Source organism: Hymenobacter busanensis, assembly GCF_008727865.1.
Classification (GTDB): Bacteria; Bacteroidota; Bacteroidia; order Cytophagales; family Hymenobacteraceae; genus Solirubrum; species Solirubrum busanense.
On sequence record NZ_VTWU01000001.1, the window covers coordinates 1 to 461,373 of the forward strand.

382 protein-coding genes, 4 tRNA genes and 1 other RNA gene are annotated in these 461,373 nt (G+C 62.6%); 201 read left to right on the top strand and 186 right to left on the bottom strand.

Features of this window, described 5'->3' with window-relative positions; translation table 11 throughout:
* Window positions 1-63: 63 nt before the first annotated feature.
* Complete coding sequence (locus F0P96_RS00005) at window positions 64-915, top strand: toxin-antitoxin system YwqK family antitoxin (protein WP_151076707.1); 852 nt, start codon at window positions 64-66, stop codon at window positions 913-915.
* A gap of 66 nt (window positions 916-981) precedes the next feature.
* Window positions 982-3,297: a GH92 family glycosyl hydrolase gene (locus tag F0P96_RS00010; RefSeq protein WP_151076708.1), complete on the top strand. Its 2,316-nt coding sequence runs from the start codon at window positions 982-984 to the stop codon at window positions 3,295-3,297.
* A 35-nt stretch (window positions 3,298-3,332) separates the two neighbouring features.
* On the opposite strand, the gene F0P96_RS00015 is transcribed toward F0P96_RS00010, so the two are convergent.
* From F0P96_RS00015 to F0P96_RS00035, 5 genes are all read right to left on the bottom strand, one after another.
* Window positions 3,333-3,683 carry a hypothetical protein gene (locus tag F0P96_RS00015; protein WP_151076709.1) on the bottom strand — a complete coding sequence of 117 codons (351 nt, stop codon included), beginning with the start codon at window positions 3,681-3,683 and terminating at the stop codon, window positions 3,333-3,335.
* A gap of 4 nt (window positions 3,684-3,687) precedes the next feature.
* Complete coding sequence (locus tag F0P96_RS00020; RefSeq protein ID WP_151076710.1) at window positions 3,688-4,377, bottom strand: HNH endonuclease; 690 nt, start codon at window positions 4,375-4,377, stop codon at window positions 3,688-3,690.
* A gap of 218 nt (window positions 4,378-4,595) precedes the next feature.
* Window positions 4,596-5,279: a hypothetical protein gene (locus F0P96_RS00025; protein WP_151076711.1), complete on the bottom strand. Its 684-nt coding sequence runs from the start codon at window positions 5,277-5,279 to the stop codon at window positions 4,596-4,598.
* A 556-nt stretch (window positions 5,280-5,835) separates the two neighbouring features.
* Window positions 5,836-6,615, bottom strand: coding sequence for an MBL fold metallo-hydrolase (locus tag F0P96_RS00030; RefSeq protein WP_151076712.1), 780 nt, complete (start codon window positions 6,613-6,615; stop codon window positions 5,836-5,838).
* Between the two features lie 212 nt (window positions 6,616-6,827).
* A complete protein-coding gene (locus F0P96_RS00035; protein WP_235917328.1) occupies window positions 6,828-10,223 on the bottom strand; it encodes a DEAD/DEAH box helicase in 3,396 nt (1,131 codons plus the stop codon).
* Window positions 10,224-10,389: 166 nt separating this feature from the next.
* Here F0P96_RS00035 and F0P96_RS00040 point away from each other — a divergent pair, with 166 nt between their 5' ends.
* Window positions 10,390-10,686 (top strand): hypothetical protein, encoded by a 297-nt coding sequence (locus F0P96_RS00040; RefSeq protein WP_151076714.1) that lies wholly within the window; start codon window positions 10,390-10,392, stop codon window positions 10,684-10,686.
* Between the two features lie 565 nt (window positions 10,687-11,251).
* On the opposite strand, the gene lpdA is transcribed toward F0P96_RS00040, so the two are convergent.
* Entirely contained in the window at window positions 11,252-12,646 is a 1,395-nt protein-coding gene (lpdA, locus tag F0P96_RS00045; RefSeq protein WP_151076715.1) for a dihydrolipoyl dehydrogenase, read from the bottom strand.
* Between the two features lie 187 nt (window positions 12,647-12,833).
* Between lpdA and F0P96_RS00050 the strand changes: the two genes are divergently transcribed.
* Window positions 12,834-13,610: a tetratricopeptide repeat protein gene (locus F0P96_RS00050; protein ID WP_151076716.1), complete on the top strand. Its 777-nt coding sequence runs from the start codon at window positions 12,834-12,836 to the stop codon at window positions 13,608-13,610.
* Window positions 13,611-13,707: 97 nt separating this feature from the next.
* On the opposite strand, the gene trxA is transcribed toward F0P96_RS00050, so the two are convergent.
* Entirely contained in the window at window positions 13,708-14,025 is a 318-nt protein-coding gene (gene trxA / locus F0P96_RS00055; protein WP_151076717.1) for a thioredoxin, read from the bottom strand.
* A gap of 123 nt (window positions 14,026-14,148) precedes the next feature.
* Window positions 14,149-14,592, bottom strand: a complete 444-nt coding sequence (locus tag F0P96_RS00060; protein WP_151076718.1) for a hypothetical protein — start codon at window positions 14,590-14,592, stop codon at window positions 14,149-14,151.
* Between the two features lie 271 nt (window positions 14,593-14,863).
* On the opposite strand from F0P96_RS00060, the gene F0P96_RS00065 reads away from it, so the two are divergent.
* Together F0P96_RS00065 and F0P96_RS00070 are read left to right on the top strand one after the other, a co-directional pair.
* Complete coding sequence (locus tag F0P96_RS00065) at window positions 14,864-15,181, top strand: helix-hairpin-helix domain-containing protein (RefSeq protein ID WP_201743901.1); 318 nt, start codon at window positions 14,864-14,866, stop codon at window positions 15,179-15,181.
* Window positions 15,182-15,222: 41 nt separating this feature from the next.
* Entirely contained in the window at window positions 15,223-16,308 is a 1,086-nt protein-coding gene (locus F0P96_RS00070; RefSeq protein WP_151076719.1) for a DUF6687 family protein, read from the top strand.
* Between the two features lie 83 nt (window positions 16,309-16,391).
* Here F0P96_RS00070 and F0P96_RS00075 read toward each other — a convergent pair whose 3' ends face one another.
* The 4 genes from F0P96_RS00075 to F0P96_RS00090 form a co-directional block, all read right to left on the bottom strand.
* Window positions 16,392-19,811: an AAA family ATPase gene (locus F0P96_RS00075; RefSeq protein WP_151076720.1), complete on the bottom strand. Its 3,420-nt coding sequence runs from the start codon at window positions 19,809-19,811 to the stop codon at window positions 16,392-16,394.
* A 57-nt stretch (window positions 19,812-19,868) separates the two neighbouring features.
* Window positions 19,869-21,095: an exonuclease SbcCD subunit D C-terminal domain-containing protein gene (locus F0P96_RS00080; RefSeq protein ID WP_151076721.1), complete on the bottom strand. Its 1,227-nt coding sequence runs from the start codon at window positions 21,093-21,095 to the stop codon at window positions 19,869-19,871.
* A 239-nt stretch (window positions 21,096-21,334) separates the two neighbouring features.
* The gene (locus F0P96_RS00085) at window positions 21,335-21,880 is read right to left on the bottom strand and encodes a hypothetical protein (RefSeq protein ID WP_151076722.1); all 546 of its coding nucleotides are present in this window, start codon (window positions 21,878-21,880) and stop codon (window positions 21,335-21,337) included.
* A gap of 83 nt (window positions 21,881-21,963) precedes the next feature.
* Window positions 21,964-23,337, bottom strand: coding sequence for an MBL fold metallo-hydrolase (locus F0P96_RS00090; RefSeq protein WP_151076723.1), 1,374 nt, complete (start codon window positions 23,335-23,337; stop codon window positions 21,964-21,966).
* 403 nt (window positions 23,338-23,740) lie between these two features.
* Between F0P96_RS00090 and F0P96_RS00095 the strand changes: the two genes are divergently transcribed.
* Entirely contained in the window at window positions 23,741-24,400 is a 660-nt protein-coding gene (locus tag F0P96_RS00095; protein WP_151076724.1) for an NADPH-dependent F420 reductase, read from the top strand.
* A 71-nt stretch (window positions 24,401-24,471) separates the two neighbouring features.
* Here F0P96_RS00095 and F0P96_RS00100 read toward each other — a convergent pair whose 3' ends face one another.
* Window positions 24,472-24,957 carry a hypothetical protein gene (locus F0P96_RS00100; protein WP_151076725.1) on the bottom strand — a complete coding sequence of 162 codons (486 nt, stop codon included), beginning with the start codon at window positions 24,955-24,957 and terminating at the stop codon, window positions 24,472-24,474.
* Window positions 24,958-25,163: 206 nt separating this feature from the next.
* On the opposite strand from F0P96_RS00100, the gene F0P96_RS00105 reads away from it, so the two are divergent.
* The 5 genes from F0P96_RS00105 to F0P96_RS00125 all read left to right on the top strand — a co-directional run bounded on the left by F0P96_RS00105 (window position 25,164) and on the right by F0P96_RS00125 (window position 32,379).
* Entirely contained in the window at window positions 25,164-26,747 is a 1,584-nt protein-coding gene (locus F0P96_RS00105) for an APC family permease (RefSeq protein ID WP_151076726.1), read from the top strand.
* A gap of 292 nt (window positions 26,748-27,039) precedes the next feature.
* Window positions 27,040-27,717: a LuxR C-terminal-related transcriptional regulator gene (locus F0P96_RS00110; protein ID WP_151076727.1), complete on the top strand. Its 678-nt coding sequence runs from the start codon at window positions 27,040-27,042 to the stop codon at window positions 27,715-27,717.
* 655 nt (window positions 27,718-28,372) lie between these two features.
* Window positions 28,373-30,406 carry an OmpA family protein gene (locus F0P96_RS00115; RefSeq protein WP_151076728.1) on the top strand — a complete coding sequence of 678 codons (2,034 nt, stop codon included), beginning with the start codon at window positions 28,373-28,375 and terminating at the stop codon, window positions 30,404-30,406.
* 67 nt (window positions 30,407-30,473) lie between these two features.
* Window positions 30,474-31,391, top strand: a complete 918-nt coding sequence (locus F0P96_RS00120; protein ID WP_151076729.1) for a DUF6929 family protein — start codon at window positions 30,474-30,476, stop codon at window positions 31,389-31,391.
* Window positions 31,392-31,536: 145 nt separating this feature from the next.
* A complete protein-coding gene (locus tag F0P96_RS00125) occupies window positions 31,537-32,379 on the top strand; it encodes an oxidoreductase (protein ID WP_151076730.1) in 843 nt (280 codons plus the stop codon).
* Window positions 32,380-32,430: 51 nt separating this feature from the next.
* Here F0P96_RS00125 and F0P96_RS00130 read toward each other — a convergent pair whose 3' ends face one another.
* The 5 genes from F0P96_RS00130 to F0P96_RS00150 all read right to left on the bottom strand — a co-directional run bounded on the left by F0P96_RS00130 (window position 32,431) and on the right by F0P96_RS00150 (window position 36,167).
* Window positions 32,431-34,110: a glycosyltransferase family 39 protein gene (locus tag F0P96_RS00130; RefSeq protein ID WP_151076731.1), complete on the bottom strand. Its 1,680-nt coding sequence runs from the start codon at window positions 34,108-34,110 to the stop codon at window positions 32,431-32,433.
* Window positions 34,111-34,193: 83 nt separating this feature from the next.
* A tRNA-Leu gene (locus F0P96_RS00135) sits at window positions 34,194-34,275 on the bottom strand.
* 24 nt (window positions 34,276-34,299) lie between these two features.
* Window positions 34,300-34,836, bottom strand: a complete 537-nt coding sequence (gene hscB, locus F0P96_RS00140) for a Fe-S protein assembly co-chaperone HscB (protein ID WP_151076732.1) — start codon at window positions 34,834-34,836, stop codon at window positions 34,300-34,302.
* Between the two features lie 141 nt (window positions 34,837-34,977).
* Complete coding sequence (locus F0P96_RS00145) at window positions 34,978-35,304, bottom strand: putative quinol monooxygenase (RefSeq protein WP_151076733.1); 327 nt, start codon at window positions 35,302-35,304, stop codon at window positions 34,978-34,980.
* A gap of 89 nt (window positions 35,305-35,393) precedes the next feature.
* Entirely contained in the window at window positions 35,394-36,167 is a 774-nt protein-coding gene (locus F0P96_RS00150; RefSeq protein WP_151076734.1) for an SAM hydrolase/SAM-dependent halogenase family protein, read from the bottom strand.
* 147 nt (window positions 36,168-36,314) lie between these two features.
* Between F0P96_RS00150 and F0P96_RS00155 the strand changes: the two genes are divergently transcribed.
* The 7 genes from F0P96_RS00155 to F0P96_RS00185 all read left to right on the top strand — a co-directional run bounded on the left by F0P96_RS00155 (window position 36,315) and on the right by F0P96_RS00185 (window position 43,789).
* Window positions 36,315-37,385 (top strand): PhoH family protein, encoded by a 1,071-nt coding sequence (locus tag F0P96_RS00155; protein WP_151077594.1) that lies wholly within the window; start codon window positions 36,315-36,317, stop codon window positions 37,383-37,385.
* A gap of 95 nt (window positions 37,386-37,480) precedes the next feature.
* Window positions 37,481-37,930, top strand: coding sequence for a GNAT family N-acetyltransferase (locus F0P96_RS00160; RefSeq protein ID WP_151076735.1), 450 nt, complete (start codon window positions 37,481-37,483; stop codon window positions 37,928-37,930).
* A 104-nt stretch (window positions 37,931-38,034) separates the two neighbouring features.
* Window positions 38,035-40,317, top strand: coding sequence for a ComEC/Rec2 family competence protein (locus tag F0P96_RS00165; RefSeq protein ID WP_151076736.1), 2,283 nt, complete (start codon window positions 38,035-38,037; stop codon window positions 40,315-40,317).
* 214 nt (window positions 40,318-40,531) lie between these two features.
* Window positions 40,532-41,341: an enoyl-CoA hydratase/isomerase family protein gene (locus tag F0P96_RS00170; RefSeq protein ID WP_151076737.1), complete on the top strand. Its 810-nt coding sequence runs from the start codon at window positions 40,532-40,534 to the stop codon at window positions 41,339-41,341.
* 236 nt (window positions 41,342-41,577) lie between these two features.
* Window positions 41,578-42,096, top strand: coding sequence for a sterol desaturase family protein (locus tag F0P96_RS00175; protein ID WP_151076738.1), 519 nt, complete (start codon window positions 41,578-41,580; stop codon window positions 42,094-42,096).
* Between the two features lie 12 nt (window positions 42,097-42,108).
* A complete protein-coding gene (locus F0P96_RS00180) occupies window positions 42,109-43,008 on the top strand; it encodes a MerR family transcriptional regulator (RefSeq protein ID WP_151076739.1) in 900 nt (299 codons plus the stop codon).
* A gap of 265 nt (window positions 43,009-43,273) precedes the next feature.
* Window positions 43,274-43,789, top strand: a complete 516-nt coding sequence (locus tag F0P96_RS00185; protein ID WP_151076740.1) for an RNA polymerase sigma factor — start codon at window positions 43,274-43,276, stop codon at window positions 43,787-43,789.
* A gap of 229 nt (window positions 43,790-44,018) precedes the next feature.
* Here F0P96_RS00185 and F0P96_RS00190 read toward each other — a convergent pair whose 3' ends face one another.
* Both F0P96_RS00190 and F0P96_RS00195 read right to left on the bottom strand, forming a co-directional pair.
* Window positions 44,019-45,527, bottom strand: a complete 1,509-nt coding sequence (locus F0P96_RS00190) for a phenylacetate--CoA ligase family protein (RefSeq protein ID WP_151076741.1) — start codon at window positions 45,525-45,527, stop codon at window positions 44,019-44,021.
* Between the two features lie 2 nt (window positions 45,528-45,529).
* Complete coding sequence (locus F0P96_RS00195; protein WP_151076742.1) at window positions 45,530-46,639, bottom strand: hypothetical protein; 1,110 nt, start codon at window positions 46,637-46,639, stop codon at window positions 45,530-45,532.
* Window positions 46,640-46,962: 323 nt separating this feature from the next.
* Here F0P96_RS00195 and F0P96_RS00200 point away from each other — a divergent pair, with 323 nt between their 5' ends.
* The 6 genes from F0P96_RS00200 to F0P96_RS00225 all read left to right on the top strand — a co-directional run bounded on the left by F0P96_RS00200 (window position 46,963) and on the right by F0P96_RS00225 (window position 54,240).
* Window positions 46,963-48,468 carry a phytoene desaturase family protein gene (locus tag F0P96_RS00200; RefSeq protein WP_151076743.1) on the top strand — a complete coding sequence of 502 codons (1,506 nt, stop codon included), beginning with the start codon at window positions 46,963-46,965 and terminating at the stop codon, window positions 48,466-48,468.
* A 141-nt stretch (window positions 48,469-48,609) separates the two neighbouring features.
* Window positions 48,610-49,497 (top strand): phytoene/squalene synthase family protein, encoded by an 888-nt coding sequence (locus F0P96_RS00205; RefSeq protein ID WP_235917329.1) that lies wholly within the window; start codon window positions 48,610-48,612, stop codon window positions 49,495-49,497.
* Between the two features lie 100 nt (window positions 49,498-49,597).
* On the top strand, window positions 49,598-50,128 hold the full coding sequence (locus F0P96_RS00210) for a hypothetical protein (RefSeq protein WP_151076744.1): 531 nt from the start codon (window positions 49,598-49,600) through the stop codon (window positions 50,126-50,128).
* A gap of 202 nt (window positions 50,129-50,330) precedes the next feature.
* Window positions 50,331-51,176, top strand: a complete 846-nt coding sequence (locus F0P96_RS00215; protein WP_201743924.1) for a 4-hydroxy-3-methylbut-2-enyl diphosphate reductase — start codon at window positions 50,331-50,333, stop codon at window positions 51,174-51,176.
* A gap of 92 nt (window positions 51,177-51,268) precedes the next feature.
* The gene (locus F0P96_RS00220) at window positions 51,269-52,009 is read left to right on the top strand and encodes a fatty acid desaturase (protein ID WP_151076746.1); all 741 of its coding nucleotides are present in this window, start codon (window positions 51,269-51,271) and stop codon (window positions 52,007-52,009) included.
* 275 nt (window positions 52,010-52,284) lie between these two features.
* Window positions 52,285-54,240 carry an ATP-binding protein gene (locus F0P96_RS00225; protein ID WP_160620073.1) on the top strand — a complete coding sequence of 652 codons (1,956 nt, stop codon included), beginning with the start codon at window positions 52,285-52,287 and terminating at the stop codon, window positions 54,238-54,240.
* On the opposite strand, the gene F0P96_RS00230 is transcribed toward F0P96_RS00225, so the two are convergent.
* Window positions 54,237-54,968 (bottom strand): LytR/AlgR family response regulator transcription factor, encoded by a 732-nt coding sequence (locus F0P96_RS00230; RefSeq protein WP_151076748.1) that lies wholly within the window; start codon window positions 54,966-54,968, stop codon window positions 54,237-54,239. The genes F0P96_RS00225 and F0P96_RS00230 overlap by 4 nt on opposite strands.
* 264 nt (window positions 54,969-55,232) lie before the next feature.
* On the opposite strand from F0P96_RS00230, the gene F0P96_RS00235 reads away from it, so the two are divergent.
* The gene (locus tag F0P96_RS00235) at window positions 55,233-55,793 is read left to right on the top strand and encodes a hypothetical protein (protein ID WP_151076749.1); all 561 of its coding nucleotides are present in this window, start codon (window positions 55,233-55,235) and stop codon (window positions 55,791-55,793) included.
* A gap of 76 nt (window positions 55,794-55,869) precedes the next feature.
* On the opposite strand, the gene F0P96_RS00240 is transcribed toward F0P96_RS00235, so the two are convergent.
* The 3 genes from F0P96_RS00240 to F0P96_RS00250 form a co-directional block, all read right to left on the bottom strand.
* Window positions 55,870-56,247 carry a heavy-metal-associated domain-containing protein gene (locus F0P96_RS00240; protein WP_151076750.1) on the bottom strand — a complete coding sequence of 126 codons (378 nt, stop codon included), beginning with the start codon at window positions 56,245-56,247 and terminating at the stop codon, window positions 55,870-55,872.
* 53 nt (window positions 56,248-56,300) lie between these two features.
* The gene (locus F0P96_RS00245; RefSeq protein WP_151076751.1) at window positions 56,301-58,649 is read right to left on the bottom strand and encodes a TonB-dependent receptor; all 2,349 of its coding nucleotides are present in this window, start codon (window positions 58,647-58,649) and stop codon (window positions 56,301-56,303) included.
* 104 nt (window positions 58,650-58,753) lie between these two features.
* Window positions 58,754-59,212, bottom strand: coding sequence for a hypothetical protein (locus tag F0P96_RS00250; protein ID WP_151076752.1), 459 nt, complete (start codon window positions 59,210-59,212; stop codon window positions 58,754-58,756).
* A 299-nt stretch (window positions 59,213-59,511) separates the two neighbouring features.
* Here F0P96_RS00250 and mraZ point away from each other — a divergent pair, with 299 nt between their 5' ends.
* The 13 genes from mraZ to ftsZ all read left to right on the top strand — a co-directional run bounded on the left by mraZ (window position 59,512) and on the right by ftsZ (window position 76,294).
* Window positions 59,512-59,988 (top strand): division/cell wall cluster transcriptional repressor MraZ, encoded by a 477-nt coding sequence (gene mraZ / locus F0P96_RS00255; RefSeq protein ID WP_151076753.1) that lies wholly within the window; start codon window positions 59,512-59,514, stop codon window positions 59,986-59,988.
* The gene (gene rsmH / locus F0P96_RS00260; RefSeq protein WP_151076754.1) at window positions 59,985-60,947 is read left to right on the top strand and encodes a 16S rRNA (cytosine(1402)-N(4))-methyltransferase RsmH; all 963 of its coding nucleotides are present in this window, start codon (window positions 59,985-59,987) and stop codon (window positions 60,945-60,947) included. Before mraZ ends, rsmH begins: the two co-directional genes overlap by 4 nt.
* Window positions 60,937-61,716 (top strand): FtsL-like putative cell division protein, encoded by a 780-nt coding sequence (locus tag F0P96_RS21115; RefSeq protein ID WP_201743900.1) that lies wholly within the window; start codon window positions 60,937-60,939, stop codon window positions 61,714-61,716. The genes rsmH and F0P96_RS21115 overlap by 11 nt, the downstream gene beginning before the upstream one ends.
* Window positions 61,717-61,725: 9 nt before the next feature.
* Entirely contained in the window at window positions 61,726-64,068 is a 2,343-nt protein-coding gene (locus F0P96_RS00270; RefSeq protein ID WP_151076755.1) for a penicillin-binding transpeptidase domain-containing protein, read from the top strand.
* A gap of 29 nt (window positions 64,069-64,097) precedes the next feature.
* On the top strand, window positions 64,098-65,597 hold the full coding sequence (locus F0P96_RS00275) for a UDP-N-acetylmuramoyl-L-alanyl-D-glutamate--2,6-diaminopimelate ligase (RefSeq protein ID WP_420840938.1): 1,500 nt from the start codon (window positions 64,098-64,100) through the stop codon (window positions 65,595-65,597).
* Window positions 65,598-65,803: 206 nt separating this feature from the next.
* Window positions 65,804-67,024 carry a phospho-N-acetylmuramoyl-pentapeptide-transferase gene (gene mraY / locus F0P96_RS00280; protein ID WP_151076756.1) on the top strand — a complete coding sequence of 407 codons (1,221 nt, stop codon included), beginning with the start codon at window positions 65,804-65,806 and terminating at the stop codon, window positions 67,022-67,024.
* 3 nt (window positions 67,025-67,027) lie between these two features.
* Window positions 67,028-68,419: a UDP-N-acetylmuramoyl-L-alanine--D-glutamate ligase gene (murD, locus tag F0P96_RS00285; RefSeq protein WP_151076757.1), complete on the top strand. Its 1,392-nt coding sequence runs from the start codon at window positions 67,028-67,030 to the stop codon at window positions 68,417-68,419.
* Window positions 68,420-68,548: 129 nt separating this feature from the next.
* The gene (locus tag F0P96_RS00290) at window positions 68,549-69,727 is read left to right on the top strand and encodes an FtsW/RodA/SpoVE family cell cycle protein (RefSeq protein ID WP_151076758.1); all 1,179 of its coding nucleotides are present in this window, start codon (window positions 68,549-68,551) and stop codon (window positions 69,725-69,727) included.
* Between the two features lie 75 nt (window positions 69,728-69,802).
* Window positions 69,803-70,957, top strand: a complete 1,155-nt coding sequence (murG, locus tag F0P96_RS00295) for an undecaprenyldiphospho-muramoylpentapeptide beta-N-acetylglucosaminyltransferase (protein ID WP_151076759.1) — start codon at window positions 69,803-69,805, stop codon at window positions 70,955-70,957.
* Entirely contained in the window at window positions 70,954-72,414 is a 1,461-nt protein-coding gene (murC, locus tag F0P96_RS00300; RefSeq protein WP_151076760.1) for a UDP-N-acetylmuramate--L-alanine ligase, read from the top strand. Before murG ends, murC begins: the two co-directional genes overlap by 4 nt.
* A 34-nt stretch (window positions 72,415-72,448) precedes the next feature.
* On the top strand, window positions 72,449-73,162 hold the full coding sequence (locus F0P96_RS00305; protein WP_235917330.1) for a cell division protein FtsQ/DivIB: 714 nt from the start codon (window positions 72,449-72,451) through the stop codon (window positions 73,160-73,162).
* Between the two features lie 94 nt (window positions 73,163-73,256).
* Window positions 73,257-74,618, top strand: coding sequence for a cell division protein FtsA (gene ftsA, locus F0P96_RS00310; RefSeq protein ID WP_151076761.1), 1,362 nt, complete (start codon window positions 73,257-73,259; stop codon window positions 74,616-74,618).
* A gap of 122 nt (window positions 74,619-74,740) precedes the next feature.
* Entirely contained in the window at window positions 74,741-76,294 is a 1,554-nt protein-coding gene (gene ftsZ, locus F0P96_RS00315; RefSeq protein ID WP_151076762.1) for a cell division protein FtsZ, read from the top strand.
* 64 nt (window positions 76,295-76,358) lie between these two features.
* On the opposite strand, the gene F0P96_RS00320 is transcribed toward ftsZ, so the two are convergent.
* From F0P96_RS00320 to F0P96_RS00365, 10 genes are all read right to left on the bottom strand, one after another.
* On the bottom strand, window positions 76,359-77,489 hold the full coding sequence (locus tag F0P96_RS00320; RefSeq protein WP_262714334.1) for an acyltransferase family protein: 1,131 nt from the start codon (window positions 77,487-77,489) through the stop codon (window positions 76,359-76,361).
* A 22-nt stretch (window positions 77,490-77,511) separates the two neighbouring features.
* Window positions 77,512-78,708 (bottom strand): cytochrome-c peroxidase, encoded by a 1,197-nt coding sequence (locus tag F0P96_RS00325; protein WP_151076764.1) that lies wholly within the window; start codon window positions 78,706-78,708, stop codon window positions 77,512-77,514.
* Between the two features lie 37 nt (window positions 78,709-78,745).
* Window positions 78,746-79,738: a transporter gene (locus F0P96_RS00330; RefSeq protein ID WP_151076765.1), complete on the bottom strand. Its 993-nt coding sequence runs from the start codon at window positions 79,736-79,738 to the stop codon at window positions 78,746-78,748.
* Between the two features lie 44 nt (window positions 79,739-79,782).
* Window positions 79,783-80,862, bottom strand: coding sequence for a cytochrome-c peroxidase (locus F0P96_RS00335; RefSeq protein ID WP_235917331.1), 1,080 nt, complete (start codon window positions 80,860-80,862; stop codon window positions 79,783-79,785).
* Window positions 80,852-81,649 carry an MbnP family protein gene (locus F0P96_RS00340; RefSeq protein WP_151076766.1) on the bottom strand — a complete coding sequence of 266 codons (798 nt, stop codon included), beginning with the start codon at window positions 81,647-81,649 and terminating at the stop codon, window positions 80,852-80,854. The genes F0P96_RS00335 and F0P96_RS00340 overlap by 11 nt, the downstream gene beginning before the upstream one ends.
* Before the next feature lie 118 nt (window positions 81,650-81,767).
* A complete protein-coding gene (locus tag F0P96_RS00345) occupies window positions 81,768-82,148 on the bottom strand; it encodes a hypothetical protein (protein ID WP_151076767.1) in 381 nt (126 codons plus the stop codon).
* Between the two features lie 90 nt (window positions 82,149-82,238).
* Window positions 82,239-82,766 carry an NADPH-dependent FMN reductase gene (locus tag F0P96_RS00350; protein ID WP_151076768.1) on the bottom strand — a complete coding sequence of 176 codons (528 nt, stop codon included), beginning with the start codon at window positions 82,764-82,766 and terminating at the stop codon, window positions 82,239-82,241.
* Window positions 82,767-82,880: 114 nt separating this feature from the next.
* A complete protein-coding gene (locus F0P96_RS00355; RefSeq protein ID WP_151077599.1) occupies window positions 82,881-83,636 on the bottom strand; it encodes a succinate dehydrogenase/fumarate reductase iron-sulfur subunit in 756 nt (251 codons plus the stop codon).
* 131 nt (window positions 83,637-83,767) lie between these two features.
* Window positions 83,768-85,702: a fumarate reductase/succinate dehydrogenase flavoprotein subunit gene (locus F0P96_RS00360; RefSeq protein WP_151076769.1), complete on the bottom strand. Its 1,935-nt coding sequence runs from the start codon at window positions 85,700-85,702 to the stop codon at window positions 83,768-83,770.
* Window positions 85,703-85,721: 19 nt separating this feature from the next.
* Window positions 85,722-86,396 carry a succinate dehydrogenase cytochrome b subunit gene (locus F0P96_RS00365; protein WP_151076770.1) on the bottom strand — a complete coding sequence of 225 codons (675 nt, stop codon included), beginning with the start codon at window positions 86,394-86,396 and terminating at the stop codon, window positions 85,722-85,724.
* Window positions 86,397-86,614: 218 nt separating this feature from the next.
* Here F0P96_RS00365 and F0P96_RS00370 point away from each other — a divergent pair, with 218 nt between their 5' ends.
* The 4 genes from F0P96_RS00370 to F0P96_RS00385 all read left to right on the top strand — a co-directional run bounded on the left by F0P96_RS00370 (window position 86,615) and on the right by F0P96_RS00385 (window position 96,647).
* Window positions 86,615-89,518 (top strand): T9SS type B sorting domain-containing protein, encoded by a 2,904-nt coding sequence (locus tag F0P96_RS00370; RefSeq protein WP_151076771.1) that lies wholly within the window; start codon window positions 86,615-86,617, stop codon window positions 89,516-89,518.
* Window positions 89,519-89,726: 208 nt separating this feature from the next.
* Window positions 89,727-90,611, top strand: coding sequence for an ACP S-malonyltransferase (fabD, locus tag F0P96_RS00375; RefSeq protein WP_151076772.1), 885 nt, complete (start codon window positions 89,727-89,729; stop codon window positions 90,609-90,611).
* A gap of 214 nt (window positions 90,612-90,825) precedes the next feature.
* Window positions 90,826-92,406 (top strand): TIR domain-containing protein, encoded by a 1,581-nt coding sequence (locus F0P96_RS00380; protein WP_151076773.1) that lies wholly within the window; start codon window positions 90,826-90,828, stop codon window positions 92,404-92,406.
* Window positions 92,406-96,647, top strand: coding sequence for an nSTAND1 domain-containing NTPase (locus tag F0P96_RS00385; protein ID WP_151076774.1), 4,242 nt, complete (start codon window positions 92,406-92,408; stop codon window positions 96,645-96,647). The genes F0P96_RS00380 and F0P96_RS00385 overlap by 1 nt, the downstream gene beginning before the upstream one ends.
* On the opposite strand, the gene F0P96_RS00390 is transcribed toward F0P96_RS00385, so the two are convergent.
* From F0P96_RS00390 to F0P96_RS00410, 5 genes are all read right to left on the bottom strand, one after another.
* Complete coding sequence (locus F0P96_RS00390) at window positions 96,648-97,577, bottom strand: hypothetical protein (protein ID WP_151076775.1); 930 nt, start codon at window positions 97,575-97,577, stop codon at window positions 96,648-96,650.
* Window positions 97,578-97,586: 9 nt separating this feature from the next.
* Window positions 97,587-98,162, bottom strand: coding sequence for a hypothetical protein (locus F0P96_RS00395; protein WP_151076776.1), 576 nt, complete (start codon window positions 98,160-98,162; stop codon window positions 97,587-97,589).
* Between the two features lie 112 nt (window positions 98,163-98,274).
* Window positions 98,275-98,769 (bottom strand): 2-amino-4-hydroxy-6-hydroxymethyldihydropteridine diphosphokinase, encoded by a 495-nt coding sequence (gene folK / locus F0P96_RS00400; RefSeq protein WP_151076777.1) that lies wholly within the window; start codon window positions 98,767-98,769, stop codon window positions 98,275-98,277.
* A 1-nt stretch (window position 98,770) separates the two neighbouring features.
* Entirely contained in the window at window positions 98,771-99,646 is an 876-nt protein-coding gene (locus tag F0P96_RS00405; protein ID WP_151076778.1) for an alpha/beta hydrolase family protein, read from the bottom strand.
* A 49-nt stretch (window positions 99,647-99,695) separates the two neighbouring features.
* Window positions 99,696-100,568: a DUF3667 domain-containing protein gene (locus F0P96_RS00410; protein WP_151076779.1), complete on the bottom strand. Its 873-nt coding sequence runs from the start codon at window positions 100,566-100,568 to the stop codon at window positions 99,696-99,698.
* Between the two features lie 117 nt (window positions 100,569-100,685).
* On the opposite strand from F0P96_RS00410, the gene F0P96_RS00415 reads away from it, so the two are divergent.
* Complete coding sequence (locus F0P96_RS00415; protein WP_151076780.1) at window positions 100,686-101,675, top strand: polyprenyl synthetase family protein; 990 nt, start codon at window positions 100,686-100,688, stop codon at window positions 101,673-101,675.
* Window positions 101,676-101,852: 177 nt separating this feature from the next.
* Window positions 101,853-103,094: a serpin family protein gene (locus F0P96_RS00420; RefSeq protein WP_151076781.1), complete on the top strand. Its 1,242-nt coding sequence runs from the start codon at window positions 101,853-101,855 to the stop codon at window positions 103,092-103,094.
* 92 nt (window positions 103,095-103,186) lie between these two features.
* On the opposite strand, the gene F0P96_RS00425 is transcribed toward F0P96_RS00420, so the two are convergent.
* On the bottom strand, window positions 103,187-103,501 hold the full coding sequence (locus tag F0P96_RS00425; protein WP_151076782.1) for a hypothetical protein: 315 nt from the start codon (window positions 103,499-103,501) through the stop codon (window positions 103,187-103,189).
* 200 nt (window positions 103,502-103,701) lie between these two features.
* On the opposite strand from F0P96_RS00425, the gene F0P96_RS00430 reads away from it, so the two are divergent.
* Both F0P96_RS00430 and F0P96_RS00435 read left to right on the top strand, forming a co-directional pair.
* Window positions 103,702-105,096, top strand: a complete 1,395-nt coding sequence (locus tag F0P96_RS00430; RefSeq protein WP_151076783.1) for a cytochrome P450 — start codon at window positions 103,702-103,704, stop codon at window positions 105,094-105,096.
* A 124-nt stretch (window positions 105,097-105,220) separates the two neighbouring features.
* Window positions 105,221-107,149 (top strand): hybrid sensor histidine kinase/response regulator, encoded by a 1,929-nt coding sequence (locus F0P96_RS00435; protein WP_151076784.1) that lies wholly within the window; start codon window positions 105,221-105,223, stop codon window positions 107,147-107,149.
* Between the two features lie 42 nt (window positions 107,150-107,191).
* Here the strand turns inward: F0P96_RS00435 and F0P96_RS00440 are convergent, their stop codons facing one another.
* Window positions 107,192-108,316 carry an MBL fold metallo-hydrolase gene (locus F0P96_RS00440; protein WP_151076785.1) on the bottom strand — a complete coding sequence of 375 codons (1,125 nt, stop codon included), beginning with the start codon at window positions 108,314-108,316 and terminating at the stop codon, window positions 107,192-107,194.
* Window positions 108,317-108,508: 192 nt separating this feature from the next.
* On the opposite strand from F0P96_RS00440, the gene F0P96_RS00445 reads away from it, so the two are divergent.
* Window positions 108,509-109,072: a GNAT family N-acetyltransferase gene (locus F0P96_RS00445; RefSeq protein WP_151076786.1), complete on the top strand. Its 564-nt coding sequence runs from the start codon at window positions 108,509-108,511 to the stop codon at window positions 109,070-109,072.
* 99 nt (window positions 109,073-109,171) lie between these two features.
* Here the strand turns inward: F0P96_RS00445 and F0P96_RS00450 are convergent, their stop codons facing one another.
* On the bottom strand, window positions 109,172-110,512 hold the full coding sequence (locus F0P96_RS00450; RefSeq protein WP_151076787.1) for a peroxiredoxin family protein: 1,341 nt from the start codon (window positions 110,510-110,512) through the stop codon (window positions 109,172-109,174).
* Between the two features lie 194 nt (window positions 110,513-110,706).
* Here F0P96_RS00450 and F0P96_RS00455 point away from each other — a divergent pair, with 194 nt between their 5' ends.
* The 4 genes from F0P96_RS00455 (at window position 110,707) to F0P96_RS00470 (ending at window position 115,433) form a co-directional block, all read left to right on the top strand.
* Window positions 110,707-113,004: an aconitate hydratase gene (locus F0P96_RS00455; RefSeq protein ID WP_151076788.1), complete on the top strand. Its 2,298-nt coding sequence runs from the start codon at window positions 110,707-110,709 to the stop codon at window positions 113,002-113,004.
* A 104-nt stretch (window positions 113,005-113,108) separates the two neighbouring features.
* Window positions 113,109-114,041, top strand: a complete 933-nt coding sequence (locus F0P96_RS00460; RefSeq protein ID WP_151076789.1) for a carboxypeptidase-like regulatory domain-containing protein — start codon at window positions 113,109-113,111, stop codon at window positions 114,039-114,041.
* A 64-nt stretch (window positions 114,042-114,105) separates the two neighbouring features.
* Complete coding sequence (locus F0P96_RS00465; protein WP_151076790.1) at window positions 114,106-115,089, top strand: ABC transporter ATP-binding protein; 984 nt, start codon at window positions 114,106-114,108, stop codon at window positions 115,087-115,089.
* Between the two features lie 92 nt (window positions 115,090-115,181).
* Entirely contained in the window at window positions 115,182-115,433 is a 252-nt protein-coding gene (locus F0P96_RS00470; RefSeq protein WP_151076791.1) for a hypothetical protein, read from the top strand.
* Between the two features lie 73 nt (window positions 115,434-115,506).
* Here F0P96_RS00470 and F0P96_RS00475 read toward each other — a convergent pair whose 3' ends face one another.
* On the bottom strand, window positions 115,507-115,920 hold the full coding sequence (locus F0P96_RS00475) for a hypothetical protein (RefSeq protein WP_201743899.1): 414 nt from the start codon (window positions 115,918-115,920) through the stop codon (window positions 115,507-115,509).
* 56 nt (window positions 115,921-115,976) lie between these two features.
* Here F0P96_RS00475 and F0P96_RS00480 point away from each other — a divergent pair, with 56 nt between their 5' ends.
* Complete coding sequence (locus F0P96_RS00480) at window positions 115,977-116,534, top strand: metal-dependent hydrolase (protein ID WP_151076792.1); 558 nt, start codon at window positions 115,977-115,979, stop codon at window positions 116,532-116,534.
* Between the two features lie 67 nt (window positions 116,535-116,601).
* Here the strand turns inward: F0P96_RS00480 and F0P96_RS00485 are convergent, their stop codons facing one another.
* Window positions 116,602-116,829, bottom strand: a complete 228-nt coding sequence (locus F0P96_RS00485) for a hypothetical protein (RefSeq protein ID WP_151076793.1) — start codon at window positions 116,827-116,829, stop codon at window positions 116,602-116,604.
* A 259-nt stretch (window positions 116,830-117,088) separates the two neighbouring features.
* On the opposite strand from F0P96_RS00485, the gene F0P96_RS00490 reads away from it, so the two are divergent.
* Both F0P96_RS00490 and F0P96_RS00495 read left to right on the top strand, forming a co-directional pair.
* Complete coding sequence (locus tag F0P96_RS00490) at window positions 117,089-117,571, top strand: LexA family protein (protein WP_151076794.1); 483 nt, start codon at window positions 117,089-117,091, stop codon at window positions 117,569-117,571.
* Window positions 117,568-118,866 (top strand): Y-family DNA polymerase, encoded by a 1,299-nt coding sequence (locus F0P96_RS00495; protein WP_151076795.1) that lies wholly within the window; start codon window positions 117,568-117,570, stop codon window positions 118,864-118,866. Before F0P96_RS00490 ends, F0P96_RS00495 begins: the two co-directional genes overlap by 4 nt.
* Before the next feature lie 23 nt (window positions 118,867-118,889).
* On the opposite strand, the gene F0P96_RS00500 is transcribed toward F0P96_RS00495, so the two are convergent.
* Window positions 118,890-121,712 carry a S8 family serine peptidase gene (locus tag F0P96_RS00500; RefSeq protein WP_151076796.1) on the bottom strand — a complete coding sequence of 941 codons (2,823 nt, stop codon included), beginning with the start codon at window positions 121,710-121,712 and terminating at the stop codon, window positions 118,890-118,892.
* Between the two features lie 124 nt (window positions 121,713-121,836).
* Here F0P96_RS00500 and paaN point away from each other — a divergent pair, with 124 nt between their 5' ends.
* Entirely contained in the window at window positions 121,837-123,513 is a 1,677-nt protein-coding gene (paaN, locus tag F0P96_RS00505; protein WP_151076797.1) for a phenylacetic acid degradation protein PaaN, read from the top strand.
* A 71-nt stretch (window positions 123,514-123,584) separates the two neighbouring features.
* Here paaN and F0P96_RS00510 read toward each other — a convergent pair whose 3' ends face one another.
* The 6 genes from F0P96_RS00510 to F0P96_RS00535 form a co-directional block, all read right to left on the bottom strand.
* Window positions 123,585-123,860 carry a hypothetical protein gene (locus tag F0P96_RS00510; protein ID WP_151076798.1) on the bottom strand — a complete coding sequence of 92 codons (276 nt, stop codon included), beginning with the start codon at window positions 123,858-123,860 and terminating at the stop codon, window positions 123,585-123,587.
* A gap of 173 nt (window positions 123,861-124,033) precedes the next feature.
* Complete coding sequence (locus tag F0P96_RS00515; RefSeq protein WP_151076799.1) at window positions 124,034-124,771, bottom strand: LytR/AlgR family response regulator transcription factor; 738 nt, start codon at window positions 124,769-124,771, stop codon at window positions 124,034-124,036.
* The gene (locus tag F0P96_RS00520) at window positions 124,768-125,889 is read right to left on the bottom strand and encodes a sensor histidine kinase (protein ID WP_151076800.1); all 1,122 of its coding nucleotides are present in this window, start codon (window positions 125,887-125,889) and stop codon (window positions 124,768-124,770) included. Before F0P96_RS00520 ends, F0P96_RS00515 begins: the two co-directional genes overlap by 4 nt.
* Before the next feature lie 102 nt (window positions 125,890-125,991).
* Window positions 125,992-126,957, bottom strand: coding sequence for an alpha/beta fold hydrolase (locus tag F0P96_RS00525; protein WP_151076801.1), 966 nt, complete (start codon window positions 126,955-126,957; stop codon window positions 125,992-125,994).
* 196 nt (window positions 126,958-127,153) lie between these two features.
* A complete protein-coding gene (locus tag F0P96_RS00530; RefSeq protein ID WP_151076802.1) occupies window positions 127,154-127,489 on the bottom strand; it encodes an outer membrane protein assembly factor BamE in 336 nt (111 codons plus the stop codon).
* Between the two features lie 10 nt (window positions 127,490-127,499).
* A complete protein-coding gene (locus F0P96_RS00535) occupies window positions 127,500-127,796 on the bottom strand; it encodes a sll1863 family stress response protein (RefSeq protein ID WP_151076803.1) in 297 nt (98 codons plus the stop codon).
* 199 nt (window positions 127,797-127,995) lie between these two features.
* Between F0P96_RS00535 and F0P96_RS00540 the strand changes: the two genes are divergently transcribed.
* Window positions 127,996-128,451, top strand: coding sequence for an energy transducer TonB (locus F0P96_RS00540; protein ID WP_151076804.1), 456 nt, complete (start codon window positions 127,996-127,998; stop codon window positions 128,449-128,451).
* Here F0P96_RS00540 and F0P96_RS00545 read toward each other — a convergent pair whose 3' ends face one another.
* Both F0P96_RS00545 and F0P96_RS00550 read right to left on the bottom strand, forming a co-directional pair.
* Complete coding sequence (locus tag F0P96_RS00545; RefSeq protein WP_151076805.1) at window positions 128,452-129,012, bottom strand: hypothetical protein; 561 nt, start codon at window positions 129,010-129,012, stop codon at window positions 128,452-128,454. It abuts the gene before it with no gap.
* A 107-nt stretch (window positions 129,013-129,119) separates the two neighbouring features.
* Window positions 129,120-130,430 carry a dicarboxylate/amino acid:cation symporter gene (locus F0P96_RS00550; RefSeq protein ID WP_151076806.1) on the bottom strand — a complete coding sequence of 437 codons (1,311 nt, stop codon included), beginning with the start codon at window positions 130,428-130,430 and terminating at the stop codon, window positions 129,120-129,122.
* 310 nt (window positions 130,431-130,740) lie between these two features.
* Between F0P96_RS00550 and F0P96_RS00555 the strand changes: the two genes are divergently transcribed.
* Complete coding sequence (locus F0P96_RS00555) at window positions 130,741-132,930, top strand: TonB-dependent receptor family protein (RefSeq protein ID WP_151076807.1); 2,190 nt, start codon at window positions 130,741-130,743, stop codon at window positions 132,928-132,930.
* 97 nt (window positions 132,931-133,027) lie between these two features.
* Here F0P96_RS00555 and F0P96_RS00560 read toward each other — a convergent pair whose 3' ends face one another.
* The 9 genes from F0P96_RS00560 to F0P96_RS00600 form a co-directional block, all read right to left on the bottom strand.
* On the bottom strand, window positions 133,028-134,179 hold the full coding sequence (locus F0P96_RS00560; RefSeq protein ID WP_167291125.1) for a Gfo/Idh/MocA family protein: 1,152 nt from the start codon (window positions 134,177-134,179) through the stop codon (window positions 133,028-133,030).
* Between the two features lie 114 nt (window positions 134,180-134,293).
* A complete protein-coding gene (locus F0P96_RS00565) occupies window positions 134,294-135,094 on the bottom strand; it encodes a phosphatase PAP2 family protein (protein ID WP_151076809.1) in 801 nt (266 codons plus the stop codon).
* A 60-nt stretch (window positions 135,095-135,154) separates the two neighbouring features.
* On the bottom strand, window positions 135,155-135,604 hold the full coding sequence (locus tag F0P96_RS00570; RefSeq protein WP_167291128.1) for an arsenate reductase/protein-tyrosine-phosphatase family protein: 450 nt from the start codon (window positions 135,602-135,604) through the stop codon (window positions 135,155-135,157).
* Between the two features lie 28 nt (window positions 135,605-135,632).
* Window positions 135,633-136,310, bottom strand: coding sequence for an aquaporin (locus F0P96_RS00575; RefSeq protein WP_151076810.1), 678 nt, complete (start codon window positions 136,308-136,310; stop codon window positions 135,633-135,635).
* Window positions 136,300-136,830 (bottom strand): GNAT family N-acetyltransferase, encoded by a 531-nt coding sequence (locus tag F0P96_RS00580; protein WP_151076811.1) that lies wholly within the window; start codon window positions 136,828-136,830, stop codon window positions 136,300-136,302. The genes F0P96_RS00575 and F0P96_RS00580 overlap by 11 nt, the downstream gene beginning before the upstream one ends.
* Before the next feature lie 31 nt (window positions 136,831-136,861).
* Window positions 136,862-137,428, bottom strand: a complete 567-nt coding sequence (locus F0P96_RS00585) for an ArsI/CadI family heavy metal resistance metalloenzyme (RefSeq protein WP_151076812.1) — start codon at window positions 137,426-137,428, stop codon at window positions 136,862-136,864.
* A 40-nt stretch (window positions 137,429-137,468) separates the two neighbouring features.
* Complete coding sequence (locus F0P96_RS00590) at window positions 137,469-137,801, bottom strand: ArsR/SmtB family transcription factor (RefSeq protein ID WP_151076813.1); 333 nt, start codon at window positions 137,799-137,801, stop codon at window positions 137,469-137,471.
* Window positions 137,802-138,004: 203 nt separating this feature from the next.
* Window positions 138,005-138,274, bottom strand: a complete 270-nt coding sequence (locus F0P96_RS00595) for a hypothetical protein (RefSeq protein ID WP_151076814.1) — start codon at window positions 138,272-138,274, stop codon at window positions 138,005-138,007.
* A gap of 41 nt (window positions 138,275-138,315) precedes the next feature.
* Complete coding sequence (locus F0P96_RS00600; RefSeq protein ID WP_151076815.1) at window positions 138,316-138,510, bottom strand: hypothetical protein; 195 nt, start codon at window positions 138,508-138,510, stop codon at window positions 138,316-138,318.
* A 149-nt stretch (window positions 138,511-138,659) separates the two neighbouring features.
* On the opposite strand from F0P96_RS00600, the gene F0P96_RS00605 reads away from it, so the two are divergent.
* On the top strand, window positions 138,660-138,938 hold the full coding sequence (locus F0P96_RS00605; RefSeq protein ID WP_160620068.1) for a GNAT family N-acetyltransferase: 279 nt from the start codon (window positions 138,660-138,662) through the stop codon (window positions 138,936-138,938).
* Here the strand turns inward: F0P96_RS00605 and F0P96_RS00610 are convergent.
* The 5 genes from F0P96_RS00610 to F0P96_RS00630 all read right to left on the bottom strand — a co-directional run bounded on the left by F0P96_RS00610 (window position 138,935) and on the right by F0P96_RS00630 (window position 147,390).
* A complete protein-coding gene (locus F0P96_RS00610; protein WP_151076817.1) occupies window positions 138,935-139,690 on the bottom strand; it encodes a hypothetical protein in 756 nt (251 codons plus the stop codon). The two genes, F0P96_RS00605 and F0P96_RS00610, sit on opposite strands and share 4 nt — an antisense overlap.
* Window positions 139,687-143,340 carry an alpha-amylase family glycosyl hydrolase gene (locus F0P96_RS00615; RefSeq protein ID WP_151076818.1) on the bottom strand — a complete coding sequence of 1,218 codons (3,654 nt, stop codon included), beginning with the start codon at window positions 143,338-143,340 and terminating at the stop codon, window positions 139,687-139,689. The genes F0P96_RS00610 and F0P96_RS00615 overlap by 4 nt, the downstream gene beginning before the upstream one ends.
* Window positions 143,341-143,541: 201 nt before the next feature.
* Window positions 143,542-145,869: an endonuclease gene (locus F0P96_RS00620; RefSeq protein WP_151076819.1), complete on the bottom strand. Its 2,328-nt coding sequence runs from the start codon at window positions 145,867-145,869 to the stop codon at window positions 143,542-143,544.
* Window positions 145,870-146,028: 159 nt separating this feature from the next.
* Entirely contained in the window at window positions 146,029-146,643 is a 615-nt protein-coding gene (locus F0P96_RS00625) for a hypothetical protein (protein WP_151076820.1), read from the bottom strand.
* A 237-nt stretch (window positions 146,644-146,880) separates the two neighbouring features.
* Complete coding sequence (locus tag F0P96_RS00630; RefSeq protein WP_235917376.1) at window positions 146,881-147,390, bottom strand: fasciclin domain-containing protein; 510 nt, start codon at window positions 147,388-147,390, stop codon at window positions 146,881-146,883.
* A 559-nt stretch (window positions 147,391-147,949) separates the two neighbouring features.
* Here F0P96_RS00630 and F0P96_RS00635 point away from each other — a divergent pair.
* The 4 genes from F0P96_RS00635 (at window position 147,950) to F0P96_RS00650 (ending at window position 154,453) form a co-directional block, all read left to right on the top strand.
* Complete coding sequence (locus F0P96_RS00635; RefSeq protein ID WP_151076822.1) at window positions 147,950-149,608, top strand: glycoside hydrolase family 28 protein; 1,659 nt, start codon at window positions 147,950-147,952, stop codon at window positions 149,606-149,608.
* Window positions 149,609-149,720: 112 nt separating this feature from the next.
* Window positions 149,721-151,556: a glycoside hydrolase family 88/105 protein gene (locus tag F0P96_RS00640; protein WP_151077602.1), complete on the top strand. Its 1,836-nt coding sequence runs from the start codon at window positions 149,721-149,723 to the stop codon at window positions 151,554-151,556.
* Window positions 151,557-151,673: 117 nt separating this feature from the next.
* Window positions 151,674-153,308: a glycoside hydrolase family 43 protein gene (locus F0P96_RS00645; RefSeq protein WP_151076823.1), complete on the top strand. Its 1,635-nt coding sequence runs from the start codon at window positions 151,674-151,676 to the stop codon at window positions 153,306-153,308.
* Window positions 153,309-153,343: 35 nt separating this feature from the next.
* The gene (locus tag F0P96_RS00650) at window positions 153,344-154,453 is read left to right on the top strand and encodes a pectate lyase family protein (protein ID WP_151076824.1); all 1,110 of its coding nucleotides are present in this window, start codon (window positions 153,344-153,346) and stop codon (window positions 154,451-154,453) included.
* A gap of 122 nt (window positions 154,454-154,575) precedes the next feature.
* Here the strand turns inward: F0P96_RS00650 and F0P96_RS00655 are convergent, their stop codons facing one another.
* A complete protein-coding gene (locus tag F0P96_RS00655) occupies window positions 154,576-155,565 on the bottom strand; it encodes a T9SS type A sorting domain-containing protein (protein ID WP_160620066.1) in 990 nt (329 codons plus the stop codon).
* Between the two features lie 250 nt (window positions 155,566-155,815).
* Entirely contained in the window at window positions 155,816-156,850 is a 1,035-nt protein-coding gene (locus F0P96_RS00660; protein ID WP_151076826.1) for a LacI family DNA-binding transcriptional regulator, read from the bottom strand.
* 282 nt (window positions 156,851-157,132) lie between these two features.
* On the opposite strand from F0P96_RS00660, the gene kduD reads away from it, so the two are divergent.
* The 17 genes from kduD (at window position 157,133) to F0P96_RS00750 (ending at window position 179,778) form a co-directional block, all read left to right on the top strand.
* Window positions 157,133-157,903, top strand: a complete 771-nt coding sequence (gene kduD / locus F0P96_RS00665; protein WP_151076827.1) for a 2-dehydro-3-deoxy-D-gluconate 5-dehydrogenase KduD — start codon at window positions 157,133-157,135, stop codon at window positions 157,901-157,903.
* 54 nt (window positions 157,904-157,957) lie between these two features.
* Window positions 157,958-158,788, top strand: a complete 831-nt coding sequence (gene kduI / locus F0P96_RS00670) for a 5-dehydro-4-deoxy-D-glucuronate isomerase (RefSeq protein ID WP_151076828.1) — start codon at window positions 157,958-157,960, stop codon at window positions 158,786-158,788.
* 36 nt (window positions 158,789-158,824) lie between these two features.
* Window positions 158,825-162,154 (top strand): SusC/RagA family TonB-linked outer membrane protein, encoded by a 3,330-nt coding sequence (locus F0P96_RS00675; protein WP_151076829.1) that lies wholly within the window; start codon window positions 158,825-158,827, stop codon window positions 162,152-162,154.
* A 21-nt stretch (window positions 162,155-162,175) separates the two neighbouring features.
* Window positions 162,176-163,957, top strand: a complete 1,782-nt coding sequence (locus F0P96_RS00680) for a RagB/SusD family nutrient uptake outer membrane protein (RefSeq protein WP_151076830.1) — start codon at window positions 162,176-162,178, stop codon at window positions 163,955-163,957.
* 7 nt (window positions 163,958-163,964) lie between these two features.
* The gene (locus F0P96_RS00685; protein ID WP_420840939.1) at window positions 163,965-164,303 is read left to right on the top strand and encodes a cupin domain-containing protein; all 339 of its coding nucleotides are present in this window, start codon (window positions 163,965-163,967) and stop codon (window positions 164,301-164,303) included.
* A 22-nt stretch (window positions 164,304-164,325) separates the two neighbouring features.
* A complete protein-coding gene (gene pelA / locus F0P96_RS21120) occupies window positions 164,326-166,422 on the top strand; it encodes a pectate lyase (RefSeq protein ID WP_201743898.1) in 2,097 nt (698 codons plus the stop codon).
* A gap of 10 nt (window positions 166,423-166,432) precedes the next feature.
* Window positions 166,433-167,956 carry a tagaturonate reductase gene (locus F0P96_RS00700; RefSeq protein ID WP_167291130.1) on the top strand — a complete coding sequence of 508 codons (1,524 nt, stop codon included), beginning with the start codon at window positions 166,433-166,435 and terminating at the stop codon, window positions 167,954-167,956.
* 79 nt (window positions 167,957-168,035) lie between these two features.
* On the top strand, window positions 168,036-169,688 hold the full coding sequence (locus tag F0P96_RS00705; RefSeq protein WP_151076833.1) for a UxaA family hydrolase: 1,653 nt from the start codon (window positions 168,036-168,038) through the stop codon (window positions 169,686-169,688).
* Window positions 169,689-169,838: 150 nt separating this feature from the next.
* Window positions 169,839-171,278 carry a glucuronate isomerase gene (uxaC, locus tag F0P96_RS00710; protein WP_151076834.1) on the top strand — a complete coding sequence of 480 codons (1,440 nt, stop codon included), beginning with the start codon at window positions 169,839-169,841 and terminating at the stop codon, window positions 171,276-171,278.
* A 179-nt stretch (window positions 171,279-171,457) separates the two neighbouring features.
* A complete protein-coding gene (locus tag F0P96_RS00715; protein WP_151076835.1) occupies window positions 171,458-172,474 on the top strand; it encodes a sugar kinase in 1,017 nt (338 codons plus the stop codon).
* 25 nt (window positions 172,475-172,499) lie between these two features.
* Window positions 172,500-173,177 carry a beta/alpha barrel domain-containing protein gene (locus F0P96_RS00720; protein ID WP_151076836.1) on the top strand — a complete coding sequence of 226 codons (678 nt, stop codon included), beginning with the start codon at window positions 172,500-172,502 and terminating at the stop codon, window positions 173,175-173,177.
* Between the two features lie 5 nt (window positions 173,178-173,182).
* Window positions 173,183-174,547 (top strand): MFS transporter, encoded by a 1,365-nt coding sequence (locus tag F0P96_RS00725; RefSeq protein ID WP_235917332.1) that lies wholly within the window; start codon window positions 173,183-173,185, stop codon window positions 174,545-174,547.
* Window positions 174,548-174,550: 3 nt separating this feature from the next.
* Window positions 174,551-175,033, top strand: coding sequence for a nuclear transport factor 2 family protein (locus tag F0P96_RS00730; protein ID WP_151076837.1), 483 nt, complete (start codon window positions 174,551-174,553; stop codon window positions 175,031-175,033).
* 94 nt (window positions 175,034-175,127) lie between these two features.
* Window positions 175,128-176,144: a class 1 fructose-bisphosphatase gene (gene fbp / locus F0P96_RS00735; protein ID WP_151076838.1), complete on the top strand. Its 1,017-nt coding sequence runs from the start codon at window positions 175,128-175,130 to the stop codon at window positions 176,142-176,144.
* Window positions 176,145-176,201: 57 nt separating this feature from the next.
* On the top strand, window positions 176,202-177,554 hold the full coding sequence (locus F0P96_RS00740) for a Gfo/Idh/MocA family protein (RefSeq protein WP_235917333.1): 1,353 nt from the start codon (window positions 176,202-176,204) through the stop codon (window positions 177,552-177,554).
* A 73-nt stretch (window positions 177,555-177,627) separates the two neighbouring features.
* Window positions 177,628-179,172: an aldehyde dehydrogenase family protein gene (locus F0P96_RS00745; RefSeq protein WP_151076839.1), complete on the top strand. Its 1,545-nt coding sequence runs from the start codon at window positions 177,628-177,630 to the stop codon at window positions 179,170-179,172.
* A gap of 210 nt (window positions 179,173-179,382) precedes the next feature.
* A complete protein-coding gene (locus F0P96_RS00750) occupies window positions 179,383-179,778 on the top strand; it encodes a hypothetical protein (RefSeq protein ID WP_151076840.1) in 396 nt (131 codons plus the stop codon).
* Between the two features lie 60 nt (window positions 179,779-179,838).
* On the opposite strand, the gene F0P96_RS00755 is transcribed toward F0P96_RS00750, so the two are convergent.
* A tRNA-Arg gene (locus tag F0P96_RS00755) sits at window positions 179,839-179,910 on the bottom strand.
* A gap of 230 nt (window positions 179,911-180,140) precedes the next feature.
* Here F0P96_RS00755 and F0P96_RS00760 point away from each other — a divergent pair.
* Window positions 180,141-180,587 (top strand): organic hydroperoxide resistance protein, encoded by a 447-nt coding sequence (locus F0P96_RS00760; RefSeq protein ID WP_151076841.1) that lies wholly within the window; start codon window positions 180,141-180,143, stop codon window positions 180,585-180,587.
* Between the two features lie 77 nt (window positions 180,588-180,664).
* Here the strand turns inward: F0P96_RS00760 and F0P96_RS00765 are convergent, their stop codons facing one another.
* From F0P96_RS00765 to F0P96_RS00775, 3 genes are all read right to left on the bottom strand, one after another.
* Window positions 180,665-181,540 carry a transglutaminase-like domain-containing protein gene (locus F0P96_RS00765; protein ID WP_160620064.1) on the bottom strand — a complete coding sequence of 292 codons (876 nt, stop codon included), beginning with the start codon at window positions 181,538-181,540 and terminating at the stop codon, window positions 180,665-180,667.
* 443 nt (window positions 181,541-181,983) lie between these two features.
* On the bottom strand, window positions 181,984-183,192 hold the full coding sequence (gene sucC / locus F0P96_RS00770) for an ADP-forming succinate--CoA ligase subunit beta (RefSeq protein ID WP_151076843.1): 1,209 nt from the start codon (window positions 183,190-183,192) through the stop codon (window positions 181,984-181,986).
* Window positions 183,193-183,308: 116 nt separating this feature from the next.
* Window positions 183,309-184,325 carry a glycoside hydrolase family 113 gene (locus F0P96_RS00775; protein WP_201743897.1) on the bottom strand — a complete coding sequence of 339 codons (1,017 nt, stop codon included), beginning with the start codon at window positions 184,323-184,325 and terminating at the stop codon, window positions 183,309-183,311.
* A 151-nt stretch (window positions 184,326-184,476) separates the two neighbouring features.
* Between F0P96_RS00775 and F0P96_RS00780 the strand changes: the two genes are divergently transcribed.
* From F0P96_RS00780 to F0P96_RS00790, 3 genes are all read left to right on the top strand, one after another.
* On the top strand, window positions 184,477-185,139 hold the full coding sequence (locus F0P96_RS00780) for an ABC transporter ATP-binding protein (RefSeq protein WP_151076845.1): 663 nt from the start codon (window positions 184,477-184,479) through the stop codon (window positions 185,137-185,139).
* Window positions 185,140-185,447: 308 nt separating this feature from the next.
* On the top strand, window positions 185,448-186,230 hold the full coding sequence (locus F0P96_RS00785) for a hypothetical protein (protein WP_151076846.1): 783 nt from the start codon (window positions 185,448-185,450) through the stop codon (window positions 186,228-186,230).
* Between the two features lie 124 nt (window positions 186,231-186,354).
* On the top strand, window positions 186,355-188,286 hold the full coding sequence (locus tag F0P96_RS00790; protein WP_151076847.1) for a RecQ family ATP-dependent DNA helicase: 1,932 nt from the start codon (window positions 186,355-186,357) through the stop codon (window positions 188,284-188,286).
* 70 nt (window positions 188,287-188,356) lie between these two features.
* Here the strand turns inward: F0P96_RS00790 and F0P96_RS00795 are convergent, their stop codons facing one another.
* From F0P96_RS00795 to F0P96_RS00810, 4 genes are all read right to left on the bottom strand, one after another.
* The gene (locus tag F0P96_RS00795) at window positions 188,357-188,656 is read right to left on the bottom strand and encodes a rhodanese-like domain-containing protein (RefSeq protein ID WP_151076848.1); all 300 of its coding nucleotides are present in this window, start codon (window positions 188,654-188,656) and stop codon (window positions 188,357-188,359) included.
* Window positions 188,657-188,773: 117 nt separating this feature from the next.
* Complete coding sequence (locus F0P96_RS00800) at window positions 188,774-190,639, bottom strand: T9SS type A sorting domain-containing protein (RefSeq protein ID WP_151076849.1); 1,866 nt, start codon at window positions 190,637-190,639, stop codon at window positions 188,774-188,776.
* Between the two features lie 155 nt (window positions 190,640-190,794).
* The gene (locus F0P96_RS00805; RefSeq protein ID WP_151076850.1) at window positions 190,795-191,580 is read right to left on the bottom strand and encodes a PASTA domain-containing protein; all 786 of its coding nucleotides are present in this window, start codon (window positions 191,578-191,580) and stop codon (window positions 190,795-190,797) included.
* 77 nt (window positions 191,581-191,657) lie between these two features.
* Window positions 191,658-194,360: a D-alanine--D-alanine ligase family protein gene (locus tag F0P96_RS00810; protein ID WP_151076851.1), complete on the bottom strand. Its 2,703-nt coding sequence runs from the start codon at window positions 194,358-194,360 to the stop codon at window positions 191,658-191,660.
* A gap of 284 nt (window positions 194,361-194,644) precedes the next feature.
* On the opposite strand from F0P96_RS00810, the gene F0P96_RS00815 reads away from it, so the two are divergent.
* Window positions 194,645-195,832 (top strand): phosphoglycerate kinase, encoded by a 1,188-nt coding sequence (locus F0P96_RS00815; protein WP_151076852.1) that lies wholly within the window; start codon window positions 194,645-194,647, stop codon window positions 195,830-195,832.
* A 71-nt stretch (window positions 195,833-195,903) separates the two neighbouring features.
* Here F0P96_RS00815 and F0P96_RS00820 read toward each other — a convergent pair whose 3' ends face one another.
* The 3 genes from F0P96_RS00820 to F0P96_RS00830 are packed head-to-tail and all read right to left on the bottom strand — an operon-like array spanning window position 195,904 to window position 198,103.
* Window positions 195,904-196,248, bottom strand: coding sequence for a hypothetical protein (locus F0P96_RS00820; RefSeq protein WP_151076853.1), 345 nt, complete (start codon window positions 196,246-196,248; stop codon window positions 195,904-195,906).
* A gap of 51 nt (window positions 196,249-196,299) precedes the next feature.
* Window positions 196,300-197,463: a site-2 protease family protein gene (locus tag F0P96_RS00825; protein WP_235917334.1), complete on the bottom strand. Its 1,164-nt coding sequence runs from the start codon at window positions 197,461-197,463 to the stop codon at window positions 196,300-196,302.
* Window positions 197,435-198,103, bottom strand: coding sequence for an HAD family hydrolase (locus tag F0P96_RS00830; RefSeq protein WP_151076854.1), 669 nt, complete (start codon window positions 198,101-198,103; stop codon window positions 197,435-197,437). The genes F0P96_RS00825 and F0P96_RS00830 overlap by 29 nt, the downstream gene beginning before the upstream one ends.
* 90 nt (window positions 198,104-198,193) lie before the next feature.
* Here F0P96_RS00830 and F0P96_RS00835 point away from each other — a divergent pair.
* The 4 genes from F0P96_RS00835 to F0P96_RS00850 all read left to right on the top strand — a co-directional run bounded on the left by F0P96_RS00835 (window position 198,194) and on the right by F0P96_RS00850 (window position 201,230).
* Window positions 198,194-198,270 (top strand) — tRNA-Ile (locus F0P96_RS00835).
* Between the two features lie 501 nt (window positions 198,271-198,771).
* Window positions 198,772-199,938, top strand: coding sequence for a zinc-dependent alcohol dehydrogenase (locus F0P96_RS00840; RefSeq protein WP_151076855.1), 1,167 nt, complete (start codon window positions 198,772-198,774; stop codon window positions 199,936-199,938).
* A 13-nt stretch (window positions 199,939-199,951) separates the two neighbouring features.
* The gene (locus F0P96_RS00845) at window positions 199,952-200,512 is read left to right on the top strand and encodes a hypothetical protein (protein ID WP_151076856.1); all 561 of its coding nucleotides are present in this window, start codon (window positions 199,952-199,954) and stop codon (window positions 200,510-200,512) included.
* 97 nt (window positions 200,513-200,609) lie between these two features.
* On the top strand, window positions 200,610-201,230 hold the full coding sequence (locus tag F0P96_RS00850; RefSeq protein WP_151076857.1) for a TMEM175 family protein: 621 nt from the start codon (window positions 200,610-200,612) through the stop codon (window positions 201,228-201,230).
* A gap of 416 nt (window positions 201,231-201,646) precedes the next feature.
* Here the strand turns inward: F0P96_RS00850 and F0P96_RS00855 are convergent, their stop codons facing one another.
* The 8 genes from F0P96_RS00855 to F0P96_RS00890 form a co-directional block, all read right to left on the bottom strand.
* Window positions 201,647-202,897, bottom strand: coding sequence for a 5-(carboxyamino)imidazole ribonucleotide synthase (locus tag F0P96_RS00855; protein ID WP_151076858.1), 1,251 nt, complete (start codon window positions 202,895-202,897; stop codon window positions 201,647-201,649).
* Complete coding sequence (purE, locus tag F0P96_RS00860; protein ID WP_151076859.1) at window positions 202,894-203,427, bottom strand: 5-(carboxyamino)imidazole ribonucleotide mutase; 534 nt, start codon at window positions 203,425-203,427, stop codon at window positions 202,894-202,896. The genes F0P96_RS00855 and purE overlap by 4 nt, the downstream gene beginning before the upstream one ends.
* Window positions 203,428-203,611: 184 nt before the next feature.
* Window positions 203,612-204,889, bottom strand: a complete 1,278-nt coding sequence (locus F0P96_RS00865) for a dihydroorotase (RefSeq protein ID WP_151076860.1) — start codon at window positions 204,887-204,889, stop codon at window positions 203,612-203,614.
* Window positions 204,890-205,024: 135 nt separating this feature from the next.
* Window positions 205,025-206,005 carry an aspartate carbamoyltransferase catalytic subunit gene (locus F0P96_RS00870; protein WP_151076861.1) on the bottom strand — a complete coding sequence of 327 codons (981 nt, stop codon included), beginning with the start codon at window positions 206,003-206,005 and terminating at the stop codon, window positions 205,025-205,027.
* 606 nt (window positions 206,006-206,611) lie between these two features.
* Window positions 206,612-208,906, bottom strand: a complete 2,295-nt coding sequence (locus tag F0P96_RS00875; protein ID WP_151076862.1) for an NADP-dependent malic enzyme — start codon at window positions 208,904-208,906, stop codon at window positions 206,612-206,614.
* A gap of 306 nt (window positions 208,907-209,212) precedes the next feature.
* Window positions 209,213-211,648 carry an ABC transporter permease gene (locus F0P96_RS00880; RefSeq protein WP_151076863.1) on the bottom strand — a complete coding sequence of 812 codons (2,436 nt, stop codon included), beginning with the start codon at window positions 211,646-211,648 and terminating at the stop codon, window positions 209,213-209,215.
* Window positions 211,649-211,679: 31 nt separating this feature from the next.
* Entirely contained in the window at window positions 211,680-212,369 is a 690-nt protein-coding gene (locus F0P96_RS00885; protein ID WP_151076864.1) for an ABC transporter ATP-binding protein, read from the bottom strand.
* A gap of 219 nt (window positions 212,370-212,588) precedes the next feature.
* Complete coding sequence (locus F0P96_RS00890; protein ID WP_151076865.1) at window positions 212,589-213,848, bottom strand: efflux RND transporter periplasmic adaptor subunit; 1,260 nt, start codon at window positions 213,846-213,848, stop codon at window positions 212,589-212,591.
* A gap of 312 nt (window positions 213,849-214,160) precedes the next feature.
* Between F0P96_RS00890 and F0P96_RS00895 the strand changes: the two genes are divergently transcribed.
* The 7 genes from F0P96_RS00895 to F0P96_RS00925 all read left to right on the top strand — a co-directional run bounded on the left by F0P96_RS00895 (window position 214,161) and on the right by F0P96_RS00925 (window position 223,171).
* Entirely contained in the window at window positions 214,161-215,540 is a 1,380-nt protein-coding gene (locus F0P96_RS00895) for a sigma-54-dependent transcriptional regulator (protein ID WP_151076866.1), read from the top strand.
* The gene (locus tag F0P96_RS00900) at window positions 215,530-216,882 is read left to right on the top strand and encodes a sensor histidine kinase (RefSeq protein ID WP_151076867.1); all 1,353 of its coding nucleotides are present in this window, start codon (window positions 215,530-215,532) and stop codon (window positions 216,880-216,882) included. Before F0P96_RS00895 ends, F0P96_RS00900 begins: the two co-directional genes overlap by 11 nt.
* A gap of 285 nt (window positions 216,883-217,167) precedes the next feature.
* The gene (locus F0P96_RS00905; RefSeq protein ID WP_338074380.1) at window positions 217,168-217,734 is read left to right on the top strand and encodes an RNA polymerase sigma factor; all 567 of its coding nucleotides are present in this window, start codon (window positions 217,168-217,170) and stop codon (window positions 217,732-217,734) included.
* Window positions 217,715-218,650, top strand: a complete 936-nt coding sequence (locus F0P96_RS00910; protein WP_151076868.1) for a zf-HC2 domain-containing protein — start codon at window positions 217,715-217,717, stop codon at window positions 218,648-218,650. Before F0P96_RS00905 ends, F0P96_RS00910 begins: the two co-directional genes overlap by 20 nt.
* Window positions 218,598-219,497 carry a DUF4097 family beta strand repeat-containing protein gene (locus tag F0P96_RS00915; protein WP_151076869.1) on the top strand — a complete coding sequence of 300 codons (900 nt, stop codon included), beginning with the start codon at window positions 218,598-218,600 and terminating at the stop codon, window positions 219,495-219,497. The genes F0P96_RS00910 and F0P96_RS00915 overlap by 53 nt, the downstream gene beginning before the upstream one ends.
* The gene (locus F0P96_RS00920) at window positions 219,494-220,327 is read left to right on the top strand and encodes a DUF4097 family beta strand repeat-containing protein (RefSeq protein ID WP_151076870.1); all 834 of its coding nucleotides are present in this window, start codon (window positions 219,494-219,496) and stop codon (window positions 220,325-220,327) included. The genes F0P96_RS00915 and F0P96_RS00920 overlap by 4 nt, the downstream gene beginning before the upstream one ends.
* A gap of 291 nt (window positions 220,328-220,618) precedes the next feature.
* Entirely contained in the window at window positions 220,619-223,171 is a 2,553-nt protein-coding gene (locus F0P96_RS00925; protein WP_151076871.1) for a DUF5916 domain-containing protein, read from the top strand.
* Window positions 223,172-223,341: 170 nt separating this feature from the next.
* Here the strand turns inward: F0P96_RS00925 and F0P96_RS00930 are convergent, their stop codons facing one another.
* The 3 genes from F0P96_RS00930 to F0P96_RS00940 form a co-directional block, all read right to left on the bottom strand.
* Window positions 223,342-223,728, bottom strand: coding sequence for a DUF3037 domain-containing protein (locus F0P96_RS00930; RefSeq protein ID WP_151077608.1), 387 nt, complete (start codon window positions 223,726-223,728; stop codon window positions 223,342-223,344).
* Window positions 223,706-224,497 (bottom strand): HipA family kinase, encoded by a 792-nt coding sequence (locus F0P96_RS00935; protein ID WP_151076872.1) that lies wholly within the window; start codon window positions 224,495-224,497, stop codon window positions 223,706-223,708. The genes F0P96_RS00930 and F0P96_RS00935 overlap by 23 nt, the downstream gene beginning before the upstream one ends.
* A gap of 155 nt (window positions 224,498-224,652) precedes the next feature.
* A complete protein-coding gene (locus F0P96_RS00940) occupies window positions 224,653-226,389 on the bottom strand; it encodes a transaldolase (protein WP_151076873.1) in 1,737 nt (578 codons plus the stop codon).
* Window positions 226,390-226,593: 204 nt separating this feature from the next.
* On the opposite strand from F0P96_RS00940, the gene F0P96_RS00945 reads away from it, so the two are divergent.
* Complete coding sequence (locus F0P96_RS00945; protein ID WP_151076874.1) at window positions 226,594-227,100, top strand: cupin domain-containing protein; 507 nt, start codon at window positions 226,594-226,596, stop codon at window positions 227,098-227,100.
* Here the strand turns inward: F0P96_RS00945 and F0P96_RS00950 are convergent.
* From F0P96_RS00950 to fbaA, 3 genes are all read right to left on the bottom strand, one after another.
* The gene (locus tag F0P96_RS00950) at window positions 227,097-227,642 is read right to left on the bottom strand and encodes a TetR/AcrR family transcriptional regulator (protein WP_151076875.1); all 546 of its coding nucleotides are present in this window, start codon (window positions 227,640-227,642) and stop codon (window positions 227,097-227,099) included. The two genes, F0P96_RS00945 and F0P96_RS00950, sit on opposite strands and share 4 nt — an antisense overlap.
* Window positions 227,643-227,848: 206 nt before the next feature.
* On the bottom strand, window positions 227,849-228,820 hold the full coding sequence (pfkA, locus tag F0P96_RS00955; protein ID WP_151076876.1) for a 6-phosphofructokinase: 972 nt from the start codon (window positions 228,818-228,820) through the stop codon (window positions 227,849-227,851).
* Between the two features lie 8 nt (window positions 228,821-228,828).
* A complete protein-coding gene (gene fbaA / locus F0P96_RS00960) occupies window positions 228,829-229,914 on the bottom strand; it encodes a class II fructose-bisphosphate aldolase (RefSeq protein WP_151076877.1) in 1,086 nt (361 codons plus the stop codon).
* A gap of 471 nt (window positions 229,915-230,385) precedes the next feature.
* On the opposite strand from fbaA, the gene F0P96_RS00965 reads away from it, so the two are divergent.
* A complete protein-coding gene (locus F0P96_RS00965; protein WP_160620060.1) occupies window positions 230,386-231,420 on the top strand; it encodes a LacI family DNA-binding transcriptional regulator in 1,035 nt (344 codons plus the stop codon).
* A gap of 148 nt (window positions 231,421-231,568) precedes the next feature.
* Entirely contained in the window at window positions 231,569-232,234 is a 666-nt protein-coding gene (gene msrA, locus F0P96_RS00970; RefSeq protein ID WP_151076879.1) for a peptide-methionine (S)-S-oxide reductase MsrA, read from the top strand.
* A 98-nt stretch (window positions 232,235-232,332) separates the two neighbouring features.
* On the opposite strand, the gene F0P96_RS00975 is transcribed toward msrA, so the two are convergent.
* Together F0P96_RS00975 and F0P96_RS00980 are read right to left on the bottom strand one after the other, a co-directional pair.
* Window positions 232,333-233,166, bottom strand: a complete 834-nt coding sequence (locus F0P96_RS00975; protein WP_151076880.1) for a molybdopterin-dependent oxidoreductase — start codon at window positions 233,164-233,166, stop codon at window positions 232,333-232,335.
* 3 nt (window positions 233,167-233,169) lie between these two features.
* Complete coding sequence (locus tag F0P96_RS00980; RefSeq protein WP_151076881.1) at window positions 233,170-233,877, bottom strand: cytochrome b/b6 domain-containing protein; 708 nt, start codon at window positions 233,875-233,877, stop codon at window positions 233,170-233,172.
* A gap of 460 nt (window positions 233,878-234,337) precedes the next feature.
* On the opposite strand from F0P96_RS00980, the gene F0P96_RS00985 reads away from it, so the two are divergent.
* The 18 genes from F0P96_RS00985 (at window position 234,338) to F0P96_RS01070 (ending at window position 256,003) form a co-directional block, all read left to right on the top strand.
* The gene (locus F0P96_RS00985; RefSeq protein ID WP_235917335.1) at window positions 234,338-234,799 is read left to right on the top strand and encodes a DUF2141 domain-containing protein; all 462 of its coding nucleotides are present in this window, start codon (window positions 234,338-234,340) and stop codon (window positions 234,797-234,799) included.
* A gap of 201 nt (window positions 234,800-235,000) precedes the next feature.
* The gene (locus tag F0P96_RS00990) at window positions 235,001-236,473 is read left to right on the top strand and encodes a CoA-acylating methylmalonate-semialdehyde dehydrogenase (RefSeq protein WP_235917336.1); all 1,473 of its coding nucleotides are present in this window, start codon (window positions 235,001-235,003) and stop codon (window positions 236,471-236,473) included.
* A 252-nt stretch (window positions 236,474-236,725) separates the two neighbouring features.
* On the top strand, window positions 236,726-238,078 hold the full coding sequence (locus F0P96_RS00995; RefSeq protein WP_151076882.1) for an aminotransferase class III-fold pyridoxal phosphate-dependent enzyme: 1,353 nt from the start codon (window positions 236,726-236,728) through the stop codon (window positions 238,076-238,078).
* An 83-nt stretch (window positions 238,079-238,161) separates the two neighbouring features.
* Window positions 238,162-238,617: a hypothetical protein gene (locus tag F0P96_RS01000; RefSeq protein ID WP_151076883.1), complete on the top strand. Its 456-nt coding sequence runs from the start codon at window positions 238,162-238,164 to the stop codon at window positions 238,615-238,617.
* A gap of 58 nt (window positions 238,618-238,675) precedes the next feature.
* On the top strand, window positions 238,676-240,049 hold the full coding sequence (gene hydA / locus F0P96_RS01005; protein ID WP_151076884.1) for a dihydropyrimidinase: 1,374 nt from the start codon (window positions 238,676-238,678) through the stop codon (window positions 240,047-240,049).
* A gap of 207 nt (window positions 240,050-240,256) precedes the next feature.
* Window positions 240,257-241,114, top strand: a complete 858-nt coding sequence (locus tag F0P96_RS01010) for a nitrilase-related carbon-nitrogen hydrolase (protein ID WP_235917337.1) — start codon at window positions 240,257-240,259, stop codon at window positions 241,112-241,114.
* Between the two features lie 153 nt (window positions 241,115-241,267).
* Window positions 241,268-242,599, top strand: coding sequence for an FAD-dependent oxidoreductase (locus F0P96_RS01015; protein WP_151076885.1), 1,332 nt, complete (start codon window positions 241,268-241,270; stop codon window positions 242,597-242,599).
* Window positions 242,600-242,601: 2 nt separating this feature from the next.
* Window positions 242,602-244,014 (top strand): NAD-dependent dihydropyrimidine dehydrogenase subunit PreA, encoded by a 1,413-nt coding sequence (gene preA, locus F0P96_RS01020; protein WP_151076886.1) that lies wholly within the window; start codon window positions 242,602-242,604, stop codon window positions 244,012-244,014.
* Window positions 244,015-244,319: 305 nt separating this feature from the next.
* Window positions 244,320-245,717 (top strand): undecaprenyl-phosphate glucose phosphotransferase, encoded by a 1,398-nt coding sequence (locus tag F0P96_RS01025; protein ID WP_151076887.1) that lies wholly within the window; start codon window positions 244,320-244,322, stop codon window positions 245,715-245,717.
* Window positions 245,718-245,940: 223 nt separating this feature from the next.
* Window positions 245,941-246,717, top strand: coding sequence for a WecB/TagA/CpsF family glycosyltransferase (locus F0P96_RS01030; protein WP_235917338.1), 777 nt, complete (start codon window positions 245,941-245,943; stop codon window positions 246,715-246,717).
* A gap of 188 nt (window positions 246,718-246,905) precedes the next feature.
* Window positions 246,906-247,796, top strand: coding sequence for a glucose-1-phosphate cytidylyltransferase (gene rfbF / locus F0P96_RS01035; RefSeq protein WP_151076889.1), 891 nt, complete (start codon window positions 246,906-246,908; stop codon window positions 247,794-247,796).
* Between the two features lie 87 nt (window positions 247,797-247,883).
* A complete protein-coding gene (locus tag F0P96_RS01040) occupies window positions 247,884-249,029 on the top strand; it encodes an NAD-dependent epimerase/dehydratase family protein (RefSeq protein ID WP_151076890.1) in 1,146 nt (381 codons plus the stop codon).
* Between the two features lie 51 nt (window positions 249,030-249,080).
* A complete protein-coding gene (gene rfbC, locus F0P96_RS01045) occupies window positions 249,081-249,626 on the top strand; it encodes a dTDP-4-dehydrorhamnose 3,5-epimerase (protein ID WP_151076891.1) in 546 nt (181 codons plus the stop codon).
* Between the two features lie 100 nt (window positions 249,627-249,726).
* Window positions 249,727-250,992, top strand: coding sequence for a class I SAM-dependent methyltransferase (locus F0P96_RS01050; protein WP_151076892.1), 1,266 nt, complete (start codon window positions 249,727-249,729; stop codon window positions 250,990-250,992).
* On the top strand, window positions 250,976-252,307 hold the full coding sequence (locus F0P96_RS01055) for a DUF4910 domain-containing protein (protein WP_151076893.1): 1,332 nt from the start codon (window positions 250,976-250,978) through the stop codon (window positions 252,305-252,307). The genes F0P96_RS01050 and F0P96_RS01055 overlap by 17 nt, the downstream gene beginning before the upstream one ends.
* A 47-nt stretch (window positions 252,308-252,354) precedes the next feature.
* Complete coding sequence (locus tag F0P96_RS01060) at window positions 252,355-253,575, top strand: class I SAM-dependent methyltransferase (RefSeq protein WP_151076894.1); 1,221 nt, start codon at window positions 252,355-252,357, stop codon at window positions 253,573-253,575.
* Window positions 253,576-253,657: 82 nt separating this feature from the next.
* Window positions 253,658-254,578: a phytanoyl-CoA dioxygenase family protein gene (locus F0P96_RS01065; protein ID WP_151076895.1), complete on the top strand. Its 921-nt coding sequence runs from the start codon at window positions 253,658-253,660 to the stop codon at window positions 254,576-254,578.
* Window positions 254,579-254,629: 51 nt separating this feature from the next.
* On the top strand, window positions 254,630-256,003 hold the full coding sequence (locus tag F0P96_RS01070; protein WP_151076896.1) for a glutamate-1-semialdehyde 2,1-aminomutase: 1,374 nt from the start codon (window positions 254,630-254,632) through the stop codon (window positions 256,001-256,003).
* Window positions 256,004-256,167: 164 nt separating this feature from the next.
* On the opposite strand, the gene F0P96_RS01075 is transcribed toward F0P96_RS01070, so the two are convergent.
* The 16 genes from F0P96_RS01075 to F0P96_RS01150 all read right to left on the bottom strand — a co-directional run bounded on the left by F0P96_RS01075 (window position 256,168) and on the right by F0P96_RS01150 (window position 280,241).
* A complete protein-coding gene (locus tag F0P96_RS01075; protein ID WP_151076897.1) occupies window positions 256,168-257,457 on the bottom strand; it encodes a UDP-glucose dehydrogenase family protein in 1,290 nt (429 codons plus the stop codon).
* On the bottom strand, window positions 257,454-258,572 hold the full coding sequence (locus F0P96_RS01080; RefSeq protein ID WP_151076898.1) for an NAD-dependent epimerase/dehydratase family protein: 1,119 nt from the start codon (window positions 258,570-258,572) through the stop codon (window positions 257,454-257,456). Before F0P96_RS01080 ends, F0P96_RS01075 begins: the two co-directional genes overlap by 4 nt.
* Window positions 258,573-258,611: 39 nt before the next feature.
* Entirely contained in the window at window positions 258,612-259,931 is a 1,320-nt protein-coding gene (locus F0P96_RS01085) for an NAD(P)H-dependent oxidoreductase (RefSeq protein ID WP_151076899.1), read from the bottom strand.
* A gap of 64 nt (window positions 259,932-259,995) precedes the next feature.
* On the bottom strand, window positions 259,996-262,002 hold the full coding sequence (locus F0P96_RS01090; protein WP_151076900.1) for a glycosyltransferase: 2,007 nt from the start codon (window positions 262,000-262,002) through the stop codon (window positions 259,996-259,998).
* 53 nt (window positions 262,003-262,055) lie between these two features.
* A complete protein-coding gene (locus tag F0P96_RS01095) occupies window positions 262,056-263,300 on the bottom strand; it encodes a glycosyltransferase family 61 protein (protein WP_151076901.1) in 1,245 nt (414 codons plus the stop codon).
* Window positions 263,301-263,517: 217 nt separating this feature from the next.
* On the bottom strand, window positions 263,518-266,808 hold the full coding sequence (locus tag F0P96_RS01100) for an Ig-like domain-containing protein (RefSeq protein WP_167291132.1): 3,291 nt from the start codon (window positions 266,806-266,808) through the stop codon (window positions 263,518-263,520).
* A 679-nt stretch (window positions 266,809-267,487) separates the two neighbouring features.
* Window positions 267,488-268,645, bottom strand: coding sequence for a right-handed parallel beta-helix repeat-containing protein (locus F0P96_RS01105; RefSeq protein WP_151076903.1), 1,158 nt, complete (start codon window positions 268,643-268,645; stop codon window positions 267,488-267,490).
* A gap of 161 nt (window positions 268,646-268,806) precedes the next feature.
* Window positions 268,807-269,682, bottom strand: coding sequence for an O-fucosyltransferase family protein (locus F0P96_RS01110; RefSeq protein ID WP_151076904.1), 876 nt, complete (start codon window positions 269,680-269,682; stop codon window positions 268,807-268,809).
* A gap of 6 nt (window positions 269,683-269,688) precedes the next feature.
* The gene (locus tag F0P96_RS01115) at window positions 269,689-270,528 is read right to left on the bottom strand and encodes a glycosyltransferase family 2 protein (protein ID WP_151076905.1); all 840 of its coding nucleotides are present in this window, start codon (window positions 270,526-270,528) and stop codon (window positions 269,689-269,691) included.
* 43 nt (window positions 270,529-270,571) lie between these two features.
* A complete protein-coding gene (locus tag F0P96_RS01120) occupies window positions 270,572-271,873 on the bottom strand; it encodes a glycosyltransferase family 4 protein (RefSeq protein ID WP_151076906.1) in 1,302 nt (433 codons plus the stop codon).
* Entirely contained in the window at window positions 271,870-272,898 is a 1,029-nt protein-coding gene (locus F0P96_RS01125; RefSeq protein WP_201743896.1) for a glycosyltransferase family 2 protein, read from the bottom strand. The genes F0P96_RS01120 and F0P96_RS01125 overlap by 4 nt, the downstream gene beginning before the upstream one ends.
* A complete protein-coding gene (locus F0P96_RS01130) occupies window positions 272,885-274,177 on the bottom strand; it encodes a hypothetical protein (RefSeq protein WP_151076907.1) in 1,293 nt (430 codons plus the stop codon). Before F0P96_RS01130 ends, F0P96_RS01125 begins: the two co-directional genes overlap by 14 nt.
* Window positions 274,178-274,200: 23 nt before the next feature.
* Window positions 274,201-275,307 carry a glycosyltransferase family 4 protein gene (locus tag F0P96_RS01135; protein WP_151076908.1) on the bottom strand — a complete coding sequence of 369 codons (1,107 nt, stop codon included), beginning with the start codon at window positions 275,305-275,307 and terminating at the stop codon, window positions 274,201-274,203.
* Complete coding sequence (locus F0P96_RS01140) at window positions 275,304-276,959, bottom strand: lipopolysaccharide biosynthesis protein (protein WP_151076909.1); 1,656 nt, start codon at window positions 276,957-276,959, stop codon at window positions 275,304-275,306. Before F0P96_RS01140 ends, F0P96_RS01135 begins: the two co-directional genes overlap by 4 nt.
* A 59-nt stretch (window positions 276,960-277,018) precedes the next feature.
* A complete protein-coding gene (locus F0P96_RS01145; RefSeq protein WP_151076910.1) occupies window positions 277,019-279,397 on the bottom strand; it encodes a polysaccharide biosynthesis tyrosine autokinase in 2,379 nt (792 codons plus the stop codon).
* A 70-nt stretch (window positions 279,398-279,467) separates the two neighbouring features.
* Complete coding sequence (locus tag F0P96_RS01150) at window positions 279,468-280,241, bottom strand: polysaccharide biosynthesis/export family protein (RefSeq protein WP_151076911.1); 774 nt, start codon at window positions 280,239-280,241, stop codon at window positions 279,468-279,470.
* 281 nt (window positions 280,242-280,522) lie between these two features.
* On the opposite strand from F0P96_RS01150, the gene F0P96_RS01155 reads away from it, so the two are divergent.
* Window positions 280,523-281,203 carry a response regulator transcription factor gene (locus F0P96_RS01155; protein ID WP_151076912.1) on the top strand — a complete coding sequence of 227 codons (681 nt, stop codon included), beginning with the start codon at window positions 280,523-280,525 and terminating at the stop codon, window positions 281,201-281,203.
* Window positions 281,204-281,208: 5 nt separating this feature from the next.
* Here the strand turns inward: F0P96_RS01155 and F0P96_RS01160 are convergent, their stop codons facing one another.
* Window positions 281,209-282,372: a glycosyltransferase family 61 protein gene (locus F0P96_RS01160; protein WP_151076913.1), complete on the bottom strand. Its 1,164-nt coding sequence runs from the start codon at window positions 282,370-282,372 to the stop codon at window positions 281,209-281,211.
* 177 nt (window positions 282,373-282,549) lie between these two features.
* Between F0P96_RS01160 and F0P96_RS01165 the strand changes: the two genes are divergently transcribed.
* The 5 genes from F0P96_RS01165 (at window position 282,550) to F0P96_RS01185 (ending at window position 288,494) form a co-directional block, all read left to right on the top strand.
* Window positions 282,550-283,935, top strand: a complete 1,386-nt coding sequence (locus F0P96_RS01165) for a sensor histidine kinase (RefSeq protein WP_151076914.1) — start codon at window positions 282,550-282,552, stop codon at window positions 283,933-283,935.
* A 176-nt stretch (window positions 283,936-284,111) separates the two neighbouring features.
* Window positions 284,112-285,737: a SulP family inorganic anion transporter gene (locus F0P96_RS01170; RefSeq protein ID WP_151076915.1), complete on the top strand. Its 1,626-nt coding sequence runs from the start codon at window positions 284,112-284,114 to the stop codon at window positions 285,735-285,737.
* Window positions 285,738-285,853: 116 nt separating this feature from the next.
* The gene (locus tag F0P96_RS01175; RefSeq protein ID WP_235917339.1) at window positions 285,854-286,648 is read left to right on the top strand and encodes a carbonic anhydrase; all 795 of its coding nucleotides are present in this window, start codon (window positions 285,854-285,856) and stop codon (window positions 286,646-286,648) included.
* 260 nt (window positions 286,649-286,908) lie between these two features.
* Window positions 286,909-287,838: a hypothetical protein gene (locus F0P96_RS01180; protein WP_151076916.1), complete on the top strand. Its 930-nt coding sequence runs from the start codon at window positions 286,909-286,911 to the stop codon at window positions 287,836-287,838.
* An 89-nt stretch (window positions 287,839-287,927) separates the two neighbouring features.
* A complete protein-coding gene (locus F0P96_RS01185) occupies window positions 287,928-288,494 on the top strand; it encodes a hypothetical protein (RefSeq protein WP_151076917.1) in 567 nt (188 codons plus the stop codon).
* A 6-nt stretch (window positions 288,495-288,500) separates the two neighbouring features.
* Here F0P96_RS01185 and F0P96_RS01190 read toward each other — a convergent pair whose 3' ends face one another.
* Complete coding sequence (locus tag F0P96_RS01190; protein ID WP_151076918.1) at window positions 288,501-289,298, bottom strand: alpha/beta fold hydrolase; 798 nt, start codon at window positions 289,296-289,298, stop codon at window positions 288,501-288,503.
* 217 nt (window positions 289,299-289,515) lie between these two features.
* Here F0P96_RS01190 and F0P96_RS01195 point away from each other — a divergent pair, with 217 nt between their 5' ends.
* From F0P96_RS01195 to F0P96_RS01220, 6 genes are all read left to right on the top strand, one after another.
* Complete coding sequence (locus tag F0P96_RS01195) at window positions 289,516-289,869, top strand: hypothetical protein (RefSeq protein ID WP_151076919.1); 354 nt, start codon at window positions 289,516-289,518, stop codon at window positions 289,867-289,869.
* A 119-nt stretch (window positions 289,870-289,988) separates the two neighbouring features.
* Entirely contained in the window at window positions 289,989-292,532 is a 2,544-nt protein-coding gene (locus F0P96_RS01200) for a type IA DNA topoisomerase (protein ID WP_151076920.1), read from the top strand.
* Between the two features lie 4 nt (window positions 292,533-292,536).
* Window positions 292,537-292,866 carry a hypothetical protein gene (locus F0P96_RS01205; protein WP_151076921.1) on the top strand — a complete coding sequence of 110 codons (330 nt, stop codon included), beginning with the start codon at window positions 292,537-292,539 and terminating at the stop codon, window positions 292,864-292,866.
* A 187-nt stretch (window positions 292,867-293,053) separates the two neighbouring features.
* On the top strand, window positions 293,054-294,166 hold the full coding sequence (locus F0P96_RS01210) for a transglutaminase domain-containing protein (protein ID WP_151076922.1): 1,113 nt from the start codon (window positions 293,054-293,056) through the stop codon (window positions 294,164-294,166).
* A gap of 91 nt (window positions 294,167-294,257) precedes the next feature.
* A complete protein-coding gene (locus F0P96_RS01215) occupies window positions 294,258-294,488 on the top strand; it encodes a DUF2905 family protein (protein WP_151076923.1) in 231 nt (76 codons plus the stop codon).
* Window positions 294,489-294,771: 283 nt separating this feature from the next.
* Window positions 294,772-296,358, top strand: coding sequence for an SBBP repeat-containing protein (locus F0P96_RS01220; protein WP_235917378.1), 1,587 nt, complete (start codon window positions 294,772-294,774; stop codon window positions 296,356-296,358).
* Window positions 296,359-296,369: 11 nt separating this feature from the next.
* On the opposite strand, the gene F0P96_RS01225 is transcribed toward F0P96_RS01220, so the two are convergent.
* Window positions 296,370-297,854 carry an SDR family oxidoreductase gene (locus F0P96_RS01225; RefSeq protein ID WP_151076925.1) on the bottom strand — a complete coding sequence of 495 codons (1,485 nt, stop codon included), beginning with the start codon at window positions 297,852-297,854 and terminating at the stop codon, window positions 296,370-296,372.
* Window positions 297,855-297,961: 107 nt separating this feature from the next.
* Between F0P96_RS01225 and F0P96_RS01230 the strand changes: the two genes are divergently transcribed.
* Both F0P96_RS01230 and F0P96_RS01235 read left to right on the top strand, forming a co-directional pair.
* Window positions 297,962-299,632, top strand: coding sequence for an ArnT family glycosyltransferase (locus F0P96_RS01230; RefSeq protein WP_151076926.1), 1,671 nt, complete (start codon window positions 297,962-297,964; stop codon window positions 299,630-299,632).
* Between the two features lie 136 nt (window positions 299,633-299,768).
* Window positions 299,769-300,689, top strand: coding sequence for a T9SS type A sorting domain-containing protein (locus tag F0P96_RS01235; protein ID WP_160620056.1), 921 nt, complete (start codon window positions 299,769-299,771; stop codon window positions 300,687-300,689).
* Between the two features lie 67 nt (window positions 300,690-300,756).
* On the opposite strand, the gene lysA is transcribed toward F0P96_RS01235, so the two are convergent.
* Window positions 300,757-301,899, bottom strand: coding sequence for a diaminopimelate decarboxylase (lysA, locus tag F0P96_RS01240; RefSeq protein ID WP_151076928.1), 1,143 nt, complete (start codon window positions 301,897-301,899; stop codon window positions 300,757-300,759).
* A 66-nt stretch (window positions 301,900-301,965) separates the two neighbouring features.
* Entirely contained in the window at window positions 301,966-303,303 is a 1,338-nt protein-coding gene (locus tag F0P96_RS01245) for an aspartate kinase (protein ID WP_151076929.1), read from the bottom strand.
* A gap of 534 nt (window positions 303,304-303,837) precedes the next feature.
* On the opposite strand from F0P96_RS01245, the gene F0P96_RS01250 reads away from it, so the two are divergent.
* On the top strand, window positions 303,838-304,707 hold the full coding sequence (locus F0P96_RS01250; RefSeq protein ID WP_167291134.1) for a DUF2911 domain-containing protein: 870 nt from the start codon (window positions 303,838-303,840) through the stop codon (window positions 304,705-304,707).
* 70 nt (window positions 304,708-304,777) lie between these two features.
* On the opposite strand, the gene F0P96_RS01255 is transcribed toward F0P96_RS01250, so the two are convergent.
* From F0P96_RS01255 to F0P96_RS01365, 23 genes are all read right to left on the bottom strand, one after another.
* Window positions 304,778-306,292 carry an FAD-binding oxidoreductase gene (locus tag F0P96_RS01255; RefSeq protein WP_151076931.1) on the bottom strand — a complete coding sequence of 505 codons (1,515 nt, stop codon included), beginning with the start codon at window positions 306,290-306,292 and terminating at the stop codon, window positions 304,778-304,780.
* A gap of 139 nt (window positions 306,293-306,431) precedes the next feature.
* Complete coding sequence (locus tag F0P96_RS01260; RefSeq protein ID WP_151076932.1) at window positions 306,432-306,788, bottom strand: hypothetical protein; 357 nt, start codon at window positions 306,786-306,788, stop codon at window positions 306,432-306,434.
* A gap of 7 nt (window positions 306,789-306,795) precedes the next feature.
* Complete coding sequence (locus tag F0P96_RS01265; RefSeq protein ID WP_160620055.1) at window positions 306,796-307,179, bottom strand: DUF1493 family protein; 384 nt, start codon at window positions 307,177-307,179, stop codon at window positions 306,796-306,798.
* A gap of 89 nt (window positions 307,180-307,268) precedes the next feature.
* Window positions 307,269-309,374, bottom strand: coding sequence for a glycoside hydrolase family 97 protein (locus tag F0P96_RS01270; RefSeq protein ID WP_151076934.1), 2,106 nt, complete (start codon window positions 309,372-309,374; stop codon window positions 307,269-307,271).
* A gap of 71 nt (window positions 309,375-309,445) precedes the next feature.
* Window positions 309,446-309,895 (bottom strand): GNAT family N-acetyltransferase, encoded by a 450-nt coding sequence (locus F0P96_RS01275; RefSeq protein ID WP_151076935.1) that lies wholly within the window; start codon window positions 309,893-309,895, stop codon window positions 309,446-309,448.
* A 75-nt stretch (window positions 309,896-309,970) separates the two neighbouring features.
* Window positions 309,971-310,153, bottom strand: a complete 183-nt coding sequence (locus F0P96_RS01280) for a hypothetical protein (RefSeq protein WP_151076936.1) — start codon at window positions 310,151-310,153, stop codon at window positions 309,971-309,973.
* A gap of 50 nt (window positions 310,154-310,203) precedes the next feature.
* Window positions 310,204-310,968 carry a slipin family protein gene (locus F0P96_RS01285; protein ID WP_151076937.1) on the bottom strand — a complete coding sequence of 255 codons (765 nt, stop codon included), beginning with the start codon at window positions 310,966-310,968 and terminating at the stop codon, window positions 310,204-310,206.
* Window positions 310,969-311,212: 244 nt separating this feature from the next.
* Window positions 311,213-311,809 carry a hypothetical protein gene (locus F0P96_RS01290; protein ID WP_151076938.1) on the bottom strand — a complete coding sequence of 199 codons (597 nt, stop codon included), beginning with the start codon at window positions 311,807-311,809 and terminating at the stop codon, window positions 311,213-311,215.
* 33 nt (window positions 311,810-311,842) lie between these two features.
* Window positions 311,843-313,204, bottom strand: coding sequence for a M28 family metallopeptidase (locus tag F0P96_RS01295; RefSeq protein WP_201743895.1), 1,362 nt, complete (start codon window positions 313,202-313,204; stop codon window positions 311,843-311,845).
* 194 nt (window positions 313,205-313,398) lie between these two features.
* On the bottom strand, window positions 313,399-314,574 hold the full coding sequence (locus F0P96_RS01300; protein WP_151076939.1) for a beta-ketoacyl synthase N-terminal-like domain-containing protein: 1,176 nt from the start codon (window positions 314,572-314,574) through the stop codon (window positions 313,399-313,401).
* A complete protein-coding gene (gene bioA, locus F0P96_RS01305; protein ID WP_151076940.1) occupies window positions 314,574-315,869 on the bottom strand; it encodes an adenosylmethionine--8-amino-7-oxononanoate transaminase in 1,296 nt (431 codons plus the stop codon). Before bioA ends, F0P96_RS01300 begins: the two co-directional genes overlap by 1 nt.
* Window positions 315,870-315,881: 12 nt before the next feature.
* Entirely contained in the window at window positions 315,882-316,550 is a 669-nt protein-coding gene (gene bioD, locus F0P96_RS01310; protein WP_235917340.1) for a dethiobiotin synthase, read from the bottom strand.
* Window positions 316,534-317,679: an aminotransferase class I/II-fold pyridoxal phosphate-dependent enzyme gene (locus tag F0P96_RS01315; RefSeq protein WP_151076942.1), complete on the bottom strand. Its 1,146-nt coding sequence runs from the start codon at window positions 317,677-317,679 to the stop codon at window positions 316,534-316,536. Before F0P96_RS01315 ends, bioD begins: the two co-directional genes overlap by 17 nt.
* A gap of 56 nt (window positions 317,680-317,735) precedes the next feature.
* Window positions 317,736-318,746, bottom strand: a complete 1,011-nt coding sequence (bioB, locus tag F0P96_RS01320; protein WP_151076943.1) for a biotin synthase BioB — start codon at window positions 318,744-318,746, stop codon at window positions 317,736-317,738.
* A 132-nt stretch (window positions 318,747-318,878) separates the two neighbouring features.
* Window positions 318,879-319,277, bottom strand: coding sequence for an inner membrane protein YiaA (yiaA, locus tag F0P96_RS01325; RefSeq protein ID WP_151076944.1), 399 nt, complete (start codon window positions 319,275-319,277; stop codon window positions 318,879-318,881).
* Window positions 319,278-319,532: 255 nt separating this feature from the next.
* Window positions 319,533-320,057 (bottom strand): GNAT family N-acetyltransferase, encoded by a 525-nt coding sequence (locus F0P96_RS01330; protein ID WP_151076945.1) that lies wholly within the window; start codon window positions 320,055-320,057, stop codon window positions 319,533-319,535.
* Between the two features lie 52 nt (window positions 320,058-320,109).
* Entirely contained in the window at window positions 320,110-321,117 is a 1,008-nt protein-coding gene (gene rluF, locus F0P96_RS01335; RefSeq protein ID WP_151076946.1) for a 23S rRNA pseudouridine(2604) synthase RluF, read from the bottom strand.
* Between the two features lie 115 nt (window positions 321,118-321,232).
* Window positions 321,233-321,844 carry a hypothetical protein gene (locus F0P96_RS01340; protein WP_151076947.1) on the bottom strand — a complete coding sequence of 204 codons (612 nt, stop codon included), beginning with the start codon at window positions 321,842-321,844 and terminating at the stop codon, window positions 321,233-321,235.
* A 65-nt stretch (window positions 321,845-321,909) separates the two neighbouring features.
* A complete protein-coding gene (locus F0P96_RS01345) occupies window positions 321,910-322,512 on the bottom strand; it encodes a Crp/Fnr family transcriptional regulator (protein WP_151076948.1) in 603 nt (200 codons plus the stop codon).
* Window positions 322,513-322,530: 18 nt separating this feature from the next.
* Window positions 322,531-323,598, bottom strand: a complete 1,068-nt coding sequence (locus tag F0P96_RS01350) for a proline iminopeptidase-family hydrolase (protein ID WP_151076949.1) — start codon at window positions 323,596-323,598, stop codon at window positions 322,531-322,533.
* A gap of 139 nt (window positions 323,599-323,737) precedes the next feature.
* Window positions 323,738-324,472: a YebC/PmpR family DNA-binding transcriptional regulator gene (locus F0P96_RS01355; RefSeq protein WP_151076950.1), complete on the bottom strand. Its 735-nt coding sequence runs from the start codon at window positions 324,470-324,472 to the stop codon at window positions 323,738-323,740.
* Between the two features lie 137 nt (window positions 324,473-324,609).
* The gene (locus F0P96_RS01360) at window positions 324,610-325,479 is read right to left on the bottom strand and encodes an SDR family NAD(P)-dependent oxidoreductase (RefSeq protein WP_151076951.1); all 870 of its coding nucleotides are present in this window, start codon (window positions 325,477-325,479) and stop codon (window positions 324,610-324,612) included.
* A gap of 36 nt (window positions 325,480-325,515) precedes the next feature.
* Complete coding sequence (locus F0P96_RS01365) at window positions 325,516-325,989, bottom strand: hypothetical protein (protein ID WP_151076952.1); 474 nt, start codon at window positions 325,987-325,989, stop codon at window positions 325,516-325,518.
* 149 nt (window positions 325,990-326,138) lie between these two features.
* Between F0P96_RS01365 and F0P96_RS01370 the strand changes: the two genes are divergently transcribed.
* Entirely contained in the window at window positions 326,139-327,044 is a 906-nt protein-coding gene (locus tag F0P96_RS01370) for an arginase family protein (protein ID WP_160620054.1), read from the top strand.
* Between the two features lie 171 nt (window positions 327,045-327,215).
* Complete coding sequence (locus F0P96_RS01375) at window positions 327,216-328,049, top strand: DUF4097 family beta strand repeat-containing protein (RefSeq protein ID WP_151076954.1); 834 nt, start codon at window positions 327,216-327,218, stop codon at window positions 328,047-328,049.
* A gap of 109 nt (window positions 328,050-328,158) precedes the next feature.
* On the opposite strand, the gene F0P96_RS01380 is transcribed toward F0P96_RS01375, so the two are convergent.
* Complete coding sequence (locus F0P96_RS01380) at window positions 328,159-329,202, bottom strand: MBL fold metallo-hydrolase (protein WP_151076955.1); 1,044 nt, start codon at window positions 329,200-329,202, stop codon at window positions 328,159-328,161.
* Between the two features lie 210 nt (window positions 329,203-329,412).
* Between F0P96_RS01380 and hutU the strand changes: the two genes are divergently transcribed.
* The 6 genes from hutU to F0P96_RS01410 all read left to right on the top strand — a co-directional run bounded on the left by hutU (window position 329,413) and on the right by F0P96_RS01410 (window position 334,864).
* Window positions 329,413-331,176 (top strand): urocanate hydratase, encoded by a 1,764-nt coding sequence (gene hutU, locus F0P96_RS01385; RefSeq protein ID WP_151076956.1) that lies wholly within the window; start codon window positions 329,413-329,415, stop codon window positions 331,174-331,176.
* A 230-nt stretch (window positions 331,177-331,406) separates the two neighbouring features.
* On the top strand, window positions 331,407-331,754 hold the full coding sequence (locus F0P96_RS01390) for a YkvA family protein (RefSeq protein WP_235917341.1): 348 nt from the start codon (window positions 331,407-331,409) through the stop codon (window positions 331,752-331,754).
* A 210-nt stretch (window positions 331,755-331,964) separates the two neighbouring features.
* The gene (locus tag F0P96_RS01395) at window positions 331,965-332,693 is read left to right on the top strand and encodes an NADPH-dependent F420 reductase (protein ID WP_151076957.1); all 729 of its coding nucleotides are present in this window, start codon (window positions 331,965-331,967) and stop codon (window positions 332,691-332,693) included.
* Between the two features lie 341 nt (window positions 332,694-333,034).
* On the top strand, window positions 333,035-333,457 hold the full coding sequence (locus F0P96_RS01400) for a hypothetical protein (protein ID WP_151076958.1): 423 nt from the start codon (window positions 333,035-333,037) through the stop codon (window positions 333,455-333,457).
* Between the two features lie 78 nt (window positions 333,458-333,535).
* Window positions 333,536-333,856 carry a GNAT family N-acetyltransferase gene (locus F0P96_RS01405; RefSeq protein WP_151076959.1) on the top strand — a complete coding sequence of 107 codons (321 nt, stop codon included), beginning with the start codon at window positions 333,536-333,538 and terminating at the stop codon, window positions 333,854-333,856.
* A gap of 84 nt (window positions 333,857-333,940) precedes the next feature.
* Complete coding sequence (locus F0P96_RS01410) at window positions 333,941-334,864, top strand: DUF5694 domain-containing protein (RefSeq protein ID WP_151076960.1); 924 nt, start codon at window positions 333,941-333,943, stop codon at window positions 334,862-334,864.
* Between the two features lies 1 nt (window position 334,865).
* On the opposite strand, the gene F0P96_RS01415 is transcribed toward F0P96_RS01410, so the two are convergent.
* Window positions 334,866-335,438, bottom strand: coding sequence for a hypothetical protein (locus F0P96_RS01415; RefSeq protein ID WP_151076961.1), 573 nt, complete (start codon window positions 335,436-335,438; stop codon window positions 334,866-334,868).
* 641 nt (window positions 335,439-336,079) lie between these two features.
* Between F0P96_RS01415 and F0P96_RS01420 the strand changes: the two genes are divergently transcribed.
* The gene (locus F0P96_RS01420; RefSeq protein ID WP_151076962.1) at window positions 336,080-336,877 is read left to right on the top strand and encodes a helix-turn-helix domain-containing protein; all 798 of its coding nucleotides are present in this window, start codon (window positions 336,080-336,082) and stop codon (window positions 336,875-336,877) included.
* Window positions 336,878-337,065: 188 nt separating this feature from the next.
* Window positions 337,066-337,578 carry an anthrone oxygenase family protein gene (locus F0P96_RS01425; protein ID WP_160620052.1) on the top strand — a complete coding sequence of 171 codons (513 nt, stop codon included), beginning with the start codon at window positions 337,066-337,068 and terminating at the stop codon, window positions 337,576-337,578.
* A gap of 201 nt (window positions 337,579-337,779) precedes the next feature.
* On the opposite strand, the gene F0P96_RS01430 is transcribed toward F0P96_RS01425, so the two are convergent.
* Window positions 337,780-338,730, bottom strand: a complete 951-nt coding sequence (locus tag F0P96_RS01430) for an NmrA family NAD(P)-binding protein (protein WP_151076964.1) — start codon at window positions 338,728-338,730, stop codon at window positions 337,780-337,782.
* A gap of 67 nt (window positions 338,731-338,797) precedes the next feature.
* Window positions 338,798-339,382, bottom strand: a complete 585-nt coding sequence (locus F0P96_RS01435; protein ID WP_151076965.1) for a hypothetical protein — start codon at window positions 339,380-339,382, stop codon at window positions 338,798-338,800.
* Window positions 339,383-339,755: 373 nt separating this feature from the next.
* Here F0P96_RS01435 and F0P96_RS01440 point away from each other — a divergent pair, with 373 nt between their 5' ends.
* From F0P96_RS01440 to F0P96_RS01450, 3 genes are all read left to right on the top strand, one after another.
* The gene (locus F0P96_RS01440; RefSeq protein WP_151076966.1) at window positions 339,756-342,206 is read left to right on the top strand and encodes an outer membrane protein assembly factor BamB family protein; all 2,451 of its coding nucleotides are present in this window, start codon (window positions 339,756-339,758) and stop codon (window positions 342,204-342,206) included.
* A 241-nt stretch (window positions 342,207-342,447) separates the two neighbouring features.
* Window positions 342,448-342,642, top strand: coding sequence for a cold-shock protein (locus F0P96_RS01445; protein WP_151076967.1), 195 nt, complete (start codon window positions 342,448-342,450; stop codon window positions 342,640-342,642).
* A 135-nt stretch (window positions 342,643-342,777) separates the two neighbouring features.
* A complete protein-coding gene (locus F0P96_RS01450; protein WP_151076968.1) occupies window positions 342,778-343,215 on the top strand; it encodes a hypothetical protein in 438 nt (145 codons plus the stop codon).
* A 68-nt stretch (window positions 343,216-343,283) separates the two neighbouring features.
* Here the strand turns inward: F0P96_RS01450 and F0P96_RS01455 are convergent, their stop codons facing one another.
* On the bottom strand, window positions 343,284-344,846 hold the full coding sequence (locus tag F0P96_RS01455; protein WP_160620050.1) for a flavin-containing monooxygenase: 1,563 nt from the start codon (window positions 344,844-344,846) through the stop codon (window positions 343,284-343,286).
* A 286-nt stretch (window positions 344,847-345,132) separates the two neighbouring features.
* On the opposite strand from F0P96_RS01455, the gene F0P96_RS01460 reads away from it, so the two are divergent.
* On the top strand, window positions 345,133-345,915 hold the full coding sequence (locus F0P96_RS01460) for a serine aminopeptidase domain-containing protein (RefSeq protein ID WP_151076970.1): 783 nt from the start codon (window positions 345,133-345,135) through the stop codon (window positions 345,913-345,915).
* 16 nt (window positions 345,916-345,931) lie between these two features.
* The gene (locus F0P96_RS01465; protein WP_151076971.1) at window positions 345,932-347,125 is read left to right on the top strand and encodes an acetyltransferase domain-containing protein; all 1,194 of its coding nucleotides are present in this window, start codon (window positions 345,932-345,934) and stop codon (window positions 347,123-347,125) included.
* Between the two features lie 86 nt (window positions 347,126-347,211).
* On the opposite strand, the gene F0P96_RS01470 is transcribed toward F0P96_RS01465, so the two are convergent.
* A complete protein-coding gene (locus tag F0P96_RS01470; protein ID WP_201743894.1) occupies window positions 347,212-347,523 on the bottom strand; it encodes a hypothetical protein in 312 nt (103 codons plus the stop codon).
* A gap of 194 nt (window positions 347,524-347,717) precedes the next feature.
* Here F0P96_RS01470 and F0P96_RS01475 point away from each other — a divergent pair, with 194 nt between their 5' ends.
* Window positions 347,718-350,645: an endo-beta-N-acetylglucosaminidase gene (locus F0P96_RS01475; protein WP_160620048.1), complete on the top strand. Its 2,928-nt coding sequence runs from the start codon at window positions 347,718-347,720 to the stop codon at window positions 350,643-350,645.
* Window positions 350,646-350,808: 163 nt separating this feature from the next.
* A complete protein-coding gene (gene ctlX / locus F0P96_RS01480) occupies window positions 350,809-351,744 on the top strand; it encodes a citrulline utilization hydrolase CtlX (protein ID WP_151076973.1) in 936 nt (311 codons plus the stop codon).
* A 402-nt stretch (window positions 351,745-352,146) separates the two neighbouring features.
* Here the strand turns inward: ctlX and F0P96_RS01485 are convergent, their stop codons facing one another.
* From F0P96_RS01485 to F0P96_RS01500, 4 genes are all read right to left on the bottom strand, one after another.
* Window positions 352,147-352,701: a GNAT family N-acetyltransferase gene (locus F0P96_RS01485; protein WP_151076974.1), complete on the bottom strand. Its 555-nt coding sequence runs from the start codon at window positions 352,699-352,701 to the stop codon at window positions 352,147-352,149.
* Window positions 352,702-352,815: 114 nt separating this feature from the next.
* Window positions 352,816-354,351, bottom strand: coding sequence for a malate:quinone oxidoreductase (locus F0P96_RS01490; protein ID WP_151076975.1), 1,536 nt, complete (start codon window positions 354,349-354,351; stop codon window positions 352,816-352,818).
* A 128-nt stretch (window positions 354,352-354,479) separates the two neighbouring features.
* Window positions 354,480-355,181, bottom strand: a complete 702-nt coding sequence (locus tag F0P96_RS01495; RefSeq protein ID WP_151076976.1) for a hypothetical protein — start codon at window positions 355,179-355,181, stop codon at window positions 354,480-354,482.
* A 203-nt stretch (window positions 355,182-355,384) separates the two neighbouring features.
* Window positions 355,385-355,954 carry a hypothetical protein gene (locus F0P96_RS01500; protein ID WP_151076977.1) on the bottom strand — a complete coding sequence of 190 codons (570 nt, stop codon included), beginning with the start codon at window positions 355,952-355,954 and terminating at the stop codon, window positions 355,385-355,387.
* A gap of 212 nt (window positions 355,955-356,166) precedes the next feature.
* Between F0P96_RS01500 and F0P96_RS01505 the strand changes: the two genes are divergently transcribed.
* Window positions 356,167-356,904 (top strand): SDR family oxidoreductase, encoded by a 738-nt coding sequence (locus tag F0P96_RS01505; protein WP_151076978.1) that lies wholly within the window; start codon window positions 356,167-356,169, stop codon window positions 356,902-356,904.
* 45 nt (window positions 356,905-356,949) lie between these two features.
* Here F0P96_RS01505 and F0P96_RS01510 read toward each other — a convergent pair whose 3' ends face one another.
* On the bottom strand, window positions 356,950-357,456 hold the full coding sequence (locus F0P96_RS01510; protein WP_201743893.1) for a 2'-5' RNA ligase family protein: 507 nt from the start codon (window positions 357,454-357,456) through the stop codon (window positions 356,950-356,952).
* A 31-nt stretch (window positions 357,457-357,487) separates the two neighbouring features.
* Window positions 357,488-358,099, bottom strand: a complete 612-nt coding sequence (pncA, locus tag F0P96_RS01515) for a bifunctional nicotinamidase/pyrazinamidase (RefSeq protein WP_151076980.1) — start codon at window positions 358,097-358,099, stop codon at window positions 357,488-357,490.
* A 312-nt stretch (window positions 358,100-358,411) separates the two neighbouring features.
* Here pncA and F0P96_RS01520 point away from each other — a divergent pair, with 312 nt between their 5' ends.
* Window positions 358,412-358,984, top strand: coding sequence for a cupin domain-containing protein (locus tag F0P96_RS01520; RefSeq protein WP_151076981.1), 573 nt, complete (start codon window positions 358,412-358,414; stop codon window positions 358,982-358,984).
* Window positions 358,985-358,994: 10 nt separating this feature from the next.
* On the opposite strand, the gene F0P96_RS01525 is transcribed toward F0P96_RS01520, so the two are convergent.
* Window positions 358,995-359,852 (bottom strand): DUF4440 domain-containing protein, encoded by an 858-nt coding sequence (locus F0P96_RS01525; RefSeq protein ID WP_151076982.1) that lies wholly within the window; start codon window positions 359,850-359,852, stop codon window positions 358,995-358,997.
* 233 nt (window positions 359,853-360,085) lie between these two features.
* Between F0P96_RS01525 and F0P96_RS01530 the strand changes: the two genes are divergently transcribed.
* From F0P96_RS01530 to F0P96_RS01545, 4 genes are all read left to right on the top strand, one after another.
* Window positions 360,086-360,535, top strand: a complete 450-nt coding sequence (locus F0P96_RS01530) for a hypothetical protein (protein ID WP_151076983.1) — start codon at window positions 360,086-360,088, stop codon at window positions 360,533-360,535.
* 154 nt (window positions 360,536-360,689) lie between these two features.
* A complete protein-coding gene (gene hutI / locus F0P96_RS01535; protein ID WP_160620046.1) occupies window positions 360,690-361,952 on the top strand; it encodes an imidazolonepropionase in 1,263 nt (420 codons plus the stop codon).
* A gap of 55 nt (window positions 361,953-362,007) precedes the next feature.
* Complete coding sequence (gene fdhD / locus F0P96_RS01540) at window positions 362,008-362,892, top strand: formate dehydrogenase accessory sulfurtransferase FdhD (protein ID WP_151076985.1); 885 nt, start codon at window positions 362,008-362,010, stop codon at window positions 362,890-362,892.
* A gap of 213 nt (window positions 362,893-363,105) precedes the next feature.
* Window positions 363,106-365,451 carry an FdhF/YdeP family oxidoreductase gene (locus F0P96_RS01545; protein ID WP_235917342.1) on the top strand — a complete coding sequence of 782 codons (2,346 nt, stop codon included), beginning with the start codon at window positions 363,106-363,108 and terminating at the stop codon, window positions 365,449-365,451.
* A 52-nt stretch (window positions 365,452-365,503) separates the two neighbouring features.
* Here the strand turns inward: F0P96_RS01545 and F0P96_RS01550 are convergent, their stop codons facing one another.
* The gene (locus F0P96_RS01550) at window positions 365,504-366,133 is read right to left on the bottom strand and encodes a hypothetical protein (RefSeq protein WP_151076987.1); all 630 of its coding nucleotides are present in this window, start codon (window positions 366,131-366,133) and stop codon (window positions 365,504-365,506) included.
* A 95-nt stretch (window positions 366,134-366,228) separates the two neighbouring features.
* Here F0P96_RS01550 and F0P96_RS01555 point away from each other — a divergent pair, with 95 nt between their 5' ends.
* Genes F0P96_RS01555 through F0P96_RS01575 form a run of 5 tightly spaced genes read left to right on the top strand, consistent with a single transcriptional unit; the run spans window position 366,229 to window position 369,305 of the window.
* Window positions 366,229-367,026, top strand: coding sequence for a PhzF family phenazine biosynthesis protein (locus F0P96_RS01555; RefSeq protein WP_151076988.1), 798 nt, complete (start codon window positions 366,229-366,231; stop codon window positions 367,024-367,026).
* Window positions 367,027-367,084: 58 nt separating this feature from the next.
* Entirely contained in the window at window positions 367,085-367,426 is a 342-nt protein-coding gene (locus F0P96_RS01560) for a DoxX-like family protein (RefSeq protein ID WP_262714333.1), read from the top strand.
* Window position 367,427: 1 nt separating this feature from the next.
* Window positions 367,428-368,195 (top strand): DUF2071 domain-containing protein, encoded by a 768-nt coding sequence (locus F0P96_RS01565; protein ID WP_151076989.1) that lies wholly within the window; start codon window positions 367,428-367,430, stop codon window positions 368,193-368,195.
* Window positions 368,159-368,926: a class I SAM-dependent methyltransferase gene (locus F0P96_RS01570; protein ID WP_151076990.1), complete on the top strand. Its 768-nt coding sequence runs from the start codon at window positions 368,159-368,161 to the stop codon at window positions 368,924-368,926. Before F0P96_RS01565 ends, F0P96_RS01570 begins: the two co-directional genes overlap by 37 nt.
* Complete coding sequence (locus F0P96_RS01575; RefSeq protein WP_151076991.1) at window positions 368,910-369,305, top strand: hypothetical protein; 396 nt, start codon at window positions 368,910-368,912, stop codon at window positions 369,303-369,305. The genes F0P96_RS01570 and F0P96_RS01575 overlap by 17 nt, the downstream gene beginning before the upstream one ends.
* A gap of 61 nt (window positions 369,306-369,366) precedes the next feature.
* Here F0P96_RS01575 and ruvC read toward each other — a convergent pair whose 3' ends face one another.
* Window positions 369,367-369,999 carry a crossover junction endodeoxyribonuclease RuvC gene (gene ruvC, locus F0P96_RS01580; protein ID WP_201743891.1) on the bottom strand — a complete coding sequence of 211 codons (633 nt, stop codon included), beginning with the start codon at window positions 369,997-369,999 and terminating at the stop codon, window positions 369,367-369,369.
* A 75-nt stretch (window positions 370,000-370,074) separates the two neighbouring features.
* Here ruvC and F0P96_RS01585 point away from each other — a divergent pair, with 75 nt between their 5' ends.
* From F0P96_RS01585 to F0P96_RS01610, 6 genes are all read left to right on the top strand, one after another.
* Window positions 370,075-371,040 carry a lysylphosphatidylglycerol synthase transmembrane domain-containing protein gene (locus F0P96_RS01585; protein WP_160620044.1) on the top strand — a complete coding sequence of 322 codons (966 nt, stop codon included), beginning with the start codon at window positions 370,075-370,077 and terminating at the stop codon, window positions 371,038-371,040.
* Entirely contained in the window at window positions 371,037-372,212 is a 1,176-nt protein-coding gene (locus F0P96_RS01590; protein WP_151076994.1) for a glycosyltransferase, read from the top strand. Before F0P96_RS01585 ends, F0P96_RS01590 begins: the two co-directional genes overlap by 4 nt.
* A gap of 142 nt (window positions 372,213-372,354) precedes the next feature.
* Window positions 372,355-372,651, top strand: coding sequence for a helix-turn-helix domain-containing protein (locus tag F0P96_RS01595; protein ID WP_235917343.1), 297 nt, complete (start codon window positions 372,355-372,357; stop codon window positions 372,649-372,651).
* The gene (locus F0P96_RS01600) at window positions 372,651-373,847 is read left to right on the top strand and encodes an ABC transporter permease (protein ID WP_235917344.1); all 1,197 of its coding nucleotides are present in this window, start codon (window positions 372,651-372,653) and stop codon (window positions 373,845-373,847) included. The genes F0P96_RS01595 and F0P96_RS01600 overlap by 1 nt, the downstream gene beginning before the upstream one ends.
* A gap of 66 nt (window positions 373,848-373,913) precedes the next feature.
* Window positions 373,914-375,200 (top strand): PP2C family protein-serine/threonine phosphatase, encoded by a 1,287-nt coding sequence (locus tag F0P96_RS01605; protein WP_235917345.1) that lies wholly within the window; start codon window positions 373,914-373,916, stop codon window positions 375,198-375,200.
* On the top strand, window positions 375,200-375,793 hold the full coding sequence (locus F0P96_RS01610; protein WP_151076995.1) for a DinB family protein: 594 nt from the start codon (window positions 375,200-375,202) through the stop codon (window positions 375,791-375,793). The genes F0P96_RS01605 and F0P96_RS01610 overlap by 1 nt, the downstream gene beginning before the upstream one ends.
* Here the strand turns inward: F0P96_RS01610 and F0P96_RS01615 are convergent.
* Together F0P96_RS01615 and F0P96_RS01620 are read right to left on the bottom strand one after the other, a co-directional pair.
* On the bottom strand, window positions 375,790-377,250 hold the full coding sequence (locus tag F0P96_RS01615) for an O-antigen ligase family protein (RefSeq protein WP_151076996.1): 1,461 nt from the start codon (window positions 377,248-377,250) through the stop codon (window positions 375,790-375,792). The two genes, F0P96_RS01610 and F0P96_RS01615, sit on opposite strands and share 4 nt — an antisense overlap.
* On the bottom strand, window positions 377,251-378,336 hold the full coding sequence (locus F0P96_RS01620) for a GumC domain-containing protein (protein ID WP_151076997.1): 1,086 nt from the start codon (window positions 378,334-378,336) through the stop codon (window positions 377,251-377,253).
* Between the two features lie 164 nt (window positions 378,337-378,500).
* Between F0P96_RS01620 and F0P96_RS01625 the strand changes: the two genes are divergently transcribed.
* From F0P96_RS01625 to F0P96_RS01655, 7 genes are all read left to right on the top strand, one after another.
* The gene (locus tag F0P96_RS01625; protein WP_151076998.1) at window positions 378,501-379,895 is read left to right on the top strand and encodes an oligosaccharide flippase family protein; all 1,395 of its coding nucleotides are present in this window, start codon (window positions 378,501-378,503) and stop codon (window positions 379,893-379,895) included.
* Window positions 379,896-380,030: 135 nt separating this feature from the next.
* The gene (locus F0P96_RS01630; RefSeq protein ID WP_151076999.1) at window positions 380,031-381,167 is read left to right on the top strand and encodes a glycosyltransferase family 4 protein; all 1,137 of its coding nucleotides are present in this window, start codon (window positions 380,031-380,033) and stop codon (window positions 381,165-381,167) included.
* Window positions 381,168-381,390: 223 nt separating this feature from the next.
* Complete coding sequence (locus F0P96_RS01635; protein ID WP_235917346.1) at window positions 381,391-382,017, top strand: polysaccharide deacetylase family protein; 627 nt, start codon at window positions 381,391-381,393, stop codon at window positions 382,015-382,017.
* Between the two features lie 3 nt (window positions 382,018-382,020).
* Window positions 382,021-383,130, top strand: a complete 1,110-nt coding sequence (locus tag F0P96_RS01640; RefSeq protein ID WP_151077000.1) for a glycosyltransferase — start codon at window positions 382,021-382,023, stop codon at window positions 383,128-383,130.
* Between the two features lie 54 nt (window positions 383,131-383,184).
* Entirely contained in the window at window positions 383,185-383,952 is a 768-nt protein-coding gene (locus F0P96_RS01645; protein WP_151077001.1) for a TatD family hydrolase, read from the top strand.
* A 72-nt stretch (window positions 383,953-384,024) separates the two neighbouring features.
* Complete coding sequence (locus tag F0P96_RS01650; protein ID WP_167291137.1) at window positions 384,025-385,131, top strand: asparaginase; 1,107 nt, start codon at window positions 384,025-384,027, stop codon at window positions 385,129-385,131.
* Window positions 385,132-385,181: 50 nt separating this feature from the next.
* Window positions 385,182-385,269, top strand: a tRNA-Ser gene (locus F0P96_RS01655).
* Between the two features lie 164 nt (window positions 385,270-385,433).
* Here F0P96_RS01655 and F0P96_RS01660 read toward each other — a convergent pair.
* The 3 genes from F0P96_RS01660 to F0P96_RS01670 all read right to left on the bottom strand — a co-directional run bounded on the left by F0P96_RS01660 (window position 385,434) and on the right by F0P96_RS01670 (window position 390,916).
* Complete coding sequence (locus F0P96_RS01660) at window positions 385,434-385,637, bottom strand: PID-CTERM protein-sorting domain-containing protein (RefSeq protein WP_151077002.1); 204 nt, start codon at window positions 385,635-385,637, stop codon at window positions 385,434-385,436.
* A gap of 8 nt (window positions 385,638-385,645) precedes the next feature.
* Entirely contained in the window at window positions 385,646-389,191 is a 3,546-nt protein-coding gene (locus F0P96_RS01665; RefSeq protein ID WP_151077003.1) for a LamG-like jellyroll fold domain-containing protein, read from the bottom strand.
* A gap of 384 nt (window positions 389,192-389,575) precedes the next feature.
* Window positions 389,576-390,916, bottom strand: a complete 1,341-nt coding sequence (locus F0P96_RS01670; protein ID WP_235917347.1) for a voltage-gated chloride channel family protein — start codon at window positions 390,914-390,916, stop codon at window positions 389,576-389,578.
* Window positions 390,917-391,123: 207 nt separating this feature from the next.
* Between F0P96_RS01670 and F0P96_RS01675 the strand changes: the two genes are divergently transcribed.
* The 4 genes from F0P96_RS01675 (at window position 391,124) to F0P96_RS01690 (ending at window position 395,290) form a co-directional block, all read left to right on the top strand.
* On the top strand, window positions 391,124-391,726 hold the full coding sequence (locus F0P96_RS01675) for a nucleotidyltransferase family protein (RefSeq protein ID WP_151077004.1): 603 nt from the start codon (window positions 391,124-391,126) through the stop codon (window positions 391,724-391,726).
* An 81-nt stretch (window positions 391,727-391,807) separates the two neighbouring features.
* A complete protein-coding gene (locus F0P96_RS01680; protein ID WP_151077005.1) occupies window positions 391,808-393,229 on the top strand; it encodes an MFS transporter in 1,422 nt (473 codons plus the stop codon).
* 41 nt (window positions 393,230-393,270) lie between these two features.
* On the top strand, window positions 393,271-393,780 hold the full coding sequence (locus tag F0P96_RS01685; protein WP_151077006.1) for a DinB family protein: 510 nt from the start codon (window positions 393,271-393,273) through the stop codon (window positions 393,778-393,780).
* 157 nt (window positions 393,781-393,937) lie between these two features.
* Window positions 393,938-395,290 carry a T9SS type A sorting domain-containing protein gene (locus F0P96_RS01690; protein WP_167291139.1) on the top strand — a complete coding sequence of 451 codons (1,353 nt, stop codon included), beginning with the start codon at window positions 393,938-393,940 and terminating at the stop codon, window positions 395,288-395,290.
* Window positions 395,291-395,440: 150 nt separating this feature from the next.
* On the opposite strand, the gene F0P96_RS01695 is transcribed toward F0P96_RS01690, so the two are convergent.
* From F0P96_RS01695 to F0P96_RS01705, 3 genes are all read right to left on the bottom strand, one after another.
* Window positions 395,441-397,114: an amidohydrolase gene (locus F0P96_RS01695; protein ID WP_167291141.1), complete on the bottom strand. Its 1,674-nt coding sequence runs from the start codon at window positions 397,112-397,114 to the stop codon at window positions 395,441-395,443.
* Between the two features lie 31 nt (window positions 397,115-397,145).
* Window positions 397,146-397,574, bottom strand: a complete 429-nt coding sequence (locus tag F0P96_RS01700; RefSeq protein WP_151077008.1) for a hypothetical protein — start codon at window positions 397,572-397,574, stop codon at window positions 397,146-397,148.
* A 145-nt stretch (window positions 397,575-397,719) separates the two neighbouring features.
* On the bottom strand, window positions 397,720-398,493 hold the full coding sequence (locus tag F0P96_RS01705; protein WP_151077009.1) for an AMP nucleosidase: 774 nt from the start codon (window positions 398,491-398,493) through the stop codon (window positions 397,720-397,722).
* A 216-nt stretch (window positions 398,494-398,709) separates the two neighbouring features.
* Here F0P96_RS01705 and F0P96_RS01710 point away from each other — a divergent pair, with 216 nt between their 5' ends.
* From F0P96_RS01710 to F0P96_RS01720, 3 genes are all read left to right on the top strand, one after another.
* On the top strand, window positions 398,710-399,189 hold the full coding sequence (locus F0P96_RS01710) for a type I restriction enzyme HsdR N-terminal domain-containing protein (protein WP_151077010.1): 480 nt from the start codon (window positions 398,710-398,712) through the stop codon (window positions 399,187-399,189).
* A 96-nt stretch (window positions 399,190-399,285) separates the two neighbouring features.
* Window positions 399,286-401,139: a PAS domain S-box protein gene (locus F0P96_RS01715; RefSeq protein WP_160620040.1), complete on the top strand. Its 1,854-nt coding sequence runs from the start codon at window positions 399,286-399,288 to the stop codon at window positions 401,137-401,139.
* A 7-nt stretch (window positions 401,140-401,146) separates the two neighbouring features.
* Window positions 401,147-401,542, top strand: a complete 396-nt coding sequence (locus F0P96_RS01720; RefSeq protein WP_151077012.1) for a response regulator — start codon at window positions 401,147-401,149, stop codon at window positions 401,540-401,542.
* Between the two features lie 2 nt (window positions 401,543-401,544).
* Here the strand turns inward: F0P96_RS01720 and F0P96_RS01725 are convergent, their stop codons facing one another.
* The 5 genes from F0P96_RS01725 to F0P96_RS01745 form a co-directional block, all read right to left on the bottom strand.
* The gene (locus F0P96_RS01725) at window positions 401,545-403,506 is read right to left on the bottom strand and encodes an LTA synthase family protein (RefSeq protein ID WP_151077013.1); all 1,962 of its coding nucleotides are present in this window, start codon (window positions 403,504-403,506) and stop codon (window positions 401,545-401,547) included.
* Between the two features lie 19 nt (window positions 403,507-403,525).
* Window positions 403,526-404,140, bottom strand: a complete 615-nt coding sequence (locus F0P96_RS01730; protein ID WP_151077014.1) for an SMI1/KNR4 family protein — start codon at window positions 404,138-404,140, stop codon at window positions 403,526-403,528.
* Window positions 404,141-404,250: 110 nt separating this feature from the next.
* The gene (ald, locus tag F0P96_RS01735) at window positions 404,251-405,378 is read right to left on the bottom strand and encodes an alanine dehydrogenase (RefSeq protein ID WP_151077015.1); all 1,128 of its coding nucleotides are present in this window, start codon (window positions 405,376-405,378) and stop codon (window positions 404,251-404,253) included.
* 122 nt (window positions 405,379-405,500) lie between these two features.
* Window positions 405,501-405,992, bottom strand: coding sequence for a hypothetical protein (locus tag F0P96_RS01740; RefSeq protein WP_151077016.1), 492 nt, complete (start codon window positions 405,990-405,992; stop codon window positions 405,501-405,503).
* A gap of 188 nt (window positions 405,993-406,180) precedes the next feature.
* Entirely contained in the window at window positions 406,181-406,975 is a 795-nt protein-coding gene (locus F0P96_RS01745; RefSeq protein ID WP_151077017.1) for a DUF1573 domain-containing protein, read from the bottom strand.
* A 259-nt stretch (window positions 406,976-407,234) separates the two neighbouring features.
* On the opposite strand from F0P96_RS01745, the gene F0P96_RS01750 reads away from it, so the two are divergent.
* The gene (locus F0P96_RS01750) at window positions 407,235-409,658 is read left to right on the top strand and encodes an alpha-ketoacid dehydrogenase subunit alpha/beta (RefSeq protein ID WP_151077018.1); all 2,424 of its coding nucleotides are present in this window, start codon (window positions 407,235-407,237) and stop codon (window positions 409,656-409,658) included.
* Window positions 409,659-409,741: 83 nt separating this feature from the next.
* On the opposite strand, the gene F0P96_RS01755 is transcribed toward F0P96_RS01750, so the two are convergent.
* Window positions 409,742-410,263: a hypothetical protein gene (locus tag F0P96_RS01755; RefSeq protein WP_151077019.1), complete on the bottom strand. Its 522-nt coding sequence runs from the start codon at window positions 410,261-410,263 to the stop codon at window positions 409,742-409,744.
* A gap of 120 nt (window positions 410,264-410,383) precedes the next feature.
* Here F0P96_RS01755 and F0P96_RS01760 point away from each other — a divergent pair, with 120 nt between their 5' ends.
* Together F0P96_RS01760 and F0P96_RS01765 are read left to right on the top strand one after the other, a co-directional pair.
* Entirely contained in the window at window positions 410,384-411,406 is a 1,023-nt protein-coding gene (locus F0P96_RS01760) for an acyl-CoA synthetase family protein (protein ID WP_201743890.1), read from the top strand.
* 98 nt (window positions 411,407-411,504) lie between these two features.
* Entirely contained in the window at window positions 411,505-411,885 is a 381-nt protein-coding gene (locus F0P96_RS01765; RefSeq protein ID WP_151077020.1) for a hypothetical protein, read from the top strand.
* A 71-nt stretch (window positions 411,886-411,956) separates the two neighbouring features.
* Here the strand turns inward: F0P96_RS01765 and F0P96_RS01770 are convergent, their stop codons facing one another.
* The 7 genes from F0P96_RS01770 to F0P96_RS01800 form a co-directional block, all read right to left on the bottom strand.
* Window positions 411,957-413,114, bottom strand: coding sequence for a sigma-54-dependent transcriptional regulator (locus tag F0P96_RS01770; protein WP_151077021.1), 1,158 nt, complete (start codon window positions 413,112-413,114; stop codon window positions 411,957-411,959).
* Between the two features lie 121 nt (window positions 413,115-413,235).
* Window positions 413,236-413,694: RNase P RNA component class A (rnpB, locus tag F0P96_RS01775), an RNA gene on the bottom strand.
* A gap of 80 nt (window positions 413,695-413,774) precedes the next feature.
* Window positions 413,775-414,311: a hypothetical protein gene (locus F0P96_RS01780; RefSeq protein ID WP_151077022.1), complete on the bottom strand. Its 537-nt coding sequence runs from the start codon at window positions 414,309-414,311 to the stop codon at window positions 413,775-413,777.
* A complete protein-coding gene (locus tag F0P96_RS01785) occupies window positions 414,290-416,299 on the bottom strand; it encodes a sialate O-acetylesterase (protein ID WP_151077023.1) in 2,010 nt (669 codons plus the stop codon). Before F0P96_RS01785 ends, F0P96_RS01780 begins: the two co-directional genes overlap by 22 nt.
* A complete protein-coding gene (locus F0P96_RS01790) occupies window positions 416,280-418,157 on the bottom strand; it encodes a M1 family metallopeptidase (protein WP_151077024.1) in 1,878 nt (625 codons plus the stop codon). The genes F0P96_RS01785 and F0P96_RS01790 overlap by 20 nt, the downstream gene beginning before the upstream one ends.
* Before the next feature lie 137 nt (window positions 418,158-418,294).
* Complete coding sequence (locus F0P96_RS01795; protein WP_151077025.1) at window positions 418,295-419,452, bottom strand: Smr/MutS family protein; 1,158 nt, start codon at window positions 419,450-419,452, stop codon at window positions 418,295-418,297.
* Window positions 419,453-419,949: 497 nt separating this feature from the next.
* The gene (locus F0P96_RS01800) at window positions 419,950-420,888 is read right to left on the bottom strand and encodes a DUF2279 domain-containing protein (protein ID WP_235917348.1); all 939 of its coding nucleotides are present in this window, start codon (window positions 420,886-420,888) and stop codon (window positions 419,950-419,952) included.
* A gap of 162 nt (window positions 420,889-421,050) precedes the next feature.
* On the opposite strand from F0P96_RS01800, the gene F0P96_RS01805 reads away from it, so the two are divergent.
* Window positions 421,051-423,873, top strand: a complete 2,823-nt coding sequence (locus tag F0P96_RS01805; RefSeq protein ID WP_151077026.1) for a DUF4961 domain-containing protein — start codon at window positions 421,051-421,053, stop codon at window positions 423,871-423,873.
* A 71-nt stretch (window positions 423,874-423,944) separates the two neighbouring features.
* On the opposite strand, the gene F0P96_RS01810 is transcribed toward F0P96_RS01805, so the two are convergent.
* Window positions 423,945-424,805, bottom strand: coding sequence for an N-acetylglucosamine kinase (locus F0P96_RS01810; RefSeq protein ID WP_151077027.1), 861 nt, complete (start codon window positions 424,803-424,805; stop codon window positions 423,945-423,947).
* A gap of 426 nt (window positions 424,806-425,231) precedes the next feature.
* On the opposite strand from F0P96_RS01810, the gene F0P96_RS01815 reads away from it, so the two are divergent.
* Window positions 425,232-426,371, top strand: coding sequence for a T9SS type A sorting domain-containing protein (locus F0P96_RS01815; protein WP_151077028.1), 1,140 nt, complete (start codon window positions 425,232-425,234; stop codon window positions 426,369-426,371).
* A 689-nt stretch (window positions 426,372-427,060) separates the two neighbouring features.
* On the opposite strand, the gene F0P96_RS01820 is transcribed toward F0P96_RS01815, so the two are convergent.
* Both F0P96_RS01820 and F0P96_RS01825 read right to left on the bottom strand, forming a co-directional pair.
* On the bottom strand, window positions 427,061-428,509 hold the full coding sequence (locus F0P96_RS01820; RefSeq protein WP_160620038.1) for a RagB/SusD family nutrient uptake outer membrane protein: 1,449 nt from the start codon (window positions 428,507-428,509) through the stop codon (window positions 427,061-427,063).
* Between the two features lie 12 nt (window positions 428,510-428,521).
* A complete protein-coding gene (locus F0P96_RS01825; RefSeq protein WP_160620036.1) occupies window positions 428,522-431,695 on the bottom strand; it encodes a SusC/RagA family TonB-linked outer membrane protein in 3,174 nt (1,057 codons plus the stop codon).
* A gap of 609 nt (window positions 431,696-432,304) precedes the next feature.
* Here F0P96_RS01825 and F0P96_RS01830 point away from each other — a divergent pair.
* From F0P96_RS01830 to F0P96_RS01875, 10 genes are all read left to right on the top strand, one after another.
* Window positions 432,305-433,729, top strand: coding sequence for an alpha/beta hydrolase-fold protein (locus tag F0P96_RS01830; protein WP_151077031.1), 1,425 nt, complete (start codon window positions 432,305-432,307; stop codon window positions 433,727-433,729).
* 390 nt (window positions 433,730-434,119) lie between these two features.
* Window positions 434,120-435,604, top strand: coding sequence for an anthranilate synthase component I family protein (locus tag F0P96_RS01835; RefSeq protein WP_151077032.1), 1,485 nt, complete (start codon window positions 434,120-434,122; stop codon window positions 435,602-435,604).
* Between the two features lie 71 nt (window positions 435,605-435,675).
* The gene (locus F0P96_RS01840; RefSeq protein WP_151077033.1) at window positions 435,676-436,248 is read left to right on the top strand and encodes an anthranilate synthase component II; all 573 of its coding nucleotides are present in this window, start codon (window positions 435,676-435,678) and stop codon (window positions 436,246-436,248) included.
* A gap of 66 nt (window positions 436,249-436,314) precedes the next feature.
* On the top strand, window positions 436,315-437,313 hold the full coding sequence (trpD, locus tag F0P96_RS01845) for an anthranilate phosphoribosyltransferase (protein ID WP_151077034.1): 999 nt from the start codon (window positions 436,315-436,317) through the stop codon (window positions 437,311-437,313).
* Between the two features lie 68 nt (window positions 437,314-437,381).
* Complete coding sequence (gene trpC, locus F0P96_RS01850) at window positions 437,382-438,215, top strand: indole-3-glycerol phosphate synthase TrpC (protein ID WP_151077035.1); 834 nt, start codon at window positions 437,382-437,384, stop codon at window positions 438,213-438,215.
* A gap of 15 nt (window positions 438,216-438,230) precedes the next feature.
* Window positions 438,231-438,908 (top strand): phosphoribosylanthranilate isomerase, encoded by a 678-nt coding sequence (locus F0P96_RS01855; RefSeq protein ID WP_151077036.1) that lies wholly within the window; start codon window positions 438,231-438,233, stop codon window positions 438,906-438,908.
* Window positions 438,909-438,952: 44 nt separating this feature from the next.
* The gene (trpB, locus tag F0P96_RS01860) at window positions 438,953-440,140 is read left to right on the top strand and encodes a tryptophan synthase subunit beta (RefSeq protein WP_151077037.1); all 1,188 of its coding nucleotides are present in this window, start codon (window positions 438,953-438,955) and stop codon (window positions 440,138-440,140) included.
* Between the two features lie 156 nt (window positions 440,141-440,296).
* Window positions 440,297-441,082, top strand: a complete 786-nt coding sequence (gene trpA / locus F0P96_RS01865) for a tryptophan synthase subunit alpha (protein WP_151077038.1) — start codon at window positions 440,297-440,299, stop codon at window positions 441,080-441,082.
* A gap of 101 nt (window positions 441,083-441,183) precedes the next feature.
* Window positions 441,184-442,209 (top strand): bifunctional 3-deoxy-7-phosphoheptulonate synthase/chorismate mutase, encoded by a 1,026-nt coding sequence (locus F0P96_RS01870; protein ID WP_151077039.1) that lies wholly within the window; start codon window positions 441,184-441,186, stop codon window positions 442,207-442,209.
* 393 nt (window positions 442,210-442,602) lie between these two features.
* Entirely contained in the window at window positions 442,603-443,328 is a 726-nt protein-coding gene (locus F0P96_RS01875) for a phenylalanine-4-hydroxylase (RefSeq protein ID WP_160620034.1), read from the top strand.
* Between the two features lie 113 nt (window positions 443,329-443,441).
* On the opposite strand, the gene F0P96_RS01880 is transcribed toward F0P96_RS01875, so the two are convergent.
* The 5 genes from F0P96_RS01880 to F0P96_RS01900 all read right to left on the bottom strand — a co-directional run bounded on the left by F0P96_RS01880 (window position 443,442) and on the right by F0P96_RS01900 (window position 450,452).
* Complete coding sequence (locus F0P96_RS01880; RefSeq protein WP_160620032.1) at window positions 443,442-446,471, bottom strand: T9SS type A sorting domain-containing protein; 3,030 nt, start codon at window positions 446,469-446,471, stop codon at window positions 443,442-443,444.
* Window positions 446,472-446,871: 400 nt separating this feature from the next.
* Entirely contained in the window at window positions 446,872-447,348 is a 477-nt protein-coding gene (locus F0P96_RS01885; protein ID WP_151077042.1) for an Mpo1 family 2-hydroxy fatty acid dioxygenase, read from the bottom strand.
* 167 nt (window positions 447,349-447,515) lie between these two features.
* Window positions 447,516-448,265, bottom strand: a complete 750-nt coding sequence (locus F0P96_RS01890; RefSeq protein WP_151077043.1) for a dienelactone hydrolase family protein — start codon at window positions 448,263-448,265, stop codon at window positions 447,516-447,518.
* A 178-nt stretch (window positions 448,266-448,443) separates the two neighbouring features.
* Window positions 448,444-449,817 carry an ABC1 kinase family protein gene (locus F0P96_RS01895; protein ID WP_151077044.1) on the bottom strand — a complete coding sequence of 458 codons (1,374 nt, stop codon included), beginning with the start codon at window positions 449,815-449,817 and terminating at the stop codon, window positions 448,444-448,446.
* On the bottom strand, window positions 449,817-450,452 hold the full coding sequence (locus tag F0P96_RS01900; protein WP_151077045.1) for a TetR/AcrR family transcriptional regulator: 636 nt from the start codon (window positions 450,450-450,452) through the stop codon (window positions 449,817-449,819). The genes F0P96_RS01895 and F0P96_RS01900 overlap by 1 nt, the downstream gene beginning before the upstream one ends.
* 161 nt (window positions 450,453-450,613) lie before the next feature.
* Here F0P96_RS01900 and F0P96_RS01905 point away from each other — a divergent pair, with 161 nt between their 5' ends.
* Together F0P96_RS01905 and F0P96_RS01910 are read left to right on the top strand one after the other, a co-directional pair.
* A complete protein-coding gene (locus tag F0P96_RS01905) occupies window positions 450,614-451,783 on the top strand; it encodes an OmpA family protein (RefSeq protein ID WP_160620030.1) in 1,170 nt (389 codons plus the stop codon).
* A 113-nt stretch (window positions 451,784-451,896) separates the two neighbouring features.
* Window positions 451,897-452,100, top strand: coding sequence for a hypothetical protein (locus F0P96_RS01910; RefSeq protein ID WP_151077047.1), 204 nt, complete (start codon window positions 451,897-451,899; stop codon window positions 452,098-452,100).
* 76 nt (window positions 452,101-452,176) lie between these two features.
* On the opposite strand, the gene F0P96_RS01915 is transcribed toward F0P96_RS01910, so the two are convergent.
* Window positions 452,177-453,502: a cryptochrome/photolyase family protein gene (locus F0P96_RS01915; protein WP_151077048.1), complete on the bottom strand. Its 1,326-nt coding sequence runs from the start codon at window positions 453,500-453,502 to the stop codon at window positions 452,177-452,179.
* Between the two features lie 22 nt (window positions 453,503-453,524).
* The gene (locus F0P96_RS01920) at window positions 453,525-454,238 is read right to left on the bottom strand and encodes an SDR family NAD(P)-dependent oxidoreductase (RefSeq protein WP_151077049.1); all 714 of its coding nucleotides are present in this window, start codon (window positions 454,236-454,238) and stop codon (window positions 453,525-453,527) included.
* A 151-nt stretch (window positions 454,239-454,389) separates the two neighbouring features.
* Here F0P96_RS01920 and F0P96_RS01925 point away from each other — a divergent pair, with 151 nt between their 5' ends.
* From F0P96_RS01925 to F0P96_RS01940, 4 genes are all read left to right on the top strand, one after another.
* Complete coding sequence (locus tag F0P96_RS01925; RefSeq protein WP_151077050.1) at window positions 454,390-455,871, top strand: MBOAT family O-acyltransferase; 1,482 nt, start codon at window positions 454,390-454,392, stop codon at window positions 455,869-455,871.
* 2 nt (window positions 455,872-455,873) lie between these two features.
* The gene (locus tag F0P96_RS01930; RefSeq protein ID WP_151077051.1) at window positions 455,874-456,791 is read left to right on the top strand and encodes a hypothetical protein; all 918 of its coding nucleotides are present in this window, start codon (window positions 455,874-455,876) and stop codon (window positions 456,789-456,791) included.
* 215 nt (window positions 456,792-457,006) lie between these two features.
* Window positions 457,007-460,456, top strand: a complete 3,450-nt coding sequence (locus F0P96_RS01935; protein ID WP_151077052.1) for a pyruvate carboxylase — start codon at window positions 457,007-457,009, stop codon at window positions 460,454-460,456.
* 157 nt (window positions 460,457-460,613) lie between these two features.
* Window positions 460,614-461,354: a hypothetical protein gene (locus tag F0P96_RS01940; RefSeq protein WP_151077053.1), complete on the top strand. Its 741-nt coding sequence runs from the start codon at window positions 460,614-460,616 to the stop codon at window positions 461,352-461,354.
* Window positions 461,355-461,373: the final 19 nt, after the last annotated feature.

A 461,373-nucleotide genomic window follows, 5' to 3' on the forward strand; every position in this document is an offset into this window, starting at 1 on the left:
GTGGGCCAACATCACGCTTTGCTTAAATCGCATTACCTAATCCCCAACACGCTCTAAAGCTTCATGATTATGAAACTGTGGATTACTGTATTTGCTTTGTTTCTTCTAACAATGCAGAATGCAGTTGGGCAATCAGCAAGAACAAGCGTTTATAAAAATCTTGTGACCAAGAAAGTATTTTTCGAAAGTGCATCAAAGAAGCCCGATGGAATAGGATATAGCTACTTTATAGATGGCAAGCGTGTGGATAAGATAACCTACGATAGTTTTCAGTCCAACTGGCGGAATCTACAAAGCTGCTGCCCTTGTATTTTGCAGACGTATAATTCTAGTGGTCAATTATTAAATGAAGGCGTGCGTTGTACCGATGCGCCCGTGGGCTGGTGGAAAGCATATCACCCCAATGGGAAGTTGAAAGAGAGCGGGCAGTACAAAGAAAACGACAGCGGTAACTGGGATAATCTGTGCGAACGGGGGTACTGCAGTGTCAGAGTAGGACGATGGACGTACTTCGATGAGCAGGGGAAACAGCTTTACGTGGAGGATTGGAAGGATGGAGCCTTTGTCAAGCAGATTCCTGAGCAGCTACGAATGGAAATATGGAAAGTTGATTTCTTGTTACGGGGGAAAGAGGCGGAGAAAATTCCTTTGACATTGGATGAAATTTCGCAGATAAATATTCTTCCGAAATATAAAAATAAAGCCCGGTCCGATATTACAATGAAGCTTCGGATTGAGGCCATAGGCTACCCACAATTTCGTGCAGAATGCAAACTCGATGAATTTAAAAATATCGATGCGCAAAAGCTGTTGTTAGCTTCTGGAATACCGATGGATAAAAATCCTCAATTTATTTTAGAGGTGTTCAGTGGGAAAGAGAATATAGATAGAGCCTATCTGCGCATTACCAAGTAGCCGCTGTTAACGGTTAGGCTGATACTACCTTGTCAGCTTCAACGCCACCCGCCACGCCCGAAGCTGATGCTCCGCCCGCTCCACCTCGCCGCCCTGCTCCTCGCCGCCGCCCCCACCTTCGCCCAGAAGAACCCGCCCCAACCCAAACCCGTCGAAAACCTCACCCAGTACGCCAAGCCCATCGTGGGCACGGCCAAGATGGGGCACACGTTTCCGGGCGCCACCGTGCCCTTCGGCATGGTGCAGCTCTCGCCCGATACCGATACGCTCAGCTACGAGCAGGACGACAAGTACAACCCCGACGTGTACAAGTACTGCGCCGGCTACCAGTACCAGGACCCCACCATCGTCGGCTTCAGCCACACCCACTTCAGCGGCACCGGCCACTCCGACCTCGGCGACTTCCTGCTGATGCCCACCACGGGCCCGCTGCAGCTCAACCCCGGCACCGCCACGCAGCCCGAGCGCGGCTACCGCTCCCGCTTCAACCACGCCACCGAAGTGGCCGAGCCCGGCTACTACCGCGTGCAGCTCGAAGACCACGACATCCTGGCCGAGCTGACGGCCACCAACCGCGTCGGGATGCACCAGTACACCTTCCCACAGGCCACCGACCAGGCCCACCTCATCCTGGACTTGATGCACGGCATCTACAACTACCCGGACAAGAACGTGTGGACCTTCGTGCGGGTGGAAAACGACACGCTCGTCACCGGCTACCGCCAAACCAACGGTTGGGCCCGCACCCGCACGGTGTACTTCGCCATGTCGTTTTCGCGGCCCTTCACCAACTACGGCAGCCGCAACTACGCCAAAAAACAGGCCTACCGCGGCTTCTGGGGCAAGTTCGACCAGACCAAGAACTGGCCCGACCTGGCCGGCGAGCAGCTCAGGATGTACTTCAACTTCAAGACCACCACGGCCGGGGAGAAGCTCAAAGTCAAATTCGCCCTCTCGCCCGTCAGCACCGCCGGCGCCCTGCAGAACCTGCGCGCCGAAGCCCCCGGCTGGGACTTCGACCGGGTGCGCGCCCAAGCCCGGCAGCTCTGGCAGCAGGAGCTGAGCAAGGTGGTCATCGAGTCGCCGAAGCGGGAGGACAAGGAAAACTTCTACACAGCCCTCTACCACGCCTTCCTGAGCCCGACCACCTACATGGACGCCGACGGCCAGTACCGCGGCCTCGACCAGAACAACCACCGCGCCGAGGGCTTCACCAACTACACCACCTTCTCGCTCTGGGACACCTACCGCGCCCTGCACCCGCTGCTGAACCTGGTGCAGCCCAAGCGCAACGCCGACATGGTGCAGTCGATGCTGGCCCATTTCGAGCAGAGCGCCGAGCACATGCTGCCCGTCTGGAGCCACTACGCCAACGAAAACTGGTGCATGATCGGCTACCACTCCGTGCCCGTCATTGCCGACGCCGTGCTCAAAGGCAACGCCCCCTTCGACGCCAACCGCGCCCTCGACGCCTGCGTGACCACCGCCCGCACCGCCCGCTACGACGGCCTGGGCTACTACATGCAGCTGGGCTACGTGCCCGAGGACAAAAGCGGCTCCAGCGTCTCCAAAACCCTGGAATACGCCTACGACGACTGGTGCATCGCCCAGATGGCCCGGAAGCTCAATCGGCCCGACATCTACCAGGAGTTCAGCAAGCGCGCCCAGAACTGGCAGAACGTGTACGATGCGCGTATCGGCTTCATGCGCCCCCGCCTGACCGACGGCTCCTTCCGCCCGAACTTCGACGTGCTGAGCACCCACAACCAGGGCTTCATCGAGGGCAACGCCTGGAACTACAGCCTCTACGTGCCCCAGGACCCGGCCGCGCTCATCGCCAAGATGGGCGGCAACCGTCGCTTCACCGAGCACCTCGACTCGCTGTTCACCATGCACCTGCCCGATAAGTTCTTCGCCGAAACCGAGGACATCACCCGCGAGGGCATCATCGGCAACTACGTGCACGGCAACGAGCCCGCCCACCACGCCGCCTACCTCTACAACTGGACCGACCAGCCCTACAAAACCCAGGCCCGCGTGCGCATGATCCTGCCCAAGATGTACCGCCCCACCCCCGACGGCCTCGGCGGCAACGACGACTGCGGGCAGATGTCGGCCTGGTACATCTTCTCCGCCCTGGGCTTCTACCCCGTCGCCCCCGGCTCCCCGGAATACGCCCTGGGCAGCCCCGCCGTCCACGGCGCCACGCTCAGCCTGGAAAACGGCAAAACCTTCCGCATCACGGTGCGCAACCAGAGCGACAAAAACGTCTACGTGAAGGAAGCCCGCCTCAACGGGCAGAAACTCACCCGGCCCTTCCTCACGCACGAGGCTATTATGAACGGCGGGGAACTGGTGTTTACGATGGCGGCGCGGCCTTGAGAAGAGTGACAGTCATGTAAGTATACAAGTCGTCTTTAGGTGTATTTGCCGAGCGGTCTATTCTCTGCATAATCCCAAGCTACTTCTCCTGACTCTCTTGTAAAGCCTCTCGCCCCTAACTCAACAAGTAAGCGGCTTAGCTCGTCATCGTTTGTACCTGTTACTAATTTTAACGTCTTGAATGATCTGCCTTTGCCAGGTGCAGCATTGTCTAGCATTTCCCTTATTAATCTTTTTCTAGGACCCCATAACCTCTCTTCTTCCCTTTTTTCTCTTCTTCTTTCTAATCTTAAGGGCGCCCAATATGATGTTATATAGGAAGTGGCAGTACCTATGGCTGCTCCCAATGCGGTTCCTATGAGTCCAGCAATGTATTCGTCAGACATCGTATTAGGGGTTATAGATCTTTACTTGCTTGTTGTGATAATCAATGTATGCCTGGTCTATTGCATGCTTATTGAGTTTAAGGTGTTCTATAGATATTGGCATAGTAAAAAAGTCAAGCCTTGTGTGATGATCAGGACATACGCACAATAAATTACTTTTTACGTCTGGTCCGAAATGTGGTGAACCCAATCCTTTTATATGGTGGACTTCGCTATAATATTTAGGTCCCTTTGTGCGTATCTTAAGTTGGGTACCGCAAATTTGGCAGGTATTTCTATATAGTTTTTTTATTTCTTCAACAAGTTTTTTGTTGCGAATGTATATTTCAATTTCGCGTTTTTGTTTTAATGTTTCTTCGTTTGTTGGTTCATGCCTCTCTTTTATAGGCGTATTAATGGTGCTAATCAAATTGTGTTTTTTTAGAATAGTTTTCTGCGCGTCACTGAATGACGTATACGTGGGAAGACTAGAAATACCATTTGGTCTTATATGAACTTGATTTTCGGCAGGTCCAAAATCTATTCCAGGATAATTTAGGTAATCTGCTCTTGTTTCAAAAACTATATATCCATTCGGGTCAATAAGAATGCCTGGGAAATCATTTAGTTCATGATACCACGTGCCTTCTTTGTAATAGAGTGCATGTATAGCTCCTAGTTGTAGAAGCTCATTTATAGGTTCGCCTTTTAACATGTTGTTAAAGAGTTGAAAGTGTTTTGCTTTTGAGTTGATGATTATGGAGTATGTTCAAAAGTGTTTTTAATTAAATTAAAAAGCAATAGTGGTAGAATGTAAATCGTGAACTTATAATTCTAATCTATTTGAAATCATGTAAGCATACCTGGCACCGTGCCAAAACCCGCCCGCTCCCAACCGGGAGCGGGCGGCTTCATTTCCAACCCCGCCGGGCCTTACCCCGCCGCCGGTTTCTGCTTGCCACCCCCGCCGCCGGACTCAATAATCTTGCGGGCCTGGGTGTAGCCGTCGAACAGCGGGCGGTTGAGCAGCTTGAAGGCTTTCATGTCCTCGTCGAGGGTGCGCAGCTCGTCCATCAGGTCGGCCAGCAGGTCCTCCAGGGCCGCGCCCGACACGGCCCGCTCGTTGATGGTTTTGCGCACGGCCGGCTGGGCGGTGCGGAAGGTAGCCAGGGCATCGGTCAGCGGCTGCAGGGCCTTAGCCGTAAGGCCCTGCTTGGCCAGCTCGGGCGCCACGTCGGGGCGGGCGGCGCTGGCCATGATGGCGCCCACCACCGAGGCAAACGGCACGGGGCGCAGCTTGCGCAGCTGCTTGCCGCCCAGCGTCACGGCCGCTTGCAGGTCGGCGTCGCCGAGGCGCACCGCCACCCGGCCGAGGGGGCCGAGCAAGGCGGGCAGCAGGTCGTAGAGGGTTTGCTGCGCGGCCTGGGCGGCGGCCGTCAGGTCCTCGGTGCGGCGGGCGGTGCCGCTGCGGGCCTGGGCCACCTGCGCGTAGAGGGTTTGCACGTCGGCGGCCTGCTGCGCGGCTACCTCGCTGGCGGCCAGTTCGGCAGTGTGTCCGGCCAAGTAATCAGCCACCCGCCCACACATGGCGAGCTGGTCTTCTTTGTATTTCTCCATCGAACAACTAGTTGGTAGTGATATAAAGCCGCTCCCGGGAGCGGCGCAAGTATTTCTTGCGGCCGCCAAGATAACTGGAACCGCCAAGCAAACAACCCCCTACAGTCCAGCCACCTTTCCCCGTCCCGGCCCCGGCACAACTGCCCCCGGCACCGGTTCCACCCGTCCCGGAATCGAGCCAACCACCCCCGGCCCCGCTGCAACCCTTCCCGGCATCGGTCCAACGGCTCCCGGTATCGATGGAACCATCCCCGGCCCCCATGCAACGCCCCACGACCTCGACGTAACTACTGCCGGCATCGATTCAACGGCTCCCGACATCGATTCCACCACTCCGGGCAGTGGCCCAACGGCGTCCGGCATCGGCTAAACCACTCCCGGCATCAAGCCCACGGCCGCCGGCCGCGCCGCCGACGCGTATGGCCCGGGGCGGGCGTACCCGGCTCCGTTGGCGTCTACAAGGCGTTTGAATGAGCAGCCGCTAAGTCCAGGTCACGCCAAAACGCCCTGCCGAGCAACCGCTCGACAGGGCGTTTTCCTTGGGGTGTCGCCGAAGCTACTTGGCGCCGGCGTACCAGTTGCGCAGCCGCACGTCAATCTTCTTATTGGCCGCGTTGACGGTTTTCTGGAAGGCCGCCACGTCGCTCAGTCCGTTCTGGCCGCGGTAGTGGTAGGGGTACACGATGCCGGGCTTGAAGGCCAGTACACCCTGCGCCGCCTGCTGCACGTCCATGGTGTAGGGCAGGTTCATGCACACAAACGCCACGTCGATGTTCTTCAGGGCGCGCATTTCGGGCGTGTCCTCGGTGTCGCCGGAGAAGTACACGTTTTTGCCGCCCAGGCCCAGCACGTAGCCGTTGCCCCGGCCTTTGGTGTGCATGGCGTCGGGCGCTTCGGGCAGGTTGTACATCGGGATGGCCGCGATGCTCATCCCTAGCGTGTCGAGCTTCTGGCCGTTGCGCAGCACGCGCACCTGCTTTTTGTACTCGGCCGGCAGCTTCTCGGCCACGGCGGGCGGCACCACCATCAGGGCCTTGCCCACCGACAGGCCGGCCAGCGTCTTCGGGTCCAGATGGTCGGGGTGGATGTCGGTGATGAGCACCACGTCGGGCGCGGACAGGCCGGCGTAGGCTTCGGAGCCGCCGTAGGGGTCCACGTAGATGGTCTTGCGGTTCCAGCTCAGCACCACGCTGCCGTGCGTGATGGGCTGCACCGTGAGCGGGCCGGTTTTGGTCGCAATCTGGTCGGGGGCTACGCGCGGGGCCGCCGGCGTCTGGGCGAGTACGGGCGTGGTCAGGGCCGTTAGCGCGGCCAGCAGCAGGGGGGTAAGCTTCATCGGGTTTGGTTAGTGGTGAGGTAGACGGGAAACGTGGACAGCGGGTAGCACGGTGATTTCCGCGCTGCCCCGAGCCTGACCATAACCCGGTGGGCCGTGACAAGTTTTGCGCTTGAGTGGCGTCGGCGCGCGAGCATCCAGAAAAGGCGAGTGGTTGGGCAGTATTCCTTCGTTGGCGCAGGCTCAAGGGCGGCGCAATGAATGCTTGGATGTTAGCTAAACAGCTCCAGTAGTTCCTGCTGCGTCAGGGCCTTCACCAAATCGGCGTCGGTGCGAATGAGCTCGTGGGCCAGCTCCCGCTTGCCTTCCTGCAGCTTCATGATTTTGTCTTCGATGGTGTTGGGGCAGATGAGGCGCACGGCCACCACCTTCCGGGTTTGGCCGATGCGGTGACTGCGGTCGATGGCCTGGTTTTCTACGGCGGGGTTCCACCACGGGTCCACGAGGTACACGTAGTCGGCGGCGGTCAAATTCAGGCCCGTTCCGCCCGCTTTCAGGCTCACCAGGAACACCCGCACATCGTCGCGCTCCTGAAACGCCGCCACAGCCGCGGCGCGGTTGCGCGTCTGGCCGGTGAGGTATTCGTGGGCAATGCCGCGCTGGCGCAGCTCGGCCCGAATGAGGTCGAGCATCTTCACGAACTGCGAGAAAACCAGGATCTTGTGCTGCGGGGCGCGGGTTTCAATTTCCTCCAGCACTACCTCCAGCTTGGCCGAGGTGGGACCGAAGTCGGCTTCCTCGGGCAGCAGAGCCGGCGCGTTGCAGATCTGGCGCAGCCGGGTGAGGCCCTGCAGCAAATGCAGGCGGCTTTTGGTGGCCGTTTCCTCGCTTTGGCCCAGCAGCTTGGCCCGAAAATCCTGCCGACAGGCTTCGTACACGCGGCGCTGCTCGGCCCCCATTTCGCAGTAGAGCACCATTTCCGTCTTGTCGGGCAGCTCGCGGGCCACCTGGCCTTTGGTGCGGCGCAGCACAAACGGGCTGATTTTCTGTTGGAGCTGGCGGACCCGCTGCGTGTCCTTGAATTTGTCGATGGGCGCCGCGTACTGGTCGTGGAAGTGCTGGCGGCTGCCCAGCAGGCCGGGGCAGGCAAAGGAAAGCTGCCCGTACAGGTCGTAGGTGTTGTTTTCGACGGGCGTACCGGTGAGGACCACGCGGTTGCGGGCCTGCAGCAGCCGGGCCGCTTTGTAGCGCTGCGAGTCGGGGTTTTTGATGGCCTGGGCCTCGTCCAGAAACACGTAGTCGAAGGCGTAGTCCTTCAGCCAGCGGATATCGGCCAGCATCGTGTTGTAGGTCGTCAGCACAATGTCGGCCGAGGCAAAGGCCTGCGCATCGGGGCGGCGGGCAGCGCCGTGCAGCACGTGCACGCGCAGCGAGGGCGCAAACTTCTCCACCTCGGCCTGCCAGTTGAACACCAGCGAGGTGGGCACCACCACCAGGCTGGCGCCGGTGCGCCCTTGCCCGCGCAAATGCAGCAGGAAAGCCAGCACCTGCACGGTTTTCCCCAGTCCCATGTCGTCGGCCAGGCAGCCGCCGAAGCCGAAGGTGTCGAGGAAGTTCAGCCAGTTCAGCCCCTGCCGCTGGTACTCGCGCAGCGTGGCCCGCAGCCCCGCAGGCACTGGCACGGCCTCGATGCCCGCGAAATCGGCCACGGCGGCTTGGTAGTGTGCCAGCTGGGCGCGCGTTTCGGGCGTGAGGGCCGTGGGGTCGTAAAGCTCGGCCAGGGTGGCAAAGCTGATGCTGGGCGTGCGAATCCGATCATCGACCACCTCACCGGCCGCGAAGTAAGCGGCGAATTTCTCCACCCATTCCTGGGGCAAAATGCCGCGGGTGCCGTCGTCGAGCTGCACGTAGCGGCTGCGGTTGCGAATGGCCCTGTGCAGGTGCCGCAAAGCCGCCTGCTGCTTGCCAAAGCGCACGGTTAGCTCGGTGTCGAACCAGTTGGTGTCGCCGCTCACGCGCACCGTTACCTGGGCGCGGTAGGGGTTGAGGGTGTTGCGCTTGAGCTGGTTGAAGCCTAGGATGGTAATGCCCAGGTTGCGCCAGTCATCGAAGGCGGCCAGAAACCAGTCTTCCTGCAAAAACAGCGTTTTGGGCACGTACAAGGCTTCTTCGCTGAGCTGCTCCTGGAAGGCGGGGTAATGCCGCAGCAGCGCGGCCAGAAAGCGGTTTTCGGCGTCGGCGTCGCGCTCCAGCACAAAGGCCCGGCCCAGCTCGTCGGTAACGTAGAGCTGCCGCCGCGAAAGAATGCTGATTTCCTTCGGCCCGTAGCGCATCACGGGCAGCAGCTCCACGTGGGCACCGGCATCGGAGAGGTAGAGCAGCAGCTCGGGCGGCGCCGCAAAACCCAGCTCCTGGCGCTGCGCGGGCGTGGCCGGGCGCAGGTAGCCGTAGTTGATGTGCAGGCGGTTTTCGAGGTGGGCCAGCACGTCGCGCTGAAACTCGGCGAACTTGCTCTGGTGAATGAGCAGCGTGTTGTTGCGCTTCTGGAAGAAGTCGATGACGCGCCACAGGTGCACGTTGTCGAGCAGGTAGAGCACCTCGCGCACAGCCACGAAATACTCGTAGCGAACGGCGAGGCTTTTCAGCTCCAGCGGCAAATCGTGGAGTAGCAGCTGGCCGCTCACCGCGTAGTACTCGCCCTGCTGCGTCACCTGCAGGCGCACGTCCAGCGGGGCATGGCGCAGCTCTACGGGCCGGATGGACTGGGCCGTAATCTTGTCCGACACCGCGGCGTCGTGGGCGTACACGGGCAACTGGGCGGGGTTGCGCACCACGGCCCGCAGGGCGTCGAGGGCGGCGGGCGTGCGGCCGTCGTCGTAGTGGTGCTGAAAACGCGCCACGCCGGTGTAGAACTTCACCTCGTCGGGCTGCTCCAGCTGCCAGATGCCGTCGAGCGGGTTGCGCACCGACACCGGGTTCTTGACTTTGCCGGTGGCCGTTACGGCCGCCTCGGCCAGCTGCAGCGTGAGGTGGCCGTAGTAGCGGTGCCGCGCCAGTATTAGGAGCGTCCGGGTTTCGTCTACGGGCAGCTGCGGGGCGCGTTTGCCGGGCCGCAGCTGCTCCACCAAGGCGTGCTTGGTGGCATCCGTCACGGGGTACAAATCGGCTTGCCGGGGCGCGGCGGTTACGGTGCCGGGCCGGGCGTAGGTCAGCGCGAAATGCGCGTCGAGGTCGGGGGCGTGTTCCAAGCCGTAGTCGCGGGCGGTGGCCTGCAAAAACGCCTGCCGCGCCGGCGCATCGAAGAACAACCGCAGCTCCTTGCGCTGCAGAATACTGAGCAGCACCAGCGCCTGATGCTCGCAGAGCGTGGTTTTGGGCGCGGCGCAGGCACAAGCCAGCAGCAGGCCCGGCTCCAGCTGCTGCACCACCACAGCCGGAAACGGCAGCTGACTGGCAGACGCGGCGGTGCTGGTGAACGTGCCCTCGTTCAGCTCCAGCGTTTCGGGCTGAATGGCGGCCAGGGTGCGAATATCCGCCGCGGGCAGCGCGCCGCCGCAATGCCGGGCCACGATGGTGCTCGTGAGCGTGGGCACCGCAGCGCCCGGCAGCAGGTACCGATGCGGGTGCGCCGGGGCGGCGTTTTGAGCAGACGAATCCGGTAGCGGCACTGGCAGAAGCGTGGGAAGCGCGCCGGGTCGGCCGCCCGGCAAAGATAACCGCTGCGGAAGCCGGGTTATGTGCCTGCCCATGGCCAAACAGACTCTTCCGTCGTACAGTCAGGTAGCAGCCGTCGTTGTTTCGCTGCTTTTGCCGCACCCATTCAGCCACACCGCCATGGACCCCAAGCCCAAACCCAGCCAGCCGAACCCGGCCGAAACGACCTTGCCCACCAAAGGCACTTCCGATAGCCAGAGCGCCGACACGGTGACCAACCTGCCGCAACCCGACCGCACACCCAAGGCCGCTCCCCAACCAGCAGTAGCTGCTCCGCCGGCTACCGAAGCGCCCGCACCCGAAAGCACCGCCGCCGAGGAAACACCTACCGACCCCTCGGCCGCCGATACCCAGCCCGACACCCACGGCGACACCGACCCCGGCGCCAGCCGCAACGACGATGCGCACCCCTTGTAGCTGGGTCTTTGGTAGCTAAGTATTATCGTAGTATCGGTAAGGCGTTAGTTTTACCATCGTTTCGATAATGCATATGAAATACGCTCTGATAAGTCTTTTCACGCAAGCGTTTACCATTCAGAATGCCCCGCAGATAGAAGGCACATACCAGTCTGTTGGCGACAGGTTTGAAAAGTACTCGATAATTACATTAATGCCGGGGAGGGTATTTGTCTATTGGGTAGGAGTAGGTGGTTGTCAGGTTGAGGTTACAGGGCAATGGCGACTGGATGGGAATAAGTTATATCTAATAAACGACAAGCAGTTTTTGAGTGAACCTGCCGATACGAGTCGTTGGAAACCCCTATACCCGGACATGAGCTTGACTGCGTGGAAAGTCAGACCGAATGCAATTAAACCACTACGCCCTGTTAACAGTGGGTGTGTTGTGGAAAGCAATAAGCATGTCAGAGTAAAGTGAAGCGAACGGGGCATCAAAAAACTCCACAACAGTAAATGAGCAACGCGAAACGCCCCGCCGGAACCAAGTTCCGGCGGGGCGTTTCGCGTAAAATCAACTCCTGGCTTACAGGTGAATCACCTCGCCGTAAGCAGCGGCGGCAGCTTCCATCACCGCCTCCGACATAGTCGGGTGGGGGTGGATGGCCTTGATGATTTCGTGGCCGGTGGTTTCGAGCTTGCGCGCCACCACGGCTTCGGCAATCATGTCGGTGACGCCCGCGCCAATCATGTGGGCGCCCAGCCACTCGCCGTACTTCTTGTCGAAAATGACTTTCACGAAGCCGTCCTTGGCACCCGAAGCCGAGGCTTTGCCCGAGGCCGAGAAGGGGAATTTGCCCACCAGGATGTCGTAGCCCTGCTTTTTGGCTTCTTCCTCGGTGAGGCCCACCGAGGCAATTTCCGGCGAGCAGTAGGTGCAGCCGGGCACGTTGCCGTAGTTGATAGGCTCGGGGTGGTGGCCCGCAATGGCCTCCACGCAGGTAATGCCCTCGGCCGAAGCCACGTGGGCCAGCGCCGGGCCGGGCACGATGTCGCCGATGGCGTACACGCCCGGCACGTTGGTGCGGTAGTACTCGTCGACTTTGATGCGGCCCTTCTCCACCGTGATGCCCAGTTCCTCCAGGCCGATGTTTTCCAGGTTCGGCTGAATGCCCACCGCGCTCAGCACGATGTCGGCCTCCAACTGCTGCTCGCCCTTGGCGGTTTTGATGCTCACCTTGCAGCCCGGGACGGCCGTGTCTACCTTGGTCACTTCAGCCGAGGTCAGGATGTCGATGCCGGCTTTCTTGAACGAGCGTTCCAGCTGCTTCGACACTTCTTCGTCCTCCACCGGCACGATGCGCGGCAGGTACTCCACGATGGTCACTTTGGTGCCCATGGTAGCGTAGAAATAGGCAAACTCGACGCCGATGGCGCCGGAGCCCACCACCACCATCGACTTGGGCTGCTGGGGCAGCACCATAGCTTCGCGGTAACCGATGATTTTCTTGCCGTCGATGGGCAGGTTGGGCAGCTGCCGGGCGCGGGCGCCGGTAGCCAGGATGATGTGCTTGGCCTGAATGGTTTCCTTGCCGCCGTCGGCCTTGGTCACGTCTACTTCGCCGGCTTTCAGCACCTTGGCCGTGCCCATGATGGCGTCAATCTTGTTCTTCTTGAAGAGGAAGTTAATGCCCTTGCTCATGCCCTCGGCCACGCCGCGGCTGCGCTTCACCACGGCCCCGAAGTCGTAGCCCACGTTGTCGGCCGAGAGGCCGTAGTCCTGCGGGTGCTTCAGGTACTCAAATACCTGCGCCGATTTCAGCAGCGCCTTGGTGGGAATGCAGCCCCAGTTGAGGCAGATGCCGCCGAGCGACTCGCGTTCTACCACGCCCACTTTCAGACCGAGCTGGGAGGCGCGAATAGCGGCTACGTAGCCGCCCGGGCCCGAGCCAATCACGACCACGTCGTATTGCAATGCCATAGGAAATTGTCTTGGGAAAAGAATGTCGGATGAGGGAGCGGGGCGACCCGGCGGCCGCGGCCCAGCGGACAAAGATAGCCACCGGGGCGAACCGACCAATTACCGTCACCTAACTAGCGCGGCCCCGTATACACGCGCGGGCCGTATTGGCCTTTGCCGCTTTCACTTGCTTTTTCCACCACTCCTCATGAAACGTTTTGTACGCCTCCTGCTGCCCGCTACGGGGCTCTTTACTATACTACTGACCGCGCAGTGCTCCATGACGCGCGAACAGGAGGCGCCGGGCATGGCCGCCCGCGCCCGCCTGACCGAAGCTCAAACCGCCGCCGCCGCCGACCCCAACCAGCCCGCCACCACCGCCGACGCCGCGCCCGTATCTGCCGAAGCCACGGCTTCGGTAGCCACTCCCACGCCGGCCCCGGCTGCCCCCGTGGCCGCAGCCGCGCCCATGCGCCGCACCAACGCCGACTACAAAGCCGATATCCGCTCGGCCGATGCGCTGCTGAAAACCAACCCGCGCAACGCCGACGCCCTCGTGACGCGCGGCCGGGCCAAGGCCCAACTCAAGGATTACAAGGAAGCCATTGCCGACTTCAACCTGGCCCTGCGCGTGAAGCCGACCAACGCCGATGCCTACTACAACCGCGGCCTGTCGCGCATTCAAACGCGGGAGTTCAACGCGGCCATCAGCGACTTTGGCAAGTCCCTGCGCTACCGGCCCGAAGACAAAGAGGCCTATTTCGGCCGCGGCGTAGCCAAAATGTCGCTCGACAACTTCAAGGGCGCCCTGCCCGATTTCAACAAGGCCCTTTCGCTCGACGAAAACTACGCCGACGCCTACGAGTACCGCGGCATCTGCTACTCGTCGCTCAACAAGCCCGAGGACGCCCGTCGGGACCTGGAAAAAGCTGCCAAGCTCAACCCGGAAGCGGCCAAAAGCCTGCGCAAGTACGCCAAGCAATAACGGGCCCGGGGCCAAGCAAAAAAGCCGTTCACGGGTTCGTGAACGGCTTTATTGTTAACTGACTGGTAAGCCGACGTACAGGTTCAGGCGGCTGGTCCTACGAAGTTTGCTGGGTGTAGCCCGCCACCACTTGGTTGAGCTGATGCTCGGGCACCACGCCCGACTGCCGCCACACGGGCTGGCCCTGGTGAAACAAAATGAGCGTGGGAATGCCCTGCACGCGGTATTGCTGGGCAGCGGCCGGGTTGCGGTCCACGTCTACCTTAATGACTTTGAGCTTGCCCTGGTGCCGGGCCGCCACTTGCTGCAGAATGGGGGCCATGGTGCGGCACGGCCCGCACCAGTCGGCGTAGAAGTCCACCAGCACGGGCATGCCGGGGCTGCTGATGAGTTCGGTGAAGGATTTCTTGGCCATGGCAGAAACAGGTGAGGTGTATGCCCCGCATACGCAGCTCCGGGCGTCTCCGATTAAATGCCAAGACCGTTTGCGGCCGGGGCTGCAAACGGTCTTGAAACAAGCCGGGGGTGAAATCGGCGCTTAGCGGGGTTTCTCGATGACGGTTACGTCGTTGGCCACGTTCGGAATTTCGAACCGGCCGCCTACTACTTTTTTGCCGGCTACCTGGCACTGCCACACGTAGCGGCCCGGCTGGGCCCGGCCAGCCTCGCCCGATTCGGTTTTGAAATACTCGGCTTCCGTGGCCGGGGTCGGGAATATTACATCCACGCCGTTTTGGCCTTTCTCTACCTCTTTCACGAGAGAGTATTCCTTGCCCGTGTTCTGGTTGGTCACCACAAATTTGGCGGTGTAGGCCCCGAGTTGACCGAATTTATCCATCACCCCGAGCTTCACGTAAGGGTCGGTGGAAACGAGCCAAGTTTGGGCGCGCGACTGGGTGGGCGCCAGCACCAGCAGCACGAACAGAAAGCCAGCCACATGCAGGAGGCGTTTCAAGTGAGCTTGTGGAGTAGAAAGGAGCATAAGAAGGAGGTGAAGGTGGAGGACTATTGCGAGAAGTGAAGAGTACAACTTGGGCTGCCAGCAGCGGCCTGCAGTTGGGGAAAAGCAGCTCCTGAGAAGCTGTCAACGGGAGAAAAGAGCGGCGGTGTGGCGAAGCTGCAACTTCGCCACAATCAAATATAGCAGATAGCAAAACGCAAGCGACGCAGGATACGGCTTTTTTTCGTGATATGACGCGGGGTGAATACCACCGCCAACGCCCTGAGTGCTACGCCCTCCGTATAAATTGCCCGTGTCTCGTCGTCGCCCACTCCCGCCTGCCCCGGCCCCCACGCCCGCCGAGCCGCTGTGCGAACTGTGCCAGCGGCAGGTGCTGGAGGTGTCGCGCCACCACTTGGTGCCGCGCGAGGAAGGCGGGCGCTACGGGCCCACGGTGGCGTTGTGCCAGCCTTGCCACAGCACCGTGCACCTGCTGTTGTCGAACAAGGAGCTGGCCCGCCGTTACCATTCGGTGGAGGCACTGCGCACGGCCGAGGAGCTGCAAAAGTACCTGCACTGGATTCGGCGCAGCCGCGTGGAGCGCATCCGCAACCGCCGCCGTCGGGGCTGAGTGGCTGCCGGGCTGTTACTTTGCTGCTCTGTGTTCCAGCCATGCCCGCACTGACGTTTTTGCCCTTCGCCCAAGCCCGCCGCGCGGCCGCCTCCACGGTGGTGGTCGACAGCCTGCTGCCCGGCGCGGCCCTCACGCTGGCCCATTGGCGCGGTGCCCCCACGCCCGCGCCGTGGCAGGACGACACCAGCGCCGGCTCGGTGCTGCGCGCTTTACTGGCAGATGCCATTCCCAAATCGGCGCGCTACGTTACGGCCAACCACTTCGACATCGACGGCTTTGTGGGCGTGTGGAGCCTGCTGAACCCGCGGCAGGCCCGGCAGCACGAGCCGTTGCTGCGCCTCGTGGCCACGCTCGGCGACTTCCGGGAACTGGACTGGCAGCACCCGCTGGCCGATACGGCGCTGCAGCTGGTGTGCTGGTTCAATGCCCAGGAACAGGCGCTGTTCTATCCGCCCTTCGGCGCCCCGGCCCTGCGCCGCCGCGAAGACGAAGCTTCGGCCGAGAAGTTTAACTGGTTTCTGCCCGCATTTGGCTCCGTGCTCGAAAATCCCGCCCGCGCCCGCGCCGTCTGGGAGCCGGAATACGAGCGGGTGCGGCAGGCGGCGGCCGTTATGCAAAGTGCCGCAACCGAGGTGCGCCGCTACCCCGAAATCGGCCTTGTGGTGGTGCACACGCCCGAACCGCTGCCGTACTACGCCTTGTTCGGCCCTACCGCCGGCTACGACATGGTGCTGAGCTGCTACCGCGGCCAGCGCTACGAGTTCGAGTACAAATACACCACCTGGATTGACCTCGAAATTCGCTCCACGCGGCCCCGCCTGCCGCTCGACGACCTGGTGACGATGCTCAATGCGCAGGAAACCACCGCGCGCCGCTGGACCGCCGAGCCCGTGACCGATACCGGCCCGCTGTTGCGCCTCGCAGGCAAAGGCCTAAGCAAGGTTCAGCGCTACGCCGACCCCGATCAGCGGCCCATCTACGCCTCGTCTATCGCGCCTGAAGTAGTGGAGCGGGAAATCGTGCGCTTTTTTCAGCAGCGCTACGCCCATATCACGCCCCGCCGCAACTGGACGTGGGAACAGATTCGAGCCGCAGGGAAGATGGAATTGCCTTCTGTGACTTAATAAAGCGTTCAACCTCAGCACCGACAGCAGTAGCTCCACTTAGCTTCGCTGACCTTCGGTTGGAGCCGTACTACCACGCCGGGCTATTCCGTACCAAAGCCGACGACCCGCAGCGTGCTGATGCCGCCGGCGCCGCGCCGCACGTGAATCTGGGTGCTCACGCGCTCCTTCAGGGCTTCCACGTGCGAGATGATGCCAATCATTTTGCCGGAGCCCTGCAGCGTTTCCAGCGCCGACAGCGCCACGTCGAGCGTGTCGGGGTCGAGCGTGCCGAAGCCTTCGTCGATGAAAAGCGTGTCGATTTGGGTTTTGCGGCCCGCCAGCTCCGAAAGGCCCAGCGCCAGGGCCAGACTCACCAGAAAACTCTCGCCCCCCGACAGGGAATTCATCGACCGCGACGCCCCGCCCTGGTATTCATCCACGATGAGCAAGTCGAGGTGCTCGTCGGGGTTGCGCAGGATGCGGTACCGGTCGTTGAGGCGCACGAGGTGACGGTTGGCCAACTCCACCAGGCGGGCCAATGTGAGGCCTTGGGCAAACTCGCTGAACTTCTTGCCGTCGGCCGAGCCGATAAGCTCAGCCAGGCGGCGCCAGCGGCGGGCTTCCTGCTGCTGACGCTCCAAATCGAGGGCCAACTGGGCGTGGCGCTCCTGGCCGGCGCGGTGGTCGTGCAGGCGCTGCTGCCGCTGCCCCAGCTGCTGGTTGAGACGGGCCAAGTGCTCGTTGGCCATTGTCAGTTGCTCATTGACGACCTCTGCCGGCTCGGTGGTGAGGGCGCGGGCCTGCTCGGTTTGGTGCTGCTGGCTAAGCTCGGTGAGGGCGTGCTGGGCCGAGGCCACGGCGCGCTCGTGGGCCTGCAGCTGCTCGGCCAGGCGGTGCACTTCGTGGTCGGGCAGCAGGCGCGCGGCCAGGGCGGTGGCGTCGGCGGGGAGGCCGGCGGCTTGCAGGTCGGCTACCAGGGCGGCGTGGCTCAGGTCGCGCTGCTGCTGCTGGCGGGTGGCTTCTTCGGTTTTGGCTTGCAGCTGGGCGTCAAGCGTAGCCAGGGCGGCTTCCTGCTCGCACACGGCTTTATCCTGCTGCTCGTGCGCATCGGCGGCGCGGCGCGCGGCGGCGGCCAATTGCAGGCGGGCTTGGGCCACGTCGTCGCCGGCGAAAAATGCCTGCCGCTGCTGCCGCTGCTCGTCGATGGTCGCTTTGTGGTCAATCAGCCCTTGCCGGCGCTCCGACAGCCACTGCTGGCTTTCCGCACGCTTGGCTTCCAGGCCCTTTATGTGCGCCTCGGCGCCGCTGAGCTGCTTTTCGAGGTCGGCGCGGGCTTGCTTTTTCTGCTCGAACTCGGCCCCGAGGCGCTTGAGTTGCGCCACTAGCGCCGGGCCATTTTCGCCCGTGAAAGCGAGGCCAAACGAGCCAAGCACGCTGCTGATCATCTCGCGTACGAGCGGGGCGCGCTCCTGAGCATCCTTCAGCCGGGCTTGCAGCTCTGCCAGGTCATGCGCAAGTGTTTGCTGCTGGGCGGCGGCTTGCTGGTGCTGGCTTTGGGCGCGGGTGAGCTGCACGTCCAACTCGTGGCGCTGCTGCTCCAGCTCGCGCAAGTGCTGGCCCACGGCGCGCACCAGCTTGGGCGCGGCTTCTTCGTCGGCTTCCGTTAGCAGCGGCAGCACCGGGTTCGTATCGGCGGCAGCGTGGCCGCCGGCGTGTTCGAGCAGGCCGGTGAGGCTTTGCAGGCGGTTGAGGCGGGCATCGAAGGCACGTACCTGCTGCGCCAGCGCTTCTTCGCGCTCCTGGTCGCGGCGCAGCGACTCGTGGCTGACGCCCAGCACGCCGGCCGCGTAGGGGTGCTCGGTGGCGCCGCACAGCGGGCAGGGCTGGCCGTCGGTGAGGTGCTGACGGGTCTCCTCGTGCGTGAGAATGAGTTGGTGGGCCTGCGTGAGGCGGCGCAAATCGTCCCAGCGCTGGGCTTCGGAGGCTTTGTCGCGCTGCAACACCGCTACGTGGTGCAGCAGGCGGCGCAGCCACTGGTCGCGCTCGGCGGCGGCGGCGGTGTGCTGTTGGCGCACGGTGGTCAGGCGCTGCTCGGTGGCTTCGGCTTCGGTTTGGCCGCGGCGGGCGGCGTCGCTCACCTGCGCCATGCGCTGCTTAAGGTCGGTTTCGGCCTTCAGCAGCTGGCCCAGCTCGCTTTGTACATGGTCCCAATCCTGCAGGTGGCCAGCCAGGTGCGGCAGGGCGTCGGCCAGCTCGGTGAGGCGGCCGTGCTGCAGCAGCCACTCGGTCAGCTCTTCCAGCTGCTGCGCGGCAAGGCGCAACTGGCCAGCCGCCGTTTCCAGCTCGGCCTGGTGCTGCTTGTGCTGCGCGAGACGGGCGTCGTACTCGGTGCGTTCCTTGCGCAGCTGCTCTTCGGCCTGGCCAATGAGGGCGTCGCGCTTTTCGGCCTCGATGAGCCGGGGCTCCTGCTCCTGCTGGAGGCGCAGGGCCTCGTCGTGCTGCTTCTTGGCCTGGGTGCGGGCGCTGCGGCCGGTTTCCACGGCGGTGTGCAGGCCGGGGCGGCGCTGCTGCAGCTGCTCGGTTTCGTGGCGCAGGCTGCGCAGCTGCTCATCGGTTTGCTGCACCAGAGCCCAGGGCGTGCGAAAGGGCAGGGCCTCGTGGTGGGCGCTCAAGCGCTGCCGCACCGGCGAGAGGGTTTCGGTGTGGGCCGTGAGGTGCGCCAGGGTGCTGACGGCGCGCTGCCGCCGCTGGCTCAGCTCGTCGAGCTGCCGCAGCCAGGTGTGGGCGTCGTGCAGGCGCTGGCGCTGGGCGCTGGCTTCGGCGGCTTGCTGGCCCAGGGCTTCGGCTTCGGCGGTGAGGGTGGTTACTTCCGCTTCCGAGAGCAGGGCCACGCCGGCCAGCCCGGCCCGCAAGGCCTCGGTTTTCTTGTCTTCCTCCTTGGCCTTTTCGAAGGCGAAGCGCGAAATATCGGAGTACTTGCGCGTGTCGGTAATCTTCTCCAGCAGCTGGGCCCGCTCGCCGGGGCTCGACTTCAGGAACTTGGTAAACTCGCCTTGGGCCAGCAGCACCGAACGCAGAAACTGGCGGTATTCGAGCCCGCTCAGCTCGGCCACCCGCGCCGGTACCTTCGATTTGTAGCCTTCGATGATGACGCCTTCGCCGCCGGCTTCCTGCAGCTCGCTCAAACTCATCGACGAATCCTGCAGCGCGCCCTCGGCCTTGCGGCGGGCGCGGTGCTGGCCCCAGCGCGAGCGGTACAGCTTGCCGTTGACGCCGAATTCCACCTCGGCCCAACTCTCGCCCGTGCCCTGGCTCATCACTTGGGCTACCTCGCCGTCGTGGCGCGGCACCTGGCCGTAGAGGGCGAGGGTGATGGCGTCGAGAATGGTGGTTTTGCCCGCGCCGGTGGGGCCGGTAATGGCAAACAGCCCCGCGTCGGAGAGCGGGGCGTTGCTGAAGTCAATCTCGTGCTGCCCGCGCAGCGAGTTGAGGTTGAAGAACCGGACGCGAAGAATTTTCATTAACGGAAATCGGCTGGGGCGGTGCTGTTAGCGGGAATACTTAAAGTTACGGCCGGGTTATTTCTGGTGCATCAACTCCGTTAGCTCGTCAAACGTGCGCAGCAGCTCGGGGCGGGCGTCTTCGGGCTCTACTTCGAGGCGGCGCTCAAACACTTCGCGCTCCGTGAAATCGTGCAGGCTGCGCGTGAGCGGCTCGGCTTCGTCGCCCAGCGGCCGCAGCGTAACGAGGCGGAAGTGCCGCCGCGAAAGAACTTCCAGCTGCTTGCGGTCCAACTGCTCGATGACTTTCAGCAACTGCTCGGCCACTTCCAGTTGCGAGAGTTCCGAGCGTACTTCCACGTCCACCCAGGCCGGCAGGGGCAGGCCCACGTTGTCGTAGGCCAGCAAATCGGCCGATACTTCTTCCAACGAGCCGTGGAAACGGACCAGCCGCCGCGCCGTGGGCACTTCAATGGGCTCGATGGCCACGGCGCCGCCCTCGAAATCGAGCAGCAGCACCTGCTTGGTGTCCTGCACCTCCGAAAACGAAAGCGGGATGGGCGAGCCGCTGTAGCGGATATGCTCACGGCCGCCCACGCGCTGCGGGCGGTGCAGGTGGCCCAGCGCCACGTAGTCGAAGCAGGGCGGGAAGTGGTCGGCGGTGACCTGGCCGAGGTTGCCCACGTGAATCGTGCGCTCCGACTCGGAGGCGGTGCCGCCGGCGGCGTAGAGGTGGCCAGTGGCCAGCACGGGGCGGCCGGCGGCTTTGTGCTGCCACACCGGCTCGGCTTCGGCCACGCGGGCGTAGTGGTCGGCAATGCCCTGGCGGATGCGCTGCTCACGCTCCTCGGCCGTTTCGCCGGGCACCGAGAGGCGCACGTCCCGGTCGCGCAGGAAGGGCACGGCACACACCAGCAGGCCGGGCTGGCCGTGGGCATCGTCGAGCAGCAGAATCTGGTCTTCGAAGCATTCGGGCACGCAGCCCACCACGTGCACGCGCAAGTGGCGCAGCAGGCGGGCCGGGGCGTTGAGCGTGGCCGGCGAGTCGTGGTTGCCGCCCACGATGACCACGTCGCGGCACGCTGTCTGGCGCAGGCTCACCAGAAACGAGTAATACAGCTCCAGCGCGGTGCTGCTGGGCGAACCGGTGTCGAACACGTCGCCGGCCACCACCAGCACTTCCACCTGCCGCTCGCGCACGGTCGTCACCAGCCAGTCGAGGAACAGGCGGTGCTCGTCGGTGCGCTCGTGCCCGCTGATGAAGCGTTGGCCCAAGTGCCAGTCGGCGGTGTGCAGAACTCTCATGCGGTAGGGTAGTGGCAAAGCGAATCTCAAAATTAACGCTTGCCGCGTCGATTTTCTCCGCAAATTGGCGGCGAAAAGAAGTTACTTATGGTGGTAAATACAATTACTAATCTACTTCGGTAAACCAAGTTACTTATTTCCGAGCCAGCCAATAGTCATGCAAAAGCATTCGGCCAGCTACAAAGCCGAAGAGAAAGGATTTGGCTGATAATCAGCAGCGCGGCGTGAGGTCCGGCGGGCTATTTCAGCGCGTTGAGCACGTTTTTCTTCCGAATGTCGATGGTGTCGGTGAAGTTGATGGGCTCGATTTCGGAATGAATGACCCAGGTAAACGGGCCTAGCTTCCGGCCGGAAACGCGGCTGCCCGCCCCTAAGCGTAGGGCCTTGTTGGCGTAGACATCGGTGATGCACGGGCAGAAGTTAGTCAGCAAGCCGTTGTGCCGGCGGAACTCCTGCTCCCGAATTTGAAACGCAGTGGCAGTATCGGGAACTTCGAACACGGCAGTATAGCCCGATGGCTCATCGTGGTAGGTAGGGGTACTGTCTCCTTCGATATAACCCAGCGCAAACACCAGCTTATTGCCCGGCTTGATGGCGTAATTGTAGTAGGTGAAGATGAAAGCGCCGCTGCTGTCTTTGCGCGGAGTTAAGACAAGCTGCGCGTGCGGCTTGGCGACGGAGTAGAAATAGTCATGGTGGTTGCCAGGAATGGGCGGCTTGCTTTGGCAGGAGCAAGCCAGCCCCGCAAGCAGCGAAGGAAACACGGCGGCCGGAAATGGCTTCATATGCAAAACTCGCTATAAAAACAGCGGGCCACCTGCTGCTTATCGAGCAAGTGGCCCGCTGTGAAACGAGCAGCAACTGGCGGCTAGTGTACCGCCTGCTTCTGAAACTCGGTAATGGCCTCGCCGAGGTCGTATACGGGCACACCGGGCAGGGCGGCTTGCAGAATGCTGCTGCCGGCCGCCGAGCGGTAGCCGCCGGCGCAGTGCACCAGCACGGGCTTGTCGGCGGGCACTTCGTGGGCCCGCTCACGCAGTTCGGGCAAGGGAATCAGCAGGGCGTTGTCGAACACGGGCTGCCGGGCCTCGGCGCGGTTGCGGATGTCGACGATGGTGAATTGCTCGGGGTGCTGGCGCACTTGCTCCACGTCCACGGCGGGGCTGGTGGCGGGCAACTCGCTCGGGGTGAGCATGGCGCCCTGGATGTTGGTTTCGTAACCGATTTTGGCGGCCTTGCGAATGACCGTGTCGAGGGCAATCTGCGAATCGGCCACGAGGTAGAAGGGCTCCTGCGGGCCTACCACCGAGCCGAGCCAGGTTTCGAACTTGCCGCCGTCCATCAGGTTGATGGCGCCGGGCAAATGGCCTTGGCGGAACTGCGCGGCCGGCCGGGTGTCGATAACGAGCGTGCCGGGCGCGGGCTCTACGCCCACCAAAAGGCGCGGCACAGCGCGGATGGAGTCTTCGAACGCCGGAGCACCTTGCTTGTTCAGCTGCACGTCGCGACCGAAGTACTTGGGCACGAAAGGCTGGTCTTCGAGCAGCACGCGCACGAACTCATCGCGGTCCATGGGCTGCAGGGCGTAGTTGGTTTTCAGTTCCTTGCCAATGGTGCTGTCAAGGTCGGTGGAGGTGGTTTTGCCGCACAACGAGCCGGGGCCGTGCGCCGGATACACCTTGGTATTGGGCGGCAGCGTCATGAGCCGGCTGCGGGTGCTGTCGTACATGAGGCCAGCCAGTTCCTCGCGTTTGTGGCCGCCCACAGCCTCTTCCTCGCGCAAATCGGGCCGGCCGACGTCGCCCACAAACAGCGTGTCGCCGGTGAAAATGGCGCGGGTATTGGCAAACTCGTCGATGAGCAGGATGCAGATGGAGTCGGGCGAGTGGCCGGGCGTGTTGAGGGCGTGCAACTCGATGTTGCCGAGCACGATGCGGTTGCCGTCGTCGAAGGGCTGGTGCGGGTAAGCGGCGCGCACCAGTTTGCTCACGTAGATGGTGGCCCCGGTTTCCTGCGCAATTTCCAGGTGCGACGACACGAAATCGGCGTGCGGGTGCGTCTCGATGACGGCCACGATGCGCACCTCGTTTTCGTCAGCAAAGTCGTAGTACGGCTGCGGGTCGCGGGCCGGGTCGATGATGGCCATTTGCCGGTCGCTGAGCACGGCGTAGCTGGCATGGGCCAAGCCTTTGTCGTAGAACTGGTGTATTCGATAGGGTTGTGAAGAGGGCAGAGGACTCATGAGAGTACGATAAGGTGACAAATGCCGGCGCGGTACAATGCGCCGGGGTGGCCAGCGCGGCGGGCCCGTTGCAAGCACCGCGCCGGTTGGGCCGGGGCTGACAGCATGGCTGCCTGGCCGCTCAGGGCGCTGACAATTTCAAATATAGCAATCCGGTCAGGCTACGGTTCGGCGGCGACATTAATTTATGGTCCTGGAGCGGGCCGCCGAGGCCATTCGGCGGAGCACCAAACAGGCGTTTGCCTTGCCGTGTACAATGCCTCGCAAATTCGATTAAGCATGGTGGGGCAGTGAAGACGGGGCCGAAACAGATGGCGCGGCACCCGTGGAGAACAGCAGCCAATTGCATGTTCCGCCAAAATATCTTAACTCATCAATATTCTAACTTTGACCCCAATCAACCATGAAGATCGGAATTTTAGGCACCGGCACTGTCGGGCAGACACTGGGTGCCAAATTGCTGGAACTGGGCCACGGCGTGCTGCTGGGCGGGCGGTCGGCCACCAACGAAAAAGCCCAGGCATGGGCCGCGCAGCAGGGCGGCCTAGCGCGGGCCGGTTCGTTTGAAGACGCCGCCGTATTCGGCGAACTGGTCATTGTGGCCACGCTCGGTAGCGGCACCATCGACGCCGTGCAGCAAGCCGGCCCCGAACGTCTGGCCGGTAAAACCGTCATTGACCTGACCAACCCGTTGGACTTTTCGCGGGGCATGCCGCCCACCCTCTTCGTCGGCCACACCGATTCCCTCGGTGAGCAAATACAGCGGGCTTTGCCAGCGGCGCACGTAGTCAAAACGCTCAACATCGTTAGCGTCAACCAGATGATAAACCCGGCCTCGACGGGCGGCGAGCCGGACATGCTGCTGGCAGGCAACGACGCCGGCGCCAAGCAGCGCGTGACGGAGCTGCTGCAGCAACTGGGCTGGAAGCGCATCACCGATTTGGGCGGCATTGAAGAAGCGCGGGTGCTGGAGCCGCTGGTGCTGCTGTGGGTGCGTTACGGCCTCAAGCACAACACCTGGGGCCACGCGCTGCAGTACATGTATAGCCCGGCCGGCGCTTAAACAACTGGATGAAAAACGAAAAAGCCGCTTCCCAGACAGGAAGCGGCTTTTTCGTTTTTCAAGCCGGCCGATTAGCTGGCTTTTACTTTGGTCTTGCTCTTGGTGGCCTTCGGTTTCTGCTTTTCCGATTTGATATCGGCCTTTTTCTCTTCGCGGTGCTCCATGCGGTCTTCGCGCAACTGGGCATACTTGGTGTATTGCTCGGCGGTGAAAACGGCTTTCAACTGCTCGTCGTAGCGGGCTTGGGCTTCGCGCATTTTCTGGCCCATGGCCTGACGACCGGCATCATCGGTGGGGCGCTGCCCGCGCATGGCTTCCATTTCGTTGGCCTGAGCCAGGGCAATGGTGCGCACTTGGTTTTGCTGTTCGGCCGAGAGGGCCAGCTGTTTGGTCAGGCGCTGGGTTTGCATGTCGGCGCGTTGCTCGGGGGTGCGGTCCATGTGGCCCATCTGGCCGTGGCCGCCGCGGCGGTTCATGGCATTGGCGTTTTGGTCCTGGGCGTGGGCGGCGGTGAGGCTGAGGGTAGCTACCGTCAGCAGCAAAAGCATCTTTTTCATGATAGGGGAGTCTGTGGAATGATTTGCTGGCTTGGATGGCCGGCTGTCAGCAAAGTTTAATGGCCGATGCGTGGCCGGGAGGCAAACAGCGGGCCAAACCGTCGGAAATGCCCTCCTGCCGGATTCTGCCTATATTCGGCCCCGGCGTACTGCGTCATCCAACCAACGGCACCTTTTCCGGCTTACTTCTCTCCCTTTATTCCCCTATGGCAAACATTTTCGCCAAAAAACCGCTCGCCCAACTTTTGGGTGAAGCAAATTCCTCCGGTCACGGTACGCTCAAACGCACCTTGGGCGCCGCCAACCTCGTCGCCTTGGGCGTCGGGGCCATTATTGGGGCGGGCTTGTTTGTGCGCACCGCAGCGGCGGCCGCGCAGGCCTCGGGCCCCGGCGTCACGCTGGCCTTTATCGTGGCCGCCATCGGCTGCGCCTTTGCCGGCTTGTGCTACGCCGAGTTTGCGGCCATGATTCCCATTGCCGGCTCGGCCTACACCTACGCCTACACCACCATGGGCGAGTTTGTGGCCTGGGTTATCGGCTGGGCCCTGATTATGGAATACGCCCTGGGCGCGGCCACCGTGAGCATTGCCTGGAGCGAATACCTGAACAAGCTTTTGCAGGTCTTTGGCGTCAGTATACCCTACGAGTGGTGCCACTCGCCCTTCGAAAGCGCCGCCGTCAACGGCGTGATGCACTCGGGTATTCTCAACCTGCCGGCCCTGTTCATCATCGTCATGCTCAGCCTGCTGCTCATCAAGGGCACGCAGGAGTCGGCTACCTTCAACGCCATTATCGTGGTGGTGAAAGTGGCTATTGTGCTGGTGTTCATTGCCGTGGGTTGGCAGTTCATCAACCCCGCCAACCACACGCCTTACCTGATTCCCGAAAACGCTGAGCCTGTGAAAAACGCCGCCGGCGACATCGTGCGTGAGTACTCGGCCTGGAACAAGCACGGCTGGGGCGGCATCCTCGGCGGCGCAGCCATCGTGTTCTTCGCCTTCATCGGTTTCGACGCCGTGTCGACGGCCGCGCAGGAAGCCAAAAACCCCAAGCGCGACATGCCCATCGGTATTCTCGGCTCGTTGGCCGTGTGCACCGTGCTCTACATCCTGTTCGGCCACGTGCTGACGGGCGTGGCCTCGTGGCGCGAATTTGCCGACCCCGCCAAGGGCGGCGAAGCCTCGGTAGCCTACGCCATTAAGGAACACATGCCCGGTTTTGAGTGGCTGAGCACGGCCGTAACGGTGGCCATCCTGGCCGGCTTCTCGTCGGTTATCCTGGTGATGTTGATGGGCCAGAGCCGCGTGTTCTTCTCGATGGCCAACGACGGCCTGATGCCGAAAGCCTTTTCGGAATTGCACCCCAAGTTTCACACGCCCTACAAGTCGAACCTGGCGCTGCTGGTGTTCGTGGGTGGTTTTGCCGCCTTCGTGCCCGGCTCCCTGGCCGGCGACCTGACCTCGTTTGGTACCCTGTTGGCTTTCGTGCTGGTATCGGCCGGGGTCTGGATCATGCGCCGCTCCGACCCCGACCAGCCGCGGCCGTTCCGCTCGCCGCTGTCGTCGCCGTCGTTCCCCTTCGTGCCCATCATGGGCATGGTGGTGTGCTTGGGCATGATTGCCGCCCTCGATGCCTTCACCCTGCAAGTGGCCGTGGCCTGGATGGTGTTGGGCTTCATCGTATACTTCCTCTACGGCAAGCGCAACAGCAAGCTGCAGCAAGGCATTGTGGTGGTGCCCACCGAAATGGAAGAGCAGGCATTCATCGAGCCCGACGTACATAACCGCTAAGCGTCGCCCTCCAACTTCTTTCCAAAGCGCCCCGCCGACGGCAGTCGGCGGGGCGCTTTGTTTTTATACCGGCCGAAAGAAAATGCACCCTAGGCCTCGTAGCGCTTGTATTACGTGTCTTAGTATTGTAAAATAAAATGCTGCTAACACAATATATTGAATATTGTCAGGCCGAATGCTACCTTTCCTCATACATAAGTATTCGGGCTTAGAATAGGCCTTTTTCTCGCTGCTGATTGTGTCCTGTTGCCGTTGGGACGGATGGCAACGTACCCAAACCGACCACCAAGCTATGAGCGAACCTGTACCCGGCACCATTCACGTTGTGCTGGTTGACGACCGGCCGATGATAGTTGAGGGCATTAAGTCGCTGTTGCAAGGCGTGCCCGACATTCAGGTAGTGGCGCAGTTCGCTACAGCCGCCGAGGCGCTGCGCCGCTTTCCCAAACTGGCCGACGTGCAGGCAGCTATTGTCGATCTGAACATGGCTGGCACCGGCGGCTCCGGGGTCGATTTGATCCGCAACTTGCACCAGAAAGCCCCCGCCATCCGCTTGCTGGCGTTGTCGGTCATGCACGACCACCATACCGTGGCGGAGGTGCTGGAAGCTGGCGGCGCGGGATTCCTGCTTAAGAATACCAGTCGCGCTGGACTCATCGAGGCTATCCGGGAAGTGGCGGAAGGGCACACGTACTTCAGCCACGAAGTAGGAGTGACCTTGCTGCAAAACATGAGGTTTCCGCTCAGCGGCACCGACAACCGTGAGAACGGCACCGTTGAGCTGACCTCGCGCGAGCGGGAAATCCTGCAGCTTATTGCGCAGGAGTACTCCAATTCGCACATCGCCGAAGCACTGTTTATCAGTGAACGAACGGTGGAGTCGCACCGCAAGAACATCCTCACCAAGACCAACTCAAAATCGGTGGTGGGGCTCATTCAATATGCCCTGCGCCACAAGCTTATTTCCTGAAACGGCTTGCAGCAAAGCGCTTATCTCTACTTAGGGCCAGCGGAGCGGAAGCAGACTGACCCAGTGAAAAGGCGCTTTCCAAGCAATACAGCGGCTGAAAGTACGGGGAAGCACGGAGTTGGTATCCGTGCTGGCACGGGTAAGTAAATTACGGGACAGTACGGATATCTAAACTATCAGATATTATTTTAACTTAGCATCGTTCAAGAAAATAATAATAAGTTCACATAAAGCTTGATGGGTCGGTCATCAGGTACTTTGCTTTCAAATGTCCCCTTTTCCACCAACCTCTTCACCGAAAACTGCTATGGCTTCCAAAATTCTCTCCTTCATTTGCCATGTGCCAGGTGTAATTCCTGGGTCATACCCCTCTGTGCCTACCACCAGTTCTTCGGGTGTTCAGCCCCGCACCACCACTGCTGACCGCCACTCGGACGGGAGCAAAGGGCATTTTACCGCCATTTACGAAAACGAGAAGTTTGTCCGCTTCAAGTATATTGCCAACGCGGTCAGCTAAACCGAAACCCGCCCACACCTTGACTACCAACACCGTGTAGTGCCGCTTTCCACCGACCCGGGAAGCGGCACTACTGCGTTTGGGCCGCATGGCCGGAGTTTCGGCTAACTTGCGCACCGGACTATTCGCGCCGCGTGCATGGCAGTTTGTTTTGAATGGCGTTGGGCCTTGTTGATCCTGGTGAATTGGCTGGCTTGCCCGGCCGCAGTGTGGTCCCAGTCGCAGCCTGTGGTGCAGGAAGGGGTGTGGCACGGCGTGGTAGCCCGCAGCAGCGGCCGGGCGCTCGATATCCTGGGGGCATCGGCTGACGCCGGGGCCGCGGCCGTGCAGTGGGAGTTCACCCAAGCCGCCAGCCAGCAGTGGAAGTTTGTGCGCGTCAGCGCCGGCAGCGACTGGTTCCGCATTGAGGTGCGCCAAAGCGGCAAGTGCCTGACCGTGGACAAGCCCGTGGACAGCGCCCCGGTGGTGCAGCGACCCTACAGCGGCGGGGTGTACCAGCAGTGGAAGCTGGTGGCCGCGGGGCCGGCGGGCAGCATGCAGGTGGTAAACCGGGGCAACGAGTTCTGCCTAGCCGTAGCCGCCCCCGACAAAAACAACGGCGTGGCCGTGGTGGCGCAGCGCTACCTGGGTCGCGCCACCCAGCAGTGGCGGGTGTTTCCCTTGCAGCTTCATCTGGCCGACAACGTGGAGGCATACGGAAAGCCTATGCCCCTTGGCCCTGGCGTAAATACCGCCGCCAACGAACTGCACCCGGTACTCAGTGCCGATAGCAAAACCCTGTATTTCGTGCGTACCCGCTTCGCCGGCAACACCGAAGGCGTTGCCGAATCGGGCGACATTTGGGTAAGCCAAACGACCGACAACGGCCAAACCTGGAGCCCGGCCACTCGGCTCGACGCCCTGAACACCCCGCAGCACAACGGCGTGCAGGCCGTGCTGGCGGGCGGCGACGCGCTGCTGGTGCGCGGCCAATACCAGCCCCGCGACGGTACCTCGCGCGACGAAGGAGTGTCCCGTGCCGGGCGTACCAGCCGCGGGTGGAGCAAGCCCGTGGCCCAAACCATCGAGAACTACTACTCCACCGGCACCAGCACCACCTTCTTCGAAACCGCCGACGAAAAAGCCCTGCTGATGAGCCTGGAGCGGGCCGACGGGCAAGGCGGCAACGATATATACGTGAGCCTGCCCAACGGCAATGGCAGCTGGGGCGAGCCGCGCAGCTTGGGGCCGCAAATCAACTCGCCGGGCTTCGAGTTTGCGCCCTGGCTCACGCCCGACGGCAAAACGCTCTATTTCGCTTCCTACGGCCACGCCGGCTACGGCGGGGCCGACATCTTCGTCAGTCAGCGCCTCGACGACTCGTGGAACCAGTGGAGTGCGCCGCGCAACCTAGGGCCCAACATCAACGGCCCGGGTTTCGATGCTTACCTGCAGCTGAGCGCCGATGGCAAGCAAGCGTATTTTGCTACCGCCCGCACCCTCAACGGTCCTGCTGATATTGTGCGCGCCGCCACCGACGTGGTGCCCGACTCTGCCAAGCCGGTAGCGGCGGTACCGGCCGCGCCAAGCCGTGGCATTGTGCGCGGCCGCGTGCTCGACGCCAGCAACCGCAAGCCCATAGCGGCCGAGGTGAAGGCCAATCGGCTGGGCGGCGACATTGTGTTCAACGCCACCGGCCGCAGCGAGGCGGCGGGCGGCAGCTTTCAGTTTACGCTCGTGCCGGGGCGCTACCGCGTGGTGGCCACGGCGCCCGGCTTCCTCACCGCTACCGATACCGTCGGCGTAAGCGGCTCGCTGACGTACGACGTGCTGCTGGTGCCGGCCGCCGTGGGGGCCAAGCTGGAATTGCCCACGCTGATTTTTGCCCAGGGCAAGTCGAACCTGCTCCCTGCTTCCTATGCCGAGCTGAACCGCCTGGCCCGCACCCTGTCCGATAACCCCGCGGTGCGCATTCGGCTGGAGGGCCACACCGACAACGTGGGACCGGCCGACAAAAACCAGCAGCTCTCGGAAGAGCGCGTGGCGGAAGTGCGCCGTTACCTGGTAAGCCGCGGCGTGGCCGAAGAACGCATAGCCACAGTAGGGTACGGCGGGTCGCGGCCGCGGGCCAGCAACGAGCAGGAAGAAACCCGCAAGCTCAACCGCCGGGTTGAGTTTACCATCACCAAGTAGATTCGGGTCAGTTGCACCGGGGCCTGCAGGGTCGTAAGTTGGGCGTCCAAACCAAGCGAAACGGGGCATGAAAGCTACCATTGTGCGGCAGCTCACGTTGCCCAACCTTCCTTCGGCCTCGGGTATCGAAGTGCTCGACGAAGTAGCCTACATCATCGGCGACGATTCCCCGCTGCTCTACCGCTTGGATGCGGCCACCTTGCAGCCCATGGCGCCCATTGTGCTGTTTGAAACCGACCAGTTTGCCACCGGGCGCATTCCCAAGCATCTAAAGCCCGATCTGGAATGCCTCACGGCAGCCGCTGACGCGGACGGCGCGCAAGGGCTCTTGATACTGGGCTCGGGCGCCACTACAGCGCGCGAAATCGGGTTTTGGGTTGACTTGCCGGCCGCCGGCAACCAAGTGCCGGAAGTACATCCTCTGTCGCTGACGGTGGTGTACGAGGCCCTGCGCGGGGCTATGAAGCCCGGGCTGGTGCTTAACCTGGAAGCTGCCGCTGCTACTGCAACCGAGTTGCTGCTGTTGCAACGCAGCGTGGGAACAGAGGCAGGCAATGTTTTGTATTTGTGTGACTTGTACGGTGCGCTGGACCTGCTGCGCCACCGCACCCATGTGGTGCCCTCGTTTCGGGCGCTAGAGTACACTCTACCCGCTATCGACGGCATCCCGGCCGGTTTTTCCGGGGCTACTACGTTCGAGAATTCGTTGTTTCTGACGGCCTCGGTAGAGAATACGCCCGATGCGGTGGCCGATGGTGTGGTGCTCGGCAGCTTTGTAGGCGTCATCGACTTCAGCAAAGGCCAACTGGGCCCAACCGCCCGCTTTGCCCAACTGGCCCTGGCCAATGGGCAAGCCTATTGGGGCAAGGTGGAGAGCGTGGCCGTGCGCCGCCGCCTGGGCACGCACCGCTACGAATTGCTGCTCGTAACCGACGACGATGCGGGCGGCTCTACGGCCTTGTTGGTTGAGTTGAGCCTGAACTGAGGCGCTTTGGCAGCAACCGGTTCGTTGTGAGGCAAGGACGTAAGCGCGGCGGCTGAAACGATTTTGCAGGACCAAAACCTATAGGCGAGCGAAGCAGTTGAAAGAGCCGGCCCCAGCGTTTGTGGCCGATTTCATCTTTTGATTGATGTCTACTTCTCCCAAAAACTGGTTTATCACCGGCGTCAGCACCGGTTTCGGGGCCGCGCTGGCCGAGTTGCTGCTGCGCAACGGCGACCATGTGGCAGCTACTTTCCGCCAGCAACAGCAAGCCGAGGAATTCACCCAAAAAGCCGGCGCACAGGGCCGCGGACTGGTGTGCGACGTGACCAACGAAGCCCAGGTAAAGCAGGCCGTAGCCGACGCCATCCACACCCTGGGGCATATCGATGTGGTGGTCAACAACGCGGGGTACGGCTCCTTGGGCAGCATCGAAGAAATTGATGCAGCTGAAGTGCAGCGCCAATTCGACGTGAACGTGTTTGGGCCCTTGCACGTGTTGCGGGCTGTGCTGCCGCATCTGCGCCAGCGGCGCAGCGGGCATGTGCTCAACATTACCAGCATCGGCGGCCTGAAGACTTTCCCCGGCGTGGGGGTGTACAACGCCAGCAAATTTGCCCTGGAGGCCATCGGCGAGAGTTTGGCCCAGCAGGTTGGGCCGCTCGGTATCAAGGTCACCAACATCGAGCCCAGCGGCTTCCGAACCGATTGGGCTGGTCGTTCGGCCAACATCGTGACGACGGGTATCGACGATTACCAAGCTACCGTGGGCGAGAACCTGAAGGGCATTCAGGGGTATAGCGGCCGCCAGCCCGGCGACCCGCAGCGCGCCGCCCAAATAATGTTTGACTTGGTGCGCCAGGAAAACCCGCCGTTGCACCTGCCGCTGGGCAAAGCGGCCGTGAAGGGCGCCCGCGAGAAATTTGCGGGACTGGTGAAAGAACTGGAAAGCGTCGCCGAAATCGGCGACTCGGCCGATTTTTCGGAGTAGGTGAACGTAGCTGTAGCAGTGTGCGCAGGTGCGGCATGGCGCCCGCGCACACTACCGGCTTTTAAGGGCTTGATGCGGGCCGTAGCACCCCCAGTGCTGTTCGGCGGCGTTGGCGGGCACTACCGGTATGCTAAAGGTGTCGGCTGAGGCGCGGGCCAGGCGGGCAGTATCGGAGAGGTCGTAGAGCTGCGCGTAGGGTGGCGGTAGGTAGTAGGGCCCCGGCATGCGCCGTCGACCCTCGAGGCGCGAACCTCGGCGGGTCCCGATGGCATCAAGGTACGCTTCCAGAGTAGGTACTTCTTGCCCGTGCCCATGGACGAACACCACCCACACCCGTGCTCGTCCCCGGTATGCGTCCAGCTCCCGCAGGTAGGCCCGCATGCTCCCGCCGCCTCCGCGGTGGCAGCCGCTAAGCTGGTACGTAGCCGGTTGCAAGCCCAGGCGCGGTCCGTACCATAGCAGCGACTGTCCGGCTCCGTAATACGCGTACACAGCGTCGCCGGGCCGCCGGGCTTGTGCCAGCGCAGAGTACAGGGGATGCACGTTTTGCTGCTGAAATGGGGGCAGACGTTCGGCGTTGATGCTGAGCAGCAGCGGCACAGCCGCCCCCAATGCTACCCCCGCAGCAAACAAGCGGCCCGCTCCGTCTTCCACGCGCACCAGCAAGCCCTCAACTCCGGCAAAAAAGCACAAGGTGAGCGAAGGCAGTAAGTAGTGCATGGTGCGCTGCTGCATTGGGTATTGCTGCAGGAGTGCCGCCCCAATGGCCACAAACCACGGCGCCAGCAGCACCAGCGCCACGGTATGGCGACGCCAGCTAAGTACACCGGCACCGAGTACCGTTGCCCACACCCACAGGTGCGGCCGCGGCCAGCCAAAGACTTTGTTGTATCGGTCGGTCAGCAAGTGCAGCAATTCGGCTGGCAAATGCGCATTGGGCGAGAGGAATCCTTCCTGCCAGAACCAACGTAAATAGCGTTGCGTATTGGGCGAAATGACCGCGTGAGCCCAAAGCAGTGCCACCAGACTGCCGAAAGCCCAAACCGTTACGATTCCTGCGGTTTCCCGTCGGGCTACTGCGCTTTGGTGGCGCATGGCCAAGCCCAGCAACACGGCTCCGCAGCCGGTGAGTACCAATACCGCTGCAGGAGCGAACAGCGGAACTACAACGCCCGCCAGCGCAGCGCCGACTTTCCAGCGGAGACTCGTTTGTTCTTGCTGCAGACGGAGGCAGAGCCACGTAATGAAAAGAGCGGCGGCAACTTCCCCGGCATATTGCTTGGCCTGCCCGCCAAGGGCCACATATTCGTAGCTGATGGCTAGCGTGAGCACCGCTAGCGGCACCAAACGTGCATCGAGCACGCGGCGGGCTACGGCAAGCATCAGCGGGAGCAAGGCCAAAGAAGCCAACAGCGGCACCACCCGCAATGCCCGGTCAGAGTCGCCAAAAAGCCACCAACAAACTTTTTGCAGAAATAGAAACAGCGGCGGAGCTACCTGGGCATAGTCTAGCGGCGCAAACAACAGCTGGGGCAGGGGCCGGTCCGCAATGTTGCGCACTAGTGCAAGTTCATCAACCCAAAAAGAACCACCGGCCCACCATTGGTACAGCCGCAACACCGCGCCCAGCAGCATGGCTAGCCAGGCCAGCACGTTCCAGAGCGGAGAAACAGCGGAACCCGAGAAAAGTCCGTCGCGCGTAAGCGACGGAAAAGAACTAGTGAAATTCATGGTTAAGCAAGTCCGGAAAGATACTCGGCTTGCGTATCGCCAATAAAAAAGCCCTTCGGCAGCAGTGCCGAAGGGCTTTTTTGTACCCAGAGCCGGGGTCGAACCGGCACACCTTGCGGTATTGGTGTTTGAGACCAACGCGTCTACCGATTCCGCCATCTGGGCAAGAGGAACAACCCGGCAGGTTGTTCAGGATCGGGCTGCAAACTTAGACAGACTTTCGCGGATGCGCAAGAGGTAGCGACGCTTCAGGTAGTAGGTGCGCGCTTGCAGCAAGGCCGCGGGGCGCTGCTCGTTGGGCAGTGCGGTGTAGCCCGCCAGCACCGGCTGAACTTCCGTTTCCAACTCGTTCTCAAGGCGGTCGACCTCGGCTTGGACCTGCGCGGCTACGGCCGGATCGGGCTCAAACTCCAACTCCATGAGCTGTTCGTTGAGCTCCATTACTTCCATTAAAAAATCGGCAGGCAGCTCCTGTTTGCCTTCCTCCAGTAAGCCGTGGCGCTGCAAAATGTACTGCAGGCGCAGGTCAAAGTCCGAAAGCGTGCGGTAGGCGTTGGTGTTCTGCGTCGAAAGGTCGAGCATGCGCTGCTGCTCCTCGGGCGCAGCCGTGGCGTGAAAATCGGGGTGATACTGGCGGCTGAGGGCGTAGTATTTGACTTTGAGGGCTTTTTCGTCGAGCAGAAAGCTTTCGGGCAACTCGTAGAACGCGAAATAATCGGGGGTCATGGCAGGGGCACGGCAAAACGGGGCCGCGTGAGGGTGAAAGCGGCTGCGCGCAGCGGCGCGGGCAAACCAACGGAGTTGTACGGCGCTGCGACTGGCTGGGTAGGGCACAGTCAAACTGACTTCAGCCCGTCCGTCGTTCGGCTACAAAACCGACTCGGGCGGCGGCAGTTGCGCGGTGGCGGCCGTAACAGGGTTAACCGAAAAAGCCAACGGAGGTTCGGCAAACAGCCGTTTGGTAGCGGGCCACACTTCGCCAAACAGCGCGGAGCGGCGGTACGCATCGAGGTCGGCGGCGGAATTCCAGTGGCTGTGGGTGCAGAACACATGCGGCAGGGCGGCATCCTGCCACAACTCCATGTGGCGGCAGCCGGGCTGCTGCCGAATCCGGTCTTCGGAGGCCTGAAACACGCGCAGAAACTCGGGCACGGCCTCGGGCCGGAACGTCATGCGCACGATGCGGATTAGCATGATTGTTAAATTGTTTGGATTGCTAACTGGCTGTTTGCTCTGATGCTGATCGAACGGCTAGCCATTTGATAATGGAGCCATTTAGCAATTTACTCCGAAGGAAACCGCACGTCTACCTGGGAGTCGAAGTGCAACCCCAGCAGCTCCGAGGCGTGGCCCTGGTTCACGCCAATGCAGAGCATGCCCTGGCTGTTGTAAATGCCTACGGCGTCGCCGGGGTCGGCGGCCTGGTAGTGCGTAGCCAGCCCGCGCACCACTTCGCGGGCGAAGTGCACCGTGAACGGCCGGCCGTGGCCCACGGCCTCGATGGCGGTGCGCGAAATGTTGGTGACAAGGTTGCCGTAGTGGTCGATGTGCACCACGTGGCCCGTAATGCGGTGGTCCTGCAGGCGCAGCTGGCGGTTGAGGAGCTGGTAGAGCTCGGTGCTGAGCGGGCCGAGGTCGGTGAGGGGCTTGCCCTGGGCGAGGTGCGCGGCGGCGGGCGCCAGCACGTCGCGGGTGGGAGAGGCAGGCCAGGCGGCAGGCATGGGCAGGCGCACGAGGTCGTCGGGACGGCCGTCGGTGAGCAAAGTCAGAATGCCGTTGTCGGCGGCCACAAAGTAGTGCCCGCGCCATGCGGCCGCCACCCAGCCGCGCTTGGCCCCGCCGTGGTCGTCGACGCCGATGAGGTGTGTGGTACCCTCCGGGAAATCACTGAACACGGCGCAGAGCACGTGCACGGCGTGGGGCACGTTGTAGGGCTCGATGGCGTGCGTGATGTCGAGCACCGGCACGGCGGGGGCCAGGTGCAGCAGGCGGGCCTTCACGGCGGCCACGTAATGGTCGCGGTAGCCGAAGTCCGAGAGGAACGTAATCAGGCCCATTGACCGTTTCAGAGAAGATTGCGTACTATTGGTTTGAAGCCCTTGCGGAGGCGGCAAAAGTAGGCAATCGGCCCGGACTGACCGCTCAGCAGGTGGGCCGCTTTTCTCTCTTCACTGCGCTTTTTGCGCTTTTTTCTCCCCACTAGCTTGGTCGAAAAAGTCATCACGCTCGAGAACGTCTCGCTCATCGACTTCCTGGGCCCCGATAATCAGAATATCCGCCAGCTGGCGGCCGCCTTTCCGGGCAGCAAAATCATTTCGCGCGGCAACGAAATAAAGATTCAGGGCCAGACCCCCGTTATCCAGCGCATCAACGACATCCTGTCCTCGCTCATCGAGCACTACCACCAGTTTGGGCAGGTGACCGACAAAACCGTTTCGCAGTTTATCGGCTCGTCGGACGACGAGTTGGAGGACGCCCGCATGGCCGCCGCGCCCGATGTTATTCTGTTCGGCGCCAAGGGCGGCATCATCAAGGCCCGCACCGCCAACCAGCAACGACTGGTGGATGCGGTCCTGAAAAACGACCTCGTGTTTGCCCTCGGGCCGGCCGGTACCGGCAAAACCTACATTTCGGTGGCCCTGGCCGTGCGCGCGCTCAAAAACAAAGAGGTCAAAAAAATCATCATTTCGCGCCCCGTGGTGGAAGCCGGCGAAAGCCTCGGCTTTTTGCCCGGCGACATGAAGGAGAAAGTCGACCCCTACCTGCGCCCGATTTACGACGCGCTGGAGGACATGCTGCCGCCCGAGAAGTTCAAGTTCTACCTGGAGAACAAAACCATCGAAATTGCGCCGCTGGCCTACATGCGCGGCCGCACGCTCAACCACGCCTTCGTGCTGCTCGACGAGGCCCAGAACACCACGCCCTCGCAGCTGAAGATGTTTCTGACCCGCATGGGCCCGAACGCCAAAGTGATGGTGAACGGCGACCAAAGCCAGGTGGATTTGCCCACCAAGCAGAAGTCGGGCCTGGGTGAGGCACTAGATATTCTGCGCGACGTGAAGGGCATCGGCTTCGTGGAAATGACTGCCGAAGACGTGGTGCGTCACCGGTTGGTGAAGGAAATCGTGTACGCCTACGACAAATTCGACGCCGACCAGAAGCGCGCCCAGGCCGAGCGCCCGGTGCGCCCCGCCCGCTACTACCAGCCCGGCCAGCGCCCCGAAAGCGAAGATTTGCCGACCGAGCAATTGCCCGTGAACCACGAGCAGAGCTAGAACACCGGCTTTACGAGCTGCGGTTTTTGCCGGCGCGGTAGCTTTGCTGCCGCGCCGGTTTGCTTTGTCCTTGCGTTGCTTCGTTTCTACTTGCCATGACCACCGCCCTCCGCATCACCTCGCCAGCCGATTTGGAAGCCGCTTTTGCCATCCGCCACAAGGTGTTCGTGGAAGGACAAGGCGTGCCGCCCGAAAAGGAGCACGACCAGTTTGACCAAGCCGGTGCCACCCACTACCTGGCCCGTGCTGCCGACGGCACGCCCTGCGGTGCCGCCCGCTGGCGCCCTACCGAAAACGGGGTGAAGCTGGAGCGCTTTGCCGTGCTGGAAGCTTACCGCAACCAGCAAGTAGGGGCGGCCTTGTTGCACGCCGTGTTGCGCGATGTAGCCGCCGAGCACCCCGGCGCCGAAGTCTACCTGCACGCCCAACTGGGCGCCGTGCGCTTTTACCTGCGCCACGGTTTCGAGACGGCGGGGGAGCAGTTTACCGAGGCAGGCATCGAGCACTACAAAATGCGCTGGCAGCGGCCCCAAGTGCCTAAGTAGCCAAGCCGCGGCGGTTTGCGCGGCCCGCAAAAATTCCCTAACTCGTAAGCGCCTGCTTCGGCTGGAATTACGGGTTAGGGAATTTCTTTTCGGATTGCTTAAGCATGGGTATTCATTCGACTACCATTCCGTGGGCCACGCACCCCGCCGTGCGCCTGGTTATGGCTCTGCTGGCGGGCATTATCGGTTGGTTTTACTGGGGTGCGCAACTGCCCGAACTGCTGCCGGGGCTGGCTGTGGCCGTGGCGCTGTACCTGGCCGTGCACATCGGCGCAGCCCGCCACAACCGGCCGTGGCTTAACGATGTGGTAGGTATTCTGGCTTTGCTCACGGTGATGCTGGCCGGCACCACGGCCGCACAGCACGCTACCGAAAGCCGCCAGCCCGACCACCTCTACCAGCAAGGCAGCATCGAGTTCTACCGGGCCGTGGTCGACGATTACACCGTGGAGCGTCCCAATACCTATGCCACCACGCTGCGTGTTTCGGCGGTGCGGGTGGCAGGCCAGTGGCGGCCGGCTTGCGGCGGCATTCGTATTTCCGTGCCGCGCTACGAGGCCGGGGCTCAGGCGCCCCGTTACGGCCAGGTGTGGCTGGTGCGCGGCGCGCCCGCCCCGGCCAAAGCCCCGCTTAACCCCGGCGAATTCGACTACCGCCGCTACCTTGCCTACCACCAGATTTACCACCAGCAGTTCATTCACCCCGACCAATACCGCGTGGTGGCGCTGGCGCCGCCCAGTTGGCTGCGCTATTACAGCATGCAGGCCGCCCGCCACCTCGACGGCGTCTTTCGGCGCTACGTGAAGGGCAAGCGCGAATTTGCCATTGCCGATGCCCTGGTGCTGGGCCTGAAGGACGACGTGGACGACGAAACCAAAAAGGCGTATTCCAGCACCGGCACCACGCACATTATGGCCGTGTCGGGTTTGCAGGTGGGGTTGTTGTTTGTGGTGCTGCAGTGGCTGCTCCAGCGGTTTTTCGGCCGCACACGCGGGTTTCGGTACTGGTCGGCGGCGGTGGGGCTGCTAGTCATTTGGGCCTACGCGTTTCTGACGGGGCTCTCGGCCTCGGTGCTGCGGGCGGCGGTCATGTTCACCTTTGTGGTGGTGGCCAAAGCCGCCGGCCGGCAGAGCAACATGTACAACACGCTGTCGGTGGCCGCTTTCTGCCTGCTGCTCTACGACCCATACCTGATTGTGGACGTGGGCTTTCAGCTCTCGTTCCTGGCCGTGCTCAGCATCGTGTACCTGCAGCCGCGCATTTCGGCCTGGCTCGATATCCAGGAATGGGCCGCCGCCCAGCGCCGCCCGTGGCACCCGCGCTGGCGGCAGCGGCTGATGCGCTGGTCGGCGTGGTCGGCCGATAAAGTGTGGGAAGCGGTGGCCCTGTCGTTGGCGGCACAAGTAGCCACGTTCCCGCTGGGGCTGTTCTACTTTCACCAGTTTCCGCTCAACTTCCTGCTGTCGAACCTCATAGCCGTACCCATTTCATCGATTGCGCTGTACGTGGGTCTGTTCCTGCAAGCCGTGGCCTTGCCCATCGAATGGGTGGCCGCTCAGGTGGATGCCGACTGGCTGTTGTGGGTGCCGCGCGGCATCGGGTGGGTGTTCGAGAAGCTCATCTGGTGCTTCAACGAGTACATCGTGTTTGTCGGCAACTCACTGCCGGGCGCCTTGGTGCAGGGTATTCACCTCACGCCCGGCCAAGCGTGGTTATTGTACCTGCTGATTGCCTTGGTTTTAGCCTTTGCCGCGTGGCGCAAACTGGCTTGGCTCGGCGCCGTTGTGGCCGGAGCACTCATCTTCTCCGCCAGCCGGGTAGTGGAAGCCCGGCAGGTAGCCGCCGACCGGCGCCTCGTCGTCTACAGCATTCCGCGCCGCTCGGCCCTGGGCCTGCACGACGGCGCCGCGGCCCTGGTCATCACCCCCGATTCGTTGCCACTCAACGAAACCGAGCGCACCTACCGCGTGCTGCCCGGCCTGATTGAGCGCGACAACCGCCACGTGCGCTACGCTGCTGGCTGGCCCGCTGCCGAGGTGGCCGTGCGCCAAATCGGCCCTGGTGGCCCGGTGCTGCTCACTTGGCACGGCCGGCGCGTGGCCTGGGTCAGCGGCAAGCTGTGGAAAGGGCAGCGCCCGGTGTCTGTAGAGGCCGTGGTGCTGCGCCGCAACGCCCGCGTGTGGCCCGATCAACTGGCGGCCACGTTCGGCACCAATGCCTTGGTCATTTTCGATTCGTCGTGCCGCACGTGGTACGTAGAGAAAATGACGCCCCAACTGCGGGCGGCAGGCCTGCGCGTGCACGACGTAACCATGCAGGGTGCCTGGGTGCAACCCATCAAAAATGCCGAAAGCAACCCCCGAGCGACGTTAGCGCGAGTAGATTAGCGCCCGAGTGCACCAAAGCGCTGCGGATTTCGTAACTAGACCACAACCCGACTCCGCACGCGGGCCGTGCATATTGTCGCATCATTTTTGTTAGGTTTGACCTGAGCCCGCATTCGGGCCGCTGCCGCGCTTTGGGCCGTTTCGGCCCCGCTTCTTCCTGATGAAGAACATGGCGCCCCGAGCGGCCTGCCCACACCCCACCACGCAACAACTCATGGAAGATATGGCTACCCAAGAGCTGGAAGCGCTGCAGTACATTCGCTACGAAGCGCACGAGGCCATCGGCTACATCACGCTCAACCGCCCCGAAAAACGCAACGCCCTGAGTTCCGAGCTGGTTTCGGAGCTCAAGCAGGCCTTTGAATTTGCCGAAAACGACCCGGCTTGCAAAGTCGTGGTGCTGCGCGCCGAGGGCCCGGCCTTCTGCGCCGGCGCCGATCTGGCCTACATTCAGGAGCTGCAGAGCTTCGGCTACACCGATAACCTGGCCGATTCGACGCACCTGATGCAGCTGTTTCACCAGATCTACACGCTCAAGAAAGTGGTCATTGCCCAGGTGCAGGGCCACGCCTTGGCCGGCGGCTGCGGCCTGGCCACGCTCTGCGACTTTTCGTTTGCCGTGCCCGAGGCCAAGTTTGGCTACACCGAGGTAAAAATCGGTTTCCTGCCGGCCATCGTAAGCGTATTCCTGCTCCGCAAAATCGGCGAGGCCCGCACCAAACAGCTGCTGCTCACGGGCGACGTCATTTCGGCCGAGAAAGCCGCCGCCTTCAACCTGATCAACGAGATTGTGCCCGCCGACCAATTGGCCGAGCACGTGTACCGCTTTGCCCGGCGCCTGTGCGTCGAAAACTCGGGGCAGAGCATGGAAATTACCAAGGAGATGATCGGGCGCATTCCCGAACTGCCCCTGGAAGAAAGTCTGCGCTACGCCGCCCGGCTGAACGCCGAAGCCCGCGGCTCGGAAGACTGCCGCCGCGGCATCGAGGCGTTCCTGAGCAAGGAGAAGATTACCTGGAACTGATTGGCCGGCTGGGTGTCGGCAACCGCGGCTGAGCGAAATACCAGGCCAGCGGTATATAGCAAGCGTCTGAAACGAGCGTAACAAAGTGCCACAGCATAACGCTGTGGCACTTTGCTGTTTAGAGGAGCAAGTAACCGAACCCATTCCCGGCTGCGTATCTTCCGTATTTCGCACCATTTCAGGTGGTGCGGCCCCGCGTTATTTAAACAACCCGGCTTGGTACCGGTTAGCACCCCATGAACCTCATAGCTGGCGCGGCCCTCACGGCTGCTACTTTTCTGGGTATGGAATTCGTGGCGTGGTTCATGCACAAATACGTGCTGCACGGCCCGCTGTGGTTTTTGCACCGTTCGCACCACGTGCGGCATCCGCACCGTTTCGAGCGCAACGACTTTTTCTTCCTGTTCTACGGTGGCCTTTCCATGTTGCTGATGGTGTACGGCGGCCCCGAAAAAGACTGGCGCTACTGGGTAGGGCTGGGCGTGGCCGTGTACGGCACGCTCTACTTTTTTGTGCACGACGTGCTCATTCACCGTCGGTTGCCGTTCTGGCGCCGCACGCAGAGTGCGTATCTGCGGGCATTGAACATGGCCCACAAAATGCACCACAAAACCTCCGGGCGCGACGGAAGCCAGGAGTTCGGCTTGCTGTGGGTGTCGCCGAAGTATTTCACATTGGCTGCCCGCCCCCGAGCGGCTGCGTCGTCGGGGCGGCCAACGACAACTGCTGCGCAAGAAGTATCCAAATCGTATTAGCCAGCCAACATCGTGGGGCATTTCTCTATTAAAGACCTCGAAAGCCTGTCCGGCATTAAGGCCCACACCATTCGGATGTGGGAGCAGCGCTACGGCGTGCTGCGCCCAGTGCGGACTGCCACCAACATCCGCACCTATTGCGACTCGGATCTGCGGCGCTTGCTGAACGTGGCCACGTTGTGTGAACGGGGGCAGCGCATTTCGCAGGTTGCCAGCCTCTCGGAGCAGGAGTTGTGCAGCGCCGTAGCCGCCTGCTGCGACGACCCGCACCAGCACAACCCGCAAATTACGGCCCTGCTCATGGCCACGCTCGACATGGACGAGCGGCGTTTTAGCTGTACCCTGACCCAAGCCGCGCAGGAGTTGGGTTTTGAAGCGACGGTACTCAATATTATCTACCCGTTCCTGTACCGTGTCGGTGTGCTTTGGCAAACCGGTAGCCTGAACCCCGCCCAGGAACACATGGCCTCGCACCTGCTGCGGCAGAAGCTGCTGGCCGCCTCCGACGCGCTGGGCCCATCGGACGAGGACGAGGCGCCGCGCTGGGTGTTGTTTTTGCCTGCCGGCGAGCTGCACGAACTGGCGTTGCTGTTCATGAACTACCTGCTGCGCGCCCGCGGCCACCACGTGCTCTACCTCGGCCAGAACCTGCCGGTAGAAGAGCTGGCCAGCATTTGCCAGTGCTACCAGCCCCAGCACATTGCTACGGTACTAACTACCGTTCCCGAGCGCGACCGGCTGCAAACCTTTGTCGACGAGCTAGCCCGGTTGTGCCCCGCCATCGACTTTGTGCTCTACGGCCCGTTGGTACACCAGCCCGAGTTGCAGCTGCCTACTCGATTCGTGCGCCTACAGCGCATGACCGATTTTATCCAGCTTGCTGAGCAACTGCGCGTTGCAGTCGTGCGCTAGTGCACTGCAACACGGTTCTTGATGGTTCTGATAGATAAAGCGTTTCGCTATCAGCGTGTTAAGCGCGGCCATTATGTATTGTTCAGCTTATTCGATACACAGTTCAACTCCGCTGATTGTTATTTTATCGGCTAAGGCAGCGCATTCAACGACCGTTTGGCGGGATTGACCGAATCGGGTGAAAAAAATCTGGCCATCTACGTATGGTTAGGTAGCAGTTGCGTATGTTTGTTTAACTTTTGGTCACTAAAAGCTAAACAGGCGTATGACTTCCTTGGAATTCACCGACCAAGTACAAAAGATTTCCTACTCGCTCCGGCCCGTGGCAATGAACCTCACCCGCGACGCCGACGATGCCAAAGACTTGGTGCAAGAAACCCTGCTCAAGGCCCTGCTGAACAAAGACAAGTTCAAAGCGGGGACCAACCTGAAGGCATGGCTCTACACCATCATGCGCAACACGTTTATCAACAACTACAACAAGATAACGAAGCGCAACTCCAACATCGACACCACCGAGTACTTCCAGTACTTCAACACCGACGAAAACTACATCACCCACAACGGCGCGCAGTCCGACTTTGTGGTAACCGATATCAACGAGGCCATCGGGCACCTCGGCCACGAGTACCGCACGCCGTTTATGATGTACTACATCGGCTACAAATACCAGGAAATTGCGGAGAAGCTGCAGATTCCCATTGGCACGGTTAAAAACCGCATCCACATTGCCCGCAAGGACTTGAAAGATGCGCTGAAAGTATACGCACCCGGCGCATAGGGGGAAGGAGTATATGCTCCGGATGCGTGCACGGGCCGCAAGCTGCAACCACCTCGGTGGCGTGGCTTGCGGCCTTTTTTTGTTGCGGTTGGCTATGCAGTAACTGTCATCCTGAGCGCAGCGAAGGACCTCCTCACGCATAAGCGACAACCGTTGCTACGACTCGTTCAGCGGTGAAAAGGTCCTTCGCTCGGCTCAGGATGACGTTCCTTTACTGGCAACTGGCAACTTAAGCCGCCTGAATGTACCTGAGCTTGATGCGCAGGTCGCTGTCCTTAAACGGGCCGGTGTGGTAGGGGTAGAACTCGACTTGCGGGCGGTTTTCCACGGGTATCATGCGCCACGACTCGCGGAAATCCTGGTTGACGGCCTGCAGCTCGGCAAAAAACGCGGCGCTCAGGGCTGCTTTGTCGAGGGCAACGAAGCGTTGAGCGGCCAGCAGCTCAAAGCACACGCGCAACTGCTTGTTGGCCTGGGTATCCTCGGCGGTGAAGAGCGTGAAGGAGTGGACGCGCTCGGCTAGGCCGGGCGTGCGCATAAGGGCTTCCTGCACGTCGGGCAGCGCAATTTTGCAGCCGAAGTAAGCCACGGTCATATCGGCGCGGCCGTAGTGCAGCAGCAGCGGCAGGTCGGTATGCTTGAGGCAGAGGTCTTCGGGGCGCAGGCCGCACTCGGCCAGAATGCGCTTGAGCTCGGGGTAGCGAATGACCTGGCCGCGGTCGTGAATGTTGTAGCGGATTTTGGGCGCCAAGTACGTGGGGCGGCACAGCGTAACCAGCAGTTCGCCGGCCGCGCTTTCTTCGATAACGAAATCGGCGGGGTTGAACTGAAATGCCACGGGCAGCGCGCCGGGGTACTTCAGCAGCTTGGCGGCCAGTTGCGGGTTCGTCATCAGGGCTTTGCGCAGCGCGATGCTAAAATCGGTTTCGGCGGCCAGGTTCAGCTCCAGATCGGAAGCGCCCAACGAACCGTACACGCGCCGGATGCCCTTGCGCAACAAGTAGTCGCGCATCAGCTCGCTCATGCCTTCGCCGCCGTAAATCAAGGTCACGTCGTACTGCGCCCAGTCGAGGTCGGCGGTGTCGGCCAGCAGTTTCAGAAACGGCGGGTACCCCATGATGACGTAGCGGTGCGCGGGGCCAAAGAACTGGAGCGTGTGTTCAATTTTCGGCACGTCGGGTCCGGTCGATTTCAGCATCGACACGTCGGTAAAGGCCATCGTCACGTTCACGCCCGTGGCCCAGGGGCCCATGGCAAACGCGTTGATAACAAAGCACGGCCCCGGACCAAGCAACTGGCGCAAACCAAATTCCAGCATCCGCTTGTTGGCCTGCCGCTCGGCGCGGCTGCGCACCCAGTGCGTGGCCTGCCCGCTGCTCCCCGACGACTCGTCGACGATAACGCCTTCGGCCGGCACCCGCCCACCGAAGCACCGCTCGGCAATGGAATACGGCTTCACGTAGTTGTCTTTGTCCATCACGGGCAGTGTGCTGAGGTCGGGCACGAGGCCGTGGAAGCGGGCCGGGGCGGCCGGATGCGCGTCCAAAAACGTGCGGTAGGCCGGGGCGGTGCGGCGGGCCCGGCGGTACACGGTCCAGGCTTTGAGGCGGCCGATGTTCCAGCGCGTGGCTTCCATGCCGGGCAAGAACAGCAGCTGCATGGTGGGGTCGCTCAGTTCGAGCAGTTTGCGCCACAACTGCAGGAACTGCACGAGGGCAAAAATGGCGGCGGATTTCATGGTTACTGGAGAATGTCGTGAACGTCGAGACGGAAGCTGCGGGGAGGTTCGGCGCTGTAGCCGGTGCGCACGAGCAGCCACAGCGGGCCGTCGGCGGGGTCGAGGTTGGTGTGCTGCACGAAGGCAGCATGAGCCTGCGCGTTGGTCACCACCGAGCCGAATGGGTGGAGGTAGGCGCCGTGGCGCGTCAGCTCCAGCCACAGGCGCTGGAGCATGGCCCCGGCCTGCAGCCAGTCGGTGCGGGTGTCGAAGCGGCCGGTGAGCCAGGCCACCTGGGCGGTGCCGTTGGTGGAGCTACGGTACACGCGGCCCAAAATCTTGCGCTTCCACGCGCTCTGAAACCTCTCGCTGTGGAAAAAGAAATTGTGCATCAGTCGGCCCGGAAAGCCGAAACACTGGTTCCAAAGGCCGTCTTTGCGTGTGGCGGCCTCGGCTGGGGTAGTGCGAATCCAGCGGGCGAGTTCCTGGCGGGTAGCCGGCTCGTCGAGGTCGGTGAAGAGCGTGGCGCGATTCAAATCGAGCACGAAATCGACCGTTTCGGACTCGGCGCTGAACTCAAGTCGGTGGCCGTATTGGGCGGCGGTAGCGGCGAGTTGGGCTTGCAGGGCAGGGGCGAGGCTGCGGCCGTCGTAGTGCAGGCGCGAGGTGCGGCGCTGCTTGATCAGTTCCCGGTCGGCCACGCCGGTGGGCGCTTGCGGCGTGAGGCGCAGCGTGGCGAAGAACTGCGGCACGGTGGTCGAGTAGTTGAGCCGCGGCTCCGGCGCGTGGTCGGCGTGCAGCGCAAAGCCGAGCGGCCCGGCGGCAATGCGCAGGCACTCGATGAACATGCCCAGCCCGATGATGGTGAAGGCCGAAGTGGGGTCGGTGTGCACGAGCAGGCGCGTGGGGTCGTAGTACAGCGCGGCTTCGGTGGCCGACAGCACCTGCAGTTTCCAGGGCTGCACGTTGTGCGGCGACGGCGCCCAGCGCGCGTAGTCGAGCAGCTGCGCCCAGCGCTGGGTAGGGGCGGCTTCGGCGGCTGGCTGCCTGGAGCCTGCGAAGACACGGCCAGGCAGCAGCGCGGCCGTAGCGCCGCCGAGCAGCAAATGGCGCAAGAAGATTCGTCGGTTCATGGGGCAGCCGGGCGGTGATTTTTGCATCGAGTGGCCACGGCGTTGTAGTGCGCTGTGGAAATCGATGGACAAAAGGTAGCGGGCCGCGTCAGCCAAGTCGAAACGAATCGGAACAGATTGCTGACTTTAAAAAGATGTTGGTTGTATGTGTAAATACCTGACTAATAGATATAAATACTAAATCATTAATGACTTTTGATTCGAGCAAATGAAGCCGAAGGCGGTAATGCCCGAGCTTCTCTTGAGGTATAAGGTCGCCGCCGACTCCAAAACAAAGCCCGCCGCCCGGTTGTAGCTTGCCGCTACCTCATCCGTTTCCTCGCTTGTCGTCTACCTCCACTTCCTCCGCTTCCCAGGTTCTTGTCATTGGCGCCGGTTTTGCCGGCATTTCGGCCGCCACGGCGCTGGCCCAGCGCGGCTACCGCGTCACGGTGCTCGAAAAGCACGACGGCCCCGGCGGCCGCGCCCGCGTGTTCCGGGCCCAGGGCTTCACCTTCGACATGGGCCCGAGCTGGTACTGGATGCCCGACGTATTTGAGGAGTACTTTGCCCGCTACGGCCACACGCCCGCCGATTTCTACGACCTCGTGCGCCTCGACCCGTCGTACCGCGTGGTGTTCGGCGAGCAGGATTTTCTGGACGTGCCCGCCACCATGGGCGAACTGCGCCAGATGTTTGAGCAGCTGGAGCCTGGCGCGGCCGCCCGCCTCGATGAGTTTCTGCGCCAGGCGGCCTACAAATACAAGGTGGGCATGGGCAAGTTCGTGCGCAAGCCCGGCCGCTCGCTCTTGGAATTTGCCGACCCCACGCTCGTCGTCGATGCCCTGCGGCTGGACCTGCTGCAGAGCATGCACACCCACGTGCGCAAGTTTTTCAAGCACCCCAAGCTCATCGAACTGATGGAGTTTCCGGTGCTGTTCCTCGGCGCCACGCCCCAAAACACGCCCGCGCTGTATTCCATGATGAACTACGCCGACCTAGCGCTGGGCACCTGGTACCCGCGCGGCGGTATGCACGAAATCGTGCGGGGCATGGTGCGCGTGGCCGAAGAGCAGGGCGTGCAATTCCGCTACAACCAGGAAGTCGAGCAGATTCGGGTAGAGCAGGGGAGGGCCACCGGCGTAGTCACGGCCGACGGCTTCCACACCGCCGACATTGTGGTAGCCGGGGCCGATTACCACCATGTAGAGCAGGTGCTGTTGGCGCCCGAGCACCGGCACTACTCGCCCAAGTACTGGGACACGCGCACCATGGCGCCCTCGTCGCTACTGTTCTATGTGGGGCTGAACAAACGCCTGCAGAACGTGCGCCACCACAACCTGTTCTTTGATGAAGACTTCGGCCGCCACGCCCAGGAGATTTACGAAACACCGCAGTGGCCTACGCGGCCGTTGTTCTACGCCTCGGTGCCCAGCCAAACCGACCCCACGGTGGCGCCCGACGGCCACGAAAACTTGTTCCTGCTCATTCCCACCGCTCCCGGCCTCGGCGGCGACGATGAGGCCACCCGCCAACGCTACTTCGATATGATTATGGCGCGGCTGGAGCGCCACACCGGCCAATCGGTGCGCGACGCCGTGGTATACTGCCGCAGCTATGCCCACGCCGATTTCGTGGCCGATTACCACGCTTTCAAAGGCAATGCCTACGGGCTGGCCAACACGCTGCGTCAAACGGCCAACCTCAAACCCACGCTCAAAAGCCCCAAAGTCAGCAACCTGTATTTCACAGGGCAGCTCACGGTGCCGGGGCCGGGCGTGCCGCCTTCGCTCATTTCGGGGCAGGTGGTGGCGGTGGAAGTCGAAAAAGAATACCCGCTGGCGAAGTAACATCTTCCGTAGAAGCGGAAGGCATCGACCTCTCAATCATTCAACACCGGCCCATTATCTTGCAAATTGATGCGCCGGGCAAACAACCGGGACGCTTTGCGGCTTTCCAGTTACCGAACCGCAACCAACCACACCACGCACATGGCTGCTCTTCCACCCGTCGTCTCCTCCATGCCGCCCCCGGTGGTCGACCACGTGGCCCTGTTCAACCAGACGAGCCTGGCCTGCAGCAAGCTCATCACGCAGCGCTACAGCACCTCGTTCACGCTCGGCATTCGCACGCTCGACGAGCGGTTTCACCCCGCCATCTACGCCGTGTATGGCTTTGTGCGCTGGGCCGATGAAATTGTGGACACCTTCCACGACCGGGACCGGGCCACGCTGCTGCGCGAGTTTCGCGACGAAACCTACCGCGCCCTAGATGAGCAGTTCAGCATGAACCCGGTGCTGCATGCGTTTCAGCTGGCCGTGCACCGCTACGGCATCGACCGGGAGTTCATCGAGGCCTTTCTGCACAGCATGGCCATGGACCTGGAAGACATCGAATACGACCAGCAACTCTACAACGAGTACATCTACGGCTCGGCCGAAGTGGTGGGCCTGATGTGCCTGCGCGTGTTTTGCGAGGGCGACGAGCAGCAGTTTGAGCAGCTGCGCGAGCCGGCGCGGCGCCTGGGCGCGGCCTTCCAGAAAATCAACTTCCTGCGCGATTTGCGCTCCGACTACGAGGAGCGCGGCCGCGTGTATTTCCCCGGTCTGAGCTACGCGCAGTTCGACGACGCGGCCAAACGCCGCATCGAAGACGACATTCGAGCCGATTTTCAGGCCGGCTACGAAGGTATTTGCCAACTGCCGCGCACGGCCAAGCTGGGCGTGTACCTCGCCTACGTGTACTACCTCAAGCTCTTCGATACCATTCGGCAGCTGCCGGCCAGCCGCATTCTGGCCGGCCGCGTGCGCGTGCCCGACAACACCAAGCTTTTGCTGCTCGTAGGCTCGTATTTCCGCTACCGCCTACGCACCATTTGAGTTGCCGATTTTCCGTTGCGCATTACCCGTTGCTCGTTCGGTTGGGAATAGCCGCACAACGGGTAACGCGCAACGGGCAACTCGCAACTGACCCCTGACCGTGAAGCTGCTGTTTCTCCTGCTCACTTTTTTCGCCGCCTTGTTTACACCGCCCGCTTCCCACCAGCCCTACGCCGTGCCGGCCCTGCGCCGCCAGTTCCACGAAGCCGCCACCGACGAAACCGCCGGCCGCCGTTTCCATCAGCTCATGAGCCAGTATACCGAGCGCGACGCCGTAGTGCTGGCCTACAAAGCTGCTTCCGAGGCCATCATGGCCAAGCACACCGGGGGCTTGTTCGACAAGATGGACCGCGTGAAAGCCGCCAGCCGGCAGTTCGACGAAGCCGTGAGCTTGGCGCCGCAGCAGCCGGAAGTGCGCTTTCTGCGCTTTTCCATCGAAAGCAACCTGCCCGGCTTCCTCGGCGCCAGCAAGCACGTGGACGAAGACCGCGCCTTTCTGGTGAAAACGGCCCTGCAACACCCCAAGTCGGGACTCGATGCCGAAGCCTTCGACGTGATGCGCGACTTTCTGATTGCCCGCAACCACGTCAGCCCCGACGAAGCCCAACTGCTCCGGCGTATTGCTCAATAAACGGCCGCAAGCCCTGACCAACTTCGGCGCGAAGCGGCACCCGAAAGGGCGCCGCTTTGTTGTAAAGGGGTTGTCTGTCAGTAGTCAATAGGTAGGCGGCGAGGCTACTCAAACCGCTTGCCGAACCGATTGCGTACTTTCTGCCCACAGAAACTGCAGTTGCAACATTCCGCAGTGTTTCGCGGTTACCCTGCTACTTATGCTGCTCAACCTCAGTGTCCGCATCGACCCACACTCCGGTTTCTGCTTTGGAGTAATCTACGCCATTCAAATGGCCGAAGACATTCTCGACGAGCAGGGGTACCTGTATTGCCTCGGCGACATCGTGCATAACGATGAGGAAGTGGAGCGCCTCGAAAAGCGCGGGCTGCGCATCATCTGCCACGAGCGGCTGAGCCAGCTGCGCGGCGAGAAGGTGCTCATTCGGGCCCACGGCGAGCCGCCAAGCACCTACCAGATGGCGCTGGAAAACAACCTGACGCTCATCGATGCTTCGTGCCCGGTGGTGCTCAAGCTGCAAAACCGCATCAAAACCAGCTACGACAAGCAGGAGCGCATTTTCATCTACGGCAAGCACGGCCACGCCGAGGTGCAGGGCCTGCTCGGTCAGACCCGCGGCGACGCCGTGGTGTTCGAAAACCTCGACGAGCTGCTGCGCCACGAATTGCCAGCCAACATTACGCTCTACAGCCAAACCACCAAAAGCACCGACTCGTTCTACCGCATCAAGGGCGAGCTGGAAGGCCGCGGCTACCAAGTATCGGCCAACGATACCATTTGCCGGCAGGTATCGAACCGCGACCAGGACCTGCGCCGCTTTGCCACCGAGTACGACCAGGTGGTGTTTGTGTCGGGCACCAAAAGCTCAAACGGCAAGGTGCTGTACCAAGCCTGCAAAGAAACCAACCCACAGACGCACTTCATTTCCAAGGTTGAGGAAATTCAGCCCGAGTGGTTTCAGGCGGGCCAGTCGGTGGGCATTTGCGGGGCCACCAGCACGCCCATGTGGCTGATGGAAAAGGTGCGCGACGCGCTCATGAGCCTGTAAATTTCTCCGCGACTGGCGCAACTGAAATCGTGGAAGGCCCAAGAGCCAGCCGCTACAGAGTCGTCCGTAAGGCCCAGCGCCGCTTCAGTAACATGCAGCAAATCAGTACCGCAACCGTTAGCTCTAAAGTGCGCCCCGAGCCGCTCGGCTACAAAGGCGTGGCCGTGGCTGTGGCAATTGTGGTGTGCTGGGCGGGCCTACTGACATGGCTGTTGGCTGCCTACCGCCCCGACTGGCGCACCCCCTGGCCCTACCTGCTGGCGCTGCTGCAAACGCACCTCTACACGGGCCTGTTCATCACGGCTCACGACGCCATGCACGGCGTGGTTAGCCCCAACAAGCGGCTCAACAACGCCTTGGGTACCGTAGCTGCCGGGCTCTTTGCCTACAACTGGTTTCCGCGCCTCTTGCCGCGCCACCACGCCCACCACCGCCACGTGGCCACGCCGCATGACCCCGATTTTCACGACGGGCAGCACCCCAATTTTCTGCTGTGGCTGTTGCGCTTCGCCCGCAACTACATTACCATCGGTCAGGTGGTGCTGATGGCCCTTACCTTCAACGTGCTCAAGCTGTTTTTTCCGACGGCTAATGTGGTGGCGTTCTGGATGCTGCCAGCCGTTTTGGCCACCATCCAGCTGTTTTATTTCGGTACCTACCTGCCGCACCGCGGCGAGCATGACGCGGCCAACCAGCACAAGTCGCGCAGCCAGGGCAAGCAGCACTTGTGGGCTTTTGTGAGCTGCTATTTCTTCGGCTATCATTACGAGCACCACGACCAGCCCTACCTGCCGTGGTGGCGCCTGTGGCGGGCCAAAGCCGACGGCAAGTAAGGCGAATGAACCTGGGCCGGGGGCCTGCAAGGGCGGTGGCAGTTGCATTCTTGCTATTTTGCTGAGCCACTCTCGGTGCAGCTTGCTGCTAACCGCGGAGAGGCAAATCACGCCATCCGCTACCCATGAAAATGCTGCGTCGGTGTGCTGCTTGCTCTTTGGCCCTGCTGGGGCTGATGCAAACGCTGTGCAGTACCCCAGCGCAGGGTGCCGATCCGTCAAGCGCCTCTTCCGGCTCGGCTTTCAGGCAGGCCTGGCGCCACCGGGCCCGGCCCATGACCTCGCCTGACCCGGCCGAATCGTTGCGGGTCGCGCAGTATGTGTTACGGCGGGTACCCGCTGCCGAGCCTGCGCAAGCGGCAGCAGCGCACACGCGGCTGGCCACGGCGTTGCTCGACCTGCAGCGGTTTGAAGAAGCGAGCCAGCATTGCCGGCAGGCCCTGCGCAGCTACCGGGGCAGGGAAGCAACAGCCGCCTACGCCCAGGTTCTGCAACTGTTGGGCCGCATTCAGTTTGCGCAGGGCGACACCGGCCAGGCCCGCCAGACGTTTCTGCGCACGATGCAACTGCCCGCAAACCGCACCAGCCTTGCCGGGCAAGCCCGCCTGCACGAGCATTTGGGCGACCTGTATGCCAGCCAGGCCGCGTGGGCCCAGGCCTTACGAAGCTACGCGCAGGCCTATGCCGCGTGGCGCCGTGTGGGCAATGCCCGCAGCGCGGCGGTGGCGCTGCACGCCATTGGGCGCATGCATTACGAGCAACGGCACTTCAGCCAGGCGCTGTATTACCTGCGGCTGAGCACCCAGCAGGCGCAAGCCCTCGGCGACAGCGCCGGTACCAGCCACCTGCTGTTAAGCATGGGCGACGTGTACCTGGCCGTGAACAACGATGAGCTGGCCCATGGGTACTATTCCCGGGCACTCAAGCAGTTGCCCCGGCACCATACGCCGCCGCAACTCCTGGCTACGGTGTACCAGGCATTGGCCGCCGCCAGCGACTCGCAAGGCAACTCCGCTGCGGCGCAACGCTATCTGCTGCGGGCGCTGCCCCTTGTGCGGCAAGGCGGAAGCGCAGTGCAGTTGGGCGAGCTGTACCGGACGCTCACGCGCCTGTACCGCCGGCAGGGCAACGACGCGGCTGCATTCACGGTGCTGAGCCGCTACGTGGCGTTGCAGGACAGTATAGCAGCCGAAGAACGGGCTGTGCAGGTAGAAGAGTTGCGTGCCCGCTACGAAGCCGAGAAAAAGGAGCGCGAAATTGTGCTGCTAACCAAGGACCGCGTAATTCAGGCCGCCACTTTGCGCCGCCAGGCGTTGATTCGCAACGGCTTGATTGCGGGTACGGTGCTGTTGCTGATGGCCGTGGTTGCGTTGGTGCGTAGCCGGGCCGGGCACCGGCGCATCAACCGCCTGCTGGAGCGCAAGAACGCCTCTATCAACCGGCAGAAACAGGAGCTCGACCGCCTTAACCGGACGAAAGACACGCTGTTTTCCGTGATTTCTCACGATCTGCGCAGCCCGTTAAGCTCGTTGTACTCCTTGCTGTCGTTGCTAAACCTGGGTAAGCTGCCGGCCGAACGGCTGGCGGCCCACTCCGAGCGCCTCACCCGCACCCTCGAAACCACGCTGCGCCTGCTCGATAACCTGCTCAACTGGGCCGCCAGCCAAATGCAGGGAACCACCGTGCGGCCCGAGCCCCTGCGCCTCGATGCCGTTGTGGAGGAATGCCGCTGCTTGCTGCTCGGCGACGCCGAACGCAAGCATATCGAGCTGAGCAACCTGCTAACCGAACCCACCTACGCCCGCGCCGACCTCAACATGACGCGCCTGGTGTTGCGCAACCTGCTCAGCAACGCCATTAAGTTTACGCCCTCGGGAGGCACCATTTCGGTGGGGGTGGTGCGGCAAGGGGATATGTGGTGCGTGCGTGTGTGCGACTCTGGCGTGGGCATTGCGTCCGAAGACCAGTTCAGAATTTTTGGGGACCTAGAGCCGCATTCGACGCTGGGCACGGCCAACGAGAAAGGCATTGGGCTGGGGCTGCGCCTGTGCAAAGACTTCGTGCAGCGAAACGGGGGCCGGCTTACGTTCGAAAGCGTGCCCGGGCAGGGCAGCACCTTTTGCTTCACCTTGGCCGCCTTGCAGCCCGGGCCGGCGGCCGAAGCACTGGCTGCCGAGCCCTTCCGGCCGCGCCGCCGCGCCGGCCAATGGCCTCAGAATGCGCCGCGCTAGTGCTGCTGGCGCCGAATCAGCGAATGGTTGACGATGCGTTCGGTCACCTGTTCGCGGTAGGTCTGGCCTAGCGGCAGGGCCCGCCCACCCACGCGCACTTCCTGGTTGCTCACCGATTCTATCTGGGAAGCATTAACCAAGTAGGAGCGGTGCGTGCGCACAAACATGCGGGGCGGCAGCTGCTCCTCCAGGTTTTTCAGGTTCACCAAGGTCAGGTGGGCCCGCCCGTCGGTGGTATTGATTTTGGTAAAGTCCTTTAGGGCTTCGATGTAGAGCACCTCGCGGTACATCAGGCGTACAAACTGGGCATCGGTGCGGATGAAGAACGAGCCGGAACTAGCCGATTGGTCGGCCGGCTCGGGCGGGGCGGGGCGCAGCATGCTGGCCACCTTGTTCACCGCTTTCAGAAACCGCTCCAGCGAAATGGGCTTGAGCAAAAAGTCGATGACGTCGAGGTTGAAACCCTCCATAGCATACTGCGGGTGGGCCGTCATGAGCACCACCAAAGGAGGCTGCTGCAACGAACGCACCAAGTCCAGGCCCGACAGGTGCGGCATGGTAACGTCGGAGAACAGTACCTGCACTTCGTGCTCCAGCAGGTAGCTGTGGGCTTCCAGTGGATCATTGAATACGGCTTTCACATCCAGTACATCCGTCATGGCTACATAGGCCTGCAACAGATCCAGTACCAGCGGATCATCGTCAAGAAGCAAACACGAAATCTTCATAATAAACTGCTTTCAGCACAAGTGGGGTGAATATATAGGTAATATCTATTCAAAACGTCAATTCTCGAAAAAAGAAATTGCTGCTGGACGACCCGAGCCGGTAGTCTGTCTACCCTTGGGCCGTGTTGCTCTACTTATTATGTACATAGTTAAAACCTTATGTTAGATTATATGCACTGTGCTGATACTGCTGTTTGCTACTCTACAAGCAGCTTGCCCGGCACAGTTCGCTCCCAGTGCCCCGCTCACAACAAACTTACTGCCATGTCTCGCCTTGCCTCTGCCATTCTTGGTACGCCGCTTATTTTGGGGGTGGCCCTAACAATTGCCCGGCACGAATCCCGGCGGCAGCGTCGCCCCGGCGTGGGTTCCAGCACCCGAACCGTGTCGCTGCGCATCGACCCTAGCGTGGATCTGGTGTACCTGGCCGAAGCCACGTTGCCTTGTTCGCTACCCTGCCTCGATGCCCTGACGCGCGCTACGGTGATTGGCGTGAAGCTGCTCGGGGTGCGCCTAGAACTGATGGAAGATGCACCGTGCACCAGCGCGCGTCAGCATCCCACGCTCACGGTGCTGGAAAGCGGCAACTGTTTCGTAACGGCTTTCGACCGCAAAATCCAGGTGGCCTCCTTTGGGGCCCAGCACGTGCATCCCAGGCACATTGATATGGAAGTGCTGCACCGGGGCAATCTGCTGGAATTCCTGCGGGCCGATTGGTTTACGGTGGAGTTGTCGGGCACGCACCGGCGGCGCCTTACCAAAGCCTTGCCGCTGAGCATGCAGCTGGAGTTTGAAGTGCACGAAACCACTACTGCTACGGCGTAGATCAGGGCCTTGCCGAAACGCCTGCGCCGCTGTGCATTGCACAGCGGCGCAGGCGTTTGTGAGCTACAAAATCAGATTACTCACCGGTGTGTACGGCGTTGGTTTTCTTGCAGCACTCGGGCAGCCGGTCGTAGGCCTTGTCGTTGGCAGTCAGCTTATCGGCGTCATAGCCAGTGGCCGCTACGGCAGCCCGCAAGGCGTCGGGCGAGGTTTTGTCGGCGCGGTACTGCACCGTGAGTACCTGCGTGGGCACATCGAGCACGGCGGCCTGCACGCCCTTCTCGTAGGCCATTGCCTTTTCGAGGCGCGCCTTGCACATGTCGCACACGGCGGAGGTTTTGATCTGAACCTGCTCGGTGCCGGCCTTTGGCTTGGTTTTGCCGGTTTGGGCCTGCGCAAACGAGGCAACAAACAACAGACTCAGGCTGAAAAGCAGGGTGCGGAAAATCTTCATGGAAAGGAAAAAAAGTCGGGAAGAGGAAAGGGGCAACTGGCAATTGCGCCAGGTTATTCGAGGCGGAACCGTACGCCCACATAAGTCAGACGTCCGTAGATGGGTCCCCAGTTCATGGCTGCATCAAAATTAGGGCCGAACGGCTCGGTGGCACCGTCGATGGGGTTGCTCTGGCGGTAGTTGGTCAGGTTTTCGGCGCCCGCATACACGTCGATGCGCTTGAAGGCCCGCGTCAGCTGCGCATTCAGCAAGGCAAAGCGCGAGGAGTAATGCAGCGCCGAAGCGCTGCCGTGCGCATCGTGGCCCATGCCGTGAGCTACCGGCCGGCGGCCAAAACCCTGCACCGTAAGGTCAGCGCGCCATTTGTCGAAGGGGGTGGCGTAGCTCACGTTGCCAAACAGCCGGTGCTTGGGCACCAGCGGCTTGGGCAGCAGGCCGGCCTCGTAGGTCGTGCGCACATCGAGCCACTTGTAGGCGGCTTTGGCTTGCAGGCCCTTCACCGGCTCTACCTGCACCTCTGCTTGGAAGCTGCGCGAAAACGAGCGGCCACCGTAGGTGCTCAGATTGCTGAACAGCAGTAAGGTATTGGACGTGTAGGCATCGGCTACCACCTGGTTCTGGAACTCGGTATGGTAGTAGTCGGCCACAAACGTAGCCTGCCGGCCCGCCACGGTGAAATACTGCGTGAGGCTGCCACCGGCGTTCCAGGCGCGCTCGGGCCGCAGGTCGGCATCAAACAAAAACAGGCGGCTGCTGACCAACATGCCTACGTTGTCGGCAATGGGGTTGGCCACGCGGAAGCCCCGGCCGGCCGCCACGCGCAAAATCGTGTTGGCCGTGGCGTCGTACTTCACGTTCAGGCGCGGCGTAAACACCCAGCCGTAGAGGTTGTGGCGGTCGAGGCGCACGCCGCCCACCAAAGTCAGGTTTTTCGAGTTCTGATAGGTGTACTCGGCAAAGGCGCCGGGCACGCGCTCGGTGCGGGCGCGGTGTTCGCGCTGGCGCTGCTGTTCGGGCGTGTCGAGCAGGTAACGGCCGGTGCGCAAGTCTTCCTGGTAATCATCATATAGGTAGCTGGCGCCCACGCGGTACACGTGCGCGGTGTTGCCGATGGCGCTTTGGAAGAGCAACGTGGCCAAACCGGTGCGTTGGATGCCGTCGTACTGGCGTTGGGGCCGGAGGGTGTTGTGGTGGGTCGTTACGGCCTCGAACGGCGCGCCGTACTCCGCCCCGCCGTACTGCGAGTTGAAGGCGTGGCTGGTGCCCGAGAGCAGCACGCCCAAACTCTGGTAGGGCCGCGTTGGCCAGGTGTAGGACGTTTTGCCGTAGGCCGTGTAGCGGTTGGTTTCCTGCGTGATGCCGTAGTACGGGTTGCCTTCTTCAGGCCGGAAACCCACTTGCCCGCCCTGCCGGGTTTCGCGCAGTGCGCCCACGCCCAACTCGCTCACCACGGCCTTGCCCGAAAGGTACTTCCACTTGTTCATCACGTTGTACTGCGTGGCCAGCGGCAAATCCAGAAACCCGTCGTCGTTGCGGTCCACGCGGTTGCCGAGGTGGTCGGCATGCAGCAGCAGGGCCGTGCTCAGCTTCTTGCTGATGCGTGCCGAGGTGTTCACGTTCACGTCGAATTTGCCGAAGTCGTTCACGTAGGCGTTCAGCAGCAGCTGATCGGTTTTGTCGGGCTCCTTGAGGCGCACGTTCACCTGCCCCGACACCGACTCGTAGCCGTTGACCACCGAGCCCATGCCCTTGATGATGTCGATGCTCTCGATCCAGGGACCGGCCAGGTAGTTCAGGCGGTAGGGCGTGCTCAGGCCGCGCAGGGCTGGTAGGTTGTCCACCGTCAGCAGCGAGTAAGCCCCGTCGAGGCCTAGTAACTGAATCTGCTTGGCGCCGGAAGCCGCGTCGGAGGTCGATACTTCCACCGAGGCGTTGGTTTCGAAGCTCTCGGCCAGGTTGCAGCAGGCCGATTTGGTGAGGTCCTTGCTGCTGATGACCTGCGTGTGGGCCGGCGTGAGGGCCGAGTAGCTCAGGGCCCGGCCTTCTACCTTTACTTCCTGCAACTCGTTGGTCGAGCGCAGCGCCACCCGCACATATGCGGCCGGGGCAACGGTATCGGCCCCGTAGCCGAGGGCGTTGACGATCAGCCGGCCATCGGTGGCGGCGGTGGAGCGGGGGAGGGCGAAACGGCCCTTGGCATCGGTGGTGGCAGCCGCGTCGGTGCCCAGCCAGCGCACGATGGCGCCGGGCAGCGGGGTCCGCGAAGCCGCATCGGTGACTTCGCCGTGCACGTGCTGCACCGAAGTCGATTGGGCCACCGCAGCCGGGCTGCCGCCCAGCAGCAGGCCCGCGAGCAGCACGAGCCGCCCGTCGGAACGGTGGCTGTGAAAAGAAAATAGCATGAGGTCAGTGAGTTAAAATGCTTTCAGCACATTCCGGCGAGCCACAAGGTCGCCCGCTCAGTGGTCAGCGAATCTGAAAACCGAGCTGCAGAAAGAATTTTAACCTAGACGACGAGGGTGCACACAAACGCCAGCAAGGCCCGCCCGGCAAGCGGCGGAGGCGACGCATCGGTAGCGTAAAAAACGGCCTGCGGCGAACCGCAAACGGCCGCGGTAGCCACCGGTGCCCAAGCGGCCTTGGGCAGTACGGCCACCAGCGCGGGTACCGGGACTTTGGCCAGCAGAACGCTGCCGAAAGCATCCATTTTGTGCTGCTGCACGCTGAACGCGCAGCACCCGTCCTGCACCGCAGTGCTACGGGCCGCCACTGCGGCCGGCTTGCACCCAGGAGCGGCAGCTTTGGGTGGGGCGCAGCTGTGGCGCGGGGTGAGCACCACAGCCCGCTGGGTTTGGCCGCTGATGTGACAGGTATGCTGCTGCACCGTGAGGCCCACCGAAGAGGTGAGTACCAACAGCGCCAGCCACAAGCTGAACAGACGGAAAACCAACGAGTGCTTTTTCACAACCCAAAGATACGCTATCGGGCGCAGGTAGCACGGTACAGAATTGGGGCCGTCCTCGTGCAGGTAATGGCTGCAACTCCCCTGGAATAAGCCGACTGCCATTTTGGCAAAACAGATGAGGCTGCTACCACCTGTTGCCCGCGTTGTTAGCCAAATGCTAATAAAACCGCCTTCACGTATTCAAAAACGGCATTTTTATTGGTGGTAGAAAATGGTAAAAGGTGGTGACCTTTTGCAACGGGTTGCGTACTTTTGCTTACCGACCCTGTGCCCTTCCCCCTCGGCTGACCCTTTTGACCATGCACCTGCTCTCCGGCGAATACGACTGCAAGCTCGACCCGAAAGGGCGGCTTGTGCTGCCGGCCAAGGTCAAAGGTAACCTGCCGGAGGGCTCCGGCAATCAGCTGATTTTGGTACGCGGCTTCGAGCCGTGTCTGGTGCTGTACCCGCGTGCCGCCTGGGCCGTCATCCACGACAAGGTGATGGCGCTGGACGAGTTCAACGAAGAGTACCGCCAGTTTCAGCGCAACTTTTTCCGGGGCATGACGGAGGTCGAATTCGATTCCATCGGCCGCTTCGGGCTGCCGGGCTCCATGCGCCGCTACGCCGGCATCGAGAAGGAAGCCATCATCGTGGGCCTGGGCAACCGCTGCGAAATATGGGACCCCGCGCGCTACGACGAATACCTCATCAAAGACCAGCAGAGCTTTTCGAAGCTGGCCCAGAAATTCCTGACTACCGAAACGCCGTCCGCCGGGGCGGGCCTGGCCGCATGAGCACCACGCCCGACACCACCTACCACCGGCCCGTGATGCTGGCCGAATGCCTAGAGGCGCTGCAGCTGCGCCCCGACGGCCGCTACGTGGACGTCACCTTCGGCGGCGGCGGCCACTCGGCGGCTATTCTGGAGCAGCTCGGTCCTCAGGGGCACCTTTACGCCTTCGACCAGGATGCCGATGCCGAGCAGCAGGCCCAGAAGCTGATTCAGGGGCCCTACGGGAACCGGTTTACGTTTATCCGAGCCAACTTCAGCCAGCTATACGACGAGCTGGCCCGGCGCAACGCTTTGGGTATCGACGGGCTGCTGGCCGATCTGGGCGTATCGTCGCACCAGTTCGACACGCCGGAACGCGGGTTTTCCACGCGCTTCGACGGACCGCTGGACATGCGCATGAACTCCGAAGAAGGCCCCTCGGCCGCCGATGTGGTGGCGGAGTATTCGGAGGCCGAACTGCACCGCATCTTCGGAATGTACGGCGAGGTGACCAACGCCCGCACCCTGGCCAAGGCGCTGGTGCAGGCCCGCAACGCCCAAGCCATTCAGTCGATTGCCGACCTGAAAAAGGCCATTCAGAGCTGCGTGCCCCGCGGCAAAGAGAACAAGTACCTGGCGCAGGTGTTTCAGGCCCTGCGGCTGGAAGTGAACGACGAAATGGGCGTACTGCAGGCCATGCTGACGCAAACCGCGCAGGTGCTGCGGCCCGGCGGCCGGCTGGTGGTCATGTCGTACCACTCGCTCGAAGACCGGCTGGTGAAAAACTACATCGGGCAGGGCAAATTCTTTGGCGACGCCGAGAAGGATTTGTTCGGCAACGTGCAGCGGCCGTTTGAGGCGGTAACGCGCAAGCCGGTGACGGCCTCGGAAGAAGAATTGAAAGAAAACAACCGGTCCCGCTCGGCGAAGCTGCGCGTGGCCGAGCGCAATACCCTAGTCGCAAAACCCGATGGCCGTTAACACCCTCCGTCCGACTGCGGGGGCGCCGCGCCAGAACACGCCCCGCGAAGTAGCCCCGCTGCCCGCGCCGGAGCCGCCGAAGCGCGCCCCCGAGCCGCAGGCTGAACCGGAGCCGGAAGCGCCTCGCAAGCCGCGCAAGCAGTCGTCGTGGAGCATTTTCTCGCTGCTCGAAAGCGTGATGCGCATGGACGGGCTGTTTCGCGACGGGGTGCCGGTGCGCTTCCTGCCGCACACGCTGTTCGTGATGTTTCTGATTCTGCTCTACATCGGCAACACGCACTACGCGACCCGCATGAACCGCAACATTCAGAAGCTGAAAACCGAAACCGAGGACTTGCGGGCCGACTACACCACGCTGTCGTCGGACTACATGGAGGCCAGCAAACAGAGCGAAGTAGCCCGCAAAGTGGCCGCCTACGGACTGGTGGAAAGCTCGTCGCCGCCGTTCCACATTACGGTGCCGGCCGGCGAGCTGAACGAAGACGAACTGGCCCGCATGCCGCTGCAGTCCAACGACTCGTTGGCCGTGGCCCGCGCCGCTTCCATCGATTCGGCCTCCACCGCGTTTGCCCGGGCCGATTCGGTAGCCGATGTGGCCGAACACGCGGCGGCCAACGCCGCGCTGCGGGCCGCCCGCAACAAGAGCGGTGTCGGAGCAAAATCGAGCAAGCCTGCCAAAACCAACACGGGCAAGACCAAGCCGGCCGCCAAGGCCGGCGCCAAGAAAAAAAACACGTCTCCAACTTCTTCCACCCAGCGCAGCAAGTAGCCGAAGGATATGTCGAAGCAGGGCAGCGTAAAGAAATCCATTGTCACGCGGGTGCGCCTCGCCTTCCTGGGCGTGCTGATTTTTTCGGGCGCCATCGTCTGGAAAATCCAGCGTATTCAGTACGTGGAAGGGGAGAAGTGGCGCGCCCTGGAGCAGGAGCGCCGCATTGTGTACCAGCCGGTGCTGGCCACGCGCGGCAACATCTTCGCCGCCGACGGCCGCAGCATCATGGCCACCTCGCTGCCGTTTTTTCGCGTCGCCTGGGACCCGTCGGTAGTCAGCAAGGAGCTGTTCGACAGCCACGTCGATTCGCTGGCGCTGTCGTTGTCGCGGTTTTTCGGCGACCGATCGGTGCAGGAATACCGGCGCAAGCTGGTGAATGCCTACCACGCCAAGCCCCAAGTGCGCTACCTGCGGCTGAACTCGCGGCAAATCAACTTCCAGGAGAAAAAGCTGCTGGCTACCTGGCCCATCTTCCGCTCGGGCAAAAACAAGGGCGGCGTCATTTTCGAGAAAGTCGACAAGCGGTTCCGGCCCTTTGGCGGGCTGGCGCAGCGCACCATCGGCTTCGTGAACGAAGAAGCCCACGGCGCGGGCCTGGAGTTCACCTTCAACAAAGAGCTGGCCGGCAAAAACGGCGAGGCCCTGTTTGAGCGCCTGCCCGGCGGCCTGAAACCGGTGTACGACGGCTCGGAGGTAAAGCCCCTGGCCGGCTACGACGTGCAAACCACGCTCGACATCAACCTGCAGGACGTGGCCGAAAACGCCCTGCTGCGCAGCCTCGTGGACAACAACGCGCAGTACGGCACCGTGATTTTGATGGAGGTGAAAACCGGCGAAATCAAGGCCGTGGCCAACCTGGGCAAAGTAGCCGACGGCGAGTACCGCGAAGATTACAACTACGCCATTGCCGACCAGGGCCGCACCGAGCCGGGCTCCACCTTTAAGCTGGCTTCGATGATGGCGTTGTTTGAGGACAACCCCGAACTCGACCTGACCGACACCGTGAATACCGGCCGCTCGGGCTCGATGAAGATTGCCGGCGCCGTGAAAACCGACTCGCACCCCTACGGCCGCATCACGGTGCAGCAGGTGTTCGAGAAGTCGTCGAACATCGGCGTGGCCAAGCTCGTGAACGACCATTTCAACGCTGAGCCCTCCAAATACACCGACTACCTCAAGAAGTTTGGCCTGCACCAGCCGCTGGGTTTCCAGATGACCGGTGAGGCCAAGCCCTACGTGAAAGACCCCCAGGACCGCTCGTGGAGCCGCACCTCGCTCAGCACCATGAGCATCGGCTACGAGCTGAAGCTGGCCCCGCTGCAGACGCTGGCGTTCTACAACGCCGTGGCCAACGGCGGCGTGAAGGTGCAGCCGATGATTGTGAAGGAAATCAAGCAGGCCGACCAAGTGCTGGAGCGCTTCGAAACCAAGGTGCTCAACCCTAAAATCTGCTCCGACGCGACGCTGGCCAAGGTGCGCGCCATGATGGAAGGCGTGGTGGAGCACGGTACCGCCCGCGGCATCCGCACGCCCGACTACTCCATTGCAGGCAAAACCGGCACGGCCTGGAAGTTCAAAAACGGCCGCTACACCAAAACCTACTCGACCTCGTTCTGCGGCTATTTCCCCGCCGACAAGCCCAAGTACTCGTGCATCGTAGTTGTCGACTCGCCCCGCAGCGGCCGCATCTACGGCGCCGACGTGGCCGCGCCGGTGTTCCGCGAGGTGGCCGACAAAGCCATGGCCCGCGACCAGGCCAGCCAGCGGCCCTTGCTGGCCCGTGCCCCCAAGCGCAAGGCCCTGGTGCCCGCTGCCCACGCCGGTTTGCAGGATGAACTGCTGCTGGTGTGCAGCCGCCTGGGCGTGAGCAACCACCCCGCCAGCGTCGGTTCCGAAGACTGGGTGCGCGCCGACACCCAAGGCCAGTCGGTGAAGTGGCAGCCCGTGGCCGACCGTCGCGGCCGCATGCCCAACGTGGCTGGCCTCACCCGCCGCGACGCCCTGTTTCTGCTCGAAAACCGCGGGTTGCGCGTGCGCACCATCGGCACGGGGCGCGTGAGCCGGCAGTCGGTGCCCACGGGCATGCCCTTGCAACGCGGCGCCGTGGTCATGCTCGAACTCACCGACCCGACCATCGTGGCCAAGGCGCCGGTGCCGGTGCTGCCCTACGCGCCGCCCAAACCCACCGTGGCACCCGAGCCGACGGTAATTCCCGAGCCGGTGTCGCCGACGGGCCAGCCCATTGCGCGGCCCGAGGATGCTCAGCTGTTTCCGGGCCAGAAGCCGGCCCGACCGAAATCGGCCGCCGTACAGCCGGCCCCGAAATCCAAGGCCAGCCGCCGCGCCTAGTTTCTCCTTTCTGACTTTCTCGCTTTTTCGTGCCCTTGACCTCCTCGCCACAACCTGCCCCCGCGCACCGCCTCCCCGAATTGCTGGCCGCCGTAACCGTGCTGGCCCAGCAAGGCCCCGCCGATGTCGCCATCAGCGGGCTGACGCTTGATTCGCGGCAGGCCGCGGCTGGCACGGTGTTTTTCGCCCTGCGCGGCGTGCAGGCCGATGGGCACCAGTTCATTCCGAAAGCCGTAGCGCAGGGCGCCGCCGTGGTGGTGTGCGAAGAGCCGCCGTTTGAGCTGGCCGAGGGCGTGACCTATATCCAGGTGAAAGACAGTGCCGAGGCCATGGGCCATATCGCGGCCGCCTTCTACGGCTACCCCTCGAAGCAGCTGCAGCTGGTGGGGGTGACGGGTACCAACGGCAAAACCACCGTGGCCACGCTGCTGCACAAGCTTTTCACCGAGCGGGGCTACAAGTGCGGCCTGCTCTCGACGGTGCAAAACCAGATCGGCAACGAGGTGGTGCCGGCCACGCACACCACGCCCGACGCCATCCGGCTCAACGAGCTGCTGGCGCGCATGGTGGCGCAGCGCTGCACGCACGCCTTTATGGAGGTCAGCTCGCACGCTGTGGCCCAGCACCGTGTCACGGGTTTGCAGTTTGCGGGCGGCATCTTCACCAACCTCACCCACGACCACCTCGACTACCACGGCACCTTCGACAACTACCTGAAAGCCAAAAAGGGCTTTTTCGATATGCTGCCGAAGGCCGCCTTTGCCCTCACCAACGCCGACGACAAGCGTGGCGCGGTGATGCTGCAAAACTCCAAGGCCCGCAAAGCCACCTACTCGATGCGCGGCCAGGCCACTGTGCGCGGCCGCCTCGTGGAAAACGCCGTGGAAGGCTTGCTGCTCGAAGTCGACGGGCGCGAGGTGCAGTTTCGCCTCATCGGGGTGTTCAACGCCTACAACCTGCTGGCCGTGTACGGCGCCGCCACGCTGCTGGGCGAAGACCCCGAAGAGACGCTAACCGTGCTGTCGGGGCTGACCTCGGCGCCGGGCCGCTTCGAGCCGATTGTGTCGCCGCGCAAGCGCGTGACCGGCATCGTGGACTACGCCCACACGCCCGACGCGCTGGAAAACGTGCTGCAAACCATTGCCGACATCCGCCGGCCCGAGCAGAACGTGATTACCGTGGTGGGCTGCGGCGGCAACCGCGACGCGGCCAAGCGCCCCGTCATGGCCGAGCTGGCCGCCCGCTTGTCTGACCGCGCCGTGCTGACCTCTGACAACCCACGCTTCGAAGACCCCAACGAGATTCTGCGCCAGATGCAGGCCGGCGTGCGCCCCACCGACGCGGGCAAAAGCCTGATGATTCCCGACCGCCGCGAGGCCATCAAAACCGCCTGCGCCCTGGCCCGCCCCGGCGACATTGTGCTAGTAGCCGGCAAAGGCCACGAAGCCTACCAAGAAATCGAGGGGCAGCGCACGCCCTTCGACGACAAGGAAGTACTAAAGGAAGCTTTTGAGCTGCTGAGTCTATGAGTAAGCAGATACCAGCCCGTCATGCTGAGCCCCGCGAAGCATCTCTACCGCTTCGCCAGATGGAATTTACTATCAGCAAAGATGCTTCGACAAGCTCAGCATGACACGACTTATTTAACCCAAGACAGAAGAAACACAACGTTTGACCTGAGCCCAAAAAGCCGAAACTTTGCGGCTTGCAACGCACTGAACCGGCCGCCTGACTGATGCTGTATTACCTCTTTGATTTTTTGCACCGCCACTACAATGTGCCCGGCACCGGGGTGTTTCAGTACACCTCGTTTCGGGCCGCCATGGCCGTGGTTACGTCGCTCATTATTGCCCAGCTGTTTGGCAAACGGCTGATTGCCATTTTGCAGCGCAAGCAAATCGGGGAAGGCATCCGCGACCTGGGCCTGCAAGGGCAGATGGAAAAGAAGGGCACGCCGACGATGGGCGGCCTCATCATTCTGCTGGCCATTCTGGTGCCCACGCTGCTCTTCGCCAAGCTCGACAACACCTACATTATCCTGATGATCCTCTCTACGGTGTGGCTGGGGCTCATCGGCTTTGTCGATGACTACATCAAGGTGGTGAAGAAGGACAAGGAAGGCTTGGCCGGACGCTTCAAGATGCTGGGCCAGCTGGGCCTGGGCCTGACGGTGGGCTGGGTGTTGTTTTTCAGCCACGACGTGACGGTGCGCCAGTACCTGCTGCCCAACGGCCAGTTTTCGGCCGTCGACGCCAGCAAGGTGTACCAGGACGTGAAGCTGATGATTACCACCATTCCGTTCGCCAAAAACAACGAGCTGAATTACGGCGACCTGTTTGCCACCGCCGGCGACTTTTTCAACGAGTACTACGCCTTCTTCTACATTCCCATCGTGATTTTCATCATCACGGCGGTATCAAACGGGGCCAACATCACCGACGGCCTCGACGGGCTGGCGGCCGGTACCTCGGCCATCATCGGCATCACGCTGGCCATTTTCGCCTTCGTATCGGGCAATGCCGTGCTGGCCGACTACCTCGACATCATGTTCATTCCGAACGTGGGCGAGCTGGTGATTTTCTGCACCGCGTTTGTGGGAGCCTGCGTGGGCTTTCTGTGGTACAATAGTTACCCGGCGCAGGTGTTCATGGGCGACACCGGCTCGTTGGCCATCGGCGGTATCATTGCGGTGCTTTCGCTCATCGTGCGAAAGGAATTGCTGATTCCGGTGCTTTGCGGCGTGTTTCTGATCGAGAACCTGTCGGTGATTGTGCAGGTGAGCTACTTCAAGTACACCCGCAAAAAGTACGGCGAAGGGCGCCGCCTGCTGCGCATGTCGCCGCTGCACCACCACTACCAGAAGCTGGGCTACCACGAGTCCAAAATCGTGTCGCGGTTCTGGATTGTGGGCATCATGCTGGCCGTCATCACCCTCGTCACCCTCAAGCTGCGCTAAGTCATGAAATCAGCGGAAGGCAAAAAACTGGTGGTGCTGGGCGCCGGCGAAAGCGGGGTAGGAGCGGCGTTGCTGGCCAAGGCCAAGGGCTACGAGGTGCTCGTATCCGACGGCGGCACGCTCAAGCCCATCTACAAAGAGAAGCTGGAAAAAGCCGGCATTCGGTTCGAAGAACGCACGCACTCGATGGCCGATATTCTGGCCGCCGACGAGGTGGTGAAAAGCCCCGGCATTCCTGAAAAAGCCGAGGTGATGCAGGCCATTCGGGCCCAGGGCATTCCGGTCATTTCCGAAATCGACCTGGCCAGCCGCTACACCAAGGCGCAGAGCATTGCCATTACCGGCACCAACGGCAAGACCACGACCACGCTGCTCACCTACCACCTGCTGAAGGAAGCGGGCTTCAACGTCGGCCTGGCCGGCAACGTGGGCTACTCCTTTGCCGAGCAGGTGCTGGCCGACGAGCACGACTGGTACGTGCTGGAATTAAGCTCGTTCCAACTCGACGACACCCACGACTACACGCCTACCGTGGCGGTGCTGCTCAACATCACGCCCGACCACCTCGACCGTTACCACTACTCACTGGAAGAGTACGCCCAGGCCAAGCTGCGCATCACCCGCAACCTCGACAGCAGTTGCTACTTCATCTACAACGCCGACGACGAGGTCATCCAGCGCGAGTACCAATCGGTGTTTGTCGATACCAACGACCTGCCCTTTAGCCTGCACCAGCGCCCCGACGTGCGCTCTGCCGCTCTCTACCGTTCCGAAACCCAGCTTCGCCTTGATATTCCGCAGCTGCTGGACGAGCCCGAGCAGGTGAACATCAGCAACTCGCCGCTCATCGGCCAGCACAACCGCCAGAACTTGGCCGCTGCCATCCTGGCCGCCCGCGTGGCGGGTGTGTCGGTGGCCCAGATTGAGGCCGCGCTGCCCACGTTCCAAAACGCCGACCACCGCCTGCAGCCCGTGGGCGACATCGGCGGCGTGCGCTTTATTAATGACTCCAAGGCCACCAACGTGGAAGCTGCCTGGTACGCCCTCGACGGCGTGAAGGCGCCCATCGTGTGGATTGCCGGCGGCACCGACAAGGGCAACGACTACACCTCCCTGCAGCCGCTGGCCGAACGCAAGGTCAAAGCACTCATATGCCTCGGCGTGGATAACGCCAAGCTGCGCGCCGCCTTCGCCGAGAAGGTGCCGCACTTGGAGGAAACGCAATCGGTGGTAGAAGCCGTGCGCCGCGCCCACGAGCTAGCCGCGCCCGGCGACGTGGTGCTGCTCTCGCCCGCCTGCGCCTCCTTCGACTTGTTCAAGAACTACGAAGACCGCGGCCGGCAATTTGCGGCGGCGGTAAGGGAGTTGGCGCAGGAAAAAAGCCCGTCATCCTGAGCGGAATGCGAAGGACCTTCTCCACGCAGAATAACTCGCGCAAGTCAAAAACCAGACGTGATAAGGTCCTTCGGCTAGCGCCTCAGGATGACAAGGAAGAATCAACGCAATCAGCATAATCAACGCATCATGGAACCCGTCAAAAACTGGCTGCGGCAGAACCTGAAAGGGGACCCAGTGCTCTGGGCCATCGTGCTGATCTTCTCGTTTATTTCCATTGCGGTGGTGTATTCGGCCACGGGTACGCTGGCCTACAAGAAGATGGGCGGCAACACCGAGTACTTCCTCATCAAGCACACCGGCCTGATTTTCGTAGGCTTGTTCTTCGCCTGGCTGGCCCACCGCATCGACTACCGGCATTACTCGCGCCTGTCGCTCTACGCGCTGCTGATTTCGGTGCCGCTGCTGATTTTCACCTACTTCATGGGGTCGAACATCAACGAGGCCTCGCGCTGGCTCACCATTCCGGTAATCAACCAGACGTTCCAGCCCTCCGACTTGGCCAAGCTGGCCTTGATTTCGCATTTGGCCAGCATGCTCAGCCGGCGGCAGCAGTACATCGAGAACTTCAAAACCACGCTGCTGCCCGTACTGCTGTGGGTGGGCGTTATCTGCGGCATCATCGTGCTGTCGAATGCCTCCACGGCGCTGCTGCTGTTCTTCACCTGCCTGCTGCTGATGTTTATCGGCCGCGTGCCCATGAAGTACATCCTGCTCACCATCGTCATTGGCGTGACGCTGGGCGGGGCGGCCCTCACCCTGGGGCAGCGCTGGGGTACGTTCCAGAAACGCATCGAGGCCTTCTCCGACAAGTCGAAGCCCCTGCCTTTTCAGCTCGAGCATTCCATGATTGCCATTGCCGGCGGCGGCCCCATCGGCAAAGGGCCCGGCAACAGCACCGAGCGCAACATTCTGCCCCACCCGTACTCCGACTTTATCTACGCCATCATCATCGAAGAATACGGCATGGCCGGCGGCGTAGCGGTGCTGTTTCTGTACCTGGCATTTCTCTACCGCGGCCTGCTCACAGTTATCCGAAGCTACGGGGCTTTTGGCGGCCTGCTCTCGGCGGGCCTGTGCTTTAGCTTGGTGCTGCAGGCCATGGTCAACATGGGCGTAGCCGTAGGCCTCGGCCCGATTACTGGTCTGCCGCTGCCGCTGCTGAGCATGGGCGGCACCTCACTCATTTTCACCGGCATCAGCATCGGCATCATCCTGAGCGTGAGCCGCGGCGAGCGGGAAATCCGCCCGATGGCCGGTGAGCCCGACGACGAGCCGCGCATTCCCAAGCAAGCCGCCTACGCTTAAAGCCTGTCGACTAGCTCAGGGCCTTCAGTGCCAACCTTAGCGCCCTTTGCGGGCTGAAAACTCAGAACAAGTAAAATGCCCGACCAGGCCCACCATATCGAGCCAAACCCCAATGCTTCCTGCCGCGTTGTCATCAGCGGCGGGGGTACGGGCGGGCATATTTTCCCGGCCGTGGCCATTGCCAACGAGCTGCGCCGCCGGCAGCCCACGGCCGATATCCTGTTTGTAGGCGCCAACGGCCGTATGGAAATGACGCGCGTGCCCGAAGCCGGCTATCGCATTGTAGGCCTGAACATATCGGGCCTGCAGCGGCGCCTCACGCCTGAAAACCTGCTGTTCCCGCTGAAGGTGTTTCGCTCGGTGCGCAAAGCCGGTGAGCTGCTCGAAACTTTCCGGCCCGATGCCGTGGTGGGCGTGGGCGGCTACGCCTCGGCCCCGGTGCTGCTGGCCGCCACCTCGCGCGCCATTCCGGCCCTCATTCAGGAACAGAACTCCTACGCCGGCCTCGTCAACAAGCTGCTGGCGCGGCGCGTGGACCGGGTGTGCGTGGCCTACGAAGGCATGGAGAAGTTCTTCCCCGCCGACAAGCTCACCCTCACCGGCAACCCCGTGCGGGCCGAAATTGCCGGCGGCGACCGGGCTGAAGCCCTGCAGTTCTTCGGCCTCGACCCCAACCGCCCGGTGTTGCTGGTCGTGGGCGGCAGCCTCGGCGCCCGCACGCTCAACCAAGCCACGGCTGCCGCGCTGCCGCGCCTCAAGGCCGCCGGCGTGCAGCTACTCTGGCAAACCGGCAAACTCTATTTCCCCACCGCCGAGCAGCAGGCCGCCGATTACAAGGACGCGAATCTGCACGCGCTGGAGTTCATCATGCGCATGGACCTCGCCTACGCCGCCGCCGACGTGGGAATCAGCCGCGCCGGGGCTTTGTCGGTGTCGGAGTTGTGCCTGACGGGCAAACCCTGCGTGCTGGTGCCTTCGCCCAACGTGGCCGAAGACCACCAGACCAAAAACGCGCTGGCCCTGTCCACGCGCGGCGCCGCCCTGCAAGTATCGGATGCCGATGCCCCGCAGCAGCTCTACGACGTGGCCCTGACCTTGCTGGCCGACAAGCCCCGGCAACAGCAGCTGCAGCAGAATATCCGCCCTCTGGCCCGCCCCGACGCTACCCGCGACATCGTCGACCAGCTCGAACACCTCATTCAACGCCGCCAAGCGGCTTCGGCCCGATGAACCCGGTAGCGCAGTTTCCCTACGTGTACTTCCTCGGCATCGGCGGCATCGGCATGTCGGCGCTGGCCCGCTGGTTCCGGGCCAACGGCCACCAAGTGTGGGGCTACGACAAAACCCGCACCCCGCTCACCGAGAAGCTGGAAGCCGAAGGCATTCGGGTGCACTACGACGACGCGCCCGAGCAGATTGCCGCCGAGGTGCGCGCCAACAAAGGCCAGACCTTGGTCGTGCTCACGCCTGCCATTCCGAAAGACCACAAAGAATGGGCCTGGCTGAAGGAGCAGGGCTACGACATTCGTAAGCGCAGCCAGGTGCTGGGCTTGCTCACGGCCGGCCGCCGCACGGTGGCCGTAGCCGGTACCCACGGCAAAACCACCACCAGCAGCATGGTGGCGCACCTGCTGCACCACGCGGGCGTGCCCGCCGGCGCGTTCCTGGGCGGCATTTCAGTAAATCTATGCTCGAACATGCTCCTGCCTCCGACGCAGGAAGAGCTGGCAACTGGCAACTCGCACCTGACAACGGATCAAGTGCCCATCGTGGTCGAAGCCGACGAGTACGACCGCAGCTTCCTCACGCTGCACCCCGACGTGGCCATCGTCACCAGCACCGACGCCGACCACCTCGACATCTACGGCGAGCAGTCGGCGCTGGTGGAGTCGTTCCGGCAGTTCGTGAGCCAGATCCGGCCCGGCGGCACGCTGCTGCTCAACCACACCGCCGACCCCAGCGTGGCCGACGCGGTGCAGCCCGGCGTGCGCGTCATTCACTACGGCCTCACACCCGAGCAGGGCGCCGAGCTGCACGCTTCGGCGCTGAAACCCGCCGGCCATCAGTTTCACTTCACGCTGCACGGTCCGCAAGGCACGGTGCCGGGTTTGCAGCTGGCCGTACCGGGCTTCCACAACGTGGAAAACATGCTGGCCGCCGCCTGCGCCGCCCAGCTCGTGGGTTTGCCCACCAATAAGCTGGCTGAGGCCGTGGCCGCCTACCGAGGGGTGAAGCGCCGCTTCGAGTTTGTGGAGACCAAGGGGCACGACCACGCCTACCTCGACGACTACGCCCACCACCCGCGCGAAATTGAGGCGTTTCTACGCTCGGTGCGGGCCTTGTACCCCGGCAAGCGGCTGCGCGTCGTTTTTCAGCCGCACCTCTACACCCGCACCCGCGACTTCGTGGCCGGTTTTGCCCAGAGCCTGAGCCTGGCCGACGAAGTTTTTTTACTCGACATCTACCCGGCCCGCGAATTGCCCATCGACGGCGTTTCGTCGGAACTCATTCTGCATCAGCTCACGGCCCCGCGCACGGCGTTGCTCAGCAAAACCGAGGTGCTGGAAGCGGCCGCGGCCGACGACAACTTCGACGTGCTGGCCACCGTAGGGGCCGGTGACATCGACCAGCTCGTGCCGGAATTGAAAAAAATCTTGCACCGGAAGTGGTATGGCGCTGAAGCGTAAAGCAAAAAATGTACTTTTCATTGTCGGAAGCCTTTTGCTGCTATCCGGCTTGTCGGTGTTTGCCGCCGTGCGGCAGGCGCAGCGCCCGGTGGGCCGCGTCATCGTCACCATCGACAACGAATTCAACAACTTTTTCATCAGCGAACAGCAAGTGACCAGCCTGCTCACGCGCAACGGCAACCAGCGTCTTGAAGGCGCCCACCCGCAGGACCTCGACCTGCGGACGCTGGAGCAGCGGCTCAAAACCCACCCGTTTGTGCGCGACGCCCAGGTGTACCGCGACTTGGCCGGCAATCTGCACGCCGACGTGCGCCAGAACCGCCCCATTGCCCGCCTCACCCACGCCGATGCCCGCCAAGACGAGTACCTCGACGCCGATGGGCAAGCCCTGCCGCTCTCGGCCCTGTACTCGGCCCGCGTGGTGCCGATGGCAAAATTAAACGGACAGCCCTTGGCCGCTTCGTTTTTTCAGGACTCCACCGGCCGCCGGTATTTGGAATTTCTGCGCTATATCGACGAGCACCCTTTTTGGCGGGCGCAGGTAGCCGAAGTATTTATTTCGGCTAACGGAAAATTAATTTTCACGCAGCAAGTCGGCGACCAACGAGTTGAATTTGGATTTCCTGAGAATATTTCGGAGAAATTTGCGAAACTCATGGTATTTTACCGCCAAATTCCGCCAGCATTGGGATGGGACACGTACCATCGCGTTAATGTGGAATTTCAGAACCAGATAATTTGCGAATAACGGTGCCGTTTAAATCAATTGATTTTCCGGCCTTTTTGCCTGCAACCCCCACCACTACGCACACACCGCATTACCCCGCCAGCCTCAACCTACCATGCAGCAAGATAAGATTGTAGTCGGCCTCGACATTGGTACCACCAAAATTTGCGCCTTGGTGGGCCGCAAAAATGAGTTTGGCAAACTCGAAATACTGGGCATGGGCAAAGCCGTGTCCGAAGGCGTAGTGCGCGGTATTGTGTCGAATATCGACAAGACCGTGGATGCCATTAAACGCGCCATCCGCCAGGCCGAAGAACAGTCCGGGATTAATATCGGCATTGTCAATGTGGGCATTGCCGGACAGCATATTAAGTCGTTGCAACACAACGGCTCGATTACCCGCGCCTCGGCCGACAGCGAAATCACGCAGGACGACGTGAGCCGCCTCACCAACGATATGTACCGGCTGGTGACCCCGCCCGGCTCCGAAATCATCCACGTAATGCCCCAAGACTATAAGGTGGATTACGAGGAAGGCATTATGGATCCGGTGGGCATGTCGGGCGTGCGCTTGGAGGGCAATTTCCACATCATCACCGCCCAAAGTACGGCCATCAACAACATTCACAAGTGCGTGACCAAGGCCGGGCTGGAAATCGACAACCTGATTCTGGAGCCGCTGGCCTCGAGCATGTCGGTGCTGAGCGACGAGGAAAAGGAAGCCGGCGTGGCCCTGATTGACATCGGCGGCGGCACCACCGACCTGGCCATTTTCAAGGACGGCATTATTCGTCACGCGGCGGTGCTGCCCTTCGGCGGCAACATCATTACCTCCGACATCAAGCAGGGCTGCCTGGTGATGCAGAACCAGGCCGAGCAACTCAAGACCAAGTTCGGCAAGGCCATTGCCGAGGAAGCTTCCGAATACGAAATCGTGAGCATCCCGGGCCTGCGCGACCGTGCGCCCAAGGAAATCAGCCTGAAAAACCTGGCCTACATCATCGAGGCCCGCATGGAGGAAATCCTGGAGCTGGTATACGCCGAGATTCAGCGCACGGGCCACGACAAGAGCCTGGCCGCCGGCATCGTGCTGACGGGCGGCGGGGCGCAGCTTCAGAACCTGGTGCAGCTCACCGAGTACATCATGGGCATGGACACGCGCATCGGCTACCCCAACGAACACTTGGGCAAGTCGCGCATCGAGGCTGTAAAGTCGCCAATGTACGCCACCACGGTGGGCCTGGTGCTGGCCGGTTACCGCTCGCTCGATGAGCGCGGCATGCGCCAGCACTACGACGAACAACCGGCCGTGCGCGCCAACGAAGCCTCGGCTCGGCCGCAAACCACCGCCGGCCCGGCCGCTCAACAGCAGCCGGCGCAACCCAAGAAGCCCTCGGCAGCCGGCAATTTCTTCCGCGACATCCTGACGCGCACAAAAGGCCTGCTCATTGACGATTTCGACGACAAACAGTACTAGGCAAGCTGTTAGCTTTTAGCTATACGCCTTTTGTTTCGGAACTTAGCGAAACGAACGGCCGGTAGCTAGAAGCCAGCAAAACAAGCTAACCGCTAACAGCCAACAGCTAACAGCTCGACCCCATGGATTTCAAATTCGATATTACGCCCCAAGGCAAGTCCATCATCAAGGTGATTGGCGTGGGCGGCGGCGGCTCCAACGCCGTGAACCACATGTTCGCCCAAGGCATCAAGGACGTGGAGTTCATCATCTGCAACACCGACAAGCAGGCGCTGCAAAGCAGTACCGTGCCCAACCGGCTGCAGATCGGCGTGGACCTCACCGAAGGCCTCGGTGCGGGCGCTAACCCCGAACGGGGCAAGCAGGCCGCCATTGAGAGCCGCGAGCAGATTCGTGAGCTGCTCAGCAACGGCACCAAAATGGTGTTCATCACCGCCGGCATGGGCGGGGGCACGGGCACCGGGGCCGCGCCGGTTATTGCCAAAGTGGCCAAGGAGCTGGGCATCCTGACGGTAGGCATAGTGACGGCGCCGTTCATGTTTGAGGGCCGCCGCAAGCGTCAGCAGGCCGAGCAGGGCATTCGGGACCTGAGCGAGAACTGCGACACCGTGCTGGTTATCCTCAACGACAAGCTGCGCGAGATGTACGGCAACCTGCCCATCCGCTCGGCTTTCGCCAAGGCCGACAACGTGCTGAGCACCGCCGCCAAGTCCATTGCCGAAATCATTACCGTGACGGCTGACGTGAACGTGGACTTTGAAGACGTGAAAACCGTCATGAAGGACTCGGGCGCCGCCGTGATGGGCTCGGCCATTACCGAAGGCGAAAGCCGCGCCCGCCGCGCCGCCGAAGAGTCGTTGGCCTCGCCGCTGCTCAACAACACCGACATTCACGGCGCGCAGAAAATCCTGCTCTCCATCATGTCGGGCGACCAGGCCGAGCTGGAAATGGACGAACTCACGGAAATCACGGAGTACATCCAGGACAAAGCCGGTCAGGATGCCGAGGTGATTTTCGGCCACGGCATCGACCCCACGCTGGGCCAGAGCATTCGTGTGACGGTTATTGCCACCGGCTTCGCCCACGAAGGTCACAGCATCACCCAGCCCTTCATGCTGAAGGACTCGGAACCCGAAGCTGCGCCCGCAGTAACGGCCGACCCGCAAATCAACCTGTTCGACAAGGACCGCCAGGATGCCGCTCGCCCGGTGGTAGCCGGGCCGGTTGTAAGCACGCCCGTTGCTTCGGTAGAATACCCGCCCGTGGTAGCTGGCCCGGTGGTAACGCCCACGGCCGAAGCGCCTAAAGTGACTTACGAACTGGACCAGTCGGCTTCGCCCTACGTGCCACCGGTGGTATTCCCGGCTTCGGCCGCACCCGAGCCGCTGGTGGTGCAGCAAGCGCCCACGGCTCCGGCCGCGCCAGCAGCTCCGGCCCAGTCGCGCCAAGCGCTGGACGCCCGCGCCGAAGAGCGTCGCCGCCGCCTGATGGAGCTGAGCAACGGCCTCTCCAACGACGCAGTGAAGGAACAGCTGGAAGTGCCGGCTTACCTGCGCCGCCAAGTGAAGCTGGAGAACGTACAGCCGTCGTCGGAGCGCAACATCTCGCGCTTCAACTTGTCGGATGACAACGAACTGCTCGGCGACAACCGCTTCCTGCACGACAACGTGGACTAGATAAACCACTTATCAAACCTTCAACGGCGCCCTGGATTTCATTCTGGGGCGCCGTTGGTTTTTCTTATAAGTTGTCGATGGTAGGTTTAGGCCCCAACACTCGGTCAAGGGGCCGCTCAATAAGGTAATAAACGCCTACAGCCAGCAACTGCAGCAACACAAACTGCACCGGCAACAGACTGTGGTTGAGCAGGGAAGATACAGCGCGCTGTGCCACGCCCATGTGCAGCAGAAAGAAGGCGTAGGAGCTAAGCCCCAGTACCTGTAGCGGGCGTGAGGCAAGCAACGTGCGCAACCACGAGTGTTCCGTGAGCAGCCCGGCCAACAGAGCGGCTACTGCGAAGGGCAGTATCAGATTGTGGAGGGCCGCTCCCAGTGGGTGTTCGTGGCCAACCGGGTTGGAGAGGGCCGCCAGTGCAACCAATAACACCCCAAAACCTACGACGCCTCCGCAAGTCAGCCAGGGGAAGCGCCGCCGAGGAGCTACCGAAACATGGGAAGCCAGCCGCTGCCGGTACCACCGGGCCACCTGCCAGCCGACGACGAAATCGAGGATGCGGCCAAACGGCGTGGCGTGCCACATCAGGCCGTAGCTCTGCATGAAACCGTGCCAAGCATGGCCGGCGCTTAACCATGCCAGCAGAACCCCCACTGCCCACAGCAGCGGTACCAGCCACCAAGCTGAAAACCGCTTGACCGCCAGCAGCGGCACCAGTAAATAGAACCCCGCTTCTGTTGTCAGCGACCAGCCTTGCGACACGCCGCTGAGCAGATATTCTTCGAAAAAGCCGCGCAGCAGCGTGAGGTTCAGCAGCAAGGCCAGCCAATCGAGCTGATGAGAACTGAAGGCTGCTACGCCGAAAGTGAGTAGGGTTACGAGCCAGTACAGCGGCAGGATACGGACGGCTCGGCTACGTAAATAGCGGCCTATGGTGCCGGGGGCCGAGAAACCGGACTGGTAGCGCAACCCCAGCAACAGCCCGCTCAGCACAAAAAACACCGTGACGCCGGTGTACCATTCGCGCACGAAGGCATGGAGCCAGTGTGTGGCCCCGGCTGGCGCGAACGGGTTGAAATGAAAACCGAAAATCAGCCAAGCCGCCACGGCCCTCAGTCCGGTGAGGGCCGGCTGGTAACTTGTGGCTACTGGTGGTCGAGCGTCGGTAGGGGTGAGAGGCGATGCGGCGGAATGCACGCGCCGAAGATACTGCGTCGGCTTAGTTTGGGGCAGCGAACCGCGGGTCCTTGATGAACGTGGAATCGGTGAGGGTGTGCAGGAAAGCAACCAGCTGCCGCTTCTCGTCGGCCGTCAGATCCATGCGGCCGGTGCGGGAATTGTTGGAACTGAAGGCGAGCGACACATGCAGATTAGGGCTTTGCAACTGCACATGGTCGCTGTAGTGGTCGAGCACCTGCATCAAGGTCTGGAAACGGCCGTCGTGCATGTAGGGCGCCGTAAGGGCCACGTTGCGCAGCGTGGGAGCCTTGAAGGCGCCCATATCGACGGCTGCACCCGTGATGCCGCCGCGGCCAGGGTCGGCAAAGGTCATGTCGAGGCCGTTGTTGAAGAACTGGCCGGCGGGCGAAGTGAACGTGACAGGCGTATGACAGTGAAAGCACTCGGCCCCGCGGATGCCGGGCACGGCGTGGCTGTTGAACAAGGTCAGCCCCTGAAATTCATCGGTGCCCGGCAGAATGGCGGTTTTGTCGCCGGCCGCGTACCGGTCGTAGCGCGAATTGCCCGAAATGAGAGTACGCTCGAACTGCGCCAGCGCCTTGAGGACGTTGTCTTCGGTGATTTTCGACGAGCCGAAAGCCTTGCGAAACATCGGCGGATACTTGGCAATACCCTGCAGCTTGCGTACGCTCTCGATCAAGGGCTGGTGCATTTCCACCGGGTTTTCGAGTGGAATGCGGGCTTGCTGCTCCAAGCTGGTGCCGGCGCCGTCCCAAGTCAGGTTGGTCTCCCACACCACGTTGGCCAAGCTCATGGTGTTGCGCCGGTGCGGCGCGCCGCCATCGGCGCCAATGGCGTGGGCCAGCCCGTCGGTAAAGGCCTTGCTCTGCTGGTGGCAGGAGCCGCACGACTGGGTGCCGTTGCCGGAAAGCTGCTTTTCGTAGAACAGGTGCCGCCCCAGTTCCACGCCTTCCACCGTCAGCGGATTGTTGGGCGTGTTCGGAAAAGCCGGAAACAGTTTGTGGGGTGCCACCAGCGCATAGGGCGTAGGGGCAGGGGCTGGGCCTTCGGCGTCTCCTGGCACTACTACATCTTTATCGGGCTGGCAGGCGGCCGTCAGCAGCAGACCAACAGCAAGCGAGCAGACTCCAACGCGCACACGGCGAGAACGAAACACGGGCGGCAGCAGGGTAAAGGTGGGTGGAATGGCCTCGAAGATAAGCAGTTCAGGAGCCACAACAAGGAGTTGCGGCCGGCGGTTCGGTGCAGCCGGCTTACTTCAGCAAATACTTCTGCTGCCGAAAGCTGTAGCCGAGGGCCAACACCAAACGGCCGGCACTGGCGGGGTGGTCGGTGGCGGCGGTGTACACGGGCAGCTGCGCGCTGGCGTTCAGGCTCAGGTTTTTGTAATACACGTCGAGGCCCGGCCCGAGCAGGGCATTGTGCATGGCGTGTTCCCCGGTCAGCTCCCCTTCGAAGGTTTCGCCTTTGGTTTTCTCGTAGAACAGCTGCGCCGACGGGTACACCTGCCAGTCGCCCTTCAGTGGGAGGCGGTAAAACAAGTTGGCAAACGCCGCGCCGCTGGGCGCCAGGCCCTGCTGGTAGCGGTTGCGGTTGCTGCGGCGGTAACTCGCGTTCAGGCTCAACCCCAGGTTGCGGTAGCTGCCGATGTAATTGGCGTACACAAACCCGTCGGTGGTGCCCGAGCCGGGCTGCGTCAGCTCGGCGTAGCGGCGGCCGCGGGCGTTGCGGCGGTTGTTGTCGCCGGTGGGCAGCTTGGCGCCGCCGCCCACAATCAGCCGGCTCTGAATGCCCGCGGTTTCGATCTGGCGAATGAGGTGGTAGCCAGCAAACACGGTCACGTCGCCCACGCCCGAGAGGGTGAGCTGCCGGCCGTTGCTTTGCACAGTGTTCATCACGTAAGGCACGAAGGCATTGACCTCCAAGCGCTGCGCCAGGAAGTATTTGCCCCGCAATTCCACTACCCGGTAGGCCTCAAAATCGGTGGGGTCGCCCTTGTGGGAGTGTTCGTAGTTGTCGTCGGCATTGCGCTGCTTGGGAAATAAGGGCCGAGTGTCGTCGGGAAAAAAGCGCGGCTGCTGGCCTAGGTTGCGGTAGCCGTCGAACACGCGGTAGCGGTGCATCAGGGCCACGCTGCTTTGGTTGTCGTAGGGCGTAATGCCCATGAAACAGCCGCAAATGTCGCAGGCCCGCGCGGCCGGAGCGGCCAGCAGCAAGGCCGCGGTCAGGAAAAGAACGAAACGCATGGAATGCAAGTCGGAAACGCGGCCTAGGTAGGCGCAAGGCAAGTTTATTGCCGCTCGGCCAGGCGTTTGTCGTTGATAAAATCGTGGTCGGTCAGCGTCAGCAGGAAAGCCTGAATGTCGGCCTGCTCCTGCGCCGTGAGCGGAATACCCAGGCGGCCGCCGGGCTGGCGCAGTTGCGCGTCGAGGGTAGGCGAATCCTGCACGCCGTGGTCGTAGTGGGCCAGCACCTCGGCAAGGGTCTGGAAACGGCCGTCGTGCATATAGGGCGCCGTAAGGGCCACGTTGCGCAGGCTCGGAACCTTGAACAATCCACGCTCGGCGGGCCGGCCCGTAATGTGCACCCGACCCGAATCGGCCGCGAACGTGCGGTTCAGGCCGTTGTTGCGGTAGGTTTCGTCGGTAAACAAGTCGGTGGCGTGGCAGCCGCTACAGCGCTGGCGTACCAGGGCCAGCCCGCGCAATTCATCCGTGGTGAGGGTGCCGCCGGCTTCGCCGCGGGCATAGTGGTCGTAGCGGGAGTTGGCCGACGTGAGAGCCGCTGTGAACTGCGCCAGGGCCCGCAAAAACTGCTGCGCGTTGATGGGGCCTTCGCCGTACACGGCCGCAAACCGCTGCCGGTAACCGGCGTCGGCGTTGAGCTTGCGCAGCACGTTTTCCAGCGTTTCGTCCATCTCCAACGGGTTGTTGATGGGCGCCAGCGGAATTATTTCGAGGTTTGAGACGCCCCCGTCCCACATAAAACTGCGGCCCCAGCGCAGGTTCTGCAGCGCCGGCGCGTTGCGGGTGCCCAGGCGCCCGTCGATGCCGTGGCTCAGGGTGTGCCCGGCGTGAGCAAAAGCCGCAAATTGTTGGTGGCACGAGCCGCACGACACCGATCCGTCACGCGAAAGGCGCGCGTCGTAGAACAGCTGGCGGCCGAGGGCAAACGAGGCGGGCGTGGTGGCTATCGGCGGCGTGTACACCGGCGCAGGGAAGTTGCCCGGCACCACCGTGCCGGGCACTTCCTCGTCGGCCGGCCGCACGTCGCGGTCGGGGTGGCAAGCAGCCGAAAGCAGGGCCGCAAGCGCAACCGCCAGCCAGCCCGTAGCCTTGCGTATCATGGCCGTACCGGGTTTAGTCGGCATGGATGTGGTCGATGCGGAACATGCCCGCCGCGTAGTTCTGCGAAATCTTCACCGAGTTGGGGTCGGAGCTGTGGCCGGTACCCGCCAGGGTGGCAAACCGCACGGTGTTCGGACCGGCAAACATCTTGTTCAGATCAGCCTTCAAGTGCACCTGGGGCGTCACGGTGCCGCGTACTTTCAGCGCGGTGCTGGCCGGCAGGGACGGCGACACGGTTTGCACCGTGTTGTTGGGCTTGCGGAAACCGCCGATGTGGAACTGCAAGGGGCCGCCGTTGGGCAGGTTGCCGGGGTTGGCGGCCTGCGGCGAGCTGCCTTCCATTTTCAGGAAGATGTAGCCCGAGCTCCAGCTCCAGTACATGTCGTTGTTTTGCGCCAGAGCGCCGGTTTGGGCCCCGCTCACGTTTCGGGTGCTGTCGACGCCGATGGTGAACGTAAGCTGGGTGTAGTCGCCGGTCGGCACGTCTTTCAGCGTGAAGCTGTGCGTATTTTCCTCGGCTTGCTTCACCAAGTGGTAGCTCTCGGGCTCGGCCCAGGTGGTGCCGTTGCTTTTGGTGAGCTTCACGTTGGAAATAAAGTAGTTGAACTTGGAAACCTTGAACTGGTCGCCGGCTTCGGTGGTGTAGTAGGTGGAGGCGTTCAGGGTAAGCGCCTGATTGCCCACTACGTTTTCAAATTCCAGGTCAACCGAGCCGGTGGCGGGTTGGTCTTCATCGTCGTCGCAGGAAGCAAAGAGCAGCGACGCGGTAGCCAGGGAGAAAAGCAGGGTAGTAAGCTTCGGAAATTTCATCAACGGAAAACGGTTTCGGGTGGGAAGAACGGGCAGCGCCGCCACACCAAGCTGTACCCGGGAGCAAGCAAGAGGCGGTGCTGCCGCAGCCGTAACCAACGGCTGGCTGGTGCGCGGTTCAGGCCCTAACCAGTGGCGGATGAAATACACCCGGCGTCGGCCGCGACGGGCAGTCGGCTGGCTCAAACCCGGCAAAAAGCAGCGGCGTTGGCCGCAGAACGAGGCCCGCCGGCACCGCGGGGCGGGCAACTGGCACAACGTCGTACTTGATCTTGGCAAAGCCAGCGGCCGGTGTTTTGCCGGTGCCCTCGGTAGCTTTGCGGAGCTGCTTGCGCAAGTGGCACTTGCCGTTGCAGTGCATCTGAGGCCGCGCTTTGTTGATGCAAAACAGCTGCGTGACGCGCTCCTTGTGCACTTGGTAGTCCAAGACCATGACCTCCCGGCTGAACGTTTGCAGCAGGATGAGCACGGAAAGGAAACAAGCCAGCAGGCGTTGCACGGCAGAAGGGGCCAGGGTGGGTGGTATTCAAAGATACAGCGGCAGCCCAGAATTCATTCCGCCGAACCCGCGGAAGAGGGCAAAACGGGCCTAGAACCGCAACAACAACTCGGCCTGTTCGCGCAGTAGTTGCAGGTACAGCGGGTGCGTCAGCTGCCCGTCGTCGGTCAGGTGTTGGTCGATGAAGGGCAGGCGCACGCGCTGGGGCAGCACGGCCGTGCCGAGGTACATAAGCACGTCGGTGAGGTGGCTGAGGGCCAGCAAGCCGCCCTGCCCACCCGACGACAACCCTACCAGCGCCGCCTTTTTGCCCCGAATGCCGCCGGGGTAGGGCAGCCCGTCGATAAAGGCCTTGAGCGCGCCGGGAAACGAGCAGTTGTACTCGGGCACGATGAACACCAACTTGTCGGCGTCGCTGGCTTGCTGGGCGAGGTGGTTGAAGCCGGTGTGCAGGCCCGCGTTGTCGTAAAGCGCCGTGGTCAGAAAATCGGCGGGCAGCTCCACCAAATCCAGAATCTGGTGGGGCGCGGCGTACTCGCGCAGCAGCGCGGCGTAGAGGTTGGCCACGCGCCGGGCGCGGGAGTGGGGCCGGTTGGTACCGGCAACGATGGTTATCATCGGAAGGAGCTGGAAGTCAGAAGCTGGCAGACGGGAACGGAGCGCAGAAAGCAAAAAGGCGAAACGGGGTGCCGTTTCGCCTATTCGGAATCCTGATGGGATAACCGCCCAGCCTTACGCCAGGTTATTCGAGGTAGCCTTGGCAGCCAGGAATTCGCGGTTCAGAATGGCAATGTTTTCCAGCGAAATGCCCACCGGGCACTCGGCCGCGCACGAGCCGATATTGGTGCAGGCACCAAAGCCCTCCTTGTCCATCTGGGCCACCATGTTTTCCACGCGGGTTTTGCGCTCTACCTGGCCTTGCGGCAGCAGGGCCAGCTGGCTCACCTTGGCCGACACGAACAGCATGGCCGAGGCGTTTTTGCACGAGGCCACGCAGGCGCCGCAGCCAATGCAGGTAGCGGCGTCGAAGGCGCGGTCGGCAATCGACTTGGGCACCGGAATTTCATTGGCGTCGGGCACACCACCGGTGTTCACGCTCACGTAGCCACCGGCCTGAATGATACGGTCAAAGGCCGAGCGGTCCACGCTCAGGTCGCGGTTGACGGGGAAAGCCGCGGCGCGCCAGGGTTCCACCACAATCGTGTCGCCGTCCTTGAACTTGCGCATGTGCAGCTGGCAGGTGGTGGTGCCGGGCTCGGGGCCGTGCGCGCGGCCGTTGATGTAGAGGTTGCACGAGCCACAGATGCCTTCGCGGCAGTCGTGGTCGAAGGCTACGGGGTCTTCGCCTTTGTGCAGCAAGTCCTCGTTGAGCACGTCCAGCATCTCCAAGAAGGACATGTCGGGCGAGATATTCTTTACCTGGTAATCTACCAATTGACCATCGGCCGTGCGGTTGCGTTGCCGCCACACTTTCAGCGTCAGGTCCATGGGTTTGGCGTTGGGGTTACTTCCGGCCATATATTTGGGCTGTTGGCTTTTAGCTGTTGGCTGCCGGCTTTTTTCCGTCGATGAGTAGGCGAAGAGCCAACAGTCAACGGCTACAAGCCAGCAGCGAAAGTTTATTTGTAGCTGCGCTGGGTGAGCTTCACGTTTTCGAAGGTCAGCTCTTCCTTGTGGAGGACTTCGGGCACGTTGTCGCCCTGGTATTGCCAGGCGGCTACGTAGGCGTAGTTCTCGTCGTCGCGCAGGGCCTCGCCTTCCGGCGTCTGGTACTCTTCGCGGAAGTGGCCGCCGCAGCTTTCGTTGCGGTTGTAGGCGTCGTCTACCATCAGCTCGCCCAACTCCAGGAAGTCGGCCACGCGGCCGGCTTTTTCCAGGGTCTGGTTCAGCTCTTCGTTCAGGCCGGTCACCTTCAGGTCGCTCCAGAACTCCTTGCGCAGCTGCTGAATGGCTTGCTTGGCGTGTTGCAGGCCTTCGGCGTTGCGGGCCATGCCGCAGTATTCCCACATGATGTGGCCCAGAGCCTTGTGGAACTCGTCGGGCGTGCGCGTGCCGTTGATGCCCATAAAACGTTGCAGCCGCTCGCGTACTTGGGCTTCGGCTTCTTGGAAAGCCGGGTGCTCGGTGGTCACGGGTTTGGGCGGCGTGTTGGCCAGGTAATCCCCAATGGTGTAGGGAATTACGAAGTAGCCATCGGCCAGGCCCTGCATCAGCGCCGAGGCACCGAGGCGGTTGGCGCCGTGGTCGGAGAAGTTGCACTCACCGGTGGCGTACAGGCCGGGCACGTTGGTTTGCAGGTTGTAATCGACCCACAGACCGCCCATGGTGTAGTGCACCGCCGGGTAAATGCGCATGGGCATTTCGTACGGATTCTCGTCGGTGATTTTCTCGTACATGGCAAACAGGTTGCCGTACTTCTGGCTCACCCCTTCCACGCCGATGCGCTGGATGATTTCGCTGAAGTCGAGGAACACCGCCAGGCCCGAAGCCCCTACGCCGCGCCCTTCGTCGCACATCATTTTGGCATTGCGCGAGGCTACGTCGCGCGGCACCAAATTGCCGAAAGCGGGATACTTGCGCTCCAGGAAGTAGTCCCGGTCTTCTTCTTTGATGTCGCTGACGCGGATTTCGCCTTTGCGCAGACGCTCGGCCATTTCCACCGTCTTGGGCACCCACACGCGGCCGTCGTTGCGCAACGACTCCGACATGAGCGTGAGCTTCGACTGGTAGTCGCCCGATACGGGAATACAGGTCGGGTGAATCTGGGTAAAGCAGGGGTTGGCAAACAGGGCGCCCTTTTTGTGGGCACGCCAGGCGGCCGTGGCGTTCGAGTATTTGGCGTTGGTGCTCAAGTAGAACACGTTGCCGTAGCCGCCGGTAGCCAGTACCACGGCGTGGGCCGCGTGCTGCTGAATTTCGCCCGTAATGAGGTTGCGGGTGATGATGCCGCGGGCCTGCCCGTCGACCACCACCAGATCCAGCATTTCGGTGCGGTTGTACATCTTCACCTTGCCGTAGGCAATCTGGCGCATCAGGGCCGAGTAGGCCCCCAGCAGCAGCTGCTGGCCGGTTTGGCCGCGGGCGTAGAACGTGCGCGACACCTGCGCGCCGCCGAACGAGCGGTTGGCCAGCAGGCCGCCGTATTCGCGGGCGAAGGGCACGCCCTGCGCCACGCACTGGTCGATGATGTTCACCGAGACCTGCGCGAGGCGGTACACGTTGGCTTCGCGGGCGCGGTAGTCGCCGCCCTTGATGGTGTCGTAGAACAGGCGGAACACCGAGTCGCCGTCGTTCTGGTAGTTCTTGGCCGCGTTGATGCCGCCCTGCGCTGCAATGGAGTGCGCGCGCCGGGGCGAATCGTGGAAAGAAAACGCCTTTACGTTGTAGCCCAGCTCGGCCAGCGAGGCGGCTGCCGAAGCGCCGGCCAGGCCCGTGCCCACCACAATCACGTCGTACTTCCGCTTGTTGGCGGGGTTCACGAGCTTGACGTTGAACTTATGCTTCTCCCATTTCTCGGCCAAGGGGCCTTCGGGAATTTTGGCATCCAGCTTCATAAGGTGCAAACTGGTTAGGTTACTTGAGGAAGAAGAAGTACAGCGGCATGGCGGCGAAGCCGGCGCACACGATGATGGAGAAGGCGTAGCCGAAGTACGTAATGAACGGGGTGTACTTGCGGTGCGTCAGGCCCAGCGTTTGGAAGGCGCTCTTGAAGCCGTGAATGAGGTGGTAGGCCAGGGCAACCTGCGCCAGCACGTACAAGAGCACGTACCACCACTGCTTGAAAGAGCTGGCTACCAGCGTGTAGAGGTCGTCGTTGCTGTTGATATCCGGGTCCAGGTCGCCGAAGCGGGCCCGGTAAAAGAAGTTGTAGAGGTGCACCAGCAGGAAGATGAGAATGATGGTGCCCAGCAACCCCATGTTGCGCGACTGCCACGGGCTGTTCTGGCCGATGTTGTCTACCTTATACCCCTGCGGACCCCGGGCGGCTTTGTTGCGGCCCGTCAGCGCAATGGCCTCGTAGATGTGAAACACAAATCCCGCCAGCAGCACAAACTCGATGGTGCGGATGACGGGATTGGTGCCCATGAAGTGGGAGTAGATATTAAAAGCGACGCCGCCGTCGTTCTTAAATAACTGGAGGTTACCGATCAGGTGAATCACCAGAAACGAACACAAAAACAAGCCCGTGATGGACATAATGATTTTGCGGCCGATGCTACTGGAAAGCGCGTTACTAAGCCAACTCATAGGGGAACGGAAGGGTGAAAGAAAGGTCGATTGCAGTGGTCAAAGGTACGGGCCGGTCGGCAACGAAACAATTACGCTCAAAACGCCTTTCTTGGACTGAACCAGCCCGGTCTGCTTGTCGTTACAGCACACAGACCAAGTACCCAACCCACTGTATTGGGTTTTTGTTAGGTTGCCTTTCGATTCTTCTCTCAGCAGCTTCTAATCGGCTTACGCGTATGCTGTCTTCTTTACTTCGCCGCCCAACCGGGCCAGGGCTGTGGCCGTGGCTGCTGATGGGCCTTTGGCTGTGGCTGGCTCCCGATGTTGCCCAAGCCACCCACATTCGCGCCGGCGACATTCAGGCCAAGAGCGACACCACCTTGCCGGTGGCCAACCGCAACTCCCGTCGGGTCTTCTTCCGGATGACCCTGTATATGGACCCGACGTCGCAGGCCACCATTCAGGAAACGGACCAAACCATTTATTTCGGCGACGGTACCAAGGCCGAGGTCCGCTTCAGCCGGGAGGCCGATTTGCTGGGTTTTGTGAACGTGCGGCGGCGCACGTACTTCTTCGAGCACATTTATAATGCACCCGGTACCTACGACGTGAGTTGCGTGGGTGAGAACCGCTTCAGCGGGGTAAAGAACATGGCGCGCCCCGACCAGCAGACGTTCTACATCTACTCGAAAGTCACCATCGACCCGTTGCTGGGCGTCAACCGTTCGCCGGTGCTCAGTGCGCCGGCAATTGACCTGGCGGCCATCCAGCAGGTATTCCTGCACAACCCCGCTGCTTCCGACGCCGACGGCGACTCGTTGGCCTTCAAGCTGCGCGTGTGCCAGCAGGCCCGCGGTTCGGTGGAGCAAATCAACAACACGGCCCCCATCAACACGCCCGTGCCCCGGCCGTGCGACGGCTACGAATACCCCAACAGCCAAAGCCCCTCGGTGTCGCCGGGCGGCGTGCAAGTCGCTTACGCGGGTCCGCCAGTGCCCACCGTGGGCGGGCCGGCTACGTTCGACATCGACGTGCGCACCGGTCAGCTGGTGTGGAACTCCCCCAGCACCGTAGGCGACTACAACGTGGCGTTTGTGGTGGAGGAGTGGCGGCGCCGGGCCAACGGCACCCGGTTTCTGATAGGGGAGGTGCTGCGCGACATGCAGATAACCGTGAAAGCCACCGCCAACCTGCGGCCCACGGTGCTCGTGCCGCTGGACACCTGCGTGGTGGCCGGCGACGTGGTGATTGGGAAAATCCGCGCTACCGACCCCAACAACGACTACATTCGGCTGCAGGCCTTTGGGGGAATGCTGCCGCCGGCTACGTTCCGCAAAATCCGGAGCCAGAACCGCCGCGGCAGTGCCCTGGGCGAGTTCCGCTGGACTACTTCCTGCACCGATGTTGCCTCGGAGCCCAAGCTGGTGCTCTTCAAAGCCGAAGACTCTACCGGTACCGGCCAGAGCCAGGTGCCGCTCATCGACGAGCGGGTGTGGCGCATTACGGTAGTAGGCCCGCCGCCGAAGAACGTACGCGCCCAGCGCAGCGGCAACAACGTGCGGTTGACTTGGGACCTATATGGGTGTCAGCTAAACCCCAATGTGACGCTGCACATTTACCGCAAAGAAGGCCCGTCCACGTTTAACCCCGGGCCGTGCGACACGGGCATTCCGGCTTCATCGGGGTACGTGCGAATCTATTCAATTCGGGGCGACTCCCTGTCGTACCTCGACAAGCGTGGCGGGCTGGGTATGGAGCGCGGCAAAACGTATTGTTACCGCATCTACGCCGAGTTTCCGCGGCCGGCTGGCGGGGCCAGCATCGCATCGGCGGAAGCATGCGTAGCGTTTGACGGCCGCCCCGCTGTGCTGCGCAATGTGACTGTAGACCGCACCGACGCCGCCAATGGGCAGATTACCGTGCGTTGGACTACGCCCCGGCCTGGTACCGGCAGCAGCTTCAACGCGCCGCTGGGCTACAAGCTGGAGCGGGCGCAGCAAACCGCGCCTACCTCTTTCCGTACGGTGCGGGTATTGAGTAACCTGACCGATACTGTACTGGTAGACTCGGGCCTCAATACCCTTGACAATACCTATACCTACCGGCTGACTTTTTTCAACAAAGCAACGCCGCAAACACTTGGCTCCGACACAACTACCATCCGGGAGGTGGCGCAGCCGGCATCCAGTGTGCGGCTGCGTGGCCAGCCGGATGCAACGGCCCTCGGCAATGTATTGACGTGGACGCACAACGTGCCGTGGGACAACTCGTTGAGCCCGGCCACTATTTTCCGGCGCGACGCTGCCGGCAACTTCGTAAGCCTAGCCACAGCACCCAATACCAGAACGGGTGGCACCTACACCGACCGCGCCATTCAAGCCGGGCAAACTTACTGCTACTACGTGAGTACCTTGGGCGGCTACAACCAGCCCACGCTGCCCGATAACCTGGTGAACCTGAGCCAGGAACTGTGCGTGCAACCCTCGCCGTGCACGCCGGTGCTGGCGGTGAAAGTCACCAACTGCGACAGTCTCAACGCCAAGCTGTTCAACCTGGGCAACATCCCGCCCGGCACGCGCTACACCAACTTCCTGAGCTGGAAGCTGAACCCGAACAGCCCGCCCGGCTGCAACACCACGGTGGCCTACTACCGCATCTTCGCCCAAAACGAGCCCGAGGGCCCGTTTGTCCTCATCGACTCGACCCAGCAAACGAGCTACGCCAACGGCAACCTGGCCTCGGCAGCCCGCTGCTATCAAGTGCAGGCGGTGAGTGTGAACGGCCAGCGCAGCCCGCTGAGTAATGTGGCCTGCAACGACAACTGCCCGCTGTTCCTGCTGCCCAACATCTTTACCCCGAACGGCGACGGGACCAACGACAAGTTCATGCCCAAAGTGGCTAGCCCGGTGCAGCGCGCCAACGTGCAGATTTTCAACCGCTGGGGCGTGCGCGTATACGAAGGCCAGGCCAATCCCGCTACCCTCATCCTCTGGGACGGTGGCGGCGTGAAAGGCGGCGAAGGGCTGGATAGCGGCTCCCGCGTGTCGGATGGTCTCTACTACTACCTGATCGAAGTGGATTTTGCCGACCTGGCCAAAACCCACAAAACCTTCAAAGGCTGGGTGGAAGTAACCCGGTAGAATTATTGGTCAAGGAACCGGTCGGAACGGCTGCCCTAGCAGGGCGGCCGTTTCTGTTTACCGGTAAAATCAACTGCAGAAGGACTGCCCACGTACCCTGGGACCGGGCTATTTCCGCTGATTTCCGCACCTTGCGCCTGTTTGGCGCCGTCGGTTCAGTGCGAAGCGGCGGCGCTACGTTCCCTGTCAATCCCCTCACTACTACCCCATGAAAGCCGTCATTTTCCCCGGCCAAGGCAGTCAGTTTCCCGGCATGGGCCGCGAGCTGTACCAGCAACACCCCGAAGCCCAACGCCTGATGGTGCAAGCCAACGACATCCTGGGTTTCTCGCTCACCGACATCATGTTCTCGGGCTCCGACGAAGACCTGCGCCGCACCGACGTCACCCAGCCCGCCATTTTCCTGCATTCTGTGGCGCTGTTCAGCACCCTGCCCGACCTGCGCCCCGATATGGTGGCCGGTCATTCGCTCGGTGAGTTTTCGGCCCTGGTAGCGGCCGGCGTGCTGCAGTTCGACGACGCCCTGCGCCTCGTGGCGCAGCGGGCCCAGGCCATGCAGGCCGCCTGCCAGGAGCAGCCCGGTACCATGGCCGCCATCCTCGGTCTCGACGACGCCACGGTAGAGCGTATTTGCCAGGAAATTACCCAGCAAGGCAATGTGGTGGTGGCCGCCAACTACAACTGCCCCGGCCAACTCGTTATCAGCGGTTCGCAAGCGGGCATCGAGCAAGCCTGCGAAGCCCTGAAAGCCGCCGGGGCCAAGCGGGCCCTGCCGCTGCCGGTAGGCGGCGCCTTCCACTCGCCGCTGATGCAGTCGGCCGAGGCGGCGCTGGCCCAGGCCATTGAGCGCACCACCTTCAGCCCCGGCCGCTGCCCGGTGTACCAAAACGTGGACGCCGCCCCCCACACCAACCCCGACGAGATTCGCCAGAACCTGGTGCGCCAACTCACGGCCCCGGTCCGGTGGACGCAGAGCGTGCAGCGCATGGCTCAGGACGGCGCAACGGAGTTTGTAGAGTGCGGCCCCGGCAAAGTGTTGCAAGGGTTGGTGAAAAAGATTGCTCCGCAGGCTGCCGCGGCTTCGGCCGTGTAGCCTCAGACACAGCTACTGGAACGGCAGCCAACCTGGAGCCGTTGGGCGAGCCTGTGCATTTCAAGCCGGTGGTTTCCTTTGCTGGAGGCCGCCGGCTTTTTGCGTTTTAGCCGCATTGCAGATAACTCGGATGGAAGAGTATATTTGATAGTTGGCCCCGGGAGTTTAGCCGGGGCTGCGTCGTGGCCGCACTCGCCCTAAACCCCGCTTCTATATGCCTGCAATTCTACCCGGTTACGAGTACGACATATTTATCAGCTACCGGCACAACGACAACCTGTTTGATGGGTGGGTAACGGAGTTCGTGAACCGCCTTCAGGAAGAGCTGGCAGCCACCCTAAAAGACCGCCTGAGCATTTACTTCGACCGCAACCTGAAAGACGGTTTGGGCGACACGCACCACGTGGACGAAAGCCTGCGCCACCGCGTAAAAGCCCTCATTCTCATACCGCTGATTTCGCAGACGTACTGCGACACCGAGCGGTATTCGTGGAAACACGAGTTTCTGCCGTTCAAGCAGCAGGCCAGTACCGATGCCCTGGGCATGTACCTGCGGCTGCCGAGCGGCAACATGGGTTGTCGGATTCTGCCGCTGCGCATCCATCAGATTGACGCCGAAGACGTGCAACTGCTGGAGCAGGAGTTGAACGGGCACCTGCGCAGCATCGATTTCATCTACGAAGGACTCGGCGTAAACCGCCCGCTGCGCCTGAAAGACGACGAATTGCCGACCCCCGGACAGACGCTGTACCGCAACCAGATCAACAAGGTGGCCAACGCCATCAAGGAGTTGATTGCCGGTATCAAGCAGGCGCATAATGCAGCCGTACCGGCCGCTCCGGTGTTTACGCGCTCGGCAACGCCCACGCCGTCGTTCACGGCCCCGCCCTCCGTAGCTACCCCCGCCGCTGATGCGCCGTTGGTTTTTCTGCCCTGGACGGCAAAGGAATTGAATGCGAAACGCGAAGAGCTGGCCTTGATTTGCACCAAAGCCGGCCTCAAGGTGACGCCCTCAACCGACTGTCCGCTCGACGAAGACGAGTTTCGGGCGCGTACCCGGGAGGCTTTGGCCGCGGCCACTTGTGCCGTGCACATTCTGGGCAGCGACTTCGGCCGCCGTTTCGAGGACAACGAAGACCAATCGTTTCCCCAATATGCTTACGACCAAGCCTGCCTGTTGGCCGACGCACAGCCGGGATTCAAGCAGTTCGTGTGGTTTTGCCCCACCGAAGGCATGGCGCTACGGGCTGCACAGGAGGAACTGATCGGCCGGATTCGGAACGAATTGACCGAAAACCGCACGTTTTCGAGCGTGCCCACCGCCATGCAGTTTGTGGAAGATCTGCGCAGTCAGTTGCAGCTGGTGCCGCCCGCTCCCTTAACCATCGACAAAGACACGGACATCTTTTTTGTGTACAACCAGCAGGACCTGGAAGAAGCCACGGCCATTACCGACCGGCTCAGCGAGGAATTTCCGCTGGAGCTGCTCACCATCGAGCCCGATAGTGAGGACCTCTACAAGAACATTACTGTCGATACCATTCCGCGCAGCAAGCTGGCGGTGGTGTATTTCAAATACAGCGCCGACTGGGCCCTGCCCTTTGTGAAGCAGGTATGGCGCCTGGTGGGCGGGGCGGCTTCCACCACGCCTATTTTGCTGCTGGGCGAAGACGACCCCGCCATGAACCGCATGCGGGTGTTTAAGGCGCCGCGCGTTACCTCGTCGGTGTTGGCGCACCAGCGCATCAGCGAAGAAATTCGCCGGGTGTATCTCCAACTTCAGAACCTCAATTAATGAGCACGTCTGCTGCTGGCTGGTCGCCGACGGGAACGGCGACGGGAGTGGATGCGCCCGTATGCCCATACACCGGCTTGCGCACGTTCACCGAGGACGAGGCCATCTACTTCCGGGGGCGCGAAAGCCACATCGAGCGGTGCATCGAAGCGCTGGCCGACCAGCATTTCATCATGATTACGGGCGCCTCCGGCGACGGGAAGTCCTCGTTGGTGTTTGCCGGGGTGCTGCCCGAAATCCGGGCCGGCTTCTTTCGCTCGAAGTACAGCAACTGGACCGTTTGCACGTTTCGACCCGAGCGCAACCCGTTGCATCAGATGGCCCGCGCGGTAGCCGAAGGCCTGCAGCTCGGCAGCAGCGTGGAGGCCGTCGAAACCGAGTTGGGGCAGGGTTTTTCCTCGCTGGTTCAGCTCTACCAGAACTCGGCACTGTGCCCGCCCGAAGCAGCTGCCGACGAGCACCTGACGGATGCGGAAAAACGGCGGCGACGGGTAGAATCGGCCAACCTGCTGGTGGTGGTCGATCAGTTTGAGGAGTTTTTCACCAACGCCGAAAACTACGACGGCGATACGCCCAACCTCGGTGCTCAAACCGTGGTAAACCTGCTGCTGGAAACCGCGCGTCTGGCCCGGGAGCAGAAGCTGCCGATCTACATCGTGTGCACCATGCGCTCCGACTACATCGGGCAGTGCGCCGATTTCCGCGGCTTGGTCGAGTTGATAGGAGAGAGTCAGTACTTCGTGCCCCGGCTGTTGCGCCACGAGTTTGTGGAAGTCATCAAGGAGCCGGCGCTGCTGAGCGGCAACCGCATTGCCGACCGCTTGGTGCAGCGCCTCGTGAACGACAACCGCGACGGGCGCGACCAGCTGCCGGTGCTGCAGCACGCCCTCTACCAAATCTGGCTGGCGGCCGATAGCGGGCGGGAGGAAATGGACCTGCTCCATTACGCCATGGTGGGGGGCATGCCGGGGAAAGAGCTGCCCTGGCGGCAGGAGCCGCGGTTCAAAGAGTGGCGCAATACGTTGTCGGTGCAGCAGCAGCAATTTTTGCTGGCCGAGCCGTCGCTGCACAACGTGCTCGACGCACACGCCAACCAACTGTACGCCTCGGCCGGGACGGAGTACAACGCCCGCTTCGCGCCGCCGTTGCCGGAAGGGGTAGCGCAGCACATCATCGAGCAAACGTTTCGGTGCCTGACCAAGGTAGATGCCAGCCGGGTGGTTCGCAACCGCATGACGGGGGCTGAAATCACGGCCATTATCAACGACCCGGCTATTACCTGGCCCGTGGTGTGCCGGGTGCTCATCCCATTTCGCCGGCCCGGCAACACCTTTATTTCGCCCTTCATTGCCGAGGGCGGAGACGAGACGGAGTGCCTGCCCGAAGAAACCGTACTCGACATTACGCACGAAAGCCTCATTCGCAACTGGAACCTGCTCAAGCAGTGGGCCCGCGAAGAAGCCGAGGACGTAACGACCGTACACGACTTAGCCGCCCAGGCCCAGCGCTGGCACACCAACGGCGAAGCCACGGGCTTTCTGCTGCCCATTGGGCCGTACACGTATTTTGCGCAGTGGTTTGAGCGGAAGCGGCCCAATGCCAAGTGGCTCGCCTACTACGTGGAAGGCAGCGCCGATACCGAACGGCGCGAAGACAAGGCGGCCGCGAAATTCAACGTGCTGCACCGGTTCCTGGAAACCAGCCGCCGCAACATGCGCGCCTCGCTGCTTATTGCCCGCTACGGTGCCGGCCGGCTAGCGGCGGCGGCGGCGGCCGTGGTGGGGCTGGTATGCGGCCTGTATGTATACCAGCAGTGGCGCGTCCGGCAAGCCGACTACGTTGCCTATTCGGTCGTGACCGACCGGTTGCCGGCACTGCACTCGTCGTACGTCGACGTATCGACCAAGGCCGATATGCTGATCAACACGCACCGGTTGCGCAACGACATCTACACACCGTGGCTTCAACTTCCGGATACGGCCCGGTATGGATTTTCGCAACTGCTAAACAACCTCGCCAACGATACGCTGGCGCTGGATATCGAGCTGCAAATGTTCGCCAATGTCCGGACGGTCGATTATGCCCAGGTGCCCCGGCAAAACCCGCTGGCACTCCCGGTTTTGCTTGATATCGACCAGCGCATAGCCCAAACCCAGGTATTCGACAGCGCCAGCATCGGCAAGCCGGTATCGGAGCGCCAACGGCGCATTGCGTTTCTGGCGGCGCGCTACGTCATGGCGTGCGCTTTTTATTTGAACAACACCGAAGACCTCGTGGTGCGCAAAACCCGCGCGCGGTACCTGAAGCTGTTGCATCGGTATTTGCAGCAGGAACTGGCCCAGGTGCCCCAGCTAGCACCGCGAGCCGCAGAGCTCATGTACTGCATTCGGGTGCTGTTGTCGCAAGGGAAATTTACCCGGCAGGAACTGTTTTTCCTGGACAAGCTGAACCCATACGTGGCTGCCAACCGCCCGTATTTCAACCATTTCTTCCCTAGCAAGGACCTCGTTTACCAGGACAATAGCAAAATTCAGCATGCGGGTGGGTACTTGGTATATGCCGGCATTGCAACCGCCTTGCATCAGGAGTCCAATCTGCTGAGGTCGTTGGATTCGGTGCGGGTGCACAGTACGCCTGGCGCCTACGCCAACAGTGGCAACAGCGTGTTGCCACTGCTCATCAAGCACGGGGCACTCACGGAGGCCAACGTTCTTCCGGTCCTGAAAAAATGTGCCGCCGCCACGCAGTCGCCTCTGGCTCTTTCTTATTCCGTACTGGTGTACCACTTGCTAAGCACGCGGCCTACCGAATTGGTGTTGCAGCCGCTGACCTCGGCAAGCAGGGGCCGTATGCCGGCTGATATCAACGCGGACTTGGCTAGCTTCAGCATCGGCCCGACCGAGCGCGAGAAAACCTGGCGGGTATTGGCCGCCACGAAAAACCGTATTGCCGCCGAACCCGGTTTCTTGGGCGAAGACAACAAGATCAGTGCTACTGCTACCCAGAGCTTTGCCGATGCCTTCTTTTACAAGATGCGCGGTATTTATCTGCAGCGTTTCCTGCGGGAGCAGGAAGCCAGCACCGAAGCATTTCGCCAGTTCAGCGGCCACTTCGCCAATTTCAATGCGGCGGGCGGCGACGCCTTGACCGTTAATGGCCTACCGTGGTCGTTGATGGGCACTTACGGCGGAATCTGGTTTGGCTCTTCGGACGAGCAGGACGCAACAGATTTTTTGTTAAGCCTGAACCAGCCGTACACCGCGTCGTACAGCTCGTTTCTGATTACGGATTTTACCCCTTTTTTCACCTACCTGCTCGGCTACGCAGCTACGCAGCCCCAGGGCGGGAAAAACTTGGTAGAACACTTGGAGCGTGCAGCCTACGCCGATGCCGCCCTGCCTTTTGCAAAGTCGTTCGAACGCCACCCGGAATTGAAGTTTGATGCTTACGCGCGTGACACGCGCTACGCGCCTAACGCAACCTGGCTGCTGCAACTTAACGCCCGTCATAGCTCGTCGGCCGCGGCGGCCAAGCGTACCGAGTTTTTGCGCTACGTAATAGAATGCCGGCTCAACCTGACGCCTTTGCTGGGCGCCCAGGTGAAACAATACGTGGTGCCTACGGCCCGAAAGCTTTTGGCCGCAGGGCCCAGTGAATACCAGACCGCATTGGAAGTCGGATTGATTGATTTGGCCGTGGAACTGGTGTTGCACAACCGCATAACCGAGGCCATGTACTTGGTCAATTCGCTGCCCGGTAAACTCAAAACCATGGCTAGCATTCGGGTGGGCGAGCAAATGGCCCTGCAGCAAAACACCGAGCAGGCGGAGCTACTAGCGCCTTTCGTGCGCCGATACGACGCTCAGGTCAGGCAAGATCCGCGGCTAGGTGCTCCCAACGCCGTGATGGTGCTGAGCTGGCTGGGCAATGTGCTGCCCGAGCAAAAACTAGCGGCCCGAAGCGCCGACGCCGCCAACTTTATTGTGAAAGAGGGCTTCGAACGGGTTATGACCGATGGCGTGCGACGAACCTTAGTGGGGCAGGTGCTGGCCGATGAGCCGTGGCGAGCATGGAAAGCGGTTCCTGCTTTTCTGGCCGAAGACCGCATGCAACGGTATTGCAACAGCATTCTGCAAGCAGTGGCTACCGAGAACCAAAGAAGACCATACTACTCGGGCTGGAAGGAGTACGACGAAAACGGCTTGCTGGCTCCGCGCTATTATATCGGCAATCTTCAGTAGCTAGCTCAGCCGCTGGGTTTCCCAGTCCTGCGTCTGCGACAACAAAATGCGCTCTACCTCTTGCACGTGGCTTTGTAGGGTGGTGCCGTTGTCCAGAACGGTAGGGTTGGGCAGCAAAACGCTCAGTTGGTGTTCCATGCGCTGGTAGCGGTTGAGCAAATATTCCACGTTCTCGACTTCAATGTAGGCTTTGAACAAGCCGATAATTGAAATGAGAATGACGAACAGGTTGAACTCGCTCAGCGTTTCGGCCAGCACCGGCGTAGCAATATGGGGGTAAAGAATAGCCACCGCTCGGCCTATGGCCCACGCTATAGCCAGCAGCAGCAGCACAACAACAAGCTGCTTGTGGCGGCGCAGGCGCTGGGCTAGCCGCCGGGTCCGGCTGGCGAAATAGCGGTGCTGCTCAATCACGCGGTTGGTATGGTAGAGCTGGGCTTGCTGCGCCAGCGGCAGTTGCACAAACTTTGCTTTGTCGGAGGTCAGCGAGTCTTGGCCAACTGCGTCCACAAACCCGGCCGCCACATCGTCGGTGGTTAGCTGCTGCTGAAAGCGTTGCCATTGCGCCTCGGTATAGCCCGTGTCGCCGCTGGCCGGGGCCACATCGAAGAGGTAAAACCACGCCTCGCTTTTCACCCGTTCGGCCTTGGCCCGCAGGCGCGTCCAGTACCCGAAGCGGGACTTGTGCTGGATGTGGTAGAATATCTCATAGAGCGCGCCCACCACGCTGATGAGGATGACGAAGAGCTTAACCCACTTGTGCCATTCCGGGCGAAACAGCAAGGGACTTACTTCTTTCAGCTCGGCCAGCACCCCGATAATGCCCAGTACCAGCAGCGACCGTACGTACGAGCCGCGCCATGTGCGTTGGGCATTGTTGGCGGCTTGGTCCAGCACGGCGTACAGGGGAACGTGTTGCTCCGGAGACATGCGTATCTATTAGGCCGTGAGGGTTGGACTAAGGTTGAGAACCGGAATGTGCTCCTGGTGCAACAGATCCAGAAATTGAGTGCTTCCGCCGGGCAGCGAAGCCTGATCTTCCTGCACAAATACCAGCGCCTGCACCAGCGCATGGTCAGCCGCCGCTACCAGCCGGGCATGATCGAGCATGGCGTGGTTGCACTGCTCAAACTGGTCATCGGCGGGGTTGTAGTAGGCCTCCGACGTAAAGCACACCTGTGCGGCGTAAGCCAATGCAGCGTGCAACAGGCTTTCCCAAGGGGTACGGTCGGCGTCGGACTTCAGGTACGAAACCGATTCGGCAATGAAATCGGGCAGGCGGAAAGGTAGAAAAACATGCAGCGGAATGCCTTTGCTCATGCACGCTTGCGCAAACAACAAGTCGCTGCCCGCCGCCAGGCTGCACACCCCGGCCCGAATAGGCTCCGTTGCCTGGAGGTCGTCGAGGGTGCTCGACAGGCGCTCCAGTACGACAGGCACCAACTCGGGGGGGAAGCGTGGCGTGGCACGGCCGAGCCAGTCCAACCGATGGCCGGTGAATAACAAGACTGACATGAACGGGAGGACGTGCTGTAAAAAATAGGGCGGCAATGGACCCTGCGAAATAACAACTTAAATAAGTCTGGGCAATTCGTATTGGACATTGCGAGCTGGCCAACAAGCCCTGCTACAGATCCCCCAGCCACGGCTCCACCGGCAACGTATCGGGGCAGTTGGCCAGCAACTGTTGCACTGATTGGTTTAACGTCGGGTGCATTACGTTCGGCGCCAAATCGGCGAGGGGCACCAGGGCAAAGCGGCGGTTGGGTAGGCGCGGGTGCGGCAGCACAAGGCGCGGCTGGTCCAGCACCACCTCGTCGTAGAGCAGGATATCCACGTCGAGGGTGCGCGGGCCCCACAGTTCCTCCCGTTCGCGGCCCGCTTCCTGCTCTACTTGCTGGCAGGCGCCGAGCAGGGCCTCTGGCGAAAGGGCCGTGCTGAACTGCACGGCTTGGTTGAGAAACGCGGGCTGCGCCTCGAAGCCCCAAGCGGCGGTTTCGTACACCGACGACACGGCCACGATTTTGCCGGCCTGTTCGGCCAGGGCCACCAAGGCGCGGTGCAGCGTAGCCACTCGGTCGCCGAGGTTGGAGCCCAGTAATAGGTAGGCCGTGTGGTTCATGCTAGACTATACGGTCGAAAAAAGCCAAAGTGTCGTCGGCCACGGTTTGGGCCAGGGGGGGCAGCGCGGTATCGGGCCACGGGTGCGCGCCCCCAAACATATGGCCGGCGCCCGGCAAAATGCGCAGCTCGGTATCGGGTTTCAGCTCCCGAAACAGCTGGGCCTTTTGCACCGGCAGGGTTTCGTCGTCGTCGCCGTGAATGACCAGCAGGGGCTGCCGGAGCTTGCGGCGCACCTTATGCGGGATGTCGAGGCGCAGGCGGTTGGCGTGGTAGTCTTCCACAATCTGGTAATAAAGCGGCAACTGCTGCTTGGTACGGGCATTTTCCACGTGCCACACGCCGGTTTGCTGCCAGTGCTGCATCATTTCCTCGGGCCAGCCGGGGTTTACGTTGGTGATAGGCGCCCAAGCCGCCACGGCCTTCACGCGGGCGTCTTCGGCGGCCTTCAGGATGGCCAGGCCCCCGCCGCGGCTGTGGCCGACCAGAAACAAGCGCGACAAATCCATTTCGGAGGCCGGTACCGGCGTGGCATTGGGCTGGTGCAGGGCATCAAGCAGGCAGCCGATGTCGTCGAGCTCGATGCTGAAGTTGTTGCGGCCGAACGCGTCGAGGTCTTCCAAGTCGCCGGTGCCGCCCACCACCACGCCGTTGTGGGAGAGGTCGAGCTTCACAAACACGTAGCCCTGCCGGGCAAAGAAGTCGGCCAGCACATTGAAGTGGCCCCAGTCTTTGAAGCCCTTGAACCCGTGCACAAACACCACCACGGGCTTGGCTTGGCCGTTGGGCAGGAAGCGGGCATCGGCGGCAAAGGCGCGGGTATGGTGCGCGGGCGTCAGCAGGAAATCGAGGCGAGTAGGATCAGCGGAAGCAACCATATGGGCAAGTGTAGGAGAGGCTGGCAAGTGGCGGAAGCAGTAGCTGTGGCTACAGAAAGCAATACGTAACTACAAACAACAGCAGCCGGTACACGTTGATGAGCAGCCAGAAAAAACCGATGCCCACGGCCAAACCACGCGCTGCGGCCGCGAGCTTGCCGCTGCCGTAGGTGCGCCGCAGCAGCGCCGCCGACCATACCGCAATGCTGAGCGTGATGATGCTGGTGGCCACCAGGTCGCGGTTGCCGAAACCCAGGGGATGCGAGGCAAAGCGGTTGATCAGCCAGATCAGGAGCGTGCCCGGCGGAATCATCACCAGCTCTACCAGCAGAATCTGGCTGATGAGGTGCGTCGCCGTGACGACGTGCTCCAGAAAATAGCGCCGCCGCCGCCAAAACAGGGCCGTCAGCAACACCGCCAATAGCGGAATGAAGGCGAAAATCAGCGTTTTCGACAGCACGTTGGCCGAGGCGTTGAACTGCTCGGCCAGCTGCTCGACGGTGGTGCCGCGCCGCTCGGCCAGTCCCCGCATGCGCTCGGCCGCCCAGTTCCCGTACCAGTTGTCGACGTGGTAGCGCCAGGGCGTGTTAAAAATCTGCAGCTTCAGCCGGTGGGCCGCAAACACGAACACCACGTTGACGACCAGAAACAGCTGCAGCGGCTTGGGCCAGGGCACCCGCCGGCCCGCCAGCACGTCGGCCGTCATGCGGCCGGGGTGGCGCAGCAGGTCCCAGGCGCCCTTCACCACCTTAAAATCGAAGTGCGTGGAGGTGTCCACGGCGTGCTCCAGGAAATGAGCAAGGGAATAGTCGTGGTGGTCGAGGCGCTTTTCGCCGCAGGCATGGCAGAAAGTGCCCTGGAGCGGCGTGTGGCAGGTAACGCACTGCGTGGTGGTTGCGGGCGGGGCAAGCGTGGCAGACACGGCAGAAAGACGGTGGGTGAGAGCAGCGTAAAGCTAAAAGAATGTGGCCGCCGCCGAATCCCGTCCGAACAAAAACCGCCGCCGCGTGCGTATCATTGCGCCGCCCTTAGCCACCGCATGAAGTTTTCGCTGGACGATATACAGGCCCCCATTGCGGCCGAGATGCAGGAATTCGAACAGAAATTCCGGCAGTCCATGCAAACGCGGGTGTTGCTGCTCGACAAAATCATGGGCTACATCATCAAGCGCAAAGGCAAGCAGCTGCGCCCGATGTTCGTGTTTCTGACGGCCCATACCGTGTCCACGAGCCCTGCCGGCCCATTGCCCGAGGCCACGTTTCGCGGCGCGGCCCTCATCGAGCTGCTGCACACGGCCACGCTCGTGCACGACGATGTGGTGGACGAGTCGAACTACCGCCGGGGCTTCTTTTCCATCAACGCGCTCTGGAAAAACAAGATTGCCGTGCTCGTGGGCGACTATCTACTGTCCCGCGGGATGGCGCTGGCGCTGGAAAACGACGACTTTGAGCTGCTCAAAATCGTGAACAACGCCGTGCGCGAGCTGAGCGAAGGCGAGTTGCTGCAAATCGAAAAAGCCCGCCGCCTCGACATCACCGAGGACGTGTACTTCGACATCATCCGCCAGAAAACGGCTTCGCTCATTGCCTCCTGCACGGCCGTGGGCGCCGCTTCGGCCGGCGCCGACAAGGCCACCGTGGAACGGGCCCGGCTCTTCGGCGAGAAAGTGGGCATGGCCTTCCAGATCAAGGACGACTTGTTCGACTTCGGCACCGACGAAATTGGCAAGCCCGTGGGCATCGACATCAAGGAAAAAAAGATGACGCTGCCCCTGATTTACGCCTTGAGCCAGGCGTCGTGGCTGAAAAAGCGCCGCATTATCTACAACGTGCAGAACAACGACGGCCGCGCCGACCGCGTGCAGGCCGTCATCGAGTTTGTGAAGCAGTCGGGCGGGCTCGACTATGCCGTGCAGCGCATGAAGCAGTACCGCGACGAGGCCCTGGAAATCCTGCACACGTTTCCTGCTTCGCCCGCCCGCACCTCGCTCCAGCAGCTGATCGACTACACTATTGAGCGTGAAAAGTAGCAGAATCGCCCTGCTTTTATATTGCTGAATTATAGCTATTTGATTGGGTGAAAGGCGCCTCTGTGCGTTAGCGGGCAGCCGGCCATGCAACCGCGGCTTTGCGTGGTGTCTCGTACAAAGGAGGCCGGCCCGCCGGCGTGCTTTTCGCTGATTTCGTTCACGTAACCTTCGTTTGCTATGAACCTTACGCTACTCCGCACCGCCACCGTGGCTGTGGCCAGCGCCGCGCTGCTCACGGCCTGCCACAAGGAAACCGCGGCGCCGGCCGAGGCCGACAACGCGCCCAACCTGCGGCCACTCACCACGCAGGAAACCAAGACCGTAGGCAGCGCCAACGACTTCGCGTTCCGCTCATTTGGCCGTATCCAGGCCGCCGCACCGGCCGACAACGTGTTCATCTCGCCGCTGAGCATTTCGGCCGCCCTCACCATGACATACAACGGCGCCGATGGTTCGACCAAAACCGCCATCCGCGAGACGTTGGGCTTTGCCCCGCTCACCGACGACGAAATCAACGAATCGTACCAGAGTCTGGTGAGGCTGCTCTCGGGCATCGACCGCACGGTGACGTTTACCTCGGCCAACAGCCTCTGGCACAGCCAACGGTACCAACTGCAGGCGCCCTTCATCCAGAAAAACACCACCTACTTCGACGCGAAGGTGCAGGGCCTGAATTTTAGCGACGCAGCCGGTTCCTTGTCTGCCATCAACGGCTGGGTAGAGCAGAAAACCAACGGCAAGATCAAGGACTTGGTGAAGGAAGTGACGCCTTCGCACGTGCTGTTCCTGATCAACGCCATTTACTTCAAAGGCAGCTGGACTACGGGCTTCGACAAGCAGCTCACGCGCACGGCCAACTTCACGTTGCCCAGCGGCAGCTTCAAGCCGGTGGACATGATGCTGCTGCGCAACGGCCAGTACGCCTACTACCAGGATGCCACCAAGCAAGTGGTGGACCTGCCCTACGGCAACCGCCAGTACAGCATGACGCTGGTGCTGCCCAAAGGCACTGCCACGGTGCAAGACATAGCCCGCGACCTGAGCAGCCAAAACCTGAGCGCCTGGCTGGGCGCGGCCAGCACCAGCAGCCTCGATTTGTACCTGCCCAAGTTCCGGATGGAGTACGAAATCAAGCTCAACGAAACCCTGAAGCAGTTGGGCATGGGCGTGGCCTTCACGGGCCAGGCCAATTTCAGCCGCATGCTGGTGGGGCAGGATAACCTGGCCATCAGCGAGGTGATGCACAAGTCGTTTGTGGACGTGGACGAAAGCGGCACGGAAGCCGCGGCGGCCACGTCGGTGGGCATCGTTACCACGTCGGTGCCGCCCAGCGTGCGTTTCGACCGGCCGTTCGTGTTTCTGATTCGCGAGAAGTCGTCCAACGCCATCCTGTTCATCGGCCAGCTCACCAATCCGTAAGCCGAATCCGTTGCGGGCAAATCAAACGCCCCGGCGCCGATCTGTTGCAGAACGGCGCCGGGGCGTTTAGCGTGCTGGGGCTGGTCAGGCGGCTAGTGCTGCTCGGCGGGCGGCACCTGGTAGCTCACCTTGTCGGGCGCCACGTCCGACACGTCGAAGGTCACGCCGTCGAAGGTGCTCTTGATGGTAATTTCGTGCGTCATGTCGCAGCCCGGGCATTTGATTTCCTCGGTTTCGAACTGCCCATCGTCTTCGGTGGAATTGGCCAGGTGGTCGGCGGCCGGAATGCCGATGAGGTCGGTGAATACCTCCGTCTGGCACTTATTGCACTCAAACTTGAGGCCGACGGTGTGGCCCTGCAAGTCGGTGAGAGCGGCGGGCGAGTTGGGTTTCTGCTGAATCCACATACGGGAGCGGGGTTTGGTTGGGAAGAAAGAACGCGGCGAACAAGCCGGCCTGCGGCGAAGCTGCGGGCCGTGTACGGGCATACGCACGGCGCCGCGAAAAGGGTAGCGCCCCGGGCCTTCGGCCGCTGTTCTCGGGGCGCAGCCGTTGGCGGCGTGCCGGGCATGAAGTACTTTCAAGGCCGGTATTACCGCATTTTGCTATGTCTGCTGCTTCGCCCGCTATTACTCCGTTGCCGCGCGTGCCACGCCTGGTTTCGTTTCGCAACTCCGTCGCCCTGGCCGGCAACCCCATCCCGGTTATGAACGCCTACCTCGATGCGTACGGCGACACGGTGAGCCTGTATCTGGGCGGCGTGCGGCCCATGCTGCTCACCCGCGACCCGGGCCTGATGCAGCACATCCTGCAGAGAAACCACCGCAACTACCCCAAGTCGGAGTTGTCGCACGGCATTGCGCGCTACCTCGGCCAGGGCCTGCTCACCTCCGAGGGCAGCTACTGGCTGCAGCAGCGCCGTCTCATTCAGCCCGGCTTCCACCGCCAGCGCCTCGCGGCCCTCACCGATTTGATGCTGGGCGTCATCGAGGAAAGCCTAGAGCCGCTGGCCGCGCAGGCGGCCCGGCAGGGCGGCAGCGTGACAGTGGAAGTGCACGAGCTGATGACGGCCACTGCGTTTCGCATCATGGCCCGCTCGGTGTTCAGCACCAGCATGAGCGAGGCCGAGCTGCAGCGCCTGGCCGAGCTGCTGACGCTCAATCAGGCGTTTTACGTGCGCACTGTGCGCCAGCCCTACCTGCGCCCCTGGCTGCAGCTGAGCGGCCAATACCGCCACCACGACCGGCTGGCCACCGAAATGCGCGGCCTCGTGCGGCACTATATTCAGCAGCGCCAACAAGCCCAGGCCGCCGGCGCCCCCGCGCCCAACGACCTGCTGCAAATGCTGCTCGACGCCCGCTACGAAGACACCGGGGAGCCCATGACCGAGGAGCAGGTGCTCGACGAAGCCGCCATTTTGCTGGTGGCCGGCCACGAAACTTCCGCCAACGCCCTGTCTTGGCTGTGGTACCTGCTGGCCCGCCACCCCGCCGAAGCCGCCCGCGTGCGCGCCGAGCTGCAGGCCGTGCTCGGCGACCGAAGCCCCGGCTTTGCCGACTTGCCCGCGCTGCCCTACTCGATGCAGGTGCTGCAGGAAACCCTGCGCCTGTACCCGCCCGCCTGGATTATGGACCGCGTGGCCCAGCACGACGACGACTACAACGGTCTGCCGCTGCCCAAAGGCACCCTGATTTCCGCCTACGTGTACGGGGCCCACCACTTGCCCCGGCTTTGGGAGGAGCCCGAAGCTTTCCGGCCGGCGCGCTTCGGCAAAGACAACCCGCGCGAGCAACCCGCCTACGCCTATCTGCCCTTCGGCGGTGGGCCGCGCCAGTGCATCGGCAACCAGTTTGCCCTCACCGAAATGCAACTGGTGCTCCTCGAAACCCTGCGCCGCTTCGACGTGGAACTGCTCGACGACGCGCATCCCGGCCTGCGGCCGCTCATCACCCTGCGCCCGCGCAACCCCATTCGGCTGCGGTTTCGGCTGCTCCGTGGGTAGGGGGTATTACACTGCCTGTGCCACAGGTGTTTGCAGCGAAGCCCCTGAAACTCGCACCTTTGTGGTGGCCGCGCTTCGGGCATGCCACCGAGGCCGCCATTCTGCTGCCCTTCGTTGCCATTGCATGACCATCCCTTCCACCACCGGGCCCCTGCCGCAGTCGTTGCCCGCGGCCCACGCCGAAATAGAGGCCTTGCGCACCGCCTTAGCCGAGCAGCTGGCTTTGGCCCGCATTCCAACGCAGAACCCCAACCCGGTTTACCGCTTAGGTCCTAACGAGCAGCGGCTGTTTGCCAATCCGGCGGCCGAAAAGCTGGCCGCCGAACTCCGCCCCGCCGATCTGGCGGCCGGTCGGGCGCAGGCGTTTGGGTGGGCCATGGAAGCCCTGACCACCGGCGAAAACATGCAGCGCCAGTTGCAGGTGGGCGAACGGTTTTTTGCGGCGCACATCGTGCCGTTTCCGGCCGAGCAGTACGTGAACATGTACCTGACGGAGCAAACGGCCCTGGTAGTAGCACAGCGGGAGCAAGCAGCCCAACAGACCTTTACCCAACAGGTGCTCGATGCAGTGCCGGTGCTGGTGTACGTGCGCGATGCGGCCGGCAACTACGTGTTTCAGAATGCCACCACCCGGCAGCTGGGCGAGCAACTCGCCACCAGCACCCCCACGCCCGAAGTAGCCGCGCAGCAAGCCCAGCAATTGGCGCACTACGATGCCGTGGATGCGCAGGTGCTGGCCAGCGGCCGGCAGCTGGTGGTGGAAGACGAAATGACCTTGCCCACCGGCGAAACCCGCTGCCTGCACACCATCAAGCAGCCCCTGCACTGGGGCAACGGTGCCGCGCACGTGCTGGGCGTGAGTGCCGACGTGACGGACCTGAAGCGCGCTACGGAAGCCGCCACCGCAGCCGCGAAGGCCCGGGAGAACTTCTTGTCTAACATGAGCCACGAAATTCGCACGCCCCTCAACGGCGTGCTGGGCATGGCCGGGCAACTCGCCAAAACGCCTCTGAATGCCCGGCAGCAGGAACTACTGAGCATCATTCGCACCTCGGGCCAGCACTTGCTGGGCGTCATCAACGACGTGCTCGACATGGCCAAAATCACCTCCGGCAAGCTGGAACTGGCCCACGAGCCCTTCGACGTGTGCGAAATGCTCTTTCAGGCCGCGCAGCCGCTTTTTGTGCAGGCGCAGGAAAAAGGCATTGAGGTCGAGGCAATTCGCTTGCACGAGTCGTGCCCGAACCCGCGCGTGCTGGGCGACGCGCACCGGCTTAGCCAGATCATCCTCAACCTGTTTTCCAACGCCATTAAGTTCACGCCCCCGGGCGGGCACATTACGGCGGGCGGCTATCAGGTGGCCGAAACGGCTGACTCGCTTACCGTGGAATTCCGCTTCAGCGACACCGGCGTGGGCATTGCACCCGAGAAGCTGGAACGCATCTTCGAGAGCTTTACCCAAGCCTACGCCGACACTTCGCGGCATTTCGGCGGTACCGGCCTGGGCCTCACCATCAGCCGGGCCCTGGTGGAGCGCATGGGCGGCACGCTGACGGTGGAAAGTGAGCTTGGCAAGGGCAGTACCTTCGCCTTTCGCCTGACGCTGCCCCGCGCCGCCGACGAGCCGTCGGTGGTGGCCGCTGCCTCCGCCTACGACACAGGCGTGCTGCGCGGCAAGCGGCTGCTGCTGGTGGAAGACAACGAAATCAACCGCTTGGTAGCGCGCCTGCTGCTCGAAGACTGGGGCGTGTCGCTCGACGAGGCCGAAGACGGTGCCACGGGCATTGCGCGCGCCGTCGAAACCGACTACGACGTGATTCTGATGGACATTCAGATGCCGGGCATGAACGGCCTGGAAGCCACGGCCGCCATTCGGGCCTTGCCCAACCCCGCGCGGGCCGCCGTGCCCATTCTGGCCCTCACGGCCAACGTGTTTCAAAGCGACACCGACCAGTACCTGGCCGCCGGCATGAACGACTGCGTGGGCAAACCGTTTGATGAAGCCGAGCTATTCAGCAAACTGGCCGCGTTGGTAATGAAGAACGAGCAGTGAGGAATTGGTGCAACCGTGCCGTTAGCCCGGCCTAGCCATTCCTCACTGCCACCAATGAGTCTGGGGCAAGGGGCTGCCGTTTAGCGTAACGGGCTGGCCGAGCAAGGGCGTGGCAATGGGCAGCTGGCGTTGCGTAGCGGCCGCCACGGCGCGTTGCACAGGGTCGTTCCAGGCGTGGTTGGCTTCGGTGAAGGCGCCCCAGTGCACGGGCAGCATCACGCGGGCCCGCACGTCGTGGGCGGCCTGCACCGACTGCTCGGGCATCATGTGAATCTGCGCCCAATCGGCGTCGTATTGCCCGCATTCCACCAGCGCCAGGTCGAAGGGGCCGTGCTGCCGGCCAATGGCCTGGAAGTGCGGCCCGTAGCCACCGTCGCCGCTGTAAAACACCCGCTGCGTGGCCGACTTAATAACCCAAGACGACCACGAGGTGGAATTGCGGTTGGTGAGGCCGCGGCCCGAAAAATGTCGGGCCGGCGTGCTCACAATGGTTAGCCCCGGCACCTGCACCGAGTCGTTCCAATCCAGCTCCTGCACCCGCTCGGGCGCCACGCCCCAGGCCAGCAGGTGCGCGCCCACGCCCAGCGGCACATAGAAATGCGCAGTTTTGTCTTTCAGCCGCCGAATGGTCTGGTAGTCGAGGTGGTCGTAGTGGTCGTGCGAAATCAGCACCGCGTCGATGGGCGGCAGCTGCTCGGCCGTAATGGCCAGCTGCGGGTTGTAGCGGTTGGGCGTCACCCACGACAGCGGACCCATGTCGACGCTCAGCATGGGGTCGAATAGAATGTTGCGGCCGGCTATTTCCACCAGGCTGGCCGAGTGCCCGAACCACGTCACGCGGAGCGCCCCGGCGGGTTTGTGCACAATAGCGAGCGAATCGAGCGGCTGCATGGGCAGCGGGCCGGGCGGGTTGCGGTTGGGCGCCTTGCCGAACAGGAACTTCCACATCACAGCGGCCGTGCCGCGCCCGGTCATCACCTCGGTGGGCAGCAGGTTCTGAAATTCACCGTCGTGGTAGTGGCCCGATTTGGCGTAGGCCGCCCGTTGGGCTTTGGTGGGCTTGCCGCCCAGCTCGGGGCTGAGGTTGGCAAATGCGACGCCCGCCAGCAGCAGAAAAACAACCAGGCTGGCGGCCAGCCGCCCAAGGAGTCGGAGGGGTTTGCGCATACGTGAGGTAATGCCGGCCTGCGGTGCCGAAGTGTACGGCAAGGTAGTCGGGAGAGTGCGACAAATACTTTATTTCGGGGCGCGTGGTGTGGGCCAGTTCCGTTCCCCCTGCCTGTTTGCTTGGGCAGGGGAAACGGAACCGGCCAACGCCGAAATCGGCCGCCGGCTCGCCCTTTTTTCTAGTTTTGCCGCATGCAGCTGCTCAACCTCCTCGACGCGCCGACGCTAACGGTGCCCCAACTCGAAACGCCGGACCTGATTCTGCGCGGCCCGCGCATCGACGACCTGCCCGAGGCCGTGGCCATGCACCAGGAACCGGATTTTTACCGCTTCCTGGGCGGCAAGCCCCATTCCGAAGAAGACGTGTGGCGCCGCATGCTCTCCCACACGGGGCACTGGGCCATGTTGGGCTACGGCTCGTGGGCAATCGAGGAAAAAGCCACCGGCCGTTTTGTGGGCACCGTGGGCTTCTTCGACGTGCAACGCGACCTGACGCCCTCCATCAAGGGCGTGCCCGAAGCCGGCTGGGTGCTGGCGCCCCGCCTGCACGGCCGCGGCTACGCCAGCCAGGCCCTGACGGCCGCCCACACCTGGGCCGACGAACATCTGCCCACGCCGCGCACCGTCTGCATCATCGACCCCGATAACGCGGCGTCGCTGCGCCTGGCCCACAAGTTTGGCTACCGCGAATTCGCCCGCTCGCCCTACCACGAGGCCGACATCGTGCTGCTGGAACGGGTTCGGTCCGAGCAGTAGGCGCACTGCCGGCTCAACACAAAGGCCCGCTCCGAAATGGAAGCGGGCCTTTGTGGTATCGAATACTGCCAGCGTACGAAGGCGCGGCGGCCGAAGAGCTTATTTCTCGGCCAGCAGCTGGTCGATGGTCTTGTTGAATTCGGCCTTTTCCTGCTCGTAGTACTGCCCCGTGCCCGGCCCCGAGAAACCGGTGTGCACCTTGCGCACCACGCCCTTCTTGTCGAGGAAAATGGTGGTGGGGAAAGCCTGGAAGCCTTTCAGCTGTGGCAGCGACGCCGATACGGAATCTTTGTTCGACACGCCGGCCACGGCCACGTCGTAGCCGATGTTCATCCGCTCACGCATCTTGCGCAGCTTGGGCGCGGCCACCGCATAGTCGCTGCTGCGCTCGTAGCCCAGGCCGATGATTTCCACGCCGCGCTGCTTGTTCTGCTCGTACCACGGCGCCAGGAAGTTGGTTTCGTCCATGCAGTTCGGGCACCACGAGCCCAGGATTTGCAGCACCACCACTTTGCCCTTGTACTTGGGGTCGGTGGGGGAGATGCTGCCGCCTTCGTAGATGTTCGGGAACTTGAACGTGAGGCGCTGCTGGCCCGCTTTCATGCCGGCCAGGGAGTTGGCATCGGGCAACTTGGCGTTCGGGTTGAGCGTGGCGGTCCAGGTTTCGTGGCCCGACTTGCCGCTGTAAAAGTCGCCGGCAATGCGGTTGATGTTGCCGGGCTCGGCCAGCTTGCCGTCGAACAGAAAGCCGTGGCTGCCGTCAAACGTCGACAGCATGACGTGTTCCCCGTCGGCCTTGGTTACCAGATTGCCGGCGAGGAAACGGTAGTCGCCGGTGCTGGTCAGGAACGTGCCGCTCAGGCGGGTGGGATTGACGGTGTCCTGGGTGATGATGCCCACGGCCGGGTAGGTAGTGCCTTCGCTGTCGCGGAATTCGGTGCGGAAGGTTGCGCCACGCTTCATGTCCCCAAATACCGACGCGTTTTTGGCCGCACCCGGAAACAGGTCTATGTTGTCGGTTGCCTTACTGGCTGCAAACGCTACCCGGTACGGGTCCTTGGTATCGTATTTCACCCACGAGCCTTTCAGCTTGTTGGCCCCATCGGCCCGCACCACCAGCGCCGCGTCGAACACGCCCAGCCGGATGGTGGTAGAGTCGCCGGCCGTGGTGATTTCGTCTAGCTTCAGGCGCTCGGTGCCGTTGCGCAAAGTCACGGTAGGCTTGCCCCCGTCGGTGGCTACGTCAAACAAAAACGGAATTTCCTGGCCTTGCGCCTGCAGCACGCCGCGCCAGGTGCCAGCCGATAGGGGCAAGGCCGCGGTTTGCTCGGTGCCGCTGGTAGTCGAAGTTTTATCGGTGCCGGAGTTGCAGGCGCTCAGGGCCGTAGCCAGCACGGCCGCACCGGCCAGCAGGCGCGCAGAAACGAAACGAGAAGTCATGGGTTTATACAAAAGAAGAAGGCGCGTAGCCCAAACAAACTACAGGTGCCGGCCAAACGTGCCAGCCAAACCCGCGTAGAACCAAGCGGCGAATATAAAGTTTGTCCGCCGTGCGGTGCGGGCTATATTTGCGCGCCGCCTTCGGAAGCCTCTTCCAAGGCTTGTTTTTGTCACCTCATTCCCGCTGATATCCTATGGCGTTCGACCTGGACATGATCCGGACCGTGTACAACGGTCTGGGCGAGCGAGTAGAGGCAGCCCGCCGCGCGGTGGGTCGGCCCCTCACGCTGACTGAAAAAATCCTCTACGCCCACCTCTACAACGGCGCGCCGACGCAAAGCTTCGAGCGCGGCGTGTCCTACGTTGATTTCGCCCCCGACCGCGTGGCGATGCAGGACGCCACCGCCCAGATGGCGCTGCTGCAGTTCATGCAGGCCGGCCGCGACAAAACCGCCGTGCCCTCCACCGTGCACTGCGACCACCTCATTCAGGCCAAAGAAGGCGCCGAAGAGGATTTGGCCATTGCCAATGCCGAGAACAAGGAAGTGTACGACTTCCTGGCCTCCGTTTCCAATAAATACGGCATCGGCTTCTGGAAGCCCGGCGCCGGTATCATTCACCAGGTGGTGCTCGAAAACTACGCCTTCCCGGGCGGCATGATGATCGGCACCGACTCGCACACGCCCAACGCAGGCGGTTTGGGCATGCTGGCCATCGGCGTCGGCGGCGCCGATGCCGTGGACGTAATGGCGGGCATGGCCTGGGAGCTGAAATTCCCGAAAGTCATTGGTGTGAAGCTCACCGGCAAGCTCTCGGGCTGGGCCTCGCCGAAAGACGTTATCCTGAAAGTAGCCGGCATTCTGACGGTGAAAGGCGGCACCGGGGCCATCGTCGAGTACTTCGGCGAAGGGGCCGAGAACATGTCGTGCACCGGCAAAGCCACCATCTGCAACATGGGCGCCGAAATCGGGGCTACCACCTCGGTTTTCGCTTTCGACCAGTCGATGGTGACCTACCTGAGCGGCACCGGTCGCCAGGAAATTGCCGAGGCCGCTGCCGCCGTGGCCCAACACCTGCGCGCCGACGACGAAGTATTTGCCGACCCCGGCAAGTTCTACGATCAGCTCATCGAAATCAACCTTTCCGAGCTGGAGCCGCACGTAAACGGCCCCTTCACTCCGGACGCCGCTTGGCCGATTTCGCAGTTCGCCGCCGCCGTGCGCGAGCATGGCTGGCCCGAGAAGCTGGAAGTAGGCCTGATCGGCTCGTGCACCAACTCCAGCTACGAAGACATTACCCGCGCCGCCAGCATTGCCGAGCAAGCCGTAACCAAAGGCCTGACCGTTAATGCCGAATTCACCGTAACGCCCGGCTCGGAGCTGGTGCGCTACACCGTGCAGCGCGACGGGTTGCTCGACACCTTCGCTCAGATGGGCGGCGTGGTGCTGGCCAACGCCTGCGGCCCGTGCATCGGCCAGTGGGCCCGCCACACCGACGACCCCAAGCGCAAGAACTCCATCATCACGAGCTTCAACCGCAACTTTGCCAAGCGCAACGACGGCAACCCGAACACCCACGCCTTCGTGGCCTCGCCCGAAATCGTAACGGCCTTTGCCATTGCCGGCGACCTGACCTTCAACCCGCTGAAGGACACGCTCACCAACAAAAACGGCGAAGCCGTGATGCTCGACGAGCCTCATGGCCTCGAAATGCCCCCGCAGGGCTACGCCGTGGAAGATGCCGGCTACCAGGCACCCGCCGAAGACAGCTCGGCCGTGCAGGTAATCGTGGACCCGAACTCCGACCGCCTCGAGCTGCTCGAGCCCTTCAAGCCCTGGGAAGGCACCGACCTGCTGGGTCTGCGCCTGCTCATCAAGGCCCAGGGCAAGTGCACCACCGACCACATTTCGATGGCCGGCCCGTGGCTGAAATACCGTGGGCACTTGGACAACATCTCCAACAACATGCTCATCGGCGCCATCAACTGCTTCAACGGCGAGGCCAACAAGGTGCGTGACTTTGTGGCGCAGGGCGAGTCCTACAACTCGGTGCCGCAGGTAGCGCGCAACTACAAGTCGATGGGCATCGGCACGGTGGTCGTGGGCGACGAGAACTACGGCGAAGGCTCCTCGCGGGAGCACGCCGCCATGGAGCCGCGCCACCTGGGCGTGCGCGCCATCATTGTGAAGTCGTTTGCCCGTATTCACGAGACCAACCTAAAAAAGCAGGGCATGCTGGGCCTCACCTTCGCCAACAAGGCCGACTACGACCTGATTGAGGAAGGCGACACCATCGACATCCTCGGCCTGACGGAGTTTGCCCCCGGCAAGCCCTTGCAAGCCCGCCTGCACCACGCCGACGGCGACACCGACCTGATCTACCTCAACCACACCTACAACGAAGGCCAGATTGAGTGGTTCAAAGCCGGTTCGGCCCTGAACCTGATTCGCCTGCAGCAGCAGACGGACGCCAGCATGATGTCGCAGAAGTAATTCGACGCTTCGGCTGAACAGCAAACCGGCCGCTTTCCGAGAGGGAAGCGGCCGGTTTTTGTTTGGTTAGCAATTTTTTATGGAATGGTGTATCCCTATGCATCATGATTGAAAACCTTTCTCTGCAGGATATGAATAAATATTACTTGTTGACTATTATGTATTTGATTGTGCTTGCACATGTAAGTCAAGCGCAAGGAGTTATTAACGGGGTTGTGTTAGATAAATCAGGTAAAACTTCGGTACCCGGCGCAACCATCTTGATTAAAGGCACTGCTATAGGATGTTCTTCTAATAACGAGGGAGTATTTCAGCTATTAATACCGAGTGATACAGCCACATTAGTTGTAACTTCAGTTGGGTATGAACGTCGTGAACTTCGTACAAAGGCCGGAGATACTTTAATAGTGTCGCTGAAAACGGAGTGCATAGTTGACTTCTTTTATACTCGTTATATAGGTGTAAACTATTACGGAGGTGCGCTTAACTCACCAATAGGTGGTACTGTTAGCATATTTTATCCGCATTTACTCAGGTACATGAATTTCATGCCCGCTTTTCGGATTGAAGGAGGTTTGCAAAAGGGCGTGAACAGAAACAGACAAACTGTAATTAAATTCGATGCTGATGAGATATTCGCTGTTTGTGACTATAATATCGCTTTGAACTTCGTTTACAATAACATTGAGCTTAAAAAACAGAATTGGGGTTTTATTAGTAATAAAGCATATGCAAGAATATATGGATTTCCCTTACAAAGGACTTATTTAGTGCTTGGAGGTGGCCATGCTCGATTTGTGGATAAAGAGTCCAAAAGAAGTGAATACGGCATTTGTGTTGGGCTAAAAAAGAATATTGGGACTTTTAGCAAATACTTGTTCTCATTCAACGCTAGCTCTATTCGGTGGGAGTCTTGCTGGCAAATCCAAGCGGGCATAGAGCGTGAATTTAAGAAGGCAGTAACGTCAATAGAGTTTAATAAGGTTAGTAACTATAGCGAGGTTAATTTGAAAGTTGGTTACTTGTTTTCTTATTAGTCATTCAGTTGTTTATAAGTGAATATTAGTAGTATGTAAATTAAATCATGCTTATTATTGATGTATGGCATTGCTCACCGTTTCAGAAATAAGTTTCCAAGAGTCCGGTATTTTCGGCCTGAACAACATCAGCTTCACCCAGCAGCAATTCCAGAAACTGGCCATTGCGGGCGAGACCGGTGCGGGCAAAAGCACGCTGCTACAAATCATTGCCGGGCTGGTGTCGCCCAGCACCGGCCAGGTGCGCTTCGAGGGCCAGTTGGTGGAAGACCCGCACGAAAAGCTGATTCCCGGCCATGCGGGCATTGCCTACCTCTCGCAGCAGTTTGAGTTGGCCAAGTTTCTGCGCGTGGAGCAAGTGCTGCGCTACGCCGACAAGCTGCCAGCCGGCCAGGCCGATGAGCTGTACGAACTGTGCCAGATCGACCATTTGCTCCAGCGCAAAACCAACCAGCTTTCGGGTGGCGAGCGGCAGCGCATTGCGCTGGCCCGGCTGCTGCTCACCTCGCCGCGCCTGCTGCTGCTCGACGAGCCGTTTTCCAACCTCGACTCGGCCCACAAACGGACGCTGAAGGCCGTCATCGGCAACGTGAGCGACCAGCTGGGCATTACGTGCATCCTCATTTCGCACGACCCACTCGACACGCTGTCCTGGGCCGAAGAAATTCTGGTACTACAGGCCGGCGAGATTGTGCAGCGCGGCACGCCCGAGCAGGTCTACCGCCAGCCGGTAAACGAATACGTGGCTGCGCTTTTCGGAGACTATAACCTGTTGAAGGGCAGCGCGGCCAACGCTCTGGCCACCGCCGTGAATTTGCAGGCAGGAAACAAAAAGCTGCTGATCAGGCCGGAGAGCTTGCAGATTGGGCCTGCAGCAAGTGCCGGGCTGGTGGGGCGGGTGAAAAAGGCCACGTTCTTCGGGAGCTATTTTGAGCTGGAAATTCTGGTGGGCCGAAGCCGCATCAGGGTCCGGACGAATGAGCGGGGCATTGCCGAGGGCGCGGCGGTTGGGCTATACGTGGCCGCCGATGACATTCGCGCTTTGTAAGGCAGCAGTTTTTCAACCCCAATGCCGCCTGGGCGTATGGCAAAAGGAGCGTCGGCATTGCGGCGCTACTTTTTCCTGACCGCAACCCCATCATGGCCACCAACCCAACAACCAACAGCACCCCCAACGAAGCCGACGAGGCCAACAGCCAGCGTGCTACCCACCCTCAGGCGCCCGACAGCCCGGCGTCCAATGGCGCTACCCCTGCCGCCACCCAAGGCCACATGGGTGACGGCACCGGCCAGCGCGGCGGCTACGGCAACAGCGACCAAACCAACGGCATGGAAGGCAGCGACGAACCTACCTCCAATGCCGAAAGTACAGCCGACCCTTTGGCAGAGTAAAACGCATACTACCCCAAGTAAAAGCCCCTTTACCAGTTGGTGAAGGGGCTTTTGCTTGGTATTTTGTAACAGCCTACAACGTGGCTACCTGCTCGTTTCGGCTTTCGCGCGGCTTCTGCACGAGGTAGTAATAGGCAAGGACCAAAATGCCCGCGACAAAAGGCACAAGGGACAAATGCTTCCCGGTGACGCCGGGCGCCACCAACACCTCGTCGAAGTGGAAAAACTCGCTGATCATCCAGTAGGAGTTGGCCGAAATCCAGAGCACGATGGCCAGGTTGTGAGCCAACTCGGAAACCAGATGCCGCGTGCGCCACGCAATAACCATGGCAATGGCCAGCGTAGGCACAATCATGGTGAGGCCCAACGGACGCCACACCATGCACCAACTCACGTCTTTGAGCAACCAGAACACGATGTGCAGGTTTTCCATGCGGCGGTAGGAGGCTGGAATGGCGTAGGTGGGCTCGTCGGCGGTCGGTTGCATGGGGCAAAAACGTAGGGCGGCCAAATGTAAGGCGGCGTGCGTTACTTGCCGCCCCTATGCCCACCATCTTCACCCACGCCGTTGTGGCCGCCGGCTTTGGCCGCGCTTTTGTGCGCAGTGCACAGCCCGCCCGCTTCTGGTGGCTCACCGCGCTGTGCGCCATCCTGCCCGATTTCGACGCCGTTACGTTTCGGCTGGGCATTCCCTACGCCAGCATGTGGGGGCACCGCGGCATCACGCATTCGGTGGTGTTTGCGCTGGTAGTGGGGCTGGTGCTGGGCTATGGCCTGGGCCCACGCACTGCCCGCGCCAGAGGTTGGTCGAAGGGCGCTACGGCGGCGTGGTTTGCGCTGGCTACCGCGTCGCACCCGCTGCTCGACATGCTGACCGATGGCGGCTTGGGCGTGGCTCTGTGGGCGCCGTTCAGTGGCGAGCGGTATTTTTGGCCGTGGCGGCCGGTGCGGGTGTCGCCGGTGGGCGGCGGGTTCTTTTCGGCCCGCGGGGTGGCTACGCTGCTGAGCGAATTGAAGTGGCTGTGGCTACCTGCGCTGATGGCACTTAGTGCCGCCTCACTGCGGCGGCGTGGCAAGACCGTGCGGCATCCTGAAGTCTGAGTGCTAGCCGTTTTGGGAAAAGAAAACGGCCGCTGGAGGGCGGCCGGACGGTGAGGAAAAAAGCGGGCTAGTTCAGCCACAATTCCACCACATGCTCGAAGCGTCGGGCGGCAAACGCGCCGTACGGCCGCTCCGCGTAAAAGCCCAACACGTGTACTTGCGGCTCGCCGGTGCGGGCGTTACGCTTGTACTCAATGGGGTAAACACGGCCGCTTTCGGGCCAATCACCGATGTGGTCGGCGGGGCGTCGGCTGGCATCAATGCAGCGCGCGTACTGCTGGACAGGGAGTGACACGGGTAGTGAGGTCTTCTTTGTTCTACGCATATCCAAAAATAAGAATATTTGATCAAATCTAAAAATGTTAGGTAGGAAAAATTTGAGCATTTACTCGGTAATGGCGCCTGTGGATAGGATTAAAAATATATTAATTCGATTTAGTAGCGTAAAAAGTTCTACGCTCTGGAACTAATCCAACCTGCGTTGAAAACCTGATACTAAAAAAATTAGTAAATAGCAGCGTTGGTTGCCGCATTGGTGTGGGCCAGCCTGCTTCATGACGTCCATTACGCCTTTTTCCGTTGCTGTTGATTGGGCCGGCTTCACGCTGCCCTTGTTTGCCTGTCCGGTGCCGGCCGGCTTCCCGTCGCCGGCCGATGATTTCCCGGACGCCCCGCTGAACCTGTACGAACTGCTATTCGCGCACCCGGCTTCCACCTTTCTGGCCCGCGTCAGCGGCGACTCGATGGTGGGCGTGGGCATTCGCTCGGGCGACATCGTGGCCGTCGACCGCAGCCTGCAAGCGGGGGAGGGCAGCATTGTAGTGGCGCTGATCGAAGACGAGCAAACCCTGAAGTGCCTGCGCTACCGCAACGGCCGGCCCTGGCTCGATGCCGCCAATGAGCGGTACGCGCCCATTGCCGTGGCCGAGGGCGGCCTGCATCTGTGGGGCGTGGTGACGCACGTTATTCATTCGTTTCAGGGAGCAAAACCTAAAACGTCGCCGGCGGTCCGGAAGCCTGTTGCCCGCCGCCCATGATTGCGCTGGTCGACTGCAACAACTTTTACGTGTCGTGCCAGCGGGTATTTGAGCCGCGCCTGAATGGCCAGCCGGTGGTAGTGCTCAGCAACAACGACGGCTGCCTCATTGCGCGCTCCGACGAAGCCAAAGCCTTGGGTTTCAAGATGGGCGAGCCGTACCATTTGGCACGACCGGCGCTGCAGCAGCACGGGGTGCGGGTGTTTTCGTCGAACTACGCGTTGTACGGCGACATGAGCCGGCGCGTGCTGCGGGTGCTCGGCGACTGGGTGCCCGAAGTAGACGTGTATTCCATCGACGAAGCCTTTCTGAACCTAGACGGCACGCAGTTTCTGCGCCGCGGGCAAAGCCTGAGTCAATACGGCTCCGATATCCGGGCGGCGGTGCTGCAGCACGTCGGCATTCCGACCTGCGTGGGCGTGGCCCCGACCAAAACCCTGGCCAAGCTCGCCAACCGCCTCACCAACCGCCGCACCGGGCACAACGTTGTGACGCTGGAAACCGATGCCCAGCGCCAAGCCGCGCTGGCTGCTACGCCCATTGAGCAGGTGTGGGGCATCGGCCGCAGATACGGCAAGAAGCTGCTGGAAATGGGCCTAGTAACAGCGGCCGACCTAACCGCCATGCCCGAAGGCTGGGTGCGCCGCCATCTGGGCGGCGTGGTAGGTGTGCGCCTGTGGCAGGAGTTGCACGGCCAGCCCTGCCTCGATTTCGACCCCGCCGCACTGGAAGACGAGGAACGACCCGCCCGCCGCCACAGCGTGGCGCACACCCGCTCGTTTGGTCGGCCGCAGCGCGACCCAGCGGTGTTGGGCGAAGCCGTAGCCTCTTTTGTGGCCCGCGCCGCTGAAAAGCTGCGCCGCCACGGCCTAAGCGCGCAGGTACTCACGGTGCTGCTGGGCACCGATAGGCAGGCGCCCCAGCCGCATACCTTCACCGCCGTAGCCACGCTGCCCGCCGCCACCCACGATACCGGCGAGCTGACACGGGCGGCCCTGGAACGGCTGCGTCGGCTACTGCGGCCGGGCACGGCATACCACCGCGCCGGCGTGATGCTGAGTGGCCTGGAGCCGATGGGCCAGACCCAGCTCGGCTTGTTCACCCAAACGCCTGAGCAACTACAGCGCAGCCAGCAACTCATGACTCGCCTCGATGCCTTGAACCAACGTTTTGGGCAATCAACGGTGCGCTATGCCGCCGCCGGTTTGCAGGAACAAAAGTGGGAGGGAAGGCACAATTTTCGCTCCCCGGCCTACACTACCGACTGGCAGAACCTCTGGCAAGTGTGTGCATGATGCTGCTGGGCGTTTTCCTTGAACTATAGCTGCAGTGCGAGTTTCTGGGTGCCGATACTGCCAGTAGCACCCTCCATCTGCAGTACGTAGAGGCCGTTGGCCACGCCTCGTACATCCAACTCCATTGCGGGTGCGGTTCCCGCCCACGACCATGTTCTGACGGTGCGGCCGGCCAAATCGAGCAGGCGCAGTTGCATCGGGGCAGCTCCGGTTGTCGGCGCGGTGACCCGCACGAACGCGCTGGCCGGGTTGGGGTATACCTGCCAACCCGCGGCCTGTGCGGTAGCCGCCCGGTTCGGCAGCACCTGCAGGTAGCGAATCTGAGCAGCATCGGCGGCCGCCTGAAGCTGCGCCAGCGTGGGGGCAGCCAGCACGGCAAACGCCACCGTTACCGAGTCGTTGGGCGCCAGCCGCTTTAGGGCCGCGCCCACCACGTGCGACACATCCGAGCCGGCGGTGCCACCAGCGGTGCGCTGGCGGGTGCCGGAGCTTAGGGTAAGGAATTTCTCGGCCGTTGAAAAACCGTCGCGTAAGGCCACAGGTGCGGTTACGAGAGCGTTGTTTTCGAGGGCGTAGTAGCTAGCAGCCAAGGCCGGGCGCTGAATCAGCTTCACGCCCGTGTAGAGCGAGGGCCGCAGCACGTCGTACACGTAGCCCAGGGCGCGCACGGAGTCCCAGGCGGCTACGTTGCGGCCGGCTTCGGCGGGCACGTCCCAATCCATGAAAAGGCCGGCGTGCAAAGGCTTCAATGTGTCGGGCGTGAGGTTGCGCAGGGTGTACTCCACAATGGCGTAGTCGCGGTCGGCGGCTGGGGCAGCCCAGGCCAGGGCGCGTTGCCGCACGCGCACGCCAATGCCGCGGTTGCGGCTCAGGCTGGGCAAGGAATCCTGGAACGTGCCGCGGGCCTGCTGCGCATTGCCCACGGAGGGCAGAAACCGAATGGGTTGCTGGCTGAAGAAGTCCTGATCGGAGCGGGAGTTGGGCGTGCCGCGCAGGCGGTCGGCCACGTGGGTGGCGTTGGTGGCTACCAGCAGGCCGCCTTCGCTCAGCAGCGGCGGCGAGTTGCGGTAGCTCACGCTACGGCCGATGTCGGCGTTCAAGCCTTCGTAGCCGAGGTTGCCGCGGCTGGTTACGGTCAGGTGCAGGTCGTTGGCCGTCAGCACCACGTAGTCGGGGTTCAGCTCCAGCACCACGTATTGGTCGTCCTGAAAGCCGTTGGGCGCGGTGAAGCGGCAGCGCAAAACGCCCCGGGCGTTGGGTGCGGCCGTGCCGGATACGCTCAGTTGCAGAGGCACCGAGGCGGTGGCATTGGTCGCCAGATTGCCCACCGTAGCGGGGCTACCGCCGGCCACCACCAGCTCCGGCGTGAGCGAGGTAACCGTCAGCATCAGGCCCTGCACGGGTTGCAGCAGGTTTTGCACCGTGAGCGTGAGGGTGGCCGAGCTGGCGGGCACCAACTGGGCCACGCTCAGTTGGCTGCGTACCGACACGGCCTGCGCGGTGGGTGCTAGCGCCAAGGCGCGCTTGATGTTCAGGCGGCCGGTGCCGAGGCGGCCCAGGTAGGCCGCGTTGCCGGGCACGCTGTAAATGTCGTCGGTGGTTTGGCGCAGCAGCGCCGCCACCTGCGCGCCCGAGAGCTGCGGGTATTTGCTACGCACCAGCCCGGCGGCGGCCGCCACAATGGGCGCCGCAAACGACGAGCCGCCGACAGCCGCGTAGGAACTGTCGTTGTTGAAGGTGGTGGTCAGAATCTGCTGGCCGGGCGCCGAGAGGTCGACGTGGTAGCTGTAGGTGTTGCTGGCGCCTTTGGCGTCGTTGGGTTCCAAGGCCGCCACCGATACCACGTTGTCATAGGAGGCGGGGTAGAAATCCAGCTCGGCGTTGGTGTTGCCAGCGGCCACCACCACCACCGCGTCGCGGTTGATGGCGGCGTAGCTCACGGCATCCTGCTCGAACTGCGACTTGCCGCCCACGCCGCCCCACGAGGCGTTGATGATGCGGCAACCGTGGTCGGCGGCGTACACGATGCCCTCGAAGCCGCCAAATGCGCCGCCCGGTGTGGTGGCGTAAATCTTAATGGGCAGGTAGCGGCAGTTGAAACCCACGCCCGCAATGCCTTTGCCGTTGTCGGGGCGGGCCGAGGTACAGCCGGCCACCAGCACGCCGTGGCCGTTGGAGCCGCCGCTTGCCGTGGTGGGGTTGTTGTCGTTGTCGCCGGTGTCCCAGCCGCGGAAGTTGTCGACGAAGCCGTCGTTGTCGTCGTCGAGGCCGTTGATGGGGTCGGCGTAGTTGCGCTTTTCCTGGCCGCGCAGTTCCTGGTGCGTAAAGCGCGTACCGGTGTCGGTGATGCCGATAACCACCGACGAATCACCTTTGCTGATGTCCCAGCCGGCGTAGGCGCGTACGCTTTTCAGGTAAAACTGCCCGCCGGCTACGGTCGAGTCGGCGGCGGGGTCGTTGGGCTGGTACAGCGGCTGACGTTGATAGAGCGGCTCCACGTACTCCACGGCGCCGGTGCCCAGCAGCGTTTGGCGCACTTTGCCGAAGGCTGCTTCGGCGGGGTAGCTGAACCGATAGATGGTGCGCAGCTCCACGCTGCCCGGCTTTTCGGGCGAGGGCGGCACGGCGCGCGGAAACTTCTGCTGCAAGCCGGTGGCTTGCACTTGGTTCAGCGCGGCCTCCAGCTGCCTGATATTAGCGCCTGGTTTGAGCTTGAACACCGCCGCGCCGGGCAGGGTGGGCGAGGGGGCATCGAGGGTAGCCGTGAGCGGCTGCTGGGCCTGGGCCACGGGCAAGGCCGACAACCAACCGCAGGTCGCAACTAGCAGAGGTAGAAACTGTTTCATCGATACAAATGATGTGATAGGACCGGTCGAGCCTAACTACGTAAATTTAGCCGCCCGGCCGCACTCGGGCCGCATCTTTTCGACCAACATTCCCCAATATCCCCTCAACTTCCAACTCCGCGGTATGACCGACACCACCCAGAAGCACCAAGCCACCCTGGACCAAGCCGTACAGGCCCTGCACGGCCGCACGTTCTTCGCGCATTACCCCGAAAATCCGTCGCCCGATGTATACGGAGCCGACGCCGACGCCCAAGGCCGCGCCGCTTACGACGCCCGCCGCAACCAGCCCTTTGCCGAACTGCAGCAAGGCGCGCCCGAAGCCTGGGCCGGCCAGGAAGACTCGCCCTACGAGCAGCAGCCGCTGGGCATCACCTACCCGTTCTACGCGCCCGAAACCCTGGTGCGCAATGCCCAAGAGGCTTTCGGCCCGTGGCGCAAGCTCAAGCCTGCCGACCGCGCCGCCATCCTCATCGAGGCGCTGGAAGGCATGAAGACGCGCTTCTTCGAAATTGCCCACGCCACCATGCACACCACCGGGCAAGCATACATGATGTCGTTCCAGGCGTCGGGCCCGCACGCCGCCGACCGCGCCCTGGAGGCCGTGGCGGCTGGTTACGAGGAGCAGACGCGCTTCCCCGAAACCACGCAGTGGGACAAGCCGATGGGCAAATACACCATCAGCCTCAACAAAAGCTGGCGGGCCGTGCCCAAGGGTGTGGCCCTGGTAATCGGCTGCGCCACGTTTCCCACCTGGAACACCGTGCCCGGCATGTTTGCCTCGCTCGTAACGGGCAACCCCGTTATCATCAAGCCGCACCCCAAGGCCGTGCTGCCCATTGCCATTGTGGTGGCCGAAGTGCAGAAAGTGCTGGTGGCCCACGGCCTGCCCGCTACCATCTGCCAATTGGGCGTCGACGCCAACGACCGGCTCATCACGAAGGAGCTGGCCGAAAACCCGTCCGTGAAGCTCATCGACTACACCGGCGGCACCGAGTTCGGCAACTACATTGAGAGCCTGCAAAGCCAGGGGAAAGTGGTCTTCACCGAGAAAACCGGCGTCAACTCGGTCATTCTCGACTCCTGCGACGACCTCGACAAGGTCGTGCAGAACCTCGCGTTTTCCGTCAGCCTGTACTCGGGCCAGATGTGCACCGCGCCGCAAAACTTCTTCATTCCCGAGCAGGGCGTGAAAGTGGCCGGCACGCTGGTGCCCTACGAGGAAGTGGTGCAGAAGCTGGCCGGTGCCGTGCAGGGCTTGGCTACCAACCCCAAAGCCGCGCCGCACGTGCTGGGCGCCATCCAGAACCCGGCCACGCAGCAGCGCGTAGCCGATATGGCCGGCCGCGGCCACCGCAACGCGCTGGCTCACGGCACGGTAGACAACCCGCAGTACCAGAACGCGCGCACCTGCTCGCCCTCGTTATACGAGCTGGACGCCACCCAGAAGGAGCACTTCAGCCAGGAATTGTTCGGTCCCATCATGCTGGCCATCAAGACCAAAGACACGCACGAGAGCATCCGGCTGGCGGCCGAGCTGGCGCGGGAGCACGGCGCCATTAGCTGCGCGGCCTACACCACCGACGAGCAGATCAAGGAGGAAATCAAGGACGAAATGAGCCTGGCGGGCACCGCCGTGAGCTTCAACCTGACGGGCGGCATCTACGTGAACCAGAACGCCGCCTTCTCCGACTTCCACGTGACCGGCGGCAACCCGGCCGGCAACGCATCGTTCACCAACCCCGAGTTTGTGCTAAAGCGCTTTACCTGGGTGGGCTTCCGCGAACCGGTAGCTGGCTAAGCAACAAGCCGCCCCACAAAAAAGCCCCGCTGGATTCTTCCGGCGGGGCTTTTTCGTTTGCAACGTTCAGGCTAGTAGCCCTTGGGCTTGGTGTATTTGTATTTCTTGGGCGCCTTCACCGTCTGAAATTTGTAGGGGTTGTTCGTCTGGTCAGACAAGCCAAAACCCAGCGTGCCGTTTTTCTTTTCGCGGTCTTCCTTGAAGCGGGACCGGTCGTTCTGGCGCTGCGGCGCCCGGGTTTTCACCGTGCCGTAGCTGCTCTTGGGGTTCTGAAAAGTGGTTTCGTCGCGTGAACAGGCTCCGCAGGCTACCAAAGCGGCAAACGAGAGCAGTAGGGCTATTTTCATGGCGAAGTTGAGAGTTAAGAAGTACTGGCAGCGGTGAGTGGTGGGAGGAAATACAGCCCTGTTTCCAGAGCCGCAACCGGCTGCTACGGTGTATACTGCGTTCAGCAGTAAAATGATACAAAGCCGCAAGGATGCAGGCGGCTGTGCCCACCCGCAGGGCTCAGTAATTCTTCTTATAAACTCAGGGCCTCGCGGAAGCGGATGGACTGCTGGCGCGATACTTCCACTTCCTGACCGCCGCGCAGTCTGATTTTGAGGGTGTTGCTAAACCACGGCTCCACGCTTTCAATCCACTTGAGGTTGATGATCTGCTGACGGTTGGCGCGAAAAAACACCTTCGGGTCGAGGCGGGCTTCGAGGTGCTGCAGGCTGCGGGTGATGAGCGGGCGCACGTCGTGAAAATGCACACGGGTGTAGTTGTCGGCCACTTCCAGCAGCTTCACGTCGGCGAGGCGCACAAACCAGCACCGCTCGCCGTCTTTCACAAACACCTGGTCGGTTTCGCGCAGCAGCTCGCGGGCGGCAGGTGGTTCGGCGGTTTCGGGTTCCGCTTCGGCCACCAGGGCCATGCGGGCTTTGGCCAGGGCGGCGGCCAGGCGCTGCTCGTCCACGGGCTTGAGCAGGTAGTCGAGGGCATTTACCTCGAAGGCCTGTACTGCATACTGGTCGAAGGCGGTGGTGAAGATGACCTGCGGAACGGCGCCGTCGAGGCCGGCCAGCAGCTCGAAACCCGAGCGGCCCGGCATGTGAATGTCGAGCAGCAACACGTCGGGCTGCAGCTCGCCGATGCGCTGCTGGGCTTCGTCGGCGTGGGCGGCTTCGCCCACCACGGTTGCATCGGGGTGGCGCTGGAGCAGGCGGCGCAGTTCCTGGCGGGCCAGCCGGGAGTCGTCAACGAGGAGAATGTTCATGAGGTGGCGTAAGGAAAGGTAGGCGCTGGCGCAACCGGCGTGCCCTGCAAAGGAATGCGCACCTGGGCGGCTACGGTGTCGGGCTGGGCCTGCTCCAGACGCAGTTCGGCCCGCTCGCCGAAGAGCAGCCGCAGCCGTTCGCGCACGTTGTGCACGCCGGTACCGGTGCCGTCGGGCTTGGGGTGGCCGGTGGGAGCAAGTTGGCCGGTGTTTTCGACGCGAAGCTGCAACTCGGCGCCCGTGCAGCAAGCCTGGATGTGCAGCTCGCCGCCCGCTGGGCGCGAGGACAAGCCGTGTTTGATGGCGTTTTCCACGAGTACCTGCACCAGCATGGGCGGCACCTGCACCGCGAGGCAGTCGGCGGGCACGTCGATGGTGTAGCGCAGGCGTTCTTCGAGCTGCAACGACTCGAGCTGGAGGTAGTCGCGCACCACGGCCAACTCGCGGCCCAGCGGCACCTGCTCGGTGCGGTTCAGCTGAATGGCGTAGCGCAGCAGCTCCGACAGGTGGGAGAGCATGTCGCGGGCGCGGTCGGGGTCTTCGCCGATGAGGCTGCGGATGTTGTTGAGCCCGTTGAAGAGAAAGTGCGGGTTGATCTGGGCCTTGAGCGTCTGCATCTCGGCCTCGCGCACGGCCGCCGTCAGCTTCCATTTGTCGATTTCGACCTGCCGGTACCGCTCCAGGTAGTGCTGCCCAAAATAGAGCAGCGACCAAAGCCACATCACAAACTCCACGTTGATGGCGTAGCCGATGAACTGCATCCAGTGAAACGGCTGCGGCGGCGTGCCACTGACGCGCAACGACAGCGCCGACAACGTGCCGATGATAACCTGACTGAGTGCCGCTACCACCGTGTGGGCAATCAGCAGGCGCCAAAACAGCGCCCCCACCGGCAAACTCAGCCAGTCGTGGCGCTTGGCGTAGTTGCGCAGCAAGTGGCTCAGCCCAAGCAGCGTAATGGCTACATAGAATTCCACGAGCAGAATAAATGGCTGAAACTTGCGGCTGAAGGCCACAATCAGCACCAGCCCCAGCAAGCCGTAAAGCGCCCAGCCCAGGGACTGGAGCAGCCAGTAGAGGCGTCGGCGGCGGGGCGTAGCAAAGGAAGTAGAGGCCATGAGCGGCAAAATACAGCGGGAAAAGCAACGGGCGCGGCGCCGGACCGCCGCAAGCCCCCGCTCGACCGACGACGACGCGGGGGCTGCAAAGCGAAGCGCGACTTAGCTCTGCTTGGTCTTGCCGGCGGCTTTCTTGGCCGGGGCGTGCTGCTGCAAGAAGGCATCGGCCTGGTTCAGAAACCACTGCGTGTCGTCCCACATCAGGAAGTGCTTGCCGGCTTCCGACATTTCGATGCGGTGCTGCGGGAGCTTGGCGTATTGCTGCGCGAAAATGGCCCGCGTGCTTTCCTTGGTAGCGCCGTAGGGCTTGTAGGCCGCCCAGGCTCCCAGCACCAGCACCGGCTGCTGAATGCGGGCCACGTCGGCGCGCAAATCGGTGGTGCTCATGTCGTACATGGCCTGGGCCACGGTAGCGGGGTCGGAGGCAGTGCTCCAGCGGCCAGCCACGGTCATGCGGGCCGTGTCGGTTATCATCGAGGCCAGCATCTGGCGCTGCATGGCGGCGGGCATTTTACCTCCGCGGCTCATTTGCTGGCGCGTGGCCTCAGCCTGGGGCTTGGCGGCTTCGGCCGTCAGGGCCGGGTTCTGAATGGCCGACAGAAACGGCAGCGAATCGACAATCACCAACGGGCCGACGGCCTCAGGCTGGGTGGCGCTCATCCACAGGGCCATGAACCCGCCCAGGCTGTGGCCGATGATGGCCGGCCGGGTGAGCTTCTGGGTTTTGATGTAGGCCAGCAGCTGGTCGCGCACGTTTTGCAGCAGGTGCTCGGTACTGGCTGGGGCCGCCGCGCCGCCAAACCCGGCCAGCGACACAACGTGGCACTGGTACTGGGTCTGGTAATGGGCCACGGTTTCGTCCCACACTGCGCCGGGGCAGGTGAGGCCCGGAATGAGCAGCACCGGCTGACCTTTGCCCACCACCCGCACCGTGAAGTTGGGGTGCGCGGCAGGATTGTCGGCTACGCGGCTGGCGGGAATTGCCGCAACGGCCGGCAAGGCAGCGGAAGTGGCGCTCAGCAGCAAGGCAGCGGCGGCAAGGCGGAGGAAGGAGGCAGTGCGTTTCATGGTCGTCAGCGGGTTTGGAGCGTGGTTGATGTTCCAAAGGTGAAGTGCCGATGAGCGCATGGAAAGCCAAAGCTAGCCGAACGGTAGGGTCGACGGGCGAGTGGTAAAAAGCGGGGGGCGAGTGGCGGGCCGGTTGAGCGCAAAAAAAGCGGCCCGAATGGTTCGGGCCGCTTGGTAAGCTGAAGACGAGAAAAAGCTATGGGTTGTTGGTGCTGGCGTCGGGCCGCTCGTTGCCGGCGGCCTGCGGGGCGCATTGCGTGCTGGCTACGCGGTTGTCGGGGCCGAACACGACCTTGATGGGCTGGGTATCGGTGGCGCTGCCAAAGAGGTACGACCACGTCTGGCCGCCGTCGGTGGCGGCGTCGTGGCCGGTGGGCTCACCCATGAGGCGGCGCACCTGTTCCTGCGTCATGCCCACGGTTACTTTCTGGCACTGCTCGGCATTCTGAAAGCTTTCCTGCGCGGTACAGGCATGCAGGGCCAGGCCCAATAACATCAACAGCACAATGCCCAGGAGTCGTTTGGCTAGCATGGGGCGCGGCTTAAATAAACTTGCTGATGTCCTGCCGCAGCACGTCGATGCCACGCTTGATGTCGGACCATACGCTGCCCGGCGCGTCGTCGGCGGTGCTGCCGAGCTGCTCGGCCAGCTTGCTGCGCTTAGCCTCCAGCGCGGCGGCGTGCTCGTGGTAGTGGTGGGGCGAGTCGGCCGTGGTGGCGTTGGCGCGGGCGTTCAGGGTCTTGATTTTAGCATCGAGCTCGTCCAGAGCCTGGCGCAACTCGTTGGGGCTCAGGTGGCCCGGCGCGCGCATGTTTTCGGGGTGGGGCGTGTACGACATGGAAGCAGGAAATAGCGGGTGAGCGGCCCGGCCAGCCGGGTTTCCTCCGTTGTACTGTGCAAAGCCCGGAAAGGATACTCCGGCGGGCCGGACGTGTGTTACCAACGCAACCGCAACGCAAGCATAACGCACGCTTTACACCCGCCGCTCATCAGCCGAATAGCTTTGCCGCAGCTTCCGCCATCCGAAGTCTGCCGCTATGTACCGTTCTCTTCTGCTGTTGGTTACGCTGTCGATGCTGGGTGCTGCCACGGCCCGGGCCCAGGAAAACCGAACTCTGACCATCAACAGCGGCGAAGCAGGTTCGGCGGCCCAAGTGACGACACCAGCGGCCCCCGCTATTTACCACACCGCCGACGTAATGCCTGCCTTTCCCGGCGGCACCGAAGCTTTCGGAAAGTTTCTACGCGAAAAGCTACAATACCCCACCGAAGCCCTCAACAAAGGCCGCTCGGGCAAAGTCTACGTGCAGTTTGTGGTCGATGAGCGCGGCCACATCATCGACCCGCAGGTGGTGAAAGGCCTCGGCGCCGGCCTCGACCAAGAGGCGCTGCGCCTCGTGCGCATCATGCCCTGGTGGACGCCCGGCCTCGTCGGTGGCCAGCCCGTGAAGGTGGCCTACACGCTGCCCATCGTATTCCGGGCACTGGAGTAGCTAGTGAAACACGCCCCACTGCTTGGGCAGACCCAGGTCGCGGGCGAGGGGGGCGGCGGCGGTGCGCCACAGGTTGGTCAGCAGCTCGTTGATGGCGTCGGCCAGCTCCAGGTGGTAGTCCTGCTCCAGCTTTTCGGCTTGGCGCAGGAGCGTATCGGTACGGCGCACCACGTGGTTGAGCAGCAGCTGCGTGGTGCCGGTGAGGCGCGCCACGGCCTCGGGCTGGGCCTGAAACACGTTGTTGAGCAAGCGCGTGGTCAGCTCCACTTCGCCAAATGCGTCGCCGGTGATTTTGGCGTGGTAGCTGATCATGTTCTGCAGCTGCCGCACAATCACGAGCAGGTCGTTGGGGGTTTGGTGGTAGCCGCGCACGGGGTCGTCGAGCCGCTCGCGCAGCTGGGCGCGGCGGTTTTCGAGGCCTTCCGGGCCTTCGAGCAGGCGAAATTGCAGCTGCTCGGTCAGCACTTTGTCCTGGCACACGAGGCGCACCAGGAGCTGGTCCTTCTCCTTTTGGGGCAGGTTGAGTAAGGCTTTGCGCAGATCGGGTGGCAGTGCAGCCATGCAGAAGAATGAAGTAAAAGACGCCGGGCGGCAGCGGTCAATTTAAACGAATACAACTACGCAGAAAACGCGTTTTGGCTGCCAAAAGTGCCATTTACGGCCGCGCATCAGGCCACGTGCTGCGGATGCTCGGGCACAGTGCCGGCCGTTGCGCTTTCGGCCACCAGCGCGCCGCTCAGGGCCAGTTGGTTGCGCGCCTCGTCGAACTCGTTTTCGCTCTTGGCCACCACCACCGTCGCCACCGCGTTGCCAATGATGTTGGTAATGGCCCGCGCCTCCGACATAAACCGATCTACGCCCAGCAGCAGCGCCATACCCTCGACGGGAATGGTTTTGGTGGCCGCCAAGGTAGAGGCCAGCACCACGAAACCCGAGCCCGTGACGCCCGCCGCGCCCTTGCTCGTCAGCATCAGAATGCCGATGATGGTGAGCTGCTGGCCCAGCGTGAGCGGCACGTGGAAGGCCTGGGCCAGGAAAATGCTGGCCATCGAGAGGTAAATGGTGGTGCCGTCGAGGTTGAAGGAATAACCGGTGGGAATGACCAGTCCCGCTACCGAGCGGGAGCAGCCGTAGGCCGTGAGCTTGTCGATGAGCCGCGGCAGAGCCGACTCCGACGACGAGGTGCCCAGCACAATCAGCAGTTCTTCCTTGATGAAGCCCAACAAGCGCCACAAGCTGAACTTGTAGTAGCGCGCCACCAGCCCCAGCACGCCGAAAATGAACAGCGCCATCGTCAGGTACACCGAGGCCATGAGCTTGGCCAGCGGCAAAAGCGTATCGAGCCCGTAGGTGCCGATGGTGTAGGCCATACCACCGAACGCGCCCAGCGGCGCCAGCTTCATGACCATGCCCAGCACGCCAAACAGCACGTGGCTCAGCCGCTCGAAGGTGCCCAATAGCGGCCGGCCCACGGCATCGGGCACGCGGGTGAGGGCCAAGCCGAAAAGCACGGCAATGAGCAGCACCTGCAGCACGTCGCCGGCGGCAAAGGCACCCACTAGGTTTTCGGGCACGATGTGGGTGAAAAACGCTACCCAGTCCATGCCGGCGGCCTGCTCGGCGTACTTCTGGGTTTCGGCGGCTTTGGCGGTGGCGGCGCTGGTATCCACGCCCGCGCCGGGCTGCACCAGGTTGGCGGCTCCCACGCCAATGAGCAGCGCAAAAGTGGTGATGAGTTCAAAGTACAGCAGCGCCTTGCCGCCCACGCGCCCCACCTTTTTGAGGCTGCCGATGGAACCGATGCCCAGCACCACCGTCAGGAAAATGATGGGCGCGATGAGCATCTTGATGAGCCGGATGAACGTCTCGCCCACTGGCTTCAGGGCCGTGCCCACGCCGGGAAACAGTGCCCCGAGCAATACGCCCAAGGCAATGGCGGTGAGGACTTGGAAGGTGAGGTTGCGGGCGAGGTTTTTCATGCAAGCGGGGCAAAGCGGGCTGCAAAGTAGCAAAGTGCCTGGCCTGTGGCACCGAGAGGCGGTTGCCAGGGCAGAGTCGTAGATTTTCTAGCCACTGTTCAAAACCCAAGCCTCTAGAAATAAGTACACTACTACATGCCTTGGGCAGATGCGCGCTTCTGCACCGAGTGATGTTCCTGTGGTGAGTGAATGGTTATTCGGCAAACACACAGGGGCGCGCATCACCCCACGGCTGTACCTCCTGGAAAGCCCCGTCCTAACTTAGGGCGGGGCTTTCGCGTTGGGAAGACAACGGTTTCACATTCCTTGCATGCGTCACGCGTACCGGCTGCCTTTACTTCTGCTGTGCTTGTTTGGTGCCGTGGCCCGCGCCCAAACGCCCGCCGCGCCACCCGATACCGCGCGGCCGGCATCCGTTACGTTACCCGAGGCCACCGTGGTGGGCTACGGCCAGAACCTGCCTTTGCGCCGCACTGCCGCCGCCGTGGGCGTACTCGATGCCCGGGTTGTCAATCGGTTCAGCGAAGCCTCGCTCACGCAGGCCGTAAACACACTGCCCGGCGTGCGGCTGGAGGAGCGCGCCACCGCCAGCTACCGCCTCAGCATCCGGGGCAGCACGCTTCGCTCCCCCTTCGGCGTGCGTAACGTGAAGGTGTACTACCACGACATCCCGTTCACCGAGGCCAGCGGCAGTACCCCGCTCAACCTCCTCGACCCGGTCACGCTCGGGCGCATCGAGGTCATCAAAGGACCGGCCGGCAGCCTGTACGGCGCCGGCACCGGCGGCGTGGCCTTGCTGCAAACGCGCCAGCTGGCTACCGACGGCTCGTTGGTGCGGGCCGGCGCCTCGGCGGGCAGCTACGGGCTGCGGCGCTACACGGCCGAGGCGCTGAATACGAACAATAGCGCCACCCAACGGCAGCAAACCTACGCCAGCTTCGCCCACCAAACCCTGAGCGGCCACCGCCAGCAAAGCGCCTTGCGGCGCACGGTGCTGGCCCTCGGCGGCGAGCTGCAAACCTCCGCCAAGCGCACGGTAGCGGCGCATTTGCTCTACACCGACCTCGACTACCAACTGCCCGGCGGCCTCACGCGGGCGCAGCTGGAGCAGAACCCGCGGCAGGCCCGCCCCGGCACGCCCGCCGGTCCGGGCACGGTGGCGCAGCGCACGTTCTACGCCTCGCGCACGGCCCTGCTGGGCCTCACGCACGAGTACCGCTTCACGCCGCGCTTCACCAACAAAACCACGCTCTACACCACCGGCAGCGTCATTCGCACGCCGTATCTGGTCGATTATGAGCGCAACACACAGGTGGGCGGCGGCGGGCGCACGGCGTTTGGCTACCGCACGGCGCTGGCCGACCGCACGCTGCGCCTCGCGGCCGGCGGCGAGCTGCAAACCAGCTTCGAAAACGCCCGCAACTACCAGAACCGCGCCGGCACGCCCGGCCCCCTGCGCTACGACGACGAGATTCGCACCGTCACCGGCTTCGTGTTCGGGCAGGCCGACTACGAACTGCCGGCCGAGCTGCTGCTGACCGTGGCCGCCAGCTACAACCGCCTGCGCTACCGCATCAACCGCGTGAGCGACGCCACGCTGCCCGCGGGCTACCAGCTGGAGCGCAACTTCCGGCCCGAGGTGTCGCCGCGGGTGGCGCTGCTGCGCGAGTTCGGCGACAACCTCGCCGTATACGGCAGCGTGAGTACGGGCTTCTCGCCGCCCTCGGAAGAGGAAATTCGCCCTTCCGACGGCTCGCTCAATACCGGCCTGCAGGCCGAGCGCGGCACCAGCTACGAGCTGGGTGCACGCGGTCAGGCGTTCAGCAACGGCTTCGCGCCCCGCCTCGATTTCGACGTGTCGGTGTTCGATTTTCGGCTGCGCAACACCATCGTCACGCGCACCACCGAGCGGGGCGCGGGACTGTTTTCCAATGCCGGCGCCACTCGCCAGCGCGGGCTGGAGGCGGCTGCCGGGCTGTGGCTTTGGCAGCAGTGGGCGTCGATTCCCGAAGCCGAGCAGCAAGCCCGCAACATGGATTTGGGGTACCGCACCACGGGTGCGGGCCTGCGCCTATGGAGCAGCTACGCCTACTACCATTTCCGCTTTGCCGACTACCAGCAAGCCGATGCCGCGGGCCAGCTGCGCGACTACAGCGGCAACCAGCTCACCGGCGCCGCGCCGCACACGCTTTCCGCCGGCCTCGACCTTAACCTGCCCATTGGCCTCTACGCCCGGCCCGCGCTCAGCCACCAGAGCCGCCTGCCGCTCAACGATGCCAACACCGACTACGCCGCCGGCTACTGGACCTTCGCGGCCCGCGCCGGCTGGCGCCGCACGCTGCTGCGCCACCTCGAAGCCGACGTGTACGCGGGCGTCGAAAACGCCACCAACCGGCGCTACAGCCTCGGCAACGACCTGAATGCTTTCGGCGGCCGCTACTTTCAGCCGGCGCCGGGCCGCAACTACTACGGCGGCCTCTCGCTAGGCTGGCGCTGGTAAGGGCCGGGGCATCAGACGCGTAGAAGCAAAAAGCCCGCGCAGGGGCGCAGGCTTTGCTCGGGTGCATAGGTTCAGAAACTGTGCCAGAACCAGCGGCTTACACTTTCACCGCCTTGCCCTTCTTCGCCGCTTCGTAAATGGCCATGATGTAGCGCACGTCGCGCTGCCCTTCTTCGCCGGGCGTGCGGGGCGTTTTGTTCTGCATCACGCACTCCGACATGTGGTCGACTTCGGCCGCAAACTGGTTGCCTTCCTTGAGCTGCGGCTCCTGCTTGCCCTCCTCGGTCCCGATTTTCATCGTGTGCTTGTTGTAGTCGGAGAGGGGGTCGAGGTCGAGCCAGCCCTTGTCGCCGAAAGCCCGCCCGCGCTTTACTTCTTGGTAGCTATACGACGACGTGCAGGTGGCCAGCACGCCGCTGGGAAAGCGCAGCGTAAACACAATGGTGTCTTCCACTTCCTTAAAGCGCGGGTCGGATTTGTCACTGTGTTCCTGGGCCGTTATTTCCACGGGCTCTTCGCCGGTGAGGTAGCGCGTGGCGTTGAGTGAGTAGATGCCAATGTCCATGAGCGACCCGCCGCCGGCTAGCTTTTTCACCACGCGCCAGGTGTCGGCTTTATCTTCGGTGGGCTTCACGGGCCGGCCGTGGTCAGCGGTAATCACCTTCAGCTTGCCCAGTTCACCTTTTTTGATGCGCTCAATGGCGTTCAGGTTGAAGGGCTCGTACTGGCAACGGTAGGCAATCATCAGTTTTTTGCCGGCCTTTTTGCTGGCATCAATCATCTTCTGGCAATCTTCTTCGGACGTGGCCATGGGCTTTTCGCACAGCACGTGCTTGCCGGCCTGCGCGGCCCGCACGGTATACTCGGCGTGCAAGGCGTTGGGCAGAATGATGTAGACGATATCCACCGCCGGGTTGTCCCGAATGGTGTCGAAATTCTGGTAGTTGTAGAGGTTCTTCTCCTCGATGCCGTACTCCCGGGCCAGCTTTTTGGCCTTGTCGGGCGAGCCGCTCACCAGCGCCACCAGTTTGGAGTGCTGGCAGTCCTTGAAGTTGGGCATGATTTGCTCGGTGGCGAACTTGCCCAGGCCCACGATGGCCCAGCCGAGTTTCTTCTTGTCGTCGTGTTGCATAGCTGCGGAAAGCGGTTGGGCCAGCGTAGCGGCTGCGGCCGGCCCAGCCAGGGCCGCAGCGGCGGCACCCAGCCCGGCCTGCCGCAGAAACTGCCGGCGCGATTCGGTCAAATTCATAGGCAATCGGAAAAGCCAATGAATAGCCTAACGACGCGCCCGAAGCCGGGGTTACGTCCGCGCTTGCGGCAGCCGGGGCCGCTGGTTTTGCTTGCCGTCGAGCTTCGGCTGCGCTTATTGCGGCCGCCAGGTGAGCGTGAAGCCCGTAGCGCCGCCGTAGTAGCTGGGCGCAAAACCTACGTCTTTCAGGTGCGGCTTGCGGCCCCACCGGTTGCGGTGCGAGAGGTAGCCCAGGTGCGCCGACAGAATGCCAATGCCAGCACCGGCTACCACATCGGACTGCCAATGGCGGTTGTTGAGCATGCGCAGGGCCCCCACGCCGGTGGCAATGGTGTAGGCCCCGATGCCGTACCACTGGCTTTGGTCGCGAAACTCGGTGTGCACGATGCTGGCCGCCAAAAACGCTTGCGCCGTGTGGCCCGAGGGGAAGGAATTGCGCGTCGAGCCGTCGGGCCGCAGCACCTTGGTGGTGTTCTTGATGGCGTAGGTCAGCGCCCCGTAAATCAGCTCTGATTTCACCACCACCAGCAGCGTGTTCAGCCGGTCGCTGCGCGACTCCACGCCGGCCAGGGCCACCAAACCCAACTCGGCATAAGGCGCAAAAATCAGGTAGTCGTCGACCTTGGTGTGGAAGTTCGGAAACTGGCGTTGGATGTCGCGCCGGGCGTCGTAGCTGCTGTAGATGCCGTTGCCGTTGATGGTGCTGGCGCCGTACCCAATGAGCACGGCCGGCACGATGGTGGCCCGCACGAGCTTGCCTTTGTACCAAGGTTTTTTGACTGCCGCCGGCACCCCGTCCGGGTTGGCGTACTTGCGGGTGGTATCGGGCGCGGCCGGGGCGGGCGGCGTGGTTTGGGCGTGCAAGGCTGTCGGCGTCAGCCAAAGCACGAACAGCAGCGAGGAAAGAAAGCGCATACGAAGCAGCCGGCGAAGGTGGAAGCTACAGGTGGTGAGTGAAGCAAACAACGCCGAAAATTACGCTTCGGTTATTACATCGTTGCCGAAATACGAAGCCGCTACGTGGCGGGCGTACGCTTTTATCGCGTCGCGCACCTGCCGGAATGCGTGCAATACCTGCTCCTCGGAGCCCGTGGCCCGGGCCGGGTCGGCGAAGCTGCGGTGCAGCCGGCGGGCGTGGGCGAGTCCCGGCAGCACCGGGCAGGTTTCGCGGGCGTGGTCGCACACGCTGATGAGGTAGGCGAACGGCACGTCGGCGTACTCGTCGACGTGGGTGGAGCGGTGGTGGCCGATGTCGACGCCGTCTTCGCGCATCACCTGTACGGCGCGTGGGTTCAGGCCGTGCGTTTCTACCCCGGCGCTGTACACCTGTGCACGGCCGGCCAGCTCGCGGGCGAGGTAGCCGTGCAGCATTTGGCTGCGGCAGGAATTGCCGGTGCACAGCACCAGTACATTGGGCAAACTCATGGTGTGAGAAGTAGCTGCGACTGAAGGTTTACGGGGTGCGCAGGGCCCGCGCCAATGGCACGGCCGCGAGGGCACCCAGGGTGGGCGCCACCACATACAGCCACAGGTGTTGCCATTGCCCGGCCACGGCAGCCGGCGCCAGGGAGCGGATGGGGTTCATGGAAGCGCCGCTAATGGGGCCCGCGAAAAGTGCTTCCAGCCCCACAAATGCGCCCACGGCAATGCCCGCCGTCAGCCCTTTCTCCCGGGCACCTTCCGACACGCGCAGCACGACCAGCATGAGCAGCAGCGTGAGCAAAAACTCCATGCCGAAGGACTGAAAAACCGGGCCGGCAGGCCGCGTACCGCCCAGCGTGGAACTCAGCGGAAACAGCAGCCGCAGTGCGATGCTGGCGGCGAAGGCGCCTACCGCTTGCGCCGCCGCGTAGGGCAGCACCCACCGGAAGGGCATACGCCCGGCGGCGGCAAAGGCCAGCGTCACGGCCGGGTTCAGGTGTGCCCCCGACACGTCGCCGAAGGCGTAGATCAGGCTCAGCACCACCAAGCCAAACGTGGCTGCAATGCCGCCGTGACCCACCACACCACCCGCCACCGCATTGACGACGACGGCGCCGGTGCCGCAAAACAGCAGGATAAAGGTGCCCAGTGCCTCGGCCAGCAGCACCGGCCGCCAGCCCGCCGCCGGCCGGGCGGGCTCAGCGGGCATTGGCCGAGGCGGTAATACCGGCCGGTTGCTCGGTTCCCACCACTGCGCTGCGACGCTCCAGCAGCATTACCGTGCGCCACTGGCCGTGTAGCTGCCCAATTCGTTCCCGGTAGCCAATAGTGCGGAAACCGGCTTTGGCATGCAGCGCCAGGCTGGCCGTATTTTCCTGCAGGATGCCCGCTTGCAGCGTCCAGATGCCGTGTTGTTCCGATGCCTGCACCAAGGCCTGCAGCAAAGCCAAGCCCACGCCCTGGCCCTGGGCCTCGGGTGCAATGTACACGCTCACCTCGGCCACGCCGCCGTATACGCACCGCCCCGACACCGGGCTCAGGGCCGCCCAACCCAATAGTTGCCCCCTCGCATCGGCGGCTACCAAGCGGCTGTGCGGCAGGTGCGCCGCATGCCAGCCGGCCCACTCGGGCGCCTGGGTTTCAAGGGTAGCATTTCCGGTGCGAATTCCGGCTTCGTAGATGGCGCGCACCGCTGGCCAGTGCGCTTCGCTAAGGGGAAGAATCGTCATGGAACAAGGGCAATAAGGGCCACACAATAGGTTAGCAGCACACGCCGCCGGGGCTGCAACTGGGGGCGCATTCGGCCACGGTGCTGGTGTCGGCTAGCGTGAAGGCCATGGGGGCTGTAACTAGCGTATCGGCGGCCAACGCACTGACGGCTGGGGCAATGCAGCATTGATTACTGGTTTGCTGGTAGTCGGCCTCGTAGCGCGGGTCGTTGAACTCGGCGTCTTCGTGAAAGTAATACACTTCCCATTCCACGCCGTCGGGGTCGTTTACCCAAAACTTGTCCTGCTTAGCGTAGCAGCAGCTGGTGCCCACTTCTTCGCGCTGCACCAGACCCGCAGCCCGGGCGGCTGCCAGGCGTACGTTCAGCTCGGCTACCGTCTCCACCTGAAAGCCGAGGTGACCGAAATGGCTTTGCACCCGCGCCGGGTTTTCAACAAACGAGATGATGAGCGACGGTTGGTCGAGCACGTACTTGGCGTAGCCGCGCCGGATTTTGGCGGCGGGCTGGCCGAAAAAAGCGTTGTAGAACGCCACCGTGGCGTTCAGGTCCGACACGTAAAGCGAGACGTGCATGCGGGGGAAAACAGGCGTTTCCATGGGAAGCAGTCGGTTAGGTGAAACGGAAAAAAGCGGCGAGCTAGCAGGCGCAGTCGAGGCCGGCGGTGGCTTGCCCAAAAAAGTCGGCGAATTGGGTTTGCAGGCGTTGCAGTAGCTCGGTGTCGAGGCAGTAGCACACGGTCAGCCCATCGATGCTGCCGCGGATGAGGCCGGCGGCTTTCAGCTCCTGCAAGTGCTGCGACACGGTGGTGCGGCTCAGGGGCAGCTCGGCGGCAATGTCACCCGAAATGCAGGTTTTCTTCGCGGCCAGCAGCTCGATAATGGCCACCCGGGCCGGGTGGCTCAGGGCTTTGGATACCCGCGCCAACTGCTGCTGGGCCTCGGTGAATTCGGAAAGCTTGGCGAAAGTCATGGGTGTTTTATGAAGTATGACGCAAACATACGTCATAGAAATATAAAACCAACTTATTGGGCTGATTTTTTTACGAAAGATTCTTGTTGGCTCCAGCGTTTCGCCCGTTGCCGGGTTCAACAAGCTGTCGAAAGGTCAGCTACCCAAACAAAAAGCCCTGCTGCATAAACATGCAGCGGGGCCTGACTTAGAGGTGCTCGTGGCTATTGCACCAGGCCGTCTATTTCCTCTTGCCGGGCACCGCCCACGCCGTATCCGTCGTCGGTCATGGCCGAGTTGTCGCGGTCGGGGCCGGCGGTAGGCTGGTCGGGAATGCCCGACGAGGCTTCGTCGAGCATGGCGGAGGTATCGAGCGTGCCTTCTTCGTCGCGCTTGTAGTTGTAAAGCTCGTCGTGATGGCGGCGCTGTTCCTCCGACATCGGCTGCTGGTCGGCGGTGGGTTTCTGGTCGTTCTGGTTGGGTTTCTTAGACATACTCGTCGGAGGCTGAAACGAAGCGAAAACGGCTTCGGGCGTTAGTCAAGGGGGTAGGGGCTGTTGCTGACCGGGTCGATGGTTTCCCAATACAGAAACCGCGGTTTGGGCGTAGGGGCGGGCGGAGTGGGGTCCATTTCTTCGAGCGCCGCCGCATCGGGCATGGCAAAAACGGGAGCCGGATTTGCGCCGGGGGGCGCAGCCTCGGTCGGGAATGGAGTTGGGGAAAGAGTCATGGCGGGTTGTGGGGAAAAGGAAGCGGGAGTACTCGGCGCAAGGAAGCATTTTTACGTAAGCCCCGCGAAAATGGCTACACATGGCAGGTTACGTCCCGTCCGGTCGTTGTGCCCGGCCCGTTATCTTGCCCCCTCACCTTTGCCCGATTATGGATTTCCGTATTGCCCACGAACCCGCCGAACAAACCTTTTCCGTAGTCGGCCAGGATGCTGAATTGAGCTACGCCCGGCCCGCCAACGGCGTCGTCGATTTCCAGCACACCTACGTCGACGAAAGCCTGCGCGGGCAGGGCGTAGGCGACCAACTCGCCAAACAAGCCCTCGAATGGGCCCGCCACGAGCAGCTGCGCGTGCGCACTTCGTGCCCATTTGTGCAAGCCTACGTGCAGCGCCACCGCGCCCAATACCAGGATTTGCTGGAGAGTTAGGCCCGCTCGTGTGGGGGTGGCACGAGCCGGGCATGCGCCAGCAAGGCCTGCGGCGTGTCGGCCACGTGCTGCACCACGTGGCGCACCGCCGCCCGCACTTCGGCCGGATTGAGCGTGCCCGGCCGCACCTGCTGCCGCACCGCGTGGTGTTGAAAGGTGAGCAAGTGCCCAAGCAATTGCCGCATCGAGCCCAAACGCGGGTATTGCAACACCAAACGCAGCGTCAGCAACGCTCCGGCCAGAATGCTCAGCCACATCGTGGCCGCTTCGCCCAGGTAGTCCTGCGCGGCAATTCCAACGAACCACAGGCACAAACTCAACTGCGGAAACCAGCGCGACCAGCCGGGCGCTTCGAGCGGCGCCGGTACCGGGGCACCAAGCGCCCGCTCTAGCCGGCGCACCCGGCGCAAGCCAGCCCACCACGACCGGTACATACCAAGGTCGGTACGGGGACGGACGGGGGCACCGGTGCGGTGCCAAGTGCCCACTTCGCGGCGCAGCACCTCGAACAGGGGCCGAAGCGTGGGCGCCGGTGTCCATTCGCCCGCCATTTTGTGCAGCACCAGCAGCTCCAGTTGGGCAAGCGTGATGCCCTCGAACAGGTCGCCGTCCTGAAACCTGACGCTAAAGGAGCGGTGCAGCAGCGTCAGAAGTTCCTGCACTTGCGGCTTGGCCAGGGTGACGTTCTGCGGCCGGAAAGCCCCCGCCCGCCGACGGGCACGCAGGGTGCGGATTGAGGGTGCATCGGTCACTGCTTCACTACTTTCAGCATGTAACGGTGCCCATTGCTTTCTACCGACAACAGGTACACACCGGCCCCGGCACGGCGAAGAACCGCGCTCAAGCGGGCATTGGCCTCCGCTACCGACGCGGTCGATGGCGAAACCAGCGTGTGGCCGTGGGCCGTGCGCAAAGCCACCGTCACGGCCGCGTCGGCGGGCCATCCGGTCAGCGTCACGTCGCCGGTGGTGGGGTTGGGGTAGAGCATCGGGGCTGCTTGCTCGCCCGTGGCCGACACAAACACGGCAGCGCTGCGCGTGGCCTGGCCGTTGGCGTCCACTTGGCGCAGGCGATAGTAGGCCGACTGCGCCGCGTCGGCGTCGGTGAATTGGTAGCTCTGCCGGACGGCGGTGGTGCCATGGCCCGCCACTTGCCCAATTGTGCGGTACGTACGCCCGTCGGCCGACTTTTCTACCTCAAAGCGGGCATTGTTTTCCTCCGTTGCCGTGCTCCACGTCAGCACCACGCGGCTGCTCACGCGCCGGGCGGTAAACTCGGTGAGGCTGACGGGCAGCGGGTTCACGGCGTTGCCGATGGCGAATTGGGAGAACGTGCTGATGGCCGTGGCTGTGAACGTAAATGGCCCGGTGCCACTAACCGGCCCGGTGTTCAGCCGTTGCCAGGTACTGGCGGCGTTGCCATCGTTGCGGTAGGTGGCCACCGTCATGCGGCGGAAACCAGCGTTTTCGTCGGGGGCATTCCACTGAAACGTCACGTCAGCCACGGGGCTGGTTGCCGCGGCGGGCGAGATTTCCCAAGTACGATTCACGAACTGGTGCTGCTGGGCGTAGGGCGCACCGCTGGCACCTCGCTCCAGCAGGCCGCTAAAGGTGCGCACCCGGAAATCGGCCGTGCTGCCCGTATTGCGGATGCTCAGCGGCGTGTAGCTGGCGCTGGTGCCCACCGGAAAGCCAATGGCCGTGCTGCTGACCGGAACGGTGCGCACCACGAAGCCGCTGCTGGCTGGCTGGTCTTTCGTAACGATGTAATGACCGGCATCGGCCCCAGCTACGGTGGCGGTGGCGGCTAGCGTCAGGTTTTGGTCGCCGAGGACGAGGTGGCCGTTGCTAAACGTGAGCGTACCCGTAACGGTGGTCGGCACAAGCAACGTCACGTCGGTGGGGTTGTTGATGGTAAGGTTGGCGAAGCTGCTGGCGGTGCCGCCGATGGTCTGGGTAGTGGTGCCGGCCATTTCCACCGTGCCCCCGCCCGCAATGGCGCCTTGGTTGACGAAGTTGCCGGTGAGGCGCAGCGTGCTGCCAGCCGCTACCGAAAGAGTAGCGCCGGGCTCAATAGTGAGGTTGCGGGCCAGTACCAAGCCGCCGAGCGTGGGGGCGAAGGTGCTGCCGGCTGGTATACGCACATCGACGCCAGCAGAAGGCAGCACGCCGCTTTCCCAGTTGCGGCAGTCGGCGCCGTCGGCCGAGTTGTTGTTGCCGGTCCAAATGGCCAGTGGGGTGGTAGCGGGCGTGGCGCGGGTGTCCACGGCGGCCGGGGCGGTGTACGTGGCCTTCACAAAGCAGCGCTGCCCGGCATAGGTAGCGGCGGTATTGCGCACTTTCAGCACCAGCCAGCCGGTGGTGCTGGGCGTGTAGGTGCCGATGACGGACGCGTCGCCGGCTGCCGAACTGAGCAGGTTGCCCTGCAAATCGTAGACGCCGATGGTAAGGCTGCGGCCGGTGTTGGGGGCTTCGGGATAGAGCTCGTAGGTGAGCGGCTGACCTGCCTGAGCATAGATTTTGCCCACCAAGCGGCGGTTGGTCGAGTTGTCGGGCAAACGGCCGCCCTGGCCCAGGCTCTGGCAGTTCAGGTCGCCCAGGTCGTCGGCCATTTCCCATTCCTGGGTGGTGGCCGTAAAGCGGGCGGGCACGAAGCCGTTGTTGTCTTGGCCCACCGGCGCCCACACCGAATAGCCGCGGCGGCCCTGCAGGGCGGTGCCGTTGCAGGGCGGCGTGTTCACGTTCACGTATTTCTTGCCGTCGTTGCCCAGGTACACGGTGTGCACGGCCGAGCCGTTGGCGCCGGAGTAATCTTTCAGCTGGGTGTTCACGGCAAAGTCGGTTTCCACGTCGTTGCTCTGCCAAGTGTTCCAGTTGTCGTTGATGCCAATGAGGGCCTTGGTGCTGCGCTCAATCACGAGGTGGTCGGCCGAAGAATAAGGCACCTTGTAGGCACCGTCTTTGAAGTGCAGGTTTTGGTGGCACCAGAGCAGGTTCACCAGGTCGTCGCGCACGGGCAGGTCGGTGGTGCTGGTGGGCAAGTGGCTCCAGCGTTTGCCGGTGCCGCCCACGTTAAACAGGTCCTCGAAAAACACCTGCGGGTTGCCATCTACGGCAAAAGCCACGGCGTAAGCGGCCGAGAGGCGCGGCTCAAACGGGTCGATGTGCCCGAAGCCGGGCAGCTCCGAGCCGGTGTTCCAGCCGATGTAGTTGCCGGTAGCGTCTACCTGCGGCCGAAACGTGTCGTGGTTGTTCACGAAGGGTACGGTGCGGTGCACGTAGGTATTGGAGCCGGCGTAGTAGGCCACGCGCTGATTTTGCTGAGCACCCACGATGTCGCCCAGGTAGTAGCTGCCGCTCTGGTTCTGCGTCACCATGCCCTGAATGGCCTTGCGCAGCCCAAAATCAAAGGTGCCCATCAGGAAATCGGCTCCGTTGTTCTGGGTTTTCACCCCGTTCACGTAGTCGTCGAGCGTGCTGCCTTCGCCCACGTATTCGCCCACGTTGAACATGGTTTCGCCCGCCGAGGCCCAGCCGGCGTTGTACTTCAGGTTGTAGCTGATGTCCTGCTGCGCGGCGTAGGAAAAGTGTTTTACCGCGTCCCAGCGGAAGCCGTCGACGCCGGTTTGCTTTTTCAGCCACACGGCCCAGCTACGAGCCTGGTTGCGGGTGTAGCCCGCACTTTGGGCGGGGTTGTAGGTAGCGTTGGAGCTGGGGCCGTAGCCGTCGCCGCCGCCGTCGTCGCCGTAGCAGAAATCGGGGCCGAAGTATGGCGCGGCCATTTCGCCGGAGGTGGTGTTGTGCCCCAGGTGCGGGTGAAAGTTGGGATAGTTCTTCACCCAGCGGCCTTGGCGGTTGAGGTATTCGGGGCCGTTTTCGCTGGTTTCGGGCACGGGCGTGCCAAAGCAGCTGTAGCGGAAGTTCTTGTAGCCGCCGTTACTCTGCACCGAGTACGAATCGGGGTCGTAGCCGCCGTTGCCGTCCCGGTCGCCGGCGCCGTCGATATGGTTCAACACCACGTCCTGCACCACCTCAATGCCGTTGGCGTGCAGCACGGCCACCATGCGCAGAAACTCGTCTTTGGTGCCGAAGCGCGTGCCGGTGCCTTTCTTCTGAAACTTGTCGCCGAGGTCGTAGTGGTCGAAGGGCGAATAACCCACGTCGTTGGTAGCGTCCTTGTTTTTGGGCGTGGGCGGAATCCAGACCGCGTCGATGCCCATGCTTTTCAGGCGCGGGGCCAGCTCCGTAAGGTAGGCGGCCCACTGAAAGCGGTAATTGTCGTTGTAGTAGTCCCACCAGAAACCCTGCAGCACCACTTTCTTAACGGTGGTTTGCGCTGCGGCCGGCCACAGCGGCAGCAACAGCCACAGCGCCAGCAAACGGAATGAGTAACGGTTTATCATACGCAGAAAATGGGCAGGTGCAGCCAAGCAACGGAGCAGGGTCGTTGACAACCACAAAGTTAAGCGGAGGTTCGGCGATTTGCCGACTGCCAGCACGCCAGAGGCCGTATCCGACCTCCTATTGGGTCTTTACCAAACGCAAACCGGCCCCGCTGCAGCGCAACGGAGCCGGTAAGTAGCAGATAGTCTGCCAGATGGGAATTATGGTTGCACCACCACGCGGCTGATGTAGCGGGTGTTGCCGGCTTCCACCAGCACTTGGTACAGACCAGCGGCCAAGCCGCGCAGATCCAGCGAAACCACGTCGGTAGCGCCCAGCGTTTGGGTGTGCTGACGTACCGGACGACCCAAGCCGTCGAGCAGCTGAATGCGGGCCGACTCGCGGCTGGTCAGGCCGGTCACCTGCACCAGCACGTGGCCGGTAGCGGGGTTCGGGTACACTTGCAGGCCGGTGGCTACCGGGCGGGCCGGGTTCGTGCTGGTCACGATGCACGAGCTGTTGGTGTGCTGACCGATGCCGGTAAACACGTCACCGCCCTGGGGCAGCCATTCGGCGGCCGTGGCAGCATCCCAGTGGGTGCGGCCGAGGCTCACAGTGGGGCGACGAATCAGCGTGTTGTTCAGCGTCGAGCCGCCGGGAACCGTCCAGCCCGTCGTAGCGCCGGGGTCCTGGCCGATTACGCCGATAACGTCTACCGTGTCGGTGCCGTCGAACAGGGCCACCGCGTCGTTGCCGTTGAAGAAGGTCACCTGCGAACCGGTGTTGTCGGCCTGAGCCAGTACCGCCGGTACCGAGCCGGCGTTGGCTACCACGTACACGTCGCGCGGGGCCACGGTGCCGGTCAGGGCCAGCGTCGAGTTCGGCGTGGTGGCACCGTTGGCAAACAGGTCGATGCGGTAGCCGGTCAGGTTAATCGGCTGGTTCGAGGGGTTGTAGAGCTCGAGCACTTTGGTGTTGCCCGTCACCGATTCGGCGTATTCCGAGAAAAACAGGCGGGTGCAGGGCACACCGGCCGCGTTCTGGTCGTCGTTGGTGATGGTGAACATGTGCACTTGCGGGGAGCCCAGCACCGCGCCGCCGCCGCTGGGCTGGCCCAGGCGCAGCTGCACGGTTTCGTTGGGCTCGATGTTGGTGTCGCCGTTTACGGTAATGGTTACCGTAGCATTCTGGCGGCTCTGGCCAGCCTGGAAGCTGAGCGACGTGGTGCCCAGGGTGTAGTCAGCAGCATCGGCCGTAGAGCCGGCGGCTACCACCGTTACGGGTACCGTGAGGTTGGCCGACGGAGCCGAACCGCTCAGGGCCACGTTGATGGTGTAGGTGCTCGTGCCGGTGTCGCCTTCGTTCAACGAGCCCGTGCCGCTGACGAAGTTGATGGTGGGGGCCGGACCGTCGTCGTTGGTGATAAACAGGTCGTGCGTGGCGGGCGAGCCGAGCACCAAGCTACCAGCGGCGTTGCGAATCAGCAGGCGCACGGTTTCGTCGGCTTCGGGCTGGGTGTCACCCGTTACGGCTACGGTCACCGTCTGGGTGGCCTGGCCAGCGGCGAAGGTCACGGTTTGGGTGGCGAAGGTGAAATCGGTGCCAGGGGTGGCGGTGGAGTTGTTGGCATCGACGGCAACTTCCACGGTGCCCGGAGCGGTCGGCGTCGGGCTCACGCTCAGCGTGAAAGTGTAGTTGGTCGTGCCGGTGTTGCCCTCGGCAATGGTGCCGGAGTTGGCCGCAAAAGCCACCGTGGGGCCAGCCGGTGCAAAGCCCCAGGCGCGGGCTACCAACGACGGATCGGCAATGTAGGGGTTGAAGTTGCCTTGGGCCTTGGCCACGCGGCGGTTACGCTCCCGCTCGTGGGCGTCCACCGGGTCGGCCAGGTGCCACTGGTAGAGCGTGTTCAGGTCGGCCAGGGCCGTTATGACATCCTTGCCGGGGTCGAAGCTCTGGCCCGCGTGCATGGTGTAGAAGTAGAACGCCGAGCGGGCCAGGTTGCCTTTGTGGTCTTCGCGGGGCTCAAACATGCTGGGCGTATCCTCGCTCCACTCGGGCAGGTTGGTCGTCGGAATGGTGCTCTGGCTCACGGTGCCGCGCATCCAGATCTGGGTCTGGCTGTCGGCAATTTCGCCGAACGGGTCACTGCCGCGGTTGGAGTTCCAGGTGTCGTAGGTAGGGTAGAGGTGGTGAATGTCGGAGCGCATCCGGCTCACTTCGTTAAACCACGACTGCGGAATGCTATGCTCGCAGTTGATGCGGCCCACGTTGGCGGTGCTGGTCGAAACCGAGTCGATGGTTTTGGGCACCGAGTAGCCCGAATACACGCACACCAGCTGGCCGTTGAACACGTCCACGTAGTTGTACATCTTGCCGCGGGCACGGTCGTAACCCAGGTCCACGCGCTTGCCGTCGTACCAGTTTTGGCGCAGCCAGTCGCGCAGCGCCACGCCCTGCAAGCCCGCCGGCGGCGAGGGTGGCAGCGTTTGAGCCGTAGCGGCGGTCAGCCCGAGAAAGGCGACCAGCAATGCGGCGAAGAAGTGTTTCATAGGGTGTAGCAAGTAGGGTGGGAAAATGCGGCCTTAAAGGTCCAAAAAATCATTGGTTTGGACAGCGAATGGGGGTAAAAAAAGCGCGGCGCCCCGCAGCAAGTTGTGCTACGGGGCGCCGCCAAGGGTGTGAGCATCAGAAAGGATGCGTCGACAGCCTTACATCTTGGTTTCCGACTTGGTCTTCATTTTCTTCTCGCCTTTGCCGGCTTTCATGCGCCGGCCTACGCGCATGTCGTCGGCGGGAGCAGGCGTGGTGGTCATCGTGCCGGGCGAAGAACTGGGCGTGGTGCTCATGGTGCCCGACGAGTTCATATCGGTAGTGCCCGCGGCCGGCGTGGTGGTAGTCGTACCGGTACCCATCGTGCCCGTCGAGTTCATGTCGGTGGTAGTGCCCGAGCCACTCATGGTGCCGGTGGTGCCGGCCGGGGTGGTCGTGGTGCCGCTGGTGGTGCCGTTGTCCATGGTGCCCGACATCGTGCCCGAGCCGCTCATCGAGCCGCTGGTTGTGCCGCCACTCATGGAGCCCGCGGGTTGCGTGCTCATTTCACCGACGGGCATCGTTTTGGCTTTCATTTTGTCGCCATCCATCGATTTGCCCTTCACTTTCACGTTGCCGTTATCGTCGTTTTTCACCTTGGTCATGCCGCTGGCATCCTGGGTCTTGGTCTTGGTGCCGTCGGATGAGGTTTTGGTTGTTTGCGCTTCGGCCACGGAAGCAGCGCAACAAAACGCGAGGGCCAGAGTCAGGGAAGAAAGCAGGTTCTTAGTCATGGTTGTTGAGGTTAAGGAAGAGGGGTGAGTGGCAAAGTGCCGCCCCTTATACGCGCCCGTTCAGGTGGAAGATGCTTTGGCACTGATTTCTATGCCAAGCCCCGGCCTCACTTCGCCCGTATATCCTCCTGCCTCACCCGCAACGGCGGGCCCCAAGGCTCAGCGGGCCGGAAATGCACAGGCCGTTCCATCCCGAAGGATAGAACGGCCCGGACGTCGTGAAAAAACCGGTGCGGCTTACTGGGCCGGCATCAGCACGGTGTCGACCACGTGGGTCACGCCGTTGCTGGAAATAACGTTGGGAATGGTGACGGTGCTCATGCCGCCTTTGGCATCGCGTAGCATTACGCTGTTGCCTTTTTTCATCACCGTGAGTGTTTCGCCTTCTACCGTAGTCAGCGTCTGGCCATCCTTGAGCTGCATGGCGGTGAGGCGGCCGGGCACTACGTGGTAGGTCAGGATTTTGGTGAGCGTGGCCTTGTTTTCGGGTTTCACCAGCGTCTCCACGGTGCCGGCGGGCAGTTTGCCGAAAGCCGCGTTGGTGGGCGCAAACACCGTGAACGGACCGGGGCCTTGCAGCGTGGACACGAGGTCGGCGGCTTTCACGGCCGCTACCAGCGTGGTGTGGTCCGAAGAGCCAAGGGCGTTGGCCACGATATCCTTGTCGGGTGTCATCATGGCCCCGCCCACCATCACGCCGGCCGAGGCGCCCATGCTGCCGTTGCTCATGCCGGCGCCGCTTTTCATGGGGCGGTCCTTGCCCTTCATCTTGGTGGTGCCGTCGTCCTTGGTTTTCATCTTGCTCTGGGCCGAAGCGACCGGCGCCAGGCCAACGGTGAGCAGTACGGCAAGGGCAGCGGCGGTGCAAATGTGCTTGAACATGGGAAATGAGGTTTGGTGTGGATGAACTGACTTTTAACCCTACGGCACGCGTTTGGTTATTGGATTTGCCGCTTCATCTTTTGCCCTTGCCGCTGGGCCACATTGAGAAAAGCAGAAAGTTTGCTTTCTGCCGATAGTACAAATAGCAGCCCCTACGGAAGAAAATCAGTAGGCCCCCTTCGAGCTGATTTACGTGAAAATCCAAGGCTTTTGCGACGCTGTGACGAGGGTTGGCAACGTTCCCGATAACGTTTGCGCAAAAAATAATATCCTATTGGCGGGAATTGCCGGCTTTCCCCCAAACTTAACAAGGAGAAAAGTCCACTGTGGACAGCGGAGCTTCTTGGGAATGCGCAAATCAGCGGCATTGCCGGAACCGCAGGTCGCCACGCCGGCAGCCGTTTCTGTTTGCCAGTTTCCCTCTATGAAAACATCGTTTCCGATTGCCGCCCTCGCGCTGAGCAGCCTGCTGGCTACCAGCGCCGCCACGGCCCAGACAGCAGCCAGCCTGCCCGTCGTCAAAACCACCAGCTTCCGCGCCGACACGGTTTCCATCGTCAAGCACGGGGCCGTGGCCGACGGCCTGACGCTCAATACCCAAGCCATCCAGAAAGCCATCGACGCCTGCAGCCAGCAGGGCGGGGGCGTGGTACTGGTGCCGCGCGGCCATTGGCGCACCGCCGGCATCGAAATGCGCTCCAACGTGAATCTGCACCTGGCCCAGGGTGCCTTGGTGCAGTTCACCGACGACCACAACGCCTACCACCTCATCAAAACCAACTGGGAGGGTGTGGACGCCGTGCGCAACCAAGCCTTGATCTACGGCGACAACCTCGAAAACGTCGCCATTACCGGCAAGGGCATCTTCGACGGGGCCGGCAACACCTGGCGCCCGGTGAAGAAGAACAAGCTCACCGAAACCCAGTGGAAGCGCCAGCAGGAAAGCGGCGTGCTCAACGAAAAGAAAGACACTTGGTACCCCTCGGCCTCGGCCCTGAAAGGCACCACGATTCCCGAGGCCTTCTACCTCAAGCCCGGCAAAGAGGTGAAGGACTACGAGGACATCAAGGATTTCCTGCGGCCCGACATGCTGGTGCTGGCCCGCTCCAAGCGCATTCTGCTCGAGGGCGTGACCTTCCAGAACTCCCCGGCCTGGACCATTCACCCGCTCATGTCGGAAGACATTATCGTGCGGAACGTGAAGGCCCTGAACCCCGAGTACGGCCAGAACACCGATGCGCTGGACCTGGAATCGTGCCGTAACGGCATCGTGGAAGGCTGCACGTTTGACGTGGGCGACGACGCCATCTGCATCAAATCGGGCCGCGACGAGCAGGGCCGCAAGCGCGGCTTGCCCACCGAAAACTTCATCATCCGCAACACCACCGTGTACCACGCGCACGGCGGCTTCGTCATCGGGAGCGAAATGTCGGGCGGGGCGCGCAACATCTACGTGTCGAACGTCAACTTCATCGGCACCGACGTGGGCCTGCGCTTCAAAACCACGCGCGGCCGCGGCGGCGTGGTCGAGAACATCTTCATCGAGAACGTCGACATGAAAGACATTCCCGGCCAGGCCATCATTTTCGACATGTACTACATGGCCAAAGACCCCGTGCCGCTGGCCGGCGAGTCGACGGCGCCGCCCGTCATCGAAGCCAAGCCGCTGGACGAAGGCACGCCGCAGTTTCGCAAGATTCAGATCCGCAACGTGACCTGCAACGGCGCCGAAACCGCCATTATGGTGCGCGGCCTGCCGGAAATGCCCATCAAGGACATCAGCATCGAAAACGCGGTGTTGCAGAGCAAAAAAGGGCTCGTGTGCATCGAAGCCAGCGGCATCAAGCTGAAGAACGTGACCCTGCTCTCGACGCAAACCCTGCCCGTGATGGAAGTGCAGAACAGCCAGAACATCACCCTCGACGGCATTCGCTACACGCCCGGTGCCGAGCTGCTGATGCGCGTGACCGGTGACCGGTCTAAGGACGTGAAGCTGGCCAACACCGACACCAAGCAAGCCAAGAAAAGCATTGAGTTCGGCGACAAAGTGTCGAAGAAAACCGTAACCGTTTCGCAGCGCTAAGCCCGTGAAGAAAACCGCCAACCTCTCGCTCGGCCTGCTGCTGAGCTGCACGCTGCTGACGCCCGCCGCCCAGGCCCAAACGGCCCCCGCCGCCAAGCCCGTGTCGCAGCGCATGGCCGACGCCTTCATCAGCTGGCACCCCGATTCCATCCTCATCGGCAACCGCAAAACCGCCCGCTGGGACTACGAGCAGGGCCTGATGCTGAAGGCCCTGGAGCGGGTATGGCAGCGCACCGGCGACCCGAAATACTTCACCTACATTCAGAAGGACCTCGACCAGTTTGTGCGCGAAGACGGTTCGATTCGCACCTACAAGCTGGAAGACTACAACCTCGACAACCTGACCACCGGCCACGCGCTGCTCACGCTGGCGCAAACCTCGGTGCCGAAGCAGGAGAAATACGTGAAGGCCGCCCAGTACCTGCGCAAGCAGCTCGACGGGCAGCCGCGCACCAAGGAAGGCGGCTTCTGGCACAAGAAGGTGTACCCGAACCAGATGTGGCTCGACGGCCTCTACATGGCCGAGCCCTTCTACGCCGAGTACAGCCAGGCCTTCAACCAGCCCGCCAGTTTCGACGACGTGGCCAAGCAGTTTGCCCTGATCGAAAAGCACCTCGTCGACCCGAAGACGGGCCTGATGTACCACGGCTACGACGAGAGCAAAGAGCAGAAGTGGGCCAACAAAACCACCGGCCAGTCGCCCAATTTCTGGGACCGGGGCATGGGCTGGTACGCCATGGCCCTGGTCGACGTGCTCGACTACTTCCCGCAAAACCACCCGCAGCGCCAGCAGCTGGTGAAAGACGTGCAGCGCCTCGCGCCGGTGCTGGCCAAGTACCAGGATGCCAAAACCGGCACGTGGTCGTTGGTGGTCGACCAAGCCGGGCGCAAGGGCAACTACGCCGAAGCCTCCGGCAGCAGCATGTTTGTGTACATGCTGGCCAAAGGCGTGCGCCTCGGCTACCTCGACAAGAAGTTCGGCGCCGTAGCCCAAAAAGGCTACGACGGCCTGCTGAAGCAGTTTGTAGCCACCGAAGCTGACGGCGGCCTGGCCTTCAACGGCACGGTAAGCGTGGGCGGCCTCGGCGGCAACCCCTACCGCGACGGTAGCTTCGAGTATTACATCAGCGAGCCGCTGCGCAAAAACGACCTGAAAGGCGTCGGTCCGTTTATTCTGGCCAGCCTCGAAATGGAGCAGGCCAACGGCCCGCGCCCGGGCCAGGGCAAAACCGTGGGCCTCGACTACTACTTCAACAACGAGTACCGCAAGAGCGCCCTCACCGGCGCGCAGGAACGCTTCCACTACACCTGGGAGGACCGCATGCACTCGGGCTTCAACTTGTGGGGCAACCAGTTCCGCAGCCTCGGGGCCAGCACGGTGGCCATTCCCACGGCGCCCACGGCCGCGTCGCTGAAGAACGTGAACGTGTACATCATCGTCGACCCCGACACGAAGAAGGAAACGACCAAGCCCAACTTCGTGCAGGCCGCCGACGTGAAAGCCGTTACCGAATGGGTGAAGGCCGGCGGCGTACTGATGCTCATGGCCAACGACACGGCCAACTGCGACATCAAGCACTTCAACCAGCTGGCCCAGGCCTTCGGCATCCGCTTCACCGACACCAGCCTGAACATGGTGAAAGGCAGTCAGTTTGAGGAGGGTAAGGTGGATTTGACAGGCGGCAACAACGTCTTCAAAACCGCCAAAACGGCCTACATCAAAGAGCTGTCGACGCTGGCGCTGACCGGCCCGGCCAAGCCGCTGGTAAAGCAGGGCGACCAAATCATCATTGCCACCGCCACCCTCGGCAAAGGCACGGTGTTGGCCGTGGGCGACCCGTGGCTCTACAACGAATACACCGACGGCCGCAAGATTCCGGCCGAGTTCGAAAACTTCAAGGCCGGCAACGATCTGGCCACCTGGCTGCTGCAGCAAGCCGGCAACTAAACAGCAGCGCCCGCCGGGCGGCCCGAAACTGTGGTGAGTGAAGTGCATGCTGCCGGATGAAACGGTAACGCGGGTACTGCTCGGGCCAAACGGCGGCGCTGCTATGTTCTTTCTGGCATGTTCCGACAACTTTTGTGCGCGCTGCTGACCGCGCTGCCGCTGCTGGGGGCCGCGCAACCCACAGGCGCCCTTTCGAAAGTATGGGTGCCCGACCTGGGCAATGGCACCTATAAAAACCCGGTCCTCTACGCCGACTATTCCGACCCCGACGTGGTGCGCGTCGGGGCCGATTATTACCTGACCTCGTCTAGCTTCAACGCCGTGCCGGGTCTGCAGATTCTGCATTCCCGCGACCTGGTCAACTGGAGCATCATCGGCGCGGTGTTCAGCAAACAGCCGCCGCTGGTGCGCTACGCCGAGCCCCAGCACGGCAACGGTGTGTGGGCCCCCGCCATTCGCTACCACAACAAGGAATTCTACATCTACTACCCCGACCCCGACCTCGGCATCTTCGTGACCAAAGCGAAGAACCCCGCCGGGCCATGGTCGGCGCCGGTGTGCGTGAAGGAAGCCAAAGGGTGGATTGACCCCTGCCCGCTCTGGGACGAAGACGGCCGCGCCTACCTCGTGCACGGCTTTGCGGGCTCCCGCGCCGGTATCAAAACCATTCTGGCCATCAGCCCCATGAGCCCCGACGGCCTGCGCCTTACCGGCGACGACGCACTGGTGTTCGATGGCCACGCCAAGCACCCCACGCTGGAAGGCCCGAAGTTTTACAAGCGCAACGGCTACTACTACATTTTCGCGCCGGCCGGCGGCGTGCCCACGGGCTGGCAGTTGGTGCTGCGCTCCAAAAACGTGTATGGGCCCTACGAAGACCGCATCGTGATGGACCAGGGCAAAACCGCCGTCAACGGCCCGCATCAGGGCGCTTGGGTCGATACGCCCGACGGCAAGGAGCACTGGTTTCTGCATTTCCAGGACCAGGGCCCTTACGGCCGCGTAGTGCACCTGCAGCCGATGGGCTGGAAAAACGACTGGCCCGTTATTGGCGCCGACCCCGACGGCGACGGCAAGGGCGAACCGGTGGCAACTTACCGCAAGCCAGCCGTGAAGGGAAAAGCCCAGCCGCTGACCACGCCACCCACTTCCGATGAATTCAGCAGCACCCAGCTGGGCCTACAATGGCAGTGGCATGCCAATCCGCAGGATTACTGGGCTTTTCTGAACGGACCGCAGGGCTATTTGCGGCTGTATTCGGTGCCGTTGCCCGAAGGCTTCAAAAACTACTGGCAGGTACCCAATTTGCTGCTGCAGAAGCTGCCCGCCGACGTATTCACGGCCACCACGAAGCTCGCCTTCACGCCCCGACTGGAAGGCGAAAAGCTGGGCCTGATCGTGATGGGCCTCGATTACGCCTATTTGTCCGTAGCCAACCAGGGCGGCAAGCTGCTGCTCAGCCAGGCCGTGTGCCTGAATGCCGACAAGCTGAGCCCCGAAACCACCACGGCACCCGTGGAAGTGCCCGCCGCCCAAGCCGGTCAGCCGCTGTATTTGCGCGTGGCGGTGCGGGCCGGGGCCAAGTGCCAGTTCAGCTACAGCTTCGACGGCCAAGCGTTTCAGCCGCTGGGGGCCGAGTTTCAAGCCCGCGAAGGCAAATGGATTGGCGCGAAAGTTGGCTTGTTCTGCAGCCGCGCCGCCAAGTTCAACGACGCCGGTGCGGCCGACATCGACTGGTTCCGCATCGAATAAGGCGCCGGACTGTTTTTCTCCACACGTTTTTGAGTATGTCTATACCTGCCCGTGCTGCCGCCCGCAGCTCCACTGCTGCCTTGTCGTTGGTGGCTGGCTGCGCCCTGATTACCAGCTTTTCCTGCGTCAGCGAACAGAAAAGCACCGTGCCCCAAATGCCCAGTGTTGCGGCTACCGCGACGCCCGTTGCTACTGCCGGGGTCGTGGGGTTTGCCAGCGTGGGTAGCAGTACCACCGGCGGCGCGGCGGGCCGCACCGTTACGGCCACCACCCTGGCCGAACTGACCACCTATGCCACCAGCGCCGAGCCGCTCGTCATTCGCATCGGCGGCACCATTTCGGGCGGGAGCGAAGGCGCTTCCATTCGCGTGAAGTCAAACAAAACCTTATTGGGTGTAGGCGCTACGGGCTTTCTGGAAGGCGTGGGGCTGAATCTGGTGGATGCGCAGAATGTCATCGTGCAGAACCTGAAGTTCACGATGTCGACGGTAACGAAGACCTACATTAACAGCGAGAAACGGGCGCAGGTGGCCACCAACGACGGCGACTGCGTGACCATCCAGGGCAACAGCCAAAACATCTGGGTCGACCACTGCGAGTTTTTCAACCTCGACCCCGCCACCCAACCCAACCAGGACCTCTACGACGGCTTGGTGGACGCCAAGGACAACAGCGCCAACATCACCATCTCGTGGAGCTACTTCCACGACCACCACAAGTGCCACCTCGTTGGCTCGTCCGACAAAGAGGCGCAGAACCACGACCGGCGCATCACCTTTCACCACAACTACTACCGCAACATCAAGGAGCGCGTGCCCAGCTTCCGTTTCGGCACCGGCCACGTGTTCAACAACTACTACCAGCACGTGCGCGGCTCGGGCGTGAATGCGCGCATGGGTGCCTGCCTGCGCGTCGAGCAGAATTACTTCGAAGACGTGCGCGACCCGGTGGTAACCAAAAACAGTCCCGCATCGGGTTTCTGGGACGTCCTTGACAACGTGTATCAAAACTGCTCAGGCAGCCAGCCCACCACCGCCAGCTGCCCCACGCCGCTGCAGCTGCCCTACGACTACAAGTCTGCCCTCACGCCCGCTGCCGACGTGAAAACCGTGGTGATGCAGGGCGCCGGCGTGGGCAAGCTGTAAGCTAGCAGCAGCAGTGCCGCCGAAAAGCGGAGCGGCAAACGCCACTCACCCGCCTGAAAAACTAAAAGGGCCGCTGGAATTACCAGCGGCCCTCTTTATGTGAGCTGACTTGTTAGGAACGGTTATTCTTTCACGATTTTCGACACGCTGCGCTGACGGTCGTTGGTGTATTCCACCAGGTAGATGCCGTTGGTGAGCGAACCGATGTTCAGGTTGGTACGCTCGGCGTTGGGCAGCGCTACAAACGAAGCCACTTTGCGGCCGTCGGCGGCGTACACGGCAATGGTGGCCGCAGCCTTGCTCACCGGGTGCGACACCACTACGTTGTTTTGCGTGGGGTTCGGGTAGATGCCCAGGGCCACTTTGTCAAGCGGCTTGGTGGCCGAAACCACGGCCTGACGGCTCTTCACGATGACGTTCTTGAGTAGGGCGAAACGGGCCGCCGCGCCGCTGCTGCTGCAGCTGAAGTACACCCGAATGGTGAGGGTTTGGCCGGCATTGAGCGTGACGCCCGTAGCACCGTTCAGAGCCAGACGGTAGGTGTTCGTGTTAGGAGCGCCCGTCGAAACCTGAGCCAGAGCTACCGGACCAGCAAAACCACCCGTTACCACGCCGCTGAAAACGCCGTTGGGGCCTTTGCCACCGGTTACGTCGGTCGAGTCAGCCGTGAAGCTGGAGCGCGAGTACACCACACCCATGTTGGTGCCGCTAGCCGTGCCCAGGAAACCAGCCGTCAGAATAACGGAGTCGGCACGTACCGTAGAACCGGCCGCGGCCGTCACGGTGAATTGCTCGTAGAACGTGCGCTTGAGCGAGCTGCCGGTGCCGGGAGGCGTGGCGTTGGAACTCCAGCCGGTGCCCACGGCTTGCGGGGCAATGGCTTGGCCCACGAGGTTGGAGTAGGCCGGTACCGTAGCGGTAGCCGAACCATCGGACACCACAAATTTGCGCAGGGTAGGCGCGCTGGCCGTAACACCCGAGCGCACAGCGGCGCTGTCTTGGTTGTTACGCGTCATGGGCCACTGCTGAAACACTTGGGTTTGGGCTTGTGCCGCCAGACCCAGGCTCGACAACAGGGCCACTGCAACGGCCGAGAGTACGTGTTTTTTCATAACGACAGAAAAGAAGAGTGGGGTAGGAGGTGGAATCAGAAAAACACTGACACCCATCGAACAGGACGGGCGAATGGTTGTACAATTTTCACGGCTTAGCGCGCAAAACGAAGGAGCCGCACGGGTTTATTTCCGCAAACGTTATCGGGAACGTTGCCAGTCGGTGCTCGGCGCGGGCGCAAAGCGCTGAAATAGTTTAAAAAGCTGAATTCGCCGCTACTGCTGTTTGGTGAGCAGGCGCCGTTGGGCGTTAGGGAACTGGCGTAACGGACGTCGCGCGCGACGACTCGCGCACCACCAGTTCCGTTGGCACCTTCACCGTACCGACCGGGGCGGCGCGGTGCTTCCGTTCGATCAGTTCGATGAGGCGCTCGGCGGCCAGCTGCCCGATTTCCTGGGCCGGCTGCACCACCGTGCTCAGCGAGGGCGACAACAGATCGGCCACGTGCAGGTTGGTAAAACCAATCAGCGACACTTCATCGGGAATGGCCACTTTGCGCTGCCGCAGCGCCGCCAAACAGCCCAGGGCCAGCCGGTCGGAGGCGGTGAAGAAAGCGTCGGGCCGTGGGTCGAGGGCCATCAGTTCGTCCACCATCTGCCCGGCCTCGTCGGGGCCGAAGGTGCCGTAGCGCACCAGGTTCTCGTCGAAGGGAACGCCGTACTTCTCCAGCGCGGCGCGGTAGCCGGCCAGGCGCTCCTGCGTGATGCTGATCCAGGGCGGAATGGTGAGGTGCGCGATGCGGCGCCGGCCGGCCTGCAGCAGGTGCTCGGTAGCGGCAAAGGCCCCGCCGAAATTGTCGGCCACCACTTGGGTCACATCCAGCTCATCCGACACACGGTCGAAGAGCACCAGCGGCAGGTTTTTCTGCTGCAGCTCCTTGAGGTGCGACACGTCGGAAGTTTCGCTGGAAAGCGAAATCAGCAGCCCGTCGACCTTGCGGGCCACGGCCTGCTGCACGTTGGCCACTTCCCGCTCGTACGACTCGTGGGTCTGAAAAATGATGACGTGGTAGCCGCGGTTGTAGGCAATGGCCTCGATGCCGTTGATGGCCTGCGAGAAATAGTAGTTGGCAATCTGCGGCACAATCACGCCGATGGCCCGCGAGCTGCTGCCTTTCAAGCTCAGCGCAATCGGGTTAGGGCGGTAGTTGAGCCGCTCGGCGTATTCCATCACCAGCCGTTTGGTCTCGGGGTTGATTTCATAGCTGCCCCGCAACGCCCGCGACACCGTGGAGGTCGACAAATTGAGGGCGCGGGCAATGTCTTTGATGGTGATGGTATCCAAGAGCGAAAACGGTTAAATGCAATTATTGAGACTGGCGGAAGGAGCAATTTATGCAGCCTCAAAAAGGAAGGTAAGGCGTAGGGTCGAAAGAAGAATTGGCTGAAATCAGCGCGCTGCCCGAAATGGCAACGTTCCCGATAACGATTGCGCAAATAAACATTGTGCTCATCTTCTTTTTACGCCGGGAGCTATGAAATTTAACAAACCAGTCTGCTGTTCCAAGGTCCCAAAGATGCTCGGATTTCACCGGAAAGTTACCAAACGCCCTTCTCCATTTCGCAAATGAGCAACGCAGCGTCGTTCGACCTGACCGGTAAAGTAGCCCTCGTGACGGGCTGCAACAAAGGCATTGGGCAAGCCATGGCCCTAGGCTTGGCCGAAGCCGGTGCCGACATCATCGGCGTCTCGGCCTCGATGGCCTTGCAGGGCAGCGACACGCAGCAGCAGGTGGAGGCCCTCGGCCGCCGCTTCACCGCCTACCGGGCCGATTTCAGCCAGCGCGCCGCCGTCGATGCCTTTGTTGCGCAGGTGCTGGCCGACTTCCCGCGCATTGATATTCTGGTCAACAACGCCGGCACCATCAAGCGTGCCCCGGCGGCCGAGCACGGCGACGACCTGTGGGACGAAGTGCTGGCCATCAACCTCGACGCGCCGTTCCGCCTCGCGCGGGCCTTCGGCGGCCGCATGTTGGAACAGGGTTCGGGCAAGATCATCTTCACGGCGTCGCTGCTCACCTTTCAGGGCGGCATCAACGTGCCGGGCTACGCGGCCAGCAAAGGCGCCATTGGCTCGGTTGTAAAAGCGCTGGCCAACGAATGGGCCGGCCGCGGCGTGAACGTCAACGCCATTGCGCCGGGTTACATCGCCACCAGCAACACCGAGGCCCTGCGCAACGACCCCGACCGCTCCAGCAGCATCCTGGCCCGCATTCCGGCCGGCCGCTGGGGCACACCCGATGACTTCAAAGGCCCCACGGTGTTCCTCGCCTCGGCCGCCGCCGATTACGTGCACGGCACCATCCTCACCGTCGACGGCGGCTGGATGGGCCGCTAGACCACTCCGATTTCGCAACCACCCCAGACTCTTTTCCACCCGCTTTTTCTGCTCATGCACCAACGCCACGCCGCCAGCCCCCGCGAAACCGCCCGAATGACGACCGCCGAATTGCGGGCCGATTTTCTCATTGAGCGCGTGTTCGTGCCCGGCCACATCGAGCTGGTGTATTCGCACTACGACCGGATGATTATCGGGGGCGCTATGCCCACGGGCGAGGCGCTGGCCCTGCCCAATCCCGACAGCCTGAAAGCCGAATACTTTCTCGAGCGCCGCGAGTTGGGCATTCTGAACGTTGGCGGCGCCGGCCAGGTACTGGTTGATGGCACCCGCTACGAGCTGGGCCACCAGGACTGCCTCTACGTGGGCAAGGAGTCGCGCGAGGTGCAGTTCAGCAGCCACGACGCCGCCGCGCCGGCGAAGTTCTACCTGCTGTCGGCGCCGGCGCACCGGGTGCTGCCCACCACCCGCCGCACGCAGGCCGAAGCCACGCCGGTGGAAATGGGCGCACTGGAAACTGCTAATCGTCGCACCATCTACAAATACATCTACGCCGAAGGCATCGAAAGCTGCCAGCTGGTAATGGGCCTCACGCAACTGCAGCCCGGCTCGGTATGGAACACCATGCCCAGCCACACCCACGACCGGCGCATGGAAGCCTACCTGTACTTCAACCTGCCCGCCGACCAGCGTGTGCTGCACCTGATGGGCGAGCCGCACCAAACGCGCCCGCTCTGGATTGCCAACGAGCAGGCCATCATTTCGCCGCCGTGGTCGATTCATACCGGCTGCGGCACGTCGGCCTACGCCTTCATCTGGGGCATGGCCGGCGAAAACCGCGAATACACCGACATGGACCCCGTTGGCATCGGCCAGCTTCAATAACCTCCCCCCTTACGTTTTCCCACTCCCACTTCCTACATGAAACGACACGTACTATTGCTGGCGCCGCTGCTTGGGGTGACGCTGGTAGCCTCGGCGCAGGAGCAGCGCCGGATTCAAGGCACGGTTCGCTCCGCCGATAAATCGGAAGCCCTGCCGGGGGTAACGGTCGTGGTGAAAGGCACCACCATTGGGGCTACTACCGACCCCGACGGCAAGTTCAGCCTGAGCGTGCCCGCTACCGGCGACGTGACGCTGCGTTTCAGCTTCATTGGGTTTGAGGCGCAGGATGTGGCCCTCAACGACCGCAGCGAGGTGAGCGTGAGCCTGAAGGAAGACCAGAAAATCCTCGACGACGTGGTGGTTATCGGCTTCCAGGAAGTCAACCGCCGCGACGTGACTGGCTCGGTGTCGTCGGTTAGTGCCCAGCAGATCAAAGACATTCCCGTCAACTCGACGGGTGAAGCTCTGGCAGGCCGCCTGGCCGGCGTGCAGGTGACGTCGAGCGAAGGCCAGCCCGGCGCCGACATCCGCATTCGGGTGCGCGGCGGCGGCTCGATTACCCAGGACAACTCGCCGCTGTACGTGGTAGACGGGGTGCAGGTAGAAAACGCGCTGTCGGTGCTTTCGCCGCAGGATATCCAGTCGGTCGACGTGCTGAAAGATGCCGCCGCCACTGCTATTTACGGGGCCCGCGGCGCTAACGGCGTCGTTATCATCACCACCAAAGGCGGCCGCGAAGGCAAGTTGTCGGTATCGTACAACGGCTTTGCCGGTTTCCGCCGCGCCACGCGCCTGCTGGACGTGCTGAAACCCGCCGACTACGTGGACTACGCCTACGAAAAGGCCGCCCTGGCCGGCAGCACCACACTGGGCCAGTACCGGAAGCGCTTCGGTTCGAGCACCTTCCGCGACACCCGCGACTACTCGCAGCCCGTCGGCACCGACGCCAGCGGCCAGCCGATTTTCGGCTACGACACGCTGGGCGTATCGCGCCGGGCCGAGTTCCTGGATTGGCAGGACCGCGCCTTCGGCCGCGACGCTTTCCAGCAGACGCACAACCTGTCGGTTTCGGGCGGCGGCAAAGGCACCACGTTTGCCCTGAGTCTGACCCACAACACCGAAGACGGCATCCAGCTGCGCTCGGGTTTCGTGCGCGACCTGGTAAACTTCCGCTTCGAGCACAAAGCCAGCGACAAATTCCGCTTCGGCTTCAATACCCGCTTCAACGACCAGGTGATTACCGGCGTGGGTACGTCGAACCAAGGCACCGGCTCGACCACCAACACCCGCCTGCGCAACACCATTTCGTACGTGCCGCTGGTGCTGCCCGGCTTGGGCGACATCGACCCGGACCTGAACCCCGACGACGACTTCTTCAGCAACTCGGGCCAGCTCTCCAACCCGATTCTGACCCTGCAGAACGAGTACCGCGCCGACCGCCGCCGCTTGGTCAACCTCAGCGGCAATGCCACCTTCAATATTCTGAAGAACCTGTCCATCCGCTCGACGCTCGGGTTCGACAACACCAACACCCGCGTAGAGACTTTCAACGGGCAGTACTCGCCCACGGTGAAAGGTGCGAACTACTCGGGCCTGCCCTTCGTGACCATCGGCACGGGCAACCTAGTGACCATCAACAACTCCAACGTGCTGAGCTACTCCTGGAAAAAGGACAAGCACTCGTTGGACGCCGTGCTGGGCCACGAGCTGTACCAGCAGCGCAACACCACCCAACTCGTGCAGAGCGTGTACATGCCGCTCACGATTTCGGAGGAAAAGGCCATTAACAACATCAACCAGCGCGACCCGAACGCGCCCTCGACGCCGCAACCGGCCCCCACTACGGGCCGCCCGGTCGACGCGCACCTGCTGTCGGGCTTTAGCCGCCTGAACTACGCCTACGCCGACAAGTACCTGCTGACGGCCACGTTCCGCGCCGACGGCTCGTCGAAGTTTAAGAAAGGCAACCGCTGGGGCTACTTCCCGGCCGCTTCCGCCGCGTGGCGCATTTCGCAGGAAGACTTCATGCAGTCGATGTCCTCGACAGTATCGGACCTGAAGCTGCGCCTGAGCTACGGCCTGGCCGGCAACAACCGCATCCAAGACTTCCTCTACGACCCGATTTACTCGACCGGCGGCAACATTCAGTACGCCATTCTGGAGAATATCCTGCCCGGCTCGGCGCCCACGCGTTTGGCCAACCCCGACCTGAAGTGGGAAACCACCGTGTCGCGCAACCTGGGCGTGGATCTGGGCCTGTTCAACAACCGGCTTCAGTTTACGGTGGATGCCTACACCAACCGCACCCGCGACTTGCTCGTGGACCTGAACATTCCGCCCACCTCGGGCTACACCACCCAAACGACTAACATCGGCGCTACTTCCAACAAAGGCGTGGAGTTGCAGCTGAGCGGCACCGTGGTGCAAACCCCGGAATTCACCTACACGGCCAACACCAACATTGCCTTCAACCGCAACAAGGTGGTTAGCCTCGGCCCCGGCCGCGACGCCCTCGACCCGCAGTACTCCGGCTGGGCCAGCACCGAAATTACCGCCGACTACCTCGTGCAGGTGGGCCAGCCGGTGGGTCTGATGTACGGCTACGTAACCGACGGCTTCTACACCGCCGACGACTTCGACCGCTACGACACCGCCTTGAAGCGCTGGGTGCTGAAGCCGGGCGTGGTAACCGACAAAGACGTGACCGGCTACAGCGGCGTGACCGACGAAGTAATTCCCGGCACCATCAAGCTGAAGGACCTCAACGGCGACGGCAAAGTAACACCTGAAGACCGGCAGGTAATCGGCAACGCCAACCCCAAGTTTACCGGCGGCCTGAACCAGCAGTTTGCCTACAAAGGCTTCGATGCCAGCGTGTTTGTAAACTGGGTGGTGGGCAACGACATCTACAACGCCAACAAGATTGAGCAGACTTCTTACCTGCCCAATACCTACCTGAGCAACGGGCTGGCCATCATGAAGGACCGGTACCGCACCATCGACGACAACGGCCAGATCATCACCGACCTCGAAACCACCCGCCGCCTGAACCAGAACGCCAAAATCTGGTCGCCGCAGCGCAAGGTGTTCCTGCACTCGTGGGCGGTAGAAGACGGCTCGTTCCTGCGCATCAACAACGTCACGCTTGGCTACACCCTGCCCAAGTCGATTACCCGCCGCGCCAAGCTGGAGCAAGTGCGCTTCTACGCCACGGCCAACAACATCTACACGTTCACCAAATACACCGGCTACGACCCCGACGTGAACGTGCGCCGCGGTGGCAACGCCGCCCTGACGCCCGGTGTTGATTACGCTGCCTACCCTCGCAGCCGCGCCTTCCTGTTCGGCGTGAACCTTTCCCTCTAATTTCCCCAAGCTGCCTCTTTTATGAAATCCCTCTTTCGCCCAACCCTTGCCGCCCTTGGCATTGTTTGCCTGAGCAGCATTGTGTCTTGCAAAGATTACCTCGATGTGAAGCCCACCGCGTTTGATACGCCGGCCGACATCTTCAGCTCGGTGAGCGGCGCCAACAGCGCCATCCTGGGCGCCTACGACCCGCTTTCGGGCGACCCCGGCTACGGCAACCGCATCAGCTCGTTCTTCCCCTTCGACTCGGACGAGATGCAGAGCAGCCAGGGCGGCAACGACGGCGGCACCACCCGCCGCGGCATCACGCGCTACAGCGCGGCCATTACCAACGCTGACGTGCAGAACCCTTGGAACACGCTGTACCAAGGCATCGAGCGCGCCAACTCGTGCATCAAGTACATTCCCGAAATGGCGGGCTACAAAAGCGGGGCCGATGCCGCCACGCTGCAGCGCTTCCACGGCGAAGCCCTGACGCTGCGCGCCCAGTACTTCTTTGAGCTGGTGCGCAACTGGGGCGACGTGCCCGAGCCCCGCACGCCTTCGGCTGCCGGCCAAGATTTCACGGTGCCCCGCGCCGACCGCGGTGCCATCTTCGACCACCTGATTGAAGACCTGGCCCTGGCCGAAAACCTCGTGCCATGGCGTTCCGACCTCGCCGCCAACGAGCGGATTACCAAAGGTGCCGTGAAGGCGCTGCGCGCCCGCATTGCCATGTACCGCGGCGGCTACTCGCTTGGCCAAGATGGGGTAGTGACGCGCCCCAGCAACTACCAAGACTATTACACCATTGCCCGCGACGAATGCGCCCAGTTGATGGCCCGCCGCGACCAGCACGACCTGAACCCGAGCTACGAGGAGACCTTCCGCAGCATCAACGAGCTGCGCCCCGACAACAAGCACGAAATCATGTTTGAGGTGGCCATGGCTGGTGGCAGCGCGGCTTCCGACAGCAAGCTGGGCTACTACAACGGCCCGCGCATGACTTCCTCGCCGAAGTACGGCCAGTCGAGCGGCGCCATTACGGCCCTGCCCACTTACTTCTACGCCTTCGACTCGCTCGACGCCCGCCGCGACATTACGCTCACGCCGTACCTCTACGCCAACGGCAGCGACAACCAGTCGGCCACCACTCTCATCAACGTGACCGATGGCAAGTTCCGCCGCGACTGGCGCAACCCGCTCATCTCGTCGGTTACGGTGCAAAGCCTCGGCTACAACTGGCCCATCATCCGCTTCGCCGACGTGCTGCTGATGTTCGCCGAAGCCCAGGCCGACATTGCCTCGCCGACCACGGCTTTCAACGGCGTAACGCCGGTGCAGGCTCTGAACGAAGTGCGCCTACGCGGCTTCAAAGGCAACGCTACCAACGCCAAAACCGCCAGCACGCCCACCGACAAAGCCGGCTTCTTCCAGGCGCTGCAAAACGAGCGTTTCCTGGAGTTCGGCGGCGAAGGCATCCGCAAGTACGACTTGATTCGCTGGAACCTGCTCGGCACTAAAATCGCCGAAGCCAAAGCCACGCTGCGCGCCTGGGTGGCCGGTACGGCCGGTACCAACATCCCGACCACGGCTTACTACCGCGTGGTAAACGGCCAGTTGCAGTGGGCACGCTCGCTGTACCGCCCCGCGCCCGCCACGGCGCCTACCGGTGTGAGCAGCGTTTCGTGGAAGGGCTCGGTTACCGAAGCCCGCATTGCCGACATTGCCTCGGGCTACACCGTGGAGCACCAACTGCTGCCCATTCCGGCGCAGTCGGTCAACACGAACCCAAACCTGAAGCAAAACAAAGGCTACAACTAACGGCCGAGTGAGCGACCAGATCCAGCTTTTTGTACCCGGGGCCGAAATGCCCTGGGTACCCGCCGGAGCCGGCGTGCAGCGCCAGGTGCTGGCCCACAGCCCGGAGCTGATGCTGGTGAAGGTGGCGTTTGAAACCGGGGCCGTGGGTGCCGAACATCAGCACCCGCACACCCAAATCAGCTACGTGGAAAGCGGCGAGTTTGCCTACACCATTGGTGGCGAAACGCGCGTGCTGCGGGCCGGCGACAGTTGTGTGGTGCCGGGCAATACGCTGCACGGCACCGCCTGCCGGCAAGCCGGTGTGCTGCTCGACGCCTTCACGCCCATGCGGGCCGACTTTGTATAAGTGCTTCGGCACCTCCTGAAAAATGAAAAGAATGAAGTGGTTTGAGAAGGTGACTCTTCTGCTCACGGTGGGGATTTGGGGAAATGCTTCCTCCGTGAATGCACAGCAGATGAGTGTAGCGGCGGATGGTTCGGGAAATTTCCGGACCATCCAAGCCGCTATAGCCAGCCTGCCCGACCACGCCGCGCAGCAGCGCGTCATTACCATCAAGAAAGGCACCTACCGCGAGCAAGTCTCCATCGACGGCAAGGACCACATTACCCTGCGGGGCGCCAGCGAGAAAGACGTCATCATCACGTTTGCCCGCGCCCGCGACGCCTACCGTTGCGAAGGCAACACCGACGATTGGGGCGTGGCCACGCTTAACCTGCGCAACGCCCCCGACATCACGCTGGAAAACCTGACGGTCATCAACAGCTACGGGTTCGACGCCACCGGCGACGTAACCATCGACTGCCCCACCGACGCCAGCAAGAAGAAAACCATCAGCAAAACCGGCCACCAGATGGCCCTGCGCACCTTGCCGGGCACCACCCGGCTGGTGGTGCGCCACTGCACGTTCCGCGCCCTCGGCGGCGACACCGTCAGCCCCTGGGATACGGAAGTGGGCATGTACTACTTCCAGGATTGCACCCTGGAAGGCGGCGTCGATTTTTACTGCCCGCGCGGCTGGGCCTACGCCGAAAACTGCCGCTTCATCTGCCACAGCACCTCGGCCGCCATCTGGCACGACGGTTCCGGCAACGCAGACTCCAAAACCGTACTCAAGAACTGCTCTTTCGAGGGTGACCCCGGCTTCAAGCTGGGGCGCTACCACCGCGAGTCGCAGTTTTACCTCGTCGGCTGCAAGTTCAGCAAAGACATGGCCGACGCCGATATTTACCACGCGCCCTCGGGCCCCGGCACGCCCAAGTGGGGCCGCCGCGTGTACTACAGCAACTGCAAGCGGCAGGGCGGCGACTTCGCGTGGTTTAAAGACAACTTAGCCAGCGCACCCGGTGCGCCCAAGCTCGCTAGTCTCACGGCCGACTGGACCTTCGGCGGCCGCTGGTTCCCGGTATCGGGCCAGCCCGCCACCGTGCGCCTGGCTTCCATCGACCCGACCAACACGCACGCCACGGCGCCCAAGCCTGAAGCCGGTATCGATAGCGTAGCCGAGAAAATGCTGGTGTACCAGCGTGCCGTGGGTGGCTGGCCCAAGGCGGTAGGGGAGGCGAAGGTGGACTACAAGCGCCCGATGAGTGCCCAACTGCGGGCCGCTACCCTGGCCGATGCCAAGCGCATCGACGCCACCATCGACAACAACGCCACCACCCGCGAAATCCGTCACCTGACAACGGCTTTCAAGCAAACCCAGAACGCGGCCTATAAGCAGGCTGCCGAGCGCGGCGTGCGCTACCTGCTGGCCATGCAGTACGCCAACGGCGGTTTTCCGCAGTACTACCCCGACCGCAGCAACTACCGCCACCAGATTACCTACAACGACAACGCCATGGTGCAGGTGCTGCGGGTGCTGCGCAGCGTAGCCCAGGGCGAAGGCGACTTTGCCCTGTTCGACCCGGCCCTTAAGCCTCTGGCCCAGGACGCGGTGACGCGCGGCATCGACTGCATTCTGAAAACCCAGTACGTGCAAAACGGCAAGCTCACCGCCTGGTGCGCGCAGCACGACGAGAAAACGCTGCTGCCAGCCAAGGCCCGCAACTTCGAGCTGGCCTCGCTGAGCGGCGCCGAGACGGTGGGCATCGTGGAGTTTCTGCTGGGCGTCGACAACCCCTCGCCGGAGGTGAAGAAGGCCATCGGCAGCGCCGTGGCTTGGCTGGAAACGGTGAAGATGCCCGGCTTGGCTTTGCAGGAAATTACCGACCCCAAACAGCCTACAGGACGGGACAGGATAGTTGTGCCTACGGCCGGTGCCACCTTGTGGGCCCGCTTCTACGAACTCGACACCAACCGCCCCATCTACGTGGGCCGCGACAGTCAGGCGCGCTATTCCCTGGCCGAAATTGAGAATGAACGACGGGCCAACTACGCCTACGCCGGAACCTGGCCCGCCAAACTGTTAGCCACGGAGTACCCACAGTGGCAAAAAAAGTGGGAGAACGGAAAGAGCGGATTATAAAATGACCACCATGAGCTACTTGTCTCGCCCCCTGGCCCTTGCCGGCGCCACCACCGCAGTTGCCCTGCCCACCGAGCACCTGCTGGCCCTGCCCGAAAAAGTGCTGCAATTTGGAACCGGCGTGCTGTTACGCGGCCTGCCCGACTACTTCATCGACAAGGCCAACCGCCAGGGCGTGTTCAACGGCCGCATCGTGGTGGTGAAGTCAACCGACGGCGGCGACATCAACGCCTTCGACCGGCAGGACGGCCTCTACACGCTGTGCGTGCGCGGAGTGGAAGGCGAGCAAACCGTCGAAGAAAACATCGTGTGCTCGGCCATCAGCCGGGTGCTGTCGGCCAAAAGCCAGTGGGCCGAGGTGCTGAAATTCGCCGCCAGCCCCGAGTTGCAGGTGGTTATTTCCAACACCACCGAAGTGGGCATTCAGCTCACTGCCGACGACATCAAGCAAAACCCGCCCCAGTCGTTTCCCGGCAAGCTCCTGGCCGTGCTCTACGCCCGCTACCAGGCGTTTGGCGGCGACAAATCCAAGGGCCTCGTGATTGTGCCCACCGAACTCGTGCCCGAAAACGGCACCAAGCTCGAAGGCATTCTGCTGGAGCTGGCCCACCGCAACGGCCTCGATTCGGAGTTCATCGACTGGCTGGAAACGGCCAACCAGTGCTGCAACTCGCTCGTGGACCGTATCGTGCCCGGCCGCCCCGACTCGGGTACGCTCAACGCCCTACACGAACAGCTGGGCTACGAAGACGACCTGCTCACCATTTCGGAGTCGTTCCGCCTGTGGGCCATTCAGGGCGACGAACGGGTGCGCGAAGTGCTGTCGTTCAGCCAGGTAGACGAAGGCGTGGTGATTCAGCCCGACATCAACGAGTTCCGGGAGCTGAAGCTGCGCCTGCTTAACGGCACGCACACGCTGAGCTGCGGCCTGGCTTTCCTGAGCGGCTTTGAAACCGTGCGCAGCGCCATGGAAGACGACGGCATGGCCGCGTTCATCAGCCACCTGATGCTCGACGACCTGCTGCCCGGCATTCCATACCCCGTGGATGCGGCGCTGGCCAAGCGGTTCGGCGGCCAGGTGCTCGACCGGTTCCGCAACCCCTACATCGACCACCGCTGGCTGGCCATTACCATGAACTTCTCGACCAAGATGCAGATGCGCAACGTGCCCACGCTGCTGCATTATTACGAGCAGCGCGGGAATGTGCCGCAGTACTTCGCCTTGGGCTTTGCTGCCTACTTACTGTTCATGCGCGGCGTGCAGCAGGAGGAAGACGGCGTGTGGTACGGCCACACCGGCAGCGAATTGTACCCGATTCAGGACGACAAGGCCGGCTATTTCGCCGACCTCTGGAGCCGCCTCGCTCCCGAAGAACTCACCCGCACCGTGTTGCAGAGCCACGCGCTGTGGGGCCACGACTTGTCGCACCTGCCGGGCTTTACGGCCCAGGTAACCACGTACCTGCAGCAAATGCTGGCCCAGGGCGTCCGGGCGACGCTGGCCAAGCACATCAGCAGCCAAGTACCCGCTTAAACAAGGACGACCGCCCCGGGCCTCTATCAGTCGTCTCAGCAAGCTAACAGCCACCCGCTAATAGCCCTCAGTTCAACTCATGAAACACTTAGTAGCCAAAATCCACCCCCACGACAACGTACTGGTAGCCCTGCAGGACCTGCCGGCCGGCACCACCATTCCGTGGGAGGATAGCGCGATAAAGACGGTAGCAGCCATTCCGGCCAAGCACAAGCTGGCGCTGCAGGACTTTCAGGTCGGCGACTCGGTGACGATGTACGGCGTGCTGGTGGGCAAAATCCGCGAAGCCATTCCGCTGGGCGGGTTGCTCACCACTTCGAACATCAAGCACGCCACCAACAGCTACGGGGAGCACGGCATGCACCGCGCCGCTTGGCCCGTGCCGAACGTGGAAAAGTGGCAGGACCGTACTTTCATGGGCTTTCACCGCCCCGACGGCAAAGTGGGTACGGCCAACTACTGGCTGGTGATTCCGCTGGTGTTCTGCGAAAACCGCAACATCCAGGTGCTGGAAGAAGCTCTGGTGACGGACCTCGGCTACGGCCGCCGCAAGAGCTACCAGCCCCAGACGCAAGAGCTGATTCAGCTGATGCAGGCCGGCAAGACGGTGGAGGAAATCCTGCAGACCGACCTGCAGACCTCGCTCGACGGCAGCCAGAAGCCCAAGCTGTTCCCGAACGTGGACGGCGTACGGTTCCTGACCCACGAGGGCGGCTGCGGCGGCATCCGGCAGGACGCGCAGACACTCTGCGGCCTGCTCGCCGGCTACATTACCCACCCGAACGTGGCCGGCGCTACGGTGCTGAGCCTGGGCTGCCAGAACGCGCAGGTGTCGATGCTGCAGGACGAAATCAACAAGCGCAGCCCGCAGTTTCTCAAGCCGCTCTACATCCTGGAGCAGCAGAAAATCGGCACCGAGGAGGCGCTCATCAGCACCGCCCTGCGCCAGACCTTCGCCGGGCTGATGCAGGCCAACGCCCAGCACCGCCAGCCGGCCCCGCTCAGCAAGCTGTGCATCGGGCTGGAGTGCGGTGGCTCGGATGGCTTCTCGGGCATCTCGGCCAACCCGGCCGTGGGCCACGTGTCCGACATGCTGGTGGCTTTGGGCGGCTCGGTGATTCTGGCCGAATTCCCGGAGCTGAACGGCGTGGAGCAGGAGCTGGTGGACCGCTCCATCGACAAGGAAACCGCTGAGCGCTTCAGCTCGCTGATGAAGGCCTACAGCGACTCCGCCGTGGCCGTCGGCTCGGGCTTCGATATGAACCCCTCGCCCGGCAACATCCGCGACGGGTTGCTGACCGACGCCATGAAATCGGCCGGCGCGGCCCGTAAGGGCGGTTCGTCGCCGGTAGTAGCCGTGCTCGATTACCCCGAAATGGTGACCAAGCCCGGACTGAATCTGCTCTGCACCCCCGGCAACGACGTGGAATCGACCACGGCGGAGGTGGGCTCGGGCGCCAACGTGGTGCTCTTCACCACCGGCCTGGGCACGCCCACCGGCAACCCCATTGCCCCGGTCGTGAAGATTGCCACCAACACCCCGCTGGCCAAGCGCATGCCCGACATCATCGACATCAACACCGGCACCGTCATCGACGGCGAGGAAACCATCGAGCAGGCCGGGGAGCGGATTCTGGACTACGTCATCCGCGTGGCCAGCGGCGAGGAAGTAGCCGCTGTGCGCCACGGGCAGACCGACTTTATTCCCTGGAAACGCGGCGTGAGCCTGTAAACTGATTCCCCTTCTGTCATCCTGAGGCGCAGCCGAAGGACCTTGTTACTGAAGAACGGCTGACATCGGATAGAGACTATCTGACGTGAGAAGGTCCTTCGCTCTGCGTACGCTAGATATAAGATGACAGGATTTCAACCTTTCCCCACCATGAAGCCTTTCCTCGGTCCCGACTTCCTGCTGCACACCGAAACTGCCCGCACGCTCTACCACGAGCACGCGAAGCAGATGCCCATCATCGACTACCACAACCACCTACTGCCCGACCAGATTGCCGAAGACAAGCAGTTCGACAACCTGACGCAGATCTGGCTCTACGGCGACCATTACAAGTGGCGCGCCATGCGCACCAACGGCATCGATGAGCGCTACATCACCGGCGACGCGTCGGACTGGGAGAAGTTTGAGAAGTGGGCCGAAACCGTGCCCCAGACCCTGCGCAACCCGCTCTACCACTGGACGCACCTGGAGCTGCAGCGCTACTTCGGCGTGACGGAGCTGCTCAACAAGGAGTCGGCCCGCCGCATCTACGACCACTGCTCGGCCCTGCTGCGCACGTCTGAGTACTCGGTGCGCAACCTGCTCAAGAAGATGAACGTGCAGACGCTCTGCACCACCGACGACCCCTCGGATTCGCTGGAGCACCACCGCGCCATTGCCGCCGACCCCTTCGGCGTGCAGGTGCTGCCCACCTTCCGGGCCGACAAAGCCATGTCGCCGGAAGACCCTACGGCCTACAACGCCTACCTCGACAAGCTGGGCGCTTCGGCGGCCGTCGACGTTCTGAACTACCAAGACCTGCTGACGGCCCTGCGCGTGCGCCACGACTACTTCGCCGCTTTGGGCTGCCGCTTGTCGGACCACGGCCTGGAGCAGATTTACGCCGCCGACTACACCGACGCTGACATCACCCGCATCTTTGCCAAGGTGCGCGGCGGCGAGCAGCTGGAGCAGCAGGAAATCCTGCAGTTTAAGTCGGCCATGCTGGTGTTCCTGGCGGAACTGGACTGGGAGAAGGGCTGGACCCAGCAGTTCCACCTCGGTGCGCTGCGCAACAACAACGCCCGCATGCTGCGCCAGCTCGGCCCCGACACTGGCTGGGACTCCATCGGCGACTTCCAGCAAGCCCCGGCCCTGGCCAAGTTCCTCGACCGCCTCGACACCCAGGACAAGCTGGCCAAGACCATCCTCTACAACCTGAACCCCTCCGACAACGAGCTGTTTGCCACCATGATCGGCAACTTCCAGGACGGGTCGGTGGCCGGCAAGATGCAGTTCGGCTCGGGCTGGTGGTTCCTCGACCAGAAAGACGGCATGGAGCGGCAGATCAACGCGCTGTCGAACATGGGCCTGCTGAGCCGCTTCGTGGGCATGCTCACCGACTCGCGCAGCTTCCTCTCGTACCCGCGCCACGAGTACTTCCGCCGCATCCTCTGCAACATGCTCGGCAACGACGTGGAAAACGGCGAGCTGCCCGCGGATCTGGAGCTGCTGGGCCAGATGGTCGAGAACATCTGCTACGGCAACGCCAACGAGTACTTCGGCTTCCAGCCGGTGGCCGCGGCCACTTCGGTGGCGGCAACCGTGTAGGAGCAGGTGGGTGCAAGCAACGACATTCCGTAGCTTGCTCTACCGCTGCCCGGCATCCGCCATCCGCCATTGACGAGCCGAACCGCGGCCGTCAATTCGCCTTCGAGCTTTGTTAAGCCGCCCGCCGGCTGATTTTTCAACGACCCTTTTGCCTGCGGCCAGTTGCGCAGGCCTTTCCTATGAAGCAGATTGTCACGTTCGGCGAAATCATGATGCGGCTCTCGCCGCCGTTGAACTACCGGCTGGAGCAAGCCTCGGCGCTGGAAGTAACCTACGGCGGCGGCGACGCCAACGTGGCCGCTTCCCTGGCTTGCCTCGGCCTGCCCGCTGCCCACGTTACCTGCTTCCCCGACCACCAACTCGGCCGCGCCGCGGTGCAGCAGTTCCGCCGCCTGGGCGTGGATATGCGCCACACGGTGTTCAGCGCCGGCGGCCGCTTGGGTCTCTATTTCCTCGAAGTCGGCTCGGCGTTGCGCGCCAGCACCATCGTCTACGACCGATTCGATTCGGCCTTCGCCAAGCTCGATCCGGCTGCTTTTGACTGGGAAGAGATTTTGAAAGACGCCCAGTGGTTTCACTGGACGGGCATCACGGCCGCCGTGTCGGCCTCGGCCGCCCAGGCCTGCCGAGACGCCATTAAGGTGGCCCGCCGCCTTGGCATCACCGTGTCGGCCGACGTGAACTACCGCCGCAACCTGTGGCAGTACGGCCAGCGCGCCCAAGATGTAATGCCCGAGTTGGTGGAAGGCTGCGACGTGGTGGTGTGCTCCGAAGGCGACGCCGACGACTTGTTCGGCATCAAGGCCGACGAAGGTGCGGCCAACAAGTTCGCCTCGATGGCCGAAAAGCTGATGCAGCGCTTTCCGCAGATCAAGCAAGTCATTGCCACCAAGCGCAAAACCCAGAGTGCCTCGCACGAACGCATCAAGGGCATGCTGGTGGAAGCCGGCCACGGCTACCAGGAAACCCAGTACTACGACATCACGCCCGTGGTCGACCGCATCGGCGGCGGCGACGCCTTTATTGCCGGCTTCGTCTACGGCGCGCTCCAGCTTGGTTCGGCCGAGGCAGCCCTGGCGTTTGCCACGGCTGCCTCGGCCCTCAAACACACCATTCACGGCGACGTGAACCTGGCCACCGCGGCCGAAGTAGCGCATATCGTGGCCGGCAACACCACCGGCCGCCTGCTCCGCTAACCTGTCTTTCTCATTCTCCTTCGCCATGCCCCTCGCTACCGACCACGTTCCGCAAGTTTCCTCCGCCGATGTGCTCCGGCGCGTGCAGCAAGCCCCGCTCGTTCCGGTGTTTTTTCACGCCGACCTGGCCCACGCCCAGCAAATTGTGCAGGCCTGCTACGAGGGCGGCATTCGGGTGTTTGAATTCACCAACCGCGGCGCCAACGCCTTCGAGGTGTTCAGCAAGCTGCGCGAATTTGTGCGCGAAAACTGCCCCGACATGCTGCTGGGCATCGGCACCATCTACAACGCCAAAGACGCGGAAGCCTTCATCATGGCCGGCGCCGATTTCGTGGTGCAGCCCATTACCACCGCCGACGTGGCCGCCATTTGCCGCCACCACGACGTAGCTTGGGTACCGGGCGTACTCACGCCCAACGAAATCTTCCACGCCACCCGCCTGGGCGCGGCCATCGTCAAGATTTTCCCCGGCAGCGCCGTGGGCCCCGACTATGTGAAGGCCGTGCACGGCCCCATGCCAAACGTGAAAATCATGGTAACCGGCGGTGTGGAGCCCACTACCGAAAGCCTGCAGGCTTGGTTTGGGGCCGGCGTCACGGCGGTGGGCATGGGCTCCCAACTCTTCAAGAACGCCGACGACCTGGGCGCCCTCAGCCAGCGCATAGCCGCACTGATGGCCTTCGTGGAAACCGTTAAGCACTAACCGCCATGCCTACTACCACCCCTTCTTCGGTGCAACCACCCGCCCGCGCCGCGGTGCAAGGCGGCATGAGCAGCTACCGCTGGACCATCTGCGGCCTGGTGTTCTTTGCCACCACCGTCAACTACCTCGACCGGGCCGTTATTTCGCTGCTGAAGCCCTACCTGGAAGTCGAGTTCAAGTGGAACGCGGGCGACTACGCCAACATCGAAATTGCCTTCAAGCTGGCCTACGCGCTGGGCATGCTGGGCGTGGGCCGCATCATCGATAAGCTGGGCACCAAGCTGGGCTATGCGCTGTCGACGTTTCTGTGGAGCCTCGCCGCTATCGGCCACGCGTTCGTCAACAGCACGCTGGGCTTTTCGGTAGCCCGGGCCTTCCTGGGCATTACCGAAGCCGGCAACTTCCCAGCGGCAATCAAAACCACGGCCGAGTGGTTTCCGCAAAAGGAGCGGGCCCTGGCTACCGGCATCTTCAACTCGGGGTCCAATGTGGGCGCTATCATTGCGCCGCTCACCGTGCCGCTCATTGCCGAATCCATCGGTTGGAAGTGGGCTTTCGTGATTACCGGCGCGCTGGGTTTTGTGTGGCTGGCGCTGTGGTTCTGGCTCTACGAAGTGCCCGCCCGCCACGCCAAACTCACCAAAGCCGAGTTCGACTACATCCACAGCGACGTGGACGATTTGGCCGCGGCTTCCATCAAGACGCAGCCGAAAGTGTCGTGGTTTAAGCTGCTCACGTTCCGCCAAACCTGGGCGTTCGTACTCGGCAAGTTCCTGACCGACCCCATCTGGTGGTTCTACCTGTTCTGGTTGCCCGACTTCCTCAACAAGCAATACGGCCTGAAAGGCACGGCGGTGTCGCTGCCGGTGGCGGTGGTGTACATTCTGTCGAGCGTGGGCAGCGTGGGCGGCGGCTGGATTCCGCTAAACTTCATCCGCAACGGCTGGCCGGCCTTCCGCGCCCGCAAAACGTCCATGCTGCTCATCGCGCTGTGCGTGTTCCCGATTGTGTTTGCCCAGCAGCTCGGCCAGATCAATATGTGGCTGGCGGTGCTCGTCATCGGCATTGCGGCAGCGGCGCACCAAGCCTGGAGCGCCAACATCTTCACCACCGTGTCGGACATGTTTCCCAAGCGCGCCGTGGCCTCGGTTACGGGCATCGGCGGCATGGCCGGCGGGTTGGGCGGCATTCTGCTGTCGGCTTTGGTGCAGAAGCGCATGTTTGTGTACTACGAAAGCATCAACCAGCTCGACAAAGCCTACTTCATCATGTTCTGGATTTGCGGCGCGGCCTACCTGCTGGCCTGGGTGCTGATGCACTTCTTGGCCCCGCGCATGAAGCAAATCGACCTCGACGAACCCGCCCGCTAAGCCATGAAACGACTTTTTTCGCTTGCCACGCTGGTGCTGCTGGCCGCACTGCTGGGCCTGCAGGCCCAGCCCAAACCCGACAAGAAAAATATGGCGGCCCAAAAGGAAGTAGAAGCCCTGGAGCGGCAGCGCTTTGAGGCCCAGGTGAAGAAGGATTACGCCTTCCTGGAAAAAGTATTTGCCGACGACCTGGTGTATACCCACTCCAACGGCAAGCAGAACGGCAAGGCCGATTACATCCAGTCGATTCGGGACGGCAAGAGCGTGTACGACAAGATTGAGGTGGAAGCCCTGAACGTGCGCGCCTACAACGACGGCAAAGCAGCCGTGGTGAACGGTACCATCACCATTTACCAGCCCAACAAGCCCGACGGCACGCCCAACGTTGCTCACCTCAAGTACGTGGTGGTGCAGATCAAAGACCCGAAAAAAGGATGGCAGGTAGTGCTGTGGCAGAGCCAGAAGCAGCCCGAAGCCAAAAGCTAATTCGTCCTTATTATTTCACAAGCCGGCCGGGTTTCCCTTTGAAAAGGAGGGAAGCCGGCCTCCGCTTTGCCCATTCATTTCCACCGCAGCTGCCATGAGCACCCCCGACGAAGACCTGATTGCCACCCCCGTCGGTACGACGCTGGAGCGCTACATCATGCGCAAGCAGGCCGAGTTTCCGTTTGCCACCGGCGAGTTGTCGCAGCTGCTGCGCGACATTGCCCTGGCCGGTAAAATCATCAACCGCGAAGTAAACCGGGCGGGCCTCTCTGATGTGACCGGCGCCTACGGCCGCGAAAACGTGCAGGGCGAGCAGCAGCAGCGCCTCGATATGGCCGCCCACATTCGCTTCGTGCGCGCCTTGCGCAACGGCGGCCAGGCCTGCGCCGTGCTGTCGGAAGAGGAGGAAGGCATTATCTACACCAGCAACGACCACGCGAAATACGTGGTGGCCATGGACCCGCTCGACGGCTCGTCCAACATCGACGTGAACGTGCCCATCGGCACCCTGTTCTCGATTTACAGCCGCATCACGCCCGTAGGCTCCAAAGCCACCGAGGCCGACTTCCTGCAGGGCGGGCGGCAGCAGGTAGCCGCCGGCTACGTGCTCTACGGCTCCAGCACCATGCTCGTGTACACCACCGGACACGGGGTGGTGGGCTTCACCTACGAACCCTCGCTGGGCGAATTTTTCCTCTCGCACCCCGAGCTGCGCATTCCGGCCGTCGGCAAAACGTTTTCCTGCAACGAGGGCTACTGGTTTGAATACCCGGCCTACGTGCGCACCTTCCTCGAAAACTGCAAGCAGCGCCGCCTGACCGGCCGCTATATCGGCTCGTTGGTGGCCGACTACCACCGCAACCTGCTCACGGGCGGCATTTACCTGTACCCGCCCACCGGCAAAAACGCTTCGGGCAAACTGCGCCTGCTCTACGAGTGCTACCCGCTGGCACTGCTCATCGAGCAGGCTGGGGGCGTGGCCTCCACCGGTACCGAGGCCGTACTCGACGTGACGCCCACGCACTTCCACCAACGCGCGCCCTTGTTTATTGGCTCCTCTGAGCTGGTAAATGAGTTACTGGCTTGCGCCGCGGCGCCCATGCCGGCCTAGGTTCGCTCCGTTGCTTTGCTCACGCCTCGTTCTGTTCGCACTTAACTTCCTCGCCCCGTGGACCAGACCTACACTTCTTCCCGCCGGGATTTTCTGCAGAAGTCGTTGCTGGCCACGGCCGGCCTGTTGGCTGCCGATTCACTGTCGGTGCTGGGTGCTGCGCCGGCCCGCAAGCGGCGGGTGGCCATGGTGGGCACCGGCCACCGCGGCACTGGCATGTGGGGCACGCAAGCCTTGAAGGAGCACGGCGACATCATCGAGTTCGTGGGATTGTGCGACGTGAACAAAGGCCGCCTCGAAACCGCCAAGAAGATGATGGGCGTCTCGTGCCCCACCTTCACCAACTTCGAGGAGATGATGCGCAAGACCAAGCCGGAGCTGCTCATCGTCACCACCGTCGACGCTACCCACGACCAGTTCATCATCCGCGGCATGGAGCTGGGTGCCGACATCCTGACGGAAAAACCCATGACCACCGACGAGGGCAAGTGCCAGGCCATTCTGGATGCCGAGCGCCGCACGGGCAAGAAGGTCACCGTCACGTTCAACTACCGCTACTCGCCGCACCGCCAGAAAATCTACGACTTGCTGCGCCAGGGCGCCATCGGTACCGTTACCTCCGTCGATTTCCACTGGTACCTCGACAACCGCCACGGCGCCGACTACTTCCGCCGTTGGCACCGACTGGTGGAGAAAAGCGGCTCGTTGTGGGTGCACAAGGCCAGTCACCACTTCGATCTGCTGAACTGGTGGCTGGAGTCGGAGCCCGAAACGGTGTACGCCTCCGGCGCGCTGGAGAACTACGGCAAAAACGGCCCGTTCCGCTTCAGCAACTGCCGCCCGTGTCCGCACAAGGCTGCGTGCCCCTACTATTGGGACATGACCAAGGACGCCCGCCTGATGGCCCTTTACGCCGCCAACGAGCAGCACGACGGCTACCTGCGCGACGGCTGCGTGTACAAGGAAGACGTGAACATCTGGGACAAGATGGCGGCCACCATCCGCTACGCCAACGGCGTGCACGCCAGCTACTCGCTCACCGCGTACTCGCCCTACGAAGGCTACCGCATTGCCTTCAATGGCACTAAAGGCCGCATCGACGCGTGGATTAAGGAATCCGGCGCCATGAAAATGGAGCCCTACGACGAAATCATGCTGTCCCACAACTTCGGCCAGGTGGAGTACATCCAGATTCCGCAGGCCGAAGGCCACGGCGGCGGCGACGTGCTGCTGCGCGACCGGGTGTTCCGCAACCCCACCAGCCCCGATACTTACCGGCAGTCGGCCGGCAGCCGCGACGGGGCCATGGCCGTTCTCATTGGCGTGGCGGCCCGCAAAAGCATGGCCAGCGGCCAGCCCGTGCGCATCGCCGCCCTCACCGACCTCAAGCCCGCCGCCGTAAAAGCGTAGCTTCGGCGGCACCTCGGGGCATTACTCGTTTCACTCGCGGAGGCTTGCTGTTTCGCCTCCCTACTCCGTTCCCATGTCCAAAATCGTTTCGCCCCAGGTCGAATTCAGCGGCCTGATGGCCCAGGTCAAGCAGGTTACGCCCGAAATTCTGACGCCCGACGGCCAGTTTCTGAACCTGATGGAAGGCCGCTGGCAAGAGCCCGGCACCCCGCGCGCATTTCACTCGCCCGTCGATGGCTCGGCCCTGGGCGCGCTGCCCATGCTCGACCGCGACACCGCCCTGCGCGCCGTGCGCGCCGCCAAACAGGAAGCCGGCGAATGGGCCACCGTAGACCTCGACGAGCGGCGCCGCCGCGTGCAGGACTGCCTCGACCAGCTGCGCCAGCACGTGGAGCTGACGGGCAAGCTGCTCATCTGGGAAATCGGCAAGACCTACAAGCTGGGCTTCACCGATATTGACCGCGCCATCGACGGCGTGCAGTGGTACGTCGACAACATCGAGCCCATGCTTGGCTCGCGCAAGCCCTTGGGTTTGGTGTCGAACATCGCCTCGTGGAACTACCCCATGTCGGTGCTGTTGCACGCGGTGCTCACGCAGGTGCTCTGCGGCAACGCCGTCATTGCCAAAACGCCTACCGACGGCGGCTTCATTTCCCTGAGCTTCACCTTCGCCATTGCGCGCCGCTGCGGCCTGCCCGTGACGCTGGTGAGCGGCGCCGGCGGCGAACTGAGCGACGTGCTGGTGAAAAACGACGCCATCGACTGCCTGAGCTTCGTGGGCGGGCGCTACAACGGCCGCAACATTGCCGACGCCCTGGCCCAGAACGACAAGCGCTACATGCTGGAAATGGAAGGCGTGAATACCTACGGCATCTGGAACTACTCCGATTGGACCGCCATGGCCGACCAGCTCAAGAAGGGCTACGACTACGGCAAGCAGCGCTGCACGGCCTACGTGCGCTTTGTGGTGCAGCGCAGCCTCTTCCCGCAGTTCCTCGAAACATATTGGGAAGCCATTCGCAGCCTGAAAGTGGGCAACCCCACGCTCGTCGACAATGCCGGCGACAAGCTGCCCGAACTGGCCTTCGGTCCGGTCATCAACAAGGCCCAGGCCGAAGACCTTGACCGCCTCTACGCCGATGCCCTGAAAACCGGCGCTACGCCCATTTTCGAAGGCAAGCTCGATAGCAGCCTGTTTTTGCCCGGCCAGGATATGAGCGCCTACCGCGCCCCGCGCGCCCTCGTAAACCTGCCGCGCCAGAGCGAGCTGTACTTCAAGGAGCCCTTCGGTCCGATTGACTCCATTGTGCTCGTCGACCGCGTGGAGGAATTGGTAGGGGAGATGAATATTTCGAACGGCGCGCTGGTAGCCGCCGTGGCTTCCGACGACCAGAAGTGGGCCGAGCGCACGGCGAAGGAAGTGCGCGCCTTCAAAGTGGGCATCAACAAACTTCGCTCGCGCGGCGACCGGGAAGAGGTATTCGGCGGCTTGGGCGAGTCGTGGAAGGGTGCGTTTGTGGGCGGCAAGCTGCTGGTGGAAGCCGTGACCCAGGGTGCTCCGAACGAGTTGGTGCTGGGCAACTACCAGGATGCTACACTGCTGCCGGAGAAAATCTAGCAACGCTTTCTAACGTGTACGCTAGCGGTGCCGCGGCTTTCGGGTCGGGGCACCGCTTTTGTTATGGCGCGGGCTCAAAGTAGCGTGGTCCGGCACCTCACCCATTGAAAACCATTATTGGCATCGTGACCACAGCCATTGGGACAAAAGCATGACATTGGCTGCGGAGGCTGGGTAGGTTTGTTCCATCAACCGCTTGCAACTGCCCCCATGAAAGTCACTCGCTTCCACCTCGCTGCTTTCCTGATTGTCTTGTTAGGTGCCCTCCTGAGCCTCTCAGGCCCGGCGCGTGCTCAATCCCAATCCGATCCGGGTTCGGTCGAAGGTCGCGCCGGCACGTTGACCGCCTACTACAACCGGGTACTGAGCCTGACGCCGCAGCAGTACCGCCCTGTGTACCGCGCAACCCTGCAGCAAGTGCAAGCCCTTGATAAGGTGCAGGCCCAGGGTGTAGTCACGGCCGCCGCTCTCGACCGCATCGAAGAAGACTTCCTCGACCACGTGCAAAGCACGTTAACGGTCCGTCAGTTGAGCCTGTTGCTGGCCCTGCGCACGCACCAATCCGCCGATCAGCCGTCCAGCCCCATCGTGCTGAGCAATCGGTAAAATGCTTGTCGGTCCTGAAATGAAAAACCCTTCGTATAGCGCATACGAAGGGTTTTTTAGTGGCCGCGCCAGGAATCGAACCTGGATCAAGAGCTTCGGAGACTCCTATACTATCCGTTGTACTACGCGGCCGGTAGTGGGCGACAAAAGTAGAGAGAAAATGCGGCGCGGGCAACCATGCGGCTGCGCTTTATCGGCGTAGGGAGCTAATTAATCGGGCAAAGATTTATTCCAAGCCTTGCGCGCAGATGCAAGTAACTCAGTACCAGATTCGGCGTGGGAGTAGTAGGGGAATAACCAAATGGCCGAAAAGGCAGTTAAGCCTACCTACGTTCCGAAACACAACCACTACACCACTCCCCATGAAAACCCTGTATACGGCCGAAGCTACGGCCACTGGCGGCCGCAATGGCCAAATTCGCTCTTCCGATGGCGTTATCGACATGGCTATGTCGGTGCCGCAGGGCCTAGGTGGTAAGCAAGGCGCCACCAACCCCGAGCAGCTTTTTGCGGCCGGCTACGCCTCCTGCTTTCAACAAGCCCTGTTGGTAATTGCCCAGCGCGACGGACAGCGCCTCGATCCACAATCAACGGTGCAGTGCGCCGTGTCGCTCACGCAGGAAGGGGAGGCCTACGGTTTGGCAGTGACGCTCGACGTCGACCTGAAAGGAGCCGCCGATGCCGACCGCATGGTGCAGGAGGCCCACCGCATCTGCCCGTACTCGGTAGGTACCCGGGGCAATATTGATGTCCAGCTTAAGGTGAACGGCCAGCCCGCCAAAGTAGAGGCGACTGAAAAGGCTAGTTAAGCGCGCAAACCCAACGCCAACGCCCCGGAACAAGCTTTGTTTCGGGGCGTTGGCGTTGGATAACGTAGACAGGCAAATCAGTTCGCCGGACTCTGCGGCTCCTGCGCCTGATAGGTTTCGAATGGGTCGGCGTAGAACGTGGCTACCGAATGAGTGTAGCGAATGTTGTGCAGCCGCGTGGTACGCTGAAAGACCACCGGTTTTTTGGCGCCCACCGGCACCAGCATCAGCCCGGCCGTGGACGTCTTGCTGCCAAAGCGGTTGTCCAGCGGCGTGTCGAGGTAGTAGAGGTATTCCTTGAGCCACTTGAAGTAGAACTTCCATTTGGCGTCAGTGGACGTCAGGCCGCGCAGATTCGCCGCATCCGACGTCAGGGCCCTTTGGAGTTCCACGGCGTTGAGCGGGGTGCCATCCTGCGTGGGAATAACGTCCCACTGCGCGTCAACGAGCACCCATTTTTGCTGCTCGCGCAGCCAAGCTTCGGTTGCTACGTGCCCAGCGGCCTGCCCACGGGTTTCCGAGTCGGCGGTTTTCAGGTACAGCGGCCGCGCCGGAATGCCCACCGACTGCAACGCCGCCGCCAGCACGATGCCGAATCCTTCGCATTGCACTTGCTGCTCCATCTGGGCATCCTGCAGGATACCCATTGGATCGGTTTTTTTGGTAGGAATGTGGCCGTTGTGCTGCAACCGACCATGCACCCAGGCGCACACGGCCTGCGCTTTTGCCAGGTCGGTGGTCTTGCCGGCTACCGTAGCGTCGAGGCCGTACCGGTCGCGCATCGTCTCAAGGTAGGTATCGTCGAAGCTCCCAAACTGAAAGTTGTAGGTAGCGGCATCGGCAGTAGCTACAAAGGGCAGAGGCTGGGAAACCGAAGGCTCAGACTGCGCCAGGAGCGGGGTACTAAAGCAGCAGCCGACAACAAGCAACAATCCAGTAAAAGTATTACGCATTGTGGGCGGAGTTACATGGGTGGAAGCTGACAAACGTGCGAACATGCCTGTGGGTTGGGCATTCTGCCACGTTTGTTGACCTGTAGCAAGTACATCCATTGCAAACGAGCATTAGCGGCTGGTTTGCAGACACCAGAAACGGTGTAGGGTGCCTTCAAATGTAATACGACAAATATATAATATAACTTAAAATATATGTGATTGAGTTTTTACTGTTTTTTTTGTAAGGAATATTATTTGCGAAGTTGAAGCTTGACGCTGTCGGCGCTAAGTTCTTGGCAATGAATAGGTGAAAGAAAGAACCATCAGCCTCCGCTAATCGAGCTATAGTATTGCCCCACTCTGAGCTTGGCGAAGTTGTTGGATTGGCACCGGTATAGAAGATGAAAAAAGCCCTGCCGGAGTACCGGCAGGGCTTTTCCCTGAAAGAAAATTAGGCAGACCTAGGCGTTGGCGCCGGTCATGGCCAGTACTTCTTTTACTTTCTGAGCGGCGTCTTTCAGCAACACGGCCGAGTACACCTTCAGGCCCGACTCGTCGATGATGCGGGCGCCTTCCTCGGCATTGGTGCCTTGCAGGCGCACGATGATGGGCACGCGGATGTCACCGATATTCTTGTAGGCTTCCACCACGCCGTTGGCCACCCGGTCGCAACGCACGATGCCACCGAAGATGTTGATCAGGATGGCCTTCACGTTCGGGTCCTTCAGGATGATGCGGAAGCCAGCTTCCACGGTCTGGGCGTTGGCTCCACCGCCTACGTCGAGGAAGTTGGCCGGCTCGCCACCGCTCAGCTTGATGATGTCCATGGTAGCCATAGCCAGGCCAGCGCCGTTCACCATGCAGCCCACGTTGCCGTCGAGCTTCACGTAGTTCAGGTTGGAGGCCGAGGCTTCTACTTCCAGCGGGTCTTCCTCGTTGGTGTCGCGCAGGGCCACGAAGTCTTTGTGGCGGTAGAGGGCGTTTTCGTCGAGGGTTACTTTGGCGTCAACGGCCAGAATCTTGTTGTCCGATGTTTTCAACACGGGGTTGATTTCGAACATCGACGAGTCGGTGTCGTCGTAGGCCTTGTAGAGGGCCGTCACGAACTTCACCATCTCTTTCTGGGCTTCGCCGCTCAGGCCGAGGTTGTAGGCAATTTTAGCGGCCTGGAAGGGGCGCAGACCCACGCGCGGGTCAATTACTTCCTTGTGGATCTTCTCGGGGTGCGCTTCGGCTACCTCCTCGATGTCCATACCGCCTTCGGTGGTGTAGATGATGACGTTCTTGCCCGACGTACGGTCGAGCAGCACGCTCATGTAGTATTCCTTCGGCTCCGAGTCGCCGGGGTAGTACACGTCTTGGGCCACCAGCACCTTGTGCACCTTGCGGCCTTCGGCGCCGGTTTGCTTGGTTACCAGCTGCATGCCGATGATCTGGCCGGCAATGTCTTTCACCTGCTCCAGGTTTTTGGCGAGTTTCACCCCACCCCCTTTGCCGCGGCCCCCAGCGTGAATCTGGGCTTTGATGACGTGCCAGCTGGTGCCGGTTTGCTCGGTGAGCTTCTTGGCGGCTTCTACGGCCTCGTCGGCCGTTTCGGCCACGATGCCTTCCTGCACGCGCACGCCGTAGCGCTTCAGAATGTCTTTGCCCTGATATTCGTGAATGTTCATACTGGGACTGGAGGTGGGTTTCGGGTTCCGGAAATCTGCCCGCGAAAGTAGGCAAAATGCAGCCAGCGCGGAAACCGATGCTGGAAGTAGTTGGCTGCCAGTGCAAACGTTTGAGGCTACTGCCCATACCAGCGCGCCAGCACCTGCTCGGCCGGCTGGTGTTGGGGCGTAAAGTCGGCGCGGCGGCGGGCGGGGCTGTCGGGACGCAGGCCGGGGTACCACTTCCAGATGAACACGCCCGCAAACCACGGCTGCCGCCAGCAGGCCCGAAACAGGGCCTCGTAGCAAGCGGCCTGTGCGGCGGTATCGATGGGGGCGGGCTGGCGGCCATTGGGCCATTCCCAGGGCGCGGCGGCCGCGGCCGGTATGGCGCGGTAGCCGGCTTCGGTAAACAGCACCGGCCGCTTGAACTTGCGCTGCACCCGCGCCATTTCCCGCAGGTATGGCTGCCAGCCCTGCCGCAGCGTGGCTGTATCGGGGCGGGTGGCTTTGCTAAGCGGGAAATAGGCTTGGACACCGATGTAGTCGAGCGCGTCCCAGAATTGAATTTTCTCGTATTCGTCGTGCCAATTGGCCGCGTAGGTGAGCTGCCCCCGGTACACGCGCCGTATCTGCCGAATGAGTTGCCGCCATTGCTTTTCATGGCCTACCGACGTATGCCGCAACTCGGTGCCGATGCACAGGGCCTCCAGGTGGTGCTGCTCGGCCAGCCGGGCATAGTGCAGAATGAATGTCGTGTAGCTGGCAAACCACTGCTGCCAATCGGCGGCGGTGCGCATTTGAATCTGGCCCGGCCATTGGCCGCGGGCCCGCAGCCAGATGTGGGGCTTGAGCATGGTGCGGATGCCGTGACGCCGCGCCAGCCGGGCGGTGTGCACCAAACCGCTGTCGGCTTCTCCCCAAAAAATGCGCCGCCGGCCGCCCGTAACCAGCGTTACTGCCGGGGAGGCCGAATCGGCCTGCCAGCCGAAAGGCGTTTGGGTGAGCCAGGTAACGTGGCAGCGCTCCAGTTCCAGAATTTCGGCCTCGGTCGTGGAATCGGAGGCTACCCAGCTCACGCCGCGCAGGCGCTGCGCCGGCGGTACCTCGACCGACGCCGACGCTGTGGCCGGCTGACCGCAGCGGTTGCTCATCAAGCAAAGAAGCACCAGCAGCAAGCCGCTGGCGCCAAGCATCCGTATAAGCCCCGAACTACGCATACGGGCAAGATACGCCGCAATCGGCATGTCGGCTTTCTGCGTAGCTTTGCTTGCTTTTTCTCCCGCCTTTTAACGCTTATTCGGTTTGCTGCAGGCCGTTAACATCCGCAAACGCTACGGTTCGCTGGAAGTGCTCAAGGGCATCGACCTGACCATCGAAAAATCCGAAATCGTGTCCATTGTCGGCTCCTCGGGGGCTGGCAAAAGCACGCTGCTGCACATTCTGGGCACCCTCGACGACCCCGACGCAGGCGAGGTCCTGTATGAGGGCGAAAGTATTTCGTCGCTGAAACGGGCCGATATGGCGCGCTTCCGCAACCGGCACATCGGCTTCGTGTTCCAGTTTCACAACCTGCTGCCCGAATTCACGGCCCTCGAAAACGTATGCCTGCCGGCTTATCTGGCCGGGCGCTCGGAGAAAGAAACCCGCGTGCGGGCCCGTGAGTTGCTCGGCATGCTCAACCTCGACCGCCGCGCCGACCACAAGCCCTCCGAAATGTCGGGCGGCGAACAGCAGCGCACGGCAGTGGCCCGCGCCCTCATCAACTCACCCGAAATCATCTTTGCCGACGAGCCCTCGGGCAACCTCGACTCGCAGAACGCGCAGGACCTGCACCAGATTTTTTTCCTGCTGCGCAAGGAACTGGGGCAGACCTTCGTCATCGTGACCCACAACGACCAACTGGCCGAAATGGCCGACCGCAAGGTGGTCATGAAAGACGGCTACATCATCGAGCAGAGCCGCTAGCAGCCGCTCCGTTTTTATTCGTTTGAAAAGCCGCCGCGTCGAGCCAGACGCGGCGGCTTTTTTTGCGTACACGGCTCAGGGCTGAGGCTCTTTTTGGGTCCAGATGAACGCAAAAAAGCTGGTTCATAAGTGGCGAAAAGATATTGGCTAATGGTTTTAGCTTTTATGTTTTTGAATGTTGTCCGTAAATAGTTGATAGTCAGATATAAAAATTGCTAAAAAATGGGCTCATTTTTGCACCATTATTTTAGTCGATGCGTTATCTTCACGTAACACAGAACGTACTACAGGGACTAAAGAACAAAGCCATGACTGAGGCACAGAAAGACAACACCAAAGCACCGATTCGCAAGCTGAAAGCCGAGAGCTACGACATCTCGCGTTCGGACGAGACGCTGTCCTTGGCTAAGGATCTGGCGAACTTCATCAAGGAAAACAAGCTCACCACCGCCGTGCAGGGCAAGGAGTTTGTGAACGTGGAAGGCTGGCAGTACGCCGGCTCGCGCCTGGGCATTGTGCCCATCGTCGACCACGTCATCAACATGAGCACCGACACCGAAATCAAGTACCAGGCCAAGGTGACGCTGTTTGACATGCGCAGCCAGCACACCGTGGGCGCCGGCTTTGCCATCTGCTCGAACAAGGAGCAGGGCAAAAAATTCTACCAGGAATTTGCCATTGCTTCGATGGCCCAGACGCGCGCTATTGGCAAAGCGTACCGCAATATCCTGGCCTGGATCATCCGCGCTGCAGGCTACGAGCCCACGCCGGCCGAGGAAATGGAGTACGGCGGCAACACGCCCGAAGCCAAAGCTGCGCCGGCTGCAGTAGAACCTGCACCCATGAAGGCCATTCCGGCCGAGCAGCCTGCACCTGCCGTTGCTGAGCCGCTGGCGCCGGCAGCTTCCTACGCCACCGCGCCGCAGAAGGAAGAAATCATCCGCCTGCTGAACCACCCGGTCATCACCCGCCAGGAGAAGACCAAGATGTTGCTCAATATCAACAAACTAGACCAGGAGCGCGCCAACTCGGCCATTGCCAACCTGAAGAAAACCATCGAAGGCCGCGAAGGCGACCAAGCTGCAGCCTAAGCATTCAGTCCTTCGGTTTCAAAAGCCCGGTTCCGTTTTGGAGCCGGGCTTTTTTGTGTTCGGTGCGAAATGATGGGCCGGGTTGGGTAACTTCGTAATTGCATACAAAACCGCTTTATCTACCGTGCCCGCACCTACCGACGATATTCTCTCCGTTCTGCGCCAGCATTGGGGCCACAGCGCGTTTCGGCCGGGACAGGAAGACATTATCCGGGCCGTGCTGGCGGGACATGATGCCCTGGCGCTGCTGCCCACGGGCGGCGGCAAATCCATCTGCTTCCAGGTGCCGGCCCTCAGCCGCGACGGGTTGTGCCTGGTCATCTCGCCGCTGATTGCGCTGATGAAGGACCAGGTGGAAAACCTGCGCAAGCGCGGCATCAAGGCCGAGGCCGTGTACGCCGGCATGAGCCACCGCGACATCGATCAGACGCTGGATAACTGCGTGTACGGGCCGGTGAAGTTCCTGTACGTGTCGCCGGAGCGGCTGCTGACGGAGATGTTTCGGGCCCGCGTCGGCCGCATGAAAGTGCAGCTCATTGCCGTCGACGAAGCGCACTGCCTCTCGCAGTGGGGCTACGATTTCCGGCCACCGTATTTGCAGATTGCGGCCTTGCGCGAGCTGCTGCCGGGCGTGCCGGTGCTGGCTCTTACGGCTACGGCCACTGAAGAAGTGCGCCGCGACATTCGCGAAAAGCTGCAGTTCGGTCCCACGGGCCAGACGTTTCAGAAAAGCTTCCTGCGGCCCAACCTCTCGTATTCGGTGCAGCACACCGAAGACAAGCTGCGCCGCCTGGTGGAAGTGCTGCAAGGCGTAGGCCCAAACAAAACCTCGGTGGTGTACGCCCGCACCCGCAAGCAAACCGAAGACGCCGCCGCGTGGCTGCAGCAGCACGGCCTGAAAGCCGCCGCCTACCACGCCGGCCTGCCGCCCGAGCAGCGCACCCGCGTACAGCAGGACTGGACCCAAGACAAAACCCGAATAGTAGTAGCCACCAACGCCTTTGGCATGGGCATCGACAAGCCCGATGTGCGCTGCGTGGTGCACCTCGACGCGCCCGATTCCTTGGAAGCCTACTACCAAGAGGCCGGCCGCGCCGGGCGCGACGAGCAGTACGCGTTTGCCGTGCTGCTGTGGGCGCCCAACGACGGCGACGAAATGCGCCGCCGCACCCTGCAGGCCCACCCGCCGCTGGATGTGGTGAAGCGCGTGTACCAGGCCCTGGCCAACTATTCGGGCACGGCCACCGGCGGCGGCGAGATGGTGGCTTTCGACTTCGATTTGCAGCAGTTTGCCCAAACCTACCGCCTCAAGCCCCTGGACGTGCACAACGCCATGCGCACCCTGGAGCGCGAAGGACTGGTGCAGCTCAACGAAGCCGTGTTCAACCCGGCCAAAGTCTTCATTCCCATCGACGCCCGCGACCTGTACCGCTTTCAGGTCGACAACGCCCGGCACGACCAACTCATTAAAGCCGTTTTGCGGCTCTACGGCGGCGAGGTATTCAGCTCATTTCAGAGCATTTCGGAAGGGGCCCTGGCCCAGCACCTGCGCTGGAGCACCACCGAAGTGCGCAAGGCGCTGGAGTTTCTGCACCGCTCGGGCATCGTGCAGTTTCAGCCGCGGCACGAGTCGCCGCAGGCTATGTTTACCACGCCCCGCAAAGACGCCGACCGGCTGCCGCTGAATGTGCCGGCGCTGGAAGCCGGGCGGGAGCGGGCCCTGCGCAAAACCGAATCGGTCATCGGCTACGCCACCGGCACGCGCTGCCGGCAGCAGCTGTTGCTGGAGTATTTCGGCGAACTGGACAGCCCGCCCTGTCGCATCTGCGACCCGTGCCTGGCCGAGAAACGCCGCCAGCGGGCCAGCGAGTCGGCGGGGGATTTGCGGCAGAAGGTGTTGAAAGTGCTGCGCAGCACCCCGCGCACGCCGCGCGAGCTGCTGGCCGGCTTCGCTCCGGCGCAAGCAGAAACCCTCACGGTGTTGCTGCGCGACTTGGTGGATACCGGCGCGCTGCGCTACCACGCCAACGGGCAGCTGGGCGTAGCTTCGGCGTAGATGTAAAAAGCCAAACGTCGTTCCGAGCCCAGGCTCGGAACGACGTTTGGAAAGGGCCAGACTTTCTTGACTACCCGGCGTTGTAGGCGTTGATGCCGCCCACGAGGTTGCGCACGTGGTCGAAACCGTGCTGCTGGAGCAGGGCCTTGGCCGTGGCCGAGCGGCCGCCGCCTTTGCAATGCACCACCACTTCGGTGTGCTTAAGGTCTTCGAGGTCTTCGATCTTGGTGGGCAGCTCACCCAAGGGAATGTTGCGGCTGCCGTCGATGCGGCTTTCCTCGTATTCCCACGGCTCCCGCACGTCGATAATAATGGGGGCCTGTTGGTTTTGCTGACGCTCTTTCAGTTCGGCAGGGGTGATGTCGTTCATGAAGCAGGAAAATAGGTGGCGTGGTGGAGTACGGCTGAGCGCGCCGAAAGGTGGGGCGCTGCGCCAAGCGAAGAAAGGAAATTGTGGCTACACCACCAGCGCCGCGGCGACTAACAGCTATTTTTCCAGCAGCAGGCGGTGCGTGCTTACCGATGCATCGGGCAGCGTGAGCTGCAGCAGGTACACTCCCGGCGTGAGCTGCCGCAAATCGAGCGACGATTGGTCGGCTTCGGCCAGTGGCTGCTGCCACACCACCCGGCCCAGGGCGTCGAGCACCCGGGCTTGCTGGTAGCGGCCGGCCACCTGCACTAGGCCGTGGCTAGGGTTGGGGTACACCTGGGGAGCATCGGCAGCGGCGGCGCGGCGGGTGCTGGTGACAACGCCCGACATGACCGCGCGCAGCATGGGCGCTCCGCGCAGTTGCGCAAACGGCGCCCAGGTGCCTTGGATGTTGCGCCAGAAAAAGCCCGCCGGCACTTTCGAGTTCAAATCGAGCCCGAAGCGAATGAACTGCGAGGTGGCAATCTGGCCGTAGCCGAAGTAGCACGTGCCGCTGACGGGCACGGGCTGATCGAAAGTGACATCGAACCACTGACCGGCCGGCACGCTGGCCGGCAACTGGAATGCTTTGACGGCTTTGGGCTGGGCCGCGGGCTGCCCGCCCTGGTCTTCCCATACCGCAGCCGTCAGCGAAAAGCCGGAAACGAGCGGTTGGGTGAGGTAAATGCGCAGGGCCGTAATCTGGTCGGCGCGGTTGAGCACCAGGCGGTAGGCGCGGTAGGAGGTAGGGCCAGTGGTTTCGGTGATGCCGTCCACCGCCTCGGGCGTGCCGTCGTCGAAGGCGTAGTAATTGCTCAGCACCGCTTCCCGCGACACCGTGTCGTTGGGCAGGGTGCGGGCGGGCGGCAGCGGGCCGGTGGTGCCCAGGAACATGCTGTAGCGCACCGTTTGGGCCGCCGCTGGGGTCGACAGCGGCGCGTTGCGGGCCGAGCCTTGCAGGGGCTGACCGATGACCAGCGGGGAAATGACGTCGTTGCGGGGGCTAAGGAAAAAATTGACCGGACCGCTGGGCCGTTGCTGCACGGTGCCGCTGATGATGTAGGGCGTGGGCGCCGGGCCGGCGTCGAGGTTGTTGACCGTCGTCGCCACGCTGTCGTTCAGCTCCAGCGTGGGGTTGGCGGCGGCGTTATATTGCCACGTCGGCAGCGACGAATACCGCTTGAAAAAGGAAGTCAGCTGCTGGCCCAGGGCCACGTCGCGGTAGGCGGTGTTGTTGATGTCGCGGCCGGTATCGAGCAGCACGTAATCGACGCTCCAGGAATCCTGGGTGGTGGCTTTGCGGCCGGAACTGCGGAAACGGAACTGAAAGTTGGCGTGGAAATACTTGGCGTCGTTCACCGCAACAAACTGCTGCTGAAACGCGGTGCGCACACCCGTGCTGCGCTGTTGCCACACTTGCGTCCAGCGGCCGGTGTTGTCGAGAAACTCCAGCTGCAGAAACACCGGCACGGTGCTGCTGAACGTGTTGGGCGCGCCCACGATGCTGCCGGCCTGCCAGTAGAAGCTCAAATAGGTGTTGCTGCCGACGGCTAGCCCACCCAGGTTGATGGGCTGCGACGTGAGCGAATCAGTAGTGCCGAAGCTGGACGTGCTGCCGTAGGGCGCCCCGTTGGCGTCGATGCCGTCGAAGGTGGCCACACCTTTGGTGGGCTGGGCCACGGCAAAACGGTTGTTGATGAGTGTGCCGCCGCGGGCTTCCCAACGGTCGGCCACCGGGTTTCCTTCACGCTGCGCGGCAAAATCTTCGAAAAAGGGCAAAGCCAAGGCCGCCGGGCGCCGGGCCGTGGCGGCAGCAGGCCGGGCATTGGCGGCGCGGGCGGGGTCAGCAGCCAGCGGCTGCGGGCCGTCGGGGTGCTGGGCCTGGGCGGGCAGCCAAGCGACGAGCGAGAGAAAAAGCGCGCGAAACAGTAACCGATGGTTCATTGGCGGAAAGTTACGTAACGGCAAACGAGCCACGAGGCCAAAAGATTTTCGCCGGCACCGAAAAAAGCCGCACCTGCCTGCTGCCTAACAACAGCACCGCCGCCCAACGCAAGTCGGGCGGCGGTGCCAGTGAGACTCAGAAACGGCCGGAGAAACTACCGCACCGGCTTGATGGGCTCTTCGCCCGCCACCCACAAATCGACCAGCTGGCCGGTGCGGATGGTGGCGCCCTGCACGGCCTCGGGCCGCTGCTTCACCACCGTGCCTTCGGTCTGGCCGGCTTCGGCGGGTTGGTAGAAAATTTCGCCCACCTGCAGGCCCTGGCCGGCCAGCAGCGTGGTGGCTTCGTCTGCGGGCGTGTTCACCAGGTTGGGCACCGGGAATTCCTGGTTGCCCTGTCCGTCGCCCACTACTAGGTCTACCCGCGTGCCTTTGGCAATGGGGGCACCGGGGGCTATTTCCTTGCCGTTCACCAGCTGCTTGAGCACGGCGTTCTGTGCCAGGTCGGGCACCAGCTGAATCTGGCCCACCACGAGGTCGTAGCTTTTCAGAATCATTTGGGCGTTTTTCACCGAGCCGTCCGTCAGCTTGGGCATCTTGATGACCGGCGGGTTTTTCATGGCCACCGAGATGTAAATCTTGCGGCCTTCTTTCACCTTCTCGCCCGGCTTGGGGTCTTGGGTGAGCACCGTGCCGGGGCGGGTGCTGGCATTGTAGCTGCTGTCGTCGACGAAGTACGCCAGGTCCCGCTCGTCGAGGTAATCCTCCAGGTCGGCCATCTGCATGCCCGTTACCTTCGGCACCGGAATGGTTTCGCCGTGGTTGGTGGTGATGGGCAGGTACACGAAAAAGAAGCCGAACAGCAGCAGCAGCGACACCACGCCAATCACCAGCAAGTGCTTGACGAGGTCGAACCAAGAATCAGATTTCAGAAAAGCCATTGATTAGAATTGAGAAGGTAGAGCTGAGAGCTTAGAAACTGACGCGAGCGAGAAGGAAAGGAGCGGGCCAGCCCAATCTAGCTTCTAAGCTCTAACTTCTCACTTCTGCTCTTGCCGTACTCCAGAATGCGGTCGATGAAGTCGTAGGGCGTGTAGCCGGCCAGCGCCGTTTGGTGGAAGATGCAGGTGGCGGGCGTCATGCCGGGCAGCGAGTTTACCTCGATGATAATGACCTCCACGGCCCCCGTGTCGCGCACCCGCACGAAGGCATCAATGCGGGCATAGCCTTCGATGTTGAGCACCTCGGCCACGCGGTGCAGCACCTGCTTCACCTCGTCCGAAATGCGCTGGCGTTCGGCAGGCTCCGGGGCGTAGCGTGCGGGCGTGATGTTCTGCCCTTCGCCGGCCAGGAATTTCTCTTCCAGACTCAGCACCTCGCCCGTGGCCAGGGCTTCCGAGGCTTCGAATACTTCGATGTCGCGGCCGCCGTCGGGACGGCGGTGGGTGAGCAGGCCACCCGTTATTTCGAGGAAGTGCCGGGCACCGTCGCGCGAAATCAGCGTTTCGACCAGGAACACCTCCTTGCGGGGAAATTCCTCCTTGAAGCCCAGGCTGAGCGTGCGGGCGGCATCCTCCAGCAACTCTTCCTGGTCGCGGAAAATCAGGCGGCTGAAAGCTTCCAGCTCGGCGCGGTTTTTCAGCTTCTTCACGGCCGAAGAGCAGCCGTCGTCGGCGGGCTTGGCAATGAAGGGGTAGGGAAACTGCGCTTCCAGTTCCTGGTAGAACCGCTCGGTGTCGGCTTCCCACTCCAGGCGGGCGGCCAGGCGGTGGTCGGCCACGCGCAGGCCGGCGTCGCGCAGGCGCTTGTTGGTTTCGAACTTGTTGATGGTGATGCTGCTCGACTGCACGCCCGAGCCGTTGTAGGGCAGGCCCACGCGCTCCAACTGCTGCTGCAGGGCGCCGTCTTCGCCGGGGCGGCCGTGCAGGGCAATAAACACGGCGTCTACGCGCTCGGCCAGCTGCTCAAACGTCAGCTTTTCGGGCACGGCCACCGATTCGGCGGCGTAGGTGCTGGTAATCTGCGCGGCCTCGTGGCGAATGCGCTCCAGCACCGGGTGCGGATCGTGGCCGGCCCCGTAGTGCTCAATTTTGTCGCGGATGTCGTCGGCGTTGTCCTTCAGCATCACGTTCACCGGCAGCACGTGCAGCTGGTAGTTTTCCGACGAGCCCGAGAGGAACACCGGCACCGGCTGGTACTTGGCCGACGACGAGAGCTTCTCGTAGATGTTGCGCCCGCTTTCCACCGAAATGTGCCGCTCCGACGAGTAGCCACCCATGATGACGGCCACCTTGGTGCGCGGCTTCTGCTCGTGCTGGCGCCCGGCCACGGCCTCGTCGAGCTGCCGGAGCTTGCGGCCCAGCTTCACCGGCTGCAAGCCCGCGCGGCGACGCGCAGCCAGCGAGGTGCGGATGAGGTAGGTGAGGAACTGCGAGGGGTTCAGCCCGATTTCGGCGGCCTGGTGGAAAAAGAACGAGGCCGGCAACATGCCCGAGGTGGTGTTCGGGTCGTTGAGGAAAATCTCGCCGCTGCTGGTCAAAAAGCCATCCAAACGGGCGTATACCTGGAAGCCGAAGGTGCGGAACAGCTGTTCGCACTGCTCCCGGATGCGCTGAATGTCGGCTTCGGGCAGGTCGATGGGCGTGATTTTGCGCGAGAGGCCGGGCAGGTATTTCGAGCGGTAGTCGAACATTTCCTCGCCCTTCACAATCTCCGTCGGCGGCAGGGCCAGGGGGCGGCCGTCCACGTCTTCCACCACAATACAGGAAAACTCGCGGCCTTGCACGAAGGCTTCCACCAGCACCTGCTGCTCGCCCTGGGTGTTGGTCAGGCGCACGGCGTCTTGCAGCGTGAGCTTCTGGTCGAGGGCGCGCAGCAGCTCGTCGGGGTGGTAATACACCTTCTCGTCATCCGAATCGAGGATGACAGGCAGGCCGATACCGTCGCGGATGTCGGTCAGGTGCTGGGCCCAGGCCACGCGGTCTTGCGGGCCGAGGCGCTGCCACTCGTCTTTGGTGAGGGTGCGGCGGAACAGGCTGCGCTCCACGGCGGTGGCAAACTTGGCTGGGTCGGCTTCGCGCAGAATGCTCACGCCGATGCTGGAGCCCTGGCGCGGCGCTTTCAGCACCAGCGGCAAGCCCAGCTCCTTTTGCAGGTACGCCAGCAGCGCAGCCGGGTCGGCCGCGTCGAACTCGTCGGCCGTGAGCACACGGAAGGCGGGCGACGGGAGGCCGAGGGCGTGAATGAGGGTCTTTTGCGCGATTTTGTCGATGCCGAACGCCGAGGGCAGAATGCCCGAGCCGGAGTACGGAATGCCGTACCATTCGAGCAGGCCCTGGATGGCACCGTCTTCGCCCGCGGGGCCGTGCAGGGCCAAGAAGGCGAAGTCGATGAGGCCGACCAGCTCGTCGGGGCGCAGGCGGCGGCCCACTTCCCCGATGATGCGGTCCTGCTCGGCTTGGCTTAGCTCGCCGAGGCTTTCGAGGTACACCTGCAGCTTGTGCTCGGAGTCGGGCAGGGCCGACACGGGCGGGTAGAAGTCGCGAATGGTGCCCTTGTAGAGGTACTGCCAGTCGAGCAGGATGAAGTTGCCGTGGCTGTCGACAAAGACCGGAACGGCCTGAAACAGCGACTTGTCGAGGTTATCGTAAACCGTGCGGCCGCCCGCAAAGGATATTTCCCGCTCACGCGACGGGCCGCCGAAGAAAATGCCAATTCTCATACTGGGGCAAAGGTAGGCAGATTTCGAGCGGCTCGGCACACCCGGCCAGCCGCTCCGGCGCCTAACAACCGTGCCGGCCGAAACGTTACGATTTGCGCTGGTGGAGGTAGCCGGGCTATTCCCAAACAACAGGCGCCTGCACGGCTGCCTCGGGCGTGTCAGCGGAGGTGAAGTACTGCGCAAACCTCTCTCTGCGCGTCAAAAGACTCCTGCGAAAGTCGGCTTAGGGTAAACGGCCGCGTATGCTACCTTCGCGCCGTAGCGTTTCACCCATTCCCCTCTTCATGCAAACCCTCGATCAGTACAACTTCGCCGGCAAAAAAGCCCTGGTGCGCGTCGATTTCAACGTGCCCCTCGACAAAGACTACCGCATCACCGACGACACCCGCATTCGGGCGGCCACGCCCACCATTCGGAAGATCTTGGCCGATGGCGGCAGTGTAATTCTGATGTCGCACCTGGGGCGGCCCAAGGGCGGACCGGAGGATAAATACTCCCTGCGTCATCTGGTCAATCGGCTGAGTCAGGAATACGGGGCGCCGGTGAAGTTTGCCCCCGATGCCGTGGGCGCCGAGGCCCTGCAGCTGGCTCAAAGCCTGCAGCCCGGCGAGGTGCTGCTGCTCGAAAACCTGCGCTTCCATCCCGAAGAAGAGAAGGGCGACGCGGCCTTCGCGCAGCAGCTGGCCCGCCTCGGCGACGTGTACGTGAACGACGCCTTCGGCACGGCGCACCGCCGCCACGCTTCCACGGCCGTGGTGGCCGAGTCGTTTCCGCAGGCGCGGGTGAGCGGCTACGTAATGCAGGGCGAAATCGACAACGCCCGGAAAGTGCTGGAGCACGCCGAGCGGCCCTTCACCGCCATCATGGGCGGGGCCAAAATTTCCGACAAAATCCTCATCATCGAGCAGCTGCTCGACAAAGTCGACAACCTCATCATCGGCGGCGGCATGGCCTACACCTTCGCCAAGGCGCAAGGCGGGCACATCGGCTCGTCGCTGCTGGAAGCCGACAAAATGGACCTGGCCCTGCGCCTCATCCAAATGGCCGAGGACAAAGGCGTGAACCTGCTGCTGCCCGGCGACTCCCTCATTGCCGACAAGTTTTCGAACGACGCCAACGTGGACGTGGCCAGCAACATGAGCATTCCCGACGGCTGGATGGGTCTCGACATCGGCCCCGAAGCCCGGGAGCAGTTTGCCCAAGTAGTGCGCAACTCGAAAACCATTCTCTGGAACGGCCCGATGGGCGTTTTTGAAATGAGCAACTTCTCCTTGGGTACCGCCTTCGTGGCCCGCGCTATTGCCGAGGCCACCGAAAACGGTGCCTTCAGCCTCATCGGCGGCGGCGACTCGGCCGCGGCCGTCAACCAGCTCGGCTTCGCTGACCGGGTGTCGTACATCTCCACCGGCGGCGGCGCCCTGTTGGAGTACATGGAAGGCAAGGAGCTGCCGGGCGTAGCAGCTCTGGGCTAAAAGCCATTTTGATAATAAGGAAACGCCCCGCTGGCTTGGTAGCCGGCGGGGCGTTTTTGTTGGGGTAAGTTTTAACTGGGCAGCGCCTCTTCCTCGTCGGGGCGGCTGTAGAGGTTGATCCAAACCAATTGGCGGAAGAAATTGAACGTCTTGGCGCATTCGGGGTCGTCGGCGCAGGCGGTGCCTTTGGCGTGCTTCACAAACAGGTCGCGGGCTTCGTGGTCGGGCAGGTGCGCGAGGCCTCGCACGTAGTTAGCCTCGGCCTTGGGCAGCGCGCCGTGCCCGATGAGGTCGTCGGGTGAGGTGGTGTCGTGCACGTCGCGGTGGCTGAGGCCGGCTTCGAGCATACGGCCAGCAATGCGTTCGGCCAAAGACCAGCGGTATTCGGGGGCGTGGATATCGGGGGACGTGGGCATACCCGGTGGTACGCGGCCGGCCCGTTGGCGTTACTTGCTACGCCGGCTTTTTTACCGAAACGGCGACGGGGTGAAGCACAGCACGAACACCGCCAGCATCAGCCAGCCCAGAATTTTGCGGCCGGCGGTCAGGGGCCGCTCGTCGGGGGCGGGCGGGTGGTAAATGCCCGTCAGGCGCCCGAGCAACAGGCCGAATACCAGCCAACCAGGGTTGCCCTGCACGTGCGGAAAAGCGGTTGAAACCGCCAATTGGGCCGCCACCATGCCGCCTACCAGCATGAGTGTGCGGCGCTTGCCGGGCAGCACGCGGCCCAGCACCCAATACAGGTACAGCAGGTACACCGGAGCTCCGTAGAGCAGCTCCTGCCGCGACGAATTCAGGGTGAACAAGCCCAGACCCGCGTAGAAAATAAAGAACAGAAACAGCACCGGCGAGACGCGGTTGAAGCGCCGGTAGCCCAGCAAGCCGTAGAGAATATGGCCGCCGTCGAGCTGGCCAATGGGCAGCAGGTTGAGCGCCGTGAAAAACAACGACAGCAGGCCCGCCAGCAGCAGTGGGTAGTGCATCAGCTCGTTGGGGTGAGGAATGCGGGCCGGGTCGGCTAGCCAATACTCCAGAAACTGGTACAGCAACGGCCGGCTTAGCGTCAGGCCCTGATGGGCCTCGTGGGATGAATAAATGGCTAGTTCTGCTGGCGGCAGGTTCAGAAAGCCATATATCAGCAGCGGCACAGCCACCAGGAAGCCCGCCAGCGGGCCGGCAATGCCCACGTCGAAAAACTCGCGCCGGGCAAAAATCTTTTCCTTGATGCGAATGACTGCGCCAAACGTGCCGATGGAGTTGATGATGCCCAGGAAGAAAGGAATGTAGTAGGGCAGCGTCACCCGGATGCGGTTGCGGCGGGCCACGAAATAATGGCCGAACTCGTGCACCGTAAGCACGCCTAGAAACGGCAGTGAAAAACACAGCCCGCGCAGCATTTCGGGTGCGGTGAGGCCGGGCTTGGCAAAGGTGAACTTGCCGGTCATCCACTCGGCCCCGGCCAGGGTGGTGGTGAGCAGCGTCACCAGAAACAGGCTTGTGTGCAGCAGCACCGTGCGCCAGAGCGGCGGCTCGGGCCGCTCGTAGCGGCGCCAGTAGGTGAGAGGCCGCAGCAGGCGCAACCGCGGTGGCGTGGACGAGGCGTCAGTGGGCGGAAAGCTCGGAAAAGGCACGGAGGGCGTCGGGCAAAGCGGCGGTGAGGGAGAGGGGCGGAGCCAGGAATAGCGTGTGCAGCCCCAGGCGCCGGGCCGTTTCAATGTGCTGAAAACTGTCCTCGATAAAAAGAGTTTCCTCTGGCCGCCAGTTCATTTCGCGCAGCGCGTGCCGAAATATTTCTTCGCCCGGCTTGCGCAGCCCCACTTCCTGCGAGTAGAACACGCGGTCGAGCACGTCGGCAATGCCGTGCGCGAAGCCGTACTGCGACTTCAGCTGCGCGTTGATGGTGTTGATGTGGATGGCGTTGGTGTTTGAGAGTAGCGCCGTTTGGTGGCCCTGCGCCCGCAGTTCCCGAATCAGCTCCAGCCGTTCCAGCGGCACGTCGAGCAGCATGGCGTTCCAGGCCGCGTCCAATTGTTCGTCGGTAGCGTGGTGCAGGTTGTAGTGGCGGCGCAGCCCGCTGCGGAAATCTTCCGGACTGAGGCGCCCGGTTTCCATATCGTCGAACAATTGCGCCTGCGCCTGCTGCGTGAATTCGATGGTGGAGCCCGCCGGGCTCAGGGCGCGCATGGCCTCTAGGGTGCGCTGGTAGTCGATGTTGATGATGACGCCGCCGAAATCAAACAGCAGGTTGGGCAAACGATGCAGAGCAGGCATAGGCAGAAAAGCTTGGAATTGCAGCCGCGAAATTCGAAGTTTGCACTGCCGAAACCAACCGCCCTATCAAGTTGCGGACCGTTTCAGGCCGGGCCTATAGCTCAATCGGTTAGAGCAGCTGACTCATAATCAGCAGGTCGCTGGTTCGATTCCAGCTGGGCCCACCAAACCGGCCTTAACGCGTTTTCGTGTTAAGGCCGGTTTTCGTTGGTGGTTAGTAGCTGAAAGAAAGGAGATTATATCAAACATGGCTTGGACGCGGCCGGCAAGGTTTGGTTGCAGGAGAGAGCCAAGCCGGCCGAAGACTTTGGTTGTAGGCGCGGATGGGTAAACGTTCAGTACCAGCCCGTCAGCGGGCCGCCACAAAGCCAGCATCTTGCTTCGTGGCGGCCCGCTGACGGGCTTTTGCCCACGCCGTGCCTGGCTGGTACCTAGGCGCCCGAAAGCGTGTTTCAGCCCATGCTCGGTGGCCGCTAGCAGGGGCGATGGGTTGCGGCTTACACCTAGCGTACTGCCCAAGTGACGTAGGGCAGGAAAATATACGCAGCCAGAATTACGGGTTTGTTGGGGCACAAATAGGTAGTAAACTGAGAGTCAGAGGGTGGAGCGAAGTGTATACCAATAAGTTCAAAAAAAACTTCGAATGTTTCACCTTCAAGCCTGCGCTTATGTTAGCCATGAACTTTCGGGGGCCCTTCCAGATAAGGGCGGACCGTAACCGGCCCGAGCCGGAAATCAAGCATCCCATGGATGCCATTGTCAGGGTCACCAGATCTTTGATTTGCGGCTCCGATCTGCACCTGTATCATGGCATGGTGCCCGATACCCGGGTGGGCATGACCTTTGGCCACGAGTTTACCGGCATCGTGGAAGCCGTGGGCTCCGAGGTGCAAAAACTGAAGGTAGGCGACCATGTGCTGGTGCCGTTCAACATTGCCTGCGGCAGCTGCCCGCATTGCAAGCAGGAGCTCTACGGCAACTGCCACGAGGCCAATCCGGAAGCCACGGCCGTGGGCGGCTTCTTTGGCTACGCCCACACGGGCGGCGGCTACGACGGCGGCCAGGCCGAATACGTGCGCGTGCCCTACGCCGACGTGAGCCCCACCATTCTTCTGGAAGGGATGGACCTGGAAAATGCGGTGCTGCTGACCGACGTGGTACCCACCGGCTACCAGGCGGCCGAGCAGGCCGGTATTCAAAAAGGCGACACCGTGGTGGTGTTTGGCGCCGGCCCAATCGGGCTGATGGCGGCCCGTTTTGCCTGGTTTTTCGGCGCCGGCCGCGTCATCGTGATTGATGAATTGGATTACCGCCTGGAGTTTGCCCGCAAGTTTTCTTTTGCCGAGGCCTACAACTTCCGCGAAATGAACGACCCGGTGGTCTTCCTGAAAAAGGCCACCGATTATTTTGGCGCCGACGTGTGCATCGACGCGGTGGGCTGCGAAGCGTCGGGCCATGCCTGGCAAACGATTTCCGGTAAAAGCCTCCTAATGCAGGCCGGCACGGCCACGGCCTTTCACTGGGCGGTCAATTCCGTCAAAAAAGGCGGTATCGTGTCCATTATCGGGGTGTACGGCCCGCCCTGGAATCTCGCGCCCTTGGGCAGCATCATGAACAAAGGCTTGACCATCCGGGGCAACCAGGCCTCGGTCAAGCGGCTGCTGCCCAAACTGATTGACCACATCATGAGCGGCCGGATCAATCCCAAGGAAATCATTACCCACCGGTTTCCGCTGGAAGAAATACCGGATGCCTACCGCATGTTCTCCAAAAAGCTGGACAACATCATCAAGCCCCTGTTGATTCCGTCGCGCGCCAACGCTTCGTTCGCTTAACCCCCTCATGCTCATGAAAAACGCATTGGAAGACCGCATTGCGGCGGGGCAGGACCGCATCATCGCCCAGCGCAACATGGCCCGCGCCGCCGACATACCCGGCTGGGGCCTGGATGCCGACCCGGACAACGACCCCACCTACCCCATGAAGCACAGCAACGGGGCAGACCACGAGCGGCTCAATTACGAAAAGGCTCCCCAGCAGCCGCTGGACATGGAAATTCTGCATTCCATCGAGCGGCCCGGCGTGACGCGGGTGTTCGGCACCTCGACGCCGCCCATCGGCCTGAGCGGAGCCATCCGGCGCTTTGCCTACAAGTACAGCGAAGCCACCGCCACGCACTGGATGACGCTGATCCTGGCCGACCGCGTCGACACCATTCAGGGCAAGTTGACCGATTTAATGCACGGCATTCTTCCCAACCCCTGGGTCGAGCGGGGCTGGCGCGCGGAATGGAAGCATAACCGCGCCGGCTTTATTGGTCGGACAGCGACGACGGCGCTGCTGCTAACGGCCGGTATCCTGCTGCTGAAAAGGAAAAAGAAGAATAAGTACCAGTTGAGCAACAGGTAGCCAACAAAGCGTCAACCCCAACACGGGCGGCACCCCGTTGGGGTTGATGCTTTATTGGTTTTTTCTATCATCAAGGACTTGCTGTTGAAAAACGCGTATGCACAACCATCGACCAACGGACCGGCTTGAATATTTCAGCGACGCGGTTTTGGCCATAGCGGCCACCCTGCTGGCTACCGAACTGCCTAAGCCCGAAACGGAAACGGGCTTGCTGCAGGAGCTTGGAAGACTCTGGCCCCATTATGCGGCCTTCGCGGCGTCTTTCCTGTTCATCTGTATTGCCTGGTCCAACCACCATAACATGTTCATTTACATCAAGCAGACGGACCAGTACCTGCTTATCCTGGATATTCTGTTTTTGATGTTCGTGACCCTGCAATCCTTTACCACCGGCCTATTAGCGCGTCACATCGGCCAACCGGACGAACGGACGGCCGCCCTGATCTACCACGGGACCTTGGTGATGATGACCTTGCTGTATAATTGTACCTGGTGGTATGCCATCAGCAAGGATGAACTGCTGGAAGACGATACCGATAAAAGGCTCATTCGTCTGCTGACGAAAGAATATGCCATTGCGCCGGCGCTGCACCTGGCGGCCTTGGTCATATGTTTGTGGAGCGTGCCGTTTAGCATCGTGCCCGTTGTGCTGTTATACGTCTATTTTGCCCTGCCTCGGTTTGGGGAAAAAAAGGTACAAGAGCAGAGTCATGCCTGATGCCTTCCCGCGCCGGCGCTTCGGTTGGAACTGCCGAAGTACGGGGGCGTAGCGGCCGCGGTGGGGACAGAGTTAAACGCCTTTAAAGGCTGCAATGGCTTCTAAATCTTAGTGTTATTAGTCTGATAATGCACTGTTTGGAACCACAAAAGCCCTGTTTCCAGCCTGGAAACAGGGCTTTTTTAGAGCGCGTTTGGAATTTTAGGATTTGGTCATGCTGAGCTTGTCGAAGCATCTTTACCGCTTTATCTGCAACGATTCAACGAAGCGGTAGAGATGCTTCGGCAAGCTCAGCATAACGGCCTAGAGTCCTTTTTACGCTCTTATTTATAGCTCCACTTTTGCCAACGAGCACCTGCTATTCAGCAGACCTAAGAGCAGTGGATACCCACTTGGGCAAGACCAGATAGCGGCATCTAAATGTCGTTCAGCCCCGGCAGGCCAAGCCAGCCAGCAGCGCGCCGCGCCACGGTTTTGACGCTGTCGACGTCCGGGCCGGTGATGGTCAGGTGGCCCATCTTGCGGCCTATGCGCGCGTGCTCCTTGCCGTAGAGGTGTAGGTGCGTGCCCGGCAGGCTCAGCACGGCCTGCCAGTCCGGCTCACGTCGTTGTCCGCTGGCGTCAAGCCACACCTCGCCCAGCAGGTTGAGCATAATGGCCGCGGAATGCTGGCGCGGCTGCGGCAGGGGCAAGCCCGCCATGGCGTGAACCTGCAGGTCAAACTGCGACGCGTCGCAGGCGTCCAGGGTGTAGTGGCCGCTGTTGTGCGGGCGCGGGGCCATTTCGTTGACCACCAAGCCGCCGTGCGCGCTGCCGTCGTCCACCACAAAGAACTCGACGCACAGCACCCCGACGTAGCCCAGATGCTGCGCAATAGCTACGGCCGCCTCGCGGGACCTGGTTGCCAGGGCGGGCGGCATATTGCCTTCGTAGGCGTGAGTCACGGCCAAAATGCCGTCGACGTGCACGTTGCGCTGCGGGGCGAAGCTGACCACTTGTCCGTCCCAGCCGCGCGCCACCAGCACCGAGCACTCGGCGGTGAGCGGCAGCATCTTTTCCAGCACGCAGGCCACGCCGCCCAGCTCCGCCCAGGCGGCACCCAGTTCCTCGACGGTTTTGACGCGGACCTGGCCCTTGCCGTCGTAGCCCATGCGGGCGGTTTTCAGGATGCCGGGCAGTAAATCCGCCCGGTTGGCCAACACATCCTGCAGCTGGGCCGGCGTTTCAATCACCGTGTAGGGCGCGCAGGTCACCCCCGAAATGTCGGCGCAGGCCGTGAAGTGGGCTTTTTCCTCGATGCGGTTTTGGGCAATGCCCACCACGGCCGCGCCCGGTGCTACGGCGCGGGTCTGCGCCAGCGTCTGCAGGGCCTGAGCCGGCACGTTCTCAAACTCGGTGGTAATGGCCTGGCACAACTGGGCCAGCTGCGCCAGCCCGGCCGGGTCGTCGTAGGCGGTCTGGATGTGGTGGTGACTCACCAAGCCGGCCGGGCTTTGCGCGTCCGGGTCCAGCACGGCGGTAAAGTACCCCAGGCGCTGGGCAGCGTGCACAAACATCCGGCCCAGCTGGCCGCCCCCCAGCACCCCCAGCGTGGCCCGCTGGCCAGCAGTGTCCACGCTGCCCGGAAAAATGGGAATCGTCGTTGCAATGTCAGTCCCTTCGCTCATACCGGCAGTTCCATTGCGCGAGCGGCCTCGGTTTGTTCGGCGCGAAACGCCTGCAGCTTGGCCGCCAGGTCCGCATCGTGCAGGGCCAGCATGCTGACGGCAAACAGCGCGGCGTTGGCCGCCCCGGCATCCCCGATGGCAAACGTGGCTACCGGCACCCCCTTGGGCATCTGCACGATGCTGTGCAGCGAGTCCACCCCCTGCAGATGGCGGCTGGCCACCGGCACCCCCAGCACGGGCACCGTGGTTTTGGCGGCCATCATGCCCGGCAGGTGGGCGGCCCCACCCGCCCCGGCAATGATGGCCTGCAGGCCGCGCGGGCCGGCTTGTTCGGCGTAGGCAAACAAGTCGTCGGGCATGCGGTGGGCCGACACCACGCGCGCTTCGTGGGCCACGCCAAAGCGCGTGAGAATCTGCACGGCGTGCTGCATGGTGTTCCAGTCGCTGCTGGAACCCATGACCACGCCGACCAGGGGCTTGTCCGGAGCGGTGCCGAGGCTCGGGGTGTCGGAGGAGGGAAGGGTACTCATAGTAAGCTTAGTAAACGGGGCTGGGCATCCCCGAGTGGGCAAAATAACGTGGTTTCAAGCATGGGTGCGGCCCCAAAACCGCGTTCGGACAGCATAGTCCTTTAGGCCGTCATGCCCCGACAGGCGGACGCCAGATGGAGCATGACGTTCTTCTTCGCGCTTTATAGTTAGGCACAATTACCTGTTAGCGCTCCAGCAGGATTTCCGCGCCCAGAATCACCAGGTCTACCCGGCCTTTCAGCGTCTGGTCGATGAAGGGCGTGTTCTGGGATTTGGACTTCATGAACTCCTTGGTGAAGGTGGTTTCGGCTTCGGTATCGAACAGCAGACACTCGGCGGGCTGGCCGACTTCGATGGTGGGCACCGACAGGCCCATCAGGCGGCGGGGCTCGGCCGAATAGCGCTTCACCACCAGGTCCCAGCCGAATTTCTCGGGCCGCACGAAGTAGTGGTAGAGCGACACCAGAGCCGTTTCCAGGCCGGTGATGCCGTTGGGCGCGCTGATGAAGTCCTGGGCTTTTTCAAACGGCGTGTGCGGGGCGTGGTCGGTGGCAATGAGGTCGAATACGCCCTCCTTGAGCCCTTCGAGCAGCGCGTCACAGTCGGCCTGCGTGCGCAGGGGCGGGTTCATTTTGTAGTTCGTGTCGTAGTCGCCGATGTGCTCGTCGGTGAACAGCAGGTGGTGCGGGGCCACTTCCGCCGTCACCTTCACGTCGCCGCGGGATTTCCACCAGCGGATGGTTTCCATGCCGAGCTTGCTCGACACGTGCTGGATGTGAATATGCGCGCCCGCCGCCCGGGCCAGGCGAATGTCGCGGTCGATGATGATTTCCTCGGCGCAGGCCGGTGAGCCTTTGATACCGAGCCGGTAGCTCATCACGCCTTCGTTGAGGGCGCGCGGGCCGGCCAGCTCCGGCACCTCGCAGTGGCTGGCGAAAAACATCCCGAACTCGGTGGCGTACTGCATGGCCCGCAGCAGCACCGCCGGGTCGTTGGTGGTATCCCCGTCGTCGGTGAGCATTTTCACCCCGTGCAGGCGCATGCCGTCGATTTCGGCCAGTTCCTTGCCCTCGCGGTTCTTGGTGACGCAGCCGGAGGTATACACCGGAATGCGGGACCGGAGCTTGGCATTGTCGAGCACGGCCGCTACCACCGCCGCCGAGTCGATGGCCGGGCGGGTGTTGGGCATCATCACCACGCCGGTCACGCCGCCGTTGATGGCCGCTTCGCTGCCCGTGGTAATGGTTTCCTTGTTCTCAAAGCCCGGGGCGCGGAAATGGACGTGGGCATCAAACATGGCCGGCATCAGGATCCGGCCGCGCGCGTCGATGACGCGGGCGCCCTCGGGCACGGCCAGGCCCTGGCCGATGTCCTGAATTTTTCCTTCGACCATCAGGACGTCGCCCTCAGTAAGTTCGGGTGAATGTTCGGAGGCGATGCGGGCGTTTTGAAGGAGAAGCATGGAGTGATGAGTGCAGTAAACCGGCAAGGGAGGTTGGGAGGTCTCGTCTAGTGGAGATGCAAAGAAAGGACGGAATCAGCCACCGCGGCCGGCGTTTGGGGCAAAACCGTTGCGCTGGCTCGAGGCTGGGCGGCACTAGGCCAGGATCGACTGCTGGCCCGCCAGCTGAGAAGGATGAGCAGACATTTCGCTCGAGGATTCCCCGCCCGGCCGGAGCCAGTCGAGCACGGCCATGCGGATGGCAATACCGTTTTCGACCTGGTTGTTGATCAGACTGCGCTCATAGTCCATCACGGCGTCGCACAGCTCCACGCCCCGGTTCACGGGGCCAGGGTGCATGATGTAGAGGCCGCGCTGGCGGATTTCGGTCAGCCGGTCGTTGGTGATACCGTAGAGGCGGTGGTACTCGCGCAGGCTGGGGAAGAACTGCACGTCCTGGCGCTCCATCTGCACGCGCAGCAGGTACACGAAATCGGGCGCCCAGGCCATGGCCGCGTCGTAGTTGGTGAAGAGGCGGATGTTCTCGGGGCCTTGCTTGGGCACCAGCGTCCCCGGGCCGAGGTAGGCGACTTCCATACCCAGCTTTTTCAGCAGGGTGCTGGTGGAGCGCGCGACGCGGGAGTGGAGAATATCCCCGATGATGAGGACTTTTTTGCCCACCGGGTCGGGATACTTTTCCTTGATGGTGAAGGCGTCGAGCAGGGCTTGGGTCGGGTGGGCGTGCGCCCCGTCGCCGGCGTTGATAACCGAGGCCTTGGTGAGGCGGGCAATCATGCCGGGCAGGCCCGAGCGGCCGTGGCGCACCACGATGTAGTCGGTGCGCATGGCCTGCAGCGTCTCCACCGTCTCGCGCACCGATTCGCCCTTGGTGATGGAGGACTGCGCGATGTCGAAATTCGTCACCTCGGCGGAGAGGCGCTTGGCCGCCACTTCAAAGGAGGTATGCGTGCGGGTGCTGGGCTCGTAGAACAGCATGAGCACCGACTTGCCCTCGAGGGCAGGGACTTTCTTCACCGATTGGGTGAACAGCTGCTTGAAGGACGTGGATTGGTCGAGCAGGAACTCGATTTCCTCGCGGTGAAGAGATGCAATGTCGAGCAGGTCTTTACGTGCCATAGCGGAGTGGAGGAAAGGTGAGGTCGTTCAGCTAAAACGGACGGTTTGCAGTGTTATCGGCCCCTGCCCACGACGCAGCAACGGGCCGGTGCAGGCCGGGGCGCTGGTGGCCGCAGCCACGCTTGGGGTGGGTGTCCAGCAGGGGAATGAGCTTGGCGCTGGAGGTATGTATTGGCCGCGGAGCGGCGGCCGACGAATCCAAAGGGCACAAAAAAACCGTTTCGAAATCCGAAACGGTAGCGGGGCAACAGCCAGAAAAAACAACGGAAATGCCAGCGGCAAAATCGGGAGAACCGACGGGGGCGAAGACCTTTCGGTCCCCTCGCGGTTCCTTGCCGAGCACGGCCCCGCGCTTCATCAACGATTCTTTTGGTTGAAGCACGGTGCAAAGCTACGGCATTGTTACGCCCGCCAATTCATCGGCCTTGTTAATTTTTTTCGCCCCGCTCTTGCCAGCTTTTGTTTCCCAGCTAAATAGGCTGAATGACGCAAAAACCCTCGAAAACAGCCATTGTCAGCTGATTGCGAGGGTTTTTGCGTAGCCGGTGGAGCAATGAACCTGGCAGTGCTTACCTCCAAGGGTTGGCTTCTTTCGGTATGAGGCGGCTACAAATTCTCGGCCACTACTCCCGCTCGTTCCTGCGCTTCCACCACCGCAATAGCCACCATGTTCACAATTTCGCGCTCCGACGAGCCCAGCTGCAGCACGTGCACCGGTTTGCGCAAGCCGAGCAGAATAGGGCCAATGGCCTCGAAGCCGGCCGCGGCCCGCAGTAGGTTGTAGGCAATGTTGGCGGCGGATAGGTTGGGGAAAATCAGCGTGTTGGCGCCTTCCTCCACCAGCTTGCTCAGCGGGTGGTTTTGCCGCAACAGTTCCGTGTCGAAAGCCAAGTGAGCCTGAATTTCGCCGTCGACCAGCATGTCGGGGTGCTTGTGCTGGAGCAGCTGCACGGCCCGGCGCATCTTGCCCGCGTCGGTGCCTTTGGCGCTACCGAAGTTGGAGTAGGTGACCAGGGCAATGCGCGGCTTGATGTTGAAGCGCTGCACGGCACGGGCCGTCATTTCGGTAATTTCCACCAGTTCCTCGGCCGTGGGGTCGATGTTGATGGTGGTATCGGACAGAAACAGCGGACCGCGCTTGGTGAGCAGAATGTACATGCCCGACACCTTGCCCACGCCGTCTTCGCGGCCAATGACCTGGAGCGCCGGCCGAATGGTGTCGGGATACTTGCGCGTGAGGCCGGATATGAGGGCATCGGCTTCGCCGGTTTCCACCATCATGGCGCCGAAGTAGGAACGGCGGGTGCGCATCAAATCGAGGGCTTCGGGCGCGCTGATGCCTTTGCTGTGGCGCTTTTCGTAGAGCGCGTCGGCGAAGCGCTGCACCCGGGCGGCTTGGTCGGGGGCGCGCGGGTCCAGAATGGGCACGCCCGCCAGGTCGAGGTGGTGCTGAGCCAGGAGCTTCTCAATGCGGTCTGCTTTGCCCAGCAGAATCGGGAGGGCAATGCCTTCGTCCTTCACCTGCTGCGCGGCCTTGAGCACCTTCAGGTTTTCGGCATCGGCAAATACCACGCGCTTGGGGTTGGTTTTGGCTTTGTCGAGAATGACGCGCGAAATGCGCGTGTCCTGCCCCAGGCGGCGAGCCAGCTGGCCTTCGTAGGCGGCCCAATCGGTAATGGGGGCCTGGGCCACACCCGACTCCATGGCGGCGCGGGCCACGGCCGGTGCCACCGCCGCCAGCAGGCGCGGGTCGACGGGCTTGGGAATGATGTACTCGCGGCCGAACTGCAGGTTGTCGGTGCCGTAGGCCATGTTCACCGCGTCGGGCACCCGCTTCTTGGCCAGCTTAGCCAGGGCGTGCACGGCGGCCAGCTTCATGGCCTCGTTGATTTCGGTGGCGCGCACGTCCAAGGCCCCGCGGAAAATGTAGGGGAAGCCCAGCACGTTGTTCACCTGGTTAGGGTAGTCGGAGCGCCCGGTGGCCATAATCAGGTCGGGGCGGGCACCCACGGCCTCCTCGTAGCTAATTTCGGGCGTGGGGTTGGCCATGGCAAACACAATGGGGTCGGCGGCCATGCTGCGCACCATGTCCGGACTCACCACGTTGCCTTTCGAGAGGCCCACAAACACATCGGCGCCCACAAAGGCTTCTTCCAGCGTGTCCAGGTCGCGGGCGGTGGCAAACTGCTGCTTGCGCACGTCCAGGTCGGCGCGGTCGGCGCGAATTACGCCTTTGCTGTCGCACATCACCACGTTTTCGGGGCGGGCGCCCAGGGCCAGGTAGAGTTTGGTGCAGGAAATGGCGGAGGCGCCAGCCCCGTTCACCACGATGCGCACCTCGGCAATGCTTTTGCCCACCAGCTCCAGCGCGTTCAGCAGGGCCGCAGCCGAAATAATGGCCGTACCGTGTTGGTCGTCGTGCATCACCGGAATGTTCAGTTCCTGCTTGAGGCGCTCCTCAATCTCGAAGCATTCGGGGGCCTTGATGTCTTCGAGGTTGATGCCGCCGAAGGTGGGCTCGAGCAGCTTCACGGTGCGCACAAACTCATCGACGTCTTTGGTGTTGAGTTCCAGGTCGAACACGTCGATGTCGGCGTAGATCTTGAACAGCAGGCCCTTGCCTTCCATCACCGGCTTGCCGGCGGCGGCTCCGATGTCGCCCAGGCCCAGCACGGCGGTGCCGTTGCTGATGACGGCCACGAGGTTGCCTTTAGCGGTGTATTTATACACGTCCTCGGGGTTTTCGGCAATGGCCAGGCAGGGCTCGGCCACGCCCGGCGAGTAAGCCAGCGACAGGTCGCGCTGGGTGCTGTATGCCTTGGTGGGCACCACTTCTAGCTTGCCTGGGCGGCCTTGGGCGTGGTAGTTCAGGGCGTCTTCGGGGCGAATTTTCTCAAGCATAAGGCAACGGGTAGGGCAGGGGAGCGGAAAGCAAAAGAACTGCAAGTAAGCAACGGGCTCGGCAACTGCCGGGATGCAAGCCGAGCAGCTTGCTACAGGCACAGCCAAAAGGCCGGAATGCGTTTACGCGATGCGCAAATACGCATATCGAACCGGCATTTTCGTGGGCATGCAGCATCAAATACCGCTGCCCGCGTGGCGCCGGCGGCAAAGGCTTGCTAGGCTTTTGCCGCCGGCGCCACGCGGGCAGCGGCACCGGCTTCAATAGGATATGAAATTTGCTTCTGCCTGCTCGTCAAAACGGCCTCAGTCGACCCGTAGGTTCTTGATGGGATTGGCGGTGGCGGCCCGCACGGCTTGGTAGCCCACTGTGAGGAACGCCACGGCGGCGGCCAGTAGCCCGGCGGCGGCAAAAGCCCACAGCGGCATGTCGATGCGGTAGGCGAAATCCTGCAGCCAGCGGCTCAGGGCCAGCCACGCGGCCGGGAAGGCCAGCAGCGTGGCCACGGCCACCAGCACCAGAAACTCCTTCGAGAGCAGGCCCACGATGGTCAGCACGTCGGCGCCGAGCACCTTGCGGATGCCAATTTCCTTTTTGCGCCGCTCGGCCGCGTAGGTTGCCAGGCCAAACAACCCCAGGCAGCCCACAAAAATGGCCACGCCGGTGAAGGCGAAAAGCAGGGTTTGGAGCTTGTCTTCGGCGCGGTACATCTCGTCGAAGTTGTCGTCCATGAAGCGAAACTCAATGGGGTTGTCGGGGCTGAACTTGGCCCACACCTGCTTCACGCTGGCCACGCCCGCGGCCACGTCGCCTTTCAGCTTCACGGCTACTTTCCAGTTGGCTTCGGGGAAAATCTGCAATACGGTGGGCTCCACCTGGTCGTAGAGACTTTTGTAGTTGAAGTCCTGCACTACGCCGATGACCTTGCCCACTTTCACCGAATCGGGGTTTCGGTCGTTCCAGACTTTCCACTGCATCGTCTGGCCCACGGCTTTGTCGGGCGAGGGAAAGCCCAGCACGCGCACGGCGGTTTCATTGATGATAAAGGCGTGGCCGGGGTCGGACTTATAGGCCTCGGAGAAGTTGCGGCCGGCCACCAGCTTCAGCCCCAGGGTGGGCACGTAGTGGTAGTCGACGAGGAGCTGGGTCACCGAAAACTCCTTCATTTCGCCGTTCACCGGCACTTCAATGCCGTCACCGGCAAAAATGTCGCCGGGGAAGCCGTAGCCGATGCTGGCCGAGGCCACGCCCGGCGCCTGCTCCAGCTCGTGCTGAAAAGCCTGGTAGTTGCGGGTCATGTTGTCGCCGCGCATGGGGAAAAACATGATCTGGTCTTTGTTGAAGCCCAGGTCTTTGTTGTGCAGAAACGCCACCTGCCGGAACACCACGATGGCGCTGACGATGAGAAACACCGACAAGGCAAACTGCACCACAATCAGCCCGTGCCGCAGCCACTGCACCCGCCCAAACAGCCCGTCGGTAACCACCGCGCTTTTCAGCACTTTCACCGGCTTGAAGCTGGCCAGCACCAAAGCCGGGTAGAAGCCCGCGCCCAGGCCCACCAGCACCGTGAGACCCAGCAGCACGGCCAGCAGCACCGGGTTTTGGAGCAGGTTGAAGCTCATCTGCTTGGCCGTGAAAACATTCAGATAAGGCAGCAGCAGGCCCGTCAACACGGTGGCCAGCACCACGCTCAGCAAGGTGAGCAGCAGGGTCTCGGCCAGAAACTGCAGCATGAGCTGGCGCTGGCTGGCCCCGATGGTTTTGCGAATGCCCACTTCCTTGGCCCGCTGCATGGATTTGGCCGTGGCCAGGTTCACGAAATTGAAGCAGGCAATGAGCAAGATGGCCCCGGCAATGATGCCCAGCGCCCGTACGTAGGTGATGTTGCCGTGCCGGATGAAATTGATTTTGAAATCGGCTGAATGCAGGTATACTTGGTGCAGGGGCTGCAGAAAAACGGTGTAGTCTAGGTGCTGGTCGCTTTTCAGCTGGGGCTTCACTTTGTCCACCAGGTAGCGCTGAAACTTCGCTTCCACGGCCGCGGGGTCGGTGCCGGGCCGCAGCTTGGCGTAGGTTTGAAACTGCCGCCAGCCCCAGGACTTCATGCGCGCCTCGGGCACGCCAATGGCGGCCGGCGTGAGTAGCGTCACGAAGTTCATGTTGAGGTGAAACTTCAGGTTCTGGTTTTGCAGCACGCCCGTCACCCGGAAAGTGCTCGTGTCGAGCTTCAGCTCCCGGCCAATGGGGTTGCCGGGCCCGAAAAACTGCTCGGCCATTTGCTCCGACAGCACAATGGCGCGCGGGTCGGTAAGGGCCTGCGCGGGCGTGCCGTAGCGGAACGGCACCTGCAGCACGCTGAACACCGTGGGGTCGGCCACAAAACCGTCTTCTTGGTAGAGCAGTTTGCCGTCGGCGCTGCGAAACAACAGCTTGGACTGCAGCGACATCAGCCGCACGGCCTGCTCCACTTCGGGCAGTTCCTGCTGCAGGGTGGGCGCAAACATGGGCGAGCCAAACGACACCCGCTCCAGCTCCCCGTTCTTCGAGTTTTGGGTGGCCACGCGGTACACCCGCTCGCCGTCGGGCATAAACCGGTCGTACTGCAGCTCGTCGGCCACAAACAGGCCAATGAGCAGGCAAGCCGTGATGCCCAGCGCCAAGCCGGCAATGTTGATGAAGGAAAAGCCTTTGTGCCGGAGCAGGTTCCGGTAGGCCACCAGGAGGTAGTTCTTAAGCATGGCAGTAGCCGCTCAGCGGTGAAAGAAGGCGCTAGACCGCCAGGGGTTTGTGCACGTTTTCCAGCACCACTTGCCCGTCGAGCAGGCGGATGACGCGGTGGGCGTAGCGGGCGTCGTGCTCGGAGTGCGTCACCATCACGATGGTGGTGCCGGCCTCGTTCAGCTCCGTGAGCAGCTCCATCACCTCGTTGCCGTTGCTGGAATCGAGGTTGCCGGTGGGTTCGTCGGCCAGAATCAGGCGGGGCGAGTTTACCACGGCGCGGGCCACGGCCACGCGCTGCTGCTGCCCGCCCGAGAGCTGCTGCGGAAAGTGGTTGCGGCGGTGCATGATCTGCATCTTCTCCAGCACCCGCTCTACTTTTTCCTGGCGCTCGGCCGCGCCCACGCCCAGGTAAATGAGCGGCAGCTCCACGTTTTCGGCCACGGTCAGCTCCTCAATCAGGTTGAAGCTCTGAAACACGAAGCCGATGTGCTTTTTGCGCAATTCGGCGCGCCGCCGCTCCGACACGCGCGACACGTCGGCATCGGCAAACAGGAATCGGCCGCCGTCGGGCTCGTCGAGCAGGCCGATGATGTTGAGCAGCGTGGATTTGCCGCAGCCCGACGGTCCCATGATGGCCACAAACTGGCCTTCCTGCACTTCCAGCGACACGTTGTTGAGCGCCTTGGTCTGCACTTCGTCGGTGCGGTAAATCTTTTCGAGGTGTTCGATTTTGAGCATGGTAGTAAGGGCTGCGGTTGAGAGAATCGGGGAGAAAAGTGGAGCGAGGAAAAGTGGTGCTTTGAAAAAGACCGTCGTGCCGGACAAAGCCGGGGCAGCAGGAGAGCAGCGCTGCTGCCGTGGCGTGGGCGCCCATTCACTCACCAAAATGCTGGGCGCCGCGGCGGCCGGGCTCCGGTAGCCGGGCCGGGGTCGGCTTGCTCAACACGACGGCCGTTTTCAGTTGTTGCTGGCCTTGAGCAGCAGCTCGCCCATCTGGTCGTAGCCTTCGTAGCTCGACGTCACCACCCGGTCGCCGGGCTTCAGGCCTTCCAGCACCTCGAAGTAATCCGGGTTTTGGCGGCCCAGCCGAATGTCGGCCCGGTAGGCCTTGGTGCCGTCGTCGCTCACTTTGAAAATCCAGTTGCCGCCGGTTTTCTGGTTGAAACCGCCGCGGGGCACTCGCACGGCCTGCGTCTGGTCGCTCAGGGCCAGCCGCACCGGCACCGACTGCCCGCGGCGGATATCGGGCGGCGTGGGGCCGCTGAACTCCAGGTCGACCTGCAAGCCACGGGTTACCTGCGGAAAAATCTTGGTCACGCGCAGCTCGTAGCGGTTGCCGCCCAGTGTCATTTCGGCTTTCTGGCCGGGAAAAATGCGCGAGATGTAGTATTGGTCGAGGGTGGCGCGCACTTTCAGGCCCGAGAGCATGTCCAGCTGCCCGATGCGCTGCCCGCGGGTTTTCAGCTCGCCCATTTCGGCGTTCAGGGAGGTCAGGCGGCCGGCCGCCGGGGCCTTGATGGTGAGGTCCTCCAGCTTGCGGCGCATCAGGGCGAGGTTGCTTTGCATGCGCCCCACCGACTGCTGCATTTGCCCGATTTGCTGGCCCATGCTCAGGGAATCTTGCCGCAACGACTGGCGCGTGAGCTGCTGGCGGCGCTGCTGGTAGCGGTAGTTATTCTGGGTTTGCAGAAACTCCTGCCGCGAAATCACCTTCTGCTCGTAGAGTGAGGTGTTCAAATCGTGCAGGCGTTTGGCCTCGCGCAGCTGAAAGTCGATGTCGGCCAGCTGGTTGAGCTGCTGAATGCGGTTTTGCTGGAGCAGGTTGCGCGTGTTGTGCAGGTTGTTCATCAAGTCGAACACGGCCGTTTCGCGGTTCACCATTTCCAGCTGCAAGTCGCTGTTGGCGAGCTGAATAATGGGCTGCCCCGGCACAAGCGTAGCGCCGTCTTCCACCAGAATGCGCTGCACGGTGCCGCCCTCCGGCGCATCGAGGTAGATGGTCTTGATGGGCATCACCACCCCGTCGACCGGCACAAACTCCTGGAACGGGCCGCGGGTAACCGCGCTGATGGTCAGCCGCTGCGGGTCGACGTTCAGCTTGGCCGGTCCGGCTTTGGTCATCAGGCTGGCCCCGGCCCACACCGCTACCAGCAGGGCCACGCCCAGCAGCAGCAGTCTGGCAGGCGTCCAGGTTTTCTTGTGAATGGGTACGTCCATGGCTTCGGCAACCGCTCGGCATACGTGGGCCGGTCGGTCGGATGAAGCCTAGGAAGAACGATGCCATTTGTGTAAATTATTGTTTGTCAATCATTTGAAAATTGCCGGTGTCGCCGCGTTTATAAAACTGTTCGCTTTCGATACACCGCACCGTCCGGTTTCGATACACCTGCACGCCGCTGCCGCAGTCGAAAACGGCTTTTCGGCCGCATCAAGCAGCTTTTGCATGCTTAGTACAGTTTATGATGGGTAACTTCGGACTTTGCTTGGCCGGGCGAAGCCTTGCCCTTCCCGATTCCTCCCTCGATTTCCATGGTTCTGAAGAAAGCGCGCGTTTTGGTGGTTGACGACGACACGGACGTGCTGTTTGCCATGCGCATGCTGCTCAAAACCGAGGTGCAGGAAGTGGTAACCGAGAAAAACCCCGAACTGCTGCTGTCGTTGCTCAGCAAGCAGCGCTTCGATGTGGTGTTTCTCGACATGAACTACAAAAGCACCCAGGGCAGCGGCAACGAGGGCCTATACTGGCTGGGGCGCATTCGGGAAAAAGACCCCACAGCCACCGTCATCATGATAACGGCCCACGGCGACGTGGGCACCGCCGTGCGCTCCTTGAAGGCCGGCGCCACCGATTTTGTGGTGAAGCCCTGGCACAACGCGCAGCTGGTGGAAACCCTGGAAGCGGCCCTGCAACAGCGCGGCGCTGCCGGCAAAAGCCCGGGCACTCTGCCCGCGCCGCGCCGCCCCGCTTCCTTTGCCGAGTTCGACTTGCTGGGCCAATCGGAGGCCATGCAGGAGGTGTTTCACAAGATCGAGAAGGTAGCACCCACCGAGGCCAACGTACTGCTGCTGGGCGAAAACGGCACCGGCAAAGAGCTGGTGGCCAAAGCCCTGCACCACCGCTCGTTTCGCGCCGCTCGGCCCTTCGTCACCGCCGATTTGGCCGCCATGAGCGAGGGTATCTTCGAGAGCGAGCTGTTCGGCCACAAGAAAGGCGCCTTTACCGACGCCCGCGACGACCGCACCGGCCGCTTCGAAGCCGCCACCGGCGGCACCTTGTTTCTGGACGAAATCGGCAACATCAGCTTGCCGCAGCAGGCCAAGCTGCTCACGGCGCTGCAAAACCGGCAGGTCATTCCGCTGGGCAGCAACGTGCCGGTGCCGGTCGACATCCGCCTGGTGTCGGCCACCAACGCTCCGCTCTACGAGCTGGCTGCCCGCAACGAGTTCCGCAAGGACCTGATTTACCGCCTCAACACCGTGGAAATAACCCTGCCGCCCCTGCGCGACCGGGGCGACGACGTGCTGCTGCTGGCCCAGCACTTCGCAGGCCTGTACGCCGCCCGCAACCGCAAACCCACGCCCAGCTTCGCCCCCGAAACCCTGCAGAAGCTGCGGCAGCACCGCTGGCCCGGCAACGTGCGCGAGCTGCAGCACGCCGTGGAGCGGGCCGTTATTCTGGCCGAAGCCGCCGAACTGTGCCCCCAGGATTTCCGCTTTTCGGCGATGGAAACGCCAGCCGCTACGCCCCCGCCAGCCCTGCCCGATGGCCCGCTGCAACTCCACGAAGTCGAGAAAAACACGATTCTGCGGGTAATTGAGCGCCACAACGGCAACATTACCAAGGCGGCCAAAGAATTGGGCCTGACCCGCACCGCCCTCTACCGCCGCCTCGAAAAACATGACCTCTAAGCGGCTGGAGCTGGGCATCGGGTTGCGGCTGCTCGGGCTGTTGGCACTGTTATGCGCTGGCTTCTACGCCTTTCAGCACCAAGTGTACGGCCTCGTGGCCGGGGCTGGCCTGCTGCTGATACTGGCCGTGTGGGAGCTGGCCCGGTACGTCACGCGCAACAACCGCGCCCTGGCCGACTACCTGCTGGCCGTGAGGTACCGCGACTTTGCCCAGCACTACAACGAGCAGCACGCCGACCGCTCCCTGCGGCCGCTCTACGCGGCTTTCAACCAGCTCAACGGCACCTTTCGGCAGCTCAGCGCCGAGCGCGAAGCCCAGTTCACGTACCTGCAAACCGTGCTGCAGCTCATCGACACCGGTATTATTTCCTACGACGCCGTGGGGCAGGTGGAATGGCTGAACGAGTCCTTTAAGCAGACGCTGGAGCTGCCTTACTTGAAGAACATCCAAGCCCTGCAAAAGCGCCTGCCGGTGCTCTACGAGGCCATCGTGCACCTGCAGCCCGGTACGCCCACGGTGGTGAAGCTGGCGGTGGGCGCGAAAACGATGCAGCTGCTGCTGTCAGCCACTGCGTTTCGGCTGCACGAGCGGCAGTTCACCCTGGTGGCCTTCAAGAACATCAGCCACACCCTCGACGAAACCGAAACCGCCGCCTGGCACAAGCTGCTGCGCGTGATGACCCACGAGCTCATGAATTCGGTGGCGCCCATTGCGTCGTTGGCCGATTCGTTGCGCCGCAACCTGCACCGCGAAATGGAGCTGGTGCCCCCAAACCCGTCCGCTGACCACGGCCTGCTCGACGACGTGGCCGAAGGCCTGGGCATCATCCAAAACCGCAGCGAAGGGCTGCTGCGCTTCGCCCAAGTGTACCGCGACCTGAGCACCATCAGCTCGCCGCAACTGGCTACGGTATGCGTGCAGGACGTATTCGGGCGCGTTCAGGGCTTGATGCTGCCGCAACTGGACGGAGCAGGCATTGCGCTGCTGACCGCGGTGGAGCCATCCGAACTGCCGCTCCGGGCCGACCCGCACTTGCTGGAGCAAGTGCTCATCAACCTCGTGCTGAACGCCGCCTACGCCGTGCGCGAAACTTCCACGCCACGCATTCACCTGCGGGCCCGCGCGGCCGCCTCCAGCCGGGTGCTGATCGAAGTAGCCGACAACGGCACCGGTATTCCCGCCGACCTGCTCGACAGCATCTTCATCCCGTTTTTCACCACCCGCCCCAACGGCAGCGGCATTGGCCTGAGCCTGGCCAAGCAAATCGTGCACCTGCACGGCGGCAGCATCAAGGTCCAGTCGGCGGAAGGCGAGGGGACGGTCTTTCAGCTGGAGCTGTAAGCGGCCCAGCGTAAAGCCGAGCCGACGATGGGTGCCCCCCGCGCTAATCGAACAGTTGATACGGCAGCTGGTGGGCCCACTTTGCAAAAGGCGTGGCTGCCACCGTTGAGCACAGCCGGTAGCTGAAATCGATGGCCGCCGGTACTGCCTAGGCCGGTCTTGGCTCAGCGGGCCGAAGGGCTTGGGGCAGTGTTTTAAAAAAATATTTTGCGGCAAGCTGTAACCTTCACCAAAAGGCCAGGTTTCCACGCCCGAATTCGCTCCTCACCCTCCTCGACCCCGCGCTTGAACTCGCTCACCGACAATTCGCTCATGCTGCAAGTGAAGGCCGGCCAGGTCGACAAGATGGGCCTGCTGTTTGAGCGGTACCACCGGCCGCTGCTGGCGTTTTTCTACCACGCCACCAGCCACGCCACCGGCAGCGAAGACCTGGTCCAAACCGTGTTCTACCGCATGCTCAAGTACCGCCACACGTTCAGCGGCGAGGGCGAATTCCGGACCTGGATGTACCACCTCGCGCGCAACGTGCTAGCCGATGCCGCGAAAAAGGAAAAGCCCGCCAAATACCACCAGGACGTGGCCGACTGGGCTGAAAAGATTGGGGGCGGCCCCACGGCCGACGCCTCGCTGCAGAAAAACCAGGAGGTAGACCTGCTGCACCGGGCCCTGGGCCAGCTCAGCGCCGACGCCCGCGAGGTGCTCGTGCTAAGCCGGTTTCAGGAGCTGAAATACGAGCAGATAGCCACCCTGCTCAACACCACGGCCGGGGCCGTGAAGGTGCGCGCGCACCGGGCCCTGGGCCAATTGAAGGACATCTACATGAAAATGGAAAATGGAAGCAAAGTTCATTAACTGCGAGCAGGTGCGGGAAGGCTTGATGGACTGGCTGGCCAACGAAATGCCCGCCGACGAGGCCCAGGCCGTGGAAGCCCACCTGGCTCAGTGCCCCGACTGCCGCCGCGAACAAGCGGCCGTGTGGCAGCTGTGGCAGGCCATGGGCAACCTGCCCGTGCCCGAGCCGAGCGAGCAGATGCGCCCGCGCTTCTACTCCATGCTGGCCGAGTTTCAGGCCGCCGAGCAGCGCAAGCAGCAGTGGTCGGTGGCGGCGCTGGTGCAAAAGCTGCGCGACTGGTGGCAGCCCGCTTACGCCATGCGCTTGGCCTACGGGCTGGCTCTGCTGGTAGTGGGGCTGGCCGCTGGCTACGGCCTGAAAGCGCGGGTGGACGCACCCGGCGCCGCAACGCAGCAACCCCTGGCCGCCGTGCCCGCCCCGGCTGAAAACGCCCAGCAGGCGCAGCTGCTGGCTCTGCTGGCCAACCCGTCGGCGGTGCAGCGGCTGCGCGCCGTGAGCTACGCCGAAGAAGTGGCCCCGACGAATGAGCGCGTGGTGGGCGCCCTGCTCAGCACCTTGTACCAAGACCCCAACGTGAACGTGCGCCTCGCCACGCTGGAAGTGCTGGCCGGCCTCGCCGACGACCCCACGGTGCGGCAGGGCCTGGTGCGCGCCCTGGCCCAGCAAGATTCCCCGCTCGTGCAGTCGGCCATGGCCGATGTGATGGTGCAGCTGCAGGAGCGCCGCTCGGTGCGCGGCCTGCGCAAGCTGCTCCGGCAAGACAACCTCAACGAGCAAGTGAAAACCAAAATCGAGCAAAGCATTCAGTCTTTGTCCCACGACCGGTCTGCCCCGGCAGACGCCTCAACTCCCTCGACCTACCATGAAAACAACGACCATACTGACTCTGCTCTGGACACTTCTGTGGCTGCCTAGCTGCTCGCTGCAAGCCCAGGACCGCGAAGCCACCGAAAAAATCAGCCGCCAGTTCACCATCGGCGGCGACGTGAGCCGCGCCACGCTGGCCCTCTACAACATCAACGGCTCGGTGACGGTGCAGGGCTACAGCGGCAAGACGGTGCAGGTGGAAATCACCAAAACCATCAAAGCCCCCAGCGCCGAGTTGCTGGCCCAGGGCCAGAAAGATGCCCTGCCCGGTTTCGACCAACACGGCGACAGTGTGCTGGTGTACGTGGCCGGCCCGCAGGACTCGCGCCCCAACCGCGACAACCGCCGCTCGGGCACCCGCTTCGAGGACAACTGGCGCAACAGCGAGCGGCCCCGCTACTCCTACCAGTTTGACTTCACTGTGAAAGTGCCCGCCGGCATGGAAGTGCGCGTCTCGACCGTGAACGGAGGCAAGGTGCTGGTGGAAGACGTAACCGGCCCGCTGCAGGCCCGCAACGTGAACGGCTCGGTGAGCGTGAAAAACGCCCAGCAGGCCACGCTGGCCCACACCGTCAACGGCGACGTGGACGTGAGCTACACCGTAGCGCCCACCAAAGCCGCTTCCTACCACACCATCAACGGCAACATCACCGTCAGCTACCCTTCGAACGTGTCGGGCGACCTGTACTTCAAGAGCATGCACGGCGAGATGTTTACCGATTTTCCCAAGGCCGAAGTCCTGCCGGCCCGCGTGAGCACCAACCAGCAGCGCGAAGGCCAGGGCACCAAGTACAAACTCAGCAAAGAGACGGCCGTGCGGCTGGGCAAGGGCGGAATGGATTTCCGCTTTGAAACCATCAACGGCAACGTCACCATCAAGCAGCAAACCCGATGAACAAGGTATTTTTTCGTGCGCTCCTGGCCCTTTCGATTTTCACCTGGGCGCGGCCCCTGTTGGCCCAGCAGGGCAGCAAAGAGCAGCTGGTCGTGACCCTGAGCAACCCCGGCAAGCCCGGCACGCTCCACCTCAAGCTGGTTACCGGCTCCATTCGGGTAGAAGGTGGCGCCGGCAAGGAAGTGGTGATTGAAGTGGGCAACCGCGACGGCAGCCGCCGCGAAACCGGCGGCGACGAGCCCACGCCGCCCGGCATGCGCCGCCTCTCCAAAGTCAACGGCCTCGACGTGACGGCCCAGGAAAAGGACAACCACGTGTACGTGCGCACCCAGTCGGTGAACAACCCGGTGGACTTCACCATTCACGTGCCGCGCAACTTTTCGCTGCAGATCGGCACCGTCAACAACGGCAACATCACGGTGCAGAAGGTGACCGGCGAGCTGGAAATTTCCAACGTCAACGGCTCCATCAGCGTCGACGACGTGGCCGGCTCAGCGGTGCTGAACACGGTGAACGGCAGCATCACGGCCGACTTTCGCGACGTAACCAGCGGCGTGCCCATGGCCTTTTCCAGCGTCAACGGCAAGATTGATGTGACGCTGCCGGCCCGAACCAAGGCCGACCTCAAGCTGAAGTCGGACCGGGGCGAAATCTACAGCGACTTCGACCTGACCATCGACAACAGCGCCCCCAAGGTGACGCGCACCGCCAAAGACGGCACCTACCGCGTGAGCCAGGAGAGCTGGACCAGCGGCAAAGTCAACGGCGGCGGCGCCGAGTTCATGATGAAAACCCTGAACGGCAACATCTACATCCGCAAGGCCAAATAGGTACTTCCCTGCGCCCATCCGAAGCTTCGGAGCTGCCGGCCCGCCGGACAGAAGCTGTGGTGAGTGAATCCTGCCCGACCCGGCGGCCCCGCGGCTTCGGTTGGGCGCAGGTGTAAGACCGCCCTTTTCGAGGGCTTCAAGGGCGCTCCGCCTTCCTTCCCGCTTCCTGCAATACCCCGTGCCAGCGCCGCCGAGGCCGCTGCCAGCTACTGCTTTGCCTGCTCGGTTTGCTGCCCGCCCCGGTTTTTCGGCTCGGTTCTTCTGCTCCGCTTTCCGCTCCCTTTCTGCGCTATGAAAACCACGCTTACGCTTCGTTTGGTCGGCTTGCTACTGGGTTTCGGCCTGGCCCTGCCGCAAGCCCATGCCCAAACACCCGCTACACCCACCGCGGCTACTGCGGCCACGCAGCGCCAGTTGCAAGCCCTGCGCACCGGCGAGGCCATCAAGCTCGACGGCGTGCTCGACGAACCCGTCTGGCAGCAGGCCCAAGTGGCTTCCGACTTCATCCAGAACCGCCCCAAGCCGGGCCCGCACGAGCGCCACAAAACCGAGGTGCGCGTGCTCTACGATGACGCCGCGCTCTACGTGGGTGCCATCATGCACGACGTGAGCCTCGACTCCATTCCCAAGGAACTGACCGCCCGCGACAACTCCGGCAACAGCGACTTTTTCGGTATTTTCCTCGATACCTACCACGACAAGCTCAACGGCTACGGCTTCATTGTGACGACGGGCGGCGTGCAGATGGACGCCCGCTACTCGCCCGCCGGCGGCGAAGACTTCAACTGGAACGCCGTGTGGGACTCGCGCACCTCGCTGCAAGGCACCGATTGGGTGGCCGAAATGCGCATTCCGTATTCGGCCATCCGTTTCGGCACGGCCGACGTGCAGGAGTGGGGCTTGCAGTTTATGCGCCAGCGGCGGCGCGAAAACCAGGGCTTCTTTTGGAACGATGTGAAGCCCGAAGTCAACGGGTTTGTGAACCAATGGGGCCTGCTCACCGGCCTGCAAGGACTGAAGCCGCCCTTGCGCCTCTCGCTCACGCCCTACGTATCGGGCTACGTGAACCACAACCCGCTGAGTCCCGACGGCGCGCGCCGCACGACGACGAGCTTCAACGGGGGCGCGGACGTGAAGTGGGGCATCAACGAGAGCTTCACGCTCGACGCGACGCTGGTGCCCGATTTCGGGCAGGTGCAGAGCGACAACCAGGTGCTGAATTTGTCGCCCTTCGAGGTGCAGTTTGCCGAAAACCGCCAGTTCTTCACCGAGGGCACCGAGCTGTTCAGCAAGGGCAACTTGTTTTACACCCGCCGCGTGGGTGCCCAGCCCATCGGCTACGGCAGCGTGTCGGCGGGACGGGGCGAGAAAATACTGCGTAACCCGGCCGAAACGCGCCTGCTGAACGCCACCAAGATTTCGGGCCGCACCAACAAAGGTTTGGGCGTGGGCCTCTTCAACGCGCTGAGCAACGACGTGTACGCCACGCTGCAGGACAGCGCCACCGGCGCCAAGCGCGACGTACTGACGCAGCCGTTCAGCAACTACAGCATTGCGGTGCTCGACCAGAGCCTGAAAAACAACTCCTACGTCTCGCTCATCAATACCAACGTCACGCGCTGGGGCCGCACCTACGACGCCAACGTCACCGGCGGCCTGTTCCGCTTCAACGACAAGAAAAACGCCTACGCCCTCGACGGCAGCGTGGTGTATTCGCGCCGCCGCGGCACCGTATTCGGCTCCGACACCACTCGAATTGACGACCCGAACGGCTTCAAGTACACCGTTGGGCTGGGCAAAATCAGCGGCAAAATTACCTGGGGCCTCAACCACCGCATCGAGTCGGACCACTACAACCCCAACGACTTGGGCATCCTGTTCGGCAACAACAACATCACGCAGTCGTTCGACGCGGGCTACCACCTCTACAAGCCGTTCTGGAAAGTCAACAACCTGCACGTGTTCGGGCAAGTCACGCACTCGTTGCTGTACCGCCCCACGCGCTACCAGAGCGTCGATTACTACCTCGGCGCCAACACCACCTTCACCAAAAGCTTCCTGCAGCTGGGCTTCGATTTCAACGTGGACCCGGCCAACAACGACTTCTACGAGCCGCGCCAGTACCCGCTGGGCCAGTATTGGGTGCGCGTGCCGGGCAGCACCAGCCTGGTGTTTTTCATCAACATGGACCCGCGCAAGAAATTCCAGCTGAACTGGAACGTGGGCAGCCGCCAGTACGCCGAAGACGAGCGACTGGACCGTCCGCGCCGCACGCGCTACAGTTTCGGCGCCTACCCGCGCTACCGCGTCAACGACCACCTCACGTTCCGCTACAACATCGATTGGAGCTACGACGGCAACCAGATCGGCTACGTGAACGGCGGGCTGAAGCGCGACGAGCCACTCGACCACGACTTTATGGGGCAGGTCATCCTGGGCCGCCGCAACGTGGCCACGGTATCGAACGTGGCGCAGGTCATCTACACCTTCACCAACCGCATGTCGTTCACGTTTCGGGCGCGGCACTACACCAGCTGCGTGCGCTACCAAGACTTTGCCCGCCTGAAACCGGGCGGGGAAGAAGAGCTGGTAAACTACCAGCGCAACCGCGACAACACGTTCAATGCCTTCAACATCGACGCGGTGTACTCGTGGTGGTTTGCGCCCGGCTCGCAGGTGAGCGTGGTCTGGAAAAATGCTGGCTCCACGTCGTTGCTGGCCAACCAGGCCACCCCGCTCTACTTCGACAACCTCTCGAACACCATCAACACGCCCCACAGCAACTCCGTCTCGGTCAAGCTCATCTACTACCTCGACTACCTCGCCCTGCGCAAAAAGCGGTAAGGGCTTGGGTTGTATGGTTTAGCCAAAGCCTGCCTAATAGGTCGTCATACTGAAGGGGGCGAAGCAACTCTACCGCTTTTCAGGATGGAATCGTACCATCTGAGGGCGCGGTAGAGAGGCTTGACTACGTCGACCTTTGGTTCGGCTGCGCTCAACACGACGCTCTGAGCCTACGCCACCAGTTGCTCAAACAGCCGGTTCAGGGTATCGGCCCCATCCGAGCACAGGCCGGGGTGCACGGGCGAGGTTTGCACCACCGTGCTGCGCGTGGCCGTGAGCCAGCGAAACCGCTCGGCCACGCCCAGCTGCCCGATGGGCCCGCCTTCGCGCCGGCCGCGGCAAATCCGCTCGAACGCCTGCAGCCGCTGCTGAATTTCGGTCAGGTCCAGCTCGTCGCCGGCGAAGGCGCGCAGCCGGGCTTCGGGCACGTGGTAGCGGCACTGCAAAAAGCCCTGCGCCTTGCAGTACACAATGACGCCCACGTTGAGGAATTCCTCCCGCTCCACGCGCGGCACCACGCGCAGCACGGCGTACTCAAACAAGTGCTTGGCGGGCAGCATCGGCTTCCTGAACAAAGGTTTCTGAGGCGCCGAGGCGGTATTCGAGGAACTGCACGTAGGCGGCCCGTTGCGCGTCGGCCGAGAGGTCGGGCTCCGTTAGCCACACGTCGGGCACCAGGGCCACGATGGCGCGCAGCAGCTCGGGCGTGATGCGGGCGCGGCTTTCGGCATCCACCGCCGCCAGCTCGGTGGCTTGCGGCAGCAGCACGTGGTCCTTGATTTGGGGGAAGGAGCGGGGCCGCGGCTCGGCCCAGCCCGCGCCGGCGTGGTGGGCATACAGCGCCGCGCCGTGGTCAATCAGCCACAACTGCTTGTGCCACATGAGCATGTTGGTGTTGCGGGCGGTGCGGTCCACGTTCAGCGTCAGCGCATCGAGCCACACCACCTGCGAGGCCAAGCGGGCGTCCACCGTTGTCACCAGCGCATCGAAGGTGATGGCGCCGGAGAGGTAGTGCAGGGCCAGGTTCAGGCCTGTGCTGAAGCGCAGCAAATCCTGGATTTCCTCATCGGGCTCGGTGCGGCCGAAGGATTCGTCGAGCTCCAGAAACACCAGCTCGGGCACGCGCAAACCCAGCGCCCGGGCCAGCTCGCCCACCACCAGCTCGGCAATCAGCGCCTTCGGGCCCTGGCCCGCGCCGCGGAATTTGACCACGTACAGAAACCCGTCGTCGGCCTCCATCAGGGCCGGAAGGGAACCGCCTTCGCGCAACGGCGTCACGTAGCGCGTCGCGCCGACGGTTCGTAAAGAGAGCGTACTAGCCTGCATAGGGCACGAATACGGGAAAGGAGCGGGCAAAGGACGCCCAAAGTCGCGGTTTATCGGCTGGAGCGGCGATTCGCCGATTTTACGCGAGGACCTGACGCACCGCAGCCCCGGCGCGCGTTCGTGCCGGGGCTGCGGTGGTAGACAGTTACCCTGAATTAGCGCGTCGGCACCAGCGCCAGCAGCGTTTGCAAGCCTTGGGCTGCATCGGCGCCGAGGTGCACCCGCAGGGTGCGGCGGCCGTTGTGGTGCAGGGCTTCCAGGTCGCCCTGGGCCTGGGCGTTTTTCAGCGTGCCGAACGTGTATGAGCGGCCGGGCAAGGGCAAATCGTTCGGGTTGTCGGCTGTGAGCTGCAGAAACAGGCCGGTGTTGGGGCCGCCCTTGTGGTACTGACCGGTGGAGTGCAAAAAGCGCGGGCCGTAGCCAGCCGTGGTGGCAATATGCCGGCTGTTCAGCACCGCCGCCCGAATCTGCTGAATGGCGCCGGTTACGGTGGGCGTTTCGGTCAGGTAAGCCTGTACCGAGAGGTAGTCGCCGGCCTGGGCCTGGCCGAAAAAGTCTTTCACCAGCTCGGCGGCCGAACCCGCCGCCCCGGCGTGGGAGGCGTAGAACGTCAGCCCGTTTTCTGCCAGCGTAGCGGGTTGCTGGGGCAGTTCGCCGTGCTCTTCCACGGCCTTCATCAGCTTGTCGGTAGCCGTTTTGGCCGCTTGCACGTTGGGCTGATCGAAGGGGTTGATGCCGAACACGGCGCTGGCTACGGCTGTGGCCACTTCCCAGCGGAAAAACTCCTGCCCCAAATCCAGCACGTCGTTCATCAGAATGGTGATGATCGGGTGGCCTTTCTCGCGCAGTTGTTTGATGAGTTGCTCGTTGGCCGCGTCGGATTGGCCTTTGTAACCCACGTATACAAACACGCGGTCCAGGCCGTAGTCGGCCGAGGCCAGCGGCTCGTCGGCAATGGGCAAGATGCCAAGGCCTTCTTTGCCGGTGCTTTCGGCCACCAGCTGCTCCATCCAGAGGCCGAGGCTGCTGAGTGACGGGGGCACGAGCAGGGTGAGCTTGTCGTGGCCAGCCTGGGCCAGCACGCCAAGGGCCACGCCGAGGGCTTCGCCGGGGTTGTTTTCGGCGGGGCCGTTGGCGCCGCAGGCGCGCATCATGTGCAGGGCGCGGGTCAGGATTTCGCGCACGTCGAGGCCGTAGAGGGCGGCGGGCACGAGGCCAAAGTAGGTGAGGGCCGAAAAGCGGCCGCCCACTTCGGGAAAGTTCAGGAACACCCGGCGGTAGCCCAGCTTCTCGGCCGTGGCCACGAAGGGCGTACCGGGGTCGGTGATGCCGATGAAGTTTTCGCCGGCCCGCTCGCCCTTGATTTCCTTCAGGCGGGCGTAGAAATAGTCGCCAAACGCCAGCGGCTCGGCCGTGGTGCCCGATTTGCTGGCCACGATGAACAGCGTGTGGGCCAGCGGCACCGCCTGTTCAATCTCCTGAATGGTGCCGGGGTCGGTGGTGTCGAGCACCAGCATGTTCAGCCCGTTCGGGCCCTGTTCGGCCGACTCGCGAAACACAATGGGGGCCATGGTGCTGCCGCCCATGCCCATCACCACCACGTGGCTGAAGCCCGCAGCCTTCACTTCGGCCACAAACTGCTCCAGGTCGGGCACGGCCTGCTGCAGGTCTTCGGCCACGCGCAGCCAGCCCATAAAGCTGCGGATGCTTTGCTGGGCCTGGGCATCCTGGGTCCAAAGCGTGGCATCTTTTTGCCAGAAACGCTCGGTGAAGTTTTGGGTCCCGAAAGCCTGCAATTGGGCATCTACGGCGGCTTGGTAGCTGCCTAGCTCGAAAGTGGCGGTAGGAATATGGGCTGGCGCGGCAGAGGTGCCGGAAAGGGGAGTCGACATGGGCAACGGATGGGTTAAAGCACGAATGAGTTGCGGGGCGCAAAGTAATAAAGGCTGGTTGGTTCGCCGGTATTCCTATTGGCTCTGGCGCGCGTGAGGAGTTGTTGCCAGAAGAAACTACCAGTGCATTAGCGGCTGCCAACGGCTGAATATCCGGTCAATTCATGTGCAGCTGGCAGAATAATTAGCTATTTTCGCCTTCTTATGACCGACGTACAGACCCCCAAACAGCAGCTTTTTGCGCAAACCGAGCAGCAACTGCAAGCGCAGGGCTTCCGCATCGACCGCCAGGACCAGACGCGCCCCTGGGGCGGCTTCTTCGTTATCGATGAAACTCAGGCCCAGTCGTTTGCCGATGCGTACTTCGGAGGGCTTTCGGTTGACGAATTGCGGATTTCGGGCAAGCTCAGCCCCAAGATTCTGCTCGTGGCTCCCGGTCAGCGCCTTTCGTGGCAGTACCACTTCCGCCGGGCCGAAATCTGGCGCGTGGTGCAGGGCCCGGTGGGCGTGGTTACCAGCGACACCGACGAAGAAGGCGAGCTGAAAACTTACCAGCCCGGCGAGCAAATAACGTTGCGCCAGGGCCAGCGGCACCGCCTCGTGGGCCTGCAGGGCTGGGGCGTGCTGGCCGAAATATGGCAGCACACCGACGCCGCCCAGCCTTCCGACGAAGACGATATCGTGCGGGTACAAGACGATTTCGGCCGCTAAAAAGCCTTGCTGGCAACCTGTGAGCCGTATTTGGACTTGATAAATTCCAGTAGCTCGGGCAACTCGTTTGTCCCGTTCGTTGCCAGGTTTTTCCAGAGGGCGTCCACCAGCAGCATCAGCAAGCGGGCTTCCTGGGCCGGCTGCGCGTAGCCGAGCTGCCGGAATGCCACTTCGAGCAGGCCGGGCAAGGGCTGCATAAACCGCTCGTGCTGGGTGCGGGCCACTTCCACGTCGCCGAGACGGGTTTGCAGCTTCCAGAAGGCTGCTTCTTCGCGCACCAGCACCAGCGGCAACTCAATGATGCGGTGAATGAGCTCCAGCGGTGAGTTTTCCAGCAGCCGGCCGCGGTTTTGCTCGATCACGCGCTTGTAGCCGGTCCGGATGACGTAATCGAGCAGCAACTCCTTGCTGCCAAAGTGCTTGAAAATAAGAGCCTCCGATACCTCGGCTTCCTTCGCAATTAGCTGCGTGGGCGTATGCTCGACGCCTTTTTCGGCGAAGAGGTGAAGCGCGACTTGGGCGATGAGCTGTTTGCGAGTCATAAGTGAAAAAGCCAACCCACGGTGCCGACGCGGCGGGGTGCGGGCCGTGGGGCCGCATCACCAAGTGCCACGCCGGAGGCGGTAGCCGCGGGCAAATATATTCAGCCGCCGCGGGCAAGGACCAAAAAAACCGCCCGCCGACCCAATTTGCCGAAAACGGCGGTCTGGGTGGCGGGCGGAAATAGCAGACTGTCGACTGCCGGAGGTTATGTGGACAGGATTTCCATCATCCGCATGAACGATTGATTGATTGGCTTTTTGCGGGTGATGCAGTCGTGGAAGGGGGTGTAGACGAGCTTCCGGTCGACGATGCCGGCCATGACCGAGCGCATGCCGTTGATGAGGCCCTCCACCGCCGCTATGCCGATCTGCGAGGCCAGCAGCCGGTCGGCCGCCGAGGGCGCCCCGCCGCGTTGGATGTGGCCCACAACCGTCACGCGCACGTCGAGTTCGGGAATGGCTTCCTTTACCTGCGTGGCAATATGGGTAGCGTTGCCTTCTTCCTCGCCTTCGGCCACCACCACTAGAAACGACGATTTCTGCCGCTTGCGGCCGATCTGCAGCTGCTCAATCACCGATTCGAGCGACTGTTGCGTTTCGGGCACCAGCACAATTTCGGCCCCGCCGCCGATGGCGCAGGGAATGGCAATGTAGCCCGAGTCGCGGCCCATTACCTCCACAAAAAAGGCGCGGTCGTGGGAGTCGGCCGTGTCGCGGATCTTGTCGATGGCCTCGAGGGCGGTGTTGACGGCCGTGTCGTAGCCGATGGTGTAGTCGGTGCCGAACAAATCGTTGTCGATGGTGCCCGGCGCGCCCACCGTCGGAATGCCAAACTCCCGCTCGAACAGCTCCGCGCCCGTGAACGTGCCGTTGCCGCCGATGGCCACCAAGCCCTCAATCTTATGGTTTACCAGCTGATCGAACGCGGCTTGGCGGCCTTCCTTGGTCTGGAACCGCTGCGAGCGGGCCGACTTAAGAATGGTGCCGCCGCGCTGCACGATGTTGGCCACGGACGTGGTGTCGAGGCGCACGATTTCGCCCTTGATCATGCCCGAATAGCCGCGCATGATGCCGTACACCTCCACGCCGTGGTAGAGCGCGGTGCGCACCACGGCCCGCACACACGCGTTCATGCCCGGCGCGTCGCCGCCGCTGGTAAATACCCCGATTCGTTTCATCTACGCGGTTAGGGGCGGCGGTTTACGCAGTTCAAATCTTCGAAGGCTTGCTTGAGGCGGGCCACAAACACTTCTTCGCCCTTGCGCAGCCATACGCGCGGGTCGTAGTACTTCTTGTTGGGAGAGTCGGGGCCGTTGGGGTTGCCGATCTGGCCCTGCAGGAAGGCCTCGTTGCCCACGTAGTAGTCCTTGATGCCTTCCCAGAACGCCCACTGCAGGTCGGTGTCGATGTTCATCTTGATGGCGCCGTAGCTGATGGCCTCGCGGATTTCCTCCTGCGACGAGCCCGAGCCGCCGTGGAACACAAAGTCGATGGGGAGGGCCTCGGCAATGTTGTTTTTGCGGCGCAGGTACTCCTGCGAGTTGTGCAGGATTTTGGGCTGCAGCTTCACGTTGCCGGGCTTGTACACGCCGTGTACGTTGCCGAACGCAGCCGCAATGGTGAAGCGGTTGCTCACTTCGCTCAGCTGGTCGTAAGCATAAGCTACTTCCTCGGGCTGGGTGTAGAGCTTCGAGGAGTCCACGTCGGAGTTGTCGACGCCGTCTTCTTCGCCGCCGGTCACGCCCAGCTCGATTTCCAGCGTCATGCCAATCTTGCTCATGCGCTCCAGGTAGCGCTTGCAGATTTCGATGTTCTCCTCAATCGGCTCCTCCGACAAGTCGAGCATGTGCGAGCTGTAGAGCGGCTGGCCGAACTGCGCGTAGTGCTTTTCGCCGGCGGCCAGCAGGCCGTCGATCCAGGGCAGGAGCTTCTTGGCGGCGTGGTCGGTGTGCAGCACCACGGGCACGTCGTAGAGCTGGGCCATGAGGTGCACGTGCTGCGCGCCCGAAATGGCGCCGGCAATGCTGGCACGCTGGTCGCCGTTGGGAATCGACTTGCCGGCAAAAAACTGCGCACCGCCGTTCGAAAACTGAATCATGACGGGCGAGTTCACGGCCTTCGCCGTTTCCAGCACACCGTTGACGGTGTTGGTACCGGTCACGTTCACGGCCGGCAGGGCAAAGCCGTTGGCCTTGGCGTATTGAAACAAGGACTGCACTTCGTCGCCGTGCAACACGCCGGCGCGCAATTGGGTGAGGGTTTGTTCAGCCATTTGGAAGAAGATATGGGAGTGGAAAGGTAGGGCGGAACGGAGTGGTATACCAATTCTGCCCGGCAAATTGCCCCGCGCCCCAGCCCGCCAAGCACCCACCGAAATACCGGCAGCTACTTCATGCGGGCTTTGTGGGAGCTGAACGTAACGACGAATGAACGCACCGCGGGCGCGGGTGCGCCCGGTCGGATTCCGCCCGAAAGGTTTCGTTGCCAGGCGGAAAGGCGGCCGGCTCTGGCGCCCTGCGCGGGAATTTTGTCTGGACAGGGTAAATGAAGAAAAGCCGGATGATGGAAGTTGCACCCAGCGGTGCTATTTTGCCGGCTTCGGCGCGCAACGCGCCGCCAGGGCTGGGCTGCGGTGCGCGTGTACCAAGCGGCGGTAGTGGCCCGTTGTGCCCGGGGAAATTGAATTTCGGTACCAGAAGCGAGCATAAAGAAGATGGCAAACCGTCGGGCATCCATAACTGATTTGGCCAAGGCCCTGAACCTGTCGGCCTCCACTATTTCGCGGGCGTTGTCGGACCACGCCGACGTGAGCGAAGCCACCAAGCAGCGGGTGCGGCAACTGGCCGAAGAGCTGCACTACCAGCCCAACCAGCTGGCGGCGGCCCTGCGCCGCGGGCGCAGCAACACGCTGGGCGTGCTCGTGCCGCACATCACCGGGCACTTCTTCCCCGAGGTCGTCAACGGCATTGCTGTGGAAGCCAGCAAGGCCGGCTACAACGTGATGATTTTTCAATCGAACGAGGACGTGCAGCAGGAAAAGAAAAACCTGGAGCTGCTCATGAACGCCCAGGTCGAAGGCATCCTTGTGTCGCTGGCCAACACCACCCAGGATTTCGCCCACTTCGACGCCGTGCGCGGCCAGGGCGTGCCGCTCGTGTTTTTCGACCGCGTGGTGGAAGGCTTCGACGGACCCAACGTGGGCACCGTGGTGCTCGACGACTACCAAGGCGCCTACCAGGTCGTGTCGCACCTCATCGAGCAGGGCTGCTCGCGCATTGCGCACTTCACCGGGCCGCTGCACCTCAACATTCACCGCAACCGCCACCAAGGCTACCTCGACGCGCTGACGGCCCACGGCATGCCCATTGAGCAGGAGCTGATTGCCTTCTGCGAAATGAACCTGAAAGGCGGCAAACAGGCCATGCGCAGCTTGCTGAAACTCCCGGCAGGCCAGCGCCCCGACGCCGTTTTCTCGTCAAATGATTTGGCGGCGGTGGGGGCCATGCAGGTGGCCAAAGAGCGCCGCCTGCGCGTGCCCGACGACGTGGCCATCGTGGGCTTCAGCAACGAGGTCTTCACGTCGCTGACGGAACCCATGCTCTCGTCGGTGGACCAGCGCTGCGAGCGGATGGGCAAAACGGCGGTGCAACTGCTCCAGGGCCTGCTCGATACCCGCAAGCTGCGCGGCTCCCGCCAGATCATGCTCAAGCCTGAGCTGCTGGTGCGCGAGTCGTCGTTGCGGCGCCCGGAGCCCACCAAGCCCCGCAAAAAGCGGTAGTTCAGGTTAAGACAATCTGTTGCGAGACTGATTGCCGTAGGGTGAAAACTGGGAGGCGTCGACGGCGTGGCAGCTTGGGCGCCAGTGAACAAATGGCCGGGCTTCCGGTGTTGTACACGTGCCTTTGGCTTCTACCTTTCTCGCTGACATGACCCACGCAAAATCCTTGTTGCTGACCATACTGGCCGCTTGTGCCTTTGGCTCGATGGCTCAGGCCCAATCGGCCCGCTCCACGGCCGCGGCACCGCCCAAAGACCTGACCGGTCTGGCCGTGGCCACCTTTGCCGGAGGCTGTTTTTGGAGTGTCGAAGAAACGTTTGAAGAGCTGCGCGGCGTGCGGGCGGCCGTGTCGGGCTACGCCGGGGGATCCGTAAAGAGCCCCAGCTACGAGCAGGTATCGGGCGAGGCAACCGGCCACGCCGAAGCCGTGCAGGTGTACTACGACCCGAAACAAATCAGCTACCAGAAGCTGCTGAACGTGTTTTTCCTGGGCGCCCACGACCCCACCACCCTCAACCGCCAAGGCCCCGACGCGGGCCCGCAGTACCGCTCAGTAGCCTTCTACCGCACGCCGCAGGAAAAGCAGCTCATCGAGGCTACCATCAAGCAGGTAAACGCCTCCAAGCACTACGCCCAGCCGGTGGTAACGCAGGTGACGGCCTTCACGCAGTTCTGGCCCGCCGAAGACTACCACCAAGGCTACTACCGCCTGCACCTGCGCGACAACCCGTATTTGCAGCACGTATCGGTGCCCAAAGTGGAGAAGTTTCGCAAGGCTTTTCCCGGCGAGCTGAAAGCCAGCAACGTACTGTAAACCAACTTGTAAACTGTTAATCGACCCGCGGCACCTCTGGGAAGAGGTGCCACGGGTCGTTTGGTGCTGCCTGAAAAGCTGTTTTCGTTGCAGACACCTCAGTGGCCCGAGTCCCAGTCGTAGCCGCGCTCGGCCCAGAAATCGGCGGGGCGCTGGTCGACGAAGGCAATGGTGCCGATGCGCTTGAGGTGCTTGATGCCGTATTTGAGCGGCGTAACGAGGCGCAACGGCGCGCCGTGCTCGGGCGTGAGCGGCTGGCCGTTCATTTCGTAGCAGAGCAAGGTTTGCGGGTGCAAGGCGCTCTGCATATCAAGCCCAACATAATATTGCCGGTCGGGCGTGACCAAACTCACGAACGGCGCCAGGTCGGCCGGCGGGTTATTAGGGTCGGCGGGCTGGCCGGAGCGCGTGGCCAAGGGGTATGTGGCCAGGAAATCGGCGAAACGGGCGCCGCCCCAATGGACCACCGTGCTCCAGCCTTCGATGCATTTGAGCTCGGTTATCATCTCTACCTTCGGCAGAGCCCGAATGTCGGCCAGAGTAAGCTGCCGGGTGCCGGCCGGGCCGAAACCTTGCACGTTCAGGCGCCACGCAGCGGCATCCAGCTCGGTTTTGAGGCCGTATTTCCCATTCACGCGGGGTGCGCGGGCGCGGCCGCGGGCAAACTCCGGTGCGAGGCGGGTGTTGCGAAAGTACGCGGCCGAGAGGCGGCCGTTGGCGTCGAGTACACGCCGCAGCGGAGCCGGTACCCCGTCCTCGTCGGGCCGGGTGACGAGCCAGCCCCAGCCGCCGAGGCCGAGCAGCGCGGCCCCGCCGGCCAGCAGAAACGAGCGGCGCGAACGGCGCCGGATTTCCTGCTGCAGCGCGTCCGGCGCAGGAGCCTGGGAAGTTGGTTCGCGGGGAAGCGAGTCGGGCGAAGAAGACGCTGGCATGGCTTAGGCAGGGTCGGTGGTTGCAGAAGGAGGGAGGCCAGCGGGCGTGGTGGAATCGGGCGTGTCCACCACCTCGAAGCCGGCCACCATAGACCGGAAATTGTTCCAGCCGGCGCGCACGACTTGGGCAATGTGCACCAGAAAAAACAGCACGTAGCCGACGGTAAGGGCGAAATGCTCGATGCGGGCCCACTCGTAGCCGCCCAGGGCCGTGGTCAGCCAGGCCAGTTGCGTGGGCTTGTAAATGGCCAGGCCGGTGAGCAACGAGCCCGCGCCCATCAGCACCACAGCGGTGTAGGCAATCTGCTGGGCGCCGTTGAATTTTTGCTTGGGCAGTGGCGCTTTCCGAATACCAAGGTCGTGCAGCACGGTTTGCCAGGCGCTGGCGAAGCTGCGGCGGTTGGGTAGCAGTTCGCGCCACTCGCCCGAAACGGCCGTGTAGAGCACGTACAGCAGGCCGTTGAGGGCAAATACCCACATCAGCACGAAGTGCCACGCCATGCCTTGGGCCAGCTTGTGGTCGATGTGGAAAGCCTCGTAAAACGACTGCGGGAAGAACTTAAACAGCGTGGTGCGGCCCCAGCCGATGCGGTAAACATCGTTGGCCCAGTAAATCCACATGCCGCTCCAGATCATGAGGGCCAGCACCGGAAAATTGACCCAGTGAAACCAGCGAATGGCCAGCGGGTGCTTTTCAACGAGTTTTTTCATGAGCAGAAGCCGTGTCTGGTGCTTTAAGCGGCAAGAACGCAGAAAGTTGCGGTCAACTTTTGGAGCAGCTTTCGGAAGGCGGCGGAAGCCGCATGCTGCGCGCGTTTCAGGCCAGCAGTGGTGGTGTCTTTAGGGCGCACCAACCGGGCTTCTCTCCGCTGCCGCGCCGATCAGGTAGCAAAGGGAGTCACTATGAAAAATAATTACCCCATTGAATACCATCGGAAGAACTGGTAGGATAGACAAACTTCCAAGGGTGGAGCAGCTGGGTAGTAGGCTTCAGGAGAGGTGGTTGGCAGAAATTCGGCCTTCGGAAGTGCTAGCCGCAACCTCCCGGCAACGGCCCAACGCCCATGAGCCGCGGGCCGCTGCCGACCACGGAAACCGATACCGGCAGCCCGGCGTAAAATTATTTTCCGGATATTGGTGTTGGCCCGGAACACCCTTTATTCTCAGCGCTATGCCTATGCCTGCCTTCCCGAAAGCTCTCGTTGCGGCTGCCTGCAGCCTATTGTGTGTAGCTGCCACCCCGGCTGGCTCGGGTCAGCCCACCGCTACGTCGCCGGTCATGGTCGTCGTGTCGGATCTGGCCTCCACTACTTCGGTGGTGAAGCTGTACTTCTACAACATCCGCGAGAATTTCCTGAAGCCGGGCCATTACACCATGCTCAAGCGCGTGAACCCCGACGGCCAGAGCAAGCTGGTGCTGCCCGTAAATCTTGAGCCCGGCGAATGGGCCGTGGCCATTACGCAGGACGTCAACAACAACGACAAGCTCGACAAGAACATGGTGGGCATTCCCACCGAGCCCTACGGCTTCTCCAACAACTTCCGCCCCCGCCTCGCCGCGCCCGACTTCGACGACTGCAAGTTCACCGTTGAAGGGCCGGGCAAGGTCGTTACCATCAACTTAGTGAAATAAGGTAAAGCCAAGACCTGCCGCCCTGCGGAAAATTGCAAAGCCGCGCCGTTGCCTCGTCAACGGCGCGGCTTTCTTATGGCCGAAACGCTAGCTTTTATTGCAGAACTTGTAAAAAAGCGACGAAAAACGCCGGAAAAAAATGCCGGAAGTTGCATATGTGTAACAAATCCATTACTTGCAACGGCTTAACAAAAAGGTAACATGGAAGTCGAAGTTTTGAAGTATCCGGCCGTGCGCAATTATGTGGCTGGGAAGTTTGTAGAAGACGCCGGCGCCCGCGCCATGGACGTCTTCAGTCCCCTAACCGGCGCCGTGATTTCCACGTTGCCGCTGAGCGGCTCCGCCGCCCTCAACCAAGCCGTAGAAGCCGCCAAAGCCGCGTATCCCGCCTGGTCGGCCATGCCCATCAAAGAGCGCGTTCAGATTTTCTACCGGTATAAAATGCTCCTGGAGCGCGACATGAAAGCCTTGGCCGACCTGGTGCGCGAGGAAAACGGCAAAACCTACGACGAGGCCCGTGCCGAAGTCGAAAAAGCCATCGAGCTGACCGAGTTTGCCTGTTCCATGCCCCAGCTCATTCAGGGCGAGTTTTTGGAAGTGAGCAAGGGCGTGGAAGCCCGCGCTGAGCGCAAGCCTCTGGGCGTGGTGGCCAGCATTGCCCCCTTCAACTTCCCCAACATGGTGCCGCACTGGACCATCCCGAACGCCATCGTGCTGGGCAACACCATGATCCTAAAGCCCTCGGAGCAGGTGCCGCTGAGCGCCGGCCGCATTGCCGAGCTGCTGAAAGAAGCCGGCCTGCCCGACGGCGTACTTAACATCGTGCACGGCGACCGGGAAATCGTGGAAGCCATCTGTGACCATCCCGATATCCAGGCGGTGTCCTTCGTGGGCTCTACCAAGATTGCCAAGGTGGTGTACATCCGTGCCACCAGCAACCTGAAGCGCTGCGTGGCCCTGGGCGGCGCCAAAAACCACCTGATGGTACTTCCTGATGCGCATCCGGAAATGACGGCCTCGAACGTGGCTGCTTCCATGTCAGGTTGCGCCGGGCAGCGCTGCATGGCCGGCTCCACCATGGTCGGCGTTGGCGCCGTTGATGGCATCGTGGCCAAAATTGTGGAAGAAGCCCGCAAGATTGTGCCCGGCCAGAACCTCGGCTCCGTTATCAGCCGCGAAGCCAAGGAGCGGATCGAAGCGCACATCACCGAAGCCGAAGCAGCCGGCGCCAAAGTGCTGCTCGACGGCCGCAATGCCACCGTGCCCGGCCACGAAGACGGCTACTACGTGGGCGCCACCGTCATCGACTACGTGACGCCCGACATGCGCATTGCGCAGGAAGAAGTGTTCGGGCCGGTGCTGGCCATCATGCGCACCAACACCCTTGACGAGGCCTTGGCCATCGAAAACGCCAACCCCTACGGCAACGCCGCCGCCGTGTTTACCAGCAGCGGCAGCTCGGCCCGCTACGTGATGGACCACGCCAACGCCGGCATGATCGGCGTCAACATCGGCGTGCCCGTGCCGCGGGAGCCGTTTTCCTTCGGCGGCTGGAACGAGTCGAAGTTCGGCGCCTGCGACATCACCGGCAAAAGCTCCATTGAGTTCTGGACCCAACTCAAGAAAACCACTACCAAGTGGAACCCAGAGTCGCGCGTAAACTGGATGAGCTAGGTTCCTTTGCTTGGTCAAAGAACGGTCATGCTGAGCTTGTCGAAGCATCTCTACTGGTAGTATCTTCTATTGGGAGAACGAAGAGGTAGAGATGCTTTGACTTCGCTCAGCATGACGACCAAATTCAATTTTAGATTGACCTAAATCAATAGTGCCGTTTTTGCTTAAATCAGCACGGTTGGATTCAAGTCTTTTGCCTACATTTAATGGACGCCTTGTGCGCCTATTAATTGCCCTTTCCCCACAACCAAAATGGAAACCTTTACCGAAACCGACAAGGAGCAAATCCTGCGGGATAACCTCGACCACACGCTCTTTTCGTGGTCGAAACAAAGCGGCCTGAACCCCATTAGTGCCGAGCGCGCCGAGGGCGTGTACCTCTGGGACCGGGACGGCAAGCGCTACATCGACTTCTCGTCGCAGCTGATGAACGTGAACATCGGCCACGGCAACCAAAAAGTAACCGAGGCTGTGGCTGCGCAGATGCGCGAGCTGAGCTACGTGTACCCCGGCATGATTACCAAAGCCCGCGGCGACCTTGGCAAGCGCTTGGCGCAAATCACCGCGCCCAATCTGACTAAGGCCTTCTTCACGTTGGGCGGGGCCGAAGCCATTGAAAACGCCATCAAGCTGGCCCGCATCTACACCGGCCGGCACAAAATCGTGTCGTTGTACCAGTCATTCCATGGTGCTTCGTACGGGGCCATCAGCGTGGGCGGCGACCCGCGCAAGTTCGCCGTCGATTCGCAGGCCATGCCCGGTACGGTGCACGTGGAAAACCCGTACTTCTACCGCTGCCCCTGGTACAGCGCCACGCCCGAAGAATGCGCCGAGCGTGCCGCCGCGGCCATGGAGCGCATCATTCAGTACGAAAACCCGGGCAGCGTCGCGGCCATCGTGCTCGAGGGCGAATCGGGTACATCCGGCTGCATCAAGTACCCGCCCGGCTACTGGAAACGGGTACGCGAAATTTGCGACAAGTACGGCATTCTGCTTGTGGCTGACGAAGTTATGTCGGGCTTCGGTCGTACCGGCAAGTGGTTCGGCTCCGACCACCACGGCGTGAAGGTGGACCTGATGTGCATGGCCAAAGGCATTACGGCCGGCTACCTGCCGCTGGGGGCCGTGATGGTGGACGAGAAAATTGCCCACTATTTCGATGACCGTCCGTTGCCGCTGGGCCTTACGTACTCGGCCCACCCGGTATCTTGCGCCGCCGCTGTGGCCGTGCTTGATATCTACGAGGAAGAAAACATGCTCGAGAATGTGACCGAGCTGGGCAAATACCTCGATGCGCGCATGTGTGACCTGATGGCCGAGCACCCAAGCATCGGCGACTGGCGCAACACGGGCCTGTTCGGCTGCATCGAGCTGGTGAAAAACCGCGCCACCAAGGAGCCGATGGCGCCCTGGAACGCTGCGCCCGATCAGATGACGGTGATGAACCAGGTAGCAGCCAAAATCCGCGAGCTGGGCATGTACACCTTCGTGCGCTGGAACTACATTTTCATCGCGCCGCCGCTCAACATCACCAAGGACGAGCTGGACGAAGGCCTTGACATCATTTCGCAAGCCATCCGCATTGCCGACGAGCACGCGCGGTAAGTTCCGCAGGAAGTAACCGCTGGCCAATCCAGTTTGTCCAAATCTACCGGTCGGCACAGCTGGTTCGTCTCTCACCCACGGGTATGCGTTCGGTTTGCAAAAAAGTTCTGGTAATGCTGACCGCTTTTGTGGGCTTGGAAACTAGCGCTGAGGCGCAGGTGCCGGCCGATAAAAGCTTGCTCATAAACGGTAAGCAAACAGCTGTAACAAGCTGCCTGCCGCTGGCAGAATTACGCACCGTGAGTTTGCCAAAATTAGCCGGGGATTCACTGGCCGTGGAGCTATATTTAATTCGCGGACGAATTCCCATCGGTCGGAATTATTTTAACTCCGTGGCGGCCTTTAATTCCACTGATTTATTGGCTTGGCTAAAATTGGAAAAGCCGACCGATGAATTGTACCTGAAAGACCGTCGGGCGGTAGCTCCCCTGCGCCGGGTGTACCCCGGCGACCGGGTGCTGATATTGGTGGGCAAAGGCTCCAACCTGCCTGAAAACGGCTTCCGGTACTCCTACAATCTGCAGCTCTGCGACGATTAACCGCCGCGCCGCTTCCGGATTCTTTTTCCCTCGTATTTGCCCGCTTTTGCCTTAGCGCATGTCCCTTCTTATTCGAAATGCCCGCGTCGTCACGGCCGATTCCGACGCGGTGTGCGACATTCTGATTGACGGCGAAACCATTGCCGCCATTGGAAAAAACCTGCCGGTGCAGGCCGACGAAGTCATCGATGCCACTGGTAAAATTGTGGTGCCCGGCGGCATCGACCCGCACGTGCACTTGGATATGCCCTTCATGGGCACGTTCAGCTCCGATACCCACGAAACCGGCACCCGCGCCGCGCTGCACGGCGGCACCACCACCGTCATCGACTTCGTGCTGCAGAAGCAGGGCCACTCGCTGCGCGAAGCCCTCACGGAGTGGCAGGGCCGGGCCACCGGCACGGCCGTGGGCGACTACAGCTTCCACATGGCCGTGACGGATTTCAACCCGACCACGAAGGAGGAAATCAAGGACATGGTGGCCGAGGGCATCACCTCGTTCAAGACCTTCATGGCCTACAAGGGCGCGCTCATGATTGACGATGCGCAGATGGTGGGGCTGATGCAGGAAGTGCGCAAGCACGGCGGCTTGGTGACGGCCCACGCCACCAACGGCGACATGATTGACACGCTCATTGCCCAGCACCGGGCCGCGGGCAAGCTCACGCCGCGCTACCACTACCTCTCGCAGCCCGAAGTAACGGAAGCCGAAGCCTCGGGCCGCTTCTCGGACATTGCCAACTACACCGGCGTCAACGCCTACATCGTGCACCTGACCTGCGAGGGCGCGCTCAACCAAGTGCGGCGCGCCACCGAGCGCAACCAGCGCGTGTTCGTGGAAACCTGCATTCAGTATCTGCTACTCGATGCCTCGCTCTACGGCGAAGAGTTTGAGGGTGCCAAATGGGTGATGTCGCCGCCGCTGCGGGAGAAAAAAGACCAGGAGACGCTCTGGGCCGGCATCAACCAGGGCTTGGTGCAGGTGGTGGGCACCGACCATTGCCCCTTTATGTGGGAGCAGAAGCAGATGGGCAAGGACGACTTTTCGAAGATTCCGAACGGGCACCCGGCTATCGAGCACCGCATGGAACTGCTGTTTTCGGAGGGCGTCAACAAGGGCCGCATCAGCCTGCAGAAATTCGTGGAGGTATCGAGCACCAACGCGGCTAAAATCTTCGGCATGTTTCCGCGCAAAGGCACCATCAGCGTCAGCGCCGATGCGGATCTGGTGCTCTTCGACCCCGAGAAGAAGCACACGATTTCAGCCGCGACCCACCACATGAACGTGGACTACTCCGGCTACGAAGGCTGGGAACTGACCGGCAAAATCGACACGGTGGTGCTGCGCGGCAAAGTGGCCGTGCAGGACGGCGAAACGAAAGTGGGCCGTGGCTACGGGCAGTTTATCAAAAGAGGCCCCACGATTTACTAACTTACCAAGAGCTGTTTTCAGCCCGTCATGTCGAGCTTGTCGAGACATCTCGCGTGCTGATGTTGAATAGTAATTCTGATTCAACCACAGAATTACTATCCAGCGAGATTCCTCGGCTTCGCTCGGAATGACGCCCTTGTGGCCCTTTCCGACTTCCACCAGAAACACTTTCCCCAACCAAATAACCGCGTACCCACAATGCCAAGAATGATTAAATCTGGTCTCATCCAGATGAGCTTGCCGATGACCGAAGGCGAAGGCACGATTGAGGAAATCAAGGAAGCCATGGTGCAAAAGCACATTCCCTTGATTGAGGAGGCCGGTCGGCAGGGCGTACAGATTCTCTGCCTGCAGGAAATCTTCAACACCCCGTATTTCTGCCCCGGTCAGGACAAAGCATGGTACGCTTCGGCGGAGCCCGTGCCCGGCCCCACGACCGAGCGCATGGCCGAGTACTGCAAGAAGTACAACATGGTCATGATCGTGCCGATTTACGAGAAAGAAGCCGCGGGCTTCCTCTACAACACGGCCGCCGTAATTGACGCCGACGGGACCTACCTCGGCAAGTACCGCAAGAACCACATTCCGCACACCTCCGGCTTCTGGGAGAAGTTTTTCTTCAAGCCCGGCAACATGGGCTACCCCGTGTTCCAGACCAAGTATGCTAAGGTGGGTGTGTACATCTGCTACGACCGGCACTTCCCCGACGGAGCCCGCGTGCTCGGCCTGAACGGGGCCGAAATCGTGTACAACCCCTCGGCTACTGTGGCCGGCCTCTCGCAGTACCTCTGGAAGCTGGAGCAGCCCGCCCACGCCGCCGCCAACGGTTACTTCATGGGCTGCATCAACCGTGTAGGGGAGGAGAAGCCCTGGAACCTGGGCCGTTTCTACGGCACTAGCTATTTCGTGGACCCGCGCGGGCAGATCATTGCCCAGGCCGACGAATACAAGGACGAGCTGCTTACTTCTGAATTCGACCTCGACATGATTGACGAGGTGCGCGCCACCTGGCAGTTCTTCCGCGACCGGCGCCCCGAAACCTACGAGAAGCTGGTGGAGCTGTAGGCCATTTCGTTTCAGCTGTCATCCTGAGGCAAAGCCGAAGGACCTTATCACGCAGGAGACTCCCACGATTGTGGGGTTGCTAGCAGATGTAATAAGGTCCTTCGCTCTGCTCAGGACGACAATATTTCCCTTCTCTCCGCAACCAACGCCGCAATGGCAGAATTTTCTACTCCCACCACTGAGCAGGAGTTTGACGCGAATTTCGCGCAGATCAAACCCCTGATGAGCAACACCGAGGCGCTGTACGAAAGCTCCCGGTGCCTGTTTTGCTTCGATGCGCCCTGCATTAAGGCTTGCCCCTCGGGCATCGACATTCCGCAGTTCATCCGCCAGATCAACACCGGCAACACCACCGGGGCGGCTAAGACGATTTACGAGGCCAACTACTTCGGCAACGCCTGCGGCAAGGTGTGCCCCACGGAGGTGCTCTGCGAAGGCGCCTGCGTGTACAACCTCAACGAGCAGAAGCCCATTGAAATCGGGCGACTGCAAAGCCACGCCACGCGCAAGGTCATCGACAGCGGCAAGAAGCTGTTTGGGCCGGGCGCGCCGAATGGCCGCAAAGTGGCCGTGGTTGGGGCCGGTCCGGCGGGCATTTCGGCGGCCTGCGAGCTGCGCGCCCTCGGCTACGAAGTGGACGTGTTTGAGGCCAAGGCGCTGCCCTCGGGCCTGACGCTCTACGGCGTGGCGCCTTACAAAATCACCAACGCCGAGACGCTGGCCGAAATGGAGTACCTGGAGTCGCAATTCGGCTACAAGGTGCACTACAACCAGCCCATCAGCTCGCGGCGCGAGTTGGAGGCACTGGAAGAATCATATGACGCCATTTTCCTTGGCATCGGCTTGGGCCGCACCAACGCCTTGCTACTGCCGGGTGAGGAACGGGCCAATTGCATCGGCGCGGTGGAGTTCATTGAGCAGCTGCGCACCGAACACCACCACGTAGCCGTCGGCAAAAAGGTAATCGTGCTCGGCGGCGGTAACACGGCCATGGACGCGGCTTCGGAATCGTCGCGCCTCGGGGCCGACAGCGTAATTCTGGCCTACCGCCGCGGCAAGGAGGAGATGGGGGCCTACGAGTTCGAGTACGACCTGGCCAAGGGCGTGGGCGTGAAGGGGCTTTTTAACGTGGCGCCGGTGGAAATTGTGGGCAACGGCAAGGTGGAAGGCGTGAAGTTTATCCGCACGGCCATTCAGGACGGACAGGTGCAGATTGTGCCGGGTTCGGAGTTCGTGGAGCCCTGCGACATGGTCATCAAGGCTACCGGTCAAGCCAAGCAGACGCACTTTCTGCAGCTGATACCGGGCCTGCAGCTCGACGGCAAGGGCCGCATTGTGGCCGATGCCCGCACGGGCCAGACCACCAACCCCAAGTATTTCGCCTCGGGCGACGCCCTGAACGGCGGCGCCGAAGTGGTAAACGCCGCCGCCGAAGCCAAAGCTACGGCCCGCGGCATCCACGAATACCTTTCTAACCAGCTGTAGCCATGCCCGATCTTTCCATAAATTTTGCCGGTATCAAGTCGCCGAACCCGTTCTGGCTGGCCTCGGCACCGCCCACCAACTCGGGTTACCAGGTGATGAAAGCCTTCGACGCCGGTTGGGGCGGCGCGGTGTGGAAGACCTTGGGCGTGCCCGTGGTGAACGTATCGAGCCGCTACGGCAGCGTGAACTACCGCGACAAGCGCATGGTCGGCTTCAACAACATCGAGCTGATTTCGGACCGCCCGCTCGCGGACAACCTGCGCGAAATCGAGGAGGTAAAAAAGCGCTTCCCCAACCACGCCGTCATTGCCTCCCTCATGGTGCAAAGCCGCCAAGAATGGCACGACATCGTGCGCGACGTGACCAACGCCGGCTCCGACGGCATCGAGTTGAACTTCGGTTGCCCGCACGGCATGTGCGAGCGGGGCATGGGCTCGGCCGTAGGGCAGGAGCCCGAGGTGCTGCAGACCATTGTGGAGTGGGTGATGGAAGTGGCCAAGATTCCGGTCATCGTGAAGCTAACGCCCAACATTTCGGACATAACCGAGCCGGCCCGCGCCGCGCGCAAAGCCGGGGCCGATGCCATTTCGCTCATTAACACGATTCAGAGCATCGTGGGCGTCGATCTGGACCAGTTTGCGCCCTACCCGATTGTGGACGGCAAAGGCTCGAACGGCGGCTACTGCGGCCCGGCCGTGAAGCCCATTGCCCTGAACATGATCAAGAACTGCGCCCAGGACCCGAACGTGCGCCTGCCTATTTCGGGCATCGGCGGCATCGAGAACTGGCGCGACGCGGTAGAGCACATCCTGCTTGGGGCATCGAGCGTGCAGGTGTGCACGGCGGCCATGCACTTCGGCTTCGGCATCATCCGCGAAATGACGGCCGGCCTGGAGCAGTACATGGTGGAAAAGAATTTCAACACCATCTACGACTTCGTGGGCAAGGCCCTGCCGAATGTGAAGCACTGGGAAGACCTGAACCTGAAGTACAAGGTGACGGCCCAGATCAACGAGGACAAGTGCATCGGCTGCCAGCTCTGCTACACGGCCTGCGAAGACGGCGCCCACCAGGCTATTGCCTTGCGCGAAGGCTCCCGAGTGCCCGAAATCATCCAGGAAAACTGCGTGGGCTGCAACCTCTGCTCGTTGGTATGCCCCGTGGAGCAGTGCATCACGATGGAGCGCCGCGACGATGGCACCCAGCACCAGACGTGGAAGGAGCGTACCGAAGCCAATAACATCCCGACTACGTTCAACGACGAGCGCGCCGGTGGTCTGCACCACTGGGTGCCCGAGCCGGCCGCCGCGCTGGGTAAGGAGCGCCACAAAACGCTGCCGGGCAAGGCCCGCGCCATGGGCAGTCCGGCCGAAGCCACCGCCACCAAAGCCTCGGATGTGCTGACTGCCGAGTAAGCAATATCCCCGCAAATCCCCAAGTACGCAAGAGCCGCCTAGGATGACCCCTAGGCGGCTCTTGCGTACTTGGGGATTTGTTTTGTTGATAATCAGAACATTATGGCTCTGATCATCGGCGTTGATAATTGCGGTATATGGAGTCTAAATGCACAAGAGCAAGAAGCGTTATACTTTTTATAAATTATGTTATAATAAATATTGATTAAGGTAAATAAAATGCTTTCTTTGTTCTACTTACCTCGTGCTGCTAACCACTGCCTTGATGGCTGCACCATTCCACCCCGCATACATGCCCTGTTGCTATGGAACGCTACCGCCACTACTCCGATGCGTCCCGCATTGTTTTACCGCTTTTTGACGTAGTTCTCATCTTTGGCGCCTTCCGCCTGGCCGGCTTTATCATCAGTGGTGGCTGGCATTTCGGGCGGATGGACGTGGCGCTGTTTTCGGTTTTTGCCCTGCTCTGGTGGATTCTCTCCGGGCAGTACGCCAACATCTACCGCGTCGATCGGCTGATAACGTATCCCGAGAAGCTGCTCTACGTCATGCGCACGTTTCTGCTGCATGCTGTGCTCCTGGGTATTGGCGCGGTTGTGTTGCAGCAATACTGGGTGTCGGCCCGGTTTCTATTTTCAGCTTACAGCGTTTCGCTGATGGCAGTGGTGAGCGGGCGGTTCCTGCTCACGTTCAGCTACCGGCTCTACCTGCGCCACATGGCCCGGCCGGCTAGTCGCTACGTGATAGTGGGAGCGGGCGAAAGCGGCCAGAGCTTGTACCGGTTTTTGGCCTCCCACGACCCCGTAGGCAATGAGTTTGTCGGGTTCTTTGCCGACGAGCCCATCCCCGGCGGCCTGCGGGCCCTGGTGCGGGGCCGCATCGGCGACCTGAAAGACTTTTGCCGCCAGACGCACATCGACGAAATATACTTTGCCCTGCCGCTCGACCAACGGGAGTTAATCGAAGACCTCTCGCACTTCGCCGACCAGCATTTCCTGTCGTTCCGCATTGTGCCCGATTTCCGCGGGACCGTGCGCAAAGACGTGAACGTGTACTTCTACGACCACCTGCCAATTCTCACCATTCGGCACGAGCCGCTGGGTATTCGGACCAATCAACTGCTGAAACGGGTTTTTGACATTGGCTTTTCGCTTGCGGTTATCTGCTTGGTCTTTCCCTTCATCATGCCCGTCCTGGCCCTGCTGATCAAGCTCGACTCGCCGGGACCGGTATTCTTCAAGCAGTTGCGCCCCGGCAAGCGCAACCAGTTGTTTCCGTGCTACAAGCTGCGCACGATGCGCACCGACCACGGCAAAACCGAGCTGCAGGCGACTAAAAACGACGTTCGGGTTACCCGCATGGGTGCCTACCTGCGCAAGTACAACCTCGACGAGCTGCCGCAGTTCTTCAACGTACTGCTGGGCCATATGTCGGTAGTCGGGCCGCGGCCCAACATGGTGTCGCAGCTGGAAGAATACTCCAAGCACATTACCGAATACCAACTGCGCCACGCCGTGACGCCCGGCATAACGGGCTATGCGCAAGTGAACGGCTACCGGGGTGAAACCCGCGAAGCCGGCACCATGGAAAAACGCGTGGAATACGACCTGAAATACGTCGAAAACTGGTCGTTTGGCCTTGATATGAAGATTATTGGGCAAACGGTGTGGAACATGGTGAAAGGCGAAAAGAACGCCTATTAACACCGCCACCCAAAACTGCCCACTCCCGACATACTGGGGTGGAATGGGGACCGGAACTTCCGGAATGGCAGACCTGCAGATAAGCCAGAAAGCTGTGTTGGCGCGGCTAATGGACGCGGGGATGCTGCGCAACCGTAGCCGCCGTTGGTGGAGCAGCGGGCTACACCTGCGCCGGAGGCTCCGTTCCCCATCCACCCCAATGATTCCACTAACTCCACCACCTGTGCTCCGCCGCCATCAAGTTCTGGGCACCTGGGTTTCCACTGGCCCGGCTGCCGCTTTCGTCGATACCGTATTGCAGCTAGGCGCCGCCCGCAGCTCGGCCTACGTGTGCTTTGCCAACGTGCACATGCTGGTAGAGGCACACCGCCAACCCGCCTTCGGGCAGGTAGTGAATGCAGCGGCCGTGGTAGCACCCGATGGCAGCCCTGTGGCCGCCGCCGTGCGGTGGTTTGGGGGGCCCCGGCAGGAACGCGTGGCCGGCATGGATGCCCTCCCGCTGCTGCTGCAGGAAGCGGCGCGGCGCGGGCAATCGGTGTATTTCTACGGCACTACGCCCGAGGTACTGGCGGCCCTCACCGCCCGCGCGCAGGCTGAACAACCTGCCTTGCGCATCGTGGGCAGTTACTCGCCGCCGTTTCGCCCGCTCACGCCCGCCGAAGACGAGGCCATTGTGGCCAGCATCAACGCCGCCGACCCCGACCTGCTGTTTGTAGCGTTGGGCTGTCCGCGGCAAGAGCAGTGGATGGCAGCGCACCAGGGGCGCATTCGCGCTTGCATGCTAGGGGTAGGGCAGGCTTTTCTCACCTATGCGGGGCTGGAGCGCCGGCTGCCAGTATGGGCGCGCCGGCTGTGGCTGGAATGGGCCTACCGGTTGTGGCTGGAGCCCCGCCGGTTGTGGCGGCGGTACCTGCTCACCAACTCCCGTTTCGTGTGGCTGATAACGCAACGGTTGGGCCAACGACTACTGAGCACTAGCTCCCACCAACAAATAGGATGAGACTAATGCAATGGTACTTATTAGTAATTATTTATACTTTTTAAAAAATATACTTCTATTTATTGTTGGAAACTTATAATTAAATATATCTTTCGGCATACTGAAGACCCAGTAGAGTTTTACCAAATGGTTTGGTCAAAACACTCATAAGCCCTTCGAATTTCCTCTCCACCAACCCGAACAAGGCAATGAAAGCGGTGATTTTAGCGGGCGGCTACGGCACCCGCATCAGCGAAGAGAGTGGCGTGCGCCCGAAACCTATGGTTGAAATCGGCGGCCGGCCCATTTTGTGGCACATTATGAAGATGTACGCCCACCACGGGGTGCGGGATTTTGTGGTGTGCTGTGGCTACAAAGGCCACATGATCAAGCAATACTTCGCCGATTACTTCCTGCACAATGCCGACGTTACGTTTCAGATGGACCGTAACGAAATGCAGGTGCACCGCCACCACGCCGAACCCTGGCGCGTGACGTTGGTAGACACCGGGCAGGAAACCATGACCGGCGGCCGCCTGCGCCGGGTGCAAGAGCACGTGGGAGACGCGACTTTCTGCATGACGTACGGCGACGGGGTAGGGGATGTCAACATCCGCGAAGCCATTCGTTTCCACCGCCAGCAAGGCCGACTGGCCACGCTCACCGCTGTGCGCCAACCCGGCCGTTTCGGCGTCTTCAACCTCACAGATACCGATACGTCGATTCACTCTTTCACCGAAAAGCCCGAAGGCGGCGAAATGCCCTGGATTAACGGCGGCTTTTTTGTGCTGGAGCCGGGCGTATTCGATTACCTGGAAAACGACCAGACGGTGTGGGAAAAAGCGCCTCTGGAGCGCCTGGCTCAAGCTGGTGAACTAGCGGCCTACCGCCACACTGGTTTCTGGCAGCCCATGGATACCCTGCGCGACCGGAACCTGCTGGAAGAGCTTTGGCAGAATGGCAAAGCCAGTTGGAAGGTGTGGAGCAACGACCCCGAGCCCACGCACGATGACCCCGTGCTGGCCGAGATTCTTGCTGCTCCCGTGCAGGCGCCCAAAGGGCAGCGCGTGGCCACGCCCACGGTCCTGCCCCTCGACTAAGCCAGCTTTGCCAGCGGCCGCCGGCAGCTCCTTGCTACCTCTGGCCGCGGCACAATGCTTTTTCTACTGCCATTCCGCCTACTCTACATGATCAACTTCAACCCCGCCCGCATTCTTATTACCGGCAACATGGGCTATGTGGGCCCTGGCGTAGTGCGCCAACTGCGCCAGACGTTTCCCAAGGCCGAGCTGATCGGGTACGACATCGGTTTTTTTGCGCATTGCCTCACGGGGGCCGTGCGCCTGCCCGAGGTGCTGCTCGACCGCCAGGTATTTGGCGACATTCGCAACCTGCCCGCGGGCTTGCTGGTGGGCGTCGATGCCGTGGTGAACCTGGCTGCCATCAGCAACGACCCGATGGGCTACGCCTTCGAGCAGGCCACCATGGAGGTGAACCACCAGGCGGGTATCTGGCTGGCGCGCCGGGCCAAAGCGGCTGGGGTGAAGGCCTTTGTGTTTGCCAGCAGCTGCAGCATGTACGGTGCCGGCGACGATGCTCCGCGCACGGAATGCGCAACGCTGAACCCGCTCACAGCCTACGCCCGCTCCAAGGTGCTAACCGAGCAAGACCTGAAGCCGCTGGCCGACAACGATTTTACGGTAACGAGCCTACGCTTTGCCACCGCCTGCGGGTGGAGCGACCGGCTGCGGCTGGATCTGGTAGTCAACGACTTTGTGGCCTCGGCCGTGGCGTCGGGCCAGATTACCATCCTCAGCGACGGAACGCCGTGGCGCCCCCTCATCCATGTGCAGGATATGGCCCGCGCCATTGAGTGGGCGGTGCAACGCCCGGCGGCCAACGGCGGCCACTACGTAGCCGTGAACGTGGGCGCCGACGAGTGGAACTACCAGGTGAGCGAGCTGGCCGAAGCCGTAGCGCGGGCCGTGCCCCACACCGAGGTGAACCTAAACGCCGCCGCGCCGCCCGACAAACGCTCCTACCGGGTCGATTTCAGCCTGTACCGGGAGCTGGCACCGCACCACCAGCCCCAGCGGCACTTGGCCGATACCATTGCCGAACTGCGCGACAACCTCACGGCCATGAACTTTCACGACGCCAACTTCCGGGCCTCCACCTTCATGCGCCTGCGCGTGCTCACGGCCCTGCGCGAAAGCCACGCCCTTACCGACGACCTGAGCTGGGCCAAGCCCGAGCCCGTTGGCCGTAGCACCGCCGCCGAGGCGGTGCCGGCTGGCTACGCGGCCGAACTAGCGGCGGCTCCGGTTGCCTAAGCACACGCTTTCCGCTCCTTATGCTCCCTTGCCACATCCACCACCTTCGCCATGATTTTTACCGAAACGGAACTGGCTGGCGCCTTCATCATTGATGTAGACCGCATGGCCGATGAGCGCGGCTTTTTCGCCCGCTCTTGGTGCGAGGACGAATTTGCGGCCCACGGCCTCGTTGCTCCGCCCCTGCAAGCCAATTTATCGTCGAACCCCCGCCGCGGCACCTTACGGGGCATGCACTACCAGTTGCCCCCGCACGAGGAAACCAAGCTGGTGCGCTGCACCCGCGGCGCCATCTACGACGTCATCATCGACCTGCGCGAAGAATCGCCGACCTACGGGCAGTGGCTGGGCGTGGAGCTGACGGCCGACTCGTTTCGGATGCTGTTTGTGCCCGGCCGGTTTGCGCATGGGTTCCTCACGCTGCAAGACAACTCCGACGTGTGCTACCAGGTGTCGGCCAAATATGCGCCGGGGGCCGAGCGGGGCATTCGGTGGAACGACCCCGCCATCGGCATTCAATGGCCTATGGAGCCGACGCTGATTTCTGATAAAGACCGCCGCCACCCCGATTTCCAACTGCTGGTGCCGCAGGTGTAGCGGTGGGGCAGCAAGCCTGCCCCGCCCGCTGCTCTGAAGATGTGTGCCCGCCAAGCGGCCGCCGAGGCCGCCTACCTATTCGCCACCAATCCTTTTTGCTATGAACTGCCGCCACTGTGGGTCGTCGCTCCACCACGTTTTCGCCGACCTCGGGCACTGCCCACCCGCCAATTCCATGCTCAGCTCCGCGCAGCTGGACGAGCCCGAACTCCACTATCCGCTGAAAACGTACGTCTGCGACAACTGCTTTCTGGTGCAGGTGGGCGAGGTGAAGAAGGCCGTGGAAATCTTCGGCAACGAATACACCTACTTCTCCTCGTATTCTTCGAGCTGGCTGGAGCATGCCCGCCGCTACGTAGACATGATGATGGAGCGCTTTGGCTACACCGCCGATTCATTGGTGGTGGAAGCCGCTTCCAACGACGGCTACCTGCTGCAGTACTTCCGGCAGTACGGCGTGCCGGTACTGGGCATCGACCCCACCGCCAACACGGCCCACATGGCCGCCGAGCGGGGCATTGAGACGCTGGTGGAGTTCTTTACCACGGAGCTGGCCCGCAACCTGGCCGCCAAGGGGCAGCAGGCCGATCTGCTGATCTGCAACAACGTGCTGGCCCACGTACCCGACATCAACGACTTCGTGAGCGGTATCAGCCTGATGGTGAAGCCGGGCGGGGTGGTTACGCTGGAGTTTCCGCACCTGCTGAACCTGGTAGAGCAGTGCCAGTTCGACACCATCTACCACGAGCATTTTTCCTACCTGTCGCTGCTGACAGTGAACCGCATTTTCGCCGCGTACGGCCTGACCATCTTCGACGTGGAGGAACTGCCCACGCACGGCGGGTCGCTGCGGCTGTTTGCCCGGCACACAGCCGACGAAAGCAAGCCCATTTCGGCTGCGGTGCTCGAACTGCTGGCCCGCGAGCGGGCGGCGGGCATGCACACGCTGGCCTACTACCAGAACTTCCAGCCCCGCGTGGACGTGGTGCGGCTGGAGCTGCTGGAGTTTCTGCTGGAGCAGAAGCGCCAGGGCCGGAAAGTGGCCGGCTACGGGGCTGCCGCCAAAGGCAATACCCTGCTGAGCTACTGCGGCATTCAGGGCACCGATCTGATTCAGTTTGTGGTCGATGCCTCGCCGCACAAGCAAGGCAAATACCTGCCGGGCAGCCACATTCCGGTGTTGCACCCCGATGCCATTCGCGACGAACAGCCCGACTACGTGTTGATTCTGCCCTGGAATATTCGCGCCGAAGTGGTCGAGCAACTCGAATACATTGAGGAGTGGGGTGGGCGGTTTGCGGTGGCCATTCCGAAACTGGAAACGTTCAGCCACACTACCGTTGCCGCCGATGTGGTCCCCGTCTGATACCCCGGAGCTGGCGCCGCCGGCTACGCGCCGGCCGGGCGCCGCCATGCACCAGATGCTGCGCGAGTTGTACCCGCTGGGCCGCAGCATCACCGGCGACGGTGTGCGCGCGACACTGCGCGTGCTGGCCACGCATCTGCCGGCCGGCCTGACCGCCCACGAAGTGCCCAGCGGCACTCAGGTGCTCGATTGGACCGTGCCGCCCGAGTGGAACATTCGCGACGCCTACGTGCGCGATGCGGCCGGCCGCCGCGTCATCGACTTTCAGCAGCACAACCTGCACGTGGTGGGCTACAGCACGCCCGTGGCTGGCTGGTTTTCGCGCGCCGAGCTGGACGAACACCTGCACTCCTTGCCCGAGCAGCCCGACCTGATTCCGTACCGCACCAGCTACTACAGCCCGGCTTGGGGCTTTTGCCTCGCGCACCACGAGCGGGAGCAACTGCGCGACGAGCAATACGAGGTTTGCATTGACGCCACGCTCGACCCGGCCGGCTCGCTTACCTACGGCCAACTGGTACTGCCCGGTAGCAGCGACGAGGAAGTGCTGATTTCCTGCCACATCTGCCATCCGTCGCTGGCCAACGACAACCTCTCGGGCTTGGTAACGGCCGTGGGACTGGCCAACTGGCTGGCCGAGCGCCCGCGCCGCTACACCTACCGGTTTGTGTTCCTGCCCGGCACCATTGGCTCGATTACCTGGCTGCACGAGCACCGGGCTAGTGCCGTGCCGCGCATTCGGCACGGGCTGGTGCTGTCGCTGCTGGGCGGGCCGGGCCACTTCACCTACAAACGCTCCCGGCAAGGCGCCGCCGCCATCGACCGCGCTGTGGCGCTGGCCCTGCGCGACGCCGGCACGCCCCACGAGCTGCGCGACTTCAGCCCCTACGGCTACGACGAACGGCAGTACTGTTCGCCGGGCTTCAACCTGCCCGTGGGCTGCTTCACGCGCACGCCGTTCGGGGAATTTCCCGAGTACCACACCTCGGCCGACAACCCAGCGTTTGTGCGGCCCCGGCAACTGGCCCAGTCGCTGCGCCTGGTGAAAAGCCTGTGCCGCATACTGGAGCACAACCGGAGCTACCAGAACCTGAGCCCCTACGGCGAGCCGCAACTGGGCCGGCGCGGCCTCTACAAAAACATCGGCGGCGGGCTGGAGGGCCAGCAGTGGCAATTGGCCCTGCTGTGGGTGCTCAATCAGTCCGACGGGCAGCACTCACTCGTGGACATTGCCGAAAAAGCCAACCTGCCTTTCACGCTGATACGCAAAGCCGCGAAGGCCCTTCGCCACGCTCAGCTGCTGGCTCCCGCGTGAGCCCCCACATTCTGCCATTGATTCTCTCCACCTCATTGCCCAACTTCATGGAAGCTCCCGTTCTGACTGCTGTGGCGCCGCGCGCTGCCACCAAACCCTGTGCCGTGTGCGGCTCCACCGAGTGCGAGGTTTTTTACGAGGTGCACAATGTGCCCACGCAAACCGGCATCCTGTGGCCCACGCCCGAGGCGGCCCGCAACGCGCCGACCACCGACGTGCGGCTCACGTTTTGCCCGCATTGCCACTACATCGGCAACGAAGCCTACGAGCCGGCCAAAATCACCCACACGCGCAATGATTTTTCGCTGGAGTTTTCGCCCTCGTTTCGGGCTTTTGCGCAGGGTGTAGCCGCTCAACTCATCGAGCAGTACCAGCTGAAGGGCGGACGCGTGGTCGATATCGGGTGCGGCGACGGGGATTTCCTGCGCACGCTCTGCCGCCTGGGCATGGCCGAAGGCGTGGGCATCGACCCGGGCTACGCCCCGCGGCCCGGCGAAGTGGTTACCGAACCGGTGGGCTTCATCAAGGACTTCTTCGGGCCTGGCACGGTCCACGAAATTGCCGGCGCCGACCTTATCAGCTGCCGTCACATGCTCGATATTCTGGCCACAGGACCGGCTCCGCTGCTGCGGGCCCTGCGCCAAGCCATTCCCGAAGGCGAAAAACCGCTGATTTACGTGGAAGACCCCAACGCCCTCTACAACATTGGCGAACAGGTGGTGTGGAATATCGTGAACGAGCACTCGTCCTGGATGACGCCCGGCGCTCAGGCCTACCTGTTTCGCAGCTGTGGGTTTGAGGTGCTGGACGTGCACACCTGCTGGCACGACGAATACCTGGGCTTGGTGGCGCGCCCCGCCGGCCAGCCGCTCGCAGACCCCGGCAGCCTGCCGCCCACCAACGACCCCAACACGGCCGTGGCCGTGCGCGCATTCGCCGACGCTGCGCAAGCCATTATCGCACAGTGGCAGGAGCGCGTCGACGAACTGCGCCGCGCGGGCAAGCGCGTGGTGGGCTGGGCCGCTGGCTCGCGCGCTATTTCTTTCCTCAACACGTTCGACCTGGACGAAACAGTCGTGGCCGTGGTCGATATCAACCCGCGCCGGCAGGGCCAGTACATTCCCGGCACCGCGCACCCCGTCATCGGGCCCGACGAGCTGATGAGCTACCATCCCGACGTGCTGCTGATTACCAACCCCACCTACGTACCCGAAATTCAGGAGCAAGCCCGGCAGATGGGCTTTGCCGGTGAGTTTATGGTGCTGTAACCTGGGCCGCGCCGATTCGGAATTGGCGCATCGCTTCCGCTTCTGACTGCCTCCAACCTACCTACCAAAAGAGCTTACCATCATGAACACCGTGTACTTTGACTCGCCCATGCCCGACAGCCAGCGTCGGGAAGAACTTTACGCTGGCCAACTGTTCGCCTTTCAGCCCCGCCCCAGCGTGATGGCGCTGGTGGAATTCGGGCGGGAGTTTGTGCGCGAGGCTTTTGGCGACGTAGACCCTGCCCTGGCCCAGCATACCATGAGCCCCGAGGCCTACAACGCCATCCTGGCCGATTTCAAGCCCCGCTTCATCAACCACGAAAAATCGAAGCAGCTGGTGCAGAATCTGCTGCTGGATTTTGGCTGCGACCCGGAGAAAACCTACTTCGACGTGCCGCGCATGCGCACCGTCACCAGTCACAACTTCCTGACCCACGGCCTGGCCTACCGCTTCGACACCCACCGCGACACCTGGTTTTCGGCCCCGCTGAACCAGCTGAACTGGTGGTTCCCGATGTACGAGCACGAGTCGGGCAACGCGCTGGCTTTCCACCCCAACTACTGGAACCGGGGCGTGGCCAACGGCTCGGAAAACTACCACATGCACGAGTGGTACGCCGAAGGAGCCCGCCTGGCCGCCGCCGGGGAGCCCGACAAACGCGAGCGGCCGCGCGCCTACGACGAACTGGAACTGCTGGAGCCGCAGGTGCGGCTGGTGCTGCCGCCCGGCGGCGTCACCATCTTCTCGGCCGCGCAAATGCACTCCACGGTGGTCAACCAAACCGGGCGCACCCGCTACAGCATCGATTTCCGCACCGTGCATATCGACGATGTGCGGGCCCACCGGGGCGCCCCCAACCACGATTCGGCCAGCACCGGTACCAACCTGATTGATTTCTTCCGGGTGTCGGACCTGGCCCGGCTGCCCAAAGAACTGACCAACGAATACGAGCCCGGTACTCCTCTGCTCGATCCGGCCGTGATGCATCCGGTGCTTGTCTAAGCAACCCGTCCGTCGTGCGGCTATTCTCTCCACTCCACAGCACACATAGCCATGCACACCACTGACTCTGTACTGCCGGCGACCTGCCAACCCGCCGCCCCCGTTTTGCTCGCCCCCAGCCGGTTTTCGGCTTCGCAAGCCCTGCACGACCGTTTTCACGCCGCCATTCCGGGCGGCAGCCACACCTACGCCAAAGGCGACGACCAATTTCCGGCGCACATGGCGCCCTACTTGGTGCGCGGACGCGGCTGCCGCGTGTGGGACGTCGATGGCAACGCGTTTGTGGAATACGGCATGGGGCTGCGCTCCGTCACGCTGGGGCACGCCTATGCACCGGTGGTGCGGGCCGCCCAACGGGCCATGACGCGCGGCACCAACCTCGGCCGCCCCACCACGCTGGAACTGGCCACGGCCGAAGAATTTCTGGAATTCACGCAGGCCGGCGACATGGTGAAGTTCGCCAAAAACGGCTCCGACGTGAATACGGCGGCCCTGCGCCTGGCCCGCGCCTACACCGGCCGCGACCTGGTGGCCGTGTGTGCCGACCACCCGTTCTTCGCCACCGACGATTGGTTTATTGGCACCACACCAGTGCGGGCGGGCATTCCGCAGGCGGTACAGGGCCTCACGCTGCGCTTTCGCTACAACGACCTGGGCAGCGTGGAGCAACTGTTTCGGGAGCATCCCGGGCAAATTGCCTGTCTGTTTTTGGAGATAGAAAAAGAAGTGGCACCGGCGGCCGGCTTTCTGGAAGGACTGCGCAGCCTCTGCGACGCGCACGGCACCGTGCTCGTGTTCGATGAAGTCATTACCGGCTTTCGGTGGCACCACGGCGGGGCACAGGCCGTGTACGGCGTGCGCCCCGACCTGAGCACCTTCGCCAAGGCCATGGGCAACGGCTTCAGCATTGCCGCCCTCACGGGCAAGCGCGAGCTGATGGAATTGGGCGGCCTGCACCACAACAAAGAGCGGGTGTTTCTGCTCTCGACCACCTACGGGGCCGAAAGCCATGCCCTGGCCGCCACACGCGCCGTAATGGCCACCTACCGGCAAGAGCCCGTGATTGAGCACTTGCGGGAGGCCGGTAGCTACCTGCGCCGGCTGGTAGAGCCCTCTATTGCCGAACACGGTCTGGAGCAGCACTTCGCCTTGCTTGGGCCGCCCCAATGCCTGCTGTATGCCACCCGCGACGCGGCCGGGCAGCCTTCCCAGGAATTTCGCACGCTGTTTCTGCAGGAAACCCTGCGCCGCGGGCTGCTGCTGCCTTCGCTCATCGTGAGCTATGCCCACCAGCCCGCCGATATTGAACTGACGGCGGAGTGCATTCACGAGGCGCTGCGCGTATACCGCCGCGGCCTCGACGATGGAGTTGAAAGTGTGCTGGAAAGTCGTTCGGTGAAGCCGGTCTACCGGACGCGTAACTAGCTTACTGCCAATACAAAACATCATACGCCAAAACGCCGCTTCGGGCCCGAAGCGGCGTTTTGGTTTCTTGGATGGTACGCTGTTGCTCCCAACGGAAAATAACTGCGCCGGGTGCCGGCTCCCACTGTGGAGCCGGCACCCGGCGCAGGGTTGAGTCGGAACAACTAAGCGGTTACTTCTTTGGGAACCACCGGCACGTGCCCGTCGGCGAAAACGTAGCGGAAATCGAAGAGGCGTTTGGAGCCCAGCAACGCCTCGTGCTGACGGAATTCCGGCCAATTGGTCAGCAGCACCAGCTCATCGGCCTGGTCCACCAGCTCTTCCAGCGACTGGGCGTAGCGGATGGGCAGCTGGTATTCGTCAGCAAAGGCCTTGTTGGCCATGGGGTCGTAGGCAACGATGGAGCGGTAGCCTTTGCTCAGCAGCTTCTCGATTACAAACAGGCTCGGGCTCAAGCGCACGTCGTCGGAGCCGCCTTTGAAGGCGAGGCCCAAAATGCCAATGGTGCTTTCGCGCGGCACGGCCGCGGCAATTTTATTGGCTACGTTCTCTTTAATCTCCTCGTTGACGTGCAGGTTGGCCTCCAGCATGAGGGGACGGTAGCCGTGGTTTTGGGCAATGCTACTGAGCGCTGCAGTGTCTTTGGGCAGGCAGTAGCCGCCGTAGCCGCAGCCGGGGTATACGTAGGTAGCCATGCCGGCTGGCGCCCCAAACCAGCGTTTGTCTTGGTGCAGGATTTTGAAGGTGCCGGCCACGTCGATGTTGCCGATGCGTTCGGCAATCATGGCCATTTCGTTGGAAAAGCTGATAAGCGTAGACAGCAGCGTGTTCGAGAGGTACTTGATGAACTCCGCCGAGTTGTAGTTGACGTAATAAATGGGGGCGTTGAACGGGAAGTAGATTTGGCTGAGGACGTCCTTGGAAAGCTCGTCTTCCACGCCAATGACAATGCGGTCGGGGTTGATGAAGTCGTCCCAGGCGTGGCCTTCCCGCAAAAACTCGGGGTTCGAGGCCAGGCCCAGGGTAGTGCCGTATTGCTGACTCAGTTCATCCACGTAAGGTTTCACCCGCTCGGCTACCGTAGAAGGCGGCACCGTCGACTTCACCACCAGCACTTTGAATGCGCCGCGGTTCACCGCAAACACGTCGTGCACGGCCTGCAGCAGGTAGGCCAGGTTGGCGCTGCCGTCGGGGTGGGAGGGCGTGCCCACGCACACGATGATAATCTTGCTGTCGTTGACGGCGTCGGCCAGCGGCGCGTCGATAATGAAGTTCTGGCCCAACTCGTCGCGCAGGGCTTCGTCGAGCTGCGGTTCGTAGAACGGCACTTCGTAGCGGCGGATTTTGGCCAGCCGCTGCTCGTTCACATCGATGCCGTACACCTTGAAGCCCTTCTTGCTGAAGCCCAGGGCCGTGGTCAGCCCCACAAAGCCCAGTCCGAGTACCGTTATCATGCGAGTTGTCCGTTGGTGAGGTGGAGGAATTTCAGGTAGCGACGGATGCCGTCGGCTACCGGCACGGCGGGCGCGTAGCCGAGCAGGGTGCGGGCTTTGGTCAGGTCGGGGCAGCGGCGGTTGGGGTTGTCGGTCAGGTACTCCTGATCGGCCGAGACCTGAAAGAAGATGGTGCCCTGGTAGTCAAAAATGTCGCGGCCGGCCTGGGTAAACAGCTCGGCAAAGCTGCGCACCGAGAGTTCCGGCTGGTCCATGCCGATGTTGAACACCTCGAACTGGCCGTGGAGCAACACCTTCATGTACCCCGTAATGGCATCGGAAATGTAGCAGAAGGTGCGGGTGGGCGTGCCGTCGGAGAGGATTTCCAGGTCACGGCCTTCCACCACGGCCTTGGCAAAATCGGCCGGCAAGCGCTTGTCGTTGATGTTCATGCCCGGGCCGTAGTTGTTGAAGGGCCGTGCAATGCCAATGGGCAGGTTGTATTTCTGGGCAAACAGGTAGCACAGCGTCTCGCCGAAGCGCTTGGCTTCGTCGTAGCAGGCGCGCGGGCCGATGGTGGCCACGTTGCCGCGGTAGGTTTCGGGCGTGGGAATGAACTCGGGAAACGGGTCGCCGTAGATTTCGCTGCTCGAGAAGAACAGGAACCCGCGCAGCTGCTTGTCGGCGTAGAAATCAAGCAGGCGGCGCAGCCCGGTGATGTTGGCGTCCACCGTTTCGAGCGGGTAGATGCGGTAGAACGTGGGCGAGGCAATGGAGGCCATGTGAATGACCAGGTCGGCGTCCTCGGCGCCAGGTACATCCGCTACCGAATCGGTAATGACGTTGAACTCGTGGAGCTTGATGACGGCCGGGTTGCTGGCCACCAGGTTGCTGAGCCAGTCTTTGGTGCCGGTCAGGAAGTTTTCGAGGGCAATGATGCGCTTGATCTGCAGCTCTTCGGCGTAGTGCGCAAAGAAGTGCATGAAGTAGTAGCCCAGAAAGCCACCGCAGCCCGTCAGCAGAATGGTCGAATCGCGCAGCTTGGCAATTTCCTGCTCGGTGAGGTTGCGGTAAATGGTTTCCATGTCTTCCCGCACAATGCGGTTGCCGACTTGGACGGGTAGGGTTTCGAACATAACGGGAGGCCGGACGAGGTGGAAGGAGCAGGAACGGGGCTACACCAGTACTGCCTTGGCTTGGGCTTGCAGCTCCGGGAAAAACAGCTGGGTTTGCTCGCGGTAGAGGCGCTGCACTAGGTTGTCGGCGGGCAGCTCCACGTCGTCGAAGGTGAGGACGGCGTCGCGCGGCACGTCGCGCTTCAGGATGCAGCCTTCGGCCAAACCCACGGGCAGCAGGTTTTCCTGGCGGGCGGTTTCGGCGTTTTCGCATTGCCCGTAGGTGTCGTAGCCACCCAGGCCGTCGAGTTTGTGGCCGGCAGTCAGCGGCGTTTTGGCCAGCGTAATCACCTCCACCACCGGCCCGCCCAGCGGCGCCATGATGACGTCCTGAAACAGCACCATGCGGGCAATGGAGTTCGGAATTTCGGCGTAGATGAGGTGGTAGGGGTAGTAGAAGCTATAAAGCGGCCCCGGCCCAAGCTTGCCGTAGGCGAGGTAGTGCTGCGACTTGGGGTCGTCGGTGGTGGCGTACACGAACACGCCCGGGCCGGGCTTGGGGCCCACCACGTAATCGACGATGCCGCCGAGACGCTTGAGTTCGTCCACGTCGTACCAGCTCACCATGTCGTCCACGTGGCCGTCGTGGCGGTAGCCCAGCATGCCGCGCTTGGCCACGCCCATGCCGGTGGCGTTGGCCACAATGGTTTGTTCGATGGAAATCTTGGTACCGTCGGCGAAGCTGGTCACCATTTCGGGCGTGAGGTGCCACTGCGCCGCAAAGCCCGCCTGGGTGGTGGGGTTGCGGTAGTAGTCCTGCAGCCCTTTGATGTTGCCGCACACAAGCGGGGTGAGGCCCATGCCCTTTACAAACCGGTACAGGTTCATGATGCAGCCGGGCTGGTCGCCTTCGCAACCGCTCAGCATCACGCCCGCTTTGTCGGCGTATACCTTCAGCATTGGCCCCACCAAGGCATCTACCTCGGGGTTGAACATGAGCACGTGCCGCCCGTGGGCAATGGCCTGCATGATCAGGTTGGCGGCGTAGTGGATGGTGCCGGTGCATTCCACCAGCAAATCCAGGCCCTCCACTTCGCAGAGCAGCTCGGCGTTGGTGGTTACGGCCAGTTCGCCCGCCGCTACGCACGCCTGCAACTCGGCCAGCGTGTGGCATTCTTTGGCCGTGTGGCCCGTGTAGGCATACGCGTCGTGGGCTTTGGCAATGGTGCGGTTGGCAATAACGGTAACCTCCATGCCCGGCGTGTAGCGCATAATCTGGTTGACCATGCCCTGAGCCATTTCGCCAGCTCCCCACAACCCCACCCGAATCGGATTCCGGTCTTTTTCCCGGGCTTTCAAAAAAGTATCTAGAATGAACATGAGGCAATGGTGCTTTGGCGGTGGAAGGTTGGCTTTGAAGGATAATGTACTAATAATACTTAGATTACTGATAGTTTTTAGAAAGTAATTCACTTTCTTTTTCTGGCGGCCTAAGCCCAAACGGATTGGTCGCCCACCACTGGCCTGCTTGAATGACGGCGCCAAATGCCAAGCGAACCGGCAGCCACCGGGCGGGAATGCGCAGGCGGCGCAACTCGGGCAGTTCAAACAGCGCGTACACCTCGCGGGCGGCCTCCAGGTTCCGGGCTTGCAGGGAACGGTAGGTGCCGGCCAGCACAAACTGGTGCAGAAACCGGTCTTTCGCCCGGCGCAGGCGCGGCGCGGGCAGCAGAGCGGCTTGCTCTATTTTGCCGAAAATGCGCAGCAGCTTCCCAATGGTGTCGGCATTGAACATGGCGGCCGTAATGGCGCCGTCGTGCACCGTGTAGGCGGCCGGACAGCCCGGCACACACAGCACGCCGTGCATCGCAAAAATGCGGGCCCACAGGTCGGTGTCCCCGGTACTGCCTTGCTCGTGGTCAATGCAACCCGCCGCCTGGTAGGCCGCGCGGCTCACCACAATGGCCGGTATGCGCACCAACGACGAGTCGGTAAGTACCCGCTCCAGCGCCGGCAGTGGCGGGAGGTACTGCTCGCGGGCGGTGGTTTGTTTGCGCAGCGTCCGGCGCTGCATATCCACCAGTTCTACCCCAAACAGCACGGTGGCGTGCGTATGCCGCACCCTGCGCAGGGTTTGCAGCATCTCGGCAAGGCCACCGGGCCGCAAGAAATCGTCGTCGTGCAGGTGCAGCACGTAATGGCCCCGGGCGCGGCGCAGGCAGTCGTTGAAGTTGGTTGCGGCGGTGCTCCCCGGCGGGTTATGGAAGTAGCGCCACTGATTTGCGGGCTGCGACGACAGCACGTAGCGGGTAATGTATTCGCAGAGGTTGTTGCGCGTGGAGTTGTCCGATACCACTATCTCCACATCGGGCGGCAGCGGTCCGATGGAGCGCAGGGCCCGGGCCAGCAGTTCGGGCCGGTGGTAGCAGGGCACGCAAATGCTGAGCAACGGATGCTGCGGTGCACCACCAGCCACCGCGGGAGGCGCCCAGCCGCGGGCTGCCCGGGCCTGCACTTGCCGGCGGCTGGCCCACACGTGGCGCCAGTTTCGCTTGATGTAGGCATAGGCCTGCAACGAGCGGCGCTCCAGCAGCAGCACAAACAGCAGAATGGCAAACTGACGCGGAAAAGCACGCAGCCATTGCCCTGGCAGTTGCGCCGATGTGGGGTTCTTCAGCAGCAGCAATAGCTGATTTTTCACGGCATCGGCTTTCATGGCGCCGCTCAGCCGCAGCCGCAGCCGCACATCGGCGGGCAGAAAGTGGCGCGGGTGCAGGGCGCGGCATTGGGTAGCCAGTACCGTGCGCCAGCCATACAGGCGGCTGCGCCACGAAATGTCCCAGTCTTCCTTGTGAGCAAAAAAACGTTCGTCAAAAAACGCCCCTTCCACCCGCAGGTCGTCAATAAACCGGCGGCGGTAAAGAGGCAGGGCCCCGTCGGCCCCGTCCACATCTTCTACCTCGGCGGCGAGGGCCACGCTGCTCAGCGGCTGGCCGTGGTAGCGCAGGCGGAAGCGGCTGTCGGGCAAAGCCACCAGCCCCGCCGAGTCGATGGTGGGGTCGGTACCGGTGGATTGCAGCAACACCCCGCACACCGTCCCAATCCGCTCGTCGGAGTGCAGCACGGCCAGGGCGGTGGCGAGGTAGTCGGGGGGCAGTACCACGTCGGGGTTCACCAGCAGCACCGCGTCGGTATGGGTGCGGTCGAGGGCATAGTTGTGGCCGCCGCAAAAGCCCGTGTTCTGGGGAAGGCGGTGCAGGTGCAGGCGGGCATCGGTAGCAGCAATAGCAGCCACGCGGGCGCAGGTGTCGTCGGTCGAGGCGTTGTCGACGACCCACACCGTGATGTTGGGGTGGGTTTGGGCCAGCGCCGATTGCAGGCAGGCCGCAATAGTTTCCGCGCTGTTCCAGGTGACGATGGAGAGCAACACGGAGGGCTCAGAAGCAGGCATGGTAGCAGCAGGCGAATGGTGGAAAATCAGCCGACGAAAGAGGCGCTAAATGCCTAGTTGGTAGCGTAAACAGGGCGAAGCTGCATCGCCTCCAGGTGGTTCCGAAGGGCATCCAAGTCCACGGTTAGGTTTTCGCGGCGGGCGTCGCCAAGGTTGGTCGAGGGCGCCGGGTTGCGGCACACCTGCCACCGGTAGCAGATGCCCAGCCGCGACGACATTTCCAGGAAGTCGGGCACGACGAAGCCCTGCGGAAACAACTCCAGTAGGGGAGTGCCCGGCCGGCTGAATACGATGTTGGTAAGGCCAGCCCCTACGGTTGATACCACCGCTTTGGCCCCCGCAAACAAGGCCACTTTTTCGGCAAAGCTGTAGGGGCTTAGCGCGTACGTCTGGAAACCATACGTGTGCAGCAGGGCTTCCACCGCCGGCTCGTTGAGCACGCGGCGGGCATCGGCATCTTGCCGGCTGATGTAGATGTAAGGGCTGAATTGCCGGGCCTGCACCACTGCCGCATCGGGTGGAAGGTAGCCCGTTTGCAGAAAGCGGCAGGCCCAGTCGGGGGTGTGGGCGCCGGTGCCGCGCACCGGCGAAGTCACCAGCAGCCGCTCGGCTTGCCAGTGGCGGTGGGTGGCCACGTCGATGAGCTGTTCGGGCCGAATGCCCAGCGCGGCCAAGGATTCCTGCACGAAGCGCAATTCCCGGTTGTAGACCAGGAAATAATCGACGTCGCGCAGCAGCCCGGCTTCCTGCAGCAAGTGCAGCCGCGGTACCGAGTCGATGAGCCAGTGGTAGTAGTTGCCGATGGCCGCACCGCCCCCCGCCAACAAGCTGCACACCGTGCCGGGCACCTGCACAGGGGCCTGAAAGTATGCCTGCTGAAAGATGTTGTTGTCTTCGGGCCGAATGGTGTCCCAGGTCTTGTTGGTGTACTGAAACGACGCGTCGCCGACCAGCTTGTTGTCGGCCGCTATAACCGCTACGCTGTCGTTGTTGTCGGCGTACACGCGGCCTTGGCGCAACTCCAGCACAAAGGCCGCCGGCACCAGTTCCTGCCGCTTGGGCTTGCTGTGCAGGCTGCCCCCGTAAGCCGAAGCAGCCTGGTAAAACGCTTCCGGGATGTTCAGTTGGGAGACATACGCCGGCACCACCTCGTGGTAGGTGGCGCCGCTGCCGGGCAGCGTGGCGAGCTGGCGGCTGCTTAAATGCACGCCCACAGGGCGGTAGTGCAGGTTATGGGGTACCAGTTCGCGCAAAATGCGCCCGGCCCGGCGCTGGGCGCGGTTCAGGACTGCGTGCATGGCAATAAGGTGAAGGTGGAGGAGGCTGTAGAATGTTCTGGGTAGAACTTTCTGAGCAAATAATTGTATTAATAATGGCAAAAACAATAGATGCAAAGGTTAATTTTAAATAAAATATATTAAAAGTGCAAATATGCTTGAGTGCACACAAAAAAGCCCGGCCGCTTGCGCGACCGGGCTTCAAATGGACCGTGGTGGAGGACGGTCCGGCGGAAGGTTACTTCCGCAACTGGAGGGATTCGCCGGTGAGGGAGCCCGACAATACTTTCAGCACGTAGTTGCCAGCAGGCAAAGCGCTTACATTCATGGTCGAGGTGCTCGTGCCCGCCGTGGCGGCTACCGTGCTACGCTTTACTTCGGTGCCCATGCTGTTGAAGAGGCCCAGCGTTACGCTCTCGGCTTTGGCCAGGTTCAGCGTCACGTTCAGGGTGTTCACGAAGGGGTTCGGGTAAGCTTGCAGGGCCGGGGCCGAGGTAGCCGTCGTCGACAGGGCAGTGCGGGCCGAGGTCGACGAAGTCGTTACCTTGTACACTTCCACACCCGAGAGGTTCATGGCACCGCCGCTGCTCTGCAGGGCAATCGTGCCGTTGGTTACCGTGGTGGTGAAAGGACCAAACTTCTTCCAGGTACCGGCGCGGCCGCTATTGTAGTTGCTCACCACGCTCTGGCCGTTCAGGCTCACGCTGTACGTCTCGGGGTTGTTGTCTTCCCAGGCGTAGAACGAAACTTCGTAGGTGCCATTCGGTACGCTCGTGAGCGAGTACTGCAGGTTGTGGCGCCAGATGAAGGACTGAATCATCGACGTGCGGTTGGCATCGGTGGCCGGTACCAGCGTCACGTTCTGCGAGGTCAGGCGGCTGCCGTTGGTCGTTACGTTGGCAGGCGAGGTGCCGGCTTCGTACACCACCCCGTCGATGGTGGTCGAAGCACCGTTCACGTTAATGGCGCGGTACAGCGTGCGGGTCGTGGTGGGAGTCGTCGGCGTGGTCGGCGTCGTAGTGGTGCCAGCGCGGTAGATTTCGATACCCGACAGGTTGGGGTGGCCACCCGAAGTCGACAGGGCAATGGTGCCGTTGCTAACCGTTACCTGGTAAGGACCCACCCGCTGCCAGCTGCCAGCCGCGCCGGTGTTCACGTTCGACTGCACCGTCGCGCCGTTGAGCACGATGTTGGTCGTTTCCGGGCCGTTGTCTTCCCAGAGGTAAGCGTACACCGAGTAGGTGCCAGCCGGAACGCCCGAGAGCGAAGCACCGACCGTGCTGCCACCCACCGCGTCGGTGAGCATGCTGGAGCGGTTGGCATCCGTGGCGGGGTTCAGCGTGGTGGTGCGGTTGTCGAACACCATGCCGGTCAGCGTCACGCCGGTAGCGGTACCGGCCTCCCAGCTGTTGCCGTCGATGGTCAGGGCCGAGCCGCCCACGTTGATGCCGCGGTAGAACGTGCCGCTGGTCGGGGTCGTGGGGGGCGTTACCACCACGGCCTGCACCGTTACGTTCACAGCAGCCGACGACGTCGTGGCACCGGTGTTGTCGGTGGCTTTGGCCGTCAGGCTCAGGCTACCGGCAGCATTGGGCGTGTAGCTCAGCGAGTACGGAGCCGAGGTGTCTTCGCCCAGCTTGGTGGTGCCGTTGAAGAACTCCACTTTGGCAACCGTGCCGTCGGCGTCAGCGGCCGTAGCCGTCAGGTTCAGGGCCGTGCCCACCGTTACGGTGCTGGCGCTCGGCGAAGTCAGGCTCACGGTCGGGGCCTGGTTGGCGGGGGCTGCGTTGTGCTTGTAAATCTCCACACCCGAAACGTTGGCGTAGCCGCCCGAGGTACCAAAGGTGATGTTGCCGTCGGCTACGTCCACTTGGTACGGGCCTACGCGCTTCCAGGTACCGGCCGGGCCGCTGTTGTAGCCGCTCTGCACCGTCTGGCCTTCCACCGAGATGTTGAACGTCTCGGCGCTGTTGTCTTCAAAGAGGTACAGGTACACGCTGTAGGTGCCGTTGGCCACGCTCGAAACCGTGCCGCTGGTGCTGGTGCCGTACACAAACGAGCGGATCATCTCGGCGCGGGCGGCATCGGTGTTCGTCGCCAGGGCCACGTTCTGAGCAGTCAGGGGCGCACCGTTGATCTGGAAGTTGGCCGCCGAGGCGCCGGCTTCCCAACTGTTGCCGTCAATCGAGGAGGCCGCACCGTTCACGTTGATGCCGCGGAAGAAGGTCGAGTTGGCCGGGCCGGCCATGGGCGTGGTGCCCGTGTTGCCGCTACCCGTGGTGGGCGTCGTCGGCGTGGTGGGGGTGGTGGGGGTAGTCGGCGTGGTCGGGGTAGTGCCCGAGCCCGAGCCGCCTACGCCCAGCGTGATGCCGTTTTGGGCTAATTTCTGCTGCCACAGGTCCCACTCGTTCTGCTCGGTTTGCAGCGTAATGGGGTTCGGCAAGTAGGTCGTGTTGGTGCAGGTTGCGCAAGCATCCGTGTTCACGTCGAAGCGGTCGGGGTAGGGCACGTTGCGGCCCCAGCTCACAAAACCCGACACGTTGTTATTCATCGTGTTGTTGTAGTACACGTTGCTCGGCTGCGAGTAGCCGTTCCAGATGGCCATGCCGGCGTACATGGCCGTCATGCGGGAGCCGTCCTGGAAGTAGCCCGAGGTTACTACGCGGTTGCCTTCGTAGTGAATGTCGTGGCCCGAAGCCACGTTCAGGGCCGAGCAGGTAGCTACCAGCTGGTTGTTGGTCACGTTGATGTACGAGGTGGCATTCGAAGCCGACATGGCGTCACCGTCCATCATGATGCCCGAGCCCGTGTAGTACGAAGCCGTAGCCGGGTAGGGGAAAGCCCCGTAGATGTAGTTGTCGTGCAGACGGATGGGCGAACTGGCCGTACCACCCGAGTTGTAGAAGTTGATGACGTCTTCCGGCAACGAGTTGTTCGGGTCGTTAATCACCTGGTTCCAGGCAATTTCGATGTTGCCGGTGTGATACACGCCGTTCAAGCCCAAGAAGTTGGAGTACGTGCCGCCGCCGTTGCGGAAACGGCCGTCGATGTTCTTGGCCACGTTGCGCACCACTGTCAGCGTCTGCGACGGCGAACCATCGCCGCTCCACATGTAGATGGCCATGCCCGTGGTTTGCTCGATGTAGTTGCCCTCGATGCGCACCGAGCGGCCCGAGTTGGCTTCTACAAAGCGGCCGCGGCGCAGGTTGTCCACCGTAGGGGTCTGGCCGTAGGCTTTGTTGTTGCGAATGACCAGCTGCACGCCGCTCCATTTCGCGTCGATGATGTCGCCGGGGCCCACCAAGGTGCAGTTCTCGATGGTAACCGGATCGGAAGTTTCAATCTTGATTACCGGCACCGTGGAGCTGGTGCTGCGGTAGTTGCCCGTGTAGGTACCACCGCGGGTGATGACCAGGGGGCCGGAATAATTGAGTGCGGGGACGGTCTGAGCCCACAATTTGGTCGGGAGAAGACCAATTACCAACAGCACGAGCGCCACCAACGGCAGAAAGCGTGCACCAGAGGACATGTTACGGGTGGTCCGAACGGAGGTACCAGAGGTTTTTTGCATTCTGTTTGTATTATGTTATATGCCTATATAGGCATGTTACGGCTTTAACCTGCCGGTAGGTCAATTCGTTCCAAACGGTGGAATGAATTATGTGCAATTGTATGAAAGGTTGCTCTTCCGCTCTGTTTCTCCTGATTCGACCTGTGCCGGCAAGGGCTGGGCGCTTGGTTCTTCCGGCTTCACCCCCGGGTAGGTGAAGCGGCTGCCAAAGCCATAGTTGCTGAAAAAGGTGTTTAAAAGGCTAAAAAGAGGGATTGTAAACCAACTTCACATGCCAACATCACCAAGAAAGCGGCCAATTAAGGGGCTTTCCTTCGTCTCTCCTTTGGGTACAATTGCCAACCCGTCGTGGGGCGCGGCAAAGGCCTTTTTGGAAACTAAGCCAAGATTGAACATTGGTATTGTTCTAGTTCTTGGGCCGGGGTTCATTACAAATGTATAAAAAGGATTCGTATTGCAAGACCCGGCAAATATTTTTTATATGGTACTTAAACAAGATTGTAATTATACATAGCGGATTATATATGTAATTGATAGTGAATAGGGCGCCTTTAGGGCGTTCATGTTTTTTTCAAAGGGCATAAAAAAAACACCTCTGGAAGGAAGGTGTCAGATACATCCTAGGCGAAGGCCGCTGCTACAGCTTCTGCGGGGCCGGTTTGGGGGCAAGTGCCACGCGCGGGCCTATGGAGGCACGTTGGGCCTGTAACTTGTGCTGCCACAGGTCCCACTCGTGCTGCTCGGTTTGCAGCGTGATAGGGTTGGGCAGGTGCTCGGTATTGGTACAGGGCGTGCAGGCCTCCACATTCACGTCGTGCCGGTTGGCAAACGGATGCTGCATGCCTTCTTTATAGAAAGCAATGGTGTTGTGGTCGAAGCGGTTGCTGTGAAATACCTCCTTTGGCTTCTCGTAGGCGTTCCAGATGGCTATGGCGGCATAGCCCGTTTTCAGGCGGGTGCCGTCGGGCAGCAGGCCGCTGGATACAATGCGGTTGTCGTGGAAGGAGTTGTCGTGGCCGGCGGCAATGTTCATGGCCGCACAGGTGGCCACTAGTTGGTTGTGGTAGGCTTCTATATAAGCCGTCGTCGTCAGGGCCGAGTCGCCGTCGCCGTCGGTAGTTACGCCCGAGCCGGTGTAGCTGGCATCGGTAGCAGGATAGGGAAATGCCCCGTAGATGTAGTTGTCGTGCACGCGCAAGGGGCTGTAGGCCGTGCCCGAGGAGTTGTAGAAGTTGATGTTGTCCTCAACGCGGGAGTTGTTGGGCTCGTTTATTACCTGATTCCAGGCTATTTCGGCATTCACCAGCCCGCGCACCCCGTTCAGGCCAATGAAAGTGGCAAATGTGCCGCCGCCGTTGCGGAAGCGGCCATCGGCGTTGCGCACCACGTTGCGCAGCACCGTGAGGGTTTGCTGGGCCGAGCCGTCGCCGCCCCAGAGGTAAATGAGGATGCCGCTGGTGTGGCTGAACTCGTTGTTTTCGATGCGCACCGAGCGGGCCGAATTCACCTCCAGAAATCGTCCGTGGGGCTTGTTGTCGACGCTGGGCAGCAAGCCCACGCCCGTGCAGTCGCGAATAATTAGCTGCGCCCCGCCGTTGGTGGCCTCGATAAGCGTGCCGGCCCCTTCGAGCTGGCATCCTTGCAGGGTAACTGGCTCCGTAGTATCAATGCGGATGCAGGGAACAGCCGAGTTTTCGCTGCGGTAGCTGCCGGTATACACGCCGCCGTGCCGCACCACCAAAGTGCCGTGCTCGGCCGGGGCCGCCAGCTGCGACGCCGGAACGGCGATGCACATGCTTTCGAGGAGCAAACCAAGCCAACGCAAAGGCGACAACAGTGCCATACCTGATGAAATACGGGTGAGGAAAACGGAGCGCGGCGGTGGCAAGGAAGTTCCAAAGTAGCAGGCTTCAGGGCATATGCTTCTGGTGGATCATGCGGCTGATAGCAACTAATTTACTGGTCGAGAAACACCTGAAAATCGGACAGGGCTATGGGCTGCGCGGGGCGCTGCAAATGCAGCAACGGCGCAAGACCGTAGAACGACGCCCAGGCGGAATAGGAGCTGGGCGGCCCCAGGATGTAGTCGCAGCCGGCCAGGGCGTACATGTCTTCCACAAAGTGCCCCGTTGATAATTCTATATCCAGCCCGGCAAACGCGGCCGCGCTGAGCTTTTCGTTGGAGCACAGCAGGAATTTCACCCGCTGGTGCGCGGGAAGTTGGGCCCGCAATTCGTGCAAGGCGCGGGCGTAGGTGGCGTCGTCGTAGAAGTAGGCCCCGCCGCAGTAGGTGGCGTAGTCGCCGCGGCGGATGTGCACGCCCACCACCACATCGGCTTCTGCCCGCACGCGGGCCAAGAGCTGGGCCACGGCAAGCCGGTGCGGGGCTACGGGCGCAAACAGCTGGCGCAGCAGAGGGCCGTGGTTGGCGAAGTGCCGTTTGTCGCGGAACAGCCAACCGTGGGCCAACACCGTGTGGTGCCGGGCGGCATCGAGGTAGGCGGGCTGGTTCAGGTCGTAGTCGGTTTCGCCTTCGTCGGCCAGCAGGGTGGTGCCGCGAGGCAGCAAGCGTGCCGCCTGACGCAGCAGCCCGAAAGCGCGCGGGTGCTGCACAAGCTCAAATACCCGGTCGAGCTTGGGGCTTTTAAAGGCGTGCATGCGCACGGGCAGGCCGCCAAAGTTGCCGGTGGAGGTAGCTTCAAAAAAAGGCGCGTAGCCGTTGAAGCTGGGGTTGGCCAGCTCGTAGCCGTATTCGGCGGCATTGGCCACGAAATGGGCAAACAAAAACAACCGGTTGCCCAACTGCCCCGTGCGTTTTATCAGAATAACCATAGCGCATCAGTGCAGAAAGTACCCCACCATGCGGCGGGCGTAGCCGTTGAGCAAAAACAGCGGCACGAGCGGCGCCGGGCAATTCTTGAGGGCGAAGTGGGTGAAGTTGCGCAGGTTGCCGCCGCCCCGGATGCCAAACAAATGCTCGTAGTAGCCGCGCAGGCTGCGGCGGCGGCGGGTTTGCTCTTGCCCGCTTTCGTCGGGGTAAGTGAGCAGGCGGGCTTCGTAGTTGATGAATACCGGAAACCCGCGGCGGCGCGCGACGCTGGTGTAGTCGTAATCGGCGAGATAGTGCGGGAGCCGCTTTTCATCGAACAGGCCCACATGCGCGAGGGCCGTCGCGGGAATGAGCAGCCCTCGACCCGGCAGGTAGGTAACCGGGTGCAGTCCCCGGCGCTGCTCGGGCGGCAGCACGTGCAACAGGTGGCGGGGCCGGTGGGTCAGAAAGCTGAACTGCTCGCCCCCATACACGGGCGCGTGGGTGTCGGCGTCGAGTTCCAGCGCGCCCAGCAGGGCCCGGGGGTGCTTGGCAGCCGCTTTCAGCATTTGCTCAATAAAATCGGGGGCGGCCTGCACGTCGTTGTTCAGGGTCATCACGCGGTCGGCGCCGTGGCGCAGGGCGTGCCGGATGCCCAGGTTGACGCCCGCCGTCCAGAACAAAAAGCCGGTGCCGTGCAGCACGGTAACTTCCGGAAACTCGCGGGCCAGCGCCTCGGCCGTGCCGTCGGTCGAGCCATCGTCGACGACAACGACGCGGAAGTTGCGGTTGGTTTGGCGGCGCAACGACAGCAGGCATTCGCGGGTGAAAGCCCAGCGGTTGAATACAGGAATGACGATGTGGAGCATAGCAGTGGCGCGTAATCGGGGAGAAGCCAGGCTCTGAGGCAGGTTACTGCTCAACGAGTTCGGGAACAGGTGCCGGTTCGGGGGCCGCACCGATGGTGCGCGGCGCGGGCACGTTGGGAATGCCGGCTTCGCGCATCAGGTCGAACAGCCGCTCGATGCGGTCGGGCCAGGTCTGGCGCAGAGCAAACTCGTAGCCGGCGCGGCCCATGGCTAGGCGTTCCTGCGGGTGGTCGTAGAGGTACTCCACGGCCCGAGCCAGGGCCTCCACCGTTTCGTCGGGGTTGTCGACTGGTACTTTAATGGAGGCCGTGGCGGGAATGAAGGTGCGCGCCCCTTGGTGGTTGACGGTGATGATGGGCAGGCCGGTGGCCATGGCTTCCATGAACTGCGACGCAAACGACTCGCGCAGGCTGGTGAAGAAAAACACGTCGTGGGAATGCATCTGCACGCACACCTCGCTCCACGGCACGCTGCCGCGCCAGGTCACGTGGTCGGCCACGCCGTACTGGGCCAGCCAGCCCGGCACGCGCGGCGCCATGGGCCCGTCGCCGAGCACGGTGAGGTGGTAGCGCACCCGCGGGGCCACTCGCGAAAGGGCATCGAGCACCAGCGGCAAGGCTTTGTTGGGGTAGAGGCGACCCACCCACAGCAGTTTCAGCACCGGACCGGGATGCCGCTCGGGCAGCTTGGCGCCGTAGAATGCTTCTGGCAGGCCGGTATCCAGAAACACGCGCACGTGGCGTGCCCCCAGCCGGCGGGCCAGGTCCGCCGATTCGTCGTTGGAAGCCAGTACCAGGGAGCAGTGCCGCAGGTGCTGGCGCAGGTTGGGGTCGAAGCGGGTGAGGACCCACGTGACGGCCGAGCGGAGCGTTTCGGTGCGAAACCAGTCGGGCACGTAGCGGCGGAAGGCAATGGGGGCTTTTTGGGCGCCGCCCACCGGCCCGTATACCAGCGGCTTGCCCAACCGCCACAGCCACGAGCCCATTTTGAGGCTGCTATAGGTGGCGTGGTGTACCACGTCGAAGTTCACCTGCTGATCGAGTTTCCGCGCCACGCGCAGCGCCATGAACTGCCACACCATGTAGTGGATGTACACCCCGAACTGCCACTGGTACAGAAACTCGAAAAAGGCCGGCACCGTCACGTAAACGAACTGCAGCCGGGCCGTGGCCGGGTCGTTGGGGCGGGCGGCCATGTACTCGTCGATGGCTTCGCGGCCCCAAGTGGTGGTGAGGCACCACACCTGCTGACCGCGCTGGGCCATTTGCCAGCCCCAGTGAAAACCAATGCCCGATTCGCCGCCGTGGGCGGGGTCGCAGGCGTAAGCGGAGAGGAGGAGTTTCATAGGTGGAGAGGGTTGGCGTAGGAAGGTTCGCGTACCGGTGGCGTCGGTTCGGGGGCATCGTTCAGGGGAATCAGGCGGGTAAGCCACTGGCGGGCTTTGGCCTGCACCCGGCCCAGCAGAAACTCGCGGAAGCGCTGCCGGTCGCGACGCCGGTCGCAGAGCACGTAGGGCGGGTGATGCAGCGGAAACGCCAGGTCGGCGGTGGGCACGGCCGCGAAGTCGTCGGAATCGTCGAGCGTGTGGGTGCCGTGCTCCCCGAAACCGATGTTGCTCACCAGGTTCTGGGCGGGCACAATGCACAGGCCCGAGTGGGCAGCCACGGCGAAGTGCCACTGGTAGTCCCACACATCGGGTGGTTCTGGCAGGTCGAGCACGCTTTCGATTTTGCTCAGCCGGTAGCGGGTTTCGAGGGCCGAGCTGTAGAGGCCCTGCAAGGCGCCGCGGCGTTGCAGCTCCTGGTAGCCGGTGAGGTAGAAATCGAAGTGCTGCCAGGCGCGCCGCCACGTGGCCCAGCCCCAGCTGTTTACCTGCGTGGAGAAATAGTACGACTCGGCTTCGGCGGTTGGGGGCCGTTGGGCCTCGGCGCTGAAGTTGTTGCCGCCGATGTGCATCACGCGGGTATCGTGGCGGTAGCGGGCCAACAGCTCGGCGCAAAAACGAAAGAAGCTGGGCGCTGGCACGCAGTCGTCTTCGAGAATGATGCCCTCGGCCTCGTGTTCGAAAAACCAATCGATGGCCGTGGCCGGACCGACCCCGCAGTTGAGGTTGGTGTCGCGGTAAAGCGTGTGCAGCTCACAGGGCCAGTCCACCAGTTCGCGCACCAGCTGCCGAGTGGCCTGGCAGTTGGCGCCGTCGGTGGGGTGCTGGGGGCGGGGGCCGTCGGCGGCCACGTAGAGGCGCGTGGGCCGGGCCCGCCGCAGGGCCTGCAGCACCCGGCGGGTCGTGTCGGGGCGGTTGAAGACGAGCAGAAGTACGGGCGTAGAGAAGCCCGTGGCGCTGGGCGAAAGGGCGTCAGGCGGTAGCATGGGCAGGGGAGCTGGCTGGAAACAGGGAAGGCTGCTGTGGGGAAGCGGGCTGGCGGAGCGCGGGCACTGCAACGGGTACCGGTGCGGCCGCCGCCAGCATCAGACCCATAAAGGCATAAACAAAGGGGGGCCAGTCGTACGACACGCCGTACATGAGGGCGCTGGCGCTATAGGCAATCAGGGCGGCGGCGGTGGCATCGAGCGGCACGGGCTGACGCAGCCGGCGCCACACCTGCACCAAGGGCGCCACCACCACCAGCACAATGCCCAGCACCCCGAAGTAGAACAGCCGGTCGATGTAAAAGCTATGGAAGTGGTGGCCGGTGCCGTCGCGCCACACGGGGGCGTCGGTATCGGTGCTGTAGAACTGCACCGGCAGCTCGAACCCCTTCAGGCGCATGCCCGCAATGATATTCTCCTCGATGAACGGCTGGTACGACTCGAACTGCTCGCGGCGCCACTTGCCGGTACCTTGCTTATCGGAGTTGCGAATGTCGTCGATGCTGTTGCTGAGCTTCTGGAGCACGGCCGGGTTTTCGATGAACGCCGCCGTGCCGCCAACCGTCAGGGCCAGCAGCGGCATGATGAACACGGGCGTCAGCCGCTGCATATTCAGCCGTACACCCTGGGTGCGGCGCAGCAACAGCAGATTCACCAGCAGCCCCAGGCCGCCCGCCAGCCACACGCTGCGGTGCTGCAAAAAGATGACGAGGCCGTAGAGCACAAAAAACATGGCCAGGCGCAACAGCCCGCCGCGGGTGAAATACTGGTTGAGGAAGTACAGGCCCAGCAGCGGCAGCAAAAACGTGGAGTTGGAGCCAAAGCCCCGTTCGTTGTCGAGGAAGGCCGACATGCTCAGCGCTTCGGGGTGAAGCAGCAGTAGGTTCGACATCAGCCCGGCCAGAATCAGCGCCATCAGCAGGCCAAACGGCGGCAGGCCGAAGCGCCGGTGAAAGGCGTACACGGCAAACACATTGAGCAGCACCAGCAGCTTAGCAAACACGTGCGGGTACACCATCCAGCTGCCCCAGCCGCCGTACGACTCCAGGGCCATCAGCCCGATGCTGCCCAGCACGACGAGCAGCCAGGTGCGCATTACAGAATCGAAGTGCTTGTAATACAGTACAGTCAATCCAAAGGTCAGGCCCGTCAGGGCGTAGCTGTAGAGCCCAATCATGGGGTCACCTTCGTCGGCAAAAGCCAGCTCCGTAAAACCCCGGTCGGTGAGTACCACCGCCAGCACCACCACCACATAGCGGAAACGAAGGCTGATTTTCATGGAGATAGGGCGTGAAACGGAGGTTAGGCGGGTACGCGCACTTCGCGGGCTTCCTGGTACACCCGGTGGGTGAGGGCCGCGGTGCGGGCCCACGTGAAGTCATGGCCCCGCCGGTGGCCGGCTTCGCGGAGTTGCCGTTGCAGGGCGGGCTCGGCCAGCAGGCGGCCGAGCTGCTCAGCCAGGTGGGCGGGGCTGTTCGGGTTGAAATAGAGAGCGGCCTCCTGGGCTACTTCGGGGAAGCACGAGGCGTGGCTAAGCACGGCCGGGCAGCCGTGGGCAAAGGCCTCCAGAATGGGAATGCCGAAGCCTTCGTAGTGCGAGGGAAACACGAAAGCCTGGGCCTGCGCGTAGAGGTAGGCCAGCTGCGCTTCGGAAAGCGGCCCGCGCTGCACCACCCGGTCGGCAAGGCCTAGCTGCTCAAGCTGCGCGGTTTCGGCCGGACTGAAAGGCCCCCCACCAGCGCACACCACATACAGCTGAGGATGGTGCGGGCGCAGCAGGGCAAAAGCCTGCAGCAGGCAGTCGAAATTCTTGTAGAACCGCCGGGTGCCAGTGTACAGCAGGTAGTGCTCGGGCACGGCCAAACCGGTGCGGCTGGGCACGGCGGGCGACGTACCGTGCGGCACCACCACTACCTGCTCGGGCTCCACGGGCAGCAGGCGCAGCAAATCGGCACGCGTGTTTTCCGACACCGCAATGATGCGGGTGGCACGGGCGGTTTGGCGGGCCAGGCCGGCTACCGAGGCGTGGGGGTAGTACTCCGGGTAAAGCAGCGGAATCAGGTCGTGCACGGTCATCACAAACGGCCGGTCCCCAATCAGGTCCAGGAAATAATCGGCATCGTTGAGGGTGGGGTGAAACACGTCGAAGTCGCCGCGCTGCAAGGCCCGCACCGCGGCCCACTGGTTGATTTGGCCCGTGAGGCGCCAGGCTTTTTCGGCCAGCCACTGGGGCCGGATGCTGACGTGGCGGGTGTGCTGCCGGTCGTGCAGGTACAGGTTGTTGCTGAGCACGATGGGCAGCTCGCACTGCGTGCCGGACCCGGCATGGCGCAGCAACTCGCTGAAGTACCGCGTGATACCCCCGACGTCTTGCAGCGAAAAGGCGTGATGGTCGTAGAGAATCTTCATGACAGCTCGGGTTCAGCGGGGGTATGTTCGAGCACCCGGGGCCGGCTCGCCGCACTCATAGCCGACACGGCGCCGGCATGGTAAGGCACGGGGGTAGTTGCGGGCACCTCAGCGGCATCGGCCGCACAGGCCGGTTGCGGAAAACGCCGCAGCAGCACGTGTACCAAGCCGGCAGCCCAGCCGCTTTGGGGCAGGCTCAGGCGCGAAAGAATGCGGCCTACCACTTCCTGCAGGCGTGGGGAAGGCAACAGCAGCAAGGCTACTCCTAAGCCTACAGCCCCGGCCACTACCTCCAGGCCAAACACCACCGGCAGCGGCCAGCCCTGGCCGTGGGTGCCGTATGCCACGGCGCCAATGGCCAACGACACCGTAGCGGCAGCCTGCAGCCCCGGCCCGTAGGCCCGCAGAATAGCCCAGGGCGACAAGCCCAACACCCGGCGCATGAGTCCCAAATACAGCAGGGTGCGCACCAACTCGCCCAGCACCACAGCCGCGGCTACGCCCAACAGCCCGTAGCGGCTCAGGCCCACAAACAGGCCCGCCAGCACGGCGGTGTACACCACGTTCAGCAGCAGCTTGCGGCTGAGGGTGGCAGTAGCGTCGCAGACCACGCCGGCAAACATGGTGACCATGCTCAGGCCAAAGGCGGCGCACACGATGCGCAGAATGGGCACCGCCTCCAGCCATTTCGGGCCCAGCATCACCAGCACTACCTCGCGCGCGGCCACCGATACGCCCGCACAAATGGGCATCACCAGCGCCCCGATGAGGACAATGCTGCTCAAGTACACCGTGCCCAGCTTCGTTCGGTCGGTTTGAACCTGGCTGAAGGAAGGAAACACCACTTTGGCTACGCTGCTCGTGAGCAGGTACACCGGCAGGCCTACCAGCATCCAGGCGCGGCTGTAGAGGCCCAAGGCGGCGGCACCCAGCAGGCGGCCAATCAGCAGGGTGTCGAGTGAGCTGGTAAAGAATTCCAGGAAGCTGATGAGCGACATGCGGCTGCCGTAAGACACCAGCGGCCGGTAGGCTTCCCAGCGCAGCAACAGCCGCACCGAGTGGCGCACGGCGCCGTAAGACAGGATGGTGAGCAGCAAGGTTTGGCCCAGTTGCGCCCCCACCAAGGCCCACACCCCGTAGCCCGCGGCAGCCAGCCCAATGCCCAGGACACCGTAGCTCAGCACGAAAGAGGCAACCTCGATGATGGCCAGCGTGCGAAACCGCAGCTGGCGGCGCAGCACGCTCACGGCCGTGGCGTTCAGGCCCGTGAGCAGCAGGCCGCACGCCAGCACGCGCACCACCGGCACCACCGCCGGCTCGTGAAAAAACGGCACGGCCAGCGGCGCGCCCACCATCAGCAAGCCCGCAAACAGCAACGACAGCAGCACCGACGAGGTGAAAGCCACCCGCACGTCGTTGTCGTGCAGCTCGGTTTTCTGAATCAGGGCCTGCTCCATGCCCATCTGGGCAAAGTAGCTGCCGAAACGCAGCACCAGCCCGGCCAGGGCCACCAGCCCAAAGGCCGTGGGCGTGAGCAGCCGCGCCATTACGGCGGTGTAGCCGACCTGCAGAATGGAAGTGGTGATGGTGGCAGCCGTGGTCCATTTGACGCCGTGAACGGTTGCCGCAGTGAGGTTGGCGGAGGAGGCCATGCGTGAGGGGCGCGGGAGGAAGTGGAGAAGAGAAAGGCCTTTCCCTGGCAGGGGTGGGCCTAGCTGTAGCCGTAGGCGTAGGCTTTCTGCTTGTGGCGGTACTCGTAGGTTTTCTCGAAGCGCACGTCGTTGATGATGATGTACACGTGCTTGATTTTTTGCTCCCGGTGCAGCTCGTCGATCTGGCTGAGCAGGGCTTTGTCGGTGTAGTTCTGCCGCACCACGTACACGTTGGCATCGAGGTGGCGCAGCAGCACGAAGTATTCCGACACGTAGCCCACCGGCGGGGTATCGAGCAGCACGTAGTCGTACTCATCGCGCAGGCGCTCCATGAGCGTGGCCATGCGTGGCGACTCCAGCAGCTCGGTGGGGTTGGGCGGCACTTCGCCGCAGAGCAGCACATCCAGCCGCTTCACCGGGCTGGGCCGCAGGCATTCCTCCAGGTTGTTGAGGCCCGCCAGGTAATCGGCCAAACCCGGTGCGGTGGGGTCCAGTTCGAAGTAGCCCGCCACGGTGGGCCGCCGCAGGTCGGTTTCCACCAGGGCCACCCGGCGGCCGGAGTGGGCCAGTTCGGTAGCCAGGTTCACGGCACAGAAGGTTTTGCCTTCGCCCGGCACCGACGACGTGACGCCCAGTACTTTCTTGTCGAGGCCGGCGGAGAGGTACTGCAGGTTCACGCGAATGGAGCGGAACGACTCGGCAATGGGACCTTTGGGCGACGTGAGCATCACCTCCCGGTCGTGCTTGGTGCCGTGGGCCACCACGCCCAGCATCGGAATGTTGGTCACGCGCAGCAGGTCCTCTTTCGAGCGAATGCGCTGGTTGGCTTTTTCCAGCAGCAGCGCCACGCCCGTGGGGCCAAACACGCCGGCCAGCAGCGCAATCAGCATCACAAACAACGGCTTGGGAGCCGATGGACCGCCGCCCGACATGGCAGCGTGGTCGATGACTTTTTTGTCGGTGGCGTTGGTGGCCAGGGCAATGGCGGCTTCGGCGCGCTTCTCAATCAGGAAGTTGTAGTTCTTGTCATTGAAATCCGACTTGGTTTTGAGCACGGCCAGCTGCCGCTCGTTTTCGGGCATGCGGCTCATGTCGCCCCGAATGCGGCTGAGTTGCGTGGTCAGGTCGGCCAGCTGAAAATCCGACGAGCGAATCAGGCTCTTCAGGTTCTGCTCCAGCGACGTTTTCGTGGTACGAATCCGCTCGTCGAGCACCGTTACCAGCGGGTTTCGGTCGCTGGCATTCACCACCAGCCCGGCCTTCTGGTTCGACAAATCGGCCAGCTGCAGGATCAAGCTGCTGAGCACCGGCTCGTTGACGCCCGAGGCCGACAGGGCCGACATGTCGTGGCTGGTGCGCACGGTGTGCAGCAGCGTTTCGTAGAACTTGCGCTGCGACTCAATGCGGGAGCGTTCTACCTCCAGGTTGGAGAGCTGCTGAATGCCCGACGACGACTGCGCGCCCACGTCGACTACGCCCCGGGTGGCCCGGAACGTACTCAGCGCCGCCGCCGACTGCTGCCGGTCGCGGTTCAGCTTGGCTATTTCCCCGTCGAGGAAGCTCACGGTTTTGCTGCCGGTCAGGTTCTTCTCGTGCAGGTCGGCCGAGATGAACACGCTCATGAGCGTATCCAGAAACTGCTCTTCCTTAAGGGGCACAGTGCCCTTGGTGCTCAGCTCGATAATGCGCGACTCGTGGTCGATGGCGCGCACGGCGAGGCGGCCGGCGTAGTCGCCGGTCAGGGTGTTGAGGTCGTTGAGGTTGAAACTGTAGCGCTCCGAGCCATCGGCCGGTACGCCGGGTTCGGGCAATAGCGTCACGCTCAGCAAGGGGTGGTGGAGCGGCTCGCCGGCCTTCACCACTTGGTCGAGATTGAAGTCGAGCACTTCCCGCACCATCTCGCCGGTGGGCAGGCTGCTGAGGGTGGCTTTCTTGCCTTTGGCCGTGAGGCGGTAGCGGCCATCGGGCAGCACTTCTACCTGCACGCGGGTGCCGCTGAGCTGGGGAGCGGCCATGTCGGGCACTACCCGAAATGGCACCGAGCCGGTCGGCCGCTCGCGCACCTGCAGGTCGCGCAGCTGGTTGAGCCAGGTATTGGGCACGGCGTAGTAGCTCACCATAAACTGGGGCAGCCGCTGCAGGGCCTGCTTCACCATGCCGCCCGACTTAATGAGCCCAATTTCGTCTTCCATTTTGATGCCGCGGTCCTTCACCTCCAGCAGGTTGAGCAGTTCCTGCGCCCGTTTCGAGCCGCTGCTTTGGTTGCCCAGCAGCATCGTCGACTGGAAGTCGTACACCGGGGCCTTCACTTTCAGGTACAGAAACGCCAGCGTGCCCGCTACTACTAGGCTGGCCACATACAGCGGCCAACGGGCCCGCAACCGAAAAAACAGCAGACTCAGGTCAAGCTCGTCGGAATTCATAGCGCGTGGTTCCATGCCGGGGAAGTGGTGAAATTGCGGTGGGGCCGAAAGCGGCACCCGGAGCGGTGGAAAAAGAGCAGCGGTACTACAGCACTTTGATGTAGTTGAGAATCAATACGACAGCAGAAATGCCCGCGAAGACCAAGCCCAGGTTGGCCGCGTTGCCGCGGGAAGTCCGGGCTTTCATGGGCTCCACGTACAGGGCGTCGTTGGGCAGCAGGTAGTAGTTGGGCGAAGCCAGCAGGGCGGGGCTGGTGAGGTCCAGCAGGGTTACTTCCGAGCCGCTGGCCGTCTGCCGGATCAGCTTCACGTTGCGGCGGTTGCCAAACTCGGTCAGGTCGCCGGCCATGCCCAACGCTTCGAGTAGGCTGGCCTGGCCGCTGTACACGAAGTAGCGGCCGGGGTTTCGCACCTCGCCCAACACGGTAATCTTGAAGGATAGAAGCTTAACGAGCACGTTGGCATCCCGCACGAACCGGTTCACTTGCTGTTGAATAATAGCCTGGGTTTCGTCTACTGTCAGGCCCTGCACCTTCACTTTGCCCACGGTGGGCAGGTTTATCTGCCCTTGCGCGTCAATGTTGTAGCCCGCCAGGAACATGTTTCCCGGGTCGCCGGAAAACATGGCCCGCGTGTCCACCACGTTGAAAATATCGTTGAGCGTGGGCTGGGCACTTTGCACCCGCACCGACACCACGTCGTTGGGCTGCAGGCGGTACGGCTGAACCGCGTTGGGCACCGCCACCGCCGCTCGGGTCGAATACTCCGAGCTTTGGAGGTAAGGGAGGTTGCGCTGAGACACGCAGCCGCCCAGCAATGCACCTGCCAGCAGGTACAGGCAAAAGCGTAGGAACGTCATATTGGTGGAGAATATGCGTGGCCGCTTAGCTGGCTCGCGACGCTTGTGGCGCAGGCAAACGCGAGAAAGTAAACGGAACGGGAGAACGGGTTAAAAGAGTCTTGATAGAATCTTTCTCTAAAACTATAGGACTTAATCTAAGAAGTCAAGCTTAACTTAAATTATTTCCATAATAATTTGTAATCATCCTTGCTATCAAGGTTTCCTACTTTTACCCTGGGTTTAGCTACGGTCGGTTTGCAGCCGTACTGTTTACCTTCGACATCAGAATTACTGCTGGCATGAAGATTCTATTGGTAGAAGACGAGCCCAAAGTGGCGGCCTTCCTGCACAAAGGCCTCACCGAACAAACCCACAGCGTCGACATTGCCTCCGATGGCTTGTTGGGGCGTCGGCTGGCCTTGGCCAATTCCTACGACCTGATCATCCTCGACCAGCTGCTGCCTGGCCTGAGCGGCCTGGAGGTGTGCCGCGAGGTACGCTCCCACGACCAGGGCGTGCCCATTCTCATGCTCACGGCCCTGGGCGAAACCGACGATAAAATCCGGGGCCTCGACGCCGGGGCCGACGATTACCTGGTCAAGCCATTCGCGTTTCAGGAGTTGCTGGCCCGCATCCGCGCTTTGTCGCGCCGCCGCCAGGAAGCTCCCAACGCCCAGCCCGCCCTGCGCCTCGCCGACCTTACCCTCGACCCGCTGAGCAAAATGGTAACCCGGGCCGGACAACCGGTGCAGCTCACCGCCCGCGAGTTTGCGCTGCTGCATTACCTCTTGCGCAACCAAGGCCGTGTGGTGTCGCGCGTCGATATTCTGGAGCACGTATGGGAAACCTCCTTCGACACGGGTTCTAATGTGATTGATGTGTACATCAACTTCCTTCGAAAAAAAGTCGACAAAGGCTTCAACCCCAAGCTTATCCACACCCTGGTGGGCATGGGCTACGTGCTGAAGGAGGGCGACTGATCGGCTCAGCTCAGAACCAGTGCGGCCGGTGCTGGCTCCAGCATGAGGGCCAGCTGCTGCTCCAGCGCCTGTAGATCAACCGTCATGTCCTGGGCCATATTGGTCCAGTGGTCGGTGGCTTCGCCCAAGCTGTAGTCCACCAGGTAGCGGTAGTCGAAGCCCAGGGCTGTACACATATAGTAGTAGTAGTTGGGCGTGTAGCCGTTGGCGAAGAACTCCAGCACCCGCGTGCCCGCGCCGCACCACAGCAAGTTCGTCAGGGCCGCGCCGTGCGGCGTTACGATAACGCCGGCCTCCCGAAACAGCTGCATCTGCTCGGCCAGCGGGTAGGGGCGGTCCTCGATGATGTCGAAGCCATAGGCCTGGAGCAGCTGGCACACAGCGGCTTCGTTGAGCACCCGGCGGCGACCTTTGCGCGAAAGGTAGATGCGCCTTGTGCCCGGAGTGTCGGCCTCACCGGCGGGCCGAAACCGGTTCCGCAGCAGCGCCAGGTCGCCCGCACCCGACGACCAGCTTTGCTGGCTGTTGGCCAGCAGCAGGCAATCGGCCTGAATGGCAGTGCCCCAGAGCGGCGCGGTATCCACGATGGCGCTGGCCGGAATGCCCAGCCGGGCCAGGAATTCCCGCTCAAACGGCGTGTGCAGCAGCGGGTAGCAAACGGTGGCTTCCTGCCAGATGCCCGCCCCGAGCACGTGCTCGATTCGGCACAGCTTGGCCACCACAAACGTGATGTAGTCATAGTAGCTGGCCCAGAAATGCGGCCACGGCGCTACCACCAGCGGGTATCTGCGGCGGCGCAGCTTCACCGGCGAATCCAGCAGGCCCGCCGAGGCCGAGAAGTCGACATCGAGCAGCCGGCGGCGGTTGACGAGGGCGCCCCCCGACCGGCAGACCGAAAGCGTACCTGCGCCGCCGCCCGCAGGTACCTGCCACACGCACTCGGGCTCAAACACGCGCGTTTCGGCGGGGTGCGCTACCGGCCCGCCGTTGGCCGCCGCCTGGCCGGGCATGGGTACCGGTGGGCTCTGGTGCTGGTACACGGTGTAGGGAGCCAGCCATTCGAAGCTCGACGATTGGCTCAGCGGAGCGCGCCACACCGTGCCCGATGCCGTAAGTGCGGCCTGTTTCAGCAGTTGCTTGGAGGTGCCAAGGAGGTGGGACGTTTGCATAACCGAGGACTACCTGATCAGGAGCGTGCAAGGCGCAACTCCTGAAATTTGTCTATACCCTATTTATTTTTGGAATATACATAGTGAAAGGCGTTTGCCAAATGGGTGCAGTAATTTTCCGGCGGCCTGCGCCTGATTGGTTCGGCAGGCGCACCTCGTTCAGCTACCCCCGCCCGCATGTCCATTCGCCTCCGGTTAGCGCTGCAGTTTGCCGCCATTGTGGCCGTCACGCTGCTGCTGTTTTCGCTGCTGATTTATTACTTCACGGCCCGCACGCGCAGCGAAGTGTTCGAGCGCACCCTGCGCAACCGCGCGCTGGTGGTGGCGCACGTTTACTTCGACGCCGCCCAGCCCCAGTCCGACGAACGGCACCGCGCCGCTTACCGCCGCTACCTGCGCCAGTTCTACCGCACCCTGCCCGACGAAGAAGTGCGCATTTACAATGCGCAGGGGCGCATTGTTTTTCGGGAAGGACTGCGCACCAACCGCGCCGTGCCCAAAAAGTGGCTGGCCGGCGGCGACGAGAACCTGGTGAAAGAGCATCCCAACTGGGCCTATACCGTAGGCCTGCGCTATCGGGTGCCCGACCGCGGGCAGTTCCTAGTTACGGCGTGGTCGGTAGATGCCGACAGCCAGCAGAAACTGCGCAGCCTGCGGGGTATTCTGCTGCTGGGGCTGCTCACGTCGTTGGTGCTGGCTGGTGTGGGCGGCTGGGTGTTTGCCGGGCAGGCGCTGCGGCCCATGCGCCAGATTGTGCGCGAAGTCAGCAGCATTTCGGCTTCGGACCTGCACCGCCGCCTCTCCCGCGCCGACGGGCATGACGAGGTGTCGCAGCTGGCGCTGACGTTCAACCGCCTACTCGACCGCCTGGAAACCGCCTTCGTGGGGCAACGTACCTTCGTGCGCGACGCGTCGCACGAGCTGCGCACGCCGCTCACCGTCATCATTGGCGAGCTGGAAGTGGCGCTGCTACAGCCCCGTAGCTCAACCGAGTACCACCGCGTGCTGCAAAGCACCCTCGATGCGGCCCGCCTGCTCAAAGACCTCACCAACGGCCTGCTTCAGATAGCCCGCGCCTCCGACGACCCTTCGCAGGTGCCGCTGAGCGTGCTGCACCTCGATGAGCTGCTGCTCCAGGCGCACGAAGAAGTACAGCGGCGGCACCCGACCTACCGCATCGACCTGGAGTTTCAGCTGGCCCCCGATGCCGAGCCCGTGGTGCACGGCAACGAGGCCCTGCTGTTGGTAGCGGTGCTCAACGTGCTCGAAAACGCCTGCAAGTTTTCGCAGGGGGCGGCGCGGCCCGTGCTGGCAACGCTGGTAACCGAGCGCCGACTAGTGCGGTTGGAAGTGCGCGACTGGGGCGTGGGCATGGCCGAAGCCGACCGCCTGCAGGTATTCGTGCCCTTCTTCCGCGCCGATAACGCCCGCGGAGTGCCGGGTCACGGCATCGGGTTGCCGCTCACCCACAAGATTATGGAGCTGCACGGCGGCGCGGTGCGCGTGGCCAGTACCCTCGGCGAGGGCACCCAGGTACAGCTGGAATTTCCGCGTCGGGGGTAACAGAAGAGTTCAGCCGGGCACCGGTTAAAGGCGCCAGGCCTTTTTAATTGCCTTTTAATACGGGTTTAACGTCCTCTTAAGACGGGCACCGGACCTTTGCGCAGTAACGTCCGAACATGCGGCCTTGCGCGACTGCGTCAAGGGGTGGTTCGGGTACTTCGCCGATACTCCTTCCTATGTCCACTCAATCTGTTCTTACCCCTCCGCCGCCCCCGGTTAGCCAAGGGGCACACGAGGCGCCGCAGCCGCTAAAGCTTTCGTACCGCAACTCGCTGAGCAAAGACTTGCCCTCGGGCTTGGTAGTGTTTCTGGTGGCGCTGCCTCTGTGCCTGGGCATTTCGCTAGCCTCCGGGGCGCCGCTGCTTTCCGGCCTTATTGCCGGCATCGTGGGCGGGGTAGTGGTGAGCTGGCTGAGCGGTTCGCAGCTAAGCGTGAGCGGACCCGCCGCGGGCCTCACTACCATTGTGCTGGGCGGCATCAGCAGCATGGGCAGCTACCAGGGCTTCTTGGTGGCCGTGGTGCTGGCCGGTGCCATTCAGGCGCTGATGGGCGCCCTCAAGGCCGGCGTCATTGGCATGTACTTCCCCACGTCGGTTATCCGGGGCATGCTGGCTGCTATCGGCTTGATTCTGATTCTGAAGCAGATTCCGCACTTTCTGGGCGGCGACTCGGACTTCTTTGAAGACCTGAACTTCTTCCAGTCCGACGGGCTGAACACGTTCAGCGAAATCGGGCGGGCCATGGAGCAGCTGCAGCCGGGCGCCCTCGTCATCGGCGTGGTGTCGCTGCTGATTCTGCTGGTGTGGGAGCGGCCGTTTATCCGCCGCAACCGGGTGCTGCAGCTGGTGCCGGGTGCGCTGATTGTGGTGCTGGTAGCTATTGCCTTGAACCTCGCGTTCGACGCCCTGCAGCCCGGCTGGCGCGTGGCCAATACGCACCTGGTGCGCCTGCCCCAAATCAGGAGCCTGCAGGACGTTGCCGGCCTGCTCACCTTCCCCGACTGGAGCGTGCTGAGCAGTTCGAAAGTGTACGTACTGGCCCTCACCATTGCCATTGTCGCCTCGCTGGAGTCGCTGCTGAGCGTGGAAGCCGTCGACAAGCTCGACCCGCACAAGCGCCGCACCCCGCCCAACCGCGAGCTGATGGCCCAGGGCGCGGGCAACTTTATATCGGGCATGCTGGGCGGCCTGCCGCTCACGGCCGTTATCGTGCGTTCATCGGCCAACATCAACGCCGGTGGCCAAACGCGCCTGTCAGCTTTCTCGCACGGCTTGCTGCTGCTGATGGCCGTGCTGTTTTTGAGCCAAGTGCTAAACCTGATTCCGCTGTCGGCCTTGGCAGCCGTGCTGCTGACGGTGGGCTACAAACTCACCAAGCCGGCCCTCTACCGCACCCAGTGGAAACTCGGCTGGGCGCAGTTTCTGCCCTTCATCGTCACGGTGGTGGTCATCCTGTTCACCGACCTGCTCAAGGGCGTGGGCGTGGGCTTGGTGCTGGCCATGTTCTACATTCTGAAAGCCAACGCCGAGTCGGCCTTCTTCTTCCACCACGAGCCCAGCTTCCAGCCCCACACGGTGCACCTGAAGTTGTCGGAGCACGTGTCGTTCCTGAACAAAGCCGCCATTGCCACCACCCTCGACCGCATCAAGGCCGGCACCCACCTCATTCTCGACGGCACCGACTCGGTAGCCATTGATTACGACGTGCTCGAAGCCATTGAAAACTTCCGCCAAAGCGCCGCCGAGCGCGGCGTGGAGCTGGAGTTGCGCAACATTCCGCAAGTGGAGGCGCTCGGTCACTAGCAACGGCGTATAAGGGAGAGTTGAGCTAGTTTTGAAGCGTCCACAACCAATCGTGGCGCTTTGCGCTTAGTCTCCCGACCACAATTTTTCCCTCAACCGACAACCCCTCGTTACAAATGGAACACGGAATGCAGCGAATTCTGGAAGGTAACCGCCAATGGGTGGAGTCCCAGCGCGCCAAAGACCCCCAGTATTTCGAACGCCTGGCCCAGGGCCAGAAACCCCGTTACCTGTTCATCGGCTGCTCCGACTCGCGCGTGCCCGGCTCGGCCATCACCGGCACCGGCCCCGGCGAAATGTTTACCCACCGCAACATTGCCAACATGGTAGTGCACACCGACATGAACATGCTGTCGGTGCTGCAGTACGCGGTGGAAGTGCTGGGCGTGGAAGACGTGATGGTGGTGGGCCACTACGGCTGCGGCGGTGTGGCGGCGGCGGCTTCCAACAAGCAGCACGGCCTGATTGACAACTGGCTCATCAACATCCGCGACGTAATCCGCATTCACGAAACCGAGCTGCTGCGCATTGCCGACGAGGACGCGCGCCTGCGCCGTCTCGTGGAGCTGAACGTGATTGAGCAGGTGCGCAACCTGGCCAAAACCAACATCATTCAGAACGCCCGCCGCAGCAACAAGCCCATTAAGCTGCACGGTTTGGTATACGACCTGCGCGAAGGCCTGCTGAAAGACCTGCAGGTGGAAACCGAGAACTTCGACGCGCTCAGCCACATCTACGCCGTAGAAGAGCCGGCTCCCACGCCGGGCACGCAGCTGCTGATGGACCAGCTGGAAAAGTTGCAGAACAAGCACGCGCACCACGAGCACAACCCTGCTGCGGCAACCGCCCCGGCTGAAGCGTCCGAAGAAGAGAAAGGCGAAAAAAACGCCAAAGCCTTGCGCCGCGTCTAGCGCAGGCGGCTTTTGTACGGATTGGGGCGGTTCCATAGCTCTCCGACCCAATCTCAGAAACCTCCGGTGCCCCTGGCCCGGAGGTTTTTTTGTGCCGCTGCGGCTGCTGAAAATGGCAAGTCACAAAACACCTGCGTCGCAAGCAAAGCAGGTCCTGGGAGCAAACCTTCTACGCGCAGGTATTCCTACTCTATCTTGGTGCGCCAATTTTTTAGGTTCCACCGATGAAGACAGTTGCGTGCCACTTATGGCTCCTGCATGTGCTCCTGCTGGCGTTATTGCTGACCGCTTGCCAAGGCAGAGCCAACGCGCCGCAGGCCGCGCCGGGGCCACTGCCCATCCTTTCGTTTTCAGCTGTCCTCGACCAGCAAATCCGTGAGGCCATGCAGCAGGCCCGCCCCACCATAGAAGCCGCTGCCGCGCACGACCCCAATGCCGAGGCCTGGCAGCGCTGCGACTTTGCCACCGTGCTCAACGACACCTTGCACTTCGACCCGGCCGAGCACACCGACTTGCGCACGGCACCGTTCGGGCAGTGGAGCCCCTGGCTGACAGACTACTGCCTGCTGCACGAATTCCTGGTCGATTCGACCAGCTTGGCCAAAGCGGGCGAGGGCACCTACGCCCGGCCCGTGCGCCTGCCCACCCGCACCGGTCGGCAGCTCTACTTGGCCGGCACCGAGCTGCTGGTGCTGCTGGAGTTTCGCCCCGGCGCCTTCCGCGGCATGGCCCTGGCCGCGCACAATACCTTCGGCGGCCTTACCCACCACTTCTACCCGCACCCCGAGGCCGAGCTGCTGGTTCTCACGGCCGTGCGCGGCGACATGGGCGCGGGCCGGGGTGCCAGCGGCGAAGCCATTACCGATTTGCAGGTGTACGACCTACGCCACAACCAATGGCTGCTGAATACACCCGTGGGGCGCTACGAAACGCACTTTGGTTACACCAACGACAACGGCGAAGACTCGCCCTCCGAGGAGCTGGACGTCCAGCGGCAGTACAAAGTGCTCGATCGGGGCCGTACCATTTGGCTCGGTGCCTATACGGTGCAGGGCAACGCTCCCGACACGGCCCGCGTGCAGCCCCAGCTGCCACCTGACTTGCTCGGCGACGCCGCCGATACCACCGGGCAGCTGCCGGCGGGTACCTACCGGCTGCAACAGGGCCAGTACCGACGCGTGGGTGACTGATAAGGCTGCGGCTACGCCGTCGTATCTTTCCGCTTTGCGGGCACGCCAAGTTGACCAACGCACCCGCTTTTCGCCTGATTCACCGCGGTATGAAACGCTTTTCGGTTGCGCTGCTGCTTTTGCTGACTTGCATGCTAACGGCCTTTCCCAGCCTGGCGCAGGGCTCTGCCGGGGCCGCAAGCGGCATGCAAACGCTGAAAAACTACGCCCCGTTTCTGGCCGTGCTCATTCCCTTGGCCGCCTACCTCACGGCCATGTACAAGGACTGGCGCTCGGCCCAGGGCACGCTCAACAAAGCCTTCCAGGGCGACAACGACGCGGTGGTATACATGACCCACCAAGTGCAGCACAACGAGTGGAAGCGCCGCATGAAGCGCCACCCCGGTTTCCGGCGCGAGGTCATCACGGCCCTGTGCCTGGCGTGGTCGGTGCAGCCCGCCGACTACATTCGCGCCCTGCTCTTCGACGCGCTGCTGTGTGTGCGCCAGCAAGGCTACGGCGCCGAAACCCTGCAGGTGCTCGACCGGCTGCTGCGCCAATACGAGCAATACTGCACCCGCTTCTGCGCCACCGGTTTCACCCCCGTCATCGACGACATGACCACGCTGCGGCACGCGCTGGCCGAGCCACTGCCAGCGGCGCAACGCAAGCGGTAGCGCGCCCTACGAGGCCATCAGATACTGCTCCATGGCGGCCACGGTTTCCATGGGCGCGCTCAGGTTGGGGCAATGCCCCGAGGCATTCAGCGTCACCAGGGTGGCGTCGCGCAGGTGCTGGCGCAGGTATTCGCCCACTTCGGGCGGGGCAATCATGTCGCGGTGGCACTGCAGAATCAAGGCCGGGGTGCGCAGCCGCGGCAGGTCGCTGCGGTTGTCGGAGAGGAACGTAACGCGGGCAAACTGCCGGGCAATGGTGGGGTCGGTGCGGCAGAAGCTCTCGGCCAGTTCGGCCCCCAGCGACGGTTCTTCGGGGTTGCCCATGATGAGGGGCGCCACCGTTTCTGCCCAATGCGGGTAGTCGGCGTCCATCAGGGCCAGCAGCTCTTCCAGGTCTTTGCGCTCGAAGCCACCCACGTACCCGCCGTCGTTGATGTAGCAGGGCGAGGGGGTGATGAGCACGAGGTGCGCAAAACGGCGGGGCTCCTGCATGGCGGCCAGCATGCCAATCATAGCGCCCACGGAGTGCCCCACAAAAACGACGTTGGCGAGGTCGAGGCGGCGGCAGATTTCCAGCAGGTCGTCGGCGTAGCCTTCCAGCTGGCTGTACTTGATGGGGCTATAGGCGCGCAGGTCGGAGTCGCCAGCACCCACGTGGTCGTAGAGCACCACGCGGTGCGTGGCCAGAAAGCCAGGGGTAATGTAGCGCCACACGTTTTGGTCGCAGCCGAAGCCGTGGCTGAAAATCATGGCTTGGTCGCCCTGGCCAATTACCTTGACGTTGTTGCGTTCTAGGATATCCATGATGCGGAGGTAGATAAGCTGTATATTGTTCTTGATTAATATAAGGTTTCTGGTTGGGAATGTAGTTCCGTAAATAGATTGGCTTGTGCAAAACACACTGTAAAGGATGGCTATTCTGGAAGACATTGCGAAGAAGTTGCAGCAGCAGCCAGAGCGACTCGGTATTATACTGCACCCGCCCGCTAGCAAGGAGGAAATCGGGCAACTGTAACATGCTTTGGGCCGGCCGCTGCCGCCCGATATTGCGGCGTTCTACCGGTTCTGCAACGGATTTGAGACGGATGACGCGCTGTTTAAACTCAAATCGATTGACTGGATATTGGAATTCAGCAGCCGGTTAGCGGAGCCGCGGTTTGAGCTGGCGGATTACATGGTTTCCTCCGACGTGTGGGAAGTTGTACTGCATCCTACTGACGTGGCAAGCTACAGTATCGTCAATGCCAATCACGGCTCCGATATAGAGGTCGTGCTAACTACTTCCTTGTTTGATTTTATTAGCAGGTACTTGGATATGGAAGGGCATTACGACCTCTATCAGTGGTACGAGGTTGAAAAGAGTAGAAGCGTATAGCTGCTGCTGGTTTTTGGGTTCAACTTCTGCAGCTAGCCCCGACTTTTTCCCGCGTTATCTTTGTTGATTCCCCGGCTGCCGACGCTTCTGTCGGCGGCCTGAATCAGAAGCCGAGAGAAGTGAAAGTCTGCATTGCCGAAAAACCCAGCGTCGCCCGTGAAATTGCCAACGTGCTCGGCGCCCGCCTGCGCATGGACGGCTACTTCGAGGGCAACGGCTACCAGGTGACCTGGACCTTTGGGCACTTTTGCACCCTGAAAGAGCCCCAGGATTACCAGCCCGAGTGGAAACGCTGGAGCATTCACGACCTGCCCATGCTGCCCGAGCAGTTCGGCATCAAGTTGATGCAGGACGACGGCGTGAAAAAGCAGTTCAACACCATCAAGCGCCTGCTGGCCGAGGCCGACGAAGTCATCAACTGCGGCGACGCCGGGCAGGAAGGGGAAGTCATTCAGCGCTGGGTGCTGACGGAGGCCAAATACCGCAAGCCCTTCAAGCGCCTCTGGATTTCGTCGCTCACCGAAGAAGCCATCCGGCAGGGCTTCGCCAACCTGCGCGAGGGCAGCGAATTCGACCGCCTGTACATGGCCGGCAAGAGCCGCGCCATCGGCGACTGGCTGCTGGGGCTGAACGCCACGCGCCTGTTCACGCTCAAATACGCTTCGGGCCGGGGGCAGGTGCTCAGCCTGGGCCGCGTGCAAACGCCCACGCTGGCCTTGCTGGTCGATAGGTACCACGAAATCCAGAACTTCAAGCCCGAGCCCTATTGGGTGCTGCGCACCGAGTACCGCGGCACCATGTTCAGCCACGTGGCGCCGCCCAAAAAAGGCAAGGCCGAAGACGACGAGCCCGACGAGAAGGCCCGCCTGAAAGCCCGCGGCTACTTTGTGAGCCAGGAAGAAGCCGATGCGGCCATGGCCGCCGTGAAAGACGCGCCGCTGACCGTGACGGGCGTTGAAATCAAGAAGGCGCTGGAGTCGCCGCCCTCGTTGTTTGACCTGACTTCCTTGCAGGTGCAGTGCAACAACCAGTTGGGCCTCTCGGCCGAAGACACGCTCAAAACCGTGCAGGGGCTCTACGAGAAGAAAGTCGTCAGCTACCCGCGCGTGGATACCACCTTCCTGCCCGACGACCAGTACCCCAAGATTCCCGGCATCCTACAGGGTTTGAGTGCCTACCACAGCCTCACGCAGCCGCTGCTGGCCGCCAAAATCAAGAAGTCGGGCAAGGTCTTCAACAACAACAAAGTCACCGACCACCACGCCATCATCCCGACGGGCGCGGCGGCGCAGGGCCTCGGCGGCACCGAGCACGCGGTGTACGACATAATCGTGCGCCGCTTCCTGGCCGCGTTTTACCCCGACTGCGAAGTCTCGAACACGACCGTGACGGCCGAAGCGGCCGGGCACCCGTTTCGGGTGCGCGGCCGGCAGATCCTGTCGCCCGGCTGGCGCGTGGTGTACGGCGACCCCACGCAGCAGCAGGCGCCCAGCACGGCCAAGCCCGGCGAGGGCGACGACGATGTGGTGAATACCGTGCTGCCCGCGTTTGAGAAAGGCGAAAGCGGCCCGCACAAGCCCCGCCTCGACCAGAAAGTAACCCAGCCGCCGCGCGAATATACCGAGGCCATGCTGCTGCGCGGCATGGAAACCGCCGGCCGCAACGTGGACGACGAAGAGCTGCGCCAGGCCATGAAGGAAAACGGCATCGGCCGGCCCTCTACGCGCGCGGCCATCATCGAAACCTTGTTTAAGCGCGGCTACATCCAGCGCGAAAAAAAACGCATCGTGCCCACGCCCACCGGCGTCGAGCTGATTGGCCTGATTCGGAACCCCACGCTGAAATCGGCGGAGCTGACGGGGCAGTGGGAGCGGAAGCTGCGCCAGATTGAGGGGGGCAACCTGGAGCCCGATGTGTTTCTGGACGAGCTGAAAGGCTTGGTGCGCGAAATGGTGCTGGAAGTGAAGCAGGACCGCTCGCGCATGATGGCCCCGCCGCCCACCACCTCGGAAGTAGCGTCGTCGGCCGCGAAAAACGGCGGGAGTAAGGCCGCACCAGTCAAGCCTGCGGCACCCAGCGGCCCATTGCCCGATGGCGCGTTGGGCGCTTGTCCGGCCTGCAAGCAGGGCCACATCCTGAAAGGCAAAACCGCCTTCGGCTGCTCGCGCTGGAAAGACGGCTGCGGGTTCCGTCTCGCGCCGGTGGTGGAGGGCAAGAAGCTGACCGACACGCAGGTGAAGGCGCTGCTGAGCAAGGGCCGCACGCCCGTCATGAAGGGCTTCATCGACGACCTCGGAGCCAAGTTCGACGCCGCCATCGGCCTAAATGCCCAGCACCAGCCCGAGCTGTTGCGCGCCGCCGAAAGCAAGCCCGCTTCGGAAGACAAGCCGCAGCAGATTCCCTGCCCGGTGTGCCGCCTGGGCACCATGCTCAAGGGCAAAACCGCCTGGGGCTGCTCGCGCTTCCGCGAAGACTGCCAGTTTCGGGTACCGCTGGAACTGTGCGGCCGCCTGCTCACCGACGCCCAAGTAGCCAAGCTGCTGCGCCGCGGCAAGTCCGACGTGATTCGCGGCTTCACCTCGCAGCGCACCGGCCAGAAGTTCGAGGCCGCGCTGGAAATTTCGGCCGAAGGCGAAGTAAAGTTTGTGTTTGAGAAGAAGTAACCCAATGGGAAAACAGCATCAATCCCGAAAAGCAGCAACCAAACCAGCGCCTCCTGTAGCCCAGCCCAACGCGCTATTTAAAGCCCGCCTGCTGGGTTACCTCGTGGGCATTGTGCCACTGCTGGCGCTGCTGTTGCTGTTTCGGCAGGTGCTGCCGAGCACGGTGGCGTTGGTGCTGGTCATGCTCGGTACGTTTGCCTCGGTGGTGGTGCAGCAGCGCGTGCGGCTGCGGTTTCCGTACGATTTCAAGCGGCGCGAAGAATGGTGGGCGCTGGGTGCGTACACGCTGGTGGTGCTGGTGGTGACGGTGGCGTTTTTCGCCTTGCAGCGTTGAGGCACCGGCTCATTTCAGAACAGCAGCAGGCCTCCGTTATCGTCGCGTGGAAGGCAAACCCGGGGGGCATGCTAATATGATGATGGTTTGGGCGTTGAGCGCGCAGAGCCGGTAAAAAGTCTGCGAAAGAAGCAACGGTAGCCGGTTCGGGCGCATCTAGGCGGTCAAACGCACTTGTCTGACCGCTATGAAACCACTTTTGCTGGGTAGTCTGCTGCTGATCGGCGGAACTACATTTGCCCAATCCACCGCCACCTACCAAGGCTTGCCCGTCATCAAGGCGCACGAGTTGCGGGCCGATTACCGGCTGGGCCGCGAATGGGTGAAAGGCAACTGGCGCATTGCCCCCGAAGCCAGCCCCGATGTGCTCATCCTGCCCTTGCACACGGCCAAGGAAACCCTCGTGTTCCGCACCGACCACGACTCCATTCGCTACACGCTGGCACCCGGCAACACCCAGCGCTTCTACGTGCTGCTCGACGACGGCCGCTACGCCCTGACGGAGCTGCGCGCCACCGCCTTCACCGCCGAGCCCCTGCGCTTCGATACCAAGGCTCCAGCCGCCGCTTTTCCGATGCAGTACGAAGCCGGCCGCAACAACGCCTACCTCGCGCAGCTGCGCCAGCAGTACCACCTCGACGCTGTGGTGCAAGGCGCCCGCAACGATACCGAGCGGGCCTTGCGCCTGCTGCACTGGGTGCACCAGCAGTGGGACCACAACGGCGAAAACCAGCCCACCAAGAGCGATGCGCTTTCCATTCTGGAAGAAGTGAAGCAGGGCAAGCAGTTTCGCTGCGTGGAGTACGGCATCGTGGCCACCTCCTGCCTGAACGCCTTCGGGCTGAAGTCGCGGGTGCTGGGCCTGAAAACCAAAGACGTGGAAACCACCGAAAGCGGAGCCGGACACGTGCTGCTGGAAACCTGGCTGCCCGACCTGCAGAAGTGGGTGCTGCTCGACGGGCAGTGGGACGTAATGCCGGTGCTAAAGGGCAAGCCGCTCAACGCGGTGGAATTTCAGCAGGCCATTGTCAGCAACTACAAAGACCTGGAAATCAGCAGCCTCTCGGGCGCCAGCAAAATGGCCTATGTCAGCTGGATTACGCCCTACCTGTACTACCTGGACGTGAAGTTCGACAACCGCGAAGGCGTGGGGCTGGAACGGGCCAAGGTGAACGGCAAAAGCAGCCTGATGCTGGTGCCCGCCGGTGCCAAGGAGCCTACCGTCTTTCAGGTGAAGAATCCCATCACTTACTGCCACTACACCCATTCGGTGGCGGCTTTCTACGCCAAGCCGGAATAAGCACCGGCCTGGGCCAGTGGGCCCATAGCTTGGTTGAGACACCCGTTTGATGCGCGCTGCGTATCGAACGGGTGTACTTTTTTCACCGCCTATGCCTCCGCAACTCGGTAAACTTCTTGTGCTCCTTGGCCTGGGCATCGTCATTCTGGGCGCCGTCATCTGGCTGGGCGGCGGCAGCCTGCTGAGTTGGTTTGGCCGCCTGCCCGGCCACATCCGCATCGAGCGGCCCGGCTTTCGTTTCTACGCGCCCATCGTGTCGATGCTGCTGGTGAGCTTGCTGCTGAGCGCGGTGCTCTGGCTGGTTCGGCGGCTGGGTGGCTAGGGCTGGTCTGCCGCTGGAAAACAATTGGCAATACCATACCGAAAAGTAGCTAGCCCCCACTGCGCCTAGCCGCAGTAGTGGGTGGGGTGATGGTAAAATGATAGGGGCACGAAATTATTCTCCCCCGATGATGTAGTTGTGCCTTTTTCGGGAGTGGCCTACCTTTTCGACAGGCGTTGCACAAAGCGCGCAGGCCCGGCAATGCGGCCCGTTCCGCAGTGCAGGTTTTTATTCCATTAGGCGGCCGTCGATGATGATGAAGCTTTTTGCCTGGATAGGTGTGATGTTGATGGCCTTGAGCGCACGGGCGCAGGGCCAATGGGATTGGGCGCAGCGCCTGCCGTTGGTGAACACGGCGGTAGCGGCCGGCCCGGCCGGGCGGGTGTACGTGAGCGGTTCGTTCAGCGGCTTGGTGGTCATTGGCGGAACCCGGTACGCGGCCGTTGGCACCGAAGACGGCTTTATAGGTTGTTTCACCAGTGCCGGCGTGTTGCAGTGGAGCCAGCAACTGAGCAGTCAGCCCTACTATCCGCAGACGCAACCACAGTCTGCATCTCCCACCGACATTGCCGCCGATGCCGCGGGCAACAGCTACGTGACCGGGGCCTTTACGGGGCGCATCAGTTTCCCCAATGCCACGGTTACGGCCCCGATGGGCTGGAATGGGCTCTTCACGGCCAAGTATTCGCCCGCCGGAGCACTGCAGTGGATTCGAGCGGGCGGCTGCCCGAGCTACGCCAGCAAGCCCGGGGCAATAGCCGTCGATGCAGCGGGCAATAGCTACATAGCCGGCGGCGTAACGTCGCCGGCCGTATTCGATCAGGTAAGCAAGTCGTTTGCCGGCAAATACCAAGTGTTTGTGGCCAGCTACTCCACCACCGGAGCCATTCGGTGGCTCACTACGGGAAGCGGACAGTCCAACACTAACCTCGCCCAGGACGTTGCCGCCGATGGCCACGGTGGCGTATACGTGGTGGGGAGTTACTACAGCGAGCTGACGCTGGGCGCAACGGTATTACCCGCCAACAGCAGCAACGGCACGCAGTACCCCAACCAATTGATTGCGCAACTTCGCGGCTCGACCGGGCAGGTAGTGTGGGCCCGGTGGGCCGGTGGCCCGGGTTCGTACGTGTTGGGCGAAGGCATTTCGGTAGATGATGCGGGCAATACCTGCGTGGCAGGGCGATATAGCGGCGCCCCCGCGTTTGGGCTGGGTACCAACGGGCTTCCGGCTGCGAGCAGCCCCACCGCCTACGCGGCGGCCTACACCAGCGTCGGTACCCCGCGCTGGGCCGTTCCGCTTGACCTTACCACCAACCAGGGCCGTTGCCGCACCGCCAGCGCCGCTGATGGCAGCCGTTGCTATGTACTCAGCGACCGGACCACCGTTTCGCCCACGCCTGTGGTGCTGCGCCGCCTGTGGCCCGCGTCGGGAAGCACTCAGTGGCGGCTCGATATGCGCGGCGATGCGCATCCTTATGCGCTGACACTAGCCCCCGATGGATACCTATTTGCTACGGGTAGTGTTTCCGGTACGGCGTATTTCGGCCCATCAATGCTTAACGCAGCCAGCCCGGCCAACTTCTTTGTGCGGGTGAGCGAAACCGCCGCCCGCCAAACTGCCACGGCCGCGCAAAACGCGTGGACCGCGTACCCCAACCCAACGCAGAACCTACTGCGCGTGCCTCTGCCAGAGCCAGCGCAAGCTACCGTGCGTGATGCCTTCGGCCAACTTCGCATGCAAACCTTGCTACACCCGCAGCCCGACGGTGCTTGGCTGAACGTGGACCGCCTGCTGCCCGGCACCTACGTGCTGGAGTTACGCACGGCCGGCGGTGTTGTACACCGGCAGTGGGTAGTGAAAGAATAGTCGCGCGGCTCTCATGAAGCAATCCGCGCTGGCACAGCGGGCCCGGCTTGCCCATACTGCACGATGTTCTCAATCATGCCCTTGAAAATGACGAAGTGAAAGGGCACCAGCGCGTACCAGTACAGCCGCCCGGCCAGCCCGTCGGGGCGGAACGCGGCCAGCTGCTCCAGCGTGTGGGTGCCGTCGGCGTTGGGCAGAATGCGGAACTGCAGCCAAGCCTCGCCGGGCAGCTTCATTTCGGCGTAGAGCAGCAGGCGCTGGCCGGCGCGGTCGGCCACGAGCACGCGCCAGAAGTCGAGCGGGTCGCCCGGGCGCAGGTCGGTGGGGGAGCGGCGGCCGCGGCGCAGGCCCACGCCGCCCACGAGCTTGTCGAGCACGCCGCGCACGCGCCAGAGCCAGTCGACCTTGTACCAGCCGCGCTTGCCGCCTAGGCGCCATACGTTGGCCAGCACCTCTTCGGGCGGGCGTGCAAAGGCCAGCGTCTGGCGGTCGAAAAACATGCCGTGCTGCGGAATCTGCACGTAGTCCATGTAGTTTTTGTCGGCCACGCCGCTGCTCACGGCGTCTTTCCAGCTGCTCACCACCTCGTTTTGCTCGATGCGCTGAAACGCCAGCTGCAAGGCGGCCTCGTAGCTCATGCACGCGTGCGGCACGGCAACCTCGATGCTGCATTTGGGGTCGACCACGGTATCGTTGCGCAGCGAATCGACGAGGCTACGGGCCAGCGAAAACGAGGTGCGCGTGACCAGAAACAGCCACCACGACGAGAGCCGCGGCGTGAGCACCGGCACCGTGACGATGCGCCGCCGAAAGCCGCGCTGCCGGGCAAAACCCTCCAGCATCTGCTTGTAGGTCAGCACGTCGGGTCCACCGATGTCGAAGGCCCGGCCGTAGCAGGCGGGGTTGCCGAGCACGGCCGTGAGGTAGTGCATCACGTCGCGCACGCCAATGGGCTGGCAGCGCGAGTTGAGCCAGCGCGGCCCAATCATGACCGGCAGCTTTTCCACCAGGTCGCGGATGATTTCGAACGAGGCCGAACCCGAGCCGATGATGATGCTGGCCCGCAACACGGTGGCGCGGGCGCGGGCCGCTTGCTGCAGGATGTGCTCGACGCCCTGCCGGGAACGGAGGTGCGTGGAGAGGTGCGCGTCGTTGGCAATGCCCGAGAGGTAGACCACCTGCCGGATAGCGGAGCCGTCGAGGTAGCGCACGAAGTTGCGGGCCGACTCCTGCTCGGCGCGGTAGAAGTCCGTGCCGTTGGTGCTCATCGAATGCACCAGGTAATACGCCGCGTCGAATTCGGTGGGCAACTGGCGCAGCGTGTCGGGCTGGCGCAAATCGGCGCGCACCACCTGTACCCGCTCCTGCAGCGCGGGCGGCAGCTCGAAGCGGCGCGGGTCGCGCACGAGGCAGGTGACGCGGTGGCCGGCTTGCACCAGCAGGGGCAGCAGGCGCTGGCCGATGTAGCCGTTGGCGCCGGTGAGCAGGATTCGCATGCGGGCTCGGGCAAAGGTGAACTATTCCGAAACCACCCGGCGGGGCCGATGTTCAGCACCCGGCCCGTTTGCGCTACTTTTGTCGCCGCTCTACGTTTGCTCTGCCTATGGTTCCGGTTCCGATGTCTTCCCGCGTGTGGTTGTGGCTCCTGTTGGCGGTATTGGGCGGGGCTTTTCTAATCAACCTCGGGGCGTGGGGCGTACTCGAAAGCAGCGAGGCCCGCTACGCCGAAATCGGGCGCGAAATGCTGACGGGGCGCGACTGGCTCCACCCGCGGCTGCTGGGCATTCAGCACTTTCACAAGCCGCCCTTGACGTATTGGCTCACGGCCATCGGGCTGGCGTTGTTTGGCGGCAGCGCGGCGGCGGTGCGGGTGCTGCCCGTGCTGGCCGTGCTGGCCCAGGTAGGATTGGTGTACGGACTCGCCCGCTTGGTTTTCAACGGCGACGTGCGCCGGGCCCTGGCGACGGCCGTGGTGTACGGCACGTTGCCGGTCGTGCTCATTTCGGCCCTCAACGTAACCACCGACGCCTACCTGGCCACGCTGGAGCTGCTGGCCGCCTATGCCTTTGTGCGCTACCATTACACGCCGGGCGAAAAGCGCGCCGCCGGCTGGCTGTACCTCGGCTGGGTGGCGCTGGGGCTGGGGTTTCTCACCAAAGGCCCGGTGGCCGCCGTGCTGCCGCTCATGGCCGTCATCAGCCTGCACCTCACGCCCGGCGCGCCCCGCCGCGCCTGGAGTGCGCAGCACTTGCTGGCCGGGGTGCTGTTTGCCCTCGTGGGGCTGAGCTGGTACCTGGTGCTGGTGGCCGACAACCCCGCGTTTCTGCGCTATTTTCTGTTTGAGCACACCGTAGAGCGGTTTGCCAACGCCGCCACATTCAACCGCAGCAAGCCGTGGTGGTTCTACCTGGTGCTGGCGCCGCTGGGCAGCTTGCCGTGGTCGGCGGCGCTGCTGACGGAAGTGGTGCGCACCGGCTGGCGCGGCTTGGGCCGCCGCTGGCAAATGGTGCTGCTGTGGTGGGTGCTGGTGCCGCTGCTGTTTTTCTCGCTTTCCAGCTCCAAGCTGCTGCTCTACGTGCTGCCCATCTTTCCCGGCGTAGCCCTGCTGACGGTGGAGCTGCTGGGCCGCCGCACCGATGCCGTGCTGCTGCGCTGGTACGTGGGCTTCGTCGCGTTTTTTGGGCTGGCACTCGGGGCGCTGTGTTTGCTGCCGGTGCTGGGCCCGCAGTTTGGCATCAGCGTCAGTCCGTTCACCACCATCTGGCCGGCGGCGAGCATCGTGGTGCTCATTCTCACGCACATGTTTTGGGACGAAGTGCGCATTGCGCCCCGGCTGCTGGTACTCGCAGTCGTTTTCACCGCCGGCCTGTTGGTGAGCGTGAAGCCCGTGCTGGCCCAAATTGAGCTGGAAGCCAACGGCAGCCGACCCATTGCCCGGCGGCTGCAAGCCCTGCGCCTCGACACCCGCCCGGTGCTGGTATACAACGAGTTGCTGCCGTCGTTGGCCTTCGAACAGCAACGCCTGCCCGTGTCGCTCTACGACGGGGAACACACCCTGCGCCGCGAAACCCAGTTCGAGCGTGATGCCCAATGGCGCCGCACGTGGATTGACCTCACCAACCCCGCCGATACCGCCGCGCTGGGCCCGCTGCTGCGCCAGCATGCGGTGGTGGTGTCGAAAGGCGAGCTGCCGGCCGAGCGGCAATGGCTGGTGCGCGGCCTGCCGCAGCACGAGCACGTGGGCGAGTGGCTGATTTACTACGGCGGCTGGTAAAAAAGCACCTGCCGGGTAACCCAACTAGGTTGCTTATCATTATTCCTGCAACTTGGGCCGTGCGGTATGCTTGATGCTAGCTGCATGCCGAACTCAATTGCCCAACTACACCAACCTGCAACCCAACATCAGTCTTATGAAACAGAATTTACTGCTGCTGTGGTTGCTGCTGGGCGGCATTGCGAGCCAGGCGCAAAACGGTTTGTGGGCACCGGCCGGGGCGCATTGGGCCTATACGTTTTCTTCCATGAGCGGCACCCCGGCTGTACTTCACCTCAGCTATGTCGGCGAGGGAAATTACGCCGGCCGCCGCTGCCAGAAACTGGTACGGGCCATCAAAACGCAGGCCGGAGCGCCGCAAGGGGGCGTCGATACCGTCTATACCAGCGCCGATGCCAACCAGGTTTCGGTGTATGCCAACGGGCAGTTCTACAAACTCTACGATTTCAGCGCCGCCGTCGGCGACACCTGGACGTCGGTTTCCAACGGCTCGGGGCAAAGTTGGTGCGTGCCCGCTGCGGTTACTGTAACCAATACCGGGCAGCAGGTGGTGGCCGGGCAAATGCGGCGCTGGTTCACGGCTACCTATCGTTTAACCGGTATTCCCGTTGACCTGACCTGGGGGCCCGTCTACGAGGGAATTGGGCCGTTGAGCGGCTTTGTCTCGCCGCCGGCTGCCTACAACGTATGCGGCCGTATTCTCACCGCGGCAACGGGTGAGTTGTTGTGCTTTGGTACCAGTGGGCAACCTGGCCTGTACAGCGCGGCTACCGCCACCAATTGCAGCAGCATCCTGATGAGCGTTGCGAAGCGCCCGGCAACCACCAGCACCGTTGCCTTTCCGAACCCAAGCACCGGCAACGTAAGCCTGACCGTACCAGCGGAGTACCGGTCAGCGGCAGCCACGGTGTACGACCTAACGGGCCGCCAGTGCTGGCACGGGCCCCTGCCCACCGCCGGAAAACTCGATTTGCGGGGTTTGCCCAAAGGCGTATACCTGCTGAGCGTGGCCAAGGCTGGAATGCCCACGCTCACGCAACGTTTGCTGCTGCACTAAAACGGCTTGAACGTACGCCCAAGAGCACCGTTACGAGCCGTAACGGTGCTCTTGGGCGTTTTCCGGTCTACACGTACACCGCCGGCGCCAGGTCGCGCAGGTTGTAGCGCGAGGCCATAACCTCGCCGTACGCACCGGCCGTGCGCAATACCATCACGTCGCCGCGGCGGGTTTCGGGCAGGGGCACGCGCCGCCCAAACGTATCCGACGACTCGCAGATGGGCCCGACCACGTCGTAGAGTTGTTCCGCGCCTTGGCCGGTGAGGTTTTCGATGAGGTGGAAGCTCTGGTACAGCGCCGGCCGAATCAGCTCGGTCAGGCCCGCGTCGAGAATGGCAAAGCGGGTTTGCTGGCTTTCTTTCACATAGAGCACCCGGCTCACGAGCGTGCCGCACTGCGCCACCAAGGCGCGGCCTAGCTCCACGTGCACCTGCTGGCCCGGGCGGCGCTGTAGCAGGCGTTCAAAAATCGAGAAGTAGGCCTCGAAATCGGGTACCAGCTCGGCGTCGGGCTGCTGGTAGTTCACGCCCAGTCCACCGCCCACATTGAGGTGCGCCAGCGGCAGGCCGCGGTGCTCAAACCAGGTTTGCAGCTCGTTTACGCGGTGGCAGAGCGTCTCGAACACGCTCAAATCGGTAATCTGGGAGCCGATGTGCACGTGCAAACCCACCAACTCGATGTTTGGCAGCGTGGGCAGCAAGTCCACTACGGCGGGCAGCTCGGCCATGCCGATGCCGAACTTGTTGGCCTCCAGCCCGGTGGTAATGTAGTGGTGCGTGCGGGCGTCCACGTTCGGGTTCAGGCGCAGGGCCACGCGGGCGCGGCGGCTTTGCCGACCCGCCAACTCGTTGAGCACCTGCAGCTCGGCCCCCGACTCCACGTTGAAGCACCAGATATCGGCGGCCAGCGCGAGGTTGATTTCAGCGTCGGACTTGCCCACACCGGCAAACACAATGTGCTCGGGCCGAAAACCGGCTTCGAGGGCACGGTGCACCTCGTTGCCGCTCACGCAGTCGGCCCCGATGCGGTGCTCGTGCATGAGGTGCAAAATGGGCAGGTTGGCGTTGGCTTTCAGCGCGTAGTGCACCTGAATGTGGCGCGAGCGGGCCGCGTGCTGCGCGGCCTGTACCGTGCGGCGCAGCAGGGCCAGGTCGTAGAGGTAAAAAGGCGTGGGCCGGCTGGCCAGGTCCGACGGCAATGAGAAGGGCATAGAGCAGAGGGCAGGAGGGAGGCAACGCCGGAGACGAGCCGCCAAACAGAGATGAACAGGCAGACGCTACACCACGGCCGGGCGCGCAAACAGGCCGGCGTTCAGGGCCTTGAGGGCGCGGGTTTTGTCGGGGGTGTTGATGAGCAGGCTGATGTTGTTGGGCGAGCCGCCGTAGCTGATCATGCGCAGCGGAATGTTGTGCAGGGCCTCAAACACCTGGCTGGCGGCGCCGTGGGCGTCCTGAATGAGGTTGCCCACGAGGCAGATAATCGTCTGGTTCTCGTCGACTTCCACCGAACCGAAGCGTTGCAGCTCGGCCACAATTTCGGGCAGGTGCGCCGCGTCGTCGATGGTCAGCGACACGGCCACTTCCGAGGTGGTAATCATGTCGATGGAGGTGCGGTGCCGCTCAAACACCTCGAAAATAGCCCGCAGAAACCCGTGGGCCAGCAGCATCCGGCTCGACTTTACCTTGATGGCCGTCAGCCCGTCTTTGGCCGCCACGGCTTTGATGGCCTCCTGGCCCGTATGGGCCGAAATGAGCGTACCGGGCGCCTCGGGCTGCATGGTGTTGAGCAACCGTACCGGAATGCCGTGCTCCCGCGCCGGCAGCACCGAGCTGGGGTGCAGAATCTTCGCCCCGAAATAAGCCAGCTCGGCGGCCTCGTCGAACGACAGCTCCCGAATGGGGTAGGTACCTTCCACCACGCGCGGGTCGTTGTTGTGCAGCCCGTCGATGTCGGTCCAGATCTGGATTTCCTCGGCCTGCGCCGCCGCCCCAATCAGCGAGGCGGAGTAGTCGGAGCCGCCGCGCTTGAGGTTGTCGATGCTGCCCTGCGCGTTGCGGCAGATGTAACCCTGCGTGATAAACAATTCCACTTCCGGGTACAAGGCTAGCTGGGCCGCCAGGTGCTCCCGGATGTAGCCCGCGTCGGGCTCTTCGTCGTGGTCGAGGCGCATAAAGTCCAGCGCGGGCAGCAGCACGGCCTGCTCTTGGCGGATGCGGGTGAGGTAGAGGTGAAACAGGCGCGTGCTCAGCAGCTCGCCCTGGGCCAGAATGACTTTTTCGCCGGCCACCGACAGCGGCTGGCGGGTGAGGTTGAAAATGCTTTTGAACGAGTCGTCGACCAGCTTCAGGCCTTCGGCCAGCGCCTCCTCGTTGGGCAGCAGCTCGCGGGCTACGATGTGGTAATGCTGGCGCAGCACCTCAATCTGGAGCGTGCCGGCGGTCAGGTCGCCCTCAAAAAGCAGCTTGGCAATGTTGACCAGCGCGTTGGTGGTGCCCGACATGGCCGACAGCACCACGATGCGCTGCTGGCCCGCCGGGGCCTGAATCAGGGTAGCTACGGCGCGCATCCGCTCGGCGGTACCGACGGACGTGCCGCCGAACTTGAGAACTTTCATGGAATCAGCGAAAGGAAGGAGGCTGGGAAACGCAACCGGCGGAGCAGGCTGCTTAGTGAAACGCATAAAAAAAGCGCCGGTTCACTGGGGACCGGCGCGGTTACTTAAAGCAGGGCAAGTAGCAGGAAATGGCGACGGTCAGGTACGGGCGGGTTTCACGCGTTTAGCGCATTTGCTTTTCTTGCTCGATTTGCACGCGCCGGCCACCGGTGCCTTGCAGCACTGGCCCACCGGGGCGAAAAGCGAAGAAAAACGAACGGCCGCAGCTGCCATAGCGAAGGCGAAACGCGGACGCGGGAAAAAGTGCGCGCCGGTTTGCAGCCGCAAGTACGGACATAATCCAGAAAATTCCAGCGCGGAGCGGCAAAATCAGCCTGCTGAGCCGGGGCGTCCGGCGTGTTATTTGCGGAGGCCACGCCGCTGGGTTTGCCGGGCCCGCGCGGTATACTTGCGCCCTCAGCCCCGGCACTAGCTCACTGCCCGCACCGTCCGTTTTTCCCTTTCTTTCCCCGTATGCGCCCTTTCTGTACCCGCATGATGCGTTTCCCCTCCCTTCTCCTGATTGCCGGCTGTTTGAGCGGATTGCCTACGCTTTCGGCGCAGGCCCAGCAACAGCTCAGCCTGCCCGCCATGAGCCCCGCCGTGCACCTGCGGCAAGCGTTTTCCACCTCCTACATCGACCTGAACTACTCGCGGCCCTCGAAGCGCGGGCGCGAAGTATTCGGCAAGCTGGAACCCTACGGTAAAGTGTGGCGCACGGGGGCCAACTCCTCCACGCGCATCAAGTTTGGCGAAGAAGTAAAGCTGGCCGGGCAGGTAGTGCCCGCCGGCACCTACGCCCTCTTCACCATTCCCGACCCGAAAGAGTGGACGGTGATTCTGAACAAAGACACTTCGCAGTGGGGCGCCTACGACTACAAGCCTCAACTAGACCTGCTGCGCGTGAAAGTGAAGCCGACGGCGCTGGCGGCTCCCGTCGAAACCTTCGCCCTCACGCTGGAAAACCTACAGCCCGAAGCCGCCGACCTAGTCATGCGCTGGGACAAAGTGCAGCTGAGCGTGCCCATCACGGCCGATGCCGATGCCCGCGTGATGACGCAGATTCAGGAGGCCATGAAAACCGACAAGAAACCTTACTTCGCGGCGGCGCAGTACTACTACAGCACCGACAAAGACCTGGGCCAGGCCGTGAAGTGGATGGACGAAGCCATTAAGCAGGAGCCCAAGAGCTACTACTTCTACTACTGGAAGGCCAAAATGCTGCAGAAAGCCAAGCGCAACGCCGAAGCCACCGCGGCCAGCAAGCAGTCGTTGGAGCTGGTGAAGGCCGAGAAAAGCGCCCCGTTGCAGGAAGAATACGTGCGCCTGAATCAGCAGCTGATGGCCGAGCTGGCCAAGAAATAGCCGCGCCCGAACACCAACAGCCGGGGCCGGATGCTACTGCGTCGGGCCCCGGCTGTTTTATGCTTGGCCATTAGTGAGTAGCCTGGGCTACTGCGGCGGGTACTGGTTGGGGTTTGTAGCGCTGATAGAAGTAGTTCTGAAACACTTCCTGCGGGTCGTACTGCAGCTTTTTCTGGAAAAAGGCGTCGGCCATGGGGTAGGCGGTGCGTAGCTGGGCGGGCGTGGCGTGCAGGCGGTAGGGTAGGTAGTAGGTACCGCCAAGCTGGAGCGCGGCCGCTGTCAGCTCCTGCGTCAGAGGCTGCATCTGCTGGTCGGCTTCGGCGGTGGCGGGCTGGTCGAAGAACATTACGAAGGCAAACATTTCCTCATCGGCGTAGCGCATGAAGGTGTCCTCGTCGCGGTACACGTTGCGAATGGTGACGTTGAGCAGATTGGTCTGGTGCCGCGGCACGATGCGCTGCAGCTGCTGCACAAACCGGTAGAACTGCCGGCGCGGAATGAAGTACTCGTGCAGAATATCGGTGCGCCCGGCCGACTGGTTCAGGTACAGCTCGGGGTTTTCGTTCATGATCTGGTTGCGCGACACTTCCTGGCCCACCATCAGGCGCGAAAACAGCTGCTCGGCGTTCCAGCGCAGCTCTTTGCCGTAGTCGTCTTCCTTCGAGCTGAGGAACACGGCCCGTTTGGTGGCCGCAAAGCCAGGGTCGGTGAGGGGTTGCTGGCGCGTGGCGGGCCGCTCGTAGGCAAAGTAATTGAGCGTGGCGTGTTCCAGAAACTGCTCCCGGTTCACGTTCAGGCGGCCGTACACCATGCGCGCCTGCGGGTTCTGGTCGACGTGGCGGCGGTAGGCCGCGTCGTAGCCGGCGGCGGGCACCGGCACGCGGTGGTAGGAGTACACCTCGTTGGGCACGGTTTGCAGCTGCACGTCGAGTAGGATGCCGAACAAGCCGTAGCCGCCCAGCACCAGCCCGAACAGCTCGGCGTTTTGCTGGCGGCTGCACGTCACCACCGCGCCGTCGGCTTTCAGCAGCCGAAAGGCCTGCACCGTGGCCGCAATGGGCGGGCGGTTGTGCTGCCAGCCGTGGCAGTTCACGCTAATGGAGCCGCCCACCGAAAAGGCGTTGTCGGACTGCATGGTGGAAATGGCGCGGCCGTGCCGGTTCAGGTACGGAATGATGTCGGCCCACAGCGCGCCGGCACCCACCGTGAGCGTGCCCGAAACGATGTCGAGCCGCATGTGCCGGAACGGGCGCATGTTGACCTGCATACCGCCCGGCGCAATGGTGTGGCCGCCCATGCTGTGCCGCGCCCCGGCAATGGACACCGGCAAGTGCCGCGTGCGGGCTTGCGCGAGCAGTCCGCGCAGCTGCCGCAGGGCCTGGGCGGTGTCGGCAGCCACCGGCACAATGGTGTCCATGCGGGTTTGGTTGAGCCGGCTCACGTCGTCGGCGTAGCCGCTGGCGGCGGCGGGGAGGTTGTGCTCGTCGTGCCGAATGGCCTGAATAAGGTGCGCGCCGGGCCGCAGCAGCACGGCGCCGAGCAGCAGGCCGGAAAGAGTAAAGCCGTAGAGGAATCGTCGTTTCATTGCGGAGATAAGCGCCCGACGCCGGGCAGCACCGGGCTAAACGCCGCGAAGCAGCTTGGCTGTATGTATGGGCGGGCTAAATGGCGGAAAGCGGTTCGGCAGGGCCCGGTATACCCGTTGCCAGTGCGTTGCTTGGGGCTCAGCTCGCGCGCCCGGTTCGCAGCAGGGCAATGGCCGCCGCGGGGTCTTCGACTTCGATGATGAGCTGGTCGTACTCCTCGCGCACCAGCTCAACGACAATGGCGTTGCGCTTGCGCAGCACGTCCCAGAAAATGCGGCGGCCGTCGAGCAGGTAGGTGCCGGCCGTAAACACGCCCGGAATGCTCGTGCCGGGCATGCGCCAGCCTTTCCACCAGCCGCCGAGCGCGGCAGGATCCTGGCGGGCCGAGGTGACGTGCGCGGCCGGAACCCGCAGGTAGCTTTTGAGCGCCCAGAGCTTGTGCAGGCCTTGCACGTCGAAAAGAAAGGTGTCGCCTTCGCGGGTGATGCGAACCATAAGGGAGTTAATGAAGCAGGGCTTTTATCAGTTTGTAGCCTAACCAAAGCGACAATGCGCCAACCAGAATATTGTTGATGAGAATATCATAGCGCCACTTGGGCACACGATGCGGGGGGTAGTCAAGGTCCCACGCTCCTTTATTAGCAAAATCAGCCAGCATGGCGGGCGTTACGGGTATTCGCTTAACGCGCTCGTAAGGAGGCTGTAAAATGGAGCCGCCAATGTCGAGGCCGCCGCCTTCTTCGTCGGTATGAAAGTACCAGAGGTAGCCGCTCATATCCACTGAAAAGGCCTCGGCATACTTTTCCATCAGTTCGTGGAAATCATCACCAGCAACTCCTACGTCAGCCAGAATGTCGGAAGTTGGTTCTACGGTGTCGCAGTCCAAACTATTCTGTAGCCAGCAAGCCACGTCCGCTGCAGAGTGTAAGGGTGACATTGAAGCCAGTTCAATTTTACAGGGTTTATCAGCTCATCTTACTTCGCCGCCGGCTTGAAGCTCACCGCCGCGCCGCCGCCCGGCGCCAACTGCAGCTGCAGCGTCGATTTGCTGGTCACGGTCTGCCGGCGAATCTGGTAGCTCATGGGGTTCTTTTCCCAGTCGGCGCCCTTGCCGTCGGCGTAGATGGTGGCCTCGTACTTGCGGCCGGGCGCGAGGAAATCCAGCTTCACGGTTTGCTGGCGGGCCTGCTCGTCGGTAATGGCGCCGAGGTACCATTCCTCCTTGCCTTTGGCTTTGCGGGCGGTGGTGATGTAGTCGCCGGGCTCGGCCTGCAGAATGCGCGTGTCGTCCCAGTCCACGGCCACGTCCTTGATGAACTGGAAGGCGTCGAGGTGCTGCTCGTAGGCTTCGGGCAGGTCGGCGGCCATTTGCAGGGGCGAGTACATGGTTACGTACAGGGCCAGCTGCTTGCAGAGCGTGGTGTGCACCTGCCGGCCTTTGTTCTGGGCGGGGTTCCAGCTTTCGAGCTTGATCTGGAAGATGCCGGGCGTGTAGTCCATGGGGCCGCCCATGAGGCGGGTAAAGGGCAGGATGGTTTCGTGCTCGGGCGGATTGCCCTCGCTCCAGGCGTTGAACTCGTTGCCGCGGGCAGCTTCGGCGGCCAGCCAATTGGGGTAGGTGCGGTGCAGCCCCGTCGGCCGCACCGATTCGTGCATGTCGACCATGATTCGCCGCTCGGCCATGTGCTGGGCGGTGCGGTTGTAGTGGTTCACCATCCACTGGCCATCGTGGAATTCTCCGCGCGGGATGATGCGGCCCACGTAGCCGGTTTTTACCGCGTCGTAGCCGTGCGCGGTCATGAAGCGCAGGGCCTCGTCCTGCCGCCGCTCGTAGTTGGTGACGGCGCCGGAGGTTTCGTGGTGCATAATCAGCTTAACGCCCTTTGCGGTGGCGTACTGCTGCAATTCGTCCACATTGAAATCGGGGTAGGGTGTCACAAAGTCAAACACTTCCTCTTTCTGGTTGCCGTACCAGTCTTCCCAGCCCACGTTCCAGCCTTCCACCAGCACGCTCTGCAGGCCGTGCCGGGCGGCAAAGTCGATGTAGCGTTTCACGTTGGCGGTGTTGGCGCCGTGGCGGCCGTTGGGTTTCAGCGCGTTCCAGTCGGTGTCGGCCAGCTTGATGTTCGACACGTCGGCGTAGTTCCAGGAGGCCTTGTTGACGTGCATTTCCCACCACACGCCCACAAACTTCTGCGGCCGAATCCAGCTTGTTTCGGTCAGCTTGCTCGGCTCGTTCAGGTTCAAAATCAGCTTCGAAGCCAGCACCTCGGGCGCTTTGTCGCTTACCACCACGGTGCGCCAGGGCGTGTGCTCGGGCGTCTGCAGGTACGCTTTGATACCTGCCGGACCGGGCACCAGGTGGCTGCCGAGGCCAAAGGTTTGCAGGTTTACCGAGAGCATCAGGGCCGGGTAGTTCACCAGCGCGGCCTCGTGGATGTTCACGTACAGTCCGTCGTCCGATTTAAGCATCAGCGGCGTTTGCACCGTGGTGGTTTCGGCCCGCTGCTGAATGGGCGTGATGCGCGTGGTGTTGACCTCGCTCAGGCGCGAGGTGGTATAGACGTACTCGTTGGAATCGTAGTCGCCCGGAATCCAGAACGCTTTGTGGTTGGCGGGCAGGTTGAACTCGGTGCGCTCGTCCACCACGTTGAAATAGCTCAGGCGGGGTTGCTGGGGCCATTCGTAGCGGAACCCCAGGCCGTCGTCGAAGAGGCGGAAGCGCACCCGCATGAGCCGCTGCTCGGGGCCGGGTTGCTGCAGCGTCACCAGCAGCTCCCGGTAGCGGTTGCGAATCTGCTTCACCTCGCCCCACACCGGCGCCCACGTTTCGTCCTGCTGCGCCGAGTCGATTTTCACCACCGTCAGGCCCGCAACGAAGCCCGGCTGCCCCTGAATGAGTACGCCGAGCCGGCTGGGCTTCAGCACTGGGCGGCGCCCGAAATCCAGCTGATAAGTCGGCTCGCCTAGGGCATTGAGGCTGAAGCGCAGCGCCAACTTATGCGAAGGGGAGTGCAGGGTCTGGGCGTGGGCGGTCAAAGCGAGCAGCACGGCCGCCAGCAGGAGGGCAAAACGATTCATAGGCGGGCAAGGTACGCAAAGCGGCAACTGACTTTAGTCCCGAAACAGCCGCTTGCGTACCGCGGTTGTGGTCAGTCGATGAAGTGGGCCCGCTTCCAACCGTCGGACGACAACTCAAACCGTACTTCGCCGCTGCTGGTGTGGCCGGTGTGCTGCCAGCCCTGGCGCCGGTAAAATTCTTCGGCCCGGGTGCCGGGCGCGGTGCTCAGCCACACCGGGTGCTGCGTCTGCGCGAAATACCAGTCGAGCATCAGGCGGTGCAGCTGTTTGCCGATGCCGCGGGCCGCGTGGTTGGGGTGCACAAACAGGGCCCAGATGTTGTGGCCGAGCAGGTCGGCCACGGCAAAGCCGGCCACCGCGCCGTCGGTTTCGCAGAGCCAGCCTTTGCCGCGCCGGGTTAAGTAGTCGGCATAATCGGCCGCCGTAATCAGTGCCGGGTTCGACAACGCATTTTCCCGCACCGCCAGCCGCACGCGCGACAACGCAGGAATGTCAGTCAGGAGGGCTTCGCGGTATAGCATTCCAGAAGGGCTTCGGCCAACGCGGATGGTGCGTTTCGCCGCCGCAAGATACCAGCCGCGGCCCGCTACGCGGAGCTACCGCTCGGTCTCCTCCGGCGGGAGTCGGTAGGCCGTCACGAGCAGCAGCGTGGCCAGCGGCCCGAGCAGCAGCGAAACCAGAAACCAGTTCAGGCCGCTGCGGTCCTTGCTTTGGGCCAATCCGGCGTTCAGCCGGGCCAGCGTGCCCCAACCAAGGGTGTATTCGTTGTCGATAGGCATGCGGCAGGAAATCTAGTGGCGGAGAATGAGGTATTTGCCTGGGTGCGAACTTAGCCGTTGTCCGGTTGGCTCATCATCTTGGTGAGGCTCTTGGCGGCGCTGGTAAACTCCGAGGGTACCATGATTACCGTCGTGGTATTGTTGTCGATGCCGATTTCCGACAGCATCTGCATGCGGCGCAGTTCCAGCGCAATGGGGCTTTCCTCCATCTGTTTGGCGCCCTGCGTGAGCTTAATAGAGGCTTCCAGCTCGGCTTCGGCTTTGATGATGCGGGCGCGCTTTTCCCGAATGGCCTCGGCCTCGCGCGCCATGGCCCGCTGCATGGATTCGGGAATTTCCACGTCCTTGATTTCCACCATCTCAATCTTCACGCCCCAGGGCTCGGTGGCGGTGTCCACAATCTGCTGCAGCGTCTTGTTGATCTGCTCGCGCGACTTGAGCACCTCGTCGAGCTGGTGCTGGCCGATGATGTTGCGCAGCGCCGTGACGGAGAGCTGGTACACGGCTTGGTTGAAGTTGGCCACTTGAATAATGGCTTTGGCCGGATCAATCACCCGAAACCACAGCACCGCGTTGACCTTGATGGTAACCGAGTCTTTGGTAATGGTTTCCTGCTGCTCCAAATCCACGGTTTTGGTGCGCATGTCGATGGTCTGCTGCCGCTCAATGAGCGGGATTATCCAGTACAAACCGGGCCCGCGCACGCCGGTAAAGCGGCCGAGGCGGAACACAATGGCCCGCTCGTATTCCTGCGCAATGCGCAGGCCCGTTAGGAAGATGACGAAAACGATGCCGGCAATCAGGAGGAAGTCCATGGCAGTGGGACGAAAGAGGTAAATGTTTCGTCCGCTGCGGTTGCAGGCGCCGTGCCACACAAGCGGTTTGTCGGTCAGCTAAGCTCTGCCGGATTGTAAGTGCCTGGTGTAGGGTTAATTATTCGTTGAAATGTATGACGAGAACTATATCGAGCATGCAGGTCATTCAGTGCCACCTTTCCAAAATGAAAGGGTGGTTTTCATTCCGGTGTGCCAGCCGCGTCGGAATAGGCTCGTCTGTGCATCAAGCCAGTTGGAAATGCGGGCTGTTGACTTTGACGAACTGGAGCCGCGTTGCCCGAATCTGTGGTTCCAGTCGCTCAAACTCGGACGCAATGGCTTCGAGTTGTTTTTCCGTACCGGCTTGTTGTGCTTCTTGAATTAGGTCAACCATTTCATTGCAACCCATTAGCGCATACGCGTTGCACACCTCGTGCATCTGCTCTTCCACAGCCCGGCGCTCCACCTCACTATCGAAGGCAAAGACCTTGTCGATGTCGCCGATGCCCAGCGCACCTTCGAAAAGATACAGGTGATACACTGCCCGATGATAAGGGGAGAGTGCAGCTACCAGTGCTTCCTGCTTGTTCCACCCGTTCGCCCCGTCGGCTTCTAGGTGCAGCCTCTCCAGAACTTTGTGATACAGCTGCTCCAGCAACAGAAAATCACTGGTTGCCTCGCCGATCGTTTGGACCGTAACGGGTGGTAACGCAATGCCCAGCTCAATACGGGCCTGATGATAAAGAATAGAATCGGGGTTGTTCGCCTCCTTGAGTAACTCCTGGCGCTTGTACTGCTCTTTGAGCCGCTTGCGCAGCTCCTGCTGAGATTCTTTAGCCATTGATAAAAGCTTAACGGGTGAAGCAGTGCTGGCTTATCGCACCGGCCGCGGCAGCACCGGCAGGCTCTCGTGGCCTTGCTCATCAACAGCGGCCACGGCGAAAATATAATTGTCTTTGCTGTGCGGCAAATCGGCGGTGAGGCCCTGCACCGGGAAGCGCTGCTGCCACACCGGCGAGGTGGTTTCGCGCATAAGCACCACGTAGCCGGCGGGTTTGCGGCCGGTGGCAGGAGCCTCCCATTTCAGCTCGGTGCGGTTGGTGAGGTTGGCCGTGAGCACGCCCACGTTGGTGGGGGCGGCGGGTGCCAGGGCCAGGCTGGCCATGGTGGCCAGGTTTACGCCGGTGTTTTTGCGCAGGTACTCGTAGTCCACGTACTCGGGCAGGTCGCCGTAGGGGCGGCCGTTTTCGGTGCGCAAATCCTGGTGCTGGTGCGTGAAATCCTCGTTCATCTCGGAGAAGCGCACGGCGGCGTAGCCCTGCTGGTTGAAGGGCGTATGGTCGCCGCCGCGCAGGAACCGGTCGGGGCGGTACTCCAGGGCCACGGTGTGACCGGGCACGTACTGCTCACCGGTCTGCTTGGCGTAGCGGGCCAGCTGGCGGCTGGGCGAGTCGTTTTCGGCCGAGAGCTGGCGGCGCAGTTGGGCCTGCTCGGGTGTTTCGTTGGCGGGCACACCTTCGCTGAACACGCGCACGTGGTTGGGGTCGTGCAGGTCCGGGTCGTGGCCGTGCGAGTTGCCCACGATGTCGTTGTTGAGCATGCCCACCACGTTCCAGTTCAGCGCCTTGGCCTTCTTGGCAAGGTAGCCTGAGCCGAGCAGGCTTTGCTCTTCGCCCTGCACGGCCACAAACACGAGGGTGCAGGGGAATTTCTGCTTGCTCATCACGCGGGCCATTTCCATCACCACGGCCACGCCCGAGCCATCGTCGTTGGCGCCGGGCGCATCGGCGGTGCGGTTCATCACGTCGGTCACGCGCGAGTCGAGGTGCCCGCTCACGATGAACACGCGGTTGTCGGCGGGGTCGGTGCCGGGCAGCGTGGCCATTACGTTGGCCATGAGCGTTTTCACGTCTACGCGGCGGCCGTCGGGCTTCAGCGTGAAGGTATCCTGCTCCACTTTCAGGCGGCCGCCGCCGGCCTTGCTGTACTTCCTGAACTCGTCTTCGACCCAGCGCCGCGCCGCGCCAATCCCGCGTTTCTTGTCCTTGGTGTCAGACAGCGTATGGCGGGTGCCAAACGACACCAATTTGTAGATGTCGTCCTTAAGGCGGTCAGCCGAAATTTCGCCCACCATTTTCTGAATGGCAGGGTCGGTAGCCGGGCCCGCCGACGCGCTTTGAGCACGAGCAGCAACGGGCAGGAAAGCAGCAGCAAGCAGCAGAATCGGGAGCTTCATAGAGGCAGGTCGGATTGGGACGCCTAACATACGGCGCGCGACGTGAAACAGCACCTTCCCCTCTCAGGTACCAGGAACCGTAGAGGCGCGGCCGGCAGTGGTACTATAACTTCGAGTCGTAGTGCCACCAGTGTCGAACAGTCTCCGCGGCTTCCGCACAACCCCCGTGCTCGTTGTGGCTCACGCCGCACGCGCTACGAAGCAACGCTAACCAACGCACTGGCCGCGTTGCCGCCAAACCCGGCTGCATTTACCAGTATCCGGCGTACCCGTTGGGGCGCTAGCCGCATGTTTAGCCAGGACTCAAACGGCAGCGCAGATGGTGCCAGACGACCTTGCAGCACGTGCAGCGCAAAATCCAAGCTGAGAGCTGCCGACGCGCCCAAGGTGTGGCCCAACAGCCATTTGTTGGAGGTGCAGGCCGGACCATCAGCGCCAAAAATATGCTCCACGGCGGCGCGTTCGGCCGCGTCGCCGGCGGCGGTGCCGGGGCTGTGCAGCAGAATCAGGTCCACATCGGTGGGCAGGCGGCCGGCTTGCGCCAGGGCTTGCCGCATGGCCTGCTGAAAGTGCAGGCCATGGGGTGTGAGGCCGGTTTTAGTGCCCGTAGCTTCAAACCCAAAGCCCACGCTTTCCAGCAGCAAGTCGCCGGGGCGCAGCTGCTCGGCGGTTGTGGCTTCGAGTGCCAGCACGGCGGCACCTTCGCCCAGCACAAAAGACGACGAACCACCGGCGCCGGGCCGGCACGGATAAGCGTCGGGCGGTAGCGCGGAGTAGATGCCCAAAGCCTGCATTTGAGCCAGTGTGAAAGCCGTGAGTGGCGCCTCGGTGCCACCGGCCAGAAACCGCTCGGCCATACCGGCGCGCAGCCACGCCACCGCATTGCCTAGCGCCTGCAGCGCCGTGCTGCACGTGCTGCTGTGGCTAATGGCCCCGGCCGCGGCGCCCGCGGCATCGGCTACCCAACTGGCCACGTTGCCGAGCGTGGTGAGCGGCGAAGCCGCAGTAGGCGAGGTACCGTTGCGCAGAAACTCGGCGTGAAAGGTTTCCAGTCGCTCCGAAGCCCCGCGCGACGAGCCCATGCTAACCGCCAGCGGCCGGGCATCGTCGGGCTGCCAGCCGGCCTGAGCCGTGGCCTGCTGCGCGGCCCACAGCGCCAGCAGCACGCTGCGGTCGAGGGCGCGGTAGGCAGGGCGGCTGCGGCGGAGCTGGTCCAGTGCGGTTTCGGCGGCAGCGGGCAGCGCGGCAACCGACAGGCCGGAAGCGGCATCGAGCCGAAAAGCCGGCCGGCAGGTGGGCGGCAAACCAGCGTGACCCAGCGCCGAAATGCTGCCCCAGCCGCGAATAACTACGTACAACGGAACGGGCATTACGCAAGCGGGACGGTTTCGAGCACCAGTTCCCGCAGCTCGTGGAGCACGGCGTACACGCGGTCCAATTCGTCGTCGGTGATGCAATAAGGCGGGAGGGCGTACACGATGTTGCCGAGCGGGCGCAGCAGCACTCCGCGCCGCAGGGCCAGGTTGTAGAACTGGTCGCGCAGGCCGCTGAAGTAGCTGGTGCCTTCGCCGGGCACGGCAAGCTCCACGGCCAGCATGGTGCCCAGCGTGCGGCAGCTGCGCACACCCGGCAGTTGCTCGAAGGCAGCGGCCGTCTGACTATGACGTTGCGCAATGTGCTGGATGCCTTCCTGGCACGCATCGGCTAGTAGAAGCTCCAGACTGGCCAATCCGGCGGCGCAGGCAATGGGATTGGCGGTGTAGGAGTGGCCGTGAAACAGGGTTCGGCTGCGGTCGGCACTCAGGAAGGCGTTGTAAACGCCCTTGGAGCAGGTGGTTACGCCCAGTGCCATGGTGCCGCCGGTCAGGCCTTTGGAAAGGCACACCATATCGGGTTGCTCCTGCAGGTAGTGGCTGGCAAACAGCCGGCCGGTGCGGCCGAAACCCGTCAGCACTTCGTCGGCAATGCAAAGCGTGCCGTGGGCGCGACAGAGGCGCATGAGCTGGTCGAGTACCGCAGGTTCGTACGTCACCATGCCGGCGGTGCCCAGCAGCAGCGGCTCGTAGATGAACGCCGCAATGTCGCCGGCCGCCAGCGCGGCTTCGGCTTGCGCCAGCACGTCGGCCTCACGGCCCGGTACCGGCACGTCGATGTAGGTTACGTCGAACAGCAGCGCGGTAAAGGGCGCGGTGAAGGCGCCGCGGCTGCTCACGCTCATGGCCCCAAAAGTGTCGCCGTGGTAGGAGTCGCGGAAGGCCAGGATTTTCGGGCGCGGCTGGCCAAGGTTGTGGTGGTATTGCAGGGCCATCTTCAGGGCTACTTCCACGGCCGTCGAACCGTTGTCAGAGTAGAACACCTTGCCTTGGTTGGCGGGCAGAATCTGCAGCAGGCCCTCGGCCAGCGCCACGGCGGGCTCGTGGGTGAAGCCCGCGAAAATGACGTGCTCCAGGGTTTGCAGCTGCTCATGCACGCGCGCGGCAATGTGCGGGTGGGCGTGGCCGTGCAGGTTGGTCCACCACGACGAAATGGCGTCGAGTATTGCCGTGCCGTCTTCGAGGTAAAGCCAGGCACCGGCGCCGCGCACTACCGGAAGCGGCGCCGGCGCGGTCTGCATTTGGGTATACGGGTGCCAGATAACGCGTTGGTCGCGGGCGGCTAATGACATGGCATGTACGGATTAGCGGGAAACTGTGCTGCTGGTGGAAAGCAGCTGCGGGCGAGCCTGCGCGGCGTACCGCTCCACGGTGCCTGCGGTCAGTGCCGGCTCGGGCCGCAGGCGCAGCAGCACGGGCAGTGAAAATGGGTCCAGAATGGCGGCTTCGGTTACAGGGTCGTCGGGGCCGTTGAACACAAGGCCGCGCACCGAAATGCCGCGCTGGCGCAGCACTTCCAGCGTGAGCAGCGTGTGGTTGATGCTGCCCAGGTAGTGCCGGCTGACCACCACGACTTCCAGGCCCAACTGCTGCACCAAATCGGCCACCAAAAAGCCGGCTGCCAGCGGCACCAGCAGACCGCCGGCGCCTTCCACCACCAAATGGTTTGAGGTAGAAGGCAGCCCAAAATCGGCGGGTGTGAGGCGCACGTTCTCGGCAGCGGCGGCGCGGTGCGGCGAGGCGGGCATCTGCAGCCGGAACCGCTCGGGGTGGTAGCAGGTGGCGGGGTGCGTCACCAGCCGGCGCACTTCGTCGGTGTCGGTGTGGTCGAGGCCGCCGGCTTGCACGGGCTTCCAGTAATCGGCGCCGAGGGCTTGGGTGAGGACGGCCGCGGCTACTGTCTTGCCCACATCGGTACCGATGCCGGTGACAAACAGCCGCTCGGGCGCGGTTCCATCAGGCACAAGCTGCACGGAGGGCGGAAACGAGGTCATGGATTTCGGTTTCGGTGTTGAAACGGTGCACAATCACGCGCAGGCACTGCTGCCCGGCCGGTACCGTGGGCGGCACAATGGCCCGCACGTCGAAGCCGGCGGCCTGCACCCGGGCGGCCACGGCGCGTACCTGCTGCGCCGGCATCTGCGGCAGGCGCAACGGCAGAATCACGCGGCTGTCGGGCGGCACCTGCCCTTGCGGCAGCGTGGAAAGTTGCGCGTGGGCGTAGGCGGACAACTGAAACAGCCGTTGGCGGGCCTCGGCCAAGCCGGGCAGCAGCGCGTAGCCTGCCTGCAAAGCGGCCAGCACCACGCCGGGCAGCGCGGTGGTGTAGATGAACGGCCGGCTGAAATTGAGCAGGTACTCGTGCAGCACGGCCGGGCCCACCACGGCCGCGCCCTGGCTGCCCAAGGCCTTGCCGAAGGTGACAATGCGCGCCAGTACCTGCGCCTCGAGCCCCAACTCGGCTACCAAACCCTCGCCCTGCGGCCCGTACACGCCCACGCTGTGCGCCTCGTCGACCACCAGTTGCGCGCCGTGCTGTTGGCAGAGGTCGGCCAGCGCGGTCAGCGGGGCCGCGTCGCCGCCCATCGAGTATACCGCCTCCACGGCCACAAACACTGCACCCGTGGCCGGCCGTTGCGTGAGCAGGCGGCGCAGGTCGGCTACGTCGTTGTGGCGGAAGCTGTAGGCCGTGGCGAAGGAGGCACGGATGCCGTCTTTCACCGAGGCGTGCGAGGCTTCGTCGTAGAAAATAACGTCGCCGCGGCGGGGCACGGCGGAGAAGAAGCCGAGGTTGGCGGCGTAGCCGGAGGTAAACAACAAGGCCGCTTCGGCGCGGTGAAACGAGGCAATGCGCTGCTCCAGCGCCTCGGCCGCCGCCGAGTTGCCGGTGAGCAGCCGCGCGCCGGTGCTGCCGAGGGCCTCGGGTTCAGCCAAGGCCCGCTGCATGGCCGCGCGCAGCTCGGGCGAGCGGGCCAGACCGAGGTAGTCGTTGGAGGCGAAATCAACCAACCCAGCGGCGGGCAACGACAAGCGGCGGCGCGTGCCGGCCGCTTCGCGCTGCTGCAGCTGTTGGGCAAGGCGCGCGAGAAAAGGCAAAGACATGGGCAAACGTGGAACGAAACGCCGCCCCTGAACGACGGAATGGCGTTTCGTTCGGATTAAGCTTCTACCGCCGCTTCTGCCTTGGCCAGCACTGTGGCGCCTTCGGGCACGTGATTTTTGAACGACTTGCGCGGCGTGAGGCCCAGCAGGGCAAACATCTGCTGGTCGGCGTCGAAGTCGGGGTTGGGCGTGGTCAGCAGCTTCTCGCCCGAGAAGATGGAGTTGGCGCCGGCCAAAAAGCACAGAGCCTGCTCGGTCACGGGCATTTCCTGCCGGCCGGCCGAGAGGCGCACCATCGTGCCGGGCATCAGAATGCGGGCCGTGGCAATCATGCGCAGCATTTCCCACACGCTCACGCGGGGCTGCTCGGCCAGCGGCGTGCCCTGCACCGGCACCAGCGCATTCACCGGCACCGACTCGGGATGGGCCGGCAGCGTAGCCAGCGTGTGCAGCATTTTCACGCGGTCCTCGTCGGTTTCGCCCAGCCCGATGATGCCGCCGGAACACACCGAGAGGCCGGCTTTGCGCACGTTTTCGAGCGTGTCGAGCCGGTCGTTGTAGGTGCGGGTGGTGATGATTTCGCCGTAGTGCTCCTCACTGGTGTCGAGGTTATGGTTGTAGGCGTAGAGGCCGGCTTCTTTGAGGCGCTCGGCCTGGTAGTCGTTGACCATGCCCAGGGTAGCGCACACTTCCAGGCCGAGGTCGTTTACCTGCGTTACCATGTTCAGCACGCGGTCGAAGTCGCGGTTGTCGCGCACTTCGCGCCAGGCCGCGCCCATGCAGAAACGGGTGCTGCCGGCGGCTTTGGCGCGCTGGGCGGCAGCCAGCACTTCGGCATCGGGCAGCAGCTTGTGGGCCTGCACGCCGGTGTGGTAGCGGGCGGCCTGTGGGCAGTAGGCGCAGTCTTCGGGGCAGCCGCCGGTTTTCACGCTCAGCAGCGTGCATACCTGCACTTCGCCGGTGGTTTGGTGCTGGCGGTGCACTTCGGCGGCCTGGGCCACGAGTTGAAGCACGGGCTGGTGGTACAGGGCCTGCACTTCGGCAAGCGTCCAGTCGGTACGGAACATAGAGGTGGTGGTGAGGTTGGCGGAGGGGAAATCGGGCCTTTGAGCGGCAACAAAAAGGCCCGCCACAGCCGCTGTAAAGCGGCTTTGACGGGCCGAAGGTAGGAGGGAAGCGCAATTATGCGCGGTGGGGCGCTACAATTCGGGCTGACTGCTTTTGGCGTCGCGGGTGTTTTTCTGCACCGCAATGGCTGCAAACAAGCTCAGCAAGAACGACATGGCGTAGAAGCCTTTTTCACTCAGCGTGAGGCTGGCATTCCAGAGCCCAACGGTGAGCAGCAGCACCGCCAGCAGGGTCGAAAACCAGCTCAGCCCGTAGTAGATGTTCGTTACCGGAATGCCTTCGAGCTGGTCGCGCACGCTTTTTTGCAGCGAAATGGCCGCAAACAGGCCGTACATGAGTACCGTGAAGTAGTAGCCTTTTTCGTTCAGGGGCATCTGCGCGTTCCAGAGGCCGATGATGAAAGCCGACATACCGGCGAGCAGCGCCACCCAAGAAGCGGCTACGAAAGCGTTGGAGGGTTTGGAGGCCATGGCGCAATAGGCAAAAGTGAGGAAGACAACCAGCGGGGCACCGTGCCCACCGCTGCACCAAACATAGCGCGAAAGCTGGTAAGCCGTTTCCGAACTATAGCCGAAACCTGACTTTTGTGGCCGCGCCCGGAAACGAAGTGCGCCGCAAAGAAATGCACGTTTGGCTGGTTTCGAAGCTAAAATCCGCAGTTGCTGCGCCACTGCACCTGACTTTTCGTGCGCGCAATTTCTTCGCTGCCGAGGCGGTGCCGGGTGCTAAGCAGGCCGTTCGCGCTGGTACCAGTGGTGGGGCAGGCCGTCGAGGTCGAAGGTGTTGCCGTAGCACAGCCCTGCTTTTTGCAGCACGTGGTTGGATGCCTCGTTGCGCACGTCGGCAATGCCGCAGATAAGCGGCAGCTGCATGGTTTCGAAGCCGTAGCGCACCGCCGCCTGCGCCGTTTCGGTAGCGTAGCCGCGGCCCCAATAGCGGCGCAGAAAACGGTAGCCGAGGTCGTAGTAGTGGGTGCGGCCGTTGGTGGGGCCCGCCACCAGCTTCAGCCCCGACCAGCCCACAAAGGCGCCGGTTTGCTTGTCTTCCACAGCCCAGCGCCCTATGCCGTTGTCCACGTACTGCTGCCGCACGAAGGCAATTACCTCCTGCACTTGGGCCCGAGTAGTTACGGGCTTGTTGCCCAAATAGCGGTGCACTTCGGCGTCGGAGTCCATTTCAAACATGCCGGCCTCGTCGGTGGGCAGCAGTTCCCGCATAATGAGGCGCTCGGTTTCTACGAAGATGCGCATGGCCGAAGCAAGCTGGGCGCAGCCCAAAGGCGCGCGGATTCAGGTGGGCGAGTTAGCGTTTGGGCGTGCGTGTGCGGCCCCGGCCGCCCGGCGCCGACTGCGGAGCGCGCCCGGCCGGTTTGCCAGCGGCTTTGCCCGCGGGTTTGGTGGCCGGCTTGCCGGCTGTGGTGGTGCGCGGCTTGCCGCTGGTGGCCCGGCCGGGCTTCTTGGTGCCCGGCGCCGCAGGTTTGGCGGCAGCGCGGGCCCCGGCCGCCGGGCGCGCGGCTTTGGGGCGCGGTGCTTCGGACAGCCATTCCTGGCTGGCCATTTTGTGCGCGGTTTTCGTGCCCGAGGTGCGCCGCGAAGCCGTGCCACTGGAAGTTTCGAGGGCGGCGAAGATGTCGGACAGCTCTTTCTCGGTCAGCTCGCGCCAGTCGCCCACGCCCAGGCCCTTCAGGGTGATGTTCATCACGCGGATGCGCTCCAATTGCACCACTTCGTAGCCGAAATACTCGGCCATGCGACGAATCTGGCGGTTGAGGCCCTGAATGAGCGTGATGCGGAAGATGTAGTTGGTTTCCTTTTGCACCTCGCACTTCTTGGTGATGGTGCCCAGCATGGGCACGCCCTGGCGCATGCCTTCCAGAAACGCCTCGGTAATGGGCTTGTCGACCATCACAATGTACTCCTTCTCGTGCTCGTTGCCGGCCCGCAGAATCTTGTTGACGATGTCGCCGTTCGAGGTCAGCAGAATCAGGCCCTGGGAGTCTTTGTCGAGGCGGCCGATGGGGAAAATGCGCTCCGAGTGCTTGATATAGCGGATGATGTTGTCCTTCACGCCCCGCTCGGTGGTGGTGGTGATGCCCGGCGGCTTGTTGAACGCAATGTAGATGGCGTCTTCCTCGGCGCGCGGCTCGATGCGGTTGCCGTTGACCACCACGCGGTCCTTGCTCGTCACCTGGTCGCCGATGTGGGCGCGCTTGCCGTTGATGAACACCACGCCCTGCTCGATGAAGCGGTCGGCTTCGCGGCGCGAGCAGATGCCGCTTTCGCTGATGTATTTGTTGAGGCGGGTGGACATGGGCAGCGGTAGCTAAGGTGAGGCCAGCTACAGAAGCATAGCGGGATGACAAAAGTACGGGAGCCCGGCCCAACAAGGTATGCTGAACCGGGCTCTACGGTTCTGTTCGCAGTGGCTACAGCCGCGGGTCGTTGCCAGCTGATTGCATTGACCGGATGGTACCCAGCGCCTGCCACCAACTCGTCAGGAGCTTGCCGCTGAGCACGCAAGCGTTCAGCACTACGAAGAAATAAATGCTGAGCAGCACCGGCAACTTAACCTGCGTGAGCACACTTCCGGCTGCTATAAGGCCGTCGGCTGGGTGTGGGTAATGCTTCAACATGGCGAAAATGCAGGCGTTTTCGGCCAGATCGACGACTAAGAATAACACGCAGCCGAGGATCAGCATGTTGCCCAGCCCGGACCAGCCCCAGCGCCGGAAGGTGCGAGCAAAGAATAGCAACCCAAAGGCGGCCACCAGCACCGGAAACAAGGTGTCGACTACGGTTTGCTGCCCGTATTCGGCCCGCCCGCTGGGGCCGTAGGCGGATAAGAGGCGCTCCACGTCGGCTGCGGTGTAGCCGTGGATTCGAAAATCCAATTTGGGCAAGCCGGGCGCAAGGCGTTGCAGGCGGGCGTCGGCCAGCATCAACCAGGAGCCTACGGCGGCAAAGGGGGCAAAAGCCAGCCAGGTGTTGCGGGTGGTGGCCAGTTGGTCGAGGCGTCGCAGGAAGGTTTTGGGGTTCATAGCGCAGTTGCGTTGGAAGCGTGAATGATGCTGGCAAAGCAACTGCGCCCCCGGCGCGGGCGCATTTACAAAGGTAAAGAAGTGAGGCCGCTGCCGCCCCGGCTTAGGTGACGACGGATGCGGCTGAGCTGCGTGGGGGTAATGCCCAGGTAAGAAGCCACGTGGTACTGTGGAATCAGCTGTTCCAGCTGCGGAAACTGCTGCTGAAACAGCCGGTAGCGCTGCTCGGCGTCGAGCAGCACGATTTCCAGCTCGCGCTGCTCCTTCTCCACAAACTGCCGTTCGGCGTGGCGACGCGCCTGCCGCTCCAGGTCGGGGTGCTCGTCGTAGAGGGCGCGCAGGGCGGCAAAGTCAGCCGCCAGTACCCGACAATCGGTAAGGGCCTGCTGGTTGATGGCGGCGGGTTGCCCAGTTATCATGAACGAGTAGCTGCCGACGATGGCCGGCGCCACAAAAAAGGTCTTGTTGTACTCCGTGCCGCGGGCGTTGCGGAAAAAAGCGCGCATCACGCCCTCGGCTAAAAAGCCCACTTGCCGCTCCGTTTGGCCGGCCTCGATGAAGTAGCTGCCTTTGGGCAGCACCACGGGCAGAAACAGTGGCTCGACCCGCGCCCAAGTTTCAGGGCGCGAGGGCGAGAGGGCGTCGAGGAAGGAGCGGAGGTCGTGCACAGCAATGCCAGAGCCGCTCTACAGCGCCACCTCCTTTTCGCCTTTATCGACGCTCAGAATCCACTTCGTGAGGCCGTGCATGTAGGTTTGCTGGTCGTCGTAGAAGCTCATGTGACTGCCGTTGGGGCAAATAAGGGCGGTGCCGTGTTGCACTTTGTCGGCCACCATGCGCATGTGCTCGGGGTCCATCGTGTCGTGCTTGCCGCCGATGCTGAGCACGGGCACCGCGAGCTTGGGCAGGTCGGCCACCCGGTTCCAGTTCACCAGCTTGCCAGAGGCGCCAAATTCGCTGGGCCCCTGCATGGTCACGTAGAGCGACTGATTGGTTTTGGCCAAGGCGCGGGCGGCTGGCTCGGGCAGGGGCACGCGGCACAGGTGCTGGGCGTAGAAATTGGGCTCCAGCAACTCCATGTAACGCGGGTTCTGGAAGTCCTTCTTGGCTTCAATCTGCCGGATTTCGCGCAGCACTTCGGGCTTGAGCTGCGGGGCCAGCACCTCGTCGGCGTACTTGTTGTAAGCCGGTATACTCATCATCATGTTCGAGATGATGAGGCCTTTCAGGTGCTGCTGGTACTTCAGGGCGTACTCGGCGGCCAGGATGCCGCCCCAGCTGTGGCCCAGCAGGTAGAAGTTGTCTTTGTCGAGCTTCAAGGCCTGGCGCACTTGCTCCACTTCCTCCACGTAGCGCGGCAGGCTCCACATGGCGGTGTCCTTGGGGTTGTCGGAGTTGCCGCAGCCGAGTTGGTCGTAGTAAATAAACTCGATGCCTTCCTGCGGCAGGAAGCTCTCCATACACTCGAAATACTCATGCGTGGCGCCGGGCCCGCCGTTGAGCAGCAGCAGCTTGATGCGCGGGTTGTTGCCGAAACGCTTGGTCCAGACGTTGAATTTGCTCTTGGGCGTGGTAATCGGAATGACCTGCACGCCGCCGGTTTTCACGCGGGCGGTGTCGCCGGCGAAGTAGGCGGTGGAGGTGGGCGCGGCCGCCGCGGCGGTTTCCGGTTCCTTGCCTTGGGAGGTGCAGGCAGCCGTACCGAGTCCAATCAGGAGCGCGCCGGCGCCGAGCAGTTGGCGTAAAGAATTCATGGGGAGCTGGGAATTGCGAGAGGTTGTGGGTAGGGGCGGTGCCGAAGCGCTAAACCTACTGATAATCCGGGTTCGTGCAAACACAAAGCGGGCCGCCCCAACCGGAGCGGCCCGCCTAAGCAACACGGCTGAAAACGGCTTAGCCCAGCGTGTGGTACACGGCCTGCACGTCGTCGTCCTCCTCGAATTTCTCGATCAGGTTCATCACCTCTTCCAGCTCGTCGCCTTCCAGGTGCACGGTGGTGTTCGGAATGCGCTGCAGCTGGGCGCTGATGACGTTCAGCTGCTTCTGCTCCAGGGCCTTCTGCATCTGGCCGAAGTCGCTGAAGGCGGTTTCTACCACGATGTAGTGCTTTTCGTTGCCGTGCTCGTCTTCCTCCGAGTCTTCGTAAATGTCGTCGGCGCCGAAATCAATCAGCTCCAGCTCCAGCTCGTCGCGGTCGAGGCCTTCGGCAGCCAGCTTGAACACGCCTTTGCGGGTGAAGGTGAAGTCGGAAGAGCCGGCCGTGCCCAGGGCGCCGTTGCCGCGGTTGAAGTACATGCGCACGTTGGCCACGGTGCGGGTGGGGTTGTCGGTGGCCGTTTCCACCACAATGGCCACGCCGTGAGGCGCGTAGCCCTCGTACACCACCTCGGTGTAGTTGCCTTCTTCCTTCGACGAGGCGCGCTTGATGGCGGCTTCCACGCGGTCCTTGGGCATGTTCACGCCCTTGGCGTTTTGCATGGCCGTGCGCAGGCGCGAGTTGGTGTCGGGGTTGGCGCCGCCTTCCTTCACGGCAATGACAATTTCCCGGCCGATGCGGGTAAAATCCTTGGACATCCGGTCCCAGCGCTTCATTTTGCGGCCTTTCCGGAATTCAAACGCGCGTCCCATCTATGTGCGGAGGTAAGTAAGTGAGTAGATTCGGGGGAAAAGCGGGGCGGCCCCGCGAAAGGCCCGCAAGTTAGCCCAAAGCCCGGCGGAGGGCAACCCCTTGAGCTGAGTTGGAGCCGAGTTAGAACCGAGTAACCTCAGGAACCGGCCCGTAGCAGCCCAATTTGCCGGCCAATGAGCCGGTCGAGCAGGCGCGCGGGCAGCAGCCGCGGCAGCACCCAATCCTGCAGGCGGTTGGGCACAATGGTGTAGCGGGCCTGGGGCCGGGGCGTTTCGAAGATGCCCACGAGGCGGGCAGCCACCGCCGCCGGGTCGAGGCCCTGGTCGCGCTTGTGCTGCACAAACCGGGCAAAGCGTTGCGCCGGGCCGTAGTACGGGGTGTCACGGTAGGCTTCCAGGTCGATGCCTTTGTCCCAGATGGGCGTGTTGGTTACGCCCAGCCCGATGAGCACCATGTCGATGCCAAACAGCTGCAGCTCCCGGCGCCAGGTGTGCGAAATGCCCTCCAGTGCGTGCTTGGTGCCCACGTAGGCGCCCACAAACGGCGCCGCCACCTGTCCGCTCACCGAGCCGATGTTGATGACGCGGCCGGGCGTGCCCGCAAACCCCGGCCGGGCACCCAGCAGCGGCAGAAACGCCTGCGTCACCTGCACCAGACCCAGCACGTTGACGTCGAAATGCTGCCGCACCACCGCAAGGGGCTGGTGCAGGAGCGGCCCGCCAAACGCCACGCCGGCGTTGTTAATCAGCCCGCCCAGGCCCGCGTCGCCCACGGCCCGGGCCACCTCTGCCACGGCCTGCTCAATGGCGGCGGCATCGGTTACATCAAACAGCAGCGGCTGAAACTGCGACCCAAGCTCCTGCTGCAGCCGGGCGGCATCGGCGGGCTGCCGCACGCTGCCAAACACGCGGTAACCCCGCGCCAGAAACGCCTGCGCCGTGGCCAGGCCCAGCCCGCTCGACACGCCGGTAATCACAATGGTTTTCGAATGTGCGGCAGCGGACATCAGCAGCGGGAAAGTGGGTGAGGGAAAGGCGGGAAGTTACGGCTTGGTCGCTTTCGGGGCGGGCTGGGCCGATAAGGAGTACACGCCCTTGCTGCCCGCCGGAAAGCCTTCAATGGTGATGTCCAGCGTCTGCTTTTTCGGGTCGAAGCGAAAGGTGCCGTTGTCGGCTTTCGGGTCGCCCTGGCTGCTCAAGTACAAAAAGCTGATGTTGTCGCCGCTGAGGGTAAAGCGCCCGCGCTGGTCGAAGCTCATGGGGCCGTTGGCACCGGTGAGTTGCAGGTGCTTCTCATACACACCTGACGGCAGCAGCGTAAGCGTGCCGCCCACGCCGGTGGCCGCCACCGGCTCCTGCCCCGCCGAGTGAATAGTGTAGGAGCGGTAACGGTAGGTGGCGTAGAACGACGGTGTGGCCACCGCCGCCGGAGCAGCGGCCCGCTCGGCCACGCGGGTTTTGGGGGCTGGCTTGGTTTGGCCAAGCGCCGGCACCGCCGCTGTCAGGAGTGAAGCCAAACTAAAAACCGAACAGAAACGACAAACCATGTGGTAGCGGGATGCGAGGCAGCCGAGGCGCCGCTCTCACCCCGAAAGTACGCTGCCTGGCGTTTGGTGCAGCGCGTCAGGTTTCCTTGCTTTGCTGCTTCACCCGTTTCCCCGCTGCCATGCCCACTTTCCTGCGTGAACTCATTCGCCCCGCCGCCGACCTGCCCCAGGCCGATGTGTGCCTCGTGGGCCTGCCCCTCGACCACGGCACGGTGCTCGAAGGCGGCCGCGCCGGGGCCGTGGGCGCACCGGCCGCCATTCGGCGGGAGCTGCGACGCTACCACAAAACCTACAACTTGGAGCACAACGTGCGCCTCGACGAGCTGCGCATTGCCGATGCCGGCGACATTGCGTGCCCCACCACTCCCTACGACCACGCCGCTCACCACCAGCGCATTCGCGAGCGGGTAGGGGAGCTGCTCGGCCAATACCCGCGCGTGGTCGTCCTTGGCGGCTCCCACGACGGCACCTACAGCACCGTGCGCGGCCTCTTCGATGCCACCGGCCAGCAGCCCGTCGGCGGCATCAACCTTGATGCCCACGCCGACGTGAAGCACCGCGCCGACCTGGGTAGCGGCACGCCCTACGGCAAGTTGCTCCGCGAAGGCGTGGTGGCCGGCTCGCGCTTCACCGAAATCGGCCTGCACTCCAATCTCAATACCTTTGAGGACATTGATTTCCTGCACCAGCAGCAGGCCACCATCGTGCCGCTGGCCCACGTGCAGCAGCACGGCATGCCGCTGTTCATGGAGCGGGCACTGCACCGCGCTGCCGCGCCGGCCTTCGTTAGCTTCGATACCGACGCCGTAGCGCAGGCTTTTGCCCCGGCCGTTTCGGCCCCCAGCAGCGACGGGCTCACGCCGCGCCAGGCCACCGAAGCCGCCTTTCTGGCCGGCAAGCAGGCAGGCGTGCGGCTGTTCGAAGTAGTGGAGTTCAACCCCGTTTTCGACCGCGACTTTATGACGGCGCGCCTCGCCGCTACCATCATCACGGCTTTCCTGACGGGCGTGGCAGCCGGCCGCTAATGGTGTAGGAATGCCCTTGGAATCGGGCGGAATGGGAAGCCTGGGTAGCGCGAAAAAAAGAAATACGAATGATTTCGTTGTTGTCTACGAAAATATTCGTTGATTCGTGCATCCCTTATCGGCCAGCTGTTGTCGATGGGGGCAAGACGTCAACCAACCCCTTTCTGCGCTATGAAAACCCTGCTTGCCGCACTGCTCCTCGGTGCTTCCGTTCTGCCCGCCGCCGCCCAGTCGGTGCCCGCCTTCACGTCTACCTGCGACGACAGCAAGTGGGGCAGCTCCGATGAGAAACGCTTCTGCGAAACCCGCGACCTTACTTTGCCGGCCGTGAAAAACGGCACTTTCACCGTGGACGGGCTGCACAACGGCGGCATTTCGGTGAAGGGCTACAGCAGCAGCGACATTCGGGTGCGGGCCCGGTTGCAGGCTTGGTCCAAAGACGAAGCCACGGCCAAGGCCAAAGTCGCGGAAATAAAAATCAGCACGGCCGGCAGCACCTTGCGTGCCGCCGGACTCGACGGGTCGGGCGCAAACTCGGGCTACGCCATGAGCGACGGCGGCTACGCGGTGAGCTACGAAATATTTGTGCCCGAGAAGCAAGACCTGGCCCTGACCACCCACAACGGCGGAATTCACCTCGAAAACCTGCGCGGCGCCGTCACTTTTGCGGCCCAGAACGGGGGCGTGCACATCGAGGGCAGCGGCGGCGACGTGCGCGGCACCACCCGCAACGGCGGCCTCCACATTACGCTCAGCGGCAGCAAGTGGGAAGGCAAAGGCCTCGACGTAACGACCACCAACGGCGGCATCAACTGGCAGGTGCCGCAGGACTACTCGGCCCAACTATACACCAGCACCCAGCACGGCCCCATCAAAACCGATTTTCCGACGAATGTGCAGGGCAAAATCGGGCGGGAAATTGCGCTGAACCTGGGCAAAGGCGGGGCACCGGTGAAGGCCGTGACAACCAACGGCGGCATCCATGTGAGCCGCGCTGGTAAATAAGCCGTATCTTCCAATCTGCTCCCTAAACAAGTTCGGGCCGCTCCTGCTGGTGCAGGGGCGGCCCGTTGGCATGTGGGCAGTGCCGGTCAGTGGGCTGTGGCGCGGCCAGCTAGAAGTACACTTCCTTGTAGGGGTAGGGCGGAAACGGGTTTTCGGGGTCGTCGGAGTAGTGCGGTGGGTAGTTGGCTTTGCGGTCTTTGCCAAGCTTCCGCTTCTTGCCGGCGTGGCCATTGGTGTGGCTGCGCTTGCGCCCCAGCAAGGCCAGTGCGCCTACCACCAGCACCGCGCCCGCGCCAATGAGGGCGGCTTTGGCCGGGAATGTGTCGGCCGGGGCCGGGGGCAGGTACTGCACCCCGTCGGCATCGAGCACGACCGGCTGCGCTACGTAGCGGCCGTGCGCGGGCATGGGAAAATCGGTGGCCAGGCGGGAGAGGCCGGCGGCAGCTTCGGGGCCCTGAATGACGGGGCCGTGGCCGCAGCCGATGGCGTTGGGCTGCAAGCTGGCCAGTTGCTCGACCGAGGCACGCACCTCTTGCCAGTTGTAGTTGAACGGCGACCCGGCCACGCTGATGTGCGGCAGCTGCAGCAGCAGCGACGGTACCGACTCGTGGTTGGCCGTGGCAAAGGCATCGGCGCCGAGCAAAGTGCGGTCTTCGTCGCGGAACAACGCCAACTGACCCGGCGCATGGCCGGGCACGTGCAGCCAGCGCCAGCCCGGCAGATACGGCACGTCGTTGCCATCAATGGGCAGCGCCTGCACGATATCCGACAGCTGGAACGACTGCGGCGGGAAGAAGCGGGCCACAAAAGCCAGGGAACCGCCGCGGTCTACGGTGGGGTCGGCGGGCGGGTACACGGCGCGGCCCGTCAGAAACGGCAGCTCCAGCGGGTGCGCCAGTACCGGCACCCGCCAGTGCTCGGCCAGGGCGCGGGCCGAGCCGGCGTGGTCCATGTGGCCGTGCGTGAGGATGATGGCCGTGGGGTGGGTGCCGGGGTAAAACAGTTCATCGGCCGCGGCAATGATGGCCTTTTCGGAGCCGGGCAGGCCGGTATCCACCAACACCCATTCGCCGGGCGAGCTGGATTCTACAAAATAGACGTTGACAAAGCGCTGAATCTGAAGCTGGGTCACGCCAGCGGCTACCTGGTTCATCGGGCTTAGGTGTGGTTGATGGTTGAAGGCAATACGCAAAGCGGCGGCCGAGGGTAGGGGCCCAGGCGCAATCTTACGGCAGGTTGCCAGCCACTGGTTGTGCCATGCGCCGACCCAAGCGCCAAGAAAACCCCGTCCCACCGTTTTCCCGGCGCGGGCAAAACCGATAACTTGCCGCTCCACCCGAACTCTGCATTTCCCCAGCCTGCCATGTCGCACTCCGCTCTCGACACGCCCGAACTCAACCTCGAAGCCACCAGCAAATCCTCGGCTACCGGCCAGAAAGCCCAGCGGCCCATGTACTACGAGTACAAGCCCGCCGAAACCGTAAAGGCCAAGCACGGCCCCGAGCTGCGCTGCAAAACCTGGGAAGCCGAAGCGGCCCTGCGCATGCTCGAAAACAACCTCGACCCGGCCGTGTCGCTGGTGTACGACGAGCTGATTGTGTACGGCGGCGCCGGCCGCGCGGCCCGCAACTGGAAGGAGTTTCAGACCATCGTCAAGAGCCTGAAGGAGCTGGAAGCCGATGAAACCCTGCTGGTGCAGTCGGGCAAGGCCGTGGGCGTGCTGCGCACCTGGGCCCACGCCCCGCGCGTGCTCATTGCCAACTCGAACATCGTGCCCGCCTGGAGCACCCAGGAGTACTTCGACGAGTTGGACCGCCTGGGCCTGATGATGTACGGGCAGATGACGGCCGGCTCCTGGATTTACATTGCCACCCAGGGCATCCTGCAGGGCACCTACGAAACCCTGGCCGCCGTGGCCGACAAGCACTTCGGCGGCACGCTGGCCGGCACCGTCACCGTTACGGCCGGTCTGGGCGGCATGTCGGGCGCCCAGCCGCTGGCCGTGAGCATGAACGACGGCGTGTGCCTGGTCATCGAGCCCATCGACGCCCGCGTGAAGCAGAAGGTGCGCGAAGGCTACGTGGACGAGCAGGCCCGCGACCTGGACCACGCCCTGGAGCTGATGGCGCAGTACAAGGCCGAGCGCAAGGGCTGGAGCATCGGCCTGACCGGCAACGCCGCCACCGTGTTGCCCGAGCTGCTGGCGCGCGGCTTCAAGGCCGATGTGGTAACCGACCAGACCTCCGCCCACGACCTGATGGACTACATCCCCGAGGGCGACATCGACGCGGTACTGCAGCTGCGCAAAGACAACCCCGAGGAGTTCAAGCGCCAGGCCCTGCAGTCCATCGTGAAGCACTGCCAGGCCATCATCGACATGCAGGCCGGCGGGGCCGTGGCCCTCGACTACGGCAACAACCTGCGCGGCCAGGCCGAAAAAGGCGGCCTGCAGGTGCGCGACGAAAACGGGCAGTTCCTCTACCCCGGCTTCGTGCCCGGCTACATCCGCCCGCTGTTCTGCGAGGGCAAAGGCCCCTTCCGCTGGGCCGCCCTCTCGGGCGACCCGCAGGACATTCTGCGCATCGACCGCGCCCTGCTCGAAACCTTCCCCGACAACAAGATGCTGGCTCGCTGGATCGAGAAGGCCCAGGCCAAGGTGCCCTTCATCGGCCTGCCCGCCCGCGTGTGCTGGCTGGGCTACGGCGAGCGGGAGAAATTCGGCCTGGTCATCAACGACCTGGTGGCCCGCGGCGAAGTCTCAGCCCCCATCGTCATCGGCCGGGACCACCTCGACTGCGGCTCGGTGGCCTCGCCCAACCGCGAAACCGAGGGCATGAAGGACGGCTCCGACGCCGTGGCCGACTGGCCCCTGCTCAACGCCCTGGCCAACTGCGCCTCCGGCGCCGACTGGGTGAGCCTGCACAACGGCGGCGGCGTGGGCATCGGCAACAGCACGCACTCCGGCATGGTAATAGTAGCCACCGGCACCCCCGAAAAAGCCGAGCGCCTGCGCCGCGTGCTCACCACCGACCCCGGCATGGGCGTCTTCCGCCACGCCGACGCCGGCTACGAGCTGGCCCAGCAAGTGGCTGAGGAGCGCGGGGCGAAGATTCCGGGGCGGGCGTAGTTTCTGCGCTACTCCGGGCACGTCATGCCGAGCGAAGTCGAGGCATCTCGTGTGCTGACGCCGGATAGCATCAATAGCCCAGCGGCGGCCGGTGGAATATTCCGCCGGCCGCCGCTGGGCTATTGAGCATCCTGTTGAGTAATCAGGTAAAAGCCATGTAGCCAGTTGGTCGTATACGGAGCATGTAGTCTTCACTACAAAGTCGTGCCCGCGCCCTAAAAAGTGAACTGGTGGCCCTCTACTACGCCGCTCGCGACCCGCGGACTCCGTGGTACGCCCGCCTAGTAATGCTGGCTACGCTGGCTTACGCTGCTAGTCCCATCGACCTGATTCCCGACTTTATTCCCGTGCTCGGCTACCTCAACGATTTGGTGTTGGTGCCCGCCGGTATTGCCCTGAGCATACAACTTGTGCCTGCCGAGGTCCTGCGTGAAGCCCGGCACCGTGCTGCTACCACCCCCGTATCGAAGCGTGCCAACTGGGGCGTCGGAGCCCTGATTCTGGGGTTTTGGTTAATTATTCTATTGAGCGTAGGCCGCTATGGGTGGCAGTGGTGGCAAACTCACCACGCACGATAGTATCCTGACGGGAACGACTACACAGCCCAGGCTCAGCTTTGGTCTCCAATTGGTGCTTGGCCGCCTCGCCTTCCGCTTACGGATGGGAATTACATCGGCAGCGTAATCGAGATGAAGCGGGCAGGAAAAAAGCAAAACCCCACTTCCGCTGTTCAGTACGCTGAACCTGCGCCGGCAAGCCGCCGGCGCCCGAACTAAACCACACAACCTATGAACATCGGAATCATCGGCGCGGGCCACATCGGCAGCGCCCTGGCGGAGCGGCTTACGGGCCTCGGCCATACGGTATACATTGCTAACTCCCGCGGGCCCGAAACCCTCAAAGACGTGGAGCAGAAAACGGGCGCCAAGGCCGTGACGGCCGAGGAAGCGGCCCAGCGCGGCACTGACCTTGTGGTGGTGACCATCCCGCTCAAGAACATTCCCGACCTGCCCAAGGGCCTGCTAGCCGGCGTGCCCCGGGAGACGCCCATCATCGATACCAGCAACTACTACCCCATGCTGCGCGACGGCCGGATTCCGGAGCTGGAAAGCGGCGCCCTGACCGAAAGCGAATGGGTGCAGCAGCACCTGGGCCGCCCGGTGGTGAAGGTGTTCAACAACATCTACGCTCACCACATCGTGGAGAAGGGCCAGCCCGCCGGCACGCCCGGCCGCATCAGCCTGCCCGTGGCCAGCGACGATGCCGCCGCCAAGCAGAAAGTCATGCAGCTGGTGGACGAGCTGGGCTTCGACGCCGTGGACGCCGGCAGCCTGCACCAGTCGTGGCGGCAGCAGCCTGGCACGCCCGCCTACGGCGCCGACCTGCCGGCCGACAAGCTGCGCGAGAACCTGCAGAGCCTCGGTACCGAGCGTACCGAGGCCCAGCACGCCGAGTTCAAGGCCAACCACGCCCGCACGGAGCAGGCCATGGCCGATCAGGGCATCAAGCTGAACTAGCCGCCGGCCTGACGACCGGCCACCCAACCCGCCACGCCGCGTGCTACCACCGCCGTGCTTCGGCCTACCGAACCTGATACCGCGCCGCCCGGGTTTCCCGGGCGGCGCGGTTGGTTTTGGTGGGGCAGTGTCCTCGGGCCCGCGCAAGCCAGTCTGCGCGCCGTGCTGATTCGCCCGATGGTTTTGCTGCAAGGCCACCGATGAGCAAGCGCCTGCAGGCGCAGCCCATTCCGGCGCCCTACCGGCGAACCTTGGGCAAATAGTGTGTGCGCCGCGCCGCCGCGTAGCTTTGCGCCGCTGCCGGAATGCCCGGCGGCTTTGGCACTTGCCCGATTGTCTTCATGAAGCACCTTCTCTCGGCCGGGGTTGCGGCCCACGGGATGCTCCTTATTCTGAGCCTCATTGTGCTGTTTCACCTGCTGATCATCACGGGCGTCATTCCGTTTGCTGTCGTGTGGGGCGGGCGGCTGCACAGTCACTCGCAGATGCTGCGCTTCGAAACCGTCTCCATCGGCCTGAACCTACTAATGCTGGCCGTGGTGGCGCGGGCCGTGGGCCGGCTGCGGCTGCGCGTCAATGCCCGGTTCATGCAGGTCGCGTTATGGCTGATGGCGCTCCTGTTTCTGGCGAATACCGCCGGCAATCTGCTGGCCAAGACCGAGCTGGAACGGCTGGTTTTTACTCCTCTGACGCTGCTGCTTGCCCTCTTCAGCTGCCGCTTGGCTATGGAGCAGAAGAAAACCGCAGTGCCCGCCAGCGCCTAGCCGGCCCAGCTGCCGGCGGAATGCAGTAGCACCAGCGCCAGTCGAGCGCGCCTCATACTTCTTTCTTTGTACCAACCGATGAAACCCGAACTCCAAGACCTCCCGCTCGTCGACAACCCTGGCAGCCACCGCTTCGAGCTGACCGTGAACCACGCCACCGCCTTTGTGGAGTACGGCGACCGGGACGGCGCTCTGGCCTTGTTTCACACCGAAGTGCCGGCGCAGCTGGAAGGGCAGGGAGTAGGCACGGCCATCGTGGAAAAGGTGCTGGCCGAAGTGGAGCGGCGGCAGCAGCAGCTAATTCCGCTATGCCCTTTTGTGACCAGCTACCTGAAGCGTCACCCCGAGTGGCAGCGCCTGGTGGCGCCGGCCTACCAGCGCTGGTTTCAGCCGGGCTAGCGGGAGTGGGGCTCCCCAAATCATGCGAGTCGGTAGCTCGGGGCGGTGGGCAACGGTTTCGCTGCTTCGCCCATCTGGCCGGGTATGGGACCTTTCACAAAACACGGGGCAGCCCTACTGCTGGCGGCCGTCTTCGGCGCCCACTTTTCGGCGGCCCAAACAGCCCCGCCCAACACGCCGCCGGCGCCCATTCAGGTGATGACGCTCGGCGTGTTCCACTTCGACTACCCCAACCTCGACCAGCACCAGATACAGCGCGCCGACCAGATTGACGTGCTGGCCCCGCGCTACCAGGCTGAGCTAACCCAACTGGCCAACGCGCTGGCCCGCTACCGGCCCACGCACATCCTGGTGGAGGCCCCGCCCGCCCAGCAGGCCCGCTTCGATTCCCTGTACCGCGCCTACGTGGCCGGGCGCCACGCTCTGCGCCGCAACGAGCGGGAGCAGCTGGGCTTTCGGCTGGCGCGGCAGTTGGGGCTGCCCCGGGTGTGGGGCGTCGATGCCACCGGCAGCTACTATCCGTCGCTGCAGCAGCTGTTCAACGACACCGCCCGGCTTCGCCGCTTCGAGCGGTACCTCGACCACAGTCCCGATTCGGTCTTCGAGCGGCGCTACCGCGCCCTGTACGCCGCCGAAGACCTGTTGCCAGCCCGTGTGGGCGTGGTGGCTACCCTGGCGCAGCTGAACGAGCCAGCTAACCTGCTGCACAAGCAGGGCGCGTACCTGGTGGGCGGTTTCAAGTACGAGGAAGAGTCGCAGGCCTACACCGGCGTCGATTTCGAAACCTCGCGCTGGTACAGCCGCAACCTGCGCATCCTGCGCAACATGCAACGCCTGCCCATCCGGCCCGGCGACCGGGTGCTGCTCATCATCGGGGCCGGGCACGCGGGGCTGCTCAACTACTTCCTGCAATGCTCGCCCGAGTACGAGCTAGTCAGTGCAGGGCCCTATTTGCGGCCGGGCGCTGCCAAACCCCAGGCCACGCTTCCGGCCCGGCAGCGAAAGTAACCTAGGCGCCGTTGGGCAACGTTTGGTTTGCGTGCTGCTGGCGGCCGTTGGCCTGCCAAAACAGCCCGGCCGAGGCCAGCCACAGGACCACAAAGCCCATGTTCAGCGCAATTTCCCGCATCCTTTCCGGAGCAAGCCCGGCCTGCCACACCAGCAGCGCCACAATGGGAACCAGAAACTGCACCGCCCCGGCCGCCAGCATGGCCTTGGCCATGCCGCGCTGCTGCAAGCGGGCCGCTACAGCCCCCACCAGGGCCACGACCGGAACCAAGCCAAACAGCAGGTTGGCCAGGTTGGGTCCGCTGCCGACTAGGCCCACGGCCAAGTTGACCCAGATGCCGAGGAACCCCGCCGCCAGCCCCACGCCCACAGCCAGCCGATACTGCACCGTGCCTCGCTGGCTGGATACAAACTCGTAGGCAAAGCCCGTGGCGAAGATCAGGGCGCCCATGATAAGGAAGTCGGAAGCGGACCAGTTAACGCCGGTGTCGAACCGCATGGCCACGAAAGGAACCAGCAACAGCAGCACGGTGGCCGCCGCTGGCCGAACGAAGTTTTTAGGGTGCAGGGTCATAAGGGTAGGGTTTAGCTGCGGGAAAAGAAGTGGGGGCAAGGCTCGGTTTTCGTTTTCCGGTTGGGGCATGTAGCACGCGCACAACCCCTCTCCAATAGGAAGGTACCAGCGGAACAAAGGAAGTAAAAGAACTTTGAAATACAAAGTAAATACGATTCAAGAATACCAAGGTTTTTTCACCTGCGAATTGGGGCTTAGAGCGTGGTTGGATTTTGCTAAAAATGACTTTAGGCCGTTATGCTCATCTGGCGTCCGCTTGTCGAACCGAAGGTCGGCGTAGCCAAGCATCTCTATTTTTTCGCCAGATGCTAGATTCAACGAAGCGGGAGAGATGCTTCGACAAACTCAGCATGACATAACCTAAAATCCGAACACGTTCTTAATCGGTTGGGAACCATAGAGGCACCTGCCGCGCTGCAGTCGTGAGCAGAAGCTCTACCGGCTGCGGCGTTTGGCAACCGTATTGAAGCTCGTTGGAGCAGTGTTGCAGAACAGTCTTTGTAGTCTGCAGTGTAATCAAAACGTGCCGCTCTGAGCCGGGCACTTCTTTCGACGATACAGTATATTTGTGTCGCTATATATTTGTGCTGCGCCTGTTTTCGCCAGCGGCGCGGCCCGTTGTTTTACCCGTTGCCAGAGCTATGGAAGCCCACTACGCCGCTTGTGCCCACACCGGCATTGGGCTCTACGTTACGGCCATCTGGCAAGTGGAGGGCATGCCGCCGCACCGGCACGAAACCATACTGCCCAAGGGCATTGTGGAGCTGATTTTCTCCTTTGCCGACCCCTTGCGGGTGGCACTGGGGTCGGAAGGAGCCAGCCAACCCACGCCCACGTGTTTCATCAGCGGCCTGAACACCGTGCCCCTGCAGCTACGGGCCCCGCAGGCCCAGGCGCTGTTTGGGGTGCAACTCACCCCGCTCGCGGTTCGCAAGCTGCTGCGCGTGCCCGCCGGCGAATTCCTCAACCGCATTACCGACCTGCGCCTGCTGAGCCCGGCGTTCGGTTCACTGGCCGACCAACTGGCCGGGGCGGGTTCGTTTGCCGGGCGCCGGGCGCTGGTAGAGGCTTGGGTGCAACGGCAACTGCAGGAGGTACCGAAGAGGGAGGTCCTGCTGTCGTCGTACCTCAACACTCCGGCTGTGGCCGCGCCTTCGGTGGCCGAGTTGGCAGCGCGGGCGTGCTACTCGCCGCGGCAACTCAGCCGCAAGGCTCATGAACTCTTTGGAATTTCAGCCGAGGCCTTGCTGGGCTACAAGCGCTACGTGGGCGCGCTGCAGGCCCTGCATCAGCCCGGCAAAACCCTGACCACGGTGGGGCTGGAGTGCGGCTACTACGACCAGGCGCATTTCATTCGAGAATTCCGGCACTTTACCGGCATGGCCCCCGGCGGCTACCGCCGGCAGCTCAGCGCCCGGCCGGGCCACTTGTTTCAGTAGGCGGGTGTGGGCAAGAAGTGCGCCTTGCAGCGGTGTCGCGGAGCATGCCGAATCGAGTAGAGCTTGCTGCTGCGCCGGGCATAAACTGCTTAGGCTGCTTGGGCGGGACAAAACTTGTCCGATACATACAATTTTTCGAGGGGCGCGGGGCGGAGCTTTGTCAAAAACAAACCGCCAAACAAACCGCTATGAAACGCACCCTTCTTTTCGCCTCGCTCGTCGTTGCTTCGGGCCTCCTGCTCACCAACATCTACAGCTCCCTGGTCGATGCGCCCGCCTGGGGCCACGACGTGGCAAAGGGCATGCAGACTTCCCGGGCATACTATCAGGTGTCGAATCCCGGGCATTTCTTCCGCATTTTTTCGCCGCTGAATCAGGGCCTGGGCTTGCTCTGCGTGGTGCTGTTCTGGAAGCGCGGCAAGCAAACGCGCAATTTGCTGCTGCTGGCCCTGCTGTGCTACGTGGTAGCCGAAGGCATGACGTTCAACTACTTCTACCCCCGTAATGCCATCCTGTTTGAGTCGGAACTGGCCGACCGAGCCACGCTGCAGCGCGTTTGGCAGGAGTGGAGCACTATGAACTGGGTCCGCACGCTGGCAGTGGCCAGTGGGGTGGTGTGCACCGCACTGGGCCTGCACCGGACTTACAACGCCCCCACCGCAATACGGATTGAAGAACGGGAAGCCGTGGCCGTGGCTTAGCTTCGGAAGGGATGCATGCGGCGGCCTTGCCTGGGCCGCCACGTGCATTTCAGGCAACTCAGCGTGAAGTGCAGGAAACACAAGACGGTGCTTCGGCTCCAGCCCGGTATCAACTCCTAGAGGAACCCAGGACACCAGCTTCAACGGGCGTCGTCCCAAGAGCTAAGCGCGCAATAGGGAAGCCGGGTCCGGGTCACTTTCCTACTGGCGACTGGCGCCCAGAACTTCCCGCACCGGCGTCCACCGGATGCCGGGGTACCGCTCGTTGTCGAGGGGCGCAAGCTTGGGCAGGCCCGTGAACATGTTGTGCAGGTATTGCATGCCCTGCCAGGGCGGAAACACATCGTCGTTGGCCGGCATCAGGGCCTTGGTGAGCTTGATGACCTTGCCGAACGTTTTCAGGCTCCCCACCCGGAATAGCTTAAACGCTTTGCCCGTAGCAGCTTCTGCGGCACGCTGCAAGTCGCGGATGCTGGCTACTTCGCCGGCCACGCGCAGAAAGCGGGGCGGGGCGGGGTCGAGGGCCGCGGCGGCCGTAAACTCCGCGGTGTTTACCATGGTGGTGAAGTCAAGGGGCTGGTCGGCGCTGCCCCAGTACACCACGCGGCGCGGGCCCGGCAGCACTACCGGCGCGGTTCCCTTTAGCAGGTCGGTGAACATGCCGTTGAGGATGGACGTGGCTTGGATGGGCGCTTGGTCGAGCCGGCGACTGAACTCCCGGCGCAGGTCGAGGTTGCGGTTGGAACCCTCGGGCAGCTTGGTGTAGTCGATGCAGAAGTCGGACGGGATGAAACGCGGCACACCGGCGGCTACTGCTGCCTCCAGCAACCGCGTTTGGGCGTCGACTATTACCTCTCGCAAACCCGATAGGGCCGACACCACGCAGGCCGCCCCGGCACAAGCCCTGGCGAGGTCAGCGGGATTGTTGTAGTCCACCGTTACCACCTCGGCGCCCTGTACCCGCAGCGAAGTAGCCTCGGCAGAATTGCGGGTTTCGGGCCGCGCCAGAGCCCGCACGGCGGCGCCCCGCTGCCGCAGGTGGTGGGCAATGAGCAGCCCGAGGGCGCCGGTGGCGCCGGCCAGCACCACGGGAGCAGAATCGGAAGTAGACTGTTCGGAAATGATAGGCTGTGCGGCGGGAGTGGAAGGCATGGATTTGGGTTGGAAGAGGACTTGCGTGAGTACTGCCTTTCAGCGGCCGCACGGTTGACCGACATGGTTAATCCGTCAGCCGGTCAAAAGTTTCGCCGTCGGCCAATTCGTAGCGAATCAGCCCGTCCTGCTTGTCCCAATACACCGCCTGCACCCGTCCGTTGCCGTAGTTGGTGGCGTTTTGCCCGTGCCGGAACACGTAGGCTGTAGGGTAGGCTTTGCCGGTGGTGGCGAGCGTGCAAGGCTGCTGCTGAAGCTTGGTCGTGGGCTGGCCCATTGTGGCGGCAGTCGTGCAGTCCAGCCCCGACAGGTTAAAGGTGAGCAGTGCCGGCCGGTCGGGGTTGTTTTTGCGCAGGTTCACCACAAAGTTGCCGCGCTGGGTGTCGTAGGCTGCGGTGGGGCGCAGCACTAGCTGGCTGAAAATGGGCTGGTAGCGGCCCGCTTCCGGGATGTTGCAATTGGTATTCTCGTGCCATTCCTGGCGGGGCAACACCGTAAGAACGTTGGTAGCCCCCCGGTTGCTGCGGAAGCGCACGGTGTGGCCTTCTTGATAAGAGGCAAACCACGCCCGCTCGTCGGGCAGCAGGGCCACTTCCTGGCAAGGGCCGCACCCGCCCAGCAGCAGGGCCAGGCTCCCCAGTAGCTTTTTCATGCAACATGCCCAGTCCGGGCGGTGGAAACCCGAGCTGCACAGTTGCCATACGCAGCTAGCGGCCGCAAGGCTGCCACTCGGCCACGCGACGCGGCAAAGGCGATGCAGAGGCAGCCAATTGCAAGGCGGGTTGAAGCCGGAGGGGCGGGTCAAGCATGCATTCAGCGCGGCACGGCTCGTACCCAAGTGCCTTATTCAGAAGGCCCATGAGGCGTGCCCAGCCGCTCCGAGCAACTGATGCTGGCGCGGGCTTGACTTAAGCCTTTATTTTGGCTTACTTTGTATTATGCTAAGACGGGTCGATACGCGAAATAACGCTGTGCAGCCGGTTTTTAGCTTCTTGCTTCTGCCTTCCCCGCACATCCCGTAGCCTATGTCCCAACGCTATACCCAACGGGCTTTGACCGACGCTTTCGTTGCGCCGGCTCCCGGCCGCCGCTCAAGTTTGCTCACCTCCCGGCGCGCGTTGTGCGGGGCTGCCTTGGTGCTGGGTGCCCTGGGCAGCACCTCGGTTCGGGCGCAGGATGTCATCATCAAAAACGACAAGTCGGAGCTCAGCACCAAAGTCGTCGAGATTACCGACGAGCACATCAAATACCGCCTGTTCGATTTTCAGGACGGGCCGATTTACAACATCCGCAAGGCCGAGGTGTGGATGATTATCTACGAGAAAGGTCGGCGCGAGAAGTTTAACGTGAGCGAGCCAGCCGCCACGGCCGCCGCGCCGGCTTCCACGGGTGCGGCTGCTCCGGTTGTGGCCGTAGCCAGCACAACGGCAGCGCCCGCGCCCGCCCCGGCAGCAACCGAATCGGCGGCCGCTGCCCCGGCCGCTCAGCCCGCAACTCCTGCCCAAGCTGTTGCCGAAACGCCGGTAGCAGCCCAAGCCGCCTCGGCACCGGGTGCGCCGGGCGCGGGCGAAACAGCGCCGGCCAGCACGCCCGCGGCGCCAGCCGCTTCCGAGCCCCAACTGGTAGCCTCTACCGATGCGCAAGCGCCCGTAGCAGCTGCCGAAGCACCCGCCGCGGCAGCGCCGGCCCCGGCCGCCACGCCCATGGAAGCGCCAGCACCCGCCGCGCCGGTAGTGGCCGCCAAACCGCTCGAATGGAAGCGCGAAGCGGCCGTGGAAACCGCCGCGGGCCAGAATGTGTGGACCAAGCTCGGCAACGGCCCCGCCCCGCAGAAGTACGTGAGCCCCGACGGCAACATCCTCATCCTGAAGACCGACTTCGTGATGTGCCTCGACAAAAGCTCGGGCAAGCAGCTGTGGATGACGAAAGTGGAGAAAACCAAAACGGCCAACCTGCTCGGCAACACGCCGCTGCTGCAGGTGCTGTCGATGCCCGAGGGGGCGGAGTTTCCGCAGTCGGTGATTCTCAACGGCCTGACCGGCGAGGTGCTCTACAAAGCCGCCGTTGGCAAGCACACCGAAAACCGCGTGGTGCCCGGCACCAACGTGGTGGTGTGGGAAGCCTCCGACGCCGGTACCCGCGCCCTGGTGCTAAACAAAAACACCGGCGCCCGCATGGCCGAGCTGCCGGTTGCCGACGACATGGCCCGCTCGCTCAAGGTGCTGCGGCTGCCCGATGGCAAAGTGGCCATTGTGTCTGGCTTCGGGGTTTCGGTGCTCGATGCCGCCACGGCCAAGCTCGTGCACAACATTCCCTTGAAACGCTCCTACAAAGTAGCCGAGCTGCAGGCCCCCACCGAACCCACCTTCGATGTATTCGAAGGCGCGACGCCCGTGCAGGTGTGCGTGCTCAAAGACGGCTACCTCACGAGTGCGAACCTGAAAACCGGCCAGGTAACCGGCGAACGGGAGCTGCTGAGCCCGGTGGTGATGTACCGCAACGCAGGCAAAGACCAACTGGTAATCGGCAAGTCGCAGCGGAAAGACAAAGAGCTGGCACTGAGCGTGTACAACAAGAACACCTGCCAGGAAATGAAATCGGCGGCCCTGGAGTTTGAAAACGCCGGCGCCATGGAAATCGTCGGCAACAGCCTGTTCATCGTCAGCGACGCTTCGGCCGTGAAGCAACTAGACCTGGGCACCCTCAAGGTGAAGGCCGACCGCAGCATCAAAGCCAGCAGCGGCGACTGTGGCCTGCTCTTTACCACCGCTACCGGCATCGGCATGCTCAACGCCTCGGTGGTCGACTTTTTCAATGCCCAGACCTTTGCCTCCACGGCCCATACCAAGTACTTTGACCCGGCCGGCAAAGCCCGGTTGCGGGTAGGCGACGACGTGTACTTCTTTGCCAAGGGCTACCTGGGCCAAGTGAACATGGCCAAGGGCGAGGAAAAGCTGCTGATGAAAAACAAGCTGCCCATCAAGCTGCTCGACGACGAAGTGGTGGAACTGGAAGTGCAGAACGACGGCGTGGTGGTGCTCGGAGCCCAATCCATTGCCAAAGTCGACCAGACCGGGAAGGTGGTGTACAACCAATACTTTGCGCCGCCCACGCTGAAAGTGGGTGCCATTGTAGGCAACACCGGCGCCCCCGATGCTGCTGCGGCTGGCAAAACGCCTGCCCGCGTGCCCGTCAAGCAAACGTGGTCCACAGTACAGCGCACGTTTGAGCTCGGCGGCGCCGAAGCCGGGCAATCGAGTGCCGGCAAAGCCACCGCGCAGCAATACCACCTCATCCTTACCAAAGCAGACAAAGACGAGCCCGGGCGCTTCCGGGTGCTGAAGGTGAACAAGGCGACGGGCAAAGTAGAAGGCCAGGCCGACGTGGAAAACCGCACGCCCGATTACGTTTTTGACCCCATCGACAGCGTCGTGTATTTCTTCGACGTGGACTCCGTGCGGGCCTATAAAATCTAGCGCGGCCTACCTATTGGCCAAAAAAAAGAGCCGTTTGAACTTAAGCTAGGGCCTAACAGTTAACCACCTGCAACGACACGCTGGCCCATCGGGAATCTTCCTCCGGGGAGTTCTCGAAAATAAGGCGTACGTTTGCATTGTTTAAGGCAAGTTGCCTCGTGTCACTACCATTGCTTCACTTGTTGAAAAATAGTAGAGTTTCGCTGCCAGTTGCTTCGTTTTCACTTCTTTCCTAGCAATCATGCAGACAGGAACCGTAAAATTCTTCAATGAGACCAAAGGCTTTGGTTTCATCAACAACTCCGCCACCGGTCAAGATGTGTTCGTTCACGTAACGGGCCTGATCGACGAAATCCGCGACAACGACAAGGTTGAGTTCGAGGTAGAAGAAGGCCGCAAAGGCCTGAGCGCAGTAAAAGTTCGCCGCGCCGTCTAACTCTCCGAACTTCCTTCGGAACATAAGAAGCGTGCCACCCGGCATGCTTCTTTTTTTGTGCCCTGCCGCTTGCGTCTTTGCCGTCGTCAAGGCCAAGCAAGCGGCGCCAGCGCTGTTTCTGCCGTATGGAGGAGCATGCGTTACTATGTCTTCTGGATCATGCCGCTGGCGCTGGCGGGCTTTGTCGGCTTCTGGTGCTTGGTTGTCAAATTACTTTCGCTGATGGGCTGGCAACGGCTGGCTACGCATTTTGCCGTGCCGGAACTACCACTTGGCCCCCGGTTTTCGGTGGCGCAGGCGACGGTAGGCGGAATCAGATACCGCGGCGTGTTGCAGGCAACCGTATCGGCGGCAGGCCTGGGGTTGCGTGCTGGGTTTCCGTTTCGGGTTGGGCACGCGCCGCTGCTCATTCCCTGGGCGGCTATTGGGCCGGTGCAGGCTGAAAAATTTCTTTGGACTACCTCCTACAGCACCGCCGTGCGCACACCCGATGGCGGCAGCGTGTCCCTGCGTTTCACGGGGGAGCAGCTGCTGGAAGCCGCCCGGCCGTGGGTACGCATGCAGCAGACGTAGCCACTAAAAGCAACGGGCCTGCCGACACGATATCGGCAGGCCCGTTGGCTAAGCGGGGCAGAAGCGCCTTACGCTTCCACCGGTTCTGGTTGGAGCTGTTGCGCCACCCGCTGTAAAGCAGCGTGCTCAGGCAGCTTGCTGGCCAGCATCATCAGGCCCCCAATCTGTTGTTCGTTGAGCGGTACGGGCTGGCCGGCGGTGAAGTGGCGGCTGGTACGCTCGAAACGGGCTCGGGCGTCGGGCTGGCGGCCGTGGCCTTCGAGCCGGAACTGCGAGGGCGCCAGCAGGCCAAAGAACAACTCGCGCACCAAGTCGGGGTAGTGGTCGAGGGTGGGGGCCACGCCCAGGTTGGCCGACAGCTTTTCGGCCACTTCCTGGCAGGTGGCCATACCGCGGAACTGGTTGAAGTGCTGAGAGGCGGCCACGCCAGCCGCCATTTCCTCGGTCGAGGGTTGGGGGCAGGCACCGCTCCAGCAGGCCGCAATCCAGCGGGCCTGCAGCTCGGCCGTCACAAAGTAGGAGCCGATTTGCTGGTAGAGGCCCATGAAGGCGAAGTTGGGCAAGTCGGGGTGGAATGTGAAATCGTGCAACTCCAGGTGCTCGCGGCCGGCGCGCACCGTCTGGCGAATGTCTTCGCTCACGAAAGGCAGGTGCAGGTCGTAGCCGGTGGCCAACAACACCACATCGGCTTCCACCTCGATGCCGTCGGAGAGGATGGCGCCGGTGGGGGTGAAGCCCTGGATGCCGCGCACCGTTTGAATGCGGCCGTCGGCCACTTGCGCCAGGTAGTCGTGGCACTGCGAAATGCCGGCTTCCATAATGCTGTCGGCCGGGCGCAGACCGCCGAAATCGGCGGGGTTGCCGCAGGCATCGAGCACGAGCTGCTTGAGGCCGGCGGCGGCTTCGTGGGGCGGCAGCACTTGGTTGACGTAGGCCCCGAAGCGGGTGAGAACGGCCTCGTCGGTGGGCATGCCGTTCATGAGCTTGCGCACGATGTAGCGCGGCTTGCGGCTGGAGGAAATTACTGTGATGCTGTCGTCGAAAGCTAAGTCGCTGGCAATTTCGAGCCCGCTGATGCTGTTGCCAACCACCAGCACGCGCTTGCCCGTGAAGGCCTCGCGGCCGCGGTAATCAAACGAGTGGAGCACGCGGCCCCGGAAGTGGTCGAGACCCGGCGTGCTGGGGTAGCGCGGCTTGTTGTAGCGTCCCGTGGCCACAATAACGTGCGAAAACACCTCCGTGCGCCGTTCCCCGTCGCGGTTCACCGTCCAGATGACGTACTGGCCTGCAGGCCCGCGGCTGATGAGCTCCACCCGGGTATTCAGCCGCACGTGGGCATCGACGCCGAACTGCCGGGCGTAGCCGGTGAGGTACGCCAGCACCTGCTGGTTGGTGGGAAACATGGGCGTCCCGGCCGGGTACTCGTAGTCTGAAAACGACATTTTGATGTGGCAGGAGTTGGCGGGCATGTTGGGCCAGATGCCGCTGTGGGCTGCGCCTTGGTTCCATTGTCCGCCAATGCTGTTGCTCTGTTCGATGAGCACGGGCGTCAGGCCGTCTTCGAGAAGGGATTTGGCGGCGGCAATGCCGGCGGGGCCGCCACCGATGATGGCTACGTGGTTGGTTTTCATAGTTGCGTGTGGGGTTGGGAGCAAAGTCATTGGCCGCCGAAAAACGGGTGGCGAAATGATACTGCAAGTTTACCCGCTCCACGGGCCACGGCGCTATAGCATCTTCATGTGAATGAGGCTTTAAGGCTGCCCAATTGATGTGATGCGTACCTGACAGAATGGGTTAAGAGCTAGTAGGCGCGGCGTAGTGGGGAACAAGTAAGATGAAGCGTTCCGACGGTTTGATGCTGCGCGTAAGTAGTGGGCAACGGTTATTTCATGGTACTTAGCGGCCCAAGACCTCTCCATGCAACGCCTATCCTCGTTTTTGCTCCTGGCCTATGGTTTGGCCGGGCTGCTGTTGGCCAGTTGCGCCCATCGGCCGCGGCCCACCGCCGAAGTATTGACCGTAGCGACGGGCGCTTCGGCAACCCCACTCACCCTCTTCGACGAGGCCCGCAACCGTGCCGTGCCCGTAACGCTGTATGCGGCCGCCAATCAGTTCGCACGCGGCACCAAGACCAAGCTGGCGCTGCTGAGCCACGGCTACGGCGGCCACAGCACCGACTACTCGTTTATAGCCCATAACCTTGTGGCGCACGGCTACACCGTAGCCAGCGTGCAGCACGAACTGCCCACCGACGAACCGCTGCCTACCACGGGCAACCCACAAGTAGTACGGCGGCCCAACTGGGAGCGGGGCGTGCAAAACCTGCTGTTTGTGCGCCGGAAAATGCTGAAAGCGCAGCCCGACTTGGATGCTGACCACCTGCTGCTGGCGGGGCACTCCAACGGCGGTGACATATCCATGCTGTTTGCGCACGAGCACCCGGCGCTGGTGGAAAAAGTCATTTCGCTCGACAACCGCCGCATGCCACTGCCCCGCACCCGGCAGCCTCGGATACTCGCGCTGCGCTCCAGCGACCAACCCGCCGACGCGGGCGTACTGCCCACGATGGCCGAGCAAGCGGCGCTGGGTATCCGCGTGGTGCAGCTGCCGGCTACCGCCCACAACGACATGTGGGACGGCGCAACCGAGGCACAGAAGCAGGAAATAAATGCGTTCATTGATGCCTTCTTAGTACCCTGAAGCGCAACTGCTACTTATGCTAACCACCTCTGCCAATCCCGCATTGCAAGCCCCGCCGCGTGCGGCCGTGGCGCGGGTACAGTCTGTTGACATCCTGCGCGGGCTCGTGATGGTAATTATGGCCCTCGACCACGTGCGCGAATTTTGGAGCCCTACGCTGGTGCGGCCCGAAGACGTGGCCCACACCTCGGTGGTGTTGTTTTTTACCCGCTGGGTTACGCACTTCTGCGCGCCCACGTTTGTGCTGCTGTCGGGCATCAGCATCTACCTGTACCAGCAGCGACTGGGGCACCGGGCCCTCGTGAGCCGGTACTTGCTCACGCGCGGCCTGTGGCTGGTGGCGTTGGAAGTGCTGCTCATCAGTTTTGTGCTGGTGTGGAGTTACGAGCTGATTTTGCTGCAAGTTATTTGGGCGATAGGCTGGGGCATGCTACTGCTGGCCGGGCTGCTGTGGCTTCCCCGCAGCGTGTTGGGCGTGCTGGCGGTGGTGCTCATTGCGGGCCACAACCTGCTGCCCGTTATTCAGCCCGTAACGGCTGAAAAGGCGGTGTGGGTGTTGCTGCACAATACTCCCGGCGTGCTGGTGCTGCCACCCCTGCCACCCTTGCTCACTGCCTACACTCTGGTGCCGTGGGTGGCAGTGTTGTGGGCGGGCTATGTGCTGGGGCCGTGGTTTACGGCGCCGGTGGCGGAGCGCGCGCGTTGGCTCCGCCGCCTGGGCGCGCTCCTGCTGGTGGTTTTTGTGGTGGTACGGGCCACTAACTGGTACGGCGAGCTGGCGCCGTGGAGCGTGCAGCCGCGCGGTTTGGTTTACACGGCGTTGTCGTTTCTGAACGTAACCAAGTACCCGCCGTCATTTCTGTTTTTGTGCCTGACGCTGGGCGTGGCGCTGCTCTTGCTGGCCAGCCTGGAAACGTCCGCCAGCCGGCTGGGCGCATGGCTGCGCACCTTTGGGCGGGTGCCGTTTTTCTACTACCTGCTGCACCTGCTGCTCATCAGCGGCAGCGCCTGGGTATGGACGCGCCTGCAATTCGGCCGGGCAGTAAACCTGGGGTTTGCTGATGCTGCGAGCCGGCCCGCGGCCTACGCGCCGAGCCTGTTGCGCGCGTATGTGGTGTGGCTGTTGGTGGTACTGCTGCTGTATCTGCCTTGCCGCTGGTACGGTCAGTACAAGCAGCGTCACCGGTACTGGTGGCTGTCGTATCTGTAGCCGGAAAGCGCACGGGCCTGGCCAGAGGCAAGACAAACGGCCGCCGGGTGCTCAATCGAAAGTATTTGGCAAACGCCCGTGCCGGATTATTGCTGCGCCCGTACGCCGTGGTACGCCGCCTGGGCCAGCTCCGGCCAGTGGTCGGCGTAGTCGGCCGGCACCTGCACCCAGTCTTTCATCGGTCGGCCTTTGCCAGACGGATCAAACAACCGGGCGCCGTCGAGTGCCAGGGTTTCGCGGTGCGTTTCGCCGGCGAGCTTGAACACCATGGCCTGCTGAAAAAAGCAGACAAAGGCTTTGCCGTTGATTTTGTAGCAGGGTTTGCCAAACAGCTGACCGGCTTGCGCATCGGGCAAGGCACTGACGCTGGCGGCAAAGTGGTTTTCGGGAGAAGACATGCGCGGAACTCCAGGGCCGGAACCATTGCCAGCCAAGGCCGCGCAAGTTACCGGTACGCGCGGCTTTGGCAGCAAGCTTGCGGGCGGGCAACAGGCCCAAACGAGGGCAAGCAGAGTTTTTTTATTGAAAGTGAGGCAGTACGGGCAGCGGCATATACATTGAAGGCGCAATGTTTCACCCAACCACCCACTGTATGAAGCAGCTCTACCCCCGTCTTACTTTGTCGATGCTGGCCCGCCGCTTGGGCCGGGCACTGCTGGCGCTGCCGTGGCTGCTGAGCAGCGTGGCCGCGCAGGCCCAACTGGAACCTGCCGCGCAGTACACCAAGCTCACGGCCACGCAGCTGATGGCCTGGACTGCCACCGGCCCCACCGCCGTGCCGGCCAACGTGAGCACCGTGCCGCTGGCAGCGCGCCAAAATTCGCTGGCCTCCCAGCTCAACCCGGCCCAGAGCTTCAGCCACCAGGTCAACTACATTCCCGACGGCATGGCCACCTGGGCCGGCTACCTCAACGAGCAGAACCGCTTCAACCTCTACAACTTCACCCACTGGCAGTACATCGACGTGCTCACGTGGTTCGACGGGCCGGTGGCCATTCCGACCAAGCCGTGGGTGGAAACCGCGCACCGCAACGGCGTGAAGGTCATCGGGTCGGTGTTTACTTCGGCCGCCGACGTGGCTACCCTGATTCAAAAAGACGGCAGCGGCAACTTCATAGCCGCCCAAAAGCTGGTGGACGTGGCCGCCTACTACAGTTTCGACGGCTGGTTTTTCAACCAGGAGTCGTCGGTGTCGGCCGCCAATGCGCTGGAGCTGCGCAACCTGCTCAAGCGCCTGCAGGACATTAAGCCGGCGGGCATGGAAATTCACTGGTACGACGCCATGCTGCCCGGCGGCACCGTTTCGTACCAAAACGCGCTGAATGCCAACAACCAAGCCCTGCTGCAGGACGGTACGGCCAAGGTGAGCGACGCCATGTTTACCAACTACTTCTGGTCGGGCGCCACCAACATCAATACCTCCGTTGCTACCGCCAACGCCTTGGGCCGCAGCCCGTTTGAGGTGTACATGGGCGCCGACTTGTGGCCCAACCGCTCCAACCAGTCGCTGTTCACCCAATCGGCCTGGATCGACAACTACTTCACCGGCGGCAACGTGGCCCAACCCAAACTCTCGCTTGGGTTGTTTGCCACCAACCTGACGTACAACGGCGGCCTGAACTCGTTCAACACCAACGCAGCCGACTACCAGAACTTCTACAACACCGAAGTGCGGCTGTTTGCCGGCAACGACCTCGACGTGACCACCGCCGACGCGTCGGGCTGGAAGGGCTTCGGCCACTACGTGCCCGTGCGCAGCGTCATCAATCGGCTGCCGTTTGAAACCACCTTCTCGGTAGGGCAGGGGAAGCTGTTTGCCAACAACGGCCAGCAGCTGGCCAAAGCCTGGACCGACATGAGCCGGCAAAGCCTGCTGCCCTCGTGGCAGTGGGCGAAATCGGGCACGGCGGCCATGAACGTGGGGTTTGATTTCAGCCGGGCCTACTATGCGGGCAACTCCGTGAAGCTGAGTGGCAGCCTGAGCGGCACCAATTCGGCCACCGTGAAGCTTTTCCAAACCAAGCTGCCCGTGGCGGCCAACACGGCGCTGCACCTGACCTACAAAGTCCCCGCGGCCGGCCCGAGCAACGCCAAACTGGCCCTCTGGTTTGCCGACAACCTCGCCACGCCCGAGTTGCTAGACCTGGGCTCGGCCACCGATACGCTCTGGAACACGACCACTTTTAACCTCTCCACCTTTGCCGGCCGCGAGCTGGCCGTTATTGGCGTGCAAGCCGTGGCGGCCGTGCCCGTAGCGGCCTACCGGTTGAACCTGGGGCAGCTGAAGGTTTTCAACGGCACGCTGACGACCGGGCCCACGGCAGCTTTTGCGGCCAGCGCCACCACCGTCACTACCGGCCAGTCGGTCACGTTCAGCAACGCTTCTACCAACGCCACCAGCTACAGCTGGACGTTTCAGGGCGGCACGCCGGCCACCAGCACGGCCGTTTTTCCGGTGGTGAGCTACGCCACGCCCGGCACCTACACCGTCACGCTCACGGCCACCAACGCGGCGGGCGTCAACACCAGCACCCGCGCCGGCTACATTACGGTGGTGGGCACCGGCTCGGGCAGCACCAACACGGCCCTGCTCTTCGACGGCGCTACCAAATACGTGGATGCCGGCACCGTAAACCTGAACGGCGCGGCCCTGAGCCTGGAGTGCTGGGTGAAACCAACCGCGTTCAAAACCGCCTCGCCGTTCATTTCCAGCGTCATCGGCATCGAAGACGCCAGCAACACCGCCCTGCTGCGCTTCGGCGACGCGGGCGTAGCGGCCAACAAGCTGCAGTTTGTGCTGACCCTGGGCACCACCCAGCGCAAGGTGCTGTCGGCTAGTACTTTCAACGCCAACACCTGGTACCACCTGGCCGCCACCTACGACGGCGCCACCATGCGCTTGTACGTCAACGGCGTGCTCGATGCCACGCTGGCCGCTACCGGCAATGCCGCGGCTTCGGGCGTGTTCACGCTCGGCCGCAACTACGACGGCACGCGCATCCTCAACGGCTCCATCGACGAGGTACGGGCCTGGACGCGGGTGCTTACGCCGGCCGAAATCGTAGCCAACGCCTGCCAGGTAAGCCCCACCGCCGCAGGCCTCGAAGCCTATTGGCCCCTGAACGAAGGCTCGGGCACCACCGCCGTCGACGCCTCGGGGCACAACCACCTGGGCACGCTCATCAGCATGATACCCAGCGACTGGTCGACCAACGTGCCCACGCAGTGCGGGCAGGTGGTAGCTACCACGCCCGGCCGCGTGGTGGGGGCGTTGCAGGTGCACGTGCTGGGCAACCCTGCCTCGGGCAGCCGCGCCACCATCGAAATTCAGGGGGCGCAGGGCCAGCCTACTACAGTGCAGCTGGTGAATACGCTGGGGGCGGTGGTGCTGGAGCGGCACCTTACGCCGAACGCCGCGCAACAACGCCTGCTGTTGCCGCTTCCGGGCGCCGCCGGGCTCTACGTGTTGCGCGTGCGCACGCCCGCCGGTACGGTGGCCACCAAACTGCTGCGGCAATAACACCGCCAGCTTATCTCGTTTAGCAAGTTGTTTTCGGGCCGACGCAGTATTTGCGGCGGCCCGATTTGCGAGGGGGAAACACGGTCGTTGCTGATTGCTGCCGTCGGCCGATGCGGAACCTGCCTCGGCTGCCGTAGTATTGCGTTTCAGCTACTACAGCCGCATGCCACAATCTGCCAGTACTGTTTTCCTCATTCGGCCCGTGCGCTTCGGCTTTAATGCCGAAACGGCCGCCTCCAACCACTTTCAGCATGCCATAGCCGGCCTGAGCGACGAAGCCGTGCAGCAGCAGGCATTTGCCGAGTTCGACGAAGCCGTGCGGCGCCTGCGCGACCGGGGTGTGCGCGTGTTGGTATTCGATGATACTACCGAGCCGGCCAAGCCCGACGCCGTGTTTCCCAACAACTGGCTCACCCTGCACCCCGACGGCCGCGTGCTGCTGTACCCCATGTGCGCCCCCAACCGCCGCGCCGAGCGTCGCCCCGATATTCTGGACCAGCTGCGCCGACAGTTCACCATCGACGAAATCGTTGATTTTTCGCCCTACGAACAAGAAAACCGATTTCTGGAAGGCACCGGCAGCATCATTTTCGACCATCTGCACCGCGTAGCCTACGCCGCCCTGTCGCCGCGCACCGATGCCGGCCTGCTGCAGGAGGTTGCGGCTCACCTCGGCTACCGCCCCGTCGCGTTTCGGGCCCACGATGCGCATGGCCACGCCATTTATCACACCAACGTGATGATGTGCCTGGGTGCCCGTTTCGCCGTCATCTGCCTCGACAGCATTACCGATGAACGGGAGCGGGCAACTATGGTAGACGCGCTGGCAGCAACGGGCCGCGAGATTGTGCCGATTACGTTGGCGCAGGTCGCGCGCTTTGCCGGCAACATGCTCACGCTGCAACCCGCCACCGGGCCCGAGTTGGTGGTGATGTCGCAAAGCGCGTTCGATGCCCTGACGGCCGAGCAGCGGGACACGCTGGGGCGCTACGGCGAGCTGCTGCCGCTGCCCATTCCCACCATCGAAACCATTGGGGGCGGCAGCGCCCGGTGCATGTTGGCAGAAGTGTTTTTGCCCGCTGCCGGTGCAACCGTATAGCTCATCTTTCAACGGCAAACGGCCTCCCAGGAGTACACCAGAGAAGCCGTTTCAACAGCTTGAGCCGAAGCCCGACGGGAGAAGATTATAGCGCCGCAACCAGTGCGGCAACTACGGCGGCACCCATTGCCAGGTACACAATCCAATTGTTGCGCCGGGCAGCCTGCCTGTATCGATTAGCGGAAATCATGGCCGTAAAAGCTTGCACGCGTGTCACCATCATTGTCAAAAGCCCGGTGGCGGACGGTGCAAACACCCCGGTGTGTAGGTGTACGCAACCGGCGGAGCAAGGACGACCAATCGGTGTTACTTAACTGTTACCATTTTGGGGCTGATTAAAGGTTGATAGTCAAGTAGTAAAAAGTGAATTTGGCGCGGCTTCCCCTCGGCAGAGTGAGGGCGCTAAACTGTCGCTTTGCTTTTTGGGTGTAGCGTCCGCCATTCGTCTTCCAGAATGCCCATTTCCACCAGGCTCCAGTACTCGTTGCCGTGGCGCACCACGTCGCGCAGTACGCCTTCTTGCTTGAAGCCCGACTTCAGGTAGCACTTGATGGCGGCGTGGTTGAAATCGTATACGCCCAGGCTGATGCGGTGCAGGTGCAATTCCTCGAAGCCAATGCGCAGCAAAGCCGTAATCATGCCTGTGCAGAAGCCCCGGCCTCGGGCGGCCGCGTCGCCTACCAGCACGCGGGTAATGCGCCCGGCCCGGTCGCGCTGGCTGATGCCGCCGAGCGAAATGTGCCCGACCACGGCGCCGTTTTTGGTATCCACGGCTTTGTACACCAGCACGTCGGGGTTCTTCAGGTCGTTGGCGCCCTCGATGTACCACTCCAGCGCGTCGTTGGTCAGCGGAAAGGCAAACAACGAACCCGACCACTCCTTCATCAGGCGTTCGTCGTTGATCCACTCAATCAGCTGCGAAAAATCGGCGGGGGTGAAGGGCTCTAGTTTGATCATGGGCCGTAACAGACGAGGCAGGGAACAGACGGGTTGCGGGCAGCGGGGCGGGGCCGGCGCAAGCACGAAGCTAGCTTTTTGCCCGTTTCGACCAATCCTTACTACCCGCCGCGCTTATTTGCGCGCCACCGATTCGGGCGTGTTCAACCCCAGCACGGCGTGCGTGTGGGCCCGAATTTCATCCAGCAGCTGCGGGTTGTCGTTGAGCTTGAGGCCGTAGGACGGAATCATTTCCTTGAACATGGCCTGCCAAGCCGGCGTGGCCGTCTGCTCGGGAAAGCAGCGCTGCACCAAACCCACCATGATGCTGACGGCCGTAGAGGCCCCCGGCGAAGCCCCCAGTAGCGCGGCAATAGAGCCGTCGGCGGCGCTTACGACCTCGGTGCCGAACTCCAGCACGCCGCCTTCTTTCTCGTGCTTTTTAATGACCTGCACCCGCTGACCGGCAATTTCCAGCTGCCAGTCTTCGGCCCGGGCTTCGGGCAGGTACTCGCGCAGGGCGGCCAGCCGGTCTTCGGGCGACTGGCGCACCTGGTTGATGAGGTAGCGGGTGAGCGGAATGTTTTTGAGCCCGGCAATAATCATGGGGCGCAGGTTGCTGAGCTGAATGCTAAGCGGCAAATCCAAGAACGAGCCTTTCTTCAGAAACTTGGTGCTGAAGCCCGCATACGGCCCAAACAGCAGCTCCCGCTTCCCGTTGATCATGCGGGTATCGAGGTGCGGCACCGACATGGGCGGCGAGCCAACGGCGGCCTTGCCGTAGACTTTCGCATCGTGGCGGGCAATTACGGCGGGGTTCACGCACTTCAGCCACTGCCCGCTCACGGGAAAGCCGCCAAAGCCGCGCCCCTCAGGAATGCCCGATTTTTCGAGCAGCGGCAACGACCCGCCGCCGGCTCCAATGAACACAAACCGCGCCCGTACTTTCCGCGTCTCGCCGGTGTGCCGGTCGGTGGCTTTCACGCGCCACAGGCCGTCTTCTTTCTGGCGCAGCTTGTCTACTTCGTGGTTGAAGTGGAACGTGACGCCCGGCTTTTGCTGGAGCAGCGTGAACATGCCGCGGGTGAGGGAGCCGAAATTGACGTCGGTGCCGAGGGCCATGCAGGTGGCGGCCACGCGCTGGGCGGGGTCGCGGCCTTCCATCACCAGCGGAATCCACTGCTGCAACTGCGCGGGGTCTTCGGAATACACCATTTCCTTGAACAGCGGCGACTGCACCAGCGCCGCGTGGCGTTTGCGCAGGTACTCCACGTTCCGCTCGCCCCACACAAAGCTCATGTGGTCGATGTGGTTGACGAAGCGGCTAAGTTCTTTCACGGCGTACTTTTCGGCCAGAAACGCCCAAAATTGCTTCGACTGCTCAAACTGCTCGGCAATGCTGATGGCCTTGCTGATGTCGATGCTGCCGTCGGCGCGCTCGGGCGTGTAGTTCAGCTCGCAGAACGCCGAGTGGCCGGTGCCGGCGTTGTTCCAGGCATCGGAGCTTTCGGCGGCGGCCACGTCGAGGCGCTCCAGCACCGTAATGGTCAAGTCGGGCTGCAGCTCTTTGAGCATCATGCCCAGCGTGGCACTCATGATGCCGGCGCCGATGAGGACGACGTCAACAACGGGCTCGGCAGTTGCGGCGGAAGAAGAATCGGGAGAGTTCATGGCAGGAAGTAAGGACCTCCCACAGTACGGACAAAAGCAAAATCGGTGGTCTTTTTCGGCCCCAACCAAACGCAAAAAAGCCGAAAGAGCCCCGGCTCCTTCGGCTTTTGGTTCAAACTGTCAGTACGTTAAGGCCGGCGGTCGGGCATGCTCACGCCCACGCTCAGCACGTAGTGCGAAAACTCGCCGGGCAGGCTGCCGCGGTTCACGTTGTACCAGCCCCGGTACAGGCCCTGCACCGTCAGCCACACTTCCGAGTTCAGCTTGTAGGAGCCCGCCACGCCGGTTTCGGTGACGAAGGCGGTGGTGCTGCCAATCTTCTTGTACTCGGTTTCGTCGCAGCCGCAGCTGTTGCGCACGGGCACTTCCTGGGCCCGGTCGCGCAGGGTGGCCCAGCCGGCCCCCACGCCGGCCAAAAGCGTCACCCGGGTTTTGGGCGTTTCGTTGAGGATCAGGCCGTTGCTCCACGTGACGCTGGTGAAGCCCACCATAGGTTTAGCCACGTTTTCGTAGGCCGGGCGCTGACTTACACGGCGCGAAAACGCGGCCGAGCCGCGCAGCCCGGTAAGGAAGCGCGGCGTTAAGCGGTAGTGCGCGCTCAGGTCGCCGCCGCCGAAGTGGGTGCCCCGCCGGTCGGCAAAGCCCGACAGGCCGATGAACCCGCCGAAGCGCGTGGGCTCGTTGGGGCCGTCGTCGGTGGTGTCGTGGCTGCACGCGTGGGTGTTCACCGCGCCGTAGAACATCATTGGAACGAAGCAGGTGCGGTGCTGGGCCACTGCCGGCGCGCTGAGCAAACTGCCAAGCACAAGCGCAGGTAGGAGTCGTTTCATACGGCTGGGAAAATGGGCAGGAGTGAGCTGATAAACCGCGGGCGTAACCAGGCCAAAATATACCGGTTTCGTTCAGATTTTGCCCTTTCAAATTACATGCCGATTCCTGGAATAATTTTACCTATTGCCAGTGGCCAATTTCGCCAAGGTTGTAACAAAAAGGCCGGGGAATACCCGGCCCTGTTCTTCCGAAGCCCAAAAACTCAGTAGCCCGTCGGTGAGTTCAGCAGCGGCGAAAAACCAGGCGTAGCGCCCTGCACCACCCGCACCCCGCCCGACACGGAAAAGTTTTCGGTGATGTGGTAGTCGGCGCGCAGGTTGAGGCCGGTGCCCAAGTTGCCAAAACCGGCATAGGGATTCACCCGCACGCCGACAGGTCCCGCGGGCGACGACAAGTCGCGCCAGGCGCTGCCGGTGAGGGCCAGACGCGGACTCACGGCATAGGTGCCGCCGCCCTGCAGCAGGTAGTGGTTGGTGCCGGCCTGCACGGCCCGGCCTGCTTCGCCCGCCCCGGGAAATACTGCGCCGGGCATGGTGCGCAAATACGTAATGCCGCCAAACAACTGCAGGCGGTTACCGAGCTGATAGGTGGCCGTGGGGCTGAGGTAGGTAGCCGAGCCGTAGCGCCCGGCAAACGTGGCGCCGGCACTCAGGCCGTAGGAAACGCGCGGCGCCTTCAGCCCCAACGGCGCTGAGGCCGCTTTGCCCGGCGTTTGGGCCAGAGCAGGGAAAGAAAACAGACTGGCAACGGCAACAACAAGAAAATGCTTCATACGGCAGCAACAGCAACGACGCGAAACGGCGTCAACCTCTGGACAAGTTACGCAACACCCGCGGGACCGAAAAGGTGAGCATGCGGGCGGGCTGATTGCGTGGTGGCGAAACTGTGACGAAAAAAGTGGCGCGCCCGTTCGGCCAACCAAATCGGGCCGCCGGCGGTATGTAGCGCCGGTGTTGCTTTTCACCCGACAAATATTCTTTTACGATGAACCTAGCAGGAAACACGGTATTGATAACGGGCGGGGCCTCGGGCATAGGATTGGCGCTGGCCGAGCGGTTTGTGCAGGCCGGCAGCGACGTAATTCTGTGCGGCCGCCGCGCCGACAAGCTGCAGGAGGCCCAGCAGCGGCTGCCCGGCGCCCACATTCGGGTGTGCGACGTGGCCCAGGAAGCCGACCGCGCGGCGCTGCTGGCGTGGGTGCAGGCCGAGTTTCCGCAGGTGAACGTGCTGCTCAACAACGCCGGCATTCAGAACCGCCTGCACCTGCCCACCGACACCGAACCGTGGGAAGTGCGCCGGCAGGAAATAGCCATCAACCTCGAAGCGCCTATTCACCTGGCCATGCTGTTTACGCCGCACTTGCGCCAGCAGCCCCACGCGGCCATCATCAACATCACCTCGGGGCTGTCGTTTGCGCCGGGCGCTTTTGCCCCCATCTACAGCGCTACCAAGGCCGCGCTGCATTCCTTCACGCTCTCGTTGCGGCATCAGCTGGCGCCCACGGGCATTCGGGTGCTCGAAATTGTGCCGCCGGCCGTCAATACCGATTTGGGCGGGCCCGGCCTGCACACGTTCGGCGTGCCCGTCGATGACTTTGCCGATGCGGTAATGCGGCGGCTGGAACTAGGCGAGGAAGAAGTGGGCTACGGCACCTCGGAAGAAGCACGCCTGGCCTCGCGGGCCGAGCTGGATGCGCGGTTCAAGCGCATGAACCAACCCTAGTGGCACGGCCGGAAACCAGGTTTGCGGCTTTGAACGGGGCCGAAGCTATCCGGCAAAAGGGAAGCTGTGCAGCAGCTCCCACGGTCCGCCGCGGTAGGCCCATAGCTGCAAGCCGATTCCCTGGGCGCCAAACGGCTCGAACTCGGCCGCAAGGTGCTCGTGCAGGGCGCGGGCTACGTCGGGGGCTACTTTGTTTTGAATCGTCACGTGGGGGCGCCGCCGCTGCTGGTCTTGTGGGGTGAGCTGCTCCCACCATTGGCGCTGCAGCTCACGGTGCAGCGCCTCCACCGCCGGGCCGTCGAGGCGGTAGGCTACGCCGCGGCCCAGAAACTGCAGCCCAGCCACCCGCAACGGCAGGGGCGGCTGATGCTGCGCCAGCACGCTCAACTGCTGCACCAGTTCGGCGAGATGTGCGCCCGGCAGGTGGTGAAACAAAGTCAGGTGCGCGTGGAGGTAGTTGCGCTCGGGCGGAAAGTGACGCTGCCGCAGTTCGTCGAAAAACGCTTGGGCGGGCGCATCGAGCGTGAGCGTAAGAATGAGCGGAGCATCCACGGAGTGAGCGGGCCGGAAAACGTGAGCAAGGTTACGAGAGCAGGCTGGAGCTATCCACAATCCGGGCGCCGCGCTGCCGCAAATCGGCGCAGGCCCGGGCAAAGCCGTCGGCGTCGATGGCGCGGGTAGCATCGGCAATCAGGTAGGTGTCGAATCCCTCGGCCAGCGCGTCTTTGGCGGAGAAATACACGCAGTAGTCGCCGGCCAGACCGGCCACGTACACTTGCCGCACGCCTTTGCCGCGCAGGTAATCGGCCAGCCCGGTCGATTTGCGGTGGCCGTTGTCGAAAAAGCCGCTGTAGCTGTCGATGACGGGAGTGGTGCCCTTGCGGAAAATGGCCTCAATGCGCTCCTGCCGCAGCGCCGGGTGCAACTCGGCGCCGGCGCTGCCTTGCACGCAGTGGTCGGGCCAGAGCACCTGGGGCAGCCCGTCGAGGTCGATGGTTTCGAACAAATTCCGCCCCGGGTGACTGGAAGCGAAGCTGTGGTGGCCGGGCGGGTGCCAGTCCTGCGTCGCCACCACCAGATCGAACCGGGCCTGCAACTCATTCGCCAGCGGGATGACGGCGTCGCCGGCGGGCACGGCCAGTGCGCCGCCGGGCACAAAGTCATTCTGGATGTCAATCAGCAGGAGAGCTTTCATGCAAAGAGAGTAAACGGAAAAACGCCACAGTTGAGGCTTAAACGGCCCTGGCGCCCCGCAAGATGGAATGGTGCCTCAGTATTGGAAACGGCCGGGCAGGGCTTTACTCACATCATCATGTGAATCAGCTTGGTACAGGCACGGCGTACCTTTGCGGCGCTTGTGGCTGGTGCGCCTGTGTAGCGCGGCACGCCAACAACGCAAGCTGGGGTGGTACGCGGGCGAGGCGTGGCGGCGGCTGGGACAGGCTGCCCGGCAGCGCGCAGCATTACACGATACTATTTTACAATAGCCGCTCGGCGCGGCATAGGCATGGCATACGCAGGCAAAACAGTTCAGAACCCCGCAACGGGGCAAAGCATCCGGTTTATCGTTACCAGCCAGGATTCCGCCGGCCGGGTGCTCGAAATGGAATCGAGCTACGAGCGGCGCGGCCCCGAGCCGCCCGCGCATTTTCACCCCAGCCAGGAAGAGCGGTTTGAGGTGCTGGAAGGCGAGCTGCGCGTGCGCCTCGACGGCCAGCTGCGCACCTTGCGCACCGGCGAGCAACTACACATTGCCCCCGGCCAAGTACACGCCATGTGGAACCCCTCCGAGGACCGCACCACCGTGCGCTGGACCACCACGCCCGCGCTGCGCACCGAGGAGTTTATGGAAAGCATGTTTGGCCTGGCCCAGGACGGCCGCGTGAATGCGCAAGGAGCCCCGGGCTTGCTGCACGTGGCCGTATTGGCCGACGAGTTTGCGCCGGAATTCCGCCTGGCCAACCCGCCCCGCTGGGTGCAAAAAGTAGTGTTTGGGGTATTGCGGCCGCTCGCTCAACTGGCCGGCGTGCCGCCGCTGGTGCATCAATACGTGGAGCGCCGCAACTCCCAGCCAGTCTGAACAGGCCCGTTTACTGCGGCTTTGGCGGCCGGGTGGGGTTGAGCACTTCCGCTGCCAAGCGCCAGCCTTTGGTTTCGTGTTTCCACACGTGCAGGTAGCTGCCCTGCTCGCTCCCGCCTTGGTAGCTGCCGCAGGTGTAGCCCAGGTCGCCGCTGCGGGCAATGGCGCCGCTGGTTGGCTGAAATTGCAACGGTTTTTCAGCCTGCACCAACTGCTGAATGGCCGTGGGCGAAGTGAAGGGCACCTGCCCGTCGCGGTGCAGGCGCAGCTGGCGGCCCGCCACCTCGGCGTAGGCCTTGGCCATGCCGCGCCGGGCAATGGTTTTGGTTAGTTGCTCGTCGAGCCGCCGCACGAAGAGCGTGCCCAGCTTACCGTCGCTGCCGAGCTGACCGGAGCTGCCGAAGCTGACTTCCGTGGGCATGACTTCGGCGGTGGGGGCGGGGTGCGTCACGCCCATATCGGCCAGAAATTTAAGCGTGCCGTCGGGTTGGCGGCGCCACACGGTGAAGAACTGGCCGTGCGCCACGCGCTGGCCGGTGGGTGTTTGCACCCAAAACGGACCGGTGGTATAGCCCAGGTCGCCTACCTGGGAAGCATCAGCAAAGGCCGGAGCCCAGATGATTTTGGGGCCGTCGGGTTGGTCGGGCCGCGAAGCCCAGGCCTGACGGGCCAAAACCGGCTTGCCGTTGTTGAACACCAAACCCGAATCGGCGGCATTGGCCAGAAATGCGGCCTTGGCACCCGCTTCGGCACCCAGGCGGGCAAAGGCGCGCTCGGCCGCCACAAAGGCATCGGCCGGGTGCTGGGCGTGGGCTGTAGCCACCGTCAGTAGAAGGGAAGCAGCGACCAGGAGGCGAAGGGTACGCATGGGTAGGGAAATCGGTGAGCGGTTAAGTTGGGAATTCGTTTTCACGTCTGCGCCGGGTATCACCCGTTTATGTGATGCAAAAAGGATGTTATGAGCCGGCATTGGGATTGACTGCAAACGCGCCGCAAAGACGCATTTTTGCTTCACGCCAGCGGTGCTTTCCTGCCCATTTCCGGCTTGGGGCAAGAGCCGCTACCACCAGCACTACTTGCAGAACGCCTTATGTTGCCGTCATGAAATCCGTTATCGACAAACTTCAGATCAAGCCCGGCGCCGTGGTCGGCCTGCTGAGTATGCCCGCTGAAATGCAACCCGCATTGGCCGAATTGTGGGAGCGGGCCACCGTGGAGGCCGTGCTGGCGCCCACGGTACCCTTCAGTACCGTGCTGGCCTTTGCCATTCGGCAACAGGAAGTGGAAGCCCTGGCCGCGCAACTCCCGCACGCGCCCGGCGACGTGGCCGTGTGGGTAGCTTACCCCAAGGGCACTTCGAAGAAGTACCACTGCGAGTTCAACCGCGACACCGGCTGGGCTGCGCTGGGTGCGGCCGGTTTCGAGCCCGTCAGTCAGGTCGCTATCGATGAGGATTGGTCGGCGTTGCGCTTCCGGCGGGTGGAATACATCAAAAAAATGACCCGCAAGGGCGCTATTTCGGCCAGCGGGCAAGCGCGCATCGCCGAGTAAGTGCAGGGCAGCAGCAGTCGGCGGAGGAGTGCAGCGGCACTTGCGAAGGCGTGTTGGGTGTGCCAGCAAGCGTCACTTGCTTCGGAAGCCGGCGGCGGCCGTCCAGTCGCGCGGCGGACCGTACTTTTGACGCGCATCGATTTTTCCCCGCCCAGTGCCCCAGCCCTACACCCTCGTTCTGCGCAACGCCGCCCAGGTCCTCACCCTCGCCGGCGGCCCCACCGACCGCCCGCTCACCGGCCCCGACATGGCCAGCTGGCGCATCATCGAACAGGGCTATGTGGCCTGCCACGGCGACCGGCTGGCGGCCGTTGGGCCAATGCACGAGCTGGACGAGAGCCTGATTACGCCCGAAACCACCGTGCTCGACGCCTCGGGGCAAGTGCTGATGCCGGGCTTGGTGGAATGCCACACGCACCTAGTGTTCGGCGGCAACCGCGCCGATGAGTTTCAGCGCAAGCTCCAGGGCGAATCCTACCTCGATATTCTGGCCTCGGGCGGCGGCATTCTGAGCACCGTACGCAAAACCCGCGCCGCCTCCTTCGACGAGCTGCTGGCCAACGCCCTGCACCACCTCGACGGCTTCCGGCGCTACGGCGTAACAACGCTCGAAGCCAAAACCGGCTACGGCCTCGATGCCGACACCGAGCTGCGTCTGCTGCAGGTGGCCCACGAGGCCGGCCGCCGCCAGCTCACCCAACTGGTGCACACGTTTCTGGGCGCCCACGTGCCCGGACCCGAGTACAAAGGCCGCCCCGCCGACTACCTCGACCTGCTCGCCCGCGAAGTGCTGCCCGCGGTGCAGGGTCTGGCCGAGTTCGTGGATATTTTCTGCGAGGAAGGCGCTTTTTCGGTCGACGACTCGCGCCGCTACCTGCAACAGGCCCGGGACATGGGCTTTCAGCTGAAAATACACGCCGAGCAGCTGCACGACCTGGGCGGCTGCCACATGGCGGCTGAGCTGGGAGCCACCAGCGTCGACCATTGCGACTACCTCACGCCCGCAGGTGCCGCCCAGGTGGCCGCGGCGGGCCAGGGCCGCACTGTGGCGGTGCTGCTGCCGCTGGTGCCGCTGTATTTGCGCCAGGAGAAGTACGCGCCGGGCCGGCAGTTCATCGATGCCGGGCTGCCCGTGGCCCTCAGCACCGACTTCAACCCCGGCTCGTGCCCCAGCAAAAATCTGTGGCTGGCCGTGTCGGTGGCCTGCCTGAAAATGGGCCTCACGCCGCTCGAAGCCCTGGCCGCCGTGACGCTGAACGCCGCCTGGGCGCTCAACCGGCAGCAGACCATTGGGAGCCTGGAGCCCGGCAAGCGCGCCGATGTGCTGGTGCTGAGCGTACCCGACTACCGCGAAATTCCCTACTGGCTGGGCGAAAACCCGGTGGCACAAGTGGTTATTGGCGGGCAGCTGGTCTAAACCGCGCCGCATTTGGGCGGCTGCGCCGTATACCAATCGTTTTATCTCTGCTGCCATGAGCTTGTCCGTTTCGGCGGTGCCGCCGCTGCTGCCCGCCGCCAGCTACGAATACCGCACGGTGCGGCCGGTGCACCACGGCCACATGGGCGAGCCGCGCACCGACGTGCTGGCCGCCGAAGAGCCTCTGGAAATCAGCCTGGTATACGGCCCCGAGGAGGCGCGCCGGCGGCGCACCCTGGCCGTGACCATGCGCACCCCCGGCGACGATGCCGCCCTGGCCGCGGGCTTTCTGCTCACCGAAGGCATAATTCAGCACAAAGCCGAGCTGCGCGCCGTGGTGCCCTGCCCCGACGTGACCAAAGCCGAAGAGCGCGGCAACGTCATTCGGGCCGAGCTGGTGCCGGGCATTGTGTTCGATGAAGCCCGGCTGGAGCGGCATTTCTACACCTCATCGAGCTGCGGGGTGTGTGGCAAAACGTCGATTGAGGCGGTGCAGGCGGCCAGCTGCCCGGTATTGCCGGCGCCCGCGCCCTTGTTGCCGGCGGCGCTGGTGCACGAGCTGCCGCAACGCCTGCGCGCCGCCCAGGCCGTGTTCGATCAAACCGGCGGCCTGCACGCGGCGGCGCTGTTTCGGCCCGCTGGGGAACTGCTGCTGACGTGCGAAGACGTGGGCCGCCACAACGCCGTCGACAAGCTGGTAGGCCACGCCCTGTTGCGCGACTGGCTGCCCTTGCACGCGCTGGTGCTGCTGGTGAGCGGCCGGGCCAGCTTCGAGCTGGTGCAGAAGGCGGCCGTGGCAGGCCTGCCGGTGCTGGCGGCCGTGGGGGCGCCCAGTTCCCTGGCCGTGCAGGCCGCCGAGCAGTTCGGCCTGACGCTGCTGGGCTTTGTGCGCGACAACCGCTTCAACATCTACACGCACCCGGAGCGGATAACAGGGTAGGGGAAGCAGTTGCCTGGAACGTGATTGGCAAAAGTCAGTCATGCTGGGCTTGACTACGCCGGCCTTCGGTTCGCGGGGCTCAGCATGACCAGAACCAATAAATACAACCACCCCGCAGCTTTCGGGCAAACCCCGCCGCCGCTCAGCAGTTCTACCAAGGAAAAGCCGCATCCGTGCTTTTCGTACTTTTCAGTGCCCAAACCCGCCCGCGCCTTGACCACCCCCATCACACCCGCCGCTGCTCCCGATATTCTGGCTCAACCACCCGCTGACCTGACCGGCCTGCGCCTCTCCGAGCCGCCCACGGTGGCGGCGGGGCTGGAGGCCGTGCTGCAGTCCATGCGGTTTGCCTGGCGCGAAGCGGGGCTGGTGCGCGGCACGCGGGCCTACCTCAAGCTCAACCAGCGCGACGGGTTTGATTGCAGCTCCTGCGCCTGGCCCGACCCCGACGACCACCGCTCCATTGCCGAGTTTTGCGAAAACGGCGCCAAGGCCACGGCCAGCGAAGCCACCACCCACCGAGCCGATGCCGCCCTGTTTGCCCGCCAGTCGGTAGCCGAACTCTCGCACCTCTCCGACAAAGCCCTCAACGATTTGGGCCGCTTCACCGAGCCGCTGGTGCTGCGCCCCGGCGCCACGCACTACGCGCCCATCGGCTGGAAGGAGGCATTCGAGCTCATCGGGAAAGAGCTGAACGCGCTGGCCTCGCCCGAAGAGGCGGTGTTCTACACCTCGGGGCGCACGTCGAACGAAGCGGCGTTTATGTACCAGTTGTTCGTGCGGCAGTTTGGCACCAACAACCTGCCCGACTGCTCCAACATGTGCCACGAATCGAGTGGGGCGGCCCTCAATAGCACCATCGGCATCGGCAAGGGCACCGTGAAGCTGGAGGATTTGTACGAGGCCGAGGTCATTCTCATTGTGGGGCAGAACCCCGGTACCAATCACCCGCGCATGCTCACGGCGCTGCAGCGGGCCAAGGCCAATGGGGCGCAGATTGTAACCATCAACCCGCTGTTCGAGGCGGGGCTCAACCACTTCCGCAATCCGCAGGATTTCCTGAATCCGCTGCAGGCCGCCGGCGCGCTGTTCGGTCCCGGCACAGCCCTCACGGATGTATTTCTGCAGGTAAAAATCAACGGCGACCTGCCCGCCTTCAAGGGCCTGTGCAAAGCCCTGCTCGAGGCCGAGAAACGGAACCCCGGTCAGGTTGTCGACCACGCGTTCATCGGCCAGTACGCCGTGGCGGGCGAATACGAAGCCCTGCGCACCGAGCTGGAAACCGCCCGCTGGGCCGACATCGAGGAGCAAAGCGGCTTGACCGAAACCCAGCTGCGCGACACCGCCGCCCTGCTGGCCCGTTCCGAGCGCATCATCACCTGCTGGGCCATGGGCCTCACGCAGCACAAAAACTCGGTGGCCACCATTCAGGAAGTGGTGAACCTGCACCTGCTGCGCGGCGCCATCGGCAAGCCCGGCGCGGGGCTGTGCCCGGTGCGCGGCCACTCCAACGTGCAGGGCGACCGGACAATGGGCATCTGGGAGAAAATGCCAGAGGAGTTTCTGGCCGCCCTCGACGCCGAATTCCAGTTTACGGCCCCGCGCAAGCAGGGCTACGACACGGTGCAAGCCATTGAAGCGCTGCGGGATGGGCGGGCCCTCGTGTTCATCGGCATGGGCGGTAACTTTCTTTCGGCCACGCCCGACACCGAGGCCACGGCCGCCGCGCTGCGCCGCTGCCGCCTCACGGTGCAGGTATCGACCAAGCCCAACCGCGGCCACCTCGTGACGGGCGCCACGGCCCTCATTCTGCCCGCGCTGGCCCGCACCGATGTGGACCGGCAGCGCACCGGCGCACAGTTTGTGACCACCGAAAACTCGATGGGCGTGGTGCAGGATTCGCACGGGCAGCTGGTGCCGCTGTCGGAGCACATGCTCTCCGAGCCGGCCATTGTGGCGGGCATGGCGCTGGCCACGCTGGGTACCAAATCGACCGTCGATTGGGTGGGGCTGGTGGAAAACTACGACCGGATTCGGGAGCATATTGCGCGGGTGGTGCCGGGCTGCCAGGGCTACAACGAGCAGGTGCGCCAGCCCAACGGCTTCTACCTGCCCAACGGCCCGCGCGAACGGCGCTTCACCACCACCGACGGCCGGGCGCACTTCACCGTCAACCCGCTGCAGCCGGTGGCGCTGCAGCCCGGTCAGCTGCTGATGATGACCATCCGTTCGCACGACCAGTTCAACACTACCGTCTACGGCCTCGACGACCGGTACCGCGGCGTGAAGCAGGAGCGGCGCGTGGTGTTCATGCACCCGGCCGACATCGAGGAGCGCGGCTTGTACTTCCGCCAGCCCGTCGACCTCATCAGCCATTTCGAGGGCCAAGAGCGCCGCGCCGCCAGCTTCCTGGCCATTCCCTACGACGTGCCGCGGGGCTGCTGCGCCACCTATTTCCCCGAAGCCAACGTGCTCGTGCCCCTGCGCTCCGTAGCCGAGCGCAGCAACACGCCCACCAGCAAGTCAGTAGTCGTCACGGTGCAGGCCAGCGCCGGGTAGGGGCGACATGCATGAGCCCGCGGACAAGGAAAGATGCTGCCAATTCGCCCAGTTACAATTGCGCCGCCGCTACCGATTCGGGTGTGAACTGCTGCAGCTCGTCGGCCGAGAAGGGCGGGGGCGAATACGTTTCGACACCAGATTCGCGCACCTGCACGGGCACCATGTTGCCCTGAAACGAGACCTTGTAATTGTGGCCGGCGGATGTGGCGAGGTACACATGAGCGTATTCGGTATCGTCGGCTGACACGAACACCATTACCGGCTCGGGCAGCGCCGCCTGTTCGTCGCGGGTGACAACAGGCAGCGTGGCCCAGCCCCGCACCTTTACGGCGCTGCTGTAAGTCACATCGAGCGGGCAGTCCAAGAAGTTGACGCAGAAGTAAAACCAGTCGACACTGATATCGGCTGGGAAAACGGCCGCCACTACGCCAGGTTCGATGCGTAGCAAGTCGATGTGGGCGCCTGGGTATGCGGCCACAAACCGCGAGGCAGCGTCCAGTACTTCGCCGTAGGGCGCGCCCAGCACTACCACCAGCTTGTCGTTGGGGACTTTCGGCAGCGGCGCCGGCTCGACTGCTGGTGCCGCCGGAATGGTGGACGAAGGGCTGGCTGCTCGGCCAAGGTGCAGCAACACTCCCACGACGGCCAGCGCCAGCAACACCAGAAACGAGAGGAGCATGGAAAACGGGTTGAGACACGGATATGCGGCGCAATATCTAGCTTAGCCGCGTTCATCTACGTTACCCGTTTCTCCGCTTAGCCGCCCCGCGCCCCATGACGCTTCCCATCTACCAAGTCGACGCCTTTACCGACAAGCTGTTTGCCGGCAACCCCGCCGCCGTGTGTCCGCTCACCGCGTGGCTGCCCGCTGAGCAGATGCAGGCCATTGCCGCCGAAAACAACCTCGCCGAAACCGCCTTCTTCGTGCCCCGCGCCGGCACCAACGGCGAGTTTGAGCTGCGCTGGTTTACGCCGGCCGTGGAGGTGGCGCTATGCGGCCACGCCACGCTGGCCACGGCCCACGTGCTGCTGCGTCACCTCGGCGCCACGGCCGAAACGCTCACGTTTCATACCCAAAGCGGGCCGTTGCGCGTCAGCAGCCAGCCCGACGGCCGGCTCACGCTCGACTTCCCGGCGCAGCCGCCCCAGCCGCTCAGCAAGCACCCCGACGGCCTGGTGGACGGCCTGCGGGCCACGCCCCTGCGCATCCTGGCCGGCCCCGACCTCATTGCCGTGTTCGATACCGAAGCCGAAGTGCGGGCCCTGCGCCCCGACATGGTGCACCTAGGCAAGGTGGACTACCGCGGCATCATTGCTACCGCGCCCGGCTCCGGCGGCGTCGATTTCGTGTCGCGCTTCTTTGGCCCCCGCGTGGGCGTGCCCGAAGACCCCGTCACCGGCTCGGCGCACACGCAATTGGTGCCCTATTGGGCCGAACGCCTCGGCAAAATCGAGCTGCACGCCCGCCAGGTTTCGGCCCGCAGCGGCGACCTGTGGTGCGAATTGCGCGGCGACCGGGTGCTGATGAGTGGCTACGCCGTGACGTATTTGCGCGGGGAAATTGAGGTGTAGGCAAGTGCAAACTCAACCAGATTATATTAGCCGGTGGCTGCGTTGCGGTATCGCCGTAGTGTGGCTTATTAACGGGTTGCTGTGCAAAGTGCTTCACTTGGTGCCCAGGCACGAGGCCATTGTAGCCCGCATCTTGGGGCCTGAATACGCAGCACCTCTCACGCGGCTTATTGGGGTAGCCGAAATAGGTATGGCTTGTTGGGTGCTTAGTAGACGTTGGATACGTCTCAGCGTAACGACGCAGGTGTTGCTAGTGGCGGTAATGAACGTGCTGGAGTATCTGCTGGCCGTAGACTTGCTACTGTGGCAGCAGTTCAACCTGGTATTTGCGGCTGCTTTCATCGCGTTGCTGTGTTACTATGGCTTCGGGCGCTCGGTTCGTCCTACAACAGCGCTGTAGCATGGCCGCCTGGCTTGCCCATCATCCATTTGCCGTTGATGCCCAATTGGACCGCACCACGGTCCTGACGTTTGCTGCGCCAATCACCGAACTGCAAAAACTGATTCCACCATGCTTGAGCCTCGATACGCTGGATAATACTTGGGGCTTTGTGGCCGCGGCCTTGGTGCAAACCCAGCAACTGCGGCCACATGGGCTGCCAGCGTGGCTGGGAAGCAGCTTTTTTCTAATCGGCTACCGGGTATTTGTGCGCTACACCACACCCGCTGGCAAGCGTCTGCGAGGGTTATACATTCTGCGTTCGGAAACTGATAAGGCGGCCATGCAGCTGTTGGGAAACCTCTTCACGTCGTACCACTACCACACCATCGACGTCCGGCAAGTTGTCGATGACAGCTGCCTGATGGTTGAATCAAAACGAGCCTCGTTGGTCATCCAGTTAGAAACAGCACCTGAAGACGCCGTTTTGTTACCGTCTGGGTCGCCGTTTACCAGCTGGCAGCAAGCGCGGCGGTTTGCCGGGCCCCTGCCGTTCACGTTTTCCTTTCAGCCCCGGCAGCAGCAGGTTGTTATTGTAGAGGGCGTGCGGGAAGCATGGCATCCGCAGCCTTTGCGCGTGCTTCAGGCCCAGGTAGGTTTCCTCAATCAACTTAATCTGCCGGGCCTCCGCTTGGCCAGTGCCTTCACCATGACCAACATTCCTTATCATTGGAAAAAAGGCCGAACCGAGCCATGGCTTACCGCCGAAAACCCGCCGAGGGTGTCCTGAACATCGTACGATTTAACTGGCCATTTTTTGCAGCTGCTGCCAGCTTGCTGTTGGTGCTGGGTGGCGCGGTGTTGTTAGCCGATGCCACTTGGCGCCCTTGGGTGCTGGCAGCGCTGATGCTGACGGGCGCACCGCTCGTGGCATCCTTGCTGGTGTCGTACTACGTCTACGACTGTTCCGCCCTGTATTCGCTCAATTGGTTGCCCGCAGAATGCTGGCCTACCGCAGGGCAAACGATGGTAAATATTCATGCTGGTTTCGATGAAACCAGCTACCTGCTGCTGCAGCGTTTTCCAAGTGCTTCGCTGCGTGTGTTGGATTTTTTTGACCCTACCGAGCACTCCGAAGCCTCTATTCGGCGGGCCCGTGCTGCCGATTCGCCGTTCCATGGAACCGAGCCAGTACAACCTCACGCGCTACCGCTGCCTGCAGCCAGTGTTGACCGGGGATTTGTGTTGCTGGCGGCCCACGAAATTCGAAAGCCGACGCAGCGGGTTGCTTTTTTCGGTGAACTACGTCGCGTGCTGAAACCCACCGGCCGGTTGGTCGTCGTCGAACACCTGCGCGACCCCGCTAATTTTCTGGCTTACACCATCGGCTTTCTGCATTTCTACCCTCGCCCGATGTGGCTGCGCACGTTTGCCGCAGCAGGTTTCACGCCGCAGCAGGAAATCAAAATTACCCCGTTCGTTTCCGCTTTTATCCTTGTGCCCAATGGAATTTCAGATTAGGGTTGCCGGCGGATTAATGGTTGGGCTGGCCCTATTGCACGTTGGCTTTCCGCGCTATTTTGAGTGGGCTGGTGAACTGCAACCCCTGCGTCTGATAAACCGGCAGATGATGTACGTGCACACGCTTTTCATTGGCCTGGCAGTGCTGCTGATGGGACTGTTGTGCATAGGTTACGCACCCGAGTTAGTACGTACTCCGTTGGGTAGAGTAGTTACCTTAGGGTTTGGGATTTTCTGGTTGGTGCGGCTAGTGGTGCAGTTTTTTGTTTATTCAACCGAACTGTGGCGGGGCAAGCGTTTTGAAACCGTTGTCCACATCATTTTCTCCCTGCTCTGGACCTATCTGACGGGTTTATTTTTTGCCGTCTTCTCGCATTGAAGCGCAAAGGCCACATTTGTGCAGGCCGGTAATTGGCGCACCAAATCAAAAAATCCCAGTGCTACGCCGCCGGTTTCTTCCGCGCCGCCGTGGCCTTCTTGCCCGCCACCGGTGCGGCCAGCTTGTCGGGGTTGTCGGCCAAGAACTTGCCCCAGCTTTTGCCGCCGGCCTGCACGTTGTTGCCTTTCTGGTAGTGGTGGCACATGGCTACGGCCAGCGCATCGGTAGCGTCGAAGAACTTCGGGGCGTCGTCTGCCGAGAGCTTGAGCGTCTGGCGCAGCATGGCGGCTACCTGCTCTTTGCTGGCCGCGCCGGAGCCCGTTACGGCCTGCTTGACCTTGGTGGGCGCGTATTCCACGTAGGGAATCTGGCGGGAGAGGCAGGCGGCAATGGCCACGCCCTGCGCCCGGCCCAGCTTAAGCATGCTCTGCACGTTGGCCCCGTAGAAGGGCGCTTCAATGGCCAGCTCGTCGGGCAGAAACTCCTCGATGAGCTCGATCATGCGGTCGAAGATCTTCTTTAATTTTACCGCGTGATTGGACCCCAGGGACTTCAGGTTGATAACGTCGTAGCGCAGCACCTGCACCCGCTGGCCACTCACCTCAATGATGGCGTAGCCCATAATCTGGGTGCCGGGGTCGACGCCCATGATAATCTTGGGCAGGTCGGGGAGGATGCGGGGAAGAACGGCCATTATTCACAAAACTACGCCAAAACCCCCGATACCCCGCCACCGCGCAAGCCCCGCCACCCCTGGCGCCGCCCCGCCGTGGTGGCCGGCAAGCTGCTGGTGACGGCCCTCACGCTCTGGCTGCTCTACCGCTCTGTGGTAGCCGATGCCGAAACGGCCGGTGCCTGGCGCGGGCTGTTGTCGTCGGCCCGGCGCGGGCCGGTGCTGCTGGCGCTGGCGTTGGTGCCCGTCAATTGGGGCGTAGAGGCGTGGAAGTGGTGGCGGCTGGCGCAGTACCTGGAGCCGGTGTCGTTTGGGCGCAGCTTCCGGGCGGTGTTGGTGGGCCTGACCCTGGGCTTTGTGACGCCCAACCGCGTGGGCGACTACGCCGGCCGGATTCTGGAAATGAAAAACCGCCGTCCCGAAGCCCTCGGGGCCATTTTCCTGGGCCGCTACTGCCAGTTGCTCATCACCATTCTGGGCGGCTCGGTGGGCCTGCTTTACTTCGCCGCCCGCGAGTTCGGCGCCGACTACCCTGCCACCATCGTCGGCCTGGGCCTCACGGCGGTGCTGGGCAACGCCTTGGCGCTGCTGCCGCTCTACCGCAACCGCGTGCTGCTGGCCGCCGCTACGCAGTGGCGGCCGCTGCACCGCCTGCGCCGCTACGTGGCCGCCATGCCCGATTACCCGCCGCGGGTGCTCAGCGGGGTGCTGGCGTTGTCGGGGCTGCGCTACGCGGTGTTTTCGGCGCAGTTCGGGCTGCTGCTGCTGGCTTATGGCACCACGCCGCCGGCCGGCCCGGCGGCGGCGGCCATTGCCGGTACCATGCTGTTCAAGTCGCTGGTGCCCTCGCTCAACGCCCTCACCGACGTCGGCGCCCGGGAGCTGTCGGCTACCTACCTGTTTGGGCTGCTGGGCGTGCCCGCGCTGCCGGTGCTCAGCGCCAGCCTCAGCCTGTGGGTGCTCAACATTGCCCTGCCCAGCGCCGCCGGCCTCGGGTTTGTGCTGCAGCTGAACGTGTTTCGGAAGCGCCGGAAAAAAGGCCAGTCTACGCCGCCCGTATGAGTGCCGACTCCTGGGGCCTGACGTTGCTAGGGGCCGCCCTCGGCCTGCCCGCGGCTCTCTATGCCGGGGTGTTGCTGACGCTCCGCCGCCATTGGCAACGCCTGCCAGTAGTGCCGATTACGGGGCCGGCTGACGCGCCGCTTCCTGCCGCTACTCCAACGGTATCGGTTTTGATTGCCGCCCGCAACGAAGCCGACACCTTACCGCTGTTGTTGGCCGACCTCAATCAGCAGCAAGGGCTGGCACCGGGGTATTTCGAAGTACTTGTGGCCGACGACCATTCCACCGACGCCACAGCGGAGGCGGTCCGGCAGTTTGCGGCCCGCAGTGCTTACCCGTTGCGCGTTGTTTCGCTGGCCGAGTTGCCCGACCCCGCAACCGGGAAGAAGGCCGCCGTAGCCGCCGCTTTAGCCACGGCTACCACCCCGTGGGTGCTGCTCACCGACGCCGACTGTCGGGTGCCGCCCCACTGGCTGGCGGCCTACGCCGCGCCGATGGCGGAGCCTACGGTGCAGTTTATCAGCGGGCCGGTGCTGCTGGAAGGTCGCGGCTTGTTGGCCGAGTTGCAGGGGCTGGAGCTGGCGGCGTTGGTGGGAGTGGGGGCGGCGTGTATTGCCGCCGGGGCGCCCACCATGTGCAACGGCGCCAACCTGGCCTACCGCCGCAGCGCCTTCGCTGCCGTGGCAGGCTTTGCCGGCAACGCCCACGTGCCCAGCGGCGACGACGAATTCCTGCTCCACAAGCTGGCGGCGCTTTACCCGCAGGGCATCCGGTTTCTGAAACATCCCGCAGCCGTGGTCCGCACCGAGGCCCAGCCCACGCTGCCGGCGTTGTTGAACCAACGAGTGCGATGGGCCAGCAAATGGCAGCACTACCAAACGGCCGCGCCGCGTCGCCTCGCGCTGCTGGTGCTCGGCGCCAACCTCGTGTTGGCCCTGTTGCCGCTGCTGGCGCTGGCGTGGCCGGCGCTGTGGCCCTGGGCCGCCGCCGCGTGGCTCCTGAAGCTGGGGGCCGACGCCCTGTTTCTGAGCCCCGTGCTAGGCTTTTTTGCTCGCCGCCGCTGGTTGTGGCTGGTACCGCTGCTGCAACTGGTGTATCCGCTGTACGCGCTGGCTACCGGGTTGCTGGGGCTGCGCGGCGGGTACCGGTGGAAGGGGAGGCGCACAAGGTGAGCGGCAACGAATAAATTGCTGATTCCCATTGCTGTATTTTTTTGGTGCCCTCAAAAAGTATAGCATCTGTTGGGCCGTAACATCGCGCTTCATGTGGACTCCGCAAGCTGTATATGCGCCGCTTCGGTTTCCTGCCCGGCCGATGATACCTTTGCTGACCATCAGCCGCCCCGTTTCCGCCGTGACCGACCCCGAATTCGACATCCTCGACGAGCTGTACTTCGTCACCTCGTTCCGCGACTTGCAGCAGCGCACCCGCCTGACGCCCGCTGCCCTGGAGCAGCACCTGCGCGGCCTGCTCGACCAAGGCCTTGTGCGTTGCTACTGGCCCGACCCCGACACCGAGTTGGCCTACGAGCCCACCTCGTTCGGCGCCATCGGCCCCGATTCGTACTTCCTGGCCTCCAAGGAAGGCCTGCTTCAGCACAACTCGCGCTAATGGCCGCGTCCGTGGTCGACAGGCCCAAACCAGCGTCTCCGACTGAAAACCAGGCGCGCACGCCGGGCTACTACGTGCGTCAGCGGCTGCTGGGCAACGGCCCGGCTATGGCCGGCCTGCTGTTCATTGTGCTCTGCACGGTGGTGGCGCTGCTGGGCTACCTCATTCTGCCCGACGCCTCGCCCGACGCCAACAACGGTTTAGTGCAGCTGCAAAAACAGCCGCCCGGCACCACCGTTACCATTCTGCGCCTGCCGCGCCTCGACTCGGCCGCCGCTACGGGCGCACCTTCCGTGCTTTCGCGGTTGCTGAGCGGCACGCCCGCGCAGGTTGAGGAAGTACCGCTCAGTCGTTACCGTATTGCTGGCGACACGCTGGAAGCCCAGCCGTTTCAGGCCAAAGGGGCCCTGGCCGAACCTGTGCGGCGCTACGCGCTGACCCGGGTAGCCGGGCACACCGGTACGCCCGCCGCACTCCAGCGCATCATCGAAACCGAGCGGCTCCAGCAGCGCACCTACTGGCTGGGTACCGACAAAGCCGGCCGCGACGAGCTAAGCCGGCTGCTGCTGGGCACGCGCATTTCGTTGGGCATCGGCTTAGTGGCGGTGCTCATTTCTATGTTCATCGGCGTGGCCATCGGGGCCGTGGCCGGCTATTCCGGCGGTTGGCTCGATTCGCTGTTGCTGGGGGTGATGACGGTGGTGTGGAGCATTCCGGGCATCATGCTGGTCATTGCCATTTCGCTGGCTTTCGGCTCGAAGGGCGTGTGGACTTCGTTCGTGGCCGTGGGCCTGACCATGTGGGTAGACGTGGCCCGCGTGGTGCGGGGCCAGATGCTGAGCCTGCGCGAAAAGACCTTTGTGGAAGCCGGGCGGGTGCTGGGGCTGCCCACCGGGCGGCTGCTCACCTGCCACTTGCTGCCCAATTTGTTCGGCCCGCTCATCGTCATTGCCACCAGCAACTTCGCCGCGGCCATTCTGCTCGAAGCTGGCCTGAGCTTTCTGGGCTTGGGCGTGCAGCCGCCCGCGCCCTCGTGGGGGCTCATGGTGAAGGAAGGCTACGACCTGCTGGGCACGCGCGCCGGGCTGTGGCTCACGCTCATGCCCAGCGTGGCCATCAGCTTGCTGGTGCTCAGTTTCAACCTATTAGGCAACGGCCTGCGCGACGCCTACGACCCCAAAACCCCGCTTGGCTAAGCCGGCCCGCGGTCCTTACCTTCGTAGGCCGCTCAAACCGATTGGCCGCTTCCTCGTTTGGCTTGTATGCCGTCTGCCGTTCCCATGCCCGATACCCAGCCGTTCGTCACTATCTCCCGCGAAGAATACCTGCTGCTCAAGCTGAAGGAGCGCGAATTGGCGGCCCTGCTCGAAGTAACGCGGGCCGTGAACGAGGAGCCCAACGACGAGAACATCTACAAGATCTTCCAGTTTACGCTGCTGGGCCAGCTGGGCGTGCGGCAGCTGGCCGTGTACGTGCGCGACGGCGACGAATGGCGCTGCGCCACGGCTTTCGGCCCCAAAATGCCCGACTTTCTCTCGGTGCCGTTGCCCGAGCAGCTGCAGCGGTTTCCGCCCGAGCACGCCGCGTCGGTGGTCGATCTGGAGCTGGGCAAGCCCTGGCAGGCCTTTGAAAACGTGATGCCCGCCTACGAAGGCGACCAGCTGCTGGGCCTCGTGTTCGTGGGGCAGTTCAGCCCGAACTACACGGCCACGGCCGAGGCCCGGCAGGAGGCCGTCAGCTTTATTGATTCGCTGAGCCAGATTCTGCTGGGCGCTGTGGCCTCGCGCGGGCTGGTGCGCCAGCAGGTGCAGGCCGCGGCGGTGCGCAAGGAAATCGAAATTGCCCAGGAAGTGCAGGCCATGCTGTTTCCGGGCAAGCTACCCAGCGACGCCAGCGCCGTGGTGCACGCCACCTACATTCCGCACACGGCCGTGGGCGGCGACTTCTACGACGTGGTCGACATCGACAAGGAGCGGTTCCTGTTCTGCGCCGCCGACGTGTCGGGCAAGGGCGTGGGCGCCTCGCTGCTGATGTCGAACTTCCAGGCCGGGCTACGTACGCTGCTGCGCCAAAAGGCCGACCTGGCCACCATCGTGCGGGAGTTGAACCACCTGATTTTCCGCAACTCCGGCGGCGACCGGTTCATCACCGCGTTCTTCGGCATCTACAACCGCAGCACCCGCCACCTAGAGTTTGTGAATGCCGGCCACAACGACCCCATGCTGCTGCCCGACTGCGGCCCCGTGCAATTGCTCAAAACGGGCTCCATCATGCTGGGGGTGATGGAGGAACTGCCCAAACTGCAGGTAGGGGAACTGACGGTACCCGCCCGTACCATGCTGCTGACGTACACCGACGGCCTGACCGAAGTGTTTGACCAGCACGGCAATGAGTTTGGCGAAGAAGGCTTGCTGGCGGCGCTGCAGGAAATGCGCTACGTACCGCTGCCCAAAGTGCACGAGTCTCTGCTGCAGCGCATCGAGCACTTCAACGCCAAAGGCACCCACTTTGCCGACGACATCACCATTCTGAGCTGCCGGTTTAAGTGATGGGTGCCGGGAACGAGTCTATTGGGTTGCTCATTGTGCACATTCGCCAGCAGCTCGAAACGGCCTTTGCGGAGTTGGATGCGTGGTTCGACCAGTCCGCTCCGCTGCGGGCGTTTGTGCCGACCCGCGGTGGTTGGACGGTCGACCAGATACTGGAACACACCGCGCTGACCAACCACTACCTCCTGATTCTGATTGAGAAAGGTGCCCAGAAAGCCCTGAATAACACCTCCGGGCTTGACTTGGCACAAGAACTGGCAGCTCACTCGTTTCAGTACGGCAAGCTGGATGAAGTCGGCTTGTTTGGCTCGTTCGGCTGGATGCGACCCGAACACATGGAGCCGCGCGGCAACAAAAGCGGCCAGGAAGTGCGCGAGCAGCTTAAGCAACAGCTCCGGCAGTGCCTAGACGTACTCGATCGGCTGCCTAACGGCGAAGGCGTGCTCTACCGCACTACCATGACAGTAAATAACCTGGGGAAAATAGACGTGTATGAATACGTGTATTTTCTGGCCAAGCACGCCCAACGGCACCTTGCGCAAATGCAGCGCAATGCTGCAGAATATGCGCAAGCCACGACCGAGGCCGATTAGCTGGCCGCTGCGGCGGATTCGTCGCCCAGCCAGCCTTCTATCCGAATGAGCACGGCTAGGCCGATGAAGAAGAACGAGCCGATTTTGTCGACTTCGATCAACTCGTTGAGCAGCAGGTGAAAGATGATGACGACCAACGACAAGCTGGCGGCCAGCGTCACGCGGCGCAACTCGGGGCGGGCAGCGGTGCGGTGGTAGAGGGTTTCGGCAAAAAGCAGCGTCACCGAGAGCAGCAACACAAACAGCGCGAAGCCGGGGAAGCCCTGCTCGGCTAGCTGCAGCAGGAAATAGTTGTGGGTGGTAGAGTGTTCGGGGTTGTCGCTCACGTAGGTACGGAAGCTCTTGACCGTGTAGCGTTTGTACTCGGGGTAGAACGTGGCCGGACCGCTGCCGGTCAGGGGCTTGTCGGCCAGCATGCGCACGGCGGCCACCCAGCGGTACACCCGTTCCATGCCCGACACGTCTTCCAGCTTGTAGGTAGCCTCTAGGTGCTTCTCGAAGTTGTTGCCGTTGAAAATCGTCTTCTCGAAGTTCGGGGCGTAGAGCATGAAGTTGTTTTCCTGCACGAAGTACAGCGCGCCGCCCACCATGCCCGCTACCGCCCCGATGAGCACCCAACGCGTGAGGCGCAGGCGCATAACCAGGTAGAACAGCCCGGCAACGGGCAAGGAGAGGATGGACGCGCGGGTGTACGACGTGAACAAGCCGAACAGCATCACCACCATAGCCGCCCGCCAAGCCATGCGCGCCGCACCGTGACTCGATTTGGCCGCGTACCACGCGTAGGGCAGCAGCAACGCCAGCACCGTGGCGTATATCACGTGATTGATGTAAAACGGCGTGAGGGCGTGGTTGATGCTGTCGAACGAAAAGCCCTTGCCGGCGTGGCGCACGGCCGTATAGAACACGGTGCAGGAGGCGCCAAGGGCGTGGCAGGCAGCAATTTTCCACACATCGGCGGGGCGACGCAGCAGCAGCAGCGTCACGAACAGAAACGGCCCGATGTACCAGCTTTTGGCCAGCAGGTACTTCACCGATTTGCCCGTATCGACCGAAAACAGCGTCGACACCACGGCCCAGAGCAGCATCAGGCCCAGCACCAGCACCAGCGGATGCGTCAGCTCGCGCCGTGTGAGGGCGGTGCGCCCGGTAAGGAGGCTGACGAGCAAGCAGCCCAATACCACCAGCATCAGCGGCTCCGACGGCACATCGAGGCTCAGGCCGCCGGGCAACGGAAACTCGCGCGAAAACGCCAGCGTGGTCAGCAGCAGGTAATACACCCACCGCCAATCGACCACCAACACGCCCACGCCCACGGCGGCCAGCGCGGGCGCAAAACCCAGCGGGCTGTCGGCCAGCAGGGCCGTGGCACCGCCGGCCAGCAGCAGCAGCACAAAGGCCACAAACACGCGCTGGGCGGTGTCCTGCGGCCACAAACGGGCGAGCAACGCGTTCATTTAGGCAGGCTGCGCTACCTGAAACCGGTCGGCGTTGCGGCGGTACAGCTCCAGCAGCGTGATGACGATAACCGACAGGGCGAAGGTGATGACCACCGACGACACCACAATGAGCCAGCGGATGGGCTTGGCCTTGCGGGTGGCCGGCAGGGCTTTCTGCACCACGTAAATCGAGGAAATGCGGCCTTTCAAAGCCAGATCCGCCGATTCATAGGCCGATTTGGCGCCAATCAGGCGGCCCTGCAAATCGTTGAAGCGGGCGTAGAGGGTGCTCATCGAGTCGGTGCCCTGCACGTAGCTTTCGAGGTTGAGCAGGTTGCCGCCGTCGGCGGTGGTGAGGGCTTTGAGGGCGCGGCGCAGGCCGGCGGCTTTGGCGCTGTTGCCTTCGCCTTCGGCGCGGCGCAGGGCCGATTCAGTTTCCACAATCTCCTTGGCCAGGAAGCGCGATTCGCGGTCCATGCCAAACACGCCGTAGCGGCGGCGGCCGGCAATCAGGTTCTGGCGCGTCACGCTGTATTCGCGGTTCAGAAATGTGTATCGGTCGCGGTAGAGGTCGAGCACGCGGCGGCGGTTTTCCAGCGTCAGCTGCTGGTTAAGCGAGTCGATAACAGCTACAAGGTCGTTGGCAATTTTGGCGGCCAGCTGCTTGTCCTTGTCCTGAAACGTCAGCTCAATGGCGTCGCGCTCGTTGTGCACGATGTCGAGGTTGGCGTTGAACTCGTCGAGGGCGGCTTGGTCGGCTTCTTCCACGCCCGGGTCGCCCACTTTGTAGTGCTTGTGCAGGTGGTGCTTCTTGATGATGTACTCGGCCGCCGGCATGGACGTACCGATGGTCAGCACGCGGTCGATGTCCTCGGCCCGGCCGCCCAGCTCCAGCTTGTTGCCTTCGGCCGTCACAAAGCGGTCGGGGTCGGTGGTTTGCGGGTTGGTGGGGTAGAAAACCGACGTCGACTTATAAATATTGGGCAGCAGCAGCGCCACCACGGCACTTACCACGGCGGCCAGCGCCACGGCGGCTAGTACCAAATTTTTCCAGCGCTGAACAATGGGCCAAAGGCTAAGTACCGAGTAGGGGCGAGCGGACATGCAAAAGCAAGTAGTAGGAAACGGGCCGGCACGGGGCAAAACCCCACGCGCCGACCAGACAAAGTTACCATAAAAACCGCTGACGCCGGCCTTTTTGGTAGTTTTGCGGCCCACCTCAGATTTTCGCCCGCATCAAACGCTTCTTTGGAAATATCAGCCTCGCGGTGCTGCTCAACCTGCTCATCAAGCCGGGCTGGGTGGTGGTCGAAAACCTGGTGCAGGACCGCCTGGGCCACGCGGCTTTCGGCACCTTCACGGCGCTGTATGCCCTCACGCTGGTGCTGGCCTCGGTGTCGGACCTGGGCCTGACGCAGCACACCACCAAGCGCGTGGCCGCCGAGCCCAGCTTTCTGCCCGAGTACTTTCCCACGGTGCTGCCCCTGCGCGGGGTGCTGAGCGTGGTGTTTCTGGGCGTGATGCTGGCCGTGGGCTGGGTCATCGGCTACCGCGGCTACACGCTGACGCTGCTGGCGCTGGTGGGCGGCGGGCTGCTGCTCACCCAATACGCGCAGTTCTTGCGCGGCGCCGTGCAGGCGCACCAGCATTTCAATACCGATGCCTGGCTGTCGGTGTTCGAAAAAGCGCTGTTGCTGGGCTTGGTGGTGGCGCTGTTGCCGGTTGGCATCACGCTCACCAACTACATCGGGGCGCGCACGGTGGCTTCGGCTTTCACCTTTGTGCTGCTCTACGCGCTGGTGGCGCGGCTATTTGGCCGGGTGCCGTGGCGCCTGAACCGGCAGCAGGCCGGCGAAGTGCTGCGCGGCAGCCTCCCCTTTGCCCTTATTACCTTGCTCTACGGCCTGAACGAGCGGATCGACATGGTAATGCTGGAGCGGCTGGCCTCGCCGCAGGAAGCCGGCTACTACGCCGGCGCCTACCGCTGGGTCGATGCCGTGATGATGTACCTCTGGACGGTGCTGCCGCTGTTTTTTGCCAAGTTTGCCCACGCCCTGCACCGCAAAGACGAGCAGCGCGACCTGCTGTGGTTTGGGCAGCGCGTGGCCACCGTGCCATTGCTCATCATCTGCGCCTTCGTGCTGTTTCGGGGCGAAGTGCTGTTCTGGCAGTTCAAGCACAGCAGCCCCGAAGAGCTGGCCCGCATGACGCTTTGCCTGCGCATTTTGTTTGTCAACGTGCTTGTGCACGCCTTTTTTGCCATCTACAGTACCTTGCTCACCAGCACCTCGTTTGAGCGGCCGGTGAGCTGGCTGGTGGCCCTGAGCATTGCCCTGAACGTGGGGCTAAATTTTGTATTGCTGCCGCGCTACGGCGCCGTGGCCGGGGCGGTTAATACCTTGATCTGTGCCGTTTTGGTATCGGTGGGCTACGTGACGCTGGTGTACCGGCGGGCGGGGGTGGCCGTGCCGTGGGCGCTGCTGGGCCAGCTCACGCTCAGCTTTGGTGGGCTGTGCGCCGTGTGGTACAGCCTGCAGCGGTACTGGCAGCTGCCGTGGCTGGCCGAAAGCATTGTAGCCGGGCTGGTGTTTGTGGCGCTGCTCTTCATCACGCGAGTGGTGCGCGTGAGCGAACTACGCCCCTTGCTGAAGCGCGGCGGCTAATCGGCTCGTAATTGGCTCGGGCAGCGCCAGAGCGGTTAGGTAACGACATTTCCCGTTGAGGTTTTTGTTGAGGATAGGCCATTCTTGAGCACATTATCTACATCAGCACATTTCCCACATTAGCATAATAGCACTTTGCATATTGCCGTCAACGTCCGCTTTCTGCTGCCCGGCGGCCAGCTCGAAGGCATCGGGCGCTTCACCTACGAGACGCTGATTCGGATGGTGCGCCGCCACCCCGAACACACGTTTCATTTCCTCTTCGACCGGCCGTTCGACGCGCAGTACCTCTTCGCGCCCAACGTGGTGCCGCACGTGCTGTTTCCGCCGGCCCGTCACCCGTTTCTGTTCGTGGCCTGGTTCGAGGGGGCCGTGGCGCTGTGGCTGCGCCGCCACCGGCCCGACGCCTTTCTGAGCACCGACGGCTTCACCACGCTGGCCACGGCGGTGCCGCGCGTCACCGTCATGCACGACCTCGCCTTCGAGCATTTTCCGCAGGACGTGGGGTTGATTCAGCGCAAGTACTACCACTTCTTCGCCCCGCGCTTTGCCCGCGCCTCGCAGCGCCTCGTAGCCGTTTCCGAGGCCACAAAGCAGGATTTGGTACGCACCTACGGCATCAAACCCAAGCGCATCGACGTGGTGTACAACGCTGCCGATGCCCGCTTTCAGCCCCTGCCCGAAGCCGCTCAAGAGGCGGTGCGGCAGCGTTTCAGCGGCGGCCGGCCCTACATCCTGTTCGTGGGCGCGCTGCAGCCGCGCAAAAACCTCACGAACCTGCTCTGTGCCTTCGACCAGTTCAAGCAGCAAACCGGCTCTGATACCCAACTACTCATCGTGGGCCGCAAAGCCTGGAAAGCCGGGCCCATTTTCGACGTGTACCAGCAGATGCAGCACCAGCCCGCTGTGCAGCTCACTGGCCGCGTCTCCGACGAAGAACTGGTGCAACTCTACGCCGCCGCCCGTGCCTGCGCCTATGTGCCCTACTTCGAAGGCTTCGGCATTCCGATAGTGGAGGCCCAGCAAAGCGGCTGCCCGGTGCTGACGTCCGACCGCAGCTCCATGCCCGAAGTGGCCGGGGTAGGCGGGGCGCTACTGGCCAATCCGTTTTCGGTGGAAGAGCTGTCCGCTGCCCTCACACGCCTCGATGCGGATGCCGGCCTGCGGGCCCAATTGGTAGCGCAGGGACTGAAAAACGCGCAGCGGTTTTCGTGGGATGCCAGCGCCGAGCAGCTGTGGGGCAGTATTGAAGCCGTTTTAGGAGGGAAGTAAGTCGGGTTACTTATTTAGTAAGCTCGCTTATCAAAAGATTTTGCCCTGTTATTAATGAGAGCAAGGCGTGGTCTGTGCTATTTATTGGCCCTCCGAAACCTCTGCTGTTGATGCGCGCCGACAGTTGCTTTCCGGGCCTAATATAGGCAGGAAGCCGACGTGTGCGCTGGTCTACTCGGGTGGCCGTACCTTCGTGCTTCCCAGCCACCCGAATTTTCCCGCCTTGCGCCTCCACCGTCTGCCCGAAGCCATGCACCGCTGGCTGCCCGACACCATCTGGCAGCTGCCTGCCGCCGAGCGCACGGTGTACCTCACTTTCGACGACGGCCCCATTCCTGAAGAAACGCCCTGGGTGCTGGAGCAGCTGGCCGAATACGACGCCAAAGCTTTGTTTTTCTGCGTTGGCGACAACCTGGAGCGGCACCCCGATATTGCCTGGCAAGCCCTGGCGGCCGGTCACCAGCTTGGCAACCACACCCAGCACCACCTCAGCGGCTGGTCGACGGAGCGCGGGCGCTACCTGGCCGATATTGCCCGTTGCCAGCAGGTGCTCGACGTGCTGCAACCCGATGCCCCGCGGTTTTTCCGCCCACCCTACGGCCGCATTACCCCCGGCCTCAACCGCACACTGGGGCCCGACTACCGCATCGTCATGTGGGACCTGCTCACCTGCGACTACGACGGCACCTACGCCCCCGATAAGTGCCTGCGCGACGCGCTGCGCCTCACGCGGCCCGGCTCGGTGGTGGTCTTTCACGACAGCCTCAAGGCGAGCCGCAACCTGCGCTACGTGTTGCCGCGCTACCTCGCTGCGCTAACTGAACAGGGGTACCGGTTTGCCACTCTGTAACCCATGCTGAGCGGCCTGCTGAGTGCGTATTTCGTTGGCTGGTTTGCCATTTTGCTGGGTTCCTGGCTGCTGTTTGCCTTCCGCAAAGCGCCCGCACGGCAGCCGCTACCCACGCCGCTGCCTCGCGTGAGTATCCTCATTGCGGCCCGCAACGAAGAAGCTGCCATTGCCCGCTGCCTGCGCAGCATTCGGGCGCTGAACTACCCGCCCGAAAAGCTCGAAGTGCTCCTCGGCGACGACGCCAGCACCGACCGCACCGCTGCTGTAGCTACCGCCGCCATGCAAGGTTTCGCAGGCGCATTCCGCATTCTGCCGATTACCGATACTCTTGGCGAAGCGCGTGGTAAAGCCAACGTGCTGGCCCACCTGGCCCGCGCCGCCACCACCGACTACTTCTTCATCACCGACGCCGACATCAGCCTGCCCACAACCTGGGTACAGGGCCTGCTGCGCCACGCCACCCCCGGCCGCGGCACCGTCACGGGCCTTACCGTCGTGCACGGCCCGCGCCTGTTCGATCAGCTTCAGGGGCTCGATTGGCTGGTGTCGTTGGCGCTGGTGCAGGTAGTTTCCGACCGCGGGCAGCCCGTTACGGCCATGGGCAACAACATGCTTATTACCCGTGCGGCCTACCAGGCCACCGGCGGCTACGAAAACCTGCCGTTTTCCGTCACCGAAGACTACGAGCTGTTTCGGGCGGTGCTGCGCAAGGGTTTTGGTTGGGTAAATGTGTTTGAGACCGAAGTGCTGGCCGAGTCGTTGCCGGTGGCCTCGTGGAGCAAGTTGTTGCACCAGCGCCGCCGCTGGCTGCGCGGGGTAGAAGCCCTGCCGTGGTTTATCCAGGTCGGACTAATGCTGTACGGCAGTTTTTACCCGGCACTTGTGGTAGCGGGCTGGACGTGGGGCGTTTCGACGGCGCTGGTGTTGTTGGCGGGCAAGGTGCTGGTGCAGGGGCTGCTTACGTTCACGGTCTTTCGCCGCGTTGGTCTGGCTCCGCCGCTGCGCCTGCTGCCGTTGTTTGAAATCTACACCCTCGTCTTAACCACCAGCTTGGCCGGGTTCCGCCTGCTGCGCCGCCCTTTCGATTGGAAAGGGCGCCTGTACCGGCGCTGAGGGCCGGGAGCCGGCCAGCGTGCTTTCTTTGCAGTTGAAATTCCTTTTTCCGCTATGCTTCTCACCGATTCGCACGCCCACATCTACGCCGAGCAGTTTAAGCCCGACCGCGACGATGCCCTGGAGCGGGCGGTCCTGGCGGGCGTCACCACCATCGTGATGCCCAACATCGACCACACCAGCATCGACGCCATGCTGGAAACCGAGGCGCAACACCCGCAGCAGTGCTTCGCCATGATGGGGCTGCACCCGTGCCACGTGCTCAAGGATTTCGAGCGGGAACTGTACCTGGTGGAAGACTGGCTGAGCAAGCGGCCGTTTGCGGCGGTGGGGGAGTGCGGCATCGATCTGTATTGGGACAAAACCACCTTGGCCCGCCAGCAGGAAGCTTTGCGCGTGCAGCTGAGCCTGGCCAAGCAGTACCAACTGCCCATTGTGCTGCACACCCGCGACGCCTTTCAGGAAACCGCCGACCTCGTGGAACAAGCCCAGGACGGCACGCTGCGCGGCGTGTTCCATTGCTTTTCGGGCACGCCCGAAGAAGCCGAGCGCGCCATCAAGCTGGGGTTTAAGCTCGGCATCGGCGGCGTGGCCACGTTCAAAAACGGCGGCTCCGACAAAGTGCTGCCCAGCCTCGGTCTCGAGCACCTGCTGCTCGAAACCGACTGCCCGTACCTCGCGCCCGTGCCGCACCGCGGCAAGCGCAACGAGCCCAGCTACTTGCCCCTGATAGCCCACCGCGTGGCCGAACTGCTGCAAAAAGACGTGGAAGAAGTGGCCGAAGCCACCACCCGCAACGCCAAAGAGCTGTTCAAGCTGTAATTCGCCGGTCGTCCTGCGGGCCGGCCGTGCAGGCCGCATATGGGCCGTCGTCATTTTCCCGTTTCTCGTTGCATGGAACCCACGCCGCTTATCGACATCAAAGCCAGTACCCGCGGCGGGCAGCCGGAAGCCTCGGTGCTCATGATTTATACCGGCGGCACGGTGGGCATGGCCTACAACAAGCGCGGCGAACTGGCTCCCATGCGCTTCGACCAGATCCGGAAAAAGATGCCCGAGCTGCGCCAGCTCAACATGCGCATCTCGGTGCTCAGCCTGCCCGAGCCCATCGACTCCAGCAACGTGACGCCCGACGCCTGGCTGCAGATTGCCGCCCTCGTGGCCGAGCACTACGCCCACTACGACGGCTTTGTGGTGCTCCACGGCACCGATACCATGGCCTACTCGGCGGCAGCCCTGAGCTACCTGCTGGAAAACTTGGGCAAGCCCGTGGTATTCACCGGCGCACAGGTGCCCATGGGCCGCATTCGCACCGATGCGCGCCGCAACCTCGTGACGGCCCTGGAAATTGCGGCCGCCCGGCACCCCCGCGCCGGCACCGTGCGCGTGCCCGAAGTCTGCATCTTCTTCAGCGACGTGCTCATTCGCGGCAACCGCGCCAAGAAGGTTGAAAGCCAGCATTTCAACGCCTTCAAGAGCGAAAACTACCCGCCGCTGGCCCGCGCCGGCATCGAGCTGGAGTACCAGGACGACCTGATCCGGCTACTGCCCGGCGGCCCGCTCCAGGCGCATCAACGGATGGAGGAAAACGTGGCGGTGCTCAAGCTATTTCCCGGCATTACGGAGCGGGTGCTGCGCACGGTGCTGGAGCTCGACGGCCTGCGCGGCTGCGTGCTCGAAACCTACGGCTCGGGCAATGCGCCTACCGCGCCGTGGTTTCTGCAAGCCCTGCGCGATGCCCACGACCGCGGCGTGCACCTGCTCAACGTGAGCCAGTGCGAGGAAGGCCGCGTGATACAGGGGCAGTACGAAACCAGCGCCTACTTTGCGGAACTGGGCATCATCGGCGGCGAAGACATTACCACCGAAGCGGCCATTACCAAGCTCATGTTCGTCCTCGGCCTCGGCCGCGACGCCGCTGCCACCGCCCGGATGCTGGCTACCGACCTGCGCGGCGAAATCTCGCTGAGCCAGCCCACACCCGCCAGTCTGCGCTTTTGATGTTGTGATTCTGGGAAAGTAGGCGTTACTTTGCGCAGCTTTCCGCATCCAGAGGGGTGTCCGAGTGGTCGAAGGAGCACGCCTGGAAAGTGTGTATGGGTCAAAAGCTCATCGTGGGTTCGAATCCCATCCCCTCTGCTGAAAACCTCGTTTCTGATTTAGAAGCGAGGTTTTTTTCTGTGTGAAACGGACCCTTCGTTCATCCAAGTGCTAAGCATACCAAACAGAAAACGGCCACCCAAAGCAGGTGGCCGTTTTCTATTGGGGCTTTAATCGAAGCGCTTAGTACGGTAATAGGTCAGTCAGGCGCGGCGCTGGCGTAGGCGCCGCAGGGCGTAGGCCGCGCCGCCGGCCAGCAGCAGCGAGGCGCCGCCGTCGATGGGGACGGCCGTGGGCGAGCCGGGCAAGGGGCCGCCCGAACCGGGGTCCTGGGCAGCGGCGGGCGAGGTCTTCAGCAGCAGCAGTACGCCCAGCGCAGTCAGCAAGTGGGGGAGTTTCGAGAACATGAGGCGGACTAGTTCAGAATAAGTTTGCGGGTGAGGGTGCCGGCTTGGGTGCGCAGCTGCAGCGTGTACACGCCGGCGGGCAGGTGCTGCACGTCGAGGGTGCGCTCCAGCAACTGGCCGCGCAGGGGGGCGGTTTCGGTGCGCACCACTTGGCCCAGGGCATTCACCAGGCGCAGCTCGGCGCTGGAACCGGTGAGGCCGGCGGCGGCCACGGTCACGGTGCGGCCGGTGGCCGGGTTCGGGTACACGTGCAGGTCGGCATTGGTGAGCTTCGCTTGGCCTGCCGCCAGCGGACGGCTGGCGTTGAGGTGCAACACGAAGCGCACGGCACTCAGGCCCTGGGCCAGGGAAACCGAGTAGGCACCCTGGCGCAGGTCGTGCCAGGTACCGGTTTGGCGGTCTTCCAGGTAGAGCTGGCTGTTGGCCGGGAAGTTTACGAGCTGCTGCGGGTCGAAGGTGTAGGTACCGGCTTGCGGGGCATTCACAGTCAGGGGCAAGTCGAACGGCTGATTGCCGGTGGGCAGGCCCTGGATGGCAAAGCTGCTGCTGGCGCCCCGTTGGTAAAGGGTGGGCTGCTGGCCGCCGTTGAGCTGCACTTTCAGCGCGTCGAAGCGGCCATCAAAACCCACGGTAGCGCCGGTTTCCTGGTACACGTACAGCACATCTTCAAGCGGAGCGGTGCCGGCTGCGGCAGGAGCCTGCAGGCTGAGGGCCAGCAGCGGACGGGTTTCCTGGGTGCGGTACAGCGCCGGGTTCTGCAGCGTGGTTACGCGTTGCGGGTTGTTGAAAGTGAGGGTGGGCGTGCCCGAGCTGGCCCGCACGAAGAAGGCCTGGCCCATAGCAATGTTGTGGGCGCTGGCCGGGCCTACTCCGTTCACGTAGTTCACATAGCCGCCGGTGTAGGGGCCATTGGAGCGGTACACGTAGGCAGCGGCGTCCATGCCGGCCGGAATCGGCACTAGGTCCCAGTTGATAGGCGACGGGTAGGGGTTGCCCACCAGGTTCCAGCCCAGGCCGGCGGTGCCGCGCGTGAGGGGCACGCTTACTACTCCCGTGGTCAGCGGACCAGTGAAGGTGAGCGTGGTGGGGGCCAGGTTCACGGTGTAGCCGCGGCCGGGTACCAGCGCGTCGGTCAGGGCCGCGGGCGACTCCCAGCCGTAGTCGAAAGCCGCCGTGGCGCCGGAGCCGGTCAGGCGCTGCTCGTTGTAGCTGAACACCGTGGGGAAAGGCGTTACCAAAGACGGGTTGGCGGCCGAGTTGTAGGCCGGGTTCACCACGGCCGGCGTGCCGGGCGCGGCCAAATCGGCCACGGTAGCGCGCGAAGCCACGGGGCTGCTCAGGTGGCGGTAGCCGGGGCCGCTGTTGCGGGTCGGGTCAATCCAGCGCTGCACTGTGGCCGAGCCCTGCACCGCGCCGCCGTTGTTGTAAACCATAGCCGTGCCCGTCGGGTCCGATACCAGCGTCAGGTCGCGCCCGTTCACGTCGAGGGGGCCACCCAGGGAGAGCAGGCCGTGGACGCGGATGTTGTTGACGAGGCGGGCGCCGCTGGCGCCCAGGCTCAGGTTCATAAACTCGGTGTTGCTGCCGCCGCCGATGTCGTCCATGGTAGCGCCAGCCATGCTAATGGTGCCGCCCGACTGGTTGAAGCTGCCGCCGTTGGTGAAGGTGCCGTGCACGCTGAGCGAACCGTCGCTCATGGTGAACGAGGCGCCGCCTTGCAGCACAAAGTCCCGCACCGCAAACGTGCCGCCCGTGATGATGGGGTAGCGCGGCATGCCGTTCGGAATGACGATGTTGTCGCCGAAATTGGGCACCGTGCCGCAGGCCCAGTTGCCGGGCTCGTTCCAGGCGGTGTTCACGTTGCCGGTCCAGCTGAAAGAGCCGGCGCCTATGTTCACGGTGGCCGTAGCGTCGTCGAAGCAGCCGCTGTTCACGTTGGTGGCCCGCACGGTGTAGGTGGTGCTGGCAGCAGGGTTGGCCGTGACGGAGGCACCGGTGGTGGCGCTCAGCCCCGTAGCCGGCGACCAGGTATACACTATGCCCTGACGAATGGGGGCCGTGGAAGTCACCCACGTGGGGGCGGCGCCGGCCGCACCCAAGGTGCCATTGTTGCCGTTGGCCGTCTGGTCGACAAAGGCTGTGCCGGTGCCTTCGTCCAAGCGGTAGTAGGCTACCAGGCCGGGCTGGGTAGCCAGCACCGTTTTGTTGTAGTCGGCCAGAATCTGGGCTTCGGAGCGGGCCACGTTCCAGAGGCGAATTTCATCGGCCTGGCCGTTGTAGAACTCGCCAAAACCGGGCTGGGTGCCCAACGTGAGGGCGTTGGTATTGGTAGCTACCGGACCCGTCAACGGGTTGTCGAGCACTTTCACCCCGTCGATGAAAATTTTTACCCGGCTGCCGTCGTAGGTGGCAGCGGTGTGGTGCCAAGCATTGCGCAGGCTGGCGTAGGGTACGGGGAAGGTGCGCCAGCCGCCTATCCACAGGTACAGCACCAGGTTGTTGAAGTTGTCGTCGGTGCGGGGGAAAATGTAGCCCGTGTTTTGCACGCCCGACGACTTGTTGACCACGTTTTGCACGCTGTTGCCGGTGCCGGTGGGGTTGATCCACGCCTCAATGGTGAGGGCCGTGGTGAGGTCGAGGCTGGCGCTGGCGGGCACGCGGGCCTGGTCGTCGGTGCCATCGAAGCGCAGGCCACGGCCGGGCATCAGGGCATTGGCGTTGCTCACCGACGCATTGAGCGTGGTGGAGCCGCCCGCGCAAATGGTCGTGTTGCTGGGCGTCACCGTCAGCAGCGGAGCCACGTCGCTCACCACGTTGAAGGGCGCCGAGGTAGCCGTGCAGGCCGCGTCGTTGGTCAAGCGCACCGAGTAGGCGCCGGTAGTGGTGATGTTCGAGAGACCGGGGCCGTCGGCGCCGGCGGTGGTAGCGGGCAGGTCGGCACCGTTGTAAGCCCACTGAAACGTTGCCGATTCGTTGGACAGCGCCACGGCGTCAATCTCGTTCCATCCCGATACGGCCGCCGAGTTGATGGCCAGGCGCACGTCTTGCACCGCAAAGGCGGTCTGCGGGAAGTTCACGTTCAGAATGCGCGAGTTGGTGCCGGCCGACGCCGCCGTGTGCGTGTACACGGGCACCCAGGCGTTGGTATTCGGGTTGCGCACAAAGATGGTATCGATGGCGCCGGGGTTGTAGGTTTCCCAGATCAGGATGCGCTTGGCCGGGGCGGGGTTGGCGAAGCGCAGCACCAGGTACTCCCGGGTGCCGTCGGCGGGGCTGCTGGCCCAGGCGCCGCCCAGGTCGCCGTAGCGGGGATACACGTCGGGCGTGCCCACCACTTGGTTGGCGGCCCAGCTGCCGTTGTTGTACTCCGAGCTGAAGCGCAGCACCGACGAAACATAGCGCACGGGGGAGGAGCCGAGGGCAGTCCGCAGGCTCACTTGGCCGTTGCACACGGAGGCGGTGCCGTCGGAGGCCACGGTGGGGGCAGAGCATTGGGCCTGCGCGGTGTAGGCCCAACTGCTCAGCAGGCCGAGCAGCAAGTAGGTTTTTCTCATAGCAACGATGCGGTGAACGGTGAATAATGGGCGCCGAATCCGCAGCTGCTCAAACGCTTTTCGGCCTATTACCCAAGGCCTAAGGCAGCTGTCCGGAATTCACAGCTGCAAAACAAAGCACTAGGCAGTGGCTAAGCAATGACATGTTTTGTCCTTGAATGATTATAGACATCACATGAAGATGTGATTGAAAAGCCCTGCCGAATTTCTACATGCTTGCTTCCGCCGCAACACCGAATGTGGGGGCTATATAAGCCGGCAATCCGCCAGTCAACCGGCCGCGTATGTACATCCGGATTGCCTGACATAATCCATAGTACAGCAACGGAGCCGCTGCCTTCTGGGTGGCGGCTCCGTTGCTGTCGGCCTGCTCCGGTTGCAAGCTCAGCGCGGCAGGCTGCCGAGCGGTTGGCCTTCGTCGCGGGCCAGGTGCGGGTGTTTGGCCGTACCCACTACCTGCGCGCCGTAGATGCCGCGGTGGCCCGAAAACAGGTAGGCCACCACACACGCCAGCGCCAGGTAGGCCGCGCCGGCCGTGCCAAACAACTCCAGCCCCATCAGAGTGCAGGCCAGCGGGGTGTTGGCCGCGCCGCTGAAAACGGCTACGAAGCCCATGCCCGCCAGCAGCGCCACCGGCAGCGGCAGCACCGACGCCAGCGCCGAACCCAGCGCGGCGCCAACGAAGAACAGCGGCGTGACCTCGCCACCCTTGAAACCCGCGCCCAGCGTGAGCGAGGTAAAAAACATCTTTAGCCCAAAGCTGTACCACGGCAGCGGGGCCGCAAAAGCCGCAACAATGGTGGGCACCCCCAAGCCGAGGTAGCGGGCTACATCGGGTACGAGGGAGGCTTGCAATGCCAGCGCCAGAAGGGCCAGCGCCACGCCGCCCACCACCGGGCGCAGCGGGGGCCAGGCAATGCGCCGCTGAAACCACCCCGCCAGGCCGTGCGTGCCTGCCACAAACGCCCGCGCCGTGAGGCCAAACAGCACGCCACAGCCCAGCGTAATTCCCACCGTCGTGGGCGACAGCGCCGGGACTACCGGAATGGCGTAGGCCGTGTGGCCCACGCCCCAGGCCCGCGTTACCCAATCGGCACCGAACGCGGCCAGCACGCTGGGCAGCAAGGCCTCGTAGCGGAGCCGCCCGATGAGCAGCACTTCGAGGCCGAATACCGCCCCGGCCAGCGGCGTGCCGAACACCGAAGCAAACCCGGCGCTGATGCCGGCCACCAGCAGCAGGCGCCGGTCGTGGGGGCGCAGGTGCAGCCAGCGCAGCGCGGGGGCAGCACGCCAGCGGCTGAGCTGGTCGGCCAGGGCGCCGCCCATTTGCACGGCCGTGCCCTCGCGCCCGGCCGAGCCGCCCACCAGGTGCGTGAGCAAGGTGCCCAGCAGCACCAGCGGCGCCATGCGCAGCGGCACCACGTCGCGCGGGTGGTGGATTTCTTCCAGGAGCTGGTTGTTGCCTTTGACGACGCGCTGCCCGAAATACTGGTAGAGCAGGCCCACCGCCAAGCCACCTAACGGCAGCGCCACCAGCAGCTGCCAGTAGCTGAGGTGCGTTTCGCGGAAGTGCGTCACCCAATCCAACGCCACCAGAAAGCCCGCCGACGCCGTGCCCGCCAGCCCGCTGACGACGGCGCTCAGCAGCAGCCAGCGCAGCAGAAACCGGAGTTGCGGCAGCAGGTCGGGCGGGGCAGGGCGGTGGGGCAGGGGGCGAGCAGCCAACGGATGGAGCGGGGAAAGAAAGCGTCGGCCCAAAAGTACGCGAGCGGTGCCGGGTGAACATTCCCGGAGCGCATCAGTTCTTCCGCCATTGGCTTCCGGCCCGTACCTTCCGGCGTGGTTTCCGCAGCGGGCCGGGGCCTACCGGGCCGCGCCCGCCCGAACTGGTTTACCGCTGAGAAGCCCTTACTACCCGCTTACCCTTCCCGTATGCTCCCCCCACCCATTGCCGCCGTGCTGCTGGCCGCCGGCGCTTCCACCCGCATGGGCCAGCCCAAACAGCTGCTGCCTTACCAGGGCCGCACGCTGCTGCGCCGCGCCGCCGAAACCGCGCTGGCCGCCGGCTGTCAGCCCGTTGTCATCGTAACCGGCGCCCTGCACGCCGAGTTGGTGAAGGAAGTGGCCGGCCTGCCGGTGCAGCTGGTGCACAACGCGGTATGGGAAGCCGGTATGGGCACATCCATTGGGGTGGGCGTGAAGGCAGTGGAAGACGCCGCGCCCGAAGCCGCCGCCGTGCTGGTGCTGCTCAGCGACCAGCCCCTGATTACGCCTGAACTGCTGCGCCAGTTGATGACCGCCTGGCAGCAAAGCGGCCTGCCCGTGGCTACCGGCTACGCCGATTCGGTGGGCGTGCCGGCCGTGTTTGGCCGCCCGGTGTGGCCGCAGCTGCTGGCCCTGCCCGCCGCGGCCGGGGCCAAGCCGCTGCTGCAGCGCCTCGGCGACGAGCTGGGCGTGGTGTCCTTCGCCCCGGCCGCTACCGACGTGGACACGCCCGAGCAGTACGCTGCCTTGCTCAACCAGCCCGAATCGTAAGCTTTACGCTGCCGTAACGGCCACCCCGCTCATTTCTGCGTAGTTTGCCCGTTGCCACAACCTCACCTTCTTCCGAGCTACATGACCCCTGCCGCCGCGCCCGCCCTTCCCGCCGATGCGGGCTTCGATAGTGTACCCAAGGACGACAAGCGCATTACCCGCGGCTGGACGTTCTACGACTGGGCCAACTCCGTGTACCCGCTGGTCATTACCTCCAGCATCTTTCCCATCTATTGGGGCGCCGTCACCAAGCAGCTCAGCCCCGAAACCGACGTGGTCAACTTCCTGGGTTTCCAAGTGCCGGGCTCGTCGCTGCTGACGTACGCCATTTCGGCCGCCTTCCTGCTCATTGCCCTCGTCAGCCCATTCCTCACCTCGCTGGCCGACTACTCGGGGCGCAAGAAGCTGTTCATGCAGATCTTCTGCTACATCGGGGCCGCGTCGTGCGCCGCGCTGTACTTCTTCGACAAGACCACGCTGGTCCTGTCCACGTTCATCTTCATTGCCGCCACGGTGGGCTTTTCCGGCTCCATTGTGTTCTACAACAGCTACCTGCCCGTCATTAGCTCCGAGGAGAAGTTCGACTCGCTTTCGGCCCGCGGCTTTTCCATGGGCTACATCGGCTCGGTGCTGCTGCTCATCATCTGCCTGGGCCTCATCATGGGCCACCACACGCTGGGGCTGGAGGAAGGCCACGCCACCCGCCTCGGTTTCCTGCTGACGGGCATCTGGTGGGCCGGCTTTGCCCAAATTCCCTTTGCCACGCTGCCCAAAGACCCCGGCCGCCCGGCCGGCGCGGTATCCGACGCGGGCTGGCTGCTCAACGGCTTTCACGAGCTGGGCAAAGTAGTGGACCAGCTCAAGCACCTGCCCAACCTGAAACGCTTCCTGCTGGCTTACTTCACCTACAACATGGGCGTGCAGACGGTGATGTACGTGGCCACCATTTTCGGCGACAAAGAGCTGCACCTGGAAAGCACGGCCCTGATTACCACCATTCTATTGCTGCAGTTGGTGGGTATACTGGGCGCTTGGTTGTTCGCCAAGCTCTCGGAGCGCATCGGCAATACCCGGGCCCTGAGCTGGGCGGTATTCATCTGGATGCTGATCTGCGTAGCGGGCTACTTCGTGCAGGCCGGCTGGTCGTTCTACGCCCTGGCCTCGGTTATCGGCCTCACCATGGGCGCCATCCAAAGCCTCTCGCGCAGCACCTACTCCAAGATTATTCCCGAGCACACGCCCAACACCGCTGCCTTCTTCAGCTTCTTCGACGTTACCGAGAAGCTCAGCATAGTCATTGGGACGGCCGTGTTCGGCGGCATTGCTCAGATTACGGGTTCCATGCGCAACAGCATTCTGTCGCTCATCGTGTTCTTTATTCTGGGGCTGGTGTTCCTGCTCACGCTGCGCGGCAAGAAACTGCGCGACGACGTCACTACCGGGGCCGAGGCCGTGGCGCCACCGCCCGCTACGCCCAACGTGGGCATGCCCGCTACCCGCTGAGCAAAGCCCATACCTTGCGCGCCACCCATCAGCAATAGTATATGCATACTTCTTCCCTGCGCCAGAACTTCCTGGCTGAACTCGACCACGAACTGGCCAACACGCGCCGCGTACTCGAACGCGTGCCCCACGATCAAGCTGAGTACCGCCCGCACCCCAAGAGCATGACGCTCTGGCAGCTGGCTACGCACGTGGTAAACCTGCTGGCGTTTAAGACGCTCTTTCTGCAAGCCGACGGCCGCGACTTTCTCGACCCGAACGCGCCCAAGCCCGGCCCCACGCCTACCAGCCACGCCGAGTTGCTGACGCGCTTCGACGAGTACAGCGCCACGTTGCGCCAAGCCCTGGAAGCCTCCGACGACGAGCAACTGACCTACAACTTCCGTCTGCACCGCGGCGAGCAGACCATCTTCGAGCAGCCCAAAGCCACGGCCGTGCGCCTGATGGGCCTCAACCACAGCATCCACCACCGCGGCCAGCTCACGGTGTACCTGCGCCTGCTCGACGTGCCCGTGCCCGGCCTCTACGGCCCCTCCGCCGACGAAAAGTAAACGGCACGAGGATTTTTTATAACGATGCAACGATATCCGGTGGGAGAAGTATCTTTCACCGGATATTTCTTTGACCCTTAACCCTTCACATATGCCGCGTACGTTTACTCCTTGGCGCCGGTCGGTCGTTCTCACAGGTGCTGCTTTGTTGCTTGGTTTGGCGACCCGCGCCCAAACGCTCGATCCTACTTTCACCTTGCCCCGGCTCACCGCCGTGGCCAGCAACGGCACCGTCGTCGACGGTATCATCAACGATGTAGTCTTGCTGCCCGATGGGAAGTACCTCGTCGGTGGCTCGTTTCAGCGCATCAACGGAGTGGTAGCCAACAACCTGGCCCGCCTGCTGCCCGACGGCACCCTCGACGCCACGTTCGCGGGTTCTGCCGACGCGCCGGTGTATGCCTTGGCGCTTCAGCCCGATGGGAAAATACTCGTCGGCGGCGCTTTCAGCGCCCTGTCGGGCCAGGCGCGGCAGTCGGTTGGGCGGCTGCTGGCCGGTGGCAGCATCGATGTAAGCTTTACCCCGGCTTCTCAGCCGCTGCCGGGCGCTACGGCAGTAGTGAGCCGGATTGCACTGGAAGCCAACGGCAATGTGCTCATCAGCGGGCGATTCAACGTACGCGGGGCCGGCAGTTCTGCCCAGCAGATAGCCCGGCTAAGCGGTACCAGTGGACAAACCGACGCCGGGTTTCAGCCGGGTATTGCGGGCAACACCGGCATAACGGACGTGCTCGTGCAGCCCGACGGCAAGATTTTGGTGAGCGGCGTCACATCGGCCTACGTGCTGGGCACCCTGCTGACGCGTTTCCTGCCCGATGGCTCGGTCGACAACTCGTTTACCACCCACACGACCTACTTTATTTCGGGCATCAACGACCTGGCACTCGACCCGGCCGGCAACATATATGCCGCGGGCGAAAGCAACACGTACGGGCTGCTGCGCTATTCGCCGTCGGGTAACGTGCAGTACTCGTTTCAGGCCGGTGGGCAGATTACCAATGTGGGCGCGGTGGCTGTGCAGCCCAATGGGCGCGTGCTCATTGGGGCCGGCCGGCTCTACCGAATGCTGCCCGATGGCAATGCCGACGCGAGTTTTGCCCCGGCCAACGGCCCAACCAGCCTCGGCTACTACAACGTGCGGCGCCTGCTGGTGCAGCCCAACGGAGCCATTGTGGCCGCGGGCCTGATGACGGTACCCGGTTCCACGGCCACCACGGGCATGGTGCGCCTGCTCGATGCAAACGTGCTGCACGTGCGCCCGGCGGCAGCCGATGCCCGCGTAGCCGCGTGGCCCGTGCCCGCCCACGACGAACTCAATTTGGAGCTTGGAACCGCCAGTCGTCCGCAACGCGTGCAACTACTAGATGCCCTAGGCCGGGCAGTGTACACCCAACACCAACCGGCAGTCCAACAGCGCCTGACCGTGAGCGGCTTTCCCGCCGGCACCTACCAGTTGCAGGTCGACTATGCCGATGGCAGCCGCGCCCAACGGCGGGTAGTGTTGCACTAATCGTAAGCCAGCAGGTTCAGTTGCTGGCGTCACCGCCAGCAACCAGTATTTGACAGCAAAAAGCCACGGCCAATTGACGGCTGTGGCTTTTTGCTGTCAAGCACTGGTTTGAAAGACTCCGAACGACTAGATAAACGTCAAGTAGTGAGGTTATTGCGCCGAGTAAACCCGCTCGCCCTGAATGTACGTGCTCAGCACTTTGGCCTGACGCAACTGCGCTGCCGGAGCCGTCATAATATCCTGGTCGAGAAGTACGAAGTCGGCCCACTTGCCGGGCGCGAGCGTGCCTTTCTGGTCGTCCTCAAACGCGGCCCAGGCGGCCCATTCGGTCATGCCGCGCAGGGCTTGCTCGCGCGAGAGGGCGTTTTCGGGCTGAAAGCCGCCCTGCGGGAAGTTCTTGGCGTCTTGCCGGGCCACGGCGGCGTGAAAGCCGAACAGCGGGTTCAGGTATTCTACCGGAAAGTCGGAGCCGAGGGCCACGCGGCCGGTGGCGTTGAGCAGGTCTTTGTAGGCGTAGGCGGTTTTCAGTCGTTCGGCGCCCAGCCGCTCACCGGCCCAATACATGTCGGAGGTGGCGTGGGTGGGCTGCACCGAGGGCACGATACCGTACTGCCCAAACTTGGCCACGTCGGCGTGGCTTACCACTTGCGCGTGCTCGATGCGCCAGCGCCGGTTTTTCTGCCCGCGCAGCACTGCGCCGTAGATGTCGAGCAGGAGGCGGTTGGCCGAGTCGCCGATGGCGTGGGAGTTCATCTGAAACTTGCTGGCGGCCAGTTTCCGGGCTAGGTCGCGGTATTCTTTTACCGAGCTAAGCAGAAAACCGGTTTCCGTGGGGCGGTCCTGGTAGGGGTGCAGCAGGCAGGCCCCGCGGGAGCCCAGCGCACCGTCGGCGTACACCTTAAAGGAGTTGACGGTGAGCCGGTCGGTGCGGTAGGGGCCGCGCTGGAGGTAGTGCGCCACGTTGGCCGGCGAGGCGCTGATCATGGCGTCGAGGCGCAGCTTGAGCTGGCCGGCCCGTTGCATCGAGTCGATGCGCTCAATCTGGGCGCGCTCCAGGCCGGCATCGGCCAGGCTGGTGAGGCCCAGCGCCACGCATTCCTGCTGCGCTTTCAGCACCAGCGCGGTGGCTTCGGCGGGCGTTGGCTCCGGTATTTTGCCCGACACCAAGTCCACTGCGTTATCCACTAGCAAGCCTGTCAGGCGGCCTTGGGCGTTGCGGGTGATGGTGCCGCCGCTGATGGGCGTGCGGGCCGTAACGCCGGCCAGATCGAGTGCCTTCTGGTTGACCAGCGCCGCGTGTCCGTCGATGCGCGTGATGAACACGGGCACATCGGGAAAGAGCCGGTCGAGGGTGTCTTTGGTGGGAAATTGCTTGCTCAGCCAGTCGTTCTGGTCCCAGCCGCGGCCCGTTAGCCACGCGGCGTTGGGGTTTTGCAGGCGGTGCTGCTGCAGCTTTTGCACCACCTCAGCCCATGAGGCCGTGCCCACCAGGCTGGCGTCGCGCAGGCCGAGGGCGTAGCGGTAGAAATGGCAGTGCGCGTCGTAGAAACCGGGGTAGATGAACTTGCCCTGCGCATCAATTTCCTGCGAACTGCTAAACCGCTGCCGCGCTTCGGCCGAGGTGCCCACAAACTGAATTTTGCCATCCTGCACCACCAGCGCCTCGGCCTTGCTGAACGTCGAATCGACGGGGTACACCGTGGCGTTGTACACGATAAGGTCGGCGGGCTGGCGGGCCGAGGGGCAGCCGGTGAGGCCAACGAGCAAGGGCAGCAGCCCCAGGGGCCACGCAAGGCGCGCTGCAAAACGGGAAACACGAATCATGCGGCGAAGGTAAGCGCTGCTGGCCGACCTGTTAGTGCGCCGCTCGGGAGTACTCGTAGCAGTACAGCAGCCAGTCGATAGCCTGGCTTTCGTTGGTAAACCGCTCCAGCCGGTAAGGGCGGCCGTCGAAATACGTGAGGTTGGGAATGTTGGTATCGGCAAGCACGCCGGCCAGCTGGTGCGTGGCCATTACGTAGGCCAGGAAAGTGGTGCGGCCCAGGCGGGGGTAGAGCTGCGGGAAAAACTGCTCGATTATCCAGTTCACGTCGGCGGCGTCAATCACACCGCGGCGCTGGCTGGTGTCAATCAGCCAATAGGAGCAGTTGTGTTCTTCGGCGGCATTGAGCAAGGCGGCGTAGCCCCGGTGCAGCTCGAAGGGCATGACGGCCCGTAGCCAGCGGCCCACGAGCAGGTGTTGCACCGGGTCGTATTCGATGGTGAGGTAGGAAGAGGTGGGCATTGGGGCGGCAACGCGGGGTGGGGAAACGCAACAGGGTTCCGACTTGTGAAAAGCCGAAACCCTGTGCAATATGCTGCTTTGCAATAAAATATGCTACTACAAGGCCCGCAAAACCGCGCTGTAGGAGCCCGGTGCCGCAGCAGACCTACTCGAAGCGCATGTGCTTCACCGACTCGCCCGAGTTCTTCAGCTCCAGCAGCGACTCGATGCCGATTTGCAGGTGCGCGTTTACGTAGCTGGCCGTCACTTTCGAATCCGACTCGGCCGTTTTCACGCCCTCGGGCGTCATCGGGTTGTCCGACACCAGCAGCAGGGCGCCGTGGGGAATTTCGTTGACGAAGCCCACCACGAAAATCGTGGCTGTTTCCATGTCCACGGCCATGGCCCGAATCTGGCGCAGGTACTCCTTGAAGTTTTCGTCGTGCTCCCACACGCGGCGGTTGGTGGTGTACACCGTGCCCGTCCAGTAGTCCTTCTCGTGCTTCTTGATCATCGACGAAACCGCGCGCTGCAGGCGGAACGACGGCAGGGCCGGAATTTCGGCCGGCAGATAGTCATCGGACGTACCCTCGCCGCGGATGGCGGCGATGGGCAGGATCAGGTCGCCGAGTTTGGTTTTGTTTTTCAGGCCGCCGCACTTGCCCAGAAATAAGGCCGCTTTGGGCTTGATAGCGCCCAGCAAATCCATTACCGTGGCAGCCATGGGGGAGCCCATGCCGAAGTTGATGATGGTAATGCCGTTGGCCGTGGCCGTTTGCATCGGCTTGTCGATGCCGCGGATTTCAACCCCAAACTGCTCGGCAAACATCGACACGTAGTTGATGAAGTTGGTGAGCAGGATGTACTGGCCGAACTCTTCGAGGGGCACGCCCGTGTAGCGCGGCAGCCAGTTCTTGACGATATCGGATTTGTCTTTCATGCGGTAGGGGTATGTAGGGAAATGGGGTTGCGTTGGTTGGTGAAGTAATGGTGCCGGGCAGAGCGTAAGAAGCTGGTCGTTCCCCAATCAGCAAAAAACACCGGGCACTGCCGAGGCAAGCGGGTACAAAAAAACCGTCGTGCAGGGGCTGTACGACGGCAGAGCGGGAGCGAAAAGCGGAGGCAAGTAGTCCCGGGAGCCGTACCTTTGGAGGTGATGCAAGCGTTGAACCTGCCGCCTTTCGCCCACAAACTTACACAATCGGGCCCGAACCTGATGATATGGGACGTGCTGCGCCGCCGCCAGGTGGTGTGCACGCCCGAAGAATGGGTGCGGCAGCACGTGGTGCATTACCTCGTCGAGTACCTCGGCTACCCGCGCGGCTTGCTCAGCCTAGAGCGCGGCCACACCTACAACCAGCGCCGCAAACGCACCGACCTGCACGCCCTCGACCCCCACGGCCAGCCTTTGCTGCTGGTGGAGTGCAAGGCGGCCACGGTGCCGCTGACGGGCGACGTGGCCATGCAAATTGCCACCTACAACCAAACCATCGGCGCCCCGCTGCTGCTGGCCACCAACGGCGTGCAGCACTGCTGCTGGCGGGTGCTGCCGCACGAAAACCGCACCCAGCAGCTGTCGTTCATTCCCACTTACGCCGAAGCCCTGGAGTTGCTGGAAGTAGTGCGCCCAGCCTAGCTCCCGCACCCTATGTAAGCCGGAAGAATGGTAGCTGGCCCATCAAAAAGTTCTATCTTCCAGCCAGGCGCTTGTGCTGGTGCCGTCCCTGCTGCCATGAACGAGTGCGACGTAGTTCCCATTGGGGGGTATCCCGAGCAACAAGCCGAGGCGCTGTTCTTCCTGAACCAACAGGGGGAGTTTAGCCACGTCAACGAGCAGTTTACGGCCCTGACGGGGCATACCGCGGAAGCCCTGTTGAGCCGGTCCTTGGCCGAACTGGTAGACCCCGATGGGGCCGCTGCGGTGGGGCAGGTGCTGGCGTACGCGCTCCACGGGCACGGGCTCACGTTTGATGCGCGGTTGCGAACGGCCGCTGGCACCTTCGTTCGGTTTGCGCTGACCACTTTTCCGCAGCAGCCGGCCGCGCAAACCGCCGGCATCGGCGGCATTCTGCGCCTGGCCGAAACCGCCCAGCAAACCGACAGCGCGGTGCGGGAGCGGGAAAAACAGCTTTCCATCATCTCGCGCACCATTGCCGACGTGATTTTCGTGCTGAAAGTGGAAACGGCCGGCCAATACCGCTTTCTGTTCGTCAACAAAGCCTTTACCGACACCACCGGCCTGCGCGGGGAGCAAGTGGTAAATAGGCTGGTGCAGGACGTCATTCCCGAACCCTCGCTGAGTATGGTGCTGGCCAACTACCAGCAGGCCGTGGCCACCAAGCGGCGCGTAATTTGGCTGGAAACCTCCAACTACCCTACCGGCCAGGTCGTGGGCGAGGTATGCGTGACGCCGGTACTCGGCGACGACGGCGAGTGTTGCCAGCTCGTGGGCGTGGTGCACGACCTGACCGCGCAGCACAAAGTGGAAGAAGACCTGCGCGCCAGCAACGAACGGTTCCGCTACGCCCTCAAAGCCACCACCGACGCCCTCTACGACTGGGACATCCAGGCCGACACGCTGCTGTGGGGCGAGGGGTTTGAAGACCTGTTTGGCTACCACCTGGAAAGCAACCCGTCGGAATTCGGCCAGTGGTCGGATTTTGTGCACCCCGATGATGCGGCCCACACCGTGGATACCCTGCTGAACACGGCCCACCAAACCACGCGCAACCATTGGCAGCAGGAATACCGTTTTCAGCGCGCCGACGGCACCTGGGCCACCGTGTTCGACCGCGGCTACATCATCCGCGACGAGCAGGAGCGGCCGGTGCGCATGATTGGGGCCATGCAGGATATTTCGGCGCGCAAAGAGGCCGAAGCCCAGCAGCAGCGCATGGCCCAGGAGCTGTTCGCCCAAAACGCCGACCTGCAGCAATTCACCTACATCGTGTCCCACAATTTGCGGGCGCCGCTGGCCAATGCCCGCGGCTATGCCCAGCTGCTCACCCGCCTGCCCACCGATTCGGAGGCGTTTGCAACGTCGCTCGGCCACATGCAAACCAGCCTGGAACAGCTCGATATCGTCCTCAACGACATCAACGATATCCTTTCCATTCGGGATAAGCCCGCCGGCCGCCAGGAAAAGGTGCACCTGTCCAGCGTGTGCGAGCAGGTGCGGCAAAACCTGGCCGAAACCCTGAGCGCCAGCGGCGGCACGCTAACCTGCACCATTCCTCCCGACCTGAGCGTGGTGGGCAACCGGGCCTATTTCCACAGCATTTTCTACAACCTGCTGGCCAACGCCATTCAGTACCGCTCGGCGGAGCGCCCCCTGCACATCGAAGTGGAAGGCGGGTGCGCGGCCGATGGAAATAAAGTAGTCACCGTTGCCGACAACGGTTCTGGCTTCGACCTCGACAAAGCCGGTGCCGACGTGTTTCAGCTCTACAAGCGGTTTCACACCACGCCGAAAGGCCGCGGCATCGGGCTGTTTCTGGTCAAGTCGCACGTCGAGGCCATGGGCGGGCGCATCGAGGTGAGCAGCCGCGTAGGCGAAGGCACGCGCTTCACCCTGTCTTTTAGCTGAGCTGCGCATGAAGACATTCCTGATCGACGACGACAACCTGGGCAACTACCTCACCGAGCAGCTGTTGCGCATCGAAGGGTTTTCCAACACCATCCAAACCTTCGAGTCGGCCCAGGAAGCCCTGGAAACCTTGCAGCAGTGCGCCACCGAAACGCCCGCCGTCATATTTCTGGACCTGAACATGCCCATAATGAACGGCTGGCAATTTCTGGATGCCCTGGTACCCTACGAAAGCCGCCTCCGGGGCCGTTGCCGCATCTTTGTCCTCACCTCGTCGCTGGCCCTGGCCGATATGGAAAAGGCCAAAACCTATGACTTAGTGGCCGGGCTGATTCACAAGCCCATCGACAGCGAAGAAATTCAGGCCATCCGCTCGCAGCTGGAAGACGAGGACATCGTCTGATGTCAGTGTCTAGCCGTTTGTGCCGCGCCGAGCGTTGGTAAGCGGGTAGGGTAGAGCCGGTTGTCGAGCAGGCCGTTGGTGAAAAACTGCACGCAGGCCCGCAGCTCGGCGGCGTAGGCCTGGCGGGTGGCGGTGGGCACGTTTGTAGCCGGCGCGGCGGGCAGGGCGTGGGTGCGGTAGGGGTAGAGGCGCACCTGGTTGTCGGCGGTCAGCTCGGTCACGTAGTCGTGGTGCACCAGGTAGTGCGCGCCGCCCGAGAGAAATAATGCCCGGCCGGGCGCCTGGGCGTCAAATACCGAATAGCCAAAGGGCAGCAGCTCGGCCGGACCCGCGGGCATTCCCAGGTAGTCGAGCACGGTGGCGGGCACGTCGGCTTGCTGCGTAATGCGGTGCACATCGGCCGGCGGCAGTGGCTGGCCGGGGTGGAAAAGCAGCAGCGGCGTTTTGTAGAAACCGAGCAGGTTCTGGTAGTCGGGCCGCAGGCTTTGCGAGGTGTGGTCGGCCAGCAGCACGAAGAGCGTATTGGCGTACCACGGCTGCTTGGCCGCCGCCTGGAAAAAGCGGCGCAGCGCAAAATCGGTGTAGCCGATGGAAGCGTGAATGGGCAGCTCGCCGGGGGCAAACCGGCCCTGGTACTGCGCCGGCACCGGAAACGGCTCGTGCGAAGTGAGCGTGAAAACCGTGGAAAAGAACGGCTGTTTTTGCTGGCCGAGCTGGCGGGCAAAATATTGCAGGTACGGCTCGTCAAAAATGCCCCAGTGGCCGTCGAAATCGGGGCTGCTTTTGCCGCCGGGGTATTCGCTTAGGCCGTAATAACGCTGCATTCCGGCCTTGCCGGCAAAGGTGTTGAAGCCCATCGTGCCGTTTTCGGCGCCGTGAAACACCGAGGTGCTGTAGCCCGCCCGACCCAGCAGTTCGCCCAAGCCGTGCAGCTCGTCGGTCTGAAAGTTGGAGGTGATAAACGAGCCTTCCATGAGGCCGGGCAGGCCGGCCAGCACCGCCGGCAGCGCCTCAATGGACCGGCGCCCGTTGGCGTAATGCTCCCGAAACAGCAGCCCCCGCGTGGCCAGCGAATCGAAGAACGGCGTGTAGCTTTTCTGCCCGCCGTTTTCGATGCCGTTGTACTCCGACGCAAAGCTTTCTACCAGCAGAATCACCACGTTGTCGCGGCGCGGCGTGGCGCGCGGCAGTACCGGGCGGCGCTGCAAGGCGCGCTCCAGTGCCCCGTCGGTAGCAAAATACGTGCTGCGCTCCAGCACCGGCTTGCCGTTGTGGTCGAGGTAGGAAATTGTGCTTTTCAGGAACGTGAACGTGCTGTTCAGGGCCAAATGCCCCAGCGCCGGCGGCGTTTGCACGAAAGCGTGGCCGGTGCGCAAGGGCTTAAGCTGCAGGCCACCCCGGATGCCCAACACCGCCAGCGCCGCCACCAACCCGATTTCCAATAACCCCACGGCAAAACCCGGCAGCGTGAGCCGCCGCCGCGGGGCCGGGCGCCGGAAATCGGGCATGGGGTAGAAGTACCACAACAGCCCAAACAGCACGGCAAACGGCAGCAGCAGCAGCCAGTAGTGCCCCACTAGCTGCCCGGCCTGCCGTTCGATGTCGCCGGTGATGGTGAACAGCTCGTCGGAGGTGCGTCGCCCGATGAACTTGAAGTACTGGCTGTCTATGATGTTCAGGGCCAGCCCCGGGGCGTTCAGCACCAGAAAAACGCCGCGCAGGGTGCGCTGCCACCCGCGGCCGAAAGCCGGCACAAACGAGAGCAGCACAAAGGGCGCGTTGAGCAGCAGCAGGGCCGACAAATCGAACCGGAAACCGTGCCAGAACGCCCACGCGGTTTCGCCCGCCGAGGCGCCGGCAAATACGCTGCGGTTGGCCGCGTAGAAACCCACGCGCAGCAGCACGTAGGCCGCCAACAGCAGCGAAAAGCGGCGCAGGAGCAGGCGCAACAGCGGAGAAGGCACGGGGGCAGGCACGCCGAGGCTAGATGGCGTCGTACGATTCGTCGGTGCGGACGGTGATTTTCTGGCCCGGCTTCAGACGGCGAATCTGGCGGTACATGTCGGCCAAGGAGTGCAGGCGCGTGGCAACCGGCATGCGCGTGAGCTTGAACTGGTCGCCGTTGGTCTTGATGCAGGCTGGCGGAAACACAGCCAGCAGCTCACCGGGCATCAGGCGGGCGCCCAGCTTGGCAAACGTGCCGATGTTCGACAAATCCAGCGCCCGGCCCGGAAACCGCTCCACGCCGGCAATGAACATATCAAACGACACGTTCAGGTTTTCGACTTCGCCGGTTTCGGTGTCGAGAAACCACACGATGCCCTTGCGCAGCAGAAACTGGTTGCCCATGCTGTCCTGCGCAAACGGAATGTCGCTGATTTTGACGTTGGGGTAGATTTTGCAGAACGCGGTGTCGCCGCTCCACGCTTCGGCCAACGAGTGCCACTTGGGCTCTTGGCAGCAACCGCGAATGTGCAGCCCGCCCAAGTAAGCCACCAACCCGTTGGCGTGCAATAAAAAGCCCTGCATTTCGATGGGCAGCTGCTTGAAGGTGACCGAGTCGGACACCGGCTCACCAATGTAGGTAACGTCTTCCATGAGTGCGAAAAAGGTTGTCGGACTACTGACAACTCCAAACGACTAAAAAAGCCTCCCCAACACGAACGTTGGGAAGGCCCTTTGGCTGATTAACAATTCAGAATCAACGACTAAACGTGAGCCGGCTGCAGCACCTTGTTCACGTTGGTCATGGGCAGGTTCCAGGCTTCGGCCACGCCTTTGTACACCACTTCGCCGTTCACCACGTTCAGGCCCAGGCGCAGCGCTTCGTCGCGCAGGCACGCCTCGCGCCAGCCCAGGTTGGCCAGCTTGATGGCGTAGGGCAGGGTGGCGTTGGTCAGGGCCAGGGTGGAGGTGTAAGGCACCGCGCCGGGCATGTTGGCCACGCAGTAGTGCACCACGTCGTCGATGATGAAGGTCGGGTTTTCGTGGGTGGTGGGCTTGCAGGTTTCGATGCAGCCGCCCTGGTCCACGGCCACGTCCACCAGCACCGTGCCGGGCTTCATGTCCTTGAGCATGTCGCGCGTGATGAGGTGCGGGGCCTTGGCGCCCGGAATCAGCACGGCGCCGATGATGAGGTCGGCGGTTTTGATGGCGGTGCGGATGTTGTACTCGTTGGAGTACTCCGTCACCACATTCTTGGGCATGATGTCGTCCAGCTCGCGCAGGCGGTTCAGGCTGATGTCCATGATGGTCACCTGAGCGCCGAAACCGGCGGCTACTTTGGCGGCGTTGGTGCCTACCACGCCACCGCCCAGAATGAGCACGTGGGCGGGGCGCACGCCGGGCACGCCGCCCAGCAGAATGCCGCGGCCTTTCAGCGGTTTCTCCAGGTACTTGGCGCCTTCCTGCGGAGCCATACGACCGGCTACTTCGCTCATGGGCACTAGCAGCGGCAGCGAGCGGTCCTGACGCTCCACGGTTTCGTAGGCCAGGCAGGTGGCCTTCCGCTCAATCATGGCGTGGGTCAGCTCCTCGCTCGATGCGAAGTGGAAGTAGGTGAACAGCAGCTGGCCTTCTTTGATGAGCGGGTACTCCTCGGCAATCGGCTCCTTCACCTTCACAATCATCTCGGCTTGCGCGTACACGTCGCCGATGGTGGGCAGGAGGGTGGCACCGGCCTGCTCGTATTCCGCATCGGAAAAGCCCGAGCCCTCGCCGGCCGTGCTTTGCACGTACACCGTGTGGCCCGCCTTGCGGAATTCAGCTGCGCCGGCGGGCGTCAGGCCCACACGGTTTTCGTTGTTCTTGATTTCCTTCGGTACGCCGATGATCATGGGGAAGAAACGATGGGTGAAATGACGGGGAAACGGCCGCAAATATACGGGAGGAGTTGCCGGTTTCTAGCTATTAGTTACCAGTAGCCGACCAACAGGATGACGCTTGTTTTTCCGCTAACTCAAAACGCCAGCTTGTTGCTGGGAATTTCGACCCGCGTGGCTTTCTGCTTGACGGGGCCGTACACGCGGCCGTGGTAAAACACCTGAATCTGCCGCTGCAGGCCCTCGGGCCGACGCGGGCCGCCGGCATAGTAGCTCAGGGGCAAGTCGTAGGCCGTGCGGTAGGTGCCGTGGGCCGGAATGGTGATGCGCACGTCTTTGCCGCGCCGCTGGTGCAGCTCCCACGGCACGATGTGGCCGTCTACCTGCACCACCGGCAGGCTCGCCTGCGGCCGTGCCGGGCTCGATACCACGTAGGGCTCGTCGTTGTTGTTCACCAGTTCCAGCACCGTGCGCACGGTGTCGAGGGAGGTGGTGGCCGTGATGGTGGGCAGCTTCACCCGCAGCTGCAGGCCCATCTGCGGCGTGGCCTGCGGCAGGTAAATGTTTTTGGTGCAGCCCGAAAACAGCAGCGCCGCGGCGGCGCTCAGAGCAAGTAGAGAAAAACGCATAACCGAGCAGTTGAGAGGAGAGTAGTAGCCGGCTTGCAAACTTCCCGCCAAACCAGCGGCGCGAAAGTGCAGCGCTTACGCAAGAGCCGGCAAAAAAATGGTGCCACAACAGTAGGTTGTGGCACCACTTCGTGCAATCGTCTGCCGAATTCAGGCAATCAGCCGCATTCGGCTACTGGCTGTGGGCGTTATTTGAAGGGCACAGCTGCCGCGCCTTCCTTCAGCATGCTCTGCTGCGAGAGGCTCTGCAGAATGTTGGCGCGCAGCGTAATCTTGGGGTCAGGCGCCGTAATGTCGTTCGAGTGCAAGGTCACCACGTCGGTCATCTGGCCGATCTGGCGCTGGCCGTACACCAGCTCCACCACCGCCGACTGGCCGGGGGCAATGGGCTTGGGCGTGTTCTTGAAGCTGATGCAGTAGCAGTTTGAGGTGAGCGACGTCAGCTCCAGCGGGGCTTTGCCGGTGTTCTTCACCGTGAACTTAGCGGCCGGCTGCTGGCCGGGCTCCATCTTGCCGAAATCGTGGCTGGTGCGGTCAATCACCATCTTGGGCGATTTGGCCAACTCGGCGGCCGAGTACTTAGGCCGCATTTCGTCCTTGGTAAGCACCGTGCCTTTGATGCTGAGCACCGTGCTGGGCTCCTTGGCGTTGCTGGTCACGGTCACGGTCTTGTTGAACTGGCCGGGGCGGCCGGCCGAGTTGAACGAGGCGCGGATGAAGCCGGTTTTGCCGGGCAGCACGGGCGTCTTGGTCCAGTCGGGGGTGGTGCAGCCGCAGGAGGCCTGCACGTTGGCAATGACCACGGGCTGGTCGCCGGTATTCTTGAACTTGAACTCGTACGTGGCCAGGGTGCCTTCGGCCACGTTGCTGAAGTCGTGGTCTTTCTGCTCGAAGTTCAGCACGCCCTGGGCAGCCGCCGAAAACGCGGTAGTCAGCACCAGCGCAGCGCCCAGCAGGGTAGAAGTAAAGGTTTTGTGCAGCATATCGGGTGGAGAAGTGGTAGTCAGTTTATCGGCAAGCAACCCGCCGCCGGTGAAGCTGAGGTGAACAACTGCCCCGTAACCAAGTGGCCGGGGCCGGCAGTTCCGGCAGCTTCAGGCAAATATAACCAGAACTCGGCGGAGCCGCGCAAGGCCAGGTTTATCCCGAAGCGTCCGTTTTGCGTACTTTTGCCAGCCCGTCCGAGCGGACGGGCTGCCCTCCCCGGGGCGTTTCCCCCTCGTTTCCCCCGCCACCTCCCGCATGTCCACTGCCGAATCGGCCGTTGCACTTCAGGCCGCCGCTATGCTCAGCAAGGAAGAACTGCTCCGTGATTATCGCCTCGGCTGGGAAAGCCGCCAAGCCTCGCTCACCGGCCGCAAGGAGGTGTTCATGGGCAAAGCCAAGTTTGGCATCTTCGGCGACGGCAAAGAGCTGCCGCAGCTGGCCATGGCCCGCGCTTTCCAAGCCGGTGATTTCCGCGCCGGGTACTACCGCGACCAAACCTTCATGCTGGCCATCGGCGAGCTGACGCTGCAGCAGTACTTCGCCCAGCTCTACGCCCACCCCGACGTGGACGCCGAGCCCGCCACCGCCGGCCGCGCCATGAACGGGCACTTTGCCACCCGTTCCCTCGACGAAGACGGCCAGTTCAAGAACCTGGCCGACATAAAAAACTCGTCGGCCGACATTTCGCCCACCGGCGGGCAGATGCCACGCCTCGTGGGCCTGGCCTACGCCTCCAAACTCTACCGCCAAAACCCCGAACTGCACCAGTTCACGCAGTTTTCGCGCAACGGCAATGAGGTAGCGTTTGGCACCATCGGCAACGCCAGCACCTCCGAGGGCATGTTCTTCGAGGCCATCAACGCGGCCGGCGTACTGCAGATTCCCATGCTGGTGAGCGTGTGGGACGACCACTACGGCATTTCGGTGCCGGCCGAGTACCAGACCACCAAGCAAAACATTTCCGAAATCCTGAAAGGCTTCCAGCGCGAAGGCGAGGGCCAGGACGGCTTCGAGATATTCGTGGTGAAGGGCTGGGACTACACGGGCCTCGTCGATACCTATCAGCGCGCCGCCGAGGTGTGCCGCCGCGAGCATGTGCCGGTGCTCGTGCACGTTACGGAAGTTACGCAGCCACAGGGCCACAGCACCAGCGGCTCGCACGAGCGGTACAAATCGAAAGACCGCCTGACCTGGGAGCAGGAATACGACTGCCTGCGCCAGATGCGCCAGTGGCTGCTGCAAGACGGCCACGCCACCGAGGCCGAGCTGGATCAGATTGAGGCCGAAGCCAAGGAAGAAGTGCGCAAAGCCCGCGCCGCTGCCTGGGACGCATTTTTCAGCCCCATCAAACAGGAGCGCGACGAGTGCGTGGCACTGCTCGAAGCGCTGGCTACCGAAACCGGCCGGCAGAACGAGCTGCACGAACTCATTCACCAGCTCCAGCACAATCCCACGCCCATTCGCGCCGACCTGGTGCGCTCGGCCCGCCGCGCCTTGCGCCTCGTGCGCGACGTGAAGCGCAGCAGCGCCCGCGGTGAGCTGCGCCGCTGGCACGAACAAGCCGTGGCTGAAAACGCCGACCGCTACAACTCGCACCTCTATAGCCAGAGCGAAGAATCGGCGCTGCAGGTAGAGGAAATCAAGGCCGAGTTTGCACCCGACGCCCCGCAGGTCGACGGCCGCGAGGTGCTGCAGGCCTGCTTCGACGCTATGTTCAGCCGCGACCCGCGCGTGTTTGCCATCGGCGAAGATGTGGGCCGTATCGGCGACGTAAACCAGGCGTTTGCCGGCCTGCAGGAAAAGTACGGCGAGCTGCGCATCACCGACACCGGTATTCGCGAATGCACCATCGTGGGGCAGGGCATCGGGGCGGCCATGCGCGGGCTGCGGCCCATCACCGAAATCCAGTACCTCGACTACCTGCTCTACGCCATTCAGATATTGAGTGACGACGTGGCTTGCCTGCAGTACCGCACCAAAGGCGGCCAGAAAGCCCCGCTGATTGTGCGCACCCGCGGCCACCGCCTCGAAGGCATCTGGCACAGCGGCTCGCCCATCCAAATGATTCTGGGCTCGGTTCGCGGCATGCACCTGTGCGTGCCGCGCGACATGACGCAAGCCGCCGGCATGTACAACACCTTGTTGAAAAGCGACGAGCCGGCCATCGTGATTGAGTGCCTGAACGGCTACCGCCTCAAGGAGCGCATTCCGTCGAACGTGGGCGAGTTTACGGTGCCGCTGGGCGTGGCCGAGGTGCTGCGCGAAGGCACCGACATTACCATCGTCACCTACGGCTCGATGTGCCGCATCGTGCTTGACGCCGCCAAACAGCTGGAGCAGGTGGGCATTTCGGCCGAGGTTATCGACGCCCAGACGCTGCTGCCCTTCGACCGCGAGGCGCTGATTCTGGACTCGATCAAGAAAACCTCGCGCGTGCTCTTCGCCGACGAAGACGTGCCCGGCGGCGGCTCGGCCTACATGATGCAGCAGGTGCTCGATGAGCAAGGGGCCTACCGCTACCTCGACTCGCAGCCGCGCTGCCTCGCCGCGCAGGCCCACCGCCCGCCCTACGGCTCCGACGGCGACTATTTCTCGAAGCCCAACGCCGAGGATGTATTCGACGCCGTGTACGAGTTGATGCAGGAAACCGACCCCAAGCGTTTCCCGAGCATCTACTAGGCAGTAGCCACGGCGCCCCGAAAGCAACGGCCCCCGCTCGGTATGTACCAAGCGGGGGCCGTTGATTGAATGACGAAACCGGTTTACTGGAGCGTCAAAACACTGGTGGTAATGGTGTTGCTTTCGTTGAGGGCCCGGTCGCGGATACGCAGTTTAAACTGCATCTGGGCGCCGGTGTAGGAGGGCACATCCAGCAAACTGGTGCGCACTTCAAAGTTCAAATCCCCTTTCAAAGGCGCCTTTTTGTCGGGGTTGGGGGCCAACGGCGGAAAGCGGCTGTTGAAAGCCCCGGGGCCGCCAAGCAATTCAAATTCGCCGGTTTGCGGGTTGCGCAAATAGGTGTCGATGAAATAATTGAAGTCGTTTGGCGGATCGTAGGAGGGCAGGTCTTCCGAAATGCCCAGGTCACCGTCGCCGTCTTTGAACGTGACGGTAATGATGGGCCGGTAAACCGGGGTGCTGCCCGCGCTTTGGGAGAACTTTTCGGCCCGAATGCTCTTGAACTCGATGGACGGCGTCTCCGGGTAGGAAGGCGGGTTCAGGCACGAGGTAGCCGACAGCCCCAGCAAAACAACCGAACCAGTGAGTAAGCGTGTGCGCATCATAACAGTAAGAGGCAAAACCCGAGCCGCCGGTTGCGTGTTAGCCGGCGGCCGGAAAGTACATATTTCCAACGCAGCCGAAGCCGGTTTGTTATCCTCTCTGGCAAACTACGTAACGTGTCAATGAGTTTCCGTTCCGATTACCTGCGCGACCTGGCGGCGGTGTCGCCCGCCACCAGCGCGGCGCTGGCCTTGCGCCTGTTTCGTTTTCAGGCCCAGTACTGCGGCCCGTACCAAGAGTGGCTGCACCGGTTGGGCTGCGAGTGGCAGCACGTGACGCGCCTGGAAGACATTCCGTTTCTGCCCATCGAGTTCTTTAAAACCCATTTGGTGCAGACCTACGAGCCGAACGTGGTGTGGCAGCCGCGGGAAGAGTTCCGCAGCAGCGGCACTACCCAGCAGCAGCGCAGCCGCCATTTTGTGCGCGACCCGCAGCTGTACCGCCACAACGCCCGCCGCATTTTCGAGGCCACCTACGGCCCCTTGCGCGACTGGACGTTTCTGGCCCTGCTGCCGTCGTATCTGGAGCAGGGGCATTCGTCGCTGGTGGCCATGGTCGAAGATTTTGTGCGGGCTTCGGCGCAACCGGTGGGGGAGGCGTTCTTTCTGCACAACCACGCGGCCCTGCTCACGGCCATCGACGAAGCGCGGCGGGCGGCTCCCCAGCGGCGCATCATGCTCATCGGCGTGTCGTATGCGCTGCTCGATCTGGCACAGGTGTTTGGCGGCGCGCCCGCGCTGCGGCAACTCGACGTGGTGCTGGAAACCGGCGGCATGAAAGGCCGCCGCCGCGAAATGATTCGCGAGGAGCTGCACGCCGAGCTGCAGGCGGCCTTCGGCCAATCGGCCATTCACTCCGAGTACGGCATGACGGAGCTGCTTTCGCAGGCCTACAGCACCGGCGAAGGCCGGTTCTGGGCGCCGCCGCAGCTGCAAGTGCTCCTGCGCGACCCCTCCGACCCCTTCAGCGTGGATGCGCGACGCTCGGCCGGCGCCATCAACGTTATCGACCTGGCCAACATCGACAGCTGCGCCTTCATCGAAACCCGCGACCTGGCCCGCCGCCACCCCGACGGCTCCTTCGAAGTCCTTGGCCGCCTCGACAACTCCGACATCCGCGGCTGCAACCAGATGGTGGGCGGCTAGGTGGGCTTAGTTTGAAATAAATAATTAATAATCAGACAATTGTTAGTTGGTTTGCTGCGTGAGACGTTACAGAGGAAACCTCTTGTTGATCTGTAACCATGAAAAACATACTCCTTCTTTCTTTGCTGCTAACCGCGGCACTTGGCCTTTCGCCCACAGCAGCCGTGGCCCAAACAGCCGTTGATTCGGCGCAGCTGCGCGTGGACCAGCAAAAACAGCGTACCCAGGACGCCCGCACCACCGTGGCCGACCACCACCAGCAGACTGCCGCTAGCCGCCATGATGTAGCTGAAAGTGAAACGCAACTGCGCAAGCAGCGCAGCGCCTTGCAAGTGCAGAAGCGGCAGCTGAAAGAGCAGGAGCTGATTGCGCAACAAAACCGCCAACGCGAAAAAGCCGCGCAAGTGCAGCTGCGCGAAGAAAAGAACCGGACGAAAGATGAAAAAAAGCTGCTGCGAACGGCCAAGGACAAAGAATAACCCACCAGACACACACAAAAAGGCCAGCCCACGTGGGCTGGCCTTTTTTTGTGTGGTCGAGGTTCGAGATTCTACTTCCCGGCAAATGATTTCGCGTCGTCGGCCGAAATAGGGTCGCCGCCGAGGATAACGAGGCGCTCCACCACGTTGCGCAGCTCTCGGATGTTGCCGCGCCAGTCGAGGCCTTGCAGGTAGGTCATGCCTTCCGGGCTCATCTTCTTGGGCTTGGTACCGTAGTCGTTGCCGATGTCGGCCAGGAACTTCTCCACGAGGGCCGGAATATCGTCGCGGCGGTCATTCAGGGCGGGCACCTGAATGAGGATGACCGAGAGGCGGTGGTAGAGGTCTTCGCGGAAGTTGCGGTCGGCAATTTCCTGCAGCAGGTTCTTGTTGGTGGCCGCCACCACGCGCACGTTCACCGAAATTTCCTTCTCGCCGCCCACGCGGGTAATCTTGTTTTCCTGCAGGGCGCGCAGCACTTTGGCCTGGGCCGAGAGGCTCATGTCGCCGATTTCGTCGAGGAACAAGGTGCCGCCGTCGGCCTGCTCAAACTTGCCGATGCGCTGCTTCACGGCCGAGGTAAACGAGCCTTTCTCGTGCCCGAACAGCTCCGACTCAATCAGCTCGGAGGGAATGGCGGCGCAGTTCACTTCCACCAACGGGCCGTTGGCGCGGTTGCTTTGCTCGTGAATCTGGCGGGCCACCATTTCCTTGCCGGCGCCGTTGGGGCCAGTTATCAGCACGCGGGCATCGGTGGGGGCCACTTTCTCGATGGCGGTGCGCACGGTGGCCAGTGCCGCCGAAGTGCCCACCATTTCCGAGTTTTTGGCGACTTTTTTCTTAAGCGTTTTCGTCTCGGCCACCAGCTTGGTGCGGTCGAGGGCGTTGCGCACGGTCACCAGCAGGCGGTTCAGGTCGGGTGGCTTCTGCAGGAAATCGTACGCGCCTTTTTTGGTGGCATCCACGGCCATTTCCACGTTGCCGTGGGCCGATACCATGATGAAGGCCGCGTCGGGGGCAATAATTTGGGCACGCTGCAATACCTCGATGCCGTCCATCTTGGGCATTTTGATGTCGCAGAGCACCACGTCGTATTTGTCCTTCACCAGCATGTCGAGGCCGGTGGGGCCGTCCTCGGCCTGGTCGACCTGGTAGCTTTCGAATTCGAGGATTTCCTTGAGCGTGTGCCGGATGGCGCGCTCGTCGTCGATGATGAGGATGCGGGGCATGAGGGGCAATGAGGTCAGGTGGAGCCGAAAGTAACGAAAAGCAGCGCCCGGATGATACACGGCTGGCCGCCCAACGAGACCGGCCGCCGCTGCAAGGGTTGCAACGACGGCCGGTTTCATGTTCGGTGATGCGCCTGTAAGCCGGGTTTTGTCCGCGCCCGAAAGCGCGGCCCCACCATTTATCTAGGCCCGTACTCGCGCGCGGGCTCCATCAGCCTACCCGCCGACACCAGACGAGCCGCCTGGTGCAACGCCTTGCGGCCTTGCCTGCCGGCCTATTTGGCCTTTCAACCCCTGAGGTTTACCCAGCCGGAACGGTCGCCCGCCCGCTGGTGCGCTCTTACCGCACCTTTTCACCCTTACCAAGTTTGGTGCTTAGGGGATAGTGCTTGGTGCATAGAACGAGCTAAGCACTAGGCACCATGTTCTAAGCACTAAAACCTGGCGGTAGTTTTCTGTGGCACTGGCTGTCCGGCGGCCGTTCCCAGCCGCCGTCCTTCCCGTTAGGAAGCAGGGTGCTCTGCGTTGCCCGGACTTTCCTCTCCGCTCCGAAGAGCGCAGCGGTGGGGCGGCGCATCACTTGTGGGCAAAGGTACTAGCTACTTGATAAGAGTGACTGATGGCCAGAGTTCTTTTTGCCGATGTTGATTTTATGTTGTCCTAGTCGCACCCAAGAGCAGGTTTGATTTCGGTATTAAACCAATGGATAATTGCTTCCTGCCTTTTAGGATATAATCCATGGTTGAAGTCAATCCATTTGCTATTGGTGCTGGGCTCTTTCGCACTGACGAGTACTAATGCTTTCTTCTTGTCAAACCCGGGAGTAACAGCGGTGAGTAATACGCAGTTCTGTTCTCTGGAATAGAAATAGAAATAGTAATAAGTTGGATACGCATCACTTTTTCCATCAGAAAAGGAATTAGGATGGTCATACTTTCCCGTAGCCTTCAGTTGTATGAGTCTGCTGATAATAGTGTCGCGAGGACAATCGGAGTAAACTGCTTCTGCAAACGGATGGGCTCCGGCACTAAACAAGTCACATGAGCTCGTCAACGCCAGTAGCATGAAGAGCAAACTATAAATGGGGCTTTTCATCATGTTCGAAATGTACTGCCACTTCACTTTACCCACATTATCATGTGGGTAGCTGTCGGGCACGTAGAGGCTGCCCATCTTCACTGCTTTGTCGCTAGCCACGTATCGGTGCGGAAAGGGGCGGCAGGTAACCCTTCTTTGTTGTAGAGCCGGCCGCGAGGCGAGTTGCCCCAGTTGTAGCGCACGGCTACGGGCTTGGCAACCTGCGGGCAGTGCAACACTACCTTGTTTCCCAGCACCTGAGCTTCGGCCCAATAGAAGCGGCGGTTGGGGCCGGCCACGGCAAACCCACGCACTGCTTTGCCCGGCGCCCGCACCTCCAGGCCTGAACCCGTATTGGTGAACGTGAGGTGCACCGCTGAGCCCTGCACCGACCACGAAGCCAGCGTAGGGCCCGAGGCCACTACGGAGGCTTCCCCGTACACCAGCCGCCGTGCTAGCAGCGCCAGCCGCTCGCCTACGGGCAGTTTGTTGCGCGGGTGAATATCGAGCGAGTCGCCCAAGTCGATGGTGACGGCCATGCCGGTGCGGGGCAGCTTGAGGGCCTGGGCTTGGGCATCGCGCAACTCGGCCCAGGCGTAGTCGGCGGGCTGGGGCAGATCGGAGCCAAAGTTGGGCAGCTGCACGAAGAGGAAGGGCAGGGTGTAATTCCACTGGCGCCGCCAATCCTGAATCAGGGCCGGAAACAGCGTGCGGTATTGGGTGGGCTGGCCGGCGTTGCTTTCACCCTGGTACCAAATGACGCCTTTCAGCGCAAAGGGCACGAGCGGGGCAATCATGGCATTGAACAAGGCCCCCGGCGAATGCGCGGCCTCTTGGCTGAGCAGCAACGGAATGGGCGTAACCGGCCGTCCGAGGCGGTAATTCCAGTCGCCGGCCAAGGAGGTTCGGGTGCCAGCCGTTTCCAGGTACACGTCGGTGGGTTTTCCCCAAAGGCCGCCGCCGCCGCCCCAATCTGCCACCCGCACCACAACTTCGTTTACCCCGGCGCGCAATAAACCGGCAGGCAGCGAATAAAGCCGGGGGACATCGTAGCCCACACTACGCCCAATGCGCCGCCCATTGAGCCAAGTAACATCGGCGTCGTCGATGGGGCCCAACGACAAGGTAGCGGGCTGGCCGGCGGCCGTGGCGGGCAGGTTGAACGTGCGGCGCAGCCACAGAATGCCGTCGTAGCGGGCCAGTGCGGGCGTGGTTTCCCAGAGGGCGGGTACGGCCAGCGTGGGCTCGGCAGTGGGCGGCCGGTTGGGTTGCAGCCACTGGCCCTCGGCGCTCAGCGAGTCGGTGGTGGTCCATTCCAGCAGGGCCTGCCACTGGGCGAAGCGCTGTTTTTCGGCCTGCTCAAAAGCGGCTACGTCCAGCGTGGTTTGCTCGAATGCGTCTACGCGCGGCCGAAACTCGGGGAAAGCCCGCAAGCTGCTGTAGCTCATCCAGGCTTCGGCCGGCGTGCCGCCCCAGCAGCTGGCAACAAGCCCGATGGGAACCCGGTAGCGGGTGTGCAGGGCGCGCCCGAAGTAGTAGGCCACGGCCGAAAAATCGGTGGCCGATGCGGGGCTGCACACCTGCCAGCCGGGGCCGCGCACATCGGTCTGGCGCTGCAGCGAGGAAGCTCGGTCGACCCGAAACAGGCGGATGTTGGGGTACGTGGCCTGGGCCACGGCCTGCTCGGGCGCCGGAGCGGTGTTGCGCAGCGCCCATTCCATGTTCGACTGCCCCGACGCCAGCCATACGTCGCCGACCAACACATCGGTCAGCTCCAGCGTGTTCTGGCCGCTTATGGTGAGCGTGTAGGGGCCGCCGGCCGGCGTGCCGGGGAGCGAAACCTGCCAGCGGCCGTTGGCCGCTGCCGCGGTGTTGTAGCGCTGCCCGCGGAACGTCACCGTCACCGGTTCGCCGGCATCGGCCCAACCCCAGATGGGTAGCGGGGCGTCGCGCTGCAGTACCATGTGGCTGCCCACCAACGCCGGCAGCCGCACGGTGGCGGCGGCCCGGTTGGAGCCGAGTACGGTCAGCAGCAGCCCTACCCACCCAATAACACTGCGCCACGCCCTGAAGCCGGCAGCCAGACGACTATTGGCCGGTCCACACATTGTCTTGCGGGTAACTGTCGGGCACCAGCGTGCTGCCCAGCTTCACCTGCTTCAGGGCCTTGGCGGTGGCCACCGGCACCGTTACGGCCGTGGCGCCCGATTCCCACACGCCCACCGAGCGGTGGATTTTCTCCGTCGTGTTGTCGGCGTAGGTAATGGTGAGGTCGACGGGCACGGGTTTGCTGCCTTTGGCCTGCACCACCACGCTGTAGCCGGCGCCGTCCTTGGTCACACTTTGGATGGCCAGGTCGGGGTAGCCGTCGTCGAAAAACCAGCGCTGCCAAAACCAGTTCAGGTTGTGGCCCGCGCCGGCATTCATGCTGTTGAAGAAGTCGAAGGGCATGGGGTGCTTGCCCTGCCAGGTGCTGATGTAGTGGTGCAGGGCTTTGGTAAACAGCTCGTCGCCCAGCAAATCCTTCACGTAGAGGTACCCGAAGGCGGGCTTGGGGTAGGAGTTGAGGAAGAACGCGCGGTCGGTTTGCTGGGTGCTGAGTGTGGTAATGGGCACGTCGATTTCGGTGGCGGCCAGCTGGGCGTAGGGCGCCACGCCGTAGTTGTCGTCGAGCTTGGGGTCGATGATGCTGGAAATTAGCCACTCGCCGATGGTGGCCCAACCCTCGTCCATCCAGCCGTACTTGGTTTCGTTGGTGCCCAGGTAGAAGGGAAACATGGTGTGAAACACCTCGTGGTCGGTGAGGGTAATGGCGTCCTCGCGCGACGAGACGGGGTTGTCGTTCACCATCATCGGGTACTCCATCTGGTCGAGGCCGTCGAATACGGTGATGTGCGGGTAGGGGAAGGGCCACTTCGGAAAGGTGTAGCTCATGGCCTCCACCGTTTTGCGGGCGAAGTGCACCACCTCGGCGTAGTCCTGATGCTGGGTGTTGTACACGGCATCCACGCGGGTGCGGCGCTTGGTGGCCGGGTCCACCACCAGGCTGGTGGCCTGCCACACGTAGTGGTCGGCGGTGGCGAAGGCAAAATCGGTGACGTTGCGGGCCTCGAAGTGCCAGGTGTTTTGGGCGTTGGCCGCCGTGATGTCGCGGCGCTGCAAATCGGCGGTTTCGATGACGTTGACGATGCCGTCTTTCTTCTCCGCGTCGCGCAGGCGCTTCACATACTTCTTCGTGAGCACCTGGTCGGCATTGGTCAGGTCGCCGGTGGCCCACACCACAAAGTCCTTGGGCACGGTAATGTCGGCCGAGAAGTTGGCGAAGTCGTTGTAGAACTCCTGGCTGCCGTTGTATGCAAATTTGTTCCACCCGTCGATGTCGTCGTAGACGGCAATGCGCGGGAAGAAGTAGGCCACGAAATCGGCCCCCGGCTCAATCTCGCCGGTGCGCATGTGGGAGCCTTGGTTGAGCGTGTAGGAGTAGGAAACCGACACCTGCGCCGTGCCCTTGGCTGCAATGGGCTGGGCCAGCGGCACCACCATGTTGGTGGCCTCGATGCCGAACTTATCGGCCTCGATTACCTGCCCGTTGACCCGCAGCTGCTCGATTCTCACGCCTTCGCCCACGTCCTCGGGCTTGATGCGGCTGGCTCGCGGCGCGCCCTGCTGGTAGTAGTTGGCGTAGAGCTTAAACCAAAGCTGGGGCAGCGCGTCGGGGCTGTTGTTGCGGTAGGCAATGTCCACTGTGCCCTGCACGCGGCGCGTGGTTGGGTCGAAGTTCACTTTCAGCACGTAGTCCGCTGCGTTCTGCCAGTAATTGGGGCCGGGCTGGCCACTGGCGGCGCGGGTGCCCTTGGCGTAGGTGGCCTGCAGGTTGCGCGGCACGGGCAGCGGCGCGGGTTGCTGCGCGAAGCTCGGAAGGGTGAGCAGGGAAAGGAGAGAGGCGGCGAGGTAAGAGCAATTCATGCTTGCAAAAAGAACGTCATGCTGAGCTTGTCGAAGCATCTTTACCGCTTCAGCTGATAGTGAAAATGCTGTCTGGCGGCGTGGTAGAGATGCTTCGCGGAGCTCAGCATGACGGACGATGTATAGAACAAAGCTGGTTACTTCAGCCGCACGAGCGTAGCGCCGTAGCCGAACTTCTCCTTGCGCGCTTCCTCGAAGAACTTGATGTCGCGGTTGCGGCTCAGGCGCTTGTGCAGCTCTTTGCGCAGCGTACCGTTGCCGGTCCCGTGGATGAAGATGATTTCGTGCATGCCGGTGGCCAGGGCGCGGCTCAGGGCGTCTTCGAACGCTGCCACCTGCAACTCCAAAATGGCCGTGTTGGTCAGGCCCTCGGTACCGCCTTCGGGCTGCAGGGCGTCCAAGTGCAGGTCTACCTCGTGGTTGGGCGCCACAAGGGCCTTGGCCGGTTCGGGTTTGGGCGCGGGCACCACCGAGCGGGCGTCGCCGCGCAGCTTTTCGGCCAGTTGGTCGCGCAGCTGGCTGGGGCTGATGGTGGGTACTTCCTTGTCCTTCGGTTTGGGCGCGGCAGCTTCCGATTCTTCGGTGGGCACTGCCAGCGGCGCGGCCGGCTTTTCGTCGAGTTGAAACAGGTAGGCCTCGCGCTGCAGCACCGGGGCCTCGCGGCGGCTGGAGTAAAACGTGTTGGCCTTGAAAGTGAGGCGCTTGAGCAGCACGTCGTAGAGCACCGGCGAGTTGGGCTGCGAGGGCAGCAGCTGCACGATGGTAGCCGGCCACTGCTCGAAGTCCTTGAGGTGGCGGTGGCCCAGCGGCTGGCTGGCGGTTTTGGGCTCCAACTTGCCCGCGTTCAGGGCGCGGTACTGGCCGCCGCTGCGCTCCTCGCCAAAAGTGTAGAGCACCTCGGCATCGGTGTTGTTGATCAGGTGCACCGCCATCAGCTCCGAGGTTTGCATCAGCAGCGCCAGGTACAGGCCTTTGGGTGCGGGCGGCAGCGGGGCCGGCTTCTCGGCTTTGGGCGTGCCACCGGCCGCCGGGGCTGCTTGCGGAGCCACCGCCGCGCCGGGTTTGCCCGCGCTTTTGCCGCTGGGCTTGCCCGCCGGCTTGGGCACCTGCGAGGGCGCCAGCTGGCTGCCACCGAACGCCTTGAATTCTTCGGCGGCCACCACCACCAGCTCGCGGCGCAGCACCGGCACCGGAAAGTCGTCGATGGTAACTTCCACCAGGTCGTGGTCGAGGATGCGGGTGACAATACCTTCTTCGCGGCCCGACATCAGGCGCACTCTATCTCCAATATTCATGGCAGTAGCAGTTCAGGGTGAGAGGTAATCAATACGCTAATTCGGCCGATAGGAAGGCGAGCAGGGCGTAGGGAAGGGGGTAAAGGTCGGCAGAGAACGGCAAACGTTGCCCGCCGGACCCGAAAACAAGCACCTCCGGCCCGCGCCCCTACCCGGACCGCGCCCGTTTCCACACCGTGAGTCTCCCACGCCTCCCGGTCGGCAAGGCCTTCCAAAATTCCGGAAGTGCGTCGCGGCAAGTCACCAAGCCCTTCCGGAACTCTGGAAACGCCCCGCGACTTGCCGCGACACGCTTCACCGACTCCGAAAGCATCCCGCGGCAAGTCGCGAAGCCCTTCAGTAAACACAAAAATGCCTCGCGACTTGCCGCGAAGCCCTTCATGAACTACAAAAACACTTCGCGACAAGTCGCGGGGCACTTCCGGAACTCCAAAAGGGCTTCGCGACTTGCCGCGACGCACTTCCGGAATTTCGGGAACGAGCCCCGCCGGGGCGTGCTACCAATACAAGCCGTGCGCCACCAGCCCGCGGCGGCTGTTCAGCTCCAGTGCCGGCGCGGGCAGGTGGAAGATGCTGAGCGCATAGAACACCCGGCGCAGCGTTTTGCTGCGGGTGGGAATGCGGCGCAAATCCACGTCGAGCGAGAGGTAGTACTGGCGGTAGGGGCGCAGGCCGGCTTGGCGGCTGGCGTCGGGGTCGTTGTACACCACCTCTTGCGCGCCGTAGCCGAGGGCCGGCTGCAGCCAGCGGGGCCAGCGCGAGCCGGCCGGCAAAAAGGCGCCGACGTCGGTGCAGAGCCAGTAGGTTTGGCCGTTGTAGTCCTTCAGCAGGCGCTCGGGCACGGTGCTGCCCAGCACGTTGGGGCGGCGGGCCGCGTAGGGTGTGAGGTGGAAGCTGATTTTGGGCATGATGCGCACCTCGCGCCACGCCAGCTCCTGGGCCAGCACCCCCGCCGAGCCCAGGAAGTTAGCCGCCAAATCGGTGGCCGAGGCACCGTAGGCCGGGTCGCGGCTGTCGAAGTACTCGATGGGGCTTTGGATCAGAAAACCCGCCAGGGAACCGTACCAGATGGCTTTCTTATCGGCCACGCCGGCCCACCGAAGCATGTCTACGGTGCCGCGGCTTTCGTGGAAAGCGCCCCAGAAGTGCCCGGCTTTGTCGAGCTGCTTCCACTCCGGAAAATCGTTGAACCAGTGCGGAGCCACCTGCCGGCCGGTATACCAGCCCTGGCTGAGGGCAACATACAAGCCGCCGTAGCCCGCGCCCAGCCCGCCGAGCAGCAGCGGCAAGCGGTGCGGGGGCACTGGTTCGGCCGGCAGCTTAGTTAGTGGCCCGACGACAGGAGCTACCTGCGGCCGCACCGTGTCGGGTGGGGCGGCTGCCGGGGCCTGCGCCCAAGTGAAACCACCCCCAAACAGCCCGCCCAGGAGCAGCAAGCAAACGCGCAAAACCGGGAGTCGAACCATAGGCAGCCGGGGCCAAAGCTACGGACAAAACCGCCGGCGAAAAACGGCTCAAACGACCTGATTTTCGTACCTTTCCGGTACTTGGTGGGCCTTTTTTGCAAACACCCCGGTCCGCAAACGATTTAAATGCTTATGAAAGCACTTCGACTCCTGCAAGCCCTGTTGGTGCTGCTGGGTACCACCTTCTCGGCCCGGGCCCAAGTGGTGACGGCGCAGCCGACTTTTTTCCGCGACACCGACGCGGTAACGTTAATTTATGACGCCAGCCAGGGCAACGGCGCGCTGGCCGGGTTTGCCGGGCCGGTCTACATCTGGACCGGGGTGGTGACCAACCTGAGCGCCACCAACACCCAGTGGCGCTACACCAAAAGCTCCACCTTCGGGCAGGGCGACCCCGCCGCGCTCATGACCTCGCTCGGCAACAACCGCTGGAGCATCACCCTCACGCCCTCGGTACGCGGGTTCTACAACGTGCCCGCCGCCGAGCAGATTCTGCGCCTGGGCATGATCTTTAAGAACGCCGACGGCAGCATCGTCGGCCGCTCGGCCACCGGCGGCGACATATTTGTCGATGTGTTCCAGGGTGGCTACGCGGCGCGCATCACCGGCGCGGGCGGGGCCAGCAGCGGGCAGTTCGTCACGGCCGGCACCACGCTCAACATCACAGGCGAGGCCTCCGAAGCCTCGCAGTTGACGCTGCGCCTCAACGGCACGCAGGTAGCACAACAAGCCAACGCCAGCAGCATTACCACCGGCGTTACGTTCAACCAGCCTGGCCGCAACGTGCTGCGGCTCTCGGGCCAGTCGGCCACCGCCCAAACGGCCACCGACTCGCTCGTGTTTTTCGTGCGGCCGGCTGTGGTTACCGCCGCGCTGCCCGTGGGCAGCAAAGACGGCATTACCTACCTCAGCCCCACGTCGGTGCGGCTCAAACTCACGGCTCCCGGCAAGCAGTTCGTGTACGTGCTCGGCGAGTTCAACAACTGGCAGGCCGATGCCGGCTACTTCATGAACCGCACCGCCGACGGCAACGACTGGTGGGTGGATGTAACGGGCCTGGTGCCCGGCCGCGAATACAGCTACCAATACCTTGTGGATGGTCAGCTGCGCGTGGCCGACCCGTACTGCGAGAAAATCCTCGACCCCAACAACGACCGGTTTATTCCGGCCGTGACGTACCCCAGCCTGAAAGCCTACCCCACGGGCCTGACCACGGGCATCGTGTCGGTGCTGCAAACCAACCAAGCGCCGTATCAGTGGACCACCACCGGCTACGTGCGCCCCAAGAAAACCGACCTCGTTGTTTACGAGCTGCACCTGCGCGACTTCATTCAGCGCCACGACTACGAAACCCTGCGGGATACGCTTACTTACCTGCAACGCCTGGGCATCAACGCCATTGAGCTGATGCCGGTCAACGAATTTGAGGGCAACGACTCCTGGGGCTACAATCCCTCGTTCTACTTCGCGCCCGACAAGTACTACGGCACCAAAGACGCCCTCAAGCGCCTCATCGACGAGTGCCACCGCCGCGGCATGGCCGTGCTGCTCGACGTGGTGCTCAACCACTCCTTCGGCCAAAGCCCGATGGTGCAGATGTACTTCGACGGCTCCCGGCCCACGGCCAACAGCCCGTGGTTTAACCGCGACGCCACCCACCCCTTCAATGTGGGCTACGACTTCAACCACGAAAGCGCCTTCACCAAGTACTTCTCGAAGCGCGTGATGGAGTTCTGGCTGCAGGAATACCGCGTCGACGGCTACCGCTTCGACCTTTCGAAAGGCTTCACCCAGCGCAACAACCCCAACGACGTGGGTGCCTGGGGCGCCTACGACCAGTCGCGCATCAACATCTGGCTCGACTACCAGAACACCATCCGCGCCGTCGATCCGGGCGCGTTCATCATCCTGGAGCACTTTGCCGACAACTCCGAGGAAACCGTGCTGGCCAACGCCGGTCTGATGCTCTGGGGCAACATGAACGGGGCGTTTGCCCAGGCCGCGCAAGCCCGCAACGGCGGCTCCAACCTCAACGGCCTCTCGTACCGCAGCCGCGGCTGGCAGCAGCCCAACCTGGTGGGTTTTGCCGAAAGCCACGACGAAGAGCGCATCATGGTATCGACGCAGGCCAACGGCTTGGCCAACGCCGCCACCGGCTACGACACCAAGAAGCTGCACACGGCCTTGCAGCGCGTGGCCCTGAACAACGTGTTTCTGTTGGGCGTGCCCGGCCCCAAAATGCTCTGGCAGTTTGGCGAGCTGGGCTACGACGTGAGCATCAACTTCAACGGCCGCATCGGGGCCAAGCCCATTCGCTGGAACTACCTCGACAGCACCCAGCGCCGCGCCCTCTATAACGTAAACGCCGCCATGGCCGCCCTTAAGAAAAGCGAGCCGGCCTTCGAAGCCACCAGCTGGAACCAGCAGCTCACCAGTGCCATGAAGGGCATTCAGCTCTCCAACGGGGCGGGTTCCGACGTGGTCATCCTCGGCAACTTCAGCCTGAACGACAACCTGATTGACCCCTTCTTCCCGCGCACCGGCAAGTGGTACAACTACCTGCGCGGCGACTCCCTTACCGTAACCAACACCTCCGACCCCATTGCCCTGGCCGCCGGCGAGTACGCAGTGTACACCAGCCGCCGCGTGCAGAACCCGGTGGTAGCCACCACCCGCGCCGGCCGCGCCGTGGCAGCGTTTGGCCTCACCGTAGCGCCAAACCCGGCCAGCTCGCGCGCGGTGGTCCGCTTCACGCTGGCTGTTCCGGCTCCCGTGCGCGTTTCGGTGTACAACGTCATCGGCCGCCTGATGCAGACGGTGACGCTGCCCGGCCGCCAGCCAGCCGGGGCCGTGCAGGTGCCCCTGGCACTGAGCAGCCTGCCCGCCGGCGTATACCTGGTGCGCGCCGATGCCGGCAACTCCTCGGCCACCACGCGCTTGGTAGTGCAGCCGTAAGCTGGCTCTCGATTCAACAAAAAACGGCTGCCTTGCGAAAGGCAGCCGTTTTTTGTTGAATCTACCCGAACCTACTGGGCTTGCAGGACGCTCACGTGGTAATCCACGAGGTCGTCGATGGGGGAGCGGATGATTTTGCCGACTTGCATGCCGTGGGCGCGGGCGACCTGGGCCAGGGCGTCGCGGAAGTTGTAACCCACCGAGCCGACGCAGTTGAAGGAGTAGTCCTGGTAGCGGGGGTAGCGGGTGACCAGGTTTTGGAAGAAGGCCTCGAAGCCCTCGACCACGATGGCGCGGCAGTAGCCCGTGTTGTTGTGGGCGTAGGCGAAGGGGCTGAACGAGGCCAGGAAGCGGTTGGGCAGGGGCTGGTGGTAGAGGGCGTCGAAAATCTGCTCGTTGAGCAGCCCGTACTGCTGGCGGAAGGCTTCCTGCAGGCCCTCGGGCAGCAGCCCGCGCATGTAGTCGCGCAGCAGGCGCTTGCCCAGCCACGAGCCCGAGCCCTCGTCGCCGAGGAAGTAGCCCAGCGAGTCGATGTTGCGCGCGACGCCCTGCCCGTCGTAGAGGCACGAGTTGGTGCCCGTGCCCAGGATGGCGGCGAAGCCCGCGCCGCGGCCCAGCAGGGCGCGGGCGGCGGCCAGCAGGTCGTGGCCCACCGCCACGGCGGCGCCCGCAAACACCTCCTGCAGGGCCCGCGCCACGGTGGCCACGTTGGCCGGCGTCGAGCAGCCCGCCCCGTAGTAGCTCACGCTCGTCACGGCCGCGCGCGGCAGCTCCGCCGGCAGGCTGGCCTCCAGCGACGCCACGATGCCCGCCGTGTCGATGAAGTACGGGTTGTACCCCTCGGTATTAAAATACACGCGGTCGGGCGAGCCGGGAGAGGCAAGCTGGCACCAACTGGTTTTGGTGGAACCGCCGTCAGCAATCAGAATCATACTAGATCTGGTTAAGTAAGCAGAGCTGCAAATAAAGCAAGGCTTGCCGTATTCGAGCCCTAGCAGGCGAGGTGGAAAGGGTGCAAAAAGGAGTGAAAACCTTTCCGGTAAAATTAAATAAGTGAGTGGCCACTCAGGGGCAAAAAAAATATGCTTGAGAAAACTATAATAATCAGCAAAATTAAATCGATTCCGATTGAATAATTTGTTAATATGTGGCTTGTAAAATGAAAATATGGCAAAAATAACCATCCAATGCTTGTCATAAATTGAAAAATAACGAGAGAAAAACTTTATTTGTCTAAGCGCGTTGCTACTTTTACCATATCGAATGACAGTCGCTTGCCAGGGCGTTTCAGAGGCTACGCTCCAGCGCGCATTCGGTAGTACAAAGGCTTTTCCCAGTCCCCCTTTTTTCAAACTTTTATGAACAAAATGTTTACTCTCGCAGCGGCTGGTTTGCTGGCTACTGCTTCGCTCTCCGCTCAGGCGCAGGTGACCGTGGACGGCGTCATCAACGCGACTGAAATTGGTGCTGCCAACACGGGCCGCTACGTTTCCCTGGGTCGTTTCACTACCCCGCACCCGGCGGGCTTTGGCGGCTGGGGCTTGCTGCAGATGTACGGCGCCAACACCAGCACCAAGCTGCACCTGGCACTGGCCGGTACGCTCGAGAAAAACACCAACGGCAACGGCTTTCACCTCTACATCGACCTGCCTAACCTGACGGGCTTGCCCCAAGGCACGGTGCAGCCGGCCATTGCTGGCTCGGGCACGGTATTCGAGCGGGGCGGTGCCAAGTTCGACATGCCGGTAGATCTGGCCCTGGGCATCGAAGGCGATGCAGCCGGCATGATGCTGACGCAAGGTGCGGTGTACACGTCGGCTACGGCGGCAGTGTCGCAGGACTTTGCCCCCATGCTGAGCGCAAACGGTACGGCATCTACCCTTTCGGCCGCTTCTACGGGCGGCAGCTTCTCGCGCTTTGCCGGCGCCCGCATGGCTTACCGCGACACCCCGGCCGGCGACGTGCTGACCAACCCCGGTAACCCCACCGGCGGCGCTGGTTCCTACGGCTGGGAAGTAGAACTGGACCGCACCGCCCTGGGCCTGCCTTCGGGTGCTAGCGTGGTTCGCGTGTTTGGCGCCTACGTAAGCGGCAGCGGCTACTGGTCGACCGATGTGATTCCCGAAATTCCGGGCCGTACGACCAACCTCGAATTCGATCCGGACTTTACCGCCCTGGGCGGTACGCAGGCTGCTAACCTCAACGTAGTGGTACTGAGCAACAAGAAAGCTGCCGATGCAGTAGTTGCCATGAGCGTGTTCCCGAACCCTTCGGCCAACGGCGCTACGGTAACCTACCAAGTAGCCGACAAGAGCCAGCAGGTGCAAGTGGTGCTAACGGACCTGATGGGCCGCACGGTGCGCGTGTTGCGCAACGAGATGCAAACCCCGGGCTTCAAAGAAGAGAAATTGAACAGCGGTGACGTGGCCTCAGGCAGCTACTTGGTGAAAGTACAAGTAGGTGACAAGGTAGCTACCCGCAAGGTGTCGTTGCTGTAAGCTTCCTCAACCCTCAATTGATAAAAGAGGAGTCGCGCAAGCGGCTCCTCTTTTTTTGTATGGCCCAAGCTGATAATTATGTCGGCTTACTGAGAATAGGCAATTGAGCCACAGCGGACAGGATGTGCAGGAGCACATGCTGAACGTAAAGACGATGCGGGGGGCAAAATCTGGCCGATAGGGGAGCGAACGGTGCCTTCAGGAAGCAGACCGCCGCCGAAAGGGCTGGAGTGGTCCTAGTGAGTCGGCAAGGTGTGTCGTTTTCTTCTCTTGGTAACGGTGTCAAGGCTTATATAACCTGAACCGGGCTGATTGCCGTAGCAACTCACGTTTCGTTCTGAACTAAGAGCGTGTTTGGATTTTGCTAAAAATGACTTTAGGCCGTCATGCTGAGCCCCGCGAAGCATCTTTACCGCTTCGTTCAACGAGCTCAAAGGACGCGGTAGAGATGCTTCGGCAAGCTCAGCATGACCAAAACCTAAAATCCCCAACACGCTCTAAGTGTTACAGCTTTGTACAGCAGAAGTGGCTTGATATAAGCGCAACGCAACCACTTGAGTACCACAGATGGTCATCAAACAATACATGGTAGCTACAAACCCTAGCGACCTGTAGCTTACAAACCCTGTAAGCACAAAAAAAGCCCCGCAGCACTGCTGCGGGGCTTTTCGTTTTACCAGAGCTAAAGGCTAGTCGCCGGTGTTCTGCTCGATGTTGGGGTTGCCGTTCACCTCGCTCAGCGGAATGGGCAGTACCCGGCCCGAGTTGAAGGCAATGCCGCGGCTGGGCAGCTGCAAGCGGCGCAGCTGGTGGTAGCGGTCATTTTCCAGGAACAGCTCCAGCCGACGCTCGTCGCGCACGAGGGCCAGCAGGTTTTGCTGGCCGGTGGTGCTGTTGTCGGCAGGGCGGCCGGCGGCGGCGCGCACGGCGTTGACATCAGCGCGCACGGCCGATTCCGAGGCGCCACCTTGCGCAGCGCGGGCTTCGGCGCGCGTCAGGTACATCTCCTGCAGGCGAATGATGGGCACGTTAGCTGGGTTGGTAGCAAACGCGTCGTTGCCGCGGAACTTGTTGCTGTAGGGGTAGGGAGTGGGTGTCGTTGGGTCGCTGACTTCGTTGACCACCACCAGCGAATCGTAGCGCAGGCCGCCGCGCTGGCGAAGCGCATCAGAAATGCTGTTGGGGCCTTCGTTCAGGTACAGGCGCACGCTGCTGCCGAAGTAGTTGTAGAACGCGTTGCGCAGTGAGCTGGCCTGGTCGGAGCCCTGCTGGTTCACGATCTGGAAAATCACGCTGCTGTAGCGTTGCCCGGCACCTACTTGGCGGAACGGTCCCACCACCGATTCGGGCGGCGTGCCCAACGAGAAACCGCCGTTCTGAATCACGTCGTCGGCTTGCTGGGCGGCGTTGCTGTAGTCGTTCTGATCGAGGTACACGCGGGCCAGCAGGGCTTTGGCGGCCCACGAAGTAGCTCGGTCGGCGTTTTGCGTGGGAAGCAGACCAGCCGCAGCTTGCAGGTCGCTTATTACCTGAGCGTACACTTCGCCCACGGTATTGCGGCCTACTTTTTGGGCGGCTTCATTCGACGACAGCACCCGGGTACGGAGAACGATGCCAGGATCGGAGCCGGGGTTGTTGCTGTAGGGCTTGGCAAACAGGCGTACCAGCTCGAAATGCGCAATGGCCCGCATGAACAGCGCCTCGCCCTTGATGCGGTTTTTCGTGGCTTGATCGGCTGTGAACAGGTTCTTGTCAACAGCTTCCAGTGCCAGGTTGGCATTGGCAATGGCCTGGTAGCCGTTTTCCCAGATGTTGGACCCTGGATTGCTGAAAATGCTGAACTGGCGCTGACGGAAATCGGCGTCGCCTCCCGAGCCTTGAATGGCTGTGAAGTTCAGGTTGTCGCCGAGCAATTCGCTGACAATCTGCACTTGGCCGCCGTAGAAGTTGGCGCTTTGCAGGCGGTTGTAGCCCGAAAGCAGAAAGGCATCCACTTTGGCGGGCGTATCAAAGCCTTGCTCAAACAGCAGTTCGCGGGTCGGCTTGATGTCCAGGTATTTCTCGCACGAAGTGGTCAGCACCGTGCCGGCGGCAAGGCACCCTAGGGCGAGGTAACGGGAAAGAGTATTGCGTAGCATGAGCATGTCGGATTAAAAGCCCAGGTTGAAACCAGCCTGCAAGGTGCGGGCCTGTGGGGTGGGCAGGTACGGGGCCGAGAAGGAGATATTCGCTTGGTTGTTACGTTCCAAACCACCGCCAGCATCAGCATAACGCACCACTTCGGGGTCCCAGCCGGGGAATTTGGTGAAGGTCAGGACGTTGGTGCCCGTTACGTACACGCGCAGGCGGGTAACGTGCATCTTGTCGGTGATGCCCTTCGGCAAGGTGTAGCCCAGTTGCACCGTGCGCAGACGCACGTACGAGCCGTCGTAGAGCCACTGCGTGGTGTTGTTGTTGTCGGGGTTGAAAGGACGCAGCGTTACGCGGGGCATGCCGGCGTTGTCGCCGGGCTGCTGCCACCGGTCGAGCAGTCGCGCCGTTTGGTTCCACGAGCCCAGGCGGCCACCGTTCTGGTACTTGCCGCCGTCGTCGTAAATCTTGTTGCCCCAGGTGCCCACGAACAGGAAGCTCAAATCGAGACCGGCAAAGGTGAAGGTGTTGTCGAGGCCACCTTGCAGTTTGGGGAAGGGGCGACCTACAGGCTTGCGGTTGTTCTGCTGGGCCGAAGCTGGGGTGTCGTAGCGCAGGCGAATGAGCGAGCCATCGAGGGCACGGATCAGTGGGTCGCCGGTTTCGGGGTCTACGCCGGCGTACTCGGCCAGGAAGTTGGTGCCCACCGGGTAGCCCTTGATAATGCGCGCATCGCCAGGACCGGCTTCGAATGCATCCGGCGCCAAGCCAGCAGCGTCGAGCACTTTGTTGTAGTTGGCCGACAGGTTGAGGCTGCTCGTCCAGGTAAAGCGTTCCGTGGCCACATTGCGCGAGTTCAATTCAAACTCCCAACCTTGGTTGCGAATCACCACGTCGGAGTTGGCGTTGGTACGGGCAATGGCGGCACCCGAGTACTGCACTGCTTGGTTCAGCAGGATATCGTAGCCGTACTTGTTGTAATAGGCCACGGTACCCGTCAGGCGGTTCTTCAGCAAGCCGAAATCCAACGCCACATCGAGGGAACGGTTGCTTTCCCAGCTCAGGTCGGGGTTGTCGATGCGCGTGCGGCGGCTTCCGGCCAAGCCCAGGTATTGGCCGGCTTCCGGCGTGATGGTGCCCAGGTACGAGAAGTTACCGCCCAGTTCAGAGTTGCCCGTCAGGCCGATGCTGGCGCGCAGCTTCAGCAAGCTCACCGCTGCCACGTCTTGCAGGAAGCCCTCGTCGGAAACAATCCAGCTGGCCGAGGCCGCCGGGAAGAAGCCAAAACGCTTGTTCGGGCCAAAGCGCGAAGAACCATCGGTACGCAAGCTGATTTCGGCCGTGTAACGGTTCAGCAGCGAATAGTTGGCGCGGGCAAAGAACGAAGCAAAGCGGTAGTAGTCAAACGAGTTGTAGCCGCCGATGGCCTGGCCGGCCCGGGTAGTAGCGGGTACCCGCGGGTCCCACGAAATGGATGCCGTTTCCTGGTTCAGCGCGGGGTTCAAAAAGCCTGCGCCGGCCAAGGTGTAGAAGCCCATGTCGCGTTGCGAGTTGTACTGCACTTCCGAGCCACCAACCAACGTCAAACGGTTGTTTTCGTTCAAGTCTTTGGTGTAGGTCAGCACGGCGTTGCCCTGCACGTTGTAGAAATTCACGTGCCGCTCGTCGATGGCGCCCAGGCCCGTGTTCTGGTAGAAACGGTTGGTAGGGGAGTAGAAGAACCGCTCGTACTGGTCGAGGTAATCCAACGACACCTGCGGCCGCAGCGAGAGGCCGGGCGCAATCTTGTAGTTGAAGTACACGTTGGTGAGCGTGCGCAGGTTCTGGGTCTTGAACCGGTCGTCGAGCTGCGCGGTGGGGTTGTTGCTGGTGTTAGCAAACTGGGTGCCGAAGAACGTGCCGTCGGCGTTGCGCACCGGGTAGATGGGCAGTGCGTTCGACTGGGCCGCGCCCAAGCCCCCGTTGTAGGAAGTACGCACCTGGTTGTTCTCGGTGAAGTACAGGCCGATCTGGGTGCCCAGGGTCAGCTTCTCGGAAGCATCGTTGTCGAGGTTAAAGCGCACCGAGCCGCGTTGGAAAGTGTTGCCTTTCAGCATGCTTTCGTTGCGGTTGTAGGCGCCGTTCACGTAGAAACGGGTTTTCTCGTTGCCGCCCGTGGCCGACAGGCTGGCGTCCTGGATGCGACCCGTGCGAAGTACTTCGTCGTACCAATCGGTATCGGTGGTGCTGCCAAGCAGGAAGCGGCGGTTTACCGGCACACCGTTGATGTTGGTGGGCAGGCGCGGGTTCAGGCCGGCAATGCTGTCGTTGTTGTAAGCTTCCCGGTAGAGCGTCCGCCACTCGGGACCCGAAAGCATGTCGAGTTTGCGGGCCGGCTGCTGAATGCCCACCGAGTAGTTCAGGCTGAACTGGGTAGTGCCGGCTTTGCCGCGCTTGGTGGTGATGAGCACCACGCCGTTGGCGGCGCGGGCCCCGTAAATAGCGCCTGCGGCAGCGTCTTTTAACACCGATACGCTCTCAATTTCGTCGGGGTTGATGGCCGCCAGCGGGTTCAGCGGGCTAGCCGAGGTAGCACCGTAGTTCTTGCTGCTGAAGTCCCCGTTGTTCACAATTACCCCGTCGATGACGTACAGCGGGTCGGAGCCGCCCGAAACGGAAGCCTGCCCGCGGATACGCACACGCACGGCAGCACCGGGCGCGCCGCTGGCTTGCTGTACCTGTACCCCGGCTGCCCGGCCCTGCAAACCCGCATCGAAGCTGGGCAGGGGCGTGTTGGTGAAAGCTTTCGACTCTACCTGCGACACGGCCCCCGTCAGCTGGCGGCGCTGCTGCGTACCGTAGCCCACTACCACCGTTTCGTTTAGCAGTTGAGTGTTTTCGGCTAGGTTCACGCTCACATCGGCGGTTTGGCCGGCCACTACCGTTACCGAGCGGCGCGCCGTGGTGTAACCCACAAACGACACCACCAGCGTGTGGGGTCCGGCCGGCACGTTCTGAATCAGAAACGCCCCGTCGGAGTTGGAGGAGTTGCCCAACTGCGTGCCTTCAATTAGCACCGTGACACCCGGCAGCGGGGCATTGGTTTCGTCAGTTACGCGGCCTCCCACCGCGCCCGTTTGGGCAACGGCCTGCAGGCAGCAACTGAGTAGGAGGATGAGCAGAAACCAGAGTTTCGGCAGGTAATTGTGTTTCATGGGGAACATGAAAATGGTTGAGGATGGTGAGGGGCGGGGAAACTGGGGAACAGTTGGAAAATTAGGCGACGCCAAAACGCAAACTTCCGGAAACGTTTGCGCTGTTATTCAAACAGTTTTGAGCCCTGAATTCAGGCTAAAAAACTCCGCAAGATAAAGTTTTGTTGCCGGCATTATCAATTTTTGGCTTCCCTCTTTTTTGTGTTATCACCAGATGCGAAACGGCCGTAGTGGGTTCAAATACAGCGTTTTTCACCCACAAGGTCTCACCTAAAGTGCTGATTAGGCGAACTATGACTTTGGAGTGGCAGGTACTAAAATTTCTTCGGTGATTGGGGACTCACCTACTCAGTCTAAGCCCAGATGGGCTACCCGTCTATTAATATCGAATATTTATTATTGAGAAACAGCGTAGGCTGGTAGCTGCCCCAAATAAATTACCTCCAGCAAGGTTGCTGAATGACGTAATTTTGGATTTCCAATCCCGGAATTATGTTCCCCAGGTACCAATGATTCAGTACCGAACGGGAAGTGGCTGCTTGCCGCTCCCCGCGGGGGCATCGGTACTACTTTGCGGGTCCTGCTGCGTCTTCTTTTCCCTATCTGCCCATGCGACTCTTTTCCCTGCTCCTTTTCCTGCTAAGTCCTTTGGCGGGCATGGCCCAAACCACCATGCGCCTCACCAGCGTGCCGGCCAACACCCCCGCCAACGCGACGCTCTACGTAGCCGGCAACTTCAACAACTGGAACCCCGCTGGCACCGCCTTTACCAAGCAGGCGTCGGGCACCTACGAGGTTACCCTGCCGGCCACGGTTACCGGTGTCCTCGAATTCAAGTTCACCCGCGGAGCCTGGGCCTCGGTGGAGGCCGATGCGCAGGGCGCCGACGTGGCCAACCGGCGCTACACCGTGGGCGGCGCGCCGGCTACCGTCGATTTTCAGGTGGCAAGCTGGAAAGACCTGGCCGGCGGCGGTTCGGGCTCGTGCACGTCCACGGCTTTGCAGCCCAACGTGCAAGTCATCAGCACCGCGTTTCAAATGCCGCAGCTGGGCCGCACGCGCCGGGTGTGGGTTTCGGTGCCTGCCGATTACGCCACCGGCACGCGCCGCTACCCCGTGCTCTACATGCACGACGGCCAGAACGTGTTCGACAACTGCACCAGCTTTTCGGGCGAATGGGGCGTGGACGAAACCCTGAACCAGCTGCAGCAGCAGGGGCTTGACCCAACGGGCTGCATTGTGGTTGCCGTCGACAACGACGGAGCGCAGCGCCTCAACGAATACTCGCCCTGGAACAACCCCCAGTACGGCGGCGGCCAAGGCGACCAGTACGTGGATTTTCTGGTGCAGACGCTCAAACCGTACATCGACGGCAACTACCGCACCCTGCCCGACCGCCTGAACACCGGCATTGCCGGATCGAGCATGGGCGGGCTGATTTCGCTCTACGCGGCCCTGAAATACCCCAGTACGTTTGGCCGCACGGGTATCTTCTCGCCCGCCTTCTGGTTTGCCGAAGCTCCCCTGAAAGCCTATCTGCACCAGCACCCGGCACCGGCCGGCCAGCCTACGCGGTTCTATTTCGTGTGCGGCGCGCAGGAAAGCCAAACCATGGTGCCCCTCATGCGCGCCGTGCGCGACTCGTTGCAGCGCGGCGGCTACGCTGCCGCCGACCTCAACTACCAGGTGCGCGCCGATGGCCAACACGCCGAGTGGTTTTGGAAGCGTGAGTTTCCGGCCGCTTACCAATGGCTGTACCGGCCTGCCACGCCCACCAAAACCAAAGCGCCGGGTGGTGCGGCCGTGCTGAGCGTATTTCCCAACCCGGCGGCGCAGCACGTGCTGGTGCAGTTGCCGGCCGGCTGGCACGAGGCCAAGCTGGATATCGTGGACACCACCGGGCGGGTAGTAGTGCACCGCTCGCTGCGGCAGGCCAGTACAACCGTGGATGTGGCTTCCTTGAAAGCCGGCACGTATTCGGCCCGGCTCAAGAGCGGCAAAGACACCGTAGCCACGCAATTTGTAAAAGAGTAAAACCGTTATCTTTTGAAAAATCGGCAACAACACGGCGCTTTGCGCGGTTGCAGATACGAGCATCGGCAAAAAAGATGGCCGATATTGTGAATTATGTAAATTTTACACCTTTTGGATGAAATAGTGGCAGTGAAACATTGACTTTTTTGCCATTCGCTGTACTTTTGCAGCGTCAACTGTTCACTCACCATGATCCGCGTTACCTCTCATCTTCAGCTCTGGTGGCCCTGCCCAACTCTCGGACGGGACGATTAGCCTATGTCTGGTGATGAGCGGTACCCTTTGACACTGCTCTTTTACACGACTCCGCAACAAGCCCGGCCGCCCTGCCGGGCTTGTTGCTTTTCTGCCCGGCGCGAACTGTTTTTCTCCTTTCACGCCTCCGTTGCCATGCCCGCCGCTATTCATTTGCGCACCCGCCACCTGCGCCTGCCCGCCGATACCGTAACGCCCGTCGGGCTGTACCTGCGCCTGCGCGACCAGTACCCCGGCTGCCTGCTGCTCGAAAGCTCCGACTACCACACCCAGCAAAACGCTTTTTCCTACATCGCCTGCCACGAACTGGCCCGTTTTGAGCTGCGGGGGGGCGAGTTGCTGGAGCGCCTGCCCGACGGCACCGAGCACCACCGCACGCTGACCAACCCGCGCCACGAAGCCCTGGACTGCCTGCGCCAGTTTGCCGGCCGTTTCCAAGCCCCCGAAACGGGCCATCCGTTCATCAGCGGCGGTTTGTTTGGGTTCATGGGCTTTGGCGCGGCGCAGTACTGCGAAGACGTGCAGTTTCGGAACGATAAGCCCGCTGCCGGCCCACTGCCCGATGCCCGCTACGGCTTGTACCGCTACGTGCTGGCCCTGAATCATTTCCGGCAGGAGCTGCATATTTTCGAGCATACCCCCGAAGGAGCCGAGCCCGACGAAGCGGCGCTGCAGCGCCTGCTGAGCGTGGTGCGCAGCCCCGTGCGGCCCACGTTTGGCTTTGCGCTGGAAGGGGAGGAGACCAGCAACCAGACCGACGACGATTTCCGCTCGATTCTGGCCGCCGGCCGCCAGCACTGCCTGCGCGGCAACGTGTTTCAGCTGGTGCTGTCGCGCCGGTTTCAGCAGCGGTTTCGCGGCGACGAGTTTCAGGTGTACCGTGCCCTGCGCGCCATCAACCCCTCGCCGTACTTGTTTTACTTCGACTACGGGCACTACCGACTGCTGGGCTCGTCGCCCGAGCCGCAGCTGCTGGTAAACGGGCGCGAAGCCAGTATTTTCCCCATTGCCGGCACATTCCGCCGCACCGGCCACGATGCCGAAGACGCCGCGCTAGCCGAAAAACTGGCCGCCGACCCCAAGGAAAACGCCGAGCACGTGATGCTGGTGGACCTGGCCCGCAACGACCTCGCCCGCCACGCGCAGCACGTGGAAGTGCGCCGCTTCCGCGAAATCCAGTACTACTCGCACGTCATTCACCTCGTCAGCCACGTGGCCGCCACACTGGCCGACGGCACCGATCCGCTGCAGGTAGCAGCCGATACCTTTCCGGCCGGTACGCTGTCGGGGGCGCCCAAAGTGCGGGCCATGCAGCTCATCGACGAGTTGGAGCCCACGGCCCGAGGCCTCTACGGCGGCTGCATCGGCCACCTGGGCCTCGGCGGCGACTTCAACCACGCCATTTTCATCCGCTCGTTTGTGAGCATTGGCGGCACGCTCTACTACCAGGCCGGCGCGGGCGTGGTGGCCAAGTCGGAAGTGGAGTCGGAGCTGAACGAAGTGCACCACAAGCTGGCTGCACTACGTCAGGCGCTGAAACAGGCCGCCGCCGCGCAAGAGGAAGTGCAGGCCGTGGAAATCAGACCGGCCGCGGCTGAAGCCACATCCACATCCAGGTAAGGCATTGGTCGCGTCGACGTAGCAAAGTCAGCCTTCAGCAAACTCTTCCATCAGCACCAGCGAAGCACCTCATGAAGATTCTCGTTTTTGATAACTACGACTCTTTCACCTACAACCTCGTGCAGGTGCTGCGCGAGCTGGGCCACGGCGACCAGCTGACGGTGCGCCGCAACGACCAGCTTAGCCTCGACGAGGTGGAAGCCTACGACGCGGTGCTGCTTTCGCCCGGTCCTGGCATTCCTTCCGAAGCCGGGCTGATGCCCCAACTGATTCGGCGGTACGCGCCCACAAAACGCATGCTGGGCGTGTGCCTCGGCCACCAGGGCATTGCCGAAAGCTTTGGCGCCGAGCTGCTGAACCTGCCCGAGGTGCTGCACGGCGTGGCTACCGATGCTGTGGTGTCGGTGCCCGACGAGCGGCTGTTTCAGGGCCTGCCCGGGCGGTTCCTGGTAGGGCGCTACCACTCGTGGGCCGTGTTGCCCAGCTCCATGCCCGCTTGTCTGGAAGCCACTGCCTTCGACGACGCTGGCGAAGTAATGGCTCTGCGCCACCGCCAGTTCGACGTGCGCGGCGTGCAGTTTCACCCCGAATCCATTCTGACCGAACACGGCCACCGGCTGCTGCAAAACTGGCTCGATGGCTAACGGGCCCGCCCGTCCGTCTTTCTTCGCTCTACTACTTACTACCTGCTTACCCACACCGCCGCTACCGTGAAAGCCACCCTCACCGCCCTCTTCGACCACCAAACCCTCGACCGCGCCGAGGCCCACGACGTAATGCTGCGCCTGGGCCAAGGCGAGCTGAACGCCGCCGAAACGGCCGCCTTCCTCACCGTGTACCGCCTGCGCCCCATTACGGTGCCCGAGCTGGCCGGCTTCCGCGACGCGCTGCTCGACCTCTGCCGCGACCCGCAGCTGGATACGCACGAAGTACTCGACATCGTGGGCACCGGCGGCGACGGCAAAAACACGCTCAACATCAGCACGCTGGCGAGTTTTGTGGTGGCCGGCGCGGGCTACAAAGTGGTCAAGCACGGCAACATCGGCGTATCGTCGGCGGTGGGAGCTTCCAACATCCTGGCCTACTTCGGCTACGACTTTGATGCGCCGAATGAGCTGCTGCAGCGGCAGCTCGACGTGGCCAACATTTGCTTTCTGCACGCGCCGGCATTCCACCCGGCCATGCGCCACGCCGGGCCGGTGCGCCGCGAATTGGGCCTGCGCACGTTCTTCAACATGCTCGGCCCGCTGGTAAACCCCGCCCGGCCCGCCGCGCAGCTCCTGGGCGTGTATAGCCTGGAGCTGCTGCGCCTCTACCAGTACCTGCTGCAGGAAACCGGCACGCGCTACGCCGTGGTGCACGCCCTCGACGGCTACGACGAGCTGAGCCTGACCGGCGAAGCCAAAATTGCCACTTCCGGCGACGGCGAAACCCTGCTGAGCGCGGCGGCCCTGGGCCTGCCCACCTGCTGCCCCGACGACCTGGCCGGTGGTCAGACGGTGGAAGAGTCGGCTCGGCTGTTCCGGCAGGTGCTCGACGGCAAAGGCACCCGCGCCCAAGTAGACGTGGTGGCCGCCAATGCTGCCCTCGGCATCCGCTGCCTCAACACCAGACTCTCCCTGCCCGATGCGCTGGAGGCCGCCTACGAGTCGCTCGACTCGGGCCGCGCCCGCCACGCCTTTACCGCGCTGCTCACCACGCAGGCGTAATTTCTTCGTCGCCTTTCACGCCGCTTGGGGTGCCGCCCAGAAACCGGGCACCACTGGTGGCCTTCGCCATGACCTCTACCGTTTCACCCCCCGACGTGCTGGCCCGCATTGTGGCTCACAAGCAGCTGGAAGTGGCCGAGCGCCGCGCACTCGTGCCGCCCAAAAAACTGGAGCAAAGCCCGTATCTGGCGTCGCCCACGTTGTCGCTGGCCGGCTACCTGCGGCGGCCCGAACTGAGCGGCATCATTGCCGAGTTCAAGCGCCGCTCGCCCTCCAAGGGCTGGATCAACGAGTTTGCGCCGGTGGAGCGCACCACGCTCGGCTACATGCAAGCCGGCGCGTCGGCGCTGTCCGTTCTCACCGATACCGAGTTTTTCGGCGGCAAAAACGAGGACCTGACCACTGCCCGCCGCTTCAACCTGTGCCCTATTCTGCGCAAGGACTTCGTGGTGGACGAGTACCAGCTGCTCGAAGCCCGCAGCATTGGGGCCGATGCCGTGCTGCTGATTGCGGCCGTGCTGGAGCCGCAGCAGGTGCGCCGCCTCGGTGAGCAGGCCAAGGCCCTGGGACTGGAAGTGCTGCTGGAAGTGCACGACCGCGCCGAGCTGGAGCGTACGCTTGATGTATCCCTCGACGCGGTAGACCTCGTAGGGGTGAACAACCGTGACCTGCGCGACTTCTCCGTGAGCTTCGACCGCAGCCTGGAGCTGGTGGAGCTGCTGCCCGCTCACCTCGGCCGCGTGGCCGAAAGCGGCCTGCGCACCGCCCAGGACATTCAGCTGCTGCGCCGCGCCGGCTTCGAGGGTTTTCTGATTGGCGAAACATTCATGCGCCACGGCCGGCCCGAAAAAGCCTGCGCTACGCTTGTGCAGCAGCTGCGCGACCTGGAACCTGCCCGCTAATTGTCGTCCCCGCTCATGCCCACTATCGCCGCCTCTGCCCAACGCAATCTGCTGCCGGTGCCCAATGCGGGCCGCCGCCTGGTGAAAGTGTGCGGCCTGAAATACCCCGATAATGTCGCCGCCGTGGCCGCCCTCGGCCCCGATATGCTCGGCTTCATCTTCACCCCGAAGTCGCCGCGCTACGCGGCCGATACGCTCGATGCCGCCCAGCTGCGCGGCCTGCGCGTAGCCAAAGTGGGTGTGTTCGTCAACGAGAAGCCGGCCGTTATCCGGCGGTTGGCCCTGCATTTTGGGCTCGACGCGGTACAGCTGCACGGGCAGGAGTCGGCGGCCGAGTGCGCGACGCTGGCCGCAGCGGGCTTGCCCGTTCTCAAAGCCTTCGGAGTAGGAGAGACCTTCGATGTGCGGCGGCTTGATGATTACGCTCCGCACTGCTCGTTTTTCGTGTTCGACACGGCCGGACCGGCGGCGGGTGGCAACGGGTTTGCCTTCGATTGGAGCCTGCTACAGGCCTACGACCTGCCCACGCCGTATCTGCTGGCCGGCGGCCTCGGGCCCGAACACGCGGCCGAACTCCGGCAGCTGCAGCTTCCCGGCTTGGCCGGCTTCGATTTCAACAGCAGGTTGGAGCTGGCGCCGGGCCTCAAAGATGACGCATTGGTGCAGCGCGTGCTGCGCGAGTTGCGCAACTGACACTTCCCGCGGCATCCGCTGCGGGCTAACACTACCAGAACATCATGAGCCAATACCACCCTACGGAACGCGGCTACTACGGCTCGTTCGGCGGCGCGTTCATCCCCGAAATGCTCTACCCAAACGTGGAAGAGCTGCGCGAGCAGTACCTGAGCATTCTGGCCGATGCGAGCTTTCAGCAGGAATATCAGTTGCTGCTGCGCGACTACGTGGGCCGGCCCACGCCGCTGTTTCGCGCTGCGCGCCTGTCGGAGAAATACGGGGCTACCATTTACCTCAAGCGCGAAGACCTTTGCCACACCGGCGCCCACAAGGTCAACAACACCGTGGGCCAGATTCTGCTGGCCGAGCGGCTGGGCAAGAAGCGTATCATTGCCGAAACCGGTGCCGGCCAGCACGGCGTGGCCACCGCCACCGTGTGCGCCCTGCGCGGGCTGGCTTGCATTGTGTACATGGGCGCCATAGACATGGAGCGGCAAAAGCCCAATGTGGCCCGCATGCGGATGCTGGGCGCCGAGGTGCGGCCCGCCACCAGCGGCAGCCAGACGCTGAAAGACGCCACCAACGAGGCCATCCGCGACTGGATTTCGAACCCCACCGACACGCACTACATCATCGGCTCCGTCGTCGGGCCGCACCCGTACCCCGATCTGGTGGCGCGGCTGCAATCGGTCATCAGCGCGGAAATCCGGCGGCAGCTGCGGGAGAAAACCGGCTCGGAGCTGCCCGACTACGTGGTGGCCTGCGTGGGCGGCGGCTCCAACGCGGCCGGCGCGTTCTACCACTTCCTCGACGAGTCCACGGTGCAGCTGGTGGCCGTGGAAGCCGCCGGCCACGGCGTGCATACGGATAAGTCGGCGGCTACTTCGGTGCTGGGCCGGCCGGGCATCATCCACGGCAGCCGCACGCTGCTTATGCAGGACGAGCACGGCCAGATTACCGAGCCGCACTCCATTTCGGCCGGTCTCGACTACCCCGGCATCGGCCCGCTGCACGCCTTCTTGGCCGATTCCAAGCGGGCCCAGTTCCTGAGCATCACCGACGACGAAGCCCTGCAGGCTGCCCAGCTCTGCAGCCGGCTCGAGGGCATCATTCCGGCCCTCGAAACCGCCCACGCCCTGGCCGCCCTCGACCAGCTCCCGCTGAAACCCACCGACGTGGTGGTGCTCAACCTCTCCGGCCGCGGCGACAAAGACCTCGATACCTACCTGCGCGAACTGCACCTGGCCTGAAGCCTTAGGTAAAACGATAGGTCGTTTTGCAGAAAGAACCGGTCTGAAGTATGCTTGACTTCCGGCAAACAACCGCGTGACCGTTCAGAAGTCCGCTAGTGGCTTGCCCGGAATCGTCCCCAAATTCCGTGACATCCGTCTAATCCGTCCGAATCCGTGGTCAATCGATTTGCCGACCTCTTTGCCCGCAAGCCTTCGGGCGTGCTCAACCTCTACATCACGGCGGGCTACCCCAGTTTGCACGACACGGTGCCGCTGCTGAAAACCCTGGCCGAGAGCGGCGCCGACGTGCTCGAAATCGGCGTGCCCTTTTCTGATCCACTGGCCGACGGCCCCGTGATTCAGCAAACCAGCTCCGCTGCCCTGCGCAACGGCATGACGCTGAAGTTGCTGCTGCAGGAATTGCAAGGCATCCGCCAGGTGCTGCCCGACACCCCCTTGCTGCTCATGGGCTACCTGAACCCGGTGCTGCAATACGGCATGGAGGCGTTCTGTCAGCAGACCGCCGCCGCGGGCATCGACGGCGTGATTCTGCCCGACCTGCCGGCCGAAGAATACGCCGCTCTGTATCAGGAAACCTTCCGCCGCCACAACCTGCGCCCGGTTTTCCTCATCACGCCTCAAACCGCCGAAGCCCGCATCCGCCGCCTCGACGAACTGACCGACGATGCCTTTCTCTACTTGGTGTCGGGCCCCGGCCTGACGGGCGGCAACCAAACCGCCGACCACAGCAGCCAGGATGCTTACCTGGCCCGCGTCGAAGCCCTGAACCTGCGCAATCCGCGCCTCGTGGGCTTCGGCATTGCCGATAAAACTTCCTTCGAGCGGGCCTGCCAGCACGCCCACGGCGCCATCATCGGCTCGGCACTGCTGCGCGCCCTCGACGGGGCCGCCGACCCGCACGAAGCCGCCCGGCAATTCGTGCGCAGCATCCGCCAGTAGTCCGCGGCCCGCACCGAGCCGCAAACGCACACCACCACCACATGGCCGCCGTTGGCGGCCGCGCCGACTGGAAAGCCAGCGCCACATCGTATTTCCCCGCCATGATTATTCATCCCCAGCCGAACCTCACCCCCGACGCCCACGCCGCCCTCATCGAGCAGTTGCGGCAGCTGCGCTTCAAGGTGACGCCCGTGCGCACCCAGCACGCCGATTACCTTGTGGCCCTCGGCCCCCCAGACGTGGACCTGCGCCGCATTGCCGCCCTGCCCGGCGTGCGCGACGTGCATCGCGTGTCCGACGACTATAAGCTGGTGAGCCGCAAGTGGCGCGTGCACCCCACCGTGCTCGATCTGGGCGACGACATTCGCCTCGGCGAAGGCAGCCTGAGCATTGTGGCCGGCCCGTGCAGCATCGAAAACGAGGCGCAGATGGAAGCCGTGATGCAGCACCTCGTGCAAAGCGGCGTGCGGCTGATGCGCGGCGGCGTGTTCAAGCCCCGCTCGTCGCCGTACTCGTTCCGCGGCCTCGGCCTGGAGGGTTTGCGCGACTTCTACCGCCTCGCCCGCCAGCACGGCCTGCGCATCGTCACCGAGGTCATGCAGGTGTCGCAGGTAGAGGAGATGGTCGATTTCGTGGACGTGTTTCAGGTGGGGGCCCGCAATACCCAGAACTTCAACCTGCTCGATGCCTTGGGCGGCGTCGACAAGCCGGTGCTGCTCAAGCGCGGTGTGTCGGGCACCATCGACGAGCTGCTGCACTCGGCCGAATACATCTTCTCGGGCGGCAACGAGGACATCATCCTCTGCGAGCGGGGCATCCGGACCTTCGAAACCGCCTCGCGCAACACCCTCGACCTGAACGCGGTGCCCATCCTGAAAGAGAAAACCCACCTGCCCGTCTTCGTCGACCCGTCGCACGGCATCGGCCTGCGCGAGCATGTTGCGCCGCTGGCCCTGGCCGCCGTTATGGCCGGCGCCGACGGCATCCTCTACGAAACCGCCCCCGTGCCCGAGCGCGCCGCCTCCGACGGGCAGCAGACGCTGAACTTCGACGAATCGGCCCGGCTGGTAACGGCTATGCGCCGCACCTACGCCCTGCGCCGCGAGTTGGAAGCCGAACTGGCCTAAGCGTCAGAAAACACGAACCCTACGGCAAAGGCTGAACTGGGCTGAAAACGGTTTGCTCCGTTGCTGCTGCATCGTGGAGCTACAAACAGAAAGGGCTGCGCCGATACGTCACTTCCGTGTTAAGTCAAAAGTATCAGAATGTTGGCTGAAAATTAATTTCGACGGCAACCCCAGTGGTGCATTTGTATTGCTGCGAATGATTCTTATATTTGGCCCTGTCATGCTGAACCAGTCCATTAAGTGCAACTTTACGCTGTACGTCCGCCCCATGAATGGGGACGGAGCCGTGCCGTTGCATATAGGAGGATGAAGCTAAAGCAGCTACCGACCCTGATTCAACCTAGCCCGGCTCCGTACCACGGAGACCGGGCTTTTTTTTGCCCGAATGCCCTTATGGAAGCCCGTCATCTGACCGCCGAAGACCACCTCGTGTGGAAAGTGCTGTTTGACCGCCAAACGGCGTTGCTGCACCGTCGCGCTGCTGCGCCCTTCATCAAAGGGCTGCAACAGCTGGGGTTGACCCGCGAGGCGGCCCCCAGCCTCGAAGAGCTCGACCAGCGCCTGCACCGCCTCACCGGCTGGAACATCGTGCCCGCGCCCGGCCGCATCGACGACCGCACGTTTCTGGGTTTGCTGGCCGAGCGCAAGATGCCCGTCACCCGCTGGATTCGGCCCATGCGGCACTTCGACTACCTCTCGGGGCCCGACCTCTTCCACGATGCCTTCGGCCACTTGCCCTTGCTGACCGACCCGCACTGGGCGGCCTGGATGGAGCACTTCGGCCACATGGCCCGCCACCACCTGGCCGATGCGCAAGCCGTGGAGCAGCTGGTGCGCCTGTTCTGGCACACCGCCGAGTTTGGCCTGGTGCGCGAGGGGGAACACCTGCGCGTGTACGGCGCCGGTTTGCTGTCGTCGGCGGCCGAGCTGCACCACTGCCTCAGCGACGACGCGGTGCACACGCCTTTCGCAATGGAAGCAACGCTGGAAGCCTCGATCATCCGCGACGGGTTCCAGGCTTCGTACTTCGTGCTGCCCAGCTGGGAACACCTCTCCGACGCCACGGCCGAGCTGGCCGTGCGCCTGGCCGTGGTGCCGTGGCCGGCAGTGGCGCAGTAACGGCAGACGATGCAAGAGGCAGCCGCTAACAGGAGAAGCCAATGTTTGGAAAGGCAAAAACGCCCCTTCACCGCGTGGTGAAGGGGCGTTTTTGCCAGGGAACGAAGGATCAGTTAGTTTACAATGGTGACCTTGCGGGTCATGGTTTCGGCCCCAGCCATTACCCGAAGGGTATACACGCCAGCGGCGGCTCCGTGCGCAGTGACCAGCCCATTTACCTGCCCCCGCACAACCGGTAGTACTTCTGAGGCTACCACTTGGCCCAAGGAATTCAGCAACTGCACCGTTGCCACAGCGGCACGGACGTTATCGAGGCTGACGTGCAATCGGCCCTGGGTCATCGGATTGGGGTACACACCCAGAAGGCTGACCGATTTGGCAGAGGTAGCAGTGGCTACCGAGGAACGCAGCTGTAACAGGAAACGAGCTGCTGCGCCCGTTCCCGTTGTTTCAGTAAAAGTGTAGGTCGAATTGGCCAATAAATCCTGCTGCTGGCCGGTTTGCAGGTCTTGCAACTTCACCTCGGCCCCGGCCGGAAAGTGCAGCAGCGAAGCCGAAAGGGAATACGTGCCGGCCTGGGGCACACGCACCACCAGTGGCACCGCCAGCGAAGTGGCGCTCAAGGCGGGAAGGCCGTTGATAGACAGCGCATCGTTGCCAGCCTGCGTATAGAGTCCAGCCTGGGTGCTGATTACTTTCCACGCATCAAAGCGGGCATCGGCAGCCGGGGTTGCACCGGCTTCGCAGTACACATAGGTCACGTCGAAGGGAGTGGCGGCGCCGGCGGCAGAGAGGTCCAACTGAAGTTGGGGACGGGTATCGGTGCCAGAGCGGTAGAAGGCCGGATTGGCGTAAGACTGCATGCGCACACTCTCGTCGAGCAACAAGGATTTGCCCGGAGCCAGCGCCCGAACAAAGAAGCCCTGCATGGCTGGCACGACCGACCCGGAGCCCACGCCGTTCACGAAACTCGTGTAGGTGCCCGCGTAAGGCCCGCTCGAACGGTACATGTACAGGGCTGTTCCCACTCCGCTTGGCACGGCTACCTGATTCCAGTCGATGGGGGCAGGGTAGGGGTTGCCCACCAAGTTCCAGCCATTGCCGGAGCCGGAGTAGTTCAGCGGAATGGTAACGGGGCCGGCGTTGACGGGGCCGGTCAAGGCCACGGTTGCCGAAGCCGGCAGGTTGACGGTGTAGCCCTTGCCTGCGCCCATGGTGCCGGTAGGCACTTGCCAGCCCAGGTCGAAGTCGGTGGCGGTGTTGGGCCGGCCTTCGATGTACTCAAAAATGTTTGGAAATGGCTGTACGGTGCTGGGGTTGGAACTCGTATTGTAGGCTTGGTTAAGCACGGGCGTGAAGCCATTCGTGGCCAAGCCACTGAGGGCAGCTCCCACTACCGGGCTCGAAAAATGGCGGTAGCCGGTACCCGGATTTAGACTAGCGGTAATAGCGCGCTGCATGGTAACGTTGCCCGTGATACCGCCGCCACGGTTTACCACCATTGCGGAGTTGCTGGCATCCGAAGCCAAGACCAGTGGCTGCCCGTCGGTTTGGAGGCCTCCTCCGAGCGTGAGCATGCGGTGGACGGTGAGCGGCGTTGTTAGAACTACGCCAGCCGGACCTACTTCCAGGTTGTGCGCCTCAAACGCCGAGCCTCTCAGCTCTTGCGCCGCTGTTCCCTGCATGCGCAAAGTGCCGAGCAGATTCAGGGTGCCGTTGTTGGTGACCGTACCGGTTGCGGTTAGGGTGCCGGTTGAAGCCAGCGTTAGCGTTGCGCCCGGTGCCACCGTTATACTGCTGCCGTTCAGCGTGCCGGTGACTTGAGCATAGTTAGGAGTGCCGGCCGGAAAAACGAGGTTGTCGGTAGCGGCGGGCAGTACGTTGTTGCTCCAGTTTGTGGCTACACCCGATGCCGTCGACGTCAGACCCGTCCAGATGCCGTTGGGCAAGGCTGCAGCGGTGCCCAGGTAGCGAGCTACAATAAACTGTTTGGTGGTGGAGCCGGCAGGGGTGGTATAGCCTGCAACCACAATTTTCCCATCGGCCTGGATATCCAGCCCGTTGATGACATCTTCGCTGTCGTTGCCAATGTCGGTTACGGAAATACCGTTTGTACCAAAGCCAGGGTCCGGTGAGCCATCGGACTGCAACCGCACCAGCACAAAATCATTGTTTGAGGTGGCGGTTTTGGCAGCGCCGACGGCTACGATTTTGCCATCGGATTGTACCTGAACCTTATTCAGAACGGCAAGGCTACCAATCGTCAAATCCACAATTCCCTGATTGCCAAAGGACGCATCCAGGGTCGCATCCGAATTCATTCGCAGGATCATGGCCTTGCCCCGGCGGCTTCCCACAACCACAAGTTTGCCGTCGGGTTGAGCCGCAATGCCTTGGGCAGTGATACCCGCAGAACGGTTGATGTCCAAACAAAACGCTAACCCAAAGCCGCGCGGACCAAAACCAGAATCGTGTGAGCCGTCGGGCAGCGCCTGGCTGAGCAGAAAGTCGTAGGTGCATTGGCCCACGGCCATGCTCTTCCCATTGGGCAGCCGGGCTATATCGGTAAAGTAGTGGGGAACATTCGTGACGAAGTTGAGCTGGCTAGTGCTGACACCGTACTGCGCTACATCGTCGCCGCTGGCCGAGAAGGTATGAACGACGTTGTTGTTGAAATTGGCAGCCAGGCTGTGCCGGTCGCCGGCCACGGTGATGCTGCCATCGGGATTCACTATGCTCCCGTACCATATGCCTCCTAAGTTGCCCAAGCCTGGGTAAATAACTTTGCGGTAACCCGTGCGGGCGGCCCCCTGACCTGTCATTTCGCCAAACCCGGTATCAAAACTGCCGTCGGGGTTGTGGCGCGCCACATAGCCAGGGCCGCCAGCGGAGCCACTCACCACGTACTTGCCATCGGGCTGAACGGCTAGGCCACTGCCTACAAACAGGTTGGCCGACCCACCCGAAGAAACAGCCCCCAGACCCGCCGTCCCAAACAGGGAATCAGTCGTCCCATCGGCCAAGAGCCGGGTCAGAATTATACCGTTTGATTGGTCGCCCACGACCACGAGCCTGCCGTCAGCCTGTTGTTTTACCCCGCGCGCCTGCATGCTCACGCCGCTCAGGCCGAAAGTGGGCAACACCTTTCCGCCTGAGCCGAACCCTGCGTCCAAGCTGCCGGCTTGTTGGGCTACGGTAGGTAAGGCGTGTAACGCTGATGCAAAGACAGCTAGAGTAAACAAGTTGCGCATAAATGGAGGCTGAAAAATGAAATGATTATTTTGCGTGAATGTATGGTTTTTTTTATTTGTGTCCAAGCCTTGGTAGGCAAGGAAAAGCCCTGCCCAGAGACCTGAAAGCGCGCATCTGGCGTAGACAAGCAACATTTGAGGTGTAGCGCGCTACCTGTGGTCAATACAGTTTCCAGACGCGCCGAAAACATGTCAAAGCCACCTATACTCACGGGGGATTGACTTGGGATGGTGCTCAGAAGGCGACTATTTCCACTGGATAAGAAAACAATGCAGCGGCAAGCAGAGCTGGTTAATACAACCACCCGAGCCGCCGGTACACAAAGTGCAGGAGCCACAACGGGCCGATGAGCAGAAACTGCAGGTCTTTCAGAAACGACGGTTTCTTGCCTTCCACCTCGTGCCCCCAGAACTGCCCAACCCACGCCAGCACAAAAATGATGAGGCACACAGCCCACAGCGGCAGCGTGGCTTGGGCATCCACCACGCGCAGGGCTGCCGCCATCAGCACCCACACTACTACCATGCCCACCGACAGCCGGGCCGACAGGCGCAGGTAGTACGCCACGGCCAGCACCATCACCAGCGTGGCCAGGTTCAGCCACGGACTGAGGCGGTGCAGGGCCGCTGGCATGGGCACCGACCACAGCAGCCCCAACAGCGAAAACATGATGAGGGGCACGCATATCCAGTGCACCAGTTTGTTGGTGGGGTTTTGGTGGCTTTCGCCGTATTCGGCGAGCAGCGCGGCGAGCAGTGCGTTAGGCATAGCGGGTGGGGAAAGCAGGAAAAGCTACTGAAAAACGCTGCCACATGCAATGCAGCACCTACTGTACTTGCACCACCGCGGCATAAGTCGGGCTAGAAAGTCTTGCCCGAGAGCAAAAGAAAAGCGCCGGCATTTGCCGGCGCTTGAGCTATATGGGCAAGCAGAAGCTAGACTTTGGCTTCGCGCTTGAAGTTTTTGCGCAGGTACGCCAGCGACACCGCGTGCGCATAGGCTGCGAATTGCGGGCTGTATTTGGGGTTCGATGGGTTGGCAAAAGCGTGGTCGGCGTCGTAGCTCTTCACTGTCAGGGGCTTTTTGGCGGCGGCCATATCCTTCTGAAACTGGGCCACCACCTCGGGGCTACTCCACTTGTCCTGGGAGGCGAAGATGCCCAGCACGTCGGAGTTCAGGGTTTTGAGGCGGGCCACGTCATTCTCGGGCATGCAGTAGTACATCACGCAGCCCACTGTTTGCTTGCCGCCCAGCAGGGCCGCTTGCAACGACCAGCCCCCGCCGAAGCACCAGCCCACCGTGGCAAATCGGGCCTTCGGCCCAGCGTAAGTCATGGTACTTTTCAGAATGCGCTGCGCCCGGTCGGTTTTCACTGCTTGCATCAGTTTGCCGGCTTCTTCGGGCGTGGTAGCCACCTGGCCGTCGTACAAATCCACGGCAATGACGTTGACACCGGTCAGTTCACTGGTGTAGGTGGCGGCTTCTTTTTTGATGTAGTCGTTCAGGCCCCACCACTCGTGAATCACTAGCAGGTATTTGTCCGATGGGGTGGCGCTTTTCATCTCGAAGCCACACCCTGTTTTGCCGTCCGACGTCCTGAATTCAATGGCGTTGCCGGTGCCTTGGTACGAGTAGGGCAGGGGCGCGTCATGGCCGCCGGAAAAACCCTCGTTGGCAGCCAGCATGGCAAAGGCCTCGGTGGCCGCCGGGCGGGCGCAACAGGAAAGGCTAGCTTTTTGAGCAAACGCGGCACTGCTGCTCAGCACGGCTGCCAGCAACAGGAAAAGGCGCTTTGTGGGGCGTGAAGGTTGAAATGCGGGACTGGAAGCGGTACTCCAAGTATTTTGTTTAGGCACGAGGACACTACGCTTGCGCTGCCTGGGGGCCTGGAATACCAGTGTCCACTTGTGCGCCCAGCTCCGTGAGCAGGGCGTACAAACCCACGTAGGTGCGGTTCAGGTAGATAAAGTGCCGGGAGCCACGCGGTTCGCGCTGGCGCCGCAGCTCCGGGTCCTGCATCAGTTCGTCGCCGAGGGCATACAACTGCTGCAAATAAGCCGCGTCGCCAAAATCGAATGTGGCTTGCCAAAACGGCTGCGCCACCAATGCCAACGACGCTTTGATGGTGCGCAGGTACAGGTTGCGTTGGGCCGGTGCGTCGGCCGAGCGCAGCACTTCCAACTCCGTGAGCAGTTTTTCCAGGCGCGCTTCGTCGTCGAGGATGCCGGGAACCAACAAGGCTAGGAAGCGCTGCTGAAACGCGGCCGGAATTTCTTTCACGCAGCCGAAATCGAGCACCCCGACGGTGCCGCCGTCGGTGGCTTGCAGCAGGAAGTTGCCGGGGTGCGGGTCGGCGTGCACCTGCCGCAGCGTATGAATCTGATACGTGTAGAAGTCCCAAAGCGCCTGCCCGAGCTGGTTGCGCACGGCCTGGCTGGGCGCGGTGGCCAGAAACTCCTTCAGGTGCAGACCCGGCAGCCAATCCATGGTGAGGATGCGCGCCGCCGATAGTTCGGCGTGGTAATGCGGAAACTGCAGGTGGGGCATGTGCCGACACCGAGCCGCAATTTCCTGGCCTCGCCGCAACTCCAGGGCGTAGTCGGTTTCTTCGAGCAGGCGCGTTTCCACTTCTTCCAGGTAGGGCCGCACCTGCGCCTCGTCGAGGCCGAGTACGCGCAGGGCCACGGGCTTCACCATCCGAATGTCGGAGCGGATGCTGTCGGCCACGCCGGGGTACTGCACTTTCACGGCCAGCGGCAGGCCGTTGCGCCGCGCCCGGTGCACCTGCCCAATGCTGGCCGCCTGCCGGGCCTGCGGCTCAAACTCGTCGAACAGCTCGAAGGGCGACTTGCCAAAGGCGTCGCGGAACGCCTTGACGACCAGCGGGCCCGACAACGGCGGCGTTTGGTACTGGGCTTGGGCGAACTGCTCGGCATACGCCGGCGGCAGCAGGTTTTTCTCCATGGCCAGCATCTGAGCCACCTTCAGCACCGAGCCTTTCATTTCGCTCAGGGCGCCGTACAGCTCGGCCGCATTGGCGGCGTGCAGGTCTGCGGAGCTGCTTTCGGCCCCCACCGAGCGGCGGGCGTAGTGCTTCACGTAGTTGGCGCCTACTTTCAGCCCGGTTTTGGCGAAGCGCGCCGCCCGTGCCACTTTGGTGGTGGGCAGCGACACCAGCGGGGACGTAGCTTCTGGCGTCGGCTCCGGGGCAGGGCCGCCTTGGGGTTCGTCGGGCATCAGCGGCGGCTTTGGAACAGGAAACGGGCTAGGTCCAGGGCCGAGTCGAGCGTGTTCGGCCCCACAAGGTCGAAGCTCAGCCGCACGGCTTTTTCCACGGCGGCGTCGGTGCGCTCGAAGTTCAGGCTGTCGTCTTTTGCAAAATACCCGAGCACGAACAGCGCCTGTTGCCAGAAAGCCCGCGGATACTGCTCCTGTACCACCGGGCGACTGGCCACTTCTTCGGTGCGGCGGGCCTCGCGCAATAAGTCGCCCACAAAGGCCTCAAAACCTTGCCGAAAGTCGTCGAGCACGCGCGGGGTGAGGCCGGGCATGCGGTGCAGGGAACGGCGCAACGACCCTAGTGCGTAGCTGCGGTTGTGCTTGAGAATTTCGAGTAGCGTGAAGTAGAAACCCAGCAGCTTTTCGCGGGCGCTGTATTGCTCCCAAACCGGCTCGGCAGTGGCCCGTTCGCGCGCCTCCCGTCCAAAGTCGGCCCAGATTTCCCGGTCGATGGCGTCGAAGCTGGCATAGTGGCGGTAGAACTCGGCTTCGGGCAGGCCCAGCTTTTGGGTGAGCTTGAACACCGACGCGGGCGGCGCGTTTTTGCGCAGTACGTAGTCAAGGTACGCCTGCTTAATGCGGTCTTTCTCCATGGTTTATCCAAAACCAGCGGCAACGGGGTTTGGTTGTGTTTGGCCAGGCGCACGTCGGATTGGCCTAGCCAAATGAATAATTTATATAAGCACTATACGGCTGTATTTGGATGATGCTGTTTAAATATTGTAGGTTTAGGTGTTTTTTCTCATCCATTTCCATGAGTCGCACCCTACCTTCTTTAATTCTGATCCTTACCGCTTGGCTGGTGGGCTTGGGACATGCTACCCAAGCCCAGACGGCTAATGCAAGCATCAATGGCACAGTGGGAACCGAAGACAAGCTGGCCCTGTCGGGGGTGTCGATAACAGTGGCGCACTTGCCCTCGGGGGCCCGGCAAGCGGTACTCACCGATGCCAACGGAAGCTTTGCCATTAAAAATCTGCTGATAGGAGGCCCGTACGTGGTGCAGGTCAGCCAGCCCGGCTACAAGATGCAGTTCGTCAACGATGTGTTCCTGTCCGCCGACAAGCCTTCCACGTTCGCGTTTGTGCTGCGGAGGCCCGAAGCCGTTGCTACGACCAAAACTCATTCCGGCCGGGCCAAGTCGTCGTTCGCGCCATTGCGTGGAGGAGCTTCCCGGCCCCTCGTGGCTTCTGCTCCTGCGGTAGTCCCGGCTACGGCAACCGCCTCCACAGCGCCGGCTCCCGCTCCCGCACCGGAAAAACGCGCAGCCGCTGCTCCCGCCGAAACGGTTGCTGCACCAAGCGCGGTGGCCAGCAAGCCCGAAGCAACTGCCTCGGCACCGGCGCCTCGGGCCCGCCGCCCCTATACGCCTCGCAAGCCCACCAAAGGCAATGCGCCCGCGGTAAGCGGCCATTATGACGCCAAGAGCGGCAATTACATTTACGATACGGGGGCGCCAACAACCATCAAGTTGGCCAGCGGAGGCGTAATTGAGGGCGTAGGAGTTAACTCCACCGAGAACCTGCTGCACCGCTTCATCACCGATGCACAAGCGAAAGTGGACACTGCCGACCTGACCCAGGGCTGGATCAACTTCGACCGTGTGTACTTCGATGCCGGCAAGGCCACGCTCACCAAAGAGTCTGTGGGACAGCTGCGCAACATTGCGGCCATCATGCGGGCGTACCCCGCCACACGCATCAAGATTGGCGGCTACAGCGACAGCACCGGTACCTATAAAGTCAACAAGCTCCTGAGCGACGCCCGCGCGCAAGCGGCGTGGGCCACGCTAGTGGAAATGGGCGTAAGCCCGCGCCGCATGGACGCCCGGGGCTACGGCCCGCGCTACGGCATTGCGCCCAACACCACCGAGGAAGGCCGCGCCATGAACCGCCGTCTGAGCGTGAAAGTTCTTGCTAAATAGCCGCGCATCAGGCAGCCCTTTGGCTTATGGCCGGGCTGCTGGATTCGAGTAGGTTGGGTGGCATGTCTGGGGGCGTTTGTGTATATTCGGGAAGCACCAACTTCCTGACCGCCATGACTCTTTCCCCGCGCTCCTCGAATCAGTCGGTACAGAACCTCCCCGCTGCGGCTCCCCGCCCAGTTCCACTGGTCAACGGGCGGCCATCGGCTCCGGCCAAATCCGCCTCGGCACCCGTTGCAGCGCCCAACAACGAAGAAGAGCAGCGGAATTTCATGGCCACGTGCTGCGGGTACGAGGCTTTCGGCTCGATCTTCTAGCTGCTTCACGCTGCACCATCAACAAGCCCCGTCCGAAACGATGGGGCTTTTTTGTACCGGACCACCAAACCATTGATTACCGATGGCCGGCCGTTTGGTAGGCTTGGCGAAAAGTGTCGATGGCGCGCTGACGAGCGGCTTTGTGCTCAACCAGGGGGGTGGAGTAAGTTGATGTGCCAAACTCGGGCACCCAACGGTGTACATATTCCAACTCGGGGTCGTAGCTGCGGAGTTGGCTAGCCGGCGAGTACACCCGAAACCACGGCGCTGCCACCACGCCGGTACCGGCCACCCACTGCCAGTTGCCCACGTTCAAGGCAAGGTCGTAGTCGAGCAGTTTGTCGGCAAAATACCGTTCGCCCAGCCGCCAGTCGATAAGCAGGTGCTTGATGAGGAAGCTAGCCACTGCAATGCGGGCGCGGTTGTGCAGGAAACCGGTTTGGTTTAGCTCTCGCATGCCCGCATCGACCAGCGGATAGCCCGTTTGGCCGGCACACCAGCGCTGAAATTCGGTTTCGTCGTTGCGGTAAGGTACCTCGCGCAGGCGCGGCTCATAGCTTTCGTAAGCTGTAAAAGGATAATGCCAGAGCAGCATCATAAAATAGTCACGCCACACCAACTCGGCCAGCAGCTTGGGGTTGAGCGTTTGGGCCTGGTGCATCAACTCGCGCACGCTCAGGGTGCCGAACCGCAGGTGCACCGAGCGGCGCGTGCTGCTGTTTACCAGGCCGGGAAAGTCGCGCGTTTCGTGGTAGCGGCGCACGAGGTCGTCGGTGGGCAGTTCGGCAGCCGGCACGTATTGCTCCAGCCGTTCGAAACCCATGTCAGCAAGTGTGGGCCTGGGCACCGCATCGAGGAGGCGAACCAGCCTTGCGGGGGCAAATAACTCGGCCGACGGATACGGGTGCAGCAAGTCCGGCCGCAGTGCCGCCAGCCAAGCCGTGCGGTAGGGCCCGAAACTGCGGTGCGGCTTTCCCGATTGCGTAAGGATTTCGTTTTTCGCGAAAATGACTTGGTCTTTCAAAAGGGTTAAGGCCACGCCATGCTCTTCCAGCAACTCTGCCACGGCTGTATCGCGCCGAAGGGCGTAGGGTTCGTAGTCCTCGTTGGCGAATACGGCCCCTATATCGTACTGCCGCAGCAACTGCTGAAAAACCTCCGCGGGCTTGCCATAACGAGCCAGAAACGTGCCGCCCGCCGCCTCCGTCTGCCCAGCCAACCGCTCCACCTCGTCGTAAATGAACGTAAGGCGGGCGTCCTGCGGGCGGGGAATGTGGTCCAGGATGTCGGTGTCGTAAATAAAGAGCGGCACCACGGGCAGGCCGCTTTGCAAAGCGGCGGCAAGGCCGGCATTGTCGTGCCGACGCAAGTCGCGCCGGTGCCAAAACAAGGCTACTTTCATTGGGAAGCGGTTATGATTCGGCTTATTTTAAAGTAGAATAGCCGCCATCGACGCGGATAACCTGCCCGGTAATGAAGCTGGCCGCGTCGGAGAGCAGAAACGCGGCGGTTTCGCCCAGGTCCAGCGGCTGGCCCACGCGCTGCAACGGGTGCCGTTTGGCGCCGGCTTCCTGCTTGTCGGGAGTGTTGAGCAGCGGGGCTGCCAGCGGCGTGTCGGTGAGGGTAGGGGCCAGGGCGTTGACGCGAATGCCGCTGCCGGCGTACTCGGCGGCCAACGAACGAGTCAGGCCCTCGAGGGCCGCTTTGGCCGTGGCAATGCTGGCATGGAAGGGCATGCCGTTGTAGGCCGCTACCGTGCTGAACAGCACCACCGACGCCCCACTGGCTTTTTTCAGCCGCTTCATCGCGGCCTGCAACACCTGCACGGCGCCCACCACGTTCAACTCAAAATCCTGCCGAAACTGCTCGGGTGACAGCCGCTCGAAGGGCCGCAGCACAATGGAGCCGGGGCAATACACCACGCCGTGCAGCGTTTCAGGCAGCACGTCGAGGGCCGGACCAAGCGGCTGGGTAACGTCCAACGTCAAGTGCTTGGTGCCCAGCGCCGCCAGCTCTTCCGATACGTGGCGCGAGGCAGTGACGAGCGTGGCGCCGCGGGCCAGTAGAAGGGTGGTGGTAGCCAGGCCAATGCCCGACGAGGCACCGACAACAAGAATGGTTTTGCCGGAAAAGTCCATGCGGTGCAGGTGAGGTGCCAAATGGCTTTACAACTGAGCCGCTTGCGGAAGGTTTGGCGGTGCTGGCCGCGGGGAGCCGTAATTTGCGGGCCGGCGGAGTGCCGGGGCCCTGGCCACCGCGCCCAGCCGAGTCGGTCCAACGCGTCGTCGAGTGCTCTTCAATTCCTTCGAGTTCCTGCTCTTTTTTCCGGTCGTCACGCTGCTGTACTTCGGCCTGCCGCACCGGCTGCGGTGGGCGTTGCTGCTGCTGGCCAGCTGCTGGTTCTACATGTTCTTCCGGCCGGTCTACATCCTCATCCTGTTCTTCACCATCGTTGTCGATTACCTCGCCGGGCTGGGCATCGAACAGGCTACCACGCCGCAGCGGCGCAAACTGTTGCTGATCCTGAGCCTGGTAGCCAATGTGGGCGTACTGGCGGTGTTCAAGTATTTCAACTTTCTCAACGACAACCTCACGGCCCTCACGAACACACTGGGCTACCACAACCCGGTGCCCTACCTGTCGATTTTGCTGCCCATTGGCCTCTCGTTTCACACGTTTCAGGCCATGAGCTATACCATCGAAGTGTACCGCGGCCACCAGCGGGCCGAGCGCCACCTCGGCCTATACGCGCTCTACGTGATGTTTTATCCGCAGCTGGTGGCCGGCCCCATCGAGCGGCCCCAAAACGTACTGCACCAGTTCCGGGAACGGCACACCTTCGACTACGCCCGTGTGGCGGGCGGCCTGAAGCTGATGGCCTGGGGCTTATTCAAGAAGGTAGTGGTAGCCGACCGCCTCGCCCTGCTCGTCAATCAGGTGTACAACCAGCCCACCGACTACCAAGGCCTGCCGTTGGTGCTGGCCACGGTGCTGTTCGCCTTTCAGATCTACGGCGACTTCTCTGGCTATTCCGACATGGCCCTGGGCTCGGCGCAGGTCATGGGCTTCCGGCTCATGCGCAACTTCGAGCGGCCCTACGCGGCGGCCTCCATTCGCGAGTTCTGGAGCCGCTGGCACATTTCCCTCTCCACCTGGTTCCGCGACTACCTCTACATTCCGCTGGGCGGCAGCCGCCACGGCCGCGGGCGCTGGTACCGCAACGTGCTGGTGGTGTTCCTGGTGAGCGGCCTCTGGCACGGCGCCAGCTGGACGTTCATCATCTGGGGCGCGCTGCACGGCTTCTACCAGGTGTTTGGCCTGGCCACCACCGCACTCCGCCACCGCTTGGCCACTGCCACCGGCCTAGCGCGGGTGCCCGCCCTGCGGCGGGCTTTGGGCGTCGGCGTCACGTTCGGTTTGGTGAGTTTGGCCTGGGTGTTTTTCCGGGCTAATTCGGTAACCGACGCCATTTACATTGTTGAGCACCTGTTTAGCGGCTGGGGCCAAAGTATAGCGGCCCTATTGCACCCCGCCACCGGCCACCGCGCCCATTGGCTTTACCTCGACCAACCGCCCGCGCAGTTGTGGCTGGCCTTGGGTTGCCTGGGCGTCATGCTCGCGGTAGAAGCCGCCCAGGGTTTCGGCCGCCTCGGGGCCTTGGTGCAGGCGCGGCCGGTGCCCGTGCGCTGGTCGTTGTATGTGGGGCTGCTGCTGGCCATTGTGTTGCTGGGCGTGTTCAATTCCAGCCAGTTCATCTACTTCCAATTTTAGCTATGGGCCGGCTGCTCCTCAACTGTGCGCTGCTGCTGGCTTTGGTGCTGGGCGTGCTCTACGCCCTGGCGCCGCGCATTCAGGCCGGCCGGGTCGATTCGTTTTACCGCCGTTTCACCACCGCGCCGTCCCGTTCGCTCATTCTCGGGTCGTCGCGGGCAGCGCAGGGCTTGCAGCCGCGGGTGCTGGAGCCGGCGTTGCTGCAAGGCGGGCGCTACGAGGGGCCGCTGCGCAACTTCGCCTTCACCGTCATGCACTCGCCCTACGGCCCGGCGTACCTGGCGCAGGTGAAGAAAAAGCTGCGGCCCGATACCCGCCACGGCCTGTTTCTGCTGGCCGTCGACCCGTGGGTGCTGGCCGTCGATTCGGCGGAGCGCCACGACCAGCGCCTGCGCGAAACCCAGTCGTTTATCGGCAAGCTGAACTTCGTCTCCCTCAACCCCAACCTGGAGTACCTGCTGCGCTTCTGGAACCACCCGCTCTACCAAGCCTTCGACCTGCCCGACGAACAGCTGCACCTGCACGCCGACGGGTGGCTGGAAGTCGACGTGCCGCTCGACTCGCTCACGGTTCAAGGGCGCATCCGCAGCAAGCTGCTCTCATACCGCCACATGGCCCGCACCTACACCTTATCCGACGAGCGGGTGCGGGCGCTGGCCGAAACCATTGCCTACCTGCAAGGCCACGGGCAAGTGGTGCTGGTGCGGCTGCCGGTGTCGGCGGGCATGCGGGAACTGGAGCTGCGCCGCTGGCCGCGGTTCGATGCCGTTCTGGGCCGCTTGGCCGCCCGCCAGCACGTGCCCTACCTCAACTATATCAACCGTACCGCCTACCCAACCTCCGACGGCAACCACCTGCAGCCCGAAGCCGGTCGGCGCTTGTCGCGGCAGGTGGCCTTGGATATTCTGCAGGAATTGTGAGTGCGGCAAGCCACGCAATACAAACGTTTCCGGAGGGATTATGTGTTTGATTGTCAAGGGTATTCAATTGGTATAATGGCTTAGTGTTACTGGAAGATGTGGTTTAAGGCGAAAATGTAGTCGGCATGCCTACTATTTCGGCAGCGCCGATACCCTGTTTTGCGTAGCTTCGGGCCAAATCCCGTTCCCCTCCCCACATTCCATTACCCCGAGCCATGAACATCCGCAAACTGCTCGTTGCCAACCGCGGCGAAATTGCGATTCGCGTCCTCCGCGCTGCCTCCGAGCTGGGCATTTCCACCGTAGCTATCTACACCTACGAGGACCGCTACTCGCTGCACCGCTACAAAGCTGATGAGGCCTACCAGGTCGGCCGCGACGAGGATCCGCTCAAGCCCTACCTCGACATCGAGGAGATTTTGCGGGTGGCCAAAGACAACGGCGCCGACGCCATTCACCCCGGCTACGGTTTCCTGTCGGAAAACGCGACGCTGGCCCGCCGCTGCGGCGAAGAGGGCATCATCTTCGTAGGGCCGCGGCCCGAGGTGATGGAAGCCCTGGGCGACAAAGTGGCCGCCAAGCGCGTGGCCGTGGAGTGCCAGGTGCCCATCATCCAAAGCAGCGAGCAAGACCTGACCAGCTTTGAAGTGGCCCGCGACGAGGCGCACCGCATCGGTTACCCCGTAATGCTGAAGGCTGCCGCGGGCGGCGGCGGGCGCGGCATGCGCGTCATCCGCGACGACGAGCAGCTGGAAAAAGGCTTTTTCGAGGCCCGCAACGAGGCGCTGAAAGCGTTCGGCGACGAGACGGTGTTTTTGGAAAAGTTTGTGGAGCGGCCCAAGCACATCGAGGTGCAGATTGTGGCCGATAACCACGGCAACTTGGTGCACCTCTACGAACGGGACTGCTCCGTGCAGCGGCGCTTTCAGAAAGTAGTGGAAGTGGCGCCGGCGCTGGATTTGCCCAACCACCAGCGGCATTTGCTTTACGAGTACGCTCTGCGCATTTGCCGCGCGGTGGGCTACAACAACGTGGGTACCGTCGAGTTCCTGGTGAACCCCGAACAGGACCGGATTTACTTCATCGAGGTGAACCCGCGCATCCAGGTTGAGCACACCGTTACGGAGATGATAACGGGTGTCGACCTGATCAAGAGCCAGCTCTACATTGCGGCGGGCTACCGGCTGAGCGACCCGGAAATCGGGCTGGGCTCCGACCAGAAACCGCTCAAGATCGGCTACGCCATTCAGTGCCGCATCACCACCGAGGACCCCGAAAACGACTTCAAGCCCGACTACGGCACTATTGTGGCCTACCGCTCGGCCGGCGGTTTCGGCATCCGCCTCGACCAAGGCTCGGTGTACCAAGGCGTCAAGATTTCGCCGTTTTTCGATTCGTTGCTGGTCAAGATTTCGGCCCACGCGCCCACGCTCGAAGGCGCGGCCCAGAAGATGCTCCGCACGCTGGAGGAATTCCGCATCCGGGGCGTGCGCACCAACATTCAGTTCGTGCACAACATCGTGGCGCACCCGGTATTCCAGGCCGGCCACGCCAACGTCGACTTCATCAAGGACCACGCCGAGCTGTTCAAGTTTAAGGTGCAGCAAGACCGCGGCACCCGCGTGCTGGGTTTCCTGGGCGACGTGATTGTGAACGGCAACCCCGACGTGAAAGGCCTCGTGGACCCCAAGCGCGAACTGCCCAAACCCGTGCTGCCGTTGGCCGACATGACCCAGCTGCCTGCGCCCGGCACCAAGCAGAAGCTCACCGAACTTGGCCCCGAAGGCTTTGCCCAGTGGCTGCGCGCCGAGAAGCAGATTCACTACACCGACACCACGCTGCGCGACGCCCACCAGAGCCTGCTGGCCACCCGCATGCGCACCTTCGACATGCTGAAAGTGGCCGACCGCTACGCCCGCATGCACCCGCAAACGTTCAGCCTGGAGTGCTGGGGCGGCGCCACCTTCGACGTAGCCTTGCGCTTCCTGCACGAAGACCCCTGGGAGCGGCTGGCCAAGCTGCGCGCTGCCGTGCCCAATATTTTGCTCCAGATGCTCATCCGCGGGGCCAACGGCGTGGGCTACAAGGCCTACCCCGACAACCTCACCGAGCGGTTCGTGGAGCAGGCCTGGGAAACCGGCATCGACGTGTTTCGCATCTTCGACTCGCTGAACTGGATGCCCGGCATGGAGTCGTGCATCAACTTCGTGCGCAAGAAAACCAAGGGTTTGGCCGAAGCCGCCATTTGCTATACCGGCGACATTCTGGACCCCAAGCGCAACCAGAAATACAACCTCGACTACTACCTGCGCCTGGCCAAGCAGATCGAAGATGCCGGTGCCCACATCCTCTGCATCAAAGACATGGCCGGGCTGCTGAAGCCCTACGCGGCCACCGAGCTGGTAACGGCCCTGCGCGATACCGTGAAGCTGCCGATTCACCTGCACACCCACGATACATCGTCCTTGCAACCTGCTACTTACCTGAAGGCAGTGGAAGCGGGAGTTGATGTTATCGACGTGGCCCTAGGGTCGTTGTCGGGCCTCACGTCGCAGCCCAATTTCAACTCCATTGTGGAGATGCTGCGGGGCACCGAGCGGCACCGCGAGTACAACCAGGAGTCGCTCAACGACTTCTCGAACTACTTCGAAACCGTTCGCGACTACTACTACCCGTTCGAGTCGGGACTGAAGGCAGGTACCTCGCAGGTGTTCCAGCACGAGATTCCCGGCGGGCAGTATTCCAACCTGCGGCCCCAGGCGGCCTCGCTCGGGCTGCTCGATAAGTTTGAGGACATCAAGAAAACCTTCGCCGATGTCAATCAGCTGTTCGGCGACATTGTGAAGGTGACGCCGTCGTCGAAAGTGGTGGGCGACATGGCCCTTTACCTGGTGTCGAACAACCTTACCACGCAGGACGTGCTGGAGCGGGGCGAGCAGCTGAGCTTCCCCGAATCGGTGCGCGAGCTGCTGCGCGGCGACATTGGGCAGCCCGAAGGCGGCTGGCCGGCCGAGGTGCAGCGCGCGGTGCTCAAGGACGAAAAGCCCTTTACTGACCGGCCCAACGAGCACCTCAAGCCCATCGACTTCAAGAAAGAGTGGAAGGCCTTTGAGGCGAAATTTGGCGCCGGCGTCAAGTTCACCGACCTGCTGTCGTACCTGCTCTACCCCAAGGTATTTGAGCAATACTGGGCGCACCAGCAGCAATTCGGCGACGTATCGGTGGTGCCCACGCGGGTGTTTTTCTACGGCCTGCGTCCTGGCGAGGAAACCATCATCGACATAGCCCGCGGCAAGAGCATCATCGTGAAGCTCCGGTCGGTGGGCCCCGTCAACGACGACGGCTGCCGCACTATCTTCTTCTCCCTCAACGGCCAAACCCGCAACCTGGAAGTGCGCGACCGGTCGGTGGAAGTGAAAACGGTGTCGAACCCCAAAGCCGACAAGGCCAACGCCAAGCAAATAGGGGCGCCCTTGCAGGGGCTGCTCTCGAAGGTGCTGGTGGAAAACGGCCAGAAAGTGAAGCGCAACGCGCCGCTGTTCATCATCGAAGCCATGAAGATGGAAACCACCATCACGGCTGCGCAAGACGGCAGCGTGCAGGCCGTGAACCTGGGCGAAGGCACTCTGGTGAATGCCGACGATTTGGTTCTGACGCTGGGGTAATGGGGGCGGGGCAGAGCATTTCGCCCCGAACGCCTACATTCGCCGTTGGCCCAACGGGGCGTTGCACTGTTTTGGCCCGATAGTGGTTTAGTACTCAAGCCACCGGGCTAGCACACAACTACCAGCCCCGGCTTCACCATCTTATCTTCTCTTTCGCATGAATGCGTTTCGTTTCTGGACTGCGGCTTTGTTCGTAGGTTTTACTAGTGTACCGGCGCTGGCCCAGCAAACTTCCACGGCCAACACATCGGGCGCCGCCGTATCCGAAAGCCTCAGCGCGTTGTCGCGCGGTGCGGTCGGGTTTTCTTACGACGACCGGTACACCGGGGTAAAAGGCTCGCCTTACGTAATGCGCGTGTGGCAGCCGGCCGACATCACGCTCAATACCAACGTGCGTATTCCCAGCGTGCGGCTCAAATACGACGCCCTGCGCAACCAGCTGCTCGCCCGCCCCGACAACTCCCGGCCCGACTCGGTGATGCTGAACATTGCTTCTGTGAAGAGCTTCGCTTTCCAGGATGCACTGCGGCCGGGCGAACGGCGTGTGTTCCGGCGCTTTGAGGAAGCCCCCGTACTGGCCGACAAGCAGGCGTTTGTGGAAGTCCTCCACGAAGGCCAATACACGCTGCTGAAGCGCTACGGCAAAGAATTCCGCAAAGCCAACTTCAAAGGTGCATACAGCGAGAACCGTCCCTACGACGAGGTGCTGGACCGGACACAATATTTCCTGCGCCGGCCCGACGGCCACGTCAATGAGGTCAAACTGTCCGTCAAATCGTTTGCCGGGGGCGCTCCCGAGCTGGCCGCCAAACTGAAATCCGTGGCCGACCGGGCAGAGCGTAATCTGAAAACCGAAAGTGAATTTGCGGCTTTGCTCGCCGCCGCCGAAAAGCAGTAAGCCACGGCAGATTTTTTTC

Excerpts from the sequence above, each read along its gene's own strand:
- F0P96_RS01430 (WP_151076964.1), bottom strand. The coding sequence starts at position 338,730 with ATGCCTTCCACTCCCGCCGCACAGCCTATCATTTCCGAACAGTCTACT.
- kduI (WP_151076828.1), top strand. The coding sequence starts at position 157,958 with ATGCACCAACGCCACGCCGCCAGCCCCCGCGAAACCGCCCGAATGACG.
- F0P96_RS00760 (WP_151076841.1), top strand. The coding sequence starts at position 180,141 with ATGAAAACCCTGTATACGGCCGAAGCTACGGCCACTGGCGGCCGCAAT.
- kduD (WP_151076827.1), top strand. The coding sequence starts at position 157,133 with ATGAGCAACGCAGCGTCGTTCGACCTGACCGGTAAAGTAGCCCTCGTG.
- F0P96_RS00920 (WP_151076870.1), top strand. The coding sequence starts at position 219,494 with ATGAACAAGGTATTTTTTCGTGCGCTCCTGGCCCTTTCGATTTTCACC.
- F0P96_RS01495 (WP_151076976.1), bottom strand. The coding sequence starts at position 355,181 with ATGAAACGACTCCTACCTGCGCTTGTGCTTGGCAGTTTGCTCAGCGCG.
- F0P96_RS00440 (WP_151076785.1), bottom strand. The coding sequence starts at position 108,316 with ATGCGCAAACCCCTCCGACTCCTTGGGCGGCTGGCCGCCAGCCTGGTT.
- F0P96_RS00290 (WP_151076758.1), top strand. The coding sequence starts at position 68,549 with ATGGAACCCGTCAAAAACTGGCTGCGGCAGAACCTGAAAGGGGACCCA.
- F0P96_RS01245 (WP_151076929.1), bottom strand. The coding sequence starts at position 303,303 with ATGAAAGTTCTCAAGTTCGGCGGCACGTCCGTCGGTACCGCCGAGCGG.
- F0P96_RS01675 (WP_151077004.1), top strand. The coding sequence starts at position 391,124 with ATGCTCCCCCCACCCATTGCCGCCGTGCTGCTGGCCGCCGGCGCTTCC.
- ctlX (WP_151076973.1), top strand. The coding sequence starts at position 350,809 with ATGCCACAATCTGCCAGTACTGTTTTCCTCATTCGGCCCGTGCGCTTC.
- F0P96_RS00395 (WP_151076776.1), bottom strand. The coding sequence starts at position 98,162 with ATGTCAGTCTTGTTATTCACCGGCCATCGGTTGGACTGGCTCGGCCGT.
- F0P96_RS00270 (WP_151076755.1), top strand. The coding sequence starts at position 61,726 with ATGTCGAAGCAGGGCAGCGTAAAGAAATCCATTGTCACGCGGGTGCGC.
- F0P96_RS01235 (WP_160620056.1), top strand. The coding sequence starts at position 299,769 with ATGAAACAGAATTTACTGCTGCTGTGGTTGCTGCTGGGCGGCATTGCG.
- yiaA (WP_151076944.1), bottom strand. The coding sequence starts at position 319,277 with ATGGCCTCCAAACCCTCCAACGCTTTCGTAGCCGCTTCTTGGGTGGCG.
- F0P96_RS00745 (WP_151076839.1), top strand. The coding sequence starts at position 177,628 with ATGTCCAAAATCGTTTCGCCCCAGGTCGAATTCAGCGGCCTGATGGCC.
- F0P96_RS00730 (WP_151076837.1), top strand. The coding sequence starts at position 174,551 with ATGAAACGACTTTTTTCGCTTGCCACGCTGGTGCTGCTGGCCGCACTG.
- F0P96_RS21115 (WP_201743900.1), top strand. The coding sequence starts at position 60,937 with ATGGCCGTTAACACCCTCCGTCCGACTGCGGGGGCGCCGCGCCAGAAC.
- F0P96_RS01040 (WP_151076890.1), top strand. The coding sequence starts at position 247,884 with ATGATCAACTTCAACCCCGCCCGCATTCTTATTACCGGCAACATGGGC.
- F0P96_RS01895 (WP_151077044.1), bottom strand. The coding sequence starts at position 449,817 with ATGCCCGACGAACCCCAAGGCGGCCCTGCCCCGGAGCCGACGCCAGAA.
- F0P96_RS01055 (WP_151076893.1), top strand. The coding sequence starts at position 250,976 with ATGTGGTCCCCGTCTGATACCCCGGAGCTGGCGCCGCCGGCTACGCGC.
- F0P96_RS00480 (WP_151076792.1), top strand. The coding sequence starts at position 115,977 with ATGCCCACCATCTTCACCCACGCCGTTGTGGCCGCCGGCTTTGGCCGC.
- F0P96_RS01930 (WP_151077051.1), top strand. The coding sequence starts at position 455,874 with ATGGGCCGGCTGCTCCTCAACTGTGCGCTGCTGCTGGCTTTGGTGCTG.
- F0P96_RS01090 (WP_151076900.1), bottom strand. The coding sequence starts at position 262,002 with ATGCCTGCTTCTGAGCCCTCCGTGTTGCTCTCCATCGTCACCTGGAAC.
- F0P96_RS01340 (WP_151076947.1), bottom strand. The coding sequence starts at position 321,844 with ATGAACCCCAAAACCTTCCTGCGACGCCTCGACCAACTGGCCACCACC.
- F0P96_RS00620 (WP_151076819.1), bottom strand. The coding sequence starts at position 145,869 with ATGAAACACTTCTTCGCCGCATTGCTGGTCGCCTTTCTCGGGCTGACC.
- F0P96_RS01080 (WP_151076898.1), bottom strand. The coding sequence starts at position 258,572 with ATGTTCGAAACCCTACCCGTCCAAGTCGGCAACCGCATTGTGCGGGAA.
- F0P96_RS00120 (WP_151076729.1), top strand. The coding sequence starts at position 30,474 with ATGAAAGCTACCATTGTGCGGCAGCTCACGTTGCCCAACCTTCCTTCG.
- F0P96_RS00380 (WP_151076773.1), top strand. The coding sequence starts at position 90,826 with ATGCCTGCAATTCTACCCGGTTACGAGTACGACATATTTATCAGCTAC.
- F0P96_RS00945 (WP_151076874.1), top strand. The coding sequence starts at position 226,594 with ATGACCGACGTACAGACCCCCAAACAGCAGCTTTTTGCGCAAACCGAG.
- F0P96_RS01665 (WP_151077003.1), bottom strand. The coding sequence starts at position 389,191 with ATGAGAAAAACCTACTTGCTGCTCGGCCTGCTGAGCAGTTGGGCCTAC.
- F0P96_RS01230 (WP_151076926.1), top strand. The coding sequence starts at position 297,962 with ATGGTTCCGGTTCCGATGTCTTCCCGCGTGTGGTTGTGGCTCCTGTTG.
- F0P96_RS00005 (WP_151076707.1), top strand. The coding sequence starts at position 64 with ATGATTATGAAACTGTGGATTACTGTATTTGCTTTGTTTCTTCTAACA.
- F0P96_RS00675 (WP_151076829.1), top strand. The coding sequence starts at position 158,825 with ATGAAACGACACGTACTATTGCTGGCGCCGCTGCTTGGGGTGACGCTG.
- rsmH (WP_151076754.1), top strand. The coding sequence starts at position 59,985 with ATGAGCACCACGCCCGACACCACCTACCACCGGCCCGTGATGCTGGCC.
- bioB (WP_151076943.1), bottom strand. The coding sequence starts at position 318,746 with ATGTTCCGTACCGACTGGACGCTTGCCGAAGTGCAGGCCCTGTACCAC.
- F0P96_RS01255 (WP_151076931.1), bottom strand. The coding sequence starts at position 306,292 with ATGAAACGACGATTCCTCTACGGCTTTACTCTTTCCGGCCTGCTGCTC.
- F0P96_RS00585 (WP_151076812.1), bottom strand. The coding sequence starts at position 137,428 with ATGGAAACGCCTGTTTTCCCCCGCATGCACGTCTCGCTTTACGTGTCG.
- F0P96_RS00050 (WP_151076716.1), top strand. The coding sequence starts at position 12,834 with ATGAAACGTTTTGTACGCCTCCTGCTGCCCGCTACGGGGCTCTTTACT.
- msrA (WP_151076879.1), top strand. The coding sequence starts at position 231,569 with ATGACCCACGCAAAATCCTTGTTGCTGACCATACTGGCCGCTTGTGCC.
- F0P96_RS01875 (WP_160620034.1), top strand. The coding sequence starts at position 442,603 with ATGGAAGCCCGTCATCTGACCGCCGAAGACCACCTCGTGTGGAAAGTG.
- F0P96_RS00880 (WP_151076863.1), bottom strand. The coding sequence starts at position 211,648 with ATGCTTAAGAACTACCTCCTGGTGGCCTACCGGAACCTGCTCCGGCAC.
- F0P96_RS01795 (WP_151077025.1), bottom strand. The coding sequence starts at position 419,452 with ATGAATATTGGAGATAGAGTGCGCCTGATGTCGGGCCGCGAAGAAGGT.
- F0P96_RS00245 (WP_151076751.1), bottom strand. The coding sequence starts at position 58,649 with ATGCTATTTTCTTTTCACAGCCACCGTTCCGACGGGCGGCTCGTGCTG.
- lysA (WP_151076928.1), bottom strand. The coding sequence starts at position 301,899 with ATGCCCTTCTCATTGCCGTCGGACCTGGCCAGCCGGCCCACGCCTTTT.
- trpC (WP_151077035.1), top strand. The coding sequence starts at position 437,382 with ATGACCTCTACCGTTTCACCCCCCGACGTGCTGGCCCGCATTGTGGCT.
- F0P96_RS01250 (WP_167291134.1), top strand. The coding sequence starts at position 303,838 with ATGATGCGTTTCCCCTCCCTTCTCCTGATTGCCGGCTGTTTGAGCGGA.
- F0P96_RS01825 (WP_160620036.1), bottom strand. The coding sequence starts at position 431,695 with ATGAAACACAATTACCTGCCGAAACTCTGGTTTCTGCTCATCCTCCTA.
- F0P96_RS01650 (WP_167291137.1), top strand. The coding sequence starts at position 384,025 with ATGGAACCCACGCCGCTTATCGACATCAAAGCCAGTACCCGCGGCGGG.
- F0P96_RS01615 (WP_151076996.1), bottom strand. The coding sequence starts at position 377,250 with ATGAACGCGTTGCTCGCCCGTTTGTGGCCGCAGGACACCGCCCAGCGC.
- F0P96_RS01000 (WP_151076883.1), top strand. The coding sequence starts at position 238,162 with ATGCGTTCGGTTTGCAAAAAAGTTCTGGTAATGCTGACCGCTTTTGTG.
- F0P96_RS00980 (WP_151076881.1), bottom strand. The coding sequence starts at position 233,877 with ATGAAAAAACTCGTTGAAAAGCACCCGCTGGCCATTCGCTGGTTTCAC.
- F0P96_RS00150 (WP_151076734.1), bottom strand. The coding sequence starts at position 36,167 with ATGGGCCTGATTACGTTCCTCTCGGACTTCGGCTACCGCGACCATTAC.
- F0P96_RS00800 (WP_151076849.1), bottom strand. The coding sequence starts at position 190,639 with ATGAACCATCGGTTACTGTTTCGCGCGCTTTTTCTCTCGCTCGTCGCT.
- F0P96_RS01890 (WP_151077043.1), bottom strand. The coding sequence starts at position 448,265 with ATGCTGGCTGCCAACGAGGGTTTTTCCGGCGGCCATGACGCGCCCCTG.
- F0P96_RS00220 (WP_151076746.1), top strand. The coding sequence starts at position 51,269 with ATGCAGCAAATCAGTACCGCAACCGTTAGCTCTAAAGTGCGCCCCGAG.
- F0P96_RS01330 (WP_151076945.1), bottom strand. The coding sequence starts at position 320,057 with ATGCGCATCTTCGTAGAAACCGAGCGCCTCATTATGCGGGAACTGCTG.
- ftsZ (WP_151076762.1), top strand. The coding sequence starts at position 74,741 with ATGGATTTCAAATTCGATATTACGCCCCAAGGCAAGTCCATCATCAAG.
- F0P96_RS00085 (WP_151076722.1), bottom strand. The coding sequence starts at position 21,880 with ATGAAGCCATTTCCGGCCGCCGTGTTTCCTTCGCTGCTTGCGGGGCTG.
- F0P96_RS01910 (WP_151077047.1), top strand. The coding sequence starts at position 451,897 with ATGACTCTTTCCCCGCGCTCCTCGAATCAGTCGGTACAGAACCTCCCC.
- F0P96_RS01815 (WP_151077028.1), top strand. The coding sequence starts at position 425,232 with ATGAACAAAATGTTTACTCTCGCAGCGGCTGGTTTGCTGGCTACTGCT.
- F0P96_RS00810 (WP_151076851.1), bottom strand. The coding sequence starts at position 194,360 with ATGAGAATTGGCATTTTCTTCGGCGGCCCGTCGCGTGAGCGGGAAATA.
- F0P96_RS01770 (WP_151077021.1), bottom strand. The coding sequence starts at position 413,114 with ATGCCCCGCATCCTCATCATCGACGACGAGCGCGCCATCCGGCACACG.
- F0P96_RS00390 (WP_151076775.1), bottom strand. The coding sequence starts at position 97,577 with ATGTCTCCGGAGCAACACGTTCCCCTGTACGCCGTGCTGGACCAAGCC.
- F0P96_RS00515 (WP_151076799.1), bottom strand. The coding sequence starts at position 124,771 with ATGAACATTCTCCTCGTTGACGACTCCCGGCTGGCCCGCCAGGAACTG.
- F0P96_RS00455 (WP_151076788.1), top strand. The coding sequence starts at position 110,707 with ATGGCGTTCGACCTGGACATGATCCGGACCGTGTACAACGGTCTGGGC.
- F0P96_RS00715 (WP_151076835.1), top strand. The coding sequence starts at position 171,458 with ATGAAGCAGATTGTCACGTTCGGCGAAATCATGATGCGGCTCTCGCCG.
- F0P96_RS00650 (WP_151076824.1), top strand. The coding sequence starts at position 153,344 with ATGTCTATACCTGCCCGTGCTGCCGCCCGCAGCTCCACTGCTGCCTTG.
- F0P96_RS01225 (WP_151076925.1), bottom strand. The coding sequence starts at position 297,854 with ATGCGAATCCTGCTCACCGGCGCCAACGGCTACATCGGCCAGCGCCTG.
- F0P96_RS01405 (WP_151076959.1), top strand. The coding sequence starts at position 333,536 with ATGAAACCCGAACTCCAAGACCTCCCGCTCGTCGACAACCCTGGCAGC.
- F0P96_RS00240 (WP_151076750.1), bottom strand. The coding sequence starts at position 56,247 with ATGAAGATTTTCCGCACCCTGCTTTTCAGCCTGAGTCTGTTGTTTGTT.
- F0P96_RS01680 (WP_151077005.1), top strand. The coding sequence starts at position 391,808 with ATGACCCCTGCCGCCGCGCCCGCCCTTCCCGCCGATGCGGGCTTCGAT.
- F0P96_RS00445 (WP_151076786.1), top strand. The coding sequence starts at position 108,509 with ATGCAGCTGCTCAACCTCCTCGACGCGCCGACGCTAACGGTGCCCCAA.
- F0P96_RS00365 (WP_151076770.1), bottom strand. The coding sequence starts at position 86,396 with ATGAGTTGGCTTAGTAACGCGCTTTCCAGTAGCATCGGCCGCAAAATC.
- F0P96_RS01710 (WP_151077010.1), top strand. The coding sequence starts at position 398,710 with ATGCAAGCGTTGAACCTGCCGCCTTTCGCCCACAAACTTACACAATCG.
- F0P96_RS01920 (WP_151077049.1), bottom strand. The coding sequence starts at position 454,238 with ATGGACTTTTCCGGCAAAACCATTCTTGTTGTCGGTGCCTCGTCGGGC.
- F0P96_RS01640 (WP_151077000.1), top strand. The coding sequence starts at position 382,021 with ATGCTGAGCGGCCTGCTGAGTGCGTATTTCGTTGGCTGGTTTGCCATT.
- ftsA (WP_151076761.1), top strand. The coding sequence starts at position 73,257 with ATGCAGCAAGATAAGATTGTAGTCGGCCTCGACATTGGTACCACCAAA.
- F0P96_RS00995 (WP_151076882.1), top strand. The coding sequence starts at position 236,726 with ATGGAAACCTTTACCGAAACCGACAAGGAGCAAATCCTGCGGGATAAC.
- F0P96_RS00795 (WP_151076848.1), bottom strand. The coding sequence starts at position 188,656 with ATGAACGACATCACCCCTGCCGAACTGAAAGAGCGTCAGCAAAACCAA.
- F0P96_RS01760 (WP_201743890.1), top strand. The coding sequence starts at position 410,384 with ATGAGTTTCCGTTCCGATTACCTGCGCGACCTGGCGGCGGTGTCGCCC.
- F0P96_RS01175 (WP_235917339.1), top strand. The coding sequence starts at position 285,854 with ATGGAACACGGAATGCAGCGAATTCTGGAAGGTAACCGCCAATGGGTG.
- F0P96_RS01105 (WP_151076903.1), bottom strand. The coding sequence starts at position 268,645 with ATGTGCATCGCCGTTCCGGCGTCGCAGCTGGCGGCCCCGGCCGAGCAC.
- F0P96_RS00010 (WP_151076708.1), top strand. The coding sequence starts at position 982 with ATGCTCCGCCCGCTCCACCTCGCCGCCCTGCTCCTCGCCGCCGCCCCC.
- F0P96_RS01695 (WP_167291141.1), bottom strand. The coding sequence starts at position 397,114 with ATGATTCGTGTTTCCCGTTTTGCAGCGCGCCTTGCGTGGCCCCTGGGG.
- F0P96_RS00420 (WP_151076781.1), top strand. The coding sequence starts at position 101,853 with ATGAACCTTACGCTACTCCGCACCGCCACCGTGGCTGTGGCCAGCGCC.
- F0P96_RS01275 (WP_151076935.1), bottom strand. The coding sequence starts at position 309,895 with ATGCTATACCGCGAAGCCCTCCTGACTGACATTCCTGCGTTGTCGCGC.
- F0P96_RS01050 (WP_151076892.1), top strand. The coding sequence starts at position 249,727 with ATGAACTGCCGCCACTGTGGGTCGTCGCTCCACCACGTTTTCGCCGAC.
- F0P96_RS01205 (WP_151076921.1), top strand. The coding sequence starts at position 292,537 with ATGGGAAAACAGCATCAATCCCGAAAAGCAGCAACCAAACCAGCGCCT.
- F0P96_RS00595 (WP_151076814.1), bottom strand. The coding sequence starts at position 138,274 with ATGTCTAAGAAACCCAACCAGAACGACCAGAAACCCACCGCCGACCAG.
- F0P96_RS01445 (WP_151076967.1), top strand. The coding sequence starts at position 342,448 with ATGCAGACAGGAACCGTAAAATTCTTCAATGAGACCAAAGGCTTTGGT.
- F0P96_RS00765 (WP_160620064.1), bottom strand. The coding sequence starts at position 181,540 with ATGCGTAATACTTTTACTGGATTGTTGCTTGTTGTCGGCTGCTGCTTT.
- F0P96_RS00630 (WP_235917376.1), bottom strand. The coding sequence starts at position 147,390 with ATGAAAAGCGGCGCCGGCATGAGCAACGGCAGCATGGGCGCCTCGGCC.
- F0P96_RS00195 (WP_151076742.1), bottom strand. The coding sequence starts at position 46,639 with ATGAACCGACGAATCTTCTTGCGCCATTTGCTGCTCGGCGGCGCTACG.
- F0P96_RS00100 (WP_151076725.1), bottom strand. The coding sequence starts at position 24,957 with ATGAAAAAGATGCTTTTGCTGCTGACGGTAGCTACCCTCAGCCTCACC.
- F0P96_RS00870 (WP_151076861.1), bottom strand. The coding sequence starts at position 206,005 with ATGGCACGTAAAGACCTGCTCGACATTGCATCTCTTCACCGCGAGGAA.
- F0P96_RS00705 (WP_151076833.1), top strand. The coding sequence starts at position 168,036 with ATGAAACACTTAGTAGCCAAAATCCACCCCCACGACAACGTACTGGTA.
- F0P96_RS01315 (WP_151076942.1), bottom strand. The coding sequence starts at position 317,679 with ATGTCTTTGCCTTTTCTCGCGCGCCTTGCCCAACAGCTGCAGCAGCGC.
- F0P96_RS01605 (WP_235917345.1), top strand. The coding sequence starts at position 373,914 with ATGCCGTCTGCCGTTCCCATGCCCGATACCCAGCCGTTCGTCACTATC.
- F0P96_RS01215 (WP_151076923.1), top strand. The coding sequence starts at position 294,258 with ATGCCTCCGCAACTCGGTAAACTTCTTGTGCTCCTTGGCCTGGGCATC.
- F0P96_RS01290 (WP_151076938.1), bottom strand. The coding sequence starts at position 311,809 with ATGGCTAAAGAATCTCAGCAGGAGCTGCGCAAGCGGCTCAAAGAGCAG.
- F0P96_RS00160 (WP_151076735.1), top strand. The coding sequence starts at position 37,481 with ATGACCACCGCCCTCCGCATCACCTCGCCAGCCGATTTGGAAGCCGCT.
- F0P96_RS00865 (WP_151076860.1), bottom strand. The coding sequence starts at position 204,889 with ATGCTTCTCCTTCAAAACGCCCGCATCGCCTCCGAACATTCACCCGAA.
- F0P96_RS01715 (WP_160620040.1), top strand. The coding sequence starts at position 399,286 with ATGAACGAGTGCGACGTAGTTCCCATTGGGGGGTATCCCGAGCAACAA.
- uxaC (WP_151076834.1), top strand. The coding sequence starts at position 169,839 with ATGAAGCCTTTCCTCGGTCCCGACTTCCTGCTGCACACCGAAACTGCC.
- F0P96_RS00335 (WP_235917331.1), bottom strand. The coding sequence starts at position 80,862 with ATGCCGACTAAACCCGGTACGGCCATGATACGCAAGGCTACGGGCTGG.
- F0P96_RS00550 (WP_151076806.1), bottom strand. The coding sequence starts at position 130,430 with ATGAAAAACCTCGCCCGCAACCTCACCTTCCAAGTCCTCACCGCCATT.
- F0P96_RS01730 (WP_151077014.1), bottom strand. The coding sequence starts at position 404,140 with ATGGAAGACGTTACCTACATTGGTGAGCCGGTGTCCGACTCGGTCACC.
- F0P96_RS00115 (WP_151076728.1), top strand. The coding sequence starts at position 28,373 with ATGGCAGTTTGTTTTGAATGGCGTTGGGCCTTGTTGATCCTGGTGAAT.
- F0P96_RS01755 (WP_151077019.1), bottom strand. The coding sequence starts at position 410,263 with ATGATGCGCACACGCTTACTCACTGGTTCGGTTGTTTTGCTGGGGCTG.
- F0P96_RS00950 (WP_151076875.1), bottom strand. The coding sequence starts at position 227,642 with ATGACTCGCAAACAGCTCATCGCCCAAGTCGCGCTTCACCTCTTCGCC.
- F0P96_RS00235 (WP_151076749.1), top strand. The coding sequence starts at position 55,233 with ATGTCTCGCCTTGCCTCTGCCATTCTTGGTACGCCGCTTATTTTGGGG.
- F0P96_RS01140 (WP_151076909.1), bottom strand. The coding sequence starts at position 276,959 with ATGGCCTCCTCCGCCAACCTCACTGCGGCAACCGTTCACGGCGTCAAA.
- F0P96_RS00840 (WP_151076855.1), top strand. The coding sequence starts at position 198,772 with ATGTTAGCCATGAACTTTCGGGGGCCCTTCCAGATAAGGGCGGACCGT.
- F0P96_RS01645 (WP_151077001.1), top strand. The coding sequence starts at position 383,185 with ATGCTTCTCACCGATTCGCACGCCCACATCTACGCCGAGCAGTTTAAG.
- F0P96_RS01820 (WP_160620038.1), bottom strand. The coding sequence starts at position 428,509 with ATGCTACGCAATACTCTTTCCCGTTACCTCGCCCTAGGGTGCCTTGCC.
- fabD (WP_151076772.1), top strand. The coding sequence starts at position 89,727 with ATGAAAGCCGTCATTTTCCCCGGCCAAGGCAGTCAGTTTCCCGGCATG.
- F0P96_RS01465 (WP_151076971.1), top strand. The coding sequence starts at position 345,932 with ATGCTAACCACCTCTGCCAATCCCGCATTGCAAGCCCCGCCGCGTGCG.
- F0P96_RS00565 (WP_151076809.1), bottom strand. The coding sequence starts at position 135,094 with ATGCGCTTTCTTTCCTCGCTGCTGTTCGTGCTTTGGCTGACGCCGACA.
- F0P96_RS01600 (WP_235917344.1), top strand. The coding sequence starts at position 372,651 with ATGGCCGCGTCCGTGGTCGACAGGCCCAAACCAGCGTCTCCGACTGAA.
- hscB (WP_151076732.1), bottom strand. The coding sequence starts at position 34,836 with ATGACCCCCGATTATTTCGCGTTCTACGAGTTGCCCGAAAGCTTTCTG.
- F0P96_RS01085 (WP_151076899.1), bottom strand. The coding sequence starts at position 259,931 with ATGTTCATTCTAGATACTTTTTTGAAAGCCCGGGAAAAAGACCGGAAT.
- F0P96_RS01840 (WP_151077033.1), top strand. The coding sequence starts at position 435,676 with ATGAAGATTCTCGTTTTTGATAACTACGACTCTTTCACCTACAACCTC.
- F0P96_RS01380 (WP_151076955.1), bottom strand. The coding sequence starts at position 329,202 with ATGAACCAGGTAGCCGCTGGCGTGACCCAGCTTCAGATTCAGCGCTTT.
- F0P96_RS00805 (WP_151076850.1), bottom strand. The coding sequence starts at position 191,580 with ATGGCTTTTCTGAAATCTGATTCTTGGTTCGACCTCGTCAAGCACTTG.
- F0P96_RS01805 (WP_151077026.1), top strand. The coding sequence starts at position 421,051 with ATGAAAGCACTTCGACTCCTGCAAGCCCTGTTGGTGCTGCTGGGTACC.
- F0P96_RS01190 (WP_151076918.1), bottom strand. The coding sequence starts at position 289,298 with ATGGATATCCTAGAACGCAACAACGTCAAGGTAATTGGCCAGGGCGAC.
- F0P96_RS01485 (WP_151076974.1), bottom strand. The coding sequence starts at position 352,701 with ATGATCAAACTAGAGCCCTTCACCCCCGCCGATTTTTCGCAGCTGATT.
- F0P96_RS01170 (WP_151076915.1), top strand. The coding sequence starts at position 284,112 with ATGTCCACTCAATCTGTTCTTACCCCTCCGCCGCCCCCGGTTAGCCAA.
- F0P96_RS00940 (WP_151076873.1), bottom strand. The coding sequence starts at position 226,389 with ATGTCGACTCCCCTTTCCGGCACCTCTGCCGCGCCAGCCCATATTCCT.
- F0P96_RS01270 (WP_151076934.1), bottom strand. The coding sequence starts at position 309,374 with ATGAATCGTTTTGCCCTCCTGCTGGCGGCCGTGCTGCTCGCTTTGACC.
- sucC (WP_151076843.1), bottom strand. The coding sequence starts at position 183,192 with ATGAACATTCACGAATATCAGGGCAAAGACATTCTGAAGCGCTACGGC.
- F0P96_RS00845 (WP_151076856.1), top strand. The coding sequence starts at position 199,952 with ATGAAAAACGCATTGGAAGACCGCATTGCGGCGGGGCAGGACCGCATC.
- F0P96_RS00370 (WP_151076771.1), top strand. The coding sequence starts at position 86,615 with ATGCTGTCTTCTTTACTTCGCCGCCCAACCGGGCCAGGGCTGTGGCCG.
- trpB (WP_151077037.1), top strand. The coding sequence starts at position 438,953 with ATGAGCCAATACCACCCTACGGAACGCGGCTACTACGGCTCGTTCGGC.
- F0P96_RS01610 (WP_151076995.1), top strand. The coding sequence starts at position 375,200 with ATGGGTGCCGGGAACGAGTCTATTGGGTTGCTCATTGTGCACATTCGC.
- F0P96_RS01785 (WP_151077023.1), bottom strand. The coding sequence starts at position 416,299 with ATGTGTGGACCGGCCAATAGTCGTCTGGCTGCCGGCTTCAGGGCGTGG.
- F0P96_RS01720 (WP_151077012.1), top strand. The coding sequence starts at position 401,147 with ATGAAGACATTCCTGATCGACGACGACAACCTGGGCAACTACCTCACC.
- F0P96_RS01420 (WP_151076962.1), top strand. The coding sequence starts at position 336,080 with ATGGAAGCCCACTACGCCGCTTGTGCCCACACCGGCATTGGGCTCTAC.
- ruvC (WP_201743891.1), bottom strand. The coding sequence starts at position 369,999 with ATGGCCGTTCTTCCCCGCATCCTCCCCGACCTGCCCAAGATTATCATG.
- F0P96_RS00125 (WP_151076730.1), top strand. The coding sequence starts at position 31,537 with ATGTCTACTTCTCCCAAAAACTGGTTTATCACCGGCGTCAGCACCGGT.
- F0P96_RS01475 (WP_160620048.1), top strand. The coding sequence starts at position 347,718 with ATGAAGCAGCTCTACCCCCGTCTTACTTTGTCGATGCTGGCCCGCCGC.
- F0P96_RS00165 (WP_151076736.1), top strand. The coding sequence starts at position 38,035 with ATGGGTATTCATTCGACTACCATTCCGTGGGCCACGCACCCCGCCGTG.
- F0P96_RS00990 (WP_235917336.1), top strand. The coding sequence starts at position 235,001 with ATGGAAGTCGAAGTTTTGAAGTATCCGGCCGTGCGCAATTATGTGGCT.
- F0P96_RS00895 (WP_151076866.1), top strand. The coding sequence starts at position 214,161 with ATGGTTCTGAAGAAAGCGCGCGTTTTGGTGGTTGACGACGACACGGAC.
- paaN (WP_151076797.1), top strand. The coding sequence starts at position 121,837 with ATGACCGACACCACCCAGAAGCACCAAGCCACCCTGGACCAAGCCGTA.
- F0P96_RS01010 (WP_235917337.1), top strand. The coding sequence starts at position 240,257 with ATGATTAAATCTGGTCTCATCCAGATGAGCTTGCCGATGACCGAAGGC.
- F0P96_RS01395 (WP_151076957.1), top strand. The coding sequence starts at position 331,965 with ATGAACATCGGAATCATCGGCGCGGGCCACATCGGCAGCGCCCTGGCG.
- F0P96_RS01915 (WP_151077048.1), bottom strand. The coding sequence starts at position 453,502 with ATGAAAGTAGCCTTGTTTTGGCACCGGCGCGACTTGCGTCGGCACGAC.
- F0P96_RS00435 (WP_151076784.1), top strand. The coding sequence starts at position 105,221 with ATGACCATCCCTTCCACCACCGGGCCCCTGCCGCAGTCGTTGCCCGCG.
- F0P96_RS01905 (WP_160620030.1), top strand. The coding sequence starts at position 450,614 with ATGAGTCGCACCCTACCTTCTTTAATTCTGATCCTTACCGCTTGGCTG.
- F0P96_RS01260 (WP_151076932.1), bottom strand. The coding sequence starts at position 306,788 with ATGGTTCGCATCACCCGCGAAGGCGACACCTTTCTTTTCGACGTGCAA.
- F0P96_RS01435 (WP_151076965.1), bottom strand. The coding sequence starts at position 339,382 with ATGAAAAAGCTACTGGGGAGCCTGGCCCTGCTGCTGGGCGGGTGCGGC.
- F0P96_RS00020 (WP_151076710.1), bottom strand. The coding sequence starts at position 4,377 with ATGTTAAAAGGCGAACCTATAAATGAGCTTCTACAACTAGGAGCTATA.
- F0P96_RS00080 (WP_151076721.1), bottom strand. The coding sequence starts at position 21,095 with ATGAGAGTTCTGCACACCGCCGACTGGCACTTGGGCCAACGCTTCATC.
- F0P96_RS01300 (WP_151076939.1), bottom strand. The coding sequence starts at position 314,574 with ATGCCCGTTCCGTTGTACGTAGTTATTCGCGGCTGGGGCAGCATTTCG.
- ald (WP_151077015.1), bottom strand. The coding sequence starts at position 405,378 with ATGATCATCGGCGTACCGAAGGAAATCAAGAACAACGAAAACCGTGTG.
- F0P96_RS01295 (WP_201743895.1), bottom strand. The coding sequence starts at position 313,204 with ATGAAGCTCCCGATTCTGCTGCTTGCTGCTGCTTTCCTGCCCGTTGCT.
- F0P96_RS01375 (WP_151076954.1), top strand. The coding sequence starts at position 327,216 with ATGAAAACCCTGCTTGCCGCACTGCTCCTCGGTGCTTCCGTTCTGCCC.
- F0P96_RS00570 (WP_167291128.1), bottom strand. The coding sequence starts at position 135,604 with ATGAGTTTGCCCAATGTACTGGTGCTGTGCACCGGCAATTCCTGCCGC.
- F0P96_RS01070 (WP_151076896.1), top strand. The coding sequence starts at position 254,630 with ATGCACACCACTGACTCTGTACTGCCGGCGACCTGCCAACCCGCCGCC.
- F0P96_RS01120 (WP_151076906.1), bottom strand. The coding sequence starts at position 271,873 with ATGAAACTCCTCCTCTCCGCTTACGCCTGCGACCCCGCCCACGGCGGC.
- F0P96_RS01550 (WP_151076987.1), bottom strand. The coding sequence starts at position 366,133 with ATGCTCCTCTCGTTTCTGGTGTTGCTGGCGCTGGCCGTCGTGGGAGTG.
- mraY (WP_151076756.1), top strand. The coding sequence starts at position 65,804 with ATGCTGTATTACCTCTTTGATTTTTTGCACCGCCACTACAATGTGCCC.
- F0P96_RS01155 (WP_151076912.1), top strand. The coding sequence starts at position 280,523 with ATGAAGATTCTATTGGTAGAAGACGAGCCCAAAGTGGCGGCCTTCCTG.
- murG (WP_151076759.1), top strand. The coding sequence starts at position 69,803 with ATGCCCGACCAGGCCCACCATATCGAGCCAAACCCCAATGCTTCCTGC.
- fbaA (WP_151076877.1), bottom strand. The coding sequence starts at position 229,914 with ATGGCTGAACAAACCCTCACCCAATTGCGCGCCGGCGTGTTGCACGGC.
- F0P96_RS00355 (WP_151077599.1), bottom strand. The coding sequence starts at position 83,636 with ATGGACCTGACGCTGAAAGTGTGGCGGCAACGCAACCGCACGGCCGAT.
- F0P96_RS01705 (WP_151077009.1), bottom strand. The coding sequence starts at position 398,493 with ATGAAAGACAAATCCGATATCGTCAAGAACTGGCTGCCGCGCTACACG.
- F0P96_RS01590 (WP_151076994.1), top strand. The coding sequence starts at position 371,037 with ATGAGTGCCGACTCCTGGGGCCTGACGTTGCTAGGGGCCGCCCTCGGC.
- F0P96_RS01870 (WP_151077039.1), top strand. The coding sequence starts at position 441,184 with ATGATTATTCATCCCCAGCCGAACCTCACCCCCGACGCCCACGCCGCC.
- F0P96_RS01900 (WP_151077045.1), bottom strand. The coding sequence starts at position 450,452 with ATGGAGAAAGACCGCATTAAGCAGGCGTACCTTGACTACGTACTGCGC.
- F0P96_RS00030 (WP_151076712.1), bottom strand. The coding sequence starts at position 6,615 with ATGAAGCTTACCCCCCTGCTGCTGGCCGCGCTAACGGCCCTGACCACG.
- F0P96_RS01185 (WP_151076917.1), top strand. The coding sequence starts at position 287,928 with ATGAAACGCTTTTCGGTTGCGCTGCTGCTTTTGCTGACTTGCATGCTA.
- F0P96_RS01450 (WP_151076968.1), top strand. The coding sequence starts at position 342,778 with ATGCGTTACTATGTCTTCTGGATCATGCCGCTGGCGCTGGCGGGCTTT.
- F0P96_RS00560 (WP_167291125.1), bottom strand. The coding sequence starts at position 134,179 with ATGAATTTGACCGAATCGCGCCGGCAGTTTCTGCGGCAGGCCGGGCTG.
- F0P96_RS01145 (WP_151076910.1), bottom strand. The coding sequence starts at position 279,397 with ATGGAACCACGCGCTATGAATTCCGACGAGCTTGACCTGAGTCTGCTG.
- lpdA (WP_151076715.1), bottom strand. The coding sequence starts at position 12,646 with ATGGCATTGCAATACGACGTGGTCGTGATTGGCTCGGGCCCGGGCGGC.
- F0P96_RS01125 (WP_201743896.1), bottom strand. The coding sequence starts at position 272,898 with ATGCTACCGCCTGACGCCCTTTCGCCCAGCGCCACGGGCTTCTCTACG.
- mraZ (WP_151076753.1), top strand. The coding sequence starts at position 59,512 with ATGCACCTGCTCTCCGGCGAATACGACTGCAAGCTCGACCCGAAAGGG.
- murC (WP_151076760.1), top strand. The coding sequence starts at position 70,954 with ATGAACCCGGTAGCGCAGTTTCCCTACGTGTACTTCCTCGGCATCGGC.
- F0P96_RS01280 (WP_151076936.1), bottom strand. The coding sequence starts at position 310,153 with ATGCCTATCGACAACGAATACACCCTTGGTTGGGGCACGCTGGCCCGG.
- F0P96_RS00500 (WP_151076796.1), bottom strand. The coding sequence starts at position 121,712 with ATGAAACAGTTTCTACCTCTGCTAGTTGCGACCTGCGGTTGGTTGTCG.
- F0P96_RS00230 (WP_151076748.1), bottom strand. The coding sequence starts at position 54,968 with ATGAAGATTTCGTGTTTGCTTCTTGACGATGATCCGCTGGTACTGGAT.
- F0P96_RS01570 (WP_151076990.1), top strand. The coding sequence starts at position 368,159 with ATGGCTTACCGCCGAAAACCCGCCGAGGGTGTCCTGAACATCGTACGA.
- F0P96_RS00605 (WP_160620068.1), top strand. The coding sequence starts at position 138,660 with ATGGATTTCCGTATTGCCCACGAACCCGCCGAACAAACCTTTTCCGTA.
- fdhD (WP_151076985.1), top strand. The coding sequence starts at position 362,008 with ATGAGCTTGTCCGTTTCGGCGGTGCCGCCGCTGCTGCCCGCCGCCAGC.
- F0P96_RS00185 (WP_151076740.1), top strand. The coding sequence starts at position 43,274 with ATGACTTCCTTGGAATTCACCGACCAAGTACAAAAGATTTCCTACTCG.
- F0P96_RS01075 (WP_151076897.1), bottom strand. The coding sequence starts at position 257,457 with ATGATAACGGTACTCGGACTGGGCTTTGTGGGGCTGACCACGGCCCTG.
- F0P96_RS00025 (WP_151076711.1), bottom strand. The coding sequence starts at position 5,279 with ATGGAGAAATACAAAGAAGACCAGCTCGCCATGTGTGGGCGGGTGGCT.
- F0P96_RS01530 (WP_151076983.1), top strand. The coding sequence starts at position 360,086 with ATGAAATCCGTTATCGACAAACTTCAGATCAAGCCCGGCGCCGTGGTC.
- F0P96_RS00040 (WP_151076714.1), top strand. The coding sequence starts at position 10,390 with ATGGACCCCAAGCCCAAACCCAGCCAGCCGAACCCGGCCGAAACGACC.
- F0P96_RS00070 (WP_151076719.1), top strand. The coding sequence starts at position 15,223 with ATGCCCGCACTGACGTTTTTGCCCTTCGCCCAAGCCCGCCGCGCGGCC.
- rfbC (WP_151076891.1), top strand. The coding sequence starts at position 249,081 with ATGATTTTTACCGAAACGGAACTGGCTGGCGCCTTCATCATTGATGTA.
- F0P96_RS00405 (WP_151076778.1), bottom strand. The coding sequence starts at position 99,646 with ATGGTTGCTTCCGCTGATCCTACTCGCCTCGATTTCCTGCTGACGCCC.
- F0P96_RS01360 (WP_151076951.1), bottom strand. The coding sequence starts at position 325,479 with ATGTCCGCTGCCGCACATTCGAAAACCATTGTGATTACCGGCGTGTCG.
- F0P96_RS00205 (WP_235917329.1), top strand. The coding sequence starts at position 48,610 with ATGGCTGCTCTTCCACCCGTCGTCTCCTCCATGCCGCCCCCGGTGGTC.
- F0P96_RS01855 (WP_151077036.1), top strand. The coding sequence starts at position 438,231 with ATGCCCACTATCGCCGCCTCTGCCCAACGCAATCTGCTGCCGGTGCCC.
- F0P96_RS00640 (WP_151077602.1), top strand. The coding sequence starts at position 149,721 with ATGGCCGACGCCTTCATCAGCTGGCACCCCGATTCCATCCTCATCGGC.
- F0P96_RS00060 (WP_151076718.1), bottom strand. The coding sequence starts at position 14,592 with ATGCTCCTTTCTACTCCACAAGCTCACTTGAAACGCCTCCTGCATGTG.
- F0P96_RS00885 (WP_151076864.1), bottom strand. The coding sequence starts at position 212,369 with ATGCTCAAAATCGAACACCTCGAAAAGATTTACCGCACCGACGAAGTG.
- F0P96_RS00655 (WP_160620066.1), bottom strand. The coding sequence starts at position 155,565 with ATGAAAAAACACGTACTCTCGGCCGTTGCAGTGGCCCTGTTGTCGAGC.
- F0P96_RS00190 (WP_151076741.1), bottom strand. The coding sequence starts at position 45,527 with ATGAAATCCGCCGCCATTTTTGCCCTCGTGCAGTTCCTGCAGTTGTGG.
- F0P96_RS00750 (WP_151076840.1), top strand. The coding sequence starts at position 179,383 with ATGAAAGTCACTCGCTTCCACCTCGCTGCTTTCCTGATTGTCTTGTTA.
- F0P96_RS01555 (WP_151076988.1), top strand. The coding sequence starts at position 366,229 with ATGACGCTTCCCATCTACCAAGTCGACGCCTTTACCGACAAGCTGTTT.
- F0P96_RS00330 (WP_151076765.1), bottom strand. The coding sequence starts at position 79,738 with ATGCGTTTCGTTCTTTTCCTGACCGCGGCCTTGCTGCTGGCCGCTCCG.
- F0P96_RS01150 (WP_151076911.1), bottom strand. The coding sequence starts at position 280,241 with ATGACGTTCCTACGCTTTTGCCTGTACCTGCTGGCAGGTGCATTGCTG.
- F0P96_RS01500 (WP_151076977.1), bottom strand. The coding sequence starts at position 355,954 with ATGAAGCATTTTCTTGTTGTTGCCGTTGCCAGTCTGTTTTCTTTCCCT.
- fbp (WP_151076838.1), top strand. The coding sequence starts at position 175,128 with ATGAGCACCCCCGACGAAGACCTGATTGCCACCCCCGTCGGTACGACG.
- F0P96_RS01400 (WP_151076958.1), top strand. The coding sequence starts at position 333,035 with ATGAAGCACCTTCTCTCGGCCGGGGTTGCGGCCCACGGGATGCTCCTT.
- F0P96_RS00600 (WP_151076815.1), bottom strand. The coding sequence starts at position 138,510 with ATGACTCTTTCCCCAACTCCATTCCCGACCGAGGCTGCGCCCCCCGGC.
- F0P96_RS01750 (WP_151077018.1), top strand. The coding sequence starts at position 407,235 with ATGTCCACTGCCGAATCGGCCGTTGCACTTCAGGCCGCCGCTATGCTC.
- F0P96_RS00645 (WP_151076823.1), top strand. The coding sequence starts at position 151,674 with ATGTTCCGACAACTTTTGTGCGCGCTGCTGACCGCGCTGCCGCTGCTG.
- F0P96_RS00925 (WP_151076871.1), top strand. The coding sequence starts at position 220,619 with ATGAAAACCACGCTTACGCTTCGTTTGGTCGGCTTGCTACTGGGTTTC.
- F0P96_RS00425 (WP_151076782.1), bottom strand. The coding sequence starts at position 103,501 with ATGTGGATTCAGCAGAAACCCAACTCGCCCGCCGCTCTCACCGACTTG.
- F0P96_RS01425 (WP_160620052.1), top strand. The coding sequence starts at position 337,066 with ATGAAACGCACCCTTCTTTTCGCCTCGCTCGTCGTTGCTTCGGGCCTC.
- pfkA (WP_151076876.1), bottom strand. The coding sequence starts at position 228,820 with ATGAAACGAATCGGGGTATTTACCAGCGGCGGCGACGCGCCGGGCATG.
- F0P96_RS00545 (WP_151076805.1), bottom strand. The coding sequence starts at position 129,012 with ATGGCTGCACTGCCACCCGATCTGCGCAAAGCCTTACTCAACCTGCCC.
- F0P96_RS00475 (WP_201743899.1), bottom strand. The coding sequence starts at position 115,920 with ATGCAACCGACCGCCGACGAGCCCACCTACGCCATTCCAGCCTCCTAC.
- F0P96_RS01355 (WP_151076950.1), bottom strand. The coding sequence starts at position 324,472 with ATGGGACGCGCGTTTGAATTCCGGAAAGGCCGCAAAATGAAGCGCTGG.
- F0P96_RS00615 (WP_151076818.1), bottom strand. The coding sequence starts at position 143,340 with ATGATAAACCGTTACTCATTCCGTTTGCTGGCGCTGTGGCTGTTGCTG.
- F0P96_RS01095 (WP_151076901.1), bottom strand. The coding sequence starts at position 263,300 with ATGCACGCAGTCCTGAACCGCGCCCAGCGCCGGGCCGGGCGCATTTTG.
- F0P96_RS00460 (WP_151076789.1), top strand. The coding sequence starts at position 113,109 with ATGATTGAAAACCTTTCTCTGCAGGATATGAATAAATATTACTTGTTG.
- F0P96_RS01940 (WP_151077053.1), top strand. The coding sequence starts at position 460,614 with ATGAATGCGTTTCGTTTCTGGACTGCGGCTTTGTTCGTAGGTTTTACT.
- F0P96_RS00495 (WP_151076795.1), top strand. The coding sequence starts at position 117,568 with ATGATTGCGCTGGTCGACTGCAACAACTTTTACGTGTCGTGCCAGCGG.
- F0P96_RS00910 (WP_151076868.1), top strand. The coding sequence starts at position 217,715 with ATGGAAGCAAAGTTCATTAACTGCGAGCAGGTGCGGGAAGGCTTGATG.
- F0P96_RS00225 (WP_160620073.1), top strand. The coding sequence starts at position 52,285 with ATGACCTCGCCTGACCCGGCCGAATCGTTGCGGGTCGCGCAGTATGTG.
- F0P96_RS01025 (WP_151076887.1), top strand. The coding sequence starts at position 244,320 with ATGGAACGCTACCGCCACTACTCCGATGCGTCCCGCATTGTTTTACCG.
- murD (WP_151076757.1), top strand. The coding sequence starts at position 67,028 with ATGAAATCAGCGGAAGGCAAAAAACTGGTGGTGCTGGGCGCCGGCGAA.
- F0P96_RS00975 (WP_151076880.1), bottom strand. The coding sequence starts at position 233,166 with ATGCCAGCGTCTTCTTCGCCCGACTCGCTTCCCCGCGAACCAACTTCC.
- F0P96_RS00935 (WP_151076872.1), bottom strand. The coding sequence starts at position 224,497 with ATGCAGGCTAGTACGCTCTCTTTACGAACCGTCGGCGCGACGCGCTAC.
- F0P96_RS00700 (WP_167291130.1), top strand. The coding sequence starts at position 166,433 with ATGAGCTACTTGTCTCGCCCCCTGGCCCTTGCCGGCGCCACCACCGCA.
- F0P96_RS00110 (WP_151076727.1), top strand. The coding sequence starts at position 27,040 with ATGAGCGAACCTGTACCCGGCACCATTCACGTTGTGCTGGTTGACGAC.
- F0P96_RS01135 (WP_151076908.1), bottom strand. The coding sequence starts at position 275,307 with ATGAAGATTCTCTACGACCATCACGCCTTTTCGCTGCAAGACGTCGGG.
- F0P96_RS01350 (WP_151076949.1), bottom strand. The coding sequence starts at position 323,598 with ATGAATTCTTTACGCCAACTGCTCGGCGCCGGCGCGCTCCTGATTGGA.
- rluF (WP_151076946.1), bottom strand. The coding sequence starts at position 321,117 with ATGTCCACCCGCCTCAACAAATACATCAGCGAAAGCGGCATCTGCTCG.
- F0P96_RS00535 (WP_151076803.1), bottom strand. The coding sequence starts at position 127,796 with ATGTCGTACACGCCCCACCCCGAAAACATGCGCGCGCCGGGCCACCTG.
- F0P96_RS01525 (WP_151076982.1), bottom strand. The coding sequence starts at position 359,852 with ATGCGTACCCTTCGCCTCCTGGTCGCTGCTTCCCTTCTACTGACGGTG.
- F0P96_RS01110 (WP_151076904.1), bottom strand. The coding sequence starts at position 269,682 with ATGGTTATTCTGATAAAACGCACGGGGCAGTTGGGCAACCGGTTGTTT.
- F0P96_RS00775 (WP_201743897.1), bottom strand. The coding sequence starts at position 184,325 with ATGAGCAACCGCTGCGGTCAGCCGGCCACAGCGTCGGCGTCGGTCGAG.
- F0P96_RS01685 (WP_151077006.1), top strand. The coding sequence starts at position 393,271 with ATGCATACTTCTTCCCTGCGCCAGAACTTCCTGGCTGAACTCGACCAC.
- F0P96_RS01830 (WP_151077031.1), top strand. The coding sequence starts at position 432,305 with ATGCGACTCTTTTCCCTGCTCCTTTTCCTGCTAAGTCCTTTGGCGGGC.
- F0P96_RS00175 (WP_151076738.1), top strand. The coding sequence starts at position 41,578 with ATGAACCTCATAGCTGGCGCGGCCCTCACGGCTGCTACTTTTCTGGGT.
- F0P96_RS00450 (WP_151076787.1), bottom strand. The coding sequence starts at position 110,512 with ATGACTTCTCGTTTCGTTTCTGCGCGCCTGCTGGCCGGTGCGGCCGTG.
- F0P96_RS00095 (WP_151076724.1), top strand. The coding sequence starts at position 23,741 with ATGAAGATCGGAATTTTAGGCACCGGCACTGTCGGGCAGACACTGGGT.
- F0P96_RS00015 (WP_151076709.1), bottom strand. The coding sequence starts at position 3,683 with ATGTCTGACGAATACATTGCTGGACTCATAGGAACCGCATTGGGAGCA.
- F0P96_RS00530 (WP_151076802.1), bottom strand. The coding sequence starts at position 127,489 with ATGCTAGCCAAACGACTCCTGGGCATTGTGCTGTTGATGTTATTGGGC.
- F0P96_RS00820 (WP_151076853.1), bottom strand. The coding sequence starts at position 196,248 with ATGCCCACGTCCCCCGATATCCACGCCCCCGAATACCGCTGGTCTTTG.
- F0P96_RS00430 (WP_151076783.1), top strand. The coding sequence starts at position 103,702 with ATGTCTGCTGCTTCGCCCGCTATTACTCCGTTGCCGCGCGTGCCACGC.
- F0P96_RS00830 (WP_151076854.1), bottom strand. The coding sequence starts at position 198,103 with ATGCCTGCTCTGCATCGTTTGCCCAACCTGCTGTTTGATTTCGGCGGC.
- folK (WP_151076777.1), bottom strand. The coding sequence starts at position 98,769 with ATGAACCACACGGCCTACCTATTACTGGGCTCCAACCTCGGCGACCGA.
- F0P96_RS00635 (WP_151076822.1), top strand. The coding sequence starts at position 147,950 with ATGAAAACATCGTTTCCGATTGCCGCCCTCGCGCTGAGCAGCCTGCTG.
- F0P96_RS01765 (WP_151077020.1), top strand. The coding sequence starts at position 411,505 with ATGAAAAACATACTCCTTCTTTCTTTGCTGCTAACCGCGGCACTTGGC.
- F0P96_RS00855 (WP_151076858.1), bottom strand. The coding sequence starts at position 202,897 with ATGAGCGAAGGGACTGACATTGCAACGACGATTCCCATTTTTCCGGGC.
- F0P96_RS01015 (WP_151076885.1), top strand. The coding sequence starts at position 241,268 with ATGGCAGAATTTTCTACTCCCACCACTGAGCAGGAGTTTGACGCGAAT.
- F0P96_RS01595 (WP_235917343.1), top strand. The coding sequence starts at position 372,355 with ATGATACCTTTGCTGACCATCAGCCGCCCCGTTTCCGCCGTGACCGAC.
- F0P96_RS00075 (WP_151076720.1), bottom strand. The coding sequence starts at position 19,811 with ATGAAAATTCTTCGCGTCCGGTTCTTCAACCTCAACTCGCTGCGCGGG.
- F0P96_RS01790 (WP_151077024.1), bottom strand. The coding sequence starts at position 418,157 with ATGAATTGCTCTTACCTCGCCGCCTCTCTCCTTTCCCTGCTCACCCTT.
- F0P96_RS00725 (WP_235917332.1), top strand. The coding sequence starts at position 173,183 with ATGCCTACTACCACCCCTTCTTCGGTGCAACCACCCGCCCGCGCCGCG.
- bioA (WP_151076940.1), bottom strand. The coding sequence starts at position 315,869 with ATGTCATTAGCCGCCCGCGACCAACGCGTTATCTGGCACCCGTATACC.
- F0P96_RS00575 (WP_151076810.1), bottom strand. The coding sequence starts at position 136,310 with ATGCCCGCTGAGCCCGCCCGGCCGGCGGCGGGCTGGCGGCCGGTGCTG.
- F0P96_RS01370 (WP_160620054.1), top strand. The coding sequence starts at position 326,139 with ATGCCCACTTTCCTGCGTGAACTCATTCGCCCCGCCGCCGACCTGCCC.
- F0P96_RS01745 (WP_151077017.1), bottom strand. The coding sequence starts at position 406,975 with ATGCTGCACAAAACCTTTACTTCTACCCTGCTGGGCGCTGCGCTGGTG.
- purE (WP_151076859.1), bottom strand. The coding sequence starts at position 203,427 with ATGAGTACCCTTCCCTCCTCCGACACCCCGAGCCTCGGCACCGCTCCG.
- F0P96_RS01700 (WP_151077008.1), bottom strand. The coding sequence starts at position 397,574 with ATGCCCACCTCTTCCTACCTCACCATCGAATACGACCCGGTGCAACAC.
- F0P96_RS00350 (WP_151076768.1), bottom strand. The coding sequence starts at position 82,766 with ATGATAACCATCGTTGCCGGTACCAACCGGCCCCACTCCCGCGCCCGG.
- F0P96_RS01505 (WP_151076978.1), top strand. The coding sequence starts at position 356,167 with ATGAACCTAGCAGGAAACACGGTATTGATAACGGGCGGGGCCTCGGGC.
- F0P96_RS01440 (WP_151076966.1), top strand. The coding sequence starts at position 339,756 with ATGTCCCAACGCTATACCCAACGGGCTTTGACCGACGCTTTCGTTGCG.
- F0P96_RS01100 (WP_167291132.1), bottom strand. The coding sequence starts at position 266,808 with ATGTCCTCTGGTGCACGCTTTCTGCCGTTGGTGGCGCTCGTGCTGTTG.
- F0P96_RS01835 (WP_151077032.1), top strand. The coding sequence starts at position 434,120 with ATGCCCGCCGCTATTCATTTGCGCACCCGCCACCTGCGCCTGCCCGCC.
- F0P96_RS00520 (WP_151076800.1), bottom strand. The coding sequence starts at position 125,889 with ATGGCCTCTACTTCCTTTGCTACGCCCCGCCGCCGACGCCTCTACTGG.
- F0P96_RS01165 (WP_151076914.1), top strand. The coding sequence starts at position 282,550 with ATGTCCATTCGCCTCCGGTTAGCGCTGCAGTTTGCCGCCATTGTGGCC.
- F0P96_RS01565 (WP_151076989.1), top strand. The coding sequence starts at position 367,428 with ATGGCCGCCTGGCTTGCCCATCATCCATTTGCCGTTGATGCCCAATTG.
- F0P96_RS01620 (WP_151076997.1), bottom strand. The coding sequence starts at position 378,336 with ATGTCCGCTCGCCCCTACTCGGTACTTAGCCTTTGGCCCATTGTTCAG.
- F0P96_RS00360 (WP_151076769.1), bottom strand. The coding sequence starts at position 85,702 with ATGAAGCTGGATGCCAAAATTCCCGAAGGCCCCTTGGCCGAGAAATGG.
- hydA (WP_151076884.1), top strand. The coding sequence starts at position 238,676 with ATGTCCCTTCTTATTCGAAATGCCCGCGTCGTCACGGCCGATTCCGAC.
- F0P96_RS00890 (WP_151076865.1), bottom strand. The coding sequence starts at position 213,848 with ATGGACGTACCCATTCACAAGAAAACCTGGACGCCTGCCAGACTGCTG.
- F0P96_RS01410 (WP_151076960.1), top strand. The coding sequence starts at position 333,941 with ATGGGACCTTTCACAAAACACGGGGCAGCCCTACTGCTGGCGGCCGTC.
- F0P96_RS00900 (WP_151076867.1), top strand. The coding sequence starts at position 215,530 with ATGACCTCTAAGCGGCTGGAGCTGGGCATCGGGTTGCGGCTGCTCGGG.
- F0P96_RS00385 (WP_151076774.1), top strand. The coding sequence starts at position 92,406 with ATGAGCACGTCTGCTGCTGGCTGGTCGCCGACGGGAACGGCGACGGGA.
- F0P96_RS00490 (WP_151076794.1), top strand. The coding sequence starts at position 117,089 with ATGACGTCCATTACGCCTTTTTCCGTTGCTGTTGATTGGGCCGGCTTC.
- F0P96_RS01470 (WP_201743894.1), bottom strand. The coding sequence starts at position 347,523 with ATGTCTTCTCCCGAAAACCACTTTGCCGCCAGCGTCAGTGCCTTGCCC.
- F0P96_RS01130 (WP_151076907.1), bottom strand. The coding sequence starts at position 274,177 with ATGAAAATCAGCCTTCGTTTCCGCTATGTGGTGGTGGTGCTGGCGGTG.
- F0P96_RS01660 (WP_151077002.1), bottom strand. The coding sequence starts at position 385,637 with ATGTTCTCGAAACTCCCCCACTTGCTGACTGCGCTGGGCGTACTGCTG.
- F0P96_RS00875 (WP_151076862.1), bottom strand. The coding sequence starts at position 208,906 with ATGCTTGAGAAAATTCGCCCCGAAGACGCCCTGAACTACCACGCCCAA.
- F0P96_RS01520 (WP_151076981.1), top strand. The coding sequence starts at position 358,412 with ATGGCATACGCAGGCAAAACAGTTCAGAACCCCGCAACGGGGCAAAGC.
- trxA (WP_151076717.1), bottom strand. The coding sequence starts at position 14,025 with ATGGCCAAGAAATCCTTCACCGAACTCATCAGCAGCCCCGGCATGCCC.
- F0P96_RS00625 (WP_151076820.1), bottom strand. The coding sequence starts at position 146,643 with ATGACTAAGAACCTGCTTTCTTCCCTGACTCTGGCCCTCGCGTTTTGT.
- F0P96_RS01490 (WP_151076975.1), bottom strand. The coding sequence starts at position 354,351 with ATGAACTCTCCCGATTCTTCTTCCGCCGCAACTGCCGAGCCCGTTGTT.
- F0P96_RS00555 (WP_151076807.1), top strand. The coding sequence starts at position 130,741 with ATGCGTCACGCGTACCGGCTGCCTTTACTTCTGCTGTGCTTGTTTGGT.
- pelA (WP_201743898.1), top strand. The coding sequence starts at position 164,326 with ATGAAAAGAATGAAGTGGTTTGAGAAGGTGACTCTTCTGCTCACGGTG.
- F0P96_RS01810 (WP_151077027.1), bottom strand. The coding sequence starts at position 424,805 with ATGATTCTGATTGCTGACGGCGGTTCCACCAAAACCAGTTGGTGCCAG.
- F0P96_RS01060 (WP_151076894.1), top strand. The coding sequence starts at position 252,355 with ATGGAAGCTCCCGTTCTGACTGCTGTGGCGCCGCGCGCTGCCACCAAA.
- F0P96_RS01415 (WP_151076961.1), bottom strand. The coding sequence starts at position 335,438 with ATGACCCTGCACCCTAAAAACTTCGTTCGGCCAGCGGCGGCCACCGTG.
- F0P96_RS01885 (WP_151077042.1), bottom strand. The coding sequence starts at position 447,348 with ATGCCTAACGCACTGCTCGCCGCGCTGCTCGCCGAATACGGCGAAAGC.
- F0P96_RS00785 (WP_151076846.1), top strand. The coding sequence starts at position 185,448 with ATGACTGAGGCACAGAAAGACAACACCAAAGCACCGATTCGCAAGCTG.
- F0P96_RS00590 (WP_151076813.1), bottom strand. The coding sequence starts at position 137,801 with ATGACTTTCGCCAAGCTTTCCGAATTCACCGAGGCCCAGCAGCAGTTG.
- F0P96_RS00850 (WP_151076857.1), top strand. The coding sequence starts at position 200,610 with ATGCACAACCATCGACCAACGGACCGGCTTGAATATTTCAGCGACGCG.
- F0P96_RS01575 (WP_151076991.1), top strand. The coding sequence starts at position 368,910 with ATGGAATTTCAGATTAGGGTTGCCGGCGGATTAATGGTTGGGCTGGCC.
- rfbF (WP_151076889.1), top strand. The coding sequence starts at position 246,906 with ATGAAAGCGGTGATTTTAGCGGGCGGCTACGGCACCCGCATCAGCGAA.
- F0P96_RS01460 (WP_151076970.1), top strand. The coding sequence starts at position 345,133 with ATGCAACGCCTATCCTCGTTTTTGCTCCTGGCCTATGGTTTGGCCGGG.
- F0P96_RS01210 (WP_151076922.1), top strand. The coding sequence starts at position 293,054 with ATGAAACCACTTTTGCTGGGTAGTCTGCTGCTGATCGGCGGAACTACA.
- F0P96_RS01285 (WP_151076937.1), bottom strand. The coding sequence starts at position 310,968 with ATGGACTTCCTCCTGATTGCCGGCATCGTTTTCGTCATCTTCCTAACG.
- hutU (WP_151076956.1), top strand. The coding sequence starts at position 329,413 with ATGTCGCACTCCGCTCTCGACACGCCCGAACTCAACCTCGAAGCCACC.
- F0P96_RS00680 (WP_151076830.1), top strand. The coding sequence starts at position 162,176 with ATGAAATCCCTCTTTCGCCCAACCCTTGCCGCCCTTGGCATTGTTTGC.
- pncA (WP_151076980.1), bottom strand. The coding sequence starts at position 358,099 with ATGAAAGCTCTCCTGCTGATTGACATCCAGAATGACTTTGTGCCCGGC.
- F0P96_RS01220 (WP_235917378.1), top strand. The coding sequence starts at position 294,772 with ATGTTGATGGCCTTGAGCGCACGGGCGCAGGGCCAATGGGATTGGGCG.
- F0P96_RS00105 (WP_151076726.1), top strand. The coding sequence starts at position 25,164 with ATGGCAAACATTTTCGCCAAAAAACCGCTCGCCCAACTTTTGGGTGAA.
- F0P96_RS01160 (WP_151076913.1), bottom strand. The coding sequence starts at position 282,372 with ATGCAAACGTCCCACCTCCTTGGCACCTCCAAGCAACTGCTGAAACAG.
- F0P96_RS00815 (WP_151076852.1), top strand. The coding sequence starts at position 194,645 with ATGCAAACCCTCGATCAGTACAACTTCGCCGGCAAAAAAGCCCTGGTG.
- F0P96_RS00540 (WP_151076804.1), top strand. The coding sequence starts at position 127,996 with ATGTACCGTTCTCTTCTGCTGTTGGTTACGCTGTCGATGCTGGGTGCT.
- F0P96_RS00415 (WP_151076780.1), top strand. The coding sequence starts at position 100,686 with ATGAAGTTTTCGCTGGACGATATACAGGCCCCCATTGCGGCCGAGATG.
- F0P96_RS00130 (WP_151076731.1), bottom strand. The coding sequence starts at position 34,110 with ATGAATTTCACTAGTTCTTTTCCGTCGCTTACGCGCGACGGACTTTTC.
- F0P96_RS00985 (WP_235917335.1), top strand. The coding sequence starts at position 234,338 with ATGCCTATGCCTGCCTTCCCGAAAGCTCTCGTTGCGGCTGCCTGCAGC.
- F0P96_RS01740 (WP_151077016.1), bottom strand. The coding sequence starts at position 405,992 with ATGCGTTTTTCTCTACTTGCTCTGAGCGCCGCCGCGGCGCTGCTGTTT.
- F0P96_RS00090 (WP_151076723.1), bottom strand. The coding sequence starts at position 23,337 with ATGAGTCCTCTGCCCTCTTCACAACCCTATCGAATACACCAGTTCTAC.
- F0P96_RS00915 (WP_151076869.1), top strand. The coding sequence starts at position 218,598 with ATGAAAACAACGACCATACTGACTCTGCTCTGGACACTTCTGTGGCTG.
- F0P96_RS01115 (WP_151076905.1), bottom strand. The coding sequence starts at position 270,528 with ATGCTCCACATCGTCATTCCTGTATTCAACCGCTGGGCTTTCACCCGC.
- F0P96_RS00720 (WP_151076836.1), top strand. The coding sequence starts at position 172,500 with ATGCCCCTCGCTACCGACCACGTTCCGCAAGTTTCCTCCGCCGATGTG.
- F0P96_RS00470 (WP_151076791.1), top strand. The coding sequence starts at position 115,182 with ATGGCCACCAACCCAACAACCAACAGCACCCCCAACGAAGCCGACGAG.
- F0P96_RS00580 (WP_151076811.1), bottom strand. The coding sequence starts at position 136,830 with ATGACGATTCTTCCCCTTAGCGAAGCGCACTGGCCAGCGGTGCGCGCC.
- preA (WP_151076886.1), top strand. The coding sequence starts at position 242,602 with ATGCCCGATCTTTCCATAAATTTTGCCGGTATCAAGTCGCCGAACCCG.
- F0P96_RS00525 (WP_151076801.1), bottom strand. The coding sequence starts at position 126,957 with ATGAAACGCACTGCCTCCTTCCTCCGCCTTGCCGCCGCTGCCTTGCTG.
- F0P96_RS01065 (WP_151076895.1), top strand. The coding sequence starts at position 253,658 with ATGAACACCGTGTACTTTGACTCGCCCATGCCCGACAGCCAGCGTCGG.
- F0P96_RS00145 (WP_151076733.1), bottom strand. The coding sequence starts at position 35,304 with ATGCTAATCCGCATCGTGCGCATGACGTTCCGGCCCGAGGCCGTGCCC.
- F0P96_RS00465 (WP_151076790.1), top strand. The coding sequence starts at position 114,106 with ATGGCATTGCTCACCGTTTCAGAAATAAGTTTCCAAGAGTCCGGTATT.
- F0P96_RS01935 (WP_151077052.1), top strand. The coding sequence starts at position 457,007 with ATGAACATCCGCAAACTGCTCGTTGCCAACCGCGGCGAAATTGCGATT.
- F0P96_RS00170 (WP_151076737.1), top strand. The coding sequence starts at position 40,532 with ATGGAAGATATGGCTACCCAAGAGCTGGAAGCGCTGCAGTACATTCGC.
- F0P96_RS01455 (WP_160620050.1), bottom strand. The coding sequence starts at position 344,846 with ATGAAAACCAACCACGTAGCCATCATCGGTGGCGGCCCCGCCGGCATT.
- F0P96_RS00340 (WP_151076766.1), bottom strand. The coding sequence starts at position 81,649 with ATGAAATTTCCGAAGCTTACTACCCTGCTTTTCTCCCTGGCTACCGCG.
- F0P96_RS00510 (WP_151076798.1), bottom strand. The coding sequence starts at position 123,860 with ATGAAAATAGCCCTACTGCTCTCGTTTGCCGCTTTGGTAGCCTGCGGA.